The sequence below is a fragment of the Paenibacillus hubeiensis genome (assembly GCF_032334105.1).
Lineage (GTDB): Bacteria > Bacillota > Bacilli > Paenibacillales > Paenibacillaceae > Paenibacillus > Paenibacillus hubeiensis.
This window is the reverse complement of the sequence record NZ_JAVYAE020000002.1, coordinates 57,672-519,044: the sequence shown is the minus strand read 5'-3', so window position 1 is coordinate 519,044 and position 461,373 is coordinate 57,672. Positions and strand designations below refer to the sequence as shown.

381 protein-coding genes, 9 pseudogenes, 3 riboswitches and 2 other annotated features (2 of these 395 running past the window's edge) are annotated in these 461,373 nt (G+C 47.6%); of the genes and pseudogenes, 84 read left to right on the top strand and 306 right to left on the bottom strand.

The genetic code is table 11. The features are described 5' to 3' along the window. From RSX24_RS08900 to RSX24_RS32415, 7 genes are all read right to left on the bottom strand, one after another. Positions 1-719, bottom strand: partial view of a response regulator transcription factor gene (locus RSX24_RS08900; protein ID WP_343260332.1) — the 5' portion only. Its footprint begins 49 nt before the window's first position; 719 of the gene's 768 nt are visible here — the first part of the coding sequence; its start codon is at positions 717-719; its stop codon lies off the left edge, out of view. A gap of 66 nt (positions 720-785) precedes the next feature. Then, on the bottom strand, positions 786-2,513 hold the full coding sequence (gene cydC, locus RSX24_RS08895) for a thiol reductant ABC exporter subunit CydC (RefSeq protein ID WP_343260331.1): 1,728 nt from the start codon (positions 2,511-2,513) through the stop codon (positions 786-788). Next, positions 2,510-4,330, bottom strand: coding sequence for a thiol reductant ABC exporter subunit CydD (gene cydD / locus RSX24_RS08890; protein ID WP_343260330.1), 1,821 nt, complete (start codon positions 4,328-4,330; stop codon positions 2,510-2,512). The genes cydC and cydD overlap by 4 nt, the downstream gene beginning before the upstream one ends. A gap of 64 nt (positions 4,331-4,394) precedes the next feature. Next, positions 4,395-5,411 carry a cytochrome d ubiquinol oxidase subunit II gene (locus tag RSX24_RS08885; RefSeq protein ID WP_339272456.1) on the bottom strand — a complete coding sequence of 339 codons (1,017 nt, stop codon included), beginning with the start codon at positions 5,409-5,411 and terminating at the stop codon, positions 4,395-4,397. After that, complete coding sequence (locus RSX24_RS08880; protein WP_343260329.1) at positions 5,408-6,772, bottom strand: cytochrome ubiquinol oxidase subunit I; 1,365 nt, start codon at positions 6,770-6,772, stop codon at positions 5,408-5,410. The genes RSX24_RS08885 and RSX24_RS08880 overlap by 4 nt, the downstream gene beginning before the upstream one ends. A gap of 493 nt (positions 6,773-7,265) precedes the next feature. Then, a complete protein-coding gene (locus RSX24_RS08875) occupies positions 7,266-8,504 on the bottom strand; it encodes an MFS transporter (RefSeq protein WP_438286795.1) in 1,239 nt (412 codons plus the stop codon). Positions 8,505-8,645: 141 nt separating this feature from the next. Continuing rightward, complete coding sequence (locus RSX24_RS32415; protein ID WP_343260507.1) at positions 8,646-8,858, bottom strand: OsmC family protein; 213 nt, start codon at positions 8,856-8,858, stop codon at positions 8,646-8,648. Between the two features lie 564 nt (positions 8,859-9,422). Between RSX24_RS32415 and RSX24_RS08865 the strand changes: the two genes are divergently transcribed. Beyond that, entirely contained in the window at positions 9,423-10,091 is a 669-nt protein-coding gene (locus RSX24_RS08865; protein ID WP_236412956.1) for an ArsR/SmtB family transcription factor, read from the top strand. A gap of 223 nt (positions 10,092-10,314) precedes the next feature. Here the strand turns inward: RSX24_RS08865 and RSX24_RS08860 are convergent, their stop codons facing one another. The 26 genes and pseudogenes from RSX24_RS08860 to RSX24_RS08745 form a co-directional block, all read right to left on the bottom strand. Then, a complete protein-coding gene (locus RSX24_RS08860) occupies positions 10,315-10,890 on the bottom strand; it encodes a TetR/AcrR family transcriptional regulator (RefSeq protein WP_236412590.1) in 576 nt (191 codons plus the stop codon). A gap of 59 nt (positions 10,891-10,949) precedes the next feature. Next, on the bottom strand, positions 10,950-12,050 hold the full coding sequence (locus RSX24_RS08855; RefSeq protein WP_236412589.1) for a flavin monoamine oxidase family protein: 1,101 nt from the start codon (positions 12,048-12,050) through the stop codon (positions 10,950-10,952). A 208-nt stretch (positions 12,051-12,258) separates the two neighbouring features. Continuing rightward, positions 12,259-12,648, bottom strand: coding sequence for a rhodanese-like domain-containing protein (locus RSX24_RS08850; protein WP_343260327.1), 390 nt, complete (start codon positions 12,646-12,648; stop codon positions 12,259-12,261). Between the two features lie 213 nt (positions 12,649-12,861). Further along, positions 12,862-13,632 carry an SDR family NAD(P)-dependent oxidoreductase gene (locus RSX24_RS08845; RefSeq protein WP_236412587.1) on the bottom strand — a complete coding sequence of 257 codons (771 nt, stop codon included), beginning with the start codon at positions 13,630-13,632 and terminating at the stop codon, positions 12,862-12,864. Positions 13,633-13,758: 126 nt separating this feature from the next. Next, positions 13,759-14,076 (bottom strand): thioredoxin, encoded by a 318-nt coding sequence (gene trxA, locus RSX24_RS08840; RefSeq protein ID WP_236412586.1) that lies wholly within the window; start codon positions 14,074-14,076, stop codon positions 13,759-13,761. A gap of 148 nt (positions 14,077-14,224) precedes the next feature. Next, entirely contained in the window at positions 14,225-15,187 is a 963-nt protein-coding gene (locus RSX24_RS08835; protein WP_236412585.1) for a zinc-binding dehydrogenase, read from the bottom strand. 663 nt (positions 15,188-15,850) lie between these two features. Then, the gene (locus RSX24_RS08830; protein ID WP_343260326.1) at positions 15,851-17,032 is read right to left on the bottom strand and encodes a family 43 glycosylhydrolase; all 1,182 of its coding nucleotides are present in this window, start codon (positions 17,030-17,032) and stop codon (positions 15,851-15,853) included. Between the two features lie 491 nt (positions 17,033-17,523). Next, a complete protein-coding gene (locus RSX24_RS08825) occupies positions 17,524-18,852 on the bottom strand; it encodes an IS3 family transposase (protein WP_343260325.1) in 1,329 nt (442 codons plus the stop codon). 169 nt (positions 18,853-19,021) lie between these two features. Further along, positions 19,022-20,350 carry an MFS transporter gene (locus RSX24_RS08820; protein WP_343260324.1) on the bottom strand — a complete coding sequence of 443 codons (1,329 nt, stop codon included), beginning with the start codon at positions 20,348-20,350 and terminating at the stop codon, positions 19,022-19,024. A 20-nt stretch (positions 20,351-20,370) separates the two neighbouring features. Beyond that, entirely contained in the window at positions 20,371-21,006 is a 636-nt protein-coding gene (locus RSX24_RS08815) for a TetR/AcrR family transcriptional regulator (protein WP_339272463.1), read from the bottom strand. A 60-nt stretch (positions 21,007-21,066) separates the two neighbouring features. Beyond that, positions 21,067-21,834, bottom strand: a complete 768-nt coding sequence (locus RSX24_RS08810; protein WP_236412582.1) for an ABC transporter ATP-binding protein — start codon at positions 21,832-21,834, stop codon at positions 21,067-21,069. A gap of 12 nt (positions 21,835-21,846) precedes the next feature. Continuing rightward, a complete protein-coding gene (locus RSX24_RS08805) occupies positions 21,847-24,180 on the bottom strand; it encodes an ABC transporter permease (RefSeq protein WP_343260323.1) in 2,334 nt (777 codons plus the stop codon). A 35-nt stretch (positions 24,181-24,215) separates the two neighbouring features. Then, complete coding sequence (locus tag RSX24_RS08800; RefSeq protein WP_343260506.1) at positions 24,216-24,956, bottom strand: thioesterase II family protein; 741 nt, start codon at positions 24,954-24,956, stop codon at positions 24,216-24,218. 21 nt (positions 24,957-24,977) lie between these two features. Then, complete coding sequence (locus RSX24_RS08795; RefSeq protein WP_343260322.1) at positions 24,978-25,862, bottom strand: hypothetical protein; 885 nt, start codon at positions 25,860-25,862, stop codon at positions 24,978-24,980. Next, complete coding sequence (locus tag RSX24_RS08790; protein ID WP_343260321.1) at positions 25,859-26,122, bottom strand: acyl carrier protein; 264 nt, start codon at positions 26,120-26,122, stop codon at positions 25,859-25,861. The genes RSX24_RS08795 and RSX24_RS08790 overlap by 4 nt, the downstream gene beginning before the upstream one ends. A gap of 15 nt (positions 26,123-26,137) precedes the next feature. After that, entirely contained in the window at positions 26,138-27,187 is a 1,050-nt protein-coding gene (locus tag RSX24_RS08785) for an HAD-IIIC family phosphatase (RefSeq protein ID WP_343260320.1), read from the bottom strand. Between the two features lie 19 nt (positions 27,188-27,206). After that, entirely contained in the window at positions 27,207-28,058 is an 852-nt protein-coding gene (locus tag RSX24_RS08780; protein ID WP_343260319.1) for a 3-hydroxyacyl-CoA dehydrogenase family protein, read from the bottom strand. A gap of 29 nt (positions 28,059-28,087) precedes the next feature. Beyond that, positions 28,088-29,407 (bottom strand): aspartate aminotransferase family protein, encoded by a 1,320-nt coding sequence (locus tag RSX24_RS08775; RefSeq protein WP_343260318.1) that lies wholly within the window; start codon positions 29,405-29,407, stop codon positions 28,088-28,090. After that, positions 29,404-30,384, bottom strand: a complete 981-nt coding sequence (locus RSX24_RS08770) for an ACP S-malonyltransferase (protein WP_343260317.1) — start codon at positions 30,382-30,384, stop codon at positions 29,404-29,406. Before RSX24_RS08770 ends, RSX24_RS08775 begins: the two co-directional genes overlap by 4 nt. Beyond that, a complete protein-coding gene (locus RSX24_RS08765) occupies positions 30,381-31,532 on the bottom strand; it encodes an acyl-CoA dehydrogenase family protein (protein ID WP_343260316.1) in 1,152 nt (383 codons plus the stop codon). The genes RSX24_RS08770 and RSX24_RS08765 overlap by 4 nt, the downstream gene beginning before the upstream one ends. Continuing rightward, complete coding sequence (locus RSX24_RS08760) at positions 31,529-31,786, bottom strand: phosphopantetheine-binding protein (RefSeq protein ID WP_343260315.1); 258 nt, start codon at positions 31,784-31,786, stop codon at positions 31,529-31,531. The genes RSX24_RS08765 and RSX24_RS08760 overlap by 4 nt, the downstream gene beginning before the upstream one ends. Then, the gene (locus RSX24_RS08755) at positions 31,783-35,976 is read right to left on the bottom strand and encodes a beta-ketoacyl synthase N-terminal-like domain-containing protein (RefSeq protein ID WP_343260314.1); all 4,194 of its coding nucleotides are present in this window, start codon (positions 35,974-35,976) and stop codon (positions 31,783-31,785) included. Before RSX24_RS08755 ends, RSX24_RS08760 begins: the two co-directional genes overlap by 4 nt. Then, positions 35,966-46,792: pseudogene (locus RSX24_RS32315) on the bottom strand (amino acid adenylation domain-containing protein); the annotation flags it as partial. The pseudogene RSX24_RS32315 and the gene RSX24_RS08755, both read right to left, overlap by 11 nt. 357 nt (positions 46,793-47,149) lie before the next feature. Then, positions 47,150-47,986: pseudogene (locus RSX24_RS32310) on the bottom strand (acyltransferase domain-containing protein); the annotation flags it as partial. 114 nt (positions 47,987-48,100) lie between these two features. Next, a pseudogene (locus RSX24_RS32305) lies at positions 48,101-52,762 on the bottom strand (hybrid non-ribosomal peptide synthetase/type I polyketide synthase); the annotation flags it as partial. Positions 52,763-52,824: 62 nt separating this feature from the next. Beyond that, entirely contained in the window at positions 52,825-53,301 is a 477-nt protein-coding gene (locus RSX24_RS08745) for a DUF6790 family protein (protein ID WP_343260312.1), read from the bottom strand. A 657-nt stretch (positions 53,302-53,958) separates the two neighbouring features. Between RSX24_RS08745 and RSX24_RS08740 the strand changes: the two genes are divergently transcribed. Then, complete coding sequence (locus tag RSX24_RS08740; protein ID WP_343260311.1) at positions 53,959-55,953, top strand: S-layer homology domain-containing protein; 1,995 nt, start codon at positions 53,959-53,961, stop codon at positions 55,951-55,953. A gap of 211 nt (positions 55,954-56,164) precedes the next feature. Here the strand turns inward: RSX24_RS08740 and RSX24_RS08735 are convergent, their stop codons facing one another. From RSX24_RS08735 to RSX24_RS08575, 33 genes are all read right to left on the bottom strand, one after another. After that, the gene (locus tag RSX24_RS08735; RefSeq protein ID WP_343260310.1) at positions 56,165-58,471 is read right to left on the bottom strand and encodes a beta-L-arabinofuranosidase domain-containing protein; all 2,307 of its coding nucleotides are present in this window, start codon (positions 58,469-58,471) and stop codon (positions 56,165-56,167) included. 37 nt (positions 58,472-58,508) lie between these two features. Further along, positions 58,509-61,184: a LamG-like jellyroll fold domain-containing protein gene (locus tag RSX24_RS08730; protein WP_343260309.1), complete on the bottom strand. Its 2,676-nt coding sequence runs from the start codon at positions 61,182-61,184 to the stop codon at positions 58,509-58,511. A gap of 2 nt (positions 61,185-61,186) precedes the next feature. Beyond that, complete coding sequence (locus tag RSX24_RS08725) at positions 61,187-62,404, bottom strand: NAD(P)/FAD-dependent oxidoreductase (protein ID WP_343260308.1); 1,218 nt, start codon at positions 62,402-62,404, stop codon at positions 61,187-61,189. Next, the gene (locus RSX24_RS08720) at positions 62,401-62,733 is read right to left on the bottom strand and encodes a (2Fe-2S)-binding protein (RefSeq protein WP_438286782.1); all 333 of its coding nucleotides are present in this window, start codon (positions 62,731-62,733) and stop codon (positions 62,401-62,403) included. Before RSX24_RS08720 ends, RSX24_RS08725 begins: the two co-directional genes overlap by 4 nt. Then, entirely contained in the window at positions 62,733-63,005 is a 273-nt protein-coding gene (locus RSX24_RS08715; protein WP_236412573.1) for a (2Fe-2S)-binding protein, read from the bottom strand. Before RSX24_RS08715 ends, RSX24_RS08720 begins: the two co-directional genes overlap by 1 nt. Positions 63,006-63,018: 13 nt before the next feature. Next, on the bottom strand, positions 63,019-64,455 hold the full coding sequence (locus RSX24_RS08710; RefSeq protein WP_343260307.1) for an aldehyde dehydrogenase family protein: 1,437 nt from the start codon (positions 64,453-64,455) through the stop codon (positions 63,019-63,021). 50 nt (positions 64,456-64,505) lie between these two features. Further along, the gene (locus RSX24_RS08705; RefSeq protein ID WP_343260306.1) at positions 64,506-65,393 is read right to left on the bottom strand and encodes a dihydrodipicolinate synthase family protein; all 888 of its coding nucleotides are present in this window, start codon (positions 65,391-65,393) and stop codon (positions 64,506-64,508) included. A 47-nt stretch (positions 65,394-65,440) separates the two neighbouring features. Further along, a complete protein-coding gene (locus tag RSX24_RS08700) occupies positions 65,441-66,463 on the bottom strand; it encodes a proline racemase family protein (RefSeq protein WP_343260305.1) in 1,023 nt (340 codons plus the stop codon). A gap of 22 nt (positions 66,464-66,485) precedes the next feature. Next, positions 66,486-67,487 carry a proline racemase family protein gene (locus RSX24_RS08695; RefSeq protein ID WP_343260304.1) on the bottom strand — a complete coding sequence of 334 codons (1,002 nt, stop codon included), beginning with the start codon at positions 67,485-67,487 and terminating at the stop codon, positions 66,486-66,488. Next, positions 67,484-68,680: an NAD(P)/FAD-dependent oxidoreductase gene (locus RSX24_RS08690; RefSeq protein WP_343260303.1), complete on the bottom strand. Its 1,197-nt coding sequence runs from the start codon at positions 68,678-68,680 to the stop codon at positions 67,484-67,486. Before RSX24_RS08690 ends, RSX24_RS08695 begins: the two co-directional genes overlap by 4 nt. 23 nt (positions 68,681-68,703) lie before the next feature. Continuing rightward, positions 68,704-69,774: a M24 family metallopeptidase gene (locus RSX24_RS08685; RefSeq protein ID WP_343260302.1), complete on the bottom strand. Its 1,071-nt coding sequence runs from the start codon at positions 69,772-69,774 to the stop codon at positions 68,704-68,706. 120 nt (positions 69,775-69,894) lie between these two features. Continuing rightward, on the bottom strand, positions 69,895-70,725 hold the full coding sequence (locus RSX24_RS08680; protein ID WP_236412564.1) for a carbohydrate ABC transporter permease: 831 nt from the start codon (positions 70,723-70,725) through the stop codon (positions 69,895-69,897). A gap of 6 nt (positions 70,726-70,731) precedes the next feature. Next, entirely contained in the window at positions 70,732-71,535 is an 804-nt protein-coding gene (locus tag RSX24_RS08675; RefSeq protein ID WP_438286794.1) for a carbohydrate ABC transporter permease, read from the bottom strand. Positions 71,536-71,699: 164 nt separating this feature from the next. Then, a complete protein-coding gene (locus tag RSX24_RS08670; RefSeq protein ID WP_343260301.1) occupies positions 71,700-73,070 on the bottom strand; it encodes an ABC transporter substrate-binding protein in 1,371 nt (456 codons plus the stop codon). 99 nt (positions 73,071-73,169) lie between these two features. Further along, the gene (locus RSX24_RS08665) at positions 73,170-74,993 is read right to left on the bottom strand and encodes a sensor histidine kinase (RefSeq protein ID WP_343260300.1); all 1,824 of its coding nucleotides are present in this window, start codon (positions 74,991-74,993) and stop codon (positions 73,170-73,172) included. Positions 74,994-75,009: 16 nt separating this feature from the next. Then, on the bottom strand, positions 75,010-76,524 hold the full coding sequence (locus tag RSX24_RS08660; RefSeq protein ID WP_343260299.1) for a response regulator: 1,515 nt from the start codon (positions 76,522-76,524) through the stop codon (positions 75,010-75,012). Positions 76,525-76,539: 15 nt separating this feature from the next. Further along, the gene (locus tag RSX24_RS08655; protein ID WP_236412557.1) at positions 76,540-77,085 is read right to left on the bottom strand and encodes a helix-turn-helix domain-containing protein; all 546 of its coding nucleotides are present in this window, start codon (positions 77,083-77,085) and stop codon (positions 76,540-76,542) included. A gap of 326 nt (positions 77,086-77,411) precedes the next feature. After that, positions 77,412-78,824 (bottom strand): sensor histidine kinase, encoded by a 1,413-nt coding sequence (locus RSX24_RS08650; protein ID WP_343260298.1) that lies wholly within the window; start codon positions 78,822-78,824, stop codon positions 77,412-77,414. Continuing rightward, positions 78,821-79,534, bottom strand: a complete 714-nt coding sequence (locus RSX24_RS08645) for a response regulator transcription factor (protein ID WP_343260297.1) — start codon at positions 79,532-79,534, stop codon at positions 78,821-78,823. The genes RSX24_RS08650 and RSX24_RS08645 overlap by 4 nt, the downstream gene beginning before the upstream one ends. 308 nt (positions 79,535-79,842) lie before the next feature. Further along, complete coding sequence (locus RSX24_RS08640; protein WP_343260296.1) at positions 79,843-80,997, bottom strand: VanZ family protein; 1,155 nt, start codon at positions 80,995-80,997, stop codon at positions 79,843-79,845. Between the two features lie 172 nt (positions 80,998-81,169). Continuing rightward, positions 81,170-81,754 carry a TetR/AcrR family transcriptional regulator gene (locus RSX24_RS08635; protein WP_236412550.1) on the bottom strand — a complete coding sequence of 195 codons (585 nt, stop codon included), beginning with the start codon at positions 81,752-81,754 and terminating at the stop codon, positions 81,170-81,172. 30 nt (positions 81,755-81,784) lie between these two features. After that, positions 81,785-82,099: a DMT family transporter gene (locus RSX24_RS08630; protein WP_236412548.1), complete on the bottom strand. Its 315-nt coding sequence runs from the start codon at positions 82,097-82,099 to the stop codon at positions 81,785-81,787. A 1-nt stretch (position 82,100) separates the two neighbouring features. Then, a complete protein-coding gene (locus RSX24_RS08625) occupies positions 82,101-82,454 on the bottom strand; it encodes a DMT family transporter (RefSeq protein ID WP_339272505.1) in 354 nt (117 codons plus the stop codon). Positions 82,455-82,761: 307 nt separating this feature from the next. Then, positions 82,762-84,966 carry a M1 family metallopeptidase gene (locus tag RSX24_RS08620; protein ID WP_343260295.1) on the bottom strand — a complete coding sequence of 735 codons (2,205 nt, stop codon included), beginning with the start codon at positions 84,964-84,966 and terminating at the stop codon, positions 82,762-82,764. A 60-nt stretch (positions 84,967-85,026) separates the two neighbouring features. Beyond that, complete coding sequence (locus tag RSX24_RS08615) at positions 85,027-85,395, bottom strand: YxeA family protein (protein WP_236412543.1); 369 nt, start codon at positions 85,393-85,395, stop codon at positions 85,027-85,029. Between the two features lie 13 nt (positions 85,396-85,408). After that, the gene (locus tag RSX24_RS08610) at positions 85,409-87,340 is read right to left on the bottom strand and encodes an ABC transporter permease (RefSeq protein ID WP_343260294.1); all 1,932 of its coding nucleotides are present in this window, start codon (positions 87,338-87,340) and stop codon (positions 85,409-85,411) included. Then, complete coding sequence (locus RSX24_RS08605; protein ID WP_343260293.1) at positions 87,327-88,094, bottom strand: ABC transporter ATP-binding protein; 768 nt, start codon at positions 88,092-88,094, stop codon at positions 87,327-87,329. Before RSX24_RS08605 ends, RSX24_RS08610 begins: the two co-directional genes overlap by 14 nt. 244 nt (positions 88,095-88,338) lie before the next feature. Beyond that, positions 88,339-89,316, bottom strand: coding sequence for a DUF5643 domain-containing protein (locus RSX24_RS08600; protein WP_343260292.1), 978 nt, complete (start codon positions 89,314-89,316; stop codon positions 88,339-88,341). 55 nt (positions 89,317-89,371) lie between these two features. Then, entirely contained in the window at positions 89,372-90,349 is a 978-nt protein-coding gene (locus tag RSX24_RS08595; protein ID WP_343260291.1) for a DUF5643 domain-containing protein, read from the bottom strand. Between the two features lie 19 nt (positions 90,350-90,368). Continuing rightward, entirely contained in the window at positions 90,369-91,577 is a 1,209-nt protein-coding gene (locus RSX24_RS08590) for a DUF4179 domain-containing protein (protein WP_343260290.1), read from the bottom strand. Then, positions 91,564-92,130 (bottom strand): sigma-70 family RNA polymerase sigma factor, encoded by a 567-nt coding sequence (locus tag RSX24_RS08585; protein ID WP_236412532.1) that lies wholly within the window; start codon positions 92,128-92,130, stop codon positions 91,564-91,566. Before RSX24_RS08585 ends, RSX24_RS08590 begins: the two co-directional genes overlap by 14 nt. 331 nt (positions 92,131-92,461) lie before the next feature. Then, the gene (locus RSX24_RS08580) at positions 92,462-98,557 is read right to left on the bottom strand and encodes an S-layer homology domain-containing protein (RefSeq protein WP_343260503.1); all 6,096 of its coding nucleotides are present in this window, start codon (positions 98,555-98,557) and stop codon (positions 92,462-92,464) included. Between the two features lie 238 nt (positions 98,558-98,795). Beyond that, positions 98,796-102,149 carry a tetratricopeptide repeat protein gene (locus tag RSX24_RS08575; RefSeq protein ID WP_343260289.1) on the bottom strand — a complete coding sequence of 1,118 codons (3,354 nt, stop codon included), beginning with the start codon at positions 102,147-102,149 and terminating at the stop codon, positions 98,796-98,798. Positions 102,150-102,327: 178 nt separating this feature from the next. Here RSX24_RS08575 and RSX24_RS08570 point away from each other — a divergent pair, with 178 nt between their 5' ends. Next, positions 102,328-103,221, top strand: coding sequence for an AraC family transcriptional regulator (locus tag RSX24_RS08570; RefSeq protein WP_343260288.1), 894 nt, complete (start codon positions 102,328-102,330; stop codon positions 103,219-103,221). Positions 103,222-103,251: 30 nt separating this feature from the next. On the opposite strand, the gene RSX24_RS08565 is transcribed toward RSX24_RS08570, so the two are convergent. The 3 genes from RSX24_RS08565 to RSX24_RS08555 all read right to left on the bottom strand — a co-directional run bounded on the left by RSX24_RS08565 (position 103,252) and on the right by RSX24_RS08555 (position 106,284). Further along, entirely contained in the window at positions 103,252-105,255 is a 2,004-nt protein-coding gene (locus RSX24_RS08565; RefSeq protein WP_343260287.1) for a glycoside hydrolase family 2 protein, read from the bottom strand. A gap of 120 nt (positions 105,256-105,375) precedes the next feature. Beyond that, a complete protein-coding gene (locus tag RSX24_RS08560; protein WP_343260286.1) occupies positions 105,376-105,567 on the bottom strand; it encodes a helix-turn-helix domain-containing protein in 192 nt (63 codons plus the stop codon). 327 nt (positions 105,568-105,894) lie between these two features. Next, the gene (locus RSX24_RS08555; protein ID WP_343260285.1) at positions 105,895-106,284 is read right to left on the bottom strand and encodes a MerR family transcriptional regulator; all 390 of its coding nucleotides are present in this window, start codon (positions 106,282-106,284) and stop codon (positions 105,895-105,897) included. Positions 106,285-106,394: 110 nt separating this feature from the next. Here RSX24_RS08555 and RSX24_RS08550 point away from each other — a divergent pair, with 110 nt between their 5' ends. Continuing rightward, positions 106,395-106,730, top strand: coding sequence for a YciI family protein (locus tag RSX24_RS08550; RefSeq protein WP_343260284.1), 336 nt, complete (start codon positions 106,395-106,397; stop codon positions 106,728-106,730). Between the two features lie 202 nt (positions 106,731-106,932). On the opposite strand, the gene RSX24_RS08545 is transcribed toward RSX24_RS08550, so the two are convergent. Further along, positions 106,933-107,769: an AraC family transcriptional regulator gene (locus RSX24_RS08545; protein ID WP_339272525.1), complete on the bottom strand. Its 837-nt coding sequence runs from the start codon at positions 107,767-107,769 to the stop codon at positions 106,933-106,935. A 151-nt stretch (positions 107,770-107,920) separates the two neighbouring features. Here RSX24_RS08545 and RSX24_RS08540 point away from each other — a divergent pair, with 151 nt between their 5' ends. The 4 genes from RSX24_RS08540 (at position 107,921) to RSX24_RS08525 (ending at position 113,284) form a co-directional block, all read left to right on the top strand. Then, the gene (locus RSX24_RS08540) at positions 107,921-109,657 is read left to right on the top strand and encodes a glycoside hydrolase family 2 protein (protein WP_343260283.1); all 1,737 of its coding nucleotides are present in this window, start codon (positions 107,921-107,923) and stop codon (positions 109,655-109,657) included. A 102-nt stretch (positions 109,658-109,759) separates the two neighbouring features. After that, complete coding sequence (locus RSX24_RS08535; RefSeq protein ID WP_343260282.1) at positions 109,760-111,355, top strand: extracellular solute-binding protein; 1,596 nt, start codon at positions 109,760-109,762, stop codon at positions 111,353-111,355. A 111-nt stretch (positions 111,356-111,466) separates the two neighbouring features. Further along, positions 111,467-112,387 carry an ABC transporter permease gene (locus RSX24_RS08530; RefSeq protein WP_236412950.1) on the top strand — a complete coding sequence of 307 codons (921 nt, stop codon included), beginning with the start codon at positions 111,467-111,469 and terminating at the stop codon, positions 112,385-112,387. A 15-nt stretch (positions 112,388-112,402) separates the two neighbouring features. After that, positions 112,403-113,284 (top strand): carbohydrate ABC transporter permease, encoded by an 882-nt coding sequence (locus RSX24_RS08525; RefSeq protein ID WP_236412525.1) that lies wholly within the window; start codon positions 112,403-112,405, stop codon positions 113,282-113,284. A gap of 182 nt (positions 113,285-113,466) precedes the next feature. On the opposite strand, the gene RSX24_RS08520 is transcribed toward RSX24_RS08525, so the two are convergent. The 6 genes from RSX24_RS08520 to RSX24_RS08495 form a co-directional block, all read right to left on the bottom strand. Beyond that, positions 113,467-114,186: a CPBP family intramembrane glutamic endopeptidase gene (locus RSX24_RS08520; protein ID WP_343260281.1), complete on the bottom strand. Its 720-nt coding sequence runs from the start codon at positions 114,184-114,186 to the stop codon at positions 113,467-113,469. Then, positions 114,179-114,736 carry a PadR family transcriptional regulator gene (locus RSX24_RS08515; RefSeq protein ID WP_339272534.1) on the bottom strand — a complete coding sequence of 186 codons (558 nt, stop codon included), beginning with the start codon at positions 114,734-114,736 and terminating at the stop codon, positions 114,179-114,181. The genes RSX24_RS08520 and RSX24_RS08515 overlap by 8 nt, the downstream gene beginning before the upstream one ends. A gap of 241 nt (positions 114,737-114,977) precedes the next feature. Next, complete coding sequence (locus tag RSX24_RS08510) at positions 114,978-115,241, bottom strand: hypothetical protein (RefSeq protein ID WP_236412522.1); 264 nt, start codon at positions 115,239-115,241, stop codon at positions 114,978-114,980. A gap of 217 nt (positions 115,242-115,458) precedes the next feature. Beyond that, entirely contained in the window at positions 115,459-116,196 is a 738-nt protein-coding gene (locus tag RSX24_RS08505) for an MBL fold metallo-hydrolase (protein ID WP_343260280.1), read from the bottom strand. A 140-nt stretch (positions 116,197-116,336) separates the two neighbouring features. Further along, positions 116,337-117,362 (bottom strand): UCP032817 domain-containing protein, encoded by a 1,026-nt coding sequence (locus RSX24_RS08500; protein ID WP_236412520.1) that lies wholly within the window; start codon positions 117,360-117,362, stop codon positions 116,337-116,339. A 281-nt stretch (positions 117,363-117,643) separates the two neighbouring features. Next, positions 117,644-117,796, bottom strand: coding sequence for a hotdog family protein (locus RSX24_RS08495; protein ID WP_236412519.1), 153 nt, complete (start codon positions 117,794-117,796; stop codon positions 117,644-117,646). A gap of 261 nt (positions 117,797-118,057) precedes the next feature. Here RSX24_RS08495 and RSX24_RS08490 point away from each other — a divergent pair, with 261 nt between their 5' ends. Beyond that, positions 118,058-118,531, top strand: a complete 474-nt coding sequence (locus RSX24_RS08490; protein ID WP_343260502.1) for an SUKH-4 family immunity protein — start codon at positions 118,058-118,060, stop codon at positions 118,529-118,531. Positions 118,532-119,077: 546 nt separating this feature from the next. Here RSX24_RS08490 and RSX24_RS08485 read toward each other — a convergent pair. From RSX24_RS08485 to RSX24_RS08450, 8 genes are all read right to left on the bottom strand, one after another. Further along, positions 119,078-119,680 (bottom strand): DUF8309 domain-containing protein, encoded by a 603-nt coding sequence (locus tag RSX24_RS08485; protein ID WP_343260279.1) that lies wholly within the window; start codon positions 119,678-119,680, stop codon positions 119,078-119,080. Between the two features lie 318 nt (positions 119,681-119,998). Then, a complete protein-coding gene (locus tag RSX24_RS08480) occupies positions 119,999-121,024 on the bottom strand; it encodes a leucine-rich repeat domain-containing protein (protein ID WP_236412516.1) in 1,026 nt (341 codons plus the stop codon). 304 nt (positions 121,025-121,328) lie between these two features. Beyond that, complete coding sequence (gene mmsB / locus RSX24_RS08475; protein ID WP_236412515.1) at positions 121,329-122,492, bottom strand: multiple monosaccharide ABC transporter permease; 1,164 nt, start codon at positions 122,490-122,492, stop codon at positions 121,329-121,331. Then, a complete protein-coding gene (mmsA, locus tag RSX24_RS08470) occupies positions 122,476-124,026 on the bottom strand; it encodes a multiple monosaccharide ABC transporter ATP-binding protein (protein WP_339272549.1) in 1,551 nt (516 codons plus the stop codon). Before mmsA ends, mmsB begins: the two co-directional genes overlap by 17 nt. Before the next feature lie 21 nt (positions 124,027-124,047). Next, positions 124,048-125,133, bottom strand: a complete 1,086-nt coding sequence (chvE, locus tag RSX24_RS08465) for a multiple monosaccharide ABC transporter substrate-binding protein (RefSeq protein ID WP_290371405.1) — start codon at positions 125,131-125,133, stop codon at positions 124,048-124,050. 325 nt (positions 125,134-125,458) lie between these two features. Further along, positions 125,459-126,772, bottom strand: a complete 1,314-nt coding sequence (locus RSX24_RS08460) for a response regulator (RefSeq protein ID WP_339272552.1) — start codon at positions 126,770-126,772, stop codon at positions 125,459-125,461. Then, positions 126,769-128,661: a cache domain-containing sensor histidine kinase gene (locus RSX24_RS08455; RefSeq protein WP_343260278.1), complete on the bottom strand. Its 1,893-nt coding sequence runs from the start codon at positions 128,659-128,661 to the stop codon at positions 126,769-126,771. The genes RSX24_RS08460 and RSX24_RS08455 overlap by 4 nt, the downstream gene beginning before the upstream one ends. A 52-nt stretch (positions 128,662-128,713) precedes the next feature. Then, positions 128,714-129,721: a substrate-binding domain-containing protein gene (locus RSX24_RS08450; protein ID WP_339272554.1), complete on the bottom strand. Its 1,008-nt coding sequence runs from the start codon at positions 129,719-129,721 to the stop codon at positions 128,714-128,716. A gap of 228 nt (positions 129,722-129,949) precedes the next feature. On the opposite strand from RSX24_RS08450, the gene RSX24_RS08445 reads away from it, so the two are divergent. The 4 genes from RSX24_RS08445 to RSX24_RS08430 all read left to right on the top strand — a co-directional run bounded on the left by RSX24_RS08445 (position 129,950) and on the right by RSX24_RS08430 (position 134,064). Then, on the top strand, positions 129,950-130,618 hold the full coding sequence (locus RSX24_RS08445; protein WP_438286781.1) for a phosphatase PAP2 family protein: 669 nt from the start codon (positions 129,950-129,952) through the stop codon (positions 130,616-130,618). Positions 130,619-130,782: 164 nt separating this feature from the next. Beyond that, the gene (locus RSX24_RS08440; RefSeq protein WP_343260277.1) at positions 130,783-131,457 is read left to right on the top strand and encodes a response regulator transcription factor; all 675 of its coding nucleotides are present in this window, start codon (positions 130,783-130,785) and stop codon (positions 131,455-131,457) included. Continuing rightward, positions 131,442-132,536, top strand: coding sequence for a HAMP domain-containing sensor histidine kinase (locus tag RSX24_RS08435; protein WP_343260276.1), 1,095 nt, complete (start codon positions 131,442-131,444; stop codon positions 132,534-132,536). The genes RSX24_RS08440 and RSX24_RS08435 overlap by 16 nt, the downstream gene beginning before the upstream one ends. A gap of 52 nt (positions 132,537-132,588) precedes the next feature. Further along, entirely contained in the window at positions 132,589-134,064 is a 1,476-nt protein-coding gene (locus tag RSX24_RS08430) for a serine hydrolase domain-containing protein (RefSeq protein ID WP_343260275.1), read from the top strand. Between the two features lie 44 nt (positions 134,065-134,108). On the opposite strand, the gene RSX24_RS08425 is transcribed toward RSX24_RS08430, so the two are convergent. Together RSX24_RS08425 and RSX24_RS08420 are read right to left on the bottom strand one after the other, a co-directional pair. Next, positions 134,109-134,768 (bottom strand): DUF4386 domain-containing protein, encoded by a 660-nt coding sequence (locus RSX24_RS08425; protein ID WP_236412506.1) that lies wholly within the window; start codon positions 134,766-134,768, stop codon positions 134,109-134,111. A 78-nt stretch (positions 134,769-134,846) separates the two neighbouring features. Then, a complete protein-coding gene (locus RSX24_RS08420; protein ID WP_343260274.1) occupies positions 134,847-136,979 on the bottom strand; it encodes a winged helix-turn-helix domain-containing protein in 2,133 nt (710 codons plus the stop codon). A 409-nt stretch (positions 136,980-137,388) separates the two neighbouring features. Between RSX24_RS08420 and RSX24_RS08415 the strand changes: the two genes are divergently transcribed. Then, positions 137,389-138,501 (top strand): DUF418 domain-containing protein, encoded by a 1,113-nt coding sequence (locus RSX24_RS08415; protein WP_343260500.1) that lies wholly within the window; start codon positions 137,389-137,391, stop codon positions 138,499-138,501. 224 nt (positions 138,502-138,725) lie between these two features. Here the strand turns inward: RSX24_RS08415 and RSX24_RS08410 are convergent, their stop codons facing one another. The 9 genes from RSX24_RS08410 to RSX24_RS08370 form a co-directional block, all read right to left on the bottom strand. Continuing rightward, positions 138,726-139,889, bottom strand: a complete 1,164-nt coding sequence (locus tag RSX24_RS08410; protein WP_343260273.1) for an alpha/beta hydrolase family protein — start codon at positions 139,887-139,889, stop codon at positions 138,726-138,728. A 125-nt stretch (positions 139,890-140,014) separates the two neighbouring features. Next, the gene (locus tag RSX24_RS08405) at positions 140,015-140,161 is read right to left on the bottom strand and encodes a hypothetical protein (RefSeq protein ID WP_343260272.1); all 147 of its coding nucleotides are present in this window, start codon (positions 140,159-140,161) and stop codon (positions 140,015-140,017) included. Beyond that, complete coding sequence (locus RSX24_RS08400; protein ID WP_343260271.1) at positions 140,158-141,183, bottom strand: LCP family protein; 1,026 nt, start codon at positions 141,181-141,183, stop codon at positions 140,158-140,160. The genes RSX24_RS08405 and RSX24_RS08400 overlap by 4 nt, the downstream gene beginning before the upstream one ends. Positions 141,184-141,223: 40 nt before the next feature. Beyond that, positions 141,224-141,913, bottom strand: a complete 690-nt coding sequence (locus tag RSX24_RS08395; protein WP_343260270.1) for an SGNH/GDSL hydrolase family protein — start codon at positions 141,911-141,913, stop codon at positions 141,224-141,226. Positions 141,914-141,949: 36 nt separating this feature from the next. Further along, positions 141,950-143,743: an acyltransferase family protein gene (locus tag RSX24_RS08390; protein ID WP_343260269.1), complete on the bottom strand. Its 1,794-nt coding sequence runs from the start codon at positions 143,741-143,743 to the stop codon at positions 141,950-141,952. 212 nt (positions 143,744-143,955) lie between these two features. Continuing rightward, a complete protein-coding gene (locus RSX24_RS08385) occupies positions 143,956-145,101 on the bottom strand; it encodes a WD40 repeat domain-containing protein (RefSeq protein WP_343260268.1) in 1,146 nt (381 codons plus the stop codon). Further along, positions 145,094-146,557, bottom strand: a complete 1,464-nt coding sequence (locus RSX24_RS08380) for a HAMP domain-containing sensor histidine kinase (RefSeq protein WP_343260267.1) — start codon at positions 146,555-146,557, stop codon at positions 145,094-145,096. The genes RSX24_RS08385 and RSX24_RS08380 overlap by 8 nt, the downstream gene beginning before the upstream one ends. A 5-nt stretch (positions 146,558-146,562) precedes the next feature. Next, a complete protein-coding gene (locus RSX24_RS08375) occupies positions 146,563-147,255 on the bottom strand; it encodes a winged helix-turn-helix domain-containing protein (RefSeq protein ID WP_236412488.1) in 693 nt (230 codons plus the stop codon). Between the two features lie 316 nt (positions 147,256-147,571). Further along, on the bottom strand, positions 147,572-148,165 hold the full coding sequence (locus RSX24_RS08370) for a TetR/AcrR family transcriptional regulator (protein ID WP_343260266.1): 594 nt from the start codon (positions 148,163-148,165) through the stop codon (positions 147,572-147,574). Positions 148,166-148,266: 101 nt separating this feature from the next. Here RSX24_RS08370 and RSX24_RS08365 point away from each other — a divergent pair, with 101 nt between their 5' ends. After that, positions 148,267-149,286, top strand: a complete 1,020-nt coding sequence (locus RSX24_RS08365) for an alpha/beta fold hydrolase (protein WP_438286780.1) — start codon at positions 148,267-148,269, stop codon at positions 149,284-149,286. A 10-nt stretch (positions 149,287-149,296) separates the two neighbouring features. Continuing rightward, entirely contained in the window at positions 149,297-149,719 is a 423-nt protein-coding gene (locus RSX24_RS08360) for a tautomerase enzyme (RefSeq protein WP_343260264.1), read from the top strand. 113 nt (positions 149,720-149,832) lie between these two features. Here the strand turns inward: RSX24_RS08360 and RSX24_RS08355 are convergent, their stop codons facing one another. The 3 genes from RSX24_RS08355 to RSX24_RS08345 form a co-directional block, all read right to left on the bottom strand. Further along, positions 149,833-150,471, bottom strand: a complete 639-nt coding sequence (locus RSX24_RS08355) for a L,D-transpeptidase family protein (RefSeq protein WP_339278423.1) — start codon at positions 150,469-150,471, stop codon at positions 149,833-149,835. A gap of 323 nt (positions 150,472-150,794) precedes the next feature. After that, the gene (locus RSX24_RS08350) at positions 150,795-151,451 is read right to left on the bottom strand and encodes a response regulator transcription factor (RefSeq protein WP_236412944.1); all 657 of its coding nucleotides are present in this window, start codon (positions 151,449-151,451) and stop codon (positions 150,795-150,797) included. A gap of 17 nt (positions 151,452-151,468) precedes the next feature. Then, positions 151,469-152,650 (bottom strand): sensor histidine kinase, encoded by a 1,182-nt coding sequence (locus tag RSX24_RS08345; RefSeq protein ID WP_343260263.1) that lies wholly within the window; start codon positions 152,648-152,650, stop codon positions 151,469-151,471. A 194-nt stretch (positions 152,651-152,844) separates the two neighbouring features. Between RSX24_RS08345 and RSX24_RS08340 the strand changes: the two genes are divergently transcribed. Genes RSX24_RS08340 through RSX24_RS08325 form a run of 4 tightly spaced genes read left to right on the top strand, consistent with a single transcriptional unit; the run spans position 152,845 to position 155,914 of the window. Continuing rightward, positions 152,845-153,777, top strand: a complete 933-nt coding sequence (locus tag RSX24_RS08340; protein ID WP_343260262.1) for an ABC transporter ATP-binding protein — start codon at positions 152,845-152,847, stop codon at positions 153,775-153,777. 12 nt (positions 153,778-153,789) lie between these two features. Further along, positions 153,790-154,614, top strand: coding sequence for an ABC transporter permease (locus RSX24_RS08335; protein WP_343260261.1), 825 nt, complete (start codon positions 153,790-153,792; stop codon positions 154,612-154,614). Next, positions 154,611-155,708 carry an ABC transporter permease gene (locus tag RSX24_RS08330; protein ID WP_343260260.1) on the top strand — a complete coding sequence of 366 codons (1,098 nt, stop codon included), beginning with the start codon at positions 154,611-154,613 and terminating at the stop codon, positions 155,706-155,708. The genes RSX24_RS08335 and RSX24_RS08330 overlap by 4 nt, the downstream gene beginning before the upstream one ends. Before the next feature lie 29 nt (positions 155,709-155,737). Then, positions 155,738-155,914, top strand: coding sequence for a hypothetical protein (locus RSX24_RS08325; protein WP_236412474.1), 177 nt, complete (start codon positions 155,738-155,740; stop codon positions 155,912-155,914). Positions 155,915-155,991: 77 nt separating this feature from the next. Here the strand turns inward: RSX24_RS08325 and RSX24_RS08320 are convergent, their stop codons facing one another. After that, positions 155,992-156,612, bottom strand: coding sequence for a DUF8426 domain-containing protein (locus RSX24_RS08320; protein ID WP_343260259.1), 621 nt, complete (start codon positions 156,610-156,612; stop codon positions 155,992-155,994). A gap of 100 nt (positions 156,613-156,712) precedes the next feature. After that, entirely contained in the window at positions 156,713-157,630 is a 918-nt protein-coding gene (locus RSX24_RS08315; protein ID WP_339272602.1) for an ArsR/SmtB family transcription factor, read from the bottom strand. A 170-nt stretch (positions 157,631-157,800) separates the two neighbouring features. Between RSX24_RS08315 and arfA the strand changes: the two genes are divergently transcribed. Then, positions 157,801-159,294 (top strand): arabinosylfuranosidase ArfA, encoded by a 1,494-nt coding sequence (gene arfA, locus RSX24_RS08310; RefSeq protein WP_438286793.1) that lies wholly within the window; start codon positions 157,801-157,803, stop codon positions 159,292-159,294. A gap of 178 nt (positions 159,295-159,472) precedes the next feature. On the opposite strand, the gene RSX24_RS08305 is transcribed toward arfA, so the two are convergent. Continuing rightward, complete coding sequence (locus tag RSX24_RS08305) at positions 159,473-160,492, bottom strand: alpha/beta fold hydrolase (RefSeq protein WP_343260257.1); 1,020 nt, start codon at positions 160,490-160,492, stop codon at positions 159,473-159,475. Positions 160,493-160,634: 142 nt separating this feature from the next. Between RSX24_RS08305 and RSX24_RS08300 the strand changes: the two genes are divergently transcribed. Continuing rightward, positions 160,635-161,525: a LysR family transcriptional regulator gene (locus tag RSX24_RS08300; RefSeq protein ID WP_343260256.1), complete on the top strand. Its 891-nt coding sequence runs from the start codon at positions 160,635-160,637 to the stop codon at positions 161,523-161,525. Positions 161,526-161,652: 127 nt separating this feature from the next. Here the strand turns inward: RSX24_RS08300 and RSX24_RS08295 are convergent, their stop codons facing one another. The 8 genes from RSX24_RS08295 to RSX24_RS08260 form a co-directional block, all read right to left on the bottom strand. Further along, on the bottom strand, positions 161,653-162,819 hold the full coding sequence (locus RSX24_RS08295) for an MFS transporter (RefSeq protein WP_343260255.1): 1,167 nt from the start codon (positions 162,817-162,819) through the stop codon (positions 161,653-161,655). A 91-nt stretch (positions 162,820-162,910) separates the two neighbouring features. Next, on the bottom strand, positions 162,911-163,981 hold the full coding sequence (locus RSX24_RS08290) for an LLM class flavin-dependent oxidoreductase (protein ID WP_343260254.1): 1,071 nt from the start codon (positions 163,979-163,981) through the stop codon (positions 162,911-162,913). 41 nt (positions 163,982-164,022) lie between these two features. Then, entirely contained in the window at positions 164,023-164,304 is a 282-nt protein-coding gene (locus RSX24_RS08285; RefSeq protein WP_339272608.1) for an ArsR/SmtB family transcription factor, read from the bottom strand. A gap of 146 nt (positions 164,305-164,450) precedes the next feature. Then, complete coding sequence (locus tag RSX24_RS08280; RefSeq protein ID WP_343260253.1) at positions 164,451-165,248, bottom strand: undecaprenyl-diphosphate phosphatase; 798 nt, start codon at positions 165,246-165,248, stop codon at positions 164,451-164,453. Between the two features lie 256 nt (positions 165,249-165,504). After that, positions 165,505-165,894 carry a diguanylate cyclase domain-containing protein gene (locus RSX24_RS08275; protein ID WP_343260252.1) on the bottom strand — a complete coding sequence of 130 codons (390 nt, stop codon included), beginning with the start codon at positions 165,892-165,894 and terminating at the stop codon, positions 165,505-165,507. Continuing rightward, complete coding sequence (locus tag RSX24_RS08270; protein ID WP_343260251.1) at positions 165,860-166,780, bottom strand: PAS domain S-box protein; 921 nt, start codon at positions 166,778-166,780, stop codon at positions 165,860-165,862. The genes RSX24_RS08275 and RSX24_RS08270 overlap by 35 nt, the downstream gene beginning before the upstream one ends. A gap of 200 nt (positions 166,781-166,980) precedes the next feature. Then, the gene (locus tag RSX24_RS08265) at positions 166,981-167,493 is read right to left on the bottom strand and encodes a ClbS/DfsB family four-helix bundle protein (RefSeq protein WP_236412463.1); all 513 of its coding nucleotides are present in this window, start codon (positions 167,491-167,493) and stop codon (positions 166,981-166,983) included. 387 nt (positions 167,494-167,880) lie between these two features. Beyond that, positions 167,881-168,327 (bottom strand): GNAT family N-acetyltransferase, encoded by a 447-nt coding sequence (locus RSX24_RS08260; RefSeq protein WP_236412461.1) that lies wholly within the window; start codon positions 168,325-168,327, stop codon positions 167,881-167,883. Between the two features lie 187 nt (positions 168,328-168,514). On the opposite strand from RSX24_RS08260, the gene RSX24_RS08255 reads away from it, so the two are divergent. Next, a complete protein-coding gene (locus RSX24_RS08255) occupies positions 168,515-168,871 on the top strand; it encodes a Crp/Fnr family transcriptional regulator (protein ID WP_343260250.1) in 357 nt (118 codons plus the stop codon). 457 nt (positions 168,872-169,328) lie between these two features. Here RSX24_RS08255 and RSX24_RS08250 read toward each other — a convergent pair whose 3' ends face one another. The 3 genes from RSX24_RS08250 to RSX24_RS08240 all read right to left on the bottom strand — a co-directional run bounded on the left by RSX24_RS08250 (position 169,329) and on the right by RSX24_RS08240 (position 172,912). Continuing rightward, a complete protein-coding gene (locus RSX24_RS08250; RefSeq protein ID WP_343260249.1) occupies positions 169,329-171,260 on the bottom strand; it encodes a fructose-1,6-bisphosphatase in 1,932 nt (643 codons plus the stop codon). A 617-nt stretch (positions 171,261-171,877) separates the two neighbouring features. Further along, a complete protein-coding gene (locus RSX24_RS08245; RefSeq protein ID WP_343260248.1) occupies positions 171,878-172,021 on the bottom strand; it encodes a hypothetical protein in 144 nt (47 codons plus the stop codon). 108 nt (positions 172,022-172,129) lie between these two features. Then, positions 172,130-172,912, bottom strand: a complete 783-nt coding sequence (locus RSX24_RS08240; protein ID WP_343260247.1) for a TetR/AcrR family transcriptional regulator — start codon at positions 172,910-172,912, stop codon at positions 172,130-172,132. A 223-nt stretch (positions 172,913-173,135) separates the two neighbouring features. Here RSX24_RS08240 and RSX24_RS08235 point away from each other — a divergent pair, with 223 nt between their 5' ends. Further along, positions 173,136-173,732, top strand: a complete 597-nt coding sequence (locus RSX24_RS08235) for an RNA polymerase sigma factor (protein ID WP_236412455.1) — start codon at positions 173,136-173,138, stop codon at positions 173,730-173,732. A 76-nt stretch (positions 173,733-173,808) separates the two neighbouring features. Beyond that, positions 173,809-174,651 (top strand): DUF4367 domain-containing protein, encoded by an 843-nt coding sequence (locus RSX24_RS08230; RefSeq protein WP_343260246.1) that lies wholly within the window; start codon positions 173,809-173,811, stop codon positions 174,649-174,651. An 81-nt stretch (positions 174,652-174,732) separates the two neighbouring features. Here RSX24_RS08230 and RSX24_RS08225 read toward each other — a convergent pair whose 3' ends face one another. The 6 genes from RSX24_RS08225 to RSX24_RS08200 form a co-directional block, all read right to left on the bottom strand. After that, positions 174,733-175,155, bottom strand: a complete 423-nt coding sequence (locus RSX24_RS08225) for a tetratricopeptide repeat protein (protein ID WP_343260245.1) — start codon at positions 175,153-175,155, stop codon at positions 174,733-174,735. A gap of 557 nt (positions 175,156-175,712) precedes the next feature. Continuing rightward, positions 175,713-177,701 carry a methyl-accepting chemotaxis protein gene (locus tag RSX24_RS08220; protein WP_343260244.1) on the bottom strand — a complete coding sequence of 663 codons (1,989 nt, stop codon included), beginning with the start codon at positions 177,699-177,701 and terminating at the stop codon, positions 175,713-175,715. A gap of 190 nt (positions 177,702-177,891) precedes the next feature. Further along, positions 177,892-179,130: an MFS transporter gene (locus RSX24_RS08215; RefSeq protein WP_236412451.1), complete on the bottom strand. Its 1,239-nt coding sequence runs from the start codon at positions 179,128-179,130 to the stop codon at positions 177,892-177,894. A 76-nt stretch (positions 179,131-179,206) separates the two neighbouring features. Then, complete coding sequence (locus tag RSX24_RS08210; protein ID WP_343260243.1) at positions 179,207-180,280, bottom strand: zinc-binding dehydrogenase; 1,074 nt, start codon at positions 180,278-180,280, stop codon at positions 179,207-179,209. Positions 180,281-180,499: 219 nt separating this feature from the next. Then, complete coding sequence (locus tag RSX24_RS08205) at positions 180,500-180,961, bottom strand: MarR family winged helix-turn-helix transcriptional regulator (protein WP_343260242.1); 462 nt, start codon at positions 180,959-180,961, stop codon at positions 180,500-180,502. A gap of 429 nt (positions 180,962-181,390) precedes the next feature. Beyond that, positions 181,391-181,873, bottom strand: a complete 483-nt coding sequence (locus RSX24_RS08200) for a GNAT family N-acetyltransferase (protein ID WP_236412448.1) — start codon at positions 181,871-181,873, stop codon at positions 181,391-181,393. 54 nt (positions 181,874-181,927) lie between these two features. Here RSX24_RS08200 and RSX24_RS08195 point away from each other — a divergent pair, with 54 nt between their 5' ends. Further along, entirely contained in the window at positions 181,928-182,206 is a 279-nt protein-coding gene (locus tag RSX24_RS08195) for a hypothetical protein (protein ID WP_343260241.1), read from the top strand. On the opposite strand, the pseudogene RSX24_RS08190 reads toward RSX24_RS08195, so the two are convergent. The 3 genes and pseudogenes from RSX24_RS08190 to RSX24_RS08180 form a co-directional block, all read right to left on the bottom strand. Beyond that, positions 182,117-182,370, bottom strand: a pseudogene (locus RSX24_RS08190) (SDR family oxidoreductase); the annotation flags it as partial. The gene RSX24_RS08195 and the pseudogene RSX24_RS08190 overlap by 90 nt on opposite strands. A 128-nt stretch (positions 182,371-182,498) precedes the next feature. Beyond that, positions 182,499-184,286 carry a beta-glucuronidase gene (gene uidA, locus RSX24_RS08185; protein ID WP_343260499.1) on the bottom strand — a complete coding sequence of 596 codons (1,788 nt, stop codon included), beginning with the start codon at positions 184,284-184,286 and terminating at the stop codon, positions 182,499-182,501. 61 nt (positions 184,287-184,347) lie between these two features. Next, complete coding sequence (locus RSX24_RS08180; protein ID WP_343260240.1) at positions 184,348-185,712, bottom strand: MFS transporter; 1,365 nt, start codon at positions 185,710-185,712, stop codon at positions 184,348-184,350. A gap of 260 nt (positions 185,713-185,972) precedes the next feature. On the opposite strand from RSX24_RS08180, the gene RSX24_RS08175 reads away from it, so the two are divergent. Next, positions 185,973-187,202: an AraC family transcriptional regulator gene (locus tag RSX24_RS08175; protein WP_343260239.1), complete on the top strand. Its 1,230-nt coding sequence runs from the start codon at positions 185,973-185,975 to the stop codon at positions 187,200-187,202. 104 nt (positions 187,203-187,306) lie between these two features. Here the strand turns inward: RSX24_RS08175 and RSX24_RS08170 are convergent, their stop codons facing one another. Beyond that, a complete protein-coding gene (locus tag RSX24_RS08170) occupies positions 187,307-187,690 on the bottom strand; it encodes a nuclear transport factor 2 family protein (RefSeq protein ID WP_343260238.1) in 384 nt (127 codons plus the stop codon). A 229-nt stretch (positions 187,691-187,919) separates the two neighbouring features. Between RSX24_RS08170 and RSX24_RS08165 the strand changes: the two genes are divergently transcribed. Together RSX24_RS08165 and RSX24_RS08160 are read left to right on the top strand one after the other, a co-directional pair. Then, the gene (locus tag RSX24_RS08165) at positions 187,920-188,318 is read left to right on the top strand and encodes a MerR family transcriptional regulator (RefSeq protein ID WP_236412440.1); all 399 of its coding nucleotides are present in this window, start codon (positions 187,920-187,922) and stop codon (positions 188,316-188,318) included. Then, a complete protein-coding gene (locus RSX24_RS08160) occupies positions 188,319-189,080 on the top strand; it encodes an SDR family oxidoreductase (RefSeq protein WP_343260237.1) in 762 nt (253 codons plus the stop codon). Between the two features lie 163 nt (positions 189,081-189,243). Here the strand turns inward: RSX24_RS08160 and RSX24_RS08155 are convergent, their stop codons facing one another. The 13 genes from RSX24_RS08155 to RSX24_RS08095 all read right to left on the bottom strand — a co-directional run bounded on the left by RSX24_RS08155 (position 189,244) and on the right by RSX24_RS08095 (position 201,859). Then, positions 189,244-190,188: a hypothetical protein gene (locus RSX24_RS08155; protein WP_343260236.1), complete on the bottom strand. Its 945-nt coding sequence runs from the start codon at positions 190,186-190,188 to the stop codon at positions 189,244-189,246. 403 nt (positions 190,189-190,591) lie between these two features. Further along, the gene (locus tag RSX24_RS08150; protein ID WP_343260235.1) at positions 190,592-191,818 is read right to left on the bottom strand and encodes a glycoside hydrolase family 16 protein; all 1,227 of its coding nucleotides are present in this window, start codon (positions 191,816-191,818) and stop codon (positions 190,592-190,594) included. 209 nt (positions 191,819-192,027) lie between these two features. After that, positions 192,028-192,639 carry a hypothetical protein gene (locus RSX24_RS08145; protein ID WP_343260234.1) on the bottom strand — a complete coding sequence of 204 codons (612 nt, stop codon included), beginning with the start codon at positions 192,637-192,639 and terminating at the stop codon, positions 192,028-192,030. Positions 192,640-192,900: 261 nt separating this feature from the next. Then, positions 192,901-193,641 carry a type I methionyl aminopeptidase gene (gene map, locus RSX24_RS08140; RefSeq protein WP_236412436.1) on the bottom strand — a complete coding sequence of 247 codons (741 nt, stop codon included), beginning with the start codon at positions 193,639-193,641 and terminating at the stop codon, positions 192,901-192,903. 95 nt (positions 193,642-193,736) lie between these two features. Further along, the gene (locus RSX24_RS08135) at positions 193,737-194,339 is read right to left on the bottom strand and encodes a DJ-1/PfpI family protein (protein WP_236412435.1); all 603 of its coding nucleotides are present in this window, start codon (positions 194,337-194,339) and stop codon (positions 193,737-193,739) included. 60 nt (positions 194,340-194,399) lie between these two features. After that, a riboswitch (ZMP/ZTP riboswitch) is annotated at positions 194,400-194,481 on the bottom strand. 94 nt (positions 194,482-194,575) lie between these two features. Then, positions 194,576-195,889, bottom strand: coding sequence for an ABC transporter substrate-binding protein (locus RSX24_RS08130; protein WP_343260233.1), 1,314 nt, complete (start codon positions 195,887-195,889; stop codon positions 194,576-194,578). A gap of 24 nt (positions 195,890-195,913) precedes the next feature. Then, entirely contained in the window at positions 195,914-196,738 is an 825-nt protein-coding gene (locus RSX24_RS08125; protein ID WP_343260232.1) for a carbohydrate ABC transporter permease, read from the bottom strand. A 19-nt stretch (positions 196,739-196,757) separates the two neighbouring features. Then, complete coding sequence (locus RSX24_RS08120; RefSeq protein WP_236412432.1) at positions 196,758-197,630, bottom strand: carbohydrate ABC transporter permease; 873 nt, start codon at positions 197,628-197,630, stop codon at positions 196,758-196,760. Next, entirely contained in the window at positions 197,627-198,715 is a 1,089-nt protein-coding gene (locus RSX24_RS08115) for an ABC transporter ATP-binding protein (protein WP_343260231.1), read from the bottom strand. Before RSX24_RS08115 ends, RSX24_RS08120 begins: the two co-directional genes overlap by 4 nt. 24 nt (positions 198,716-198,739) lie before the next feature. Beyond that, a complete protein-coding gene (locus RSX24_RS08110) occupies positions 198,740-199,576 on the bottom strand; it encodes a metallophosphoesterase family protein (protein ID WP_343260230.1) in 837 nt (278 codons plus the stop codon). 37 nt (positions 199,577-199,613) lie between these two features. Continuing rightward, positions 199,614-200,453, bottom strand: a complete 840-nt coding sequence (locus RSX24_RS08105) for an HAD-IIA family hydrolase (RefSeq protein WP_343260229.1) — start codon at positions 200,451-200,453, stop codon at positions 199,614-199,616. A 12-nt stretch (positions 200,454-200,465) separates the two neighbouring features. Then, positions 200,466-201,179 carry a glycerophosphodiester phosphodiesterase gene (locus RSX24_RS08100; RefSeq protein WP_343260228.1) on the bottom strand — a complete coding sequence of 238 codons (714 nt, stop codon included), beginning with the start codon at positions 201,177-201,179 and terminating at the stop codon, positions 200,466-200,468. Positions 201,180-201,319: 140 nt separating this feature from the next. Then, complete coding sequence (locus RSX24_RS08095; protein WP_343260227.1) at positions 201,320-201,859, bottom strand: glycerol-3-phosphate responsive antiterminator; 540 nt, start codon at positions 201,857-201,859, stop codon at positions 201,320-201,322. A gap of 308 nt (positions 201,860-202,167) precedes the next feature. On the opposite strand from RSX24_RS08095, the gene RSX24_RS08090 reads away from it, so the two are divergent. The 3 genes from RSX24_RS08090 to RSX24_RS08080 all read left to right on the top strand — a co-directional run bounded on the left by RSX24_RS08090 (position 202,168) and on the right by RSX24_RS08080 (position 206,373). Then, complete coding sequence (locus RSX24_RS08090) at positions 202,168-202,908, top strand: LytR/AlgR family response regulator transcription factor (RefSeq protein WP_343260226.1); 741 nt, start codon at positions 202,168-202,170, stop codon at positions 202,906-202,908. Between the two features lies 1 nt (position 202,909). Further along, a complete protein-coding gene (locus RSX24_RS08085) occupies positions 202,910-204,208 on the top strand; it encodes an ATP-binding protein (protein WP_343260225.1) in 1,299 nt (432 codons plus the stop codon). Positions 204,209-204,321: 113 nt separating this feature from the next. Continuing rightward, entirely contained in the window at positions 204,322-206,373 is a 2,052-nt protein-coding gene (locus RSX24_RS08080; protein WP_343260498.1) for a serine hydrolase domain-containing protein, read from the top strand. A gap of 109 nt (positions 206,374-206,482) precedes the next feature. Here RSX24_RS08080 and RSX24_RS08075 read toward each other — a convergent pair whose 3' ends face one another. Next, entirely contained in the window at positions 206,483-206,995 is a 513-nt protein-coding gene (locus tag RSX24_RS08075; RefSeq protein WP_343260224.1) for a hypothetical protein, read from the bottom strand. 426 nt (positions 206,996-207,421) lie between these two features. On the opposite strand from RSX24_RS08075, the gene RSX24_RS08070 reads away from it, so the two are divergent. Next, positions 207,422-207,976, top strand: a complete 555-nt coding sequence (locus tag RSX24_RS08070) for a stalk domain-containing protein (protein WP_339272670.1) — start codon at positions 207,422-207,424, stop codon at positions 207,974-207,976. Between the two features lie 32 nt (positions 207,977-208,008). Here RSX24_RS08070 and tnpB (RSX24_RS08065) read toward each other — a convergent pair whose 3' ends face one another. Next, entirely contained in the window at positions 208,009-209,202 is a 1,194-nt protein-coding gene (tnpB, locus tag RSX24_RS08065; protein WP_343260223.1) for an IS200/IS605 family element RNA-guided endonuclease TnpB, read from the bottom strand. 254 nt (positions 209,203-209,456) lie between these two features. Beyond that, a complete protein-coding gene (locus RSX24_RS08060) occupies positions 209,457-211,766 on the bottom strand; it encodes a stalk domain-containing protein (RefSeq protein WP_343260222.1) in 2,310 nt (769 codons plus the stop codon). 505 nt (positions 211,767-212,271) lie between these two features. Between RSX24_RS08060 and RSX24_RS08055 the strand changes: the two genes are divergently transcribed. Then, the gene (locus RSX24_RS08055; protein ID WP_339272680.1) at positions 212,272-212,454 is read left to right on the top strand and encodes a hypothetical protein; all 183 of its coding nucleotides are present in this window, start codon (positions 212,272-212,274) and stop codon (positions 212,452-212,454) included. Positions 212,455-212,748: 294 nt separating this feature from the next. Here RSX24_RS08055 and RSX24_RS08050 read toward each other — a convergent pair whose 3' ends face one another. Both RSX24_RS08050 and RSX24_RS08045 read right to left on the bottom strand, forming a co-directional pair. Beyond that, positions 212,749-213,213, bottom strand: a complete 465-nt coding sequence (locus tag RSX24_RS08050) for an NUDIX hydrolase (protein ID WP_343260221.1) — start codon at positions 213,211-213,213, stop codon at positions 212,749-212,751. Positions 213,214-213,393: 180 nt separating this feature from the next. Further along, complete coding sequence (locus RSX24_RS08045) at positions 213,394-213,810, bottom strand: YjdF family protein (RefSeq protein WP_236412414.1); 417 nt, start codon at positions 213,808-213,810, stop codon at positions 213,394-213,396. A gap of 252 nt (positions 213,811-214,062) precedes the next feature. Here RSX24_RS08045 and RSX24_RS08040 point away from each other — a divergent pair, with 252 nt between their 5' ends. Beyond that, positions 214,063-214,464, top strand: coding sequence for a VOC family protein (locus RSX24_RS08040; protein WP_236412413.1), 402 nt, complete (start codon positions 214,063-214,065; stop codon positions 214,462-214,464). 155 nt (positions 214,465-214,619) lie between these two features. Here the strand turns inward: RSX24_RS08040 and RSX24_RS08035 are convergent, their stop codons facing one another. The 6 genes from RSX24_RS08035 to RSX24_RS08010 form a co-directional block, all read right to left on the bottom strand. Next, on the bottom strand, positions 214,620-220,973 hold the full coding sequence (locus tag RSX24_RS08035) for an S-layer homology domain-containing protein (protein WP_343260220.1): 6,354 nt from the start codon (positions 220,971-220,973) through the stop codon (positions 214,620-214,622). A gap of 18 nt (positions 220,974-220,991) precedes the next feature. After that, positions 220,992-221,873, bottom strand: coding sequence for a carbohydrate ABC transporter permease (locus tag RSX24_RS08030; RefSeq protein WP_339272689.1), 882 nt, complete (start codon positions 221,871-221,873; stop codon positions 220,992-220,994). Further along, the gene (locus RSX24_RS08025) at positions 221,873-222,850 is read right to left on the bottom strand and encodes a carbohydrate ABC transporter permease (RefSeq protein ID WP_236412410.1); all 978 of its coding nucleotides are present in this window, start codon (positions 222,848-222,850) and stop codon (positions 221,873-221,875) included. The genes RSX24_RS08030 and RSX24_RS08025 overlap by 1 nt, the downstream gene beginning before the upstream one ends. Positions 222,851-222,896: 46 nt before the next feature. Beyond that, complete coding sequence (locus RSX24_RS08020; RefSeq protein WP_343260219.1) at positions 222,897-224,288, bottom strand: extracellular solute-binding protein; 1,392 nt, start codon at positions 224,286-224,288, stop codon at positions 222,897-222,899. A 397-nt stretch (positions 224,289-224,685) separates the two neighbouring features. After that, positions 224,686-227,148 carry a hypothetical protein gene (locus RSX24_RS08015; RefSeq protein WP_343260218.1) on the bottom strand — a complete coding sequence of 821 codons (2,463 nt, stop codon included), beginning with the start codon at positions 227,146-227,148 and terminating at the stop codon, positions 224,686-224,688. Positions 227,149-227,320: 172 nt separating this feature from the next. Beyond that, a complete protein-coding gene (locus RSX24_RS08010; protein WP_339272693.1) occupies positions 227,321-228,358 on the bottom strand; it encodes a LacI family DNA-binding transcriptional regulator in 1,038 nt (345 codons plus the stop codon). Between the two features lie 306 nt (positions 228,359-228,664). Here RSX24_RS08010 and RSX24_RS08005 point away from each other — a divergent pair, with 306 nt between their 5' ends. Then, a complete protein-coding gene (locus RSX24_RS08005) occupies positions 228,665-229,645 on the top strand; it encodes a hypothetical protein (protein ID WP_343260217.1) in 981 nt (326 codons plus the stop codon). 214 nt (positions 229,646-229,859) lie between these two features. Here the strand turns inward: RSX24_RS08005 and RSX24_RS08000 are convergent, their stop codons facing one another. After that, positions 229,860-230,264, bottom strand: a complete 405-nt coding sequence (locus tag RSX24_RS08000) for a hypothetical protein (protein WP_236412404.1) — start codon at positions 230,262-230,264, stop codon at positions 229,860-229,862. Positions 230,265-231,330: 1,066 nt separating this feature from the next. Here RSX24_RS08000 and RSX24_RS07995 point away from each other — a divergent pair. Next, positions 231,331-232,692, top strand: coding sequence for an alkaline phosphatase (locus RSX24_RS07995; protein ID WP_343260497.1), 1,362 nt, complete (start codon positions 231,331-231,333; stop codon positions 232,690-232,692). Positions 232,693-232,811: 119 nt separating this feature from the next. Here the strand turns inward: RSX24_RS07995 and RSX24_RS07990 are convergent, their stop codons facing one another. The 8 genes from RSX24_RS07990 to RSX24_RS07955 all read right to left on the bottom strand — a co-directional run bounded on the left by RSX24_RS07990 (position 232,812) and on the right by RSX24_RS07955 (position 239,669). Beyond that, positions 232,812-233,651 (bottom strand): alpha/beta fold hydrolase, encoded by an 840-nt coding sequence (locus RSX24_RS07990; RefSeq protein ID WP_343260216.1) that lies wholly within the window; start codon positions 233,649-233,651, stop codon positions 232,812-232,814. Between the two features lie 189 nt (positions 233,652-233,840). Next, entirely contained in the window at positions 233,841-234,182 is a 342-nt protein-coding gene (locus RSX24_RS07985; RefSeq protein ID WP_236412400.1) for a DUF1801 domain-containing protein, read from the bottom strand. A gap of 43 nt (positions 234,183-234,225) precedes the next feature. Next, complete coding sequence (locus RSX24_RS07980) at positions 234,226-235,542, bottom strand: RNA polymerase sigma factor (protein ID WP_343260215.1); 1,317 nt, start codon at positions 235,540-235,542, stop codon at positions 234,226-234,228. Further along, positions 235,539-235,973, bottom strand: a complete 435-nt coding sequence (locus RSX24_RS07975; protein WP_236412398.1) for a YciI family protein — start codon at positions 235,971-235,973, stop codon at positions 235,539-235,541. The genes RSX24_RS07980 and RSX24_RS07975 overlap by 4 nt, the downstream gene beginning before the upstream one ends. A 418-nt stretch (positions 235,974-236,391) precedes the next feature. Further along, a complete protein-coding gene (locus RSX24_RS07970; protein ID WP_343260214.1) occupies positions 236,392-237,522 on the bottom strand; it encodes a hypothetical protein in 1,131 nt (376 codons plus the stop codon). Beyond that, entirely contained in the window at positions 237,519-238,205 is a 687-nt protein-coding gene (locus RSX24_RS07965; RefSeq protein ID WP_343260213.1) for a hypothetical protein, read from the bottom strand. Before RSX24_RS07965 ends, RSX24_RS07970 begins: the two co-directional genes overlap by 4 nt. Before the next feature lie 3 nt (positions 238,206-238,208). Next, on the bottom strand, positions 238,209-239,069 hold the full coding sequence (locus tag RSX24_RS07960) for an ATP-binding cassette domain-containing protein (RefSeq protein ID WP_343260212.1): 861 nt from the start codon (positions 239,067-239,069) through the stop codon (positions 238,209-238,211). 174 nt (positions 239,070-239,243) lie between these two features. Continuing rightward, positions 239,244-239,669, bottom strand: a complete 426-nt coding sequence (locus RSX24_RS07955; protein ID WP_343260211.1) for a hypothetical protein — start codon at positions 239,667-239,669, stop codon at positions 239,244-239,246. Between the two features lie 440 nt (positions 239,670-240,109). Here RSX24_RS07955 and RSX24_RS07950 point away from each other — a divergent pair, with 440 nt between their 5' ends. The 5 genes and pseudogenes from RSX24_RS07950 to RSX24_RS07930 all read left to right on the top strand — a co-directional run. After that, a complete protein-coding gene (locus RSX24_RS07950; protein WP_343260210.1) occupies positions 240,110-241,399 on the top strand; it encodes an alpha/beta hydrolase family protein in 1,290 nt (429 codons plus the stop codon). A 185-nt stretch (positions 241,400-241,584) separates the two neighbouring features. Continuing rightward, positions 241,585-242,223: a hypothetical protein gene (locus RSX24_RS07945; protein WP_343260209.1), complete on the top strand. Its 639-nt coding sequence runs from the start codon at positions 241,585-241,587 to the stop codon at positions 242,221-242,223. A gap of 151 nt (positions 242,224-242,374) precedes the next feature. Further along, positions 242,375-242,878, top strand: a complete 504-nt coding sequence (locus RSX24_RS07940; protein ID WP_343260208.1) for a DedA family protein — start codon at positions 242,375-242,377, stop codon at positions 242,876-242,878. Between the two features lie 70 nt (positions 242,879-242,948). Beyond that, on the top strand, positions 242,949-243,503 hold the full coding sequence (locus RSX24_RS07935; RefSeq protein ID WP_343260207.1) for a class I SAM-dependent methyltransferase: 555 nt from the start codon (positions 242,949-242,951) through the stop codon (positions 243,501-243,503). Between the two features lie 62 nt (positions 243,504-243,565). Next, positions 243,566-243,820 (top strand): annotated as a pseudogene (locus RSX24_RS07930) (response regulator); the annotation flags it as partial. 122 nt (positions 243,821-243,942) lie between these two features. Here RSX24_RS07930 and tnpB (RSX24_RS07925) read toward each other — a convergent pair. Continuing rightward, positions 243,943-245,031: an IS200/IS605 family element RNA-guided endonuclease TnpB gene (gene tnpB, locus RSX24_RS07925; protein WP_343260206.1), complete on the bottom strand. Its 1,089-nt coding sequence runs from the start codon at positions 245,029-245,031 to the stop codon at positions 243,943-243,945. 124 nt (positions 245,032-245,155) lie between these two features. On the opposite strand from tnpB (RSX24_RS07925), the pseudogene RSX24_RS07920 reads away from it, so the two are divergent. Both RSX24_RS07920 and RSX24_RS07915 read left to right on the top strand, forming a co-directional pair. Then, positions 245,156-245,581 (top strand): annotated as a pseudogene (locus tag RSX24_RS07920) (winged helix-turn-helix domain-containing protein); the annotation flags it as partial. Beyond that, positions 245,574-246,671: a sensor histidine kinase gene (locus RSX24_RS07915; RefSeq protein ID WP_343260205.1), complete on the top strand. Its 1,098-nt coding sequence runs from the start codon at positions 245,574-245,576 to the stop codon at positions 246,669-246,671. The pseudogene RSX24_RS07920 and the gene RSX24_RS07915, both read left to right, overlap by 8 nt. Before the next feature lie 141 nt (positions 246,672-246,812). On the opposite strand, the gene RSX24_RS07910 is transcribed toward RSX24_RS07915, so the two are convergent. Both RSX24_RS07910 and RSX24_RS07905 read right to left on the bottom strand, forming a co-directional pair. After that, positions 246,813-247,292 (bottom strand): tunicamycin resistance protein, encoded by a 480-nt coding sequence (locus tag RSX24_RS07910; protein ID WP_343260204.1) that lies wholly within the window; start codon positions 247,290-247,292, stop codon positions 246,813-246,815. A 46-nt stretch (positions 247,293-247,338) separates the two neighbouring features. After that, positions 247,339-247,746 carry a GNAT family N-acetyltransferase gene (locus RSX24_RS07905; RefSeq protein ID WP_343260203.1) on the bottom strand — a complete coding sequence of 136 codons (408 nt, stop codon included), beginning with the start codon at positions 247,744-247,746 and terminating at the stop codon, positions 247,339-247,341. Between the two features lie 343 nt (positions 247,747-248,089). Between RSX24_RS07905 and RSX24_RS07900 the strand changes: the two genes are divergently transcribed. Next, complete coding sequence (locus RSX24_RS07900) at positions 248,090-249,292, top strand: MFS transporter (protein WP_343260202.1); 1,203 nt, start codon at positions 248,090-248,092, stop codon at positions 249,290-249,292. An 87-nt stretch (positions 249,293-249,379) separates the two neighbouring features. On the opposite strand, the gene RSX24_RS07895 is transcribed toward RSX24_RS07900, so the two are convergent. Continuing rightward, the gene (locus tag RSX24_RS07895) at positions 249,380-249,823 is read right to left on the bottom strand and encodes an Lrp/AsnC family transcriptional regulator (protein WP_236412373.1); all 444 of its coding nucleotides are present in this window, start codon (positions 249,821-249,823) and stop codon (positions 249,380-249,382) included. Positions 249,824-250,076: 253 nt separating this feature from the next. On the opposite strand from RSX24_RS07895, the pseudogene RSX24_RS07890 reads away from it, so the two are divergent. Further along, a pseudogene (locus RSX24_RS07890) lies at positions 250,077-250,142 on the top strand (hypothetical protein); the annotation flags it as partial. A 383-nt stretch (positions 250,143-250,525) separates the two neighbouring features. On the opposite strand, the gene RSX24_RS07885 reads toward RSX24_RS07890, so the two are convergent. From RSX24_RS07885 to RSX24_RS07870, 4 genes are all read right to left on the bottom strand, one after another. Beyond that, entirely contained in the window at positions 250,526-251,722 is a 1,197-nt protein-coding gene (locus RSX24_RS07885) for a DUF4179 domain-containing protein (RefSeq protein ID WP_343260201.1), read from the bottom strand. Then, positions 251,697-252,278: an RNA polymerase sigma factor gene (locus tag RSX24_RS07880; RefSeq protein ID WP_236412370.1), complete on the bottom strand. Its 582-nt coding sequence runs from the start codon at positions 252,276-252,278 to the stop codon at positions 251,697-251,699. Before RSX24_RS07880 ends, RSX24_RS07885 begins: the two co-directional genes overlap by 26 nt. Positions 252,279-252,626: 348 nt before the next feature. Then, positions 252,627-253,034: a carboxymuconolactone decarboxylase family protein gene (locus RSX24_RS07875; RefSeq protein ID WP_343260200.1), complete on the bottom strand. Its 408-nt coding sequence runs from the start codon at positions 253,032-253,034 to the stop codon at positions 252,627-252,629. A gap of 246 nt (positions 253,035-253,280) precedes the next feature. After that, a complete protein-coding gene (locus RSX24_RS07870) occupies positions 253,281-254,579 on the bottom strand; it encodes an NCS2 family permease (protein ID WP_343260199.1) in 1,299 nt (432 codons plus the stop codon). A 401-nt stretch (positions 254,580-254,980) separates the two neighbouring features. Here RSX24_RS07870 and RSX24_RS07865 point away from each other — a divergent pair, with 401 nt between their 5' ends. After that, positions 254,981-255,550, top strand: coding sequence for a DUF4062 domain-containing protein (locus RSX24_RS07865; protein ID WP_339272736.1), 570 nt, complete (start codon positions 254,981-254,983; stop codon positions 255,548-255,550). Positions 255,551-255,628: 78 nt separating this feature from the next. Here RSX24_RS07865 and RSX24_RS07860 read toward each other — a convergent pair whose 3' ends face one another. Both RSX24_RS07860 and RSX24_RS07855 read right to left on the bottom strand, forming a co-directional pair. After that, positions 255,629-256,405: a glycosyltransferase gene (locus RSX24_RS07860; RefSeq protein WP_438286779.1), complete on the bottom strand. Its 777-nt coding sequence runs from the start codon at positions 256,403-256,405 to the stop codon at positions 255,629-255,631. A gap of 267 nt (positions 256,406-256,672) precedes the next feature. Then, positions 256,673-257,362 carry a glycosyltransferase gene (locus tag RSX24_RS07855; protein WP_236412933.1) on the bottom strand — a complete coding sequence of 230 codons (690 nt, stop codon included), beginning with the start codon at positions 257,360-257,362 and terminating at the stop codon, positions 256,673-256,675. A gap of 244 nt (positions 257,363-257,606) precedes the next feature. Here RSX24_RS07855 and RSX24_RS07850 point away from each other — a divergent pair, with 244 nt between their 5' ends. After that, positions 257,607-257,777, top strand: coding sequence for a hypothetical protein (locus tag RSX24_RS07850; protein ID WP_343260198.1), 171 nt, complete (start codon positions 257,607-257,609; stop codon positions 257,775-257,777). An 11-nt stretch (positions 257,778-257,788) separates the two neighbouring features. Next, positions 257,789-257,968: an H-type small acid-soluble spore protein gene (locus RSX24_RS07845; RefSeq protein ID WP_339272741.1), complete on the top strand. Its 180-nt coding sequence runs from the start codon at positions 257,789-257,791 to the stop codon at positions 257,966-257,968. Between the two features lie 111 nt (positions 257,969-258,079). Here RSX24_RS07845 and RSX24_RS07840 read toward each other — a convergent pair whose 3' ends face one another. Next, complete coding sequence (locus tag RSX24_RS07840; RefSeq protein WP_343260197.1) at positions 258,080-258,427, bottom strand: hypothetical protein; 348 nt, start codon at positions 258,425-258,427, stop codon at positions 258,080-258,082. A 262-nt stretch (positions 258,428-258,689) separates the two neighbouring features. Further along, a complete protein-coding gene (locus RSX24_RS07835) occupies positions 258,690-259,766 on the bottom strand; it encodes an NAD(P)H-dependent flavin oxidoreductase (RefSeq protein WP_343260196.1) in 1,077 nt (358 codons plus the stop codon). A gap of 130 nt (positions 259,767-259,896) precedes the next feature. Between RSX24_RS07835 and RSX24_RS07830 the strand changes: the two genes are divergently transcribed. Continuing rightward, complete coding sequence (locus RSX24_RS07830) at positions 259,897-260,778, top strand: LysR family transcriptional regulator (RefSeq protein WP_343260195.1); 882 nt, start codon at positions 259,897-259,899, stop codon at positions 260,776-260,778. A 208-nt stretch (positions 260,779-260,986) separates the two neighbouring features. Here the strand turns inward: RSX24_RS07830 and RSX24_RS07825 are convergent, their stop codons facing one another. From RSX24_RS07825 to RSX24_RS07815, 3 genes are all read right to left on the bottom strand, one after another. Then, entirely contained in the window at positions 260,987-262,615 is a 1,629-nt protein-coding gene (locus RSX24_RS07825) for a GMC family oxidoreductase (RefSeq protein ID WP_343260194.1), read from the bottom strand. A 106-nt stretch (positions 262,616-262,721) separates the two neighbouring features. Continuing rightward, on the bottom strand, positions 262,722-263,150 hold the full coding sequence (locus tag RSX24_RS07820; protein WP_343260193.1) for a DUF1259 domain-containing protein: 429 nt from the start codon (positions 263,148-263,150) through the stop codon (positions 262,722-262,724). A gap of 135 nt (positions 263,151-263,285) precedes the next feature. Next, the gene (locus RSX24_RS07815) at positions 263,286-263,645 is read right to left on the bottom strand and encodes a winged helix-turn-helix transcriptional regulator (protein WP_343260192.1); all 360 of its coding nucleotides are present in this window, start codon (positions 263,643-263,645) and stop codon (positions 263,286-263,288) included. Between the two features lie 132 nt (positions 263,646-263,777). On the opposite strand from RSX24_RS07815, the gene RSX24_RS07810 reads away from it, so the two are divergent. The 3 genes from RSX24_RS07810 to RSX24_RS07800 all read left to right on the top strand — a co-directional run bounded on the left by RSX24_RS07810 (position 263,778) and on the right by RSX24_RS07800 (position 266,746). Further along, entirely contained in the window at positions 263,778-264,410 is a 633-nt protein-coding gene (locus RSX24_RS07810; protein ID WP_236412352.1) for an FMN-dependent NADH-azoreductase, read from the top strand. A gap of 319 nt (positions 264,411-264,729) precedes the next feature. Next, entirely contained in the window at positions 264,730-265,290 is a 561-nt protein-coding gene (locus RSX24_RS07805; protein WP_339272763.1) for a helix-turn-helix domain-containing protein, read from the top strand. A 220-nt stretch (positions 265,291-265,510) separates the two neighbouring features. Continuing rightward, positions 265,511-266,746: a CynX/NimT family MFS transporter gene (locus RSX24_RS07800; RefSeq protein WP_343260191.1), complete on the top strand. Its 1,236-nt coding sequence runs from the start codon at positions 265,511-265,513 to the stop codon at positions 266,744-266,746. A gap of 176 nt (positions 266,747-266,922) precedes the next feature. On the opposite strand, the gene RSX24_RS07795 is transcribed toward RSX24_RS07800, so the two are convergent. After that, a complete protein-coding gene (locus RSX24_RS07795) occupies positions 266,923-267,750 on the bottom strand; it encodes a manganese catalase (RefSeq protein WP_343260190.1) in 828 nt (275 codons plus the stop codon). A gap of 343 nt (positions 267,751-268,093) precedes the next feature. Here RSX24_RS07795 and RSX24_RS07790 point away from each other — a divergent pair, with 343 nt between their 5' ends. Continuing rightward, positions 268,094-270,730 carry a PAS domain S-box protein gene (locus RSX24_RS07790; protein ID WP_343260189.1) on the top strand — a complete coding sequence of 879 codons (2,637 nt, stop codon included), beginning with the start codon at positions 268,094-268,096 and terminating at the stop codon, positions 270,728-270,730. A 162-nt stretch (positions 270,731-270,892) separates the two neighbouring features. On the opposite strand, the gene RSX24_RS07785 is transcribed toward RSX24_RS07790, so the two are convergent. The 5 genes from RSX24_RS07785 to RSX24_RS07765 all read right to left on the bottom strand — a co-directional run bounded on the left by RSX24_RS07785 (position 270,893) and on the right by RSX24_RS07765 (position 275,964). Then, positions 270,893-271,573: a DUF421 domain-containing protein gene (locus RSX24_RS07785; RefSeq protein WP_343260188.1), complete on the bottom strand. Its 681-nt coding sequence runs from the start codon at positions 271,571-271,573 to the stop codon at positions 270,893-270,895. A gap of 244 nt (positions 271,574-271,817) precedes the next feature. Next, entirely contained in the window at positions 271,818-272,564 is a 747-nt protein-coding gene (locus tag RSX24_RS07780; protein ID WP_343260187.1) for a MerR family transcriptional regulator, read from the bottom strand. Next, entirely contained in the window at positions 272,539-273,465 is a 927-nt protein-coding gene (locus tag RSX24_RS07775; RefSeq protein WP_343260186.1) for a DUF2268 domain-containing putative Zn-dependent protease, read from the bottom strand. Before RSX24_RS07775 ends, RSX24_RS07780 begins: the two co-directional genes overlap by 26 nt. Positions 273,466-273,902: 437 nt before the next feature. Next, positions 273,903-274,859 carry a poly(ethylene terephthalate) hydrolase family protein gene (locus RSX24_RS07770; protein ID WP_343260496.1) on the bottom strand — a complete coding sequence of 319 codons (957 nt, stop codon included), beginning with the start codon at positions 274,857-274,859 and terminating at the stop codon, positions 273,903-273,905. A gap of 139 nt (positions 274,860-274,998) precedes the next feature. Beyond that, positions 274,999-275,964: an alpha/beta hydrolase gene (locus tag RSX24_RS07765; RefSeq protein WP_343260185.1), complete on the bottom strand. Its 966-nt coding sequence runs from the start codon at positions 275,962-275,964 to the stop codon at positions 274,999-275,001. A gap of 303 nt (positions 275,965-276,267) precedes the next feature. On the opposite strand from RSX24_RS07765, the gene RSX24_RS07760 reads away from it, so the two are divergent. Continuing rightward, positions 276,268-276,945 carry a response regulator transcription factor gene (locus RSX24_RS07760; protein ID WP_339272781.1) on the top strand — a complete coding sequence of 226 codons (678 nt, stop codon included), beginning with the start codon at positions 276,268-276,270 and terminating at the stop codon, positions 276,943-276,945. Positions 276,946-277,015: 70 nt separating this feature from the next. Then, on the top strand, positions 277,016-278,020 hold the full coding sequence (locus tag RSX24_RS07755; protein ID WP_343260184.1) for a HAMP domain-containing sensor histidine kinase: 1,005 nt from the start codon (positions 277,016-277,018) through the stop codon (positions 278,018-278,020). Positions 278,021-278,269: 249 nt separating this feature from the next. Here RSX24_RS07755 and RSX24_RS07750 read toward each other — a convergent pair whose 3' ends face one another. The 3 genes from RSX24_RS07750 to RSX24_RS07740 form a co-directional block, all read right to left on the bottom strand. After that, on the bottom strand, positions 278,270-278,773 hold the full coding sequence (locus tag RSX24_RS07750; protein ID WP_343260183.1) for a PTS sugar transporter subunit IIA: 504 nt from the start codon (positions 278,771-278,773) through the stop codon (positions 278,270-278,272). Positions 278,774-278,855: 82 nt separating this feature from the next. Further along, on the bottom strand, positions 278,856-280,304 hold the full coding sequence (locus tag RSX24_RS07745; RefSeq protein ID WP_343260182.1) for a PTS transporter subunit EIIC: 1,449 nt from the start codon (positions 280,302-280,304) through the stop codon (positions 278,856-278,858). 26 nt (positions 280,305-280,330) lie between these two features. Beyond that, positions 280,331-282,523, bottom strand: a complete 2,193-nt coding sequence (locus RSX24_RS07740) for an alpha-galactosidase (RefSeq protein ID WP_339272796.1) — start codon at positions 282,521-282,523, stop codon at positions 280,331-280,333. 318 nt (positions 282,524-282,841) lie between these two features. Between RSX24_RS07740 and RSX24_RS07735 the strand changes: the two genes are divergently transcribed. Continuing rightward, positions 282,842-283,660: an AraC family transcriptional regulator gene (locus RSX24_RS07735; RefSeq protein ID WP_343260181.1), complete on the top strand. Its 819-nt coding sequence runs from the start codon at positions 282,842-282,844 to the stop codon at positions 283,658-283,660. 155 nt (positions 283,661-283,815) lie between these two features. On the opposite strand, the gene hmpA is transcribed toward RSX24_RS07735, so the two are convergent. The 7 genes from hmpA to RSX24_RS07700 form a co-directional block, all read right to left on the bottom strand. Next, the gene (gene hmpA / locus RSX24_RS07730) at positions 283,816-285,036 is read right to left on the bottom strand and encodes an NO-inducible flavohemoprotein (RefSeq protein ID WP_343260180.1); all 1,221 of its coding nucleotides are present in this window, start codon (positions 285,034-285,036) and stop codon (positions 283,816-283,818) included. Positions 285,037-285,242: 206 nt separating this feature from the next. Next, positions 285,243-288,911, bottom strand: a complete 3,669-nt coding sequence (locus tag RSX24_RS07725) for a GH32 C-terminal domain-containing protein (protein ID WP_343260179.1) — start codon at positions 288,909-288,911, stop codon at positions 285,243-285,245. A 275-nt stretch (positions 288,912-289,186) separates the two neighbouring features. Continuing rightward, positions 289,187-290,083 carry an ROK family protein gene (locus tag RSX24_RS07720; RefSeq protein ID WP_343260178.1) on the bottom strand — a complete coding sequence of 299 codons (897 nt, stop codon included), beginning with the start codon at positions 290,081-290,083 and terminating at the stop codon, positions 289,187-289,189. Positions 290,084-290,102: 19 nt separating this feature from the next. Next, a complete protein-coding gene (locus RSX24_RS07715; RefSeq protein ID WP_343260177.1) occupies positions 290,103-291,584 on the bottom strand; it encodes a glycoside hydrolase family 32 protein in 1,482 nt (493 codons plus the stop codon). Positions 291,585-291,682: 98 nt separating this feature from the next. Beyond that, positions 291,683-293,293, bottom strand: coding sequence for an ABC transporter substrate-binding protein (locus RSX24_RS07710; protein WP_343260176.1), 1,611 nt, complete (start codon positions 293,291-293,293; stop codon positions 291,683-291,685). A gap of 56 nt (positions 293,294-293,349) precedes the next feature. Continuing rightward, positions 293,350-294,231 carry a carbohydrate ABC transporter permease gene (locus RSX24_RS07705; RefSeq protein ID WP_236412317.1) on the bottom strand — a complete coding sequence of 294 codons (882 nt, stop codon included), beginning with the start codon at positions 294,229-294,231 and terminating at the stop codon, positions 293,350-293,352. 15 nt (positions 294,232-294,246) lie between these two features. Beyond that, a complete protein-coding gene (locus RSX24_RS07700; RefSeq protein WP_236412926.1) occupies positions 294,247-295,182 on the bottom strand; it encodes an ABC transporter permease in 936 nt (311 codons plus the stop codon). A 462-nt stretch (positions 295,183-295,644) separates the two neighbouring features. Here RSX24_RS07700 and RSX24_RS07695 point away from each other — a divergent pair, with 462 nt between their 5' ends. After that, a complete protein-coding gene (locus tag RSX24_RS07695) occupies positions 295,645-296,712 on the top strand; it encodes a LacI family DNA-binding transcriptional regulator (protein ID WP_343260175.1) in 1,068 nt (355 codons plus the stop codon). 53 nt (positions 296,713-296,765) lie between these two features. Here the strand turns inward: RSX24_RS07695 and RSX24_RS07690 are convergent, their stop codons facing one another. Both RSX24_RS07690 and RSX24_RS07685 read right to left on the bottom strand, forming a co-directional pair. Then, a complete protein-coding gene (locus RSX24_RS07690; RefSeq protein WP_343260174.1) occupies positions 296,766-297,182 on the bottom strand; it encodes a DUF421 domain-containing protein in 417 nt (138 codons plus the stop codon). A gap of 354 nt (positions 297,183-297,536) precedes the next feature. After that, on the bottom strand, positions 297,537-297,677 hold the full coding sequence (locus RSX24_RS07685) for a YjcZ family sporulation protein (protein ID WP_236412306.1): 141 nt from the start codon (positions 297,675-297,677) through the stop codon (positions 297,537-297,539). Positions 297,678-298,206: 529 nt separating this feature from the next. On the opposite strand from RSX24_RS07685, the gene RSX24_RS07680 reads away from it, so the two are divergent. Continuing rightward, entirely contained in the window at positions 298,207-301,236 is a 3,030-nt protein-coding gene (locus tag RSX24_RS07680) for a hybrid sensor histidine kinase/response regulator (protein WP_343260173.1), read from the top strand. Between the two features lie 124 nt (positions 301,237-301,360). Here RSX24_RS07680 and RSX24_RS07675 read toward each other — a convergent pair whose 3' ends face one another. The 3 genes from RSX24_RS07675 to RSX24_RS07665 form a co-directional block, all read right to left on the bottom strand. Continuing rightward, a complete protein-coding gene (locus RSX24_RS07675) occupies positions 301,361-303,406 on the bottom strand; it encodes a serine hydrolase domain-containing protein (protein ID WP_343260172.1) in 2,046 nt (681 codons plus the stop codon). A gap of 506 nt (positions 303,407-303,912) precedes the next feature. Next, entirely contained in the window at positions 303,913-305,193 is a 1,281-nt protein-coding gene (locus RSX24_RS07670) for an SGNH/GDSL hydrolase family protein (protein ID WP_343260171.1), read from the bottom strand. A 29-nt stretch (positions 305,194-305,222) separates the two neighbouring features. Further along, positions 305,223-306,755, bottom strand: a complete 1,533-nt coding sequence (locus RSX24_RS07665; RefSeq protein ID WP_343260170.1) for a glycoside hydrolase family 43 protein — start codon at positions 306,753-306,755, stop codon at positions 305,223-305,225. 282 nt (positions 306,756-307,037) lie between these two features. Here RSX24_RS07665 and RSX24_RS07660 point away from each other — a divergent pair, with 282 nt between their 5' ends. Next, positions 307,038-307,835 (top strand): helix-turn-helix transcriptional regulator, encoded by a 798-nt coding sequence (locus RSX24_RS07660; protein ID WP_236412301.1) that lies wholly within the window; start codon positions 307,038-307,040, stop codon positions 307,833-307,835. Positions 307,836-307,925: 90 nt separating this feature from the next. Here RSX24_RS07660 and RSX24_RS07655 read toward each other — a convergent pair whose 3' ends face one another. Together RSX24_RS07655 and RSX24_RS07650 are read right to left on the bottom strand one after the other, a co-directional pair. Then, entirely contained in the window at positions 307,926-308,213 is a 288-nt protein-coding gene (locus RSX24_RS07655; protein ID WP_236412300.1) for a WGxxGxxG family protein, read from the bottom strand. A gap of 133 nt (positions 308,214-308,346) precedes the next feature. After that, positions 308,347-309,201 (bottom strand): manganese catalase family protein, encoded by an 855-nt coding sequence (locus RSX24_RS07650; protein WP_343260169.1) that lies wholly within the window; start codon positions 309,199-309,201, stop codon positions 308,347-308,349. 155 nt (positions 309,202-309,356) lie between these two features. Here RSX24_RS07650 and RSX24_RS07645 point away from each other — a divergent pair, with 155 nt between their 5' ends. After that, positions 309,357-309,875 (top strand): DUF3231 family protein, encoded by a 519-nt coding sequence (locus RSX24_RS07645; protein WP_339272824.1) that lies wholly within the window; start codon positions 309,357-309,359, stop codon positions 309,873-309,875. Positions 309,876-310,084: 209 nt separating this feature from the next. On the opposite strand, the gene RSX24_RS07640 is transcribed toward RSX24_RS07645, so the two are convergent. The 11 genes from RSX24_RS07640 to RSX24_RS07590 all read right to left on the bottom strand — a co-directional run bounded on the left by RSX24_RS07640 (position 310,085) and on the right by RSX24_RS07590 (position 326,174). Continuing rightward, on the bottom strand, positions 310,085-311,047 hold the full coding sequence (locus RSX24_RS07640) for a glycosyl hydrolase (RefSeq protein WP_343260168.1): 963 nt from the start codon (positions 311,045-311,047) through the stop codon (positions 310,085-310,087). Positions 311,048-311,083: 36 nt separating this feature from the next. Further along, a complete protein-coding gene (locus tag RSX24_RS07635; protein ID WP_236412295.1) occupies positions 311,084-312,766 on the bottom strand; it encodes an ABC transporter substrate-binding protein in 1,683 nt (560 codons plus the stop codon). A gap of 91 nt (positions 312,767-312,857) precedes the next feature. Beyond that, positions 312,858-313,796: a carbohydrate ABC transporter permease gene (locus RSX24_RS07630; RefSeq protein ID WP_236412294.1), complete on the bottom strand. Its 939-nt coding sequence runs from the start codon at positions 313,794-313,796 to the stop codon at positions 312,858-312,860. A 15-nt stretch (positions 313,797-313,811) separates the two neighbouring features. After that, positions 313,812-314,771 carry an ABC transporter permease gene (locus RSX24_RS07625; RefSeq protein WP_339272828.1) on the bottom strand — a complete coding sequence of 320 codons (960 nt, stop codon included), beginning with the start codon at positions 314,769-314,771 and terminating at the stop codon, positions 313,812-313,814. Between the two features lie 214 nt (positions 314,772-314,985). Further along, a complete protein-coding gene (locus RSX24_RS07620; RefSeq protein ID WP_236412292.1) occupies positions 314,986-317,160 on the bottom strand; it encodes an alpha-galactosidase in 2,175 nt (724 codons plus the stop codon). 82 nt (positions 317,161-317,242) lie between these two features. After that, on the bottom strand, positions 317,243-318,793 hold the full coding sequence (locus tag RSX24_RS07615) for a glycosyl hydrolase (protein ID WP_343260167.1): 1,551 nt from the start codon (positions 318,791-318,793) through the stop codon (positions 317,243-317,245). Positions 318,794-318,981: 188 nt separating this feature from the next. Beyond that, on the bottom strand, positions 318,982-320,523 hold the full coding sequence (locus tag RSX24_RS07610) for a response regulator (RefSeq protein ID WP_343260495.1): 1,542 nt from the start codon (positions 320,521-320,523) through the stop codon (positions 318,982-318,984). Continuing rightward, the gene (locus RSX24_RS07605) at positions 320,510-322,312 is read right to left on the bottom strand and encodes a sensor histidine kinase (protein ID WP_339272833.1); all 1,803 of its coding nucleotides are present in this window, start codon (positions 322,310-322,312) and stop codon (positions 320,510-320,512) included. The genes RSX24_RS07610 and RSX24_RS07605 overlap by 14 nt, the downstream gene beginning before the upstream one ends. 285 nt (positions 322,313-322,597) lie before the next feature. Next, complete coding sequence (locus RSX24_RS07600) at positions 322,598-323,623, bottom strand: phosphotransferase enzyme family protein (protein ID WP_343260166.1); 1,026 nt, start codon at positions 323,621-323,623, stop codon at positions 322,598-322,600. A 511-nt stretch (positions 323,624-324,134) separates the two neighbouring features. Next, a complete protein-coding gene (locus RSX24_RS07595) occupies positions 324,135-325,382 on the bottom strand; it encodes an MDR family MFS transporter (RefSeq protein WP_236412289.1) in 1,248 nt (415 codons plus the stop codon). A gap of 306 nt (positions 325,383-325,688) precedes the next feature. Further along, positions 325,689-326,174: a GNAT family N-acetyltransferase gene (locus RSX24_RS07590; RefSeq protein ID WP_236412287.1), complete on the bottom strand. Its 486-nt coding sequence runs from the start codon at positions 326,172-326,174 to the stop codon at positions 325,689-325,691. Positions 326,175-326,373: 199 nt separating this feature from the next. On the opposite strand from RSX24_RS07590, the gene xerS reads away from it, so the two are divergent. Continuing rightward, entirely contained in the window at positions 326,374-327,462 is a 1,089-nt protein-coding gene (gene xerS / locus RSX24_RS07585) for a tyrosine recombinase XerS (protein WP_236412285.1), read from the top strand. 98 nt (positions 327,463-327,560) lie between these two features. Here xerS and mobB read toward each other — a convergent pair whose 3' ends face one another. From mobB to lpdD, 7 genes are all read right to left on the bottom strand, one after another. Further along, positions 327,561-328,130, bottom strand: coding sequence for a molybdopterin-guanine dinucleotide biosynthesis protein B (mobB, locus tag RSX24_RS07580; protein ID WP_343260165.1), 570 nt, complete (start codon positions 328,128-328,130; stop codon positions 327,561-327,563). A gap of 6 nt (positions 328,131-328,136) precedes the next feature. Next, positions 328,137-329,414 (bottom strand): molybdopterin molybdotransferase MoeA, encoded by a 1,278-nt coding sequence (locus RSX24_RS07575; RefSeq protein WP_438286792.1) that lies wholly within the window; start codon positions 329,412-329,414, stop codon positions 328,137-328,139. Positions 329,415-329,621: 207 nt separating this feature from the next. Next, entirely contained in the window at positions 329,622-330,359 is a 738-nt protein-coding gene (locus RSX24_RS07570) for a DUF4247 domain-containing protein (RefSeq protein ID WP_236412282.1), read from the bottom strand. Between the two features lie 11 nt (positions 330,360-330,370). Next, the gene (locus RSX24_RS07565; RefSeq protein WP_236412281.1) at positions 330,371-330,877 is read right to left on the bottom strand and encodes a DUF4178 domain-containing protein; all 507 of its coding nucleotides are present in this window, start codon (positions 330,875-330,877) and stop codon (positions 330,371-330,373) included. A 24-nt stretch (positions 330,878-330,901) separates the two neighbouring features. Then, positions 330,902-331,303: a DUF350 domain-containing protein gene (locus RSX24_RS07560; protein WP_236412280.1), complete on the bottom strand. Its 402-nt coding sequence runs from the start codon at positions 331,301-331,303 to the stop codon at positions 330,902-330,904. A gap of 103 nt (positions 331,304-331,406) precedes the next feature. Next, positions 331,407-332,072 carry a PspA/IM30 family protein gene (locus RSX24_RS07555; protein WP_236412279.1) on the bottom strand — a complete coding sequence of 222 codons (666 nt, stop codon included), beginning with the start codon at positions 332,070-332,072 and terminating at the stop codon, positions 331,407-331,409. 104 nt (positions 332,073-332,176) lie between these two features. Next, complete coding sequence (gene lpdD, locus RSX24_RS07550; RefSeq protein WP_343260163.1) at positions 332,177-332,545, bottom strand: prenylated flavin chaperone LpdD; 369 nt, start codon at positions 332,543-332,545, stop codon at positions 332,177-332,179. Positions 332,546-332,696: 151 nt separating this feature from the next. On the opposite strand from lpdD, the gene RSX24_RS07545 reads away from it, so the two are divergent. Then, positions 332,697-333,512: a polysaccharide deacetylase family protein gene (locus RSX24_RS07545; protein WP_343260162.1), complete on the top strand. Its 816-nt coding sequence runs from the start codon at positions 332,697-332,699 to the stop codon at positions 333,510-333,512. A 62-nt stretch (positions 333,513-333,574) separates the two neighbouring features. Here the strand turns inward: RSX24_RS07545 and RSX24_RS07540 are convergent, their stop codons facing one another. The 3 genes from RSX24_RS07540 to RSX24_RS07530 form a co-directional block, all read right to left on the bottom strand. After that, positions 333,575-334,237: a 3D domain-containing protein gene (locus tag RSX24_RS07540; RefSeq protein ID WP_343260161.1), complete on the bottom strand. Its 663-nt coding sequence runs from the start codon at positions 334,235-334,237 to the stop codon at positions 333,575-333,577. Between the two features lie 9 nt (positions 334,238-334,246). Next, a riboswitch (cyclic di-AMP (ydaO/yuaA leader) is annotated at positions 334,247-334,442 on the bottom strand. A gap of 235 nt (positions 334,443-334,677) precedes the next feature. Further along, positions 334,678-335,400, bottom strand: a complete 723-nt coding sequence (locus tag RSX24_RS07535) for an amino acid ABC transporter ATP-binding protein (protein WP_236412272.1) — start codon at positions 335,398-335,400, stop codon at positions 334,678-334,680. Beyond that, a complete protein-coding gene (locus tag RSX24_RS07530; RefSeq protein ID WP_438286791.1) occupies positions 335,387-336,802 on the bottom strand; it encodes an ABC transporter substrate-binding protein/permease in 1,416 nt (471 codons plus the stop codon). The genes RSX24_RS07535 and RSX24_RS07530 overlap by 14 nt, the downstream gene beginning before the upstream one ends. Before the next feature lie 234 nt (positions 336,803-337,036). Here RSX24_RS07530 and RSX24_RS07525 point away from each other — a divergent pair, with 234 nt between their 5' ends. Continuing rightward, complete coding sequence (locus RSX24_RS07525) at positions 337,037-338,212, top strand: M20 family metallopeptidase (RefSeq protein ID WP_343260160.1); 1,176 nt, start codon at positions 337,037-337,039, stop codon at positions 338,210-338,212. Between the two features lie 195 nt (positions 338,213-338,407). On the opposite strand, the gene RSX24_RS07520 is transcribed toward RSX24_RS07525, so the two are convergent. The 3 genes from RSX24_RS07520 to glgB all read right to left on the bottom strand — a co-directional run bounded on the left by RSX24_RS07520 (position 338,408) and on the right by glgB (position 343,673). After that, entirely contained in the window at positions 338,408-340,111 is a 1,704-nt protein-coding gene (locus tag RSX24_RS07520; RefSeq protein ID WP_343260159.1) for a right-handed parallel beta-helix repeat-containing protein, read from the bottom strand. Between the two features lie 104 nt (positions 340,112-340,215). Then, complete coding sequence (gene glgA, locus RSX24_RS07515; RefSeq protein ID WP_343260158.1) at positions 340,216-341,649, bottom strand: glycogen synthase GlgA; 1,434 nt, start codon at positions 341,647-341,649, stop codon at positions 340,216-340,218. After that, positions 341,646-343,673, bottom strand: coding sequence for a 1,4-alpha-glucan branching protein GlgB (gene glgB / locus RSX24_RS07510; RefSeq protein ID WP_343260157.1), 2,028 nt, complete (start codon positions 343,671-343,673; stop codon positions 341,646-341,648). Before glgB ends, glgA begins: the two co-directional genes overlap by 4 nt. A gap of 196 nt (positions 343,674-343,869) precedes the next feature. Here glgB and RSX24_RS07505 point away from each other — a divergent pair, with 196 nt between their 5' ends. Next, positions 343,870-345,096 carry a glucose-1-phosphate adenylyltransferase gene (locus RSX24_RS07505; RefSeq protein ID WP_290371402.1) on the top strand — a complete coding sequence of 409 codons (1,227 nt, stop codon included), beginning with the start codon at positions 343,870-343,872 and terminating at the stop codon, positions 345,094-345,096. Positions 345,097-345,319: 223 nt separating this feature from the next. On the opposite strand, the gene RSX24_RS07500 is transcribed toward RSX24_RS07505, so the two are convergent. The 5 genes from RSX24_RS07500 to RSX24_RS07480 form a co-directional block, all read right to left on the bottom strand. Further along, a complete protein-coding gene (locus tag RSX24_RS07500; protein WP_343260156.1) occupies positions 345,320-346,780 on the bottom strand; it encodes a sensor histidine kinase in 1,461 nt (486 codons plus the stop codon). Then, positions 346,777-347,475, bottom strand: a complete 699-nt coding sequence (locus RSX24_RS07495; protein ID WP_236412260.1) for a response regulator transcription factor — start codon at positions 347,473-347,475, stop codon at positions 346,777-346,779. Before RSX24_RS07495 ends, RSX24_RS07500 begins: the two co-directional genes overlap by 4 nt. Beyond that, positions 347,468-348,739, bottom strand: a complete 1,272-nt coding sequence (locus RSX24_RS07490) for a hypothetical protein (RefSeq protein ID WP_236412259.1) — start codon at positions 348,737-348,739, stop codon at positions 347,468-347,470. Before RSX24_RS07490 ends, RSX24_RS07495 begins: the two co-directional genes overlap by 8 nt. Before the next feature lie 66 nt (positions 348,740-348,805). Beyond that, entirely contained in the window at positions 348,806-349,531 is a 726-nt protein-coding gene (locus RSX24_RS07485; protein ID WP_236412257.1) for a phosphonate ABC transporter ATP-binding protein, read from the bottom strand. 81 nt (positions 349,532-349,612) lie between these two features. Further along, the gene (locus tag RSX24_RS07480) at positions 349,613-350,800 is read right to left on the bottom strand and encodes an MFS transporter (RefSeq protein ID WP_343260155.1); all 1,188 of its coding nucleotides are present in this window, start codon (positions 350,798-350,800) and stop codon (positions 349,613-349,615) included. 215 nt (positions 350,801-351,015) lie between these two features. Here RSX24_RS07480 and RSX24_RS07475 point away from each other — a divergent pair, with 215 nt between their 5' ends. After that, positions 351,016-351,936 carry an ArsR/SmtB family transcription factor gene (locus RSX24_RS07475; RefSeq protein ID WP_236412253.1) on the top strand — a complete coding sequence of 307 codons (921 nt, stop codon included), beginning with the start codon at positions 351,016-351,018 and terminating at the stop codon, positions 351,934-351,936. A 50-nt stretch (positions 351,937-351,986) separates the two neighbouring features. Beyond that, positions 351,987-352,760 carry an HAD family hydrolase gene (locus RSX24_RS07470; protein WP_236412920.1) on the top strand — a complete coding sequence of 258 codons (774 nt, stop codon included), beginning with the start codon at positions 351,987-351,989 and terminating at the stop codon, positions 352,758-352,760. Between the two features lie 165 nt (positions 352,761-352,925). Here RSX24_RS07470 and RSX24_RS07465 read toward each other — a convergent pair whose 3' ends face one another. From RSX24_RS07465 to pdhA, 9 genes are all read right to left on the bottom strand, one after another. Continuing rightward, complete coding sequence (locus RSX24_RS07465; protein ID WP_343260154.1) at positions 352,926-355,244, bottom strand: type IA DNA topoisomerase; 2,319 nt, start codon at positions 355,242-355,244, stop codon at positions 352,926-352,928. 122 nt (positions 355,245-355,366) lie between these two features. Further along, positions 355,367-355,858 carry a ferric iron uptake transcriptional regulator gene (fur, locus tag RSX24_RS07460; protein ID WP_290371401.1) on the bottom strand — a complete coding sequence of 164 codons (492 nt, stop codon included), beginning with the start codon at positions 355,856-355,858 and terminating at the stop codon, positions 355,367-355,369. A 291-nt stretch (positions 355,859-356,149) separates the two neighbouring features. Then, on the bottom strand, positions 356,150-357,637 hold the full coding sequence (locus RSX24_RS07455; protein ID WP_339272872.1) for a glutamate synthase subunit beta: 1,488 nt from the start codon (positions 357,635-357,637) through the stop codon (positions 356,150-356,152). A 656-nt stretch (positions 357,638-358,293) separates the two neighbouring features. Next, positions 358,294-358,782 (bottom strand): dihydrofolate reductase, encoded by a 489-nt coding sequence (locus RSX24_RS07450; RefSeq protein ID WP_236412249.1) that lies wholly within the window; start codon positions 358,780-358,782, stop codon positions 358,294-358,296. 28 nt (positions 358,783-358,810) lie between these two features. Further along, positions 358,811-359,605, bottom strand: a complete 795-nt coding sequence (thyA, locus tag RSX24_RS07445; protein WP_236412248.1) for a thymidylate synthase — start codon at positions 359,603-359,605, stop codon at positions 358,811-358,813. A 404-nt stretch (positions 359,606-360,009) separates the two neighbouring features. Beyond that, positions 360,010-361,425, bottom strand: coding sequence for a dihydrolipoyl dehydrogenase (gene lpdA, locus RSX24_RS07440; protein ID WP_236412247.1), 1,416 nt, complete (start codon positions 361,423-361,425; stop codon positions 360,010-360,012). A gap of 3 nt (positions 361,426-361,428) precedes the next feature. Continuing rightward, positions 361,429-362,724 (bottom strand): dihydrolipoamide acetyltransferase family protein, encoded by a 1,296-nt coding sequence (locus RSX24_RS07435; protein WP_339272877.1) that lies wholly within the window; start codon positions 362,722-362,724, stop codon positions 361,429-361,431. Positions 362,725-362,906: 182 nt separating this feature from the next. Continuing rightward, positions 362,907-363,884 carry an alpha-ketoacid dehydrogenase subunit beta gene (locus RSX24_RS07430; RefSeq protein WP_236412245.1) on the bottom strand — a complete coding sequence of 326 codons (978 nt, stop codon included), beginning with the start codon at positions 363,882-363,884 and terminating at the stop codon, positions 362,907-362,909. Positions 363,885-363,993: 109 nt separating this feature from the next. Then, positions 363,994-365,061, bottom strand: a complete 1,068-nt coding sequence (pdhA, locus tag RSX24_RS07425) for a pyruvate dehydrogenase (acetyl-transferring) E1 component subunit alpha (RefSeq protein WP_236412244.1) — start codon at positions 365,059-365,061, stop codon at positions 363,994-363,996. 256 nt (positions 365,062-365,317) lie between these two features. On the opposite strand from pdhA, the gene RSX24_RS07420 reads away from it, so the two are divergent. Then, a complete protein-coding gene (locus RSX24_RS07420) occupies positions 365,318-366,052 on the top strand; it encodes an alpha/beta hydrolase (RefSeq protein WP_236412242.1) in 735 nt (244 codons plus the stop codon). Between the two features lie 143 nt (positions 366,053-366,195). On the opposite strand, the gene RSX24_RS07415 is transcribed toward RSX24_RS07420, so the two are convergent. Together RSX24_RS07415 and RSX24_RS07410 are read right to left on the bottom strand one after the other, a co-directional pair. Next, positions 366,196-366,669, bottom strand: coding sequence for a low molecular weight protein-tyrosine-phosphatase (locus RSX24_RS07415; RefSeq protein ID WP_236412241.1), 474 nt, complete (start codon positions 366,667-366,669; stop codon positions 366,196-366,198). Between the two features lie 4 nt (positions 366,670-366,673). Next, positions 366,674-367,342: a trimeric intracellular cation channel family protein gene (locus RSX24_RS07410; protein WP_236412918.1), complete on the bottom strand. Its 669-nt coding sequence runs from the start codon at positions 367,340-367,342 to the stop codon at positions 366,674-366,676. Between the two features lie 165 nt (positions 367,343-367,507). On the opposite strand from RSX24_RS07410, the gene RSX24_RS07405 reads away from it, so the two are divergent. After that, positions 367,508-368,149, top strand: a complete 642-nt coding sequence (locus tag RSX24_RS07405) for a thiamine diphosphokinase (RefSeq protein WP_236412238.1) — start codon at positions 367,508-367,510, stop codon at positions 368,147-368,149. 282 nt (positions 368,150-368,431) lie between these two features. After that, positions 368,432-368,932, top strand: a complete 501-nt coding sequence (locus RSX24_RS07400) for a C40 family peptidase (RefSeq protein WP_236412236.1) — start codon at positions 368,432-368,434, stop codon at positions 368,930-368,932. A gap of 63 nt (positions 368,933-368,995) precedes the next feature. Here the strand turns inward: RSX24_RS07400 and RSX24_RS07395 are convergent, their stop codons facing one another. The 25 genes from RSX24_RS07395 to metH all read right to left on the bottom strand — a co-directional run bounded on the left by RSX24_RS07395 (position 368,996) and on the right by metH (position 394,861). Further along, positions 368,996-369,691 (bottom strand): winged helix-turn-helix domain-containing protein, encoded by a 696-nt coding sequence (locus RSX24_RS07395; protein ID WP_343260153.1) that lies wholly within the window; start codon positions 369,689-369,691, stop codon positions 368,996-368,998. Between the two features lie 130 nt (positions 369,692-369,821). Next, a complete protein-coding gene (locus tag RSX24_RS07390) occupies positions 369,822-370,877 on the bottom strand; it encodes a ThiF family adenylyltransferase (RefSeq protein WP_236412232.1) in 1,056 nt (351 codons plus the stop codon). Next, positions 370,874-371,641, bottom strand: a complete 768-nt coding sequence (locus RSX24_RS07385; protein ID WP_343260152.1) for a thiazole synthase — start codon at positions 371,639-371,641, stop codon at positions 370,874-370,876. The genes RSX24_RS07390 and RSX24_RS07385 overlap by 4 nt, the downstream gene beginning before the upstream one ends. A gap of 2 nt (positions 371,642-371,643) precedes the next feature. Further along, entirely contained in the window at positions 371,644-371,847 is a 204-nt protein-coding gene (thiS, locus tag RSX24_RS07380) for a sulfur carrier protein ThiS (RefSeq protein WP_236412227.1), read from the bottom strand. Then, positions 371,844-373,064 carry a glycine oxidase ThiO gene (thiO, locus tag RSX24_RS07375; protein ID WP_343260151.1) on the bottom strand — a complete coding sequence of 407 codons (1,221 nt, stop codon included), beginning with the start codon at positions 373,062-373,064 and terminating at the stop codon, positions 371,844-371,846. Before thiO ends, thiS begins: the two co-directional genes overlap by 4 nt. 14 nt (positions 373,065-373,078) lie before the next feature. Beyond that, positions 373,079-373,765 carry a thiamine phosphate synthase gene (locus RSX24_RS07370; protein WP_343260150.1) on the bottom strand — a complete coding sequence of 229 codons (687 nt, stop codon included), beginning with the start codon at positions 373,763-373,765 and terminating at the stop codon, positions 373,079-373,081. Positions 373,766-373,966: 201 nt separating this feature from the next. Then, positions 373,967-374,076: riboswitch (TPP riboswitch) on the bottom strand. A gap of 151 nt (positions 374,077-374,227) precedes the next feature. Next, positions 374,228-375,214, bottom strand: coding sequence for a hypothetical protein (locus tag RSX24_RS07365; RefSeq protein WP_343260149.1), 987 nt, complete (start codon positions 375,212-375,214; stop codon positions 374,228-374,230). Continuing rightward, positions 375,201-375,752, bottom strand: coding sequence for a hypothetical protein (locus tag RSX24_RS07360; protein ID WP_343260148.1), 552 nt, complete (start codon positions 375,750-375,752; stop codon positions 375,201-375,203). Before RSX24_RS07360 ends, RSX24_RS07365 begins: the two co-directional genes overlap by 14 nt. Further along, positions 375,745-376,146 carry a hypothetical protein gene (locus RSX24_RS07355; RefSeq protein WP_343260147.1) on the bottom strand — a complete coding sequence of 134 codons (402 nt, stop codon included), beginning with the start codon at positions 376,144-376,146 and terminating at the stop codon, positions 375,745-375,747. The genes RSX24_RS07360 and RSX24_RS07355 overlap by 8 nt, the downstream gene beginning before the upstream one ends. Before the next feature lie 16 nt (positions 376,147-376,162). Then, positions 376,163-376,648, bottom strand: a complete 486-nt coding sequence (locus RSX24_RS07350) for an ABC transporter permease (protein WP_339272900.1) — start codon at positions 376,646-376,648, stop codon at positions 376,163-376,165. Positions 376,649-376,679: 31 nt separating this feature from the next. After that, positions 376,680-378,749: a hypothetical protein gene (locus RSX24_RS07345; protein ID WP_343260146.1), complete on the bottom strand. Its 2,070-nt coding sequence runs from the start codon at positions 378,747-378,749 to the stop codon at positions 376,680-376,682. Next, a complete protein-coding gene (locus tag RSX24_RS07340) occupies positions 378,739-380,565 on the bottom strand; it encodes an ATPase, T2SS/T4P/T4SS family (protein WP_343260145.1) in 1,827 nt (608 codons plus the stop codon). Before RSX24_RS07340 ends, RSX24_RS07345 begins: the two co-directional genes overlap by 11 nt. 5 nt (positions 380,566-380,570) lie before the next feature. Further along, complete coding sequence (locus RSX24_RS07335) at positions 380,571-381,401, bottom strand: CpaE/TadZ family protein (protein WP_236412208.1); 831 nt, start codon at positions 381,399-381,401, stop codon at positions 380,571-380,573. After that, positions 381,398-382,111: a hypothetical protein gene (locus RSX24_RS07330; RefSeq protein ID WP_343260144.1), complete on the bottom strand. Its 714-nt coding sequence runs from the start codon at positions 382,109-382,111 to the stop codon at positions 381,398-381,400. Before RSX24_RS07330 ends, RSX24_RS07335 begins: the two co-directional genes overlap by 4 nt. A 71-nt stretch (positions 382,112-382,182) precedes the next feature. Further along, positions 382,183-383,178, bottom strand: a complete 996-nt coding sequence (locus RSX24_RS07325; RefSeq protein ID WP_339272910.1) for an SAF domain-containing protein — start codon at positions 383,176-383,178, stop codon at positions 382,183-382,185. A gap of 118 nt (positions 383,179-383,296) precedes the next feature. Continuing rightward, the gene (locus RSX24_RS07320) at positions 383,297-384,766 is read right to left on the bottom strand and encodes a serine/threonine protein kinase (protein ID WP_343260143.1); all 1,470 of its coding nucleotides are present in this window, start codon (positions 384,764-384,766) and stop codon (positions 383,297-383,299) included. A 244-nt stretch (positions 384,767-385,010) separates the two neighbouring features. After that, positions 385,011-386,066, bottom strand: a complete 1,056-nt coding sequence (locus tag RSX24_RS07315) for an SAM-dependent methyltransferase (protein WP_339272913.1) — start codon at positions 386,064-386,066, stop codon at positions 385,011-385,013. A 6-nt stretch (positions 386,067-386,072) separates the two neighbouring features. Next, positions 386,073-386,852, bottom strand: a complete 780-nt coding sequence (locus tag RSX24_RS07310) for an ABC transporter ATP-binding protein (RefSeq protein ID WP_438286778.1) — start codon at positions 386,850-386,852, stop codon at positions 386,073-386,075. After that, the gene (locus RSX24_RS07305) at positions 386,849-387,166 is read right to left on the bottom strand and encodes a thioredoxin family protein (RefSeq protein WP_343260142.1); all 318 of its coding nucleotides are present in this window, start codon (positions 387,164-387,166) and stop codon (positions 386,849-386,851) included. Before RSX24_RS07305 ends, RSX24_RS07310 begins: the two co-directional genes overlap by 4 nt. Next, on the bottom strand, positions 387,163-387,504 hold the full coding sequence (locus tag RSX24_RS07300; protein ID WP_236412202.1) for a cyclic-phosphate processing receiver domain-containing protein: 342 nt from the start codon (positions 387,502-387,504) through the stop codon (positions 387,163-387,165). The genes RSX24_RS07305 and RSX24_RS07300 overlap by 4 nt, the downstream gene beginning before the upstream one ends. Before the next feature lie 22 nt (positions 387,505-387,526). Then, a complete protein-coding gene (locus RSX24_RS07295) occupies positions 387,527-388,375 on the bottom strand; it encodes a deoxyribonuclease IV (protein WP_343260494.1) in 849 nt (282 codons plus the stop codon). Then, complete coding sequence (mutM, locus tag RSX24_RS07290) at positions 388,365-389,186, bottom strand: bifunctional DNA-formamidopyrimidine glycosylase/DNA-(apurinic or apyrimidinic site) lyase (RefSeq protein WP_343260141.1); 822 nt, start codon at positions 389,184-389,186, stop codon at positions 388,365-388,367. The genes RSX24_RS07295 and mutM overlap by 11 nt, the downstream gene beginning before the upstream one ends. Before the next feature lie 7 nt (positions 389,187-389,193). Beyond that, positions 389,194-390,003: a TIGR01457 family HAD-type hydrolase gene (locus RSX24_RS07285; RefSeq protein WP_343260140.1), complete on the bottom strand. Its 810-nt coding sequence runs from the start codon at positions 390,001-390,003 to the stop codon at positions 389,194-389,196. 392 nt (positions 390,004-390,395) lie between these two features. After that, on the bottom strand, positions 390,396-391,340 hold the full coding sequence (gene rnz / locus RSX24_RS07280; RefSeq protein WP_343260139.1) for a ribonuclease Z: 945 nt from the start codon (positions 391,338-391,340) through the stop codon (positions 390,396-390,398). An 80-nt stretch (positions 391,341-391,420) separates the two neighbouring features. After that, positions 391,421-394,861: a methionine synthase gene (gene metH / locus RSX24_RS07275; protein ID WP_343260138.1), complete on the bottom strand. Its 3,441-nt coding sequence runs from the start codon at positions 394,859-394,861 to the stop codon at positions 391,421-391,423. 178 nt (positions 394,862-395,039) lie between these two features. Between metH and RSX24_RS07270 the strand changes: the two genes are divergently transcribed. Further along, a complete protein-coding gene (locus tag RSX24_RS07270) occupies positions 395,040-395,579 on the top strand; it encodes a cupin domain-containing protein (protein WP_236412194.1) in 540 nt (179 codons plus the stop codon). Between the two features lie 103 nt (positions 395,580-395,682). On the opposite strand, the gene RSX24_RS07265 is transcribed toward RSX24_RS07270, so the two are convergent. From RSX24_RS07265 to RSX24_RS07230, 8 genes are all read right to left on the bottom strand, one after another. Next, complete coding sequence (locus RSX24_RS07265) at positions 395,683-396,357, bottom strand: GntR family transcriptional regulator (protein WP_236412193.1); 675 nt, start codon at positions 396,355-396,357, stop codon at positions 395,683-395,685. A 102-nt stretch (positions 396,358-396,459) separates the two neighbouring features. Further along, positions 396,460-398,091 carry an ABC transporter substrate-binding protein gene (locus tag RSX24_RS07260; protein WP_343260137.1) on the bottom strand — a complete coding sequence of 544 codons (1,632 nt, stop codon included), beginning with the start codon at positions 398,089-398,091 and terminating at the stop codon, positions 396,460-396,462. Between the two features lie 68 nt (positions 398,092-398,159). Continuing rightward, positions 398,160-399,029 carry a carbohydrate ABC transporter permease gene (locus tag RSX24_RS07255; RefSeq protein WP_236412191.1) on the bottom strand — a complete coding sequence of 290 codons (870 nt, stop codon included), beginning with the start codon at positions 399,027-399,029 and terminating at the stop codon, positions 398,160-398,162. Between the two features lie 12 nt (positions 399,030-399,041). Further along, the gene (locus RSX24_RS07250) at positions 399,042-399,971 is read right to left on the bottom strand and encodes an ABC transporter permease (protein ID WP_438286790.1); all 930 of its coding nucleotides are present in this window, start codon (positions 399,969-399,971) and stop codon (positions 399,042-399,044) included. A gap of 615 nt (positions 399,972-400,586) precedes the next feature. After that, positions 400,587-401,378 (bottom strand): HAD family hydrolase, encoded by a 792-nt coding sequence (locus tag RSX24_RS07245; RefSeq protein ID WP_339272928.1) that lies wholly within the window; start codon positions 401,376-401,378, stop codon positions 400,587-400,589. Between the two features lie 29 nt (positions 401,379-401,407). Beyond that, positions 401,408-401,920: a hypothetical protein gene (locus RSX24_RS07240; RefSeq protein WP_343260136.1), complete on the bottom strand. Its 513-nt coding sequence runs from the start codon at positions 401,918-401,920 to the stop codon at positions 401,408-401,410. Between the two features lie 130 nt (positions 401,921-402,050). Continuing rightward, positions 402,051-402,260, bottom strand: a complete 210-nt coding sequence (locus tag RSX24_RS07235) for a DUF896 domain-containing protein (RefSeq protein ID WP_339272930.1) — start codon at positions 402,258-402,260, stop codon at positions 402,051-402,053. Positions 402,261-402,359: 99 nt separating this feature from the next. Beyond that, on the bottom strand, positions 402,360-402,734 hold the full coding sequence (locus RSX24_RS07230) for a LysM peptidoglycan-binding domain-containing protein (RefSeq protein WP_236412183.1): 375 nt from the start codon (positions 402,732-402,734) through the stop codon (positions 402,360-402,362). 275 nt (positions 402,735-403,009) lie between these two features. Here RSX24_RS07230 and lexA point away from each other — a divergent pair, with 275 nt between their 5' ends. Both lexA and RSX24_RS07220 read left to right on the top strand, forming a co-directional pair. Then, positions 403,010-403,636, top strand: coding sequence for a transcriptional repressor LexA (lexA, locus tag RSX24_RS07225; protein ID WP_236412171.1), 627 nt, complete (start codon positions 403,010-403,012; stop codon positions 403,634-403,636). Positions 403,637-403,948: 312 nt separating this feature from the next. Beyond that, on the top strand, positions 403,949-404,212 hold the full coding sequence (locus RSX24_RS07220) for a hypothetical protein (protein ID WP_343260135.1): 264 nt from the start codon (positions 403,949-403,951) through the stop codon (positions 404,210-404,212). Positions 404,213-404,257: 45 nt separating this feature from the next. On the opposite strand, the gene RSX24_RS07215 is transcribed toward RSX24_RS07220, so the two are convergent. From RSX24_RS07215 to RSX24_RS07200, 4 genes are all read right to left on the bottom strand, one after another. Further along, positions 404,258-404,632, bottom strand: coding sequence for a DUF5412 family protein (locus RSX24_RS07215; protein WP_343260134.1), 375 nt, complete (start codon positions 404,630-404,632; stop codon positions 404,258-404,260). A gap of 43 nt (positions 404,633-404,675) precedes the next feature. Then, entirely contained in the window at positions 404,676-405,407 is a 732-nt protein-coding gene (locus RSX24_RS07210) for a polymorphic toxin type 44 domain-containing protein (protein ID WP_343260133.1), read from the bottom strand. Between the two features lie 461 nt (positions 405,408-405,868). Then, positions 405,869-406,090 (bottom strand): transposase, encoded by a 222-nt coding sequence (locus tag RSX24_RS07205; RefSeq protein ID WP_343260493.1) that lies wholly within the window; start codon positions 406,088-406,090, stop codon positions 405,869-405,871. Then, positions 406,035-406,166, bottom strand: a complete 132-nt coding sequence (locus tag RSX24_RS07200) for a helix-turn-helix domain-containing protein (RefSeq protein ID WP_343260492.1) — start codon at positions 406,164-406,166, stop codon at positions 406,035-406,037. Before RSX24_RS07200 ends, RSX24_RS07205 begins: the two co-directional genes overlap by 56 nt. 330 nt (positions 406,167-406,496) lie before the next feature. Between RSX24_RS07200 and RSX24_RS07195 the strand changes: the two are divergent. From RSX24_RS07195 to RSX24_RS07185, 3 genes and pseudogenes are all read left to right on the top strand, one after another. Beyond that, a pseudogene (locus RSX24_RS07195) lies at positions 406,497-406,889 on the top strand (tyrosine-type recombinase/integrase); the annotation flags it as partial. A gap of 571 nt (positions 406,890-407,460) precedes the next feature. Beyond that, the gene (locus RSX24_RS07190) at positions 407,461-408,168 is read left to right on the top strand and encodes a P1/P2 acidic ribosomal protein (RefSeq protein ID WP_343260132.1); all 708 of its coding nucleotides are present in this window, start codon (positions 407,461-407,463) and stop codon (positions 408,166-408,168) included. A gap of 54 nt (positions 408,169-408,222) precedes the next feature. Continuing rightward, positions 408,223-408,741, top strand: coding sequence for a hypothetical protein (locus RSX24_RS07185; protein WP_343260131.1), 519 nt, complete (start codon positions 408,223-408,225; stop codon positions 408,739-408,741). A 47-nt stretch (positions 408,742-408,788) separates the two neighbouring features. Here RSX24_RS07185 and RSX24_RS07180 read toward each other — a convergent pair whose 3' ends face one another. Then, entirely contained in the window at positions 408,789-409,364 is a 576-nt protein-coding gene (locus tag RSX24_RS07180) for a hypothetical protein (RefSeq protein ID WP_343260130.1), read from the bottom strand. Between the two features lie 188 nt (positions 409,365-409,552). On the opposite strand from RSX24_RS07180, the gene RSX24_RS07175 reads away from it, so the two are divergent. After that, positions 409,553-410,242 carry a stalk domain-containing protein gene (locus RSX24_RS07175; protein ID WP_343260129.1) on the top strand — a complete coding sequence of 230 codons (690 nt, stop codon included), beginning with the start codon at positions 409,553-409,555 and terminating at the stop codon, positions 410,240-410,242. 292 nt (positions 410,243-410,534) lie between these two features. Here RSX24_RS07175 and RSX24_RS07170 read toward each other — a convergent pair whose 3' ends face one another. Then, positions 410,535-410,999, bottom strand: coding sequence for a hypothetical protein (locus tag RSX24_RS07170; RefSeq protein WP_343260128.1), 465 nt, complete (start codon positions 410,997-410,999; stop codon positions 410,535-410,537). A gap of 187 nt (positions 411,000-411,186) precedes the next feature. Then, the gene (locus tag RSX24_RS07165; RefSeq protein WP_343260127.1) at positions 411,187-411,318 is read right to left on the bottom strand and encodes a hypothetical protein; all 132 of its coding nucleotides are present in this window, start codon (positions 411,316-411,318) and stop codon (positions 411,187-411,189) included. A gap of 115 nt (positions 411,319-411,433) precedes the next feature. Here RSX24_RS07165 and RSX24_RS07160 point away from each other — a divergent pair. Then, positions 411,434-411,774 (top strand): annotated as a pseudogene (locus RSX24_RS07160) (tyrosine-type recombinase/integrase); the annotation flags it as partial. A 108-nt stretch (positions 411,775-411,882) separates the two neighbouring features. Here RSX24_RS07160 and glnA read toward each other — a convergent pair. The 19 genes from glnA to RSX24_RS07065 all read right to left on the bottom strand — a co-directional run bounded on the left by glnA (position 411,883) and on the right by RSX24_RS07065 (position 437,046). Next, positions 411,883-413,211 (bottom strand): type I glutamate--ammonia ligase, encoded by a 1,329-nt coding sequence (gene glnA, locus RSX24_RS07155; protein WP_236412161.1) that lies wholly within the window; start codon positions 413,209-413,211, stop codon positions 411,883-411,885. Between the two features lie 131 nt (positions 413,212-413,342). Beyond that, positions 413,343-413,756, bottom strand: a complete 414-nt coding sequence (locus RSX24_RS07150) for a MerR family transcriptional regulator (protein ID WP_236412159.1) — start codon at positions 413,754-413,756, stop codon at positions 413,343-413,345. A gap of 83 nt (positions 413,757-413,839) precedes the next feature. Beyond that, entirely contained in the window at positions 413,840-415,093 is a 1,254-nt protein-coding gene (locus RSX24_RS07145) for a methionine gamma-lyase family protein (RefSeq protein WP_339272935.1), read from the bottom strand. Between the two features lie 84 nt (positions 415,094-415,177). After that, the gene (gene hflX / locus RSX24_RS07140) at positions 415,178-416,464 is read right to left on the bottom strand and encodes a GTPase HflX (RefSeq protein ID WP_236412154.1); all 1,287 of its coding nucleotides are present in this window, start codon (positions 416,462-416,464) and stop codon (positions 415,178-415,180) included. A 495-nt stretch (positions 416,465-416,959) separates the two neighbouring features. After that, entirely contained in the window at positions 416,960-417,943 is a 984-nt protein-coding gene (locus RSX24_RS07135) for an AAA family ATPase (RefSeq protein ID WP_438286789.1), read from the bottom strand. A gap of 223 nt (positions 417,944-418,166) precedes the next feature. Further along, positions 418,167-418,730, bottom strand: a complete 564-nt coding sequence (locus RSX24_RS07130) for a ribonuclease FAU-1 family protein (RefSeq protein WP_236412153.1) — start codon at positions 418,728-418,730, stop codon at positions 418,167-418,169. 239 nt (positions 418,731-418,969) lie between these two features. Continuing rightward, positions 418,970-421,654, bottom strand: coding sequence for a transglycosylase domain-containing protein (locus tag RSX24_RS07125; protein WP_343260125.1), 2,685 nt, complete (start codon positions 421,652-421,654; stop codon positions 418,970-418,972). Between the two features lie 169 nt (positions 421,655-421,823). Then, positions 421,824-422,066 carry an RNA chaperone Hfq gene (hfq, locus tag RSX24_RS07120; protein ID WP_056689929.1) on the bottom strand — a complete coding sequence of 81 codons (243 nt, stop codon included), beginning with the start codon at positions 422,064-422,066 and terminating at the stop codon, positions 421,824-421,826. 345 nt (positions 422,067-422,411) lie between these two features. Next, positions 422,412-423,362 (bottom strand): tRNA (adenosine(37)-N6)-dimethylallyltransferase MiaA, encoded by a 951-nt coding sequence (gene miaA / locus RSX24_RS07115; protein ID WP_236412149.1) that lies wholly within the window; start codon positions 423,360-423,362, stop codon positions 422,412-422,414. After that, the gene (locus RSX24_RS07110) at positions 423,343-424,128 is read right to left on the bottom strand and encodes a class I SAM-dependent methyltransferase (protein ID WP_236412148.1); all 786 of its coding nucleotides are present in this window, start codon (positions 424,126-424,128) and stop codon (positions 423,343-423,345) included. Before RSX24_RS07110 ends, miaA begins: the two co-directional genes overlap by 20 nt. Before the next feature lie 17 nt (positions 424,129-424,145). Further along, positions 424,146-426,299, bottom strand: coding sequence for a DNA mismatch repair endonuclease MutL (gene mutL, locus RSX24_RS07105; RefSeq protein WP_343260124.1), 2,154 nt, complete (start codon positions 426,297-426,299; stop codon positions 424,146-424,148). A 22-nt stretch (positions 426,300-426,321) separates the two neighbouring features. Beyond that, positions 426,322-429,117, bottom strand: coding sequence for a DNA mismatch repair protein MutS (gene mutS, locus RSX24_RS07100; RefSeq protein ID WP_343260123.1), 2,796 nt, complete (start codon positions 429,115-429,117; stop codon positions 426,322-426,324). A gap of 205 nt (positions 429,118-429,322) precedes the next feature. Then, the gene (locus RSX24_RS07095; protein ID WP_343260122.1) at positions 429,323-430,573 is read right to left on the bottom strand and encodes a putative amidoligase domain-containing protein; all 1,251 of its coding nucleotides are present in this window, start codon (positions 430,571-430,573) and stop codon (positions 429,323-429,325) included. A gap of 180 nt (positions 430,574-430,753) precedes the next feature. Beyond that, positions 430,754-431,314: an outer spore coat protein CotE gene (locus tag RSX24_RS07090; RefSeq protein WP_236412140.1), complete on the bottom strand. Its 561-nt coding sequence runs from the start codon at positions 431,312-431,314 to the stop codon at positions 430,754-430,756. A 75-nt stretch (positions 431,315-431,389) separates the two neighbouring features. Then, a complete protein-coding gene (locus RSX24_RS07085) occupies positions 431,390-432,367 on the bottom strand; it encodes an aromatic acid exporter family protein (RefSeq protein ID WP_236412138.1) in 978 nt (325 codons plus the stop codon). Between the two features lie 312 nt (positions 432,368-432,679). Continuing rightward, the gene (locus RSX24_RS07080) at positions 432,680-433,471 is read right to left on the bottom strand and encodes an ABC transporter permease (RefSeq protein ID WP_438286788.1); all 792 of its coding nucleotides are present in this window, start codon (positions 433,469-433,471) and stop codon (positions 432,680-432,682) included. A gap of 38 nt (positions 433,472-433,509) precedes the next feature. Next, on the bottom strand, positions 433,510-434,304 hold the full coding sequence (locus RSX24_RS07075) for an ABC transporter ATP-binding protein (protein ID WP_236412135.1): 795 nt from the start codon (positions 434,302-434,304) through the stop codon (positions 433,510-433,512). A gap of 30 nt (positions 434,305-434,334) precedes the next feature. Next, positions 434,335-435,339, bottom strand: a complete 1,005-nt coding sequence (locus RSX24_RS07070) for an ABC transporter substrate-binding protein (protein ID WP_343260121.1) — start codon at positions 435,337-435,339, stop codon at positions 434,335-434,337. Positions 435,340-435,531: 192 nt separating this feature from the next. Next, positions 435,532-437,046 carry a carboxypeptidase M32 gene (locus RSX24_RS07065; RefSeq protein ID WP_343260120.1) on the bottom strand — a complete coding sequence of 505 codons (1,515 nt, stop codon included), beginning with the start codon at positions 437,044-437,046 and terminating at the stop codon, positions 435,532-435,534. A 246-nt stretch (positions 437,047-437,292) separates the two neighbouring features. Here RSX24_RS07065 and RSX24_RS07060 point away from each other — a divergent pair, with 246 nt between their 5' ends. The 4 genes from RSX24_RS07060 (at position 437,293) to RSX24_RS07045 (ending at position 439,499) form a co-directional block, all read left to right on the top strand. After that, the gene (locus RSX24_RS07060) at positions 437,293-437,859 is read left to right on the top strand and encodes a beta-class carbonic anhydrase (RefSeq protein WP_236412129.1); all 567 of its coding nucleotides are present in this window, start codon (positions 437,293-437,295) and stop codon (positions 437,857-437,859) included. A 189-nt stretch (positions 437,860-438,048) separates the two neighbouring features. Beyond that, positions 438,049-438,612 carry a PadR family transcriptional regulator gene (locus tag RSX24_RS07055; protein ID WP_236412127.1) on the top strand — a complete coding sequence of 188 codons (564 nt, stop codon included), beginning with the start codon at positions 438,049-438,051 and terminating at the stop codon, positions 438,610-438,612. A gap of 105 nt (positions 438,613-438,717) precedes the next feature. Next, positions 438,718-439,212: a hypothetical protein gene (locus tag RSX24_RS07050; RefSeq protein WP_236412125.1), complete on the top strand. Its 495-nt coding sequence runs from the start codon at positions 438,718-438,720 to the stop codon at positions 439,210-439,212. A gap of 5 nt (positions 439,213-439,217) precedes the next feature. Then, positions 439,218-439,499, top strand: a complete 282-nt coding sequence (locus tag RSX24_RS07045) for a YxcD family protein (protein ID WP_236412123.1) — start codon at positions 439,218-439,220, stop codon at positions 439,497-439,499. A 96-nt stretch (positions 439,500-439,595) separates the two neighbouring features. Here the strand turns inward: RSX24_RS07045 and RSX24_RS07040 are convergent, their stop codons facing one another. From RSX24_RS07040 to RSX24_RS07020, 5 genes are all read right to left on the bottom strand, one after another. Further along, positions 439,596-441,212 (bottom strand): glutamine--tRNA ligase/YqeY domain fusion protein, encoded by a 1,617-nt coding sequence (locus tag RSX24_RS07040; protein WP_438286787.1) that lies wholly within the window; start codon positions 441,210-441,212, stop codon positions 439,596-439,598. Positions 441,213-441,451: 239 nt separating this feature from the next. Continuing rightward, positions 441,452-441,721: a binding site (T-box leader), on the bottom strand. Between the two features lie 51 nt (positions 441,722-441,772). Next, entirely contained in the window at positions 441,773-442,810 is a 1,038-nt protein-coding gene (locus RSX24_RS07035) for a glycoside hydrolase family 18 protein (RefSeq protein ID WP_236412121.1), read from the bottom strand. 28 nt (positions 442,811-442,838) lie between these two features. Continuing rightward, positions 442,839-445,454 carry a transglutaminase domain-containing protein gene (locus tag RSX24_RS07030; RefSeq protein ID WP_343260118.1) on the bottom strand — a complete coding sequence of 872 codons (2,616 nt, stop codon included), beginning with the start codon at positions 445,452-445,454 and terminating at the stop codon, positions 442,839-442,841. Continuing rightward, on the bottom strand, positions 445,451-446,491 hold the full coding sequence (locus RSX24_RS07025; RefSeq protein ID WP_343260117.1) for a carbohydrate-binding family 9-like protein: 1,041 nt from the start codon (positions 446,489-446,491) through the stop codon (positions 445,451-445,453). Before RSX24_RS07025 ends, RSX24_RS07030 begins: the two co-directional genes overlap by 4 nt. Before the next feature lie 14 nt (positions 446,492-446,505). After that, complete coding sequence (locus tag RSX24_RS07020) at positions 446,506-447,792, bottom strand: alpha-L-fucosidase (RefSeq protein WP_343260116.1); 1,287 nt, start codon at positions 447,790-447,792, stop codon at positions 446,506-446,508. A 210-nt stretch (positions 447,793-448,002) separates the two neighbouring features. Here RSX24_RS07020 and RSX24_RS07015 point away from each other — a divergent pair, with 210 nt between their 5' ends. Beyond that, positions 448,003-450,288, top strand: coding sequence for a helix-turn-helix domain-containing protein (locus RSX24_RS07015; protein ID WP_343260115.1), 2,286 nt, complete (start codon positions 448,003-448,005; stop codon positions 450,286-450,288). Between the two features lie 64 nt (positions 450,289-450,352). Here the strand turns inward: RSX24_RS07015 and RSX24_RS07010 are convergent, their stop codons facing one another. The 9 genes from RSX24_RS07010 to RSX24_RS06970 form a co-directional block, all read right to left on the bottom strand. Next, positions 450,353-451,972, bottom strand: coding sequence for an extracellular solute-binding protein (locus tag RSX24_RS07010; protein ID WP_343260114.1), 1,620 nt, complete (start codon positions 451,970-451,972; stop codon positions 450,353-450,355). A gap of 39 nt (positions 451,973-452,011) precedes the next feature. After that, positions 452,012-452,920, bottom strand: a complete 909-nt coding sequence (locus tag RSX24_RS07005; protein ID WP_343260113.1) for a carbohydrate ABC transporter permease — start codon at positions 452,918-452,920, stop codon at positions 452,012-452,014. A gap of 13 nt (positions 452,921-452,933) precedes the next feature. Then, complete coding sequence (locus tag RSX24_RS07000; RefSeq protein ID WP_339278434.1) at positions 452,934-453,857, bottom strand: ABC transporter permease; 924 nt, start codon at positions 453,855-453,857, stop codon at positions 452,934-452,936. Positions 453,858-454,510: 653 nt separating this feature from the next. Beyond that, positions 454,511-455,773, bottom strand: a complete 1,263-nt coding sequence (gene tyrS, locus RSX24_RS06995; protein WP_236412103.1) for a tyrosine--tRNA ligase — start codon at positions 455,771-455,773, stop codon at positions 454,511-454,513. A 137-nt stretch (positions 455,774-455,910) separates the two neighbouring features. Then, positions 455,911-456,137, bottom strand: a binding site (T-box leader). 82 nt (positions 456,138-456,219) lie between these two features. Beyond that, a complete protein-coding gene (locus tag RSX24_RS06990; protein ID WP_343260112.1) occupies positions 456,220-456,783 on the bottom strand; it encodes a DMP19 family protein in 564 nt (187 codons plus the stop codon). 174 nt (positions 456,784-456,957) lie between these two features. Next, a complete protein-coding gene (locus RSX24_RS06985; RefSeq protein WP_343260111.1) occupies positions 456,958-458,430 on the bottom strand; it encodes a protein adenylyltransferase SelO in 1,473 nt (490 codons plus the stop codon). A gap of 234 nt (positions 458,431-458,664) precedes the next feature. Next, positions 458,665-459,987, bottom strand: a complete 1,323-nt coding sequence (locus tag RSX24_RS06980; RefSeq protein WP_343260110.1) for a nucleobase:cation symporter-2 family protein — start codon at positions 459,985-459,987, stop codon at positions 458,665-458,667. A gap of 222 nt (positions 459,988-460,209) precedes the next feature. Further along, on the bottom strand, positions 460,210-460,674 hold the full coding sequence (locus RSX24_RS06975; RefSeq protein WP_236412981.1) for a hypothetical protein: 465 nt from the start codon (positions 460,672-460,674) through the stop codon (positions 460,210-460,212). Beyond that, entirely contained in the window at positions 460,671-460,820 is a 150-nt protein-coding gene (locus tag RSX24_RS06970) for a Dabb family protein (RefSeq protein ID WP_343260109.1), read from the bottom strand. Before RSX24_RS06970 ends, RSX24_RS06975 begins: the two co-directional genes overlap by 4 nt. 218 nt (positions 460,821-461,038) lie before the next feature. On the opposite strand from RSX24_RS06970, the gene RSX24_RS06965 reads away from it, so the two are divergent. Continuing rightward, positions 461,039-461,373, top strand: the beginning of a protein-coding gene (locus RSX24_RS06965; RefSeq protein ID WP_343260108.1) for an AraC family ligand binding domain-containing protein. The gene runs 526 nt beyond the window's last position; the window shows 335 of its 861 coding nt (coding positions 1-335); the start codon lies at positions 461,039-461,041; its stop codon lies off the right edge, out of view.

Here is a 461,373-nt window from a genome sequence, read left to right as displayed (position 1 = left end):
ATATAGCCGCATCCCCATAATGTCTGAATGCATTCGTTTCCTTCCGGATAATTGGAGAACAGCTTTACACGCAGACGTTTAATATGGGTATCTACTGTACGTTGATCATAAATCTTCCGGTGCGAAGATTTCCAAACTTCCGTAAGTAATGCCTCACGAGAATATACCTTTTCTTGATGTGTGACTAGGAAATAGAGCAGATCATATTCTTTCGGAGTCAGATGGACCTCATGTTGCTTTACCATCACACGGCGTGCTGAAGGGTAAAGAACGATTTCACCGATGATGATGGCGTTGTTATTCGAGTCATCGGCTTCGGGAACATAGGGGTTGGGAGCATGTACACGAGTTATCATGTTTTGGATGCGCAGCACAATTTCTCTTGGACTAAACGGCTTGACGACGTAATCGTCTGCACCGGCTCTAAAACCTTCAATACGGTCCCTTTCTTCCGATCGCCCGGATAACATCAGTATCGGCACATCGGGTTGTGCCTGTTTCAACCACTTGCAAACATCAATCCCATTCATGTCAGGCAGTAACCAATCCAACACGATCAAATCATAATTGACATGCTTCACGCAATAATTTTGGATGGCTTGTGTGCCGCTCTGCGCTTCTTCGACTGTGAATCCCTCTTTCTCCAAATACATCCGCAGCATACTGCGAATGCGCATTTCGTCATCAACCAATAATACTTTTCTATCGTTTTTCATCATTTCTGCCGCCCTCCAACTGCATGAACAACGTGAACCCACCGATTCACTTGCATCACTTCAAGCTTGTTAAACATCGGATGCAATCATCTGCGATTCAATCTGTTTCAACGTATAAAAGTATCCCTTCCGCTCCATCAATTCCGTAAATGAGCCGATCTCCACGATTTCGCCCTGTTCCATGACGACAATCTGATCCATGCTCTCCAGGCCTGTGAGGCGATGACAAATGAGAAGAAGTGTGTCTCCAGCCGCTTGTTCGTACAGTTGCTTCAGGACATGCTGCTCGGTGACGTAGTCAAGAGAAGACGTTGGTTCGTCCAGCAACCATAGACGTCCTTTGCGCAGCATGGCCCGTGCCAAGGCAAGCCGCTGTTTTTCTCCATCGGATAAGTTTTCACCTTTCTCATAGACCACCTGATTTAGAGAAGCCGTTGAAAATTGCGCTTTAGCAAGCACATCTAATAGTCGCTCGTCGGAATGTTCTTCCGCATTTAATAGTAGATTTTCACGAAGCGTTCCTCGGAAAAAATGGCTTTGTTGCAGCACCACATTGGCCAACTCCCAGATGTTCGCCTCGTCCAATTCGTGAATGGAAACGCCATTTATTGTTATGCTGCCCGACGTTGTTTTTCGTAGTTTGAGCAGCAACTCGATTAACGTAGATTTCCCTGATCCGCTCGGCCCAACAATCGCTGTTTTAGAGCCTGCCGCAAGATGTAGTGAGATATTGTTTAGCGCTGGCCTCCACTCCCCCTCATATTGAAAAGCAAGATTGTTTATTTCAATCGATATGGGCACATCTGTTGTAAAAGGAGTCGACTTTCCCATTGGCGATCCTGCAACTTGAGTCGATAATGTTTCCGCCAGCCGTTTGGCAGCATGTTCGCTATCTTGTTTATATGCAGGCAATACAGCCATAGCAGCCGACTCTTCAAAAACCGTTTGCGTGGCCAGCACCAGCATGGCAAGAAATACGCCAGCAAGTCTTCCGTCCACAATCAAATATGCGCTGAGCGTCAGGACACTCCAAGCAATGAAAAAGGTAACAAATACATGCATGGACTGTCCCAGCAACAATTGAGCGGAAGCTCGCTGCTGCTCGGCTGCCAATGAAGTCGAATCGCGCTGAAGCTGCTCCTCACGCTGTGCCAATTGCCCGTAAACCTTTAAATCCCGGAAGCCATACAGCACTTCCGTGATTTCCGTGGACAGTTTCGATCGCTGCTCGCGGACACGCTCATGAATTTTCCGTTGTCCCCACAGAACGATGCCAGGCACGACCACTGCAGTAATTACCATTCCCAGCACCAGCAAACCGGCAATCCAGATGGAATAGGACGCGGTAAAAAGCACTGTTGCCAAAAACACCATAATTACAATAACCGGCGGATATGCAACACGCAGAAAATAGTTTTGTAAACTTTCTACATCCCCCACAATCCGTGCGAGCAGGTCCCCGCTTCGATTTTTATTCAGTATCCCGGGTGTCAAAGGGATGAGCTTGGCAAAAAAGGAAGTTCGCAAACGGCTGAGGATGGAGAACGTTGCCCTATGGGTATATAATCGTTCTCCATAACGGCTCGCGGACCGGAGAAAACCAAGCAATTTCACAAGAGATGTAAGAATAATCAATGTGTAGAGCGGTGGCTCAAATACCGTTTGAGAAATCAGATACCCGCTTGCGGAAAAGAGAGCTACACCGGCTATGCCAGCCATAAACCCTCCTAATATCGAAATGACAATATCTTTCCGCTCTTGGAACATCGCCTTTGACAACATAGCCAGCTCACTCATGTTAATCCCCCTTTTTGTTGGACAGCGACCATTTCAGCATATTGGGGCAATCGTTTCAGAAGTTCTTCGTGACGGCCTGAATCCACAATCGTTCCTTGATCTACAAACAAAATGTTGTCGGCATGTTGAATCGTATATAATCGATGTGCCACCGTAATCATGGTAGACGTTTTCGATAATGTAGAAATGGAACGCTGCAGTATGCGTTCGGTGTGCAAATCGAGCCCTACTGTAGGCTCATCGAACAATATGATGGCAGGTCGCTTTATAAAAGCTCGTGCCAAGGCAAGACGTTGCTTTTCACCACCAGATAATCCGCGTCCTCCCTCGCCAACGAAAGTATCCAAGCCTTGATCCAATTGTGCCGCAACCGTCGTTAGTCCGGCTTCCTCTGCCGCTTTCTCGATTTCTTTCCTGGAAACGTCCCGACCCGCACCGATCGCGATATTTTCGGCGAATGTGCCTGCGAAAATATAAGGGTGCTGCGTTATATAGATAACTTGTTTAAACCATACTTCTTCATTCTCTTGCGAAAGCGGATTTCCGTTCACCAGAATCGTCCCCGAATCCGGTTTCAGCAAACCGGCAATAAGATGAAGCAGTGTCGTTTTACCGGCACCGCTTTTTCCAACAATGGCAATGTTGCTTCCGGGTTTAAGAAACACACTTCCCGAATAAAGTTCGAATGAATCCGGAGCATACTGAAACCGTACATTCTTTAGTTCTATCGAAGGCGGTATTGGAAGCGACTGGACATGGGGCATCGGGAAGGCTTCATTTGCTTTTGGCATTCGATCGTTCTCATCGCTTTCCTCGGTTCTCACCATGTTCTCCATTAGAACGGGTTTACCGTTACCCCTATTCTTCTCAAGCATGCTTTCCACCCTACGGATCGCCCCCATGCTTGTTCGTCCGCTGTGAAAAGCAGTGCCTGTATTTTTTAAGAGATTATAGAATTCCGGAACGAGCAACAAAACGAGAAATGCCGTGTGGAACGTCATGGATTTGAAAACAACCAACTGAATGGCCAATTCAAGAGCGACAATACCGATACTAAGCATCACAATGGATTCCAACATGAACGTATTCATGAATGCGATTTTCAAAATATCCATGGTTGTATCACGGTAGTTTAAACTGCTATGCTCTATCGCCTGCTGCTGTCGTTGGGCCCGGCCGAATATTTTCAATGTAACCAAGCCTTGGAGGGAATTCAAAAACGTACCGGAGAAGTGGGCCAGCTGCGCATATTTTTCTTCCGATTTATTTTTCGTCTTCAGTCCCACCAAGATCATGAAGATGGGAATAAACGGAGCCGTAAACAACATGATGAGACCTGAATTCGCATGTTGAGTAAACGTAACGACCAGAATCAAAATAGGGATGATCATGGCTTCTAACATTTTTGGCATGTACTGACTGAAATAATGATCGGCCTCATCTACTGCATCCAATGCTACGCTGACCTTTTCTCCCGTCTGTCCCCGAACACTTAAACCCATGGAAGAACGGGTCAAGCTTCGCATAACAGATGCTCGCATGCTCGTCTTTGCGTTGGCCGCCATGTGCAGACCTATTCTCCCATTGCCAAATGATAACAGTGTACGTAAAGCCATAGTCACCAAAAGCATGCCAAGGATCAAAACGACGGATGAAAAAGAGGCTTTTTCCACGAAAATACGCTGGACGGCTTCTGCAAGCAGTGCAGCTTGAACAACGATGGCTGTACCAAGTACAAATGAAATGAGGGCAAGAAGAACGACGGATTTTCGTTGTGCAGACATTTGTTGAGCAATGAGGCTCGTCTTTCTTTTCACGTTAACTCTCCTCCTTTCTGGAGGTTGCGTTGAGGGACGCCCCTCAAGGCAACAATGAACTTGTCTATTTCTTTCCTTTCACATAATCCGCATCAAATAGAAAGAGCCTGAAGACCAAGATCAGTGAAGGAACCAAGAGACACATACCGCCGATAAACGCGACCACCAGTGCGAAGCCCATGGATGAGGAGGTGACGCTGCTTTGAATGGTGATGTATGGGTCAAGAATGTATGGATAATGTCCAATTCCGTAAGCAAAAAAAGCGCTGAAGAATTGCAGCATGATGCATATAAACGCCCAGCCGTAACGACGTCCTCGATATAACAGCCACATGGCGATCATAAAGAAGGCCACAGAAAATGCGAGCAGCCACCACAAATCCATCATATTTTGAAAATGCCGTTCATTGTGTTGGCCCAAAAAAATAAATGTCGTCAATGCGATCACGATTGTAGGTGTGCTCCAAAAAAGGGCATAGGTCCGCATCAATTTCAATGCTCCATGATCTTCAGCCCTCGAAGCGTAAAAAGCCAGAAAGGAAGCGCTGATGAATAAAACAGAAACAATGGCCAGCCCAACGATGCTCCAGGACAATGGACTGCTAAAGAGCGCCCAGTAATCCAACGAGGCCGTCTCTCCTTGTTTCAAAATAAATCCGCCTTCGGATAGCGTCAACGCGACTGACAGTGAGGCAGGAATAAGCACCCCGGTTGCTCCATACAGAAACAGATAAACCAGATTATTTTTTGAACCATAATTCTCAAATGCATAAAATGAACCGCGAATCGCGAGCAAAATGACGGCAAGACTTCCTGGGACAAGCATGGCTGATCCATAATAATAGGAGGTTTCCGGGAAAAAGCCGATTATGCCAATGTAGAAAAAAACGAAAAATACATTCGTAATTTCCCAAACGGGCGATAAATAACGAGAAATCAGCTTATTGGTTACATGATCCTGTTTCGTTAATCGAGCATAAAAAGCAAAGAAACCTGCTCCAAAATCAATAGAAGCGATAATGATATATCCGTACAAAAACAACCAGAGCACCGAAATTCCAATCAATTCGTAACTCATCATGCGTGCTCACCCTTCAATGCTGTTTTATCGCTTGCATGCTGCATCCATTTCTCCATCTCAACTTCTGCCGGATTATGTTTGAACATGCGACGAAGGACAAGACCGCTAACGGTCCCCAACACGATGTATAGAAGAAGGAAGAAGAAAAAAAGGATTCTGACGCTTGGGGATGTCGTCGCGGCTTCCTCTACACGCATAAATCCTCGAATAATCCAAGGCTGCCTGCCGAGTTCTGCGTAAAACCATCCCAGCTCAACGCCTAAAATAGCAAGCGGTGCTCCTAATGCAACTAACCTCAGCAGCCACTTGTTGAGTTCATTTCGCCTTTTCCAAAATACGAAGAGAAAATACAGAAAAGAAATGCCTAGCAATGCAAATCCAATGCCTGCCATCAAATCGAAAAAGTAATGAACGATAAGAGGCGGTTGTTCGTCAATCGGAAACTCATTCAGACCCGTTACTTCTGCATTGAAATTTCCAAAAGCCAAGAAACTTAGAAGTTTCGGAAGGTGAAGTGCACCTATAATTTCATGTTCAACATTAAGCCACCCTAAAAATATCAAATCGGCCCCGCTCTCCGTTTCAAAATGCCATTCTGCCGCTGCGAGCTTTTCGGGTTGATGCTCAGCCAAAAACTTAGCGGAGACGTCACCGGCCAATGTATTTATTAAACTGAACACCAAAACCACTGCCATCATCAGGTTTAAGGCTTTTTTGTGGTATCCTGAAGCTCCTTTTCGAAGCATTGCAAAAGCTGCAACGCCTGCCAGCAGAGCGGCTCCTGTTAAATAGGCCGAACTTAATACATGAAACACCTTGGAAAAGGTTGCCGTGCTCAGCATGGCTTGAACGGGGTCAACGGCTGTGAATTGTCCTCCTTCAAACGTAAAACCTCCCGGTTGATTCATAAATCCATTTACCGTTGTGATAAATACGGCTGACATCCCTGCCCCGACCACAATCGGAATGGTTAGCAGCCAATGCATCATGGGGTTTTTAAACCGATCCCATGTGTACAGGTAAATCCCTAGGAAAATGGCTTCAAAAAAGAAGGCGAACACCTCCATAAACAATGGAAGCGCAATAACATTACCCGCAAGCTTCATAAAATGAGGCCATACTAAAGAAAGCTGCAGCGAAATTGCTGTTCCCGTGACTACGCCTACCGCAACGGAGATAACGAACCCTCGTGACCACCTCTTTGCCATAAGTATGTAGTGCAGATCTTTTTTGCGGATGCCTATTAACTCGGCCAGTGAAATCATTAAAGGGATCCCCACGCCAAGTGTTGCGAAAATTACATGGAATGCTAGCGTCATACCAGTCACCAGTTTGCTCCATAGTACCGTATCCATCCCCATCTTTACCTTCTCCCCTCCAACTTTGTTTTTGTCTAAAATGAAGAAACAAAACATCAGGTTTAGATGCTGAACTTCATGACCTTCGGGGGCTACTTGAATGCTTAGCTGCTTTGTGATTAGAAAGAGATTTTTTTCACATAGTAGGTTTGGCCGTTACCCGAAACTGTTGAAAGTGCGGTCCAAGTATTACAAAACCTGATATTTAAAATTTATTATATACTTGACGTTTAGCGTTGCAATTGTGGTCACGCCTTCTCCTCTAAACGTTCAAGGAAGGATCAATTCTTTCTTACAACTCCGTGAAAAATTTGAAAATCACCCGATTGGGCTATTGCGTAATACAGCTTAATTTACGTAGAAACATTTCAGTAGAATCAACATGGGCGAATTAATACTTCTTAGTTTCATCTCAAAAAAAACCTTTCTTCTAATTCATTGTTAGTCACACAATAACTAGAAGAAAGGTTTTGGGTTGTATATAAAGGATGGTTAATTACTTGTTACGGAACCAAATGACGACGGGGATGAGTAGCAGTGACAAAAAGGCTCCAATCAATGAAAGGACGGTAAAACTGGATTGTGCCACGACCATGCCTGATAATGCTCCCCCGGATGCTCCTGATAATGCAATCAAAACATCCACTGTTCCTTGCGTCTTCGCACGGACATGGGATGGGGCTGCATCGACAATGGCTGCAGTCCCGCTAATCAAACCAAAGTTCCAGCCTAGGCCCAGAAGAGCCAAAGCAAGAGTGAGCAATACCATGGAATCACCAGGTGCAAAAGCAGCGAGCACACCTGACAACAACAAGGTGAAGCCTGAAACATAGGCCATCCTAATATAACCGAATCGATCAACCAGGACCCCTGTTATTACCGATGGTAAATACATCGAAGCCACATGAATCCCGATCACGAGACCGACTTTACTTAAATCATGACCATGATGCTCCATGTGGACAGGGGTCATGGTCATGATTGCAATCATCACAATTTGTGTTAACACCATGACCGAGGCACCGATGATGATTCCTTTTTTATGGATTCTAACTTCTTTTACATAATTCTTTTCTCCAGTTTGTCCTTTGAGTTCCACTTCAGCGATCGCTTTGGCTACAATAAAAGGATCCGGTCTCAAGAAAATGAGGAGAATGACGCCAGCCAAAATGTAGGCTGCGGCAGCCAGCATGAAAGGTCCTGTTAATGCAGGAGCACCCAGTGAAGTTGCAAACTTACCAGTCACATTCACAAGATTGGGGCCTGCAACCGCACCAAATGTGGTGAACACCATTGCCATACTAATAGTTTTCGCGCGCTGCGCTGGTAAAGCAAGATCCGTACCCGCATAACGTGCTTGTAAATTAGTGGCGGTGCCTGCTCCATAGACCAACATCGAAATAAAGAGCAACGGAATGCTATTGAACAATGCTGCAAGAACAACGCCAATAGCACCGATACCTCCTGCCAAGAATCCAGCAGCAAGTCCAGTCCGTCTCCCCAATCGTTGAGAAAGTCTTCCTACCATAAGCGCTGCACCAGCAGAACCTAATGTAAAAAGGCCCGTGGGAACGCCAGCAAAATTATCCGTTCCTAACATGTCTTGCGCAATTAACGCACCTACAGTGATCCCTGCCGCTAAGCCGGCTCCACCACAAATTTGAGAGGCAATAACCACTTTCATCGTCCTGGAATGTAACTGGCGTTGCTTCTCAGAAGACTCCACATACTCCATAATTGAGGGTGGAACTTGTACAGAGGATTGATTTTTTTCTAAGGCGTTTTCTACCATTTCTATTCTCCTTCATTTCAATGAGCTGCTTCATGTAATACTTAAAAATTGTAATTGAGCTATTCGTGAATTTGAACTGAGCCGTCACAGACGAATCAGTTCAATCTTCGACGATGAATGATGCAATTGTCCTTCTGAAGTCGTATTGCCTTCCGTCTCCATAGACAATTCCGCTACAGGAATTCGACTTTGATCCCTTTGATCCAACAAGAATACCAAAGTCATTAAATAGCAAGCTGCTGCTGAAGACATAAGAAGTTGTTTGGGATCAGCCCTTTCTCCCCTACATAATTTGATAATAGCGGTTCCCTAACATGAAATTTCTTCATTGAGTTATTTCATGTGTTGATGAAACTAAACCGACATAGCGGGATTGCAATGTCGGTTTATAAAGTAAATTTTGTAGTATTAGCGTGATCCTTTAGAGTAGTAGAAACTTCTCTCTATAAAGTACTATAAATACGAATTTCCGGATCAGACTGGAGCAGTTCCTTCAGCCCAACAACAACATCATTTGTGAAAAGAGTACTTTCCAGGTATGCTTTAGCTTTAGCAGTGAAGCTAAAGCCATGCAGGACTTGAACATCTTCATCACGAGCTAACAATTAGGCCTTTGCCACGATTTCGAACCTTCATGAGTTAATGTATGAACTGCCCAAAATCAAACGTTCAATCAATCAATTGAATTATAGTTCGCAGTGATCCTTTCGTCAAGATAATCCCTATCGCTGGTCCTTGATTACATGATAGAACATGATACAATTTTATTAATCAATTGAATCAATTCAATTATAGAAGTTAATGATTGAAGATAAACACCTTAATGTGAAGAATAACGACATAGAATAGAGGTTGATCATGATGGAAGAACCATTGGCTTCAGCAAAGGTATTGAAAGAGGATCTGTATAGACAACTTGCACGAATCGGTAAAAGTTTGTCGAGTGACAAACGACTTGAAATACTGAATGTGTTGGCTCAAAGCCCTAAGTCTGTCGAAAAATTGGCAGAATGTACAGGTATGAATATGGCCAACGTATCCCGTCATCTTCAAATTTTGCTTGATGCCAAGCTTGTAAAGTTCACCAAGAAAGGAACCTATGCCATATACTCTCTAGCAGATCCTGAAATTATTGATTTCATGTCTTCCCTTTGGCGAATAAGTGAAAAGCAACTTCCGGATATTTCAAAATTAAAAGACGATTTTATAAACAACCTTGATGGGGTCCAAACACTCACCATGGATGAAGTTATGGAGAAAGTGAATCGTGAATCCATTGTTTTGGTCGATCTGCGTCCAAAAGAAGAATTCGAAATGGGACATATCCCCGGAGCCATTTCAATGCCTATGGATCAGCTCGATAGCATGATGCGAGAACTCCCGAAGGACGCTGAGGTCATTGCTTACTGTCAGGGTCCGGTTTGCGCGTATTCGGCACTGGCTGTTCAAAAATTGCAACAAGAAGGTTTTAAAGCTTATCGCATGGATGAAGGAATCAATGAATGGCAAGGTCATTTTCTGATCCATTAAGTCAGCTCTTGTTCTTATGCAAAAGATCTCATCCAGTATCTGGATAGAGGTCTTTTGTCATTTAACGAATTCAATTTGTGTGCCATAAGCAATTTTTTATTCTCGGTCCGATACAAAATATCGAGGCTCATGCCCGGTTAATCGCCTAGCTAAATCACCTGTCTCACTTTATGGGGTCACTTTATTCATGATCTCAATGAATATGTGGTTTTTTTAATCCGTTTTATGGGACTAACGTTGTCAAGTAGTTTGAGACAAGCGCATCATAATATCCAATTTCACCTGAAGTTCTGGATAACAATTGAGCACCTTGTACAAAGGCAATAAGTGTCCGTGCTTGCTCCAAAGTAGCGTTGGAAAACGAAAACTCTCCATCTGATTTTCCTTGGTCCAGTACATGCTGAACCCAAGTGATATTAGCTTCGAAAAATCGGTTTATTTCATCCCGAATTTCAACGGGAAAGGAATTCAGCTCAGCAGCCATCATAGAACACAAACAAAGTTTGGTGTTGTTTTCCAGCGTTTCACGATACAGCCCAAAGAAAGATTTTAACTTTTGAAGTTCACTCGAAGGTTGATCGCTAATTTTTTGAAGCCGGTCTGTGAAATCTTGGCGGTATCGAATCAGAATAGCCTGGACTAGGTCTTGTTTAGAGGGAAAATGGTAATGAATGCTCGCTTTACGAATGCCGATCGCTTCTGCTATGTCTGCATAGCTAAACCCATTATACCCTCGCGCTTGAACCAAAGTAAGCCCGGTATCCATGATGTCTTGCACTGTGTTTTTCTTTGGATTCATAAATGTAAACTGCTCTCCTTCCTGTCCACTCGGAATATCTACTAATAGGTAGAAATCGTTTATTTCACAAATGCAATGATCTGGTTAACCGCTCTTTCAGCCGAAAGTAGTGCTCCTTCCAAATGACCGCCGAACTCTGAACTAGTCTCGGTTCCTGCAAAAATGATTTTTTGTTCCCAATCACCCACTACTGGTATTGCTCCGTATTCAGGGAAACTTGAACGCTGCATAAGATCATCTGAGACTGTTGTTTCTTGTTCAGTTGACCAATCCTGCAATAGAATTTCCCGTACTTCTCTTGCCTCGGGCCCAAAAAGTCTAACTAATTGATCGATGACCAACTTGGAGATTCGCGTTTCACCTATCTCTTGGCGGGTAGTTGCTGGCATTCCAAAAAAACCGAATAAGGCACCTGAACCTGTACCAGGAGATGCATCATGTATTTCTTGTAATGGGCCGACCCAACTTGAAGCCATTCCTGAGTGTCCCGTTTCTCTCCAAAATGGTCGATCATAAACGGCCACCGCTTTTGCTTGGGCTGCCATCCAAGTAGGTTTGTTCATCAAATCACTTACCGTTTGCCTAGACAAGGCAGGAGAAAAATGAATGTGTTTTACAATAAGTCTGGGTGGCAATGCAAGAATCACATAATTTGTTGTGTACTCCTTGGTATGCCTTTCCGAATCTTCGGCTCTGATCGAGATGACTTTATCTTCGCTTAGATCGATTCCTTTGACATGCACTCCTAATTCAATTTTATTAGAGGGCAACGTATCAACTAATGAACGAATTAAAGCTTGCGCGCCTCCGGTAAAACGAAGGGATCTTTCTATGGCGTGTTCAGGTAAGACATGTCGTTCAGGTGCTCTACCTTCATAGCGCTCGAACAACATAGCACCTTCAGTATATTGCTCAAACGTTTCTAGACGAAGTTCTTGAACAAGCTCGGAAATCGATTTTTCATAACGCGGCCAATACCAAGTAGGTCCAAGATCAAATTTTCCCGATTCCGGCATGGTTGAGCTCTCAATTGATAAAATTCGTCCCCCCACTCTGTTCCTTGCTTCTAAAATTCGATAATCAATTCCTTCTGCCTGGAGCAGCGTTGCGGCGCGAATTCCGGCTAAACCTGCGCCTACAATGATTACTGGATTATTCATTTCTTCAATCTCCTTTGATATGCAAGACAAACAATCACACAAGGCACTGCGAGTGCAGTACCATCTTCCGATCGCTGTTATCCCCAGATTTTTTTAAATTCCCTTTTTCAAAGGGAAAATCCGGTGATAAATGCGACCGCTTCGCTTCTTCAGATTGGTTCTGCCTCTCCGTTAACGTGTGTATCTTTTTTGCGGTTTATATATTTTTTTATTGGTCAAGCTTCTCTTGAGTCCCAAACCATTCACTCTGAGCAGGAACCGTGCCAACCATGAGGTACAGATGTCGGAACCCTTTTTTTAATAATATTCGTGCAGCTTTCCTGCCCTTGAAAGATGTATCGGTCAAAATCACAACCCGATCCTCTGTGGTAAGCTCCTTCTCCCAAACGAAGGATAGTCGACCTATTGGAATGTTAATCGATGTGGGTACGGATGACTTGTTAAAATCGGAAGCATCTCGAACATCAAGTAATTTGGCATGGGGAAATGGATGAATTTGGCTTTGATTTATCGATAAAATCGTTACGTTTCGCATATAACGGAAATGCTGAAAAATCCCGATTGCGATGATAAAGAATAGTGCAACTGTGATCACCATGTAACTTTCCTAAGCGACGTATTCTTTACTCCCTTAACATTGGATACGTATATTGAATGTCGATACACCTCTAAGCACCTCTCGCTTTATTTTCGAATTATTCAATTGAATGGTTGAATTTTAGGATGGATTTGTCTTATTGTCAATATGGAGTCATGAATGGTAGAACCCCAACCGATTCGATTGGAGTTCTCAACCATGCACATTATAAAATTAACGAAGACGTGCCGTAACACCGCCGTCCAAAGGCATAATTACACCAGTGATCCAAGAAGCCGAGTCGCTGGCCAAAAACAGGATGGCTTCTGCAACGTCCTTCGTTGTACCGTTACGTCCAATAGGGTGGAAAGCATTAAAGGTTGGCAGTACTTCTGCTACTTGTTCTTCACTCATAAATGTATTATAGATTGGAGTTTCGACGACGGCGGGTGCTACTGCATTCACTCGAATGTTGTCGCCTGCCAATTCTACAGCCAAATTTCTAGTCAAAGCATGTCTACCTGCCATAGCAGCCGAATATGCGGCCGATGGCGTCGATTCTACCGCTTGAATAGCCCACATTGAACCGGTATTCACAATCGCTCCCCCACCTCTTTTTTTCATTTCCGGAATTACTGCTTGCGAAGGATAAAATGTACCTTTAACAATCGTATCTAGATACGATTGCAGATCATCCGCAGTGTGATCCAGGAAAGGAGTCGGGTTAAATTTGCCAGTGTTGTTTACGAGTATATCTATTCCACCAAAAGCCTCCACAGCGACTTGAACGAGATTTTTCGATGTTTCTGGCAAACTGACGTCGCCCGCTACGATAATGACTTTCTTGCCGGAAGGATCAATCTCCCGAGCAGTCTCTTTTAAAACATCTTCCCGACGGCCATTAATGACTACATTTGCGCCTTCTTTAAAGAAGCGTTGTGCTGTGGCCTTTCCAATTCCTGTTCCGCCACCCGTTACAATTACTGTTTTGTTTTCAAATTTCATGATACCATCTCCTATTTCAATTTTACCTACTAGAAGGTAGTTATAAGGCAAATGTAATGGCTTCATTATATGGTTTAACGATAATCGGCAACATTTTTTTAGCGTTGTTACCGATTATCCGACCACTTAATCCATAAGTTTAACCATTTTTGCTTCGAGAACATCACGTGGATGAATGCCTACCATTGCATCGAGTGGTTTACCATCTTGGAACAAAAGTAATGCTGGGATACTCCGGATTCCAAAACGTGAGGCCAACTCCGGCTGTTCGTCTACATTCACCGTTGCAATCGTCGCTTTCCCCTTCATATCGTCGGCCAATTGGTGGACAATCGGCAGTTGGACTTGACAAGGACCACACCATGGTGCCCAAAAATCAACCAGAGTAATTCCAGACTGAATTTGATGATTAAACGTCTCATTTGTTAATGCAGTTGCACTCATAAGGACAACCTCCTATATATATTCAATCAAATGATATTATGTTCAATTGATTAATTGAATTATAAGAAAGAATAATACGACTGTCAAGCAGATATTCATGGTATTTCATTAGGGTATCAAATGGGTGTCCGACCTATATTAATCTTTGTTATTCAACCATACTTAAGACTGCCCGAAATCGTGTTTTGGCTGACATCATTTTTTCATAGGCTTCGCTTGCACGTTCTAGAGGGAAAACTTCAATAATCGGACGAACATCTGTCAATACGCTAAATCGGACTGCAGCTTCAATTTCCTTGGCATGCCCAGTAAATGATCCCTTCACGGTATGAGGACCCATCAAGAAATCCATAGCCGATAACTCTAAACAGTCCCTGGATCCAGCTACAATAATAAGTTCGCCGCCCGTGTCTAGGCCATGAACTAGAGAAGAAATCACGCTAGCATTGGGTGCCGTGGCAAGAATAACTTTAGCTCCACCGAGTGCTCTCAGAGCTGTGGCGGGATCTTCTTTTTCCGAATCGATGTAAATATGTGCCCCAAGTCCTCTTGCGAGATGCTCTTTATCCCCTCCTCGGGATATGGCAACGGTTCGATAACCAGCTTTCTTGGCGTATTGGACGGCAAGATGACCTAATCCGCCGATGCCTGAAATAGCGACTACATCACCTGGGCGTGCCGAACTATTTCGTAACGCACTAAATGTCGTTTCACCGGCACACATTAACGGAGCTGCTTCTTCAGAAGTAATTTCCTCGGGAATAAGAATCAGAGCATCTTCATAAGCGACCATATACTCCGCGTAACCACCATCCATGGTCAACCCCGTTATATGATTGTGTCCGCTATGATACCCCAGTCCGACTCGTTGACCCACTTTCCATTTGGTTGATCCCTCACCTAGTTGTTCTACCAATCCGATTACTTCATGTCCTGGCACTCTCGGGTATTCCGGGGCACCACCCTTTATCGTGCCTGAATCTCCATTACATACTCCACAAGCTTGAACTCGAAGAAGTACTTGTCCTTTAGCAGGAACAGATACGGGGATTTTGACGAATTGCATCGCTTCACCTTTGGCAGGAACTTGAATGGCTTTCATATGAGTCATTTTGTTTCCTCCTTTACATTCAATGTATGAGTTTACGTTAGTATAAACAAATCAATAAATCTATTCAATTGAAAAGTTGAATATAGCTAGGGTGACACCCAACTATTGATCAGCATCAATGACTGTTACTGTGGGGAAAATTGAATATGGTTGTTGGGGCTGCTTTTCAGCTGAGTTCAATCGCATATTCCGAGTACTGAATCCATGTTATTAACCATCTATTAGCGCAACCAAGATGCCTTTTGAAAAAGCGATCGGGATTTGGATATCAGCGCCTACTTGACGTTACATAACAGTTACATGAGTGGCAGGAATATACGGATCAGCTATGGTGTGAATGATCAAAAAGCAGCGCTTTCCGCCTAAACGGAAATCCGCTGCTTCACTGTTATTTATGTCATTTTGGGTTAATGTAAAAGCATTATATAAGTTGAACCGATGATTTTTACACGGAGTCACTACGTGGTCAGAACCTTCTTCCGATCACTGTTATCCCCAGGTTTTTTTGATCCCCTGTTTTTCAAAGGGAAAATCCGGTGATAAATGCGACCGCTTCGCTTCTCCAGATTCTTTCTGCCCTCTCCGTTAATCGTGTAAATGTCTAGTTCAACCTATATAGCTTTAAAAGTCCATGCCATGTTATATATGCTATATTACATGTCATTAATTCAAGCTAGCAGTAGCATCTTGCACCGTGATCCTTAATTTTGCTTTGTATCCAGCCGGATCAAGCTTCCACCCCGGTTCACCGAAGTATGGCGTACCGTCCGGCTTCCATAAGAGCTGCTGAACTCGGGCGTGTCGGTTCGGATCATACAAGGGCTCTCCCGAAATCTCCTTATAGGGGCGGGCATGGTAAACAAAAAGGAGCTTTGAGCCGTCTTCGGACATCGTAAAGCTGTTATGCCCCGGTCCATATTGAGAATTAGACTCGCTGCTTGAGAACACCGGTTCTTTCGATTTGGTCCATGAAGACGGATCAAGCAGATCACTCGTTTCATCCGCCGTGAGCAGCCCCATGCAATAACGATCATCAGTCCCGCTGGCCGAGTAGGCCATGAAAACACGCCCGTTCTTGACCAGAACTGCCGGCCCTTCGTTCACGCGGTGCAGCTGAATCTCCCAATCATATTCCGGTGAAGAGATTTTTACAGGCTCGGTCGAAATGGACCATGGCGTATCCATCCGAGCGATATAAAGGCAAGATTCCTCAACAATCTGAGCCCAAACCAAATAACGCTGCCCCCGATGTTCGAACGTGGTGGCATCGAGTGAGAAGCTTTCAACCGGCAGCTTGATTCGCCCCTTTTCAATCCATCTTGTCGTAAGTGGATCGTTGTCCTCACATTCCAGGACATAAGGACGGATTGCCCACTTGTCTTCTGCCGTTCCGGCCGCGAAGTAGATATACCACTTTCCATCAATATGATGAAGCTCTGGTGCCCAAATATGGCTGCCCATCTCCCCCTCTTCGTGTTTCGTCCAGACGACCATCTCCTCGGCATCGGAAAGGCCGCTGATGGTCCGGGATCTCCGCAGCACGATTCGATCGTACTCTGGCACAGAACCCGTAAAATAGTAGTATCCGTCCGTATGCTTAAGCACATGAGGATCGGCGCGATTCAGCACAAGCGGATTCGGATACTCGTCATCTTTAACGGTTCCTTCAACGGTAACCGTACCTGACTGCTCAAGCAGAACGGGCGGGATGCTTTCCCACACCACCGGCAATGTCGTATTTATGCCATTCTCCAATTCGGCCTCGACGAATCTCGGTAGCTGCAGCGGCTCACCTATGGCCAAACGGATCGAATGCTCGCGAATGTCTTTTATTTTCATCATCATCGTTATGTCCCTCCCTAAAGTTGAACGATCTTGATCACTTGTTAACCTATCAAGCCCTTGAGCGATATATGCCAATCTCTTATGAACATGGAAATCCAGTATCCTCCACATAACCTATAATAAAACTACATCAGTAGTCTAGATCAGAACTAAAGGTTTTACCTTGCAAATTTAAGTTCATTGCAATGAGCTCCAACGAAACTACGTATATGGTGAAATCAGCAATACGATTTCCGAAACCCAGCAACGTTACCAAAAACGAGAGTAAAGGCGAAAATGAATTTTTTGTCTCGCTCCTTGCACTAGAGCCTCTGATCAACACTCCGGATGCCGGAACTGTTGTCTCTCTCGATCACAAAGCAGGACTGCCCAGTTGTTCTTCATCTTAAAGATAAAACGATGGCCCACTTTGAGCACAGCCTGTCTATAATAAAAAGAAAGAAGCCCTATTTAAACTGGTCCCCTCGTCAAGGACACTTTGAAAAAGAGAGTTAAGCTACCGACAAAAGATGATTCCTGTATTGTACAGGAATCATCTTTTTTAATCCCCATTGATATCTGTGATGGTTGTAGTAGCGGATGTAGCGATCGATTTCATGTTTAAGCTCTTCTAAAGTAGAGAAGTTTCGACTAATGACGTGGTCTTTCATGTGGCCGTAGAAGGACTCCTGAGTGGCATTGTCCCAACAGTTTCCACGCCTTGACATAGACTGGCCAAGCCCTTTCTTCTTCAGTAGTTTCTGATACTGAGGGCTTGTGTAGTGACAACCTTGATCGGAATGGATAAAAGCATTCTTATGTAATTTCAAGCGTCGTTGCTTCATGAGATTCTTAACCGTATTCGTTGCTAATGGCAGAGCGAGGCTTTCGGAGAGGTTGTAAGCAAGCAGCTCTCCAGTGGAGCCGTCCAAAATGGTGGATAGGTACGCCATCTCCGACCGGCCAAATGGAAGGTACGTAATGTCGGTAAGCAGCACAAGACCCGGGATCTCCTTCTTGAAATCCCGTTGTAGCTTATTGGGGACAACTCGATGTTCTTGGGTGGCTTTAGCCATTCGGCGGTAAGGATTTGGCTTTCGATGGGGACAAACGAGTTCTAGATCCCGCATATGCCTGCGAATTCGCTTTCGGTTAAAGATGACATCGAACTCGTTTTCCAGAACCATTTTGATCGAGCGAGCGCCCTTTTTAAAGCCTCTTCTAGAGAACGCCTTCTTGACTAGCGCGCCATCCTCTGCGTCCCGTCGGGCTCGCTCTAAGCGGGAATCTGCAGCCTTAAGATAACTGTAGTATCCTGATCGCGAGACATTAAGCAGTTCGCATAGATAGCGCGTCATTCGTTTGAATCCCTGTCCTACGGTTTCATGAATAAGTTCAAACAGCTTATTCTTGCTCAGGCTTCTTCCCTTGGCTACCAGCCACCTTTCTGTCGTGTCTGCTTTTTTTAGCAGTTCAAGTTGAGACTCCAGAAGTTTGATCCGTGCATCCTGCTTGGCGATGATCTCGTCTGGCGTCTGTTCCCGTCTAAGCGTTCGTCCTGAGAATTCTTTACGGGAATCCATGAGCCCAATGATTCCGCCCTGCTCATAAGATTTCTTCCAACGGTCCGCGCTTTGCTCTACACGCTTCATACCTAAAACTTCCACACTAAACCCATGGGCTTCGAAGATCTCTCTTGGCGTCTTGCCCTCTAAATATTGGTTAATAAATAACCGCTTGAACTCATCGGAGTAAGTAATGGATTTGTCACTTACTTTCGTGACATACTTGTTCGTTGAGAGTTGGTCTTGTTCTGTCTTAGAAAAAAGTTTTTTACTCATAATACCCTCCCTTGATACTAGTACCAGTATACAAAAAGGCCCCCACAGCCTAAACCCCTTTTTTCAAAGTGTCTAGTCTATGGGGACTAGTTTAATTCATGAGCCTCTTTCTTTTTAACGATCGTTTAGGGGTCATAACCTTCATATTTTACAAACGGGCCATACCTGATTAATCGTGCGCCAACCCACCCACATCCGAAGAAGCTGCAAGATTTGGGCTTTGCTCTAGGGATTTGATCATTTTCAAACGGGATGTGATAATGGCGATCAGAATAACAAACAGGCCGGCAATGATGAATAGCAGGGCAATCCCTCTCCCCGGTCCGGTTCCAATGATCTCACCAACCGAAGATGCCAGTGCTCCGCCCTCCAGCAGCAGCGGGTTAAACACATGATCGGCCAGAAATCCTGCCAAACTGTACGCGATGATGAATCCGAGCTGTGACAGAATACCGATGATCCCCCATACTCTGCCCTGCTTCTCGTTGGCAATGTTGTTACGCACCAGCACATCCGCGCTCATATTGACAAACGGCAGCGATGACAGGAACAGGAAACCCGCGAAGATAATAAAATAAATGTTGGTCGATATGCCCAATAGCGAGAAGGACAGTCCGCACATCACTAATCCCATGACCAGCACACTTGCGTATTTCTTCGTCATCGTGAATATGCCGATACATAAACTGCTGATTAACATGCCGATCGCGCTAACGGACTGAAACGTTCCAAGTGTCTTGGCATCCGTAAAGGACAAGAGCATTGGGCCGATCAGCGTTTCCAGGAATCCCAGATAGAAGGTAACCAAGGAAATGATAATGACCAGCAGCAGCACTCCCTTGTTGGTTACAACTTCCCTCCACCCCTCCTGAATATCAGTCATCCAGTTTCTGTCTTCTTGATCCTCGCGCTCCACCTTCATGCTCTTCCGAATGACCAGCACAGCCAGAATGGCAATTAGAAATGTCCCAATATTAATGATCAGAATCACTTCGATCGTCGTGATACCGAGCAGGATGCCCGCGATAATCGGTGAAAACAAAAATTTGGAGGATTCCGCCAGCTGCACAAGCCCGCTTCCTTTAGAAAATTGATCTTTGTCCAGCAGGTCTGTGGCAGAAGCCTTGTATGCCGGACTTTGGAGTGCCGAAAACACGGAACTGAAGGCTACCCCCACGTAGATATGCCATAACTGAATATCTCCCGTGAGCATGACAGCCAGAATAAAAATCAGACCGGCAGCCGAACCCAAATCACCAATGATCATCATCGTCCTGCGATCGAACCGATCAGCCAGTACACCTCCAATCGGCCGAAGCAGGATGTTGGGCAGAAATGTAAACAGGGTAATGAGGGCAACACTTGTTGCCGTATTCGTCTTTTCGAAGGCATACACTCCCAGTGAGAAGGCCGTAAGGCCAATCCCGATCATGGAGATGAGCTGACCAAACCATACAACCAGAAACTTGCCAAAGGATTTTTGAACCGTATGTTCCATCGATGCTGCTCCTTTCTCTTCTAGGCTTGATGTGGGAAATATAAACGGGTGATGTAGGTGAAGCTTCCTTGTTCCGCTCCCAGAACACGTTCCGTGATATGAGCGAAAGCTTCCACCTTTTTCCGGAGCTCCTCTTCCTCCCATTGAAAAATGCCCTGATCCAGTAAAAATTGTGAGGATACCAGCAAAAATTCAATAGCTTCCTTGGGATTAGGTGTGTGAAACACTCCTTCCTGAATGCCCTGCTCGACCACTTCAGCCAAAATGGGGCTTAATCGGAGAACCGTCTCAACAAGACTTTTTTGATGCATTTCCACATTTTGCACATGGTGCAATTGCTCAATCAGCCCGAGCTTTTTTTCGTCAGGCTGATTTTGCGCCATAATAATGCGAAAAATTTTGTCATGGGCGTTCAGGTTCGGATCAGATACTACACGTTTGGCTGATGCCTCCCCGTTCAGAATAAAACGCATGACGATGGCATTCATAACCTCTTCCTTGGACTGGAAATAATAATAAAAGGTGCCCTTGGCAATGTTGCAAGCCTGGAGAATATCCATGACAGTCGCTTTGGTGTACCCTTTTGTCACGAACAGAATCTCGGCCGCATCCAGTATTTCATTTCTGCGTTCTTCCGGATTTTTAATCAATCTCATATTCTGTCCTCCGATCCATTCGACCGACTGTCGGTCTATTCTAGTCGTGAAGTTCTTGAATTAGAACCCCATTTCAGCTAACCATTGTGACAGATGACCTTCCCTGTTTTTCAGATCCTGACGTTCTCTTGCATATTTGCCGATATGTTTATCTGCGACCAGTTTGCCGTCCATCATGAACAGAACTCGTTCTGACCTGGCAGCGACCCTGACATCATGCGTTACAAGCAGAATGGTAGTACCTGCGGCATTGATGTCGCCAAGAATATCCATGATCTCGTGTGTAGACTTGGAATTCAGTGCCCCTGTCGGCTCATCTCCAAACAAAATATCCGGATTATTGATAAGCGCCCGGCAAATGGCAATCCGCTGCAGCTGCCCTCCCGAGGCTTGCGTGATGTTGTGATGAGCCAGCCCGTCAATTCCCATCTTTTTCATGAGTGACAGCGCCCTTGCATTAATGGCATCCCTGCTGCTGTTCTTGGCAAGATACGCGGAAAGTACGATGTTATCCAGCAAGTTCAGATTCTTGAGCAAATGAATGTTCTGAAAGATAAACCCCATCTTGGTCAAGCGCAAACTTGCGAGGTCGCTCTCCTGGAATGCGGATATTTTTTTGCCGTTAAAGTAGACACTGCCGGCACTGACCTGATCCATGCCGCTGATGTTGTACAATAACGTAGACTTGCCTGAGCCGGACGGGCCCATAATGGATACGAACTCTCCTTTTTTTAATTGGAGATTAATATCTTTCAAAATGCTATGCTCTTCATTCTCACCGATTGCTACGGATTTATTCACGTCTTTGGCTTCTAGTATCGTTGTCATCGTTGTTCCTCCCTATTCCACGATCATTTTGGATATGCTGGCTTCCTTGATCGACTGGATGCTGATCCAAGCCGTCAGTACGATGGTTCCTGCAAGCAACAACGGACACAGAATATACGCCTGTATCGGGTCAATAACGAAGACAATACTGGAAGCGCCAAATGTGGACATAATACTGCTGACAAGCAGTGGTCCGAGCGTATTGGACAGTACTGTTCCGGCAGCAACTCCGAAAGTCAATATGATAAGTGACATGACTACATACTTTAGCTTAATCTTGGACAAGGCAAAACCGAGACTTCTTAGCACAGCAATATCGTTATTATCCTTGGCTACCAACATTTGAAGAAACAACGAGGTGATTAGTATCGATATGAATACCCCGATGGCCAAGGCCAGCATGGTGACCAGCTTTAATTGCTGAATGGTTCCCCCGAGCGTCTGATCCAGATACCCTTGAAGATCCGTCACTTTTGCTGGAGAGAAGGATGTTTCAAATTCGGCAATTTTGGCAGCCATTTGACTGCGATCTTTCAGATCAAGGCTGACCACATACCACAGCACACTATCCTTGTTGTATGGCAGCAGAGCTTTTGCCGTTTTTCCGCCATTCGTTACGTCCTGATAGATACCGCTGACCGTCATGACCTGGTCTTTGCCATTAACCAGCAAGGTTAGCTGTTCTCCCGTCTTCAGCCCGAGCTCGCTGCTGTTCGCATCGGACAATGCAATTTCGTTCTCGGTCGTTGGCGCATTACCGCTGACATAAGACAACGGGAAAATGCTGAAGTCGCCGGTTTCCACGCTCAGATTATCATAACTGCCCTCTGCATTCCGAACTTTGAACTGGCTTGTTACCAGCGGGGAATACGTTTTGATGTCGGGGTCGGTCTTGATCCGGGAAATCAGATTTTCATAGCGCTGCTCAACATCGTCAGTATGCCTCAAGTCAATGCGAATATCGCTTTGTCCTACACCCATATAGGAAATAAAGCTTGGTGCCTGCAAAGTGTTAAGGAAATTAATCGGCACGATCATGATGAACGAACTGACGACAAACACGAATAATAACAAACGGAACATCTTGATTCGCTGTACGACTTCTTTCAGTCCCAGAAAGATCGGCACGGAAGACCAGCGATTGCGGGACAGACTGAGACGATTGCGAACGATCTGTGTATCTCCCAGACTTCCCGTCCGAAGCGCCTCCACGGCAGAGATGGACCGAAACCGCCGCAGCACCGTCCGGCAGAACAGAACGACCATGGCAAATATCAATCCGGCAGCCAGTAAAGGCACGGCAAAATGCAGCAGGGTTGCAGGTGCTTTGCCCATATACAACAAAATATTTGAGACAAAAAGTCTGTTAACGCCTAGTGATGCAACGTAACCCAGCAGGGAAGCGAACCCGGCCATAAATACATACTTCATGAGATACAGTTTCTTAATGTCTTTCTCTGCGATCCCGATGGCTTTCATGACACTGATCTCCCGGTAATCCTCTTCGATCGTAGCCAGCATCGTGAACCGGATACAGAGCATGGCGATCAGAATCAGCACAAGGCTGACCAAAATAATAACGGCTGCTATTACGCCATCAGTCATGGCATTCAGTAACTGAAACAGTCCATAAGTCACAACCGGACCGGCATTGGGAAGTCCGGCATTCTGATAGGCTTGTGTGAACTCTCCTGTCTTTCCGGGATCGGTCAATCGAAACTCGATGAGATACTCCATCTCTCCGACACCCTGCTTCAGTTCCATCAGGTTGTCCGGGCTCACCACGAAACGTTTGGAGTGTACAACTGACGGGTTCATCTGGGCATCCCGGACAAAATCGACAATGGTATAGGAACGCTCAAATTGTCCATTATCGATTCGTATCTGGTCCCCCACGCTTAATTGATTCTGCTGCATGTAATATACGGGGACAGCAATCTCGCCATCCTTAACCTGTATAATTTCACTGTTCAAATTCAGTAAGTAGTCGAAATCCTGATTCTGAGCAACAAAATCGATGTCCATGACGCTATTTTTTTCAGATTCTGCTCCGAGAAACAAATTGGCGCCATCAATATTGACCATCTCTACAATCTGATGCTGGGCGACCATGGGTTGATCCTCGGCCCATGTGTTTACTTTGGCCTGATCCAGCTCTCCGGCATGCATTTGCACAAAGTGTGGTGTCTTGGATTCAGAGAACAAATATTGAATGGAACTCGTCAGCTCCATAATCATCCGTGACCCCGAAGATACCAGCAAGGCTGCCAGCAGTACAAAAATAAACAACGCAGCCGTGATTCCTTTCTTTCTGGAAATATCATTTCTCAGCATTCGTAGCAGCATAAACAAACATGGCTCCTCTCATCTACAAGTTGTTCCTATTCATCTGGAGTCATAAAGCTTGCCAGAACATGCGCCACCGTTGAAGGTTGATGCATCATGAACATATGACTACCCTCTCTGATGGCCTGAAGTTTCATTGGTGGTTCAAAATATCGGCCCCATTTCAGCGCTGATTGAAGGGAAACCGTGCGATCTCGCTCCCCCCACAGATACAACACCGGCATTGATAACGGCTGATGCTCAAGGCTTGCTGCCGACTCAAGCAGTCTGAAATCAGCCCGAATTACGGGCAGGAAATAATACAACAGTTCTTTTTCATGCATCAGTTCTTGCGGTAACCCTTCATAGGAGAACAGATGGTCAATCAGACTCTCATCAGACATCTGATCGTAGTTCTGCATCCCGCATTCGGCTGGCGTATTGCAGGCTGAAAGTACAAGCTGCAGCGTTTGCGCCACATCCGGAATTTCCTGATATAAGCGTTGTGCAACAAAGTAGGCAGTAATTCCTCCAAGACTATGCCCAAACAACGTACTTCCCGGCCCGATCACATTCAGGATCTGGCTGGTATACAGTTCCACCAGTTCCCGCATATGCTCCAGGGGAGGCTGGGTGTTCAAACCATGGCCGGGAGGTGTAAACGCCCAAATTTCCGTGTCCGGCAGTTGACCCACAAGGGGCTGAAAGCTCTGTGAGTGACCACCAAGGTAAGGAAAACAGACGAGTTGTCTGTTCCCCTTACCGGTTTGCAACTGTTCCAGATACATCGTTTCCATCACTTATTCACCACCGCCCGCCTACTTCGTGTCCAGAACATAAGCAGGAAATGTCTGAAGCGGGGCATCCACTTTTTTACGCTTAAAGACAACATGGATGATAACGGCCGATATTACAAAAAAGAAAAATTGCATAATTTGAACTTGCGGATTAAAGTAGTACAGGTCTATTTGGCTTCCTGTAGCTACAAGCCAGAATGCCAGCAGATAGAACAGAAGCGTACCTCTGGTTGCATTGAAAATGTAGCTCTGGAAAACGATAAACGCCATAAGTTGAACAACATAGTATATGTAGGTGGTTGAGGTGCCAAAAGAAGAAATCAGGTATCCCGGAAGCACCCATAATCCAAACAACAGACCTGTAAGCAGACCACTTGTGACGTTATTTTTTAACTTGCCTTGCAAAAAGGGGAGCAAAAAACCGATCCAGCCGAACAAGCCGCCGATGAGTCCCGTCTCCTTGAACAGATTCAGAATACCCAGCCAGATCATTTCCGGTACACTATATGTCAGCTCAGGAACGGGTATGCCGAACAACAAGGAACCAAAATGCATGGTCGAAGCGAACACAATTGAAATGCCTATAATGAGCGGAATCCAGAACAGGTCTTTTTTGCGCGGAACCAACCTCATAAACATCCCTTTTAATGCTTCCTTGCCTCCCATCAAATAACATGTAATTAATCCGGCAATGGAAGGTGAGTACAGGGCAATGATTGCGAGCGGATGCATGAGGGTTAATTCACCTGTGATCGGCACAATGAAATCGGCAAAGAACATGAACAAGCTTGCGATGCCATAACATGTACCGAAGGAAATCCCCAAAAACAGATACATGTATTTGTTGGATGGACTGGTTGCCGGACTCGTGACTGGACGGATGGATGCCTGATTCGCTGAAATCATATTGCCTCCTCCTTCGCAGTCAGCTTTCTCTCAATCAGATCCTGCAGACGGTTGATGGTGCAGAAATTGGCCAAGTCCAGATCCTCATTCCCGATTTCAATCTGGAATCTCCGTTCCACAAAGTCGACCAAACGCATGGCAAAGAGTGAATTGACGAACCTCAGCTCAAAGTAATTGTCATCATCGTGAATTGGAGTGTCCTCATGATCCATAGTAAGGTTATTTCCGATGAATTCCCGAATTTCCTGACGATAATCCACTGCCCTTCCCCCCTGTTATTGATGTTGCCTTTCAGGCACACAAACTTCAATGTAATCCGGAAACTCCACAGCTTGCTGCAAATCATGATAAAACAATACTTTTCCTTCCTCATCTATGGATTGCTGCTGAAATCCCGCAAAACGATAACTGATATTCATCATCCGGTTTCTTCCGGTATCTTTGAAATCAGCAAGCATCCGTTTACCCTGCTTCTTGGCTTCTCGCATAATATAAGTGAGAAGCACACTGCCTGCCCCTCTTGACATTACTCGGCAGGACATCAGCAGCATGTTCAGTCTCCATACTTCCGGTTGCATATGGATCAGCGCAAGTCCAATTTTCCCATACGTCCCATATTTGTCTTCCAGTTCACACACCAATAGCAGGTGATCCTGCGAGGTCATCAATTGATGCAGTTCCTCATAACTGTAGGTAATTCCCGTGGCATTTAGCTGATTGGTGCGAACCGTGAGTTCCTCAGCTCGTTGCAGGTCCTCTTCGGCGGCTTCATAGATGACAAACTTCATGCCAAGACTGGCCAAAAATTGTTCGGACGGCCCTTCATACTGTTCCTCAGCCTGCTTGCGGAGCGTATCAGCCTGATACATTTGCCTTCTGCGCGCAGAATCGGCTGTAATGAATCGAGGCATAAGCCTTGGATCATCAAGCAAGACCTCGCATTGATCTGCATGAAGCACATGAATGTCTGGATGTACGCTTTGCACTTCCTCCAGCTCAAAGGGCTGATCATCCACAAACAAAATCGCATCCATGCCGATATTGATGTTCTGCTGAATGCGCTGAACGGAAACAGACTTTGCGTCCCAATGGATTTCGGGATACAGAAAATAGTCGGCAATGCCCAGTTCAACAAGCTTTGCCCAAGCCAGCCCTGCATCATTTTTACTGGCGACAGAATGCAAAATACCTCGTTGGTCGAGTTTTTCAATCACCTCCTTTATGCCTGCCCTCAGTTGAACATCCCCGGATTCAAGCAAAACACCATCCCAGATCGTGTGATCCAGATCCCAAACGATACATTTGATATCCTTGATCCGTTCCATGGACATGCCCTCCTTCATCTTAATAGGCATAGAATCCCTGACCAGTCTTACGCCCCCATTGTCCGGCATCCACCATTTTCTGCAGCATCGGACAGCATCGGAATTTCGGATCCTGATAACTGTCGTACAATACTTTAAGTGAATGCACGACCGTATCCAGACCAATCAGATCGGCGGTCTCTAGAGGACCCATCTGATAGTTGAAACCTTTCTTCATAATGGCATCCACCTGCTCGGGCGTAGCAATGCCGTCCTGCACAATGTACGCTGCTTCGTTCATCAACAAATGGGAAAGACGATTGGAGACAAATCCGGGCAAATCCTCTATAACAACCGGGCTCTTCCCAAGACTCTCCAGGAATGCTACCATTTCAAGCTCTGTATCCTGCGTTGTATGGTGACCCTTAATCACCTCCACCATCGATTTAACGGGGACCGGATTCATCAGATGCACCCCAATCGCTCGGCCGGGGTCAGGTAAAAACGAAGCGAGCTTCGTAACGGAAATACAGCTCGTATTCAATGCATATATCACATCCGAACGGGCCTTGCGGCTCAAGCGTTCATAGACTTCCTTTTTCGACTCCAGATTCTCTGTCACATTCTCGATAATGATATGAGCTTCTTCAACACCGTCATCCTCTGTCTGGAACGAAATTCGTTCCATAATCAGGCTCAGGGGAACGTCACCGTACCCTCGTTTCAAGAAACAAGCCGAACGGTATTCATGGCGTATCGCTTCAGGTGCCTGGGCTATCGCCGTTTCCGTGATATCCTGCAGAATCACCCGGTAGCCAGCCCTCGCAACATCCAGTGCCGTAGCGCATCCCATAACCCCTGCGCCAATAATTGCAATGAGTCGATTATGCAAACCTAACCACTCTCCCTGTTGAGCTATCATCAGATCAGTTCGTCATAAAGCTCTTTCATCTCCGCAAGTGCGGCAGGAACACGCTCACTGAACCACGCAACGTCCTTCATGTCCAACATGATATTCGGATACATTCGCGAGAGCGTAGATACCAGAATACCGTGCTCGGCAAGCTTGCTGTTTAACAAAATATCAAAAGACATTAATTCAAAGGTATATTCAGCCGTATCGTTAAGCGGCTCTGTGCAGCAATGATAAGAGGCACAGCCCGGAGGCCCCTGAACAATTAGAGGAAGTCCGGCCTTCGCTGCTTCCCGGCGGAGCACGTCATGAATCATCTCGGCATGGCGATTCATGCTGTCCATCGCCTGTCCCCCATTGCGGCCAAGCATCTCCAGCGTGGCCTTTACGGCAGCGGTTCCCAGTGGATACCCATTGAACGTTCCGGCATGGATCACTTTTTTGTCAACGAGCAGCTTCATGATGTCCGCCCTTCCGACCAATGCGGATACAGGAACGCCGCCGCCGGCGATGGCTTTGCCAAGTGTCGTCAGATCTGGCGTAACACCGAACAGCTGTTGTGCCCCGCCCAGTCCCATGCGGAATCCGGTAATAATTTCATCGAAAATGAGAACGACCTGATGATCGTCACATAACTGTCTCACTTTTTGCAGATAACCCGGAGCAGGCATCACTCCGCCTCCATTTACGCAGACGGGCTCCATAATGACTGCCGCAATATCATCTCCTTGCTGGTGGAACAGCTCCTCCAAACGATCAGCATCATTCCATGGCAACAGATAGGACTGGGATTCCATGGCATCCCTCGCCCTCCCTTTCGTTCCTTTCATGTCGCCAGGATAGTCGGAAGGAACCGGCAAGCCTGTTCGGGCGGTCTTGCCGCCCATAATATTATCCGCATTGCCATGATAGTGGCCTTCAAAGCGTACGAAGCGATTTTTGCCTGTCCAGGCACGCGCAAGCCGAAGTGCATTCTGAACAATCTCCGTACCTGATAACCCGAAACGAATCATCTCCGCCGAAGGCACATATTGATGGATTAATTCCAGAGCCTCTGCATCCAGATCGCAATGACTCACGGAAAGAACGCGATCAATGGTATCCTTCAGGCACTCGTTATACTCCTCGTTGCCATGACCTACGATAAGAGCACCGAACCGGGCGTACAGGTCCAGATACTCGTTACCATTCATGTCCGTGACTCTGCTTCGGGAAGCATGGGTAAAGTGGAGAGGCGTTTCTTCCCAAGGAAGGTGAAAATTATAATGCACGCCTCCGGGCAGCCGTTGCTTTACCCGCTGGTTATAATCAGACATGTCTGTAATCATCCCGCTGCGCCTCCTTTATTGCTCTGAGTGATTGTTTCATGCAACTGGACCAATCTGGATCGATCTTGCAGATTATCTAGCGAATAGGCAACAGGCAGTGCTGTATTCTCAGCCAGCATGTTCCTAATGCTCTCCCCCGGACCCACATCAACCCATACCGTTGCCCCCAATTCATGCACACGCGTCAATGCCTGATTCCAGCGAATCGGCCGTAACAACTGCTGACTGAGCAGCTTGGGAATGTCCCCGGCCCCCTGAAACAGTTCCCCCTGTACGGTGGAGCATATGGAAAATCGAGGTGGGTTAAAAGCAATTCCGGCAAGCATCTCTTCGAGCTCAGGCTGAATAAACTGCATCAACTCGCTGTGATAAGGTGCGTCTGCTTTCATTGGCATCATGCGGAAAGGAATGAATTCTCCGCCAGTGTGATCCATTTTATCGTCCAGCAACCGAAGCCCGTTGGCGGTACCCGCAACGACGAATTGCCTCGGCGAATTGTAGCCTGAAATGGTCACATATTCCGTTTGACGTATGCTCTCTACCATTTCCTCAAGCTCTGCCTGGGCTATATCCACCACAAGTCCGGCTCGGCCTTTTTGTTCCTGAATTGCGCGGTGCATTAATTCGCCTCTTTGTGCTGTAAACCGAACCGCATCGGTAAACTGCATCGCTCCCGCTGCTACCAAAGCCGATATCTCTCCCAAGCTGTGGCCGATCGCGTAATCCGGAAAGATTCCTGTCTGGCGAACGAATGAGTCGAAGAGAACGTAGCTTGCCGTCACCACGGCAGGCTGAGCATGCACGGAGGCTGTGAGTTGATCGAGTGTCCCTTCCATAATCAGCGTTCTCAGATCATAACCGAGAGCCTCGCTCGCTTCGGCGAAAATGTGATTTGCCTCCGGCTCGTTGTTCAGCAAATCACTGCACATACCGATATACTGACTGCCCTGCCCGGGGAATAAAGCACAGACTGTCATACCACACCGCCGCGCTTGTAATATACTTTTAAGCCGAAATGCGAGATCATCTCCTGCTGCATCTGGGAAGATCCTTCAATAATTTCAAGAATCTTCGCTTCCTTGTACAGCCTGGATACCGGATACTCATTGCTGATTCCGTTCGCACCATGTACCTGGAGTGCATCGCTTGCCACTTCAACGGCAATCTTGGAAGTAAAATATTTGGCAATGGTTGTTTCCATGACAGCCTGCGGGTCTTTAGCTTCTCTCAGCTCTGCTGCCCGAAGACATAACGCCCTTGCCGCATGAACTTTGGTTACCGCATCTCCAATCATGCCGCGAATCAGTTGAAAGTGATGGAGTTTCTGGTCAAACTGCTTCCGCTTGCGCGAATAGGTCACCATGGAATCGAGCGCTTCCTGTGCAATCGCCAATCCTGCCCAAGCGATGCTGTATCTGCCCTGGTCGAGCGCTCCAGTCACAACGTATTCGAACCCTTCATTCAGACGTCCGATAACATGGGTCTTTGGTACATGCACTTCATGAAGTTCAATCTCAGCCAGACCGGTTTCGCCGCCCACCATGACACCTTCAATGGGTTTTGTCTGTACACCATCAAACTGGCGTTCCACCCAAAAAGCAGTGCTTCTTCCTTCTTTTGACGCGATGATGATAAACACATCTGCCAAATGTCCGAACGTAATCCATTTTTTTGTCCCGTTCAAAACATAACCATCCGCTTCTTCGCGCCATTCTGTCTTCACGTTTTTGGCATCCGAGCCAACTTCCGGCTCAGTCAGGCCAAAGGCACCAATCCATTCCCCATTCACCAGCTTGGGCAGCCAGGAAGACTTTTGCTCTTCCGTTCCAAAACGCACCAGAGTTTCACTAACGAGTGACGTATGTACCGTCAATAAACTGCGAACGGCCGGGAGAGCCTTGCCAAACACTTCCGTCAGCAGTCCATAATACTTGGGCTCAAGGCCCAGACCGCCATATTCCGTCGGTATGGAAGCCGCCAGATAGCCTTTTTTGGCCATGGCCCGAATCAGTGATTCAGGGATGGCTTGCTGTTCTTGAATCTGCTGAGCGTAAGGACGAATCTCGCGGGCAGCAAATACCTCAGCCTCATGAATAATCTCTTGCTGCAGGTCCAGTTCGATCATTCAACCACCCCCTCTTGAAGAAGTGATTCGTTGAGATATGAAGCAAACTCAGCGATGGTTTTGTATTCGAACAAAGCAACTGGACTGATATCAACTTGCAAATGTTTACGCGTACGATTGATAATTTTGAGGGCCTGGACAGAAGAGACACCCATTTTCAAAAAGTTCATCTCTTCATCAATATCCTCTGGCTCCTCGTTCAGTGCGGCAGCGATTTCGCTTTTCATAAACAGCACGATTTCTTCTTTTGTCATATCATGACCTCCGTTCCCTGATTCACGTTGACCCAATGGACATGCGGCTCGAATGGATGCGATGGCAGATGGACAACCTGACCCGAGCCATCAGGGTGTAACTGTTCCCAATCCAAAGCAGCACCAAGCACATAAAGCTGTCCCAGCAAGGATGCAAGCTGTTCCTCCATACCAAGTGAGGGCCGGCCGGATAAATGAATCCATTTCTCCTTGCCGGTTCCGCCTGCCAGCCCGGCTGTCTGATCTGAAGCGATCGTAATGACAATGTCGGCGCTTGCCGGATTGCTGGATGGGTCTTGAAGATGGCCCAGCCCAATCTTGCGGTTCACTGATATCGATTCACTTCCATGACCGATGTGATTCTGCACGTCATTTATATTCAACCTGGAAACCAGTTTTTCTCCGGCATTTATCCCGCGAATCTCTTGGATAGAAGGCACAAGGCGGATGAGCGTTTCAATCACACTTGCCCAATAGGTTGCATCTAATTCGGTATGATCGGCTGTAGATGCTGGGCTGGTCGCTGGATGAGCGGAAGTCGCTGTTTCTGGAAGACATTCCCGACCTCCAACCACAACCGTTACGCGAGAAGCACGATTTCTTGGCTTGAAACCAAATTGCATGCCCTCCAGATTCCACTCCCCGGTTGCGCTAACCATTATTGCCGCACGATAACGGTAATGCTTCCTGTACCTGTTCCGGGTAAAACACAGATCCGCCGGGGACAGATACACACGTTCCGACACATATTGCTTTGTATTATGGATCAACTTCTGCAGGGCCTGCTCCGTCTTGGCAGAGAACGTCAATAACTGCCCGCGTGCCGGGCCATCTGCCCGAACTGAAGTTTTCCATTCCTCCAGCACTATGTGGGCGTTGGTGCCTCCAAGCCCGAACGAGCTAATGCCCGCCTTGCGGGTCTTTCCTTCCGGAACGTCCCATGCCCGATGCTCGCTGACGATATGGAAAGGTGATTGTTCCAACCTCAGGGCCGGATTGGGATTGTCCATATGCAGACTTGGAGCCAATTCCTTATGCTGCATACTGAGCAGAACCTTAGCCAGACTGGCGCCGCTCGAAGCAGCGAACAAGTGTCCTATATTGGTTTTGACTGAACCTAATCCAATGGATGTGGTATTGTCGTAACCTTTTTCCTGAAATAACCGGAGCAAGGCGTTTACCTCTATTGGATCTCCAATCCTGGTACCGGATCCGTGTGCTTCAATGTAAGAAATCTCGCTTGGGTCCAGATTGGCATCACGATAAGCGGAGCGAAGCACCTCATATTGCCCCTGAGGATTGGGTGCCATGATGCCTAGAGAATAGCCATCGTTGTTAACCGCTGTCCCGCGAATCAGGCCGTAAATATGCTTATTTGCACGAACTGCCTCTGTTAACGGCTCCAAATATACAACAACTGCACCCTCCCCGATTACTGAGCCATCTGCCTCCCGATCAAAAACCTTCGTATGTTTCGTGGAAGAACAGATTCCGGCACGGCGAGATAACTGATGCACATGCGGCGAAGCCAAAATGGTTGCTCCCCCTACAACTGCACCGGAGATTCGCTTCTCCTGAATAGCTGTAGCAGCTTGCGTCAGTGCCACGAGGAAGGAAGAGCACGCTGTATCTATGGAGAGAGCAGGACCTGTAAAATTGTACAGGTGAGAGATGGAGGCGGCAGCAATATTGGACATATTGCCTACCATAGCGTGGGAATGGACATTCTTCTCCTCGCTTCGATTCATATAGTCAACAACCAGATCGAAGTACGTGCTAGGATTAATGCCTACATACACACCCACATTCCGCTTGTCCTCCTGATCTACAAGCATGCCGGCATCTTCAAGTGCCTCGTAAGAAACTTCCAGCAGCTTACGATGCTGCGGGTCCATAAATATGGCTTGTTCAGATGGAATCTCAAAGAACTCATGATCAAAGGTGTCCGGATGCTTGAGTGCCCCGATCCAGTCATCCCAGTCCGGTCGCTTTGAGCGCATTGCGCGATCTGCACTAATTCGTTCAACGCTGTCCAGCCCCTGGACCAGATTGCTCCAAAATTGTTCCTGGGTATCCGCATCAGGTAAACGCAGGGCTAGTCCCGTAATCGCAACGGCTCGATGTACATTCAGATGGTTATCTGGAAGCGCGGCCTGTTCCCTTGGCTTCGCTTCTGCAGGAAGTTCCTGCAGATAATCCACCATTTCGCGTACAGTCCTGCAAAAAACAAGCAGCTCTTGACCCAGTTCACGGCCCATAAGCGCAGACAGCCTGTCCAGCAGCTGGTAGGACAGAATGGAGTTGCCCCCTAAAGCGAGGAACGAAATATCCGTGGCAATTTGACCCACGGGCAACTGAAGTGTTTCGGCCCAAGCTTCACGTACCAGATGTTCCAACGGATCCGGGGCAAGTGTCTCGGATTGCTGTTCTTGTCTTTTTTGGAGAATCAGTTCTTCGATAACCTCGATATCTTTGTCGAAAGCTCCGCTTTCATAGTCGTTTCTCAGCATGAAACGCTGGACCTTTCCGCTTGTCGTTTTTGGAATTACCTTAATCGGAAGAACATGAGTGATTTCAATCCCCAATTCGGCTCTCATCCGGTTAATCAAATCCTGACGCACATCCAGAAACGGTGGACCTACCGATTTGTATTTCACAAATACAAGCAGTTCCTCCACTTGTTTGAGGCTGTTAAAATGCCCTACTACCGTCAGATTGCCTCTCGGGATGCTTCGATTCTGGTATAAAATTTCTTCCAGATCATGCGCATAGTGATTTTCTCCCCGAATAAAGACGATGTCCTTGATTCGCCCGCTGACCACCAGAGAGCTATCAACCATGAAACCCAGATCTCCTGTCCGAAGCCATCCATCCACATATATTTCACGGTTCAGGTCAGGAAGGCTGTAATATCCGGAAGTTACCGATTCTCCGCGAATCTGGATTTCGCCAACCACACGCTCATCCAGCACTTCCCCCTGCTCATTTGCAATCCGAATTTGAATTCCGGTCATGGGATATCCCTCATGTACAAATTCGATTACATCCGTTGGATCGAAATTCGTGTCCGGGACTGGAACAGCAAGTCCTTCCTGCACGAGCTTTGTGCGGGAGATTCGTTCAATGCGCGCCCCTTCCCCCAGGATGGAAGTGCATACGCCTACAGTAGCTTCGGCCATGCCGTACGCAGGAAACATCATGTCCCGCCGATAGCCGCAAGGGCTGAATTTCTGGACAAAGCGCTCAATCACTGCTGTGGATATAGGCTCTGCACCATTCAGCGTCATGCGCAGGGAAGACAGATCAAGTGAGGCGAGCTTGGAATCCGGAATCTTTTGAACCATCCATTCGAAACCGAAGTTGGTACAGCAGAACCACTTCCCTTGGTGCTCCGTAATCTTGCGCAAGAACAGATAAGGCGATCGTACAAAAGTATAGGGAGACATGACCATAATGTTGGCACCGCTCAAAATAGGGGTAAGGTGCTGTCCAAACATCCCCATGTCATGCGTATGAGGCAACCAGGTAAACACATTGTCCCCTTCTTCCGATCCAAGGAACGTCTTGCAGGCAATGCTGTTCGCGATAATATTGTGATTCGTCAACTGAACCCCTTTGGGAATGCCTGTACTTCCTGATGAGAACTGCAGAAATACAATATCCTCAGGTGATGTTGTGCAAGGTTCTGCCGGTACCTCGGCTACTTTGAGCTGGCTCACGCTGATTAACGAAAGGTCTTCGAATACCGGGCTGACCGCAAGCTGCCGATATTTCGGCATATACGCTTCCTCGACGATCACCACCGGACGCCCCAGTACCTCCCACACTTTAGTGAATTTCTCCAAACCGGCTGAGCCTGGCTCCCAGGCTGCCGGCGGGCTGACGGGGGCGACAACAATCCCCCCAAGCATACAGGCCCAAAAAGTACGGTAAAATTCCTGGGACTGATCAATTTCCAAAATAACGACTTGTCCTTGTCTGATGCCATGATCACGAAGACATTGCAGGTACATGCGCGCCTCATTCAGCAATTCCGGGTATGATTCAAACTGTTCGTCACCTGAAGAACTGATATATGTGATTCCCTTCTCTGGATGAACCTTGGCAATATGCATCAGGAGCTCGGCTACAGTCGAATAATGCTCCGGCACAATCAGCTCCGGCCCCCGTTGTATGGATTTACTGGACATGCTGCACCTCCACTGCCTCATTATGAACTTCCACTTTCACATCGCTGCCCATCTGGTCGTGAATAAGCTGTTTTAGACGTTGGATATCCAGCCCTGCCTGACAAGCCAGATGAACAAAAAGAAACTCTTCATCGTAACGAATGACCCACTCGAATTGGGCGAGAGCTGGCTTCAGATCTCGTTCGTCCGATGCTTCGAACATCGGGACCACCTCTCGACTGGAGATATAGCCCTGATAATTGAACAAAATCAAATTTCGCGCTTCCTGACCTGCGGTTTGTCTGTATGCCGGCCCCAAGTGTTTCTGAATGACAGCATGATCTGCTGAAATGGAGGCATCTTGTGTAAGTGCCATAAAATTAATGTTATGCCGTTTCACTAGTTCCAGTCGGTTCACCAAATCCTCCTGAGTGAAATCACGGTCCACAAGCAGCGGGATCAGATCAAGGAATTCACCCGCATAGTTGTAATAGGTTTCCTCGCCGTATTCCCTTCCGTAATGAACCAGAGCAATGGGCAACTGGCTTACGTCCAGATAAGCTGCAATAATGTCGGCAAAGGATTCAAAACATGTCCACCAGTCCTCCGCAGCAGCTTCCACTGCACGGGTTAACTTCACCGTAATCGCTGAAGGTTGCGGATTCTCTGCTTCCATGAACTTGTTCATAACGTTGCTGTTACATGCTTGCCATGACTGAAGCGAGAATTGATGCTCCAGTTCATTCTCGGAAATGCCCACAGGCCCTTGAGACAATACGCGCACGTAATCCTCATAATCCAATACTTCGTACGGAGGCCCCACTTCAAAGTCTGCGCCTTGCTGTACATTGAATGCCTCCGTCTCCAGCTGTTGTTTGATAATCTCGGCACTCATGCCATCAAACGCCAGATGATCAAAACTCCACAGCAGCTTGTGCTCCTTGATGCCTGTACGCAAAATGCATAAGCGCCAAGGCAATTCCTTCAGATCATATGTCTTGTGCAGCAGAGACTGTGCCAGTTTATACTCCAATTGCCTCATGGTAGCCTGGGCGTAATGGCGCGTATCCAGATACGGGATCAATTGCTGCAGCATATCGGCGGCTAACGATAAATCACACTGATGCCAGTTCAGAGTATCTTCTTCGTATATGATGCTGTGCAGCAGTTGATGCCGGGCTACAACCCTCAGAATCAATGCTTTTACAACCTGTTCATTCAACTCGCCTTCAAGTGTTGTTATAAATCCGCTTGCTCGTGAAGTTGTGGAAACATGTGCCTGTTGGATTGGGGACAGTGGGAAACGACCAACGGTGGCCGTGCCCGCCATGAAGGCTGAAACCTGATTACAGCTATTTAAGACATGCAGGACCAGGCTGTCCAGTTGATTCTCATGAAGTGTGATGTCCTGTGGAATGGTAATGGGGGACTGAATATGCAGGCGATCTTCGGACAAAACCGATGCTTGAGGACTGCGCTGTACCCGATTGGCAAGCCCTCGAACTGTAGGATATTGGAATAATTCGTTGACCCTGATGGCAATTCCTTCTTTTGACAAAATTTGAGTTAATGCAATCGCTTTAAGTGAATGCCCCCCGTTCTGGAAAAAATGATCCTCCACATCGAGGGCCGAATTACCCAATACCTGACGCATGGCATCAAGAATAATTCGCTCCACCCTTGTTCTGGGTGAGTTCTCACCCTGAGACACCTGTTGAACTTCAGGCAGATCCGACAAGGCTTTTCGGTCCACTTTGCCATTCGCATTGATCGGCAGATGGTCCAATCGTCGAATTCGTGCAGGTACCATATATTCAGGCAACCGCTGTTGAAGTTCTCTTCGAAGTTCCTCGGCATGAATTACAGCATGGGGTTCACATGTGTAATAGGCAGTTACGTAAAGACTTCCCGAATCATCGTTGGCTGTCATGACAAAAGCGTCCCGGACCCCCGGAAGGCGTTCCATGCAGCTGCCAATCTCCGATAACTCAATCCGAAAACCTCTAATCTTGACTTGAAAATCAGCACGTTCAATAAACATCAGACTGCCGTCCACCAGACGTTTGACGATATCACCCGTGCGGTACATCCGCTCTCCGCTGCGGAAGGGATCGTCCAGAAAGTGCTTGCTTGTAAGGTCCTCGCGGTTGAGGTATCCAATACCAACTGCGTCCCCACTGATATACAGTTCGCCAGGAACATTCGGTGGAACAGGCTTCATATCATCATCCAGAACATATAAAGCGGTGTTGGATAATGGATATCCTATAGGTAATGAACCTGTATAAGGCTCCATTTGTTCTAGTAAATGGTAGGAGGCGAAAAAGGTGGCTTCCGTCGGCCCATACCCGTTTAACAGCCTGCCTGGCCCCACGGCCGCGAGTGCCTTGTTGGCATGACTCACCGATGCAGCCTCACCGCCAAACATGACTCTGCGCACATCCTTCAAGCATTCGACGTCCCAATCCACCAGTAGATTGAACAACGAGGTCGTGATGAAAAATACCGTAATCCGCTGTTGTCGGATGACATCAGCCAAACAAGACATATCCAGGATGCTTTCTTTGGAAATCAATACAAGCGTTGCCCCATTTATTAATGAAGCGAAAATATCAAAAATGGAACCATCAAATGCATAGTTGGAAACTTGCAGGATACGATCCTCGGGCATCACAGTGACAAAATTGCTGTTTTTCATCACTTTGATCACATTGCGATGACTCATCACGGTGCCTTTCGGAGTTCCCGTTGATCCTGAAGTATAGATGATATAAGCCGGGTCCAAGGCAGTTGTCCCCTTATCCCCTGCATCTCCCATAGGCTCAGCCATCGACGCCGAACCGAACGCTTCGAGTTCATCGGCTGGCACGACGCAAGATATCACTGGCTGCCAGACAGAAACATGCTCCTTTTCCGTTAACAGCATGGATGCCCCGCTATCCCGCAAAATAAACTCGATTCTCGCTGATGGCGAAGCAGGGTCAATCGGTACATAGCTGCAGCCTGCCTTGAGTGTAGCAAGGATGCTGATCATTTGGATCGGTCCACGGTCCAGGATCAGAGCAATGCTGGAGCCTGAGTTCACTCCATGACTCTGCAGTCTGGAAGCTAACCATTGAACCCGGTCATTCAATTCAGCATAACTCCATTCGGTGTCTTCCCAAACCAAAGCAGGCCGTTGTCCGTGTAACCGAACCTGCTCTTCGAACAACTGAGGAATGGTGGCCTCCCGCGGATACTCAACGGCATTGTCATTAACTCCGTATAGCAGCCAATCTTCCTCCTCCGGAGTGGTGAGGCTGATCTGACGAACCCGTTCCACATTACCTGCCGTAATCTGGGACAAAATATACCGGAATTTATCCAGCATCAGCTTCATGGATTCCGCTTTGAACAGTTCCGAACGATATTCCAGTTCTACCGTGAAATGCCGCTCATGTTCGACCACTGTCCAGGTCTGGTCAAACTTGGCCTCTACACGGCCTTCTATCCATGGTTCAAGCGTCAATTCCCCGGCTTCAGGATCAGCCGTTCCCATGTTGATGTAATTCAGCACGACATCGAAAAGCGGATTGCGATTGGTGTCACCGAATAAACCAAGCTGTTCCACCAATGCCTCGTACGGATATTGCTGATGCTCATAACAGGATAACAGCTTATCGCGCATCCCTTGCACATACTCTCCAATGGACAGTTCTCTGTCCATGCTTGTGCGGATGGCAAGCATGTTGACAAACATCCCTACAACACTGCCAAGTTCGGGTTGTTCGCGGCCCGCTACCGCTGTACCTACAACAAGATCATTCTGAGCCGTATACTTCCAGATCAACACATTCAGGGTTGCCATGAACAGCATGTACGGGGTAATTCCTTGTCTTGTACAGAATTCGTTGACCTGACCATTTAACAACTCATCCAATGCTATGGAAATTTTATCTCCTCTGTAGGATAGAGCTTCATGTCTAGGATAATCCGTTAGCAATTCGAGCGGTGCCGGCATATCCAAGAACTGCTGCTTCCAGAATTCTGCGTCTTCAGCAGATGTTCCCTGTAGTGCTCGCTCATCAAGCCATTCCGCATAGTCCTTATATTGAATATCCAGCGGTTCCAATGCTTCTCCCCGGTACATGCGAGCAAATTCCTGCATCAGGATGGCAAGGGAACTCTGATCGGAAATGATGTGATGCATGTCGACAAACAAGATGTGCTCCTCTGCCGAGAGACGATGGAGCTTAACACGAATCAATGGCGCATGGGTCAGATCAAAAGGCTGTATCCATTCCTGCATATGTTCCATCTGTATGGTTTCCGCTTCCAGCATTTCCACGATGGTTGGAACCTCATCCTCCACAACCTGGAAAAGCTCACCCTCAATCATTTCAAACCGGGTACGGAAGGATTCATGCCGCTGAACCAGCGCATCCATAATCTCCTGGAATCTTACAGGGTCAAACTCACCTTTAATCCTGTAGAAGCTGGCGAGATTATATGCCGTGCTCTCACCATTCATCCACTCATGCATCACGTACATTCTTCTTTGCGCAGAAGTCGTCTTGTATCTGGCCTTCCGGGTCGCAGGCGGAATGGAGTTCGTTGAATTGCAGCCGTTCGCGGCCTGGTGCTCACTAATCCATTTGACCATCTGGACAAAAACAGAATGTTCAAACACATCATCCAATCCGGAGTGCAGACCGAACATCTCCTTCAGTCTTGACGCCAAAGATATCGCCTTCAACGAATGACCCCCAAGCTGGAAGAAATCATCTTCGGGATCGACTGAATCGCAGCCGAGCAATTCCTGCCACAATTGCAGCAAAACGGTCCGGATCTCCTTCTCTGTCATTTGAACCTTTGCATTTCCGGACAAAGATGATTCTGCAGCCTGACTCACTGCTGCCTGAGGCATTCCTGCAAGCTGATACAGTGGGACATCATGACTATGGGCAATTGGATCAAAGGAATAGGTTGGCAACGGAATGATCTGCCCCTGATCGGTTCCGTGGAGCTGTGCCCAGTCCAATTCAACGCCGGAGCACCAGCAGGAGCCAAGCGCCTTCATGAAATATACGTCCGCCTCAAGCAAACTCCGGTGATTCTCAAGAAGAGAAATGACATTAGTCCTCGAAAGCACTGCTTCATCGCTTTGATCCGTATCCTGCTGCAGATTAGCCATGATCCAAAGCGCACTCCCGGCAATCTCTGACTGAGAATCCCGATTCAGCAGCGGGAACAGCATGTTCCCTGATAGCAACGGTCCAATTGTTGACGCAAGGTCCGCTACGCTTTCAACCGCCAGCCCTCCTGATAAGGCATCTGACAACGCTCCCTCTTGCATTGACCATTCTTCCTTGCTGTATAAAAGAGAAACGGCATGAGCTGGCTCAAGCGCACCACTTATCACCAGTCCAGCAAGCTCACCCACACCTTGCCCGCAAACAGCATCCGGCTTGACACCGAACTGCATCGCCGTCCTGAACAGTGCGTACTGCACGATAAAGCACTGTATCCGCTCGAGTCTGGAATCCGTTAGCGGTCGTCCCATGCCTTGGCGAATCGCATACTGCTCTCTTGATTCGAAAAGAAGCAGTATCTCTTCAAAGTGCAGTTTGAAAATCTCTGATAGCTGACTACGATACACGGAAGCGTAGAGCTCCCGAATTTTCCGTGCTTCCCAACTTGCGGTTCCGCTGAGATAGAACATAATCTTGGGCTTGCCACCAGCCAGGCTCGCCTGAGTCTCATACTCGCTGGCCTGATCTCTTGGCGGAATATAACCGTCTACGGCAACCATCACTTTTCGGTGATTAAACCTGCTTCTCCCCTTTTGCAAGGTCCAGGCAGCATTGGACAACTGTTCCGGTATCGCAGTGATCGCCTGCAAAACCGAATCATACGTACGATCCAGCGCAGTTTTACTCTTGGCGGAGAAGGGAAGCAACTGCAAAGACTGATAATTTGCAACGTTCTCCCGAACGGGCGGCTGCTCCAGAATAACATGAGCATTGGTACCGCCGATTCCAAACGAACTGACCCCTGCGCGCAGAACCCGCTCCGGGTCTTCGAACGACTGTGCCTCCGTGTTGATATAGAAAGGACTATGTTCGAGATCCAGCATCGGATTCGTCCGTTGCAGGTGAATCTGAGGCGGAACCATCCGATGATAAAGCGTCAGAACCGTTTTGATAAACCCTGCAACACCTGCTGCCGCGTCAAGATGCCCAATATTGGCTTTGACCGAGCCCAGAGCGCAATAATTTCTGTTTTCTGTTCCCCACGACTGTCGGAGTGCTTCGATCTCAATCGGATCGCCCAATTTGGTGCCTGTTCCATGTGCCTCCAGGTAGGAGATCTCACTTGGAGCAACTCCCGAACGTTGAAGAGCCGCTTGAATTACTTTGACCTGTCCGGCAACGCTTGGTGCCGTATATCCGATTTTGTCCAGGCCGTCATTATTGATTGCCGAGCCTTTAATAACTCCGTAGATATGATCTCCGTCTCTCAACGCTTTACTGAGCGGTTTAAGGACAACCATTCCGCATCCGTTACCTGATACTGTACCTGATGCCTGCTCATCAAACGGTCTGCAGTGTCCGTCTTTTGAATAAATCATGCCTTCATGCCAGAGATAGCCTTCTCTTAGCGGATAGGAGATGGAGACACCTCCGGCAAGCGCCACATCGCACTCTCCCCGAATCAGAGACTCTGCTGCCTGATGAATGGCAACCAAAGAAGTTGAGCATGCGGTCTGCACTGCCATGCTGGGACCTCTGAGATTTAATTTGTGAGAAACCCGGGTTGTAATATAATCCTTCTCATTCAGAGTCATGGCTTCAAAAGCCTGCAATAGATTGCCGGAACGACCGAGAAACTGTACCATCCATGGCAAACTCATTCCACTGCCGGCAAACAAACCTATGGAACCCTCATAGCTGTACGGATCGCACCCGGCATGCTCCAGCGCTTCCCAGGAACACTGATGAAGCAAACGTATTTGCGGGTCCATCATATTGGATTCCTGATAGGGATAATCAAAGAATTCGCAATCAAAATGACCGGTATCTTGCAGCACACCCTTGGCTCTCACATAATCCGGATGTTCAAACTCCTCAGGCCGGACCCCTGCATCTTTTAGCTCCTCCTCCGTCAAACGGGTGATTCCTTCCTTGCCAGCCATCAGGTTTTCCCAGAACTCATCAATATTTCTTGAGCCAGGGAAGTGCCCAGCCATACCAATAACAGCTATGTCGGACGATGCTGACATTTCGGCTGTATGCCTTGAAAGAAACGGCCGTTCCTGTGCCGATGCTTTCCGCTCCAATGCGTTCGGTCTCACTTGTTCTGTTTCAGCTTTGCTCATCTCGTAAGGTACCGGAGTGCTTGCCTGATTCAGGTCCTTAACGGTAGATTCTGCCGAAAGTTCAGGGACACTTTCCATTCGCATCGGCTGTGAAACTGGCGACGACGCTTGCCCGGACATTAGATGATCGACCAGTGATGCAATGGAAGAGTGCTCGAACAATTGCACCAGTGGAACACTTTTTTCCAGATACGCATTTAACCGATTATTTATGAGGATAAGTCCAAGAGAGCTGCCGCCGATGTCAAAAAAATGATCATGGACTCCAACGTGATCCACGTTAAGTACTTCCTTCCAGGCCTCGACGAGCATCTGCTCCAATGCTGTTTTCGCCTGTTCCGTACCCTGACTGGAAGAGTTGTAGGTCAAGGCCGGACTGTTCGTATGTTTCGCCTCATAATCAGCCAGTTGAAGAGCATTGCGATTCAGTTTGCCGTTAGGCAGCACAGGCAGCTTGTCCAGTCGAATCAAGCGGGAAGGCATCATGTAATGCGGAAGACGCTCTCTTAGCCATGACCGAAGCACAGCATCCACGTTATGTTCCAACCCGGCAGCTTCAGGCTTCAGACTATAATATAGAATTAAATACAGCTGATGGGACTCGGTTCCTTCTGTTTTTGCGACAGCCTCCCTTACGAATGCATGGCTCATCGCTGCCTGTTCAATTTCGTTCAATTCAATTCGGTAACCGCGGATTTTCACCTGTTGATCAATCCGTCCCAGTAACTCAATATCTCCATCCGGCAGTATACGGGCAAGATCGCCTGTCCGGTACAAACGGCCACCCAATACGTTGGAATTAACGATGAATCGTGCTTTCGTCTCGGCTGAATTGTTGAGATATCCTCTGGATAACCCTTTGCCTGCGATGCACAGTTCCCCATAACTTCCGGGCGGCAGCATCGCTCCCTCATCATTCAGAATATAGATCTCTGTATTGGCAATCGGCTTGCCGATCGTGATTCTGGAGGCATCATCCAATTGTTTGGTCGTTGACCAGATTGTTGTTTCCGTTGGCCCATACATATTAAAGACTCGGGCCGATGTAAGCCGCTTCAAATCAGAGAGCAGCCCCGCCGGAACACGTTCTCCTCCCGTAAGAACGCACCTCAGATTCCCCAGCGTCTGGGCAAATTCGGGATTTTCAACGAATGCTTTAATACGGGATACCGTGCTCAGAATGTGTGTAATGCCATATTCACGAATTCGATGTGACGCAAGGACCGGATCAAGCTGCTCCTGCTCATCGGCCAGATATAGCGAATGCCCTGTAGATAAAGGGGCCCACACTTCAAATCCGAAGATATCAAAAGAGATGGTCGTTACGCTGATCATGCGGTCTGTCTCATGTGCAAAAATCCTTCTGTGCCTGATGTCCTCCACAAAATTAACCATCGCCTCATGGGTAACCATCACTCCTTTGGGCCTCCCGGTTGATCCTGAAGTGAAGATGACACAGGACAGGTCCAAAGACTGGACGCTCACATCCGGATTGACGGATGAGCGCACATCACGGGCTGTCGAATCATAGATCATCCGTACTCCGTCAAAAGGTACTGCATTCTCTTCGCCAGGTGTGCATAGCAGCAAGTTCATCCGGCTGTCTTCCATCATGTTCAGAATCCGCTGTGGCGGGAAGGCGGGGTCCAAAGGAACGTAAGCTGCTCCGGCTTTCTGCACAGCGAGAAGCATGATCACCAGCGCTTCATTCCGTTTGGATAATATGCCTACAGGTTCATCCCGGCTTACGCCACGGTCAATCAGTTTCCATGCCAGCGTATTGGCTTTTTCATTAAGTTCCTTGTACGTAAGGGCAGCTCCCGACGCTGCAAGTAAAGCTACTTTGTCTGGCGTGAGCTCTGCCTGCGTTTCAAACAGACCGTGCAGACCATGCGTGTAATCATTTTCCAGACGCGGACCAGCGAGTAAATGCGTTGCGTACTCCTGGGAAAGAGCATTTCTTTCAAACAACTCGCCCAAAGACCAATTCGGCTGACGTACAACCTGTTCGCACAAGCCGATAAAATCCTGCATCAGCCTTTCGATTGTCGTCCGGTTGAACAAATCCAGCGAGAATTCAAGATATCCTTCAATGACTTGCTTCTCCCTGTTTTCCTGACAGGTCAGCAGCAGATCGTAGATAGACGTGCCCGTCTCCACCGGGAAAGAATTGAATTGCAAGCCGTCAAGCTCAAGTCCATGCTGCTCCATGTTCTGATAATCAAAACAAACATCAAACATCGAATTTCGATTCCGTTCTCTCTTTAAGCCCAACTGCGCGACAAGTTCATTAAATGGATACTCCTGATGCGCAAAGGCATCCAGTGTATGCTGCTTGAGTTCGCGCAGAAAGTCAGCATACACGCGCTCACGTGCCGGAAAGTTGCGCATCGCAATCATATTTACGAACATGCCTACCGTCTCTCTGCATTCCTCTTGCAGCCTGCCCGCAACAGGTGTTCCTACCACAATGTCCTGCTGACCAGTGCGCTGCGCGAGAAGCAGATTCCACACACTCAGCATCACCATGTACATGGAAGCTTCCGAGGATGAAGCCAGCTTGTGCAAATGCTCTGTCAACGAAGGACTCAACGTGAAATGGAGACGTTCCCCTTTCAGGGATCGCTGTGAAGGACGATCATGATCGAGCGGAAGCTGCAGAACTGGCACAGAAGGGCCAAGATGTTCCAGCCAGAATGCCCGATGCGAATCGTAACCGTGTGAAGCGAGACGTTGCTGCTGCCATACCGCGTAATCTTTGTATTGCAAACGGACTACATGTTCTCCGCCAAAGTACAATGTATTAAAATCTCGAGTTATGATCTCGACAGATGTGCCGTCCGCGATAATATGATGGATATCAAAGAACAAAAGATGCTTCCGTTCGTCAATCTTAATCAGCTCAACACGCATAAGTGGAGCCTGCCCCAGATCAAACGGACGAATCAGTGACTGGATGTACGAAGCCACCTCTTGTTCGTTTTCCAATTCCTGCCGGGCATAACCTATATCCAGGCTGACCGATGGATGGACGATCTGAACGATCTGATCCCCCCGTATCTCAAACGACGTTCTAAGGACTTCATGATACTGCACCAGCTTATCCAAAGCTGCTTCAACCTTTCGGCGATCCAAATCACCTTCAATGATGGTTGCAGATGGCAAATTATAAGCCGTATTGCCCGGATCAAGCATAGCTTGAGTAAACATCCGCATCTGGGCAGAAGAGATTGGGTATGCGTCCATATGGGGCGCAGCGGGAATCGTCTGTTGATTGGTTTCAGGTTTTGCCATGGCATACAGATGCTCCGCCAATTGAACAGGCGTAGAGTGATTGAAAACATCTGCAACCTCGGATTGAATCCCCGTATAAGAGCGGATGTATGCAGACAGGCTGACGGCTTTGAGGGAATCTCCCCCGACCGAGAAGAAATTAACGCTTTCTTCCAGGTCGTCTATGCCAAAAATCGTTCGATATGCCTCAAGAACAACCTGCTTCAACTGATCTGGCCCCCCATTGTAGAAGGCCTTTCCCACAGGAGTAGAACGGCTGTCTTTCTGATCCGAATTCATCGCATCGTACCTGTTCTCCACTCCTGCTTTTGTTGATGTCTTCGAAAGCGAGACACCAACGGGATAGGACTGCTTGTTGAATACATAAGCAGGCAGAGAGCATTTTCGGCGTACAGTCTGTCCTTTGAGCACCTTCCAGTTAGGTTCAATGCCTTCGCACCATAATTCGGCGAGTCTTCGGCTTACATATATACTGTCTTGCTCCGTTTCTTTGACATGGCGCAGCATATTTAGCACTGTCTGGGAATCACGTGATTGTTTATGTTGTCTGGCAAAGGAACTCAGCGTCCGCCCTGCACCAACCTCAATCAATACAGCATGTTCGTCCTTCAACACTTCAGCCAGGTTCGCTTCAAACAACACTGGCTCTAAAATGTGGCGGGACCAATAGTCGGGTTTCGTAATTTCATCTGGTTGAGCCCATGTGCCGCTCGAATTAGACAAAAGTGGGATCTGCGGAATATGAAGTGTGTATTCTGCCAGACAACGTTTAAATTCTGCGGCTGCCTCATTCATCATCGGTGTATGGAACGCGTGAGAGGTTTTGACACGGATGCACGTCCATCCCATTCCTTCTGCTTTGACTTCCATCCGCGCAATGGCTTCTGCCGTCCCGCCAATCACACAGGAGCCCGTTGTATTCACCAAGGCCAGCCAAGCTTCTTCATCCAACTGCGACTTCACCAGATCAGCATCCGCCATAATAGCAAGCATGACACCAGGCTGCTGCTGTTGCATTAAACGTCCGCGAAGCCGTACCATTTTGACGGCATCTCGCAGCTCGAACACACCCGCTACCGCTGCGGCAGCCAGTTCCCCAATGCTATGTCCGATCATGCCGTCCGGCCGGATCCCCAGGTCCAGCAGCGATTTGGCCATGGCATAACTTGTCATGAATAATGCGAACTGGCTGTACTCCGTCTGGTTGATTCGGTCAGGATGCTGGTCACCGTATACAACGGACAACATGTCTTCCCGTTCCTCCGCAGGAAGCAGGTCCAGAATCTCCAGAATATATCTTCTGAACAAGGGAGCTATGCCTGCTTGCTCTGCAGATTTGTACAGCTCTGCCCCCATTCCCTGATACTGACTGCCCTGCCCAGGGAACATAAAAAATACGGGGCGGCTATCTTGAGCCGAATGGTGGTACACGCGCGCTTTCCCCAACTGTTGCATTAATTTGTCAGGGTTATCCTTCCAAGTTTTATCCAGAACGAGCGCCTTGCGATAAGAAAAAACAGTTCTGCCCGTCTGCAGAGTCCAGGCTGCGTCCGAAACCGGTGGTTGCGGCTGCTGCACCAGATATTCCATTATCCGTTCAGCGGTATGGTTCAGCGAGTACTCTGATTTGGCGGAAAAAAGCAATACATTTACGTCTTCATCCGGACTGCACTGATCCATTTCGGGTGCCTCCTCCAATACCATGTGAGCATTTGTGCCCCCCACACCAAATGAATTGATTCCCGCGCGCAGGATTCCGGTATAGACTTGTTTCCAATTCACCCCATGCGCATTGACTTTGAAAGGTGTGTTCGTAAAATCAATCTTGGGATTCGGCTGCTCAAAATTGGCCGTTCCCGGTATAAAACCTTGTCTAAGGCTGAGCGCCACTTTAATCAAACCAACTACCCCCGCCGCTGTATCCATGTGCCCCACATTGCCTTTAACCGAGCCAAGGTAGCAGAATTGCTTTTGATCGGAGGCAAAAGCTCGAGTTAACGAATTGACTTCAATCGGGTCGCCAAGCAGCGTTCCTGTACCGTGTGCTTCGATGTAACTCACCGTTTCCGGGTCCACTCCGGCCACTTTGTAGGCATCCTGAATGACTTCGGACTGGCCGCTTACGCTTGGAGCAAGAAAGCTGAGTTTCTCTTGCCCGTCATTGTTAATGGCTGATCCCTTGATCACGCCATAGATATGATCCCCGTCCTGCAGTGCGTCGGTTACCCGCTTCAGCACCACTATTCCCATACCATTGGAGAACACCGTTCCGCTGGCATTCGCATCGAATGGACGACAGTGCCCATCTGCGGAAAACATCATGCCATCCTCGTAGACATAGCCCCCTTCATTGGGCAGCTCGACGGTAATTCCACCAGCCACGGCCACATCACATTCCCCAACAATCAGTGATTGACATGCTAGATGGGGTGTAACCAGAGAGGTTGAGCATCCCGTCAATGCAGTATAGGCCGGGCCTTTCAAATTAAGCTTGTACGCCATCCGGGTAGCAAGAAAATGGTTGGTGCTGAGCGTAAATGCTTCGTATTTGCTGCTATAATTTGCATCGTTAAAAAGCACCTGACGGTACCATTCGAAATCATCCGACCCGCCAAGGAACACTCCGACTTTCCCTGACTCGTCTGGTATGCAGCCCGCATCCTCCAGCGCTTCCCAGATCCCTTGATACAGAAGCCTGAATTGCGGAGACATCATTTTGGCTTCGCCTGGAGTATAGTCGAAGAAGCCGGCATCAAACTCATCAATGCCGTTGGCACGACCCTTGGCCTTGACGTATTTGGGAGAATGAAGCAATGCTTCATCCACTCCGAGCTCCCTCAATTCCTCATCGCTATAAAAGTGAATGCTCTCCCGCCGTTCAACAAGATTGTTCCAGAACTCTCGAATGTCCTCAGCGCCCGGCACATTAATAGCCATGCCAACAATCGCAATGTCTTCACGCTGAATACCAGCTCTGCGTTGGAACAGCTTTTCCCGCTCTGCAGGTATCTTGAGCACCTCATCGTGCTCACCCTGTTCTGCAAACTCTCTGAGTGTGGGACATTCGAAAAAACGAGGAACTGGAAACTCCACATCTGTGTGATGCTTCAGTTTATTATGAGCTTGAATGACGGAGAATGAATTACCGCCCAGCTCGAAGAAATGATCATCCCGCCCCACTCTCTCGACTCCCAGCACTTGGGCCCATACCGAAGCTACCATCTTCTCCAGCTCAGATACCGGAGCAGCATATGCTCTACTGGATGCGTGAGCATGCGTCATATCCGCCATGAGCACATTCCGATCAATTTTCCCGCTGCTATTGAGCGGAAATTCGGACTTATGTACAAAAACAGATGGAATCATATATGCCGGTAATGAACGGGATAGATGTTCTCTCAACTGGGTTGAAGGCAGTTCCCGCTCTGACAGATAATAGGCATACAGCGATCCAGGTCTGCCCTCAAATGATTTCATGACCACAACGCTCTGAACGATACCCGGATAGGACGACAGGACATTCTCGATCTCGCCTGTCTCCAGCCTGGCTCCCTGAAATTTAACCTGGAAATCAATGCGTCCCAAGTATTCTATCGTTCCGCTCGGAAGTGAACGTACCAGATCACCTGTGCGATACATATACCTGAAATACTCCGGGTCCCGTCCTTCATTAAAAAAGGGGTTGAGGACAAACTTCTCACGTGTCATCTGCTCCAGATTGAGATATCCACGCGCCAGTCCAACTCCGCTAAGACACAACTCGCCCGGAATGCCGATCGGCTGAAGCTCATCATGACTTCCAACGACATACCATCTGGACTCATTAAGCGGGTATCCAATCGGTACATTACCCAGACCTTCATAGCTGCTTAATGGATAATGAGATACCCATATGGTGCACTCTGTTGGACCGTATACATTTTCCAGGCTGGCTTGGATACCCAGCCTGTGAAACTTTCGAATGATGTCCGGTGTGACCGCCTCTCCGCCAACAAACACCCATTTCAACGTCTCTAGTGCTGACAGATCCGGGCGAAGCTCCATTGTTTCCAGAAAAAGACGGAACAAGGTTGGAACAAAATTGATATGGGTTACTTGGTGTGCTGCAATCGTAGACGCAATACGGGAAGGGTCTTTTTCTGCTCCGGGTTCAAGGATGCTTAATGCTCCTTCCCCCATAAACCAGCCAAACAGTTCCGTTGCGGAGACATCAAAGGTATAGGCCGTTTTCAGCAAGTAAACATCATCCGCCTGCATTGGAAAGCGACGTTCCAGATCAAGCAGCGTGTTCACTACGCTGTGATTTTCGATCATGACTCCCTTCGGCTTGCCTGTTGATCCCGAGGTGTACATGATATAGGCAAGACTACGCGGGTTTAGCGTTCCTTCGGGATTCGAGCTGTCTCCTGTGTAGGCCTTATCATCGGCCGTGTAGATAAAATGTACATCAAGCGCCTCGTCATCTTTCTCGGGCCGTACGGCCAGCACGGTCGATATGTCTGCATCTGATACGATATAAATCTTTCGGGATAAAGGATAGGATGGATCCATGGGCACAAAAGCACATCCAGCCTTCAAAGCAGCCAACAAGGCAATAACCAGGTCCGAGCTGCGCGGCATCTGAATGCCGACTGCTTCGTTATCGCTTTTCTTTCTCGCTATGATCTGTTTTGCCAGTTGATTGGCCTTTGCATTCACCTCGGCATAGGTTTGATACCGGGATCCTTCCAGCAAAGCCAACCGTTCCGGGAATCGTGCGACTTTTTCATGGAATACATCCATAATATGTTGAGGCTTGTAAGGAAAATAAGAAGTTTGATTGAATCGCTGCAGCAGGGTTTCTTTCTCATCCGGCATCAGCAGACTGAACTCACTGATTTTCTTCGCAGGGTCGGTTACCAGTTGATTCAGCAAGTATAAGAATCGTTGGCCCATTCGATCGATTGAATCCTCATGGAACAAGCCCGGCTTATACTGCAGTTTCAATTGTGTGCCTTGTGGGGATCGGTTCAATACAACCATAAGATCGCCTGGAAAAGTAACCTTGTCCTGTTCCAGCATACGTGTTTCGAGTGGATCTTCTTCATAGGAATCATAGACAAAGGAAATATCGAACAACGATGGTGATCCAGGCTGAGCGTGTAGCATACTGTCTCTGACAATGAGGTTATTGGGGTATCCGATATGTCTGTAGGTATCCATCCAAGTTGTGGCTACTTGCTGCAGCAGAGGTGTTAAATTCGATTCGAGGTCAATATGAAAACGCATGGGCAGCATATGGACAAAACACCCGATGGTTTCTTCCAGATCCAAGCCTGGACGATGAGAATAAGGGGAAACAAACGTGATGTCGTTTGTATCCGTATATTTATTCATGAGAATGCCAAAGGCACCCATAAAGAACATAAAGACGGTTACTTCATTTTCTTTGGATACTTGGGTAATATCCTCCATCAACGATTTGGGAATATCAAAACGCAGTTCACGTCCGATGCCTTCTTGTGAAGAACCTGCCGGGAAGTCATGATGTAAAGCCAGGGGTTCCGCCCCTTTCATTCGGTTTAACCAATATTCCTGCTCTCGGGCGTACTTGTTCTCATACAGTTTCTGATTCTCAGCTTCGACATAGGCGATAAATCCCTCGTCCTGCTTTACCTCCACAGGGTGGTCTTGAAGAAGAGAAGTATACAGGCGGATCAGTTTATTTTTCATCAATTCAAGCGATATCCCGTCGCAGATCAAATGATGGATACATAAGGTGAGGATATGCCGGTTTTCGTCCATTTTTACAATCATCATACGGAACAGAGGCCCTTGCTCCAATGCAAAAGGTGTTTCGATGCATTCTTCTATCCATGCCTTTAGCTGTTGTTCTTTCAGATCCTCATGCCCCTCACCACTCAGATCCCTGGAGACAAGCATAACGTCCATCTCTTCATGAACTGCTAGAATCGGTACATCGTTTTGAATCTCTATACGAGTACGCAGCACCACTTGTTCATGCATAAGCAGTTCAATGGCCCGGTGAAATATCTCCAAATGTAACGCATTCAATTGTATCGAAGCAGAGATGTTATAGGAAGCAGGATCGTTCACCAGACAGTCAAAATAGATTCCTTTTTGCGTTTCGGAAAGCTCAACGGTTTTTCGCAGCATCATGACCACACCTCGTTCGTTAATTGAGATTCAAGCTGATTAAGCATAAATCCAGTAACAGCTTAGTGCATTACCCAAATTCCGCCAGCCCATATGGAGAGAACCGTGATAAACGTCTGATATGCAATATCCATTATCAGATTTCCAATGCTGTCTCCATCCATTTTGCGATTTTTAATCATGACGTAAGTATGTGACCAAAGACCACTTAAACCGTATATGTACATCGTAACCAACACACCCACCCAGAAATTCCCTTGAAACCAGATGGCCAGAATCCCCATAATTCCAAGCCCTACCTGGGAAAATCCATATTTGACCTGAAATGGTCCGCCAGGCCATCCCAACATTTTGGCTGTCTGATCAGCTCTGGCAATGTTAACAACATAACCAATGACTCCAACCAGTCCAAACGTAACCACAAATTGATGAAGCAGCAGTACTCTGCTAATCTCGCTCATTTCCCCGGGGAAACCTAGCAAATAAAGATGAACTCCCCCTGAAATCAGCCCAAATAACCATAGAACCAAAAACCACATTCCTGCCCCACTCCCGACATTTGTTATTTTGAAATCAATTGTAACTAAATGTACAATTTTGTAGATATCCACATTATATAATCGCTTTTACATTTGTCAATTAGTACATATTTTTCTAGTTTGTCGAAGTATTTGTCATTTTTGTTCACATATGCGCAAAAAATAAATCTATATAGTTCTGTCAAACTTGAAAAAAATAGTACTTTGACACTAAATTTACATTTTCTATCATGAATTCTCCTTTTTTTTTTACGCTACAAAAGAACTACAACTCATTTATTTGAAAAATGTGATCGTTCAAAAGCATGTTTATTCGGCCAATCTATGTTCGAAAAGTAGGAATAATTTTTGCATGCCCCAACGTTAATTTGCCAGACTATTGCTTTACCATAGTTCCTTTACTTTTGTACGTTTCACTTGGATTTACATATGTATATTTATGATCTCGAATGATTTTAAATCTGAATGACTTTCGGGTCATCCAGTTGATAGCTACGAGCATTCTCATTATGCTTGTAAGGCAAGCCTGTATTCATCAACCTGGTCGTACATAAGCAAAGCTGGAGGTCACCTTTTATTTTCATCTTTATGTATTAAAAATCCCCTTGCTGAATCCGATATAATATAAGTCTTTTATACTATATTAAGGGGATATTTATGAAAACACGTAAACTGGCTGCAGCATCCATCCTTTCAACGACTCTTTTGCTGGGAGTTTTAGCATCCCCAATTGCAGCGTCTTCATCATCCCTCACGGATATTCCAAACAATTATGCCAAAAACGCCATCATCGAATTGGCAGACGCAGGGATAATGAACGGGACCGGCAACGGAAAATTCAATCCATCCGGCAACATTACAAGACAAGATTTTGCAATCGTATTATCCAAAGCATTAAATCTTGATTTAAGTATAGCCTCATCGCAATCAACAACCTTCTCGGATGTACCTGCAAGCTCCTATGCATTTGCTGCCGTTGAAGCAGCGTATAAAGCAGGATTAATTCAAGGTGTCGGCAACGGAAAATTTGCTGGTACCGAACCACTCACGCGCGAACAGATGGCAGTCATTTTTGTGAATGCTTTAAACGTTGATACAACCGGCAAGGGTTCAAAACTTGAATTTTCCGATTCTTCATTTATTTCAGACTGGGCTAAAGAATATGTGGCAGTTGCCATCGAAATGAAATTAATGGAAGGAAACAAAGATGGGAGTTTTAATCCTTCAGGAAGTGCAAAGCGCCAGGATGTAGCTTTGGTTACTTCTAAATTTCTCACGAAAAAAACCGAGTTAGATCAAGAACAAGCAGAAGAAGCAACGACCAAACCTGAGCCGGAACAAAAGCCAGAGCAGGAGCCTGTGAAAGATCCCGTCAAGCCTGTACAGCAACAACCATCGCCGCCTGTATCAAGCTCAACTCCTGAGCCAGCTTCTCCATCGGTGCCTGATCGTGACCCATCGCCAACACCATCTCCCGCACCAACTCCAAATCCAGAGCCAAATCCGAATCCAGAATCACCAATTAATGCGGCTCCTGTAGCTAAAGATTTGCGTTTTATGTTTGAAGAGGAAACCGAAAAGTTGGTTGTTGGTCAAAAGGTCACTATCGGCTTTACCTATGATGATGCAGAAGATGACCAACAACAATCCGTGAAATATGCTTGGTATCGCTCAGCGAATAGTGAGGGAAGGGAAAAAGTATTAATTCCTGATGCCAATAGTAGTTCCTACACTTTTACTTCAGATGATGTCGATCATTATATCAGCGTTGAGGTAACACCGATTGCTGCTACAGGAACCACGACCGGGGTAACAAGTTATAAGGTTTTAGAACAGGTCGTAATGGAGCCCTCGACTGAAGAAGCGCCTCTCACAGTGGACGCAAGCAAATTTTCAGTCATTGATAATTACTCGAATGAGATTGACCGAATCATCGGGCAGGCATCTGCAGTAAGCCGTGCAAATGCATGGGTGTATATCTACCCATGGGATGACAAAAATGGAAATAATGTTGTTGATGACGGTGAATTGGGAGATGGATATTTCAAGGGAACAAGTCAAAGCGACGGCTCATTAACTGGCGATCTCGGATACCTTGAACCGGGTGACTATACCTTTGTAATAACTGCAATGGATCCTGAAACACAATACGAATCTGCAAAGACTGCTGAAAATGCATTTAAATTTACGTTAACCAAGGGAACAGAACCTCCAGCAACACTAGAGACCGATTTCTTCGGATTTGATGATAATATGGCTTCGTTAGAGAAAGATTTTGAAGCAAATAGTTCAGAACAAATTATATTTGCTTATGCCACAAACGAGGAATTTCTCAATGGTACATTAGAAATAACTTCAGAAGGTATCACATTCGGAACCGATGATTATTATTACAATGACTCCAATGAAGATACAAAGATCTATTTTGAAGATGAACAAATTAGTAATGATGGGCATACTGTAATTATTTCAAATATAAATGGTATTTTCACAAAGTTAACATTCCATTTACAAGATAAAATCATACCTCAAAAAGGGTCTTATCTTATTAAATTTAAGGCAGACGCAGATGGGCCAGAGTCGGGTAAAACCCCATCTCCAGAGCAAAAACTAACTTTAAATTCAGTAGAATCAGAATTTCAAGAATATTAATATTCTGTTAGCCACCTCTTTGGGTCGTATGAACGATCATAGAGATGGCTCTTTTTTGTTATGGAACTTTAAGATGCTGCTTACCTTTAGCCCGTTCCTCCTGCTACCGATTATTTCAGGGTCATGTCCTAAGAAGAAATAAACGTACTCCCCTATTCTTGCCTTGCGAAAAAAAACGCACACTGTAGAAGTGTGCGCTTGCATTTCCACCCTATGATCCCATCGGGTTCCGTTCAATATAGACGTGATATCGTTCGTGAAACACATTCGCAAGCGGAATAAACAACAAATTGTCCAAGGTATAGCGGAAAGCAAACCCATGCGGCCCAGTCTCCTTGGTGAAACTTCTCATCAGGTCATCTTCGTGCAATTGAAGCTGCAAATAGTCATTTGCATCAGAGAGCGCAGCCAAAATGTACGGTCCATACGCAAGAGATGCCAGTTCCTTCCGATCCGGCGCCGTTTCCAGGCGGAGCCTGCAGTCGAAAAAGAGCTTGATCTCGTCTCCATCCTGCCAATCCCGACTGATGCAGATATATCCTGTAGGGTCATCGGCCATGTCGGCAGGCTTGCCGTTGATCTCCATGCGGCATTCCGGTCCGGCCCAGTATGGACGGCGAATCATCAATGCAAATTCCCCCGTTCCCTCCATCCGCAGCGCCGCTTTTCCGGGATCATGCGGCTCCACGTCCAGCGTCAGCTTCATCTGCCGTTCCCGCCAATGGAGGGTTGAAGGAACCAGCAGGTTCACATACAGCGCAGATTTATCGTAATGATAAATAGCTTCCGCATATTTAAAATGATTCTCCAAGCCCGTGCCATGGCAGCAAGTATTCCCCGTCACGTCAAAAGACTTTGTCCCGCCGGGTGCCAGCGGCATGAAATACGTGCTGCCTCCCGTCGGCTGATGATCGCATGAGGCCAAAATGTGATTAAACATCGTACGCTCGTAATAATCCATATATTCCGCTGCCGGATGATACGCAAACAATTCCTTCGTCAGTTTCAGCATATTGTACGAGGCGCAGGTTTCTGCGGTTTTTTCGCTGAGAAATTCTCCAATTTTGCCTGGCTGCCGGAACATTTCGCCTTCTCCCGTGCCGCCAATCGAATAGATATGCGCACCCGTGACGGCCTGCCAAAAAAAGCGGGACATGTCGTAATACGCCTTCTCCCCGGTTGCCTGGAATATTTTCAGGGCGCCGACCACCTGGGGGATATGCTGGTTGGCGTGGAGGCCGCCGAGGGCATCTATACCCGCGCGCAGCGGAACGAACAAGCGGTCGTTGTCAAACAGGTTCGCCGCCGCCAGATGTTCAGACTTGCGCGTGATGGAGTACAGCTCGGCAAGCGATTCGTTCATCCCGCCGAATTCGCCGGCGATGTACATGCCCCACATCGTTTTGAGCACGCGGTTTGGAAGCCGGTTCAAACGGCGGTATACCCAATCGCCAAGCTGATCGGCGATCTTCAGCGCCGTATGGATTCCCAAAAGGCGATAACAATCGAGCAATCCGGCAAAAATTTTGTGCAGGGTATAGTAAGGAGCCCATATTTCCGGATACCGGGTAAACTTCTCCAACAGGTCAAACTGCTCCTCGGAGTAACCGCTGAGGAAGCCGGCATCAAATCCAGGCTGACCAGCAAAAGCATGCTGGCACTCTTCCAGCGAAGCGATCATATACTCCGCCTTCCGCTTGATGTCCTCATCTCCCGAAGCTGCGTAGCACAACGCCAGCGCAGACAGATAATGTCCGGTCGTATGTCCCCTCAGCAAGCACCCTGGCGAATCCCAACCGGTCATTTCCGGAGCATCGCGCGTATCCAGTCCGGCAGCGGCTCGGAAATTATACAGCATCTGATCGTCATTGACCTTTTTCAGGAAGGCAAGGCTCCTGTCCTGAGCCGCTTTAAAGGCGGTTCCTTCCTTCAGCGCCACCGCCACAGCGGGAAAGCCATGCACGGCAGGAATTGTGTCCATCGTTTCCCGATCCTGCCCGGCTGCCGCCCAAACCTCGGCGCTTACCGGAATGGCCGTGTCTTTAAGGACACCTTTAACCATGATGGGACCGGGCTCATCCATCGTATATTCCTCTCCCGGTTCCCAATCCACGGCATGGGAAATGATCTCCCCCTCGGCCGTTTCGACCACGGCCACCGCCGGCAAATAAAATGGTTTCCCCACATCCGCTTTCAGGCGTATCGGATAAATCCGAGACACGCGAATTCGATTCTCTTCCTCCAAAATGGTCACGTTGTAGACTTTTTCCTTGCTGCAGCCGCCGTATCGAAACGTTGCCCGCAGCGGAACCGTGCGTGTGCCTATGCCATATTTCGGCCGGTTTACCGTGCCGTCGTCTCGGAGAAAACGAGAGTCCCCAGATGTCCAGCTGATTTTTGAACCGTATTTCCCTTCCCGGGGCAAGCGGAGATCAAATTCCACCGTGGCCAGATTGCCCAAATACAGCGCCTCCATATCCTGGATTACGATGCGTTCCTCCTCTTTAACCGAACCCATATCATGCCCCCCTATTCGCTTGTGGTACGTCCGACCGTTAACCTGGAGATGGGACGGACGTTCCGATCACCTTCCACTGTTGAATGCCTGTGGATGTCGTTTCCTTGGCCTTCATGGTAAGGCGGATTTTCGTCGTCGTCACCGGATCGAAGGAGGTCACGTTATACTGATCCGGAAACACGCCATATGCAGAAGGATCAGGCACCTCCACCCAATCGGTTCCCGTCCAATACTGGATGTAAAACGATGCCGGCAGATCGATCCCATCATTATCGTCAAACCAGTAAACCTCGCTTGAGGAGAGGGTGAACGGTCGGTCGAAGTCATACTGCACCCATTGCTCGCTCCCGCGGGTATCCCAGTTTCCGTAGACCGGATGCCCCCTGTCCGCCGAGCTTGTCGGCTCGTATTCGTCATTCAGCCCCGCCAGGCTTTCCCAAGGCGAGACGTAGGAGGCTGAGACGGTTCCTTCGATCGCCACGTTCGGATTTGCGGGATCCGGTGGTTCAACAACCGGCGGCGATGGTTTATCCGCGGCTAGAGCGGCGATCTCTTCCCCAACCAGCGCACGCGAATAGAGCTTGATTTCATCGAGGCTGCCGGCAAAATAATGTCCGTCCGTCCCGGACTTTCCGATATACTTGTTCACTCCGTTCAGCAGGGAACGAATACGTCCTGGATTCATTTCCGAGGTCCTGGCCTGTTCTACCCCATCCAGGTACAGAACTGCCGTGTTTCCGGATAGGGTGACCGCCGCATGATGCCATTGTCCGGATGTCAAGCCGCTGCCGGCAACGCTCACGGCTCCTGTCCCTTGCGGGCCCGGTGCTGTGAAGCGTAACGTACCGCCGGCTTCGATGGTTAGGTCCGCCGACGTGCCTGCGGCTGAAACAAATTCGAAAATGCGCGCGCTGGCTGTGTTGATATCCGAATTGTCAGAGGATGCACCGTCCGGACTCGGACCCCCGTTAACGTTTACCCAGGCGGAGAATGTAAAGTCCCGGGTTCCTTTCAGCATCGTATCCGGTAGCTTCATGTAGCTTGACGAGCCGTTCAGGCCCAACCCTCCGCCTCTTGCGCCGTCCGTGCGCGAAGCATGGTAAACGGCGGCATCATGGCCCGCACCGGAATAATCAAGGGCGATACCGGAATCCCCGGCCTCTTCTTCATCAAACAAGTAATTCCCTGCCAGCTCTCCCTGACCGACGTTTAACGTGAATTCCTTTTGCACCGGGGTGTTCTTTTCGTCATAATCCCGAAGCTGTACCGTAAATCTGTAGCTGCCCTTGGCTTTGCCGGATACCTTGCCAGCGATCGTACCTGTGAAGCGGTCCAGCGTCAGCCCCTCCGGCAGCGATCCCCCTGTGATATTCCAATCATAGAAAGGAACTCCGCCTTCGGCCTGCAGCTTCAGTTCATATTGCTGTCCTGGCTTTGCATTGGGAACCGGAACGTTTTTAATCGACGGGCTAAGAAAAGGTGTCAGGGAACGATTCAATTTCCAGCCCGCTTGTTCCGCAATCAACAGCGTCAGTTTGGTCAGCATCCAGCGCTTGTTGTGAAAGAGATGAGTACGGCCGCCGTTCTGGCCGCTGATCCGGTCCCAGTATTGTGGTTCCCCGGGAATATGATAGGTGTCATCCAGCGGGACCGGGACCCCTTGGTAGGCAACGATATTATCCGCTGTTCCTCCGCTGCGCTTATAAGCAGCCATGCCTCTCCAACTATGGGAAAACGCAAGCGCATGCCCGAATTCGTGCATGATGAGTCCGTACACGTCCGTAGATGTGTCGGACATCTCCGTCAGGTACCACTGCTCATCATCCAGCGAGGTAAACGGCGTTGCGGTATCGTAAAAGTCCAAAATGGTGAGAAGCGACCGGTGAATTCGGTCAGGGACCGTCACGCCGTTGCGTTTATGATATTTCCCGTTGTCGGACGCTCCGCCGGTCGAATAAGGGCCGTTGAGCCCTCTCAGATAGATCCACATCCCGTTGTAAGGCTCATCATTGGTCACGGAGTCATGACCGTCAAAGTTATCCTTTGGCAGCCGGGTGACTTCCGAATTCGCCGGGACGGTATCGAAGGGCTCCATATCAAAGAAGTAGAACCAATCCTTGATCGCCTGTTCGCTGGCCTCTCGGATCGCGGGATCGCTGAAATAGGGCTGGATCGTATCGTATCTGTAATCAAATTTCAGCGGCAGGCTCGGCTCTCTGGCATCATCCTGGTCCCATACGCGAATCGGGGTGGTTTGTTTTCGGACAGCGCCATTGGCATCCGTGACCGCGAGCTCCAGCGTGTAATGTTCGATCTCCCCATTGCCTCCGATTCGGTCGGGATGGATTTCGAGCAGAAAGGGCTTGCTTTCGCCGGCATTTTGGAACGTTAACGTCTTTGCCGCCCCGGTTGCGCTCAGCGTGCTCGGACGGTCCATCATCAAGCGGGAAGTGCCCTTGGCTTTAATATCGATCGTCAACGGATAGGCGGCGTCCTCGGGCGGAACCACGTTCAGTTTCACGTAAGGATTGGCGATGTATCCCTGCCAATCTACCAGCTCAACGCCATAATCGTTAAGCGTTCTGCCAAAAATGTCAATGATCTTCGCCTCTTCGCCGGTGGATTCCGCCTCCGCCGGCTCGGCCGCGGCCGGGAATGCACATAAGGACACCAGCAGCGAAAAGCTAAGTACCATGGATAACCACCTTTTCATACTCATGCCTCCTTATTCCATGTCTTATATAATCGGTCTCTGGCGCCCGAAATACCTGAATGAAATTGGATCAAAGCAGCGGCGCGAATCCGGCGAACATGCTCCATCGCTTCAAGCAGGTTACGTTCCCGGTCCATCCCCGGTGCTCCGGCATCGCGGCAAATGGCGGCCGCCGCGACTCTTCCCTGGGCCATAGCCACCTGCGCGCTTTCGATTCCCGTTATGTTTCCGGCGACGTACAAACCCTCGACCGGCGTCTGCATATCCTCATTGTGCAGCGGAACATGACCACCGAGTTCCTCTGCATACACCAATGGACATCCGGCCACCGCGGCCAATTCGGCGAGCGGGGATAAACCTCCGGCAAGAGCCACAAAATCGACGTTTTCCTCCCGTTCGCTGCCCGGAATGATTTCGCCTGTCCCGGTTACATCCGCCAGCGTCACGGATTCCACATGAAGTTCGCCATTGATCGAAATCGCGGAAGTCCGCAGCCGTAAAGGGATATCCCATATTTTCAGCCCGCGCCGCGGAAAAAAGCGGGATATTGCACCAGCCATCCCCAGGCTGGCGCCCAGCTTTCCCCCGATCCTCATCAGCGGAGACGGGGCCAAATGAGCAAGGCCCAGCAGACGTTTCACTGCTTCTTTAGGCACATCTTCCTTGCTGAATACGGAATTTTGTTCTGGCAGCACGATTCCGGCGAGCGAAATTCCGCTGACGGACAGCTCGCGGGCAATCGCCATGGCGAGCACATTCACGCCGATGATCAGCCCGCGACGGCCCGGCTTCACAAAGTGCACATTGGTCATTACCTGGGCGGCTCCGATCGACATGACCCCTGGCAGCGTCCAGCCCGGCGTCGGCTGGGGAATTTCGGCGGCACCGGTGGCGAGGAGAACCCTTGCAGCCGTGAACGACGCGCCTCCGGCTCTCACGACCCAGCAACGTTCATGCCGAAACATGCCGTGAACGGAAACGCCGCAGCGGATATCCACTCCCAGCACGCGGCATTGTTCGATCAACTGCTCCGCAGCCTGCCTTCCAACCCACCACTTCCCCTTTTCCTCGTGGAACTGTCCCAGCATGCGCCCGCCGGGCTGCGGGAATTCATCCAGCACAGCTACGCTCAAGCCATGCCCGGCCGCCACTGCGGCGGCCGATAAGCCCGCCGGGCCGGCTCCGACGATCAACAGATCGAATGACGTCGCCGGGGTCATGGCAGCTTCCTCCCCGTAATTTCATTGGACAGCTGCCGCCCTTCGGAAATGCGCATCCCCTCTTCAAGCGGGGTTAGACAGGAGCGCACCTGCCCCTTGCCTTCCACGGTCAGCCGGCATTCCATGCAGTGGCCGATGGCGCAATACAGGCCGCGGACCGCACCGGACTCCTCATGCCTGCGCAGCCTGCGAATCCCCGAGGCCAGCAGGGCAGCCGCAATCGGCTCGCCCTGAAGTCCGGTCAGCGTCCTGCCGCCAAACGTAAAGCTGACCGGTTCCCTGCCTCGTTCCCACCGGCCCAATATCGGATGATTCGTAATCCGTTCCATCACAATTCACCATTGGCCAACTGGCCGAAGGTCACGGGCCGCACCGGAGGACGATGGGACAGGAGCTCCGGGTCTCGGGGTGACTCCGGATTTTGGGCATGCACCCAGGTCTCGAGGAGATGTCTGCATACCCTGCCCTGACAAGCTCCCATGGCGGCCCGCGTTTTCATTTTTAGCTGCCTCGAAGTATGGCATCCTGACCCGTAGGCAGTCTCCAATTGAGCGAGGGTTACTTCTTCGCATCGGCAAATGATCATGGAAGGGCGTTTCATAGGAAACCTCCTATCAATAAGAAATGGCGCATGTCTTAAGCTCGGTGAAAAAATCCAGTCCAGCCTGGCCCTGTTCGCGCGAATGGGAGCTTGACAGCTTCATGCCGCCAAACGGGGACTGATACTCGACACCCGCGGTTTCCTGATTGACACGGACCATTCCGGCCCGAGCCTCGTCCAGGAACCGATGGGCAGCCGATAAATTTCGGGTAAACAGCGAAGCGCTCAGCCCATAAATCGATTGATTGCACAAAGCTACCGCTTCGTCAAAGTCGGCCGCTTTCAGCACCGCGGCGACGGGGCCGAATATTTCCTCCTGGATCAGTGGGTGACCTGCGCTTACGCCGGCGGCTACGATCGGCCGAATATAATACCCCTCTGAATTTCCGGAGACAGGCGGGCCCTGCGCCAGAATATCCGCTTGTTCGTTCGCCATGTGAACATAGGACATGACGGTTTCATACTGGCCTGCGGAAGCCACGGGACCGAGGTAAGCCTCGCTGTCCAATGCCGGGGCCAGCTTAATTTCGGACATGGCATGCGACAATTCCCTGACAAACGAATCGTAGATGCCTGACTCCACGATAATCCGGCTTGTTGCCGTGCATTTTTGCCCAGCCGATCGAAACGCGCCGCTGACAATGAGCGGCACAGCCGTTTCAAGATCGGCGTCGCTTAATACGACGGCAGCATTTTTGCCGCCCATTTCGGTCTGATATTTGATATTGCGCCTGGCGCACATTTGAGCAATGCCAAGTCCTGTGGACGTGGAGCCGGTAAAACTCACGGCGTCCAAAGGCGTTTCCTCCAGCAGCGCCTTGCCGATCCGGCTGCCCTTGCCGATAACCAGATTGATGACGCCGGGCGGAAGCCCAGCTGCTTCAAACAGTACCGCCAGCCTGGTCGCGGTCAGCGATGCAAGCTCGGCCGGCTTCCATACGACCGTGTTTCCGCAAATCAGCGCGGGCGCTATTTTCCAGATCGGAATGGCCACGGGGAAGTTCCAGGGCGTAATGATGCCCGCCACGCCGAGAGAAACCTTTCTCGTGAATTGCAGCACATTCCGCTCACTCGAAGGGATCACCGTCCCATTCGCCCGAAGGCCCTCGGAAGCGTAGTAACGCAGCAAATTCACTCCCCGCCTTACTTCCCCGCGCATTTCGGCAATCGGTTTTCCCATCTCCAGGCTTGCGAGAAGGGCGACGTCATCCGAGGCCGACTCCAGCAGATCCGCCATCCGTTCCAAATGACCGGCTCTGGCGGGGCCGCTCAAGCCAGACCAAGAGCCGTAAGCTATTCGCGCCGCCTGCTCCGCCTGAACGACCTGCGACGAGTCCGATAAATGCAGCACCCCTACCTGCTCTTTGGTATTGGATGGGCTGAATACGGCGCACTCTCCCGCCGTCGGCTCGATCCATTCTCCACCGATCCAGTTGCGGCTGTTTTTCATTCGCGTTCCTCCTTTTGCAAAGCTCATCATTCAGCTGATCCACCAACTGATCATGGCTGGCTCCATTCACGATTTACAGCAAACTCAAATGCTTCCTTAATGGCGGCATACTCGGCTTCCGGGAGAGGCAGGCGGGGTGGACGCGTCGGTCCTGCCGAAAATCCGGCCAGTTCCATCATATATTTGATCGACTGGACGAGCTGCGGACTGGCATCGAAGTGAAACAGCGGGAGAAGGTGGCGATATAGATCGGTTGCCTCCTGAACTTTTCCTTGTCTCGCCAGATTAAACAGCTCCACGCCTTCCTTGGGCAGGGCATTCGGCACGCCCGAAATCCAGCCCGTTGCTCCGCACAACGCACCTTCCATGGCTAAATCGTCAACGCCGATCATCACTTCCAGATCGGTATGGGCCAAAATAGCGTGCACGCGGCGGATATCCCCGGAGAATTCCTTCACGGCCACGACATGTTCAAGTCCGGAAAGTCTGGAAAGCAGCTCTGGCGTCAAATCGACTTTGTAATCATGCGGGTTGTTGTAAACGATGATCGGTAACCCCACTTCATTCAGTGCTTCATAATGAGCGACGACCTCAGACTCGAGCGGCTTGTAATTGATCGGTGGCAAGGCCATCACGCCGGCGGCTCCCGCATCCCTGGCGTGCCGTACCCAATCTACAGCCTGCTTGGTGGAAGGCGCCGCGGAGCCGACGACCACCGGCACTCGTCCTGCCGCGGCTTCGATGACCGTCTCTACCACCTTGGCCCGCTCCTCCTGCGTCAAAGTTGCATATTCGCCCAATGATCCGGCTGGAATCAAACCGTTCACGCCCTGTAAGATGAGCGTATCGCAAAGCTCGGCAAGACGCTGGTAATCGACCTCGTAATCCGCTGTAAACGGTGTGACAAGCGCGACATAGACCCCTTCAAATGTTGGCATATTGATATTTCTCCCCTCAGTGTTATCCAGCCTGCATCGAACTCGATTCAGTACAGAACAAAGCCTTCCGGCAGCGGGTCCGACGGATCGAGCAAAAAGTTCATAAAGCCCAGAATGTGAGCAGTTCCGGTAAGGCTGGGAATGACGGCATGATACCCGTGAGTTTCCGTTTCACTCGCGATGCTTCCTACGATTTGGGCGCCAGTGATGCCTTCATATATAACCTGCTGCCCGGGCTCCAGCGGACAGCGGGCATGCAGAACCGCCATGTGGGCGCAGGCGGCGGCCCCTCCGGGCGACCGATCAAGCTGCTCTCCGGCCAATGCAGCCGCACAGCGATATGCGAGCCGGTTCGGGTGTCCGTCATCGCCCGTTGCATCGTGCCTTTGATAAAAAAAGACGCCGTGAATTCCGGTTATCCAGTCCAATTGCGGATGCCTTACCTCAAGCTGCCGCTCGATCTCCTCCCGGATCAGCCTTCCCCATTCCCGCAGCTTCGGAAGCGCAAAAACATCACCGGTTTCCCACATCGACGTATCGACAACAGCATAAAACTCACCGCCAAAGGCGACATCGACCCTTGCCTCCATGCCTTGAACCTTCACCGCAAGCTGCTCGGCATACACGAAGCTTGGGACATTCCAAAAAGAAACCGAGCGGACCTCATGCCCGTTGCAGTCGGCAAATGCCTTGATCGTTCCGGCAGGGCAATCGATCAGAATGCCTTTGGCCAATTCCGAAGGCGACAGCTGTCCCGTTGACGTCCATGCCGCGACGGCGGCGATGATTCCGTGGCCGCTAATGGCCGAAAGGCCCGCCTGGTTCAGGAATAACAGCCCGAAGCTTGCTTCCTCCGTCGTTGGTGCCGTCACAATCGCCCCCGTCATCTCGCGGTGTCCACGCGGTTCAGCCAGCAGCAGCTTTCGGACGGAATCGAAATGTCGTTTGAAAAATAAAGACTTCTCATACTGGGAGGAGCCGCTGATCTGCGGCAGTCCCCCGGTGATGATCCGCAGCGGCTGACCGCAGGAATGCGTATCGAGCGCCGCATACCATTTCGTTGTTTCCATAGCTGGCCTCCGATTAACTTCGTTAGAGCAGGAAGAATCCCTTACTCAACGGGTCTTGGTCCTGATAAACAAATTGATGAAAGCCCGTAATCCACGCCGAACCGGATATTTCGGGAATGACTGCCGTCAATCCGCCCACGGTCGTTTCCTCCAACACTTTGGCCCGGAACATGGAGCCCACGATGCTTTCATGCACAAACTCCTCTCCCTTTTGCAGTTCCCCCTTGGCGTAAAGAACAGCAACCTTCGCCGAAGTCCCCGTACCGCAGGGAGAGCGGTCAATGCCGCCGGGGGGCACAACAACCGTATTCCGGCAGCTGGCCGACGGCGATACGGGATCACTATAGAACTCGATATGGGTGAGTCCGCGAATGACGGGAAATTCGGGATGTACCACCTCGATTTCACGATTGACCGCCTCCCGGATCTTGATCGCCAGCCCGACGATTTCCGAACCCCGGCCGGGAACGAGCGGCAGACGAAGCGGACGCGCATCCACAAGCCCGTAAAAATTGCCCCCGTACGCAATATCCACGGAAATGACGCCAACACCCTCGACGCGAACCTGTACATCCGACTGGTATAAAAAGGAGGCGATGTTGGTGAACGAAACCTTTTTCACCTTTCCGTTCTCCACCGTAAGCTTTGCTTTCACCATACCCGCCGGCGTATCCAAATGGATGACGTCTTTGCTTTCCGGATAAATTCCTCCCTCGATCAACGCGGTGCATAAACCGATGGTGTCGTGTCCGCACATCGGCAAATATCCGCCGCTTTCAATGAAGACAACCCCGATGTCTGCCTCTTTATTGCACGGTGGGGTCAAAATGCAGCCTGACATGACTTCGTGCCCCCGCGGCTCCAGCATCAGGGCCCGGCGAAAATCGTCGTAATGCTCGGACATGTACACCATCTTCTCGGTCATTGTGCGGCCGATCAGCTCGGGTGCTCCGCTTGTTACGGTCCGGGTGGGGTTTCCCCCCGTGTGCGTGTCGATGGTGGTCACCAGCTTGGATATTTTCAAAAGACTACCTCCTGTCTGCCCGCCTCTCGGCGGAAACGGTCATAACGCAGCGGATCAACCGGAATGCAGGTCGGGACTCCTTTCAGCATTTCGCTCATGACCTTTCCCGTAACGGCCGCGAGGCTGATGCCATCGCCTTCGTGCCCTGCCGCGACATAGAATCCGGGAATTTCATCAACAGCTGATACGATGGGCAAATGATCCGGCGTCCAAGGGCGAAGCCCCGCGTAGGTTCGAAGCAGCGGAACCTGTTTCAGGACAGGAAAGAACCGGATTGCCCTTTCGGCGATAAGCCGGATGACCTCCTGATCCACCCGAACGTCCATCCCTACAAATTGGCGGCTCGAGCCAATCAGGAAATTTTGCGAAGCAGTCGGTTCGAATACGAGCGCGATCCCGTATTGTTCAAATTTCGGTTCCACGCTGCGTTTTCCGCCAAACTTGCTCATCAGGTAACCGAATTCCATCACCTTTCGCTTCCCGATGCTCTCCCAGCGGGAAGCGACCAGAATGTGACCCTTGCGGGGTTCGATCGGAATATCCAGTCCGACCATTTGTCCGATATGCTTCGACCATACCCCTGCAGCATTGATGACGGTCCGGGTATGAATCGTGCCGGCGGCGGTCTCCACCCCGCGTATTCTCCGCTTTGCATCAAGCAAAATCGCCGTAACGGGCGTATGAACCCGCAGCCTGGCTCCGTACCGTCGGGCGGCAGATGCCAGCGAATAGGCGAGCAGCACCGGATTCACCGTCGAATCCGTGGCACACTCCAAGCCGCCGGGCAGATCTTCGGCCAGTGCCGGCCATTCGCTGCGGAGATCTTTCTGGTCGAGCATGCGGAACGGAAGGCCGGCCTCACGCTGGCGTATAACCCAGTTTTCGGCGGCAAGCATCTCCTCTTCCGTCTCGCAGACCAGAATGCTGCCCGGGGCGCGGTATTCGAATTCCTCACCCAGCTCCCGAGCCCATTCCGCCACCAGCTCCTGCGATTTTAAGGACATCTGGCTGTCAAAGCCGGGGTCCTTGTCAATCGCAAGAATATTGCCGTCGCATTTGGAAGAGGTTCCTCCGGCGAGCTCCCCTCGCTCCACCACAATCACGTCCATACCTTGCTTCGCTGCATAATAAGCAATGGACAGGCCGATAATGCCTCCGCCGATGACGACAACTTCCGCAGATTCCGCATTCATGAATCGCTCCCCTGCCTCCCCTCTTACAACACAATCAGTTCTTTATTCGATGTTGTCAGCACTTCAATGCCCGTATCGGTAATCAGAATGTCGTCTTCGATGCGGACGCCTCCAAAATCAGGAAGATAGATGCCGGGCTCAACCGTCATAATCATGCCAGGCTCCAGCCGATCCTCCGTTTGTTTGGAAAACCGCATAAGCTCGTGAATCTCCAAACCAAAGGCGTGACCAAGGCCATGGCCGAAATACTCCCCGTACCCGCGGCGGGAAATATACTCCTTGGCCAACGCGTCGCCCTCCTTCCCGGTCATGCCCGGTTTCAGTCCCTCCAGAACGGATTTGTTAGCGTCCAACACGATCCCGTATATTTCCCGATGGCGTTCGGTCGGTTTGCCGATAAAAACCGTGCGCGTCAAATCGGAACAGTATCCATCGTAATTCGCGCCGAAATCCAGGGTCACGAATTCATTCATGCCCAGCGGCTTGTCGCTGGCCAATCCGTGCGGAAGCGCCGAGCGCGCACCGGAAGCGACGATGGTCGGATACGCCGACGACACCGCGCCTTTTTTACGCATGAAATATTCCAGCTCCGTCGCCACCTCCCTTTCGGTCACGCCCGGCTTCATTACGCCCAGAATAAACGCAAAAGCCTGTTCCGTAATTTCGATCGCCTTGCGGATACAACGCTGTTCCTCCTCGTCCTTGATGCCGCGCAGCTTTTCGATGACATTCCCGGTTGGCGCCAGCTCGATCCCTGCAAACGTCCGCTCGTACGCTTCATAGTCGGCAAAAGGAACATGATGTTTTTCAAACCCCATTTTCTTGACGCCGGCAGTACTCAGTTTTTCACGGATGAATTCAAGAGGCTCGCCCCCATGCTGCACCACTTCAAATTCCATGGCTTGCTGCTCCGCTTGGCGAACATAACGAAAATCGGTCACCAGCCATGCCTGCTCCTGTGTAATTACGGCCCAACCGGCGGTGCCCGTAAAACCGGTAACGTATCTCCGGTTAAACGGACTGGAAATCAACAGTGCATCCAGTTCCTGCCGCGCAATTGCTTCTCTTGCCTTGCCGAGTCGCCGAGCTTTCATATTGGATCACGCTCCTTCCGTATTGTGACAAAGCGAATGTATACAGTCTCTTCAGCATGTAACGAAATTGGGTTGAATTTTCTTCAACCATGTTGAATCATAGGGATGCCGACTCTTGAATTACCCCTTCATTCCGGTCAACGTAATCCCTTCGATAAAATAACGCTGGCCTATGAAAAAAACGACGATGACCGGTAAAATAACGACGGTCGAGGCCGCCATCAAAAGGTGCCACTGCGCGCTGTGAAGCGACTGGAACATTTGCAGGCCCAGCGCCAGCGTGAACTTTCTCTCCTCATTCAAGTACACCAGCGGTCCCATGAAGTCGTTCCAGGAATTCATAAAGGAGAACAATCCGATCACGATCAGAGGCGGTTTGGACAAAGGAATGATGATCCGGGTGAAAATGGTCCACGGGCCTGCACCATCCACATATGCAGCTTCGTCCATATCTTTCGGTATCGTGGAATAAAACTGCCGGAGCAAAAAGATATCAAAGGCCGAGCCAAACCATACCGGCAGAATCAGCGGGACATACGTATTGATCAGGTCGGCAAACCTCCACCCGATAAACGTAGGAATCAAGGTGACGGCGCCGGGAAGCATCATGCTGGCCAGCAGCAGGCCGAAGAAGAGCCGTCTTCCCGGCCATTCCAGCCTGGCGTAGCTGTAAGCTCCAATCGAACTGCTGAAGAGTGCTCCAAACAGACAGCTGACCGTAATGATCAGTGTGTTGCGGAAAAACAGGAAAAAGTCGATGGTGGTTAGCGCCTCCACATAGTTTTGAAGCTGAAAGGGCGAAGGAATCCACTTCGGCGGCATCTCGAAAATTTGCAGCGAATTCATCATGGAACTGCGTACCAGCCAAAACAGGGGCAGCAAGCAGAAGGCAGCTCCCGCAATGAGGATCGAGTAAACGATAATCTGCTGAATACGGCGGCTTTTCTTCACAGGGAGCTACACCTCGCTTTCATAGAATACCCAGGATTTCGACGTGCGGAAGAATATGACCGTGACCAAAAGCACGATGATGAACAGAATCCACGCAATGGCGGATGCTTGCCCCATTTCCCCGAACTGAAAGGCCTGCCGATAAATATAGTAGTTATAAAACAGGCTGGCATTGTTGGGCCCTCCCTGCGTCATAATCAGTGCCTCGGTAAATACCTGGAAGGCTCCGATCGATCCCATGATCAGGTTAAAGAAGATAATTGGCGTCATCATGGGAATCGTAATATGCCGGAATTTCCGGAATGCGCCGGCACCGTCCACAATGGCCGCCTCATACAAGGATCGCGGCACCCCTTGCAGGCCTGCAAGGAAAATGATGATGGTGCTCCCCATCCCCCAAAGGCTCATCATCACAATCGAAGGCACCACCGTTTGTTCGGAATACAACCAGTCGAGCGTAGGCAGATTCAGTGCTTCAAGAAAGCTGTTGAACAGTCCCAGATCAGGACTAAACAGCCAGAGCCAGATCATGGAAGAGGCGACCGCAGGCACGATGGACGGCAAATAAAAGATCGTGCGAAAAACGGATTTGCCGCGAATGAACTGCATGTTCAGCAAAAAAGCAGCCATAAAGGAGAACACAAGACCAAGCGGAACACGGAGAATGACGTATTTCAAGGTGACCCATAACGAATTGTAGAAATAGGGATCCGTCCCGTCAAAGAGCCGAATATAATTGGCGAACCCGATAAATTTAGGCGTGTTGACGATCCGGTAATCCGTGAAGCTGAGCAGCAAACTGGCGAGCATCGGCAGCATGACAAACAACATCAGTCCCACAATGCTGGGTAGGGCAAACAGGATGCCCGCCATGGCGATCCGGCGTTTGTGTTGAATATGAATCCCCCCTATCTTCAATGAATATCGTTCAAGTCATAGACAGACCGTGGTTTGCTGCTGCCGCCGGATAAGGATCACCTTCCGTAATAACCCTCGATTAGCGGCACGACTTTGGGCTCCACGCCTTTCAGCGCCTCTTCCGCTTTTTGTTTGCCCGTCCATACCAAGTCAAGTGCCGGCGTGACGAGCGCGTTGATTTTGTCCAGATTCTTTACTTCAAAGCCGGGCGTGCGGATTCCATTTTCAATGGTTTGTTTCATAAAAGCCTCCGTGTAGCCTTCCGGGTGCGCTTTGTTCCCCACCGCCCATTTGTTGATCAGTTCGGGATTCGTGTACCACTCCTTCTTCAGCGGCATCCATAATCCGCCCTCGATCAATGGCAGTACCGATTCGGGATCGGTCATATATTTATACAGCAGCCAAGCTTCTTCCGGATGTTTGGTTGATTTGAAAATGACCGTTGGTGCACCGTCCAGCAGCGTGTTGCTTTCCTTCAGCTTCGGCAGGACTCCGACGCCGAGATTAAAATCCTGTTCCGCAAAGGCTTGAAGCGCCCAGTTGCCGGATACCGTCATAGCGACCTTTTTCGTTTGAAGGGCCGTATCCGGCATGTTTTTGGCCTGCAGCGGCGTAGGGGAAACATGGTGCACATACATCAGGTCCGCAAGCTTTTGAATCGCCTCAATCGCTTCCGGCTGGGCCAGCCCGAAGCCTTTACCGTCTTCGGTCAGGAAGTTCCCGCCGTTGGATACCACCGCCGCCATCATGTTGTACGGATCATACTGAAGGCCGAACTGCCTAATTTTATCCGGGTTGAAATTCGGGTCCAACGCATTTCTTCCCTGATCATCGAGCGTTAATTTTTTGGCATACTCCACAAATGTGTCCCAATCCCATGCTTGTGCGGCATCCGTTGGAGGCAGCTCGACCCCGGCTTCCAGCAGCAAATCCTTGTTGTACATAAGACCATACCCTTCAACAGCGGTACTCGTCCCGATGATGTTGCCAGGAGCAATTTCATACCATATCTGATCCAGGTAATCGTCCTTGTTGAAATCGGGGTCGTTTTCCATGAGCGGGGTGAGGTTCAGCAGCTTCCCGTCACGTCCCCAGCTCAGAGCGGCCCCCGATGACAGGTAACCGAGATCCGGTGCAACGTTGCCTGCAACCATCGTCGTCAATTTGGTCAAATAATCCGCTGGAACATGCATCGGTTCGACCTGGATCCCGGTTTCCTGTTCAAAACGCTCAAGCGCCTCCGTAACTGTTTTCTTTTCAATGGTGTCTCCCCAAAAGGAAAATTTAAGTGTGACGGGCTCCTCTTGACCGTTCTGGCCGCCTTGGGCTTCAGGAGCATTTCCGGTATCCGAGCAGCCCGCCAGCAGCAAGCTGATCGCCAGAGCAGACGATAATATCGCTCCTGTGAGACGTTTGGCTATGTTCATCTGCGAAACCTCCATTCATTGGCTGATGGTTTGTATATTTATTGTAAAAAAAATCCGTCGCCCAAAAAATTCGAACATATTTGTATAGGTGGAGTATTTTCACATGTTTGATGCCGGCAGGTTGATTTGTACCCTAGTGCCCTGTCCCTCAACTGAAGTCAGGGTGACGCCATAGCCGTCCCCATAGATGAGTTTGATTCTTTTGTCCACATTCCGGATGCCGATGGATTCGCCTGCACGCTTACCCAACTCTTCCAATTTGCTCGGAGCGATGCCCGTGCCGTTATCCTCGACCGTGAAAAAACGTTCGCGTCCGGTCACCCATCCCCGGATGACGATCTCTCCCCCGCTATGCAAACGGGAAAATCCGTGAACGATCGCGTTTTCGACAAACGGCTGCAGGAACAGCTTGGGCACTTGGTATGCATACAGCTCGGGGGCAATGTCATAGCTGACGGTAAACCGGTCTTCGAAACGCTGATTGGTAATGAAAATATAATGCTTCAGCCAGTTCAGGTCGTCGGCCAAATCGCCGGTGTCCTGGCTGTTCCGGGTCGTATACTGCAGCATGGAGGATAAACTGACGATCATGCGGCTCAGCTCGGTCTGGTTGTTTTCAAGCGCCGTCCAATTCATGATGTTCAGCGTGTTGTACATAAAATGGGGATTCAGCTGAATGTTCAGCGACATGATCTCGGTCTCTTTTTCCCGCAGCTTGACTTTGTAATTCTCTTCGATCAAATTGTTGATTTTGACATTCATTTGATTGAATTTGTGGATTAACAGTCCCATCTCGTTATAGGATTCAACGGGAATTCGCGTATCGAACTCGCCTTCACCCGTTTTTTTGATGGCTTGCAGCAGCTGATGAATGGGCTTGGTAATGGAATTGGCAAAAATATACGCGAGCAGGAGTGAAAGAAGCAGGAGGATCACGGCCAAGTAAAAGGTGTAGGATTTGATCTCCGGCAAAAAAGCCGACACCATCGCTTCGGGCGATATGGTGATCCCCGAGATCCATCCCGTCACCCCAGACGTATCAAAACAAATGATAAGCGGCTTTCCATCCTGCGTCACATTCAAGGTTCCGCTTTTCCTCTCCGTCATTTCATCCAGCCAAGCGGGATCGATGGCAGCCGTTTCCTGCTCCATGGATGTGCCCGCCACTGGCTGCCCTTCCGGGCTGATCACAAAAAAAGAAGCTCCGGCGGACGGGAGCGTGTCGGCGAAGCGGGAATGGTACATTTCCGGCCGATACACAACGGCCAGCACGGGAAGCTCGGCCTTGCCCTGCAGTTCGGCGACTTCGCCATTATTGATATTGAACAGCTTCAGCAAACGGACGCCAGCCAGAAGGCGAACATATTCGGGAGGCTTGGAACGGCGGATATTCTGCTGAAACATGTGATCAAACGAAAAGGTAGGTACCCACTCCATCGCCCCGTCCCCCCGTAAAGCTGCTTGGTATAATGCCGTTTGGTTGAAGCTGCTATACGGAATAAAAGGAGAGGCGCCCGTGGAGCCAATATTGGAATAACTGGTTATGAGATGGATGGAATACATCTGTCCCAGGTCCGTAAAGTACGTGTTTAACGTCCGGCTGACCTTTTTCTCCATCGAGATCATGCTGTATTCGTCATCAGGGTTTGCATGCAGGTACTGCTCATACAACGTTTGGTCCGCGATCATGGCCAGGCTGCTTTCTTCTACCCGCGCGAGTTCGGCGTCCATGATTTCATTGTTTTGTTTAACGATGGAATACCAATTTTGCTTGGCAAATTCGGAGACGAAATCCCTGCTTGAATGAAAATACATCCAGCTCAGGATGCTGAGGGGGAGCGAAACGATGAGTGCATAAGTCAGGAAAAGCTTGGACCTGTAGGTGAGATCTTTAAAACGCGGCAATGGGCAACGTCCTCTCAAATGGCATCCCTTCCTTTTAGCGAATAGCAGATAGATGGCGATACTCTTCGGGGCTTGTGCCAAACTCCTTGCGAAACAGACGAATGAAATACTTTGCGTCCTTGTACCCTACGCTTTCGGCAATTTGGTACACTTTCCGGGGGGTCTGCAGCAGCAAGTCGGCGGCAGCCTTCATTCGGGTATGCGTGATGTACTGATGAACGGTCATCTGGGAGTGGGTTTTGAAAAGCATGCAAAAATACGAGGGATTAAAATGAAATTTCGTTGCCAGCGTACTGAGCGACAAATCATCTTCGCCATAGTGCGTATCAATATAAGCCTTGCAGCTGTCGATAATGGATTCGGCTTTGCACTGCCGTCGTTGTTCCAGACGTTCCGTCAGCCCGAAGATCCATTCCCGCGCCGCCTCTTTAAGTTCATTTACGGTATGACAGTGAAGCAGTGCTTCCTCATAGGCTGTGCTATTCAAGGGTGCAAACCCTTTTTCCATTAAAAGGGAAGCCGCTTGATGAATCGATGCAGCGAGAAAATATTTCAATTTTTCCGGCTCGGGAAAGGCGTTCCCGTCATCCTGGCGAACAGCGGAATCCAGACAGGCCTCAATTTCCGGCTTGTTTCCGGACAACACCGCTCTGATCAGCCCGTTGATTTCAAGCTTCACGACGGCAGGCGGGTCTTCGCTATTGATCTGCCCGGCTCCGTACAGAGCCCCTCCGCCTTTATAAAATCTGGCTTTGAGCGCATGGCAGGCTTGCTGGTAAGCTAGTCTGACGCCATGCCATTCGGCAAAACAACGCCCCAAGCCAAACGTTAGTTCCGCTCCGTATGTCTGCAGGAAGTGTCGAATGACCCCATGAAGGCTGTCCTCGAAGCCGGGCGGCACCATGGAGGTCGACTCGGAGTTCATAATCAAGACGGTGAGCATTCTTTCCTTCATGCAAAATGCGCAGGAGAATCCGAATTCCTCCATGATCTCCAGCAGTGTCCCTTTGAGGCTGCTCAGCAGAAGCTGATGGTCTTTCGCCATGCCAAAAACTGCGGCCAGCACGACCCCTTGCTTGAATGCCGGGAATGTGCTTTCCAGCAATCGATAATTCTGGTCAGATGGATATCCTTCCAGCAGTTCGGATAGTGCGGATTCCAAGCATGCCAGACGCGCAGTGCTGGCTTTACGCTCTGCTTTCGCAAGCAGCGGCATGATGTTTTTTTCCTCCACCGGTTTAAGCAAATAATCGCTGGCGCCTAACTGGAGCGCACGCTGCGCATAAACAAAATCGGAATAAGCACTTAAAATGACAACGCTTTCATCTCTTCCCCTGCGCGTCAACTGTTCCATTAATTCCAGGCCGTCCATCACCGGCATCTGAATGTCCGTAAACACCAGATCCATCGAATGAACATCCAAACTTTCCAAAGCCTCCTGCCCGTCTCTGGCATCAAAGATGGTATACTCCGGTTTCAGAGCCTTCAGCATGCGGGACAGCCCTCTTCTGTGCCTCGGTTCGTCATCCACAACCAAAATATTTAACATGTTTCATCCCCTTTCCTACCCATTCGTATCGGAACAAAACACCGACAAATACTTGACTTCATCGGATACCAGCACATATTTGTGGTTCTCTACCGAATCAAAATACAGACTGTCGCCGGCATTTAACGTGTATTCTTCCTTCCCTACGTAATAAATCATCGTACCTTCAAGCACATAAATAAATTCCTGCCCGACATGGGAAAACGTCCTTTTGCCTGTCTTGCCTTTCTGTACGACAAAGTAAAACGGCTGCATCAGTTTTTCCGGCCGTTTGGCCGCAATGGCGGAAAACGCATACCCTTGGTCCGTCTGGACCATTTTTTCCATGTTGCTCGCTTTTGGCGTGTACACCGTTCCGTTAAAATCGTTATCATCCAGCAGCATGGAAATTTTGGTTCCAAGCGATTCGGCAATCCTGATCAGCGTGCCGATGGGAGGGACCGTCTTCCCGTTTTCGATTTTGGACAATAAGCTTTTGGTAAATCCGCATGCCTGTGCGATCTCCTCCTGACTCCGGTTTTGTTCCAGTCGAAGCTTTCGGATTTTGCTTCCCAATTCCATTCCATTGCTCTCCTAACCAAGTGTCATTCAACATAGTTTAATCATATGAAACAACATTAAATTCAAATTGTCAATAAATTTTAACAAATGCATCTAGACAATTTAACATAGCCGTGATAGAACAATGGCAAGGTTGTGTTTTTTGCGATGATTATTCCATCAACAAACAAAAAAGCCGCTAAAATAGCGACTTTTACTAGGTTTTGTTTTGTCCCTCGACCATTTTGGCGATCGAACGCTGCCCATTTCCAACACGTATTATGATGGGGTATTCAGCGATGATCGAAGCAAGCGTTAGTTATCTCTGATGGAACTATCGTTCTCCTTCAGAGCAGAATTTCGATTCTTGTTCCGCTATGAAACTCGCTCATAACGTGGATTTCCCCATCATGGGCCTTCACGATATCGTTCGCGATGGCCATGCCGAGTCCTGCCCCTTTATGCAGCTCGCCTGTATTTGTACCGCGATAATAACGGTCAAATATCCGTTCAAGCTCCTCTTCCCGGATTCCTTTCCCGTTGTCTTCGACAGCGATTCGGACCGTATCGCCTTTCTTTTCGACGCTTACAACAATAGAAACATCCTCGGAGTTATGGACCACCGCGTTGTAGATCAAATTGGCGACCGCCCGGCGGATCAGGATTTCGTCAACCTCTTTGAGGATTACTTCGTCGCTGTACCGGAAATCGATATTCCGATTGCCGTACCGGGTATCGTTCAACGTATCAATGACCGTGTTCCGAACGAGGCTGACAACGTTTACGCTCTCCAGATTGAGCGTGAGACCCTTGTTTCTCAGACGGGTGGAAAGGTTCAGATCTTCAATCACGTCTTTCAAATAAAGCGACTTCCGCTCGATGATTTCCGCGTAATCCCGCATTTCCTCGACCGTAAAATCATAATCCTTATCCCGCATCATTTCGGAGTATCCCTGGATCGAAGCTAGCGGCGTTTTGATATCGTGCGAAATGTTCGCGATCCACTCCTCTTTCATGCGGTCCAGCCTGTTCCGTTCCAGTTCGCTTACCCGCAGCTCCTCGGTCAGCATGTTGACGTTGTAAAACACGTCCTTGTAAATGCCCTTCGTTTCGTAGTGTCCCCGGTAGTTCTTATGGGCCAGCTGTTTTATTCCGTCTATAAGCGCGGATAGCGGCCGGGTTAACCTCTTGCTGAACAGATAAGCGATGCAGAGCGCAATGAAACCGTCGACGCAAAGCACGGTCACGATCCCGATTTGAAGAAAACGTCCGACCTTCCGAATATCATAGGTGAGGATATTCCGCTCCAGATAAGGGTCCTGAAAGCCGATCAAATAGCTGTAGCGCTTCCCGTTCCCCTTCTTTTCCCCGATAAATACGGTCGACATCAATTCTTTTTCCATATACTTGTAGGTTTGCACGATATCCATCGGTGTGTATTTGGTCTTGGCCTCTGGCGGCACACGAAAGCCATAGACCTGATTCCCGTTTTCATCCAGAATTTGAATCCAGGCCTGATTACGCTCAAGCGTGTCCTTCCCCTGACCCGTAATGTCCATCCCCGTTTCGGAAAGAACAATCTCTTGTCCGAACGAACGGGTGATGGCCTCGGCCGAGTTGTCTCCTTGAAGAAACGGATACTTTGGTGATTCATTCTGGTATATATAAAGCCCGATGATTACCAAAATGTTTATGAAAATGACCATGACGACAATAAGAACGACGGATGCCAGATATCTGCCGGTCAGCCGCCATTTCATCGTCCCGGTTCCTCCACGGCAAGCTTATACCCGAGTCCCTTTACGGTCACCAAATATTGCGGGCTTGAGGGATTCTCCTCGATCTTTTCCCTAAGCCGCCGAATATGAACCATGACCGTGTTGTCATAACCGAAGGAATCCTCTCCCCACACCTGGTCGTACAAGCTTTCCTTGCTTATGATCCGGTTCGGGTGCTTCAGCAGATAATTAATGAGGCCCAGCTCTTTCGGTTTGAGCTCAATGATTTCGCCGTTTTTCTTCAGCTCCAACTTATGTTCGTCAAGCTCGAACGGACCGGCTTTCAGCGTGCGTTCCTTCCTTTCCTCATCCAAAGCGGCCTCCGTTCTTCTGAAACGGGCTTTGATCCGGTAAGCCACTTCCTTTGGACTGAACGGTTTGGTAATGTAATCGTCACCGCCTATGGCAAATCCGAGTATTTTGTCGATTTCCTCCGTTTTGGCCGACAAAAAGAATATCGGCACGTTCGAAACGCTGCGGATTTGTTTGCATACGTCATAGCCCTCGCCGTCCGGAAGCATAATGTCCAAAATAACGAGGTCGGGCTGCTTGTCCTGAAACCGAATCCAGCCTTCTTCGGCGGAAGAGGCGGTATACACATGCTCGAAACCTTCCTTACCCAGCACGGTTTTCAGCAGCTTGACGATATCCTCCTCATCGTCCACGATCAATATTTTCTGACTTAGCGGCAATTGGTTCGATCTCCTTTCTGCAGGCAGGAAAAAAGACCGGCAGCTAGAACCTGCCGAGTCTTCAGTAATCATCTTCCCCGCCTTTCCACGACTATAACCATATACCGAAATGGGCATATTGGCCAGCGACTCTATGATTATTCTTCACTTTTTTAGATACTCATTTTCCATTTCAAGCTGCTTGGGAATGCAAGATGGAGAAGAAAAATGCACCTTCAACTGTTGGAGTGTGTCCTAACAATTGGGGTGCAGTTCAAAAAAACTTTTAATGGGCCAATGTTCTTGTTCTATAATTACTCCCGCATTTGTTATTTAGGATCAAATTTATGTTTCCTTGGTACTAAATCCGCAACATAGTCAAAGTAAAAGTTCCGTCTCCCTCTTTTCATTAAGATGAACATCGTATGGATAAATAATACGGCCCACATAATGATGAGAAATGCAAGTATAATCATTGTGATCCATACGTGATAGGGATTAAGAGTTATATCTAACTCAACACCAGAAAATATATTTAGGGCCCATGATATTGCGAAGGGTAAATATATCGCAAAGGACCTTTTCAGCATGGACTGCCACGGAGGTGTTTCACCATCAACATGAACTAGTTTAAAACGAAGTATTTTGGTTCCGATTGTATTTCCCCTCCAAATAAAAGGAACTACAAAGAACAGAATAAAAAAGCAAGTCGTTTTATAAACAAATTCTGCGAATCCACTTGTTGGAAAAAGTCCAGCTGTAAGGTTCCAACTCATCTTGATCAATAGATAGTCTATAATTACAGCCAGCAATTGCGACAAAGGAGGTACGAGAGAATTTTCTTGCATTTTCTCTCCCTTGGCAATAAGGCTCTTTCGAGATGGAAATAGAGCAAGCAGGACAGGAGCAATGACGAATCCAAACAAAGCACCAGTACTGTTTAATATAAGATCATCCACATCAAAGATACGATACGGACAATTATAGATCCCATAAATACCTGTTATTTGTGTTGTCTCAATAAAAAGGGATAACGCAAATCCAAAACCAAGTGCTTTCTTCCAGAATCGTTTTTGTTGGAAAAAATACCTTAGATAAACACCTAGGGGCAGCAACAATAGGAAATTGAATGCCGCCTGCAAAAATGCACTTTGTGTTAGCAATCTAACATAGGTGGAAGGCTGTGACCAGACAACGGAACCGCTATTCATAATATCCCTAACGAAATTAAACGGGATTAGATTATAATGCACCGTATCAGGTGATTGAAGAGCACAAGTATTTCGAGTATCCGGAAGAGGCAAAAGAACTAAAAACAAAACCGATAACATATAAAAAGTAAAGGAATAAGCCACTATTGAAGCCCAAAGACTTAAATAACCATATTTTCTATAACTATAGACTAACCAAGGGATAATTAGAAAAAAGCTCAACACACCGAATAAAATAAAAGCGATTTTTATTGGAATTAAATATACAGACATATGGGTACCTCTTTAATAATTTAGTTCTTCAGCAATAAACATATTTCCCTATTCATTCTTTTCATATACCCCTTTAACAAATTCCAACGAAAACCTGTACATTCTACATGATCGGAAGAAGGTACTGCCCTCGCAGTGGCCTTCTGTGATCGATTAGTGCGGTTTATACAGATCACATTTCACGGATCCCCTTCCAAAATACAGACCAGGTCATATTTAATCTACGTTCATATTCTTGATAAGGGGAGCTCATCATATGAAAAAGCATACCGTCTAGTATGATTGTAAAAGAAGTAACGATAGTCTCCTCATCGATAAGCTCATTCTCTTTGTTGTTTCTTAAGATGGAAAAAACAAGTTCTCGAATCCCTTCTTCTACCTTCTTATTTTGGGCTGTTATGAGTTCTTTAAAATTATCCGGAGGGTAAATCCCATACCTTTTTAGAAAAGAACCTTTATCATTCATATAATAGTATTTATTCAATTCAACTAAAACATGATATAATTTTTTTTCTAATGGTAAATTTTCAATAACATAAAATTGTTGTTGGATAAACTCTAAATAATCTTCAATAACAAAATTTACAATTTGTTCAAAAAGATCTTGCTTACTCTCAAAATAAGCATAAATCGAAGGCGTTTTAATGTGCACATTTGCAGCTATATCTTTAAGTGCTGTTTCCTCGTAACCATACGAGGAAAACAGCTTTAAACCTTGTTCCAGTATCATTCTTTTCGTTTTTTCACCCTTTTTCAATTCACTTTTCACCTCATTTGTTGGCATTCATCAAGATATCAATTTTAAGCTTACTATGCTGAAAATAATTCCTGCAACCAAAATAAGTTTCTTCACATTCTTCGGTTCTTTAAATATAAACATCCCAAGTAACACACTTCCTGACGCGCCTACCCCAGTCCATATACCATAACCGATACTAATAGGTATTTCGATTAATGAGACGGAAAGAAAGAAAAAACTTAAACACAAACATAAAATAAAAAAGATGGTTGGCTTTAATTTTGTAAATCCTTCCGTCAGCTTCAGATTAATAATACCTCCAACTTCAAACAATCCAGCTAATATTAAGGATAACCAATACATTTTACACACTCCCTCTTGATCGTTTCTCTTCCTTCGGTTCATCCGAAATTAATTTTAGTCCAATAATACAGCTAATTAATAAAATGACTAACACAATCTTGGTTAAACTTACGGGGTCGCCTAAAATTGTCATGCCCACTAAAGCCGTACCAAAAGCACCCAGGCCAGTAAATACTGCATAAGCCGTCGAAACGGGAAGTATTTTTAATGTTTTAGCGAAAAACCACCAACTCAGGACTAATAATACAACTGTCGGAATAACAATTTCTATTCTTGTAAACCCTTCTGAAAAACCTAGACCAAGTGCCCAACCTACTTCAAGAATTCCACCAATAATTAAGTACAGCCATGCCATGATAACCTCTCCCCTTTAAAAACTTAAATCTAACTAATGAACGTTAGATTTTTTGTTTAAAAATTTTTGTCGCTTTGTAATGAAATATGACGACCATTGAACAGCCTTTCAAATAATTTAACTAACGTTCATTAGATTTTATGATAGTTATGCTGATTTTGCAAGAGTACAATTGATTTTCAATCCAAAAAGCAAATTCTACGTTCCTTAAGCATGATTCGTTGGATGTTATACTTTCTGCAAACAGGGAAGAAGACCGGCAGCTGAAACCTGCCGAGTCTTCAGTAATCATCTTCCCCGTCCTGCATTATTCTTCGCCGAAAAATTTCGCCAATGGGTTAGCGATCTTTTTATCTGCTGCGACATGGCCTGTTTTGTTCAAAACGTAATACTGATAAAAGCTGCCGCTAAAACCGAGCGATTGCAGCATCTGCTCCGCAAACGGCTCGACCGCGTTGTCGCTCAAGGCGTCACCGTTCCAGAAAAAATGCACCAGCAGACGGTTTTGATTGTAAGGATGCTTAACGACGTATGCTCCCGAAGCTGACTTTTGGTTCATCTTGCTTTTCCAGTCGAAGCCGATGGCCTTCGATTTTGGGATGATGCCAGGTTTAAGCGCCTGGATGAGTCCGTTCGTATTCGCGCTGCCGATGGCAATGATATTGCTGGTTCCGAGCTCCTTTTCCAGCTTTTTCTTGAGCGTTTGCCGATCGGAAATGACCTCGTATGGAATACCCATGATCCCCAGAGTCCCTTTAAGCTGTGTCAAGATCGTCTGCTGCTGCTTTTTCGCTAGGCTGCCGGCCTGGTCGCTCAGCACAATCGTCAGCGGTTCGCCCTGCAGCGCCTTATCCATGATGCGGCTCATCGTTTCCGCTGGGAGATTTGCAACTTGGGCCAGGGACGAATGGTACGAGTTCTTAAACTGTTCATGCCAATACGAAGCTTCTTCCGCCTCAGACAATCGGTATTCGGGCTTTAGAGCAAACTGCGGATCATGCAGCGCCTTGTCCATTTCCTTTCGTGCTTCGTTTCCGAGCGTATCCTGTATTGTTTGCAGAAGCCCTTGGATCGTCGCGTTTTTGTACTGGTACCGCTTAAAATATTCCTGCATGAACGCATCGAATTTGTCCTCGCCCACCATGCGATACAACTGGTAGATGGCCTGGCGTCCTTTATTATAAAATGTCGGGCTTTCCAGGCCCCCCGCTTCCGTATTGGTTGCGGCGATCGGCTTGTCTATCGAAGACAAATCATCCATTTGGATCGACTTGAACCCGTTCAAGTCGTCACCTTGTTTTTCCGCGAAATAGACCTTCGAAAAATCGGCAAATCCTTCATCCAAAAACGATTCTGTCTCCGAATCGTTTCCAATCAAGGCATGGAACCATTGATGGGCAATCTCGTGCACGAATGTAGTATCATGTGCCGGATCCCTGTTCGGCCGGATTTGTCCCATTTGAATGACCCGGGCAAACTCGACAGCCACTCCCTCGACATACGACTCTGCAATCCGGAACTCAGGGTAAGGGTATTTCCCGTATTTTTCGCTGAAAAATTGAATAGTCTTAAAAGCGGCGTCGATGTATTCATCGACGATTTTTTTCTTGCCTGGCATATTGTCGAAATAATAATATTCAATGGTCAGGCCGTCACGCGTTACGCGTTCCACCTTATAATTCGGGCTGGCAAAAAAGACATGCTCCCGGGTGTCATCGGCAACGGCGGTAACGACTTTCCGGCCGGGCTCTCTCGGGTCCGCCTGCGTGGTGATCGTCCCCGGCATCAGTACTTGATAGGCTTCCGGGACGTTAATATGAACTTCGAAATCCGCTGAATCATAATAATCGGTTTCGAAGGTTTTGCTGTACGGCTTTTTGTTCCACTCATGCTTGTTCTCGTCATAGACCGACATGACCGGGAACCAATGTGCGCCGTTGATGATGTCTTTGTAGTAAGACAGGCGCTGCATGCCGTAAGGGATTTTCACCTCAAAGTTGATTTCGACCGTCACCGCTTCCCCAGGCTTTAGCTCCTGCTTCAATTCAACGGTCAGAGCCTGATTGCTGTTTGAAAAAACCAAAGCTTGTCCGTTAGCCGCCGCGCTGCGAATGTCAATGCCGCCAAGAAAATCCTCCGGCTTCTTCTGTGGATTTTCCTTCTGGATCTCCTCGTTGTTTTGCTCAAACATCGAAGTTTGGGTCGCTTTGGACCGATTGGCGTCGGCGAACGTATGGAAAACGATCTCCCGCAGTGTATCGTTGGACGCGTTCCGGTAAGTGACGGTCTCGCTTCCTTGAATGCGCATATTTTTCGCATCCAGCCTTGCATCGATCCGATACTGGACCTGGGCATGCGCTTGTGACATTTCTATGGATTCCGCGGATGCGGCGGCTGGTGCTGCAAGCACTTGGCCGGCACCGACGACCGGACAGGCCGCAAGCGTAAAAGCCAGCGAGTAAACCAGCGTTTTTTGGGATACCGGTTTAAATTTAAATGTTTTTCGATACATTAGATTCTCTCCCTTGTTAACATGTTATAGTAGACTACATCCTGGTTTTCCGTATTCGTGTTATTTCACGGCACCCTCGAGCTTTTGCTTTGCTTGTTCGGGCAGCTCGTCCGCCTGAACTTCCTGGTAGGAGCTGACGTCATTCCCTTTCACATAGATTCGAAGGTACGCATCTTTGCGCAGTTCTTTAGCTGCCGTAAAGGTCAAAACCTTTTCTTTTCCTTTAGAGTCAAAGCCCTCCTGAGTGTATTCGTAAGAAACATACTTCTGTCCACTGTCCGACTTATCTTCGATTCTCTTTCCGTCTTGGTTAATCTGAACGTAATATTGCTGCGCGCCGATTCGGTTTAAATTTACGTTTTGGATGAATACGACGAATCCGACCAGAGCGATCACAACGACCGCTACAGCGGTAATTCCCTTTTTCATTCCCGTTCACTCCTTATTTTTTATAGGTAACGATTTTGCAGTACGCATGTACGGTCAACAAATAATAGATCAGATAAATGCAAACATAGACACCCATGCAGATCATGACGGGCACGACCAGATTGGCCATCATCAGCTTCGACAGTGCCGACAGGGCGACTGCACAGTGCGCGATGCCGAAAGCAAGCGGCAGGGCAAAGATGAACAGTACCTGTTTGGCGACGGATTTGCGGATTTCCCGTTTTTTGACGCCGATTTTATGCAAAATCACATAACGGGCTTTGTCGCTGCCGGCTTCCGTCAACTGCTTGAAGTAGATGATGCTGCCCGTCGCGGCAAGAAACACAAGGCCGAGGAATCCACCCATAAACATCAAAAGGCCGGTGGATTCCATTCCCCGCGAATAATCGCTGTAATAGCTTGAAAGCCTGGCTTTCTCCGGTAAAATCTCTTCCAGCTGCTTTGTCAGCTCTTTCGCCTTGTCCTGATGCGTGATGCGATATGCTTCGACAGCCATGGCTTTGGCATTCGGCTTAAGCTCCGCAAACATATCATCGCTGACGACAATGGTGGAGTAGACCGTTCCAAGATTCAGCACATTGTATTTTTTTACTGTTTTGAATTGAATGGTTTCACGGATCCCTTCACCCTTCAGCTTGATTGCCGAACCGACATACTCCGGCGAAATGCCTTCCAGATAGGCAGGTTCAAGCGCTGCGGCTTCGCTGCCTTCAAGGCTTATGGCATCCTCCCTCCCCTGCAGCTTGGCCAATCGGTTAAAATCGCGGCTTGATATGACGGTAAACGACTGCTCCTTTGATCCTTGGGCATAATCCTGACCGGAGGTGTCCGCATCTACCTCCAGGAGAGGAATGGACTCATGGTAGAGCACGTTATGCCCCGCAGCCTGCTCGATCGCCTTATCGGCTTTTCCTGTGGCCGTACTGTCCACGCCGATAAACATATAGCTGTTCGGATTCGAAACCGCCGCGTTCGTCCGGGTGTTGTAATACGTGCTGTACGCCGTTCCAACCGCTGTCAGCGTCGTTGCGCTCAGCACAGCGATGATCGTTAGCGTCCGTGCGTTGCCTTTCATCCGGTACAGCAGCTGGGAAGTCCCGATCAGGTTCAGTCCGCGCCAGTAGCTTTTTTTGTGTTTGCGCGCCAGCTTCAGCAGCGTAACGGTCAACGTGTTAAACAGCAGATATGTGCCCAGGATGACGGATACTAAAATAACGAGCGGAGTCAGCATGAAGCCGATCGCAGCCCATGCCTTGGAAGTAAACATATTTTGCAGCGCAAGCCAGTAGCCGAACCCGATGAGCACCACAGACAATAACGCAATGAGCAGGGAAGACTTGGGCTTTTTCTCACGCTCTTGATCTGCTTTGAACAGCTCGATCAGCTTAAATCGATAAATCAAGCGATAGCCTTGGACTGAAGTGATCAGCGTGATGATCATGAACACCAGAAACGTATTCAGGATCGCAGCTGGGGAAATAGAGAAATTAGCCACGACAGCGTAACCCATCACCTTCATCAACATCATTACAAAAAACCGACTAAGTACCGCTCCCAGCGCGATTCCGGCGATCAGGGCCAGGATGCCCATCAGAAAGTTTTCATAAAAAAGCATCCGTCCGATCTGTTTTTTTCGGACGCCAAGCAGCGAATACAGCCCGACCTCTTTTTTGCGCTTGCGCGTGAAAAACGAATTCGAATACCAGATGAACACCGCCACGAAAACGATCAGCACGACCGCTGCCCCGCTGAACGCCGAGCTGATCTTCTGCGATCCTTCCGATGCGGATGCGATCGTGCTGTCGTATTTCAAGGACACGAACGTAAAGTAAATGACGATGCTGAATATCATCGAAGCGAAATAAAGAAAATAATTCATGAAGTTCTGGCGGATGTTCTTCCCGGCGATCCTAAACAGCGTCATGCTGACCACCTCCGAGCTCCGCTAATACCTCGAGAATCTGTCCGAAAAATGCTTGTCTCGTCATGCTTTCCTTATGAAGCTCCTTGAACAGCCGGCCGTCGTTGATGAAAATGACCCGCTTGCAGAAGCTCGCCGCATAAGCGTCGTGCGTAACCATCAGGATGGTCGCTTGATTGTGCCGGTTCAGCTTGCTTAAGCTTTCCAGCAGTCCGGTCGCCGATTTCGAATCGAGTGCGCCGGTCGGCTCGTCCGCCATAATGAGGCTCGGATTCGACACGATGGCCCGCGAGGCGGCAGCCCGCTGTTTTTGACCGCCCGAAATATGGTACGGGTACTTGTCGAGAATCTCACGAATGCCAAACGTATCGGCGATTTCCTCAACCCGCTTTTCGATTTCGACTGCAGGAACCTTGGAAAGGGCCAGCGGCAGCAGGATGTTTTCCTTGACCGTCAACGTATCAAGCAGGTTGTAATCCTGAAAAATAAATCCGAGTTTATTGCGGCGGAAATCAGAAAGCTTTTCCTCGTTCATGGCCACAATGTTTTGCCCGTCGATCGTAATTTCACCGGAGGTCGGCGTATCGATGGTCGAGAAGATGTTCAGCAGCGTCGATTTCCCCGCTCCGGACGGGCCCATAATGCCGGTATACTCTCCTACTTCAATGCTTAGATTAATGTTTTGCAGCGCCGGATATAGGTTTCCTTTTGTGCCAAAGGTTTTGTTTACGTTTTTTGCTTGCAGTATGGTTTTCATGGTGTCGCTCCTTAACATCGATAAGAATAAATCCAATTTTAAAGACCCCACCTTACACCGTGATAATCCCAACCTTACAGCAACCTTACAGTTATGCAAAAACCCTCAGGGTCTTTATTGCATCCCTGAGGGTAAAATTTATTTTGAACGATGCCGTTATCATAAACTCTGTTTCTGAAGCAAAACCTCCGGTCGCACGAAGTGCGCCGGAGGCCTTACCGTCATGAAAGAACGTTTGGTTCCATCACTTCACTTTTACCTTCATTTCCAGTTCTTTCACGTATGATTTGACGATATTGCCGTCGGCATCCAATTTATACGCTCCGCTCGTCGCTCCATCTTCGGCATATTCGGGTTTGAAAGCTTTGACTATAATCGACTTGGCGTTTTTCCCCAAAGGGCTCAGCACGAAATCGTGGTACATGTCGCCGGCTTTATTATTCTCGTCCGATCCCCGGCCCGAAAGAATATCCAGCTCGCTGCCTTGGTCATCCCAAAATTCGTAACTGATATCGGAAGACTTGCCCTTCTCCAGCCCCTTGACGATCAACTGAACGCGGGAAGAGGTGGAGGTCAGGTTCATTTTGCTCAGCGTCACGGTAAGTTTGCCCGTCTTTTTCGTCACATTCGGTTTCAGGGCAGTCGCCTTATCAGCACTCTTTTGCATTGAGAGGTCAAAAGTGTAAGGTTTGCTCACGCCTTCCAGGGTGATCTTTGCCGTCAGCTTGAACTTGTCCGGGAAGGAATACTGCTCACCGCCGAGCCAGGAAGGATCGGACAGATGAATGATGGCTGTATCCGGGGTAGAACCCGGGCCCCAGCGCATGTCCGGCCTTTTGTCCATTGATCCGCCTCCGAGATCATAAGTGTTTTTGCCGTTGATCAGCACCTGGATATCTTTGATGGCGCCTTTCTCCACAATTTCCTTCTCGGTTTTTTCATCAAATTTGCGTTCGGTCATGCCGCCGACAAGTCCCTTTCCGCTCCGCTGCAATGAAATGTGGATGTAATTTCCGTCATGGACCGCTTTGCTCACCTTCAGCGTAATGCCGTTCTGGGTGATGCCAGCCGTTTTTTCCGTTTTCTGCGCCGCAATGTTTTGAACCTCCGGAGCCTTGGCAGCCGCCGCATCGCCGGACTTTGATGTAATTGCCCAAGCTCCTCCACCAACCAGCACCCCCGCCAATGCAGCAGAAGTCATGACCTTGTACATTTTGTTCATTCGTTTGAATCCTCCAATTGTGTTTTATCTCTTTATACAATTCCGTTTCTGTTGTTTACTTCACGTTTACCGTCATTTCCAGCTCTTTAATATAGTGTTTGACGATATTCCCGTTCTCGTCCAATTTATACGCTCCGCTCGTTGCCCCCGGTTCTTTAAATTCAGGTTTGAACACCCGGAGCGTAATCGACTTGGCATCTTTCCCCAATGGACTTAACACGTAATCGTGATACATGTCCCCGTCTTTGTTATTCTCGTCCGTGCCAAAGCCTGAAAGGAAATCCAGCTCATTGCCTTGGTCATCCACAAATTCATACATCAAATCGGAAGGTTTGCCCGATTCATACCCTTTCTCGATCAACTGTACGCGGGAAGAGGTCGACGTCAGGTTCATTTTGCTAAGATTAAGGGTCACCTTGCCCGATTTTTTCGTCACATTCGGCTTCAGGACAATCGGCTTGTCTGCGGTCTTTTGCATGGAAAGATCAAACGTATACGGTTTCTCCACGCCTTCCAGCGTGACTTCTGCGGTCAATTTGAACTTGTTCGGAAAAGCAAATTCTTGTCCGCCAAGCCACGAAGGATCCGTCAGCTTGATATGAAACGTGTCAGGAGTGGAGCCCGGCTCCCAACTCAAACTTGGTCTTTTCCCCAATTCACCCCCGCCGTACTCGAAAATGGATTTGTCATTAATGAAAACGTCGATGTTTTTAATGGCGCCTTTCTCCAAAATAACGTCCTGAATCTTTTCATCGAATGTGCTGTCCGTTATGCCTCCGACAAGACCCTTGCCGCTGCGCTCCAGGGTAAGCCGGATATAATTTCCGTCATACAACGCTTCGTTCATTCCAAGCGTAATGCCCTCCTGGGTTATGCCGGCCGACTTTGCCGCCTTCTGCGTTGCGTTGCTCTGTACTGCTGGAATCTTGGCCTCCGCCTCAACGGTCGCCGGTTTCATCCCCCACGCTGCCCCGCTCAACAGTAAACCTGTCGTCAGTGCAGCAGTGGTCATGACTTTGTAGATTTTATTCATAAGGGAACCCTCCATATTTTCATTTTGAAATATCATATAATTTATCCAAACCGGCACGGTCCACCGGAACCGTGATTTCAAGCTCCTTAACATACTTCTTGATCAGTTCTCCATGACTGTCGACTTTATATCTCCCCGTGGAAGCTGACGGGTCTTCCATTTCCGGCAAAAACGCTTTAAGCGTCACCGATTTCGGGGCATCCACAAAACGGTCAAACAGCAGTTTGTTAATCATTTGCTTTTGTTCATCGTTATTAAAAAATCCAAAGCCGCCGACAAGGCCAAGCATCCTGCCGTGATCGTCCCACAGCTCAAAGTTTAGATGCTGTCTAAGGAGCCTGGCCTCTTTATCGTTCGACGTGATGTTAAAACCTACTTTTGTCGTAATCGGCGTGAACTCGATTCGTTCAAGCGTAACGATGTTTCCTTTCCATTCCCTCGCCTCATTGAAAGCGGCAGCGAGCTGATCTGTGTTTTTGCGTACAGGAAGCTCGAAGACGAACGGCTCTTCGATGCCCTCCAATCCAATTTTGGCCGTCAGCACAAACGAGTCCGGCAAAATGGGTCCAGGTTCACCCGTTAAGGAATAAGCCGTCAGTTCGTAGAGCGCCGAATTCGGATCAGAGGTTGGCTTCCCGGAAAGACCGATTTCTCTCTTTCCCGTCGTTCGATGAACCGGTTGGCCATCGATCAACACGTCAAATGAATGTATTGCTCCTTTGGGGAAAATTGCCGGCATTCCATTCCCCGTCGACTCCGAATCCATGATTCCACCGACGAGCCCTTCCCCCTCGCGCGTTACGGCCAAAGATAACCGGGTTCCGTCATACACCAATTGCGGAATGCGAAGGGTAACCCCCTCATGGGTTACACTGGCGTCGGGATGGGCCGCAAGCCCTGTTTCGTCCGCTGTCCGTAACCCCAGATCGTCAGCCAGCTTGAAAATGCTGCCGATCAGCGGAATGTTCTTCAGCGAATCCGCCATCGCCGGTGATACCATGGCACCGCCTATACCACCAACCAGAGCGATCGCTGCGGCCGAGGCCGCAACCAAGGCAATCCGGCGGGTCTTGCGCAACCCCGCGGTTTGGCCGCCTCTGCCATGCATCGGAAGGTCGGCCAAGGAGGCGTAGACTTCATCCTGCCGGCGGCGGACGATTTCGGGAACCTCAGGCAGCGGTTCTTTGCCAATTTCCCGAAGCTTTCGATCGATATCATAGGTTTTCATAAGCCAGCTCCCCCTTCCGAATTTGCTTTACTTCATCGGCCAATATCCCGCGGGCTCTGTGCAGGCGCGCCCTTACGGCTCCATCGGAAATATCCAGCACGGATGCGATCTGTTTGATCGGCAGATCCTGATAATAAAACAAGTGGATGACGATTCGTAACGATTCATCCAGATTTTCCACCGCTTCCCGAAGATCGAGCTGGCGGTTGTCCTTATAATAAGGCGCTGAGCGATCCAGGTTCGCCTGTTCCGGGAGCTCCGCCATAACTACCGTTCTTTTGCGCATCCGCAGCAGCTGGTTGCATTCGTTAATCAGAATCCGGATTACCCACGTTTTAAAATATTTCGGTTTTCGCAATGTCGACATTGATTTATACGCCTTAAGCGTCGTTTCCTGAAATGCGTCCGCACAGTCTTCATCACGTCCGACAATGGACTTTGCCAAACTGTACAGCTCGGGCTCCAGCCTCCGGAATAGCCGGATAAACGCTTCACGATCTCCCCGCTGCGCTCGCTTGACTTCCAGTTCCATATCTTGCTGCACGAATTTCATCTCCTTTTGAGGGCCCTCTATAGGATTAGATGGACTCCCCTGCCAAAATGTTATATTTCGCCGTAAAAAATTTTATCATCGTACGGACTTGTCATCGTTAGACATCCGTTTGGCCTGCTCCCCCAATGCTCATTTCGCCTCTCACAGGAGCCTTTCTGATGGCCAAGCTTTGTAAATGCTGCATCCGACGGCCGGTTGTGCTGACGCCAAAGGCCTTGTTTCTCCGACGTAATTATACAGGGAATGCAGCATGCAGAATCAAAAAAGGCTGCGATGAACGATCCATCGCAGCCTTTGGGCTATTCCAGGCTATCCTTTTTGCCTTTGAATCCTAAAGCGAAAGCTTGAGCATTTCACTCATCATTTTGGCCATTTCAGCCCGGGTAACAAAACCCTTCGGTTCGAAACGTCCATTTCCTTTTCCGTTCAGCACGCCGAGTGCCTGCATTTGCGTGACGGCATCCCTTGCCCATGCAGAGATCGACCCGGCGTCACCAAACGCTGCATCATTTCCGAGAGGCATCGCCGAAGGCTCTGCCTTAAGGACTTGAGCCATTTTATACAGGATGACCGCCGCTTCCTCCCGCGTAATGCTGTCCATTGGCCGGAAGCGCCCGCCGCTGCCCTGAATGAGCCCCAAGCGTGCGGCTTGCTTGACCGCTTCCGTATAATAAACATCCGGTGCAAGATCGGCGAATTGCACATCCGCCGTTTCCGCCTCTCCTCCAAGCATTCTCGTCAGCACAAGCGCAAAATCAGCGCGTGTTACCGGTGCTGCAGGAACAAACCGCTCCGCGTCCACACCTTGAATCAGGTGCTTGGCTGCCAATTGGCGTACGATATTCTCTGCCCAGTGACCCCTCAGGTCCGAGAACGATTTGCGCAGCTCGAGGATCTCGTAGGTTCCCGGATGATCGGTTGTAAAAGTTACCGTGCGTCCGGCAAACGAACCGCCTGCATAGCGCAGTTCCCCGTTCACCCGCTCATAGACGCCGGCGTAGTCCGAATCGAGAAGTTTGGCTTGCTCATCTGTAAGGTTGAGCTGAATTTCCGCCGCCGCATCCAATTTGCTAAGTTTTCTCGACTCCGTTCCCTTGATCAAGAACATGCCGAGCTCATAGGCGATTCCGGTGGAACTCATTCCTTTTTCAAAACCCGAGTTCCCCGGTACCCCTGTTCCAAATGTAATGCTGAGCTGGTCCGCTTCCCCGATCTGATTTGGCAGCGAACGCTGCGTAAACGCGATCTGGCTGCCCGGCGCACGAACGACCAAAGATCCCTGGTGTTCCTCGAAAAATTCGCGGAGTGCGGCCGCGTCCAATTTCAAGGTAACAGGCTGCCCGGATTCGGCATTTCCCGGTTTGATCTGAATCTCGAGCTTTCCGTTCGAAGCCCCGGATCCCGCCTTCCGCAGCAGTTCCGCGCTCACCCCGTACGTTCCGCTGCCGATTGGCGTTGCTGTGACTACTCCGTTGCCTGCAGGCTGCTCGGCTTCCGGAGATCCGACCGGTGTGGATATGCTACCACCGGAGGACGGCGTACGGCCGGAATCCCCGCCGCCCGGCTGAACGGTTCCCGGTGGATTCCCTTCGCCCGAAGCAGAACCGGTATGGAAACCCCATATTTCCGAGAACGTTTGTCCGCTGTTCGCATCCTCTGCTTTGGCATACCATTGATAATAGGCATCGTCCGCCAGTCCGGCCCAACGAACCGAAGCGTTATCCCCGCTATCCACGTTCTCCTGCCGGCCGATCAACTGATCGGCATACACGCTCACCCCGATGTAATCGGTGGCTACCCGTTTGGTGGCAGCCTGGAGATTCAGGTCCAGCGAAAATTCGTCTTTGCCCGGGTACTCCTGGGGATCATAAAAATTATAGTCATCGAGATAAGGGGAATATGTCTTGATATGAAGCTTGTTATTCGCCATATCGAACTGCATGAGACGAATGTAACCCAGGCCCCCTTCCGGAGCTCCCTGGTAATCCGCCAGCATCTGGTACACATTGCGGTCCGGAATGCCGTCCCCGTCATCGTCAAGTTGGTCGATCTTAAGTTCGGCATCATGATAATGGCCGGACAATGCCGCGATGACGTTTTTGTTGGGTTTCACCACCTTCTCAAAAATCTGGTCCGCGATCGGCGCACGATTGTTGGAAACGAGCAGATATTCATGCAAACAAAGGATCGCTTTGCGTTCCGGATACATGGAAACCACCTGATTCATCCACTCGATCTCTTTCTCGCCCAAGCCCCAGCCCATATAGACGATAATGAAATCGTTGCCGTTCGCGGAGACGAGATCGTAGTGGCCGCGGTTGTTTTCATAGGAGCCTGCAAATACCGGGCTGTCCTGAAAGCGGGAGTCCCCGAAATATTTGCTGAACTGGGAGTAATCATTGTCCTGATGGCCCACATCATGATTGCCGGCAAGCACCCCGTACGGAATATTTGCCTGCTCCAGCACCTTCATGTTCTGATCGGCTTCGATCCATTGATATTCCTGATCGGCTTTATCGACGACATCCCCGGTATGAATAATGTACTTCAGCTTGAGCTGATCCTTGTTCTCGGCGATCCACTGCACGTTTTTCCGGTAAATGTATGGATAGTCCTGGGAATAATATTGGGTATCAGACATCCACAGGAACGAGAAATCGTAAGGGTCCTCGGATATCGGCCCGCTTTTTGCCGTCCGAGCTGCCTCCTCCCCGATTCCGGCGCCTGCAATCTCGTCCTGAACCATGACCGAAATCATGCCGTTATGCGCATAATCGCCGGCTTTGACGGTCGACTTAAGCGTAAAGTCCTCCTCACCGGCAATGACCTGTTTCAGGGTAATCCATTTGGATTGCCCCTCGCTCCAGGCATAAAGACTGACTTTACGGCCCGGCAGGGACTTCCCTTTCCATACCACGTCCACCCGGTCGCTAGGCTTCACGGAAGGGTCCAGTTTGATTTCGAAACGCTGATAGGGAAAGCGATCGTCCGAATCCGTCGTCAGGTACTGCCCGTCCTCCGCCCCGATTTTAGCGTAATCCTCAGCATCCAGACTTTTCTCGCCCGATGGAGCAAGCTCTCTTGGGGGCTCCGTGTCCGCGGTATTCTGGAAACCCGTAAAACCGTGCTTGCTTGTTCCGTCATACAGAAATCCCCGATAAAACGAGACGTCCATCCGATCCCCCGTGGGGTCTTTAACGTTCACCTTCAGATCAACGGTGCTGCCCACTCCGGTTTGGCCGTTTGTCGGCGAAATCAGCCGCGGCGATTCCGGATTCTCGGCAGGCACCTCGAAGCGAATCGTCTTCTCCGTTACGTTTCCGGCCTGATCAGCGGCCTGGATGTATAGCTCATGCGGTCCGGCTGCCAGCTGGGACGAGCTCGTCTCGATCGGGAGCCGAATCGGCTCTCCATCAAGCTTCGTTTCGACCTTGGCAACCCCGGAGAGGGCATCGGTGACTTCCGCTTGAATCGTAAACTTGCCGCGGTGCGATTTACCGTCTTCGATACTTGCGGCGATGCTTGGAGGCGTGTTGTCGACCGTTACTTTGGCACTGGCAGAAAACCCGCCGCTAACTGCTTTAATGACATGCTCCCCATCCGACTCTTGCACAGTATCCCAGAGGAAGGACTTGGCCGCAAACAGGCTTTCGGGGAGCGTAAAACGGAACCCGATCGCTTCATGCTTTCCTGCGGAGTCGCCCATTTTGATCTCCACGTCCCGCTTGGCATAGGCCGGGTCCATGATTTCGGTACCGTCGGCCAAAACAAGTCGCACGTTTTTGATCTCAAAATCATCCTTGTTTTCCTCTACCCGGTCATCAAACGGACCGGATTTGGAACCTGCCCGAATATAGATCGTGTTGTCCTCGCCCGGCTTGAGGCGGCTGGCTTCGATCGGAAAGCTAAGCGTCTGGTAGGATGTAATCGGGTCAAGGAAGGTATACAGAATGGTTTCGTCCTTCAGTTCCTCGGGTCCCATCGTGATCGCATTTTTGAAGTAATAGTCCACGTTTTTAACATCGAACACAAAATAAGCGTCATGCTCCAGCGCGGTTCCCGTCGGCGTCGTGACTGGCTGCCCGTCCATTTCAAAGATAACGCTGTCCGGATTGCCCGTCTTGGCCGTGCCTTTGATCGTTTTCGTACCGCTGACCAGATCGCCATCCTTCACGTTTAAACGCAGATCGGATTGATCGGGCCCGCCGGTAATATCCACCTTGTACTTCGGCGATGTCACTTCGTTAAACCCATCGGACACGATGTAGTAGTACTCGATGGTTTTTCGTCCAATCAGGTCCGCCGCATAAATGGTATGGTGATAGTGCAAATCACCGTAGTCCTCGGTAAGCTGGTACGGAATATAATCGGATTGTTTATCGGATTTCACGTACAAAGTCACGGATGCGACCTGCTGGTCATCCTCTGCCCAGGCCTTGATCTCGAAGCCTTTGCTTTGGTCCGTCGCCGTGATTCCCGTCCGGTCCTCGAGAGTCGGCGGCACGGTGTCGATCACGACAGTAACCGGAACATCGGGGACTTGCTTGGCTTCCAACGCGCCGGGGCCGGGGAATTGGGTGCCGCTGCCGATCTTGAGCATTTGAGTGCTGCCATTGACCGGGTATTTATATTGGAGTCCGGTATTTTCCTTCGTTTCCGTTTTACCGTCCTCGTACACGGTATCCGCATCATAATAAGCAGCAGAGATTTCCTTGCCGGTATTCGTTTTCACCACAAATCCGCGTTTCCCCGAGTTGGAAATGCCTCCTGCCGCAACTTTAAACAAATTAACGTTTTCCTGCAGATCCGTCCCGTAAAATTGGTTAAAATCGGCGACCGTCAAATGCGGGATGCTGCTGTTGATGATCCAGAAGACGACAGCTTGCCTGGAAGGAATCACAAAGTCCTGTTTATCCGGAGACCATATGACATCCGCTGCCGGTCCTTTATCCGTGTAACGGTAATACAGCTTGTAGTTCCGGAAATCGATGTCCTGATCCGAATTGTTGTAGATTTCCACGAATTCATAGCCATCGGCTCCATTGACATTCGTGGTATTCGGAACGACCTCCGTCACCAGCAGCTGCGGAGCCTTTTGCGGGTCAAAGGCCGGAACATTGCGGATCTGCACCGTATAGGAATCGGTGATCACCGACTTCCCGCCGCTAACCGCTTGAATCCGGTAGTCCAAAGAGGGCTCGACGAGCTGTTCCGCCGGGATCGCAGCAGCATATACACCGCCCTGCGGTTTCATCGCCACGACCGTAAACTTGGATTGCGAAGCGGTTTTATATAGAAGATTCACAGTAGAATCCGCCGGCTCCGCTCCGGCATGTTCCAGCGACGCATCAATCGTCAAATCCGCCGCCGCGTCCGCCACGGTTACCGGTGTATGCTTAATGAGAAGGCCAGGGTCGGCCTCCCCCGGGGCTTCCGTTTGCTCCTTCGTTACCGTTCCCGGCGTTGCCGGAAGTGTCCCCGGCCCGTCCATCATGATCATGTCGACGCTGCCTGCCGCAGGGTGCCGATAAAAGATTCCCTTGTTCGGCTGCGTCTGTTCATCGTTCTGATACGAGGCCGAAACCAGCGTCATGCCCGAAGCAGCAAGGATCTCAAGGGTTCTTCCGGCGCCGTTGGCCATTCCGCCACCTCCGTCGATCCGGAACAATTCCGAGCCTTCCGTCAACTGGGTTCCGTAGTTTCGGTTAAAATCGTCGACGGTCAGATGGTTGTTGCTGCCGTTCATGACCCAGAGCACGATGGCTTTTCCAGCCGGAATGACCGCTTGGGAGCTGCCTGTAAGCGGCCACTCCACATTCGTATTATATCGGAGCCTGAAGTCTGCAAAATCAAGCTCTCGCCCGCTATTGTTGTATACTTCCACGAATTCGTAGGCGTCGGCCGAGTTCACGTTATCACTGTCCGGCACCAATTCGGTAATCAATATATCCAGCGGTGCCGACATGTCGGGCTGCGACTGGCCCGTGATCTGTACCGCATACTCGCTGCTGCGTACCGGCACGCCTTCCCCTTCGCGAGCTTCGAAATAATAATTCAGGCTGCCTCCGACGATCTGGTTGCCTTCAATAGTTGCAGCATATTCCTGCCCGCCCATATTCGTCAAAACCACTTCTTTCGGCGTTTGATCATCCACCCTGTAATACACCGAAGCGGTTACCGTGGTCTGCCCCCCCGAGATTTGGGCGGATAATGTCAAAGGCTGCCCCGACGCATGGGTAGCCACTGCGGGCGTATGTACAATTTGCAAGCCTTGAGCTGCCGTGCTCTCCGCTGTCCGGTCGGCTTCAGCCGCGCCCGTTTCTTGAAGAACGTACGGAAGGCTGGGATCCGCATATCCGGCAGGGGCCGCAAGCCCAAACAGCATTCCGGTAATCGCCGTGATCGCGCCCCATTTTTTCAGGTTCACTCGGTTCAAATTCCTTGCACCCTTTCTGCTTTTACTTTTTTTTGGATTTTTGTGCATAGGTACTTTGAAAAATATACATTTGTTTTGTAAACGCATGATAATACGAAGGTAAATTCAAGTCGCACCCTTCAAAAGGGATGCCGCCTTGAGACAACGTTTCAGTAGTAAAAACAAACCACCGGTATCAAAAGCATACCGGTGGTCTTATGATTCACGCCAAACTGGGCCCTATTTTAACTCAACATAATTGCAGATGAATTTTCGCTCCCTGGTGGTTTGGTTCCAACTGCAGCGCTTCATTGAATCGTTTCTTCGCCTCTTCTTTATGACCAAGACCAAGCAACCCAAGCCCGAGCATGAACAAGCAGTGCGTTTGATTTCGCTTGTTCAAATCATCCTCAAATACCAGAAAATCGGGTAAGGATACGGCGAAGTAATCGATTTTAACATCATCAAACCAATGTTTTTCTGCGAAATCGATCAGCTTGTTAAAGCGTCGTTTTGCTTCTTTTGAATTGTTCAGTCGATCCCAAGCAAGGCCTTGATAAAAAATCATCTCTGGCGGCTGGTCATTATAATACATCGCACTAGCCGGTTCCTCCAGCCCCTCTGAAGCGAGCGTCCAGTGATAGACGGCCTCTTTTTGCTGTCCGAGTCCCTGGTAGGCAATACCCAACTCATAATGAATATTGTTCTCCTGCGCGCCTTCAAGTTTGCCTTCACCCAGATTCTCCGGATATTGGAGTGCTCGTTGAAGCAGCGAAACGGCATCTTGATAAGATTGGCGTTTATTCTCTTGCTTGGCGAGCTCAACTAGTGCAAGCGTATATTGTCCTGTCGCTTTTCCCTCTCCGCCTTCCCAAGGATGGAAACGACGACTTAATAATGACGACAATGCTTCATGATGTTGGCCTGATGTATTCAGCAGCGTAACATATTCGAGATATAGGTCGTCGCGATGTTCTACAAGGTTCATATGCTTCTGAAGCTTCGTTAATCGTTCTTGTGCAGGAACGCCCGTTTTTTTATGCAGCTGATCGAGCTCGTAAAATACTCGGGCATCGTTAGGATTACATTCGAAAGCCCGATTAAGCGACTGCAATGAAGCCTCGGCATCGTTGCGTTTATTGTAGTAAGCCAGCGCAAGATTGCGGTGGGCCGTGGCGAATTGCTGATCCAGGCGGACGGAGGTCTCCCAATGTTTTATGGCATCTTCCGCCCGTTTTTTATCATAGTAGAGGTTGCCCAAGTAATAATGAGCTTTGCTATCCGATGGATTTTTATCGAGCGTGTGAAGCAATACGCTTAACTCGAACAAGCTGTTCGGGAAACAGTAATCAGGTGCAGCTGCACTCCCAAGCTGACGTTCATGTTCCGCTGTTTCGCTTTGTCCCATTTTGTCATAAACAAATGCAAGTGTGTAATGAAGCATTGGATAAGCCTTTTCATTTTGGATGGAACAAATCTCTTCCAACACACGAGCTGCTTCCGCGAACAAACCACATCCCGTATAATCCGAAGCCAGATTCAAGTAATTATGAGCGTCATCCCTCATAAATCGGCGGAGCTCCGAACGCACCAGTTGAGCCTCTTCGTTTTTTCCCATGGCTTCGAGAATCATGAATTTCTCATATCTGGCTCCGAAATCGGCAATATCCATCGTCAGCGTTTCGTCCGCAAATGCAATGGCTTCCTCATGACGGTCCAACTTGCGAAGCAGCGCGGTTTTGAGCAGCCTTGATTTGTAGTTTCTTGTATTTCGAACCAATGCACGTTCTACCAGCTCCAGCGCTTCCCAGAACGCTCCCTTTTCGCATGCGATCTGGCTTAATGCATAGTAGCCGCTATCCTGGTACGCTGCCGACCAAACTGCCTTATAAAACGCCTTAAATGCCTCTTCATTCCGTTCTTGAAGCCGGAGAGCCAGGCCAAGTTGGTAGTAAGCTTCGCTATCATACGGATTGGGATTCCGCCAGGTCAATGATTCGATTGCCGTACGGAAGTGTGTTTCCGCCTTTTCCAATTCCCCTCTTCGAAGCATCAGTGTGCCATAAGCAACATTGAGCCGAATGTCAGAAGCATCTCTTCTTAATCCTTCTTCGTAATAGGCTTCCGGTTCGAACGTGGCATGCCGGTACTGCTCCAAATGAAGGCCGGCAAGATACAACTGTTCTGTGCTCCTCAATTCTTCCGGGAGAGGCAGCGGCTTGGCAGCATCCGGGATTTGTTCGATGGAAGGTTTCGCCGGCTTGTAGCTGATGAGCAAACTCTGTTCGGCATTCCGTACGGTTAGGAGCAAATCATGCGGTTGATCCCCCTCGTCCAATGTAATAACCGTTTTGTAAGTGGATTCTGGAGAAAGTGTGACACGATCATCTACATACGTACGCTTACGACCCTTTAGTTCGATGGTCGCTCCTTCAAAGACGGATGTAGCATAGGCCATTACCGTCGCAACGCGGAGCGTTTCATCTACCTCCAAATTCACTGCCGCATCAATGGAGGCGTTTTTGACGACGCCGATGTTTTTGTACGGCATGAAATACTGGGTGAACGACTTTTCTTCGTACGGCTGGAGCCATGTAAAATCAGGCTGGTTGTCCGTGAATACGCCGGTCATCAACTCGATGTAAGGTCCGTCTTCGTCCGTCAGGCTTCGGTCCCATGCTTGACCGAATTCCCCGTTGCCCCAAGTCCACTGCTTTTTGCCCGGGGAGACATGATGATTGGCTACATGCAGCAGACCTGCTTGCACGCTATGGTCGTACCCTCCCACAAAGTTATAGTCGGATTTGTATGCCATATAGGAAGTCGGGACCGGAATATTTTTGTACCTGGATATGTCGACGCCCTCGGAATAATCCATTTTGTAATAGGTCCCTGTAGCAATCGGGAATCTGGACACATCACGTTTTCCATGGTCGAATACTGCCGTTACATCAGGAGGAAATACCGTTTGCGTATGATCATTGACGGCGACGGCCGGATTGGCCCACCACAAAAACGTTTGCGGCTCCGACGTACGGTTGTACAATTGCGCTGTAATTTCGATATAGGCCTTATCTGGATGCAAGGTGAAACCTGTCGTTACTTTTGTGCCGTACATTCGATCAATCTCACTGACCCAAACGGTCGCGCTGCCGTCTTCATTCTCTGTTATGGTGTGCTGCACAGGTCCAAATGTGTTCGGTCGATGATGCTGCGGCCAGTTAAACTCGATGCCCCCTGAAATCCAGGGACCCGCAAGCCCGACAAGCGCCGGTTTGATGACGCGATTATAGTATACGAAATCATAATTGTTCGTTTTATCTAATGCACGGTAGATCCGGCCACCGATCTCAGGCATGATTTCGACTCGAACGTATTCGTTTTCAAGAATGGCCATGCCATATGACTTTGTTTCTTTCTCATCCAGTATTTTATCGATGACCGGAAGCGGGTAAACTCGTCCAGAGCTCCCCTGATACACACGCTTCTCCAGAAACATGGGATTTTTGTCCGGTTTACCCGTTCCGTACGTGGGGATTTCAACTTGTTCCTCCCAAACCCGAACCTTACTCGAAACAGCCGATGATGGCTCTTTTGTGCTCATTGCGTAATCCTCCTTTGTGTTTATAGGTTAAATTTAACGGCTCTACCCCCTTTATACAATTGACGAAAGTCGGTAGTTCATGGATTATATTCTTACAATAGGTTTATGAATTCCCCTTTTGGATAAGGGAGTGTATGATATTATTGAAGGATATTCTGATACAAAGGCGGAGATACGTATGCTTGAGGCAGATCTGAATTTGAAGTCCGACGGATTCGAAGAAGAAAAGATTTTTATACAACCTGAATTTATGCTCAAGGAACTACAGAATGACGCATTAACAAGTCATTTTCATGTAAGCGATATCGGATTTTTTCCAGAAGCAAAATTTCATTATAGAGAAAGGCCACAAGGTTGTCCGACTCATATTCTCATATACTGCGTCAAGGGCGAAGGCTGGGTGGAAACGAACAGAACCGTTCAAATTCAACCTCGGCAGCTTGTCGTTATTCCATCGGAAACCCCGCATCGCTATGGTGCCTCTAATGAAAACCCGTGGTCCATTTATTGGATGCACCTTACAGGGACAGACGCCGAATCTCTGATCCGAGCCTATTCCCTGAACGTCGGACCTCTCCCTTTTACATTGAACTTGCACTCCCGGTGGATTGAAGATGTTGAACAATGTTATGCCTTGTTGTCGGATAAACCGTACGCCATGAACAATCAGATCTATGTGTCACAGTGTATCCGGCACCTCATTAGTCACGTCGGCTTTAGTTTGATGCATTCGCTTCAAGACAATAAAAACGAACGATATCTGGAACAGGCCGTGCAATACATGACGGAGCGGCTGACGGAGTCCCTTTCGCTTCCCGATTTGGCAAGTCATTTAGGGTTATCCAAACAACATCTGATCTACCTGTTCAACAAGGAAACCGGCGTGCCTCCCATCGAGTTCTATCTTAGACTTAAAATGCAGCGTGCTGGACAAATGTTGTCCCTAACCGATAAAAGCGTCAAAGAAATTTCCGGTGCCGTCGGTATGAAGGACCCCTATTATTTCTCCAGATTATTCAAAAAAATAATGGGATGCTCCCCGACCGAATATCGGAGCATCCCAAAAGGCTGACATAACATATAAGAAATGAAGACAACCGTATCACGGAACCAAGTTATCGGTGAAATAACCGACATAACTGGTTAATGAACCGCTCGTCACCGAAAATCCGGTAGGTCTTTCAACATGCAAACGAATGTCATCCCATCTGGTCTGAGGTATGCCCATAAAATGTAATACGCATCGCTCTCCAGGTTCCAACTCGGGAATTTCTTGTTCATAAAAATCACCGTGCGCATCAATAAGCCTTAAAGTATATCCAGATGTCCTATAAGATGGGATGTCATCCGAAGTTTCTATAGTTACTGCCACCTTACCCGCACCATTTTCCAAATTTACGGCAACGCGAATCGGGGAAGCCAATTGACGCAGGGCTTCATATGAAGGCTTGGGCGTGCCATCCAAAGTCATGGAACCGTGTACACGTTGGCGCAGCATGCCTTCCCCTGCTTCGCCCATCTGTGTCCGATAATCGTTCAGACTGAAATAGATAAGGGCAGCAATCCCAGGGTGTTTCCGGTATTCCGTCGTGTTGTCCGTCAGGATTTGCTTTCGTCGTTCGTCTCCACCCTCGTAAGCAGGTTCACATAGTCCATACTCGGCAACGATCACAGGTTTATCTTTATGAGCCTCTGTAATGGTTCGAATCACCGCGGGTCTGTCCAAATCGCCGTGCCACGTTCCAATGTAATCATTCCACATGATAACATCGCCTACACCCGTCGCATCCTGGGAGGGATTTTCATGCACCGTATTGGAAACGTAGTTCATAAATCGGGTGTCATCCAGTTCGCGAACAAGCGTTTTTAATTGTTCAAAATAACGGAGCGTGACCGCAGATTGCCCGTTTACCTCGTTGCCTAGCCCCCAAGCATAGATACATGGATGGTTGTAGTGTCGATGAATCATTTCCCGGGCATGCTGCATGGAGGTCTGGAGCCATTCGTCGTCAGGATCATGCGGCGTTTGCCAGTGGGGAATCTCCTCCTGTACTAATAAACCGTTTCGATCACACCATTCCAGCAGCTTGCGATCTTGCTGCCAATGAAAACGGGTGATGACGCAATTGGCTTCTTTAATATGTCGGAGCATCTCTTCAAGTTGGCTCGACGTTTCAGCCATCCCTCGATCCGGATGTGATCCAGGCATCCATTCGACCCCCATAAGACGCACCGGCTCTCGGTTAAGCAGCAGTGTACTTCCTTCTGAACGAATCTCTCTGAAACCAACCTCAATCGATACCTCATCCGAGAGTATATCCCCCGAGTATAAAGCAAGATCCACCTTGTACAAATGAGGATGGTCGAAATGCCACAATTTTGGGCTTTCCACCTTGATATTTTTAAAGCGTAAAAAGCCTTCGTTGCTAAACATCTCCCATTGCTCTGAAATTTGTGCGCCATCTTCACTCGCTGCAGTCACGACAAGCCTTAGAGAGGTGCTGTTCGCCTCCCCACTCTCCCACAAATGAATCTCGCCTGATAATAAACCGTACGGAGAGCAGCCTCTGTCTCTCTCTTCATTAAAGACAGGGACGGCCTGGATTTTGGCATAATCGATCGCTGCGCGACCGCTAACGATAAGCGATACGCCGCGTATAATTCCGCCATCGTCCGCCCAATCAAAGCTATTCCCTACGGGTAGGGCTGTCTGACTGTTCTCATTATTTGCCGATACCACAATCCTGTTGTTTTCTCCAAAGATGATGGCGCTCGAGATGTCTAAAACAAACGAAGTGTAACCTGAATCGGCATGTTCTCCTACCTTCTGTCCATTGATCCATACAACGGCATCACGATACACCGCATCAAACTGCAGACGAAGCAATCTGCCTTCCCATTCAGGAGGTGCAAAAAAAGTGCGGCTGTACCAGCCTGTGCCACGAAACTCCTGCAAACCCTTTTGCACATTCCATGTGTGCGGGATTTGAATGTTCTCACCCATGGAAGGGCCATGTTCATGCCATTTCAGTTTCAACCCTTCGTTCTTTGGATCTGCCTGAAATGTCCAGGATTCTTCCAACGGAATATTTAATCTGCCGTGCATGCGATTTCCCCTCTTTCTCACATTTGTGCTTTATTATAGGGAAGCAGAACGCTCAAAGCCATTGAGCATCTTCTGATTGCATGGACAATATGCTGGACTGTTCAGATTTTTGCAGGCCAATCATTTTTTACGCTTCCGAAATGCGGACGGAGTCTCTCCAAATGACTCCCGAAATTTTCTCGTAAAGTGAATTCCACAATCATATCCTACATCTGCAGCAATTTCGGAAATTTGCCGATTGGTACCCAGCAAAAGCTGCGCGGCTTTTTCCAGCCTGAATTTGTGGAGTGTATTTAAAATGGTATCGCCCACTTCTTCCTTATGGTCACCCTTTCAAGGGATGAGTCACAGAAAGCATATCGATTCAAACTATGGGGACAAGATACACTTGTGATCAGTGATTGTCCGGTTACGTTCAGCAACCATCAACTTAAATGCAGCTCAAAGGGATTATCCCGGTTGGAGCTTAACGAGAAAATCATGTTAGAATAGCAAACAGCTCGCTCTAAAACCAATGGATGATTTTAAAGCGAGCTTCTCTTTCTTCAATCAGCACCATACCGATTCACTATACCGGTCAAGCCAAAAAAGCCGCTAAATTAGCGACTTCATTGGGGAATATGTTCTTGTCCCTCGACATTATTTGTCCTGTAGTAGTTTATCTGAGTCCTCTAGATTTTTGAAAAAATTGATTTTATGATCGATTTTCTCCAGCGTCTGTTCAAGTTCCTTCATTTGGTCGATAACTTTCCTGCGATACGTTTCCATTAATTCACGTCGCGCTGCTATTGTAGAGACTTTACTACTATGCAAGGCGGTAAAGTTCTGCATCTCCCGAATGGACATCCCCATCGCTCGAAAGTAACTTAACACATGAAACCATACGATATCGGACTTTGAATACTGACGATATCCATTTTCGTCCCGTACTATACCGTCAATTAACCCGATTTGCTCATAGTATCGCAATGTATGGATGCTTAATCCCGTCTCTTCAGAAACTTGTTTGCTCGAAAATTTGTTTTCCATATTTTTATTATAGCACTGGCTCGGACGATATTGCTATCGAGTGCACTCTATACTTTATCATTGCACATGTAAGTAAAAATACAAATTTAAGGTAATGGAGGTTTTTGGGTATGTCTGATAATACAGCAAGCAACAATCCAGGAAAAATGCACTTCATGTTATGGTCTACACCCCCGAGAACGGCTTTTTCTAAGGAAATGACCGGTATGACCGAAGAAGAACGAAACATTATGCACCAACATATTGCCTATTGGACGGACTTGCAGAATCAGGGGGTTGCTTTAGTTTTCGGACCCGTATTAAATCCGAAATCTCCGCATGGGCTTGCAATCATTGAAGTTGAGAACGCAGAGCAAGTCTCACAACTCATCACAGAAGACCCCGCCATTATTGCAGGATTGATGACTGCCGAGTACTATCCGATGAATGCTGCGTTACCGAAATAACACTCTTCACTCTGAAGTAAATGTAAATGGGGGCTAATGCGACAAAGGTATTGGCTCCCTTTTTGCATGTTCATTCCACCACAGAATCCGAAAACCCATTCTATTACCAACAGCAGCCGATCTCAATTGATCGACCGCTGGCGCATATGAATTAGGCAGTTCTTCCCCTTAACGGCCCGCCTTTATAGAATTCAGGCAAGTATCACTCTCCCTGCATTCTGCGGTATTCGGTCGGAGAGAAGCCGTTGCGCTTCTTGAACGTTTTGCTGAACTGGTAGACATCAGAGTACCCACATGCTCTCGCTATGTCCGTGACGGAATCACCTGTGTACCGGAGTCGGCGAACGGCATGCTCATTGCGAAGCTGATCCAGGTACTGCTTGGGACTGCACCCGTACCTGTCTGCGAAGGTTCTGCGTAAGTAAACAGGAGAGAAACCCGTCTGCTCCGCCAATTCGGTGATGCGAAACTCGGTGGCAAATTCCGTATCCAGTTTCTCTTTGAACCTGCGAAGAGCCGCTGTTATTCCTTCCTCACCGCTGTGTCTTCCCCCTGCTTCCGCCGCCTCGTGTACCTCTTGCACCAAGCGATACCAGACCGATTTCACTCGTGCTTCCCGCACAAGATCCCCAGGTACCCATTCCCTTTCCGCTTCCCGGAACAGTTCCCCGATCTTCCCCGTACGCTCACTCTGTAAAGGCAAAAGAAAGGGCAGTCGCAGCCGCTCGATCGGCTCCGGCCCAACCCATTCATTCTCATTTTTCCTTAACGAAGCGCAATCGAAGAGCAGCATCGTCATTCGGAGTGGATGCGCCTCGGAAGACTTCATATAAAGAGGCAGCCCGGGCCAAAGGTAGACCAATGTGCCCCCCTCCACTTCCACGTCCCTCTCCTCGCAACGAAAAATTCCCTTGCCGCTGTAAATATAATAAAAGGTGTGCCCGGATACGGTCTGCCGAATATCTTCCCAGCCTGGCAGCGCCGGCTTGGCGATGACCCAGTGCAGATGCACCACCATATTTCCCAAAGCATACTCCATAGATACTTCCCTTCTTTATTTGTATCATTTTTGACAAATGATTAAGATTGTTTTTACCATTGTCGCTTCATTGCTACGAATGCTAAACTCCGAACATACAGACCATCGATTACAGATGTTCTACTGGAAAAATGAATTGGAGATGATGAAATTGATCCGCACGTTTCAGCAGCATCGACGTAGAGAATGCCAACTGCTTGATGGATTATGGGATTTCGTTTTTGACAAGGATGACATTGGATTATCGGAAGAGTGGCACAGGAACTTCCCTTCCAACCACGATCGCATCCCCGTGCCAGCCTGTTGGAATAACGAGCTTGGCAAATTCGACTACGAAGGAGTAGCATGGTACCGCACGTGGGTAACCCTTGATGATATCAGCCATCTGCGTCTACTGTTCCACGCGGTGATGGGACATGCCGATGTGTACTGGGATGGACAGCATCTGGGATACCATTATGGTGGATTTACTCCTTTTGACTTTACGATTCCTAGCGTGACTGCCGGAGTCCACGAACTCGTCGTCCGCACAGACAGTACGCTGGGGACGAACACGTTGCCATACCATATCGTGGACTGGTTTCATTACGGCGGAATCATTCGACCCGTTGAGGTTCAGCGTTTACCTGATGTTTGGATCGAGGGGATGCGCATTACCTATGACATGAAAGAAGATTCCAGCACTGACGTCCAAATCCGGCTCACGCTCCGCTCCATGTCGGATACTCCAGTCGAAGTGCCCGTATCCTTCTATAGGAATGATGAGATATTTCGAAATGATAACGCTTACCTCCCAGCTAAGGGTAGCATGGAACTCGTTGTGGAACAAGCCTGGTCAGACCTCAAGCGATGGGAACCGGAAAACCCAGCCCTTTACATGATCAGAGCCGTAGCCGGCCATGACGACCTTACAGACCGCATCGGGTTCCGTACCGTGGAGGCCCGGAACAAGAAGATTTGGCTCAACGGCAGGGAGCTTTATTTGCAGGGAGTTAACCGTCACGAAGAGCACCCCGAATGGGGCTTCGCATTTCCCAACAAATTGATGACCAAAGAGCTCGATATCATCCTGCAGATGGGATGCAACACTGTACGCGGGTCACATTACCCCCAAAGTGAATATTGGCTCGATCTGCTGGATGAGCGAGGCGTACTCTTCTGGAGCGAGATTCCGATTTGGGGCGCAGCGTTCCCGGCGGAACACACGGACGACCCGCTCTTCGTAAAACGTGCGATGACCATGATGGATGAGATGATCGAGCGAGATCTTCACCATCCCTCGATCCTGTTCTGGTCTGTCCATAATGAAATTGATACACGTTCCAAAGAGGCCTATGAATTGTCCATCAAGATGACAGAGCTTGTTAGGAGCAAGGATCCGTCAAGGCTGGTGGCTTATGCCACGATGCACCCTATGACAGACATCTGCCTCGGACTATTCGACGTTATCGGAATCAACTATTATGGCGGATGGTATTTCGGACATGTCGAGTTCGAAGAGATGCTCGAAATCTTTCACGAGCGCTGCAAGGAATATGGAGCAGAGCAAACCCCTGTGCTGATGACCGAGTTTGGCGGAGCAGGCGTATACGGCGATTCCGGCTGGGAACCCCGCTTATTCAGCGAGGACTACCAGGCGGATCTACTCGGAAAGTCGCTGAAGCTCTTTCGGGCCGATCCGAAGATTAGCGGAACTTATGTGTGGCAATTTGCAGATACAAGGGCTCAGCTTCAGAGTCATTTTCCCCACTTCAGAGACCGGGCACGTTCCTTCAACAACAAAGGACTGGTCAACGAATATCGCAAACCAAAGCTGGCCTATCGGGTAGTCAAGGGCATTTATACCGACCATAACGATCCATACGACTGGGGCTCCACATTGAGATGATAAGCAAAGGGCTATCCCTGGAAGGGATGGCCCCTCCAGATCAAAAAACGTCATTCCAAATTGATGAATACCATGATGGAGAATGAGGAGGACGATTTGTTCATGTTCATGTACACGCGAAAGATGAGCAGGCATGCCGTTGTTTTAATGATCTTGGGACTGTTTACGACTACGCTGGCTGCGTGCAGCGGAGGAGGAGCTGAGCCAACAGACTCGTCAGGAGTAGAGCAGAATCAACCGCTAACCCAATTAACGTATTGGGTGGATTTGTTTCCGGATGCTGCTGCCATTATGAAAAGTTATGGAGAAGTAACTGCCTGGAAGGAAATTGAAGCCAAAACCGGTGTGAAAATCGAATTTCAGCACCCGGCACAAGGCCAACTCGGAGAACAATTCAACTTAATGGTAGCATCGAATAAGCTGCCTGATGTTGTAGATTATGGATGGAACGCATACCCAGGCGGCGCACAGAAAGCAATCCGAGATAAAAAACTCATCCCATTGAATGATTACTTGGATCATGCCCCCAACCTAAAAAAACTGCTGGACGATCATCCGGAATGGAGAAAAATGGCTTCCACAGATCATGGGGATCTCATTGGCTTCCCGTTCATTCGTGAGGATGTCACCCAACAAGTGTTCCTGGGACCTGCAATACGCAAAGACTGGCTGGACCAATTAAATTTGTCGGTACCCACGACAATCGATGAATGGCACACCGTTTTGAAAGCGTTTAAAGAACGGGACCCGAACGGTAATGGTGAAGCGGATGAAATTCCGATTCTAATTTCGGCAGGAGAATTAACTTTTGCGGGTGCCTTCGGGACACCTAACGATTTCTACCGGGAGAAGGATACTGTCAAATACGGGCCGATTGAACCCGGCTTCAAGGAATACCTCGCCACAATGAACCAATGGTATAACGAAGGTCTGCTCGACAAGGACTTTGCGACGACGGATGCCAAAATGACCGATGCCAAAATAACAGGCAATCAGGTGGGGTCGGCGGTCCTGTTTCTCAATGGCGGCATTGGAAAATACATGGACTTGATGGCGCAAAGCCAACCGGATTTCAAATTGGTCGGAACCCCCTATCCGACATTAAATCCTGGCGAAAAGCCGGTCTTCGGACATATGGATAATCCCGTTACCGGCATCTTCGCAGCCATAACCGGAAGCAACCAAAACGTTGTTGGTACCGTGAAATTTCTGGATTATTTATACAGTGAAGAAGGAAAACTCATTATGAACTTCGGCAAAGAAGGCGAAACATACACGCTCGTTGACGGCCAACCCCGGTATACGGATGCGATTTTGAATAATCCTGACGGACTGCCGATTTCCCAAGCCTTCAGGAAGCATATTATGGGCGCTACCTCCGGTCCTTTTGTGCAGGATGTACGTCACACGCAGCAGTATACGACCAAGCCGGAACAAAAAGAGGCCATGACGTTGTGGTCAAACACTACACAGGAAAAAAGAATGCCTCCCGTTAGTATCTCTGTAGAAGAGAGCAGCCGATACTCCTCGATCATGACCGACGTCAATACATTTAAAGACGAAATGATTCTGAAATTTATTATGGGTACGGAACCGCTTGATCATTTCGATAATTATGTAGAAATGCTGAAAGGGTTAGGCATCGAGGAAGCGATCCAAATCCAACAGGCAGCTTTGGAAAGATACAACAACCGATAAGCAAAGCTTACCATTCCGGAATATGACGAGCATGCATGTCATATTCCGGACATCCGGGAGGGAGAATTTGTGCCTGATTTAGACAGAAACGCTGTACAAGCAGCAGCCAGAATGCCCGCTGAAAGCAAAAAAAGGATCATCATGAGGGACTTGGTTCGTAATCGCTACATTTATTTGATGCTTGTTCCCGTTATTGTTTATTACGCCATCTTCCATTATGGTCCTATGTACGGCTTGCTCATTGCTTTTAAGGATTACGGGATCGCAGATGGCGTATGGGAAAGTCCTTGGGTCGGTTTTACCCATTTTCAGAACTTTTTTGAAAACCCTTACTTTTGGCGTCTTCTTCGCAATACCTTAATGATCAGTATTTATGAATTGTTGTTTGCATTTCCTGCCCCGATCATCCTTGCTCTATTGCTGAATGAGATACGTCTTGTCATTTTCAAACGAGTCGTACAGACGATTAGTTATCTTCCCCACTTTATTTCAATCGTGGTCGTAGCCGGCATGCTTGTTGACTTTGCTGCCCGTGATGGCCTGGTGAATAACATGCTCGGCTTTTTTGGATACGAGCCCATCGCATTCCTGCAGGAGCCGGGATGGTTTCGCTCGATCTATGTATCCTCCGGGATCTGGCAAGGAATCGGCTGGGGTTCCATTATCTATCTCGCCGCCATGTCCTCCATTGATCCTACGCTGTACGATGCGGCTCGTATTGATGGTGCAGGACGTTGGAAGCAAACCTTGCATATCACGATTCCAGGCATTATGCCTACCATAGTCATCTTGTTTATCCTTAATATAGGATCCATGCTTTCCGTGGGAAGCGAAAAAATCATTCTGTTATACAACCCGCTTACTTACGAAACGGCTGATGTCATTTCAACCTATGTTTACAGAAAAGGTATTCTTGGAGCCGATTTCGGATATTCCGCTGCAGTAGGTTTATTCAATTCGGTCATCAGCTTCATTTTGCTCATACTCGCGAATACGATCAGCAAGCGAGTAAGCGAACATAGACTGTGGTAAAGGGGATCGTGAAAAATGACATATAAACGTTCTCTGGGTGAAACGGTATTTTCATGGTTTAATATTTGCTTTATGCTTTTACTCTGCTTCGTTACGCTCTATCCATTTATTTATATCCTGTTTGCATCTCTAAGCAATCCTGCAGAAATGGCCCAGTTTCGCGGCATGCTGTTCTACCCGCAAGGATTTAGTTTCGCTGCCTACAAAGCGGTACTGGAAAATCCCATGGTTACAACCGGGTACCGGAATACCCTCTTCTATGTCACAGCAGGTACGGCCATCAATTTGGTGATGACAACGCTCGGTGCCTATGCCCTCTCCCGTCGCAACGTTTATTTCAAAAACCACATCATGCTCATCATCGTGATTACTATGGTGTTCAGTGGGGGACTTATTCCTTCTTACCTGCTGATCAATCATCTCGGGATGTTGAATACACCTTGGGCACTTCTCTTGCCAGGGGCCATCAATTCGTTCAATTTGATTATTATGCGAACCGCATTTCAAGGCATCCCGGCAAGTTTGGAGGAATCCGCGCGCATCGACGGAGCGAATGACTGGGTTATTATGACAAGAATTATTATTCCCCTGTCCATGCCCGTCATTGCCGTCATGATTTTATGGTACGCCGTAGGCCATTGGAATTCGTATTTCAATGCATTGATTTATTTACGGGACCGGGAATGGTTCCCTCTTCAGCTGGTGCTCAGGGAGATTCTGATTTCCAACAGTACAGACAGCATGATGACAGGAGCAGCAGCCGGCGATCGTCTGGATATCGGGATAACGATAAAATACGCGACGATCATTGTGTCTACACTGCCGATCCTGATCCTGTATCCGTTTCTGCAAAAATATTTTGTGCACGGCGTTATGATCGGTGCGCTCAAAGAATAATGGACAGATTGGTTTCAAGGTTGCACACATTTGCTGCAAAACCTTGAAACCATTTTTGCCATAAGCGTGATATATCTAAATTCAAAACAATCTGGGGATAACAGTGATCGGAAGATGGTTCTGACCACGTAGTGACTCCGTGTAAAAATCATCGGTTCAACTTATATAGGGACCCTAGGCAGCTATTTCATAAATAAGGCACTGAAAATCACGACATCCTGCAAGAAATGAATCGTTAGCGCCCAGAAAAATCCTTTTGTTTCTAACATCGATTTGGCCAAAAACCATCCGATAAAAGCAGCCATCAATACGCCTGGTATCCCGCCCGGATTTCCAAAATAATGAACGACACCAAAGATCGATGCGGCTAATCCTTGCGCTACATACGGAGAAAATCCATAGCTGCTGACAACGGCAACAAACGAAAACCGAAAGATGATTTCTTCTGAAAAAGCATTCATAAGCGCAAATAGAAGGATGAGTATAACCCCGGGATATAGCTCCAGACTTACGCTCCCTCCATGAACCACTTGGAAGTAGATGACGACAGACGTTACCAACGTAATCACGATTGCGAAGTTTACACCTAACTTTTTCCACGTCTCCGTCTCTTTTGGCTTAACGCCAATCCACGGTTCTGGCCGGATTATTCCATCTCGCCTTTTAAGGTTTAAATAGGCAAGTCCCTCTTTCCCCGCGATTCCATAGACGATGCCGATCACAATAACAGCCAATAACAATACCGTGACTTGATAACTCATCTCTAGATTGTATCCAGCACTTTCGAATAGCTTCAATAGGAGGGGTGGACTGCTTTTGAACCATACCAAGAGAGGGGCACAAGCAGCAACCACGATCGAAATGAACAGGATGGGAACGATATTGAACCGTTTTTTATTCATTCTCTTGCCCCCTGTCTGGACGGTTTAACGATTCCAATGCATGTTGGCACCATTCGATGGTCATTCGCAGATATCGCTCACCATAGTCGAGGGTCAACAACCAGAGCTGGGCCTGTTTGCTTTCCTTGTCAGGAACACTCGCTTTAATTCCTGCAAGCATCGCAGTTAACCGCTCGCTCTCTTCTAATTCTTCCTGGAGAAAAGCGATTAATTGGGGGATATGCCGTTCATCGGAGACAAAGAGCTTCATAAGCAATTCGTTCCTGATCACAGATTCCTCGGGCGGGAGGGCTAACCATGAATCAAGCTGTTCACATCCTTGTCGCGTAACACCATAGACGATTTTACGCCTTCCCGTCTCAGCTTCTTCCACAACGGAAACATAACCCTCTTGCTCCAGTTGTTTGATGCTCTTATGAATATGTCCGTAGGATTCGTTCCAGAAAAGGCCGATGCTTTCCTTCGAAAACTTTACAAGTTCGTAGGCACTCATGGGTTTAATGCGAAGTAAGCCGAGAATGGCAAAATGGGTGGTATTGATTCTTTTCATACGTCCCTCCTCCTTCACAATATATCTTTAAGATATATCCAATTAGCATAATACTCCATAAGGCTAAGGATGGCAATCCATTTAGAGAAAAAATAAGCTCAAGCCGTTTTTAGTATTGGAAGCTCCACAACTTGAATTGCCGTTACTTCAACAAAAAAAGCAGCCCCGAACGGACTTCCCACACTGCTAATCAGTTAACAATGGAGTAGTTCATTCAAGGGCTACCTTTTTTATTTAATATTTACCAAGTAATCCAACCGCTTGTTCGTTTATAATTGTGAAGGAGTTCGTATTCTTCACTACGCATCAGTCGTTTCATTTTTGTTCTATAAAGGCGATAATCATCTTTTCGTGCTGCTTTACACTCTTTGTTGTAATGAACGCTCTTGATTCCTTTACGGAAATCTTTAAGCTTCTCTCTCCTTGGATCAATGGGCTTCCTGTTGATCCCCAGACTATGCTGCTTCTCATCTTCCCAGGATTGAATCTCTTCACGCGTAAACATCTTCATCCCCGTTGTGCCGGGTTAGATTTTGGCTTTTGAAGCCATGACCTTAGACACAACTAATAGAAGAAGATCTTCGGATTGAACATGAAATCACCTCGGTTTTTATTCAACCTAATTTTAACATATGGTAGCAGATTGGTGCATGGCCTGAAGGTGGCTGCATAACGTTTAGATATCCATTTAATCGGCAACCGGTTCAAGTTCTCAGAATGACTCAAGATTTATATTTATGGATTAATTGTTGGATCGCTTGTCGAACATCACCATGAAATAAACCTCCATGATAACAAATCAGCTGCTCGATATCGTAGTCAAGCAATCGCTGTACCGATCGTACGGCCTCATCCAGATCCATTGTATACTGGGGATTAGCAATGGCGAGCTCGCCTTCCTCGATGACGACGGCGTCTGCAGCGATCAGTGTTTTGCTGGCTGGCAAATATAATGAGATGTGCCCGGGCATATGACCTGGCGTGTGGATGATCTTAATCCCGCCGCACCAAGGCAGCCAATCCTCATCGGCTACCGTCCGGTCAACGGCAACCGGCTCGATCGACTTCAAGAGGCGAATAAATTGCTCCGCATATGGCTTTGCTTCATCGGTCAATGCGTCAAACGTTGATTCTGCCTGTTCAAGCCGCAATGATTTTTTCGTTCCTTCAATGTAAGGCGCTTCTAGCTCGTAAGCAACGATTTCGATGTGTGGATACTCCCTCTTCAAAGCAGCGACTGACCCCATATGATCCATATCGTGATGCGTCACGATCAGTTTAGTCATTGAATCGAGAGTAACGTTATACCGGTTAGCCGCTTTTTCAATAAGAGGCATGAAATCGGGATAACCGCAGTCGATAAGAATCGTGTCAAACTCATCTTGAAGAAGGATTGGGGTAATGACCTGTTTTTGTCCGTTATATTCAAACTCAATATCAAGTAGATGATAAGTACTCATCAACATACCTCCTAACTAAACAACAATAATTATTATTAACACATGACCTTCTCCTGCGATACGAAGCGCCGAAAGCCCCCATAGCCCCTGCGTCATCACGCTCCAAATGAAATTTCACCGTCATACGGTGCCCTCCTTCATTAATCTCCGCCACCGCCGCAGGATGAGCAGCTGGATGAGCTGCAAGAAGAATCTGAGGATGATCCGGAACCTCCGGATGAACCACTGCTGTCTGTGCAATGATCTGCATAACAGCTGGCACTGCTCGTGCAACTGCTGTTTGACGAAGACCCGGAGGCAGTCTTTTCCTGCGGGAGGATTTCCTGCTCCAGGCGACCCATGCGCACCCCGTATGTCGCTTCATGATGTATGGAATGGTACACCATGGCACTCGCCATGAGAAGAGCCACATCGCCCGTACCTGGAGATTCAAGAGAGAGTTCATTTGCGCTTAGACTTGCCGATCTTTGCAGTTTTTCAATCAAGTAGGTAATAACCTGCGCAGCTTCAGGACTCTCCTGCATGCGCCTGGCATGGAAGAGTTGATTCACCAGTTCGGACGGGTCTCCCTGCGCGATCAACTTTTGCACATCACCGGATAACGGATACCTGAAGAAATCGCCCCAGATCACGGAACTATAGGGAGTAAACGCGAATAATTGACAGTACACCCAGTCAAACCAGGCACGTGCTCCTGGCGTTTCGCGGCGGGTAACTGCGGGCTCATGATGTACAGTGGAACCCATAAACTCTGCGCAAAAGTCAGCGTAGGATCTCGTAAACATCAGCATTTCATGCCAAAATTCGTCTACCTCCTCGCTGAACATGGGCACCTGCTTAAGTAAAGAAGCCATAATGAAGTATCTCTTCAGCTCCAGCAGCTTCCATCGATATTCGTGCGTTGTCATATGAGGATATTCCTGTCCCATACGGATCTTCAGTTTGTTGGAAAAATGTTTATTGAAACTCTTTTCCAATTGAAGAACGGTTTGCTTATAGGAGACCTCTTCGCGAAGTCCAAGATTCAAAGGTAACTTTTTGCGCCTATACGTCACTTTTGCATGCCTTCTGCGGCTTCCCGCCGGACGGAAAATTCTGATCTTACGCCGAATCAAATATACCCCAATAACCAATAAAATGGCTGCGATGTAGTAGTAGATAGGCACAGCGCCTCTCCTCTCCGTTGATATCGTTTCTATGTATGGGTTAAACTCTCACTAGTATAAATGATGACCGGTAATGACTAAAAGAGCCCTTTGGCATAAATGCCAGTGCTGTATGTTCCTATGCCTGCCCATTGCTTCAAAAATCCCACGTTCAGGGAATTTACCCCTAACCTACGAAATTGCTCGAACATCGAATACAAGCAGGAGTTGGTCTGCTGGTTTGACTTGTCATCTGATACGACAATTATCAATACTAGTCAATAAACCTATTTTTGTGATTGCTACTCTCTCCATTGGACATAGCCACGCCACCGACCTGTGCCAGTGCTTCCAACAGATTTTTTATCTTCATCAATTTCCTCCAAGATTCCATCAACCCATAGAAATGGATTTCTATGCGGTATTACCTCTTGTATTCTTTCAACATCAAACATGATTGCCTTCTCTTGTAGTTTATTTAAAAACCGATTCAAGTAAATCCCGGGACATCTTAGATGCTTATCTAATCGGAAATAAGAACATGTTCTTGTCCCTCGACATTTAATGACCAATTAATGGTATGATTATAATACCCTGTTTTCGTTTTTTATTTTGCCGACCGGTCGACTAAATTTTCAGTGAGGTGCAGCTATGGAGCCTGTTATCCGAGAACTTAAATCCAGTTTTGAGAGTCTGAATCCCTCCGAAATTGAGCAATCCGAATACTTGTCGAATCTAACAACCGAAAGACTTCGGCTGATCCCTACCCGAACTTCGCTATCGAATTTGACAGTCCTTTATGCCTCTTCCGGTTTGAAGATCGAACGCTTGCGATATTCGGACATGATCTCGGTGGTTATTATGCGGTCGATCTCGAGAGTGGCACCGTAACATATATCCACCAGGAAGACGCCCTTTACCGGCTGCAATTTTGCAATTCCAGCTTTGATTCTTTTTTGCAATTTCACAACTTGTTTATGCAGCAGGTAAAGTGGCGAATTGAATCCGGCAACGATCCGCAAAAAGCGGTGGAAGCGCTGGAAACAGAGTTCAGACGCTATGATTCTCAAGCCACGGAAAACGACGAGTCTTTTTGGCCGATGCGTTTGTACGAGCTTTCCGACGACCTGTTTCCGCTGAATGATCTGCGTATAAACTTTTACCGATCGATCCTCGACAAAACGAAATGAGATCGTTACCGATACCGCGAAACGTTTTTCCGTGACGATCGCTAAAATGTCCGTATTGCGTTTTTGTTGTATTTATGCACCAATTCTTCCCTTATAGAATCCTCATCTTTATGATACCTGAAGTTATAATGTATTGAATATTCATTTTTGTATCCATTTGCTTGGATTCCGTTTAAAGCTATAAAGTCCAGATCATCTAATAGAAATCGTATCCCCGTGTGAACTCTATAGAAAGGACCAGACTACCGCGGTCAGAACCATCTTCCGATCGCTGTTATCCCCAGATTTCTTTGCTCCCCTTTTTCAAGGGGAAAATCCGGTGATCAGCCTATGCTTCCGATGCAGCTTTCTTACAGAAAGCTTTTAAGCGACCGCTTCGCATCTCCAGATTCTTTCTGCCCTCTTCGTTATCGTGTAAATTTCCGGTTCAATCTATATAGTTTCTTTTTTACGAGATCTCCATGCTTTTTCTCTAGGAATTTATCTTTCATTGCGATCATGTCCCCTTCTTCAGTGACTCGTCTATGTCTAAATTCATGATTACTTTCAGAAGGAGTATCCCCCAGCATTTAAGTACTCTTGGTTCCACTCGTGTACAGGAACCGGAGTAATGCAATTCATATAATACTCCTTATACTTATCCAGCCCGAAATAAACAGAGTATGACCAGTAGAGCCTATGCATCAAATCTTTAGCTGTATGTAATGCGGTTAGTTCGTAAGGCTCTAATCGTTCAAGTGGATTCGCGGGATAGATATCCGTTTCCACGATGGGATTTCCCATTCCCAAATCGCCGATTCCTGGATCTATATACACCAGATTGAATCGAGTAGAACATGAATCCGGACGATTTCCAAAATCTTGGCTAATATAATGTTTAGGTACATCCACATCTGTTTTAGGAGCCATGGCTGCATCTTTCAATTTTTGCTTTGCGGTCAACTTTACAGCTGAATTCAACACTCGGATCACTCGAAATTCTTGAATATCCTGTAATTTAACCTCATCCCAAGCAGAGATTGAATTCTCCAAAAAGATATTAAACATGATAATATAAGGCTTTTTGAGTAATTGAACAACTGTTGAAACTGAGTCTGTCACAGGTACAAAATAAACATCATTTTCTTTCCAGCTGAATCGATTTAACATAATGTCTGGCGCCCCCTTTAGATCCATTTTTGTAGTTGTAGAAGAGCCCCTTTTTTACTATATAGGTTTGAACCAATGATTTTTACACAGAGACACTACGCGGTCAGAACCTTCTTACGATCGCTGTTATCCCCAGATTTCTTTGATCCCCTTTTTCAAGGGGAAAATCCGGTGATAAATGCGACCGCTTCGCTTCTCCAGATTCTTTCTGCCCTCTTCGTTATCGTGTAAATCCCGGTTCAATCTATATAGTACATCGTCTTTGGAGAGTAGACATGCCTGGTCTTATGGCTACTTATGAATTTACCGCTATTTATTTTATCCTATATGATTTTGTAAATGTATTCGCCACATGGACTTCATTCGCTTGTCTTCAGCAATATTCTCATAGAGGATATGCTCCTTCCCTGCTTGTTTAAACCAATCGCGTAATGCTGCAATCCTTCCTTTATTAAAATCAATAAACTGAAAATCTAGTTGTTGTAAGTGCTCCATTTCAAGTAATGCCTCTAAATCCTTGGCTTTAATACTTGTAGAAATCTGCCTTAATTCTAACATTTCAAGAAGGGGTGCTGACCACAAAAGATCTATATGTTTTAACGCTTTCATATTATCCAGTTCCAACTGTCTAAGGTTATGCATTTTAGAGAAGTCACATAAAGCCTCCACCTTAGATAAGGACAATCGTAAATAAGTAAGATTATGCATTGAAGCTATATCATCCAGATTCGTTAAGTTACGTATATTTGCTAAGCTAAGCATTTTAACTGTAGAATTCGCAAGTGCTGCTAGGGAACCTTTCAAAGTACAATCATGAATAAAGAGACACTCCAATTTGGTTAACTGACGAACAAAATCAACTTCATGAATAGTAGTACTCAAAATGAGCGTGTCAAGTTCAGTTGCATCGCCGATCGGTGTTAAGTCTACAAATTCCCCATATAATGAAAGATATTGAAGATTTCTAAAGTTAGAAGTAAAGTTTAAGTTTACCGGCTTTTTACTTGTAATTGATAAAAATTGCAATCGCTCTAGTTTACCAAGTATACTCAAATCAATATGATGTTGAAGGTTTAATTGTAAAGCTGTTATATGCTTTAAGTCAGCGATGATCTGTAATAATTCCTCTGTATAGCGCCCTTTCATATCAATTTGACGAATAGACAATACTAAATCCGGACGTTTAGCAAATACATGCTTATCTAATTCTTGTAAATCTTCGAGCTTATCTATATCAATGACAAACGAAATAAGCGCCCGATGTCCCAGTTGCTTAATCGCTTTATTCATTTTCCCTATTGTCCAAGGTGCACCATGCATAGAGCTTGTCCATACTTCTCCCATAACGACTCCCCCAATTCTTTTATGCTGCCGATAATCTATTTAAATATTATTGTTAACCAAACGATCAGAATCTCTATCTGAGATAGTCTTAATTTTACTGCATTTTACAGCGAATCCATATGGGGAGCAAGTTTATGGTTTATTTCTCCGTTAGAGCATCCATCCTTGGGCTATTCTCTCTCCTAAAATAGCGACTTCCATGGGATCATGTTCTTGTCCCTCGACAGAAAACAGACCCGCTATGATCGATAGCGGGTCTGTTCTTCATTTCCATATCTGTACAAGAACGTGTTCTTCTACAGCTTTAGGCCGATCTTTTGTTTTTGTTGTAGATATCGAAAGCTACGGCAAGCAGAAGCACCAAACCTTTGATTCCCTGCTGCCAGTCAATGCCCAAACCAATGAGGGACATTCCGTTATTCAGTACCCCCATTACCAAGCCGCCGATGATTGCTCCAAACACGGTTCCAATGCCACCGGAAGCTGAAGCCCCGCCGATAAAGCAGGCTGCGATGGCATCCAATTCGAAGTTGGTACCCGCTCTTGGAGTGGCCGCGTTCAGACGGGCAGCGAAGATCAGACCGGAAACGGCGGCGAGCACGCCCATGTTTACAAATACCCAGAATGTCACTTTTTTGGTTTTGACTCCGGACAGTCCTGCAGCCTTTTCATTTCCTCCAAGCGCGTATACATGACGCCCCATTACAGTACGGTTCATGACAAAGGAATAAACGATGATCAGTACAAACAGCAGGATCAAAATATTCGGAATTCCGGCGTAACTTGCCAACACGAAGGTAAACAGGTTCGTCACCGCAGCCACCACAATCAGTTTGAGCAGGAAAAGTCCCTGCGATACGACCGCGAATCCGTATTTCCGCTGGGAGCGGCGTTCCCGCAGTTCATTCACGATGTACCAGACCGTAAGCGCAACGCCGACAAGGATCGAGATGAGCCCGAAACCCGAGAATTGAATATCTGGCAGGAACCCGGAGCTAATCTTTTGGAATCCGCCCGGAAAAGGAGAGATGGACTGCCCTTCGAGCACGATCATCGTCAACCCGCGGAAGAGCAGCATGCCCGCAAGGGTCACGATAAACGCAGGGATCCGCACATAGGCGATCCAGAAGCCCTGCCAGGCTCCGATTAACGCCCCGACCAGCAAAGAAGCGATCACCGCCATCCAGGCCGGAAGCTGCCAGTCGACCATCATGATTGCTGCCACTGCACCGACAAAGGCTGCAACGGAACCTACCGACAGGTCAATATGTCCGGTAATAATGACCAGTACCATCCCGATGGCGAGCACAAGAATATAGCTGTTCTGCAGGATCAGATTCGTAATATTGATCGGTTTCAGTAAGAGCCCGCCAGTCAGCAGCTCGAACAAGATCATAATGACAACCAGGGCGATGATCATCCCGTATTGGCGTATATTGTTTTTGAACAGTTTAGTTAGCATTTCCATGCTTCTCGCCTCCAGACTTCGTCATATATCTCATCAACGTTTCCTGCGTTGCTTCTTCGCGGCTGACTTCTCCCGTAATGCGCCCGGCATTCATGACATAAATCCGGTCACACAAGCCCAGCACCTCCGGAAGCTCGGATGAGATCACCAGCACACCCTTGCCCTCTGCAGCAAGGCGGTGAATAATGGTATAGATTTCGAATTTGGCGCCCACATCGATTCCGCGGGTCGGTTCATCCAGAATGAGAATATCCGGTCCGGCAAAAATCCATTTGCTCAGCACCACTTTCTGCTGATTGCCACCGCTCAGGTTACCGGTTTTCTGCAAAATGCTCGGTGCTTTGATATTCATGCTTTTCTTCATTTCTTCGGCAACCAGCACTTCTTCACGTTCGTTCACAACTGCATTTTTGGTCAGCTTGCTCAGACCGGTCAGTGAGATATTGCGTTTGATATCATCCATAAGAATGAGCCCGTATTCCTTCCGATCCTCCGTCACGTAGGCAAAACCATTTTGAATCGCCTCCGTTACGCTGTTGTTCTGAATCGGTTTGCCATCCTTGATCAGCTGGCCCGATATGTTTCGTCCATAAGATTTGCCGAAGATGCTCATGGCCAGCTCCGTACGTCCCGCCCCCATCAGACCGGCAATGCCCACGATCTCGCCACGCCGGATGTTCATGTTGACCTGATCCAGCACCTTGCGTTCGGCATGATGCTCGTGATAAACGGTCCAGTCCTTCACTTCCAATATGACTTTACCGATATTGGCATGACGTTCCGGGTAGCGGCTTGTCAGGTCACGGCCCACCATTCCGCTGATAATCCGGTCTTCGGTGACGTTATCCTTTCTCATGTCCAGCGTCTCGATCGTCTTGCCGTCCCGCAATATCGTAACGGAGTCCGATACCTTGGACACTTCATTCAGCTTGTGGGAAATCAGGATACACGCAATTCCCTGCTTTTTGAATTCCAGCATTAATTGGAGCAGATTTTCGCTATCATCTTCATTAAGCGCTGCCGTTGGTTCATCCAGAATGAGCAGACGAACCTTTTTGGAGAGTGCTTTTGCAATTTCGACCAGCTGCTGTTTACCCACGCCGATGTTGGATACAAGCGTGTTCGGATTTTCGCTGAGCCCCACTTTGGAGAGCAATTCACGTGTACCGACCAACGTTTCTTTCCAGTCAATGATGCCTTTGCTGGCACGTTCATTGCCCAGAAAGATGTTCTCCGCGATGGACAGGTAAGGGATCAGCGCGAGCTCCTGATGGATAATGACGATCCCCAGATCCTCGCTCTGCTTGATATTTTTGAACTCGCATGTTTTGCCCTGAAACAAAATATCCCCTTCGTACGTTCCGTGTGGATATACACCGCTAAGCACTTTCATCAGCGTGGATTTTCCTGCACCGTTCTCACCGCACAGCGAATGAATTTCGCCTTCCCGGACCTTGAGATTGACGTTCTCCAGTGCTTTGACCCCAGGAAAGGTTTTGGTAATGCCCTTCATTTCCAATATGATTCCGGTCATGGGATTTGCTCCTTTCCATTATTATTTCAATCCAATTTCTTCTTTGGTGTAATATCCGGTGCCTACAATGTCCTTCTCCACGTTTGTGCGATCCACTGAAATCGGATCCAGCAAATAGGCTGGTACGATCTTAATTCCGTTGTTATACGACTTTTCGTCATTCACTTCCGCTTGTTTTCCTTGCAAAATGCTATTGGCCATCTCTACCGTTTGTTCCGCCAGCTTGCGGGTATCCTTGAATACCGTCTGCGTCTGCTCTCCCGCAACAATGGATTTGATCGAGGCCAGCTCCGCGTCCTGACCCGTAATGACGGGCAAAGGTTTACTCTTTGATCCGTATCCGACGCCTTTTAGCGACGAGATGATGCCAATGCTGATTCCGTCGTACGGGGACAAGACCGCATCCAGGTGATCTCCCGAATAATAGGCGCTGAGCAGGTTATCCATCCTCGACTGAGCCAATGCTCCATCCCAGCGCAAGGTCGCGATCTGCGCCATCGTGGTTTGGTTGCTCCGCACGACAAGCTTGCCGGAATCGATATACGGCTTCAGCACAGACATCGCACCGTCAAAGAAGAAATACGCATTGTTATCGTCGGGCGAGCCGCCAAACAGCTCAATGTTGAACGGGCCCTTGCCTTCCTTGAGGCCCAGCTTCTGCTCAATGTAAGAAGCCTGGAGCACGCCCACCTTAAAGTTGTCGAACGTCGCGTAGTACGTTAAATAGGGCGTGTTGCGAATCAGACGGTCGTAGGATATGACTTGAATGCCTTCATCGTGAGCCTTCTTGATCACATCCGTCAGCGTATTGCCATCCACGGATGCAATCACCATCACATCCACTCCCTTGGTGATCATGTTCTCAATCTGTGAAATCTGATTTTCGACCACGTCCTCAGCGTATTGCAGATCCGTTTTATACCCCTGTTCCTGAAACAAACGGACCATGTTCTCTCCGTCGCCGACCCATCGCTCGGAGGATTTGGTTGGCATGGAGATGCCGACATATCCTTTTTCCTTGCTGCCTGCCCCACTCTCAGCCAAATTGCAAGCCGACAGCATCAGGGTCATCACCAGAAGCCAGATCATCACTGCTCCTTTTTTCATATCAAGTTCCCCTTTCCTCAAATCATGCGGATCGTGAACGAATCATAAGATAACGCTTACAACGTTCGAAGTGACCCATACTGCTTTCTGTTTCCGCCTGATCCAATCGTAGCATTATGACGTCGAGACCGTCTTTGCAGCTTTTGAACCTTTTTTATAATATTTTAACTTTTGTATAACCTGTAGAAGTTAAGGTGCTGAATCCCTTGCCTCGAGTATCGTTCATCCACCGGGTATAAAAAAAGAGCTGATCCGCTTCGCAGAAGCAGAACAACTCTGTTGCCCTTGTCCATGTCCGGTGATGTTATTCCTGGTCCGCTTGATGTTATACCAGGTCCGCGGAGGCACTGTGCCCTGTGCCCCCGTCTTTTCGGTACTGCGCAGGCGAGATCCCCATCTTTTTCTTAAACGCCGTGCTGAAATAATGCTGGGTGTCGTAACCGACCCGTTCTGCAATGCTGTGGATGGGCATCGTCGTGGAATCCAGCAGCTGCACCGCTTTACGGATGCGGGCATGCGTGACCAGGGTTACGAAAGTATCGTTCAGCTCTTTCTTGAGCACCCGGCTGAGATATACCGAGGAGACTTGCAAGCGGGCAGCGAGCGATTCAAGCGTCAGTTCCCGATCCGCGTACTCCTCATTGATGATCTGCCGAGCCCTGCGCACCAGCGGAGACAATCGGGCTTCCCCATAAACAAGTTCCCGGCATAGCCGGTAAGCATTCGGGGCCTCTTCTAATGTACCTGTATTCTGCACCACACGGGCATGAACGGCGATATTGAGGCAGGAACCGATCTGCTGTTCAATGATGCAATCCAGCTCTTCCGGAGCCGCCTGCCACAAGCAAAAGCCGATTAACCCATTCGGGTCCCTGAACAGGACATGCGGAAGTTCTCCCAGCAGTTCGCCGATAATATTCTCCACGGCAAAAAGAAACAATTGGCGGTCATTCTCCCGCATAAGGGACTGACGGGCTTCGGCCGCAGGCCAGCGGACGATCCCGAGCTGCACGGGCGGATCGGATGGCAGACGCAGGAACGCCAGCTGCTCTGTCAGATCTTTTCCTTCCGCAAGCCCTTCCAGCCACTCCAGACAAAAACGCTGACGCAAAAGCGGAATATTGCGTTCGATCTGATCCGCAGCCTGCTTAACGTAAGCGGTCCGCTTGCGTTCTTCGTCCATCCGCCGATGCAAACGCTCGAGCGCAGCATGCAGCCGCTCCGCATCTACCGGCTTTAGGATGTAATCCTCCACGCCAAGTCGCACGGCCTCCTGGGCATAAGCAAACTCATCATGACCGGAGATGATCAGACAGCGGCAGCCCGGACATTCGTCCTGAAGGCGGCGGATCAGATCAATCCCGTTCAGAAATGGCATATTCATATCCACAAGGATGATATCGATACCGAGCTGGACAGCCAGCTCCAGCGCTTCTTCACCGTCTTCCGCTTCACCGGCAACCTCCATGCCCAGCCGATCCCAATCAATGGCATCCCGTATGCCTTCGCGAATGATCGGTTCGTCATCTGCAATCAGAACTTGGTAGCGCCCTGAAGTCTGCAATGTCTGGACTCCCGCCACCGAAACTGCCGCACTCTCCAATTCTGTCCAAGCTGCTTGCATGGTTGCTCTCTTCATTGACTCTCCCGCCTTCCTTCAATATCGAATTGCAATGCTTGTGGTAGTTCCTTCATTAACGGCTGAGTGATGGTCACGCAGGTCCCTTCACCTTCCTGACTATCCAGGCTGATTCCGTATTCTTCGCCAAAAGAAAGCCGCAGACGTGCCTGTACATTCAGCATGCCATAACTTTTGCCACCCTGGCCGGCTTCCTGTATTTCCATGCTCTCCAGGGGTGTGCTGAGGAGACGAGTCATCTCGTGCAGCCGCTCGCCTGTCATCCCGGCGCCATCGTCCTGTATCGTAAGCAACAGCTTGTCGTCTTTTACTTTAGCTTCGATCCGAATGTTACCCGGCCCTCGTCTCCCCTTAATCCCGTGATAAATAGCATTTTCCACTATGGGCTGCAGCACCAGCTTAAGCACGAACAGCTCCTTTAGGTCCTCGGGAATCACCAACTCACATTGAAGCCGGTTCCGGTACCGGGTCTGTTGAATCTGCAGATAGCTGGATATATGTTCAATCTCGGAACGCAGAGGAATGAAATCATTGCCTTTGCTGAGCCCGATCCGAAACAGTCTGGAGAGGGCACCCACCATCTCGGATACATCGTCTACGCCTTTCCTCTGTGCCATCCAATGAATCGTATCCAAGGTGTTATATAAAAAATGAGGTTTGATATGCTCCTGCAGGCTTCGCATTTCCGCATCCCGTTTCTGCCGCTCCCGCAGTTCATTAAGGGACATGAGCTGCTGGATTTGCACCAGCATTCGGTTGAAGCTTCTGCCGAGCATGCCGATTTCATCGGCACGATCGCTCCAGCGGCCGGATCTGAGATTTCCCGTTTCCGCTCTGCGCATATAAGACATCAACCGGAAAATAGGCTGAGCGATGGAATTGGAAAATCGCAGGGAAGCGCTCAGGCCAAAGAGACAGACCACGAAGACAAAACTGACCACGTAAAACTGGATCTGGCGGACTTCCGCCGTCGATTCCTTGGCCGGGAACACCCCTACGGTTCTCCATCCCGTAAACGCGGAAGACTGGTACATGAATAACAATTCCTTCCCTTCTGCTTCTGCGTTAAATGTTCCGCTATCTCCCGATGTGAACCACGCGGGTGGAATCTGCTCAACGAGTGGATTGTCCGGCATATAGACGCTTCGCCCTTCTGCATCGGTCACCATGACATATCCGGATTTCCCCAGCGTTACATCCCTGGCGGCCTGTGAGACGGTACGCAGCTTGAGATCAATCATAATGACACCGAGCACGCGTCCCGATGATTCATCCGTGATGGAACGTGCGACGGACACAATTTCACTGTCTTTATACCGGACATGCGTCGTGATGTTACGATGTCTCGGTTGGCCCAGAACGGTAAAAATGCCGGCATTCCCGGCCGCGCTTTGGTACCATTCCTCCTGAACCAGGCTTTGATTGGTTTTCGGATACATCTCATTGCTGATGTAATCTCCGTTTCGGTTAACGAGCACGATCCCTGCGATTTCCGGGTACAATGTCGTGAAGCCTTGCAAATATTGCTTGATTCCATAAAGCTGATCCTGATCTTTGGCCCGATTCAGATCGTTATAAGGTACAGCTGTGCCTGTATGGCCGTCAAAATCCGTTTTCCCTTCCATAAAAGCACGGATATCCGAATCAAAAGCGATCAGATAGGTCATATTCTGCAAATTCTCCATCTTGCTGTCAAGCGCTTCATTGACTTTGCCGATCAGCTGCATCGTGTGCCCTTCAACCTGTCGTTCGACAATCCGTTCCACCGTCCAGTTCACCAGCAGCCCGAGTCCCACCGAAGGAACGATGGCAAAGAGCAAAAAGAGCAGCATCAGCTGATAACGCAGCGGCATATTGCGCAAGCGCAGCCGCTGCAATCCGCCCTTCATCCGGAAGCGGATTTTCCTCCAGCTGAGGGACATAGTTGACCGATTATTATTTTTATTTGGCATAGTAATCATCTACATTCGAACGTGTCACCACAGAGATTCCGGTGTCTACCCTAACAGGCAGCGGTGCGTTCTCATCGGAAGAGGACGGTGCGGGCACGGTCAATTGATGGTGCAAATGAAACAGATATTGAAGGGACCAATATCCCATGTTCCAGGTTCCTTGTGCGATCGTTGCAGAGATGGTGCCGCTCTTGATCATATCCAGCGTAGCCTTATTCGTATCAAAGGAGATGATTTGGAGCGGATGTCCCGCATTTGCATTCTGAACCGCTTCGCCTACGCCTGCCGCTCCCGTCGCCTCGGTTACAAAAATTCCGCCGAGCTTCGGATACGCCTTCATCATTCTGAGCGCTTCATCTTTTGATTTCATTACATCTCCGTGTCCATCGGCAACTTCAACGACCTTCATGGAAGGGTACCGGTCACGGATCGTATCGCGGAACCCCTGTGTTCGTTCTTCATGATTTTGCTGGCCCGGCATGGTCAGAATGGCGACTTCTCCCTCCCGGCCCAGAAGCTCGGCCATTTTGTCCGCAGCAGTCACCCCTGCCTGGTAATTGTCCGTACCGAGAAAAGAATAGGCCCTGCTGTCCGGTGCGTCCGCATCAAACAAAACGACCGGGATACCCGCGTCCAACGCCTTGTTTATGACGGGAATCAGCGATTGCGGGTCAATGGCGGAAATGGCGATGCCTGCCGGTTTTCGTGCAATCGCCTGCTCGATGACTGTGGTCTGTTCCTTCGGATCATACCGCGTAGCTCCCCGGTATTCCACGGTTACCCCGAGCGCATCCCCGGCATCCTCGAAGCCTTTGAGCACACTTTTCCAATATTCCAAGCCGGACTGGAACGTGATCATGATGTAAGTTTCACCGATATCTCCGCGCAGTCCCCTGTCTTCCCATGAGCCATTCGCTTCACTTGCGTATTCGTACCTGAACACATACAGCGCAAAAGCCGAGATGAGCAAAATATAAACCAGCAGCGTTTTTTTCATATTCGTCTTCACTTCCTTAGAGGTCTCTCCACTTGCGTTCCGCTTAAATTGTAAACGCAAACACGCAAAAAAGAAACCGCTTTCCGTTTTAGCCAGAGTCATATGTGTATGGAGACACAGGGCTAACATTTACTCAAGCAATATTTATTGTAAAATTATAGCATAATACAAATATCATATGGCCGGCTCGACCTATGAAATTCAGGCATCTTGGAGGTTCCCAACATTTTGGCACAGCATGAGAAAAAGACCTTCTCCTTCCCGCTGCTCATTGCAGCATTAAGCCTTACCGTATTTGCACTGATTGCCTTGTCCGTCAGTGATCACCAGATCCACCGGTTTGATGACAACCTGATCGGATGGGTTCAGGGCATGGAATCACCCGGCATGACCAAGTGGATGCGGGTATTCACATGGATCGGCAGCGGACGGCCTGTCATCACCATCACGATCATGTTTATGATCGTATTGTATATTTTCCTGGGACACAGGCGGGAACTTCTGTTTTTGGCCGCGGTCATTGCAGGTTCAGCAATGCTGAACACCTTGTTGAAACTGGCATTTCAGCGTGCCAGACCAACCATCCATCGCATTGCAGAAGCGAACGGATACAGCTTTCCGAGCGGACACTCGATGGCGGCGTTCAGCCTATATGGCGGATTGGCCTTTCTGATCTGGAAGCATATTCCTACAGCAACGGGCCGGGTGATGATGATCATCGTCAGTGCGGCCTTAATTTTGGCGATCGGCCTGAGCCGAGTTTATTTGGGCGTGCATTATCCCAGCGATATTACCGGAGGTTACTTTCTGAGCGGCAGCTGGCTGGCGATCTGCATTTGGTTTTATCAGCGTTATTTGGAGCGGCTGTCGCTGCTTCATTCCAAACCTCAGACATAGAACTTTATAATGAGAAAAAGTCAAAGACCCGCCACCCTCAAGCTGAGGTTAGAGCGGGTCTTTTTCCCTATTAGTTCAGGTCCCCCCGATGAGATGGAGATTTTATTTTTTGTGGATTTTTGCTATGCTGGGTTACATATTTGGATACGGGAGACTGAGCATGAATGCATAAAATACTGATCGTGGACGATGAAGCAGATCTTCGAAAGCTGCTGTCCGATTATTTTGAAATCAACGGGTATTCCGTCCTAACGGCCAAGGACAGCAGGGAAGCGCTGCGAAAAGTGGAACAACAACCCGATCTTGTTTTGCTGGATATCAACATGCCTGAGCAGAATGGCCTTCAATTATGCGAGAAAATCCGAGACTTCATCTCGTGCCCGATTTTATTTTTAACGGCTCGAATTGAAGATGCCGATAAAATAGCCGGATTTCAGGCCGGCGGCGATGACTATATCCTGAAACCTTTCAGCATTCACGAGCTGGGGGCCAGGGTCGAAGCGCATTTGCGCAGAGAACAGCGAATCCAGACCAAATCCTCGGTAAGGTTTAACGATGATTTGGTCATTGATTATACAGCCCGGGAGCTTTACTACCAAGATAAGCAAATTCCACTCGTAAAAAAAGAGTTTGACATTATCGAGTTACTGTCCACACATCCCAATATCGTGTTCGAAAAGGAACGCATATACGAAAAAATTTGGGGATGGGACAACCAGGGAGACAGCAGTGTGATCGCGGAACATATCCGGCGAATTCGTTTTAAATTAAAGGAACATGGCTGCGTTGACCGAATCGAGACTGTTTGGGGAGTAGGATACAAATGGCCAAGCTCATGAATGCACTGCTGCTCAGGCGATTTACCTTACGGCAATCTTTTATGCTGTTATGCGTAATCACGCTCATTGCCGTACTGGTCGTCATCACGCTGGAGTTTGCCTGGGCGGAGAAGCTGCGGCTGCGTTTCGGAGAATCGGAGTGGGTGCTGCCCTCCCTCGTCGCGGCAGTGATGCTTACCGTAGCAGCCGGAATCGTCACCATGGCCATCTTATTTTACAGATGGAAACTGAAACGTCCGCTGGAGCTGTTAAAGCAGGCATCCGAGAAAATTTCGGCAAACGATCTGGACTTCCACATCTCCTATGACAGCCGGGACGAGATGGGCGAGCTGATTGCGGCATTTGAGAACATGCGCTCCACATTGGAGAAAAACGTAAAGACGCTCTGGCGGTCCGTGGAGGAACGCAAGAAACTCAATGCCATTTTTGCTCATGACTTGAGAACGCCGCTGTCCGTGTTGAAAGGAAACACCGAGCTCCTCGCCACCTATCTGCCTGAAAAGAAATTGTCGGAAGAAAAGGTGCTGGATCTAATCCATACCATGAATCTTCACATCGTGCGTCTGGAGAGCTATGCGGAGGCTATGAGCTCGATTCAGAAGCTGGAGGATGTCCCGGTGCATCGCCAGTCGATCGATACGATCTCGTTGACGACTTTGTTAAACGACAGTGCCGAACAAATCGCAAGGCAATTCGGCAAAACCTTCGTGTCTTCCATGGAATATGATCATGCCGTAATCAACGTGGACCCCTATATCGTCATGCAAATTTTCGAAAACATGATGGCCAATGGGGCTCGATACGCAGCCAGCCAAGTGAACGTTCACTATGACATTCAGAAAAGCACGATGAAGATTACCGTCTCAGACGACGGGCATGGTTTCTCGGATGAAGCCCTGCACAAGGCTGTGCTCCCTTTTTATCGCGGCGAAGTGTGGGACGCGACCGAACATCGCGGGCTGGGCCTTTATATTTGCAAGGTGTTTTGTGAAAAACATGAAGGGGACCTGCAGATCGCAAACGGTCCTCATGGCGGCGGGAGCGTTACGGCAAGTTTTGGGACCCCAGTTGATAAATAGTTGAAAAAGTGCTGATAGCATTTCCTTATCTTGAATTTTAGGAGTGCTAATGATGCCAAAACTGAAAAAAAGAATGTTTGTTGCAATCAGCTGTTTATTGTTGTTATGTTCCGTGTGGCCGAACCCCATGTCCGCCACGGAAGCCCGGGACAGGTCGGAAATCCTGCAAGACATCGACGAATATATGAATCGGAGCATGAAGGCCAATCACATCAAGGCTGCTTCACTGTCCATTGTTAAGGACGATGAGGTCTACTACGCCAAAGGCTACGGAACATTCGCAGACGGCCAAAGCGTGACGGACGACACTCATTTCCCCATTGCTTCGTTAAGCAAGTCCTTTACTGCGTTGGCCGTGCTGCAGCTGGCAGACCATGGACAAATTGACCTGGATGCGGCTTACGATTCTTATTTTCCCGAGCATTCTCCACTGGATCCCCGCGTACATGACATTACGGTCCGTCATTTATTGAATCAGACCAGCGGTCTCAATGACAAAGTAAATCCGGATATGACGAGGAATGCGCAGTTCCAAACCCTGCATGAGGCGAATCGGTTATTAACGGAGGTTCAACTTGCCCATAGCCCCGGAACCGCGTACAGCTATCATAATCCCAATTACGTGCTGCTGGCGAACCTCGTGGAAAGCGTAAGCGGGGAGCGTTTTTCGGATTATCTGAACAACCATATTTTTGAACCGCTAGGAATGAACCGCACCTTCAGTGTCAGCACGACGCAGCAAATCAATGAGAATGAAACGATCCCGTTAGGACATTACTTGATTTTGGGACGTTCCGTAGGCCAATCGGAACCGCTCTGGTTCATTGAGGGCCCGGCCGGCATCATTTCAACCGCAGAGGATATGTCCCTCTGGATGCTTGCCCAATATCACGGACAGCTCCTTTCTCCTGCCCTAATGAAGCAATATCACGCAGCCGGGGCCATCGGTCCGTACGGCATGGGCTGGCTTGCAAAACAAGACGAATCCGGGGGCAAAATGATCTCCCATAGCGGCATCTTCTGGACGTACAAGTCGGAAGAAATGATTTTTTTGGACGAGAAAATGGGCGTTGCGATCATGTTTAATTCGGGCATAAATGCTTTTGTGAATTACTCGGCTTTTATTCATGATATTGCGAAGATCATGAGAGGGGAAAAGCCTGAAACCTCATTTGTGAACGGTCGAAACATGGAAATGATCATGATTGCGCTGATCATCGCAACGCTCGCATGGGGCGTATATGCCTATTTTCGCATCCATCGGAGGAACAAACGGCTAACGATGAGTAAATTGATTCTGATCACGGTTAGAAAGCTGATTCCGGTCCTAATACTCTTGTCCCTGTCCCCATTGATGACGTTGATCGGCGGAGGACGTGTGCTGCCTTGGTTCGGCATCTGGACTACTCTGTCGTCTCCAATCATATGGCTTGCTGTATGGTCGCTTGTCAATTTCGTGCATTTGGCTTGTTATTATTACATTTATGTTCAGAATAAAAAGAACGGTCGTTGGGATTTACCCCAGTAGTTTTATTCGCATAAATGAGCTGCCGTTCTGGCGTGTGTTGATCATCAGGAGTTTGCTGTGCGCTGATTGAATCCCTTCACGATGAGCCAGAGCGGCAGAACTATTTCAAATATTGCCCCTGGAACATAAAGAATCGTTCCGAGGTCTAGACCAGCGATCGCCAGGCAGCTGGATGTTAACAATCCGGCATACCCGATAAATCCGATCATGGACAATAAGCGCGGTACCAACCTGGACTGGTAGAGCACATAACAGAATAACAAACTGCCTAGGCTCAGTACCACCATAGCCAGTTCAAAGAGCATAAAGTGAGATTCTGCCGCAAACTTTGCCAGTACTTGAAAGTATCCGTCACCTGATTCCGCCTCCCTGTAATCACCGCTCAACGCGAGGAGCAGTATCGGAACGATTAAACTAAGGATAAGAATCGCTGACTCGATCACCCTGGAAGCGAAGTACCCTAGCGTAAACGCTTCGTTCTGTTTTTTTAATACAGGGTACAGCAGCATGGCAATTCCCACAACCGCTATCGCGTTGATTAACTCCAAAAACAATCCTAAGATTACGTTGGTTCGGTCCAAATTTAAAGCTGCCAGTTGTTCGGGCTGCTGAAGAACGGGGTTCAGCAACCCGCTCCCTAACAGATACGCAACCGTCGACAACAGAAAGAGTGACCCTGCTACCTTTACATTCCATTTGCTCATGCTTATCTCCCCTTCGCTCATGTTATAGAAATCATAGCTTAGGGGCTTGGGGATCAATAGACACTTTAGTGTGGTTTTTTATCGTTCTTTGGGGAGTAAATTCAGCTCATGAGCACGTGCAACCGCTTCAGTGCGCCTCCGAACTTGAAGTTTCTCGAAAATTCTGCGATTATGCCCTTTTACCGTGTCCACAGCCAAGGAGAGTTTTGCGCCGATGTCCCGGTTGGAAAGTCCCTTGGCAACAAGCGCTAGCACATCGAGTTCACGCTGGCTGAGCGGCTCAACCAAATCGCAATTCTTCGTTGATTGAAGGATCGTCCTGACACGCTCCAGGCCAGCTTGTGCTTCGCGAAGAGCCGGAAGCGGAAGATCGCCGGCCAGCTTGATAGCCTCTTCGTAGCATTCTCCCGCCAGGTTGGGTCCATTGTCTGCTTCATGTAATTGACCCAGTCCGATAAGAGACATAATGGCCATCAGTTTATGTCCCATCACGTGACTGTAAGAAATAACTTCATTGTAGGCTTTTTGAGCTCCCGCATAGTCTCCCCGCCGTTGGCTTGAGATGCCCAGCATCCATGCCGCCGCCGTCCGAACAGGAAGATTATCCTGGCGGAGATACGCTAACGCGAGCCTGGATTGGTTAATAACTTGATCGATCTCATAGGCTGCACTCCTCAAAACATTCTTGCCCGGAGCAATAAGCTCGATGAGGTCATCGCTTTTGTCGTCATGCTCCGTCATTTGCATGAATTTTTCAGCTGTCTGTAATTTTTGATGGGTCCCGTTAGGATTCACGGCCATCATTAACGAACCCACTGCAGCCCGGGTTGCCGCAATCAGCCCGATCAAGTCTCTGACGCGAACGTCCTGTCGGGCGCCTTCGAGCGCTGCCTCTGCCGCTCGCAGCTTGGGTTCAACGTGCGTCGGCTTACCTGTGATTAGCAAAGCTGAACCGTACATCACCCACAACGCCGGTCTGGCGTCCAATTCTGCAGCAGGCAGCGACTCCAACCATTTCAGCGAAATGCCTGCTGCCCCGCGAAGATGCAAAGGCATCCCATTGCCTTCCAAAAGAAGCGCGGAGCGTTCAACATCAGCTGTTTCAACGGCATGGCGAAATGCTTCGATTTCAAGGCCGTGATTTTCATACCAAACGCTTGCCCGTTGGTGTAGTTCTGCAACATTGGAACCGTTGAGATGATCCTCTAACCGTCTTTGCAATGACTCGGCGAACAAGTGATGGTAGCGATACCATCTTCGTTCATGGTCCAAAGGAATAACGAACAGGTTTTGGCGCTCAAGATCCAGCAACCGTTGCTTCCCTGATATTGCCGGATCGAGCAGAATAGCATCGCAAAGAGAACCGCACAGGCGGTCGAGAATCGAGGTGCGTAACAAAAAGGTCTGAACAGCCTCCGGTTGCCGCTCCAGAACCTCTTCTACCAAATAATCCAGCACAAAATGATGGCTGCCAGCAATAGACTGAATAAACCGGTCTGTACCACGATCGCCTTGAATAGAAAGGGCGGCCAACTGCAAACCGACAATCCATCCTTCCGTTCGTGATGCCAGCTCATCGATGATATTCTCAGGTAGGTTTAGTCGCATGACTTCGTTAAGAAACCCTTCAACTTCGGGACGCGTAAATTTCAGATCTGCTTCACGCAGCTCTGTTAACTGGTCTTGAGCTCGTAACCGGGCCAATGGAATAAACGGATCCTCGCGTGTGATCATGACCAGATGGATATGCGAAGGCAGATGATCGAGGAGAAAGGAAATCGCCTCGTCTATCGGCTTCGATTTCGCTGCGTGATAATCATCAAGGACAAGAATGAAAGGTGATATGACAGCAGCTTCCTTTAGGAGCACCTCTATAATGGACTCCATCGGAGGCGGTGCTGGAGATTGAAGCATTTCAAGCACGCCTTCCCCGATCTTCTCGGCAATCGTTTGCAGCGATGAAATAACACAGGTTAAAAACCGCGTAAGCTCATTATCCCCTTCCTCAAGTGATAGCCATGCAACAAGCCGCCCGCATTGGGGAATCCATTCGCCAATCAATGTCGTTTTGCCATAGCCAGCGGGCGCGGAGATCAAGGTCAATTTACGATGTAATTCACATTGAAGCCTTTCTATCAAGCGTTGACGGAGAACTGTATTTTGCCGAAAAGGCGGTATATTGAATTTAGTGGAAAGGTTACGCTTAGACATAAGCATATTTTACCATTAGGGTTTGCCGCCATCAATGAATCGAATTACCAAACTTGAATGAAGACAAAGGATTTCTTTTTCGATTAGATAGCCGCATTAGAAGACCGTTTATTGCTCTCGGTTGGGTCATTTCTCGGTTAAACTTTAGTCTCCGGCCGCCATCCAAAAAAAACGAAAGCAAATAAATAAGTTCTGTGACATTTTGTTTACAAGTTGATCAAACTTTGGCGACAAGTCCCTTCTATATTGAATTAGTGAGTGCTGTAAAGGAAGCACAAGCTAACAAGTAATAGAAACAGACTAGGAGGAGTATGAATTGTCATTAAACTTTTTGTCACCGAATGAGATAAGGCATCAAGGCGTGGAAGTTGACCCTGGTGCCCCCAATTCTCAGCAAAATAACGCGGATTTGTCGCATAAGCGAGGTAACCCACGTGGGTCCGGACGACTTATGGCTCTAGATGCTGTAAGAGGTCTAGCCGTGATCGGCATGTTTTTACAGCACTTTGCTTTGAATGAAAGAAATGCTATCGTTGCAGGCAATACGACGCTATTATTTGTTCTTTGCGGAGGTATTTCGTATTCGCTTATGGCTCAGCGGATGAAGGAGCGCGGAACGGATGCAACCGTTTTTCGGTCAAGAATGCTAGCGCGGGCTGTATTTGTGGATGTGATCGGCTACCTCCTAATCCTGCTGAATACCCCATACGGCATCATCCTGCCTGCTTACGCTGCCATGTTCGTGCTTGGATTAGTGCTCATTCACCGCTCAACTCGTGTATTGGTTTACACTGCTTTAGGTTTACTGGTGTTGGCACCGCCACTTATGCTTCTGGGGTTAAGTTACTTCAATGGAGCAGATCTGCTTCAAGATATTGCCGGGGGGCCGATGTCTGCTCTCGCACTTTCTCCTGCTTTTGTAGCAGGAATGGCGATTGCACGATTCAATCTAACCAATAAGCGAATTGCATTCTCGCTTGCCATAAGCGGTTTCGTCATGCTTGTTATTGGTAAGATGCTGGAAGCTTATGTCCTTCCTGATCTAAGAACATCTTTTGAATCGTGGATCGTTCGTGTTCAAGGTACGAATTTCGTTCCAGTTGACGAATATGCCATTTGGCCATTTAATGTAAATCCACCGCTCTGGCACATGCTTCTCCAGACAGCACCGCATACCGCGTCAACGTTCCAGACGTTAATCGGGCTCGGAATTGCATTTCTGGCCATAGGACTTGCGTTCCTGATCCCGAGTAAAATAAGCGTCATTTTAAGCCCTTTTGCAGCAGTTGGTCGTGTCGCCCTTACGATGTACGCCGCTCAGTTCATCGTTGTTTGGGTGTTGACCCTCCTGGGAATCGATTATGGTTTAGGTGAATTTCCGCTTGGTGATCTAATCGTAGTTGCCATCACATTGGTGGTGGGCTCTCTTATTGCTCTTAAGCCTACTGGCCCACTCGAGTTAATGATGCGACGATTCGACCAAAGATTCAGTTCCTTCGGTCCAGCACCAGCATCCAAATGAAAAATCTAATCCGCAATTATACATCTTTAATGAGTATCCCACCCTCGGTTGGGATACTCATTAAAGAACCCAGAACAAGATATGTTCCAGGTTCACAGAGCAAATATAGGTAAGATCACAATAAGCAACGATAATGAATATCCAAGTGAATATATGTAACTTCCTCTCAAGTTGAAAAGAACTTTAAGAGACTCCCTTCATTCAACAAAATACGTTACATTGATTCACTCCACATTGGAGAAAATACGCACGGTTAGCCCATCTTGGAATCCCTCAAGAGAAGCGGTCAAATCCGCATGATTAAGAAAAGAAAGAGCTCTGCTATCTGTATTTACTGTTGGCTTTAAAGCCCCATTTACAGACTGGTTAACAATGTGCAGTTGACATGATTCGCCATGATAATCTGTACCCTCCAAGGTATACACCGCTCGAACATGGACTAATTTATCTTCCAAGTGATCCTGAATATCTACTGCTCCTGGTAAAATTAAACCTTTGAAGTAAGGACTCTCGCTTTCTCCTGTGAAAAAAACTGCAGTTTGTCTTCCAGCACCTTCTTCCATACGTACCTCGCTGCCCGTAATCCGAACATCGATTGTCAAAACTTCTTTCCTGCCCAGTAAAAATTGCTGAATGGATATCATCGAACTGCTTGTTTGTTTCTCCGTAAATTGATGTCCGGCTCCTCTGACCAGTTGCAAGTGACATTGACCTGGCGCATACGATTCTTGGGCTTTAATAGAATAACTATAATGTACGATTTCATCCGCAGTACCATGGATAAGCAGCACCGGTCCGTTATACGGAATGATCTCTTCGAACGGATTCATATTAACCACTGTTTCATGGAAGCTCTTGCTAATGGACATCCTCCCGCAATCAATAACTTCCGGAACATGTTCGACATCATATGAAGAGTTGGCTAAAGCACCTTTACGAGCATCATCGGGGATACAAAATGCTGGATAAAGCAGAATTAACGATTCTACTTCATGTGCGCGCTGAGCTGCTGTCAATGCTGATACAAACCCTCCCTGACTGAAGCCGATTAACGTCAGACGATTCTGATCAATGTAAGGTAATCCTTTAACATAATCCATCACCGCCATTAAATCCTCACATTCAGTCAGCACCGTCATATCTGTTGATGCCCCGTCACTTCTTCCTTCTCCATGAGCAGAACCTCCACAAAAATCAAAACTATACGATGCGTAACCCCATGATGCAAAAGTTCTGCAGCAGTCACCTAAATCGTTGGAATTCCCACCAAATCCATGACTAACAATAACGGCTGGAAGGCTATTTCCCTTCGGTAGAAATTCTGTACCGCGAATCGTTAACCTGTCCCTTTTACAACTAAAATCACGTTCTACAACATGGCTGCACATCGTTCAACATCTCCTTTAACAAATAAATTCGCTTTCACCCCACTTATTGTCATTATATTATAAAACTGAATAACGCCGCTCAAATTTCCCATGATATCAACTATTTTAGCATAATTGACGTAATGTCATGTCCCTCCCCCAGCGGCTGCCGATTCACGGATTTCGTCTCCTGCCCAGGATTCAACACGGTCCAGATCATGAAGCTCTGCCGTTGTTCCCTGTACCTGAGTCTCTGCCGAAACCGCATTGAAGATGGATTTTCTCTTTTTCATTCTCCAACCTCCCCACTCTCCCGTTCATGATCAAGCGGTGAATTACCGGTTTCTGTAGTCTCGAACTCATCGGCTTCAAGTATGTTCCGAACGTAATCCTTCAGTTCATTGTCGTTTGTTACGCCAAGTACAGCTGCTCTTCCGACATAGGTTTCTTTAAGCAGCTTCATCGGCGGGATTTGCTCACTTGCCTCCATTTTGCTCTTGTAACCAACCGATGCCAGCTGCCACATATCATTTACCGACAAATTCGTGTCGATATACGGACTGACTTCTTGGAGGATCGATGGAAGCTTCATGATGGATGTTGTGCTTTTCATTTTTTCGACGATGGCATTGGCAAAATCGCGCTGCCGCTTCGTTCGGGAATAATCCGATAGGGCATCATGGCGGAAACGAACATATTGAAGTGCTGTCTTCCCGTCAAGATGCTGCTCCCCTTCCTTCAGGTTGATATCGTACTCATGATGATCAGCTTTACTTTCATAAGTCATATCCTTCTCCACATAGAAATCGACGCCACCGACTGCATCCACGAGTTTGATAAAGCCTTGGAAGTCTGTGTATACGTAAAATTGGACCGGTATACCAAGCAGCTCGCTTACGGCGCGCATTGCCGTTTTAGGTCCATGGGTGACCGCTGTGTTGATGCGGTTCTTCCCATGCTCCGGAATATCAGTATAGGTATCCCGAAGAATGGAAAACACATGAATACGTTTTTTAACAGGGTCGAGGGAAACAACCATCATGCTGTCAGATCTCGGAATCTCGTTTTTCTTGTTGCCGCGTGCATCTACGCCCATCAGCAAAATATTAACAGGTTCCTCGCCAGCCCATTTTGGAGGTTCTGCGACGTTCTCCTCGCTCGCCATCACTTGGGCAAAGGGAGAATCTTCCGACGTTTTTTTCAACCCCTCTAACCCTCTGTATATGGATAAGGAATAATAAAGCCCGAAAGCGACAACTGCTGCTAAAATCATGATGCTTATTACCGCTGTAAATTTTTTCTTTTTGAACGCCATGGCGGACACTCCTTTTCTTGGTACTCAATAGACAAAGCACTCAATGTTCCTGTAATCCTTGAACGAGAAGCGAAGCATAGAATCTGCTGCCATCCGGCTTCAGATGAACGCCGTCTTTGTAGAAGAACTCATCTTTGCCTTCGCTCGCTGCGTACCAATCCACCACTCTCGCATTATCAAATTCATTTACAACATCCTTAATGTTGGCGTTCACTGTATCCTGCCATCTTTTTGGAACCCGGGTTGTCACGACCAAAACCTGTTTGGCTTCCGATAATGATGTAAGCAAATTGCGCAGTTGATCTTTGGAAAAGGGGCCGTTCGTGCCAAGCTCTATAATGATGCGGTCTCCCAACTTCCCCTCAGCACTTAATTGTTGAATTAATTTTCCGGCCTGGGACATCTGTCTGCCGACCTTTCCATCAACGGTGACTTTCGGAAGCTTCTCTTTCAGGTAAGGCTCAACGCCAACCATGACGGAGTCTCCAATGACGGTAACTCCTTGCCCATCGATGGACGAAGATTCAGCTATGTCTGCCTTTAGGGAGCTCATGTCTTCCTTTACTTCAGAGTGGGTCAGGCTTGAACTATTCTCGAATGATTCAAAAGATCGGCGATCCGCTTTTTCTTGTTCACCTTTGGAAGAAGCCTGGTTATGAAAAGCAAGATACCCAAGGATGGAGATGAGGAGGACAAGCCCCCAGTACATCCACGTTTTTCGTTTTTTCATCGTATATTCCACCTTTCTTATCCATAAAAATGGATGCTACGCGTTTTGCTTGAGATGTTGGACGAGTAAAGAAGCGTAATATTGAGCTCCTTTGGAAGTGAGATGAATCCCATCAGGAGTAAACAGTCCACTTTTTTCCTCACTGGCTGCATACCAATCGATAATGTTAACATTGGAATAATCACGTGCAACTTCTTTCAAAGCATCATTCACAGGATCCTGCCAAGCTCTGGGCACCCGAGTAGTTACCAGATAAAGCTGCTTGTCTTGCAGCGTATCTATTAGCTTTCTTAGTTTGCTTTGATTAAAAATCCCGTTGCTCCCCAGTTCAATAATGATCTGGTCTCCCAGTTCTCCTTCTGCTTGCAGCTGATCCACAACCTCTTGAGCATGCGTCATCTGCCTGCCGACCTTTCCGTCCACCACAATGCCCGGAAGCATCTCTTTCATGTAGGAATCCACATCCAGTGTGATCGAATCCCCGATTAGTGTGATCCCTTTTCCTGAATTAGACGAGCCGGCAGCATCTTCATGACTTGTTTGGGGCATGTCATCAGTGATCGGCTGATTGTCATTGATCGATGGCTGTTGCTGGTTAGGGATCTCCTGTTCATCCTTTTGCAGTGTATCGGGAATGCTCACGGCTTGGGCGAATTCAGGCTGGTCCTTCGAACCGCTGGTTATCCAGGATAGGGCGATAAAGAACGCAAACAACGTCAGACTTATGCCGACCATGGGTTTAAAACGATGATGACGCCGGATATCACGCCATTTCGCGCGAAAATATCCCTTGCGAATCGGTTCTTCGATGAACGTGTACGAAAATACGGACAGCAATAGGATCAGGCCGAGACGCAGCATCAACGGCGCAAATCCAAGCCCTTCACTACTCGCCCCATCGGGCTGCATCAAAATAATCACGGGATAATGCCATATGTAGAGGCTGTAAGAACGCTTGCCAAGCCAGGTCAGTGACCGGCATCCCAAAGTGCGGCCTAGACGACTAGCCGGATGCGCCAAGACAGAGATCAATACTGCCGTAACCAGAGAGAGAAGGAGAAATCCATACTGATACAGCGAATCTTCATACTCATTCGTGCGAAGAAAACACATGATCAGGATAAACAATGCACATGCACCAATGACATCAAGCGATCTCCGTGCCCCGGGTGAAATCTCCTTCCCCAACTTCCAGCTTGGCCATGCAACCGCTAAGGCCGCACCGATCAGTATGGCAAACGCTCTGGTGTCTGTTCCGTAATACACTCTGCTTGGGTCTGTTCCCGGCACATACATTAGAGCCATGGCCATCGCAGATACAAGAGACAGTACCAACATGCATGAAAGCAACTTTCCGCGCCGAGGCGCAAACCTTAGAAAGATGAGCAGTACGATCGGCCAAACGACGTAAAACTGTTCCTCAATGGAAAGAGACCAGAGATGTCCAATGGGCGAAGCTGGGCCGAAGCTTTCAAAATACGAAACTTCGTGAAAGATGAGATACCAGTTATTCACATAGAAAACAGAAGAGATAAAGTCTCCTTGCAGTAACAGGAGTCTCGCGGGATCTGCAGCCAACAACCACAATGCAACCAGCAAGAGCATACTTAACATCGCAGGCAGCAATCTGCGAAACCTTCGCAGCCAAAAGTTCCAAAGCGATACATGATTCACTTTCCACTCCATTAGAAGCTGATCCGTAATCAGGTAACCGGACAGGACGAAAAATACGCCTACTCCCAGTAATCCTCCCTGGGCCCACTTCAAGTCCAAATGGTAAGCGATGACAGCCAGTACGGAGATGGCTCGTAACCCATCTATTCCAGGCATATAACGCTTCCTCGGTTGATTCAATTTCCCACGCATTATGCTTCATTCCTTGTCTGTATTGGGGCTAAATCTCTTTAATCAATATAAACAGCGGATGTCGCCAAAGTTTGATCAAGATGTAAACAAGTTGTCACAACAGGGACATCGTTATTGACAACGAAAACACCCTTGATATGGAATGTAATCCGTATCAAGGGTGTTTTAACGAAGTGCTATTCAAATTCGATGATAAATGCCGGCTCCTCCGTGGAATCATCATTGGGCATGCTTTTCGGATTCGCAAAGGTTTTAGGCCCTTGTATGAACAAACTTGTATTGTCCAGACTCCATTTCATATTCAACGGCAATATTCCACGGTAAACGGGCTCGTTATAAAGCACATTTCTGCCTTGCATTTTCCCCACATAAACAGCATCTTCATCTTGCAACGTATATGCAATAAATTTTTTGTCCGGTGAAAATTCAAATGTAGATACTCTCTCCAGAATAACGGAAAGCTCACCGTTCCGCTGATCGTATTCGTACAACGTATCATCTCTACCCAAAAAAGCAAACTGATCGTCGCCAATCCAGATCATTGGTTTATCAGCAATTTGACGCTTGTACTTTGTCTCAAAATGCCCCTCGATCAATTTGCCAAGCACGATGGTGGGCCTGCCCGATTGACGGGTATCAAGCAGCTTAATCAAGGCACTGCGGCCATCATTGGATACCTGGACATCAAGAAGTGTATCATCCGAATTGAACTCGTTTAATGTGTAGGATTTGGATGCCTTGGTCTTCGTATCATACACCCGCAGACTGTTCTTTTCGCTTTCAGCAGCGTCCAGAACCAGATAACTTATCATTTGGCTGTTGTCAGACCAGGACATATTTTGCAGGTAACTCTGACCTTTGGGGTTAAATGTGTCGACCTCTTTTTCTTTTCCGTCACTGGCAGAAATGAAAACAGTCGTGATTGTCGTTTTGTTTATACGTACATCGGCGACATGCCTACCGTCCGGCGACAGTGACATTCGGGAGTGGTCCACATCGTTCTGCATAATGTCTTTACTTTGTTCAAAAGGGAGAGTCAATTGTTTCAACATGAAACGCTCAGGGAAACCTGTACTTTTGAATGAACCCAATAGCGTGTCGATTGTTGACCAGCCCAACCAGTACCCTTTATCCACTTTTTCTTCCGGAAGGCGGTAAATTTTTTTGACCTGAACGGGACTTAAGTCTTGATGTGTTTGTTCGTCTGCCTCGTTCCCTGATATGATGATGGTTTCGTTTGGAAAGCGGGTGCCACAACCTGTTAACAGAAGGACAAGCAGAACAATCACGCTTAAACCAAACCCACCATATTTCTTAGCCATGATTGTTCCCCTCCTCTACGGATACATGGTTAAACTCTACCGTAACTGCAGTATGGTAATCTTGACTGACGACAGAAATGGTACCCTGCAGTTCATCGACAATGGATTTGACGATACTTAATCCGAGCCCCACGCTGCCCTCTTCTGGATCTTTGGAATGAGCGAAGTAGAAAGGTTCGAACAGCTTGGAAAGCTGCTCCGCATCAATGGGATCACTTGGATTGTCAATGATAAAACGGACTTTCCCGTCCGTACGAAGCCCTTTTACCGTTATCTCGGAGAAGTCCAAACTGTATTTAATGGCATTATCCAGCAGGTTAATAAAGAGTTGCCGAATTCGCTCCTCCTGGGCGAGCATGTATAATTCGGTCTCCATGTCTACAGATATGCTTTTTTTGTAGCGTTGTGCACGTATGGACATGGATTCGCATACATCTCCTAGAACGGCTCCGACTTCAATGCGGTCGAGTTCATGGTTGGTTGCATGACGACGCGAGACTTCAAGCAGCTTGAGCACCATCTTATGAAGACGTTTGCTCTCTTCGATGATGTGGTTCATGCCTTTTTCAAAAAAGGTGCGATCCCTCTCTCCATTCGCCTTGATCAATTCTGCATAGCCCAATATGGAAGTTAAAGGTGTTTTGAGTTCATGGGTAACATTATCAAAGAAACGCTTTTCCTGCTCATGAAGATCCTTGAGTTGATCCCGATCTTTTCGGATAATGTTCATTTGCAGGCCGATCTGATCAATCATGTCATTAAAATTTTCGGCAAGCCGTCCGATCTCATCCTTTCGTTTGAACCGGATGCGAACGTCCAGATTGCCATTCTTCACTTCGGACGAGGCACGGGCCAGTTTCCCAAGTGGAAGAGTAATGTGTCTTGACAGAATGAAAGAAAATAAAAAAGTAACTGCAAAAATAGCAAGTGTGATATAGAGCGTAGTATCCAGAATTCGACTGCTTTGCTGATACAGCTGGCTAAAGTCCTTGTAGAAACGTAGAATCCCTACTTTTGATCCATCGATCACGACGGGGTAAGAGAACAGAACCGTTGTTTTGTCATCGTCATAATTGATGTTATACGCAGTCTTTCCATCGATCGCTTCTTGCAGATCCGTTCTCTGCGGCTGTGAAAATAAGGACTTGTCCGAGGCAAATAACATCTCTCCGTCAAGGGTATATACGCCGACACTATTTCCGGTGGCATGATTCAAATTAATGCCGAGTTCCTCAGCCATTTCCCCAAAATATAGCTCATTACTCGAAAAATGGTTGATCAGAAAGGTTTGACGAACATAAACATTGCTATTATTTTTGAGTCCAACGAGTTCGGTTGTGATCAGATTTTGGTTGCTTGTATGAATGATCTCCTTCACCGTTTGGCTCAATACTAGAAATGAAAAGGAGAAAATCAACAGGAATCCGAGAAGAAATTTGATGCTGATTTTACGCATGTTAATCACCTGCTTTTGAACTTGTATCCGATTCCGAATACCGTTGCAATATGATCTGTTGCATCCAGCTTTTTGCGAAGCCGCTGGATATGCGTATCTACCGTCCGAGTATCACCTGCAAAATGATAGCCCCAGACAACATCAAGCAATTCAGATCTGCTAAATGTTCTCCCTGGATTCCTCACCAGCGTCATAAGCAAATCATATTCCTTTGGCGTTAATTCAACCGGTTGACCGTTTTTGTTTACAAGCCGTTCTTCGGACCGAATCTCAATATGATCAATACGGATGATATCCGGTTGCGAATCGTTCTGTTGCCTGTGATTGGATTGCTCCAACCGGCGAAGTATAGTTCTAATCCGGGCAATGACTTCGCGGAGGTCAAATGGCTTGGTGATATAATCATCTGCGCCGAACTCTAGTCCGAGCACTTTATCCGTTATATCGGATTTGGCCGTTATCATGAAGATGGGGATGTTATACTCGGCGGTAACCTTTTTGCATATATCCAGCCCGCTCTGGTCTGGAAGCATCCAGTCCAGGAGCAGCAGATCAGGCTGAAAGGACTGAATTTCGCTTATTCCATCGGCTCCATTTGATGCGATAAGTGTCTGGTAGCCCTCCAATGAGAGTCCGTACGAGAGCAGGTCCGCAATGGGGGCATCATCTTCAATGATTAGGATTTTCGCATTCTTCATTATAATCTCCGTCTCTTCTAGGTACTTATGTCAGATGTAACACTGACATTGTTTCTTATGTTAACGAGTTGTGCAGAAATAATCAATTCTCGTTAAATCGAAGAGTTATGATCATGAGTACTGTGAAATAGTCAAACTTCTTTTGGATGGAAGTTAGATCACGATAAAAGAAAAAGACGAATCAATTTAAGATTGACTCGTCTCTCGTACACATATTAACGTTCTCCCTGTTTTGATTGATCGCTAAACATTTCTCCGTCAATAGCATAACAATTTGCATCAACTTCACGAAATCCCCCTTCTTCTTTTGCTTCCGTTACCCCTGACAGAGCATGTTCAAATGCTGTTCAATGACTTGCTCCACTCGCTCAGCAGTAAGCCTTTCAGGCTGCATTAACATATGAATGGCGAGTCCATCGATCAGTGCATACAGCTTCTCTGTCTCGACACCGGCATCCATATCCGGATCGGTCAAGCCCTGCGTTTGCAGCTCCTGGATCACATATTGGGCTGACATATACATCCCCTGATGCATCTGGTCACTTAATTTTTTTAATTCGGGGTAAACAAGCACTTTGGCTGTAAAAGAAAACCAGACCTCCATTTCTATTTTCCTGTCCTCGTCCAACGGCAGAAATTGCAAGAGCAGATTTTTCATGTTCTGCAGTACAGATCCATTCATCTGCAATGCCTCCACTCTCTGCTGCACCCGGTCAGCAAAAAGATTCATGCAAAAGGCAAACAGCTCAGCCTGTGTGGCAAAATAATGCCTCATTGAACCTACGGATAGACCCGCTTCCTTCGCGATATTCCGAACGGTGGCATGCTCCAGCCCGTGGTCCCGGATGACGCGGATGGCAGCAGCGGCAAGCATTTTTCGTTGTTTTTCATGATCTACGATTTTTGGCATAGTCCTATTATACACCAAGCTTCTCTTTTATAGTACACTGTGCTATAATCCTTTTTAGTACAATGTACTATAAAAACGCACAACAAGAAAGGAATTCGTGAATGATGGGCACAAATATTCAAAGCAGACCAAAGCGCAAGTTTCGAGTATTAAAATTCGCACTCCTATTTTTCTGTTCGGTTCTGGTGGTTATCGGGGCAGGGTTTCTCTATGAATGGTATGCCTCTTCTCAAGCCAAAGATGATTTTCCTCCTCCAGGAAAGCTGGTTGAAGCAGGAGGCTACAAACTTCATATTCATAAACAAGGAAACGGATCACCTACCATAATTATGGAAGCCGGCAGCGGTGAAACCAGTTTATCATGGAGAGACATTCCCTCGGAGCTTGCTAGACATGCAACTGTGGTGACCTACGATCGTGCAGGTTACGCCTGGAGCGAGGCCGCGCCCACAGAGCGTACAGGAGCCAACATTGTCCAAGAGTTACATCTGGCGCTTCAGAATGAAGGCATTGATGGACCCTATGTCATGGTAGGTCACTCCTTGGGGGGCATGTATGCCAGACTATTTACGCAGATGTACTCCAACGAAGTACAGGGCCTTGTCTTAATTGATGCCCGCCCCGAGGATGATGAACGGAATACGAAAGCTTTACTCCAACAGGATCATTTCAAAGGCAACCCACCTGCCTCATTGTTATCCTTGTTGAAGTTATCCGGAAGCTTTCGTCTATTTCCGGACTTCATGCTGGAAGGACTGGTTGCAGAGCAAGATCGGGATGCATTTATTAACGTGATTGCAACGCCTTCCTTTTTCCGTGCCAAAGAAGAAGAAGGCAGCCTCGCATATACGACAGAAGATGCCATTCGCGGGCAGAAACTCGGGTCCATTCCTGTTCGGGTCATTGCGCGCGGTCTCCCTCAGAACTATGCCCAGGCGGGAATTTCAACTGAAGTTGGGCACCAGCTTGAAGCGATCTGGCAAGCAGGTCAGCGTAACATGATGAATCTGTCCAGTGACAGCAAGTTGATCATTGCCGAACAGAGTGGTCATATGGTGATTCATGATGAACCGGAGTTGGTTGTGAAGACCATTCTTGACTTGGTTTCGAATATAGACTGAACGAGACGGATTGAAACATCGTCCTGTACCGCAGAACATTTTAGCAGAGACTGTCCTTACAAAAAAACGCCTGACGGCGTCCTTTAGGTTCGAGCATCTATTTCATACGAATATTTCTCGTTGGGTTCGGATCTTTTCCTGGGCCCAATCTGAGCAGCCTGACCGAGACGTGATTACGGTCAACATTCTCGTCATGGATGGAGACTGGCCAAACGAGGTCCGCAGCATCGTGATTTCAAATATATACAAATGCCTGACCAGCATCCTTGAAGTTGAGGAACCTTCACCGAATTGGTGGGTAAGTTTTCAAGTCATAGAAGATGGAAGCTGGGGATCTCGCGGCGGTGTGCTTTCCATACTTGACTTGGTGGAATCCAGAGTCTTTACAGATGAAAAGATAAAAGCCATTCGGAAGAACATGTTACCTGAATAAAAACAATCGACATATTGAAAACACCTCCAGTTAATCTCTACATCTTTCGATATAGATGCTTTATCTTGAGGTGTTTTGATTTGCGCCTGCGGTCCCTTGCCTTGGATTCACATCTATTCAACCAAACCCAACTCTTCATATACCTTTTGAGAAACAACACCATTCGGAATAAGGTGATGATCCTTCTGATATTTCTTAAGTGACTCGGTTGTATTGAAGCGGAACTTCCCGTCACATTCCCCATTGTAATATCCTGCGCTTTTTAACCGGGATTGAATAAGCTGCACGTCTCCACCAACATCCCCCTCGGCTAAATCCCTCGGGTTTTGATTGATTTCTCCAAGCACATGACCATATATCGTTACTTTGGTTCCAATCGGGATTAATTCGTACAGTTCGATGACATCCCGGTTAAGCATCCGGATACAGCCATGGCTAAGGTGTTGACCGATGGAATAGGGTTTATTCGTACCGTGTATTCCAAAATTGCCCCACGGAACATTCAATCCGATCCAACGCGGGCCAAATGAGGGCCCCCAGTTGGTTCCTTTGTATTCGACTCTATAATCTCCAACTGGAGTCGGTGTTGACGGATTGCCAACGGCTACAGGGTAGGTCTTAATGACTTGCCCCTGCTTTCGTACAAGCAACTTGTGACGTTCAGGATAGATCGCAATCTCAAGATCGCTTTGCTCATGTATAATCGGCAAGACGGGCGGAGTTAAATGAAACACTCCAAGCATTGCCAACATGATTAGAATCCATTTTTGATTCGTTAGTATCATGTGTTTTCACCATGTTAAGTCAATTTCATATTGATCAAACATCTTTAATATTTAATCAATAACGACATTTTATACACTTCATTTTGTTGGTTTTCCCTCCTTCCCCTACGAGGTCGACCATGGGCTTAAATCAAGTTTTTCCAGTCAGGTTAAACCAAAAAACCGTTAAAAAAAGGAGCGCTGCTAATTGGCAACTGCTCCTCGCTTTTCTCCAGTAATTTACACAGGCTGCAAATTTTCCTTATAGTATACATGAAAGGCAATGCTTCGTAGCATGATCACTGCTTTCGCTAAAAAGGCTCCCACCGACTTAGTAGTAGTCCAAGCTCCGTTCGGTTTCGGCATTCTAGTTTCTCAAGAATGCGGGACACATAATTTTTCACTGTGCCCTCTGTGACGTATAGAGCAAGCGCAATGCTTTTGTTGCTTTTCCCTGATAAAATTTGCCTGGCCACCTCCAATTCCCTTGGAGTCAGCAAGTCCAGTTTTTCATGATGAGTATCCGATGAAAACCCTTCATGGGGAGCATAGGAACCCGTCAAGCCTTTCACCATCTGCTCTGTTACCCGAGAAGTAAGCAGGATGCTGCCGGAGTTGGCCGCTTTAATGGCATTCATAATTTCCGCAGAACCCGAATCCTTCAGGATATACCCGTCGACCCCGTAGCTTAATCCCCTGATTATATAATCCTGTTCGTTGAACGTGGTAAGAATAATGATTCGAATATCGGGGTATTGATCCTTGACCCGCTTTGCTGCCGTAATTCCGTCCATCACGGGCATTCGGATATCCATTAACACGACGTCTACTTGAAGCTTGTTCAGAAGATTAAGCAATTCTTGTCCGTTCACTGCCTCTCCGACGACTTCAATTTCCTCATGCAGGCTTAGAATCATTTTGAGTCCTTCCCTCACGATTTCCTGATCATCCACAATCATAACTCTAATCAAGGCAGATGCCCCCTTTATCCATTGAATTCCAATTCGGTTTTCCCGCTCACGACAGGAAGCCGGACTTCTATAGCGAATTCGGGGTTAAGATGAATCATCATTTGTCCCCCGAGGGCCGTGATCCGTTTTTCCATGCCAAGCAACCCATGGGATTTGTCCAGCGAATGGCTGACCTGGCCGTTATTACGAATTTGCATGTAGATCCCCTCTTTGCTTTTCACGATCCGAATATGGAAACGGGTTGCTCCCCCATGCCGAATTCCATTGGTCAGAGCCTCTCTAACGGTTTTAAGCAGGCAATCTTTAATCTTGGAAGGTTGTTCCTCTATGGATGAATCCAGTTCAAGCTCGAATCCGACCCCTGTCGTTGGATCAAAATTGGAAAACAGTTCGTTTAGCGCGACTCTCAAATGGTCGATCTTGTTTGTGGGATTGAGCGTATCCACCGCTTTCCTTAAACTGGCCATGCCTTCCTTGGAGATCAGCAGCGTTTTGCCCAACACCTCTTTCGTTCTCTCGGGGGATTGGTCAACCGTTTGGTACGCATACTCCAGATTCATGCCCAAGGCAACCAGCGAATGGCCGATGGAGTCATGCATTTCCTGGGCGATTCTTGTCCGTTCTTTCGTGATGGTTAGCTCCTGGACCATGCTTGAATATAGCTGCAGCTTGCGATTCGCATCCTGAAGTTCGCTATATAAACGTTCTGTTCTGGTCTTCTCCGCAATAATCGTTCTGAACAACAAACCCACAACCAAAAAGCCGGCAAAGTTGATGACATCATTGAACAATTGGTCTCCCAATGGGAACGAAACCAGATCTGGAAGAACGTAAGCCATACCATCCAGACCTACGAGAAGGGGGATCAAACGATCGCCAAAAATAATGAGTTCGATCAATATAAGCTGAATCAGGGCAGAGATGCCTATCGAGGGTAACAGGAGGTTTAGCGCAGCCAAAATGAACATGCTGGCGGCCATGGAATACACGAACGCACTGCGTTTACGATAAGATAACAACCCGTATCTCCCACGAATGAAGTCATTCAGAGCAAGCGCACCGACCAACGGCCAAACTGCAAACGGAATGGGTCGATCCAGGTTCCATAACTGATGGACGAAAGACATAAACAACAATACTTTAAACGTAAGCAGTACATAAATCCGGTTATTAACGGAGGCAAACAACTCCAACATCAAATCTCCTCACTCCACGTGGTAAATAGACAGTTCTTCCATCATACCACGGTTGAATCTCGCAGAGTAGATAACGAAAGTCATGTTAACAAGACACCCCATCGAATGGTTACTTTCGTGAATTGTTGCCCCCGCAACGAGCTAATACACTGGTATAGCAGCAATGCCAAGTCAACCTTCTGGAGGGAAAAATATTGTTAGAACTAATTCAAGTAACTAAAGCATACGGCAACCGAAAAGTCGTTCAAAATTTAAGCCTACATGTCCACCATGGCGAAATTATGGGACTTCTTGGCCCCAATGGCGCGGGAAAATCCACAACCGTTTCGATGATTTCGACGATTTCGGAACCGGATCGCGGTGACATAAGAGTAAATCAACAAACCGTCAAAGGACGTTTAGCCGAGGTCAAAAAGATCATGGGCGTCGTCCCTCAGGACCTCGCCTTGTACGAATCGTTGAGCGCCCAGGACAATCTGGAGTTTTTTGGCTCCCTGCATGGAATGAGGGGACAGGCACTCAGAGACCGCGCCCAAGAAGTTCTTGAGCTCATGGGACTGCATGATAAAAGAAATCAAAGCGTCGGAGAATTTTCCGGAGGGATGAAGCGCCGGATCAATATAGGCATTGCACTGATGCACAGACCCCAATTGCTGATTTTGGACGAACCGACCGTCGGCATTGATCCACAGTCCCGAAACCATATCTTGGAGATGGTCAAACAATTAAGCCGGGATCAGGGAACAACGATTATATATACCAGTCATTACATGGAAGAAGTTGAATATCTGTGCGACCGTGTAGCTATCATGGATCACGGCAGGCTTATCGCCTGTGGAACGAAGCAGGAACTTAAACAACAGTCAGAGGCTCTGGATATCCTGACAATCACCTATCAGCCGAACGGGTTTGAAGATTGGGAGGCAGTCAGCCGGATCGGGGGAATTCAAAAGATGGAACTGGAAAGCAGCCGATTGATTCTTTCCATTAATACGGCGATCGGAAGTGTTATAGACATTTTGGATGCATTGAGAACATTGGGCGTACAGATGTCCTCTTTTCAATATGAGGAAGTTAACCTGGAGCATGTGTTTTTGCAGATGACGGGAAAATCTTTAAGGGATTAAGGGGGGATTTTTGTGCATCCATGGATTCGCATTCTATTGCTGGATATCAGGCTTTTATCTAAATCGAAAGTGTTTTATTTCAAGCTTGTTTTGCTGCCCATTGCCATGATTTTTATTTTGGGCACTCTGTTCGGCAAATCCTCGCTCCCTTCCCATTCTCATCAAGAAGCTTCCACCGGACGGGTAGGCACGGATTCAAACATTGTTTTTCCTGTCGAATGGGTATCCGCCACAAACCAAACGGTTGACCCGATGCAATATGAGGCCGTAGCCATGACGGTACTGTTTTCCTTTCTCACGGCTTTCGAGCTCGCACACAGTCTGGTACGGGACAAACTGAATCACACACTGGGCCGCATTCAATCCTCGCCTTTGCCCATGATTCATTATGTCGCGGGAAAGCTTCTTGGCATTACTCTTGCCATTGTTGTTCAGATGGTGGTGGTTATGATCAGCAGTCGTCTGTTTTTTCAGGTAACCTGGGGCCATGTTCCGGCGGTGCTCTGTATTACGGTCCTTTACGGACTTTGCATTGGTTCGGTGGTCTTAAGCTGTGGTTTCTGGGCCAAAGATCATGCTTCCATTTCCAGTTTTTCCGCCCCCGTACTGTACGGGCTTGGTTTTTTGGGAGGCAGCTTTTTCAATAAAGACAGCTTCCCGTACATATTAAAAAAAATCCAGGAATGGACACCCAATGGGCGAGCCATCGATGCCTTCTTACACGTAATGCAAGGGAAGAATTGGTCGGCACTTTTCTGGGATATGCTCATACTGGCGGGAATGGCAGGCCTGTTGTTATTGATGGTCTTGCTCTCCGCGGGCAGGAAGGTGAAATGAATATGCAGTTATGGCTTATGGTAACAAAACAAATGAAGTTGATGCTTGCGAATCGGATCGCCCTGTTGGCTCTTTTCGCCGCCCCTCTCCTGCTCACGTATTTATTCGCGTTTGCCCGGGATGAATATCCGATTACGATCTATATCGCCGACCAAGACCAGAGCGGCTACTCTCACCAGTTGACCTCAATGCTTAAGGAGGACGGCAGCTTTAATGTCTTGATCCTGCCGGAAAACATTATGCATGAGAAAATCATGGAACAAGATACGGCTGCGGGCATCGTCATTGAGCAGGGGTTTGAATCAGGCGCTGGAGAAGGAAATGTTCCTTCACACATTAAATTGGTGCTGCCTAAGAGCAGTGCTCATCAAAACGTCGGACAATTTATCGGTGCAAAACTTGAAGCGTTCCTGCTCCATCAGGCGGAACCGGATCAACGCCTTCTTTCTTACAAAAAAGCGATAAATTCGTCGGAGGGATCGGTTCGTTCAAGGCTTGACGGATTCCTGCTGATGTTCCTGTGGTTTGCGGTGATCCAGGGATTCCGCACCTTGATGGATGAACGCGAGAACGGCCTTCAGCGCAGGCTGCTCATGGTGCCGGTACGCTTTGCCAAATACCTTCTGTCCAAGGTCATTTCGGCTTACCTGGTTGGCATTTCGATTGCCTTCCTTGTATTGATCGCCAGCACATGGTTTCTGGACACGACGGTATGGGATCATTTCGGATTTGACATGGCGATTTGGGCCTCTTACCTGCTGGCTATTACAGGGCTGGTGATGCTGCTTGTGCCCTGGATCCATTCCCACCAAAGTTTTACCGTAACCGGGTCTGTCATTATGGCTTTAGCCGGGATTTTGGGAGGGTCATTCTTCCCGATTGAGGACAGCTTCCCCAAATGGTTCAGGCTGATTTCCGAGTGCGTACCCGGTACATGGGCCATGAGGGCGTTGAAGGACCTAAGCATGGGGAGCTATTCCCTTACATCAACCCTCGAAGTGGTTGGCGGATTGAGCGGGATTGGAATTGTGACTATAGCGCTATCGTTCCTGCTGATGAATTATACACTGCACAAACAAAAACGGAACGGTTAAACGTTCAGGTAAAAGGAGTTTGTTCGTTCATGAATCTAATGGGTTTGCTCGGCATGATCGAGATCATTTCAGGAATACTTGTCAACGTATATATCGGCCCTCTGGCCAACATTCTTTTTCGGAAAGACGGGACAGGTCCGCGCATTCCGCTGCGCGTAGCAGGCATATATTTAATCATTAACGGCTTTTCTAGATTGACCAGCTGAATCGATTACCGAAAAGCCAGAACAGCGGGGAATCCGCTGGTCTGCTTCAGGAATGAATTGGCACAGCATCTCGTCCGTCACGCTTTCGTATATTGCAAAATGGCCGCAGCTGCACGGACGCGCAAGTCCTCCTTGTCGCTGTGCAGCGCAGCCTTCAAAATATCGAGCGCAGATTGTACCGTTGCTCCATCCACATGGACCGAAGGTGCATCGTTCGATTTTTCGATGGCATCGGTCGGCATATGCTCCAATTGGGCCTGGGATACCGGGTGTCCGAATTTTGCAAGGGTGGAGGAACTGTGGCAAAGCTCCCGAACTTTATCGTTTGCCTCTTCTAGGGGAACTCTGCCCAGCCAGGTCACTCCTCTTCGATGGCAAATCAAATCTTCTCCGATTCCGCAAGAATCATCGTAATAGTAATCACCCACGTCTCCAATATAGATCCAATGGCCATCGTGAATCAAAACACGGTCCCCGTCTTGCATGACTTCTGCAAATGTATGCAGCGTCTCCATGGAAGCCGCAAGCTCGCCCCCTTCCAGCTTATAGCTTGAAACAAGCCGTTCCTTCCATGCTGCCGGTGGATGCATTTCCAAATCTCCTGTTCCCGGCCATGCAATCCCGATGAAGTTGTCGGCAAGAAACGACGATCGGCGGTCAATGTCGTGCACCGCCGTTTGAATATGAAAGAGATTCATCTTGATTCCTCCAAAAGCTCAAATTAATGTCTACTATTCAAATTTACTTGTCGAACAGAACTCAAGCCAAATACGTTTGCAACATGATGGAGCATTCTTCTTAGGTATCGGTCGGCAAATCGTAATAATATCGGATCACGATATCCTGATCGTAATTGCCGAAGCCCTTTCCGAACAGCGTTAACCCGCCTCTTCCCCGCACCGCTTCTTCGGGATGAATCCGAAAGGCCCAGTTCGTGGCCTCTAGCTGCAAATCGTGAATTCCGACATCCGAGATGCGCTGTCCGTCGATGAAAGCACCTTGGTCATTGATGCGTAGAACCTTCAATAGGCCGTATTGGTTCACGTCGGAATGCCACCATTGCGGTGTAAGCCTACCCCTTCGGTTCCCGAAATCTCCCGGGCTTGTCCAGGTTCCTAAATGTTGCCCGTTCAGCGAAAAACGGATGTCCGAAGGCCAGTTTTCATTGGTTTGAGGAGCCTCTGAACCGAGTTCCAGCGAAATTTCAATTTCTCGGAGTATCTCATCCTTATGTAAATAATTCGGGATTTTATACTCGACGAATCCTCGCGCCATCCATAATATGCCCGCATGAACCCGATCCGGGTCCATGAAGCAGGCCGGCGTGTCGTACTGTCCGATCATCCGGGTCGTCGTGGCAATGCCGCATGTCGGCCACGCTTCGTAATCCGTGTATTGTCCAACGGGAATCGACACCTCGTGGTAAGAAGCATCCACCTGCTCGGGAGACAGTTTGATCAGCATGTACTCTTGCGTGACATAGCAATATTTATAGGTTCCCCCGTTCTTTCGCTTCATCCGGCTTCCCACAATGCCGGCCTTTTGCAGCTTGCTGACATGAGTGCTCACAATGGCTTTGCTGAGATAAAGCTCGTTTGCGAGTTCATTGATATGCATTTCTTTATTCAGCAGCAGCAAACGAATGATATTCAAGCGCGCTTCGCTTGCCAACGCCTCGTAGACCGCAAGAGAAGACGCGTCCGTACTTAACTGCATCGTTTAGTCCCCTTTGTCTAGAATTCGCTATTTAGCGAACTCATAAAAATAAGCTTGCCCCTTATATCTACATTATGATACACATTAATTATCAAATCAACCTATTGATTTCGCTATTTAGCTAATTCAAAGATAAAGATATGGAGGTTTTCCTTTTGCTCAAATCCAAAATGCTCATCGACAAAGACTTTCAGATCGCTTCGGTCGACCCCCGTATATACGGGTCTTTTATCGAACATCTGGGGCGAGCCGTTTACGGCGGTATTTATGATCCGGGGCACCCTACGGCCGACGAACGCGGGTTCCGCAAGGATGCCATCGAGGCGATCAAAGCGCTGAACGTGCCGATTATCCGTTATCCCGGCGGCAACTTCGTATCTGGGTATAACTGGGAAGACGGTGTAGGTCCGGTAGAAGAGCGGAAACGCAGACTTGAGCTTGCATGGTGGACTATCGAAACCAATGCGGTAGGGACGAACGAATTCGCGGATTGGGCCAAGCTCGTCGGAACGGAAGTCATGATGGCGGTCAATCTCGGCACGAGAGGCATTGATGCGGCAAGAAACCTTGTCGAATACTGCAATCATACTTCAGGCACCTATTGGAGCGACCTGCGCATTTCTCACGGCTACAGGGAGCCTCATAAGTTCAAAACCTGGTGCCTTGGCAATGAAATGGACGGCCCATGGCAGATCGGAGCCATGACGGCTGCCGAATACGGCCGAATCGCCAACGAAACGGCAAAAGCGATGAAATGGGTCGACCCGAGCATTGAACTCGTGGCGTGCGGCAGCTCCAGCCGGGGCATGAGCACATTCGCGGAATGGGAAGCTACCGTGCTTGACCTGTCCTACGAGAATGTCGATTATCTGTCTTTGCATGCCTACTACAATAACAACAAAAACAACACTTACGATTTCCTGGCGACATCGCTGGATCTCGACCAATTCATAGACAGCGTAGCATCCATCTGCGATTTTGTTCAGGCCAAGAAACGCAGCAAAAAGAAGCTTATGCTGTCGCTTGACGAGTGGAACGTTTGGAATTCCATCGGAACGAGCCGGGCCGAGGAACGTTGGCAGATCGCGCCGCCGGAATTTGAGGACGTGTATACGCATGAGGATGCGCTGGCGGTGGGATGTTACCTGATTACGCTTCTCAAGCATGCGGATCGTGTGAAGATGGCCTGCATTGCCCAACTGATCAACGTTATTGCACCGATCATGACCGAAAACAACGGCGCCATCTGGTTTCAAACCACGTATTATCCGTTCATGCATGCATCCAATTTCGGACGCGGCACCGTTCTGCAATCCATCGTCTCTTCGCCGAAATATGATTCCAAGGATTTTACCGATGTGCCCTATCTCGAATCGATCAGCGTGTACGACGAGGAGCAAGGAATCATCACGATCTTTGCAGTAAACAGGCATCTTGACGAAAAGATGGAGCTCGACGTCGATCTTCGTTCCTTCGGGGAAACGACGTTCATTGAGCATATCGTTTTGGAGAACGATGATCTGAAAGCCGTCAACACCAAATCGAACCCGCACAACGTCGTCCCTCACTCCGGCGGACATACAAAGGTAGACAACGGCCAATTGCAATCCGTCCTGAACAAAGCATCATGGAACGTCATCCGTCTGCAAACCAAGCAAGTTTAAACTGGCTTGATCGTCACCAAGAACCATTATCCCGATAAGCTGAACCTAAACGTAACATTTGCAAAACCATAAAGACCTCCGCCCTGAATTACAGGGTTGGAGGTCTTTTCGACTTGGATACAGAACACCCCTTAGCATTCAGGAGATTCGGCAATATCGCCCCAAGCAAATAAACGATCTATTCATTTGTGCTACGTGCCAACAAGTGTTTCAGGTTGTCATCAATAAATTGATTATCAATCCTGTTGATTCCGCGACCGGCAAAATGGCCCCAGACCGACGGGATTGGGTTATAGACAGCATTAGGCATAAGCTTAGCCTCGTATTCATTATCTTCTGCTGTACAGAAGAGATCCGTACTTCCCGGCATGATGCAGGCAAGAGCTTTAATGCTTCTGAGTGCTTTATCGAAATCTCCATTATAAGTGGGGTTTGCACTAATATCTGCATGCTGACCCGTCCATAACATGGCCAGAACATTATGAGGATCCATATTCATAAAGCTATCTTCCCAGACGCCGGATATAAAATCTTCCAAGGATTCAAACCCCAGCTCTCTATAAAGCTTCTCCCTATAAAAAGCATGCGACACCCCCCATCCCGCATAGACCCGGCCAACGGCACGCATGTCTGCAGAAGTCAGCTGGTTAAGCTTACTTGAATCGAAACGGGCTGCAGCCATGAGCGCAGCTTTCATACCGTCCAAAACAACAAAGGTATGGGGCCAAGACTTGGAGACACCCGCGAAAGGTGCAATTCGTTCCACCGTCTCCGGATAACTTGCACCCCATTGAAATGCCTGAATGCCTCCCATGGACCACCCAACGACGAGAGCAATCTTCTGAATACCGAATGTTTCGGTCACCAGCCGATGCTGAAATTTAACGTTGTCGTAGATGGTTACCTGCGGAAAATGAGCCCGGTCGAATGGTGGAGGCGTATTACTGGGAGACGAGGATAAACCGTTGCCCAGCAGATTTGGAACGATAATAAAATATTTTTCCGGATCCAGGGCCATCCCGCTGCCAATCAGCCATTCATTCTGAACATGCTGGTCGCCAAAAGCAGTCGGATAAACGATGACATTGTCCTTCTGTTTATTTAATTTTCCATAAGTCTTATAAGCAAGAAAAGCGCTTGGCAACGTCACTCCCGATTGCAAGGTTACATCACCCAAATTAAAAATCTCATAATCCATCGTATGTTCGCTCCCTTCAAAATAGAAACCACACGTTCAATGTGTAATTTCTTGTACATAGTATAGAGCTGTGATACTCTCAGTAAAAGTGAATAGAATTCAAGATAGTATTCAATTAAATTGAAAGTAAAGGGGATGTATGATGGAGCTGCGTCAATTGATCACGTTCCGCACCGTTGCTGTAACATTGAATTTCACTCGGGCTGCGGAAGTTCTGAACTACGTCCCCTCCAATGTGACAATGCAAATTAAAGCTTTGGAGGAGGAGCTTGGCATTCGTCTCTTTGATCGTTTGGGCAAACAGCTTGCTCTCACTACGGCGGGTAAACGCTTTTTAACGCATATCCAAGGCGTTCTTGACAAATTGGACGAAGCCCGCAGCGTTGTTCATGACAACGAGAATCTAAGCGGCACCTTAACGATAAGTGCCAATGAGGTCATTTGCGCCTATCGCCTTCCAGCCGTCTTTCAACGGTTTCGTTCCCGGCATCCCGGAGTTCGTCTGATTTTCCGCTCCGTTCCAAATCAAGAGCTCAAGCAAACCCTTTTGGAGGGAACCTCGGATGTCGTCTATATGTTGGACGAACCTATTCGCTCGAGCGCGCTTGTCGTGGAGGCTTTACTGGAAGAAACTTTCCGCTTGTTCGCTGCACCCGACCATCCACTGGCAAAACAAACGGATTTACGACTGGAAGATTTCCATAATGAAGTGTTCCTGACGAATGAAAAGGGTTGTCCTTATCGAACCATGTTTGATCGGTCATTTGAAAAAGAGGGCATGGACAGCATTACGTATTTAGAGTTTCAAAGCGCCGAAGCGATTAAACAATGTGCAATTTCGGGAATCGGCATTGCTTTTCTTCCTGAAATCGTAGTGGAAGTCGAAGTTGAACGCGGAGAACTTGTGGCCCTTCCATGGCAAATTCCGGACTTGCACGTGTATACACAGATGTTGTGGCATAAAGACAAATGGCTTTCACCAATCATGGAATCTTTCATAGAAGCATCAAGGGAACTTCTTGCAAAAGAATAACAACGACGTTAGATTACTAAAACAACACTTTAGTTGAACAAAAAGAGCCGATCGTCATTGATCGGCTCTTTTGTTTTTTGCTCAATAAAAACGCTTCCCGGAATTGAATCTCTGCCCGTGACTGTTCTTATCCTCCAATATTAGATTTGCTCTTCATGGAAAAAGATAACACCGCCGGAATGATCCCAAGCGCAACACCGATCGCTCCAAATAAACCAACGGATTGAAGGGATATGTTTTCCACGACCATTCCCCCAATTATAGCCCCACCGGCCATACCCAATTGGATGATTGAAGTGTTTAAGCTCAGGACGATCCCCGAGGCTTTTGGAGCCATACCAATTAGATATACCTGTTGGACGGGGCCTGTTGACCAGGCAAAAAAGGACCACAACATAAGTAAGGGCAGCATGATGAATACGGAAGTTTGGGCGAGTCCTGTCATTAAAAGCAAGATCCCGGAATGGAAAAGCAGGCCTCCAATCAATGTACGGGGAATCCCCCATTTATCCGCACCATAGCCGCCGACCTGGGAACCTAGCAGACTGGCTATACCGAATGCAAACAGCCCCATACTGACCATGCGGTCGCTCATTCCAGTAATGTTCAACAGGAATGGCGAAATATATGTGTAAATGATGGTATAACCAAGTATCCAGAAAAATCCTATGGATAGAGCTATAGAAATTCGAGGCGTTTTAAGCAAGGATAGCTGCTCCCGTATCGGCACAGGAGTCTCTCCCTTAGACTTAGGAATAATCAAACCAAGTACAAACATTGCAATCAAGCTGAGTATGCCGATCCCCGTAAAAATGATCTTCCAATCATAGGAACCAGCAATCACTCTTCCTAAAGGAACACCGAGAATAAGCGCAAGGTTAAAACCTAAAAGAACGGTAGCAATTGCACTTCCTTGCTTGCCTTGTTGAGCAATGTTGGCGGCGACGGTCAAGGCAACCACCATAAATACACCCGTGCCAACCGCCAGTATGATTCTAGCTCCCAGCAGCATGGAGAAGCCAGTCGTTAAAATCGTGACTAGATTGCCTATGAAAAATAGCGTCAACGCAGCCAGCATAAGCTTTCTTCGATCCATTTTTGCAGTGATTGCAATCAAAATCGGGGTGCCGATTGCGTAAGCAAGTGAGTAAACGGTGATGAGTTGTCCAGCGGCTGCCAGCGTCACTCCGGTATCACTTGCTATTCTATCCAGTATACCCGCGATTACAAATTCAGATGTCCCTACCAAAAAACTGACAATGGCCAGAATATAAATTTTCCAAGGATTTCCCATGTTATTCCCTCACATTCATTTCTATATTTCCAGAATTATAGAACTCATGTTTACTATTGAGCTGCATCTGATTAGCTCACATCCTGTCTTCTTATTTTCTGGCGAGCTCCTTACGAACAATAGGGGCAACTTTAGTACCGAAAAGCTCGATCGTCCGCAGCAATTCCAAATGAGACAGTGAGCTGAAATCAACATACATCAGAAAACGGGTCAAACTTAATTTCTCTTGCGCAAGCAGGATCTTCTCGGCTACATATTCTGGATCACCAACATATAGAGCACCCCGAAGGTTGCAAGCTTCTTTGAACGTGTCGTGCGTATAAGGTGCCCACCCTCGTTCCCGTCCAATCTTATTCATCTGCTCGGCCATAACGGGAAAGTACTGTTCAGCGGCTGATTCAAAGGATTCCGCAATAAAACCATGGGAATGTGTCGCAATCTGTAATTTACCGGGATCGTGCCCGGCTTTCTTAGCTGCTTCCTTATATAGCTCCACCAATGGTGCAAAACGTTCCGGCATTCCACCGATAATGGAGAAGATTACGGGAAGTCCCAGTTTACCGGCTCGAACGGCTGACTCCGGGTTACCGCCAGTGGCGATCCATACCGGCAATGGGTCTTGTTGTGCACGGGGATATACGCCCATATCATGAATAGCCGGACGATGTCCGCCACCCCACGTCACCTTTTCATTAGCGCGTATTTTTAATAAAAGTTCAAGTTTCTCTTCGTACAACTCTTCGTAGTCGTTCAAGTTATACCCGAACAGTGGAAACGACTCAACAAAAGAGCCACGTCCGGCCATGATCTCAGCCCGCCCTTTCGTTAGAACGTCCAGTGTTGCGAAATCCTGATATACCCGGACAGGATCATCCGAAGAGAGCACCGTTACAGCGCTGGATAGCCGAATCCGCTTCGTTGTGGATGCTGCGGTCGCTAGAATGATAGCTGGTGATGAGCTTGTGTAGTCAATCCGATGATGTTCGCCAATAGCATACACGTCCAGCCCAACCTGATCAGCCAATTGAATTTCCTCGATCGCTTGCCGCAGCCTCTCTGCCGGCGATACACCACCATGCTCTGGATTGGTATGTAGAAAGGTAGTCATGCCCAATTCCATGTTCTTTGACCTTTTTTCCATCATCATTTGCTCCTTTATCATTTCTTCACTTCTAGAAATGTAGAACTGTTACTCAAAAAAATTTACGCCAGCAAATAAGGCGCAAATTTCTCTGCCATTTCCCGATCAACACAATAATGAATATACGATCCACTTTTAGACGAATGAATTAAGCCCGAGTCAGTTAATTGCTTCAGGTGATGTGACAACGTCGAGCTAGCGACGGTTTCCAGTTTCTCTCCAATAGCTGTAAAGCATTGATTGCTCTCTTTCACCAGCAGCAATGCAATTTTTAAACGTGTGGGTTCACCTAACGCCTTGTATATTTTGACCGCCTGGCCCATTTCTTTTTCGTTTTCAGTCATGGTTAATGACCTCCTTTTCAAGCACAACTCTACATTTCTATAAGTGTAGAACTGATGATAACACCTTATTGTTTAAATGTAAAGGGGACTATGGCTTGCCACCAGAGCTTGAGTTAACGAAAGTGGAACCGGTGCGGATCGAGCTGTTACTGCATGACGATGGAATAAAAGAGAGCTGCCAGGATGAAACGATATAGAGCAAACCACTCCAGTCTCAGTCGCTTGATGAGTTTAATAAACGTCACAACCGCAATCATGGCTATAAGGAAGGAAGTTATAAAGCCAATTAACATCAGATATATATCGTCTGAGCGAAGTAAATCGCGACTATCGTATAAATCCAACAAGGTTGCACCAAACATGACTGGTACTGAAATAAGGAAGGTAAAATCCGCGGCTGCTTTTTGGCTGGTCCCCAGCAAAAGGCCGCCTGAAATTGTCGATCCTGATCTCGAAAACCCTGGCCACAAAGCCAAACATTGGAACAGGCCAATACCGAAAGCTTGTTTATAATTAATGTTATCCATCGTATCAGCGGTTTCTTTTCTTCTGCTCCGTGCTGCGATAATCAACAACAAACCACCTGCAACCAAACCAATCAAGACAGGAGTTGGACCGAATAATTGGCTTTTGATCGTATCCTTGAAGAGAAGATATACAATTAACGCTGGTAACATAGCCAAAATCATATGGATCACGTTTAGTCCTTTTGAAAAATCCATCTTGATTAAATTTGACCCAATTTCCATATATCTTTTCCAATAAAGAATGAGAACTGCCATTACTGCACCCAACTGTATAACAATTTTAAAGGTTATTGACGCGTCTCCCTCAAAGTTAAGCAAATCACCTGCTAAAATAAGATGTCCAGTAGACGATACTGGTAAAAACTCGGTTAAGCCTTCTATGATACCGAGTATTATTGCTTTAATTACATCCGTCATCCGTAAATATCCTCCTTAGGAAAATAAACTTGTTTAACAATTATAAGTATAAGGGGTTTTGTTTGTTCCCTCCCATCGATTAACGTAACAATATTCGATTCAGCGTGACATTATTGTCACATAGGATGTGAATCTCTTTCGAATATGGCAAAACGGATAACGATGTTCGATTCGAAGAAAAAACGAAACGACCGTTCTCCGGTAGAGTGCCGGGAAACGGTCGCAATTTCATATTGTTTTTTGTTACACCGATATTTTACGAATGAAAAAAGGAGAATATACGATATGTATTTTTTCCTTCTGCCTTAGCCAGATAGAGTGCGGCATCTGCTTTTTGAAGAAGCTCTTTGACGGTATCCCCTTTTTCGCAAAATGCGATGCCTATGCTGGAAGTCGTACGAAGTTCCTGCCCTCCGATATTCCAAGGAAGCTGCAATTGTTCTAAAATATTTTCGGCCAAAAGACGGGTATCCGAGAACGTGGTGCGAGGAAGGACAAACACGAATTCGTCACCGCCCATCCTCGTTAAAACCTCATGTTTACGAAGGCACGCCCCTGCTCGCTTTACAAATTGCCGCAGCAATTCATCCCCTGCCTCATGACCTAATGTATCATTGATCTGCTTGAAATGATCCAGGATCGGCAAACATCACAGCCACCTGTTCCACGTCCGTTGCTTCTTCATTTAAAACCTGATTTAACATTTTCGTTAGAAACCTTCGGTTTGGCGCTCCGGTTAAAGCATCACGGTAACTTAATTGCTCCAGTTGTTCCTGATGCTTTTTTCGCTCTGTCACTTCCCTTCCGACCAACATCATATTTTTAAAATTACCGTGTTCATCAAACATGGGCGTTCCCTTCAACTCCAGCCATACGGGATCTCCCTGCTCATGTTGGCGTTGTATTTCATAGGTAAAGGGCTGTTGCAAGAGCAGCATCTCCATAAAAACGGCACGAAACTCCTCATCCACTTCGTCATTCGGGTTGTAGAATACCCACTTGCCTATATATTCTTTTGGATCAAACCCAAGTACCATCTTATGAGAAGGAGACGCATACTCCACGATCCCGTCAAGATTGATCAGCTGGATCAAATCCAGGGAATTATCCGCTAACAATCGATAACGTTCTTCGCTTTCCTTCAGAGCCGTAAGCAGCTTTTTTTGCTCCGTAATGTTCTTGCCCACTCCAAAAACGCCATTGACCTTCCCTTCATAAAACAAAGGAACCTGCTTTATTTGCAAGTAAACGATATCTCCATTTTTATGCTGCGCTTCGGTCACGTATTGACAGGATGCACCCTTTAGAACCTCACCGAAAAACTGTTTAATCAAATCAAGCTCATGCTGACAAAATAAATCTTTGTACGACGCACCCATAATTTCTTCCTTGTTATACCCTAAACATTCAGTAACCCCTTCATTGACTTCTACAATTTTTCCCTCGTTGGAAACGATAAAGATGGCATCTGGATTGTGATTAATGATCGATTTTAATGCCTCTATAGACTGCTCGCTCAAAAATTCTCTCATTCTTCTTGTTTAATCCTCCGCCATGATTACGAAATTTGTTAACGTTATACGATATAGTAGCAAATTTTGACTTCGTTTGGTATTACTAAAACTTACCAGTTGGCGTCTCGCAAGAACTTGGTTCCTTAAAACAAAAAAAAGCCGCTGTAATCGCGACTTTGAATGGTACAAGTTTTTTTTATCCTTAAACACTACATTGACTATTTCCCTTGCAACTGATTCTTTTTCCACTTTCTTATTTTGGTCCTGAATGTTGTGAATGGTGCCACGGAATTGATGTGAATATACCTTATGGCAGGCCACTTCGGGTTGCTTCCCGTCCATTTTAAAGTGCCTTGAGTATATAATTCTTCGGTAGTAAGCGTATCAATCCAGGACTGGAATTGCAGCTCCACTTTTTTGAATTCTTGACGCAGCTCAGTTAACGAAAGATGAGCATAATCGTTATAAAAAGATTGATAGAGTGCACCTAACTGGTTCCATTTGTAATCAGGAGAAGGAGTTACGACTTTTTTTCCAGCACGCTCATCCTTATCCCAACTCATCACAAGATTTAGCCACCCGAGTTGGTAAGCAATCATTTCACTTGGTGTCCGATCTACATCCTTGTCACGTGTATCTTTAAGTTCTTCAGGAATTTCGTCAAACTCACCATCAAATAACAAAAAGCGTTTATGAATCTCTTCCTTTAAACGGGTTTTAGACTCGTACATGGTACCACTCCTTATCCGTCTTTAACTGAGGTGTGTATATTATTTAATGAAAAGAGTTTCCGGTGAAGAACACTAGTGTTCGTTAGCTCATCGGATGCCACTCCTCTTTAATAAGACCGTATATAACTCGGTCAACATATTGATTGTGAAGCAGCTCATAGTTTCTAATAATTCCTTCTTGAGTAAAGCCCAAGCGTTCTGGTATCGCTCTGCTTTTGAAGTTGTTAGTTGCATGCATGTGACTGCTGGAGAATCGAAAGGTATGTCTGATCATCAATGATGGCTTTGTACATAGACTAATCGCCCCTTATTTGGTCGCCCACAATTTGGTTAGAGCTATTGTAGCAAAATCCAATAATGTTAGCTACCTAAGATCAAGAGAAGTTTCTATAATTTCCATTCATATTGAATATCAGGCAAATTCTCCTCATTCTCATGTCCTCGACCAATCATTTCAAATCCATTTTTCTCATAAAACCTTTGGGCATTTTTATTAACTTCAAATGTATATAAGGTTAATTTTCCACTGGCTTGTGCCTTTGCTTTATTAAGCAAAGTTTGCCCTATACCCCTACCTTGATAATCAATATGAATATAAAGTTGGCTGATCTCCGTTTCATTATAGGCAATCATTCCAACGACTTTGTCATCCATTAACGCTAAATCGATTTGATACTGTTCAGCTAATATATGTTTTAAGAAATAAAGATGGCTGTCGAAGCTATGGATTTCAGCCTGACCAATGGCCCGTTCCTTACTGTCTCTCCACATTTTCACTGTAGGTTCAGCATACTTGGGATGATACTTAGATACTTTAATTTCTAATTTGTTCATTACATACCGCCTTTCAATGTATAGATTTTCAGAATGCAGCACCGTTTGTTTCTGTACAACTACTTTCGAGTATACAAGAATAATTATCTTATGTTAATTACAAGGTGCAGGTAAGAAAATATAATCAAAACAGGTAATCGCAGAATTCTGAAGTGACCAAAAAAATAGTGAGTAACGGAGGAACCGGATGAAGGATGAATTCGCTCAAATCCAAAATTCAATCGAGCTGCTTATGCAGGACAACATGCCACAAGAAGTCGTTGACAAGGCAATGACTATGTTTACAAAAAAGACAATACCTAAAGGAGATATACTAGTTCATCAAGGAGCTGTGCAGAACGAAATATATTTTGTTACCTCCGGTTTATTAAGAAGCTATTATATTGACATGAATGGGAATGACGTCACAAGATTTTTTTCAAAAGAAGGTTCCTTACATTGTTATGAACGATTGTTTGATCATAAACCTTCAAACCGTTCCGTCGAAGCCTTAGAGGAATGTGTCGTTATGGTAATCCAATGCAACGAACTCCCGTCTCGTTGAATTCTTCCGGCTGCAGCGCTGCTTTACTTCTTCACCGAACGAAAACCCGTCTTTTGCAAGCTGGAACAAAGCTAAACCTGGTCACCAATACGTTCAGCCAGTCAAAAGGACTTGAAACATGTCTTTTGACTGGCTTTTATCTGGTTTGCTGCACCCTTACGTGAAATGAAATAGTTGTCGCACAGGGTTTTGACCATCGGGCAGCCCTTTTTTTATCTTTACTATATAGGTTGAACCAATGATTTTTACACAGAGACACTACGGGGTCAGAACCATCTTCCGATCGCTGTTATCCCCAGATTTCTTTTATCCCCTTTTTCAAGGGGAAAATCCGGTGATCAGCCTATGCTTCCGAAGCAGCTTTCTTACAGAAAGCGTTTAGACCGCTTCGCTTCTCCAGATTCTTTCTGCCCTCTTCGTTATCGTGTAAATTTCCAGTTCAATCTATATATTCGTTTCACTTCATGTAACGATATTCCAGCAGTTTTTTCAAATTCGAAATTTTTTGCTGCAGCTTCTCCCCAACATTGGTTTCCCTCACAAGCTTCCGTTCCAGTTCTTTGTCCACCAGTCTTTTTACAGACAATACGTCCGTGCCGTTGCATAACACGTCTTCTTTTGAATTAAACTTCTGATGGGCGACGAGCTGCATGCCAAAGGAATTATACAACAAGGTATATCCGGCGATGCCTGTTGTGGATTGATAGGCTTTGGAAAAACCGCCGTCAATGACGATCATTTTCCCGCCCGCTTTAATGGGGTTCTCTCCACGAATTTCTCTAACTGGCGTGTGGCCGTTAATGATATGTCCGTGATCCGGATTCAAATCAAACTCCAGCAGAATTTTCCGGCAGATCTCTTCATTTTCACGCAAATAGTAGTAAGGGTTCTTTCTCTCCTTATGGGTTTCTTTATCCTGGATAAAGTACCGTTCAAAGGTGGTCATTTCTCTTTTTCCGAAGAGCGAGGAACACTCCCCTGTCCAGATGTACCATACCATATCCGTAGCCAGATCATCCGTCTCTTCCGGATGCGCAAAGGAGTAGCGCAAGTAATATTCAAAAACATCGAGCAGCTGGCGGCCCGAATACGTTTTGTCTTCAATCTGCATTTCTTCCATGTTTCCTTCTTCATCCAAAGGAATACAGCCGTGGATTAACAGATTCCCGTTGTATTTTAAATAAAGGCTGCCCTTTTTCATCAGAAAATTCATATGTCTGGCCAGCTTTTCGGAATGCTGAACGGAGAACAGCAGCTTTTCCATCACCTCGTGTTCTTCCTTCAGCAATTGTTCAGGCTGCTGCGGGTCTACGGTTGCGAAACAGGTGTTTTCCAGCGGGTACGTTTTTTCGCCGATTTTGATTTCATTTTTGTCGTAATCAATCTGCTCAAGCAAAAGTCTTTCTGCCATATTAAAGTATGGGCGTCTCTTGATAATCGGAGCTTCAAGCTTGAACTGGATCATGGCAATGGCTTGATGAATTTTGGTGATCTGCAGAATTTCTTGCTCCGTTACATTATGGCCTGCCTGCAGCTTCGGTCTGAAGGCCGCATTGTCATCATAGTATTTCTCCGCCAAGTTCAGCAGTGGGCGAAGATTGATACCGTAAACGTCTTCGATGATATCCAGATTGTCGTATCTGGCGCAGATTCGGATAATATTCGCAAGGCAGACCAGGGAACCCGCGTAGGCGCCGATCCACAGGACATCATGGTTCCCCCACTGAATGTCTACAGAATGGTAGTTGATCAGCGTGTCCATAATTTTATCGGGGTCCGGTCCCCGGTCATAGATATCTCCGACCACATGAAGATGGTCAACCACTAAGTGCTGGGTCGTATAAGCAAGGCCGATAATGAGCTTGTCCGCCTGGCCCAAGGAGATGATTTGCCGGTATATTTCCTCATAATAAGGATCCTTATTGTTGGTCGAATCTGTTTTGTATAAAAGCTCTTCTACAATATATACATACTGCTCCGGCAGAGCTTTACGCAATTTCGAGCGCGTATACTTGGAAGAGGCATAAGAAATAAGCTTAAGCATTTGTTCAATCGTTTGTCTATACCATTGGTTCAAGGCTTGTTTACTGCATAGGGCTCCTTTAACCAGCTGTATTTTTTCTTCCGGATAATACACTAATGCCGCAAAATCATTGATTTCTTGATCCGTCCAAACCTCTCGGAATAAATCTTTGATTTTCTCTTTGACCGTACCCGAACCGTTTCTTAGTACATGCTGAAAAGCCTGGAACTCCCCATGCAGATCACTGACAAAATGCTCGGTTCCTTTGGGGAGATTGGAGATCGCTTCAAGGTTGATGATCTCGGTGATGACTTTTTCTTCCGTATCATATTTCTGGGCCAATAAATCTAGAAACTGCGCATCCAAAACAGATGTCCCCCTTCAAGGAAATAAGTGGTTATGATCCATACTTACTAACAAATGAATAGAAACTTACATTTAATTATTCATATCATAACATATACCCAACATTTTAGCTTACTCACGTTGAGAAGATAAATTTTAAGGTACCGGGCTCAGCGGTTTTGCTCAGTCTAGTCAGGAGTTCGAACTACCGCCCCAACAGGAGATCATTATGCAAAAGGTGATCAAGATGTTTTGAATGTGAATTTGATCAGTTCTTCACCTCATTAATAGATTTGCCGAGCCGATTTGCGGGGCCATAGCAACAGCAGTTCCTCATACGATACGTTTATCCTTCGAAGTTAATTATATTCACATTTTCTGAATTACAAAAAGGCCAACCAGTAATTGCTGGTTAACCCGATCTTACGAAAAGGGGTAATTTAGCGACCAGCAGGCAACGATCGCGGTTCATTTCAAATGGAGGGACTCTATCGCTTTCATAACTACCTCTGGGTGATTTTGGGGAATCATGTGTGCAACGTTTTCCTGTACGATCAGTGTGGAGGTCGGAATTTCTTTGTGCAGTCGGAAACTATGCTCCTTTGTTTCGAAAGGATCGTCCGCGCCTACCATAATGACTAGTGGCACCTTGATTTCTTTGTATCTCTCCGAAACAGCCCTGGCAGCGGGAACAAAAGCGAGAACATCTTCTCGGTAAATTGGAATTGGCCATACCAATAAAGAGCCGCCATGAACATCACGATGATCGCTAACACAACCACCCGTATTCCTCCTCATGATCATTATATTCACATACTTATATATACATTAAAAACGTACTATAAAGTATGTTAATGGCATAATAACGCGTTTAATCTCAGGACAAATGTCTAATGGTTGGCAGGCCCTCTAATTCCATGCCACAACGTTTTTGATATCGTATGGATAAGGGCACGTAATGAATCCAGCCGTGGGTCGAGAATCCACTCTATGAGAACTCCTTTTAACAGTGCATCTAACATCAAGGCGATCGAACGGGGATCGACGTCTTCTGCCATGTAACCCCTTCGTTGCATTTCTTGCAGCAATCCCCCTATTTCATCCATCATGTGCCCGTGAAGTTTTTTCAAATTTTCGCGGATCTCGGCTTCTCCCGAAACTAAAAATTCCAAAAATAGGCTGGATCGTTCTTCTCCAGCCTCAAGGCAATTAAACTGGGACTCCAACCATTCCGACAAGGCAGTCATCGGTTCGTTCGATGACAGTATATGGTCCACTTGGTGGGGAAGCAGCCGAAGCTGCTGCTCATAAGTTTGTTTTAAAATCGAAAGAAACAAATCTTGCTTGCTGGAGAAATGCCAATAAACCGCCCCCTTGCTTAGCCCGGCATACTCGGCAACTTTATCCAAAGAAGAGTTTACATATCCGTTTGAAGAAAAGACATGTGCAGCTGCTTCCAGCACGCGGGACCTTGTGTCCGTAAGATCGGCATGGAGTTCCGCTTGCCTTTCCTTTAACCATTCCCTCATCTGCTCCCTGCTGCCAAAATGTCTGCGGACAGCAGTCCAATGTACGCCGGCCACTCTGGCTATGTCAGCAAATGTAATCAGGTCGAATGCTTTCGTCTTGACTAATTGTTCTGCTGCTTGAAAAACTTGGTCACGAACATTCAAATCGAATCACCTCCACACACCTACTATAGATGTATTATTCAGATACCCGTCAGTATGCTAATATAATAAAATTTCTTCTGTATATTGTCAATTTAATGCATTGTTCTTCCCCCGAAACAGCTCCCGATTTACCGATGAATGACGTCATATCAAGTTTTTTCGAGCGATTTGTCACATTTGCCTGATGCTGTTCCGTAATACAAGTTGTAAGGAGGGAAACAATTTGGACGAACCGATTCAACAAATTGTCAGTGACGTTCTGAAAGGGGAGAAAGACAAGTATGCATTGATCGTCATGCGTTGCGAAAAATTCATCTTCAATTACTGCTACCATATGCTCGGAGATTATGGAGAAGCAGAGGATTGCAGTCAAGAGGTGTTCTTGAAGGCATACCGCAGCTTGCACAAATACGATCCAGACAGACCCTATGAGGCATGGTTGTACCGGATTGCCTTAAACCATTGCATTGACTTGCTGCGCAAACGCAAAATCACGCGATTTCTGCCCTTTTTGTACAAAAGTGACCGGGACAACAACCAGGTCGATCAAGCTATTGATCACAAATATTACAATCCGTCCGTGCTGCGTGCGCTGGCCATGTTGTCCGCCGAGGAACGAAGCTTGCTGATTCTGCGCTGCGTCGAGGAAAAGAGCTATAACGAAATTAGCCCTATTCTGAATCAAAACGCGACCTATTTACGAAAGAAATACGAGCGGGCCGCCGCCAAATTCAGAACATACTACGTCAGTACAGAGGAGGAAAGAAAAAATGAGCATCGACCCCGGCCAAGACCTGAAACCACTATTTCAAAGAGTTGAACCTTCAGGAACCGCCCTTCAAGATCGGATCATGAACAACATAGGAGAAAAACCTTTCAAAAGGGAGCGATTTTTTGTGAAAAATAGAGTGAGCTTTCTCCTCTTAGCCGGCATGCTGCTGACTGCATCAACGGGATTTGCCGCCGTAAAATACCAGTCCTTGGCCAACGACAAAGGGGAGATTCTTTTTCAAGAAAAGCCGTTCTCCACTGCCCCTGCATCGAATCGCACCGAGGACGAAGCAAAACGAATTTCCAGAATGAACGAAATTTGGGTGAATGACATCAAGCCCGGCGAGGCTGCGATCATCTACGTCGTGCCGAACAATCCGAACCATGTCCTCGATCTCAAAGCAAATTCACATATCGTAAAGAGTTTCGCCGAATTAAAGAAAATGCTGCATGTACCCGGCATGCCCCTATCCAAGGAACTCTCTGGCTCAAGCACGTATACGTTCCAAAAGGCAAGCGTACATATGGAGCACGGGATGGATCTGAATACGCTCTCCGAAGAGGAAAAAACAAAAATTGCAAAGAAACTGCTGGCCGAAGCCCAAGCTTCCGACAAAGATTATGCCTTGATGCCGGTGAATTTTACGGATGATTTCTGGCTGTCGTTCCTAACCTATGCCAGCGGCAAAAATGAAATTTCACTTAGTATCCTAAACGCCAAAAATACCGGCCCTGTCACCGCCTCATATGAAGACGGACTGAACAGCACCAGCCAAAAAATAAAAATAAACGGACAGGACGTCATTCAGAGAACCTCTCGCGGGGGTTCCACCGAGTTAATATGGGTCTATGAGGAACCTGAAACCAGCTATGTTTATCACTACACCCTAAGTGTCCGCAAAGGTAATATCTCTCCGGAAGAGCTGATCCGGATTGCCGAAACGATCATTCCCGGATCGAAACATTGAGCATCCCCGCTTCGTTCTACACAAGACTAGACCCGCTGGTGAGCCCCGGTGGGTCTTTTCATTATGTTCTTATCCTCTCAATCAAATCTCTATTTTTGTCTCTAAAAACTCCAGATACTTTGGATCATCCTCCATAAAAATCCCAATACCCGCACCCATGTAAGCCCGTGTTAACTCGTCCGCCGCCTTTTCAAGGTTCCCCTGTTCATAATACAACTGCCCTAACCGTAGATGAATATAGGGATTCCCTACTCCCTTCGGACATTGTACAGCGTTATAAAAGCATTTAAATGCCTTATCGTAATTTTTCATATGGAAATGGACATCCCCGATTGCCACGTATAACCACGTAGCGGCCTCCCATTCTTGATGATTTTCCGGTAATAATCGCAGGGCCTTAACATACTTATGCTTGCCCGCCTCAAAATCGCCTGCCTTCACCAAATCATCGCCTTGTTTACTTAGAGCTGTAATTTCGGTATAGGTTGAATCTGAAAGCTGCATCGCTATTTCTCCTGTCCTATTCAATTTGTATCATTTTCTAACGAATGATCGTTTTTTGATTTTCATCAAAAATGATTGCGCCTTGTATCGCCAACAAATATTCTATCGCCCAAATGAAATGATTCGTGAAATCCAGAGTATTTGCCCACTAACCTGACACGTGAAAAACGCGCGCCCTGAAAATGAAAGTTCTTCAAGGCCTGCTTTTGATTAAAAATACCTCCATACATCCTCAGTCCAGCAAAAACCACTCCTGCCCATCGGTTTTCGAAATTATGGTGCAATCAGTCAATTCCAGTTTCGGACCCAATACCTTACCTGATTCTGAATAATAATCATATTACCCTCTGTTCATTCTGCCCCAGATCGCGTTCTATGAAAATCCTGCAAATTTACCAATTCAAGTCTTCGATCTGCAATATTCAACAATAATAAACCTCCTTCTAATTCATTGTTGGTCATACAATAAACTAGAAGGACAGTTTCTGGTAGCGCAATGGATTAACGTTTTTAGAATTCTATTTCCTCATATAGACCTCAACTGATTTTGGTGGTTTTTATAAAACAAATCGTTTCACTTTTTGATTCAGAGAATGTGAAATGCCCTGAATCTCTTCGCTGGTTGACTTAATCCCATTTATCGCGGTTAATTGTTCTTGACTTGCCGCCACTACTTTTTCAAAAGCATTAGATGATTGATCAGCAATATTAGCGATCTCATTGACGGAAGCTGTAACTTCTTCTGAACCCGCAGACAGTTCCTCCGTCACAGCGGACACATCTATAATCTGTTGAACAACATTTTTCGTAGCGTTTTGTATCTGTTCAAGCGCTAACTTGGCACGGCCTGCTAACTCTACTCCCTGAATGGATTCTTTGTATACTTTCAAATTCATAACATGATGAATTTGCTGAACAAGCGTATTCACTTGCTTAATATTATCTTCTATATGATTAGCTGATTCTTTTGACTTATTTGCTAGCTTCTTAACCTCGTTAGCCACCACTGCAAAGCCTCTTCCTTCTTCACCTGCCTTAGCTGCTTCGATCGCTGCATTTAGAGACAATAAATTGGTCTGCTCGGCAAGCGAAGAAATCATCAAACTCATGTCCGTAATTTGAGTATTAAGTAAATTCAACTTTTCAATATACAAAGACGATTCTTCTACAGACTGAAGGATGATATCCATTTGTTGGCTGACCAAATCCATTTGTTGATTGCCATGTTCAATATCTTTCTCCGTTCTCTGAGACAATTCTGCGATCACGGTGGACGACTCAGCAATTTTTATAGTTCCAGCCGTCATTTCTTGCATCATCATCGACGATTCTTTGGTAGCCAATGCTTGTTGTTTCGTACCTTTTGCAGAAGTGTCTATTAATCCGCTAACAAGCTCAACAGTGGTTTTGGTTTGTTCAGCCGAGCTATTAAGCTCCATGCTGGTTGACAATAATGCATTAGATGACATGGATACATCCGCAATGATGTTATGTAGGGCGGTAATCATTTGATTTGAATATTCGCTTAATCTTCCAATCTCATCCGTTCGTTTGACAATAACGCGTTCATTTAAATAGCCTTGACTTACGCGCTCAAGAACATGAACGATTTTTGCCAGTGCAGTAGTGATGCCTCTAGTCATCCAAAACAGTATGCTTATTGCGATAATAATACTTATCGTTAGTATCGTTACCAAATTTCGTAGAATGGGCTTTGCTGCTTCGTTAAATTCATCGAAGGGTAGAACTGAAATGACCTTCCAGCCTGTCATTGCATTTGTAACAAAATAGGCTTGAGCCTGGGTGTTATCATCAGGATTATGGAGCGTAGCTTCTCCCTGATCTGTTTTAAGGATGTTTCGGTTACCGGAATCTGACAATAGTCTTCCCGTCTCGACGAAAGGATTGTAGATGACTCTCCCATCAGAATCAATGACATAAATAAAGCCTGTCTCGCCTAGTTTTGTACTTTCAAACAAATATTTAAGCGTATCCACTGAAGATTCAATAGTTATGACGCCTGATCCATTTTCAAGTGATTGAGAAAGACGAATACTGTAAGAACCATCAACGGGTGATTGCTCTATCTCGGAAATATAGACACCATCGCCCGATAATGCTTCATTATACCAAGCGCTGGATAGGATGTTTTCCGTTTGTTCTTTGTTTGGGATCTGGACAGCTTCACCTGTAGCAGAAATGGCAGATATGGATTTCAGTTCAGGATGAAGCTCTAAAAAATCTGACATCATTTTTCGGTTACGAGGAGTATCCATTTCACTTCCATCTATAAGCCGGCTTAGTTGAGCAACATTTGCCTTCTGTGCAAAGAACGTACTGTCTAGAGTCGAGCTTAGTGAAACGGAACTGGTTTTAGCCGTCTCCCCTAGTTTTATTGCAATTTGCATTTTGGATGTTTCATATGATCTCCAACCTAATGCAAGCATGGGTAGAATTATCAGTAAACTAACGATAATAGTCAGCTTAGTTCCAATCCTTCTAATCACCAATTTTTCTTTCATCCTTTTCATCCATTGCTTCTTCATCCATTAATCTCCTTTACCATCTTAAGTATACAAACGCTTGTTGAACTTAAAATTTATATCATATACTTTATCGGTAAGATACTTAGTAGTGTTTATATCTTCTTTTGTCATACTACGAACATGTCGATAATGTTCCTACATATAGACAGCGCCCGTCCTTCGAAAAAGAAGAACAGGCGCACTTTCGAGATTATTTGTTCTTTTTACCGATCGGCCCCGTTTCAGGAAGCATTGCGGTCGAAATTATGGCGAACAAAGCCAAGAAGCTGAAATACAGTAAAGCGTCACGCAGTCCCGTATACTCTGCGATCCAACCGATCACAAGTGTTGAGACAGCGCCTCCGAACATGCCCACGCTTAGAATTAGTCCCTGCGCCGCGCCTGCCCGTTCCGGAGTCATGCCCTCCAATTCCATTACACTTGTAAACATGGCTGGCAGCCAGCCATTCAATGCAAGTCCAATCAAAATCACGGAAGTATACAGTAGTATTCCATCCGGAAAAGTGACGGAACCAATACATCCGACCAGCAGCAAGGTTAACAATGGCCACATGAATATTTTACGTCTTCCCAAAGCGGCCATGAGAATGCCCACAAGGAGTCCCGCAACAACCGAAGCCAGCGAAATAAGGCTCGTAATGGTTCCAGACTTCGCAGCAGACATGGCTAAATCGGTTTGAAAGTAAGTGGGCAGGAACGTCTGCAAGCTTTGCGTGGACAGCATAAAGGAAAGATATGCAATAACCAGCAGAATGACCTCTTTTTTTCGAATGACCGATTTCAATGGGCTTTCTTTGGAGGAAGGTTTGTTCTGTGATTGGTCTGACATATTTCCCTGACTCGTTTGAGCGTTGTTTCTTGCAAAGATAACCCAGAGAATCGTTGTTATCAGCATAGCAATTCCAAACCACTCAAGTGTAAGTCTCCAATTTTGACCAACCAGATTATACAACGGAATCGCAACAGCCAGAGCAATGAAAGATCCAGCCAAAGACAAGATGGAGTTCAATGAATTAATCAAAGGCCGTTCTTTTGGAGGATACCAATCCATCGTGACGGCAACCGATGTTCCTGCCGAAATGCCCATCCCAACCCCGATCAACACGCGACTGATTAACAATATGGCATAGCTGGAGGTGAACAGAGGAACGAGTCCTCCGACTGTATAAAAGAGCAGTGCTATCGTACGCGTGCGTGCAATACCGAACTTGCCCATCAAGCTGCCCCCCATAGTGCCGGTCAAACCAGCTCCTAGCAGCACGATCGTAACCATGACGCCCGCCTCAGCTGTTGTGATGTGCAAATCAGTCATCATCATAGGAATGAATACTGTGGGACCAACAAAAACAATGGTTGGAATAAGTGAAGTTAACGCTGACAATATCAACATGATCCAGCGGTATTTGGAGTAAGTCACATGATGTTCCATGAGTTTATGCCACCGGAATACAATACGTATTGGACGGCATGATTCACCTCTTTAGTTCATTTTTTGGAGTATCTGTTTATATTTTTGGAAGTTCAATTTGATCTGGAGCATATATGCCGTCTCCATCCAGTTGAGGGACAATCAAGATTTTGACTTGTTCAATCTTTTGCTCCCCTCCCGGTCGTAGCGCGGCAAACGCATGTTCAACTCCATCGAAGCCGGTATATGCTGTTACGATTTCCGATGGATCAAATTTCCCAGCGATTAGGTCCTCGAAGGTTTCTTTCAAAGCCGTATAAGAGGTTTCACCATAACCTGGCCCTGTAATAAAGTCCAAGGTGATGTTTTTGTTGATGAGACTTGTCGGTTTAAGCAGATTGTCTTCCATGGAGGCTCCAACTATCAGGAATTTGGTATAGTGAGGCACAGCATCAATCATGTTATAAATCAAGTTTTTTACGCCGGAGGCTTCAAAAACGTGTAGACGCTGACTGTCTTTGGCCAACCCTCGATACACTTCGACCGGATCCTTTTCCAAAGGATTTACGACGGCATGAGCCCCATATTTCATGGCAATCTCCCGTCTTTTGACAGATGGATCGGAAACGACGATCGGGTGGATGCCACGAGAAGCAAGTGCTATGACGGCACCAAGGCCAACGGTTCCGGCTCCTGTCACAATCGCTCCTCCATCCGGTCCAATATCCGCTCTCAAAACACTATTGTAACCGGTTGCGAGTGGCTCGGTAACCGCAGCATGATACGGATTGACTCCATCGGGAATCTTGAAATGGCCTCCGTTGCCCACAAGCACGCGCTCCGAAAATCCTCCCGGATAATCGTTCGAGTATCCTACGGTATACATCACTCCGTCATCACCGATCACCCAAGGCAGTACAACAATCAAATCCCCTGGTTGGTAGTCAATGACATTATCACCGACCTCGATGACTTTTGCTGTAAACTCATGTCCCAAAACCAAATCCTTGTTCGGGTCAAATGCTTGCCCGACGCTCCCCGCTTTGCGTACACTCTCGAGGAAATCCTCCGTGTGTGTTACTGCAGAGAGATCACTCCCGCAGATTCCGATCGCTAATGGTTCAACCAACAGTTGGTCCTTGTTTGGTTGAAGATCCCCTATTTCTTTCATTTGAAATTGACCTTTTCGAAAAACAACTGCCTTCACACTCAACACATCCTTATATATTATTTATTAAATACTTATAAATAAGTATCTTAGTACTAATATAAATACTATAATACTGTTTACCTACTTTTACAATTCATAAATTAGTCACAATACCATATTGTTAATAGATGATATCCATCACTATTTTAGATAAAAAAAAGAACAGTACACGTTCAGAAATTAATCTGAATGTGTACCGTTCCTCTTTTCAAGAAGATGATTAATCAGTTTCTTATACAATTTGTTCCACAGCATAATTTCTTCATCAGTCAACACGCTGAAGTGTGAACTTACCAAATCCAGTCTCATGGCATAAGCTTCATCGACGATCTTTTTCCCTGCATCCGATATCTCCAACATGACGGAACGCCGGTCAATATCTTCGTCTCTCCGTCGAAAGATCAGTCCTTTCGCCAGCAATTTGTTACAGATCCCCGTAATTCCCCCGGAAGTAATATGTAGTGGTTCTGAAAGCTCTTTGGCTCGTTTGGGGCCTTCATCATTCAGTATTTCCAATATGCTGACTTCCGTCATGGAGAGATTTAAATGATTTTTTTTATTCCAATCCGTCAACCATAGTTTGTTGTGCATGGAAGACATATAAGAATTCTCAATTAGCAGTTCTTCTCTTTTATTCCTCATAATCCCACCCTAACTTTGACGAATATTATTATGGTTCATTATAACCCCAATAAAGAACAAATGCACTTAGTCCAAGATCTCCAAAATAAAGAGTCGTTTGGCGATTTGAATTAACCTTATACAATATACAACAGTAAACCTTATGAGCTCCCTCGTCTGACTGCCAAACCATGCCGTTGCAGGGCGGAACTTTGGGAAATGTGTGTTATCACTCCGAGCTCAATGCTTAAGAAAGTGAATTCCGATTCTCGTCATCGTCCTCTGTGTGGAGAAACGCTGAACAGCACAAAAAAGGTGCGTCCTCTTGCAAGAGGACCACCTCACCGATATACAAGAAACACGAGGGCATGAGTACATGGGAATTCTGCTATAAGGATACACCTACATTTATCCGCTTAGCGATCTGCCACAAAGGTTCATGCCCCGTATTCAATGTAGTTCTAACTCCATAAACACATCCGCTCTTACATAGGGCATGGGCCCGATCTGCTCGACAGGAACGTGTTTGAACCCAACTGATTCATAAAGATGAACGGCATTCGGCAGCTTGGTGCTGCTTCCCAAAAAGAGCGATGTAGCGCCTAGCCCGCGTGCGCGGTTAATGGCCGCTTGAATGATTTTCCGTCCGTATCCACGCCCGCGCATCTCGGGTGCAACGCTCATCTTCGAGAGCTCGAACACGCCGGCTCCGGTCGGCACGAGCGCAACACATCCGACGATCGAATCGCCATCACGTGCGATAAGTACGTCCCCTCCTCTGTCCACGATGTTCTCTACCGGGTTATCGAGGATGACCAGGTCCGCCTCTTCGACGGCGAAGATACGGGCAATCCATTCCTCGTTAAGTGTTTTGAAGGCCCGAGCTTCTTCGGGCGTCTGCATCGAAGTGATCGTAAGCGCTGTTTCAAGCATCCGATGTTTCCTCCTCTTGTAGGGGTTATTCCCACTATAGAAGAAACCAAACGATTGATCAATATCGATATTCCTATTACGTTCATGGACAATACCTATATTCGGATGGTCACCCAATGTTGGGTTTGCGGATTCATTTCGTCTGACCTTGATGACGGCAACAACGCAGAACATAAAAAAGATGGCGATCCACCTGGATCGACTGGGGAAGCGAAGCTCCCCTATTCTATAGCTTTTTTTCAATCACACTCCGGCATACGAGGAGAAGCCGTCATCTATTGGCAATACTACACCAGTTACAAAACTAGCTGCCTGTTCGCTAACCAAGAATAATAATCCTCCAATGAGCTCTTCAGGTTCCCCAAATCTTTCCGTGGGTGTATTTTCAGAATTTTCCTCTCTCTCGGAGCAGGGGTATCTTCATCATTGAATAATAATGCCTTATTTTGATGCGTAACAAAAAAACCGGGGGCAATCGCATTAACCCGAATACCCGTTTAGACGCACCAACTCCGCGATGGCTTCCTCGGCTCCGGGAGTAGAGAAAGTGACTTCGATAGAGCGTATTCCGCCCGCAAATGCTTGTTTGGGGAAACTTGGGTAACATTCATGAGCTCCCTTTCAGCTAGCTCTTGTAATAAAAATCAGGAATGGCCGCCCACCGTCTTTTAAGTTCATGGGCAATGGCTTTAGGTTTTCGATCACGAGTGAAGATCCCCTTTTTGTTTCCTTGTACACGAATGATTCCCTGGCTCGTTGCAAAATCGGCAAAGTTCCACACTTGCTCACCAACAAACTGTTGAAATTCATCAAAAACTTCATGGTTTGCTTTATAAAACGCAACTTGGTATTCTTCTGTAAACATAATGGGTTCGACATCATGCAATCCGGCGACAGTGTCCGCTCCATATTCGGTCATCATAAATGGTTTGTCTGGACATCTTTTCAGCCATTCCTTAAATTCAGTGCGCAGCATCTCTTTGGCTGATACCAAATCACCACCATCTACATACCATCCGTAATAGCGGTTAAAGGTAAGGATATCTAATAACTCCGCCACTTGATCCTTTTCAGGTGAAGATTCAATTTGAGTGACAATCGTAACAGGACGCTTTTGCGGATCTAAATCTCTGGCTAATTCGATTAGCGGTTTAAAATATTCATAAGCACCCTTTTCCTCTGAGGCAGGCTCATTGGCTATATTCCACATCACAACAGAGGGATGGTTTTTGTCTCTTTCAATGAGTTCCCTGATCACCTCTTGGTGATGTTCGAACGTTTTAAGCTCATCCCACGTATTTCTAAGTTCTCCGCCACGATGCAGCACCATCATGTTTAAATGCATTCCCACCGCGGGTACTTCATCAATGACAACAAATCCTTCCCGATCCGCAAGCCTCATCACTTCTTCTGAATATGGATAGTGAGCGGTACGGAATGAGTTCGCTCCCGTCCATTTCATCAAATTAAAATCCAAAACATTGGCTGCTTCATCTAACCCTCTTCCATGAATAGGCGTATCTTCGTGCTTACCATAACCTTTGAAATAGAACGGTTTATTATTGATCAGGAACTGCCCTCCGCTCACCTCAACCGTTCTCACACCAAATGGCTGTTCATAAACATCGATCGTTTCACCTTCATCTTCCAGTTCAATCCGAAGGGTGTACAAATAGGCATTTAAAGGTTCCCACAGCTTAACGTTGGGAATCGTAAGTGTGCTGGATTTTCCTTCTGACTCTGAAATAACGATGCCCGATTCATCTACAATCTTTGCTTTAACAGATGCTGAACCAATCACATCAATGGAGTAATGAACTGTCCCATCCAGTTCAGTTACGATCGTCACATCCTTAACATAAATGGTCGGCGTCGTATATATTTTTACTGGGCGATGCAAACCGGCATAGTTGAAGAAGTCAAAATTAGGATGATTCCGAACAACCTTTCCAACACCAGCAACGTGCTTCTCGGTTACAAAACCAACGGGTAAGGTCGTCTCATCCACAATATTGTTCACCGCAACGGTTAATCGATTTTTGCCTTTTTGTAAATATCGATTAATTTCAGCCTCAAAGGGTAAAAAGCCCCCTTTATGCTCTACAACGAATTCCCCATTCAAATAAACTTTTGCGAAATGGGTGGCAGAACCAAACCGTAAAACCACTCGTTCTTCGGTCATCGAACTTGGCAGAGTAATCTCCCGTTCATACCAAACCCAGCCAACATGGTCACGGATGTTTGCACTGACTGCCATATCGTTAAATGAACCAGGAACCGCCATACGGCTTGGATCCTTCAACGTTTGCTTCTGCCAGTTCTCTGTAAATCCCATGCCAGAATCCAGTTTAAAGTTCCAAATCCCGCTTAAATCTATAATGCTACGCGTTTCGGTAAGTGTAGGATAAAGCATAAATAAATCTCCTTTTTTCATTAAAGTGGTTGAAATCCTTAATCCAAACTAAGTTGGGTTATCACAACGAGTCTTTATCACTTCTCTTCTTATTTAAAACGCTTACAAGTTCAGCCGTACGCTTTTTGTTTAACGGATAGAAGAAGGCCATACAAATAAATACGAGCAGAAGGCCGATCGATGGTATTAATGTCGCTAATAAATGAATCCCGTCCAACGTACTTGCAGCTTGGGATTGAAGCTCAGCATTGTAACCAACGGCGGCCACAGCTATACCGCCTATTCCTCCGGCTACAGCCTGTCCTACTTTACGCGCAAAAGAATAGATGGAGTAGATGGTTGCATCCTCTCTCATACCGGTTACATGTTCATGGTAGTCAACCAAGTCCGTTATAAAAGCCCAACTTATTAAATTGAAAAGAGCATATCCGAATAAACCCAGCGATAAAATACAAATATATTGAACCGCCGATAGGTTTGGAAGCAAAAATAAAATAAAGTAAACGATGGTCGATAGTAGAAACCCAGAGGCAGCTACTTCTTTTTTTCCGAACTTGGCTACCAAAGGTTTGACAATCGGCATTCCTATAAGGATCGTTGCCGATTGAACGAGGCTAAACACACTTAACAACTGGGCATTTCCAAAGTAATCCTTAAACAAATACGTATTCACTGTTCCAATTAACATTAAATTAATTAAGAAAATAAGTGAGCCAATGAGAAATACAATTAACGGTTTATTTTTAAGAAGACCTTTTAGCGTTTTTTTCAAATTCATATTCGGTTTATGATTTTCATCCATGACCACACGTTCTACGGTTAATTTATAACAAGCCATATAACTTGCGATCGACAGAATGCCAAAAATGACTGCCCCCATTAAAAAGCGATTGGCATTCGCCTCGTTATTCACAAACATAAGCAGTGGACCCAGAACACCGACAATCAATTGAGCTAATGTCGCTCCAAGCGATCGCCATGTGGACAGCGTCGTCCGTTCTACAGGGTCAGCTGTAATGACTGAAGCCATTGAACCGTATGGAATATTAACCGTGCTATACAACGTGCCCCATAAGATATAAGTAACATAGGCATACGCGATGTAAAATCCATTGGACATTCCCGGTATGTGAACAAACATTAGAACGCCTGAAATGACGAGAGGGATCGACATTCTAAAGATCCAAGGTTTGAATTTCCCGTTCTTTCCGGCTTTTCTGGTATCGATAAAGCGACCCCACGTGATATCTGCAATCGCATCCCACAAACGAGCCAGCAAAAATAATCCCCCTACCGTAGCAGGATTAATTTGAAAGACATCGGTGTAATACACCATCAAAAATGAGCCCACCAGAGCAAAGAAAAAATCATTCCCAAAATCACCAAACAAATACCCAAACTTATCCTTGAACCCAAATGGACGCATAGAACCCACCTCTTCATATATGTTGGCCGTAACAGTTTGTTTGAAGTGCAAATTGAATTAATGATTTGTTGGCGCTTTCACGATTAAAAAGGATGATGCTTTAACGATTGGTTAGCCCCTGTTTCCTCCCTCATTTCAATTGTTGAAATCGATTTCACAGAAAAGTATAATCACTATTAGATATTCTTTATGGTAAATTCCACAGATAAAAAGGAATTAACACATCTAATTTCTTCACTCTACAACCTGGAGGTTTCAACATGCATAACTTTCAGCAGGAGAATATCGAATTTATATGTAACTTGGCACACAATATCTATAAAATACCTATATACTATTTTGACAGTGAGAATACGTTAACTTATGAAGCGGCTCTTGATTTCCGGCATAACCCTCTGTACACGTCCAACCCCGCCATTATTACAGAGTTATTTACCGAAATGGGATCACAACATTTTCCCGTTATTCGCGAAACCCTGTATCATGAGAAATTTTTCGCAATAAATGTCCATTTTAATCAAGAATGCAAAGGGAGAATCGTCGTCGGTCCAGTAATTAATTTCAGGATGACCGAAGAGACTATTAAAATCACGTTAAGGGATTTAGTAACCCGGGGAAACAAAGAGGAAATAAAGCATTACTATGATCAAGTCCCGGTAATCAGCAATTTTAATTTTATTAATCTGAGTATGATTATTTATTTTATGCTTTATCAACAAAAGCTGGAGCTGGCTGACATTTTGCTGAACAATGAAGGTCTTGATCAAAACATGCTAGAGATTGAACAACCCTATTCCCAAATTATTGATGGACGTCAAAATAATTTAGTACACACTGAAATAGATAAAGAGAAGAAGCTTTTGGATTTTATACGGTTAGGGAGAACAGATAAAGTATTGGAAAATTTTCATGCTATTCATAAACAAGGTAAGAAAGGTGTGTTATCAAAGACCAGTTTTTTGAGAAGTCAAAAGAACCTAGCCATTTCTCTCATCACGTTAACCACCAGAGCAGCAGTAGAAGGAGGATTGTATCAAGAAATCGCCTATAACCTTAGTGATTTGTATATCCTTAAATTAGAGGAATTAACCGAAAGTAGAGCGGTCGATGAATTGATTGAGGATGTTTTAATTGATTTTGCTGAACGAGTCGCAAACAGTAAAAAACATAAATACTCAAGACCTATAAATATTTGTCAAAATTTTATTTTTAATCATCTGAATAAAAACATTACCGTTTCCCAACTGGCCGAATTAACTTCCCTGAATCCCAATTATTTATCTAACCTTTTTAAAAAAGAAGTCGGGATTTCGATTCCTCAGTTTATCCAGAAAACCAAAATAGAAGAAGCTAAAAACCTGCTGTCTTACTCCAGTTATTCTTTAGCTGAGATTTCAACGATGTTGAATTTTTACGATCAAAGTTATTTTGCTAAAGTTTTCAAAAAGTTTACGGGATGTACGCCTAAACAGTTTATAAATCAAAATTGAAGCACCTAAATTTTAATGTTGAACTATGATCATAAGAAAAACCGCCTTTGGTGAAAAGGCGGTTTTTTGAGCTATCGTTCTCTTTCGTTGAAACGTTGTATTACTCAACTGTAATCTTCAATCAAGGAGATTTTTCCTTCCTTAAACTCGAATTTCGACTTTCCATTTAATTGCAGCTTATCTCCAATTTTTAATCCGTTGGGTAAATCCACGGCAAGAATACCTTCATAATCAATTCCAACCTCTACTTTGTCATTGATGACACTGTACTCGGTGATGGTCTGGCGACGGCTGGCAAACATCGTTGACGACTGTTCTGCCAATTCCCTGAATGCTTGTATTCCTTTGGTTTCCGTAGTGGTTTCGCCATTGGAAATATTCCTAAATATGATATCCTTGTGCAAGAGGTTTACCATGCCTTCAATTTCAAATGAATTGTATGCCTCAAGATAATTTTCAATGATATCCCTTATCTCTTTGCTAAGCATAACCGTACTCCCTCCTTGATCTTGTTATGTAAAAGATATACTCCTAATTCTATAGTACCATAATAAAGAAAAAATCCGACACGTCCCGTTATTCCGTTGCTCAAGTCCAAAAAAGCAAATAAATAATCGTTTGATACATATTTCGTTTGAAAAAATGTTGACTTAAACCATGGTTTAAGACGTATCCTATTCCTGTCGGCAATGAAAGATAAAATTTGGAGGCCTCCCGATGAAGTATTGTTCCATTAGCGAAGCTTCAGCCCGATTCAACATTCCGGAATCAACCTTGCGTTATTATGAAAAAAAAGGACTGCTGCCGCTAATCGAGCGTGATGAAGCCGGCAGGCGGTTATTTTCCGAAGATCAAATGACGCTCCTTAAAATCATTATTTATTTGAAAAACACGCATATGCCAATAAGTGGCATCAAGAAATATATTGATCGGGTGGTAGAAGGAGACCAAACCACGGAACTCCGACTGGAAATGCTGAAGAAACACAAGCAAGCCGTGCTGGCTGAAATAACATTGATGACAGAAGCCTTAGAAGGCATTGATGTAAAAATTGCACGTTACACCAAACGGGTTCAGGAAAGAAAGAATAAACAAAACAGAAAAGAGGCGCCATAAATGAAGCTTTCAGGAAATACAATACTGATTACAGGCGGAAATACGGGAATAGGATTGGCTTTTGCAGAGCGCTTTTTAAAAGCTGGAAATAACGTCATTGTTTGCGGACGGCGTGAACAGGCCCTTCAACATGCGAAAGAAAAATTCCCTGATCTTATTACCCGTGTATGTGATCTGGGCATTGAATCCGAACGTGCAGCATTGTTTGATTGGGTAACAACGAACTATCCAGAGGTGAATGTGCTGGTGAACAATGCAGGAATCCAGCAACGGTTTAATGTGTTAAAAGCGGATGCAAAGCACGATTGGAGTTATTTCAATCAAGAAATTACAACCAATATTGAAGCGCCTTTCCACCTATCCATGCTGTTTGCTCCGTATTTTGCAGCCAAAGAAGAGGCGGCCATCATTAACGTGACATCCGGGCTGGCTTTTACGCCGTTTGCAATCGCTCCGATTTATTCAGCGACCAAAGCGGCCCTTCATTCGTTTACCATGAGTTTAAGACACCAGCTTTCCGATACGTCCATAGAAGTCATTGAGGTTGCTCCTCCGGCAGTGAATACAGAGTTGGGCGGAGCGGGACTGCATGTCCAAGGAGAACCGCTGGATGCCTTCGCAGATGGAATTTTCAAAGGATTGGAAGAGGGGAAAGCGGAAATTGGATATGGTACATCGGTGAACCGTTTGCGCATGTCGCGAGATGAAATTGATGAGTACACGGAGAAGATGTATCAGGCTACGAAAAACGCAATTGAATAAACACGATTATCCCAGATCTGCCCTCGTTATAAAAGCCGCAATGTTGGAAAACGCAAAAGGGACGAAGAGCAGATAGCCCTCTGCTTCGTCCCTGTAATCTATCGGTGTTGTTTCTATTCACCGATGTGTTTTTTAAAGGCATTAGAGATAGCCCCTCTACTTCTCAATGTTTCACACTGAGTTGTGTAAGAACATACCTATACTCCTTGCCTTTCTTCACTTTTTTTACAATAGCATCAACGCGGCTAACCAAATCGTCATTCGGATAATCAGGATCGTATAAATGTCCATACACTCTATAATTGTTGCTCCCCATATCGTAAAGTTCATCTACCTGAACATAGAAGACTCTCTCGCCGTCAGCACCATCAAAGGTATAACCTTTACCATTGTATTTAAGATTAAGCACGGACCGATGATTGCTAAATTTGATATTGAAATATTTTAATATTGAGGTTTCAACAGATGATTTAGTGATATAAAGTTTTCCGTTAGATGAACTTATTCTTGAATTAAAGTTGTTTATGTAGTTATGCCATACGCCGAAGCGAATAAGATCGGAATTATTTATTTTCTTAGCATCAAATTTGAATAGCTGCAGCTCAGTAAAATTGCTAAGAAAAACCCCTAATTTCTTGGACTCGGAAGAGGAAAGATCCACCTTTTTGTATAGCTTAAATGTCCCCTTAGGGAAAGAATAGTCCGTTGTTTCTGTACCTGACCAAGTCAACGTAACCGTTTCTTTTTTTACGCTAATCGTCATTTTTCCATTATTGTACTCATCCTTATATTTAAAGCTCGCCGTACCTTTTGCATTAAAAGTAACCGTTCCGGTGATGAAACTGCTCCTGTATTTTCCCTTTGAATTCAAAAAACTATTTCTGCTATCGTTAGTGGGGAGGTAATAATCGTTTGTCACCTCTACTTCTACTTGTGTTCCTTTATCCTTCATTCTAAGATACATTTGATTCATTCCATATGAACCAATGTCATACTGATCACTCCACGTCCCCGTATAACTACTTGCAGCATAGGAAGCCGGACTAATTACAAGCTGTGCCATAAGAATCATTGCGACTATACTGAACATGATTAATTTTTTGATCATTTTCATTCTCCTTCAATTCTACATGATCTAACGGGTCCATTGGACTTAAAGCTATAAACCGCACCAATCAATCACACTAGGGCACTGCGAGTGCTGTGCCATCTTTCCGATCGCTGTTATCCCCAGATTTTTTTGATTTACCTCTCCAAACTCAGCGAAACCAGTTTCATTTTAAATGCAATACCTCATCCCTTCCTCATAAATTTAGTTACATTGGTATATATTCCAAACACCTAGTTGATTATAGGTAATTTGGACTTGCCCTTCAATGCTTTTCTACCTGAAACAGCACTATACTTGTAATTTTTTGTTCCAACAGCACATCCATCTCAGGTTGAAACGCAACATACATATATTAAAAAAAGACCAGCAACAAAAAAAGCTGCCGGTCTTTCGCATTTCCTTACTGTTCTTTGTACACTCGGACATAATCAACTTGCATAGTGGCGGGGATATCAGACGCGTTCGGAGTACGTCCGCCGTCAAAGTTTCCACCGATCGCCAGGTTCATAATAAGATAAAATGGCTCATCAAAAGGAGCGTTCGGGTTGTTCGGTGCGGCTGCCGAATACCACTGCTCGTTGGTGACTTTATAGAAAAACTTGCCGTCAACATACCATTTAATATGGTCCTCTTCCCAGACGACCGAGTATACATGATAATCATTGGCAAACGTTTGCCCTTCCGGGAAGTGATATTCGCCGCCGGCTGACTGGTTCATCGGCCATTGTCCGCCAAAGTGTACGGTGCCACTCGTTGACCCAGGCAGGCGCCCTCTCGCTTCCATGACGTCGATCTCTCCCGATGCGGCCCATGTGCCATATACGGAATGTTGGGGAAGCATCCAAAGCGCAGGCCAAACCCCATCGCCTGTGGGCAGCTTGGCACGAAAATCCACTCTGCCGTACTTTAAGGAAAGCTTATCCTTGGTGTTAATCTTGCCGGAGGAATATTGTGCATACCGACTAGGATCCTGTGGGAAGGATTTAATATCATTCATCGCCCTGATATTCAACTTCCCGTCTTGTACAAAAATATTTTGGGAGCTGTTTGTGTAATGCTGAAGCTCCGCATTGCCCCATCCCCAGGTACCGGGATCGTCATTGAGATAATAACCTGTTTCATAGTTCCATTTACTCAAATCAAGCGTGGTGCCGTTGAATTCATCCTGCCAGATGAGATTCATGCCTGCGATAGCCGGATCAGTCGGTGTTCCAATAGCAATGTCCTCTTGGTCAGAAATATCTGGACGCGGAGCATTCGGATTACCGATCAGCGTATAGTTGACGAAATTGCTGCCTACATTTCCGCCCGTCTGTCCATTCAGCGGATAGCCGATACGAATCTGCATATCCACCTGAATCGGTTGAAACCACAGGCCATAGATATAATCGCTCCAATATCCCCACTGGTTGGCATCAGACATATTATTGTAGCCATTACCGGAGTATGCAAACTTGCTCTGACTGGAATTACTCAAATCCACCCATTGCCCATTGATATTAATCTGGTATACGAAATTACCCAGCTCTTTGGCAATTGGCGCACCTCCATCAATTTTGGGAAGCGGTATGCCGATAGAGCCATTCGCATCTGCCGTAAACGTTGTTCCTTCATAGGGCGTAATCACATAAGAATGACGTACGGGTTCATTAAAGATAATGGTATAGACCACGTTAGCCGAAGAAGTTTTGGATTGTAATTTGACATTGATCGACTCCGTAACGTTAAACCAGTACCCTCCTCCGCCGTCGGTAAATTGGCCAAAGTTATGATCATAGATCCAGCCGCTGGCTGCATTATTGTCGATATCGATCCATGTGCTGCTGTTTACAGGTTTTACATATACCTTAAATCCTCGGCAACGGCTTCATAAGTTACCGCCGGATCATTGTTGAACGTCGGATATGTAAATCCCGCGCCGCCTGTGAAGCCTGCCGTTATTTGCGGCCCCTGTGTCGGATGCATCGCCGTGATGGTCGTTTTGTTTATATTTTGAAAAACAAGCCGATATTCAAGTGTAACGCCATTTGCTTTGGAGTATAGTTGAATATCGGTGGTTGCCGAGACCGTGAACCAATAGCCGTTAAAGCCTCCATCGGCCCAGTGCCCCCAGTTTTGGTTATAGATATAACTGCCGGCTTGATCAATATCCACCCAGCTGCTGCCTACTTTCACATTGACACCGACGTCATTGTAAACATCGTTCCACGTCGCCGAGCCTCCGTTGAATTTAGGCATGACGAATCCGTAGCTGGCTTTGCCAACCCCTGATTTGGAGATTACAGGTCCATCTGCGGGCGAAAAGTAATCCATCGAGGTCACCGTAGTTCCCGCTGCCTGAACTTTCGAAGCAGGCATTACGCCAATGCTGGCCAGCATTACAATCACTAAGAACAAACCAAGTACCTTTTTCACCAATCGTTTCTCCATAAAGTGAAATGGTTTCATCCTAGTCCTCCTTTTTTTCGCCTCCATGTTGAATGAATACGACCATCAATCTTGCTATAACCCATTTCACGATCCCTGGATCGAAATGGAAACCAACTCCTTTCGATGTCTCGATTTATGCAGCATTTACTTCCTTTCGTTCCACAAAATAAAAAAAGTCGCTATTACAGCGACTTGAACCCATTATTAGGGTATTCCTATTTTTCATGATAATTACCATTGAAATGAAGTCAATTATCCGTGAAAGGTTTCACCAATCGTTCAAAGCGTGATAATCATCGGACCATTTTTGGTAAGGATTATCGTATGTTCCAATTGTGCCACAGAGCTCTTGGCCGTAGCAAAGGTCCAGCCATCATCTTTTTGGAATACTTCCTCTTCCAAGGTAGAGATAAAAGGTTCGAATGCAATAACCATGCCTTCCTTTAATAATTCATCATCCGATAGATCATTATAATTATAAATATGGTCAGGTGCTTCGTGGATGGTGTGTCCAATGCCATGCCCTGTAAGATTTTTGATCACCGTGAATCCATGCTGTTTGGCTGTTTGGAATACCGCTTTTCCGATCCCGCTTTTTTTGGAACCAGGTTTTGCTTTCTTAAGTCCTGCTTCAAATGCTTGCTTAGCAGCTTCGCATAATTTCGTTAACACTTCTTCACCTTTGCCTACGACAAACGAGATTCCCGTATCCGCGAAATAACTGTTTTTTGAGCCGGAAACATCGATGTTTACCAGATCCCCTTCTTGGATAACCCGATCTCCCGGAATACCATGTGCCACTTCTTCATTAACGCTGATACAAGTATAACCAGGGAAATCATATTCACTTTTTGGAGCTGAAACTGCGCCTTCTCTGGCAAAAAGCTCTCCGGCAATATCATCAAGCTCTTTCGTCGTTATGCCAGGAATCGTTCGTTGTACCAATTCATCTCGAATAGAGGCAACAATTTTTCCAATTTCCTTCAACCCATTGATGTCTTCTTCTGTCTTTGCAATCATCTGTTCTACCTCGCAATCTTTTATCTTCAATTCATTATATAAGTGTTATCTCCTCAATGCACCCGATACATGCAAAATATTTGTATATGATCCCTCTATCGCAAATTCGGCTTATAGACATCCCTTAGGTTACCAGGTTCGTAAAATGGATACTCCAGCTTTTGCTGGACTTGAAGAACGGTCTCCGTGGACGTCAACATCTCGACGACGTATAACCCAAGGTCAATGGAAGCTGTAACTCCCGCACCGGTTACCGTGTTACCGTCACGCACTACACGCGCAGCAACGACTTCCGCACAATAGGGAGCCAGTAAATCATAAGCTGACGAGTTGGTCGTAGCCTTTTTTCCATGCAGGAAACCGGCTGCTCCCAATAGCAAAGCCCCGGTACAAATCGAAATCTTATAAGGCACGTTCTCTGCCGTGCGAACCCAGCGCATGAAATCCTCATCAAATCGAAGCGTTCTCGTGGATCGGCCACCAGGGAAAAAGACAAGATCAAAATCACCTAGATCAGGCAACACCGCATCGGATTTCATTTTCAGCCCCCGGTCATCTGAAATTTCATCCTTGTCTGCACAGAATGTCCAAGATACGTTTTCCTTCGCTTTCAGAATCGCCAGCCAAGTCACCGCTTCATAAAATCCAGCCAAATCCATGCTTGTCATTCCATTAAATAATACAAACGCCATTTTCATCGCCGCCACCATTCCTTTCATTTCCTGAAAATAAATAAAGTGTTCGATCAAAAAGATCAAACACTTTGCCCAGGCGTACGGCATATAAAATATGTGCTTCCTTGTGGTTCACTCCACGTTTACGCCAGTCGCACATACCGGATATTTAGCTCTAAGTATACATGACCTCTTTCACTATTGTAAATAAATGAAATGTTTGCAGTCCTTCCCTTTCCTTTTGTGTTTAGGATACCGAGCTACTTGTTTAACAAGGCATCGGCTTTCTTCGCCGCTTCAGCTATAGCTGCCTCTGGCGTAACGGACGAATCCACAACCGCGCGAAGAATTTCATCCTTGATGATCTCCCCAATTTCCGGATAAACCTTCTGCATTGGACGCGGACCCGCATATTCCAGTTGGTCTACCGCCACCTTGAACAGCGGCTTTTCCTCATAAAGCTTCTTCATCTCATCGCTTTCCACAGCACTGATTCGGCTAGGCAAATATCCCGTAAAGGAGCTTGCATAAATCGTTTGCTCTTTGGAGGTCATCCATTTAATGAACTTCCACGCCGCCTCCTGCTTTTCCGGGGACAGCCCCGATGTCATAACCAGATTGGCACCACCTGTCGGTACTCCATACGTATCATTAGCAGGCATAAATGTCGTTCCGAGTTCAAAGCCCTGCTCTTCGGCAACCTTCATATTATTGGTCAAGTCCGCGGTCGAGGAGAACAGCATCGCAGAACGTTGATTGTGGAAATCCGTCTTGGCTTGCGTACCCGCATCATCGGTTGTGGCGATGTTCATAATGCCTTCATCCTTCATCTTCAACCACAGCTTTACGGGCGCAATCCCGGTTTCATTATTGAATGCCGCACTTTTTCCATCCTCGCTGACCATTGTTCCTCCACTCTGCCTTACAAAAGCTTCGTAGAACCAAATGTCGACAGGCATCGAGATGCCATAACGCTCATCCTTCACCGTCAGCTTGCGTGCATAATCTTCAAACTCGGTCCAATTCTTCGGTCCGGCAGGATCAAGTCCCGCCTCCTTCAGCATCGTCCGGTTCAAATACAGAATCGGCGTACTGCGCAAATAAGGAAGAGCATACAGTTTGCCATTCACATAGGAATTCCCCATGAGTCCTGGAATGAAATCTTCCGTATCGAGCTTGTCTTTCTCAACAAAAGAGGTCAATTCCTGCGTCATGCCGGATTCGGCGAACACCCCAACGGAAGCAATTTCATTTTGCCAAACTTCGGGGGCATTGCCCGCTGCAAAAGCGGCCTGCGCCTTGGAATGCTGGTCCGCATACGATCCCTGGTATTCCGCCTTTACGATCACTTCATCCTGGGATTCATTAAACATTTTCACCAAGTTCTCATTGTTCTCGGCGATCTTGTCACCCCAAGAGTACCAATATGTAATCTCGACCGGTTTATTGGCCGTACCATTGGAACTGTTACCTGAAGCAGCCGTATCGGTTAAACCAGCGGAGTTGGAATCGCCGCAAGCCGTCAAAGCAAGCGCAAGCGTTGCCGCTAACATCATAGAACCAAATTTTTTCATGGATAAGTCCTCCTATGAACCTGATTATTTTACGCCCGAATAAACAAATGCTTTAATAATTTGACGTTGTCCAAATAAGAAAACGATAAGGATCGGAACGACCAGTATCATGTTTCCAGCCATCAAAATGTGCCAGGCGGCTCCTCCGTCGACCTCGCGCAGCTTGGAGATTCCGATCGGCAGCGTTCTTGCAGCATCGGAGGTGGTCATGACGAGCGGCCAGAAATAATCATTCCAGTGTGCAATAAAGCTGAACAATGCAAAGGTCACCAAGGTTGGCCGTGCCAAGGGCACCATAATCTTGAGAATGATCTTCCACTCCGGGGCTTGATCCAGTCGCGCCGCTTCAATAAGCTCTTCCTGTACCTGCTTGAACGACTGCCTGAGCATGAATATGCCGAAGGCGCTGGAGGAGAAAGGAAGAATGAGTGCCAGCAAATTGTTGATGAGTCCCCACTTGCTAAGCAGCAAATACACCGGCAGGAAAATAAGCTGACCAGGAATCATCAAGGTCACCATCGTGATCCCGAATAACAGCTTGTCTCCTTTGAAGGAGTATCTTGCGAACGCATAGGCTGCCAATATAATGGTTGTGAATTGAAGCAGGAGTATACTGACCGATACGATAACGCTGTTCATTAAATATTTCAAAAAAGGCCCCGATTCCCACGCCGCTTGGAAATTGCTCCACATGACCTTGGACGGAATCCATTTGGGTGGAAAGATCACCGTTTCCGGGTAAGACTTCAATGATGTTGAAATCATCCATAGAAAAGGGACTGCAAAAATCGCAACCAATGCGACCGTGGCAGTAACGTTCAGGATACGCAGCCATGACTTCATTGCCATGATATTTCCCTCCTCCTTTCTATTGGTAGTGAACCTTACGGCTTAGCAGCTTGAAATAAACTAGCGTCAGCAAACCAACGACAAGGAGCAATATCACTCCCGCTGCAGAAGCGTAACCGATCTTGAAGTAACGGAATCCGTACTCGTAAATGTAAAAGACGAGCGTGTTGGTTGAATTGATCGGCCCCCCGTTGGTCATGATGGCAATGGTCTCAAACACCTGGAACGAGCTGATCAAATTAATGATAATCAAGAAAAACAGGGTCGGCGAAAGCATGGGCAGCGTAATTTTGTAGAACTTCCGCCACCAGTTGGCCTCGTCCAGAGCGGAGGCTTCATACACATCCTTCGGAATGCTTTGGAGACCGGCGATGAAAATGAGAGCGTTGTAGCCGACGCCTTTCCACACCGAAACAAGGACAAGCGAAAGCAATGAACTATCGGGACTGCTCAGCCATTCCAGCTTGGGCAAACCAACCATATCCAGCAAACCATTAAGCAAACCGAATTTGGGGTCCATCAGCCACATCCACACCAGGGATACGGATACAAGCGAAACAATATGCGGACTGAAAAGCGCGCCCTGAACAAACCCATACCATGCCCCTTCCCGATTCAGCCATATGGCTAGCAGCAGCGAAATCACAATGGATAACGATACGGAAAGAAGCGTATAGTTCAAGGAATTGCTCAGCACCTGAAGAAACGCGCTATCCTCAAATAACTCGACAAAGTTGTTGAAGCCCACGAATTCCTTGACCGGATTAATGAAATCCCAGTTGTAAAAGCTCAAAAAGATCATATAAAAGATCGGATAAATGAAGAAAATGGAAAATATCACGATCGAGGGAGCCACCATGACATAGGGACGGAACCTGGACCACACGGTCATGAATAATTCCCTCCCAGGACAATCAGCTCTCTCGTTTCGGACCGCTCATGCTGACGAGCACGTACACCGCTGCGATCAAAATAGTACAGGTCCTGCATAGACACGGAGATGTACACCTCGGAGGCTGACTCCAGAGGTTTCAAGAAGCTCTTCACGGACACTTGGCCAAGTGCGGAGTCCAGTTGATAGATGATTTCTGCCCCTAGCGTCTCACGGGTCAGGATCCGGGCCGGGAACTGCACCTGTCCGGGCTGCAACCGGTTCTCAAGCATCATTGCCGTTTTCTCCGGACGAAAGCCTACCTGCCCGATTTCGTCATGCAGCTGCCCGTTCAGAAACGGCAGGAGTTGTTCGCGGTCAATCACATTCATCGGCGGCGTGCCGATAAACCGGGCTGTGAACACATTATCCGGGTCATCGTAAATTTTCATTGGACGATCCGCTTGTTGAATGCGCCCTTTATTCATGATCACGATACGGTCTCCCATCGACATCGCCTCAACCTGGTCATGCGTAACAAAGACAAAGGTTGCGCCCAGCCGTTTGTGAAGCTGGATCAGTTCCGTTCGCATCTGATGGCGAAGCTTGGCATCCAGATTCGACAACGGCTCATCCATCAGAAAGACCGCGGGATTTTTAACCATGGCCCGAGCCAAGGCCACCCGCTGACGCTGACCGCCGGACAGTGCCTGCGGTTTCTTATGCAAATACGCGGCCAGACCGACGACCTCGGTGATCTCTTTGACGAGACGTTCTCGTTCAGGCCGAGGCACCTTGCGGTTCACCAATCCGAATTCGATGTTTTCCTTGACCGTCATCATCGGATATAATGCATAGTTTTGAAATACCATGGCGACATTGCGCTTGCCCGGCTCCACTCCATTGACACATTGGTCTCCGATCCAAACTTCTCCCGCCGACTGCTTGTCAAGTCCTGCGATCATGCGGAGCGTCGTCGATTTTCCACAGCCGGACGGGCCGACCAATACCGTAAAGGAGCCATCCTCAATGGTCAGATTGAGATCTTCGATGACTTTATCCTGCTTGAAGCTTTTTTCAATCTGCTTCAACACAATTTGTGCCATGCCATTCCCTCCTTTTTCTTCACATTATTGTGCCGCCGCTGCTAGATGAACGGATAAAGTAAGGTCGCTTTCCTCTCCCAACGCATTAGCGACAGGTCCAAAGCCCGGCAGATCATAACAAAAGCTCTGAATGTCTTCGTTTAAACCAGCATCCTGTATAAGACGGTGAGTTATCGCTACTCCGCCCTCATGCACTTCAATAACGCGATATGCAGGCACATCGAGACAAGCTGCGGTCTGTACGTAATGCCATTTACCTTGCTCCACGATGGAGTTCAAGTGATTATGTCCGCAGAAATAGATGCCTCCCTCTGGCCGACTGTTTAATATGCCCTTCAGTTCCTCCTGCGGACGGATGTACAGCTTATCGAGCGTCGAGCGCGCAGTCGTATCAAACACCGGATGATGGCCGAAGAGGAGCACTTGCTTCTCGCGCGAATCGGCAAGCTGCTCTTTAAGCCAATCCAGCTGCTCTTCGTCCAGCTCTCCTCCCCAATCTGTGCGGTTCATTTCCTGGGTAGTGTCCAGAAAAATCAATCTGGCGTGAGGCGTATCCATCGCCCGATAGCGCTCCTGACCTGTTAGCATGGAAATCTCATGTTTTGGCATCGAATACGTATCATGATTTCCCAGCACATGAATGAAGTTCCGTCCGCTTCCTGCAAGCATGGAAAACATCGAACGGAGTTCCTGATCCGTTCCTTCATGCGTCAAATCGCCAATCGAGACATGAACGTCCGCCTCCTCCTTCAGAAAAGCGTTAAGCATATGCTCGTATGCCCGGACTCTCGCTGCCTTCATTTCTTCGGTTCCATGACTCATGGTTGAATAGTGAAAATCACCAAGTAACGCAAGACGCATGCATGCCACCTCCACTTTTATTTTGGAACATTGCTGCTCAAGCTTTCTCCATCTCCAGCACCGTGGAATGCTTTGAATGATTCTGCTGCTCCATGATGCATTCATTCAAGGAAGGCCATATATAATCCGGAACGAAATCCGCTTTTCCGATATCCTCTCTTGTGGAGATGCCCGTAAGCACGAGGGCAGTCTTCATTCCATTCAGCTTTCCAAACAAAATGTCCGTCTCCAGCCGATCGCCGATCATGAGGCAGCTGCTGCGATCCACGTCCAGAAGCTGAAGCGACTTTTCTGCATAATAATTTGAAGGCTTGCCGATCATTACCGCTGCTTTCTGCTGGCTCGCCGCCTCGATCGAGCTCAGAATAGCTCCGGTGTCCGGAATAATGTCCCCTTGGACGGGACAGCAATTGTCCGGATTCGTTGCGAGCAGAACCGCTCCATGACGAACGGCTTTTGCCGCCAGATGGAGCTTATCGTAATGGAATTGCCGATCCATTCCGACCAACACATGCGTTGAACGGTACGGATCCTCGGAAAGGTTTATCCCCACTGCCCGAAGTTCTTCCTTTAGCGCCTCCTCCCCTACAACCAGCACCTTGGCATCCGGTGCATGCTCTACAAAATAAAGTCCGGATACGTAGCCTGCAGTCAAAATTTCATCAAGCTGGCACGAAACGCCCAAACCCAGCAGCCGCTTGTAGCAATCCTTCCTGGTATGAACGGAAGTATTTGTAAGGAACAGCAGACGTTTGCCGCGTGACCGCAAGCTGCTTAAAAAGCTCTTTACGCCAGGCAGCCTCATTTGGTCAATATAAATCGTTCCGTCTAAATCGAAGCAGTACGCATCGTACGCATATACATTCTCCATAATCATGCTCTTGCCCGCTCATACTGAGCCGGACATCTCCAATACGTCCATGAAGCCTTCCAGCTCGTCGGTACAGATCCAGACGGACGGATACTCCTGAAATTGTTTCATGACGGAAGACTCGTTGATGGTCCAAGCCATCAGTTGAATCCCCAGATCTTGACATCGCTGAATGTAGTGTTCGGTCACAAAGGCGTAGTGCATGGACAAAAACGTTGCCCCCATCTCCAAGGACCAGTCAAGAATAGCCTTTGAACCGCCAAAAGTGATGAGACCGATGCGTACATCGCGAGATAACTGCCTGATTCTCTCCAGGGCATCAAAATCAAACGACGTAATGACGACCTGATCCAGCATGTCGAATGCTTCGATAACTTCGAGCACCCTTTTCTCAAGCTCAGGGTAGTAGTCTCCCATCTGCTTCAGCTCAATGTTAAGTTGAATTTTACCCTTTAAGGCACGCAGCACTTCTTCCAGGGTTGGAATATGCTCATCCTGTTTCACTCTGAAAGATTGCAATTCCGAAGCCGTATAATCGACTACCCTGCCCGTTCCATTGGTCATGCGGTCCAGAGTATGGTCATGGATGACGACTGGAATTCCATCCTTGCTGAGATGAACGTCCAGTTCGAGATGCGAGAAGCCAAGCTCTACCGCCTTTAAAAAGGAAGACAACGTATTTTCAGCATATTTCTTTGGATAGCCGCGATGAGCAACTGCTTGAATGATCATGCTTCATTCCCTCCTGTTGTATTTTTTGGACAACACAAAAAACCCAGCAGCAAATCACCCTCCTTCAACATCAAGGTTGTAATTGATTTACTTACCACCGGGTTTTCTCGTCGTCTCCACCCAAGGATAAATGTATGAAATTAAATCCAGAATTTCTCATGCCCGATCGAAACAAAATCTGCGCCGCTCTTCAAGGCTTGCTGTATTTCTTCCTCATGCCGGATGAGGCCGCCCACGATCAAAGGCTGCGTGATACGTTCTTTGAGCTCTTGGATGACTCGGGGCATCAGTCCCGGCATCAGTTCAACCTCATTCGGTTTGTAGCTCATAATCATCCGCACGGCCGTCTCAATGGCTGCGGAATCGATCGCAAATATGCGTTGAATGCTTAATATGCCTGCCTGCTTTGCCGCAGAGACCGCATTGCTCTTCGTCGTCACGATCCCGTCCACTTTAAACACATCCGCAAGATATTGTATGGCAGAGGCATCTCGCCCAATCCCCGATACCATCTCGGTATGCACATAGACCTGTTTCCCGCTTTGATGCAGACTGTCTACGATTGTGCCCAGATTGGTAATGTTCCCTGTCATGAGAATCACTCGTTTTACATCGCTTGCTAAAGCTCGGGCAATTTGTTCGTCTACCGTGATGGAGGCGATGATCGGATAATTCTTCATGATTCAGTCCTCATTCCCTCGTTTGTCATAATGAATATTAAAGAGGAAGTATTCGTAATAAATCATCCCCGTGTAAACGGCGTATTAATTTTAGATCTATATGAACCGGCAAAAAACATGCACACGTTAACGGAGAGGCATAACCAATCTGGGATAAACTGCACTCGCAGTGGCCTTGTGTGACTGATTAGTGCGCTTTAGGGTCAGACTCATGCGTTTCACCCGATTTTGCCCTGAAACCTATGATAAAATAGTATATTTGAATGTGAAATTCAGAGTCGATGTCAATGAAAGGCGGATGTTCAACCATGTTCAATGTTGCAATCTGTGACGACGAGGAAAAACAAAGAGAGCTTGTAAAAACGATGCTGATCTCCCTATCTCTAAAAAGCAATATCGATTTCCAGATTACGTTGTTTGCATCCGGCGAACAGCTGGTCTCCCATTATCAAGACGTTGGGGACACGTTTCATATTCTCATCATGGATGTGGAAATGAGCGGGATGAACGGAATCCAGACGGCCAAAAAAATCCGAAATATGAAGCATTTGGATGTGCAGATCATGTTTTTGACCAGTTATCCGGAGTATATGGTGGAGAGTTTTGACGTGGTCACCTTTCAATATTTGATCAAACCGATCCAGCCTCATATCTTTGAAGAGAAAATGATTAAACTGTGCCAGTATTTTAAAGCGATGGACAAAAAGTTCGTGCTGATCAAATCTGACTATGAGGAATTGCTGTTGAAATACGATGATATTCTGTGGATTGAGGTCGTGAAGAGTTTAACGATCAAAAACAAATTGAATGTTGTAACCAAAGAAAATACCCATGTGAGCAAAGGCATTCTTTCCCATTATGCGGACGCTTTGAAAGACCATGGTTTTTTGCAAATACACCGCTCGATCATCATCAACCTGATGCATGTTCAGAAGTTTGCCGGCGCACAGGTCGTCATGCTAAATGGCACTGTGCTGCCTATTGGACGATCCAAAGTCAAAGAAGTCAAGGATGCCTACACCAAATTTATGATCATGAGGATTCAATGATATGGATGCTTATGTGTTTTTGTCCGTCATCGTCGTTCCCTTACTTATGGCATTTCAGGTGAATTTTTATTTCGATTCCGTGCTGGGCAAGCCCAAACGAAAGCCCCAAAGAGTCATTTATTTTATCGTATTCGTTGTACTGGGTAGTTTCTATCTGGGAACTTCATTTTCACCAGTCGTTTCGTCTGCTCTGGCTTTGCTGTTCATCTTCAGCCTGGCGCAATCCTATAAGGTCGAATTCATCATTAAACTTGCTTTTACCGTCCTGTATGCAGTGCTGCTCACAACGGTGAATTACATTGCGGTGTATATTATGAGTGCGCTGGACGCTACGGATTACACCATATGGGATCATTACAACCCGGAGAATCATTGGGTGTCCTCCAAAGTCATGCTGCTTGGCTGCAGCATGATGTTCGTTGTCATCCAGATCGTTCGTTTGATCGCCAAACGCAGAAGTTTCGCCATGCATTATCGGTATTATTTCTTGTTTCTGATCGTACCCACCATAACGATCTATCAGATCAATGTGGCCTCGAATTATAGTGAAAAAAACATATTTTATATCGTTTCCGTGCTAGGCTCCCTTTTTCTTAATGTGTTCATTGTATACGTATTCGATAATATGGTCGAAAAGGTTCAGCTCGCGCATGTAAATGCCCAGCTGCAGCGACAGATGGATTATCAGGATGCCAACTATGAGAAGACGGTGCACAGTTTCAAAAACGTGAAAAGCATCATCCATGATATCCATCAGCAGTTTCTGTACATTGAAGAATGTATCCAGCAAAACAAGCTTGATGCGGCAGGTGATCATATTAGACTTACGTTAAACAAAATTGAAGGAGCATACCAACGGGTAAACTCCGGCAATCTCGTGATCGATGCCCTTGTTACGAATACCCTTGCCGTGGGGCAAGCAAACGGGATCCGAATCGATACCCGAATCGGGCTTCATTCACAGCATGTGCACATCGATCGATATGATCTGTGCGTTGTGCTTGGCAATATGCTGGATAATGCCGTCGAGGCTTCCAAGAAAGTGAGGCAAGCTGAAGACCGATATATTCTGATCGCAATCCACTCCACTGCCTCTGCACTCGCCATCCAGATTATGAATCATGTGGAGCAACCATTAACTCACTTGAAGAGTGAGAAGCCCAATCCGGAGTATCATGGGATCGGCCTCACCAATATATCGAGGATGTGTGAGAAATATGGAGGACATATGAGTATCGAGAATCACCACCGGACATTCAATAACATGGTTGTGCTTCCTTTCCACACAAATCATCCCTGAACATGCCGTTCGGGGATTGTTTTTTTCCATTCAGGGTTCGTTAGCGCACGGTGTACCTCCTTCCGGATATGATGAATCTATCATACAAAAAGCACTTGAGGGAGGATGTTATGATGAAGAAACTGATCAGTATATTATGCACGGCGGTGCTTGTGATCACACCAATGACGGGCGTCATGGCCAAGACGAACCCAAACGCGACCGTTGAGGTGGCTGCCAACAGAATCGCTACGGATTTGCTGCAAAATTACGGTGTCACAAGTCTGCAATATGCCATTATGGATGAAGGAAAGATCATTTTGTCAGATGACGCGGGGCTTCACGACAAGGCATCACAGATCCCCGTGGACAAAGAGAGCATGTTCGGAATCGGCTCGGTGAGCAAAATGTACGTCACGACCGCTGCCATGATGCTGGTCGATTCCGGCAAAGTCGATCTGGACCAGCCTCTTACGACGTATATTAAAGACTTCGAGATGGCCGATTCTCGCTATACCCAAATCACGCCGCGCATGCTGATGAATCATTCTTCCGGTCTGTACGGCACGCACTATGGAAACAGCATGTTGTTTGATGATAATGACACCATGAATCATGATGAATTACTGCTCAAACTCAAGACGGAACAACTAAAGTCAGACCCGGGAGAGTATTCCGTTTATTGCAATGACGGTTTCCAGCTGCTTGAAATATTGGTTGAACGGGTGAGCGGGTTAAGCTACAGCGAATATATCGCCAAATTCATCAGCAATCCGCTGCAGTTGGAATCGACCAAGACACCGCTGGATTCATTCGACAGAGACCGGTTATCCGAGACGTATTGGCCAACGATCGAAACTAAACTGCCTGCCGAAAATGCCAATATCCTCGGCACAGGCGGAATCTACTCGACTGCAGAAGAATTAACCCGGTTTGCAGAAGTATTGATGGGGAACAGACCGGACATTCTGTCCGAATCCGCGGCAGAGTCCATGCAAAATCATGAATATCGTCAAGGAATCTGGGTGTCTGAAGAGAGAAATACGTTCAACTACGGTCTTGGCTGGGATGCCGTGGATCTGGCACCGTTCAGCGATTACGGCATTACTGCACTCACTAAAGGTGGAGACACCATGATGTATCATGCATCGTTAATCACGATCCCTGAACATGATATTTCGATGGCTGTTCTGTCCTCAGGCGGATCTTCCATCTACAACCAGATGTTTGCCAGCAAAGTTCTGCTCGAGGTACTGGAGGATCAGGACATCATTGATGAGATTCAGCCGGATCAGACATTCCCACCACCCGTGAAAGTGAACATGCCGGCGGAGTTGACTGCATATTCCGGTCTATATGGTACGGTAGGTACAACGCTGGATATAAACATCCAAAATGGCGAGATCAAACTGCCTGCCTTACAGGGAGGACTCATCCCGGAGCAAATTTATGTGTACACAGGTGAAGGACAATTTACGAGTCCCGATGGAAGTGTAAAGATTAGTTTCGAGAAAGAAAGCAACGACAAAGTGTACGTTAAAGTGCTGGCAAATATAACGTTACCCGGTCTGGGACAAACGGTGATGAATACTTATGATTATCAGAAATTGGAGCATCAAGCGCTGGATACAGCAACGAAAGAAAAGTGGGCTGCTCGCAACGGTTCGAAATATTACGCACTGGATGAAAAAATAACGTCGATCTTCTATCTGCTTCCTTCGATGCTGATCAAGAACCTGACCGTTGATGCAGAGAACGGCTACGCCAACGGCACACGAGTGGTTGATCCGAACTATGCAGAGAATGTCGCCCAGATTCCTGTGATGAACGGTAGAGATGCCTTCGATCTGCAGCTCTACACGAAGGGTGATACCGAGATTTTGATTCAGGATGGGCAGGAATATATTGCAGAGGATGCCATCGCTCCGATCTTCGCCGGGAAAACAGGAATCACTACCATTCCGGCAAACGGTCAAGCCCGGTGGTATGCGATTGACGCCCGCTCGGCGAACAAATCGTTAACGGTGGATGCTCCGGATCGCGGAGGTTATGCCGTTTATAACGCCGAAGGGGAAGTAGTTCACTTTTCCGTGGCAACCCATCAACAAACAACACAGCTTCCGGAAGGTGGTTTTATCGTTTTTGGCGGTGAAGCCGGAGATGTCTTCAACATCCATCTGAAATAAATGGAATGGATTAAACAATAAAGAGGAATTTTCATGAAGCGGCGACTTACTTCCGAAATTCAATCGGCTGGAGGTCGCCGAGTTTGTTTGGTCATCTGATCTAAAGATCTTAATCAATATCTGCAATAACCCATCGAGCTGAATCCCCCTCTTCTTTCTTTTTCCAAAAAACCATGGTGCTGCTGTATTCTTCGTCGTTCTCCTTCAGCTCAGTAACCATTACAACTGCCTGATAAAGCTTCTTTTGTTCTTGTATGGTAATGTCACTCATGGAGGTAACCTTCCGAACTTTGAGTGTTCCCATACCCGATATTGGCGCTTGAGGATCAATAAGGCTCATATACCCCTTTTCATCCTCTTCCCATATATAATGCAGGCGGGCATTCATTAATTTGACGATCTCCAGCTCGTCCCCTGTATAATTCGTTTCATCAAGGTAAACCGGCGGGATGTCTTCAGCTTCCTTGGCTTTTGTTAGTTCTTCTTCCTTTTGCTTGTTTTCCTCTTCAGTCACACTTTCCGTTACTGGAATCGTTGGCTTCTGTACCTCTTCACGGGTTGTTTTATCTTGACAAGCGATTAATAATGCAAATAATCCAAGCATAGCGGTAAGCTTTTTCAAGATCCCATCCCTCGCATTCTTTATTCGTGAGGTGCTTCATCATCTCCGGATGTTCCTACCCCCATTGACAACTCACTAACTAGTACTCAAGTTTTAGCGAGGTCCAAAGAAAAATAACCAATATAGCTGAAGGAATCGTGATGCCCATGATCAATGCGATATAGGGTAACGGTGTTTTTAGATAATTTTTAAATTCCCTATACTTCTCCTTGCTTTTTATCTTTGAATGGGTTTGCCTCTTAATACCTTCTACTATTTTTACGATTTCCTTTTCATCTAATTCTCGAATATCTTCCCACAATTTTATATACGTGTCTTCGTAGTTTTTATTGTAATTAATTGTTCATATCATGATCACTCCCAACATTTATATGGCGTATAGCGTTTATGTTTCGAATGAACAATATTATTTTAGGAGGAATCAAGATGAAGCGACTAATTTCTCTGTTGTTGATGTTAACTTTAGTTGTCGGTGCAGCGTCCGTTGCATCTGCTAAGGCCCCCTCTTTAAATGACCTCTCTTTTAAAGAGCGCGCGGCGTACATGTATAGTGATTCAATAAAAAAATCCGTATTAAATGTCTCGAAAAGCGGTAAGTTAACCACCACGACCTATAACTCCATTTATATTCCAGTAAAGGATGTCTTTAAAGCATCCGGAGTAAAGATGATGTGGGATGGAAAGAACAAAATAACTAAAATTATAAATCGAGGACAAGAACTCATTCTTAATTTCTCTGGAAAGGAAATCACGGCGAGTGAGAACCAAGTCGTTCTCCCTGAAGATTGGGTACAATTGAACGATGGAGTCTCGACTATTAATGCATTTGTCTTAGCGTACATCTTTGAAGAATATGCCGATGATTCGGATCAAGAAAGACTGGACTGGGCAGAGAAACTTGAATTTTTGGATATCAAACAAACGACGGGGATCCCAGGGGTCGATCGATATATGCATGTATTTGTTGAGTTTAACGATTAGAAGGACCATCGTTCATTGAACACTCCCACCACTTAGCCTTCGCTTGAAGTGGGGGATTCTTGGGTCATCGAACCTCTTGGTTCGAAGTGGACCAAGCGATCCCTGTGGTTCCCACAGTTCTCGGGCGATATGACGATCGATATGGCAACATCCTTAATGTTTCGGGCTGCATTGACATCCCGATCATGGAGGGTCTGGCAGGATGAGCACACCCATTGCCGTACCGAAAGATCTTTAACCCCTCGGTGTAGTGCTCCGCATACATGGCAGGTTTGACTTGTCGGAGCGAACGTATCCGCAATCTTGAGGGTGCGCCCGTACCATTCCGCTTTATACGTGAGCTGCCTTCTGAACTCACTCCAGGATGCATCGGCGATCCATTTGGCCAGCTTGTGATTCTTAAGCATGTTTGAAACTTTTAAGTCCTCGATACTGATCGTTTGGTTTTCACGAATCAGCTTGGTGGACAGCTTGTGCAAAAAGTCATGGCGGATATTCACCATTCTCTCGTGGATCAGGGCGACCTTCCGTTTGGCTTTTTGCCAATTAGAACCGTCTTTCGTACGCCGGGCCAGCCTCCGCTGCCAGCTCGCCAACTTCTTTTCATACCGGCTCCAGGCTTTCGGATGAGTATCCCGCATACCCTCGGAGGATACCGCAAACGTTTTAAGTCCCAGATCGATCCCTACCGACTTCTCATTATCCGGTAAGGGCTCTATCTCCACTTCACAGATGAGGGAAACAAAATACTTCCCCGCGGCATTTCGCCGTACCGTAGCCGAGAGAATGCGTCCTTCACAGAGGCGAGAGTTTGCAAACCGCAGCCACCCCAGCTTGGGGAGCTTCAGCCTATTTCCATTCACAGCGATATTTCCATTCGTATATCGGGTCGTGTAGCTTTGTACCGGATGTTTACGGTTTTTGAAACGCGGAGCCTGCGTCTGCTTCTTGAAAAAACGATCAAAGCTATCGGCTACATGCCGAACAGCCGATTGTAGAGCGATACTATCCGTTTTTTTCAACCAAGGATGTTCTTGCTTTAGATCTGGAAGCTGCGTGGCACAAGCATGGTACGACAAGCCCTTACCCGTGGCGGCAAACGTATCCTTCCATTGTCCCAGAAAATGGTTGAATACAAAACGGCAACATCCAAACATCTGATGGATTAGCTGCTGCTGTGCACGATTGGGGTAGATCCGATACTTGTATGCTTTATGGAAGAGCATGCCATACACCTCCGTTCCTTGCAGTTATTATAGCACATATGTTCGGTTCTGAATACCAAAAGATGGCGATTCATCCCCCACCTAAAGCTGACGCTTTTGAGGAGGGAGTCTTCTCGCCTTCAACGATAAAGCACTTTTAAATTCTTACATCTAAAACCTCTCCCTGTGTTGTTGGGAGAGGTTTTAGCATGTTTAGAATGAAATCATGTTGACCGAAACCACCCGTTTCCGTTCAAGCTTATAGGAGAACTACATTACTTTTCCATCGGGAGTGGCGTAAAGAGCAGATTGACCGGCAGGTTGCTTCCTGGCGCGGCAGAGAACAGAATCGTTACGCTTTCTCCAGAGGATCCTGTGCGGTAGAGAACGCTTTGTTCACTCGACGTGTTGACGGAAGTGCTGTTTTCAGCAATCTGCACAACCTGTCCGTTCACAAGAGCTACTCCAAAATATTTTCCTCCGCGAGGGTTAAAAGAGATTAGCGTACGCGGAGCGACATTGTTCAATGTGATTTTGTACAATACGCCAAAGTTGCCCGCATTGGATGCGTCTATGTAGGCCATTGGATCTTTTCCGACCAGATTCGGATCGCTCGCATTGTCGCCAAGCGGCAGGCGGGCTGGTTTGTCTCCCAATGGCTGATCGTACGTAATGATGCGAGTAGCATTCGGGTACGTTCCGCGGTTGTGCACGCCGTCACGATCAAGCACAGGCAGCATCGGCAGGGCTTCGAACGGATCTTTATTTTCTTCGACCATGATCACGTTATAGTCCAGTGGATAATCGCTGAATGCGTCCGAATAAAGTGAGATCACTTGTCCTTGTTTCATCGGAGTTTTATTGAGCTCGGTCAAAATCAGTTTGCTTTCTCCAGGTTGAATATACTCTTTCTTTTGATCGGACCCAGTCTGAATCGACTTGAACCATTTATCGATAGACAATTTCCCGGCTACGGTAGCATATGGAGTAGGTCCCGCAAAGCCCATATTTTGTTGTTCGAATACTGCCGGATATGGATTGTTATTCGTTGCGATAACATACATTTTTACTCTTTTGCCTGTATTGTTCACATGGTGAATCATGAAACGGGTCTGCCCCGTAGATGATTCTTTATATACTATGCCTTCCGTATTCACCGTTTCCGGGCTGTTGCTGCGGATCAGCAGGCTTGGCTCATCGGTGTACGTATAAGGCACTTTTTCCATAGAATGCACTTCCCCGCCGTTGAAGGCAAATTTCTGTCCGACCGGGGTGAAGAGTAAATTGAAATCGGATTGAGTATACAACGTCTCATCGGTTATGGTGATGACTTTGCTGTACGTGTCGGTTGCACCGTGTTTGTCCGTAACGGTAATGGTCACCGTTTTGGGACCCGGAACAAAGAATGCTAATGAGTTGTTCTCCCATTCCACTTCGTTGATAGCATTTTCATCATCCGTGCTTTGGTCGATATACGTGATTTTTTCACCCATCTTGTACTGTTCCTTGTCCGTCGTGAACATGGCTACTGGAGGAAGATTAGGCTTCAGAACTTCAATCGTCATCGAGTAGGGATCGCTCCATTGGCCGTTGGAATCCTGAACCTGATATGAAATCGTATATGTACCCGCCTGATCAAACGATTCCTGACGACCTGTCCAGCGTTCATCAACGATCTTCAGTCCATTTGGAGAACGATAAGAAGTTACATAGTCCACCTGATCGCCCGCAACAATTTCCTTTTGGGAAATCGTAAAACTTGCAACTGGTTTCGTATTTAGATTCAGCACAACCGTTTTAGCCGACTGATTCACTTTGTAAGTGATGTTCAGAGCTTGGGTAATCGAAGTTAACGGCACCATGAACGTATTTTTTTGCTGGTAAGCAGGGCCTTTCATCGTTCTGGACTCGCCATTCACGGTATAGACCTTGCTGTTGGTTTTGAATCGGAGCTCGTTATCACCACTGATGATGATCGTTTCCTTCGTTTTGCTGTCGTATTTGACCCCATATCCCACACGATCCACCAGTGCACGAATCGCAACATAGGATACACCGTTTTTTACAGTCATCGGCTGGCCAGCAAGATACGTTTTCCCGTCCTGCTCCATTTTGTTGCTATTCATGTACAAAGTCAGATCTCCGCCCGATGTTCCAGCAGCCTTTCCATTTGTAGCAGGCTGCTCGACTTGAGCAGGGGGCGCTTTCGTGTCGTCATCCTTTGAAGCTTCCGCAGCTCCTTCCTGCCCTGTGGAACTCTCCCCGGTTTGGTTCGTCGTTGTTTCTTCGCCAGTGGCAGTCGGGGTCGTATTGGTTGCAGGCGTAGTCCCCGTGTCTGTTAGTGTGGAAGCTTCCGTTCCTTTCTCAGTAGATGGAGCACTGGAGGATGCGTTGCTGCTTTTTGTCACCACTTCACTCTCGGCAAGCGGCTGCTCTTGCTTTATGACCTCCACCGATTCTACGTTGGCGGACTGCAAAGCTTCAACGTCGGCTTGACCCACCGATTGCGCATTCACCGAACCAACTGCAAATGCTTGAATAACAGCTAAAGCGGTAAAAATGGACATGTTCTTTTTCAGATTCATTTCTTGTCTTCGGCTCCTTCTGCTCACATGCAAATTTCATTCTTTCGAAAGTCATACTATTAAACGCCTGACTCCAAGGAAAAGTTACATAATATTTTGTATATTTTGGATCTATATAACCGCAATAATAAATCCCACCAGGCCACTACGAGTGCAGCACCATCTTCCGATCGCTGTTATCCCCAGATTTTTTTCATATTCCCTTTTTCAAAGGGAAAATCCGGTGATAAGCCTATGCTTCCGAAGCAGCTTTCTTTCAGAAAGCTTTTAGACCGCTTCGCTCCTTCAGATTGGTTCTGCCTCTCCATTAACGTGTGGATGTTTTTTGCGGTTTATATAACTTTGAAATTATACAGTTACACCAGGTGCCGTATATATTTATATTATCTATTAAATCCCCTATATTTTTCTCTTTAATAAAACAACTTCAAGTTATAATGTAAACAAATCCAATTATTGCATTAAAAAAAGAGATCCCTTTCTAAACAAGGAGGTGATACATATTATGAGCAGATCAATAAGGAAATGGCTTGCGTTTCTTGGCACGATTATGTTTGCTTCAGGTTTAGCCTTCATTATTATTGAAGAATTCGCTCCATACAAAACAATAGGTATCATTTTAATGGTTATTGGCATTGTAATCATTCTTATATCCAATTTCTATAAAGAAAAAAGAAGCCAGGACTGAGCTTGGCCTCTAATATCAAGGATCCTGCTCTTATGAGTGAGATTCTCCCCCCATTAGTTTTGTTTTTACGAAAACAGCTTAAAGACACTTTCAGTTTTTGGATTTCATGACAACTTCATATACGTTGGTGATTAATAGCAGTAACAGTCCTGGATACAATGTAAAGTACAGACTCTCTTTAGACAAAATTCCCATTGGAACAAGGGTTCCACAAATCATTAATATATAAGCGACAATTTTTAAAAATTTGGACATGACAAGTCCTCCATTCTCCAATTAAGCGAAGTCCGTGCGTTAAAATCCCACCTCCATACGTTTGGCAAATAACGCCAATGGATATTCCTTTTGGGAGATCACATTTTCCGTAATCTGTTTAATGACCTCTTTATCGCGCAGCTCCAGTAAATCTGGATCCAACAGGTCCGAAGGCTCGATCCACTTCGCATCAATGATCTCAGTTGCATTTAATTGGAGAGAACCACCGATGATTTTGCCAATAAAATGAAATAAAATCACCTGATGATTGGTACTGCTAATGAAATTATAAACACCTGTAGTGGCTGTAAGTTGGACATCGTAGCCGGTTTCTTCTTTTGCTTCTCTACATGCTGCCTCCAGAATATCTTCGCCATGCTCGATTCTCCCTGACGGAAAGTTCCAGGTATTTTTAACAGATGCTTTATTTTCTTGGATCATAAGAACCTGATCTTCATGTCGTATCGAAACACTCACAACCAACACAATTCCGTTTTGCGTCACGTTAAAAAACCTCCATAGTTAGAAATGAACACTATCACCAGTAGAACATATGTTCCGTTGGTTGTAAATGACTAAACTAGCACTCGTAAAGTAGCGGTTCGCTACTGCAGCGTCCCCTTCCTCATAAAAAAAGAAGCAAGTCTATAAGACCCGCTTCCCTTTAAATTCTTTTTGTTTTGACTACTTGCCCCTGTGCTTCTTCTTCGCCTTTTGAACTCTAAGCTGATATTTTCTTTCATTTTCTTCTAGAATTTGTTGGCGATTCTGCACTTTTCGCTGCAGTTTTCTGGATTCAAGGTCCAGCTTGATCGCTTCCTGAGCATGGCTGGATAAACCTCGTTGAGCAATCTCCTTAGAAGCCTGGCGAGCAAGTCTTTTCGGATTTACTCGGGTGCTTTTACGTCGTTTCGTATCCGTTCCTACCTTCGTAAGGCTCATCAATTCCATCATGTTCTTGCCAACGAACTCTAATATTTCCGAATCCCTCGGCTCGTTCCCGAAAATATGACGACAAGCTTTCAGACGTCCCTGCTCTTCCTGCTCAACCACACCAATCCAGTACTTACAACTTTCATCAAACAATACGGTAAGCTTCATACTTACTCCCCCTCAATTCATGCTGGAGTGATGGACATCCCGAGGGGGGAAGGTCACTGACACCAGGGCTATCCCAGTGCGACCGGACTACCAACCGATCTGTGTTTCTACACTCCTGTTAAAGTTATATCACATTTATCACCTTTGGTGAACCCTCCACGAATTGGCCCTTTAGTTGAAGAAGATTCGCTTCTGATGCTGAGGTAGAGTATAGTAGGAGTGGTTGAGAATATATTCCAGGAGGCCACAGCCATGTCAAAGGAAATCTGGATTAACCTGCCCGTCAAAGATGTTGAACGATCAACTGCCTTTTTCAATGAAATTGGATTTCATGCGGTTAGCGTTGGTAACGAGAGAGCCCAGCTTGTTATAGGCCAAACAACGATCCTGCTGTTCCCGGATGCAGCCTTTGAGAAATTTACAGGTTCAAAAACCGCAGATACTTCACATAGCGCAGAAGTGATATTTTCCATCGGCGCTGAAAGCAGAGAAGAAGTAGATGCCTTTATTCAAAACGTAGAGATTGCCGGGGGAAGCATCTTTGGCAGGCCGAGCGAAATTGACGGCTGGATGTATGGCGCGGGATTTGCCGACCTGGACGGCCACCGCTGGAACCTGCTGTACATGGATGAGCGTAAAATGCCGAAACGATAATATTGAAACGCCGGTAACCTGCTTAAGGGCACCGGCGTTTTATACTCCTTATCATTTCAATGCTGTAATTCAAATCAAAAACGTTGCTTATACCGGAAAAAACATAGACTTTGTGTGATGGATTAGTGCGGTTTCCTGGCTTATAGTTTTGACTGTTAATCAACGTTTGTCAGCAATCGGTAAATGACCGTCGCCGCTTGTGCGCGTGTGGTCTGACCGTTAGGGTCAAAGCGGCCATCCGCCATTCCGGCAATCAAACCGCCTTTTCGCACAGCTTCCACTGCTGCTAAAGACTCTGCCGAAAGATGCTCCAGATCGGCAAACGCCGCAGAAACTTCTCCTTCTCCGGTCGGTAACGCAACTTCCAAGCTGCTTGCAAGGCGATAAATCATGACCGCCATCTCTTCGCGCGTAATCGGTTCATGGACGCCAAAAGAGCCATCCGCTTTCCCTTTGACGATCCCGAGCTTTTGCGCACTAGCGATTGCGTCGCTATACCAGGCCCCTTCTTTAATATCGCTGAAGGTGGGAATTGCTGTTTCATCCAGCAGATCAAAGGTGTTCATCAACATGTTCAGGAACTCTGCCCGGGTTACTTGAGCCGCAGGATTGAAATGGCCTGCTTCCGTTCCCTGAATGGCTCCTCTGGCTGCAAGTGCTTCAATCGCCTCCACGGCCCAACTCACGTTGGTCAGATCGTTGAAGGCAACATTCACGCCAAGGACGCCAAACATACCGTTCTGTCGCATGTTGAACTCAAACATTTTTGACGTTTCATCATATTTTCCGCCAACCACAGCTTGGGCCGCTCCCGCATCGTTCAACGTAAAGGCAACCACCTGATGCCCCTTCATCCCTGCCTTCAAAGCATAAGGCATCGCTAACCTGAGTCCTTTACCATTTAACTCTTCCGCGGAGAGGCTTTTGCCGTCTGCATTCAGCGTAATGTTGGCAGCTGCTTCCGCTTCACGGAGTTTTCCTGCAGGTTCAGGCATCTCGGCAGGTTCTACAACTTCTACGATCAGCCCCAGATTATTGATATCCTTATACGTGGTCAGGAATCGATGCGGCACCGTCAATACGGTCGAACCTATTTCGATCCTCATACTCGTTAAGGACTTTGCAGCAATAAGCGCTTTCCACGGGATCTCTGCTTCGACTTGTTTTGCATCCGAGTCCGTTTGGATGACAATGGTTAACTTCCCGCCCTTCATATTTTCCAACGCTGCTTTAATCTCGCTGTCTGTGAGCTGGGCCTTGGCCTTGCCACCCTTGCCGGCAGCTGCTTTCACTTCGATTCTGCCTGGGCTCACCGCACCTGGCGTAGATTCTTTCGGATCCGTAGGCACAGGCGTTGGAACGGGTGCCGGAATTGGAGCCGATGGCGATGGACTTGGTGTCGGTGTCGGAGTGGGCGTTGGTGTTGGCGGCGGCAGCAGCTTTAACCCCTCCATGGCCGAAGCCAGCGCGCCAAGCGCAGCATCGATGTCTGCCTGTGAAGCGGTTCCGCTCGTCAGCCATTGTTCGGCAGATGCTATTTTTTCCGCCAGGTCCTTCCAGCTTGCCGCCGTGTACCGTTCCTGCTTCAACGCTTTTGCCTCGTTCAGCTTCGCTTCCAGCGCCGCTGTATTCACTGGCGGATTTACCGTGACCATGATGACGGTATACGTGTTCGACGTAATCAGGTCAGAAGCTGTTACCGTTACTTTGTATCCCGATTTCAAATCAATTGCCGTCGTAAGCCCATCGGACTCGTACACCGTAAATGTCACACTTGCAGGCACGGTCAGTCCTGCTTTGAGTTCCTCCAACGTCGTCGATTCGGGAACGACAATTTCCTTGGCCAACGGGTCCACCGAACCGCCCGGAATGTTGATCCCGCTAATGATTGCACTGTGTTCCTCTATGGGCTGCAATGCTTCAAAAGCTTCCAACAACGCTTTGTACGCCGAATCGATATCTCCCTCGGTCGAAGCGTCATTGTTGTACACGTCATCGGCCGTCCGCAAAGCCGCCTGCAACGTTTCCCATTGCTCCGGCGTGCCGACATAGTTCTCTTCGTTCACGGAAGGATCGGAAGCAGCATCGATCGCCGCTTTCAGGCGGGACTTATCGTATTTGACATAAATACGGCAGCTTGCTCTCAAGTCGCTTCCTTCCACGCTGCCAAGCACGACAAAATCGGTTGCGATGGACAGCTTGTTTTCCGGGATCTCATCCCACACGACGTTGACCCGCCCTTTCGTCTTGTCCGCATAGGTCACGGTGACTTGGGAAGGCAGTTCAGGCATGACGTTGATGGTCGTATTGACCGAAACCGGCTCTATGGCCGTAATCGCGCCATGGTCCGTTTGAGGTGCTTCTTCTCCCTCAGGTTTGGCCGAGATGGCCCGCCATTCCTTTAACCCGGTGTATACCGAACTGCTTTGATTTTTCATCGTTAAACGCAGTTTGTCGGTCGTAACTTCATTAAAGGTGACTTGGTTGAATTTCCCCTTTTCCATCTTCTTCTCGCTGAGTCCGCTAACAGGAACATACTCGCCCGAGGCTTGATCCCAATACTCGAAGTCGTAATCAGCCGGAACCTGTACGCCGCCACCATCATCATAAAAGTACATGGAGCTGCCGGAGAGGGTCACAGGGCTTTTCCACGTATACTCCACCCAATGACTCTGGCTTGGCGACCCCCAGTTTCCGTATTGGGTTTCGATCTCCTGGTTGCCGATGCTTCCTGGGACCAAAGGGATATATCCGTCATTTACCCCGTTCAAAGATTCCCATGCCGACGTATATGAAGCGCTGGGCGTAGCCAACAGAGCCGCATTGCGGTAACGAAGGCTCTCTTCTGCCAGGCGCAATCGATTCGTCATGGATTGCACTTCTTCAAGCGTGTAGTCATCTTTGGCAAGCAGCTCCTTGGCCTCCACCAGCGCTGCCTGCAGCGTCTGCCAAGAGTCTGGCGTGAAATCGTCGGCATTGCGGACAAGCTTGCCCTGAGGCGATACCCGGTCCGCAAACTTGGCAATAGTCCCGGACAACTCAGCCGTCGCTACGTATACCGTGATAGGCACTTCGACCTTCGTGACGTTGTCTCCGTCGCTGACGCTCAATTCGTAGCGATATTCGCCCACCGCGCCGAATGTGGCATTCAGCGTTGCCTGGTCCAGCGCCTCGACCTGCACTGCATCGGCGTCGCCCGAAACCAGATTCCATGCATACGTCAACCGCCCGCTCGGCAGACCGTCATCTGTAATGATGGGCGCCAGCTTCAACGGGGCTCCTTGCTCCACGGTCACCGGCATGTCCAGCTGTACCTTGGGCGACAGATTTTCCGAAGGGGTTACGTTCAGTTGATTGTTGTAGATCTGAATTTCCTTAATGCCTGTCGAATAGCCCGAGGCATGCGTAAAATGGACTCGGATGGCGGCCGTGTTCACCGCATTGAATTCAACATTGTTGTAATTTGCGGCCACATAGTCCGGATAACGGAATTGCCCCTCTACAGGCTTCCATGTGGTGCCGTCCGCATCCAGGTATTCCACACCGAACGTTTGCGGGGCAGCATACCCGTTGGGCCGCCGATCATTATAGAAGTACACTTTGACGTTATCCACCGTTTGGGTTCCATCGAATTGGAACGTGACCGAATCGGACGGATTCGGCGATCCGCCGAACAACGCCGTATTCGACGTATGGTTCATCGAGGCAATCGTGGACCCGTCTGCCAGTCGGTTCACATTCGAATTACTATGAATATAACTGGATTCCACCGTCGTTCCGGGCGCTGTCGCCAGGTTTACACCGTTGTGCACCACGTCAACGCCGGCTTTATTAAACATGTCCACTGCTTTTTCATTATCTCCAATTGAAGTGTCATCTGCCGAAGCCAGTTGAACAGCGCTGCCCTTTTCATAAATGACATTGGTGTTTGTGTTGTCTCCAACAGCTCCTGGCACGTCACCATCGGGTTTTTCCACCTTGCCCGTCGCCGTATCAAAAATGATATGCGACATTTCATCCGTGGTCATGACACGTTCGCCATTAATGAACAGCGAGTATCCGACAGGGATGTCCTTATAGTATGGATCGCTGTCGCTATACTTGGCCGGGTCCTGCCACACAATGGACAGATTGGCATCATGATAACGTACATTGTCCACGGCGAAATGGTCATACTTGATGCCGAGCGGCCACAGCTCGATTTTATCGTCTGCTCGTGGCTGCAGGCCTGCCATATCCTCCATGACGGAATAATTCATCATGCCCAGCGTATCATGGTGAATCCACGCCCGCACCATCTTGCCGCTTGGATTCGGCGGATTTTCCGGCGTCCAAGGCGTGCCGAAGAAATAATCCTCCAACCAGAAAAACTCGTTGGAATCCAGGTGATCGGTATTGCCCGGTTCAACCGTGTGCAGCCAAGCCCCCCAGTCAAACAACGTTTTGTACGTGTCGCTGTTGATGTTTTCCACCGGGTAATGGCGTAAGGAAGCGCGAATGGTGTTAATGTAGTTCCCGAAGTTGCACCAAGCGAACTGGTCGGTGCCGAATGCGCTTGTCTCTCCTTTCCGGAAGGCCTCCACGCGTTTCATGATACTGTGCTGATCTGCCGTGAAGAACGGGAAAATCGGATAATAGTTCGGATCTCCATAGTCGGACAACTGGGTCAAGTATTTGGATTCATACCCTTGCTCGCCTTCTTTCGGCACCACGCCGAAGTTAAACACAAACATGTTGTTGTCACGCCACGGATTGAATACGTCTTGTTGATTGATAACTTTTTTGTGCAAAAAACTGCCTTCCCCGTTCGTATCGGCCTTGCCGTCGCCGTCAAAATCCGCCTGGTCAAACCACATGTTGTTCAGGATCGCATTTCGAATCCGCTGCGCAACCTCTTCCATACGTTTGGCGTTCGCGTCATCCCCGAGCTGTTCGTACATTTGCTGCGTCGCTACCGCATTCGCATATGCTGTAGAAGAACCGTCCAACCGGGCATAGTTTCCGTTTCCTTTCCAGTGCATGGATACTGTGTCCCCGTCATTGCCGGTAATCGGCCCGTGATTGTAATAAACCAGATCGGGGTTGGTCCCCCGGAAATGATTCAGTGTGCCTGTCACGTCGTTTGCCGAGAAATCGGCGAATTTTTTCAGCACCTTTTCTCCGCCGCCATAAATTTTATAGGCTTCCCAGCCCACTTGCGACGTGTTCTGCATCATATCCCATGTCCAGATATTCGGGCGTCCCGGATTGTTTTTGTAGTTGGCGTTTTCGGAATACTCACCCTGGGCTAACCATGTCCCGTACGCATAAGACGGATCGCGCAGCCACTTCAAATCCTGCAGCACCCAAGGCACGCTGACCGTAATTCCGTTGTTATAACCGAGCACGCCTTCCATGTTCATCGGAAATTGCCAGTCGTTGCCGGGAATGTTGGCTTCCAGCAAATTGAAGCGATTGGACCACCAACGGTAATACAGTACCTTTTTCACGTTTTCGTCCGGAATATCGATATAGGGGATATTTTGCGCCCACCATTCGTTGTACTCCTTTACCTGGTCGCTGAAAGCCTTTTCATTATTACTTGCTTTAAAAGCAGCATACTGCGTTTTCGAGGCCGGGATTTCGTCCGCCAACCACCCCATGACCACCTTCTCGTCCACCGAACCGCCTGCAGGAACCGTAATTTCTTTGACCAAATCATTACCGACAGGCATCATGCCGTCCCCGCTCAAATGCACGTCGACATGGGACATCGCTTCCACGTATTTTTCTCCGGCACGTCCAACCATGATTGGAGCAGCCACCCGTTTGCCGATCAATTCGTCTCCCTCGGTGTCGGTTACGAATGGGGATTTAACGGTCATCGTTAACGTAATTGGCGCATTACCGTTGTTGGTTAACTTCAGCAAAGTAACGGCGCTGTTTGAAGAGGTAATGAATTTACGCTGGTTGATGTCCAGTCCGCCGCTTGTGTAGGTCTGGTCCGCGTGGCTCGGATAATTTTTGCGCGCAGCCTTGTTTTCCACGACGGCTCCTGTAGACAGGGTAATGTTATACATCGTGTCCTTGTTGAGGGTATCCGCATAATGTACCTGTCCGACAAAACCGAGCTGCCGGTTGTCCTGCGTTTTCATATACAGCGCGCTCCCGCGGCTGAACAGCGTGTTGGCACTGCCATCATCGTTGTTGTCGTCCGGGATGACACCCTCGTTTACCAGCAATTGGTCGAGCCAAGGCAGATCGGCATGATCGGCGGCGAATTGGTCAAAATCAAAATTTTCGATCGCCTTCATCATCTGGCCGACGGTGGCTTGGCTGAAATCTACGGGCTCACCCACGATCCGATTATTCTTCCACGCTGCTTCGCCGTAGTCAGTGCCTACGCCTTCATGGACGAAGTCTGTCGTATAATTTGCCGACGCAGGCACGATGCCCGTATTCAAGGTTACGACGGTGGCCAAGGCGGCCACCCACATTTTCGTTGCCCATTTCCTCTTCTTTGTCGCCATTGCTTCGTCTCCTCCTTATTAACCTTTAATTCCCGTCAACGTAATGCCTTCTACGAAATATTTGTTGCCGATCAGGAAAAACACCAGGCAGGGAAGCGTTACGATCAGTGCAAGCGCCATGACCTGCTCATAGTTCGGAATACGCATTCCGTTCACCATGTACAAGCCCATAGGCAAGGTATAATCGGCCTCTGTTTTCAGATAAATCATCGTATAGAAAAATTCGTTCCAGCAGTTGATGAAACTGAACAGCGCAACCACGATCATTGCAGGGCGAATGAGAGGCAGCATGATCCGGTAGTAGATGCGGAAATAACCCGCGCCGTCGATTTTGGCCGCCTCGCTCAGCTCAGCAGGAATCGTCATGAAAAATTGTCTTAGCAGGAAAACGAAATATGCATTGCCTCCTGCGCAAAAAAAAGCCGGAATAATCAGCGCTGGTTTGCCCGCAAGCCCAAGCGACGTATATAACGAAAATTGCGGCAGCAATGTAACCGCGCTAGGCAGCATCATGCTGCTGATGACGAGTACAAACCAGGTGCCGCGCATCGGGAAACGCAGTTTGGCAAACGCGTAAGCGGCAAAGCTGGTGGTAATAACGGTGCCAATGACATAAGGAACGACGATGGAAACCGAATTCCACAGCTGCCGCCAGAACTGAATCCGTTCAAGCCCCAGCCTGAAGTTATCCAATCCAAGCTCCTTCGGAAAAAATACGGGCGGCCTGGCCAAAATTTCCGAATGGCTGACCATTGCGCCGCGTAACAGCCAGTACAACGGAAAAGCAAAAATCAACGCAAGCAGGCAGGACAGCAAAATCAACCCGATATGAAACACTTTTCTTCGGTTTTTCGCCTGCTTGATGCTTGTGTATTTCATCGCTGCAGGTACCGTCGCCATTATCTCACCCACTTTCGTTTGCCCATGGCATCATCACGTTTCAGCGCGCCTTGAAAGTAAAACAACACGCCTGTAATGACCAAGGTGATCAGGAATACGATCCACGCTTCGGCTGATGCCAATCCGCGCATGCCCACTTGCACAAAGGAGTGGTCGTAGATCATGACGTTGATAAAGTACGTCATCCGATCGGGCGCACCGTTTCTCGACAGCACCACGCTCTGGGTGTAAATTTGGATCGACGTCATCATACACATGATGAGTTGAAAGAAGAGGACAGGTTTAATCGTAGGGTAAGTCACCTTAAGAAACTTGTGCCAGGCGTTGCCTCCGTCCATCTCTACGGCCTCCAGCAGTTCTCCGGGAACGTCCTGCAGCGTGGCAATAAATACAACGATCGTCCCGCCGCATGTCCACAGGCTCATGATAAACAAGGTGTAGAAAATCCGCAGCGGATCGTTGAGAAAATCCAAAGGCGCGATACCCAACTGCAGTAAAATCCAGTTAACCAGTCCGCCTTTGGCCTGATTTTGCAGCAGCATCTGCCATACGATCGTTGTCGCCAGCATCGGCACGACCGATGGCAGGAAGAAGATGGCCCGCAGCAAATTTCTCCCGATAAACTTGCGGTTTAGCAGCAGGGCAACGATCAGGCAAAACACGATAACAAGCGCCACGTTGACAAAGGCGTAAACGAGCGTAACCGTAATCGACTTTTTGAATTCGGAGCTGGGGTTGCTGAAAATATACCTGAAGTTGTCCAGCCCGATCCATTCCATGACTTGGCTGCCGCCCATCATCGTAATTTTGTGAAAACTGTAATATAAACTGGCGAGCATCGGGTACATCGTCAGCACCAAAAATCCGATAATGGCAGGAGCGGCGAAGAGATATCCGGCAAAGGCCTCTTTGGTGGCACCTTTGGCAAATCTTCTGGCAGGGATGGATTCCGAACCGATTTTGCGTTCTGGATTCATAAGCATAGCCTCTCTTTTCAAATTCAAACTTCAGACATTCCCGGCGTTAAGATACCTTGCCGCTTTCCCACAGCGACTTAATGGCCGGCATAATCGCATCGTAAATCTCCTGAACGCTTTTCTGGCCGGATAACGCCTGGTCGATCGATTTTTCGTATTCCGTGTTCATTTTCAGGTAAGCCGGAACGTAGTACGCGGGCCATTGCACGATGGCATCCTTGGTCGTGGCGTAGCTGAGAATCGTTTCCTTTGCGCTTGCCGGCAGATCAGCCGTCCATTTGTCGATCAGAGCAGGGTCCGTGTACCAGTCCGCCTGATTCGGCAGCCATGCGCCGCTTTTCAGCAAGTCCAGGCTATTTTCCGGGTTGACCATATAAGCATAGAATTTTTTGGCTTCTTCGATATGTTTGGAGGTATTGTACACAACCAGCGGGGCACCGGCATTCATCGTTACCGCTTTCTCCATTTTCGGAAGCACGCCTACGCCGATATCTTCATTGCCCTTGATGTTTGCCAAATCCCATGATCCGCTGACGGCCATGGCATATCCTCCGCTTAACGCATCTACGGCCGAGCCGATTCCGGAACTCCAGGTATAGCTGAAAGCAGAAGCAACCTTGTCCTTGTTCACGAGATCAGCCAGCTTCTGAATACCTTCCGCCGTTTTGGGTGAATCCCACTGGAACTCTTTCCCATCCGGCGATACGATGCCCCCTCCATTCGCGTTCGCTGCCCAGAAATGGTGAAATTCACGCCCTGCGGTAAAACCAAGCCCGTAGTTTTCAGTCATGGCCGCGTCGAAACCGGCATCGGCGGCCGTCTTACCACTTGAATCCTTGGTCAGCTTCTTGGCATTGGCGACAAACGTATCCCAATCCCATGCGTCTTCAACCTTGGTAGGTGGATAAGGGACGCCGGCTTCATCAAACTTCGATTTGCTGTAGAACAGCAGCTCCATCTGGTTGGACAATCCGACGCCGATTACTTTCTGTTCCGGAGAATGGATGGTGATTGCGGGAAGTTTCTCCGGAATGCTTCCATCTGCAAGCAGGTCGGAAATGTCCTCCAATATGCCCATCTCATTATACTTTTGAATGTCCGCTTCCCCCATGTAACTGATGTCCGGCAGTTCGCCGGATTGCATTCTCGTCTGGATGAAGGTGTCGAATGTGCCGTCCGCGGGCAATACCTGCGCATTGATCTTCACCCCGGTGTCCGCCGTGTATTTCTCTGCAGCAGATTCCACCAGTTGCTTCTGTACATCATCCCCCCAATACAGCAGCTCTAGGGTAATGCCAGTGGCGGACGTGTCACCGCTGCCTGATGTCGCATTATTGGCACTGCCGGACGTGTCCGAATTGCCGGAACAGCCTGCCAGCGTGGAGAAAGCCAAGGTTAATGCGAGAGACAGAATCAACTTGCGCTTACCAAACCTCATGATTGTTTCCTCCCTTTTTCAAAGCTATTTATTTCAAGCCAAACGAATTTAATCGTTTAACTTAAAAACAATGGTCAATTAATATCCGAGTGATTATTACATGGCTAAACGTTGGCGGACCTGTACTTTCCCTGTTATATAGATTGAACCGGAAATTTACACGATAACGAAGAGGGCAGAAAGAATCTGGAGAAGCGAAGCGGTCTAAAAGCTTTCTGAAAGAAAGCTGCTTCGGAAGCATAGGCTTATCACCGGATTTTCCCCTTGAACAAGGGGATCAAAGAAATCTGGGGATAACAGCGATCGGAAGATGGTTCTGACCGCGTAGTGTCTCTGTGTAAAAATCATTGGTTCAACCTATATAGACCGAAAGGACGAAGCCATGCTGGAGGACCGGTCATAAGCAGGCGCAGAACTTTCCTTGTTCCAGGCGAATGCTCTGCAGCAACGTTCCCTGTGGAGCCCGAAACTCCAAGCGTTCTTCACGGAACACGTATCTGGACGGATATGCCGCATAACTTGTCACGGTCCACCCGTCATGCTCTTCAGTCAAGAATCCGTTGACACACCTTAATGTGCCGTTTCCATCCCGATAGAGATACGTCGTAGTTCCAAACCCGAGCAAATAAGCCGCTAACTCTTCGCCCATATCCCAGTCATCCCCCGAAACGTCGGAGAACAAAGCGGCAAACAGCGGATCGTCTGCTCCCACAAACACCGATTGTCCGAATCGATTGCGCGACAGCTCCGGCATGTTCAAATTGGGCGCAGCCACACTATACGTCGATGCGGCTTCACCCGGCTTCAGCCGTCGCGGCGTGGATCTTACATTCCAGTCATAACAATGAAAGATCGCCATGGTAGAGCGATAAGCGGCTTCCAGATATTCAGGATCGCCCAGATGTTCATAGGCAGCCAATGCCGATGACGCCGCAAGTCCGCCCCACAAGGAATGAATCATCGGGGACAACGCTTCCCACCAGCGGTCCGGATTCTGCAGCCGATAGTCGTTGCTGAACCCGATATTGGCCAGAATAAGCTGGCCATATTGTGCAGCTTCGTCGGTTAGCCCAAGGAAACATAACGCCATGCACGTCGGGCCAAATCCGGCATTATCGTAAAAGTGCTCCGTGACCGCCCCGCCATAGTGCCGAACGCCGATTTCCATGTCCCGACCGAAGCGATCCCACAGCTGTCGCAGCCGTTCGTGCAATTCACCATATCCCTTATCTTCCAACTCCTGCAGCAGTTCTCGTATGTAAAGAATGAATACACCATTTAGACGCGACTCGTCCTTCTCCCGCTGACCGGAATGGCAATCCGGATCAAGCCGCATGCACATCACTTCGGCGGCCCATTGCAAATACTCGGAAGGAGAATGCAGATGGAGCAGCCCTGCTTCCATCCGCGATAACAGATAAAAGACGTGCGCAATATAATCGAAATCATACATGCGGTAAAAGCTGCCGTACAATGGTCGCGGCCGGGACAAATCGCCGTCCATGAACCAGTGTACCTTCATATCCAGCACCGCCGCCGCTTCCGCCTTCGCCACCTGCTCGGGAACAGGCGTAGTCATCCTATTTTTCATCAGCAAAAATGCCAATTTGCCCAGCGATTCCCCCTGGTTGGACAACGGACGGAACGCGTGGGGTCGAAGGGCGGTCTCCGCTCCTTCATAGCTGTTGGCCGCCAGCCATTCTGCCCGCTTTTCGAGCAATGCATGGACCGGTTCAAGCACATTCCAAACCAGCACATCACGTCGTCCGTCCCGGAGCACCAATTCCAGCTTGCGTTCTCCCGGCTCGTCAGCAGGCAGGATGACTATGAACTCCCGTTCAATGCCGTGATTGTTGTTACGGCCGAAAGCCTGGTCTGTAGACGTTGGCTTTTCCGAAGGGATCACGCGTGTCGTGATTTCCTGCTCCACGATGTCACTCGTGGTTCGAAGCGCACTATATAGCTTTAACGTGCCTATTTCCAGCCCTGCTGGCAGACTGAACGAGGCCTTGAATTGACCTCCTTCAGGCACTACGGGTGTATAGCTCCATCGCGGATGTCCAAGGGTTTCGCCTTGACGATAGAAATCCGCCTCGTTTTGGAATGACACAAACGCATACTCCCAGCTTTCCGTTTGTCCAGGCGTTAACACCAAAGGATTGTAAGCGTCTCCATATATCCAATCGGCAGCTGCCGATTCCTTCAATGAAGTGCCATCCTCCACCAAAGAGAGCCTGTGGTACAACAACCCGTCCAAAGATGGCGAAACCTGTTCGAGAAAGCGATTGCAATATCGGCAATGAGAACCCATGGCTGACGTCGTTCCTCTGAGTGTGTAAATTCCCAAATGAGGTCCTTCGTTGCTTCGCCGCACGGCGGCAAATTTGGCGAAGCTCCCGCCGAGATGCGTAAATACGGCACAGGATTCATGCATGTTGCGATACACATCCTGCGTTCGAAACATGATGTAGGCGAGAGAAAACCAAACATGCAGCCCTTGAACTTCAATACTCTCATCCGATTCATTCGTCAGATCAATCCCCCAACGCAGCCGATCCTCTTCGAGCGAATATGATAACAAGATTTTGACCGGTAAATCTCTGAACTCCACGGTAGCATATTGCGAATTATGTTTCGTTACCTTAGGCACAAACGACGAACTTTGGACGTTCCTCCCGTTCAACCGCAAGCTCCATTCCCCAAAAAGCTTGTCCTCATCCTCTTGAAATCCAACCTCTCGCAAATAACGAGGATCGACTACCCAATTCATCGTATGGGGATCATCTTTCATCACCAAGGAATGAACGGTTCCACGCTCTCCCAATTCGATCTTCAACCTATCATTGCTGAGAGTCGTCATTCAAATCACCCTTTCATCGATCAGAAATGAAGTTAAACGTTTAAATTATCTTCAATAAAGAGAAACGCCAATTCGTCTATGATATGACGCGATCGGTTTCTCAAGTACAATAGCGGAGTTTTCACCTGCGGTTTGCCCTATGTATTGAAACTATTCTACTCCGATCCAGCCTTTACGCTTTCAAACTCCGAACGGAATCACGCTCGATCAAGCGGCATTCCGGCATGGCAAGGTCTTGAACGTCTTCCCCTTGAATTAGACGGTAGAGCGTTTCACTTGCCAAATATCCCATCTCATGAAGCGGCAAACTCATCGTTGTCAGGCGCGGGCTGAGATAATCGCTAAACTCCCTGTCATCAAAACCAACTACCGAAATGTCATCAGGAACGCTGACTCCCTTCTCCTTTGCAGCCTGAAGCACCCCGACGCCCATAACGTCGTTCATCGACAGAATGGCTGTCGGCGGATCGGGCATGTCCAGCAGCTCATTAGCCAACCGATAGCCTGAATCCCGTTCCCAATCCCCCATCTTAATCAAGGTCGGGTCAAACGGCAGTTCAAACTCGGTAACGGCTTTGTAATAACCGTTTAATCGCCGCCTGGAAGGAATCGAATCCATCAAACCGCTAATGATTGCGATGCGACTGTGACCTTGTTGAACCAGGTATGACATCGCTTCATAGGAAGCCTGCTCATCATTATACTGGATTGATATGTCGTCTTGTGTGTACCCGTAAGTATATACGATCGGTTTGCCCTCAACATTGATCAGCCCTGTCAAGTCACGAGTGTGCACGCCGATATAGATGATGCCGTCCACCTGTTTACCAAGCAGCTCGGATACGGCATTGGCTGCATACTTGCGGTACGCTTCGACATCGTGAAAATGACGGCCAATTCGCTTGTCGAGCCTAAGGTTGACGAGCAGAATATGGAGGTCGTGGCGGTCCCCGAAATCGTTAATGCCATCGATAATGTCCGGCGCATTAAATACGGTCACATCCTCCGCAATGACACCGATGGTGTTCGTTCGGTTGCGTTTGAGACTTTTAGCAATCTCGTTCGGTTTGTAATTCAAAGCTTCGATGGCCTCCATGACCCGTCTGCGCGTTTCCGGACGAACATTCCGAGTTCCGTTAAGCACATAGGAGACGGTGGCAATCGAAACATTTGCCCTAAGAGCGATGTCCTTTATGCTGGTTTTTCTCATAGGTCTCTCCTGTCTAAGCATACGAACCATCGTTCATCAGCTGTTTAAACGTTTAGATTTTTGAGTTGATAGGTGAATCTTACCTTACAATCTCCGATTTTGCAATCGTTATTTTGGATTTTAATTCCACTTTTTTTCCCCTCACTAGCATGAGTTAAAAAAAGTTGTGCAACTTATAAAACAAAAAAAGAGTGCATAGCCGATCATAATGTTCAGTAAAAAGAGTGTGGTTGGAGCATAATATTAACTTTTAAGCAGCGTGTTCCGAACTTACAAAAAATATCAGATTAAGGAGTTATATTAATAATGAAACAAAAACTATATTCTTATTGTTTAAAAGGAGATATCAATAAAGCTTATGAATATCTCCTAAGCCTTGATCATAATACAGGTTTGGAAAAGCTTAAAAATAAATACGCCAACCGTTTTTTTGCTGAAAAACCAGTATTTCGATATAAAACAAAAGATGCATGGATTAGAAGTGTTATTAGAGCATATTACGAATACTTTAGATCCGTCTTAACCAATAGAAAACGCAAAGAGGAAGCAGAACAGATCTTAGCGGAATCCCTAATAGAGTTGTTACCAGACGGATACGAAACTACAGATGACCTAAATTCTATTGAAGAAAAATTATCTAAAGCGTTTAACTCGAGAGGTTTTTACTTCCAAGGAGGAATTACCCCGCCCTTTAGGGGGCCATATATATGGAGAAAACAAGAGAAGGTCGAGTATGAAGTCACCCTTCCAGAGAAATCCAAAAAGATTGATGTATATTTTATGTCCGATTTTATTATGCAGAGCTGGCTGCATTTCGCTACCTTTGGAGGGAGAGCTGCAGGAGGATGGGCATCTGAAAATGCCTTATATTGTGTAAAAGACAGGTATGAAAAAGTAATAAATAAGCCCGATTTTTTATATTCATACCTTGCTCATGAAGCGCAGCATTTAGCGGATTATGAAGACTTCCCATGTCTTCTTCCTGTCGATCTGGAATATCGAGCCAAATTGGTAGAATTAATTTACCATCCTTTAAATAATAAAGTGTTAATGAAAAAGTTTTTATCCGATGCTGATCATAACAGAGAGAATCCTCATCCATATTCAAGCTATGTAATTTGTTCCAATTTGTCCAAGAAAATATATGATCAGGATTATGTGCCTGATCCTGAAAAATGGAGGAAAGTCGACTTTAACATACTTAGCAGCTCAGCTGAAGAGCTGTTTCATAAACACACCACATTATTAACCAATGAAGGTAAAGAAAACGTAGAGAGTGTTATTTAAAAATCACTTAAAAAGTCAGTTCCTTACGTACAGGAATTGACTTTTTAAGTTAAAGTCTAGCTTAGCAAAGCATGAGCCCGGTATAATACCGAGCTCGTGGCCAACCGGCTGCATCCAATTTATTGGTCTGACTTTCAAGTGGGTACTTTATTGCATCCGTTGGCTGCATTCTAGTTTTAGGAATACCTTTCTTCCATGTTCTCATAAGGTGTTCTTATTCTTCCTCGTTTTCGCAAAACACTTCAGTAAATAAATTCAATGGGAAAATAGTAGGCACTCTTCGGCCTGGCGTCTGAACAAACTCGACAAAGCCCCGTCCGACGCGAATTAATATTCCACTCAGTTCACCGATATCTTCCGCTGTAGCAGTCAATTCAAAAGGCTGCGTCCGTCTAACCCTTTCGTTGGTTACGATATAGAAGGAGGTTTGGATTGCGACTACCGTAGATCCAACGGTAAAAGAGGATTTAGTCACATTGGAGAGCTTGCCTGTCGTTTTTGTTAATTTCGGGAATCCGGGTTGGAACACCGTAACCGTCCGTCCTGCAAGCGACTGCAGGCGCTGAATCAATGTAATATTCTGCGGGGCCGGACAACCGTGAATATTGTTCTTTCGCATAATATCTCCTCCTAGTAAATCATAGCTTCATTCTATAAGTGTATGCCGTTCTTGTAATAACGCTTGGGTGAAGCCGACAGCGATTCAATCCTTCTTATCGTGTGTAATGGTTCTCTAAGCACACAATCACCTGAAGGAGATGATTAATATGAACGAGCCGCATCGTACAGTAGAAGTAGAGCATAAGGATGTTCAGCACAAGTCTGATTCAAGTTTGGTCGCTTCCACGTTTATTAAATATGCCGCATATATCATTATCTTTTTTGGACTTCTTTACTTTCTGGTTAAATATGTATTCCCGAAATTCTAATCAACGCAGATCCGTGCCGACTCACGGGGCTGCTCACCTGCGAAGGGTACAGACTCTTCACTTTGGGCAGCTACGAGATAAAATGCTTTTTATAAAGTGCACTAATGTACATTTCAAAAATGGTATTGGGAATAACATACAGAAAAAAAAAGAATCAGGATTTTTCCCGTTTGGGAAAGATCCTGATTCTTTATGACTGGCGAATTACGTTCTTAGCTACTTAAACGAACTTAACACCTCAATGTTAGTGTTGAATTGCAATGTAATTTCATCCAGATTTGTTGTGACCACTTCGCCAGCTTTGGCGTAGAGCTCTCAAGCTTGGTTTGTGCGTATGAACTCGCTGGAACCATTACTCTCCGGGCTCCATATCTCAAATATGACCCATAACCCATCACGAATCCATCGACTCATCGAGCATGGCCTCAATACGGGACCCATCCTGTGATCCCCATTAAACCTTGATCCGCTTATCAGATATACCCCCTGTTCCAGCAATCGGCGTACTACACCCGGAAAGAATCAAGATTACAGCAAGTAAAAACATGTAAAATACGGGTCTTTGCCTCCTCTTCCCTTCATTCAATGAGTTGAATTCGATAAAATAGAGAACCTGGAATAGTTAATGTTTTGTTAATCTTTTACTCCTCGTGTACATATGGCTTGAATTTTTTTTACAATCGAATGCTAATCTTCATATTGTCAGACAAATGAATAAAGATTCATGCATTCATGTTTAATATAAAAGGAGGATTTATCGTGAAATTATCAAAAAAAGCACTCCCTGCAGTAGCACTTAGCCTGGCCGTCGCTGCTTCTACAGTCTTGTCTGCCGGACAAGCCAATGCAGTACAAGCGATTAGTGTAGAGAAGAAAAAGGTCAAAAATATCATCTTCCTCATTGGTGACGGCATGGGAACTGCTTATACTTCCGCTTACCGTTATATGAAAGATGATCCTTCTACAAAGGTCATGGAGAAAACCGTATTTGATCCCTACCTTGTGGGAGCTCAAATGACGTATCCAGATGATGACACTCAGAACGTGACCGACTCCGCTTCCGCGGCAACCGCCATGTCTGCTGGCGTGAAGACCTATAATGCCGCCATTGCCGTCGATCATGACAAGACTGAAGTTAAAACGGTATTGGAGCAGGCCAAAGAAAACGGAAAATCCACCGGGCTTGTTGCTACCTCGGAGATCACCCATGCTACACCGGCTGCATTCGGTGCCCATGACATCAGCCGCAAGAACATGGACGCAATTGCAGATGATTACTATGACGAATTGATCAATGGAAAACACAAAGTGGATGTCCTGTTAGGTGGGGGAAAATCAAATTTTGTACGTAAGGATCGCGACCTGACGAAAGAGTTCCGGGAAGCCGGCTTTAGCTATGTGACAGACCGCAGCGCCCTGCTCGCAGATACCAATAAACAAGTTCTGGGCCTTTTTGCGGACGGAGGGCTGGACAAATATATCGATCGTACTAGCGAAACGCCTTCGTTGGCCGAGATGACAAATACGGCGATTGATCGTTTGAGCACAAACGAAAATGGGTTTTTCCTCATGGTTGAAGGCAGCCAGATTGACTGGGCAGGCCATGATAATGACATTGTTGGCGCCATGAGCGAAATGGAGGATTTTGCTGCAGCATTCCAGGCAGCGATCGATTTTGCCAAAGAAGACGGCGAAACCCTTGTCGTTGCCACTGCCGACCATTCCACAGGCGGACTCACGCTTGGCAAAGACGGTGAATATAACTTCTTCGTGGATCCGATCAAAGCTGCGGTACGCACTCCGGATTTCATGGCAGCCCGGATTGCTGAAGGTGCTTCCGTAGAGGAAACGCTTAAAAGCTACCTCAAGCTTGAGCTGACGGCTGAAGAAATTCAATCCGTAAAAGATGCAGCTAAAGACGCCGATGTAACGAAGATCGACAATGCCATTGAAACGATTATCGATAACCGTTCGTTTACGGGATGGACAACAGGCGGACATACGGGAGAAGACGTGCCAGTCTATGCTTACGGTCCGGCAAGCCACCGCTTCTCCGGCCTGATCGACAATACGGATAATGCAGAAATCATTTTCGATATTTTGAAGAAGCATAAATAATCAAAGCTTTATCAGCAGTCCCTCTCTTTTTTCCGTCAGAAATTAGAGAGGGACTTTTGTATCATAAAAAAACATCAGAGGGGCGGAATATTGTCCATAAATAGACGTCTTAATCATCATTAGCGCTCTTGCACAGTACTAACCACATCACTGTCCTGATCAAAAAAGGCTTTTAACTCAGAAGCAATCCGTTTGGCATTAAGTTTTTTCGTATGGCCCAGTCCTTTCTTGCTTCGCAGCTCCCCATTCGGGAGTATGCTTGCAAGCGCATGTGCCCCGCTGCGTAGTGCGGATGGACTTTCGATACCTTCCAATACTAAGGAGGGTTGGGTGATCTTTTTTCCAAAATGAGCGGGTAAAGACTTGCCAGACATATAACCTTGCATCAATTGAGCATCGTAAGGAAGAGTATGGGCAACAGACATCAGATTAGCCCACACGCCAGGCATCATACGCATCATAGATACAACAAAGGCAGGAGCGCCCATGCCTTGCGTCATAAAGTATTTAATGGCTTCTGCACGCTTTTCCTCCGCGATCAGCCGAGCCACTTGATCCAGAAAATCTACAGGAGGTGTGCGGTCAGACGCATTGACGATGAAGGGCGGCTCATGCAGGGCTAATTTAGTGATTTTCGCACCATTCTCGGCAGCTTTCATGGCCAGAACCGCCCCGGAAGATAAGCCCCAAACGTATGCTTTCCCACCGGCTTCTTCGATTAGGGCCTCCAGATCCTGAATCTCTCTCTCTATGGCGTAACGTTCTCCGTCCCCGCTGTCCCCTCTGCCCCGCCGATCGTAATTATACACCGTGAACTGATCGGACAATTCCTTGGCTAACTGTACCTGTCCAGGGAATTTGCGGTAGCTGAAAGCTCCCGCCACGAGAATGAGCGCCGGTCCTTGCCCCATTTTGTCGTATGCGATGTTGGTTCCGTCTCTAGAAATGATCGTATTCATGTTTGTTCTCCTTTAAGGTTGAGATATGTGGTTATTCCAATAAGCCATTTTTTGCATCTATACTTACATGACGAACACAACTTATGGAAATCGACATCGCTAGAAAACTTTTTTATTTTCCCTTGTACCGTTATATCCATGGCAACAAAAAAAGCCGCCAACCCCGTTGGCAGCTATTTAGTACAAAGTTTATTCCAACGTCGAGGCAGCCTGACTCAACAAGGAAGTTAACGATTCCTTGCTCCATTCTTGCCCCTTACGCAGTTTAATCGTTTTTCGTTCCGCGGGTCCATCGAAACCTTCAGGAAATGTCACAGCTGCGGCATTAAAGATGGTGAAACTCACTGCATCTTTCGAAGCGGAAATGACGGCAGCATATTTCCCGTTTTTCAGATAATGGGGTTTTTTATATTGCATCCGCTCCTGTACATCAGGAATGACGGAGCGTACAAGCTCCCGCAGTTCGTTACACAGCTGGCTTTGCCAAGGCTCTTTCAAGGATTGGATATATTCCGTAACTTCTTGGTTCATGGTCATATTCTCCTTTGCGCACGCGTTATATCGTTTTGATTATTTACAGGCCCATTTGATTTTTCAATTCGGTTTCCATCCCTTTCTCTGTTCCTTCCCCTTGGAAAGTCTGTTTGCATTTTGCCGCGCGCTTGAGCAGCAGTGCCCGTTCCTGATCGTTCTGTGCAAGCGAGGCTGCGAATTGAAACGACTGATAAGCCTCGTTGTTTCGTCCGAGCTTTTCAAGGAAATCCCCCTTCACGCTGGGCAACAAGTGATACTCCCACAGCGCTTTTACCGTTTCCAATTGCTCCACAAGCTGAAGGCCAAATTCCGCGCCAAATGCCATACCGATGGCTACCGCTCGGTTTAACTCAACGACCGGCGAGGGAAGGACCCGCGACAACGCTTCGTACAATGCGGCAATTTTGATCCAGTCGGTGTCCTCGGCAGTACGGGCCTCAGCATGGCATGCGGAAATGGAAGCCTGCAACGCATAAGGACCAAGCGGTCGACCGAAAGATTTTGCTCGTTCAAGCGCTGCCAACCCTCGACGAATTAATAGATGGTCCCATAATCCCCGATTTTGGTCCTGCAAAAGGATCGGCTCCCCTGAGGAATGAACTCGGGCTCTAAAACGAGACGATTGGATTTCCATTAATGCCACCAAGCCATGAACTTCCGGCTCTTCCTTTACAAGCTCTGCCAAGATTCGTCCCATCCTCAGCGCTTCCTGACATAATAACGGACGTATCCAGGAACTCCCCGCAGTCGCGGCATATCCTTCATTGAATAAAAGATAGATCACTTCCATTACGGTTTCGAGACGCTCCTTGAGTTCGTTTCCTTCAGGGATCTGAAATTCCGCTCTGGCATCGCGCAATGTTCGCTTTGCACGCACGATCCGCTGGGCAATGGTCGGTTCGGAAGCGAACAGCGCATGAGCAATCTCATCTGTTGTCAATCCACAGAGCAAACGAAGGGTCAATGAGAGGCGAGCCTCGCGGGACAATATCGGATGGCACGTCATAAAGATCAAGCGCAAGAGATCATCTCCCACGGATCCATCCCATGCATCGCTAATCTCTTGTTCATCAAACATGTCGGAGCTGCGGCCGACCTCTTCATATTTTCGCTGCTGTACCTTGTTTCTTCGCATCATGTCGATGGCACGTCTTTTTGCCGCGGCCATCAGCCAAGCACCGGCATTGTCGGGAACGCCCACCTCTGGCCACTTTTGCAGCGCAATGAGCATTACGTCTTGGGCCAGATCTTCGGCAAGGCTGATATCGCGCACCATTCGGGTTAATACGGCAATGATCTTCGGCGACTCCATTCGCCAGATCGCATCGACCTTGCGATGGACATGACTCTCCATCATGGCTGATTGCGTTGCTTCAGTTCTGCACTCAGTGCGTCATGGGCGGCTAACATCTTGGGATCATCCGTCAAATCCGTTCCTTCGAATACCTGTCTGAGCTCAATCTGTCCCTCTCCCAATCCGTGCGGGTCTGGCATTCTCAAGGCCCACTCGATCGCCTCTTCCCGGGATCTCACCTCAATCAGGGTATACCCAGCAATCACTTCTTTGGATTCGGTAAATGGACCATCCACAATCGTAGGCTTTCCTCCAGGCTCCGGATAAGAAATCCGAATGGCTCCAGAACTTGGATGCAGTCCGTCTGCGGCCACCAACACCCCTGCTTTTGCCAACTCTTCATTAAACCGCATCATTGCTTCAAACAGTTCGGGGCTAGGCGGTTTCCCAGCCTCAGAATCCTTGGTTGCTTTGACAATCATCATAAACTTCATGTGGTAAGCTCCTCCTTTTTAATAGACGCTATGAGATCCAACCTTTCCGGCCTCTAAACAGGACGACGAACGCCAGAAACCAAAATCGACAAACTCTATTGAAAATTTCGAAAAAAATTGAAATCCGGTCCTAAAATACAAATTAGTCACCCGCATTTTACTTGAATTATTCTTCAAACAAGTTCTTTTTACCTTCATGTTTTGCAGTCACATGGCAAGGGTGAATACCGGAATCCACCTCTTTGCTTGTCGTTCATTTTAAAAGATTCCTTTATAGGACAAAAAAAGGCACCCGCCAGCCATTTGCGCTTGGGTGGTGCCCTGAAATTAAGAACACAGTATGTAGATGCTGATTGAACGGTTTTTTTGAATGTGCTCAATAGCAGTTGGGTGTTACCTTTACTCAAAATCATATCTCTTATTCGTAGGTTTCGCTAAGTCCCCTGCGTTGAAGTGAATCGAAAAAGTGATGTTTGTTTTTACGGATCAAACTCTCGGTTATTTGGTGCCCGATTTGATGGTCGATTCCCGAAAGTTCAAGCATGTCTCGAATGATATTATACCCATAATTGAACTCATAGAATTTATTTGAATAGGGTTCAATATATAGCGTCTTCTCTTCTAACTTCATAATATGCTCCAGTTGAGTACCTTTGGGGACTCGGCCTAATCGAGTGATGTTGATTCGAGTAATTTCCGGATTCATTTCATATTTTTTCAACTCCTCAATAATATCAGAGACCACCTGACTATATCTTGTTGCCATACTTTGAGTGATACCTTTATATTGCACAACGATGTTGTTCATTCGAACCTTTTGATAAGGTTCATTTGCTAAATGTCTTTCATTCCATGTTTCTTGAATCGGGACTGCGATGTATGTGACAAGGATCATCATGAGAATGAAAAGCAGCGTTCTTTTTTGCCGGCGAGGCCAGTCGATTCCTTTCCATAAATAGATCCCCATCATCAGGATTCCAAGAAAAAATATCGAGAGCATATTCCTCATATCAGGGTAATCCGGATACATGAAATTCAGAGTTGGTGCAGCATACCGGATACTCTCCAGCTTATAACCATGCATTAAAGTGAGGAGCATGTACACAGATACACAGCATAGAATAGCCATTTTGAATGATAATAAAGAAATTACAAACGCAAAGCTGATGGCGAAATAGGATAATCCGAGAATAACAAACACCAGCAGATAAACGGGAGTGTATTTAAAAATTTCACGAACCGTGAAAAATAAGAAGGTTGAAGCTGGAAGGGTACATAAAAAACTAAACAACCATGACTGCAATGTTCTTCGTATAGGATTCCAGTTGGTAAGTCTTATTATATGAACCATATGGTAACGTCTAGGTGAATTCAATATTACAAGTGTCATGGTCGACATGAACAGTCCATATAAAGGAATAGTAACAGGCAATTCATCGATAAAGAATACAAATTTGCTCAAATATAAAATGAAAAGTCCCATGTAGAAAGCCCAAATATGTTCACTGCGCCATAGGACCTTTAATTCTAAAAACCATAACCGTATCATGTGCGTACAACCTGCTTTCTGAACAACATGGAGCTGATCAAAAGCATGAGCACTATCCATAAAACCAAGACGTACCGTTGAAGCATAAAATTCGGCTCTAGAATCATTTCCGATACATCATCTGGATTAAACCAGATCGCAAACATCGGTTGTCGGACATATTGAATACTGATTATCAGGTAAATAAAAACGAAAATGGTACTGTAAATCGTCCTCTTAAAAATAAGAGAGCACAGTCCAGTTAACGAGACCACAAAAGAAACGGTTAAGATGATTTGCAAGAGTGTGACTAACCATAAGAGATGAGGACCTTGATTGGATAATGCAAACCAATAAATAGAATCGATCAGTATCAAAATCATGCTTAATCCGGACCCAACAGCTGCAAGCTTGGAGATTAAATAATTGGAAGGGATAATTAGATAAAACAGGATCGTTTTCAGTTCGAAGTCTCTAAGTTTTCCGCCCCAAACAGCATTCACAAGAACAGGAACCAGAGGTGTCACAATAATCATTTGGAGCTGAAGCATGGAAAGCCAACGATTTTCAAAGCGGGTCTCTCCGCTCATTTGTGCCAGAACAAGCGGGATGATCGTTGTGAGCAAAAAAACAGTGATGAGCAGCAATCGATGTTTTAACAATGATTTAAACGAAAAATGAAGCTGTACCATAAATTCATGCAATGGTTATACCTTCTTTCTATTCGTATAAATATAGGCGTGCTCCAAAGTAGGCTCTACTAACAGGCTGCCTACCAATGGGGTATCCGATAGATAGCGAACATGTACACCACTTGCAGTGACCTGTGTTGAGATGATGAGCGCACCTTGCTCTTGAAGCTTCTCCGTCACATTCTCTCCGCTGTAAAGCCACACCTTTCCCTCCACCGATTTGATGAAAGCAGGGATATCTCCAAAATAGTTCACAATCCCTTGGTGCAGTACAAGAACCAAATCTGTTGTAAGTGCAATATCTTCGACAATATGGGTGGAAATAATAATAGATCGGTCTGTAGAAAGAGTGGTTAGCAGTTGTCTAAACGACACACGCTCATGAGGATCAAGTCCCACGGTGGGTTCATCAACCAAAAGCAACCTGGGGTTGCCAACGATGGCTTGGGCAATACCTAAGCGCTGCTTCATCCCTCCAGACAAAGCAATGAATTTTTTGTTCCTATGTACCAGCAAACCAACCTGCTCGAGCTTTTCTTCAATTTCTGTTATCCGCTGCTTGCCGTGAATATTTTTCAAACGACAAACATATTCAAGAATCTCCTGCACGGTTAAATGGGGAAAAAAATCAAATTTCTGCGGCAAGTAGCCAATCTGTTTTCGGATCGCATATAAATCCTGACTGACATCCATGCCTTCATAGTCTACTTGACCTGTATGGGGAGCAATCAGCGTGGAGATGATTTCGAGCAATGTCGTTTTTCCTGCTCCATTTTCGCCTAACAAACCAAGTATCCCGGTGTTCATTTCAAAAGACACATTCTGAAGAATGGGCTTATCGTAATGTTTAGAAAGATTTTTAACGCTCAGTTTCATATCCTTCTCCTGCCACCTTATTATTTTTGACATCCTCTACCCTTAGTTCAATAATGAAGATAATCGTCTAATTATCCAGTCAATTCATTAAATCAACAGTAAAAAAAATCACTTACATTTCTTGTGTTCGACTAAAGTAGGTAGCACACGGCTCGGTTATGCTACAAATCAAACTCACTTTATCGCATTGAAAAGTTCTGTCATTCGGTCTGCCAATTCCGACTGCGGCTCCATCCGCTGATGGTTCATATCGGTAGGCGTCATATAGAACACTTCGTTTCCCTGCTTAAACAGCGTAACATGGAACAAAACCCCTGCTGCATCTTCCTGATCCGGATCAAGGACGATGTTTATATGGCGCACCTTTTCAATCCATTTCTGAATGAGCGCTTGATCTGTAGTCGTTTTTTTGGTACCATCACTGCCACTCATGATTTCGATAGAATCAACCTGTGTCATATCGCCGGAAAAAAAGGTTTCTAATTCCTTTGGTTCTTTACTTGCTCCCGCCTGGTTAGGCGTATTAGCACTTTGACAGCTGCTTAGAAACAAGGCCGTTAATAAAGCAAACATGAAGGTGAAAAACGAATATTTCTTCATCGTACGCCCCCCTTGATCTTCCAACGAAATTTACATTTAAAATGTTCCGCCGATGCTCCATCTTGTTCGCTTGATTTGACATCATTCCTTCAAATCGATAAGATATTCGTGTGTTACTATATAGTTTTATAAAAAACCAAATAGTTTCCAAGTAAGTCGCCGTTTATAGGGAGAAGAGCCTTTTCGGTTGAAAATTTTACAGAAAGAAGGGAACGACCATGTACAAACCATACTTCAGGACTGTTGTGACTACAAATGAATTTACTGGGAGGATTTAAACTTTGAGGTTATTCGACATCGTACTTGTATTGCTAATTTTCATCCTTGCGAATCTATTCATATGGAAACCACGTTTTTTTGAAATGCCCAGGCTTTTTGCAATTGCCTTGCTGTTGATCACTACGATTTTACAATTCGTGCTGGATGGATACCGATGGCAGATGGTTCCTGCATACATAACAGTAATAGCTATGATTCTGTTTTTAAGTATAACTCGGAAAAAGAGGGAACGAACGGATCGCAGAAAGATCGGATGGAAAACATCGCTTTGGACGATCATGTCTCTTTTCCTTTTAGGGATAATGGTCGCTCCTTCATTCCTGATGCCTGTGTTTACCTTTGAAAAACCGACCGGGCCTTATCAGGTTGGAACGACCGTATTGCATTGGACGGACTTTGACCGGAAGGAAGAAAACGCATCAGAACCCAACGCATATCGGGAACTGATGGTTCAGTTATGGTATCCTGCGGACACCACGGAATCCAAACCGGTTGAACCCTATATCCGTCATGTGAAAGCTGTAACCAAGGGTCTTGAAAAAGCCCTTTCGTTTCCATCGTGGACACTTGATCACCTCAGCCTGATCGATTCGCACTCGTTTACGAATGCCTCCTTGTCCAATGACCAAAAGCAGTATCCTGTTTTGATTTTTTCTCATGGGCTGACCGGTTTTCGTAACCAAAATACCTTTCAGGTCGAAGAATTAGCCAGTCATGGTTATATCGTGGTTGGCATCGATCATGCATACGATGCAGCAGCGACCGTTTATCCCGACGGAAGGGAAATTTTGTTGAAAAAAAATAATTTAAGTGGTTTCAGTGAACTTGGAAGCCATATCACTCTCTGGGTTGATGACGTGACTTTTGTATTAGACCAGCTTGAACAACTGAACGCTCAACCGGAGTTTAAAGATCATATTGACCTGACACGTATCGGAATGTTTGGGCACTCTTACGGAGGCGCGACCGCAGCACAAATGCTCATGAAGGATTCACGTATCCGGGCAGCCATGAATATGGATGGCACGCTTTATGGCGATCCGCCTCCTGATGATGGTTTCGCGAAGCCTTATCTGCAAATGAACGGGGAACAGAGTATCGATCGAACCGTGTTCGAAAACTCATTGGACAAAGCCGTTGCCCAGAGCGGGAAATCAAAAGCATACTACGAGTCATTTTGGGAGGAATCCGCGGAACGTCGCAACCTTGCTTTGAAAAACGGAGGGTATACGATGACGATCCCAAAGACGTCCCATATGAGTTTTACGGATTTTCACCTCTTCTCCCCGCTGCTGTCAGCTAAAAAAGCCCAACCGCGCGAGGTTCATCAAATCATCAACGAAGTGAGTCTTGCTTTTTTTGACCAATATGTCAAGGGTACAGGCGAACCAAAGATGAGCGACATCTCCGACAGGTATCCCCAAATCCATTTAGAACAGCCTAGTCGGTAAAGGACAGCCGGCTTATCTTCAACAAGCGTTTCTCGCATGGAGAAACGCTTGTTTCCTATAGTAGATTATACGCTTCAACATCAACCGATCAGGTATACTTCAGAGTTTCTTTAGAAATCCCCTATGATATTCTTCAGGATTTATGATTATGATGGCTCTAATAAATGACGGAGTGATCGCCAATCATGAATGAAAATCGTTCAACAGCCTTTAGAATAACCAATATCTATGTAAAAATATTAATTTATCTGGGTAACCGTTTGTTGATTGCATTTTTCTTCACATGCTTTTCCTCTTATTATCTCACCTGTTATCTTGCCCATTTTTCATGCTTAATGGAAGGCCCCACTCCTCATTTTATGGCAGCCAATCTCATTCCGATGTTTTTTACCGTACTGTTTGTAATAACATTCAGTTTATTGACACTACCCATTGCGAAAAAAATGATCGTATTGGAAAAGGCGTTACTGATGTTTAATGGAGAGAATTTAAGTTATAGGATTCCTCATCTGGGGTTTCATGAATTGGACAACGTCGCAACTACCATCAATTCATTGATGGATCACCTGCAGCAGGAAACAAAGAAAGAACATGAAACGCAGCATTTCAATCAAAAGTTAATGGAGGATATCATATCGGAATTACGGCCAACGTTAAATAGTCTTATTCATGACATAACCCTCTTGAAAACTTCATCGTACAATAACCCGGACGACTACGGAAAACGGATTCAAGAAGCAATCACAAAAACAGCGTACTTAAAGAAAAGAATTAACGAATTGTTGCGATTTGCACGAGATGTTTCTTCGGACGCTCATTCATAAACCGCATGGCCATTGTTAAATCATATCAACAATGGTTATGCGGTTTATTTTTTGTTCTTTAGGTTTTCTTCAGATTTTCTTTAGAAATACTCTCATTCTTTCCTTAGTTTTTCTCGTTAAGATAAAACGATCAACAGGAGGAGCTGAAAAAATGATTGGAAACGCAGTGTTAGATCTGATTCATCAATATGGGTACCTTTTCTTTTTTCTCGCGTTCTCCCTAGGCCCATTTGGAATTCCGATTCCTAATGAAATAACGATCCTTACCGGTGCCGTTCTAAGCCGCTCGGATGTTATCGATCACTGGGCTGCCTATATCAGTATTTTGGCTGGTTTGCTGACAGCGATCACGCTTGCTTATTCTGCTGGTCATGTATTCGGACACAAATTCAAGAAAAAGTTCTCACACAATAAGCACTATCTCAAAGCTGAATCCATTCTTCGAAAAAGAGGCAATCTAGCCATGTGTATTGGCATGTTTATCCCGGTTGTACGTTATTTCATGCCTTTGCTCATTGGGCTGACTGGTGTTCGTTATAAAGAATTCGCTCTGATCACGTATTTGAGCGCGCTGCTTTGGACGATCATCTTTTTTGCTTTAGGAACTTTTTTTGGTGATTCAATTTTATCATTGCTGCATTCCTTGAGTTTTTGAGCCAAGGCCTGAAAAATGCGATTTGAAACGAACGGAGCCGTTCATAATAAACCCAATGGAGGTATGTATAATGAAAACTAATGATAAATTGCTTTTTTTAAAAAGCTTTGTGAAAAACCCGAAAAATGTGGGGAGTATTATTCCAAGCTCTCGCTTTTTGGCCAGCGCAATGGTTAATCAGGCCGTTTGGCAAGAAAGCACCGCCGTTGCGGAGCTTGGCGCAGGGACTGGGGCCATTACCCGATACATTCAAAAAAATGCAAATGAACATACAAAAGTTTTATTATTTGAAATGGATCAAACGATGCGGAACAATTTACAACATGAATATCCGGAGTTCATCTCTTACCCGAACGCTGCCGCTTTATTGGATACCATGAAGAACGAAGGCATCGACGAATTGGACTATATTTTTAGCGGTTTGCCTTTTTTCAATTTTGAGCGTACATTAAGGGATGCCTTGATTGAACAGATTCACCAAGCTTTAAAACCTGGAGGACGGTTCATCGCTTTTCAATATTCGCTGCAAATGAAGAAGCATCTTTCCGAAAAATTCATTATTGAGAACATTGAGTTTGTTCCTCTGAATGTCCCCTCCGCTTTCGTCTATGTGTGCCGTAAATAAAGAAAGCCATGAAAAATGCGAAACAAACATTATACATGAGAAAGGATAGAGTACTACAGAAAATGAATACCATTTTAGTTGTGGACGATGATCCGGAAATTCGAGATGTGATCCATGTATACTTGCGTAATGAAGGTTACAACGTCATGGAAGCAGCCGATGGCTTAGAAGCCGTGGACATGATCCAATCGAGTTCGGTCCAACTTGTTATTCTGGATGTCATGATGCCACGGATGGATGGGATCACGGCATGTATGAAAATCAGGGGAATTTCAAATACTCCAATCATCATGCTGTCTGCCAAGGAAGAGGATATCGTTGAACACTCCCACCACTTAGCCTTCGCTTGAAGTGGGGGATTCTTGGGTAATCGAACCTCTTGGTTCGAAGTGGACCAAGCGATCCCTGTGGTCCCCACAGTTCTTGTCGATATGATGATCTATATGGCAACATCCTTAATGTTTCGGGCTGCATTGACATCCCGATCATGGAGGGTCTGGCAGGATGGACACACCCATTCCCGTACCGAAAGATCTTTCACCTCTCGGTGTAGCGCTCCGCATACATGGCAGGTTTGACTTGTCGGAGCAAACGTATCCGCAATCTTGAGGGTGCGTCCGTACCATTCCGCTTTATACGTGAGCTGCCTTCTGAACTCACTCCAGGACGCATCGGCGATCGATTTGGCCAGCTTGTGATTCTTGAGCATGTTTGAAACTTTTAAGTCCTCGATACTGATCGTTTGGTTTTCACGAATCAGCTTGGTGGACAGCTTGTGCAAAAAGTCATGGCGGATATTCACCATTCTCTCGTGGATCAGGGCGACCTTCCGTTTGGCTTTTTGCCAATTAGAACCGTCTTTCGTACGCCGGGCCAGCCTCCGCTGCCAGCTCGCCAACTTCTTTTCATACCGGCTCCAGGCTTTCGGATGAGTATCCCGCATACCCTCGGATGATACCGCAAACGTTTGAAGTCCCAGATCGATCCCTACCGATTTTTCGTTACCCGGCAAGGGCTCCATCTCCACTTCACAGACGAGCGAGACAAAATACTTTCCCGCAGCATTTCGCCGTACCGTCGCCGAGAGAATGCGTCCTTCACAGGGGCGGGAGTTTGCAAAACGCAGCCACCCCAGCTTGGGGAGCTTCAGCTTACTTCCATTCACAGCGATATTTCCATTCGTATATCGAGTAGTGTAACTTTGCACCGGATGTTTACGGTTTTTGAAACGCGGAGCCTCCGTCTGCTTCTTGAAAAAACGATCAAAGCTATCGGCCACACGCCGAACAGCCGATTGTAGAGCAATACTATCCGTTTTTTTCAACCATGGATGTTCTTGCTTTAGATCTGGAAGCTGCATGGCACAAGCATTGTACGACAAACCCTTGCCTGTGGCATCAAATGTATCCTTCCATTGTCCCAGAAAATGGTTGAATACAAAACGGCAACAGCCAAACATCTGATGGATCCACTGCTGCTGTGTACGATCGGGGTAGATCCGATACTTGTATGCTTTATGGAAGAGCATGCCATACACCTCCGTTCTTTGCAGTTATTATAGCACATATGTTCGGTTTCGAATACAAAAAGATGGCGATTCATCCCCCACCTAAAGCTGACGATTTTGAGGAGGGAGTCTTCTCGCCTTCAGCGATAAAATTATCGGTTTGACGACCGGAGCAGATGATTACATGGTCAAACCATTTAATCCTTTGGAATTGATTGCACGCGTAAAAGCACAATTCCGTCGTCAATCCTTAATGGGTAAAGAAGAATTTAATTCGTTAATCTTAATCAAAGACCTGGCGATCGATAAAAATAAACATTCCGTTAAACTCAAAGGAAAAGAGATTTCGTTGACCCCTTTGGAGTTCGCCATTCTGCTGCTATTAGCGAGCCGGCCTGGTCAAGTTTTTAGCTCGGAGCAAATCTACGAAAGTGTATGGAAAGAGCCCTATGGGTATTCTGACAATACGGTTATGGTTCACATACGTAATTTAAGAGAGAAATTAGAGGAAATGCCAAGAGAACCTCAATACATTAAAACCGTATGGGGGGTTGGTTATAAAATTGATTAATTATGTTCGAAAGTTAAAACAAAACAAACGAATTCAAGTCAATATTCTCATTCGAATGATCCTAAGCCTGGTTATCTCACTTGGCATTAACTATGTTTTCCTTTTGACTTCGATTTATCTTGGTAACTCTATGGAATCTGATTGGTACTCTCGATTTTTTCCTTATCTGATTACCCCCTTGTTTATCGTTAGTTTCATCGGTGTTTTTCTATTTTTGACCCGGAACATTGTAAAAGACTTGATCAAACTAGAGCAAGGGCTTGAAAAAATCGCCGTGGGGAATTTAGGATATCGGGTAACGATTGACCGTCAAGACGAACTAGGTAATGTCGCTTTAAACATTAATAGAATGGCAGAGCGTTTAGAAGCACAAATTGCGAAGGAACGTGAGCTTGAACAATCAAAAATGGAAATGATTACAGGTCTCTCCCACGACTTGCGCACTCCTCTTACAAGTATCATCGGCTATATTCAGCTTCTAAAGACCGAATCTTTCCGAGACAAAGATGAGTACTCACGTTTTGTCCAAAATACGTACAACAAAGCCGTCCATTTGAGAAAACTCCTCGACGATTTGTTCGAATACACCCGGCTTACGTCTGTCGACGATACCCAATTGAATCGGAAAGAAATCGATTTATCCCAACTTTTGGAGCAAATGTTATTTGAATTTGAGCCGCTTGCTCAAGAAAATGGGATTCGTATCGTCAAAGAGATTGCCCCCTCTCCGACGAATGTTGATGTGGACAGCGAAAAAATCGCCAGAGCGGTCGACAACTTGTTGATGAATGCTTTGAAATACTCACACAAACCCGGTGCAATCGAACTTCGAATGGAAAAATTCAGTACACATATCACGATAGAGATCCAAAATAAAGGAACACCGCTTCGTGAGGATCAAGTGAATAAGCTGTTTGACCGATTTTATAAAGTAGACTTTTCAAGGAGCAGCGAAGGCATTCAGGCCGGCTCTGGGCTCGGTCTTTCCATTGCCAGGAATATTATGGAATTGCATCAAGGTAGTTTGACCCTGCATCATACCGATGATGTTTTTTTGTTTAAAATGTTGCTGCCGCTATATAACTCCTAAGCATAACACTTCGAAAAATCGCTGCAAAGAATGACGACGGAGGATGGATCATTGCGTAATGTGATTGGATGATAAACATGCTCTTCCTTACCTCCCCAGAATCATATTAACAGGAACCTCAGCAATGAAGCCTTTCTCGTTTCAATTATTACGGAATCGGGGCGAGTTGATAAATCGACGATGCGAAGACTTATACTGCGGCCAGAAATCCGGCGTGGCTCGCATGACCTGCCGCTCAACACCGCAATCATTAGCAATTCGCAGAGCGATGTCGTCAGGCGTCAAGTGATCCGTGTGGATATGCGTGCGAAACAAAATCTGAGATAAACTGGACAGACATCGATCCACCTGTTGGGCAGGCCATGAGTTTTGATGGTCTCCCCGGCCTCTCAATCGTTTTAATAACGTTTCTTTGCTCGCCAGCAGTGCAAAATGATGAACTTCAATCCCTCTGGATCTTAAGCTGCCGATGATTTCATCGAAGTATGGGGGGTGAACCATCGTCATGGGAACAATTATGATGCCGGAGAATTCTCGGCTTAGGGCCTGAAGCATCGAAACGTTCATTGCCCGCCATACGCCATGATCCTGGAAATCCGGCTTCAGCATCGGTTTAGGCATGTTCTTCCGGATGAAGTATCCTGCATCCACAATAGTTTTTCGTGGGTTATCGATCCACGTCCATTTTCATGCCGCTCGTAAATTTCCTGAACCCTATGGCTTCATAATAGGATTCCAAGCTCTCCACACACATGAGCTGAGGAATGATTCCGTGTTCCTTGCAGTGTTGAACCAACCGGCCCATCATCTCTTTGCCAATCCCCTTGGATTGGTAGTCCGGCAATACCCCGACGCCACAGATCAGGCCGGTAATAACGCCGTCCGAAATAATGCGTCCTGAACCGACTAATCGTTCGTGGTCATATGCATATATGGCAGACCAGCTTCCATGAAACATCCGTTCCAACTCATTCACAGCGAGTTTTAGTGAATTCCACCCCAACCGCTCGTATAAGGCTAACACCTTCCCAAAGTCTTCAGGCGGAGCGGTCGTATATCGAATGCGCTCTTCCAAACATATCATCTCCTATGCTGCATGTAATAAGCAATCATACTGATTCCCTGACAACTCTTTTATCGAATATCAATCTTCAATCGCAATGTTCAATGCCTTTCTGTTATTAAAGGAGCTAAAGTTTCTCAAGCTCTTCGATTACGCTTTGTCATTAGGCGGCATCTGACGATGCTGCCTTTTTGCCTTTAATATCATGGAATTTCAATAAAAACAAAAGTATTTTCCTCTTCATTCGCTTCATTCTCCTTTAATCATCCATGTAAATAAATGTTTTATTTATATATGCTTATACGAAAGCCAAAGTTTTTTAAACGGCAAAAAATAAATAAAGGAGATTTTTTTCGTGAACTCAAACACTGCTCTTATACGAAAAGGCGGCGGAGCAAATGTGCCGTCTTCCCAACGTCTTCCGTGGGTCGGGCTGCTGGCCTTAGCCATGGCGGGGTTCATCTGCATTCTTACGGAAGGGCTGCCTGCTGGATTACTGCCGCAAATTGCGCAGGATCTCGGGGTCACAGAAGCTCTTGCCGGACAATTGGTCACTCTCTATGCGGTTGGATCTGTTCTGGCCGCCATTCCTTTGACAACGGCTACCCGCGGGTGGAAGCGCCGGCCGCTTCTGCTGCTGTGCATCGTCGGCTTTTTTGTATTTAACACCATCACCGCCTTATCTTCTATTTATGTGCTGACGCTTGTCGCGCGTTTCTTCGCAGGTGTTTCGGCAGGTGTACTATGGGGGATGACGGCCGGTTATGCGCGGCGCATGGTGCCTGATTCGTTAAAGGGACGAGCGATGGCCGTAGCCATGGTTGGCACCCCGTTGGCATTGGCACTGGGCGTTCCGCTTGGCACTTTTTTCGGTACTTATACAGATTGGCGTCTCATTTTCGGAGCTGTATCATTACTGGCTGCAGCCCTTATTGGCTGGGTGCTCTGGAAGGTGCCGGATTATGCCGGCGAGCCTGCCGGTGATCAGCTCCCTTTTCACAAGGTTTTCCTGATTCCCGGTGTTCGGTCGATTTTGTTTGTCGTGTTGGCATGGGTATTAGCTCATAATATTTTGTACACTTATATTGCACCGTATCTTGCCGAAACGGCGTTTGCTCAGCGAGTGGATTTGGTTCTTCTTATTTTCGGCATTACCTCGGTTGTCGGCATTTGGGTGATAGGCATGCTGATTGATCGTTTTCTAAGAATGCTGGTTTTAATCAGCATCACGGGATTTGCTTTGGCTTCCGCAGCCTTGGGAATCGGAATGAATCAACCTGCAGTCATCATTCTTGGTGTTACGGCATGGGGGCTTACATTTGGCGGGGCAGCCACTTTACTGCAAACAGCGATAGCACAAGCAGCGGGAAAAAGCGCAGATATAGCCCAATCGATGCTGGTTACCGCGTGGAATGTGGCCATCGGCGGCGGAGGCATTATCGGCGGGCTTCTTCTCGAACAGCTTGGAGCCGGATTCCTTCCAGGCTCATTAATCATTCTGCTGCTTCCCTCCTTGCTTGCAGCTCGGCTAGCTAAAAAGCATGGCTTTCCTTCCTAAAGGAATTCACGAGCATGCGCAACATAATCAAAAAATGAATTCGCTGCAAAGGCGGATTCATTTTTTTGGGGATTACAGGATTACATCCTATGCGAGCAAATTCGTTTCACCAATGAGATTTTTATAAGCAATCGGTGAAGACATTACGATCAGAGTCGTATAGGTTCCGTATTGATCGCACCTGTTTTCAAACTCTTCCAACTCCTGAGTTGTTTCCGTGAGGACCTTCAATAAATAATTATGCTCTCCGCTTATCCGGTAACATTCCGTGACTTCTGGTGAAGAACGGCAAAAATCAAGGAAAGGATAGCAATTCCGGGTCCGAACAAGCATATAGGCTGTGCATGGCTTACCCACTTTTTGTGCGGAAATGACGGTTCGGTATTCCTCGATAATCCCCTTTTCTTCCATGCGTTTTACACGTTCGGTTACCGCTGGCTGAGACAGTCCCACCAGCTTTCCTAAATCCGTCATTGATAATCTCGCCTGGTTTTGCAAATGGAGCAGGATGTTATTATCGATCTCGTCCAAGAACATCGACCACCTTAATTTTAAAAGTTATTTGTTCTAAATCCCTTCGGAATCATCGGAAACTACTTCATTTAACTTGTTTGTTTTATGTAATGCGGTAGAAATTATTTATATAATAAACACACTTGCTATAAATAATCAAGTAAATTACAGCAGGAGAGGATGAGAAACATGAGAAATATAGATCTGGAATGGCTGCACAAAAGCGTCAATGAGGTAGGTCATTGACCGTACACTCGAGGAAAAAAGGATCGTGGGTACCGTTGTTCAAATTACATTAGGCGGAAACCTCGTTTACAGCAGGCCTGCTGGTTGGGCCGACCGCGAGCAGAAACGACCGATGCAGGAAAATGCTTTGTTTAGATATGCTTCGGTAACCAACCAAAGGGTTCAATCGCGACGACTTTATAATAAGGAGTTAACTCTGATATGAGTGGCTTAAAATCAAGTGCAGGCGCCGCCGTTCCTGGTTGCGTCAAACTGTTCAGCTCCTCTGGTTATCAATGCAGTGGCCTTGCGGTCGGTCCTCTATTGTAAGTCTAACCAACCCAAATGTCCTCTTAATGAATGCAATATGAACGGAGCATGAACGAAGTTGCCGGCAACCGTTGCATTTCAAGCGCTCTTTGACAGGCTATGCAAGTCAAAGAGGCGTATCTCTATGAGAACGCCTCTTTCACTCGCACGATCACAGCGGAAGACTTATTTTTGAATAACCGGAATGGTCATTTCAAGATCTTTATGATAGGTTTTAACCGGTTTTCCTGCACTGTCGGAAACGATCGTCCAATCCTTTTTCGCGGTCAAAGTATACGGTTTAATCGTAATCGAAGTCGGCGTTTGCTTAAATGGCTGGTACGTCTCATCTTCGTGATACTCAGTACCTGGATGACTATTAAAGTACCCGACCATATTTTGCTGAATTTGATTCCCATCTTGGTCTACAATGTCATAGTACATTTTAGTCGGACTTAAATCGCCCGTCTGTTCCGGAGTTTCAGGAACTTGACCTACGCTGTCAAGCACCAGACGGGTCGTTACAGGGGTCAATTCAATTTGCTGGACGGTATAACTGAAATCTCCGCTCTTTTGGCTTTGATTCGGATGAAGGATAACTGCTCCTTTCGCCATGTTTTTGACAGGAACTACGAATTCAAAAGGTTCCTCGATTCCGCTGACGTTCAGCTTAACCTTCATGTCAAACGTTTCAGGGAGATTTTTCTCCGTCAGCCCCTTGCTAACCTCATATAATGCCATGTTTCGCAAGATTTGTCCGTCCTCCGTCTTACCAGCGGCATCGGTGAACGAGCCCAAAAACTTGCTATTCCCCTGAATCTCGATGTCCGGGATAGAAAGGTATCCCTTCTTCTGCTCTTTCAGTGGTACGGTTGGAATTGGATTTAAATTCTCATCCTTTGCGCCTTCCGGTAGATACGGAGAAATCATGGTGTCGTCCTCAATACCTTGACGTTCAATAGCAAGAACAAGCCGTGTACCGTCATACATCACTTCTTTGATGTTTAGGGTGACCCCTTCCTTTGTTAAGCTTAAGTTCGGTAAAGTCGTCAGTCCAGTCGCGCTGGCCTGTTTTAAACTGTTGTCCAAATTATATTGAAATACATTCCCAATCCAAGGTACATTTTTCAAGGCATCCGCCATCACCGGGGAGACAAACCCGCTCCCCATCACCACGCCTCCAAGCATCGCGGCAGCTGTCACGCTGATCGCTACTTTTTTCTTCCACTTTCGAGTACGTTTGATATCACTAGATCTGTTCATATGATCCAACCTTTCTAAGATTTGATTTACATAGCTTTCTTGCGGCATTTCTTTTTGTTTAACGATCCTTCTAATTTGATTTACCTGCTCTTCTTCAGTGGGATCTGACCATTGCTTCATGCGTTGTCCCTCCTCTAGATTTCTTTTCTCGAATTAGTTTTTTTCTGATGCGTTCATACTTTTTCCGAAGGGTCGCCGGTTTGCATTCCATGATCTGTCCGATTTCTTCGAAGCTGTACTGCTCAACGGCTCGTAATAGTACGAGATGCTTCTCTTCCACTTTCAAACTCATAAGTAATTGTTCGACCTCGGGTATGTTCTCCTTCAAGTGCTGATGCTCCAACTCTTGAATTTCTTTTTGCAGGAATAACGTTTTCTTCTGCCTGCTTTTCTTTCTGAACATATCCATACAATGGTAATAGGCTATTTTGTAAAGCCAAGAAGAAAAGGAAACCTGATGTTCGTATTTTTGAATAGAGCGGTATAACTTAATGAAAATTTCTTGCAGCGCATCTTCCGCTTCTTCGCGATTTTTCAACATATAATAACAATACGTATAAATTTGTCTCTCAAATGTACGAATGATGACGGCAAAAGCTTCCTTGTCCCCTTTTTGGGCATCGATCACATACGGTTCAATATCCATCAATTCTGCTCCGGTGTCTGTGTGCTTCAAACCATTCACCTCCCTTTTGTTTCATCTTCACCTTGTATAACGTCCAGCATTTTGCGATATGTGACATGTGCAAAAAAAAAAAAGCCGCTCTTTAGCGACTATTTCAAATAAATGTGTAAAGATACATGGTTTGAAGTATACGTCCAAATCAGATTCTCAATTTTGAAATTGTTGTTAAATTTCTCGATCCACACTTGCTTTGCATTCAATAAGGCTGTTAATTGCGTGTTATTCAGCAATGCTTCTTCCAGTTGTTCATTCTTTTGAGCAACGAAAATAACGTTTATCATATCTTCATGACTTGTATACATCGTCGGTGTTTTTTTCCTCCTCTCTTTTGCAGTATTTTCAGGGCTGTAAATCCATTAGCGAACCAAAGGTTTGGGATGCTGTCGTAAAACAAATGAACGAGCACAGCTCTGCAATCTCGGGTTCGGAGAACTCGTTGCGGAGCACATCGAATGTTCCTTGATCAATGGCTGAGCGATGATTCAGAAACAATTCAGCAAAAGCTACAGCCAGGCTGGTTTTAACATCAGCTTGGTTCAGATCCGGTTTTCCTTTGGCCTGGCAGTACTTGCATCCGTTGCCGTAGGCAAGGGTTCGACGAACCTGTTCTTTTAATTCGCTGCTTAATCGGCCGTCATCATAAAAAGCTTGTTCAAGCTTGGTCCAACTTGTTTGAATACCTGGATTATGACCCAGCAAGCGTTGAAAAGGAGTTTCACCTATACTGGAGTAAGATAACCTGGTCATCCGTTCTCCTCCTTTCGTTCAACTAGAAATGGTGATTCCAACTGTAACCATAAAACCAAATACGTGTGTGGATAACAGCAACTATCCTAAACGGATGAGTACAGAAACGGATATTAAAATCATTGTATTACGACCATTCGGTTTTTTCAAGAACTGTTCGTTCTTTATCATGCTTTTCCAGCATATTGAAATAAAAAAGGAGAACCGCCTGTAAACTAGCAGTTCTCCTTTTTATTCGACCATTTCTTAGTGATCCAGGAATACAAGCTGGATAAAGAACAATACCGCAAAAATGTAAAATATCAGATGAACATCCTTGCCTTTTCCACGAAGCAGCTTAAGCACAGGATAGAAGATAAATCCTACGCCAATGCCTGTCGCAATGCTGTGTGTCAACGGAGTAAGGATGATAATCAGGAAGGCAGGAAAAGCTTCTTCGAGATCCTTCCAATTGATTTTGCTGATAACGCTGATCATAAAGTACCCGACAATAATCAATGCCGGAGAAGTAATCGCAGGGATGCCGGATATGACACTTACGATAGGTGTAAAGAACAACGTAAGTGCAAGCAGTACACTTACCGTTACCGCCGTCAGTCCCGTTCTTCCTCCGGCAGCCACCCCTGTGCTGGACTCGATATAAGCCGATGTCGGGCTGGTACCGAGCAAAGCGCCGGTGGTCGTCCCTACGGCATCCGCCAAGAGCGCGCCGCGCGAGCGCGGAAATTTACCATCCTTAAGCAATCCGGCTTGTTCAGCCACGCCGAGCATCGTTCCCGTTGTATCAAACAGCGTGATTAACAGGAAGGTAAAGATGATCGTATACAAGCCGTTAGAGAATACGCCTGCCAGGTCCAGTTGGAAAGCCGTCGCCGTAAGGCCTTCGGGCATGGATACCATCGATTCCGGCATTTGAAATAGTCCCATCATCCAGGCAAGGATCGCGGTAATCACCATACCGATGAACAGATAACCCTTGACATTGTAAGCCATCAGCACAACCGTGATAATCAATCCGATAATCGTCAGGTAAGTCATTGGCTCTGCCAAGTTCCCGAGGGTAATCAGATTCGATTCCGAATCGGCGATAATTCCGGCATTTTGCAAGCCTACCGTCGTAATAAACAGTCCGATCCCTGCTGTGATCGCGTGCTTAAGGCTCGCAGGAATGGCATCCAGCAGCATGTAACGGAATGAAGTAAGCGATAAAACAACAAACAAAAGCCCTGCTATAAATACCGCTCCCAATGCAACCTGCCAAGACACGCCATATCCGGCGACTACACTGTAAGCAAAGAAAGCGTTGAGACCCATACCCGGCGCTAAGACGATCGGATAGTTGGACCATATCCCCATAATCAGAGTCGCCACAATGCTCGCAAGTACCGTTGCAATGAATACTCCGTTAAATTCCATCCCCGTGCTGCTGAGTATGCCAGGGTTTACGATCACTATGTATACCATGGTGAAAAATGTCGTGATCCCTGCGATGATTTCTGTTGAAACGTTCGTGCCTCTTTCTTTGAGTTTGAACCAATTGTCCATGGTCAAGCCAGCCTCCAACCTTCATATTATGCTACGTTAGATAAAAACAAAAAAATCCTAATCTGCGTATAGGATTGTTAAATTCCCGCTCCTATATTCGTCATTAGGATTTAACAGCAAGCTTCTAACTTAAATAAGGATACTTATATCTGTTTCAACCTGATGTCCATTTCGTATTTTAATAAACGTAACACTCATTGTCAACGAATTAACCGATTGTTCACAGTTATTTACGAACGATATCGATATTACATATCGTATTTATTCGTTTTTTTAGACTCTTGACTGCCATCAGGCTCAAAGATATTTTGATTTTTCTCGTACCCCAGTCCATTTTGACAAATAAAGAGTGAGAGTGATAGATTCTATAGGATACCGATTCTTACATTTGGGTGGGACCTATGAGAAAAAAATTACAGATTTACATATCGTCTACTTACTACGATCTGATTGAGGAAAGGCATACCGCTGTCGAAGCCGTACTTCAAGCTGGTCATATCCCTGCTGGCATAGAGCAATTTTTCAAGGAAAGCCCAATGAAAATCAGGCAGAGATGGATCGACGAGTCCGATGTATATATTCTAATTCTCGGCGGATTCTATGGCTTAACGCTTCCTGATGATGAAACCAAGAGCTATACGCAGTGGGAATACGAGTATGCGGGAGAAGCGGGTAAACCTCGATTTGCCTTTGTTGTCACGGATGAAGCATTAAGACATAAGCCATACGACTTCTCAGCCATTGAATATTATCAGCAGTTTCAAGAGTTCAAACAATTCGTCATGGAACAAATCCCGATCTATTATGTTGAAGATCTACGGCACATTAAAATGGTACTTCGCGATCAATTGCCGAAATATGCAGCTAGAGACGATTTATATGGCTGGGTATCCGGCAAGGATATCCCGGACGTTCAAAAGCTGTTGGAGGAGAATGCAAGATTAAAAGCAGCATTGGAGAAAAAGAAATGAAAGAGGGGCTTGCACAACCGGCCCCTTTCTTCCGTCTTCCCTTTATCTTTTCCTTTAATGACTATTGGAAAGACACCTTTAAAAAAAGTTTTTCAGTATCCGTTCGATCTCATTGGGCTCTGTAATTTCAGGACCGAAAAAAGCTCGAGGCTGCTTACCGTTATCCCAAGGGTCCAACGAACAAGCATCATGAACATTGGCTATTTTCCAAGTCAACACATTGTCAAAAGTGGTTCCTGTATTCTGTCCATGAATATGATTGATCCAGATGGGTTCTTTGATATTAATGAACTCCCTGGGCACCTTAAACGCATCGCGCCAGGAAGTACGGGCCGCTTGTCCTCTCAAATATTCGTCCACACGGATCAGGGTTGCACCGTAGCTGGGAAGCCAGAAAAAAAATTTCCCCAGTCGATGTTGTACCGAATCGTAGATGTAACCGTATTGTGGGATCAGGGCAACCGTGTCTTTTCGGGGTGTATAGTCATGCAGCTTTTTGATAAAATCTTTGTGATACATATCGTCACTGGACAGATAGACGCGGTACAAATACCTGAACTCTCTAATATCTTGGATGACATGAGCTTGGTAATCTTTAGGTGTGACGAAACGGATATTGGAAGGCAACGGGGGATACTTTTTTAGTGTTTCTTGTATAAGCTTCTCTGAGTTCGGATCATACAGCAAGTAGCAGGTAAAATCCTGAGAAGATTGAAGAAGCAAGCTCTGAAGTGCATATTTCATGAATAAATCTATTCTGTATTCGATCCATCCCTTGGTCAGTCGATCCGCTGTCGCTCCCCAGTTATTAAAGAGCATTTCTACGACAAGCTTTTTTTCTTTAGACACGCACATAGCCCTCCTTTGATGTTCAAGGATGTTACCCCGAATTTTTTCAACTCCTCTTTTGAAAGGGAAATCCGGTGGTCAGTCTACGCTTAGTATATGTATGTTCGGTAAAACAGCAACGGACAATTGCTTTGATGCATCGATTCAAACGACCGCAGAATCTGGATTCCACCTCTATAAAACCGGGAAAAGAAGAGAGAGTGCGGATATCCGATCTCTCTTCGTGGTAACGTCAATGACATCAGCTTTCTCATCGATCAAGAACGCCTCTGTTCAGCCCATGAATTCCCGTAATACTTGTTCGATCTGATCTTCACTCAGTCGGTCTTTAAGCGGAACCTTTTTTACTGAAGTATTGCTGGAATGAATGACATTGATATAATTGCGTGGAGGCAGCAGCTCATGCGGCAAATCGATGACATTCCCATGGGTGCCTCTCCCCGGTAACTTGACGCGGTATCCTGAGGCGTACTGCTCCGTTTTATACAGATACACATAGAATTGCGGTGAACGATGAAACGTCGGTGCCATCTCATTGTTGACGCTGTTCCAGAGATACCCGTTCTGATTAATTAACGCCATCGTCTCTGGCTTTGGCTGCACGTTATAAAGCTGCTGAACAAACGTTCTGTGATAAAGGTCATCCGAATCCAGTCTGGCAATGTAAATGTCTTCATATCCTTCCGCAAAGGCGAGTATGGCGCGAACGCTCTCGATATGCGTACCGAAACGGATATTGGCCGGCAACGGTTCCTGCTCTGCCAAAATTTCCTGCATCAACTCTCCCGATTCCTTCGAGAGCTTCACGACGGCCAGGAAATCCTGATTCGTCTGTGCCTTAAGGCTGTTCAGCGTAAACTTGCGAAAAATGCCCATTCTCCGCACCAGCCATTCCCTCGTTAGACGCTCCGGGTCAAAACCATAGTTGTTGAAATTAATCTCGATCACGACTTTTCTTGTCACCATACCGCCTCCTCATAAAATCCCTAAATCACGCAACCCAATTCCTGTCTCAACGAATTACGGTCTTGATCTCTTTATTCAATACTGCCGACTCTATAAAGTATGAAAAACGGAGCAAGACGTAACGGGCACTTGAACCGATCTTGGCGATTGAACGAAAAACTATTGCATAAGGTCCTACGCTTTGGAGCAATGTAGTGATGCAGAGGAAATAAAGATCTTATCATGACATGGAGGGTTCGTTTTGGCCAAGAGCAAACAACAACAGGAAGCGCACGGAATCGGACAGATCGAACAGCAGTTGAACGATCAGATGGAGGCTGCCGCAGACATTCAAGGACCATCCAAACTCGACCAAGAAATAAAAAAGGCGGCCCATCGTCGTATTGATCCATCGAATGAGCCTTCAGAATAAGGAGAATTCCCATGAACAAACAAAGAGCGATTGAAATTTGTGAGTCAGGCATTATGAAACATGTAACTTATCAGGATGCGCCTATCTTCATCCAGCATGTCAATGAGGATGAAACCGCGCGGATCTATCCGATCGGAAACTCGGAGCAGGAAATGACCGTTCCTTTATCCAGTCTGGTTGAACATCCGTAGAATAAGACGAATTTTGGATCACTCTTTCATCTTTACCATGCAGCCATATCCCTTTTGACCTGCAAAAAAACCGGAGCATTTAAGCTCCGGTTAACTCGTATAAGTTCTACCTTAAGATAATTTCCAAGCAGGAATCAAAGAATGAAACTCAAAAAAGTAACTTCCGATGACGTGAATTAATGTATATATAGCAAGAATAATCAAATATGTAATAAACCAGATGTATAGCGGCTGATGTAAAAATAGAAATAACAACAACATCCCAACCGGAAACGGTATAAGAACAATCAGCCAAATAGGTAATCCAAGCGCCTCAGCGATAGCACCGAGTGAAACTACGGATGCACCGATCACAACGGCCTGCCACATTGCAATTCCATTGGTAAATATACGGCTGCCCAGTAAATAGGATAGCGATGTGAGCAGTACGGCTATAATAAAACTGACGGCATATGGCAAAGGTACCCCCTCCTTCCGAGTGTGATTTTACTATATTATATAGTAAGGAAAATAGCAGAAGATGCTTATTTTTGTAAAATGAGTACATGGGAGAAATCTTATCATAATTACAGCTTCATACCGAGCCTCCTCTATTCTATATCGGAGACATCCAAATAAACGCTTGATACTCTCCCGATCTCTGCCTTCAATTAAATCAAAACGAATAAGAGGCAATATAATCTGCTCCTTTTAGGTATAGTGATTCTTGTCTAAGAATGCGTTAGATCAAGATTTTTTTGGCATCTTCCACGATCTGGTTCACAATATCGCCTGCGGCTTGATCCGCTGTAAGCATTCTCGTGCCTTGTCCCGCCCAAAGCGCCATATATTCCGGGTTGTTCTGACGGGCAGAAGCATTTCTGATTTCTCGTGTTAATGTATTTTGCGTAGGAAAAGGAAGAGGCTTAATATCGCTTGTTTCCCAATGTTGGATAAACGTATTGCGTATTCCCCTTGCCGGCCGTCCCGAAAATGCATTGGTGATCACGGTGCTTTCCTCCGTACTTTCAAGCAGTGCCTGTTTATAAACCGGGTGTGCACCCGACTCCGCTGAGGTTAAAAATCTTGTCCCCATTTGTACCCCTTGCGCACCTAAAGCAAGCGAAGCTACCAGCCCCCTGCCATCCATAATTCCGCCAGCCGCAAGAACGGGAACTTTCACCTGATCAACAATCTGCGGGACAAGCGCCATCGTTCCGATGTTGGCTCCAGATGGTCTGGATGACGTATCAAATGTCCCGCGATGTCCTCCGGCTTCACTGCCTTGAGCAACGATAACGTCGCATCCTCGTTGTTCAGCCTGGATCGCTTCGTCTACAGTTGTTACTTTATTCATGATTTTTATACCTAATGATTTCGCTTGCTGCATGTGATCATCCGATAATAAACCGAAGGTTGTACTAATAATCGGAACGTTTTCCTCTAACAACACGCGAAATTGTTCATCAAATCGATCTGGTGTATGAATTCCATTTTGATCAGGTTGTAATATTCCTAATGAGTCACGGATCGCATTCAGTTTTTCATTAACGGTATTAAAATTTTGATAATGATCCGGTCCAACGTTAGCAAAAATGTTAACAGCAAAAGGAGCTTGAGTCAGCTTCCTGATGGCTTGTATCGCATCCCTTATTTCTTCGGGTGTCATGTAAGCAGCGCCCAAGGTTCCGAGACCCCCTGCATTAGAAACTGCGGATACGAGCGGAACCATGTTCGCAATTCCAGCCATGCCTGCAAGTACAATGGGATAACGAATATCGAAAAGTTCACAAAATTTGCTATATAGTTGTATGGCCATCGTTGCTCCCTCCTCATTATGAATATCTTCACATTAGTTTACACCGACTTTATCCATCATGTATAATTCGAAAACATGATCTTATATATCTCGTTTTCAGATACTTCAGTTTCAGGGAGAGATTTCACTTATGGACATTCATTTATTGGAGATTTTTGTTCAAGCAGCTCGTGAAGGCAGCATTTCCAAGACCGCCAAAAAGTTAAACTATGCGCAATCCAATGTGACAAACAAGATTCAGCAATTGGAAGCTGAGCTTCAGACGACGTTGTTTTATCGCCATAAAAAAGGAATTACCCTTACTCCTTCCGGAGAAGTTTTAGTATCGTATACCGAAAAGATATTAAATATGATGGATGAAGCCAGGGCAGCGGTCGGGAATGCGTCCATTCCTACGGGCCCTCTGTCCATCGGCTCGATGGAAACGACGGCAGCCGTTCGGCTGCCTGGCGTCTTTGCTAAATATCATTTAAAGTATCCTCATGTCGATTTCTCTCTCATGACCGGGCCCACCGAAAAACTGCTTCATGCCGTTCTCCATTATGAACTGCATGGCGCATTTGTTTCTGGTCCGATCCAGCATCCTGATTTATGTCAAGAGAACGTTTTTGAAGAGACACTCGTACTGGTAACTTCCCCCGAACACCCTTTGGTTGATTCCATCCATGATTTGCAGAATCATACGATGCTGGTGTTTCCTAAAGGATGTTCATATCGTGCCAGGCTTAATTCTCTTTTCCAAGAAGAAGGATTATTGCCGGTAAAATTAATGGAATTCGGTACGCTTGAAACGATTCTTGCTTGTGTTCATGCGGGGCTGGGCATTACGTTACTCCCTTACTCGATCATTGCTGATTATGAGGAGCGAGGAAAGGTAATCAGTCACCGGCTGCCGACTGAGTATTCCTCTGTAACGACTCTGTTTGTTAAGCGCAAAGACACCTTAATTACACCAGCACTATCGGCTTTTTTAGACGAAGTGAGGAATAATCTCTCCATAAGCCTAATCTAAAGGTATCTACGTATGTAAGCACAGGCATAAGAAAGTACAGCTGCAATATAACCCGATTTCCGGGCATTATTTCTGTCCTTTAATCGCCATAAAATATCCCCCTTAGAATTTATCGGAATATCCAAAGGGGTATCCCATGTCCGTTCTAAGGGGGAGCATTTGAATCCAAATCGAGGGCTTTTTGACTCGTTCTGATCGGATTACGAACCTATTCTTCCTCGTTCTCGAATGGCTGTCTTTTTCCCTGACGTTTTTGAGGCTTCTTATCCTGTAACTGCAGCTGGCGAGCAATGGTATACCCGATAAGGAATGCAGGGGCTGAAACATTGCCGTCCACCGTAAATGGAATGATTGAAGCATCTGCAACGATCAAATCCTTCACCCCGTGCACGTTTCCCCTCCGATCAACAACCCCTCCCCTATGTAAAGGAGCCATGCGAAGCGAACCCTGCTGGTGATGGTTATGGTCAAAATTCTCTTTTATAAAATCCTCCAACTTGGAGTCATCGTCAATGATATCGGTAGTTGGCGAAATAAGCCGGTACGCCGGGTCGATGGATGTGAGCTTGGCAGCGATATTTTTAACATATATTCTGTAAATATTTTTAACGGCTTCCATGTCATCGGGATTGGCAAGAAATCCTTCATCCGCAAGCACGATTTTAAGCGGATCATTGTTCTGGATTTTAATGAAACCGCGGCTCTTAGGGCGCAAGTACAGGAGTGCAAGCGTTAAATGGCGGTCGGAACCGATGCCAATCAGCTGTACTGCCCGCCGATTTCCGCTCGGCTCCATCGGGGAGGGCAAAAAGGCTCCCCCTGTATAAAGGGCATTCGGATCATTAGCAGGCAGGGCGTTATCGTTGGGATTCGTTGTGAACACGGCCGTGTTGAGCGTATGGTTTCTCAGCCTCTGGCCTACATTAGGATTGTTAAAAATAACAGGGATACCTGCTTTTTTCAACAATGGGGCAGGTCCGATTCCGGATAACATGAGCAGCTGAGCGCTATTGATGCCGCCCGAAATAATCACTTTTTTTCGTGCGTAGGCCCGAACGCGTTTCCCTTCTTTCAGAAATTCCACGCCTGCAGCGCGTTTTTGATCAAAAAGCACGCGCAGCGCCGTTGATTTAAAGAACACTCTTAGTTTCCTGCCTTTTACACCGCGACCGGAAGGGGTCATAATATCCAAGGAGAGAAACGCCTTCGAAGAACTTTCCCTTCGACCGCTCGGATCTTGATACAATTGCCATCTTGTAAACGGACCAAGGGGTGTTTTCGGGTCATTATAATCCAGGATCTCCGGGAAGCCTGTAGCCTGTTCAATGGCTGCGGTAAGCTTCTCGGCCATCGATGTGGGGTGTACTGGTGCCTGCCTGATATCCAGTCGTCCGTGATATCCCCGTGCGCTTGGATTATCGGTTTCTCCGTTATACTTTTCCAATTTCTTAAACCGGCGCGTAGCCCGTCTTGGTGACCACAGCGGTCCAAGCAGCTTCTCCCATTCCCTAAAAACATCTGGTGTCGGGCGTACATATTGCTCCCCGTTAATCGAAGATCCACCGCCTAAGAGGCGTCCTGTGGTCCATTCAAATGATCGGTCATCCACCCCCTCTTGCGGAATCCCTTCCCCCTGCCAGAAGTATTGCGGGAAAAATTGTTCCTCCAGCTCAAGAGCAAAAGTAGAATCCCGGATTGGCTTATCCTTATCGTTGTTTTCTCCGGCCTCAAGGACAAGAACTGAGGTTTGTTTATCATCACTGAGTATTTTTGCAATGACTGCGCCGGCAGGACCTGTTCCTACGACAATATAATCGAATGTCCATTTCCTATCCATCAAAGCTCTCCTCTGCATATAGGCTAATGTCAGGATATTACCTTTTCCTGTCCTTTGTTCCTGAGCGGAATAAAAAAAGGCCCGCCTTTGGCGGACCCCTGTTCGGTTATTTCTTGATAATAACAGGCCGAACTGTTTTTGTTGTCAAGACGTTAAGTGCATCACGCACGTCTCTCGCGAAAGTTAGCGGTTTCTCGTTCTTTTCGAAGTGGATATACCACAGGTTAGGGTTGGTAAATAACCAGTGGTTATGAAGCGCAGTGACCTTGATGCCATGGCTGCGCAGCCGGGAAATAAATGGATTGATTTCCGCGGTCAAAATGACAGTTTCGCCAAGGCATAATGCTCTCCCGTTACGGCCAATGTTCTCAAAGGAAAATGCCTGAGGGATGGCCAGAAACGATCTGGTTTTTTTGCCTAAAATCGTAGGTTTGATGTTATTTCTGACCGTAGAAGCTGTACAAACACCGTTAATCACCTGCGGTGTTGCCTTCAAAATAGAAGCGAATTGTCTACAAAGCGGACTAATTGCCATCTGTTCATTCCTCCCATCTCGTAATATACCAACATACTATGGAGAGATGAAAGATATGGTGAAGGCTGCTAGCATGTATAATAGGACCATTTTTATAAAGCGGCGAATGAAAACGGACTAGCGTAATGTCGAACGCTAGTCCGTTTCGGTTTGTTCATTTTTCGCCTTGTTGAGCTGCTTGCGCTCAATATGGGCCGCTCCCCATTGATGCAAGTTTTCCAAAATCGGAGACAGGCTCATTCCGTATTCCGTGATAGAGTACTCCACTTTCGGCGGGATTTGCGGATAAACGACACGTTTCACGATCTCTTCCTCTTCCAATTCGCGCAGATGGAGCGTAAGCATCCTTTGAGTGATATCAGGCAGCAATCTTCTTAGCTCATTAAACCTCAGAGGTTTGCCTTGAAGTAAATGATAAAGAATCATCGGCTTCCATTTGCCGACAATTGAATCCAGCGCCACAACGAATTGGCAATGCCCGGGGTTCTTTGGCATGCCTTGCCTCCTTTGCAGTACCTTTTTTAATACTATAGCACATATTTGTGCGTACTTCACAATTAAAATATATACGATATGATCAATCCAGAAAGTGTATTTATTTTAATTACAGAAGGGAAGTTTTTATTTATGGCAGCTGTACTTTACATCACCGCCCATCCCCTGGATTCCCAGTCATCTTTTAGTCTCGCGGTAGGGGAAAAATTTATAGAAGCTTATCGTGAGGCAAATCCAACCGATGAAATTATTCATCTCGATCTGTACCAAGAGGATATTCCGCCAATCGATGCCGATGTTTTACGGGGGTGGGGAAAGATCCGGTCGGGTTCGTCTTTCGATCAACTGTCTGATGAAGAGAAATCAAAAGTAGCCCGTCATGAAGCCATTATTGATCAATTCGTGGCTGTCGATAAGTACGTGTATGTTTCACCGATGTGGAATTTCTCGATCCCGCCGGTTTTGAAAGCCTATACGGATGCGACTTCCATTCCGGGCAAAACGTTCAAATATACCGAAAATGGTCCTGTAGGTTTGTTGTCCGGCAAGAAAGCCTTACACATTCAAGCTAGCGGTTCCGTTTATTCGGAAGGTCCCCTTGCTCCGATTGAAATGGGATACAGTTATCTAAAAAAGGTTCTGCATTTCTACGGGATTCAATCGATTGAAGCCATTTTTGTGGAAGGAACGGCATCATCCGAACAAGCTCCAGCGATTAAGGAAAAAGCAATTGCACATGCTAAGGAAGTCGCCAAACGTTTCTAATCGCAGTTGTGGCTTCATCATATCTCACCTATGGAAAAGAATTTAGATAAACGATATACTATATAAACCGCAAAAAACAAACACACGTTAACGGAGAGGCAGAACCAATCTGGAGAAGCAAAGCGTTCTAAAAGCTTTCTGAAAGAAAGCTGCATCGGAAGCATAGGCTTATCACCGGATTTTCTCCTTAGAAAAGGGGAATCCCAAAAATCTGGGGATAACAGCGATTGGAAGATGGTACTGCACTCGCAGTGCCCTAGTGAAAATGATTAGTGCGGTTTATATAACTGTAGCTGTTTTTTGATGAGGTGAATATCCAATGGATGAAGTTGATGAATCCAAACAACTTGTGTTGCAGATCGGCGGTGCCTTGAAAAGGTACAGAAAAGAAAAAAGCATGAGTTTAGACGACTTAGCGGAAATAACGGGCGTAAGCAAACTTACTCTCGGGAATATCGAACGTGGCGAAACAAATCCAACCTTGGCGATTTTATGGAAAATTTCAAAGGGCATATCTTTACCGTTAATGGCTTTGTTTAAATCAGAAGACCCCGTTAGTTTGTATCGAGCAGGCGAGGGTTTGCGGTTTTCGAATGATCAAAAAAATTGGATGATTGAACCCGTTTTTAAAAGTAACGATACTGAAATGTGTCGGGCTTACTTACAGCCACATAGCTCGTATCACCCTGAAGGCCATCATGTGAATACAACTGAAATTGCGACAGTCATGACAGGCTCCATTGAAATTCAAGTCAATGGAGAGACTTACACATTGAATCAATATGATACGATCAGTTTTCGAGCGGATCGTCCTCACGCTTATACAAACCCTACAGATAGCGAAACCGTGCTCCATATCTCCCTAAAGTATGGTCCATAAAATTCGAAAATATGACTTACTAAATAGAACTCCACACTTCCGTAACGGAATGTGGAGTTCTTTTTTTGTTTTGATTATTTTAAATATATTTAAATTTGTTTATTGTAAAAAATAATATATTATAATATACTTTTGTTGTCCGCGCGGACGTTATTGCATCGTTTTTTTCAATCAGCAGAAAACAATTTATCCGTTTAAAATACAGGAGGAGAAATGAAGAATGCCGAACAACCAAATTAAAAAAGCCGTACCATCCTCTATAGGATTCATCATTCTCGGCATTATTTTTATCGCAGCTAATCTACGTACTCCCTTAACCTCGGTCGGTCCGCTAGTCAGTCTCATAAGGGATGACGTTCATATTTCAAATACATTAGCAGGCCTGATCACAACGGTACCTTTGCTCGCCTTTGCCTTATTATCACCTCTGGTACCGAACTTAGGACGTAGGTATGGAGTTGAGCGTCTCATTTTGATTGCCCTCGTCTTTCTGACGGTTGGTATTGTAATCCGTTCCTTATCTGGCGCAGTTAATCTATATATTGGGACAGCTATCCTCGGTTTCGCCATTGCCGTTTGCAATGTATTATTGCCAAGTATAATCAAAAGGGATTTCCCGAGTAACATTGGCTCCATGACAGGTGTTTACTCCATCTCAATGAGTTTATGCGGGGCGATCGCATCGGGAATCAGTGTACCGTTAGCCGTGAACGCAGGTTTGCAATGGCAGGGAGCATTGGGAATATGGGGGATTCTCAGCTTTGTATCGATCCTCTGTTGGTTACCTCAATTAAGAAATCAAATGAAGCAAACAGCCACGACGAGTCAACAAACGGCCCGTAACGATGTGAATGTTTGGCGATCTCCTCTTGCCTGGCAAGTAACCTTGTTTATGGGGATACAGTCCATGGTTTTCTATGTGTTGATCGCTTGGTTGCCTGAAATTTTAAAGCAGCAAGGAATTGACTCCAACCAATCGGGATGGTACCTTTCGATCATGCAGTTGGCACTGCTTCCATTTACTTTTATAGTTCCCGTTATTGCCGGGCGCATGTCTAACCAACGTTTGTTAGTGATCATCACAACCATTTTGCTCTTGACGGGGACGCTCGGACTTCTTTACGGAAGCTCCGAAATCATTTTGCTGTGGATCATCATCCTTGGAATTGGTGGAGGCTTCGCTTTTAGTTTGTCCATGATGTTTTTCGGATTACGTACTGAAAATGCGCATCAAGCAGCGGAACTGTCTGCCATGGCGCAATCGGTCGGATATCTTCTTGCCGCAATCGGCCCAGCCCTTATAGGATATCTGCATGATGCGACGAATAGTTGGAGCCTGCCGCTCTTTATTCTGCTTGGCGCTTCGGTCTTACTCTTTGTAGTCGGTATGGGAGCAGCAAAAAACCGCGTTGTCGGCGGCCGAACTAGTTCCGTGCCGGCACGGAAAGAACGATAATAGGCTTGAAAAAATGTTGTGCAGCCATTGATGAAGGTGAAATAACGAACAAAAGCCGCAGCTCATGCGGCTTTTGTTGTTGGAATCAGAATACTCTGTATTTTTTCCACTCAAAGCACACCACATCGATCGCTCTCGGCGGCTCTCGCATTCGATCAACCTTACTCTCTTCCAATTCAATTATGATCCAAGTCATGATGAAGTTCTTTGGCGGGAACAACGGGCTCGTATTTTTGCCCTTTTGCAACAGGTTCTGATATATAAACGAAGTCCCCCGTTCCGTCGGGCGCGCTTCCTTTAGCCCATAACCCTTCGCTGGATTCGGTTCCTTCAGAGAGATTCCAGAACTCATAGGCTTCAGGTTGGGACTCCTGCTCTGCCTCCGGCGGAAAGGAAGCCGGTACCACGACGCCATTCTTTTCTTCCAGCTCCTGAATGGCGGCCATCCATTGATATTGATGATAACGATCCCGTGCCAGCATTTTTCGTAAAGTCGCGCGGACGCCTTCATCGTTCGTCATCTGATATAGTCTCGCCACTTGCAATCGGCCCTGACTTTCGGCATGCAAATTAGACCGCATGTCTGCAAGAAGGTTGCCGCTGGCCACGATATATGAACCGTTCCATGGTACGCCGGTAGAGTTGGTAGGTAAGCCGCCCAATCCGCTTACAAGCAGATGTTGGGGATTAATGCCTCCCATAATGGCAGCTGTAACGGGATCCTCAGCGGCTTTCTGCTGCTCGGCAGGTGTGGCGCCATCCAATAGCTGGCTAATCAATGCGCATAACATTTCGACATGGCCAATTTCCTCCGTGCCGATATCCATCAGCATATCTTTGTATTTTTCCTCGCCCCGACAATTAAACCCTTGAAAAAGGTACTGCATCATCACTGTCATTTCACCGAACTGCCCTCCCAGTACTTCCTGGACCTGGCGTGCAAATGCCGGATCAGGGCGATCTACTTTAACCTCGAACTGTAACTCTTTCTGATGTCGAAACATATGATTTCCTCCGTTTGTAAGTTGGATTGATTTCTAAAAGTATATAACCCTTTCACATCGCTCTAAACAGAGGGTAAACTCTTTCCGATCAACCAACCTTCCCGTTTTCCTGCTTGTTTCACCCATCGTTTCGACAGGATTCTCTATGCCTTACTGCTCCAATAATGCTCAGCTGCTTTTGCTTCTTTGACACAAATCTCTTGAAAAGAGGTGTTTCACTGGCTAGAATACTGGGTATTAAGCACATATTGTTGTTTTTAACCGACGATTTCTTATTGAACATAAGATATCCGCAAAACACTAAATTTCGACGATGTATTATACACCAAAAGGAGAGCTCAAAATGCAGGTTCAAAAGGTTGATCATCATGAATTATTCGAGCAGATATATAACCTAGCGCCTATTGGAATTGCACTCGTTGCTCCGACAGGGCAATGGCTGAAAGTGAACCCTGCTTTTTGCAATATGATGGGCTTTACCAGTGAGGAATTATTGAATCTCAGCTACCAGGATATTACGCATCCCGAGGACTCGCCGCAAGATGTGATCTATGCCTGTGAGCTGTTTGAAGGTATATCGAAAGAACATAAATACGAAAAACGATACATCAAAAAAGATGGCAATGTCCTTTGGACTTCATTACATGTTTCCTTGGCTCGAGACGAAAAGACGGATGAGCCGCTTTACTTCATATGCCATATTGTGGATATTACGGATCGTAAAGCGTCCGAACAGAAGCTATTGCACAGTGAAGAGATGTTCAAACTGATTTCGGATAATGCTCAGGAGATCATTTATATCACGAATTGTGAAGGCGTCTGTCGATTCTGCTCCCCTTCCGTTCAGCATTTGCTGGGCTACTCGCCCGAAGATATAATTGGCCAGGATAACATTGCATATTTCCATCCCCAAGATCTGGAACGTATCTCACAGATGGACCTGTCCTCTGGCAATATGCTGAATGTTAGGATTCGCCATAAAGACGGTCATTATCTTTGGTTCGAAACCACGTATAAAATCATCGGAAATGCTGAGCATGAACAGCAGATCCTTTTCATTGGACGAGATGTCTCCGAACGAAAAAAACATGAAGAGATCGTTGCAGAGGCAGAGCGTATCGCGATGATCGGCAGTTGGGAATGGGATATGGTCAATGACCAAATCGCCATTTCAGATCAAATTTTTGAGATTCTTGAACTCGAACGCACTCCCCAACGATATCGGGCAAGTGATGTTTTTAAAGCCATGAATCCCGCGGATGCAGCATCTCTGCAACAAAAAATCGGCTGGGTAAAACAAGGCGAGCCGCTTGATTTCGAGTACAAATACATCAGCAAGAATGGCAGCGAGAAATATCTTCACTTGCGCGGATTAATTACGTTTGATGAATACTGCAAGCCAGTACAGTTAAATGGGACATTGCAGGATATTACCGAGCGGAAACTCATTGAATTCAAGCTGCAGGAGACCGTGGAACGGTACACATCGCTGAAAAAATATAATCATGACGCCATTATCTCGTTTAACATGGATGGGAACATTATGAATGCCAATCCAGTAGCGGTGAAAATGACAGGCTGTCCCGTGGCTGAAATGAGCGGCACAAGCATACAAAGGTTTATCGGGGCCGTTAATCTAGGTCTGATTCTCCGCAGCAATTACGAGTTGGCCGAGAAGGAAATCAACACCATTCGCCATAAGGACGGCCACGAGACCGAAGTCTTGGCTACGCTTGCTCCGATCATTATCAACAAGGCCAATGTGGGGTTTTATCTGATCGCAAAGGACATTACCGAACAGAAAAAACTGCTCGTTGCCAAAGAGACGGCCGAGAGAATGAATCAGGCCAAAAGTGAATTTCTCGCCATGATGAGCCATGAAATTCGCACCCCGATGAACGGCGTAATCGGGATGACGGACCTGCTGCTGGATACGCCGGGACTCAGCGGAGAACAAAAGGAATATATCAGCATTATCCAGAAGAGCGGAGATTCCTTGCTGGCCATCATTAATGATATTCTTGATTTTTCCAAAATCGAGTCAGGCAAAACCGAGCTGGTCGATGATCCGTTTGATCTTCGAGAAATCGTGACAGAAACGGTGCAGATCGTAAAACCACTGGTTCGCGAAAAGAATCTGGATATCCGTGTATGTCTGGATGATGCCATTCCGACTCCGGTGCATGGCGATGCTTACCGTCTTAAACAAGTACTGACCAATATCATCGGCAACGCGGTTAAATTTACTTCAGAAGGCGGCGTGGAAATCAATGTCGGCCTTAAAGAGCAGTGCAGCAGCAACGTGCAGCTGCAATTCACGGTGAAGGATTCGGGAATAGGGATTCCGGTGGAGAAAAGACAACAATTGTTTGAGCCGTTCTACCAGCTGGAAAACTTCATGACTCGCAAACCTCAAGGCACCGGTCTCGGGCTTGCCATCAGCAAAAAGCTGGTGGAGCTGATGCAGGGTGATATCTGGATCGAAGAATCGGATGAACCGGGTACAACCTTTGCATTTACCGCATGGTTCAAGTTGAACAACAATGAAGAGAGCAGCACATTCGATCAACAACAGAAAAAGAACAAATCGGCATCTCTTCGGATTCTGATCGCGGAAGACAATGAGGTGAATCAGCTTGTCCTTGGCAGGATGATCGAGAAAAAAGGACACTTTGTAGACCTGGTGGTCGACGGTGCCGAAGCTGTCGAGGCTGTCAAACGGCATGCGTATGATATTGTTTTTATGGACGTGCATATGCCGCGGCTGGATGGCTTTGAAGCGACTAAAGCGATTAAGGAAATGCTTGACCCCGAATCATGTCCATTTATTGTTGCGGTAACGGCAAATGCCGTAAGAGGAGACATGGACAAATGCTTGAAGGCAGGCATGGATGCATATGTAAGCAAACCTATTAAAGGCGAGTCGATTACGCAAGTGCTGGAGATGTATTATATCAAGAACCAGATCAATCATTCATAATTTGCAAACAATGAGCAGCCTGCGATCCTGCAGCCTGCTCATTTCCTTTATTAACAGCATTTCCCATTAGCGTAACAAGTATTATTCCATTCTGTCTGCATTATCTTCTCAATCTGTCCGTATTGGTCCCCTTGATCCATCCTCCAGTGGATTTCTTCCCTTCTACTTTGTCTCTCTGGGGATGATATAAAGCGTTCCATCCTCGCCATACTCCGCATATGCAATATCCTTAATATTGTCATACCCCTGCCTTTGCATATCACTCTTGACCTTTTCCGGGTCCATTTTCTTTCCCCTCAGGGACATCGTCAGGAGTTCCCCTTTATCAATGACCGTAATAGCCAAGCTATTGGAAATATCCTGAAGACCCAAATCTTGGGCAGTCGGAGGCTCGTACTCCGGCTTGCGAAGGACGGACAGAGATCCGTCGATTTCCAGGACGGCATGTTTGACCTCCTGAAGCGAAAAAACGTTCTGTTTTCGAAGCATGGAGAGCAATTGTTTATACTCAATGTCATATTTTTTTAATAAACCCTGATTCACTTCACCGTTATCAATCAAGAGAACAGCCCGCCCCTCTGCTGCATACCCGAATTTAACGAAACGGGTTGTTGCTTTCTCAAAAAGGTACGAGAGGACCGTCCAGACTGCCAAAGCAAATAAGAGATGGGAGATCTTGACTTGATCGTCATACAGCGTATTTCCCACAATTTCACTTAGTACCAACGAAGATAGGAAATCCAACGGCGTAAGTTGACTGAGCGTTTTTCTTCCCGTAACGAACGTGATGACCCAAAGTCCGAAAAAACTGATGACCAGCTTGATGCTTAATTCCAACAGCATATCGACCAACCTCCCCAAAGAACCAATCATTGAAGAACCATTACCCACTTCTTTCAATTAAAAACAACGGCGCCCATCAAGCCAAAATGAAAAGGCATGAACCCGGTCTAATACCGAGCTCATGCCTAACAGGTTGCATAAAACACTTGTCTACCTTTAAGGGAGATCACTTCAAAATGACGCCGATTCCATCAGGTTGTTGTTTTAAGATCGGGAGTCGAGCATTCACCATTCATGGAGAGGTTTACGGATGGATATTATGCATTATTGCACTGTAGAGAAAATCGGCTAAATCCTCATGGCCATATTGATCAAAATAGTTTCTGAATCGTGCATCGAATTTGTAAGTATTGGCAATGCAAGCCAGTAATTCTGCATCACATGTCATGAATTGCATCAGATTTTCTTTCCACTCTTCGATTAATCGCTGAGCTTCATCGGAGGAAGGATCCTGATCGACACAAGCTGCCATTTGTTTGAATATTTCCTCCATGGATTGAAACCGTTCCTCTTTATCGTCAAGCGATAATTTTTCCAACGTTTCATTATACTCTTTATACGCTTCTGTTTCGCCATAAATGAATCTTGCCTCATTTGCATACTGTTCTTTCAATGGTAAAACGGAAGAATCCTTGAAGATTTGCAAATCGCTAATATCCATTCCCGAATCGTATTCATCGATCGCTACTATCATGGTTTCCAGTCTTTGTTTTCTCGATAATAACGTTTGTTTCTGCTTCTTCAAAATTTGTTTACGTTCTTGTCTGGTCAGCTTTAAAATGTCTGCAATTTCTTTCAAGGAAAACTCCAACTCCTTTAGGAACAGAATCGTTTGAAGTTTTTCCAAACTGCTTCGATCATATAAGCGATACCCTTTTTCCGTCAGATGCGTCGGTTTAAATAAATCGATTCGATCGTAATAATGCAGAGTCCGGCCTGTAATGCCTGTAATCCGAACAATATCTTTAACCGTTAATAATCGTTTCTTCATCCCAAAATCCTTTGACTTCGTCCAGTATTTGAGCAGCAGGCGTTATTGTCGCCTCAAAAATCGTTTTTCCCGTTTTTCTTAAATAATATCGGATCAAATAATATCCGCAAGCGTATCCGGCACTATAAGGCATGTTGACCGGTTTGAAGTTTTGAAGGGTGGCGATCTCGTCCCCGTAAAGATACGGAGCCAATTGATCAAACCCGGTTAATTGCAATCGCTCTCTAAGCACAGGCTTTATGCGTTGGTTAAGTGTTTCTGCGTTCGTTTTCGTGACCCAAGGGCCGAGCAATTCTTCTCCAAACATGAACGTCGCATAATTTTCGGCTAATCCTTCACTTACGATGAGCTCGCCCAAATGAACGTTGTGATCCCACTGAATAAATTGATAGCGCACATTATGGTTGCATTCATGCGCCAGCGAAGCTTTCATCCGCGGAATCGTGTACTCGTTTGGCAGGAGCGTCCCCCAGATAAATCCGGGAATGCCGCCAAAACCGCTATATCCTTCATTTATGGTTAAAGCACGGTTTTCCGGATTCCCTAGTTGAATGGTAAACAAATACTCGGATACGGGGAGGCTTATACCATGGGCCACAAATAGACCGAGGCTTTTCCTTACAGCGTGCTCACACTCTAACCAAAAAGAATCTGACGAAATCAACTCTACCTCATTTGAAATCTGCCGGGTAATCTGATCAGGAGATCGATGCATCATACTATTAAACGTAACCACGTCAAAACCGTTCGCCTCTTCAGCTCTAAAAGGGATCTGTTGAATTTCCCATTGCTTCATAAAAGGGGCCATCATTTCGTTTCTGAATAATTCAAGCTTTTCGTCGGGCGAAGCCTTGATTATATTTTGATAAATGTGGTCTGAACGCAATGTTTTTATGTTCATATCTCTCACTCCCAGTGATGTATTCATAGAGAGAGTATGGACTATGACCTAACGTCATAGTCAAGAGAGAAATTCGTAATGCTTTGCCTGGGATATTCTCGTCGACCAAATCCGGTGATTTCAAGTCCCGATGATGAAAGCGCCGTCCAGTCACTAGATAAGAAAAGGAAAACGTCGGGCAAGCCTGCAAACAGGTTTGCTCATCGTCTTCCTTGCATCGAAAAGAGCAAACGTTGAAATCCAACCCGTTTTGCCGCCTCCAAACCCATTACTAGTGGTATTGTAAAGAAATTCACGATAAGAGCCTTAATATGCGCCAGGAGCATCCGAAAAATATTTAGAACGGAACGTTCATATGGATCCTGTGTCATGAGTGAGCTGTGTTATTAAACATTTTTTTATACTGAAAGGGATGGGTCGGATGGATTTAGTGGCATTCAGCGATTTCTCACTACATCCCGCCAGTTCGCATTTGTAAGGATCTCTGCATCGTCACCGAAAAATACGTTTCCCGCTTGTTGATCGCCTTTCAGCCAATACATAAACCATGCAGTCATATATCCGTCAGCATGGTTCAGCATATCGCCGTGGTCCGTGTTTACGCGCCTTGCCATCACTTTGATTACCGTATCGGGAATATTGGCATAATTTTGGTTAAGTGACCAAAGCGGGGTAATACCTTGCCCTTCTGTTGCCGTTATATCTTCAGCAGTTCCCGCATCAAAATATCCCGTAGCAGCAACCATGAAATAGGGGATTTTGACCTTAGATACGTCGTAGCTCCATTCCTTTCCGAATACGCTGTCCTGTCCCCAGTAGCTTGAAGTGGCGCTTGCTGTATACATGACTTTGTAGTATCCGCCGTTATCCTGATTGGTTACGGCGTTTATTGTCCCCACGCCTCCCTGCGAATGTCCGCCGATTCCAATGTTGTCCACATCAATTTTACTATAAAAATCACTTTCGCGATCTTCATTCAGACTTAGCATAAAATCAAGGCTTGCAGACGATGATGCTCCTGTTCTTGAATTTTCGTCCTCATTGCCAACAACAATGAATCCCCATGAAGCAAGATGTTTAAACACAGCTTTATATTTTGAAGCAGGGATCCCCGTGCCGTTTGCCATTATAACGAGGGGATACGCAGACGAGCTTTCTTTCAATTCAGATGGAAACCAAATCTCATATTTCTTGAAGGTATCATTACCTGCGTCAAATTCCACATAAGAAACTTTATTTGTACCAAGTGCTGTATATTGTGCTTCGATGGGCTTGTCGGTCTTTACAAATTTATAATAATGTCCATTGCGATATGAAAGAAATGCAAGCACCGCCACAATTACCGCAATAACAACGAGAACCACAATCAGCAATATTCGTTTAAAGATTTTCATAAACTTCACCTCATTGCCACCTAATCTTCCCACATGCTCATTTTCTTTTCGAGATACAGGCGATATTGCTTTTTGTCGTTTTGCAGTTCGTATCCGGAGTGGGAAACTCGATATTATCATGTTTCGACAATTGCATCCCTTAATTCGGCATATATTTATCCAAATATTCATTGATTTTTTCAAAATAAAGTTTTGCTTCTTTTGGATCATTTTGTAAGCCGTGACCCGAACGCTTAAATTCAATGAAATCATGGGGAACGTTATTTTCCTTTAGAGCTTCAAGCAGATTTTTCGTTAGACCGAACGGCACGACTTTATCATAAGTGCCATAGGCAGCTAATGTTGGAACGGAATTCTTGGTAATATGTGTATAAGGTGAAATTTCATCTACGTACTTTTTGTACTCACCATTTCTCATCATTTCTGCAGTGATGCTTTCCCCTGTTATGATCGAGGCAAAAGCTGCACTTGCTTCAGCAGCTTCGTCAGATTCATATGGGCTATCGGTATTATCGATACCAAGCCATATGGATGGTTCGAAGCTAGGAGGGCCAACTCCTTCGAAGACCAATTTTACCGGAATTGGAGAGGAATCCGCATCACGGTACGCATAAAGTAAAGCAAGAGCTCCACCAGCAGATCCCCCAGATATAGCCATTTCATCAAGGTTATACCCCAGTTCAGCAGCCTTTTCTTTGATGACAGGTATACTTTGCTTAATTTCTTGAGACATTTGATAGAGGTTAACCGTATTTTCATCGGTGCGTAAGCTATAATTGATGCCCGCAGCTACATAGCCTTTAGAAGTAAAATATTTAAGCATATCGGCATCGTCATTTTTATCTCCGCTTGTAAATCCGCCCGCGTGAAGATAAACGACAAGACCATATGATTTTTTAGAATGATCTGCTGGAACATAGAGGTCATATTTGTTCAATTCTTCTTTGCCATATTCTAAATCTGTATAAATGGTTCCGACTGAATCACTCCAGTCTACATGTAATGGGTTACTAAACGTAGGAAACTTTAGTTTCAAGAAGGCCGAACCGGAAAAAACCAATACAAAAGTAAGAATGCAGGTTAATATCCACATCATTTTTTTCATCAGAATAATTTTCCTCCCAATAACAGATCCAACATCAGACGGACTGCTAATCTGCCTAACACAAATGCGGCTACCGCAATTATGGCAAGAATGACAAGACGTTTTTTGGTTATCATCGTTTCTCCTTTTCTTCATTCTCGAGATATTAATGAATTGTTTGCGCTGGAGCAAACATTACCATGAAAAAATAAACTGAAAATAAACCACTATAAACGAATTGAACTTTGTTCACTTGAAACAGTGCTTTATGATAGAATGCAGTTCTAAGTTACGCATACACATCAACGGAAAGGAATGAGGGTGATGTTCCAAATCCTCGTTGCAGAAGACGATAAAAATACGGCCAAATTAATGAAAACCATTATTGGCTCTGCCGGATATGAGGTATATTTGGCGGAGAACGGCATGGTGGCGCTAGAAATATTGGACAAGCAGCATATTGACCTGATTGTGCTCGATATCATGATGCCACACCTGGACGGATTCGAACTGACTCAAATGATCCGAGAAAGCAGGAATGATATCCCTATACTTATGGTCAGTGCAAAACATCTGCCTGCAGACAAACGTAAAGGCTTTATGGCAGGAACAGACGATTATATGGTCAAACCTGTGGACGAAGACGAGATGCTTCTTCGAATCAAGGCTTTGCTGCGAAGGGCCAAAATCCTTAACGAGCGAAAGCTTCATATCGGGAAGATTACGCTTCAATATGATTCATTAACGGTGACGAGGGAGAACGACGTGCAGACGCTGCCGCAGAAAGAGTTCTATTTGTTATATAAGCTGCTATCTTACCCCGACAAAATTTTTACCCGGATTCAGTTGATGGACGAAATTTGGGGTATGGAATCCGAGACGAACGATGTTACGCTCAATGTTCACATCAACCGGCTAAGAAAGCGATTCAGCGACTATCCGGAATTCGAAATCATTGCGATTCGAGGCATTGGTTATAAGGCGGTTAAACACGGTGATTAAAAAGAAAATCAACTTTACCGAAAAGGGTTACTTGCGCGGCTTTGGTTTGACTTTCATGTTTACGTTCATTGTGTTGTTTATTTTGCTCATATCCATTTTTCTTTCGTTTGTCATTATCGTTTTTCTTGCATACATTGGGCTATACACCCCGCAACCAGCAGGCGATCCAGATTCCGGAGGCGGGGTATGGCTTATTGCTTATTTCGGAACCGTAAGTGTTCTGGTCAGTGTTTTGGCATCGCTTATTTTTAGCCGAATCCCCCTCTCCCCCATCCGGGAAGTCATTGGTGCTTCCCAAGAGCTTGCCAAAGGAAATTTTGCCGTCAGGATCCATCTCAAGGGGGCGAAAGAGCTGAAAAAGTTGAACCAAAGTTTCAACCATATGGCAGAAGAACTGGGAAGCCTTGAAATGCTGCGTTCCGATTTCATTAATAACTTTTCACATGAATTCAAAACGCCGATTGTTTCTTTAAGGGGATATGCGAAGGTATTGAAAAAAGACAATTTGTCGGAAGCAGAACGCAATGAATATTTGGATATCATTATTCATGAATCGGAGCGTCTTGCCGAACTGGCCACGAATGTCCTTCAGTTGACCAAAATTGAAAGCCAAACCATTATCACGGAAAAGACGTTGTTTAACGTAACCGAACAAATAAGAAATGCTGTCGTATTGTTGGATTCGAAATGGTCCGCAAAAAACATTCGTTTCCACTTCGATTCGGCCGAAGTCATGGTTGTAGCAAATGAAGATATGCTCAGCCAGGTTTGGATCAATCTTCTGGACAATGCAATCAAGTTCTCTCCCTCGGATTCAGAGATCAAAATCGATATCGAATCAAGAGATCAACAGACCCGCATCTCTATTCATGACAATGGCCCGGGGATCGACTTGAGTAAGCAAAAATACATTTTCGACAAATTTTATCAGGGAGATGCCTCACACGCCTCTCCTGGATATGGGTTAGGTTTGAGCATTGCTCACAAAATCATTGCCTTGCACAACGGAACAATTAGAGTTGCAAAATCCGATGACACCGGCACAACATTTGAGGTGATTCTTCCTTTTAATTAGCCGGTTTCTCTTCGGAGCGTAAGAGGAGTCAGCAAATAAAGATACTTATCCGACATACGTTTAGAGGTGTCTTATGTTGACTTTCCTGTTTCTTTTACCACTACGATATAGATAATAGAGCACGCAAACAAGCGACAATGATCAAATGTATGAACGAAAAAGAAGGCAGATTCCATCCATAAACGGATGATTGCCTTCTCTAGGGGGCATGTACTTTCCGTGAAAACGTCGAGTACAAAGTTCGTCTAATTATGAATTCAAATGCACCGTCATGATCGGCTCATCAGAGCCTTTAGGCTTCTGGATGTCATGTATCTCTACATGGTCTACACATTCCAGCCCATCCGGAACAATGACCGGACTAATCACTGACAAGCCCGCTGCCTGAATAGCGGAAATATCAAATTCTAATAACAGTTGTCCTTGGTTTACTTTAGTACCGTTTTCCACATACAGTGTGAATCCATTTCCTTTTAGCGATACCGTTTCAATGCCGACATGGACAAGAATTTGGATACCGCTTTTATGTTCAATGATGACTGCATGTTTGCTTTTATCCATGACATGGACAATTTTCCCGTCAAATGGAGCGTAGACCTTTCCCTCCGTTGGTTCTATGGCCACTCCCATACCCATGTGGCCTCCTGCAAAGGCTGGATCAGGCACCTGTTTCAATGCTAATACTGCGCCTGAAATTGGAGCTGTAATCTTGAGCATATCAATTGTCTTTTTGTTTTTTCTCCAATGAAACATGTAAATCTCCCTCCAAATCTACGTACATCTCCTTCGTTTATTGGCAATCGACGCGGCTATTAAGGAACATTCTTCATTTGTACTATTCTTGTTGAGAGTTAAGTTTAGTCTTTTTTCGATTAATGTTTCCATATATTACTGTGAAGACTGCTCCACAGGATAATGCGATTAAATGTGCGATTATATAATTAAGATGCCCATGGTTGTCGGCGGAAGCAATGGCTAATCCCGGTAGAGCCGTGGTTCCAAATCCTATTGCAGTGAGCTTGCTTAAATACACATAACCACCAGCAATCGCTCCCCCAACACATCCAGCGATCAGAGGGAATTTATATTTTAAAGTGATCCCGAAAATGGCTGGTTCTGATACGCCAAAGATCACAGAGCCAAATGCTGAAATTCCAAGTTCCTTTACTTTCGTATTCTTCCGATGTAAAAGGACATATCCTAATACGGCCCCTCCTTGTCCAAATAAGGCAACAGACATTAATGGATTTATGAAGTTTCGCCCTGTATCTATAAGAAGCTGTGCTTCCACTGCACCTAAAACATGGTGTAACCCCGTAATGACGATAATTTGTTGAATACCAGCAAAGAACATATATCCAAAAATGCCCAAGTTTTGTGTACTCCATAATAATGAGGTGGTTACGAATTGAGCTAATTCGCGGCCCAGCGGTCCGATCATTGTGAATAACAATACGCTAGAAACAAATACTGTCAACAAAGGTGCTAAAAACAGTTTGATCATATTAGGTACTTTTTTAATAAAGAATTGGTCTAATTTGGCAACGACAAAACCCATCATCAAAGCAATGATAATGCCGCCTTGGAATCCAACGAGTTCGATGTTCAACCCTAAAATATTTATGGTTTCAGGCTGAACGTTGCCTTTAGCGACTTCATAAGCATCTGCTAAGTTCGGGTGAAGCATAATGGCACCAAGCACTAAACCAAGAATAGGTCTGCCGCCATATCTTTTGGTTGCAGAATATACTACCAATAATGGTAGTATCGTAAATATTCCAGATGATACGATTGATAATAAACGGTTAATCCCTTGCAAAGCTGGGTACATTTCTACAACCGATTTCTCACCAAATAAACCTTGTTGGCCCAACAAACCTGTAATTCCCATCAATAATGCGGCTGCAAGAATCCCAGGCATAATCTCAATAAAAACATCAGATAAAGATTTTATGGCTTTCTGTAAAAAATTCTGCTTTTGTGAAGCCTTTGTCTTTACGTCGCTTAGAGACATATTTTCTGTTTCTGTAAGCTTAGAGAATGCGGCATAAATATCGTTTACTAATCCGGCTCCAAAAATAATTTGAAGTTGATCGCCTGCTATAAAAACCCCTTTGACTAAATTTATATTTTCCACTTTTGTTAAATCAGCTTTATCGTTGTCATCTAATACGATTCTTAATCGAGTGGCGCAATGTGTGACTCCAGCGATGTTTTCCTTTCCCCCTATGTTCTTCAAGATGTTTTCAGAAATTTCTCTGTATTGTTTATGCTTATCTTCCATTTCTCTTTTCCCTCTCTCTTGACTGTTCAATTAGGATGTTTTGTAAATCTCCAGAACATACTTAGAAAGTCTTGCTTAATCCTTGGCAATGTGAGCCCTGCATGCATAAGCTCATCTCCACCAAACAGTTCACCAGTCTCGACATTTTTATACATAAAATCTGGATTCAACCCTTTAAATTTGATCGTTCGAAGAGATGCAGCCGGTTGCGAAAGCACTTTGAAATAACTCGCGACGACTTCCGATTGATCATCGGAAACAAAGTTCCATGCGGCTTCATTTCCATCAAAAGGGCTGAGTATTCTATGAAAACTTCCAAATTGGATAATTGGCCGAATCTCTTTATATAAAGCAACTTGTTTTTTAATTTCTTCTTTTTCTTGTTCTGTAATGGTTGTAAGGTCCAGCTCATAACCAAAGTTACCAGCCATTGCGACATGTCCTCTTGTTTCCAACGGAGTTATTCTTCCCACTTGATGATTAGGGACGGTTGAAACGTGGGCTCCCATGGTAATTGGCGGGTAAACCAGACTTGTACCATATTGAATTTTCAACCGACACATCGCATCGGTATTATCACTCGTCCATGTTTGAGGCATATAGTAAAGCATACCGGCATCAAAACGCCCGCCCCCACTAGAACAACTCTCAAACAATACATCAGGAAACCTTGATGTGATTGCTTCCATTACTTTATAAAGACCTAACATATATCGGTGAGCGGTTTCACGTTGTCGTTCCGGTGGTAAAGCAGCTGAACCCAAATCCGTCATATGTCGATTCATATCCCATTTCACATAGGTAATCGGTGCACTTGATAAAACAGAGGACACGGATTCGATGATGTAATCGCACACTTCCTCACGGGTTAAATCCAAAACAAGTTGGTTTCGGCCTAGTGTGGGAGGGCGATTTTCAACATGTAAACACCAATCTGGATGTTTTCTATATAAATCGCTGTCTATTGAAACCATTTCAGGCTCAAACCACAATCCAAACTCCAGTCCGAGATCACAAATCCGAGTTGCGAGGTCCAGCAATCCATTTGGAAGTTTACGCTGATCGACTACCCAATCCCCAAGTGAGCTGTTATCGTCATCTCTTTTTCCGAACCATCCATCGTCCAATACAAGCAGCTCTATACCTGCTTTTTTTGCTTCCACAGCTATTTCTTCAATTTTCTCCGCATTAAAATCAAAATAAGTAGCTTCCCAATTATTAATTAGTATTGGCCGCAACTTATCTCGGAATGTTCCACGACATAATCTTTTACTGTAGAGCTTATGATAGATCCTGGACATATCACCCAACCCATTTGCTGTGTAAGCCATTACAACTTCAGGAGTTTGAAATAATTCCCCAGGTTCTAACAGCCATGAGAAATCAAAAGGATTAATACCTATGGACACTCTCGTATTGCGATAGGGATCCACTTGAACTTGAGCCGTAAAATTGCCACTGTAAACGAGGTTAAACGCATATACTTCCCCTTGATCCTCATCAGTTCCTTTTCGTACTAACGATAGAAACGGTGCTTGTTGAGGACTGCTCGCGCCCCGGCAGCTATCAACCAGTTGAATCCCTGGAACAATGCTGCGCCTCACGATATTTTTTTCATTGTTATGAGCACCATATAATGTAATCAATTCGTACTCATCATCCCGAAAATCAACACTTGCACTAAGTGCCCGAAGGATCTTCAAGCGTTGTGTTCCTTCATTGTTAAAATGAGCCGACCTTGTGATCACATCTAATTCAGGGTACAAACTATAGCATAGTGTCACAGTCAATCCTAACAACTTATCCTCCATGATAAGCTCCAGTGTCTCTGCTTCTTCTTCGTCCTCTACATAAGTAGACGGCAGTCCGTTTAACTTGGGTTTTCCTTTATATGTCCTGTACTCTTTGTAACGAAGATCCGTCAGCGTTGATCCATTATTTAACTGTATTTGATAAGCCGGTGTTCTAAAATCTCCATTTCCATAGGCTGGATATTCTTGGGGCAGCGTATCGAGTGAAAATGTTCGATCAGAGGCATCCGGGTTAGGCGAAAATCCTCGATCCATATAAATAATTTTGTTGCTTCCACGATAGGTATTCACTTTTTTTCCCCAATATAAATGAGCTAAATATCCATCACGAACGATCTGCATTACATAGCTGGAATTTTTCCCTTGTAAATGAAATAACCGTTGATCGCCATTAATGTGGATTGCCATAGAATCCTCCTTGCATATTATTAAAACTATAATTGATAAGGTTTTGGGAATAGATGGAACCAAGCTGTGTAAGAAAGAAAAATGTGGAATTACAAATCAGCTTGAATCATCTCACAACGAATACAACGATATAACAACGTAATGAAAGATAGCGCTTTAGTTATTGCTTTACCTAGGATTAAACAATGAATTAGTTGCTATACAATAATTAGTATGCTTTTATTCTAATGGTTTAAATGGACAATGAATATGGAATAATGTAGACTGACTATTAAAGAATGTGATAACTTTTCAGCGTTTTAAAGAGAGGTGACAAGAATGGCCGCCAGTTTCTCCAATCATTCCCGCAATAATCTGGATCTTAATTTGTACACATGCGGTAGAGAAGCTTGTATGGGAGGACACTCTTATGGTCCTGCGATTCGAAGCGGATATATGATTCACTATGTATTAAAAGGAAAAGGTGTTTTTAAAGTTAATGACAAAATTTATCACCTCGAACAACAAGAAGCTTTTTTGATAGAGCCGAACGTTTTAATTTATTATGAAGCAGATGCTGATGATCCTTGGGAATATATTTGGATTGGTTTTAGTGGAATAAAAGCAAAAGAATATTTGCTTCGAACGAGTTTATCTATAGATCATCCGATCTTTAGTTTTGATCAAACGCACAATCTGGCTGATTGTATGCATCGTATTCTAGGTCTGACGTCCCTGACTTCGAACAGAGACTTTTTATTGACGGCAAAACTTTATGAATTTTTGTATGAATTGTGTGAACTTTACCCGAATATCAAAGTCCCTAGTGAAGTAAAACAACAGAAGTATATTGAAGATGCATTGCATTTCATTGATCAGAATTATGCACATCATATTACGGTAAATGATGTCGCTAGACACATTTCTATTGATCGTTCCTATTTGCATCGTCTGTTTAAGCAATACATTCATCAGTCTCCCCAGCAATTTTTACTCCATCTTAGAATTGAAAAAGCATGTTATTTAATGACCAATACTTCACTCAAAATTGGAGATATCGCCAGGTCGGTCGGATATAACGATGTCCTTTTGTTTTCCAAAAATTTTAAAAAGGCAAAAAACTGCACACCATCAGAATTTAGAAATATGCTGCTTTAGAAAGCTGCCTCAAAACGAAAAAGTCGCTAATTTAGCGACTTTTCATGAAAACTTTCCCAACTAACGCCGATCAAGGACCGACGTCAGTTCGATATTTGTTTTTCAATGTCACGAAATAGAGTCTTACCAAGTATAACCATCAACGTTTCACGATGCTATTCCTCGCCTAACATAGCCAGGGGGCTAAATGCTTCGTAATGGATGTTAGCCTGATGCACACCCCACTCTGTCAACATTCGATACATGGATTCCATAAACGGAATAGAACCACAGATATAGAAATCCGCTTTTTTGGACGGAACGACGGATTGCAGCCAGTTCAGATCTATTCGTCCCTCTACATCGTAGTTATGTGATTCTCGATCATGCGGAGTCGGAGACGAGTAGCATACCAATGACTTCACATTCGGGTGACTCTTCTCCATTTCAAGCAGGTGTTCCCTAAAGGCATGTGTGTTGCTGTTGGCCGTTGCGTGGATAAAGGTTACCTGACGATCACGCTGCTCCCTGACAACCGTGTTTAACATACTCAACAAAGGCGTAATTCCGATTCCGCCGCTGATCAAAACAAGGGGTGCGTCTGCAGTCGTTAAAATGAAATCGCCGGCAGGAGCGGAAAATGGTAAAGCATCGCCGACTTGAACATGGTCATGCAGGTAATTGGATACGATTCCATCCGGGTCGTTATGACTTGCATCTTCACGCTTCACGGTAATTCGGTAGACATCGTTTCCCGGAGCATCAGACAGACTGTAGTGGCGAATATGAGTATACTTTTCGCCCGGTATGTTTGCTTTTATCGTCAAATACTGGCCGGCCTTGTACTTGGCAATCGCTAGGCCATCTTGCGGCTTTAAATAAAACGAGGTAACGTCTTCCGTCTCCTTAACCTTTCGATCTACGATAAAGGTCCGGTCATCGGCCCAACCTCCCGACTGATGCTCGGTCTCCTCATACAAGCTTTGTTCGATCCGAATAAATGCATCCGCAATGTAGTTGTAAGCTTTCCCCCAAGCGGTAATAATTTCATCCGTGGCAGCGTCACCCAAAACATCCTGGACAGCTTCGAGCAATGTTTCGCCTACGATGGCATACTGCTCGGGTTTGATTCCGATCGCTCGATGTTTCTCCGTAATTCGCCGGATAACAGGAGTCAACGCATCCAGGTTGGTAATATGTTCTCCGGCTGCATAAACGACATAACCCAACGCTTCCTGCTGTATCCCTCTTTTTTGATTCGTCTGATTAAAGATGTTGTTCAGTTCCGGCGCTTTGGTGAATAACCGTTCATAAAATCGTTTTCCTATTTGAGCACTGTGCTGCTTCAGCACAGGGGCTGTTGATTTGACGATGTCTATTGTTTTTGAATCAAGCATATCTCGTACCATTCCTTCAGCTGGATTTGGGGTTAAACGCTAAAAGCTTCTCCAAACCCATGAAATGGTATACGTCTACGGACAGCGTCATTCTTTTCTTTCCTTCAAACCATTGGATGAATGGAGCCAACGCGATATTGCCCCCTACCATCTGATCGGATTGCCAAAAGAGTTCGTTCAGAAATGAACCCACTGACTTGCGTCGGTCAACGGCCGGGTATTACATTCCATTTTTGATGCTCATCCTCAAAACGGGGTTCATTCATCACCAGCGTTGTACCATCGTCCGACACGCCGAGCGCACTCCCGTTGTGCACGCTTGTAATGCGCATCGTTCCATCATCGTTTTTTGAAATGTTCCAGCGTTGATTAGGGTACCCCAGATACGGGTAAAGCTGGATACGATTCTGCCCAACATCCCAATCCAGCGACAGCCCGTTTATCGTTCGGATCGAATAAGAGCCGGAATCGTCGCCGGTCGGCATAAGGATCCACATCGAGCGCTCGGCTTCATGATCCGTCTCGGCTCCCACGTTCACGACCTCGCCTTCCGGGGTTGGAATGGATTGCATGGCAACAGGATATCCTGCATTGCGAATCGTCACGGTCTTCAAGTCCGCTTTTTTCATATCAAAGGCGTTCACGTTCTGGAAAGACGCACTTCCGCCAAAGGTATGAACACCGAAATGCCCCTCTGCAAACGTGCCATCTTGAACGTCCATGATTTGCTTGCCGTCCACATCAACCCGAATACGAGTACCTTCCGCCTGAATTTGGATGCGATAGGTTTGACCACCGCGAATGAATCTTGGAACGCGGGCAAGTACCTGCCGATTCTCGAAGGCTCCGTTCACTTTATAAAAGAGACGAATCGCCTGCAAGTTGGGATCGATGTTCAGGTAATAACCGCTTCGTCCATCCTCGCTTGCCCGAAACAGAAGGGAACCGGCTCCTCCTTCCGGGTCCAGCTGCATGTCAGCCTCATATCGGAAGTCTCCCGCCGTCTCTTGTGCAATATACTGTGAGTCGCTGCGGTCGCTTCCCTGTATGCCATGGTCCGATACAAACCACTGGGCAGAGGGCCGATCCGCCTGCCAGCCGGATAAATTGGTATGGAATTCGCCGCCAGTTACTACGATAGGTATCTTTGCAGAAGCTTTGCCGTTGGCCGTCGAAGCCGTCACCCAAGCTTCTCCCTTACCTACGGCACGAATCGTAGCATGCGTCTTGTCGGCATAAACGACGTTCACGACTTCCGGATCGCTTACGGTCCATTTCAACGGTTGAGCCCCTTTGCCTGGCCCGCCCTCAACGGAAGCATAAAGGCTTATGTCCTGTCCAACATTCATCGTTCTTCTCTGCGTATCCGCAACAACCCGCGGATTGGAGGACATGCCCTCCCTCCAGATATTGTTCATGGCGTACACATTCATTGAAACGACCTTCACATCTCCACCAAGGCTGTAGAACGCCATCGACCTTCCAGCCGGATCCGGAAAAATGACATCCGAGAAAACAACTCTGCCGTCATTGCCGAACACTTCAACGGAAGATTCATCGACAAATATGCGAAGCTTCACTCGGTTATGTTCAGGTTGTAATGGAGCCTCATGAACTTTGGTGAATAAACCAGAGAAACCCGAATCCCCCGAATTGGTGCGATCCACGAACATCATCTGCTTTTCGGCCTTGTAGCCCACTGTCGTTTTTTGCCCTTCCCTTTGGCGCAGGTGAAAACCAAACTCGGTTACAGAACTGCCTGGCGGAATTTCCACTTCAGCTTCAATTTCGTACGCTCCCGCAGCCAGACCTTGAAGCAGATTCTGCGATTTCGGTCCAACTCTGAATGGTTGTGCACTGTACAGATTTTGCCGCAGTGCCCGCATTTCAGCGACGGGCGTTTGCGCCAGCCGCACTCCTTCATCCGTTGTCCGGAGAGAGACTTCTCTCGGAATCGTCAATTGACCTTTCCAAGGGGCGGTTGGGAAATCAAACGGATAATCCCAATTCGTCATCCACGCAAGCATCACTTTGCGCTGATCCGGCATGCTCGCGAATGACATCGACGCGTAAAACTCCTTGCCGAAATCCGTTCGCAGTACTTTCCCCGCCGGATGATCGTTCAGGAATTTCCCTTCAGCGGTGAGTTCGCCTATAAAATATTCCGCATCCGATCCCTGAGTCTTCGGATTAGCTCCCGTGCTGATCATAAGCACCCACTTACGCTGATCCGTTCCGTCTACAGGCAGTTGAATCAGATCAGGACACTCCCATACACCTCCACGAACGTATTCCCCGTATCCGAAGTTATCCGTCAACGTCCAATCAAGCAGATTGGTTGAGGTAAAAAAACGAATATGGTCCCCGCCCGAAACCACCATGATCCAGCGGTTGTGATCTTCGTCCCGAACTACCTTCGGGTCACGGAAATCCCAACTGCCCGGGTCTTCGCCATGTTTGCCGGGATTCTCGATGACGATCGGACGGTCTTCAGCGTATTGCCAATTCCGTCCTTGATCCGTGCTGTATGCGAGACCGATGCGCTGATTGCCGCCGGGTTTATCCGGATGATAGGATGTGTAATACGCAATCAGGCCTTTTCCGCCGGAATCCGAGAACAGGCCGGAGACATTGTGCAGATCGGCAATCGCTGACCCTGACCATACATGACCCAGATCATTCCATGGCAGGGCAATGGGTAAACGCTTCCATTTTATAAGATCCGTACTGACGGCATGCGCCCAGGTCCCTCCATCCTGGTGAAACAAGTGATACTCCCCCTCAAAATAGACCAGCCCGTTCGGATCGCTTGCCGATCCCCGCATCGGAGAATAATGATATTGGGGGCGGTATTTTTCCGTGTAATACATCGACTCTTCCGTCATATACACGTCCTGAAAATAAGCCGAGCCTTGTTCAACAACCAGTCCGGCATATCCATCAGCATAGCTTGAATCCGTGACTTCAATCGCCGGAGCCGCGTATCCATCCACATACACCTTGATCAGACTGCCGAAGACGACCGCTTCGATATGATGTCTTGCTCCCGGTTGACTTGGGTACTTGCGATCCGAGCTCGCGAGCACGGTACCATCGGCTTTTCGAAGCTGCACGCGAGCTTCGTCCCCTTCCCTGATGAGGGCCGCTTCATATCCCTCTGTCCCGTCCGCATTTGATCTGAATAACAATGCCGCGGAGGACGTCGTGGCTGCCAGAGACACGTTTCCCTCATATACGACATCGCCTGCCGTTTTCTCGTAAATCATCCGCGTTTTCCCTTGAACGGTTCCTTTACCTCTTAATCCTTTCACATCAGGCTGCCAGTCACCGGTACTGTGGATCGGCTTGCCCAGGTTACCGTTCATGGAACTGACCTGAACATTCTGGAACAAGGCTGATCCGTCCCATACGTGGAGCCCCAGTTTCCCTGATGCATAGATGCTGTCTTTTACATCAATCACCGGGTCGTATCGGCCATCCCAAAAAACCTGGAGACTCTCGCCGACCGCCTTCACTTTCAGATGATAAATCCTCCCGGGTTCCACGCTTACCGAATGCTCTTCAAACAATGATCCCGACTTTCCGCCGGCATCCCTTAGTCTGATCACACCGGCCTGCGGAACCACCTGCAGCATATAAGAAGACCAACCCGTATCATCAGCCCGAAAAACAAGGCTGGCATCTGCCTTCATATCCTTGATCATCAAGTCAGCTTCATACACAAAATCATCGGCCCGCGTGGCCGATAAGGCCATTGCATTCTCCTCCGCATCGGAAGCCAAATGAAGTCCTTCATTCGTATCCTCAAGAGTGCCTTTGCCGTGCAAGGTCCAACCGGACAAATTCGTTGCTGCCCCGGACACGTCAGTCATCATTTGAACCGCCTCCGTATGTGGTATATCTGACCGTTTGACTGCTGGTTCTCTCTGCAGCATAGCAACCTTGTCTACAGCGGAAGGTGTTGAATACGCTTCCACGGAAGCGGAACCAAGGACACATGATAAAAGAACACAGCCAATGGATCTGAAAATGAATCTCATGAGCATCCCCTCATTTCTCCTGATGGTAAAGACTATAGCCCAAAAAGGACGGTGCACTCCCTTAAGCAAATAAGCGAATCCGCATCCGTCCTTCCGGGACGTGCTTACGATTATAAGGATGAAGCTGCCGCTGCTTGTTCAAACGCTTCGAGGCCCAAGGCTAGCGCACCGCACAAGCCTGCGCGTTGTCCCAATCCGGGAGGGACAATATATCGGTCGATATCACGCACCGTTTCCGGCATGTTTACATAACCATTCAGATTTTGCACAACCTGCTTCCGGATGATGGGAAACAGATGATCCTGCTGCATGACCCCGCCGCCAAGGATCACCTTCTGCGGCGAATGCAGCAGGATGGTCGTCGTGATGGATTCGGCAATGTAAAAGGATTCGATCTCCCATGCCAGATGGTCGCTCGGAAGCTCGCTGCCGGGGCTCTGCCAGCGAGCTTCAATGGCAGGTCCCGCGGCCAGTCCCTCCAGGCAATCGCCATGGTACTTGCAAATGCCGGCAAAGCGATCCTTCGGATGCCGCCTTGTTCGCATGTGTCCACCCTCCGGATGCAGCAACCCGTGGACTCTTTTTCCTCCGGCGATCAACCCGATGCCAACGCCTGTGCCGATTGTATAATACGCACAGTTGTCCAGCCCCTGTGCAGCTCCCCATGTCATCTCGCCGAGTGCCGCTGCATTCACATCCGTATCCCATCCGAAGGGAACCGGGAATTCACGTTTCAAGGCTCCGACAACATTGCAGTTGCTCCAATCCGGCTTGGGGGTTGTCGTAATGTAACCATACGTAGGGCTATCCGGTTGCAAATCGATCGGACCAAAGGAACCGATCCCGATCGCGTCCACTCCTTTATCCCTGAAATAATCGCACACCCTGGCAAGCGTGGTCTCGGGATGCTCCGTCGGAAAGCTGCACCAGTCTTCCACGCTCCCTCGCTCGTTGCCTACGCCGCATACAAATTTCGTTCCGCCCGCTTCTATGGCCCCAATACGCATTTCACTGTCCGCCTTTCCTTTAGTTCCGTTTACCGTTCCCCTTTATGGGAGACAATTCGTAGATATGCAGGGATGAGAAGACCAGGTCTTCATGATCGGCATGAACAGAGATTCCTTTGGCCTCTGCATCCGGATAGATCAGATCGGTAATCACGGCCTGACCATCGTGGGCAAATACCTCAACCGATGAAGAATCCACATAGATGCGCAAATGTTGAACCCCATCCACTGCTTGAACACTCGCTGCATGACGTCCCACGAAATGTTCATGGAAACCGACGATGCCTGATCGACTGCGATCGACGTACACTTCATTCTGACTTGCGTCAATGCCAATGAGCGTTTGGTTACTCGCGTTACTTCTCAGTGCAAATTGAACAGAGAACTCGGAAGCCCATTTCGCCTCAATTTCATAGTTTACTAGCTGCAAAGCGTTCAGCTGCGCATTCGTCTCCCGGATCGATACGTCCTGCAAGGTCAAAATCGGCGTTCTCGCTTGCTCCAGCTCGCGGGCAGGGCGCTGAATCAAGGTAACTTCTCCGTTCCTCATCTCCAAAGTCAGCTCCCGGGCAATCGTCATGGCGCCGCGGTAACCTTCTGTTGGCGTTTGGTTGGCATACATCCAATTGCTCATCCAGCCCATGAACAGGCGTCTGCCGTCTTCTGCCGGAATGTCGGACCAACTGACTCCTGCGTAGTTATCCCGGCCATGATCTATCCAGCGAACGGTATGGGAAGCGTCGTCCGGAACAAATGTCGACCCATCGAAATCTCCGGTAAAGTACTGGGTCCGGGAGCCTTCTTTGAAAGCAGGATCTGCACCGATGCTGACAAGCATGACCCATTTTTCCTGTTTTGCGTCCCCGTTCACTGCCAATGGAAACAGATCCGGACACTCCCACACGCCGTCATGCGAACCGATGCCTGCGCCGAATTCGCTGCCCAGCGTCCAATCTTTCAAATTGGGAGAACGATACAGGCATACCGTTTGGCCGCAAGCAACAATCATCACCCATCCCTTGGTCTGCTCATGCCAGAACACCTTCGGATCACGGAAATCCACGATCGATTCGTGCTCCAATACCGGATTGCCCTCGTATTTGATCCACGTTCGGCCGTTGTCCTTGCTGTACGCAAGGCTCTGCCGCTGAATCGGATCACCGTTCGGCACCTCGAGGTGATGAGTAAAAATAGCCACCAGTCCCGGCTCATCGTCGAAGAATCCGGATGTATTGTTCCAATCCACCACAGCACTGCCGGAAAAGATCATCCCGTGTTCATCCGGCGACAAGGCGACAGGAAGCTCTTCCCAGGCGACCAGATCTTTGGTCACGGCGTGTCCCCAGTGCATCGGACCCCACGTTGTGCCAAACGGATGATGCTGATAGAACAAGTGATACTCGCCTTTAAAAAATACCATGCCATTGGGATCGTTCATCCACTTCTCCTTCGGTGAGAAATGATAGATGCCCCGGTAATCGGAAGTTGATATTGTAGACATGTTGGTTCTCTCCTTTGTATCAAACAGGTTGCCGGAGGCTCCGATACCTTGACTCACCCAAGAGCCATGTATGGCAAAGCCTCCGCGTCCAGTTTGTTCTATTGGGTATTGCGGTCATATCCCGCTTGTTTGATTTGCAGCCATTCCTGCAGCCCGAGACGATCGAGTTCCTTCAAATAAGCATCCCACTCCTGCTCGATTTTTCCGTTTTGGTACCACTCCGTGCGCATGCGCAGCACATAAGCAAACAGATCGGTCTCGATGGTGGACAGGCGGTCGAGCTCATCGATCGAGAAAAATACGCTTGGATATACGTTATCCGCTTTCATATGCGGAACCATCACCCGATCCAGAAGTTCCATGCGCCAGGCGGCATCTTCCGGTTTGGTCGTGTATTTGCCGTAATAACTGTCGAGAATCGCCAGCGGTCCGGCAATGCTCGTTTTTTGCCGAAGCTCGACGGGTGCAGCCCCTTCCAGCGGCAGATGCTTCAGCATGCCCTTGGCTTCATCGAATTCAAAAATATTTTGCTGCGTCTCATCACCATACGTTCCCCAGTTGTTTTGCACGGATTGGAGCGGATCGTACAATTGGTCCACCCACTTCGCCGTCGCTTCCAGATTTTGATTGCTGCTCGTGATGACCATCCGTCCCCGGTCGAGCCCGATGCCGTTCGTTCTTGTGACATTGATCTCTCCATCAGGGCCGGCAAGCGGAGGCAAAACGTCATAGGTATCGTTCATGCCCGTAATGTTGGCCTTATCCCAAGTGAAATACACGCCGTACCTGTGGTCTTTCCCCTTGGCCAGGTATGTGTTCCAATCCTGCTGATAGGCTTCCACGTCCACGAGACCTTCCTTGACCAGTTCATGGATATATTTCACCGCTTCCTTGTATCCCTCATCGGCTGCCGTAAAGACCACCTTTCCATCGTTGGTCACCAAGGTGTGGTCCCAGTTCTCCCCGAGTCCGAATGCGGCAAAGAGGAATGTCAGATCTTCTCCGCCCGGCTTGTTAATGAAAGACAACGGAATCTCGTCGGCCTTCCCATTGCCGTTCGGGTCCTGCGTTTTGAACGCAATTAACACGTCTTTCAATTCTTCGGTGGTCGTCGGCATCTTCAGCCCCAGATTATTCAACCATTCGACATTGATCCAAGGCAAGTTATCCACAGCCTGTATCCGATGTTTGCCGCTTCCGAGCTCCTCGATCCAAGGGAACGAATAAATATGCCCGTCCGGAGCCGTGATCATGCTCTTGTACTCGGGAGCCTCTGCCAGCACCTTTTGCAGATTAGGCATGTATTGTTCGATCAAGTCTTCGAGCGGAATGATCGCTCCGTCCTTGGCCAGCTTCAGTAGGTCATAGTCTCCGTAACCTGCGTCAAAAATGGCATCCGGCAAATCTCCGCTGGCGACCGCCAAATTTCTTTTTTCCGCAAACACGTCGCTCGTATAGTTCTTCCAGTTGATATGCACGTTGGTCTTTTCCTCAAGTCTTTTGTTAATCAGCTTCTCGTTCGGATCGGCCGGAGCCAGCGGAGAGCTCTGCGTGATGAAATTCAATGTCACTTTTCCGTCGGGGGATTGGGCTTTGCTCGCTGCTCCTCCTCCGTCCCCGCCGCCGCAGGCCGAGAGCAGAAAGACGGCGGACAACATGGAAAGGGATGCCGCTGTAATGGCTTTTTTGGATGTTTTCACTTTTTTCATGATGTGACCTCCATGGTATATTGTTGGACCCAACTTGCTGTATCTCAGGCAGTTCACTATTTCAGTGAACCGACCATGACACCTTTCTCGAAATATTTCTGGAAAAACGGATACATGATGATCAGCGGCAGACTTGAAATGACAATGGCCGAATATTTGATCATCTCGGAGAGCCGTTTGAGCTCCGCCATCGCAAGCTGATCACTGATCATGCCCGGTGCAGCCTGGTTCTGAATCAGAATGGAGCGCAGGACGAGCTGCAGCGGGTGAAGGTTGGGATTATCCAGGTAAATCATCGCATCAAAATAAGAATTCCACTGCCCTACGAACGCGTACAAAGCGAGGACAAAAATGATCGGTTTGGACAACGGAATGACAATCTGAAAGAAAATTTTCATGTCGGACGCGCCGTCTACGTTCGCGGCTTCTTTGAGTTCCCTGGGTACCCCTTTGAAAAAAGTTCTGGAGAGAATGATGTTCCAGACGTTAACCGCTCCCGGGATGATGATCGCCCAGACGGTATCCAGCATGCCGAGGTTGCGCACGAGCAGATAGGTGGGAATCAAGCCGCCGCCAAAGAACATCGTAATGATAAACAGAACCATGAAGAATCCCCGTCCGGCCAGCCTTTCCTCGGATAATGCATAACCTGCAAAGATCGAGACCGTGACGGTCACGAAGGCAAACGAAACGGAGTACAGCACCGCATTCGCGAAACCTCGAATCATGGCCGGATTGGACAGAATCATCTGGTATCCGTCCAGACTCCAGTCGGATACATTGAAGGACAATCCGCGGTTAAGAAGCACGGTCGGGTCCATAAATGAAGCGATGACGATGTAAATCAGAGGAACGACCACAACCAGTACGGCGCAGGTGAGAAAGATGGCGTTTAACGCAAGAATCAGACGGTCCAGTCCCGTAGGTTTGATTGCCATAGGTAACACTCCTTTCTAGTAAAGGCCTTCGCCTTCGTTCAATTTTTTCACGATCAGATTTACGGTAACGAGCAATATCACATTAATGACGGAGTTAAACAATCCTACGGCCGCAGAATAGGCGTAATCCCCGGACTGCAATCCGACCTTGTAAACATACGTTGCAATAATTTCGGAGGATGGCAGGTTCATGGATGTCTGCATCAGATACGCCTTCTCGAACCCGATGGACATGATCCCGCCGGCAGCAAGAATAAACACGATGGCCATAATCGGACGAATGGTCGGAAGATCGATATGGCGGATACGCTGAAGGAGATTGGCTCCATCCAGATTGGCTGCATTATGAAGCTCCGGATCGACGTTGGCCAAAGCCGCCACATAAATGATCGAAGACCAGCCCGCTCCGGTCCAGATATCGGACAAAATGTATATCCAGCGGAAATATTCGGGTTCGGACATAAACATGATGGGCTGACCGGTAATCCATATGGCGAATTGGTTCACTGGCCCGGTCGGTGATAAAAAGATGAACAGCATGCCCACAACGACCACGACCGAAATGAAATTGGGCGCATACAGAAACAATTGGATGTTCTTCTTCACTCCGGCTTTGCGCACTTGATTCAGCATGAGCGCCAGCAGAATGGGCACCGGAAAACTGAATATCAATCCCAAAAAGCTGAGCTTAAGCGTATTCATAAAAATGACGTCAAAATTGGGCGATGCCAGAAACTTCTCGAAATGCTTCAATCCCACCCAATCGCTGCCCATAATCCCTTTGATCGGACTAAAATCTTTGAATGCGATAATGGCTCCATACATCGGAATGTATTTGAAAACCAACGTCAGGATCAGGGCTGGTGCAAGCAATGCATACAAAAAATAGTTCTTTTTGAGCCGCTGCCATGCATGACCGATGGACGGCCTTTCCCTCAGGCCCCTTTCCATCCCCTTTTTGGTGTCCACTGTGTTATCCACCACGCTACCTCCGTTCATTGATGAAGTTGACAATTGCTCATAGAAAGGGCTTTCAATATTTACAATTGCTCATTTGATATTTTACAATTTATCAGGAAACCTCTCGTTTAGTCAATACATAATGTAAAAAAATAATTGTGCATTTGCTAATTTCTTTTGCGTTTTTACGCTCATAATTAGATGGGATTGTGAACTCACAGCCCTGAAATCGTCTTTCCAAACCTGTTTCTTCTCGTCTTAACGAGGACCAACCTGTTTTATATCGTATAACCCCTAACTACAAAACCACAAAAAATGGAACCGTCAATATTCAAAATGTAAATTTAATTGTTCATATGTAAAGTCGAGATTGCTATTTGCTCCGATATATTATACATTTGACTTAGATAATCATTGGGGATGACTAATTGATCATTAGAGGTGAAGCACGACATGGCAAAAGAGAAAGTCACAATACAGGACATTGCGGATGCTCTGGGCATCTCCAGAAATACGGCTTCCAAAGCGCTGAATGACAGCGGAAACATTCCGGAAGAGACGCGGAACCGGGTCGTTAAAAAAGCCATTGAGTTAAAATATAAACACTTCGCTTATATGGAAAGCGAGCATGTCCTGGGCAAAACGCCGGGCAATATCGCCCTGTTAACCGAAAACCTGCCCAATACGTCTCATTTTGGATCGTTGTTAATCAGCGGTCTGGAAAAAAGGATCAGTGCCGAGGGGTATAATCTCTCGATCCATATCGTGCGTGAAGTCGACCAAGACGCGCTGACGCTTCCGAACAACTTTGATATTTCAAAGGTGGACGGCATTATTTGCATCGAATTGTTCAACTTGGAATATACCCGTCTCATCACGGAGCTCGGCATCCCCACGATCTTTATCGATTGTGCTTCCGACATCTGTTATCCGGATTTTCATGCCGACCTGCTGCTGATGGAGAATGAACATAGCACCTATCAGTTAACCAAAAAATTAATTGATAGCGGCTACAAAAGCATCGGGTTCGCCGGAGACTATAATCACTGCAAAAGCTTCAATGAACGATGGGTCGGCTATCATCGCGCGATGCTCGAATCGGGGCTTCAGGTCGATCCATCCCACTGCATTACGGATAATGATCGGCTGTTCTTCTCGAAGCCAGGTTGGATGAACGAGCGCGTAGCCGCGCTGGAGTCTTTGCCTTCCGCTTATGTATGCGCGAATGACTTCATCGCGGTCGAACTGATCAAGGCTTTGAAAGCAAGAGAGGTGACGGTTCCGCAGAATATTGTGGTATGCGGGTTCGATAACGCACCCGAATCAAGAATTATTGAACCTCCGTTAACGACGGTGCACATTTACAGCAATGAGATGGGGATCAAAGCGGCCGAGATGCTGTTATCCCGGATTGATAACCCGGAACAACCTTATCAGGTCTCGCATATTGCGACCAAACCGATTATACGGGAGTCGACGCCCGCAATTATGCCGGTCAATTCTACTCTTGTAACGGGTTAATCCGATCTAAAAGAAAAACCGACTCTCAGCGAGTCGGTTTATGATTCAGAGCATTATTGAAATTGGCGGGGTTTCTCCTCAACATGAAGTTTTGCTTGAAGGCCGCTCTCTCCGGATAAGGGTTCCGTTTCAGGGTGAGGAAAATAGGCCTCGAACATTCGCTGCAGGTCCTTTCTCGTTACCGGCGCGGCTTCGGGGTACAGCTCATAGCCAAGCTCTCCGTTATTTTCAATGGTACCCGACTTTACATCTTCAACTCGAGAAATGCCTGCCATGCGCAGGCGCTTTTCCAGATCGTCAACAGAAATTCGCAGCTTGCGCAAATTGTTCGTGTCAAGCTTACCTTCGCGGATCACCGACACGCTTTTTCCCTTTAAGATCGATTCCATAACGTTTGAGCGTAAAGTAATCCATTCAACAAGGATGAGGAAACCGATAAAAACGGCAAGTGCCAGAATCGTTTCCTTCATCCCCTTCCCGCTTACTTGAGTGCCAAGCACCGTGCCAATGCTCAATAAAATGATGATTTGAGGAATCGTCATTTGTGAGATGGATTTCCGCCCCGCAATCCTTAAAAAGAGCGTGCCGATGCAAGCTAAAAAAATCGTGCTCCAGAATATCATCCACATTTGCATTCCTCCCGATGTTTCACTGTTCTACAAGCGTTCCCCAAAATAAAGGAAATCATGAGAAAAGCTCCAGACGCTATGTAGGCTAGTTTGATCGTTCTTTCAAAAAACATAAAGAAAGCCGCTAAATTAGCGACTTTCAGTAGAATAATGTTCTAGCCTCGCAACCATAGCGAGAAACGAAATCTCATTTTATTAGACCAAGAAGGCCTTGGAGATAATAACCAACAGAATAAAGAGCACAAGAATTGCGCCGATGGAGGTAAAGCCACCGTATGCACCTGCTCCTCCTACATTTCCACTTCCTACTCCATTGCCGTACCCAACATCACTCATTCTTCTTCCTCCTCTTTTGTGGTATAGAATAGATTATTCATGTACATCCGAATTGACAAGGCTACTTGGAAAAAGGGCTTTAAAGAACCTGCAGCGCCTATATAACTCGATATGTCACTCCGTCTTGTACCCTTTCACCACTACGGGTTAGAACCACCTTTTTACGGCAATATCCTGCGGCAAATCCTCGGGAGTCACTTCATATGTTAAAATCTTTATAAAGATCAAAAATCACCATAACTGCCGAAAACAGCTTTACGTTTGAAATCGTTACATTTATATTTGAATGTGAGAAATGTAACTACTTTGGCACCCGCCACTATCGAAGTGGGAGAATTCAGACAATACGTTGTTAAAAGGAATGTTAAACATAATGCCCACCAAAAAACATCATCGTGTTAAAGTTGCCAAATTATTCTTGCACATTGTTGTATTTGTTATTTTCCTAAGCATCCTCTTGGGAATCCGCTGGCTTTGGCTCGATACATATGCTCCTCCTTCAGATCAACCGAAAGCCGCCGGCGGAGTTTTGGATCTAAGAGGCTGGGATCTAATAAATTCAAAGCCTATCAACTTAAATGGGGACTGGGCCTTTTATTCGAATGCGCTAATCAATGAAACAGAATGGAAAGAGCTAGCGAAGCAGACCTATGTAGAAGTACCCGGGGACTGGAAAAGCGCCAATGGAGCCACATCTTCATTAGGTAACGGTACATATCGGCTCCGTATATTGCTGGATCGCCCGATTTCGGTTCCCATATCATTATGGGTACAGGCCATCCAATCTGCCGCTACGGTGGACATCAACGGTGAAACCGTAGCCAGAATGGGAATGACGGGGGAAGACGGTCAAGCCTCCTACCTCCCGAACCGCAGCTCTTTCATCGTCGATTACATGCCTGACCCTGATGCTCGTGAGCTGGATATCATCATCCGTGTCGCGAACAATGAACATCCATTTTTGGGAGGTATAGTAAAACCGATCAAGTTCGGAACACACATCGCGATCCAGAAGGAAAACGGAACCTCCGTGGACCTTCAGCTTGTCATGTTTGTTGTCTTGATGCTCCACGGCGTATATGCTTTCATCTTGTACACATTCAATCCGAAGCAGCGGTCCATTCTTGATTTCTTCTTGCTGCTGATCGCAGCCGCTTTAACCGTTGTACTATCCAACGACACCCTATTGGTTAGATGGTTTCCGATCAACTATGAATGGGAAGTCAAATTAGCCATGCTTTCGTACTCCTTGCTGTCCTATTTTATCTGGAAACTGAGCCGTAGCATTACCTCATCGAAGCCTAGAATATGGTTTACGATATTCAGTTCGTTTTTTGTCCTGTACACGGCTGTGATCTTCATCGCCCCCGTGCCTTGGGTTCATTTTCTCTCAAAGTACCGGGTGTTTAGCGTATTTTACCTACTCCCCATACTGCACTCGCTTCTGTTATTCGCCAAGATGGTCATAAAACGCAAGGAAGGCTCCATATTTTTGCTTCTTTCGGCCAGCGGCGTATTAGCAAGTTCACTCTGGGGGGGTTCTATAGGGAGAAAATTTGAGCTGCCTGCTGTGTATTATCCGGTCGATGTACTTGCAGCCATTATCGGTTTTTCCGCCTACTGGTTCAAGCAGTATTTTCGTAATGTCCGCCAAATCAGCAAATTGAACGGCAAGCTGAAGATGGCGGACCAAATGAAGGATCGTTTTCTAGCCAATACGTCTCATGAATTACGGACACCGCTGCACGGAATATTGAATATTTCCATCGGTCTGGCAGAACGCGAGAAAGAAAAGCTTAGCAAGCAGAGCAACGAAGACCTGAACCTTTTGATTACGATCAGCCGCCGGATGTCGTATTTGATCAATGACTTACTGGATGCCATCCTTCTTCAGGAGAAACGAATCCAGCTGCAGACCAGCAGCGTTTCCCTCGTTTCCGTCGTCAAGGGGGTGTTCGGTTTATTAAAATATATGACCGAAGGCAAACCTGTCCGGCTGATCATGGATATTCCGGATTCGCTCCCCGTCGTTCAGGCAGATGAGAAACGGTTGAGTCAAGTTTTCATTAATTTGGTGCACAATGCGATAAAGTACACGGAGAAGGGCTCCATCACCGTATCAGCCGTTGCAAACGGCAGTACAATGACCGTCATGGTATCCGATACAGGAGTCGGGATGGACCAAGAAACGATGCAGCGGGTATTTCTTCGATATGAACAAGGCGATCAGGGGTTAAACGAGGCGCAGGGAATCGGGCTTGGCCTGAACATCAGCAGGGAGCTCGTAGAGCTGCACGGCGGCGAACTTACCGTTTCATCCGAACCGGGAAAAGGAACGACGTTTTCCTTTACCCTGCCGCTGGCGGATACTGCTGCAGATCGCTTTGTATCGCAAACAGTGTTGCCGGTAGTCGGGGAAGATGCTTACTACGAGCTAACAGCTAGCCAAGAATTCAATAAAAATGATGATTCGATGGGAATGCCGCCAGCCTTTCTGTCGAATAAACATCCCGTTCAGATCTTGGCTGTGGATGACGACCCTGTAAACTTGAGAATTTTGGCCGGCTTGCTCTCTGTAGAACCGTACCATTTGAGATGTACAGTTTCGGTTGCCGAAGCGCTCGAGCTTCTCGGTTCGCAATCCTGGGATCTGCTTATTACGGACGTCATGATGCCGGAAATGTCAGGCTATGACCTTACTCGCGCTGTAAGAACCCGTTATAATGCTTCAGAACTTCCTGTGCTGCTGTTAACGGCGCGAAGCGAACCGGCCGATGTGTATGCCGGTTTCCAGTCCGGTGCTAACGATTATGTAACGAAGCCGGTTGATCCGGTGGAATTAAGATACCGAATCCATTCCTTGATCACATTGAAGCATACGGTCGACGACCGCATGCAAATGGAAGCTGCTTATATGCAAGCTCAGATCCACCCTCACTTTTTGTTCAACACGTTAAATACGATCGTGGCGCTTAGCGACATCGATATTAAACGCATGCAGAACCTGGTGCAGTCATTCAGTTCCTACTTGCAAATCAGTTTCAGTTACGGAAATCGGGATCGGCTGGTACCGCTGCAGCAGGAGCTGGAGCTTGTGCAAGCTTACTTATACGTAGAAAAAGAGAGGCATGGAGATCGTCTTAACGTCGTATGGGAGGTTGACTCGGAAGTGAACGCCCTCATCCCGCCGCTGGCCATTCAGCCGATCGTGGAGAATGCCGTTCGGCATGGTATGATGGCAAAAGTCAACGGAGGCACAATATGGATTCGAATTGCTCGGGATGCAGACTCGATATCGATTGAATTGAAAGATGACGGGCCTGGTATGGAACCTGATACAGTCGCCCAATTGCTGAATGCTCCTCATCCGGGGGACAGAGGGATCGGAATTTACAACACGAACCGTCGACTGATGCAAACCTTTGGCAGCGGGTTGGTCATCCAAAGCGTTAAACATCAAGGTACCGCCGTTTCTTTTAAAATCCCGGCCGATTCGCAGGTGATTAAGGATTCTTTCAACCCATTAAACGTTTATGACATAAACAGAAATTCAAATTGACATTGATGCAGTCTGTGAATGAATAGAAAGAAACGACCTGGATGACTTATTTACAAGTAAAGCAGCGGATTTCCATTGAGCGGAAAGCGCTGCTTTATTGTTACTTGCTCCGTAGCGGATGTGTTTATTGTAATCCGGATATCAGGACTTTAATAAAGCGATCCCAAATGACGGCAGCTTCCTTGCGCAGCAGTGAATCTTGCGACCGGTAGTTTACGACCCCCGTATTGCTAGTGGTTACATCAGGACCATAGATCCCCGCTCCCACCACAAATTTGACGGCTTCTTCAGCCCAGGGAGCAGGATGATCGGCGATCTTCGCCGAAACCTTGGGCATGTTAAAGCTTGAAGAAAGCCTCCAGAGAATCGTAGCCGCTTCTTGACGGGTAATGATACGATCCGGATGGAACATTTCATCGGAAGTGCCTGTCAATACTCCGATTTCTGCGAGTTTCTGAATCGAAGCTCCGTATTTGTGTCCTTCGATATCTTTAAAAAATGGCGGCTTTTCAGAAGGTTTTACATTGGCAAACTTCAACAATTGGTATGCAAATTCACCTCTCGTAACAGCCTCTTCCGGAAAGAAACGGGAGTCTTGCTTTTCGTTGTCGTCTTGCATGAACAGTTTGGCAGAGGTATATATAGCCTCCGAGTATGCGTCATTACCTACGTCAACGTATTTAGGAAGATCCGGGATTTTAGCAAACCATGAGTCGGGTGCAATGTAATCCAGATCGATGATTTCTCCCTCGTCATCCTTCTTGAATGCAGCTTGATTGCCCTCTTCATCGACGAATAACAGATCCCCGACGGGTTTTAACGTATGTGTTCCATTCGGACCGGAAATCGAAAGCTTTCCCGCTTGTTTCTTGATATCAAAAAACAGGAAAGGCTGCCGAAGATGGCGATATGTTCCGACAAACGCATCCAGCTCATTGGCATCGAGCGGCCACTCTTGTTCTTCCTGCTTTTCTTGGGGGAAATAATGGTCCATAAATGCAGTGAACAATTCTTCCCTTATGTCTTGACTCGCGTCACTGTTCGTAATGACAAAACCACCCACTTTTTGATCCGGCATTAACCACATCCAGGAATGATATCCGGGCAGATCCCCTCCTTTTCCAATAACCAATTGGCCATTGTAGGCGTGGCGATAAAATTTTTCGAATCCTAAAGCCATCGTGGGCACCTGCTCTTGAATGGACACCTGCGTACGATGCATTTCCTCTGTCGTCGATGTAGAGAGGATCTCGGCATTGCCGAGCCTGCCTCCATTCAAATGGGCCAACATAAATCGAGCCATGTCGCTGCTCGTGCCAAACATTCCTCCGTCCGGGACAATAAAAGGAACGTTCGGATACTGCTCCTTGGGTTGGCCATCGGTTCCGTAACCTGTAGCCAGATTTTTTTTGATTTGTTCCGTCATGCGGAAATCACTGTTATTCATTCCTAGAGGTTCAAAAACGTGCTTCTGCACATATTCCTCAAAAGGATCACCTGCTACTTGCTGAAGAATGTATCCCTGGAGATTAAAAGCAAAGTTATCATACCGGTAACTCTCACCTGGTGTTCTTACAACGGTCGGCATGTTTTCTTGAATAAATTGTTCTAAAGACTGTTCTTCGTTATTCGATGAAATGTAATCCGTATAATCGAAGCCAGTGGTATGCGTCATTAAATGTCTCATGGTCAGGGGGCTTCCAGTCTGGTTCTTGATGGGGATTCCTTCAAGATATTGTTCTATATTTTCGTCGAGATCGATCTTCCCTTGCTCAACGAGCTGCATTACCGCAGTCGCAGTCATTACTTTCGAGATGGAGGCCATTCGAAAAATCGTCTGATCAGGATCGACCAAAGATTTCGTTTCCAAGTCGGAAAAACCGTACCCTTTGTTTAACAACACCTTGTTATCTGCAACAACTACAAAAGCTGCACCGACAAGTTTTTTTTGGATATCAGGCCGGTTAAAAAATTCATCCGCAAATTGCTCCACTTCGGCCGCAGTCGACGGCCCTTGATCATGGAGGTTTTGTTCTAATCCGGACCTGTTTTCGCTCCCGGCGACGGAGTACCCAAATGCCGTCTGACCTGATATTAGTGCAGCCATCAATAAGCTTACCGTAATCAGATTAAGTTTCTTTGAAGCCCGTAGGCCTCTTCTCTTTTCCATCGGATAACCTCGTTTCTAAAGGAATTGTTATTTTCACTTATATAAACCGCACTAATCAATCACACTAGGGCACTGCGAATGCAGCATCATCTTCCGATCGCGGTTATCCCCAGATTTTTTGGTTCCCCTTTTCTAAGGGGAAAATCCGGTGTTAAGCCTATGCTTCCGATACAGCTTTCTTTCAGAAAGCTTTTTAGAACGCTTCGCTTCTCCAGATCGGTTCTGCCTCTCCGTTAACGTGTGTTTGTTTTTTTGCGGTTTATATAAATATTTTATTTATTAAACCTTTATTTTCCATCCGTCTCGAGAAGGATTATACCTACGATTAAAGATGGAGCCGTTTCTCGCGGCTGCGCCCCGCTCTATTCATGCTGCATTCGTCCTAGCCGTTCGGAAGCGCCCTCACGAGAGATTTTCTCGGTTGCCCCTTCCGTACATCGCCAAAAAACCTCCGGGCATGTACCCCGAAGGTTTGTGAAGTGTTTCTCTCATTTTGTTTCGCCGATTTACGGCACGTACCCGAAACCCAGTATCGTAAACGACCGATCCGCATGGTGATCCGCCATGGAAATTTCCACGATGCGTTCCTCCGTTTCCTCTTCATCGCAGATCAACATCGCGTGGCAGCGCGTCCAATGAACCTGATGAGGATCAGCGGTCCTCACGAATGCGCCGTTCACCCGAACGTTGGCCGTTCCAAACTCGTCGCTTCCGGAATCTTTGAAAACCATGATAAGCCGTTTGGCTCGCAAAGTCATTCGAAACGGCGCTTTGCCTGCGGAAGCCGTATGCATCCAGTTATCGGGAAACAGTGGCGTGCCGTGCGAATGATCGTCCAATTCGGTCCGCTGCAGGTCCTTATCCGTCTCACAGAAACCACCCGCATCGACCCGGGCGACTGTGCCGGCATGTTTTCGGTCGATCAGCTTCATGCCGACGAACCGGTTGCCGATGAGCGGCGGTAGGGCTTGCAGATCGTTCTCTGCATCAAGGAAGGAATGATGCGTCGTCTCGAACAGCCAGCCCAGACAGTCGGCCATGATTTGGTGCCCGGCATTGGTCGGATGATAGATATCATGGAAAAACTGCGCTTTGCCGATGACCCGGCCTTCCTCCTCGCTCCGTCCGAACTGCTCCACGACGGCATCTTTAATGCTCACCATCGGCAGATCATAATGCCATCCTAAGGGGGCGAGGCGGTCCTGAAGATTCCAGTCATTCTCGAACACGCTGAACAGCAGGATGACCGCCGGTTTGTTGTCCGCCTGCAAAGCCTGCAGCACCAGGCTCTCGTAACATACGCCCCCGGTCTCGTCGTCGGCATCGTTGACCGCAAACTCCACGACGACGATATCCGGCTGGACCGCGCCTTCCCGGAGCACGTCCCGCTCGTAGCGGACGATGCCCAGCTCGGACGGAGTACCGCCGACGCCTGCCTTGATCAGGCGGACCTTGCCTTCGTCCGCAGGTGCGAACATGCTTCGGAAAAGGTCGAAAGACCGATATGCGTAACAGTTCAGGTGCAGGGGCACCGCCCCCGCCCCGTGCGTAATGGACCCGCCGATATAAGCGATCGTTACGGGTTTGCCGTCTCGAGCGTTGTCGATGGCCCGTTTTAATCGGGCATTGTTGCCCTTGTTCAGCAGCGAGGAAGCGATCATTTCCCGGTAGGCGAGGGAATCGCGGTTCAATGCCGCATGGTCTGTCGCATCCGGAATACCGATCGGATCTCGCGGCGCCTTGGGACCTTCCGATGGTTGTGCCGATCCTGATGGGGGGTCAAACATGGCTCATCCTTCCTTTCCTCGTCACGGGGTCATTTCACTTTGTATTCGAAATTCGAGAAATCGGCCCAGCCTCCGGCCGCCTTGGTCGAGAACATGAACAAGCCGATCCGGCAGCCCATGAAATGGTCGAGCTTATAGATCATCTTGTGTGGCGTGCCCAGCTGCACCCATTCGTTTTCGTCTTCGTAGTAGAAGGCGCATTCGTCCTGATTGTTCGCAAACTGGCCATAGGCCCTGAGCGTAACCCGGGGGCTCGCCACAGGAACTCTCGCATGCTCCGCGGCCGGCTGAGCGTCGATCAGGTTGCCGAAAATCGAGGCATCCTCCGCCTCCCGTGCCGCCATGACCAAATAAAACCGGCCTTGCTCTTTCGTGAGCCCGATGAATCCGTAAGTGCCGATCAGAAAGCATAACCCCGCATAATCCCCGTCGCTCAGGCCGCTTCCGTCCAGCGTAACCGTTGCTTCGCAGGCAGGCCCCATTGCACGCTGCGTCAGCGTATTCACCGCGAATGTCAGATTGGGGCGAGTTTCTCCGGTCCGAATCCGGTACGCGCCGGGTTTCTCGGTTACCGACCAGAGTGCATCGTCGGGAGTATGGTTCCATTGCCACACGTCCTTCAGCCGCACCCGGCCATCGTCCTGTTTATCGTAGCGAAAATCATCGCTATCCACCAATGGTTTGTACACATAACCCGGGCGGGTGCTCGGTATGTCGATTTCCTTCGGCGCTTTCGGGGCAAAGACCGGGGTGCCTTCTTCAAAATGCAGCGGCACCAGAACGGGAATGCGGCCGACCGCGCCATGGTCCTGAAATAACATCGCATACCAATCGCCATCCGGGGTATCCACGATGCCTCCCTGCGCGATGCCCGAATTGAAATACCCCATGTCGTCGTTGAATACGTCCCCGCCGACAAACTCCCCGTTCAGGTTGTCGGCCATGTAACACGCCTGCGTCCTGCGTCCTGCCGCCTTGGTCAAATGAATGAGAAACACGTAATAACGGCCGCCGATTTTGTAAAAATGCGCTCCTTCATAGCCCAAATGATAGGGCTGACGCTCTTCGACGATGATGCGGTCCAATCCGCCGGGCTTCGGTCCGGACAAATCCGCGTTCAGCTCAGTCAGGCGGATCTTGGCATTGCCGTACACCAGATAAGCCTTGTCGTCTTCATCAAAGAACAATGAACAGTCATGATAAAAACCGTCGATATGGCGTTTGCTCCAGGGTCCCGTCACCGACGCCGCCGTGTATAAATACGTTTTGCCCGTGTCGTTCGCCACGAAAACGACGTAAAACGTGCCTTTGTGGTAACGGAGCGAGGCAGCCCACATCCCTTTCCCGTAAATGTGCCTGCCGTCCTCCAGCCGCTGGGCAGGCGTATCGTCTAGCCTGTCGTACACATGGGTGGCCACTTCCCAGTTGATCAAGTCGTACGAACGAAGAATGACGCAGCCCGGCATCATGTGCATCGTCGTGCTGACCATATAATAGGTGTCCTCCACCCGGATCACGTCCAAGTCCGGATAGTCGGCCCATAGAATCGGATTTACATGCATATTACACTTTGCTCCCTTCCTTCGATGCTTCAATGTGATTTCAGCCGAAAGATGACGGCGCTTTCACTTCCGGCATTGTTTTCTGTTATGATGGATGCATGTCCAGTTTATTGATCAATTCACATACCGAATCAAGGATCGGGATGAATAACGAATTTAGGACTCCTTTGTCTCACTTGCTTTAATCCAAGCATATCCATTAAATAGTATAGAGCAGAATGCGCTTCCAAAGAATGATCTATGCTTACAAAAAATTGATCTATCCTGAGATAGGAGGAAACGATGACAACGATTTTCTACGCCGGCTATGATGCCGCCCATCCGTCCGATTTCGTCTACGACATTCCGAAAGGGCATGATTTCTGGCTGCTGATCCATGCGCACACGCCGGCCGAGTTTTGGGTGAACGGCGAAATCAAGGCCTATCCTGCCCACTGCGCCGTGCTCTATCCGCCCCACCGGAAAATTTTGTACCGCGCCTGTTCGGAACGATACGTCAATGATTGGGTTCGCTTTGATTCCCGCGAGCCTTATGTACTGGAAACGACGCTGCCGCTCGGCGTGCCGATTCCGCTGAAAGATCCGGCATACTGCCATCAGCTGTTCCAGCTGCTGGTGACCGAGCATTTCCTCGAAAGCGATTATCACGAGCTGTCGATCGATTACCTGTTCCGGATCTTGTTCAACAAACTGCTTGAAGCCTCGCAGTCCAACGAATCTACGCCGCATTACCAGAACCTGCTGGACTTGCGAAAGGCGATTCATAACCAACCCGGCCGAGATTGGTCGGTAGCCGAAATGGCCAGACAGGTCCATCTTAGCCCAGGCTACCTGCAATCGTTATACAGGGCCACATTCGGCCTTTCCTGCATGGACGACGTCATTCAATCCCGAATTCGATTGGCGAAGGAACGGCTCGTTCACGGTCATTCCCGCATATCGGACATCAGCGAGCTCTGCGGTTACCGGAACGTCGAGCATTTCTCCAGGCAATTCAGGAAACTGGCGGGCTGCACGCCTCGCGCCTACCGCCGTTCCGCTCATGCCGGTTTGGCCGAGACGACAAGCAAATCATTATAAATGCAAAAAAGTCGCTATAGTAGCGACTTAAATGACTTGAATATGGTAGGATCGTGTATCATCTTTGGCATTTAAAACACCACTTGCGGTTTATCGATTGGAACGGTCCGGATCCGATACTCTTTTTCGCATGCCGGCTAATCCAAACAATCCTAACAAGCCGAGCCAGCCCCAATCGATACCTCTGTTGTTGTCGGTGGTTGTAGCTGAGTTCGCTCTGACGTTGTTCGTATTATACCTTGCATCATGGGTATACACGGTATTTTGGTCATTCACTGTAGCCGTAGCAATTTGTGTTGCTTCTTGAGCAGATACCGGAAGTGCCAAAGCGAAAACAAAAAGAAATGTTGCAATAACAGCCGTTACTTTTTTCTTCAAGGTTAGCCCTCCTTATTGGTTATGGTTTTAGCATCTCCAACATGCCGATTCATATTCTTCATCATTTTTCCATCGTTTTATACATCGACGTTGCACGCATAAGGTGCATGATAAAGCAACATTTTTCAACGGTTTACGCGTTCAAATCATGCAAGCCGGGACTGTGCTCATTAGGAAGCTCCGGCATTTGTGGAAGCGGAAACCCCTGCGGAGGATCGGTCACACGAAGCTGTCCGCCATTTCGGCTTGGGGTTTGTCCATCGAATATTTCCGCAATGCGGGTCTGATCCAAGCGGAAGTTGAACTGGGCATTGTGAAAGCCGAGATCTACATACTTCCGGCATTCCGGATATTTGTTAATATCGTAATTGGGTACGGGGAACAGCTTGCCCCACTGAACGCCTAACGTCTCCAGCGCTTTTGCGAATGCATTCTGGTGCGCATTATCGCGAACGATGAGAAAAGCCAACGTTTCCCGGAACGTTTTATTGGTGCTCATTTCATAAATTCGCGATTTCTGAAGAACCCCCGTGGATTCCAACACCACGTTATCCAGCAGGTTGCTTACGAGGTTACCGTGATCATATACATAGTTCCCCAGCCAAGGATTGCCTGCAGCATCCACAGGCAGCGAGCTTTGGGCCCCCATAATGTAATGATGAGGATTGGCATGTTTAATCGCTTCGTCCAGCGGAGCGCCGTCAACGCCTGCATTGCCTGCACCCTCGGCACCTGCCCCGGTCAACAATTGATTGATCGTTTGTTGAACCAGTTCGACATGGCTTAGTTCCTCGAGAAAGATGCCGCGGATCAAATCCCGGAACTGCGTTGCTTTGCCCCGGAAATTGCTGCTTTGGAAGAAAAATTGCATCATGGTACGCATTTCCCCGAATTGCCCGCCAAGCGTTTCTTGCAGCACTTTCGCCGCTGCCGGATCAGGCTTGTCCGGGACAATCATGTTAATGAGATCTTCACGATAAAAAAACATGCTTTTCCTCCATTCAAGTGAATTACCGCTTTAGCTTCCGGCTGCATTTGTGATTTTATGTGAAATGGAGCCTAGCCAATGTTTGGTTGTACATGCATAGATCTCTTGATGATGGAAAGCATAAATCCGTAAAAAATCCGAGGAGGAATAATAAGATGGGTATTTTGAGCGGCAATCCGAAAAATGAACCGATGCATTACGGGGAGATTTTCAGTATATGGCAATGTTCCGTGGCAGCCAAGGGAGCGGTATCCTGTTATCAGGCCTATCTGAATCATGCCGGTGATCAGGATTTGAAAAAGATTTTGGATACTTTATTGGACCAAGCAAAACTGGAGATCAAAGAATGTGACACCTTGCTGACCGAAAACGGAATTACTCCTGCTCCCGTTTTGCCGGAAAGGCCCCCTGTGAAATGGGAAGATATTCCGGTTGGAGCGAGATTCACGGATCCTGAAATAGCGGCAAAGATTGCAGCCGATAACGCATTAGGGTTGGTTGCGGCCAGCCAAGGCATGGGTCAATCCATCCGAGAGGACATTGGGGCATTGTTCGCCAAATATCATGTCACTAAAACGGCATTGGGCGTAAAGATTCTGCAAATGAATAAAGAAAAAGGGTGGCTTGTGCCACCACCTCTTCAAGTTAAACGACCTGATTCTGATGAAAAATAGGTTTCAATTCATGGTTCTCCAGCAGGATTTCGGTGGAACCGATGATATTCCGAAAGGCATTGTTTAAATGTCAGGAATAGGGGCCATACTTGTATGGACCCTCCCCCACAAGCATGGGCGATGAAGGCTCTACCGGCATGAAGCCAGTAGAGCCTTTTAGTTTGGTCACGACATCCAGGTCCGATTCCCTGCATATTGAAATCAACCCTTCAATAAAGCTGCGGCAGCTTGTCTAGCGTGATCGCATAGTCGCAGTGATACGCGCTGCGCAGCTCTTCATTAGTCGTGAACTTTTCCGTTCTGGCAAAATCCTGAGACCAAGTCATAAACCACAGCCACGGAATACGCGAGGCGGATAAGTCTCTGATACTCGGAATCGGACCGATCTCTCCGATCGCGGCAAGTTTTGGGGTTGGTGTAATGCCAACCAGTTCCTCGTATTCCTTGCGCAAATCGGTATGTTGGTGAGCCGGGGGATACATATCTCTCGAAATGATGTCAACCACGTCATCTCCAACATAACCTTCGGCCAGCGGTGAGTTCCACACCCAAATCAAATTCGTCAGCGCATGATGATTCGTATACCTTTCATACATGATCCGGTATAACTGTTTCGCAATGGTTGGACCATGGCTCCCCCACCAGAACCAGGTTCCTTCCGATTCATGAAAGGGTCTCCACAAGATCGGAATGCGTTTGTCGCAAAATTCCCGCAGAATTTCGGCCATGTGGTCCATATCGGACAGCAAGGCTTTGTATTCCGGCGTCCCTTCCACGATCGCTTTCTTCACGTTAAAGTCCGTATGTTCCGTATAGAAGCTTTTATCCCGCCCGCGAAGTGGAGAAAACCAATGCCATGTGAACGTAAGCAAGCCTTTGTTATTCTGCACCCATTCCCAAGCTTTTTGCAGCGTATCCTGATTTTCGGAAACTTCCAGCAAACAGTCTTCGCCACTGTCTTCATAATTGATGTTCGGAGAATAGCCCAGAAGTTCGAATCCGCATAGCGCTGGCAGCTTTCCCGTTACTTGATGGATATAGTCCAATTCCTCTTGCGCCATCGTTTGTGTGTGCTGTCCAGTAATGATGCCTTTCCCCTGAATCTCGCTGAAATAGTTCAGTACGGACCGTACTTCATCCGAAGCTTTAGGATTGCAAGGTATCGATTTCATATTGTCCTGCCTTTCTGTCGATCATATATCGAGTGCTTACTGACCACTCCACAGCTTAACGCGGTCTTTGACGTATTGGCCAAAAGCCTCTTCCATTTCTTCTACACCTGCTTTGTCCAGCTCCGCCATGTACTCGTCCCAGACTTTATCGAAGTTTTCCGGTTTGGCCATAACGGCTTCCGGAATTCGTTTCCATGTGATATCCTTCATTTTGGCCATAAGAATGGTCGCCTTGCTATCGCTTGGCAGAGCAATATTGTACACTGCGCCGGCTTTTCTTTCAGGAAACTCTTCTTCTTTCGGGAAAAGATCTCTCCAGTGCTCGACGTTGTACGCAGCCAAGGCTTCTTTTTCGGGTGCGCTGTACGTAGCAGTCAGGAGATCACTGTTGGTTTTCGTAAAGTAATTTCCAGTAGAATCCTTGATTCCGTCGCCATAATGAACCGAAAGGTTCCAATACAGGCCGAGGCCCGATTCCTTCATGTAAGCACTGCCTTCTTGATCCATCTTTTCTTGCACGTCCTGCGGTACGACTCTTTTTCCATCCTGAACGATGTAATCTTGTCCTTCGATCCCCCAGTTCATAAGGATCTGTCCCTCTTCCGAAGCAAGATAGTCGAGAAATTTTATGGCGGCTACCGGATCCTTGCATTCGCTGGAAATCGCTATGCCGTATCCTCCGTCAAAACCGGCTGACCAAAAGTTGGTATCCTTATACTCCTTGGACAACGTTACCGGATAATGGCCGTAGGTTTGATCGAATTTACCGGCAGCCTTCAGAGCCTGCTGCGCATCGCCATAGTCCCATGCGGGGTCGATCAGTCCAAGCACCCGCCCGGACGAAACTTTGGATTTGAACTGGTCCGTCTTTTGAACAAAGCTTTCTTTATCCAGCAAACCTATATCGTTCATGTGGTTCAGCCAACGGAAATATTCCCGTTCCTCCGGACGGCGGAAATGGTAGGTGACATCGAATGTTTCCTGATCCACATAGTACTCGCCGTCATCTGGCGCGCCTGTCGTGAAGAATCCCATGTTCGTTACTTGATACATATGCCAATCGTCCGCGTTAATGGTCAATCCGATATTTTTATTGCCGTTTTCATCGGTTGGATGTTTGGCCAAATAGTCCGTAATCACCTTTTCGTAGTCCTTCACCGTACGAATTTCGGGATAGCCTGCTTCTTTGACGACGCGATGCTGAAGCTGGAAGCCGCCGTCGGCTTTGAATTTTCGCTCATCGACCGCAGACCAGGTCGGAATGGCATAAATGGCCTGATCTTCCAAACTGTATTTGGCGCGAACAAGCTTGTCGCCCAGCATTTTTTTAATATTAGGAGCATGCTCCTCAATCAGGTCCGTCAGGTCGAGGACTGCACCGACATCCACCAGCTTGCCGAGGTCCGCTTTGGCGGCAATGAGATCAGGAACTTCACCGGTGGCAGCCATGATGGATACCTTTTGCACAGGGTCACCTACCGCGAATTCGGCATCCAGCACGACGCCGGTTTTCTCCGTGATGACCTTGCCTATACGGTCCTGCATATTATTCCAGTTCGGACTTCCGTCCTCGGAAAAATAAGTAAGGGTAATTGGACCCGTGCCGTTTCCGCCCTTGGCGGATTCCCCATCCCCACTTCCTGAACAGGCCGCGAGCTGACTAAGCAAAAGACCAGCCGCCAGCAGTGAAACCGCTGTTTTTCGGGTACGCTTTTTCATAAAAACAAACACTCCCCATTTTAAATTAAACGAAGTTATACAGGTCAACAGGATACCGCGATGATCCAAGGGCATGTTCCTGCTCGCCCGATCAGCTCTTGACGGCACCCAGCGTCATGCCTTTCACGAAGTACTTCTGCAAGAAAGGATAAACGATGAGAATCGGAACCGTAGCTATGATGGTAATCGCCATTTTGACGGAGTCCGGAGATACTTGGGTTACCAGTTGAGACATGTTCTCCCCGCGGACGTCGTTAGCGTTGGTCGTCGTGCTCTGAAGCACTTTCATCAGCTCATACTGCAGCGTCGTCAGAGAGTCATTGGAACCATTATAAAGGTACGTATCGAACCATGAATTCCATTGTCCCACAGCGAGGAACAACGCCACCGTTGCGAGAGCAGGCTTGGTAAGCGGGAGAATGACACGCCAGTAAATGGTGAAATCGTTCGCCCCGTCAAGCTTGGCTGATTCTTGCAGAGCATAAGGAATGCCGTCGATGAACGAACGGATGATAAAGATGTTGAAGGCGCTTACGAGTCCAGGCAAAATATAAACAGCGAACGTATTGATCAGATCCAGGTTTTTGATCAGAATAAAGCCCGGAATCAAGCCGCCGGATACATACATTGTGATCGCCAGAAATACGGATACAAAACGCCGTCCCTGAAATTCCTTGCGCGCCAGTGTATAAGCAACCATCGATCCGCTGACAAGACCTGCCAGCGTACCTATGACCGTTCGAAGCACCGAGATTTTAAATCCGGTGATCAACCCGTCGTAACTAAAGATGAGCTTATAATTTTCCAGAGTGAATTGTCTAGGGAAAATCGATATCCCACCCCGAACGGTATCTACGGAATCGTTAAAGGAAATAGCGAGCACGTTGAGAAACGGATATAGCGTGGCGATTGTAACGATTCCAATAAACACGTAGACAAAGGTATCAAAAATCCAGTCTTGGGGGGATTTGGCGGCAATCTTCGGTCGTTTGGGTTTGATGGAAGATGCTGTCGGCCCGGATGCGTCCATGTCTGTTCCTCCTCCTTACATAATGCTTTCGTTAGCGAATTTTTTGAAGATCCCATTCACGACGAACAGCAAAATCACGCTGATGACCGAATTGAAAATACTGATTGCGGTACCGAAAGAATATCTCCCCATGGATAAACCGTAATTCAAAGCATACAAATCCAATACTTCGGAATAGTCGCTGACCATATGGTTGCCGAGCAGGAACTGCTTTTCAAATCCGATACTCACAAGATGGCCGATCGACATAATAAAAAGCACGATGATCGTTGGCCTGATGCCCGGGAGCGTGATATGCCATATTTGTCTCAGACGGCTGGCACCGTCGACTTTCGCCGCCTCATACAGCTCAGGCCCGATTCCGGAAATGGCCGCCAAATAGATAATGGCATTCCAGCCTGTCTCCTTCCAAACGTCGGCTCCGGTCACGATTCCCCAAAACAGCTCTCCCTTCGCCATAAACTGAATCGGCTGGTCAATCAAATGCAGTCCAAGGAGCAAATCGTTGACCGCGCCACCGTCGGTCGACAGCATTTTGATGACGATGCCTGCGGCGACGACCCAAGACACGAAGTGAGGCAGGTAAGATACGGTCTGCACAAAACGTTTCATCACCTGAGCACGTACCTCGTTTAGAAGCACTGCGAATAATACGGGAAACACGAAACCGGCCACAAGCCCCATCAAGCTCATGGCAAGCGTATTCCTTAACACCAGGTAGAAGTGCTCGTCTTGGAACAACGCTTGGAAATGTTCAAATCCGACCCATTTCTGATCGAAAAATCCTTTGCCGGGTCTGTAGTTTTGAAATGCCATCGTCCAGCCCCACAGGGGCAAGTACTGAAATATGAACACCCAAATTACAAACGGAAATGACATCAAATAGAGATACTTCTGGTTCTTAAACACTTTCCACTTTTGCGAATGCTTGTGTTTCCGTGTGCGGATGCTTTTCTTTTCTGTTATCGCTTTCATTTCATCCCCCCCTTTCCTCTCTCATCATAAAACAATGATGTTCATGGCGACATATCGGAGATTTATTATGAATTCATTCAAAAATCTTCGATCCTTTCAGAAAATTCAATCTTGTTTTCAATCGTTGTAAAATGAAATCCCCTGCGGTTAAAGAAGATTGCAGGGGACCCGATCCTTTAAATTTGAAATTCAACCATTGCAGAATAACGCTGAGCTATGCCCTTTCTTGCCGAGTAGCGCTTAATTTGAACCATACGCTATTAAAATCACCCGCAAGAGGCGGGATAATCAAGCCTGCTTGCATCAAGCGATCTCCGCCGTATGTTCCAACGTCCCCATCCGCCCCTTGAACGGTATAAACAAGCGAATGATCCAATCCCTTGAGCTGCAGCATATCCGTTGCAGGATTGGGCTTGGCCAGTACGCGAAAGAAAAATACGATCGCTTCGGATCGATCTTCCGACACGAACATCCAGGATGTTTCATTCCCTGTAAATGGACTGCGAAGCCGATACAGATTGCCTTGTTGAACGAGAGACCGGAGTTCCTTGTACATCGCGATCTGTTCTTTTGCCTGAGATTGTTCAGCATCGCTAAATTTCGTCAAATCAAGCTCATAGCCAAAATTCCCCGACATCGCAACGTCACCCCTGAATTTGAGCGAAGTTTCGCGGTGCACTTGATGATTCGGCACAGCGGACACATGAGCTCCGATCGTGCTTACCGGATACACCAGACTGGTGCCATACTGGATTTTCAGTCGTTCCACGGCGTCCGTATTGTCACTTGTCCAGGTTTGGGGCATGTAATATAACATCCCTGGATCAAACCGGCCGCCACCGCTAGAACAGCTTTCAAACAGAATTTCGGGAAAGGCTGTAGTCAGCTTGTCCAACAGTTCATAGAGACCCAGCACGTAACGATGCGCTATCTCCTGCTGATGCTCCGGCAAAGCCGCTGCAGAGCAAATTTCGGTCAATGCGCGATTCATGTCCCATTTCACGTAAGAAACGGGCACGCCTGTGAAGATGTCAGCCAGTGCGTCATACAAATAATCCCGGACTTCCGGCCGCGAAAGATCCAACACCAGCTGCCACCGTGCTTCCGTCCGACGACGGCCCGCAACGTGCAGGCACCAGTCCGGATGCTTGCGGTACAGGTCGCTGTCCGGCGAAATCATTTCCGGCTCAAACCACAGCCCGAACTGCAATCCGTGACGTTCAATGCGCTCCGCCAAATCGCGCAGGCCATTCGGAAGCTTTCGGCGATCTTCGACCCAATCCCCAAGGGAGCTGTTGTCGCTGTCCCGCTTGCCGAACCAGCCGTCATCAAGCACCAATAGCTCAATGCCTAGCTCAGATCCTGTTTTGGCAATCGCTTCAATCTTTTCGGCAGTAAAATTAAAATACGTCGCCTCCCAGTTATTCACGAGAATGGGGCGTTCTTTGTCCCGGTGCACCCCACGGCATAAGCGATTCCGATAAAGTCGATGATAGATTCTGGACATGCCTCCAAGTCCTTCGTTGGAATAAACAAGCACTGCCTCGGGGGTTTGAAAGGATTCCCCAGGATGAAGCACCCAGGAAAAATCGAATGGATTCAGTCCAATGCCCAACCGGACGATTCCAAAAGCATCGACTTCCGCTTCAGCGTGAAAATTGCCGCTGTACACCAGATTTGCCGCAAACACCTCGCCATGATCCTCGTCTGTGCCCGGACTGACTACGGCCGCGAACGGATTGTGCTGGTGGCTGCTCATTCCCCGACGACTGCCGAGGCTGGTCCCTCCAGGACCAAGCGGCCTGCGTTGAATATGCGCCTCCCGTGCCCAATGACCAGCAAGGTACACCAAATCATAATGGCTCTTCCCGTACAAATCCACATTTGCACTTAGCGCGCGCAGCAGTTTAAGCGTTCCTTGACCATTATTCTTAAAATGAACTGATCTGGTAATGGCTCCATCGCCGAAAATGCTATATCGCAGACAAACGGTCATGCCTGTGTACGCATCCTCCAGTTCCAGTTCCAACGTATCGGCTTCATGATCCGATTCCGTATAAACATACGGCAAACCTTCAAGAGGGGGTTTGCCAACAGTGGTCGTATACCCTTTGTAGCGAAGCTCTGTAATCCGGCTCCCGTCTTCAAGCTGAACTTGATATGCAGGCGACCGGAAATCGCCTGTTCCGTATTGCGGATATTCTTGGGGCATGGAATCCAGGGCAGGCTTCTCCAAACCCGGGACTAGATTTTCCAAGTTTCCATCATGGGACAACGGTTGTCCCCAATATACCAGTAAAGGAAAGCCTTCTACGATTTGAACAACATAGCTGGTCACCCGGGATTGCAGATGAAATATTTGCCGTAACTCGTCAACGTATACTGCCACTACATCATTCACTCCTGTTCATCTAGATTTATGTTTAAGTTCCTGCAACCATAAACGAATTAAATGATCTGTCGTTCCAGAGCTAAGGATTGCCGTACAATCCTTCGGGAAGTTCGTCCAGGGTAATCACGGCGTCGTGATCATACACCTTTTTCAAATGGGCCTTTGTATTCGTTTTGCCGTCTCGAATATATTCACCGGTCCAGGTATTGAAAAAGCTCCAATATGCGCCGTAAGTCCGCAGCAAATCCGGATCCGGGATCGGCCCGTTTTCGGCCAGCGCGACAAGCTTCCTATGGTTGGACAGAAACAAAAGTTCATCATACTTGGCAATGTTCGGGCTGTAGTCACCTGACGGGTTGTAAACGTCAACGCTTACAATGTCGACCACATCATCTCCGGGGTACCATTCCTCCTTAACGGAGTTCCAAACCCAGATGAGATTGTTCAAATGATGGTGATCGGTCAAACGCTCATACATGAGCCTATATAGCTTTTTGGCAGGTTCGGGGCCTTTGGCTCCCCACCAAAACCAGCCGCCCTCCGCTTCGTGCAGCGGTCTCCAAAGTACGGGAACGTTATGCTCCTGCAATCGCTTCAATTGAACGGCAATGGCATCGATGTCCCGAATTAAAAGCTTGTAGTCTTCCGATTGCGGATGGCTAAGGGCATATTCTACATCGAAGGTCGTGAACTCGGTATTAAAACCTCGCCACCATTCGTGCCCGGGTTCATTGCCTCCGATCCCTTTCGGCGCATTCCAATGCCAACTCAGTGATACGATGCCTCCACGTTTATGCCACTCCATCATCTCCTCAACCTCATTCGAGGTGGCTCCGTTTTCGACACGGGATGGAGAATAGTCCATCAAATCACCGGAAACAAGCGCAGGGTACTTGCCCGTCTGCCGATTGACCCACTCCGCATCCTCCAGCGTTTGCTGTCCCGAAATGATCTTCTTTCCATACTGGCTGACCATGAAATCGAAGAGTGCTCTGGTTTGCGGCATCGCTTCGGAGTTGCTTAAGGCGTCGATCTGTACCTTGCTTTTGATTGCGGGGGAATGTATACGTTCAAGCTTTATATACTCGATACCATAGTAACCCCAGCCTCGAAAAATGTTGATGGAGTTGCTGCCGGCGTTAAGAAGCACTTTCGTCATCTTTTTTTCAGCCCGGACCGTTCCCGCTTTTGGGGCATCGAGCGTCAATTCACCAGCCCCTGAACCATTAACTTGAATAGACGTGGCCTTATCTCCATTGCCTTCAGGAATGTAGTATCCCAAGCTTAACTCATAAAGCCCGCCTTCCGGCACGTTAACGCTGAATGCAGCGCTTCCGTTCTTCACCGCAGCATCCGGATCCTCCTCGAAAAAGAATGAAAGATAGCCTTCGCCATCGTATGACTTGTCTTCTGCTTTGGCGATGGTCCCATACCGCTTCTTGATGCCGTACCCTTCTATGGAAGCATCTTCAAAGGTTACTTTCAGCACCTGGGTTGGATGGGGAAGCACCGCTTCAGCCCGATCAACGACAAATCCTGGTACCGTTATGGCTGCGTCCGCCCTGCAGCAGGCAAAACCCGACATGACGATGCATGAAAAGAGTATGGCTGGTCCTGTTATCGCTTTCATTTTGTGAATTTCCCTCCTTTCGTTTCAACTATATTGGTAAAGGGGACTTGCGGACATATCACAAATTTCAAATCATTTCATACGGATATTCACTGTTTTTTCAGAAAAACAGTTCTGTTTTCATTTAGAAATCAAAAAACTCCCCTACAATGTCGTTTACTGACTTTGCAGAGGAGTGATGCTGCAGATCATTCTTTTTTCTGATAAAAGGAAGGAGACTTTCCTTCCAGCTTCTTGAATTTCGTGTGGAAATAATTCACGTTGGAGTACCCTACCTTTTCAGCGACTTCGTACACCTTCATGTCCTGTGCCAGCATTTCTTTCGCTTTTTGGATCCGGATCCGATCAAGGTATGCGTTAAAATATTCCCCCGTGTAACTTTTGAAGAGCTGGCCCAGATAGGAGCTGCTATAATTGAACAACACGGCGAGCATTTCCAGTCTTAGATTATCCCCATAGTGCCGATCTATATAATCAAGCAATCGCTTCATCTCGTTGTCTTTGCTGTTATAATCGGAGCAGCGTGCCAGCTTTTCCATCACTACAGAAACGTGGCTGACGAGCTCCCGGATGTAACGGGAATTATATATTTCGGCTAGAAATCGCGCCGGTTCTCCTGGATAACCTGATAAAGACCAAATACGGGGATGAATTTTTCGAACCGTTTCATTGGCGAGGTAAAAGAAATGGTCGCGAATGTCCTTTTCCTGCGCGTGATGAACCACCTGCTGCAATGCTATTTCATCCAGAAAGGAGGAGATCGTTTCCGCATGACCAACATCTACCAAATAATGCAGCCTGAACGCCTCTTCTTCCTTGCTCGATCGAGATAAAGCTGGAGATGGGACGGTTTCTTTTGGATAGCTTTCCGGCGTTTCTTTAGTCAGAAGCCTCCCCTTATCGTAAAAAAAACTACGCTCCAACAGGGAGCGGGCCGTTCGAAAAGAATGAAGGATCTCATCCAACGATCGAACGGGTTGTCCAACCGCAACATCCATTTCAAAGCGAAGCTCTCCCGACAAGAGTTGGAGATTCTTATGCAGCTCTGTCCAACCATAGTCCCCGACAGGCGGGTCCCCGAGCAATAGGACGATATACGGAGCAAAATATAAAACGATTCCTTGACGCTCGAAAGTATATGTTCTGCTCAATACATCCTTGAAGCTATGAATCCGCTCGCTTTCTTCCGGGTGCGAACCCGGGAAGCCGATTAGAAGGATTTGATATTTGGTCCACTTTGCCTGAAATGAGCCAGACCATTCCTTTAATAAGGAATCTTCTGAATCGTGTCTGCCGGACAGTAAAGAATAAAGGATCCATTCTGGCGAATTGGTCTTTTGTACCATGCTTTTTTCCTGCTTTTTTGCAGAAAGCTGGCCATGAATCTTTTGAAGCAATGCTGACAGCTCTTCCTTGTTTACAGGTTTAAGCAGGTATGCTTCAACGCCGAATTGAAGGGCTTGGCGCGCATACTCAAAATCCGCATAACCACTGAGTATAATGACGTGAATGTGCCAGCCGCGGAGGCGGATCTCCTGAAGGAGTTCCAGCCCGTCCATGCCGGGCATGCGGATATCGACTAACAAAACATCCGGAATCTTTTCTTCAAACATGCGGAGCGCCTCATTCCCGCCAGCTGCCGTCCCCATGACTTCGAACCCGAGATCTTTCCACGGTATTAACGTTTGCAATCCCAGACGCAGCTTCGGCTCATCATCAACGATTGTCACTGAAAACAACAGGTTCCACTCCCTTCTTCGGTATGCAAAATGTAATGCAGGTTCCTCGGCCCTCTTCGCTTTCGATGGAAAGCCTTGCACCTTGACCATAGGTAAGCTGCAGTCGATCGTTCACGTTGCGAAGGCCAATACGATTTCCAGGTTCCTCGGAGTCCATTAAACGCATCGTTAAATCCTTCATTTTCTTTGGAGGAATACCCGCACCATCATCCTGGATCTCGACGAATAACTCTCCGTGATCGTTCAGCCTGGTCCGAACGGTGATCAGTGTCGGTTCCTCTTTGCGATCTAACCCATGAAGAATCGAATTTTCAACCAAAGGTTGGATGATCAGCGGCGGAATCTCGATGCCTTCGGTTGCCGGATCGATATCCATTTTGTATTGCAGCCGATCCTCAAATCGGAATTTATGAAGTTCCAAGTAGCAGCGGACCATATTCAACTCTTCCGATAGCGGAATTTGGCGGCTCCCCACCTCCAGGCTGTTGCGAATCAAAATGCTAAGCTGCCATACGGCTTGGGCCAAGTCCTCTTCCCCTCGAAGGTGCGCTTCCATCCTAATCGACTCAAGGGTGTTGAACAGAAAGTGGGGATTCACCTGACTTGCTAACATTTTGAATTTGATGTCGTTTTGTTTTTGCAGAAGTAACTGTTTCTGCTGGTTACTCTCTTCCACCTCGAACATCAGCTGGCTTATTCGATGAACAAGGGCATTAAATTGTCTGGAAAGTTGTCCGATCTCATCCTTTCCGTCCAGGTCGAGATAAGAATCCCAAGACAATGTACCTACTTGGGACATATGTTTGCTAAGCCGGAGCAGCCTACCCGTAATTAATGATGCCGATGCATAAACGAGCAGGACGGCAATGACCAAACATCCGCCTACAACGAATGCAGATATACGGATGACAGCGTTTGCATCATGAACAATATCGGATATCGTAAAAATCGAAATGATCCGCAGCCCGTTCCAGCTATTCTGCGGGTTCAGGTTGGCAATAACCACCTTGGAATTTTTACCGTTCATGACCGCATCGAAACTGCCTTCGCTTTGCCATAACATATTGCTCTCCGCATGTACTGCCGAAAGGTTTTTGCCATAAAGATCCGGCCGGTTGGCTGCTACGATGTTATTGCTGTCATCGACGATCATGGTAGCAAACGACTCTTGGGAAAGAATCGAGTTCAGCAAATCAGAATTGACGTTGATCACCAGAACGCTTTCATTTTTCAAATCATCCAGATTAATTTTCCGAACCAGACTTAGGTAATGCTTCTGATCCCTCTCATCCTGAATATATCCCCAACCTGCCAGTCCTTTTTTATTCAGGGCAGACACATACCACGCTTCCTTCGTCGTTTGTTCATCTGGCTGCATAAATTCCCAGTTATTCAGCATCGTTGGGTTCGACGCATACAACCGAATTGCTTTTATTTCTTTATAGAGCCGCACATAATCCCGGATATCCGTATATTGGCGATAGGTTTGAATGACTTCGTTGTAGCTGTCATAACTGCGGCTTGCTATGGATTTCATGCGGTTATCGTTAGAGAGCTGATAGGAAATATCCAGCGCTACATTAATAACCTCCGCAGTCCTTTTCTGAACGCGCTCCACGTTATCGCTGGCCTGTTCGAAGGCATTCGAGACCATGACTTCGCGCAGCTTGTTCGTTAAGTAAATACCGCTTATTAAAAGCGGGAGCACGGCCACAGTGATAAAGATCAGGGAGAGCTTTCTTTTCAGCCTGATATCGTTGATGATTTGGATCAAACGCATCGCACAGTCCTCTTTCCTTCCATTCGTTCAGTCCTCATGAGAGTAATCACGTTGTCATAGATTGGTTTCTCCGTGGTTCCTTTTGACACCAAACAATGTACTCTACTCATTTGGGTTAGTCAATGAAATGTTAAAGTAGGATTCATGTTATCATTGAATATCAAAACGCTCAACATGATCTTTTCTGATGCTCCTGATTGCAAATGAACGAAAAGACTGCCGGTCAATGCCGGCAGCCTCGTTTATTATTCATTTGATTTTACTTTTTCGCACCCGTCCGTTAGCTCATCCCTCGTACTCAAAGGGCTCATCACTAGAATAAATATCATGGAAAAATCCCTTATACGGTATATCGTCTTCCAGACATTTGATGAGATACGACAGTTCCTCGTCACACTTCGGTTCCTCGCCGCTACGCTGCACTTCCTCAAATTCGTCTAGAATATTTTCCAGGAGGGTGACTTGAATAAATAAGGGCAGCTTCTCTAACATCGAATCATCGATTGCGGTCTCGGATCGGTATCCCGCGAGGACGGTTTCAAAATAATCGTCCATAAACTGTTTACGTTTAGTCGCGTCTGGTTCAAATTGTATCCAGCCTACTCCATGGGTCCAGAGATCAGCCAGATCGTACATATACCAGCCGAAACATGAATTATCGAAATCATATACGGTGATTTGCCCGGTATCAAAATCGATCGAATAATTCCCGTCATTAAAATCAAAATGGATCACACCAAAAGTCTCCCGGTTCGTATCCAATTCATTTAAAGAGGCAAGGAGTTCAACCATCTTTTCCTTCAACAGAGTGAAGGATTCGGGTACTCGTTTATCGATATACGCGGCATTGTATTTGTCAAAAAAATGATGCCGGCGATGGACCGGAGCATACCCTTTCGATATGTGGTGCAGTTTTCCCAGGACTTTACCGCAATTATAGTAGTATTCGGTAATCGGGGCTCCTTCACGGTACTGATAATGATTCTCCACGAGCATTTTACCTTTGGCCTTCATGAACAGGCAAATAAAAAAGGTATGGTCATCATAAGTGACCTCTTCCAGCAAATTCCCCTTCTTGGAGCTGACTACATTCGAGACACTGCCTCCATGCTCGAATAAATACCTGATATACTCCACTTCTCCCAGAAAATCTTCCCGGCTCCGGTCCGGCAAGAAAGCGATTCGAAGTATTCGAGGGTCGAAACCCTCTTTCTCACAGGTATAAACAACATTCCGCCCTCCTTGATGCCCCTGAATAAGCAGGAATTCATAACCTTCCAGTCCGAACAACTGGGATCCTAAAGCAAGCAAATGCTCACCACAATTTTGAACGACCTCGTTATAATTTATACGATCTCCTCCAGTCTACAATCTTGCCAACGACTTCCTGCATTGAAATGCTGCAGAAAAAAACTGAACATGTGGAAATCCTTCTGCGGCCTTAAATGATACCTTGTTTAACATTGAAATCCGCTCCTTTTCGTTTCATGGGTATATTTTACCGAATAATTCCAACGGTTTCTAGGCATAGTTTTTTTACGATAAAATTGATGTTGCAATATGGTTTGGAAGATGGCACGCTTTTTTATACGTCAAAGGAAGGATGGTAGAATCTTATTCGATGAGAGGAACTAAGGAGCGGCTTTGTTTGTTCTATTATGAATTTTTCATATGTTGAAATTTTGATGGTTATCGACCTGAAAAACCCTTGTTCCATCGACTTTTGGAACAAGGGTTTCGTTCGTTTGTACGTTTGTATTGCGGGCTCCATCTTTACGTTTCTATCTCAACCCTGGAAATCGCCCATTTCATTGCCGCCCAACTAAGACGCTGCCGTGGCCCCGCCAACGGATTGCTGCTCCTCTCGCATACGAAGCCGTTTGTGCGCTGCCCACAAAAACGGAACGCCGCATACCGCGGTCACCGCGATGGGGATAAATACGAGCAAAGGGTGCTCTGCTCCGAACGTATCCAACAAAACACCTCCGAAAATCGGGGCACTGACGTTGCCCAAGTTGTTAAAACCGATCATGCCAAAATACGTGCCGCGCAGCTCCGGCTTCGCAATCCGGTCGACCAGGACGTCCATAAGTGTAAACATCAGCACTTCGCCTACCGTAAAGATGATTACCGCAAGCACGAGCATCCACGGACTTTGCGCCAGGCCGAACATCAGCAAGCTGCCGGACACCATGGCATTCCCGACGATCAGCGGTACGACAGGCGGAAATTTGCTTGCAACGCGCACGACCGGAAATTGCACGGCAAGCACAACGACGGCATTGAGCGAGAGCATGTATCCAAACCATTTCGCACCGTCATGCATATGGGGATTCAATGACATGAACTGCGGCAATGTGGAACTGAAGTGTCCGTACCCCAGCACGCAGAAGATCGAACCGATCAATATATACATAAAAATCGGGTCCTTCCCCGTCGTGCGAAATGCCTCACGGATGCGGATCGGCTCTGTATGCGCTGCGGCTTGTCCGTCGGATGGCAATGGATGAATCATAAACTGCACGATCAACAAAGCTCCGTAGGCCACATATACGCCTCCAGCCACGAGAAAGGACAGATTCGAATCCGACAAACCAAGATACAGCCCAAGCAGCGGCCCAAAAACCACCCCAAGATTGATAGCTGCATATCTCAGATTAAAAACCAGCAATTTGTTGGAAGCGGATGTGATATCGGATAATAACGCCCTCGACGTGGGCTCGAAAGTGGCTCTGCATATGCCGTTCAATGCATTCATGACAAAAAACATCCAGATTCTGTCGGCCACCGCAAAGCCGATGAATACGATGGCCCAACCAAACACGGATATGAACAGCACTTTTTTTCGGCCGATCCGGTCTGATACATAACCGCCATAAAAGCTTGCAAATACGCCGACGAGTGCGCTGACCGCCACGATCACGCCCGTCTGCGACGGCGACGCTCCCATCGTCTGCGTCAGGTAGATCGACAAAAACGGTATGCTCATCGACGTTGCCATCCGTCCGAAAATCGTGCCTACAATGATGGTCCACGCAAGCGGATGAATCTGTTTCAACTGCGAATTCATGCTGCTGCCTCCTTGCTGCCTTACAATATTCTATGCCTATGTAAACATATGTTCTCCATTATACGATGAAGGCCTGTTTTTGGAAATTAATATTTTTGATCATTCGGCCTTGAATGTTGTAAATAAAAGAACGTTCCGTTGATGAGAAATCGCCAGAAGTAGTCTTGTTAATTATTGTGAATTTTTCATATAATGAAATTTTAATTTAAATTGCCTATCATTCTATCTCACTCCCCCCAACGTTATGTTCTTTTCACGAAAAAAGTCGCCTATTTGGCGACTTCGATCCGATCAATCGTATATCACTCACGTCACGAAGTACTGGCTTGGATTTCCGAGCTCGGGATGGAACTTCTCGCGAAAGCGGCCCCCCGTATACGCTCCGATCACCTTGCGCCAGAATGCCTGGGCAATGACATTCGACCGAACCTGCGTCACCTTCCAGCGCCCCGAAAAACGATTGAACAATTCATGGGCAGCCCATGTTCCCACGCCGCTGCGCCGATATTTCTGCATGACGAAAAACTCGGTCAGATAATAGTCGTTTTCCTTGTTCCCCGGCTGTTTCTCTACAAGCGCAAACCCGGCCGGCACGCCGCCGCTGGTAATTAAAAAAGCAAACTTGCGGCCTTCCTCCGTCCAAAAGGATTCCAGGCCCGGATATTCTGGAAAAATGCCGTTCACGTCCACGTCAATATTCAAATATTTCGTAAAATCATACAAATAAAATTGCATCAAATGCCGAATCACCTGACTGCGTTCTTGGGGAACCAGCTCGATCTGCACCCTCATCCGGTCCACTCCTCTTTTCTATGGATATGCCTGCCGTTTATACTAATTACTTTACTGGTTTATAAGTCATGGGGCAAGAAAGCAATCTCTTTGCTCTCTGTTCGTTGAACAGGCTGTGACCAAGCAAAATATGGTACACTGGTGTTACTATGCCATGCGATCGTTCGCAATGATAAACACATTTATGGAGGTGCCGAACATGACCAATGTGCAAAAAGAGATTGACCGACGCAAGCTGGATGAAAAACTGCCTTCCATGCCTTGGTTCGTTCAGCAATTCATTGACTATAAGCTGCCTGACCTGTCTCCTTCCACGTTATTGGAATACTTGCGGGATTACGACGCATTTTTCAGCTGGCTTCGCGCCGAAGGGCTGTCCCAAGCTGTGACGAACAAAGATGTTCAACTCACCGAGCTGGAAGTGCTGCGAATGGAGTCCATCACGTCGTTTCGACTGTTTCTGGGCACCAAACGCGAAGGAGCGAACTCACGCATTACCGTTTCCCGCAAGCTCTCCTCCCTGCGCTCCCTGTTCCACTATTTGAGCCAAATTGCTGAAGATGAGGATTTCTACCCCCTGCTGAAACGAAACATTATGGCCAAAATCGAAATCAAGCGCACGCACAAACCCAAAGACACGGCAGCCAAGTTGAAGGGTAAAATTTTGGAAGAAGACGAATTGCTGGAGTTCATTGGTTATATTCTGGAGGGTTACGCAGTGGATATGCAAAAAAACAAGCAAGCCCTCTATGCCCATGAACTAAACAAAGAACGGGATGCCTGCATCGCCAGCCTTATCCTCAATTCCGGTCTTCGCGTGTCAGAGGTCGTCAACTTGAACGTCGACGATCTGGATCTGAACAACAAGATGCTGCATGTATACCGAAAAGGAAACAACGACGAAACGTTCAAAACCCCCGTTTATTTCAGGGAACAAGCGAGAGACGAGCTCGCCAACTATATGCAGCTGCGTCAGTCCCGCTACCGCACTCCGAAACGCGAAAAAGCGCTGTTCATCGCGCTTCGCAACGGGGAATCCGAAGGCAGCCGTATGACGAAAAGAGCCATTCAGGCCATGATCATCAAATATGCGAAGAAATTCGGCAAACCGTACCTGACCGTGCATAAATTGCGCCATTCCTTTGCGACAGACTATTATTTGCAAAATGATATCTATAAAACCAAGGAACAGCTGGGTCACGCTTCCACCGAGACCACTGAAATTTATGCCCATCTTACCGATAAAACGATGTCCGAAGCGATTGAGCGCCGATTGGAGGAAAACTAGCTCTCCGTTTCGTCATCGTAAAAAACAAATGATAATCAAACCCCAAAAGCCGCCCCAATGGCGGCTTTTGAACGATCAGTGATGCACAGTGTCAACCCTTATCGAGAACTAGACAGCAGGACGCTCACAACCTGTCCGGGCTCATGCACGGAATGCCAAGCGATTCCTTTGTTGTCAATCTCAATAACATGCTGGCCATCGAAATCCGCCTCGTTTTGTACCTCTTCCTTCGGGAACCACGAAACAACTCCGATGACCCTCTCCAGCTGCTGCACTAGGAGCAGGTCTTCGCCGCTCCTCGCCATCACCAGTTTAGGGTAAGGCGCTTGCTTGTGGCCTTCGATCAACACCCAATCATAATCCTTGAAATAATGGAGCATATCCTCCAACCTGGCCGCCCGCTTCTCAAGAATGGCCGTCCGTGTATCGGACATGACGGCCACAGCCCCTGCCCCCGCTTCGGCAAAACGATGCGAATCGGTGCCTTCCCGATCCATTTGAAAGTGGTCATGCCCATCATGTTTGATCACCGCGACCCTCAATCCGCGGTTGGAAAATTCACGCGTAAGGGCAGCCGTAAGCGTGCTTTTGCCGGTGTTTTTGTACCCGACCACCTGCACTACTTTTGGCCCCGGTCCCGGAGTGTTGGCATAGCTCGTTATCGACATCCTGCCTCACCTGCCTTGAGGGAGTTTGATAATGCGGACCTTCTCCCCGGCCGCGATGCCCTTCCTTTCCGGCGGAACCACGATCAGGCAATCGCTGTCCTTGATCGTAATCATCACGCTGGATTCATCCACCCGCGATGGAGCCGGTGCAGCGTAAACGGTGCCCTCCCTAATCTGGATGCGTCCGCGGACAAAACGGGTAAAGTTGTTTACCTTCGTATACTCCGTATCCATAATCGCCGTCCACTCCTCCAAATAAGGGTGCGGATCGCTCTGCATCATCCGGATGGTAGGCCAGACAAACAGCGAGAAACCGACAAAACAGGCCCCTGGATTGCCTGACAAAGCAAACAACAGCTTTCCGTTCACCACCGCCGCCGTCGTTACGCTGCCCGGGCGCATCGTTACCTTGTTGAACAGCATGTCCACATCGCTTTCGCGCACGAGATCTCCCATAATATCGTAATCTCCTACGGAAACGCCACCTGTCGTGACCACGATATCGTTGTCGCGCACAGCCTCTTCCACCTTGGCGCGGGCAGCAGCAACGTCATCTGCGATCGAACCGTACATGACCGGTTCTCCCCCGGCCTCAACGACCAGGGAACGAAGCATGTAGCTGTTGCTGTTTCGAATCCGTCCAGGCTGCAAAGGCTCGTCCACGTTAAGCAGTTCGGTTCCCGTCGCAAAAATCGCGACCTTGGGTCGACGATAGACACGTACATGAGCCACGCCGAATGTCGCAAGGACCGACTGTTCCCCTGCCCGAATGGTCGTGCCTGACTCCAGCAGCAAGTCGCCTTCCTGAACCTCCAGCCCAATGGGCGTAATATTGGCGTTAGGCTGAATGCTTCGTTTCAAACCGATCCAATGCTGCCCATCCTGTTCCCTGCTCTCGGTCATCTCCAACATGACGACAGCGTCGGCTCCTTCGGGAACCTGTGCACCCGTCATGATTCTCGCAGCAGTGCCTTCCACAACAATCTGATCCGAAGTGTAACCACACGGTATTTCATCGATCACGCGCAGCCAGATCTGTTCATCGCTGGAAGCATGCAAGGTGTCGCCGCTTACAATGGCATAACCGTCCATGCCTGAACGGCGGAAAAACGGATACGGATGCGGTGCATGAACGGTTTCGGCCAACGTTCTCCCATGCGCGAGTTCAAGCCTGACCAGCTCGGTCGAGCCAGAGCTTGCACGCGCCGCAATCTTGGCCTGAGCATCGGGCACCTGAACGGCGGTCCGCATAAATTTGGAACTTTTCATGTCAGCATGAGGCATGTTTGATTTCATGTTCGTCGCTCCTTCTTGGAGAAAATCTCCCTATGTAAAAAAGTGTAGCCCGAAACAGGCAACGATGACAAGTGACAATGTCACGTCAAAGCAGGTTCGCAATTCCTGATCTAAACAAACAGCCAGCGTGCAAAAGGGAGACGACTCCTTTTACTCGCTGGCTGTTCAATTGGGGGCGGCTCAGCATCGCAAAAGCTATCGTCGCCTTTTGATTTTTCCTCCGCCAACCCTTGTTTTCGGTTTTTTGTATGAGCTTTTCGGTGAGTCAAACCATCCTCCGCTCTTGTTGCGTTCAACGGTGCCTGTGCTCGGTTCTTTTTTCCGGCTGAACAAACCGCCGCCTGAACCTACGCTCGTGTCCGTATCGCCCCCGCGTCTCGTAATGGAGCCTTTTCGCTCAACGGTAATCGGAGGCGCTGCTTTTTTATCGTTGCTGGTTGGCGTTCGGTAGGAACCGGCATTGGGCTTATACGTATCCTTGCTTGTATAGCCCCGGTATTTCCCCGAAGATCCGCTGCCCCCAAGAGCATCGAACAAATTGCCGAGCAGCGTGGCGGTCAGATAACCCTGCAAAAAGGAGGAATCGTAATTTTGACGGACATATTCCTTTGAATCGACCTCGATCAGCGTATCTTCCTTTTTGTTCGGGTCCTGCTGCAGGTGGTAATATTGGTCCGAATATACCAGGAACATCCGCTCGTCGTTTACCGCCGAGATCTGGTCCGGCTTGCGTTGATCGGACAGTTCTTCAGCCACTTCAGGCACGGTGCGGTCAGCAGCCCGATATACATAGGATGTCGAATTCCCGCTCCCGCTAACAGACTCGAGTGGATAGGTATCCTGAACGGAAGGTGCTCCGCACGCGGACAGCAAAGACATCAGAAGGCTGAGCACAAGCATTAATTTCAATCCATACGCCGTGCGCTTTTTCATTTGCACCTCTCCTAGCTCGAACGAATCACTTTAATGTCTGCGGGAATGACGGACTCGCCCTCGTACAGAGCAAACCTTCTGTCTTGCCACTCCACGCGTAGAAGCAGATGATCATCCGACTGATACTGCCATACAAGCTGCTCGCCTGCTTGCCCGTATGGCGTTTTGCCCGCTGTCGTAACCATTCCTCCGTATTCATCTTCCAAGTGGTAGGCACGGCCATCCAAATCCAGCAGCGTCGGCACCTCATCCGGTGCATCAAGTCGGCCATCAATCGGTTGATACAAAGCATAGCGTGTCGTTTCGCGCTCTTCGATATGCAAATAGCGAACGGACGTGCCGTCCTTCAAGGTTAGCACAACCGCATTTCGGGACCGATGATGCACTCTACCCACCACTTCATACGTGACTAGCGACACTTCGCAAATATCGCCTGGCGCAAGCTGAAGCATCGTTTTCTCTGCCTTGGGTGGTTCCGGTTTGGCCATAATTCCTTTAATTCGTTTCCATACGCTCATGCGAATTACTCCCGTTCTTCAATCTTATAGGCAAGCCGCAATAATCAGTGCGCCCACGATATGCAGGGCACCTGAAAACAGGCCGTACCCTGTTTTTCCTTGCTGGATGCCTGTATCCAAGTCAAGTGCTGCCCATTTTCGAATAATGAAATGAACCACACTTTCCAATATAAGTAAAATAACAAACGAAACAACCGATACAAGCAAGGCTTCACCCAGATGTCCTGCCGTCGAAATCGAAGTGGCAAGCACGTAGCCCTGCGCAAACAGCTTCATGACCATTCGCGTCGTCACAGCCATGTTTCCGGCCTTCACTTCGGCAAAATCCTTATATTTTGTAAACAAGGAATCCACGAACATCAATATAAAGAGCAGCACTGAGCCTGAAAGCGTCCAGACCAACATCGCCAAAATGTTCAAATCCATTTACACAGCCTCCAAAGTTCAACATAACCCACATTTAAAAGCGAAGAAGAAACCATGTTTCTTCTCCGCCAGATGGGTACACACACTCTCGATCGTTCGAATCTTATTTTTCGTACTGTTTCAATAAAGCGGCAAGTTCATCTTCAACCGCTTGATCTTTGCCCAGTTTTTCGAACTCCTCATCGAGCGATTTGCCTTTGGATGACATTTCATTGCTGGCTTCGGCTTGAGCTTCCATTTGCAGCATTTTTTCTTCCATGCGCTTCATGCCGGCGCTCGCCGTATCGGAACTGAACCCGTTAAGAGCCTTGTTGATTTCGGTTTGCGCCTTGGCTGCGTTGTAACGAGCAACGAGGGTTTCGCGTTTGTTTTTCATCTGTGTCAGCTGTTTGCGCATCTCATCCAGTTTGCCGCGCAGATTGTCGGCTGCCGCCTTGTTCTGGTCGTAGCTGACTTTGTATTCGGCCATTTTTTCTTCAGCGGCTTTTTTCTCTTCAAGCGCCCGCCGGGCCAGGTCTACGTTCTGGGCGCGTGCAGCGGTATGAGCTTGTTCCTCGCGTTTTTTTACGAGCGCTTCCTGTTCTTCATAAAGCTGTTTGAATTTTTTCTCGATGGCGATCTGGGCTGCAACGGCTTTCTCCGCATCCTCCAGATCCTCTTGCATGTCCCGGATATATTGGTCCGTCATTTTGATTGGATCTTCTGCCTTGTCGATAATAGCGTTAATGTTTGACATCGTTAAATCACGCAATCGTTTGAAAATGGACATTTAATTTTCCTCCTAGTCGATAATACAACCCTGTATATAATTATACATACGTCGCAATCGTCTGTCCGTTTCAATTTTCAATCAAAAATTTGTGAACTGCCGTTTTAGGATTGAACGGCATCGTTCACCAAACCATTCGTATGTTCGGACGGGTTTAAATGTTCATCAAGCAGCCTTTCCGCAGTCTGCACAATTTCGTCGATTTGCATGCGCGTAATGCCATTGTAATGAATGCCCATAATGACGGTTACGGTCGTTCTGAGATGCTGCGCCGCTTTACGGGCAAGGCGCTCGCACAGTTCCTGTTCCTTATGCCCCGGAATGTGCATGACCGAACCGTTAATGCGTTCCCCATCCGGATAATATGTGGCGACTGCACCGATATGCGCTTTTCCTCCTGTCACCAATAATACGCGGTCATCCCCGGTTTGAATTGCTTGAAGCTTCATCGTTTTCAAATCGAACTCATTCATCTGCGTCCACCCAACCTTCATGTTTTATGTATTTGCTGGAATTATGAGCCTCATTCGTCGCAAAGACAATGAAACACTTCACATCCCGCATAAACCATTGCGATCCCGGGAATACCAAAAAAGAACGCATTCTTGAAAGGAGGCTGCTGTCATGCGTGTTCGCCTCAACGTGGCCATTGGGATCGTCTGCATACTGCTGTGCGTTAGTTTCTCTCCTTTGCGGCCTGCTGAGGCAATGGGAAATCATTCGGTTCCTGAAAGGGAGTCCAAGGAAACCATCCATTCATCGGAGGAAGAACAGCTGACATTGGGACAGCTTCGGCGAAAATATGCAGATACTTTCAAGACCAACGGTCCGTCGACCAAACGGGTCGCTTTAACTTTTGACGATGTGCCTGATCCTCGATTCACGCCTCAAGTGTTGGATGTTTTAAAAGAACATCATGTACGGGCTACTTTTTTCATCGTAGGCAACCGTGCTGAGAAACATCCTGACCTGGTCAAACGCATCGTGAAAGAAGGGCATGTCGTCGGCAATCACAGTTACAATCACCCCCAATTTAGCAAATTGTCCATGAGCGCATTCCGCAAACAGATTTTGCGAACCGGGGAAATCATACAGAGACTGACAGGATATACTCCAAAAATGATTCGTCCTCCGTACGGGGATATTAATGAAGAGCAGCTCAAATGGGCAGCAAGGAACCACTACAGCATCGTAAACTGGAACGTGGATTCATTGGATTGGAAGGGCATCCCCAAAGAAAAGGTCAAAGAAAACATATTATCTGCCGTCAAACCCGGCTCCATTATTCTTCAACATGCCGGTGGCGGCGTCGGGACCAATCTCAGCGGGACGGTAGAGGCATTGCCGGAGGTGATCACGGAGCTGCAAAAAAGAGGATACAAATTGGTCACTTTAGATGAAATGCTGCAAATGCCCAAAAACAGAAAAACCGTAAAATGACTGGATGCAAAAAGGTGTTCGCTTCACTCACGCTTCGTGATTGAACGAACACCATCGTCGATTTATTTCAAAATAAAGAGTTTCACGTCCTGAAACCCGAATGAACTTACGGATTGTTTGCTTCCGGGGATGAAAATATCAATGCGGTTTCCTTTGATGGCAGAACCCGTATCACGCGCCGTAGCCACAAAAGCCTGTTTAGGCAATCCCGGATGGCTGTGTCCAGTCACCAACACTTTGGTTCCGAGCGGGATGATCTTAGGATCTACCGCGATGGTACCGAGCTCAAGGTCGTTGCCGAAATAATCAACAGATCCCCACTTCCCGTTCTCGGAAGGGTCCGCCGAATACCCTGTAGCGACAACGTTCAATGTCTTGCTGTAATCAAACGTCTTGCCCCACGCCTCTACGACTTTGTCTTCATTGTTTACGTCCAGACTGGCAGCAGTTACTGCATTGGCCTGAACTTTCGATGTTGAAGCTGCAGCGGATGCGGTGCTTGTTTTGCCCGGAATGTTGATTTTCACCCCGTCATAGATATTGTACGCGGAGATGCCCGTATTTGCCTTCATCAACGTGTCGAGAGCAATGTTGTATTTCTTGGAAAGCGTATAAAAGGTATCTCCTTCTTTGGCCACATGGACGGAATCAGCGTGAGCCGGGACAGCCTGGATCAATACGGCTGCTGCTAACATGGCTGTTGCAGTTTTGACGATGCGTTTCATCGAATTAAGTCTACCTCCCTTATTATGCCTGCGAAGTTAGTTGTCGGATTCGGATGGAGGAGACCACCCTATAGGTATAGATTTACACGTATTGCTTATGTACGCCCTAATTCACCCCAAGCAGCTGCAAGGATGCGACTGCCCCTCTACTGCATCATTACTTCCCCCGCACCTTCCGTTAAGAAAGTTTCGGCACGACTAATATATCACAATATTGTAACCATGGTGCCTAGTAATTGTTACCAATCTGCGGTCGCTTCCCCTTGTAATTCAGCGTATGTCCATTGTTTCATGGGAATCCGGGGTTTCGAATGGTCGCTCGTTCCCGCATAGATGGTAACAGAAAAGTTACTTTTTCAATCCATAGCGCACCAATCCAAGCAAAAAACCATGCCTCCTTAAACAGCAGGCATGGTTTATCTTGATACTCCAATGATCGGCTAAAGAACCTTTGCCAAAAAATCGCGGGTACGTGCATGTTTGGGTGCACCGAACACTTCTGAAGGCGTTCCGTCTTCTACGATCACTCCGCCGTCCATGAACAAAATGCGATCCCCAACTTCGCGGGCAAAGCCCATCTCATGGGTTACGATGACCATGGTCATGCCGCCTTCGGCAAGACGTTTCATGACATCCAGCACCTCGCCGACCATTTCCGGATCAAGCGCGGAGGTCGGCTCATCGAACAGCATAACGTGCGGCTGCATGGCGAGCGCCCGGGCAATGGCGATACGCTGCTTCTGTCCGCCTGACAATTGGCTTGGATAAGCATTCTTTTTGTCGTAAAGGCCCACCGTTCTCAGCAAATCCTCCGCAATCTTGGTTGCTTCCTGGACGGATTGTTTCTTCACCTTGATCGGGGCGATTGTCACGTTCTGCAGCACCGTTTTGTGCGGAAACAGATTAAAATGCTGGAAGACCATGCCCATTTTTTCACGGGTTGCGTTAATGTTGTGTTTAGGGTCGGTGATGGATACCCCTTCAAAATTGATTTCACCTGAAGTCGGTTGCTCCAGCAGGTTCAAGCAGCGCAAAAACGTACTTTTCCCCGAGCCCGAAGGTCCGATGACCACCACGACTTCTCCTTTTCCGATCGTTACGTCGATGCCTTTCAGCACTTCGTTTTTTCCGTAAGATTTATGCAGTTGTTTAACGTCGATCACTTGCACTCAACTTCCTTTCCAGTCGTCCCAACAGCTTGGACAAAATGAATGTCAGCACGAAGTAAATGGCTGCGGCGATCAGGAATGGATTCAAGCCCTGATACGTAATGTTTTTGACCACGCTGGCCTGATACATGATATCGACCATACCGATCACCGAAATGATGGACGATTCCTTGATAATGGTAACGAACTCGTTACCGATCGCCGGAAGGACCGCTTTGAAGGCCTGCGGCAGGACAATAAAGCGCATCGCTGCAGCTTTGCCCATCCCCAAAGACCGAGCCGCTTCCATCTGTCCGCGGTCCACGCCTTGAATACCTGCGCGGAAGATTTCCGCCAAGTAAGCACCGCTGTTGATGGACAACGTAATAATCCCTGCCTGAAGCGGCGAGAAGTTAATGCTAAAGGTCAAAGCCAGGCCGTAATAAATGATCATCAACTGGACCAGCATCGGGGTTCCACGGATCAATTCGACGTATGCCGTACCGATCCAGCGCAGGATGGCTGCGTCATGGAGACGGAACCAACAGATGATCAGACCGATGATGACACCGAAAATGACGCCAAGCGCAGACAACAGCAAGGTATAGCCCACACCTGTTGCATAAAAGCTTTTGTATTGCCAGAACACTTCCAGAATATTCGGTGTTTTGGTTTCTTTTCCCGCCATCATTTGGCTCGCTTCGGTAACCATCTGAGGGATTTTGTTTTCGCTTTTCAGTCGGGCAAGCGTTGCGTTTACGGCATTCAGCAGTTCCGTGTTTCCTTTGCGGATACCGATGGCGGCCTCTGCTTCTTCTTCGTCCGGCACTGCAGGCGCAAGCACGATGTTGTCATCCAGGTATCCGACGGCAACGGTGTCCTCCAGAATGGCTGCGTCGATACGATTGGTCTCCAATTGCAGCACAATATCGGAAATCTTGTCCAACGCAGTCAGCTTAGCACCGGCAATCTTCTGACCGATCTCTTCTTGAATAGAGCCTTTCTGCACGCCGATCTTCTGGTTCTCCAGCTCGGCCATCGTCGGGAACTTGTCCTTGTCCTCAGCGCGTACGACGATGACTTGCTTCGATTTGTAGTAGGTTTCCGAGAAGTCGATGCTTCTTCTGCGTTCATCGGTCGGGGTCATGCCCGAGATGACCATGTCGACGCGACCGCTCTGCAATGCGGGCAGAAGTCCGTCAAAGCCCATATCCTCTATGACAAGTTCTGCACCCATGTCGGCTGCAATCGCTTTGGCGATCGCGATATCGAAACCGACAATTTGGTCCTTGCCGTCAATCACTTTATGAAATTCGTACGGCGCGAAATCGGCACTTGTGCCGAGCACCAGCTTTTTGCCCTCTGAAATGCCCGTCGTGCCCGCGGCCATGGCCGTTGGAACAGCCATTGTCAGCATGACCACAAAGGCCATAAGCATCATGGTGTAACGACTTATTAATTTCAAACCTGTTCTCCCCTTACTTTATTCACATGCTTATTTCTCATAGGATGCCTGAGTCATTATAAAGGACAATGTATGAATATGCAATGCATTTTCATATTTACAACGCATGACAACGCCCTGAAAAAAATGGAGAAGCATGCTATAATCAAGAAATCGTTTTTATTTTTGCAGAAGGAGTACACCACCATGACACCCATCCAAACACAAATTTTAGCGGTTATTGATCAATATGCTTCCCGTTTCAAGGACATTTCATCATATATCGGGGCCAATCCGGAATTAGGAAATGAGGAATATCTCGCATCCGCACGTTTGAAGGAGGAGCTAACATATCACGGCTTTGCCGTTGAAGCTCCCGTTCTCGGTCTGGAGACGGCATTTATCGGCACGTACTCGGCTGCCAAATCCGGTCCGACCATTGCCCTGCTGTGCGAATATGATGCTTTGCCCGAGATCGGTCACGCATGCGGCCATCACTTGATCTGCATGATGAGCTTGGGTGCTGCCGTTGGGCTCAAGTCCATATTAGATGAAGTGGGAGGAACGCTTAAAGTTTTCGGCACACCTGCGGAGGAAACGCGGGGAGCCAAAGTTCCGATGGCGGAAGCCGGCCTGTTCGATGATTGCGATGTGGCTCTTATGGCCCATCCGTTTTACGCTTACGAAAAGTCGGGAAGCTCGCTGGCCATCGATGCCGTTCAGTTTGAGTTTCACGGCAAAGCTTCGCATGCCGCAGCTACGCCTCATGAAGGCATTAATGCGCTGGATGCGGTCATTCAAACCTTTAACGGCATCAATGCATTCCGGCAACAAGTCAAAAGCAGCGTTCGGATTCACGGCATCATTAACAGCGGCGGACAAGCGGCCAATATCATTCCCGATTATGCTTCCGCCCAGTTCTATGTCCGCGCGTCGACACGCAAAGAGCTGAACGTGCTTACGCAGCGGGTCATTCAGATCGCGGAAGGAGCCGCCCTGCAAACCGGGTGCAAACTGGTGACTTCAAATTACGAAACTTCTTATGATGAAATGGTCACCAACGAGACGTTGTCCGGCGCATTCAGCGACAATTTGCTGAAGCTCGGCATTCCTGCCCGCGAAATCGTTACTGGCAATGACCACGGCTCCATGGACATCGGAAATGTATCGTTGCGTTGTCCCGCGATTCACCCCTATATTCGCGTTGTGGACGAGGTACACACGCTTCATTCCATCGAGTTCCGTGATCTGGCCTTGCAGGAACGGGCTTTGGATGGCATGATTCTGGGGGCAAAGGCAATTGCCTTAACGGCCGGCGACGTGCTGACCAACCCGCAGCTGCTTCAATCCATTCGTGAAGAGTTTGAACAATCGACTCGATAATGCTAGGTTATCGGCTTCAACGTGTCTGTCTGGTCATGTTATCTGTGACTGGACAGACACTTTTTTATGTATAAGGCAAAATCACTCAGCCCGAACGAGAAAATTCGTTTATACTGTGATGCACACCACTTTCATATCTAGAAAGCGGCATCCATATCCAAAATTAAAAATGCATGACTCGGCGGGCTGGATCCATCATAATTTCGTGGTTTTTAACTGGCCCTGTGCATCAATGATTATTTTCCACTTCGTCGAATTTGGACCCGTCAATACCAAATGATCTGCCAGTTGATACAAATTCCCGTTATGATCCTGAAGCGTGTCGATGACAACGTTCTTGCCATCATTTATTGAGCTCACTCCGTATAAATACCGTCCGTCTGCTGTGCTTCCCACAGTCAAAATATTGTCTCGGATTAAATTATGTTCAACCTTATAGTTATTTGTTTCTAGATGAACCGCCCACCATTTTCCTTCGTATTGCATACGATTACCTGTAATAATATTCCTTGAACCAAGTATTTTGATGACAGTCCCCTTCCCCTTGATCGAATTATTCGAAAATGTCACGTTATCATAGATGTTTACCATTCGCTCCGGTTGAGGTGTCTCAAAACCAGGCTCAATTATGTTTGCGATCGCAACAACACCATTCTTCAAATCCATCGCAATCCCTGCTTGGGCAATGTAGTTACTTCTTACAATAATATTGCCGTTGGCCATGATTCCCCAGTGATTTCCTTGTGGCAAAATGATGTTGTCAGCAATAATGCCAATATCAAGCCCTTCGGGTCCCACAGTAGTCCGGGCTTCAATTGCTGCCGTAGGGGCCGATTGGAGAATAGAGTCTATGAAATTGCCCTGAATGATGAATTCATGGTTTTTTATATTATTTGGATTAAATGGAGTGGGAAGAAACGATACCGAAATGGCTGAGGTTAGCCTGATATTCTTCAGAACATTTGAGGTCACCATTGCCCCTTTAAAACCAGCCAAGATCACACCAAACGACGTTCCATAGACATTGTTACCATGAATCGTCATGTTGCGAGCTCCAGTTTCCCCGCCTTCATTATTGCAGCTGATTCCCCCTCCTGCTTTAGGCACATTCGTCCCTTGTTGCCCTCCGGTAAAAACGTCGTAATCCACATCCGTAGACAGAATGGGGTCATGTAAATAATTGTTCATGATATGCAAATCCCAAGTCGCCTTAACAAGGATGCCATCACCGAGATAACGGTAACAATCATTTTCATTGATGATGACAAAAGACAGGTTCGACCGCACAACAATCGGTTCTTCGCCAAGGTCATACAGTTTGTTGTTTCGAATCACGATATTACGAGATGGGGAATCGAGACTGTTCGATCCAATCACGCCAATCGCATCTGTAAATTGGCTGATTTCATTATTCTGTACGAGCACATTACTGCTATTTCGAATGGAAATTCCCGTTTTTCCTGCTCCCCAAGAAGCCTGCGTCGATCTTGTAAGCGTCAGTCCCGTTACTTCTACATGACTGCTGTTCACGATGCTTAGACCTTGATCTGACATTTCCAATACTGCCCCAGGAAGTCCCCTGATAATGACAGATCTGCCCGAAAACGTGTAGAACAAGCCTGGCCTCGTTACTTTGTAATGCCCCGGGGTGAACAACAGGATGTCTCCGTCTTTGGCAGCATCAAAGAATGCTCTGATTTGCACGGATTGGTCGCTCCCATCCCCTGGAGCAAAGTTGCGGACGTCGATCGTATTGCCATAGGTCCTGGCTTGCACAGCTGAAATGCTGCCAAGCACCTGGGCAAACATTTCATTCAGCCTCACAGGATTAAAAGCTTCATTGGTATTAAATCCTTGCATATTCAAGTTGTAATCAGAGTTAAAACTGATGTTACTCAATATACCAGCTCCCCTTCTTGAAGTATTTCCTATAAAAAAAGCCACAGTATAGTTATACTGTGGCCATTATAGGTTGCTTTATAAAGCGTCTTGGAAACCAGAATTCATCCCAGCGAAATTCGACGGTAGATATCCATATATTGTTCTGCAGAAGAATCCCAACTGTAATCTCCGCCCATCGCGTTTTTCACGATTTTCTTCCAGCTTGCTTTATCCCGATAAAACGCCTCTGCCCGACGGATCGTATGCAGCATATCATGGGCGTTGAAATGGGTGAACGAAAACCCGTTCCCCTCTCCACTGTGTTCATTGTATGCCTGAACGGTATCGTTCAGACCGCCCGTTTCGCGTACGATCGGCACGCTGCCATAACGCAGCGCCAGCAATTGGCTAATTCCGCAAGGTTCAAAACGCGACGGCATCAGAAAAAGATCGCTTCCGGCATAAAAACGCCGGGAAAGCCCGTCGTTAAACAAAATCTGCGCAGACATTTTAAGCGGGTGGCGGTGGGCTGCCTCGCGGAACCAGTGCTCGTAAAACTCGTCTCCCGTGCCCAAAACGGCAAATTGAAGATCATCGTAGTGCAGCAATTCATCCAAAACTCGACAGACGAGATCAAGTCCCTTTGAATCCACCAGACGCGTAACCATAACCATAAGAGGCGCATCCGGACGCACAGGCAGTCCCAGCTCCTTCTGAAGCTCCATTTTATTCTCTGTTTTTTTGGAGAGGCTTGATCTGAATTTCACCGCAATTTTCTTGTCGGTAGCCGGATTGTAGCTAATGGTATCGATGCCATTCACAATTCCGCTGAATCGATCGCCAAGCGAAGACAGCAATCCATCCAACCCATAACCGTAATAGGCCGTCTGTACTTCCTGCGCATAAGTCGGGCTTACTGTCGTGACGTGGTCGGCATAAACGACCCCTGCTTTCAGAAAATTGACGTTACCATAATACTCTGCGCCTTCCATCGTAAAGTAACGACTATGCAGCTGAAGCAATTCACCGAACACTTCATAGGGAAAAATGCCTTGGTACAGCAGGTTATGTATGGTAAACACCGTACGGATCTCCGTATAAAACGGATGGTGGGCGTAATGTGCCTGAAGCAGCAGCGGGATCATTCCCGCGTGCCAATCGTGAGTATGCAAAACGTCTGGCTTGAAATCAATTTTAGGAAGCACTTCGAGCACCGCCCGATTGAAAAAGGAAAACCGTTCTCCGTCATCCATGTAACCGTACACGCCATCCCGCGCAAAATAGTACTCATTATCGACAAAGTAAATGGGAATGCCTTCATGGACTAACATCTCGACTCCGCAATATTGCCTTCGCCAACCGACCGGCACTTCCGTAACCGCGACCGTTTCCATGGCCTGTTTGAATTCGTCCGGAATGCTTTTGTATTTGGGCAATATCACCCGAACGTCGACTCCAGCCTTCTTCAAGGCGAGCGGCAAAGCCCCGATGACATCGGCCAAACCGCCCGTTTTGACAAAAGGATGTGCTTCAGCTGCTGCAAACAATAGTTTCATGCCTTTTTCCTCCTCTTTGGTTGCGTCTGAACTTCGTCTTTGGAAGCTTTACCCGATGGGGCCTTCTTTGAAGCTTTCACTTTGCCTTCGGCTGCATCCAAAGCGGGTTTCGCGGCTCTCTGGCGACCCGCTTTCTTCAAAATGACAATGCTTAGCGGAGGCAGCACCACTTCAAGGCTATAGGGCCGCCCATGAAATGGAATCTTTTCCGTAGGCAGCTGCATATGATTGAGAGTACCTGATCCTCCATAATCGGAATGATCGCTGTTCAGCACTTCGGTATACATACCGGGACGCATGACTCCGATTCGGTAACGCTTCCGTTCGATCGGCTGAAAGTTAATAATGACCAGGAGTGTATCCGATGGTTTTTTTCCTTTGCGAACATATGAAATGACACTTTGACCATGGTCATCCGGAGTGATCCATTCATATCCTTCAAAGGAATGATCAAGCTCCCACAAGGCTTTTTCGTTAAGGTAGAACTTCGACAAGTCGCGTACGAAACGATGCAGTTTGCGGTGGCTCTCATAATCGAGCAAAAACCAGTCCAGTTGGTCTTCGTCCTTCCATTCGATAAATTGGCCGAATTCGCCGCCCATGAACAACAGCTTTTTGCCTGGGAATGTCATAAAGTAACCCAAAAACGCCCGCATACCGTCAAACTTCTGCTCATATGTTCCCGGCATCTTGTCGAGCAATGATTTTTTGCCATGAACCACCTCGTCATGGGACAGAGGCAGCACGTAATTTTCACTAAAGGAGTACATGATCGGAAAGGTTAGCAAATGGTGTTTGGCTGGGCGCTCATGAAACGGGCTCTTGATGTAATCGAGTGTGTCGTTCATCCATCCCATATTCCATTTGTAATTAAAACCCAGTCCTCCTGCATCCGTAGGGGACGTCACCATGGGCCATGCACTGGACTCTTCGGCCATGACTAACGCGTATGGGAAATAGCGGAATATCGTCTCGTTCAATTCCTGTAAAAAAGATACGGCTTCCTTGTTTTCCAATCCGCCGTCCGGATTGGGACGAAACTGGCCCGGAGATTTTTCAAAATCCAGCCGCAGCATGCTTGTTACCGCATCAACGCGCAGCCCATCAAAATGATACATTTCCAACCAATAAACGGCATTGGAGATGAGGAAGGAGCGGACTTCTGGTTTCGAATAGTCAAAACTGAGCGTGCCCCACCCCGGTCTCTCGGCTAACATCGGGTCAGCATACTCGTATAATGGCGTACCGTCGAACAATCTGAGGCCATGGGCATCTTTGGCAAAGTGGGCAGGAACCCAATCCAACAGAACGCCGATTCCTGCCTGATGAAGCTTGTCTACAAAGTACATCAGATCTTTTGGTTTTCCGTAGCGGCTCGTTGGCGCAAAAAAACCGGTATTTTGATATCCCCATGAAAGGTCATAAGGATGCTCCGTCAAGGGCATAATCTCTACATGGGTGTAGTTCATCTCCAACAGGTACGGAATCAACAGGTCAGCCATTTCACGGTAATTATAAAGCGAGCCGTCTGGACGGCGTTTCCAGGTTCCCAGGTGCATCTCGTAAATGTGCACGGGTTTGTTGTATACGCCTCTTTGCTTGCGCCTCCATGCTCCGTCGTTCCACTTGTAACCGTCGATGGAGCTGGTGATGGATGCCGTGCGCGGTCTGACTTCGGCGTGAAATGCATAAGGGTCGGCTTTGAGCAATTCTTCTCCGTCTTTGGTCAATAAGTGAAATTTGTATAGGGTCCCTTCCTGAATGTCAGGAAAGAAACGAGTCCAAAATCCGGAATTGGGCACTTTATGTAATGGATCCTTTTTTCCGTTCCAATGGTTGCGGTCAAGGGCCAGACCCACTTCCTTCGCATGGGGCGCCCATACCGTAAACCGGTACCCTTGTTGTTGATTTTCGACGACAGGCTGCGCACCCAACATACGATAACTGTGATGAAGGCTTCCTTCATGAAACAAATAAATAAGTTCCGGTGAAATGACCGGATCTGTGAATGGTTCAATCGCCATAAAATCACCTGCTTTTCCCAGAAAATAATAATAACGTTAACCATTACCCCATTCTAGCCAAATTGAAAAGAAAAATGACCGATTTCGAAAATGTTGTAATTTTACAGATTTTTAACCGTATATATCGTTTCATCAGCTCCAAATCGCGTTAATGTATGTACAACTTTCAACAAAAATTTCCGGGAGGGAAACGATTATGTTTAATAAAGATTGCATCGCTATGCTGTTGGCGGGAGGAGAGGGTAAACGTTTGGCACCCCTGACTTCAAGTATCGCTAAACCCGCTGTGCCGTTTGGCGGGCATTACCGGATCATCGATTTTCCTCTCAGCAACTGCGTAAACTCGGGAATCGATACTGTTGGCGTGCTCACGCAATATCAAGCAGGATCATTGCATGAACATATTGGAAGCGGAGAGCCTTGGAGAAAAGAGAACTCGTCTGAATCTGGAATATCGTTGCTTCCATCTTACCATACAGGAAATGACGAATACTTGGGAACTGCGGATGCCATTTATAAAAATATCGACTTTATTGATAAACAAAACCCCGAAAATGTGCTGATTTTGTCGGGAGACCACATTTATCATATGGATTATCGCGAGATGCTGAACGCTCACAAATCCAACAAAGCAGCCGCCACCATTTCGGTGATGGAAGTCCCTTGGAATGAGGCTCACCGTTTTGGTATCATGGCCGCAGACCATGAATTGCGCGTAACCGAGTTCACCGAAAAACCGGCCAAACCAAAAAGCAATTTGGCCTCAATGGGTATTTACGTGTTCAACTGGGAATATCTGAAGCGCCATCTCCTCGAGGATGCTCAAAATCCCGATTCCAGCCATGACTTCGGCAAAGACGTCATCCCGCAAATGCTGAATGAAAGCAATTCGCTTTACGTTTATAATTTTAACGGGTACTGGAAAGATGTCGGCACGGTAAAAAGCCTATGGGATGCCCATATGGATCTTCTGCACAATGATCAGGACTGGAGTCTTCACAAGGAACATTGGCCCATGTTCACGCGTGGCTGGAGAAGCAAAACGAGTACGTATCGAATCCCCGCTTCCCGTACGGAGCATGCCATGTCCATGATCCATGAATCCTGTGCCATTGATGGGCGTGCCGAACGTTCTGTCATTTTCTGCGGGGCTGAAGTCGGCAAAGGTTCGGAAATCAAGGAGAGCGTAATTATGCCTAATGCTCGCATCGGCCGCGGCGTCCACATTGAGCATGCCATTATCGGCGAAGGAGCCATTATCAAGGACGGTGCCATCGTCAAAGGCAGCGCAGACGAAATTGCCGTGATTGGCCCAGGAGAAGTCGTTTCTGCCAAACCGGCATTGCGTACTCAATCCGCGCGAATTTTGAAGGAAGTCTATGAGAAAACCGGTCGACTGCGTGCAGGCGAACTTTCATCATAAGTTTCACTTGGGAATATATAACGAAGGATGGTAAAAGGTTAATTATTCCTGATTTTATAAACAAAAAAGGCGAGCCGTTAAACGGTTCGCCTTTTTTGTTGCTTCATTATATATCCTTTATTATACATCTTATTTCATTTGAACCGGGACGGATGTAACGCAGCCCTGTGTTTCAATTTCCTAACCATTCTGCCCGGTTCAAACAAGGGATATTCTCTGTTTCTTACGTTGTTCCGATATCCGGCCCTGCCTGTTGATCCTCATGTTTCATTAAATCATCCTCTTCAGCCAAAGCCGGCAAAATCACCGTAACCGTCGTTCCCGAACCCAGCTCGCTTTGCATCGAGATCGTTCCTTCATGCAGTTCGACCAGCTGCTGGGTGATGGCAAGCCCCAACCCTGTGCCTCCGTTTTGATGATTAACCTGAAAGAAGCGGTCTCTGACCTTGCTCAAATGTTCTTCGCTAATCCCGATTCCCGTATCCTGGACAGCAGCAATCACCTTGCCGTCTTCTTCTTTCACGGACAAGTATATCCACGAATTTTCATGCGAAAATTTGATGGCATTATCGACGATATTAAGGAACACCTGCTTAAGCCGATTACCGTCTCCGAACACATTATAAGCCTTCGTTTCATCGGCATCCAGCTTGAGATGGATCTGTTTCTGTTCGGCTTTGGCCCAGACGTTCAACATCGTTTCCTGCACGATTTCCCGAATGCTGACTGTTCCTTTGACCAGTTTCATCTGATTTTGCTGCAATTTCGAGAAATCCAACATCTCTTCAACCAAACCGATCAACCGTTCCGTTTCCTTGGAGATGATGCTCATGCCGATACGCGTCTCATCCGGATCATAGCCGCCTGAATCCAGCGTCTCGCTCCAACCCTTGATACTGGTCAGCGGGGTACGCAGTTCATGAGATATCGAGGAAATGAAATCATCCTTGATCTGATTGCTGCGCACGATTTCCTGAGCCATGAAATTCAGCGTTGAAGCCAATTCCCCCAGCTCATGCTTATAGTTTCCTTTGACCCTCACATCCAGACGGCCCCGGGCCATCTGTTCCGACACTGCGGTGATGTTGTTGATCGGTTTGACGATGGAATTCGCCATACCGATGCTAATAATGAGCACGATGGCCAGTACCGCGATCCCCACCAGAATAGCCAGCAGCCCCATCACCAGCAATCTGGAATTCACGTCCTCCAGGGAGGTCAAATATCGTATGATGTACGTGTTCTCGCCGCCCAGGTCCAGCTTATGGGAAACGGCCATGATTTGTTCGCCCGTATTCGGCTGCCTTCCAACCCATCGTCCAATGCTGCCATTCATCGCTTGGGTAATATCGCTCGTCTGTATAACGGCCCGCTCCGATTCAAACGCCGTTGAGCTCGCCAGCACGCGACCGTTCAAATCCAGAATTTGCAGTTCGGTGTTATCCAATTGCAAGTTCACGAGCAAGTATGACAGATTGTTTCCATCTTCCGCCCCGCTTACGAGGGACAGCGGCTCCTTATAATCATTGGTGGCGGTAATACGTTGGTTAATCGTATTATAGATGCTCTCATAGTAGTATCTCTGGACCGCAAGCATGAAGATGAACTCGACCAGCAGGAGTGCCAGGAACACCACGAAAAAATAATGCAGAACGATCTGCCGGGTAATGCCCTTTTTGATCATTGATCCCTGCCCTTCCACTTATACCCGTGTCCCCATACGGTTTGCAGGTACTCTGGTTCGGAAGGATTGTTTTCGATTTTTTGGCGCAAACGGCGGATGTTCACATCGACGATTTTGGGATCTCCCATATACTCCTTGCCCCATACGTGATCAAGCAGCAGATCGCGGCTCAGCGGCGTGTTTTCTTTTTCGAGGAAGAACTGGATCAACGAAAATTCGGTCGGCGTCAGTTCGATCAGCTCGTTGTTTTTCTTGAACTGCTTGGAGATCAAGTCCAACGAAAACGGTCCTGACTGGAACGTCACCTTGGCAGCCGTCTCACGATGCACGTTGACCCTGCGCAGCAAAGACTGGATGCGGGCAATCAGCTCCGTCGGGCTGAACGGTTTGCTCACATGGTCATCGGCTCCCACCGAAAGTGCATACACTTTGTCTTGCTCCTGTACCTTGGCTGTAAGGAAAATAATACCGATTCGTTCATTCGTTTCCCGAATGCGTCTGCATACTTCAAAACCGTCTATGCCCGGCACCATGACATCCAGCAATGCGAGGTCGATATCCGGCACGGATTGCAAAATGCGGAGCGCCTCATTTCCGTCACCCGCTTCCAGCACTTCAAATCCGTTTCGTTTCAGATTAATGACGATAAAACTGCGGATCGATTCTTCATCTTCAAGAATAAGCACTTTACTCATTTAGTTCTTCCTTTCTGTTCAGCTGCGATATATTGTCCAGTAATCCATCATTACCATCCAATTGCGCGCCACGCGAAGCAATTACACGATCACTCGTTCGCGTAATTTCTTTCCACTTCTTGCCTTTCTCCTGCTCCCACTGAGACATGGTGAAATATCGAATCTCACCGACCGTTTCGTCGGAATCGATCATTTTGAAGCGAATATATTTGCCCTTCTCGGATTTAGTATCAATGGTGATTTTGCCATACCACTCGGGTTTTAGATTCAAATGGAACAAATTCGCGTCATCCCTGTATTGGAAATTCACAAATTTCTTGCCTTCATTTCCATCCCATTGATAAAACGTGTAAAACCACATCCGGTCATTGAACACATAGTGCTCCCAACCTTTGGGCGTTTCTTTCAGTCCAAATTCAATAATACCATCATTGTTGATGTCACCGCTTAAAATTTTGTCATCTCTGTACGTTTGGTCCGGAGATTGGAAAGCATTCACCAGTTTATTATCCTTGACGTAGACGATCTGGGAAAATGTGCTCCGGTCATCCAACTCGGCATCCAGCGCAATACCTGTCCGGTTTTCTGCAACCTGACCGCCAAGGGCGGTATAAATGTCCTTCACCGTGTAATCGGACTGGATCCGGTCGAGTTCCTTGAAGCTTCCTTCGTTATACTGGTAGAGGGCAATCGAAACAAACCCGCTGGTATTCAGCGACACGATAACAAAGTCGTTCTCCCCATCCCCGTTCAGATCCAACGGATTCCCCTGGCCGTCGTCAATCACCAGTTGATTATACGGAACGCCGCCCATCACCTGTTCAAGGGCTCCGCCTTTATAAGAATATGCCATCATAGCTTTTTGCGCTTCCAAGCTCACTCCAAGCACGATATCAGGGTAGCCATCGTTCGTAATGTCAAGCAGTTTGAAGGACTCGAGACTGTTGCCCGGCACGTCAAACGTCAATTTTTTGACCCAGGTATCCCCTTGTTCTTCGAGCAGCATGCCGTGGATGCGCACATTTTCGTTGGGAGTATCGTAAAAAACGATGGCCTCCCGCGTACCGTCCCCATCCAGATCGGCTACACGAATCATGCTCGTATTATTCAGATCTTTGGGACGGATCAGTTTGCTTTCCGGCGGCTGTTCTTTCTGTACGATGGTATACAGCCTCTCCTTGTCCATCGACATCGTCGGCGGTTTCATCAATATTTTGGGATCGCTGATGACCGTACACCCACTCAGTAGCGAAACAAGCATCATGGAGACGGCTCCGCCAGCGAATGCTCGCCTCCAGCGCGAATTAAGCAATTTCATCACTCATTTCAATCAAATCAGATTTTTTTCTTGCTGCGTCAGTCTCCGTCCGCGGATATCGAAAACGATGCGGCCTTCTGCAAGCCCCCAGATCCGGGTCGCATGCTTCTCGGCCAGTTCGATCGGCAGCACGGCAATAACGGTTGCTCGTTCCTGTTCACACAATTTGCGCAGCGTTTCCAGCACGGAATCCGCCGTATGCGGATCAAGCCCCACCACAGGTTCATCGGCCAGAATGACCTTTGCGCCATGAGCAAGGGCCCTTGCCGTAGCGACACGCTGCCTCTCGCCACCGCTCAACTTTTCGGCGGTTTGGTGCGCTTTATCCAGCAGCCCCAGCCCTTCCAGCACGTCCATGGCTCCCATGTAATCGTCGGATCTTACCATACCGGTGAGCATCCTCCACCACGGTGTTTGTCCGGCCCGGCCGATCAGCACATTTTTCAGGGCCGTGCGCCTCGGATACAATTGCGGGTTTTGCTCCAAGTATGCCCATTCGCGCTTGATTTTCGTTTTTCCGGACCAGCCTTGGCTCAAAATGTCGACTCCGTCGACGGTAAACTTGCCGCTATCCCATTTTTCCATGAGCGCAAGGCATTTCAAAAGCATGCTTTTGCCGCTCCCGCTGGCGCCTACGACGGCGATCATTTCCCCCTGTTGCATATCGAATCGGATATCGCGCAGCACCGGAATCCGGTCCGCTCCTACGAATTTATTCAAATTCTCTACTCTGATCATCGCGACGTCTCCTCTTGTCCATGTTTTCCTACTACTAGTGTACTCGGAAAAGGACATACATTTCCATGCGAACACCCGCTTCTATTCTACCACAAATTCCTTGGAAGGTTTACGCTTGAATAACAGTCCTCCGATGCCAAAAAGAACGTATAACGCCCCCAGCAAAACAAACATGCTTCCCGGCGAGAACCAATGAATGAATTGACCGCCCAGATTGGGGCCGATCATGCTGCCGATCGTAAAGTAAAACGAAGCGACCACATTTGCTGCAGGCAAAAACGCTTTGGGCAAAATATCCGCAGCGTAGGCCAAGCCAAGCGAAAAAAAGGAGCCGACCAGGCCGCCAGCCACGGTCAAGAGAACCAAGGCCCACCAGAAATGTGTACCTGCCAGCGGGAAAACCAGAAACGTCGCTCCTCCCATGATCCCGGCAAACATCAATACCGCTTTGCGCCCAAAGCGGTCGCTGAGCATGCCCAGCGGCAGTTGCAAAAGAAGTCCCCCGATCCCGATAAATGGCAGCAGGGACGAAATCTGATTGGCATCCAAGCCGATCCGCAAACCGTATACCGGGAAATTGCTGTTCATTCCGGCTTCCATGTAACCGTATAAAAACGCGGGCAACAAGGCATACCATGCCCATGCAAAGCTGCGGCGAAAACGTCTCTCCGGCCGTTCGCCTTGCTCCGTCTTTTCCGGTCTTGCATCCGGAAGTTTGATCAAAACCAGCATGAACACGGCCGCCAGGCAAACAAACAACACCCAGAACGGAACCGCTTCTCCATAACCAAGCAGCTTGATTCCCAGCGGCCCGATGCTGAAGCCAAGTCCGTAAGACATGCCATACAAGGAGATGTAGCGCCCCCTCTTTTCGGGCGTTGTTACCAGCAGCACCCAGAGTTGAGCTGCATAATGCAAAGCGCTGTCCCCCAAACCTACGATCAGCCGCAACATAAACCATACCCTGATATCAGGGATATAAGGAAAAAGGACAAGCGCAAACATGACCAAAACCAGTCCGCTCACGATCAACCGCTTGAACCCGATGGCACCAAGCAATCGTTCCGCAATAAGTGTCATCGCAAAGGAGCCAATATACAGCGCTGCGGCGTTTAAGCCGTTTAGGCCGGGCGAAACGCCTCGCTCCTCCAAAAAGATCGACAGCACCGGCAATAATAACCCCTGGCTTATTCCGGCAACGACAATGACGGTAATCAAGATGAAATAATTCGATAATGAATGTGTGGCGATGCTGCTGTTTTTTGACATAAAATGATTCCCCCTGCGTGCATACAAAGAAAAATCGCCATCGCTGACGACTTTTTTACATTAAGTGGATATTCAGTTATTCGCCCAGGACACTGCCCATGCAAGGCCGTTTGTCCCGGACTTGAACATTATAGTGGACAACGCCCTCCAAAACAAGCCATAATAGTACATAAGTCGCTGCGTATAAATGATGTGACGGGAGGATTCCGCATCGTATGTCTTATCAAGTTAAAATTGATGTTTCACCGATATATGAGATGCTCAACAGCTTCATGGTTTATGTAACGAAGAAATGGATCCAGCATCTGGATATTGGTCCTGAATGGATTCTGGACGTCGAAGGCAAACTAAGTTCCAACGTAAAGGCTGCATTGGCTCCGGCAGCCGCCTGGCCTTTCGACGATTTTGACGTTCTGTTCGCTTGGGCAGCCTATCGCGATTGCGGCCAAGAAAACGAGGATTTCCTTGGCATGCTGGCCGATTCGACCCCCGAGCAATCGCTCGCGAGGATCTCTGCCCTTATGCCGCATATTACAATAGAAGAAACTACGCGCATTTGCAACAGTTATCTTCCTTTGCTTCGTCTTTGGAACGAGCACTACTGCCAGGATATCAGCCAGGATTACCGGTGCTGGATCGAAGAAGACGCCGAAGAGAAACGGATACTGCTTGACAAGATGGGTCCTGAGCTGCTCGTGGAATACGCCACCGCAGGCGTAATCGTCGAACCGACCCCTGGTGTCAAAGAGGTCATTTTGTTCCCGACCGTCCATAATCGGCCTATTAATATGTATAATTTCTATGAAGGCGCGATGATCATGCAGTATCCGATTGATGTTCCGGAAGAGGACGAGGATCAGCCGCCTACCTGCTTATTGCGTTTTACCCATGCCCTTTCCGATCCGGAAAGGCTTCGCCTGCTCCGCTACGTCTCCGGGGAACCCCGATCACTCGCCGAAATGTGCGAAATGCTTGGCAAGGATGAGGATACGGTCAAGGATCAGGTTATGGCGCTGCGCATTGCCGGACTGCTGCGCACCCATTTGCTCGGCAGCAATCGCAAAGAAAAATACAGCATCCGTCCCGATGGCGTTTCCGAATTGAACATGTTTTTGGAATCCTACATACGTATTTGATCCGTATCGGAATGAAATGCGTAGCCGTCGGCTGCAAGGAGTGATTAATGATGAACACCTGGAAACAGCACATATTATTCGATCTCGACGATACGCTCGTCTATTGCAACAAATACTTCAACCTCGTGCTTGGCGAGTTTTTCGAAAATATGCAGGAATGGTTTAAAGGCGATGCCTTGTCCGTTCAGCAGGTTCGGGACAAACAGCTGGAGATCGATGTTACGGGAGTAAACAAAGTCGGCTTCGCGAGCCATCACTTCCCTCAATCGCTGATTGACACGTATCGCTACTTTTCGCAAAAGTATAAACGACCGACGGCTGCTTCCGAAGAGGCTTACCTGCACAAGCTGGGAATGAGCGTATACGAACAGGAAGTCGAGCCTTACCCGCACATGGTCGAAACGTTGGAGAAGCTGAAATCGGAAGGACATTCCCTTTATCTGTATACCGGCGGGGAAAAAGTCATTCAACAGCGCAAAATCGATCAGATGAAGTTATCTCTTTACTTCGATGACCGGATCTATATCCGGCAGCATAAAAACATCGAAGCATTGGAGGGTATTCTGTCAAACGGACCGTTCGACCGCACTGCAACCTGGATGGTGGGCAACTCGCTTCGCACGGATATTATGCCGGCAGTAACGGCGGGCATCCACAGCATTTATATCAAACAGCCGAACGAGTGGCAGTATAACATCGTGGAGCTTCAGCCCAACCCTGATGTGTCCATGTACACGATCACTGCCTTGAAAGAAGTGCCAGAGATTATTCATGAAAATCTGCAGCACCATGCAAAACGAATCTATCGGCACCAGTCGAAATGAGATAGGACTCTTTGCTTCTTTGATCCGTCTTCCGAATTAGTCATAGGGCACTGAAGCCAAAATGAAGAACCCAACCACAAAAAAGGACCCGTCTCTATCTCTCGGGTCCTTTTTTGTCATTCCAGTTTTGGCTCGTGCCGTTATCGATCGGCGCCAACCATACGCCTAAACACGTTCTGCAGACAACTTACCAGTGGAGCGGTCCTCAAGGATAATCCTCGCCTTAACGGTGCTCCCGTCTTTCCGTTTAAAGGATAGCACCTGAGTGCTTCCTTTCTCAATCAGCGACTTCAGCATCGTGCCCGTAATTTTTTTGCCCGCATATTCTTTCCAAATGACGAATCGACAGCCTTCCTTATAGCGGGTGCATCCGAAACCTTTATTGCCCTCGATAATATGTCCCGTACACCCCTGCGAAGGACATGAACCTAAAGCTTCCCTGCTTCCTGCGGTTGCCTTCTCCGGGGCTTTGATCGTGCCTGTAGGGGCTGCTGCAGCTGTTCTGCTTCGCGTCGCAACCGACTCCGCCTGCCGAGAACCTGTTGAAGACGAGCTGCTTTTGCGTGCACGGTTTCCTTTCCCTTTGCCCTTGCCGCGGCCGCCACGCGCTTCGTCACCAAACGCGTCCGCCGGAGCCGGTGTCTGGACACGCACTTTATCGATGATAGATAACGTAAACTTTTTCACGTTTTCCATAAATTTATCTTGGCCTGCTTCGCCTTTGGAAATTTGGTACAGCCTTCGCTCCCACTGGCCGGTCATTTCGGGCGAAGTCAACAGGTCGACCCCGGCACGCCGAATCAACTCGATGGCCGTTCGCCCTTTCAGCGTCAATTGCATCTTTTTCCCCTGCATGGTGATATAACCGACGTTTTTGAGCCGTTCGATCGTAGCTGCCCGCGTTGCAGGGGTGCCTAGGCCGCTGTCTTTCATCGCGTCGCGAAGCTCCTCGTTCTCGATCTGTTTGCCCGCACTTTCCATCGCACGCAACAACGTGCCTTCGGTATAGCTTTTCGGCGGCTGGGTCGCCTTCTCCTTGCATTCGCTTTTGTGGCACTGCACCGGGAGCTCAGGCCGCACCGAGAACGCCTTGTCCGTCCATTCTTCGGGTTCCTCCTCCTCCTGAGCACCGGCTTTGCCCCTCTTTTTGCCCGACGTCTTGCCCTTTTCCTGATCCGCTGCGGGAAGAACCGCTTTCCACCCCAACGAAATGAGTTCTTTTACGGATGTTTTGAAGGTGTGTTTCTCCACCTCGGTCAGAACCGTATGCTGCTTATACTCTGCCGGAGGATAAAAATGGGACAAAAATCGCCGGACGATCAAATCGTAAATGTTCTGCTCGTCCTTCGACAACGTCCCCGGCCGCTTCAGCGTAGGCAGGATGGCATGGTGATCCTCCACCTTGGATGGATTGCAGACACCCTTGTTGTTTTTATGCACCAATTCAGGCTTCGCGCCTTGGGCAAGCTCACTGTATGCTCCTGTTTTGAGCATGTTCAGCGTTTTATGCATGCCGTCCAAATTTTGTTCGGTCACGTAATTGGAATTGGTCCGCGGATACGAAATGACCTTGTGCTTTTCATAAAGGGCTTGTGCAATATCTAACGTTTTTTTCGCGCCGTAACCGAATTTCGCATTGGCCTCCCGCTGTAAAAGGGTCAAGTCGTATAACCGGTACGGATACTCCTTTGTCGGTTTCGCCTCGTATTTGGCAATGCGGCCCGTCTTCCCCTTTACGCTCGCTGCAATGCCCTCCGCCGCCTCAAGATCAGTCAGCTTGTCTCCTTGAACCTGCAGCACTCCGCGGTACTCCACATCCTCCTGGCGGAACCAAGCAGCAACCTCGTAGTAAGTCTGGGACTGAAAAGCTTCGATCTCCGTTTCACGGTCATAGATCAGCGCCAAAACAGGGGTCTGCACACGCCCCACGGACAAAAGCGCATTGTGGCGGGTCGTGAACGCTCTCGACGCATTCATGCCGATTAACCAATCGGCCTCGCTTCGCGCACGCGCAGCATGTGTCAGATTTTCGAATTCGGAAGCATCCTTTAGCCCTGCGAATCCCTTCCGTATGCTTTCGGCCGTCAGGTCCGATATCCACAGTCGTTTGACCGGTTGACGAAGCTTTAGCTGCTGCTGGATCAATGCAAAAATGTATTGTCCTTCACGCCCCGCATCGCAAGCATTAACGATCATGGAGCATTTTTTGGCCAGTTCACCGATCGTTTTCAGTTGATCCTTCGTTTTCGGGTTAGGGACAATTTTGAACTGGTCCGGAATGATCGGCAAATCCGCGAGGTTCCAACGCTTATATTTGCTATCATAAGCATCCGGTTCTGCAAGTCCGAGCAAGTGTCCGATCGCCCACGTAATGATATAGCTTTCGCCTTCCAGATACGTGCGATTGTTCTTGGCCCCGGGTTCCATAACGGCGGCAATGGTTCTCCCCATGTCCGGTTTCTCCGCGATAACCAGTGTCTTCATCCGTCTCAATCTCCTCCTATACCGTCACATGACGGCAAAAAGGGCCTTCCGCCCACGGAAGCCCCTGCTTCTATAATCCATTATATCAGATTTTGATCGCGGGAGCATCCTCCCCCATTGAATTAACCCACTGCCGGTTCATTCACGGCTTGCTTCTGTCTGCATTCGCGGCACACGCCTTGGAAATCCAGACGATGATCCATCACTTTGAAACCGTACTGTCGTTCCACCATCTGCTCCAGTTTCAACAATCCATCCTCCATAATCTCCTCCACGCTTCCGCAGTGCATGCATATCAGATGATGATGATGGTGCGACCCGTCCGTGCTGCGGAGATCAAAGCGGGCAGCCCCGTCGCCGAAGTTGATTTTTTCCACAACCTGCAGATCGCTAAGCAGCTCCAGCGTGCGATAAACGGTAGCCAGACCGATTTCGGGAAACTGCTCCTTCACCAGCAAAAACACTTCTTCTGCGCTAAAATGGTCCTTTTCATGCTCCAGAAGCACTCGGACCGTGACTTCCCGCTGCTGCGTCAGTTTGTACCCTTTCTCGACCAGCTGCTTCTTTATATATTGAATTTGCTCTTGAATGGATTTGCCCTGGTTATTTGTCATAGCAGGCCGCACCTCCGAAATATATGTTTTCGTGTAAATGACTACTTCAATCTAAATATTGCTTTGGTTAGTCGTTGTCAGAATATCTTATTTATAATAATTATAATCTAATAATAAGTCTTTCTGGTTAAAAAAGCAATGCCGCAGATCATACTTTCGATCACACTTTCAATGAAGAAACCGCGCTATCGCATTCATAGCAAAAACCCCCCGCATTTCTGCGGAGGGTTTGTTTGCAGCCAAGTTAAATCATGCTGGCAAAACATGCAAAACTATTATTTTATAAACGTATTATACGAGAACGGTGGAACCCATCAAATATTTATCCACTTCGCGAGCTGCTTCGCGTCCCTCATTGATTGCCCATACAACCAGGCTTTGGCCACGACGCATGTCGCCTGCGGCAAACACTTTATCCACATTGGTGTTGTATTTGCCATAGCGTGCTTTCACGTTGGTACGGCGGTCCGTCGCCAGGCCAAGCTGTTCCACCAACGTTTGCTCCGGTCCGTCAAAACCGATGGCGATCAACGCCATTTGCGCAGGGAATACGCGCTCCGTGCCAGGAATCGGCTGATAGATTTTGCGGCCCGTTTCGTCCACGATCCGTTCAATTTGAACCGTGTGCAATTCTTTAAGGTTGCCTTCATCGTCACCCACAAACTTGGTTGTCATGATCGAAAACTCGCGCGGATCTTGACCAAAGATGGCTTTGGCTTCTTGTTGCGCGTAATCCAGTGTATATACGTTAGGGAATTGCGGCCAAGGGTTATTGATTTGATCGCGCTCCAGCGGAGCTTTGGCATGGGTACCGAATTGGGTTACGGTACGGCAGCCATGACGGAGGGATGTCGCCACGCAGTCCGAACCGGTGTCTCCGCCACCGATGACAATAACGTCTTTTTGTGCTGCAGACAGGTAATTTCCGTCTTCGAGTTTGGAATCCAAATAACTTTTGATGCTTCCGTTCAAAAAGTCCATCGCATAATGCACGCCGTTCAATTCGCTGCCTTCGATGTTGAATTCACGCGGTTTGGTTGCGCCGCCGCACAACACAACAGCATCATATTCGTCAACCAATTGCTGTGCAGGTATGTCCTTGCCGATCTCCGTATTGGTCACAAACTGGATGCCTTCAGCCTCAAGCAGGTCGACACGACGTTGTACGACTCTTTTATCCAGTTTCATGGTCGGGATTCCGTACGTCAGCAAACCGCCAACGCGGTCAGCACGCTCGTACACCGTAACGAGATGGCCGGCTTTGTTCAACTGCGCTGCTGCGGCAAGTCCTGCAGGACCGGAGCCAACGACGGCTACGCGTTTGCCTGTACGCTTTTCAGGCGGTTGGGGTACAACCCAGCCTTCTTCAAATCCTTTTTCGATAATCGCTTCTTCAATCGTTTTGATGGTAACCGGCTGCCCGATCAACCCGACCGTACAGGAGCCTTCACACGGAGCAGGACATACACGTCCTGTAAATTCAGGGAAATTGTTGGTTTTGTGCAGGCGATCGAGTGCCTCTCTCCACAAACCGCGATACACCAAGTTGTTCCACTCCGGAATCAAGTTATGCACGGGACAGCCCGACGTACCGCCGATCATATCTATACCTGTATGGCAGTAAGGAGTTCCGCAATCCATGCAGCGCGCCCCTTGCGTTCTCAGCTCTTCTTCCGCCATATGTTTATGAAACTCTTCCCAATCCTTGATACGCTCTGCAGGCTCCCGATCCGCGGGCAGTTGGCGTTTGTATTCCATAAATCCAGTAGGTGTAGACATCTTACATTTCCCCCATCCGTTCTTTTATCTTAATCCCTTCATAACCAGGCCCTATATGAATGAATTATGCAAACTTCTCATTTTTTGAATATTGTATCACAAAATCTTGTCGAAGATATTTCAATAATAGTAGCATTTCAACATTTGAATATTAAATGGATTATCCGCATAATAATTTGTATTTTATACATCATAGAGGGCCAAAGGACCGCAGGTCAACAACCGGATTTTGGTTATCCAGATACGGGTATTTCGTCTTGCACATTACTTGATCATAAAGAAAAATGAATGCACGTTACGTAAATGTGAGATAATTTGCCATCAAAATCAACGTTTTAAGTAATAAAAGCTAGACAAGTTGAACGAATTGTTCGGATTTAAAGCTTTACAACGGTAAAAAGGCACATCGTTTATACTTTTTCACCAAAATATATAAACCCAATTCACATTTCATTCCTGATGTTGGTACTTTTTATGTTAGTTTTATGTAAAATCTTCGGTCAGACCTTCATATCCGTTTTTTTCGCTCGAGAATAAAAAAAGGGCTACTGTCACGAACCATTCGTAACGAGCGCCCTTTTTCTGCGTGCATCATTTTTTGGGATCTTGACCTTTGATGTCATATCTGGGCTCTTTGATCTCAACGTATGCTTTATTTACTTTTTTCGTTCATAAAATTCAAACGTGTAGGGGTAAATATTTTTTTCGTCCTGTTCGCCTTCGATCTGCTCAACGAGCTCCCACTCCGACCAATCGATGTTGGGAAAAAAGGTGTCCGCTTCAAAATGTTCGTGAATTTTGGTCACAACCAACCGATCGGCAAACGGAAGGAATTCACGATAGATCTCGGAACCCCCGATCACGCACAATTCTTCGCCTTGGGTTGCACTCAGACCTTCTTCAATCGTATGGACCACTTCTGCCTGTTCAACCTTATAGTCCAGGTCCCGCGTAATCACGATGTTTCGGCGCTGCGGCAGCGGTTTGCCACCGAAAGATTCCCACGTTCTGCGCCCCATGATGATGGTTTTGTTCAACGTACGCTGTTTAAAAAAAGCCATGTCTTTCGGCAATCGCCAAGGGATCGCATTATTAAGGCCGATCGCTCCGTTCTCTCCCATGGCCCATACCAGTTCAATACTCATGTGTATGCACTCCTCTCACCGGATGCAATCAGATGGCAACCGGGGCTTTGATTCCAGGATGATGCTGGTAGTTCTCGAATTCGAAATCTTCAAACTTGTAGTCGAAAATCGAATCCGGTTTGCGTTTGATCACCAGCTTCGGCAATGCAAACGGCTCACGTTCCAATTGGGTTTTGACTTGTTCCAAATGGTTCGAATAGATGTGCACATCTCCTCCGGACCAAATGAACTCGCCCACTTCCAGATCGCACTGTTGAGCGATCATATGGGTTAATAACGCATAGCTGGCGATGTTAAACGGCAGTCCAAGGAACGTGTCCACCGAACGCATGGTCAACATACAGGATAATTTACCCTCAGCCACGTAAAACTGAAACGCAAAATGGCATGGCGGAAGCTTCATGCGATTGATTTCGGCCACGTTCCACGCGCTAACCAGATGGCGCCGGGAATCGGGATTGTTTTTGATCGCGTCCACCACGGCAGCGATTTGGTCGATTTTTTCGCCACTCGGAGCTTCCCAGGTCCGCCATTGCGACCCATATACCGGGCCAAGATCGCCGTTCTCATCCGCCCATTCATCCCAGATGCTCACGCCGTTATCCTTCAGGTAGCGAATGTTGGTATCTCCGCTCAGAAACCATAACAACTCGTGAACGACCGATTTCAGATGGATGCGCTTGGTCGTAACCAGCGGAAAACCTTCGTTCAGATCAAAGCGCAATTGGCGCCCAAAGACGGACAATGTGCCCGTGCCCGTGCGGTCTTCTTTGTGAACCCCGTTGTGCAGCACGTCCTGCAGCAATTCCAGATAATTTTTCATGTATTCATCGCCTCACAGTCGTTTCTATATAAGTTTGAACGAATGGTTTTACATCGAGCCACTATGTAGTCAGAACCATATTCCGATTGCTGTTATCCCAGATTTTTTTGACTCCTTTTTCAAGGAGGACATCTGTCGATAAGTCTCAACCTCTTGGAGAAGCTCATTGTAACAGTTTATCATATATCATTCTTTCACGGAAAGGCATCATTATTCGGTGACTTCACACTTCGCATATTTCATAACCCAGTCAACGAAAAGTTTTCCGCTTTTCATCCTCACTGTGTTCGAAGGTTGTCGTTTCGTGCAAGTCAAAAAAAAGGACAGGTAACGCTGTGGCGTTACCCATCCCTTGTACGTTCATCTATAAGGCCGGACGAATCCAAGGCCATTGCTGTTCTGAATTAACGGGAAATGATGTGGATCGGATGACCCATAACCAGTTCCGCTGCTTCCATCACGATTTCGCCCAATGTTGGGTGAGCGTGAATAGTCAGAGCCAAGTCTTCCAGAGTTGCACCCATTTCGATAGCGAGACCCAGCTCAGCAATCAAGTTGGAAGCTTCCAGACCTACGATTTGGCAGCCCAGAACAAGGCCGTTCTCTTCGTCAGCAACGATTTTTACGAAACCTTCGGCATGGTTCAAAGATACGGCACGGCCGTTACCCGCATAAGGGAATTTGCCTGCTTTTACTTTGTAGCCTTTTTCTTTGGCTTCTTTTTCAGTCAGACCTACGCTGGAGCACTCAGGATCTGTGAACACAACAGCCGGCATACATTTGTAGTCAACTACGGACGGTTGTCCTGCAATGGCTTCTGCAGCCACTTTACCTTCGTAAGAAGCTTTGTGAGCCAATGCCAGACCAGCCACGATATCACCGATTGCGAAGATATGAGGAATGCTAGTGCGTCCTTGGTGGTCAACTTTAACGAAGCCACGCTCATCAGTTTCAACACCGATCAAGTCCAGACCCAGTTCTCCGTCTGTGTTTGGACGACGTCCAACCGTTACGAGCAGATAGTCTGCAGTAATTTCTTTGGACTCGCCGTTTACGGAATATTTAACCGTTACGTCTTTGTCCGTTTGCTCAGCGCTTTCCGCTTTTGCACCCGTTACGATTTCGATGCCGGTTTTCTTCATGTTTTTAGCCACAAGGCTCGTCATGTCTTTATCGAAACCTGGCAATACCGTGTCCATACCTTCGATGATCGTTACTTTCGCACCGAATTTGGAGTACATTTGACCAAGCTCGGCACCGATATATCCGCCACCGATCACGATCAGGCTTTTCGGTACTTCAGGCAGGTTCAACGCTTCTGTCGAGGACAGAATGCGACCGCCGAACGGGAAAGGTTTCAGTTCGATTGGACGGGAACCTGTTGCAATGATTGCATTTTTGAATTTGTAACGCGGAGATTCGTGATCGTTGAATACACGCGCTTCGTTTTCGTTGATGAACATGCATTCACCGTTGAAAACTTCAACTTTGTTGCCTTTGAGCAAGCCAGTCACGCCGCTAGTCATTTTCTTAACAACGCCGTTTTTGAATTCTTGCGTTTTGGCAAAGTCCACTTTTACGTTCTCCGCAGAGATACCAAAAGCGTCGCCATGCAATGCACTTTCATATTGATGCGCAGCCGAGATCAGCGCTTTGGATGGAATACATCCACGGTTCAAACATACGCCGCCCAGTTCGGATTTGTCTACGATCAATACGCTTTGGCCCAGTTGTGCAGCACGGATGGCAGCTACATAGCCGCCAGGTCCTGCACCAATTACCAATGTGTCGATATTGAGAGAAGCGTCGCCTACTACCATATCTTACACCTCCATAACAAGCAGCTCAGGGTTAGCGAGCAGCTGTTTAATGTAGTTCATAAAGTTTTGTGCTGTTGCGCCATCGATGATACGGTGGTCAAAGCTCAAGGACAGAGCCATTACAGGTGCTGCAACGATTTCGCCGTTTTTCACAACCGCTTTTTCGCTGATGCGTCCGGTTCCGAGAATAGCAACTTCAGGGAAGTTGATGATCGGAGTGAAGAACATGCCGCCAGCGGAACCGATGTTCGTGATGGAGATCGTGCTGCCTTTCATTTCGTTAGGGCTCAGTTTGCCGTCGCGGCCACGAGCTGCCAGGTCACGGATGGAATCAGCGATCATCCAGATGGATTTACGATCAGCATCTTTGATAACAGGAACGATCAAGCCGTTGTCTGTATCTGTAGCGATACCGATGTTGTAGTATTTTTTGTATACAATTTCGTTAGCTTCTTCATCAATCATCGCGTTAAGAGCCGGGAATTGACGGGAAGCCGCAACCAGAGCTTTAACGATGAATGGCAGATAAGTCACTTTTGTGCCTTTTTTCTCTGCAATTGGTTTCATGCGAGTGCGGAACGCTACCAGTTCAGTGACGTCCACTTCATCCATGATTGTAACGTGTGGAGCTGTGTAAGCAGATTTAACCATGGCATTGGAAATCGCTTTGCGGATTCCTTTGAATGGTACGCGTTCTTCTTCCAGACGCGCATCTGCTGCTGCGGCTGCCGGAGCAGCGGATTTTTTCTCTTCTTGAGCTGCTGGAGCTGCAGAAGAAGCTGCTGCTTGGCCGCCACCGTTTTTGAAAGCTTCAACGTCTTCTTTGGTTACTTTGCCGTTGTTGCCGGTGCCGTTCACTTGAGCAATGTCAACGCCTTGCTCACGAGCAAACTTGCGAACGCTTGGCGTAGCCAAAACGTCTTTGGCCGGAGCTGCTGGAGCAACGTTGTTGCTTGCTTGAGCAGGGGAAGAAGCGTTAGTGTCTGCTCCGCCTTGAGCCGCATCTTTTTCTTGTTCAGCTTGATCGCCAGCGTCATCGCCTTGATCCGGAATGTCACCTTCTGCATCGATGATCGCAACAACTTCGCCAACGTGGCAAACTTGACCATCTTTTGCAAATACTTCAGTTACTGTTCCGTTAACCGGACAAGGAACTTCAACGACCGCTTTATCGTTCTGTACTTCCATGATGATGTCGTCGTCTGTTACCTTGTCACCGGGTTTGATGTGCATCTTGATGATTTCGCCTTCGTGCAGGCCTTCACCCAGTTCAGGGAATTTGTATTCAAATTTAGCCAACTGAAAAACCTCCTTGATTATGTGCTCAATCCTGAAAACAACCCTTAGCTCCAAGTCTATTACCGTTACTGCGAGAGCAAATAACTGTGACTACTCAAGGGGCTAATGGCTGTTTTCAGTGCAGCTTTGCAGCTGCGATGTGAATCACCATACTGCGCCTTGCGGCATGTCAGATGATTGAATTAAAACTCAACTACTTTGTTCACTGCATCGATGATCCGAGCAGGAGTAGGCAGCCAAGCATCTTCGATTTGCGCGAAAGGATATACCGTGTCAGGACCTGCTACGCGCAGAACCGGCGCTTCCAGGTGCAGGATAGCTTTTTCATTGATTTGGGCAATGACTTCAGCCGCAACGCCTGCGCTCTTTTGAGCTTCTTGAACCACGATAGCGCGGTTGGTTTTTTTGATGGAAGCAACGATGGTATCGATATCGATCGGGCTAACCGTACGCAAGTCGATAATTTCAACCTTGATTCCTTTTTTCTCCAACTCTTCAGCAGCTTTGATGGACGTGTGCACCATCATGCCGTAAGTAACGATCGTTACGTCCGAACCTTCGCGAACCACGTTCGCTTTACCCAGTTCAACCACGTAGTCTTCTTCAGGAACCTCTGCACGGAAAGCATGGTACAGGTTCAAATGCTCCATGAAGAATACAGGGTCATTGTCGCGGATGGAAGCGATCATCAAACCTTTTGCATCGTAAGGGTTCGAAGGGATTACTACCTTAATACCCGGAGTTTGCGCAAGCAAACCTTCCAAAGCGTCTGTATGCAATTCGGCTGCTTTTACGCCGCCGCCGTAAGGTGTACGGAAAACGATTGGGGAGTTGTATTTGCCGCCGGAACGGTAACGCATGCGCGCAGCTTGCACAACCATTTGGTCAAGGGCTTCGAAAATGAAACCTACGAATTGGATTTCGGCAACCGGACGGAAGCCTTGAATACCCAAACCTACAGCCAGACCGCCGATTGCGGACTCAGCCAGCGGTGTATCGAATACGCGCTCTTCACCAAATTCTTTTTGCAGTCCTTCCGTTACACGGAAAACGCCGCCTACATGACCTACATCTTCACCGAAAAGCACAACGTTAGGATCACGTTTCAATTCAACGCGAAGCGCATCACGGATTGCTTCTTTCATGTTCATTTGTGCCATTTGCTTCATTTCCTCCTTAAACATTGACAGTTCACATTCTCGAAATCACACAAGGAACCGTAATCCGGACGATCGTCCGGACACGATATATGCTTTTAATGGAAAAAACTTATTGGAAGTCTGCTTTTTGCTCTTCCAAGTGCTTAGGCGTATGTTCGAACATGCTGTCAAGCAAGCCTGGAATCGTCATTTTTTCTGTTTTTTCCGCTTTTTTGATCTCGTCGTTGACTTTCGCTTTTGCTTCTTCTTTCACGCGAGCTGTATCTTCTTCGGTCCACAGACCTTTTTTCTCCAGATATTTCGCAAAACGCGCGATTGGATCCTTTTCGCTCCACTCTGCTTCTTCATCTTTGGTACGATATTTGGAAGCATCGTCCGAAAGGGAGTGAGGACGGAAACGATACGTTACGGCTTCGATCAATGTTGCGCCTTCGCCATTGCGGCCGCGCTCAGCAGCTTCTTGAACCGCTTTGATGACAGCCAGAACGTCCATACCGTCAACTTTAACGCCTTTGATCCCTGCTGCAACCGCTTTATGAGCGATGGACAATGCAGCGGTTTGTTTAGCAAACGGAGTTGTGATGGCGTAGCCGTTGTTTTGCACAAAGAAAATAACAGGCAGTTTGTAAACGCCGGCATAGTTCAAACCTTCGTAGAAGTCACCTTCGGAAGAACCGCCGTCACCTGTATATGTGATAACGACTTGTTTTTGTTTTTTCAATTTGTATCCCATTGCAATCCCCATCGCGTGCAGGATTTGCGCGCCGATGATGATTTGCGGCATCAATACGTTAACGCCGTCAGGCACTTGGCCACCATGCTGATGTCCACGGGAATACAGGAATGCTTGGTACAATGGAAGTCCATGCCATACGAGCTGCGGAATGTCGCGATAGCCTGGGCAGATAAAGTCTTCTTTTTGAATGGCGAATTCACTACCCACCATTGTTGCTTCTTGTCCGGATACCGGAGCATAGAAACCGAGACGGCCTTGGCGACCGAGGTTAACTGCACGATCATCCCAAGTGCGGGTAAATACCATGCGGTACATAATTTCTTTTAATTGATCGTCGGAAAGTTCTGGCAACTTGTCTTTGTTAATAATTTCACCATCCGGAGACAGTACGGACAGAGCTTCTACTTCCTCCGTGTATACTTCATAAGGAACCTTGCTCATTTTTTTCTTCACCTCAACAAAAAGTTTGAATATCAAGTTCCGCTGTTATAGAATTATTATACACCTGTTTCACCGCATACGTCAAAGAAATCCGTAATTTTTTTATATTCCCTTTCGGATTGTATGTATAACAGGAGATGAATAATGGTATAACAGCATAGTACATGGCTGCTGGTCTGACCTATCCGCGCACAAGGTTAATCTTACCGTATTGTGCAGTTGAATGCAAAAAAATAACCGAGAAAGGTGACGTTTTATGACGGATTCCCGCTATTTGAAACGGACGATTGTGAAAGAAGAAATCGAGAGTCGCCATCTTGGCGAAAAGCGCGTCCTGCGCATCTACCTTCCCCCGGGGTATAACGAACTGCTAACTTATCCTGTCGTTTATTGTCAGGACGGAGAGGAGTTTTTCAATTTTGGACGCATCGCGACGACGGCGAACCGGATCATCCTGGATGAAGGCGCCGAGCCGTTCATTATTGTAGGCGTTCAGGTGGATGTCTCGGTGAGAACCCAAGAGTATGCTCCGTTCGGCGATCGCTTCAAAGCATACACGGCCTGCTTCGCTGAAGAGATTATTCCCTATGTGGAAGAGAAATATCCTGTACGCCGCTCTCCCCAGGAACGTGTGCTTGCGGGAGATTCCCTCGGCGGCAGCGTATCGCTGCACCTCGCCCTGCTTTATCCTCACCTTTTTAACCGGGTCATCAGCCTGTCAGGAGCCTTCTATTCCGCTTCCCAAGAAATTTACGCTGCTGAGGAAGACTTGTCGTGGCTGAACATCTGGATGATCGTTGGCTTGCAGGAGGATGCATTTGAATCCGATACAGGCATCTACGATTTCGTGCAGCTGAACCGCGATACGCGCGACATTTTGGAGAACCGCGATGCGGTTGTATCGTACCGGGAAAAAGACGGGCGTCATCAATGGGGGTTTTGGCAAAAAGAGCTCCCCGAGGCTCTGCTTTATTTCCTGAGCGAGCGCTAACAACATCTGTCCGGCGGCGGCTGAAAGGCCGCTTTTTTCCCGGCATATTTGTTAGCGTTTACATTCAAGATCAAAAAAGAAGCAGGACGCCCTGCTCTTTCAGTCGCTTTTTGTTGCGCTCAGTATGGAAGAATTCCGAAATGTTATAATGATAGTGAATGATCACTTTCAATCCGTTTCAATAATGCGTCGCACCCGGCATCCACGAGTCTGTAAACCTCTTCGAAATTCCCCGTATAATACGGATCAGGCACTTCGCGCAACGTCTCATCAGGCAGCAAATCCATCAATTTGAGCAGATCGGCTTTCTCTCCGCCAATGACTTTGCGTACGTTCGCCACGTTGGAATCATCCATGCACACAATATAATCGAACTGTTCAAAGTCTGTACTTGCGAATTGCCTGGCGGCCATATTGGCATAGGAAATCCCGTATTCATCCAACAATTGGCGCGTTCCTTCATGAGGCGGCTTCCCGACATGCCAATTGCCTGTCCCAGCCGAGTCTACGCGAATTCGGTCCTGCAGTCCGCGCTGCTCTATTTTGTGCCTCATCACCGCCTCGGCCATCGGGGATCTGCAGATGTTCCCCAAACATACAAACAAAACATGAATCATCTCGTTACTCCCCTTTTCCGAACGTACGATTTAATGAGCTTTGTGCCGCCTGAGGCTGCACACGATCCGCCTGTACCAGCGAACGGCGCGGAAGCTTCCATTTATAATGGACGGAACACATCCGGAAAAATACGACCGCAACAAATCCGATAAGCAATCCCGTATTGGTTGTCAGCCAGCCCATTCCGATCGCAAACCCGGCAGCGATCGCCCATACCGCATAGATTTCATCCCGCAACACCAAAGGTTTGCGTCCTGCCAACAGGTCGCGAATGATACCCCCGCCGATGCCTGTCATCACTGCTGCCACAATGACCGCACTGATGGGATGACCCATGTTAACGGCATATAGGGCACCCTGAATCGCAAAGGCGGCAAGTCCAATGGCATCGAAGAGCGCTTCCGTCCGCTTCCAATGTCCGATCCATTTCAGCGGGAGCACAAATGCCACGGCTACGGATACGAGGGCAAGCATAATAAGTGCGCCTTGGCTCCACAGCGTGGTCACGGGCACACCGATCAGAACATTCCTTACCACCCCGCCACCGAAGGCGGTGACCAATCCCAGCACCAGCACGCCAAGAATGTCGTATTCCTCTTCCATGGCCACGAAAGCCCCCGACATCGCAAACGCAATGGTGCCGATGATGCTGAACACTTCAAAAATGTGCAAGTCCAATTCCGTCCAAACCTCACTTTTCAAGTCATCTCCATGTCGCTCTCATCATTGTATCCGCGAGTGCCGGAATTGTGCAACTAGATTTTGTGATTTATACTGGAAGGGTTCGCAATATAATGATAAATGAAAACTTTCTTCATGGCAGGAAGGATGAATAGAATGACCATGAAACGCGTCGTCATTTTTACGGGGGGAAGCCTGTCTCCCGAATTTCTCAAAGAAATCAGGCACGATGACGTGCTCATCGCTGCAGATCGCGGGGCACTGTACCTGATCGATCACGGCATTCGACCCCACTTTGCCGTAGGCGACTTCGACTCTATTACTGACGAGGAACGGGAAAGGGTCCGCCTGAACAGTGAACGCATGATTTCCGTCGATGCCGTCGAGAAGGACTGGACGGATACGGAAATGGCTTTCGAAACCGCATTGGATATGGAACCTACCCATATTCTCATGCTGGGCGCTACAGGCACTCGCCTTGATCATACGCTTGCCAACGTACATATCATGGTCCGTGCGATGCAGCATCATATCTCTTGCACGCTTCAGGACGAACACAACTATCTGACACTGACCACGTCCGAAGCCTCGGTCGAAGATCGGGGGTATCAGTACGTTTCATTGCTGCCGTTGACGCCCGAGGTCACCGGAATCAGTCTGGAAGGCTTTCAGTACCCTCTGGATAAAGCAACGCTCCGGATGGGACAATCCCTCGGCATAAGCAACAAGCTTTTGGGACCTGCGGGGACAGTTACCATCGATAGCGGATTGCTGCTCATTATTCAGAGCAAGGATTAACGTTGGTTCATATGAAAGTTACATTTTTGTAACTTGCTGAAAAATAAAAAGAGCAACTTATTATTCGTAAAAACCTTTGATTTTCAAAGGTTTTTTCTGTTTCAAACCTTAAATGCATCCGTCAACGATTAATTTTTTGACATTTTTAATGGTATTTTAATAAAACGCTCCAAAACCAGTCACTTCAAGCACTTCAAGCTTCTACTCCAAATTTTAGGGTGTTACAAACCTGTTATACTCGCTCTAGCAAACGAAACGAAAACTTAATTTTGGAGGTACTACATGAAAACAAACATCTTTGTCCAAAAGGCCGTGACCGTGGGATTGTGCGCAGCACTTGGTTTTGGAGCCATCGCAATGACATCGGCACCTGCTGCTCAAGCAGCAAGCGCAACCGTGTCCAAAGGACAACAAATCGTCAATTACGGTAAACAATTTATGGGAACGCCATATAAATTTGGAGCATCCACTTCGACGACCAAAAATTTTGACTGCTCTTCCTTCATGAAATATATCTTTAAAAAGTATGGCGTGGACCTTCCGCGTACCAGCGTCAAACAATCCAAGGAAGGCGTAGCCGTATCCAAAGCGAACCTGCGCGTCGGAGACCTGGTATTCTTTTCGAGCGGCAGCCGTTCCACAGGCAGCAATATTACGCACGTAGCAGTTTACGCGGGCAACGGAAAGATCCTGCACACTTACGGATCTCCAGGGGTAACGTTCTCTGACCTGAACTCGGGAAACTGGAAAAAAACGTATATTAAAGCACGCCGTGTACTGTAATTTCCCTACGAATCATTGAATATATGTCTAAAATGGCCGGATCCATTAAGGATCTGGCCATTTTTAATGGGAAGAATGAAGCATATAACCCACTCCGCGCACAGTTTGAATGAGTTTGACGCCCCTACCCTTGTCCACTTTTTCACGCAAATGTTTGATATACACATCCACCACGTTCGTATCCATTTGAAAATCATAGCCCCACACTTCCGATAAGATCGTCTTCCGCGAACAGGCTTCGTTTGCATGCCGCGCCAAAAACTCCAACAATTCGTATTCTTTCGGCGTCAGCGTCAAATACTCCCCTGCCCGGCTGACTCTCCGCGAGCGCAAATTGATTTTAAGGTCATGCACCATGATAACTTCTTCGTCGAACTGCGAACCTTGAGAAAACAAGCGAAGCAAATTTCGAATCCTTGCCATCAATATACTCGGCTCGCTCTCTTGCTCGAGTATGTCGTTTGCCCCGCTGTCCAACCATTCCACAATTCGATCCGCGGATATTGCGGTCGTAATAATTATAAACGGAATGTTGTGATGGTTCTGTCCGCGATGCCACTTCAATCCTTCGTCGGGCTGGATTGTGTCTTCAGGAGCAGCGGTCCAGATGATCATGGACAGATTCTGCTTGACCATCTCCAATTGCTGCTTGTATGTACCTGCGCTGGCCAAGAGCACGGCATAGCCCTCGGCACTCAGCGCTTCTTTTAGCGACCTTGTCTGTTCCTGGACGCCAACAAGTAAAATGGTCGTTTTCATCCGTTCACCCGGCCTTGGACAAATTCTTTCTCTGTAGAGGTCGCGTGCGATCCTCCATATGTCGTTATGATGCCGAAAAACGAAAAAGTCCATTCCTCGAAAGGAACGAACTTGAATTTGGTGCACGGCATTAGCCAAAATAGCGATGGACAAGCGTGCGTGCTTCAGCAGTATCTTTGGTCCCGTGGACGAGGATCCGACCGTCTTGAAAAATAACCATCCGATGTTCCCCTAGGCTGAACGAGACCAGAAACGGATTGTGTTCCACGACCCCTTCCCCAAGCTTACCCAAACGTTCAGCGGTCTGTTGGAGATCCAGCTTCAATGGTCGGGAAGGACGGATCTGCACCGTATCCCTGCCGCAGAGCACGTCCGTTTTTTCGAGATTCGAGGCGGATAAATACGGAAATGAAGCCGATGCGCTGCACGAAGGACAATCCGGCTTCTTCGCGCCATCCACGTTGATCGTTATGTACTCGTTCCGCCACAGGTCAAACGACAGCAGCTTGCGCCTTAAGGCGCCATGATTTCCGCTAAGAAGCTTCATGGCTTCTGCAGTCTGATTGGCCGTGACCATCTGCACGGCTTGCGGAATGATTCCAGAGGTATCGCAGGTATCCCCGCCCAACGGCACCTCCCCGAGCAAACAATTCAAACAAGGGGTTTCCCCTGGCATAAAGGTGTAGGTAATCCCGTAGCTGCCTACGCACCCACCGTAAATCCATGGTTTGCGATGTTTTTGGCACATATCGTTGATCAGCAGTCTTGTATCAAAGTTATCCGTTGCATCCATCACCAGATCGACATCCGCAATGAGTTCTTCCAATTCATCCGTCCGCACATCCATGACTTTTCCAACGATGTCTACTGTGGAATTAATCTCTTTCAGACGCTTTACAGCAGCGATCGCTTTCGGCATGCGCTCCAATGCGTCCTTCTCTGCGTAGAGCTGCTGGCGCTGCAGGTTGCTCCACTCCACGTAATCGCGATCGGCGATCGTGATATGCCCGATTCCGGCACGTGCCAACGTCTCGGCGATTCCCGTTCCCAGCGCGCCTGCACCAATGATCAGTACACGGCTTCCTTTCAGCCGCTCCTGTCCGTTTTTGCCCAGCGGCGCGAATCGTTCCTGCCGTGAGTAACGGTTTTCTTGCTCTGGATGCTCGTTCGTGTTCGGGTTTGTCATGACTGAACCATTCCTTCCGCAGGACTGCTCGCTGCTGCATAACGCTTGACGGGGATCATGCCTGCCTCGTATGCCAATCTTCCTGCTTCAACGCCCATTCGCATGGCCTTAGCCATCTTAACCGGATCGCGTGAACCTGAAACAGCCGTATTAAGCAATACGCCATCTGCCCCCAGTTCCATCGCTTGGGCAGCATCTTTGGGAGAACGAAGGCCTGCATCCACAATGACCGGAACCGCAGCCTGTTCAATGATCAGCTCAAGATTGTACGGATTTATCAGCCCTTTGCCCGCACCAATCGGCGAGGCCCCAGGCATCACGGCGTGTACACCGAGCAATTGCAGACGTTTGGCCAAAATGACGTCATCCGAAATATACGGCAGCACCGTAAATCCTCTTTCAAGCAGCATCTCGCAAGCCCTGTACGTTTCGATCGGGTCGGGCAACAACGTTCGCCCATCGCCGATCACTTCTACCTTAATCATATCACAAAGTCCCGATGCCCGTGCCAATTCGGCGATGCGTACCGCTTCTTCGGCATTCGTCGCTCCAGCGGTATTCGGCAGCAACGTGAATCGACTCAGGTCCAACGTGTCGAGAAAATGCTTGCGGTCCCGCTGCTCCAAATTCAAGCGCCTTATAGCAAATGTCAGAACCTCTGTGCCTGATGCCTCAACCGCCTGTCGTTGTACATCCAAGTCTTCGAATTTCCCTGTTCCCAGCAGCAATCTCGATTCAAAGGCATATTTTCCAATGTTTAACATACTTATCCGCCTCCCACAAAATGTACGATTTCGATTCGGTCTCCGTTTTTCAGCGGCGTCGTCTCATGAAGCTCTCGCGTTAAAATTTGCCGATTCAGTTCAACAACGACGGTTTTCACCTGAAGATTGAAAGAGAGCAACAATTTGTCCACACGATTCAACTGGTCTTCAATCTCCATCGATTGTCCGTTGACGATAATATTCAATGCATCATCCCCTTTCCGCTTAAGCGCTCCGGATTGAAAGCAGCAATCCCGAGTTCACCGGCTGATTTCCCCTCGATCAAATCCGCCAACACACTGCCTGTGATAGCGCTGAGCAAAATACCGTTCCGATAATGTCCGAAAGCGGCATACAATCCCGAATATTGTTCGCTTTCCCCCAAATACGGCAAACCATCCGGAGTCGATGGTCTCACGCCGGCCCAGGCTCGCTCGAATCGGGCGTGCGCAACGGCGGGAACCCATGCTGCCGCGGCGGAGATCAGTTTCTGGATCCCTCCAGGGGTCACATGCAAATCCGAAGCTCCCGCCAAGCTTGTTGCACCCAACCACACTTCTCCATTCGCTTTTGGAACGATATAAACATCTTCCGCATAAACGGTCCTGTCCGGTACATTTCCCCGTGCAGCGTCATGATGCGAAAACCGGACAGCAACCATTTCTCCCTTTACCGGCACGACAGGCATGTTCAACCCTACGCTTTCCATCAACTCTACTCCTTGCAGCCCGGCCGCGACTATGACATTTTTACATGTCAACATGCCAATGGAGGTTTGAACCCCTTGTATGCGCCCTGCCCCGGTTTGCAGCGTTACATTCTGAATGCCTTCCATGATTCGAGCCCCGTATGCTTGAGCGGACTTGGCATAAGCTGTGACAAGGTTTAACGGCAGCACTTCGCTTTCAGCTTGCCTGTACAACCCGCCATACGTATCCCGGCTTAGCCAGGGTGCCTGACGCTGCAGTTCCTGCCGATCCCAATACGTGCATGCATTCGAATCTGTTTCATATGCGGCTGCATATAGTCCTGCCTTTTGTCCGCTTCGAAAAGGCGTAATGAACCCGGCCTGCCGCAAACCAATGTCAATTCCGCTCATCGCTTGAATATGCTCCCTCTGCCGGTGAACCCGTTCACGGCTGCGCCGGGCAAGCTCCGCTATGGCCGCATGATGAAAGTGCTCACTGTCGGCAGCCAGCATGCCGGCCGCCGCCGATGACGTCCCTCCACCCATTCGGGCTCGTTCCAGGAGCATTACTTCCTGCCCGCGGGCTGCCAATTCATAAGCGATGGAACAACCGATGACACCCCCTCCGATCACGATCGTTTCGGCAGACATGTCCTTTCGCGAACGTGGATTCTCTTTTTTGTCGAGAATGTCGAACCCCGAACTACCGTCTAAGCTAATGCGATCATCAAACAACGATTGCCCCTCCTTCATCTTCGTTCAATGGCGTCATTCATGGGCCGTACACCGGACATGGCCTGTTTGAATGCAGCGGCTGCTTGCTCAGGTTTACTGTTCTCCCATATGGCGGACATGACCGCAATCCCGCTTGCCCCGGCTGCGTAAATCGCATCCACGGCATCAGGGCGAATTCCGCCGATCGCAATGACGGGAATGCAAAGGGAACTGCATATCGCTTTCAATGCAGGTATGCCTCTTGGCGCAGCGCCAATTTTGCTGTTGGTAGCAAAAACGTGCCCAAAAATAACATAATCTGCGCCTTGGCGCTCAGCGGATTTCGCCCCTTCCAAGGAATGCACGGAAACGCCCAGACGGATCGGTTCATGCTTGTTGTCCATCCGGATGGTTGTGCCATACTGTTTGAAATCCGATTCCCCCCTTTGCACGCCGCACAACTTAGGAACAGAAAAACCATCCATTCGATCAGGAATGCCATTAACGACAATTTGCGAAGCCGGGATACCCGCTTCTTGCATTCGTTCGGCCCAGTGCAATCTTTGGTTGATCGCAAGATGTTTTTCCCGAATATGAATGTAGTCCACCCAAGGGCTCACCCGGATCGCCTTTTCAAGAAAAACATCAAGGTCCCCCGTTCCGTTTGAAATGACATGGAGCTCCAATGATGAAGGTACTGATTGAGTTTGCGAAGCAACCATAACTCGGTTCACCTGCCTTTCTGAAAGAACACAAAAAACCACTCCCGCAGGGGAGTGGCGACTTATTCGTATCTTTCGTGCAATGCAAGGCAAATGCGAAACCAATGGGCATTATTCTCACGCGTTTATGCATGGAACGAGCATTGCCGATAATCGCATTGCAATCCAAGCGACGGCTGAAATACAGCCTTCCTTGTCATGACGAAAAACGTGCCACTTCCCTACGCTGGTATGATCCAGATCAGGTACAAAGGGTCCGGAATCGAATTATTCCATCTCAGCCGCATCGCGCGGCACCCCTAGTGCTCTTATGAAGTTGTAGCCTATATTACCATAGGCATCCTGTTTTGTCATCGATCATTTTTGCGTGCACTGCCAAAAATCAGGAAGATCAGCGCTTTTTTAGGTTAGACTACGCAGCTGAAAATATCGCACTATCCAGTGCCTTTTCGTCGGAGGATACTAGTGATTGATATAACAATTTTGCTCAAAATAGCCTCGAGCCGCTGCCTCCTGGGCATCCGTAAAAACTTCCTCCGGCCTGTATCCGTTCGAGCATGTGGCCGGATAATAATATTTGATGCCGCTGTCAGGATCCACGCCGCCGATCACGGCCGTCCTCTTAACAAGCCGGCCGCCTCCGATGGCAAAGTTGTTGATTTTTCGGCTCCCGCTCGGAATACCCTGAATGAAAGCAATGATCCCTGTGTCATTTATAGAGTTGTACCAGTCTTCCTGGGAGATGAGCGGCAGAGTAAACGTGTATGAGATGCCATTTCTTCTGGCAAATTCGTTGTGACGATTGATGACCTCGGCCAAATCCTCCTGAACGGCACTGACAATCCGGCTTCTGCGAACATGTTCAAAATGTTCATCATTTCTCAGCAACGGGATCCGTGTCGACGCGATGAGTTCGTTCCGAAAGCCTTCAAGCCACATTTGCTTTTCGGCATCATAGGCGTAGACATAACTATCCAACGTGAAATTGATGCTGTTTCCGTCTTCGTCTGCATAGGTATAGGGTTTCTTTGGGCTCCACACGTGACGAAAAGAGTTTTCGGGCTCCCCCATCATTTCCGTCTCTTTGGCATACATGTAGTAACCGTCGTAGTCCAGAACAACGATAGCCGGGATATAATCGAACAAGGAGCGAATCGCTGGCGGATCGTCCTGAATCCCCAAATTAAGAGCCATCGTTTGCGTAAACGTCTCCAGCGCCAAATCTTTATCAGCGTTCACAAACTTTGATGAACCGTAGCCCGCTTCTCCACTTTGCTTTTCGTTCTGGTGCATGACCATGCCAGCGTCCATGACGGCAGTCCTCAGCGCTGTCTCGTATCTATTGCTGAGGATCTGGGCCTCCTGGAGTTCCCGACTGCTCTGCGACACGATCCAAAAAAACGGAAAAAAGACAAGCACAAAAACGATGGACAGCTCAGTAATCTTCATTCAGCACCATCCCTCCATACGTGGTAAACACGGCGGGAGATTGGAGTGTCCCATTTAGCCATTCGCGGATAAGCATTGCGGGGGTTCGATTCGTATTTCTGACGGACACGGTAAAAAAATCCCCTACTGTAAACGTGTATCTTCGAGCAGGATCCTCCGCGGTTTCTAAACCGTCGGTCGGAAAAAGCCTCTCTTTGATTTGGCTTGAATAATATCCATCCAAAACCGTCTCGTACGTCCCCGTAAAAGTCGCAGGATTTTGGGGATCGATGTAATTCGGCACATATTTTTTGTGCAGATGCTCCATTGAAATGTCGTAGACATTGCCCGTGCGCGCCAATTGTTCTTCGAACTCGGCAAACATGGCTGGAGAAATGTAACCTTTGGTGCGAGCGGAATCAACAAAACGTGTGACGGTCTGGTAAACGGTCATCCGGGAAATCTCATCCTGCCGATCCGCCGTTTCGGCAGCCGGATATACATATAGCAGAAGTACTGCCAACAAGACGGCAAGCAGTTTGGATGCGGCATTAATCAATATCTCCGGCCTCCTTCCAGAACGAGATTTTATTCAGCTGCCCGGACTCGTCGCTGATAAACTCAGGCCTGTAGAGACCCATAAGCTGGACCGGAACGGTCGCCCCCCTGTCTGCCAAAGGGTCTATACGATAGGCGCTTCCGTCCACCTCCACCTGAATGGTTGTCCCCGTCATCTGTCTGACCGTATGCAGCACTTCCGCTCCGCTATAACGTTCCGGCTCAGAAATTCTCAGCGTTGTTGTCAACTTGCCCTCCATAGCTTCCGTTCCCTGGATGGTCTGATCAATGGCTTGTGCCAAGTGGCGAACATGATGCTGTCCGTGCATACAAGCTGCAACAAACATAACTACCGCCGTGCAAAACAACATAAGCTGCTGCGTGTTTCGGGACATCACCCTCCAGCTCCTGTCACGATTGCGTGAAAATAAGCCCTCTCACCACATTGGACTTATCTTTCACGATGATCGCTTTGAATTTCCCGCTCGGATTGACGTATTGGTTGTCTTTCTCGTTCATCGTTTGATTAATGCTCCCTACCTTGTTATCAGGCGCGATCACCGAGCCATAATCTGCGTTATTGACGTCACGTGAAATGTTCAATTCATTGCCGTACCATTGTCCCGCTGCGTTTTTGCCAGTAATGATCTGAATGCCGAACTGGTCTTTGTCCGCATACTTTCGCAGCGCATTGGTCACCTGGGAGCCGCTGATCGTTGTTCCGTCATAAACGGTGAATGCAGCCTGAGACAATTCGGTCTGAATGTCCGCGAAGTTGTTCTGTGCCGTCTTGGTGGCCTCCTGGGCCGATATAAACAGCAGCACCACGATCGTAATCAAGGCAATCGTCAAAAAAATCCCGGCAGCAACCTTTAGCGCACTGGATGCATTGTTCATTTTCAATTCCTCCCAAAATAAGTTGTATGATTTATAATTGTTGGATTTGTTCGTAATACATGTTCATCTGCAGGAAGCTCATGCCAACAAGCGGGACGACCAAGTAGAGAAAGACCAGTGCATACATAGGCGCAAACCCGATCATTTTTCCCCATGCAGCCTTGGCATCGACCATTTTGGCGTACTCCTGCTTGCGTTGTTCAAAATAAAAAGACATCATGCTATCCAGATCATCAAATGCTTCCTGGATCGAAATTTTGCCCAGCGCAAGCTGCAGCTTGTCCACAAGGCGTTGAAACTCCGGGAGCCGCGCATCCGCCTTTAAATGTTCAAGGGCATCCTCCGGCCCATGTTCGAAATGAAGCAGGCACTTTTGCAAAGGGCGTTTGAAAATGACGGCAAACCGGTTAAGCCACTCCAGAATCTCTTCCACCGACATCCGCTCCATGTCGCGCAAAATTGAGATGACCGTCTGGAACTGGTAAATTTCATGCAGCATGTCCATGCCGCGCATTTTGCGCTGAAACAGCATCAGCCATATGGGCAAATAATACCCGGACGTGCCGATCAGAAAAGCAATGAGCAGTTCCCACCACTGCAAATATTGACGTTGAAGCTTCTCCCATTTTTGCGTGATCCGGGCAACCGTTTCATTCTGCACCTCGCCCTTAAGCTGCCGGGGGCTAACGCGCTCTAGCGCTTGGACGATTTCGTCATGAGTTGCATTCCCTGCTTTGGAGACCTGCTGCAGCACAGCCCGGTCCAGATCCGCCGTATCCTGGGCTTGTTTCAATTCATCTGCGGACATGGCTCCGAACATTCGGTCATCCCGGACAGGCGCATATAAAATATGGTTCCGTTCCACCTGGTGAAGCGCAGCAATGCAACAAAGAGAGAATAGAAAGCATCCTACAAAGAGGACAAACCTTCGAATAGCCAACCATTCATACTTGAGCTCCGAGCTGCTCTCTCTCATCAAACGTACGGTTTGGCCGTACTTGATGCTGCCGGGTTTGGCTGCAAGCAGGAATGAGCATTTTCGAATAAAAGGCTGCTTGTAAAGGATTCGCTCCCATACGGTATTGCTGCGCCCTGCCCGAAAACGCGTTTCATCGTACTGTTGCAGGCGCTGCAGCAGTAAATAGGCAGCAATAATCACCACATAGATGGATATCTTGGTTACGAACCCCAGCTTGCTTCCGTAAAACTCATCCATCGAAGGGAAGCTGCTTCTGGCCCAACGCTCGATCGGCGCCGTAAACAGTACCGGGGCAAGCGCAATGATATTGAGCCCTTTCAACAGGTAATCCAGCTTGTCCCTGCGCAAAATTTCCAAGTGGATTTCCTGCGTGAGGTTGCCGAGCCCCTTCAGATAGATGGAGCCGTGCGCCCTGTCCTTATCCCCGAATTCCATGACCAAGTAGGACATGCCCGCAAATCCTTTCAAAAAACGGTTAGGAGCAACCTCATAATACCTTTCCAGCGCCTCGTTCGGATCCGGTGAAGTCAATGCCTCGTAGATGAGCATGACTTGCTGCGCGGCTTCCCCTTTGCCTGTTTCCGCTGCCTCGTATAGCGCTTCTTCGATCATGCCATGCTGGTGATAACGATGACGCACTTCGGCAAACACATCCAGCATCTGCATCAACAAACGTTTCTCCAAGCGATTTAGCCACATATCCAAGACCAGGCTGTTCAACACAACCGCGCACAGAACAACCAATAACAAAAAGCTCCATCCAGGTTGAACCATCAACAGAACGATACCGACTAAACTGCAGCTTCCTGCGACGATGAGCACGATCCCCATCGTCGTTTTTCTCAGCGCCATTTCATCTCCGACATGGCGGAACGAAATCCTCTTTTTGACCTGCAGAACGTATGCAGACCATAACGGCAGTTTCATGCTCCAACGATAGCTCTGCAATAAGAACGATCTCCAACCGGCAAGCCGCCGGCTTCCTGGCATGGAAAATACGGTTTGCCGTCTGGTTGCTGCAACACCTCCTTTATGGCGGAGAATCGCTAGAATCCGCATGACAACCGCCAGACCTACAGCACAGCATGCAAGCAGCAATAACAGGATCGATTTAAACGGCATGGGTATCCCCCCAATGTTTGATCAGAAACCGCTCGAACCGGTCTGCATCCTGCATCGTCATTTGATCCCGCATTTCGGACATGCTTTCAGCAGTTAAAGGCGCAGCCGCAACATAACTTCCGTCCCGATACTCGACCACGTTGCGGAACGAAAACCCTACCCGCTCTTCAACGCTCTCGATCTGCCCGGAACGCGGCAGGCATTCGGTGATTCGCTCGATGTATCTGCGCCCCTCCGCATCTTTTTTCATGTGCACGTCGAAATTGATCACGCTGACGACCTGCTCTTCGGCAATATGTTCATGTTGAAACATCCCTGTTTTGAGCAGTGAATTGCGCAGGGAAAACACAAGATCCCTGAACGTTTTGGCATGGTGAGTGAACAGCGTGAACAGACTGGCGACTTGAGACATTTGAATCATCCAGGCCGCTACTTCGTCACTCGCTACTTCGCCCAAAATATTCACGGTTCCGTCCGTCTTTTTCTGTAAATCGAGACCTTCCTGACCGGAAATATACTCGGTTTCGCGAAAGCTCAATATGTTGCGCCGGCTATAAATACGTCTCAGCTGCAGCTCGAAGGCCATCTCTTGCACACGCAAGGTATACGATGGATAAATGTGTTTCACCATGGCCATAAGGAGCGTTGTTTTCCCCGAACCCTGAGCTCCGGTCACCGCGGTAATCCGGCTTCCTTTCATCAAATAACACAACAGCATAATCGGCAGCTCCGCATTTTCGCCAGTGACAAGCTGCTCCAGCGAAGCATTCGGAATATCGAACTTCCGTACGAAAAAGGCCCACGATTCCGCAAACGGAGGACGAACGACAACAACGCGCGAACCGTCTTTCATCTCGTTCACTTTATATCCGTTCGCCTCGGACAACTGTCCAGGGTAGTTGTATTTGTAAATGTTCTGGCATACCCTTTTCAGTTCACGGACGCTGCCAAAGGACAGAAACGACAGGTGGATCGATCTCCCCTTGTAAAAAATCCAAACGCTCTCCGTTGCGCTTAAAGGCTCTTCCGCTTCATCCACAAACGATGTATCCTGTATCAGATCATCCCACGATGCAGGCAACCGACTTCCTTGATCCTGCGTATCCAATATGCCGCTGACTCCGCCGCTCACGCCATCAATGCGTTGGTCACGAATCTCGTCAACAATCGAAAACCCTTTATAATGCTGATAGATTCGCTGCACGACGATATCTCTTTTTTCATGAAATTCTAGCCTGCGGTATTCGCAATCGAAAACGTAATGGATGTCTTCCTCCGAAATGTAGTAGCTCCCCCCGTTCTCCCCTTCTGCCTCCATTCGCAATTTCCCAAGATCATACGTTTCGATCAGCCGGGAAAGAGCATCCACCCCGAATTGCTGTTTGTACAAAAAAAACACGATTTCAAAGCGATCCTGAACCGTTAACAGCTCCTGATCTTCAAATGGAATGACTTCATCAATGGTGGTCTTGTTCAATCCAAGACTCCGCGTGAGCAGATCGCCGATGAGTCTTTTAACATAAAGTTTGTCGCTCAGGCTGCCGGAGACACAGCCTTTCAGCGCTTTCCGCATCTCGGCACGCTGGTTGATTCTCCGCTGATATTCCTCTTCATGCAAGCCGGCGTCAGCCAACTGGCTGTGACTTAACTCATGCAGCGAATGTTTTACTTTCTCCGTCAAACCTTCGATGGTCAGCGATTCGTGATTATGATCTTTCCGTTCTTGTTGTTCACGATCAAGCTTCCTGTATTTCCCCCAAAAAAATAGGATAATTCCAAGCAGCATTACGCCGATTAATGTACCATTCACCCCCATGAAGGTCAGGCTCCCCTTTCAAGCCTTTTCAAGATCGTGCGCATTCCTGCGCCGTCCATGATCAGGCGAGCGAATTCAGCCATATGCTTGCTGAAACTGTCTTTCCCTTTTCCTTCATTGCCACCCCACCCGTGCAATTGCAGAAAACTCCCCACATCGCGCCGGTTGGCTGCATCAAGGTACCCCGTAGTGTACGGGATCGCCGACATCGTCCCCTTATATCGGAAACGACGACGAATGTTCGCTAGCGTTGCTCGGGCATGCGGGTCATACTTGCCAATTACCAAATGCATTTTTCGGTCTTTCATACAAGAAGGCATTTCTCCTTCAAAAAACTGTTCAAGCTCCCTCATGTTCTGCGTCAAATGAACGACCACGAACTCAGCGCGCTGCAGAAGAAGACTTGCATCTCTCCCTTCCTGACCCGCCTCTACGATGACCAGATCATAGTATTCGTTCGCCGCATTCAGCAGCGAGTTCAGCGGTTCAGCCTGCCCTTTATGCAATCGCTCCATATTGTTCATGGAACCGGTCAGCAAGTCCAAGCGGTCTTTGATCAGCGGTTTGGCATGATCCTTGACGTTATGTTTGGTCAATGCGCCGCTGGCATGCAGCCGCTCGATGGCATCCCATCCCCCTTCGTCAAAACGGTGAAGCGAGTCTGCTTCATACCCTTGAATCGGAGGAAGCAACGCCTCCACTCCGCTGCCCGCCTGTCCTGAATTCACCAGTAAAATTCTTACTCTGTACTGCAAACCCATAGCATACGCGCCAATCAATGAGCTGGAGGTGCAGCCGCTTCCGGGAAATGGACTCCAAAACGCTACCGTACTCATGCCCTCATCCTTTCTGCTTCTTTCATCGCCTTGCGGCTCTGAATCGGTTCCCAGCCTGTCAGCTGCTCGATCAGGCGGCGAAGCGATTTTTTGTAGTTTCGAGAAAGTGGGCCCAGCCGTATTCGGCGATGATGCTCATTTTCCAATTTGACTGCCGCAATCAGTTCATCCCAGGGCAGCACCAGAGATTCTGCAGTCCACTCAAACGGGCCTCTATCAAGATATGTCCATAAATATTGAACATCTAGTTTGCAATCCACCGCATTGATCAAAATCCGTTGAAACGAAAGATTGCCCGGCAAGTCCTGTTCCTCCAGCAAATGCTCCAGCCAGCCCTTGCTACGCTCGAGATTATAACGCTCGTAATCGCAGACCCAGAGACGGATCTCGGCTTGCAGCCATAAATCTCGGGAAGCGAAATGGGAGCTTTCCACGTCATAAACGATGTAATCATAAGCGTCAATCCCTTCGCCGCTTGCTTCGAGATGGCCCTCAACCGCTGCGGACGTAACGAATTGGCAAGCGACGTCGAATCCTTCAAACTCAGTAATGCGAATCGAGTGATTGCCTTCACCCACGCTATACATGTATTTCTGTTGAAGCGTACCATCTACAAGCAAAACCCTTTTACCGGACGCCGCCAAAATTTTGCACAAGTACAACATCAGATCCGTTTTCTCGCACAATCCCGCAAAAATCCATGCATGCAATTGAACCCCTCCTAAACAATCGCGTTGTTATAAGAATCATTAATAGAATAAATCGCTTGTTTTTCTGTGTCTCATTGCCCGCCAGTCAGCACCCGTTGTTGTTGTTCCTCAGCACTGCCGCTGTCCGCCGGTTGGTCAAACACGCTGCCTGGATCAACGTTCGCGGACTGATCCGTTCGTTCGCCAGCGCCTGGACGGTTATTGTACGAAACAGAGGATTGCGCCACATCCTGTTCAACGCTCCGCGAAGGCGCGGCAGCAGAGATTGCAAGCGAGCTTTCCAATGAGCTGCGCACTTGGCGCACTAGTTCCTGCTCGGCCCGCCTGACGATATTCGGATCGCTCTCCAGCAATTTCAACACCTCCTGATTCGCTGGATACGTCGGTATGGCCGCAGTTTGAAACTGGGGTTCCACATAGGTAAGGGCGTAGATTGAAGCTTTATGTAAGTAGGCATCCACGATCGCACTGGATAGCGACAAGATCTCTTCTTCCGTCATCGTAATCCATAATGTAGAGGCATTGAGGCGCTCCACCTTCTTTTTCGACAATAGAATGTAGTCCTGGCCTGTCGGAAACTGGATCCGAACATCAATGATATCACCCTGGGCCAACGACGAAGGCAGCAGAACAACTTGAAGCTCCCGGTTCCTTAAATCCGGAGGAGCAGGCGTATCTTCGTAAACCATTTCCGTCGTAATGGCTGTTCCTTTTTTAAGCTCGATCTTGGCTCGCTGATCTTCGGGTTGTTTGCTGCTGGACCACAAATTGCGCGGTGCCTGTGCGTCGGGGACGGCAAAAAGCTTAATGTCTTCCGCGAGAATCGGCTCCCCCGCTTCAATATCCCGCACGGTCACCCATGCCTGCGCCCCCGACTCCCATTGCTGGAGAAGCTCGGCTTCTTTTTGCTCGAAGGCTGCTGTAAACTTCGCTTCGATCTCCGCTTTGGTGTCGTTTAGCGTAATGAGGCTGTAAATCACGTATCCCCCAAACAGCAGGCCTGCTGCACCCGCACCAATCAGGCCAGCATAAATCCGTTGTCGGCTTTGCTTTCGTAATTTGGACAAAAAAGGCTCTCCTTTCCCTTAATTGCATGTTCTGCTTTGGAATTGATCGTCATTTCTTGATGATCTCAGCTTGCTTCACCACACTTCATCCTGTAAGCCTTACCATCATATACACGGCTCATTTCTTTCTGGTAAACCACGAACGCTTCGCCGGCGTATGCCCTGTCAGATGATGCAATAATTGCCCAAGCACCTTATCCATGTGCGGATCCTTGTCAAAAGGATCTGTTTGCAGCGGAAGGCTGTATACGCGTTCCGTATCCAGTGATTTGCGAATTCGCTGCACTGCATCCGAAGCGGCCAATGGCAGGCAATAGGTCCACTTGTCCCGCGGGAAACGATGATGCGAGCGAATCAAAGCTCCAATCTCGGCTTGCCTCCACTCCGCGCCTGAACCTACAACGATGGGCAGGTCGGCTCTTAGAAATTCCTCCAGCCGCTGCTGATCCTGACCACTGCCCAAATCCATGACGATAAACTGGTAGCTGCCCCCAAGCAAAGACAAAATATCTGCCCTTCCGGATTGCTTCCAGTAGTGGACACCGTTGACCACAAAATTCCGGCCTGCAGCAGGCGGCTTGCCGCCATGGGCAATTTGCTGGATACGGCTAAACGACTGCGAACGCGGAGACATTTCAATAATGGCTACCTTGCCGTTGTTCCGCTCCAAATAATGGCTTATCACTATGGATGTATGCGTTACGCCTACACCGGCGGCCGTTCCCATCAGAGCGATGACACGGGTACCGCCATTCATCGTTACCGATACATTTCCTGAAAGCGGAGTACTCCCGGGTCTTCGCAAAATTTCTGCACGCACTTCGCCGGCCGATTGAAAGCGTTCCTGGGGTTCCTGGCGCAGCAACCTTCGCACAACAGGAATGTACATGCGCGGAACGTCGCCTCGTACACAAGCCTCTACCCCATGAATCCACTCCGTATAAGCACCGCATGTCAAGAGATACAGCATTAGTGCTCCAAGTCCGTATAGGTCTGAACGGGCATCCGTTTGTCCCGATCCGTATTGTTCCGGAGCGGCAAACCCGGCAGTTCCCAGCTTGATCGTATCCTGATTTTGAAGCGTCTTATAGCTTCGAGCAATGCCGAAATCAATCAACCTCACTTCCTGCTCCGGCGTGATCATGATGTTGGACGGCTTCATATCCCGGTAAATAATGGGCGGATCGAGATGATGCAAATATTCCAACACATCGAGCAACTGAAGCACAAATTCGGTCACTTGCTCCATCGGGATTTTACCGCCGCATTGTTTGAAATATTCAGCCAGCGTCATGCCTTCGATTCGCTCCATGACCAGGTAAGCATACCCTTGTTCATCCGGGGCAAAGAAGTCGACAATCTGCGGAAGCCTCGGATGTCGAAGGGAAATGAGCAGGGCCGCCTCCGTGTCCATGGTGCTCTCATATGGCAGGCTCATCACGCTTTCCTTAACGGCCCACGTTTTGCCGGGAAGCTTCAAATCCTCGGCTTCGTACACACGGCTCATGCCGCCTGTGCCTAGAACCGAAACGATGCGGTATCTGTCGCCAAGCAGTCTTCCTGGCACCAATCCGGCCGAATGTTTCACTGTCAATCCCTCCTTTCTCGCACGACAAAAAGGGAAAGCACTCCAAAGCCGCACTACCGAAACATCGGTAGCTCTGACTCTGGGATGCTTTCCCTTTAAACGTCATGGTTAATATTGGTATCATTATAGTACAGGCCGGTGTTGGTTGTAAAGTACAAAATCCGTTTCAGATCATGTCATACACAGTACGCCCGATTTTTCCATCCATTGCTGGTAAAGCAATCTGTTTCAGGAAGCGAGTCTGTTAATATTTAATCATGTAAAGCGTGATCTCTTCACGATTATGGAACAACTGCTTTGAGCGTTGAATTTGCAAGCGAGAGCGTTCAAAGGTGTCGATGACTTCCTTGATCAGGGCCAGCGGCTTTTTGTGAAGCAGCTTGACCGTAACGATCGCGGTCCCCCCGGACTGAAGGCTGTACATCAGATCGGAAACAAGCCTGCTCATCAGCTTCGGACTCCAGCTCATATCACATACCAGCAGATCGAATTCGCCTTCCTTAAACTTCACGTCACCCGCATTTTTTTTCAAAAACGTAAGCTTGGGCGATTGCAGCAGACCCGCATCCATCTTGGCCGGATCCACAGCGGTAACCTCAAGGCCGCGTTCCAACAGAAACGATGTCCAACCTCCTGGCGCGGCTCCGATGTCCAGCGCTTTGCGAAAAGATCTGAAGTCGATGCCAAAGGTCTGCTCCGCTTCCAACAGTTTGAATTTGGCCCGCGAAATCTGACCCTCTTCCTTCTGAAAACGGATGGCTCCTCCATTCCAGTCCGACAAATTTTGTTCCGGTTTCGAAATTCCCGCGTACAAGGTTTCCTCAGCAGCGAAAACGGATACGATGTAATCTGCTTCGCGAACAACCCATTCGCAGCCCAGATCCTCCAATTTGTCGGTGAGGTATTGCTTCAGCGACGCAGCGTTTTCGTGCCAGAACGCACCTTCGGTTTTGCGCACCTGCAACGCCACGCGTAAGCCGCCCAGCTCTTGATGATTCGTTATAAAAGCAAGCAAGCGTTCCAGCGCTTGTTCGGAATCGGCTGCGTTTTCCTGGAATTGCACCGGTTGAATATGACGCAGAAACGTCGGATCCTCCGCCTGCAGCATACTGGCAACTTGTTCTTCCGCAACAGGCAAGCCGGCAAGCAACACCTCGCCGGGCACAAGCACCGTGCTCTTGACCGCTCCGAACGTTCGGCGCAATTCTTCCTGCGCGTAGGGCGCAAAGCCATGATTGGCCGTGCAAATAAAACGGGAGAAGTTGCCTTCCTCCCAAGGTGACTGTGACTGTGTACTCAAAATGTGTTACCCTCCAGAACGTACGCGAATCCAAGGCCGTCCTTCCACCCATTGGATGTCGACCGGAATGTCGTACGTAAGCTTAATGGTTTCTTGCGTTAAAACATCATGTTTCGGACCTGCCGCGGCAATGCGGCCATCGCGAACAAGAGCGACATGCGTAAATAAAGGCATGATTTCCTCAATATGATGCGTGACATAAATAACGGTCATGTCCCGCTGGCGCAGCCGGTCGATTTCGGCCAGCATTTTTTCGCGTTCATACAGATCAAGCCCCGCACAGGGCTCGTCCATGATCAGCAGTTTGGGATCGGCCATGAGCGAACGCGCCAGCATCACCTTTTTCCGTTCCCCCTGGGACAATGTACCGAGCGGTTGATCGGCGAGTTTGCCAAAGTCCATTTCTTCTAACAGCTGCCGCGCTTTGTTTTGAACCTCGTCCGGAATCGCCTGATAAAAACGCAGAAATGCGTAGGCCCCGGTAGCCACAACTTCCCAGACAGGATCTCGCAAAGTCAGCTTTTCGATCAGCGTCTGGCTGATGTACCCGATCTGCTTGCGCACTTCCCGCACATCGCATTGCCCGTACCGGTTGCCCAATACGTCGATACGTCCCTGGCTTGGGAACATATACCCCGTCATCAGCTCCAGCAGCGTTGTTTTCCCGGAACCGTTGCGTCCCAGGATCACCCAATGCTCGCCTTCCTGAACATGCAGCTGCACATGGTCCAAAATTTGACGTTCCTCTCTCCGGAGGGAAACGTCTTGCATCTGAATGATACTCATCCCAGCACCACCTTTCGAATTTCGCCGAGAAGATGTTGGGTTGAATTCATTCGATAAACCATTGTTGGCCTTTCTTGCTCACCGTCAAACAGCATAAGTGCCGGCACGCTGGATATTTGATACTTCTGCACCAACTCGGGAATATCGTTGATATTCATCTCGACCAACACATCTTCCGGCAGCAAATGCTCGGCAACCTCCAGCATGCGCCGGGCAGCGGCACACGTGCCGCATAGCGGAGTATGGATGAAAACTGCTTGTGGAAAGCCTTCCCATACGTTGCGCAAAAGCATTTTTTGCGTGATCGGCTTCATCGGGAACCCGCTCCCGCGGCAATGCGAAGCATAACCTCTCCTGTCATTGGCCCGTTGTGCATAATGACTTCTGCCGGCTTGTTTGAGTAAAGGATTTCATACATTTGACGTTTGCCAAACATGCTCGAGGTATGCAAATAAATCTCGCGCGGATAGAGGCCTTCTCTTACGATCGCTGCAGCGACATCGCCACCGTTCGGGGAATCGGGACCCAGCTCATAATCGAGCGACAATATATCTACTTCGCATTCCCTGAGCAGCATCAGGCATTCCTCCGCGTTTTTTGCGAGCACAAAGCCTTTCGGACATGCCCGGTAGTCATCCAAAAATACATGCATGGTATCTCTCCTCTCCCCGCTTTTATTGCCAGGAACGCATTAACGCGATGTCCTCGCGGTGCGTTCCGTCTTCACCCGTCTCCGTTTCCATGACAACGACGGCTTTTCCGAACTCGGGAGACGCCAGCAGCGCCTTCATTCCATCACTTCCGATGCGACCGGCGCCAATTCGGGCATGTCTGTCCTTGCATGAGCCGGATGCAAATTTTGAATCGTTGAAATGTACGGCCGCCAAGGCATCCCAATAGCCAAGCTTTCTTCCTTTTTCTAACATGGCCTGCTCTTCCCCCTCAGACCACATGCCTGAAGCAAAAGCATGGCAGGTATCAAAGCAAAAAGCAATATGTTCAGGGTGGCTGCATAGTTTGCGAATCTGCACCATCTCTTCCATCGTTGTTCCCATAGGTCCATGATCGCCTGCCTGATTTTCGAGCAGCACCTTTGCCTTCCCGTCCCATTGCTCCAGAACCATGTCAAGGGTCTGTATAATATGCTGATAACCCACCAAAGGGTCGTCGCTTTTCATATGGCCAAAATGAACCACCGTGCCCACGGAGCCGCAAGCATCTGCGATCTCCAGGTCATTGCGAATCGAAGCGATCACCGCATGATATCCCGCCTCTCCACGGGACATGCCCAAAGCAGGATTAGTAGGATACGGCGAGTGGGCGATGGACGCCAATCCGTACTCCATGCAATAGTCCCGGCATTGCCGGGCATCTATGGCATCCAGAGCCTTAAGCGAGAGACTGCGGGGGTTTTTCGGAAAGTACTGAAATGCCGTTGCCCCCTGTGCGTGAGCCCGCTTGGCCGCCTGGACAAATCCGCCTTTGGTGCTGACGTGCGCGCCGATGCCGCTGTTAGGCGTCATGCTGGCAATCCGGACAGAAAAATGCCTTCTTGCCCGTGATTTCCACACGTTCGATCGTTCCCCCACAACGCGGGCACGCTTCCCCTTCGCGATCGTACACCCTGCATTGGTCATCAAAATTTCCTGTCTTCAAGTCGCCTTGCATCAGCGGCATTTCAATATATCCGCCTTCGCTGGCTGCCTCGCGCAATACCGATTGCATGGCATGATATAGACGTTCGCTCAGTTCCGAAGAAGCGGCAATATTTTGGGTTTTGGACCCGGGTCTTAAGCCCGCAGCAAACGCAATTTCATCCGAATAACAGTTGCCGATGCCCGCAATGATATGTTGATTGACCAGCGTTGTTTTGAGCGTGCCCCGGCGCCCCTTGAGCAGCGCGGCAAACCGTTCTGCGTTCATGCGGCGGTCCAGCGGCTCGGGTCCTAACTCAGACATCGCTTCTTCGGTTTCCTTCGAAGTCAACAGATGCAAATAACCCAACCGCAGACCGATAAAGAATAAAATTTGTTCACCGAAATGAAGCTCAATTTGGGTCGTGCGGTCTGGTCGATCATCCTCGGTTCCCCAATAAAGCAATCCGCCCAGCATCAAGTGCAGTACGAGGCGCTTTCCGTTGGAAAGGTGGAAAATAAGATGCTTCGCCCGACGCTCCACAAAAATGATGCGATTGCCCACCAGCTGCTGTGCAAACTCATCCGGCGTTTTGTTAATGGATTTTTCGCGGTTAACCGCTACGTTCGTAATCGGTTTATCCAGTATGTGATCGGACAATAGCGTCCGGTAGTTTTCCATTTCCGGCAATTCCGGCATCGTACATCTACTCCTTCGTCGTTGGATGGCCGACTTGCTCAGACAGCCACTCGATCAGATTGTTCAAATCTTCAAACACATGGTCTGGACGTACCTTTGCGGCATTGATGTGGCTATCCATGTTGTCGCGTGTCGTCACTCCTGTCAACACCAACAACGTTTCACAGCCAGCTGCGGCGCCTGCACCAATGTCGGTACGCATATTGTCCCCGATGACCGCGACTTCTTCCGGATTCAGGTTCAAACGTTGGATGGCCGACTTCATGATGATGCTGGACGGTTTGCCAATAACGGTAGGCCGGACGTCGGTCGCCGCTTCAATGGCCGCGCCAAGCGTTCCCGCCCCCGGCGTAAGCCCGTCGTCCGAAGGAAGCTGCAGATCAGGGTTCGTCAATATGAATTCCGCACCTGCATTGATCCACCGAAGCGCCTGCGTCAATTTGGCGTAATTGAAATCACGGTCAATCCCCTGGATCAGGTAATCAGGATCGTGATCCGTTAAAGTCAATCCAGCATCCTGAATCGCCCGCAGCAGCCCTTCTTCTCCGATGCAAGCGACTCGCGCGCCAGGCGCAATTCCTGCTACGTATTCTGCCGCGGCAACCGCCGAAGTACACACTTGTTCAGCTTCAGCCGGAATGCCCATCCCTTTCAAATGTTCCGCCACGCCTTGAGGCGTACGCGACGAGTTGTTTGTGACAAACAAATAAGGCACCTTTTGCTCATTCAAAAAATGAATTAACCGATCTGCTCCCTCGATTCGATGTTTTCCGTGATAAAGCGTACCATCCAAGTCAATCAAAAAAGCTTTAATCACTCAGACACTTCCTTTCTTCATGGCATGAACCATAGGAAAGCATTGCTGAAAGCCCAAATTGCAGAACAGTTCCACAAATGGTTGGCTTCCAAACAATACTGTCCGGCGATACTATGTATAGAGACAAAAAGGAAACGCCCGCTTCGCAGCACGCAACACGTCGAACTTGATCGAAGATAGACGTCTGCCTTCGCGCGCCTTCTGTACAAGCTTGTCATTTCCTGCGCTTTCCCGGAAAATAATTCGGTTCATTTCCTCATGCTCAATGCCCATCCTACACCGTTTACCAACAGATTGCAAAAGGGACTGCGGGAAATGCTTCCCCAGTCCCGAGCCATAATAGGCTTTCCTAATCAACGCCCGTCTGCAGATGCCCAACCATCCATTCGTATTCAACCTTTTGGGGCTGGACCCGAATGAGCAATCGGCATAAGCTGGTGTTCCACGGCAAGACGGGTATTCGGAAATATTTCCTGAGCCTCCTGCAGCAGGGGCTGCAGCTGCTCCTCATCCTTATAACGCGAGCTGAAGTGCGTCAAAATGAGCTGCCCCGCATTCGCCGCCATTGCCGCTTCGGCCGCTTGCCTAGCCGTGCTATGGTAATACTCGTGCGCCGTATCCGCCAGCTCATGGGTAAACGTCGCTTCATGAACAAGCACATCCGCATGCTGCGCAAGCGGCAGTACCCCTTCGCACGGGCGTGTATCTCCCAGAATCGTTACTATCTTGCCGGGCTTTGGCGTGCCGAGCACGTCTTGCGGAGCAATTGTCCGACCGTCATCCAGCGTAATGGATTCGCCTCGCTTCAATCGGCCGAACAAAGGCCCTGGTTTCAAACCGTACTCCGCCATTTTCGACGGGTCAAGACTGCCGGGACGATCCTTCTCGGTCACCCGGTAGCCGTAACTGTCGATCCGGTGCTCCAAAAGGCCGGCTTCCACTACAAAACTCTCGTCTTCGAATACAATTCCACCCGTATGTTCAACGATAAGGAGCTCATAATTCAGTCGGGATTGGCTCAGCTCCAGCGTTGTCGCAATCATGCGTTCCGTCCCTGGAGGACCGTATACGGTAAGCGGCGTCGTGCCCCCTTGATATGCCCTGCTGGAAAGCAGGCCCGGCAACCCGAATACATGATCGCCATGCAGATGGGTGATGAATATTTTCTCCAGTTTGCTCAGTTTGAGCGGAGAGCTCAAAATCTGATGCTGCGTTCCTTCCCCGCAGTCAAACAACCACAATGCCTTGCGTTCATCGAGCAAACGAAGCCCAATAGAGGTTACATTGCGCTGCAGCGAAGGTACACCAGCGTTAGTTCCCAGGAAATATAGTTCCACTCCGGATTGCACCTCTTTCTGTTGCCAGCAAAAAGCCTCCGACGATGCGGAGGTCTTTGCATGACCATTGCTCTTTATTGTTATGCTTTATCCACGTTAAAATACTTCGCTTGCGGGTGGCTGAATACCATCGCCGAAACGGAAGCTTCGGGCTCCATCATGAAACCTTCCGTCAGCTGTACGCCGATATCTTCGGGACGCATCAGTTTAAACAACGGCTCCTGATCTTCCAGGTCCGGACAAGCAGGATATCCGAAAGACACCCGAATCCCTTGATAGCGCGCTCCGTGGCGCTGCTTCATCGTCATTTCTTGAGGATCCGGGAAGCCCCATATATCCCTCATCATATGATGCACGCGTTCTGCGAGTCCCTCCGCCACTTCCAGCGCTACCGACTGCAGCGCATGTGAACGAAGGTAGTCCCCTTGTTCTTTCCAGGTGGTGGAGAGCTCACGCACACCGTGCCCAGCTGTGACCACAAGGAATCCGACGTAATCCATAATACCGGACTCTACCGGCTTGAGGAAGTCGGACAAGCAAAGGAACGGATCGACCTTTTGCCGCGGGAACGTAAAAGTATGCAATATTTGGCTTGTATCCTTCGGATCATACACGATAATGCTGTTTCCGCTCGATTGTGCCGGGAAAAATTGATACATCGCATGGGCCTGAATAATGCCGTCGCGAATCGCGTCGTTCATGATGCCATCCACGACCGCTTTAAGATCGGTTGCTTTGGGATCACCCGCAGCGAGCAATTGCTCTACCGAACCACGAAGCCCCAAATGATGTCCGAGCAGCATCTGCATGTTGACGTAAGGCAGGATGTGCGAAATAGGGTAGTTCCGCAGTACGTGCCGTTCCAAATCAGGCGGCATAAGCACCGGGTTATCGATCGCGATGTCGGACCGTTCCACGCGAGTAAGCTCTGGCATCGACTTCACGTTGTCCGCGTTGGCTGCATCAGCCTCTTTTTCCGCGTCCATCTCCAGCTGCATCTGCGCGCGGGTTTCCGGATTCATCAGCTTGTTCGCCAGATCCAGCCCGTCCATGGCATCCTTGGCATACACGACCATGCCGTCGTACTCCGGACGGATACGCGTTTTGGTGAATTTGCGAGTCAGTGCCGCCCCGCCGACCATAATAGGAACGTCCACTCCTGCCGTGCGCAAATCCTGAGCGGTTACGATCATCTGCTGCGCTGATTTTACGAGCAGTCCGGACAAACCGATCGCATCCGCTTTTTCCTTGCGATAAGCCTCAATGATCCGTTCAGGTGGTACTTTTATACCCAAATTGATGATCTGGTAACCATTGTTGGAGAGAATGATTTCCACGAGGTTTTTTCCAATGTCATGCACGTCACCTTTAACGGTGGCGAGAATGATTTTCCCTTTGACCGATGATTCGTTCTTCTCCATGAACTGCTCCAGATGGGCAACGGATGCCTTCATGACTTCGGCGCTCTGCAGCACCTCGGCAACAATCAGCTCATTGTTGTTGAACAGCCGCCCCACTTCCTCCATGCCCGCCATCAACGGCCCGTTAATGACTTCCAGCGCGGAGTATTTGGTCAACGCTTCATTGAGGTCGGGAATAAGTCCTTCCTTACTGCCTTCGACCACATAAGAAGCAAGCCGTTCTTCCAACGAAAGGTTCGAGATTTTCTCTTTTTTCTCTACCTTTTTGTTGCGGAAAGCGGCAACGAATGCAGCCAGCGTTTCGTCGTTCGTGTTATAGAGCAGCTCTTCGGACAATCTGCGCTCTTCCTCCGGAATGGAGGCATAGCGCTCCAGCTTCTCCGTATTTACGATCGCATAATCAAGTCCCGCCTTGGTACACTCGTACAGAAACACGGAGTTCAGCACTTCGCGGCCTGCCTCCGGCAAACCAAACGAGATGTTACTGATTCCGAGAATTGTGTGACATTCCGGCATGGCTTCTTTGATCAGACGAATGCCTTCGATCGTTTCCTTGGCCGAGCCGATATATTGCTCATCCCCCGTACCGACAGGGAAAACAAGCGTATCAAAAATCAGGTCTTCCGGCTGCAGGCCGTACTTTCTTACGAGCAAATCATAGGAGCGCTTGGCCACGTCAAGCTTGTCCTCTCTGCTGATCGCCTGGCCTCGCTCATCGATCGTACCTACAACGACGGCTCCGCCGTACTTGTGCAGCAAAGGCGTGACAAGCTCGAATTTTTCTTCGCCATCCTCAAGGTTAATGGAGTTAATAATCGCTTTGCCTTGAGAATATTGCAATGCAAGATCGATGACCTTTGCATCGGTCGTATCGATCATCAGGGGGACCTTGACCTTTTTGACGACGAGCTCAAGGAACTTGATCATGTCCTCGCTTTCCTCGCGGTCAGGGTCCTGTACGCAAATGTCGACAATATGCGCCCCGTTCTTCACCTGTGCACGCGCAATTTCCGAAGCCTCTTCATACTTCCCTTCGACAATAAGGCGTTTGAATTTGCGTGATCCGAGCACGTTGGTCCGCTCTCCCACCATATATGGGCGATTGTCCTGCTCGATGTATACCGGATCAATGCCGGATAACGCCGGCGGATGTGTTCCGTTCAGTTCTCTTGGGGGGTACTTTGCCAGGGTATCGCGCATCGCCCGGATATGTGCAGGCGTCGTGCCGCAGCATCCGCCCGCGATGTTCAGCCAGCCTTGCTCGGCAAAGGCACCGATCTTCTGGGCAAGCGATTCCGGCGATTCATGATAGTTCCCATTCTCATCCGGCAAACCCGCGTTGGGATAACAGCTGACGGCGGCCGAGGCCATGCTCGAAAGCGAACGAATATGGTCACGCATGAACTCGGGTCCTGTCGCGCAGTTTAACCCCACCGAAATCGGGTTAAGGTGTTCCAGAGAGATATAGAACGATTCGATGTTTTGACCTGCCAAAGTGGTACCCATCGGCTCAATCGTGCCCGAGATCATCAACGGCAATTTGACGCCCGTCTGTTCGAAGGCTTGTTGAATGCCGATGCTCCCTGCTTTTACGTTGAGCGTATCCTGTGAAGTTTCGAGCAGTAACGCATCAACGCCGCCCTCGATTAAAGCGACGGCCTGTTCGAAATAACTGTCAACCAGTTCCTGGAAGGTCACTCCGCCCGTAACCGACAGCGTTTTGGTCGTTGGGCCCATTGCACCCACGACGTAGCGCGGATGGTCAGGCGTAGAGTAGCGGTCGGCGGCAGCCTTCGCGATCTTGGCCGCAGCCAGATTGATTTCGCGCGCGCGATCCTGTATTTCATATTCAGCCAATACAACCGAAGTCGCACCAAACGTGTTGGTTTCTATTAAATCGGCACCGGCTTCCAAATAATCTTCGTGAATCCGCTGAATGAGATCCGGGCGTGTTAACACGAGCATCTCATTACATCCATCCAGCTCTTCGCCGCCAAAATCTGCGCCGGTAAGTTCAACTTGCTGGATCATCGTCCCCATTGCACCGTCGAGGATTAATATTCGTTGTTTTAATGCATCGTGTAGACTAAGCTTATCCAATATGGTCACCCCCGCAAAACGTTAAATCTTAGTTTAACAGAAACTAACTTATTGTGAAAGATCGTTTTCATCAGCCGTGTGGCGGGTTTGGCATCGACCCGAACGAATTAATGAATCGACAAAATCGAACCGTTCCGATATAATGTCTATCAAACCTAGTGGAAAAGAGGGGAAGAAAATGGCTGAAATCGTGATCCGAAAAACGAACGAACGCATCACCGGAGAAGAAAACGTTCGAAATTTCTTGAACAAATATGACGTATTATATGAAAAATGGGATGCCTCCAAATTAAGCCCTGAACTGCAAACCAACTTCAACCTGACCGACGAGCAAAAAAACCAGGTTCTGGAGACGTACGATGCCGAAATCAAGGATTTGGCTGCGCGCCGCGGATATCAAATCTGGGACGTGATCACCTTGTCTGAAGATACGCCCGACATTGAAGCGAAGCTGGCCAAATTTGAAGAAATCCATACGCACTCCGAGGATGAAATCCGCGCCATTGTTGGCGGTAAAGGGATTTTTGTCATCAAAGGAACGGAAGAAGAAGGTTACTTTAATGTAGAACTGCTGCCCGGAGACGTCATCTCCGTGCCTGAAAACATACCGCACTTCTTTACGCTGATGGAAAACAAACAAATCATCGCTGTACGCCTCTTTATTGAAAAAGACGGCTGGATTGCAAGCCCTTATCCGGATCCATCCTTTATCAAATAAGATGATTCACAGCATGAATATGTAATATGCTAAACAAAACCCCTGTTCGCCATCGAACAGGGGTTCGTTGCATCTCTTGAGGCATTATTCACCACTATGAGTTTTATATAAAATAATGCGGGAATTTGGCTTTGACCGGCTCTTGTTCGATCATGACCAAACGAAGATGCTCTTCCATGGCCTTAACGGCCAGCTCGGTCTCCCGTGCCGTAATCAGTCTATAGATCTCTTTGTGCTGGGAAACGATGACGTCCAGGTTGGAAACTTCGGACAAACGGAGCAGGCGCAAGCGATTAAAAGGAATGTTCAACTGCTGCAGCATCTTCCATGTCCGCATTTTGCCTGTCGCCTGAAACAGTATTTGGTGGAATTCTTCATCGAGCTCATACAGCCTATAAACATTATTGTTATCAAGGCATACTTCCTGCATCGCAATGTTGGTCTCCAATCGGAACCTGAACTCTTCCTCAAGAGAAGCACAAGCAAGAGCCACAATTTCCATTTCGATCTTTTCCCTGATGAATCGCCCTTCTTCCACGTGTTCCAAATTAATGAGCGACACGACCGTCCCGCTCTGCGGAATAATATCGAGCAGTTCTTCTTCGGCGAGTTTCATAAACGCTTCCCGGACAGGGGTCCTGCTCACCTGCAATTCATCCGCAATTTCCTTTTCGGAAATCTTCGTGCCCGGCTCAAGTTCAAGATGCAATATCCGCTCTTTAATCAGATTGTATGAATATGCCCGGGTCGATCCTCTAATTTTTTGATTAAGTGACATTCCTTAACCTCTTCCTCTCAGCCGTATTCATCCATCTTAGCACAAATTGCCGCTCCACTGAAATGCTCAAGTGAAACGGCAATCCGGGCTTTGGGCATTAGGTTACTGTTGTTTGCTCTCTTTATACTTCTTGTAAGTGTCGTTGGCAAGCTTCACGTATTGGGACAATCCTTGACTTTCCAGTTCCTGTACAAAGGTATCAAACTCAGACAATTTGCGTTCGCCCAGAATAAACTTCAACGTGTTTTGGTCCGTGTAGTCTTTGAGCGGCGTGCTCAGCAGCGTAACCTGTTCACGGTCAATTTCGGAATACGGGATCGGCGGTTCTGCCGGAACCACTTCTTTGGTCTCCTTCATGTCCTGCTGGAATTTCAGTTCTTCTTCGCTGAACATGGATTGCAGCAAATCGGTCGTTCCACCATACGCGAACACCCCGCCAGAGAAACCATAATCAATGCGCAGATCTTTGGTTCCCTTTGGATTCAGTCCGTTGTAGTTGATGTCGTCTGCCAGCTTGCGCACGCCGTTTTCTTTGGTAAAGGTCTCGCCTTCAACGCCCCATTTCGCGAATTCTTGACCTTGGTCGCTGTAGTAGAGCCAGTCAATAAACTGCATAATGGCTTTGAAATTGTCGCTATCCTTGATCTTGCTCGAGATCATGACACCGTTTTCAAGTCTGGATCCGGACATCAGCTGCCCTTTTGGACCGCCTGGAACCGTAATTTTGGCAATGGAGAAGTTCCCTTCGCCGAGCGTTTTGTTCATGTCATTGCGATGCAGCACTACCGTTTGAGAGTTACCGTTAATGATGAAGGACTTGCCGGAAACGAATTTCTGCGTGGCCTGATCATCATCCTGCGTAAAGCTTTCTTTGTCGAGCAACCCTTCCGAAACCAGTTTGTTGAAATACTCCAGCATTTCTTTGTACTCCGGCGTCGTCGCCGTATACACGAATTCATCCTGATCTTTCTTGTACGTCAGTCCGTTGCCGAATCCCCAACCTGCTTTCGTTCCAAAACCGGTGGCAGCGATGTTCAGCGTGCTGTTGAATTTGAATCGATCCGAGAACGGAGTGGAGTCCGGATAAATTTCTTTAAGTTTTTTGGCTGCCTGGTACAATTCATCCCAAGTGGTCGGAATCGGAATATTATTTTTTTCAAACAAGTCCGTTCTTACGATAAGCGTATAATCAGGCCATACTTCTTCATGCAGACCTGGAAGCACGTAGTATTTCCCATCTTCCTGCCGAAGGCCTTCAAGTTCATCCTCCAGTCCCCACTTTTCCACTTTATCTTTAAAATTCGGCATCAGATCAATGTAATCGCTGACCGGCAGAACCGCACCCGACGATACAAATGCCGATTCTTCGCCCGGATAAGTTTTAGGGATTACCAGAGGTGCATCCCCCGAACTGATCAGGAGGGATCTTTTTTGGGGATAGTCGCTCATCGGAACGATGGTAGGTTCCAACGTTACACCGGTCATTTCGGTGATTTTTTGGAATAACAGCCAATCCTTTTTATACGGATACGCCGGCTGATCGCTGTACAATATCGATAGGTTGAACGGTTCGGTCGCCTTGAAGGTATCCCCGACATTATACGTTTCCATGGCGCCCTTCGTTTTTACATCGGCTTCGCCGCCTCCTGCACCGCTGCTGCATGCTGCCAGCACGACGCTCATCAAAGTTGCCAAAACCATTTTGCCTACAAGCTTGCGTGGCTTCTGTTTCATCCTTTTAGTCCCCCTGCATGTGGTATAGGTTGGCCTTGCGTAAACAAGCTTATATATCGGGCTGGAGCCTATTGTTTCACGGACCCCAGCATGATACCGGTTACAAAGTAACGCTGCACAAACGGATAAATCGTCAAAATCGGCAGGATCGTCAGAACCATCGTCACTGATTTGATGTTGGCCGCAATCGAAGTAAGGTTATCTGCGGATGCTCCTGCAGAAGCTCCCCCTGTTGCTCCGGCGATCATGTTGCGAAGATAAATCGTGACCGGAAACAGTTCCTTTTTGTCCAGATAGAGAAATGCAGGGAACCAAGAGTTCCAATGGCTAACGGCATAAAACAGTACCATCGTTGCCATAACCGCTTTACTTAACGGTAAAATGATGCGGATCAAGATGCCATACGTATTCAGGCCGTCGATTGCAGCCGCTTCCTCCAGCTCTTCCGGCATATTTTCAAAGAAGGACTTCATGATCAACATGTTATAAATGCTGATTGCGCCCGGCACGACCAGTGCCCACATGGTGTTGTTGAAGCCCAGCGAATTGATCAAAACATAGTTTGGAATCAGACCACCGCTGAAAAACATCGTGAAAACGGCGAACATCGTCAGGAACTTGCGGCCCATCAGACGTTTTTTGGACAGCGCGTAGGCAAAGATCGTGGTCATGAACATGGAAATCAATGTGCCCACAATGGTGTATATCACCGTGTTTTTATAGTTGGTCCAGAACATGCTGTCCTTGGAAATCGTTTTATAGGTGTCGATATTGAATCCTCTTGGGATAATGCTCACCTTGCCGGAGTTGATATACGACTCACTGCTGAAGGATTGCGCCACGACATTCAAAAACGGGTAAAGCGTAATGAATACTACGAACAATAAAAAGATGACATTGAATACCTTGAACACTTTGTATGATTTGGATTCAAACATGATGCTCCTCCTTTACCACAAGCTTCTTTGCGTCAATCTGCGCGAGATCGCGTTCACCGAAAATACGAGAATGAGCCCGATAATCGATTCGAACAATCCGATGGCTGTCGCGTAACTAAAGTTGCTGGATTGCAGGCCGACCCGGTACAGATAGGTGGAGATCACGTCAGATGTTTCATAAGTCAGCGGATTGTACAGGAGCAATATTTTCTCGAATCCAACCGCCAGGAAGTTGCCCAGATTCAGAATCAGCAGTGTAACAATTGTGGGCAAAATGCCAGGAATGGTCACATGCAGCGTTTGTTTCCAACGATTCGCGCCATCGATTCGGGCAGCTTCATACAAGGAGTCGTCGATGGTTGTCAATGCTGCCAGATACAAAATCGCCCCCCAGCCCATTCCCTGCCAAACTTCGGAGGTAATATAGACGGTTCTGAACCATTCAGCCCGCTGCATGAAGGGAATGGTGTCTCCAGTGAAGAAGGATACCAAGCTGTTAATGGAGCCATTTACGGCTGTCAGCTGCAGGATCATACCGGCAACGATGACGATGGACAGAAAGTGCGGAAGATATGAAGCCGTTTGCACGAATTTTTTGAATCGTTTGCTTTTCACCTCGTTCAGCAGCAATGCAAAGATGATCGGTACCGGAAAGGTGAAGAGCAGCGCCAAACCGCCAAGCATCAGTGTATTTCCAAACACTTTCCAGAAGGTCGGGTCTTGAATAAACATTTGGAAATATCTGAATCCAACCCATGTTTCCCCGAAAATACTTCCCCCGGGAACAAATCGTCTAAAAGCAATGATGTTTCCAAGCATCGGACCATATTTAAAAATCAGCAAATAAATGATTGGAAGAATTAACAATGAGTACAGCTGCCAATCTTTACGGAACAGCGCTGCAGCTGTCTGTAATCTGCTTTCTTTACGCAAAGAGGTCATCGTTAATGTCGTTTTAGCAGTTTCCGTCTTCATGTGTTCTCACTCCGATCCATAAACATGAATTAAGGCATGGGTACAATCGCTGTAAACCCACACTTTTCCTGTGACCTGACGCTTCTTGATGTATACTGAATGTTCACCTCCATAACAAAATAGATCCATCAAACCATGTAAACGGTATCATTTTTGTGTAAACTGGTATAATTGATTTCTCTAAACCGCCAACATCGAAATGGAAGCTTAAAAGTACAAACCGTCGCTTCCCAAATTCCAGTGGTTTCACGATAACTATAAAGCGCTTACAATTAATACGAAATGAATAGCGATTACACTCTTGCTCCCTTCACGCTAAACATGGTGTACGATCATTCCTTTCACCGTTTTTGTTAGCAGGATGCTTAACGTCGTTGCATCGTTTAGTTACAAGATGAATCGCTTTGTACAAGCGCATACTAGTCATACTAGTATGTTAGTTATATTCTAAATCAACCGTTACAACATTTCAACATCTTTTTTATAAAAAAAAATGTTGGCTGCTTCAAATGGATGGCAAAACAGCTGCCCCCAAATAAAGTACCAACATTCCTTCTGTACGATATGTTAATGCATAAGAACTTAAAATTCAGCAATAATACGCTTCAAATCCGCCAAATGTTTAATTTCATGATCAGGTGCATACGACTCTGGATTCTCTTTATTTTCCCGGTTAATCCATACAGCTCGAATACCCGAAGATAATGCTCCCCGAATATCCGTAGTAAGCTTATCCCCTACCATCATGCTCTCTTCAGGTTTGACGCCGAGTTGGGCTAAAGCATGTTCAAAGATGGACGGATCCGGTTTTCCCTTTCCGAAAGAACCCGAGATAATAATATGATCAAAAAATGGAGCCAATTCGGGCACGCCGTCCAATTTTTCTTGCTGCAAAGCAGGACAACCATTCGTTAAAAGCAGCAATTTGTAATTCCCTTGCAGTTCACGCAGCGTATCCATCGTTTCTTCGTAGATATGGGGTCTCGCTCGACGCTCAGCCGCAAATTGTTCAGCCAAACGCTCGGCTAATTCCTCTTGGTCTACGCCCAATTTCAACAAGCCACGTCGCCATGACTCCTTCCGATACACCGGAGCGAGTTGTTCCAACTGGCGGAATTCCGCTTGTTCTCCTCCTGTGAAATTGGCCCAAAGACCTTCAAAAGGATTGATTCCAATCATCTTGGTAAACGGAAACGTTTCGTAAGATTCGTACAAGTTACGAGCTTCATTGCGAACGGCTTCTTCAAGCTTTTCCGGATCTATGCCCGTTTCTTGGGCTGCCACAAGACATGTCTCATGAAAAGCTTCTCTTACACTGCGCTCATCCCACAACAAAGTATCATCAAGGTCGAACAAAATCGCTTTCAACGCCATCCCGGTCATCTTCCCCTTTATGCAATGGATTACTTTTTATCGATTGTTTCCACGGTGATCTGATGTGCTTTGGCAAATTTAAGAAGACGCTCTGCAAGCGCATCGGTATCGTAACGGTTAACCAGTTTCGTAAATACCCATCGTTTTCCACGGCTGTTGTGCTCAATGACCACTGTGCCTGGTTCAATACGGAATCTGACAATATCGTCCACGCCAATGGAGCGCTCGCGGTTTCCTTTGAGCGTCACGATTCGATTGCTGCTCACTTTAACGTAAGGTCGGCGCAGAAAGAAAATGAACGCCAAAAATACGTATAACAGCATCGTTACCCAGTCCCAGGTCGTCATGGAAGTTTGGGTAAGAAACGTGCTCATAAACAAATAAAGCACAGCAAGCCCCAACAAAAATACGGGAAACAGAAGACTTCGGCCTTTAAATACGTCTTCTCCCGGTGTTCCTGATACAGGTTGGCCATTTTTCTTGCGCTGTTGATTCAATTGTTTCGAATTTCTTCGAACCGTTCTCTCGAACGAACGAGCCATGAAAATCCCCCTTATATGTTCTTTTATGCAGGTCGGCACAACAACGATTAGCCAACACTTCCCCCTATATTATGGACACTCAAATATAAACAGAAGAAACCTAGATATCACAAGGATAGCTTAGGTTTCTCTAGTGTTTGAGTTTGCCCTGGCGGCCCTGATCGTTCTCGTCATCAACAATTTCAATGGAATCCAGCTGCTGTCTGAAATTGTTGCGAATGTTGTTCAAATAAATTTCTCTGAGTTTAGCGCGTTCTTCAAGTTCTTCCTCTGTCAATCCAGTGGATTTATGTTTGCGAGCCAACTCATTAATGCGTCCTACCAGGCGATCTATATCCAAACTTGTCCCCTCCAAAAATACAAAGTCACATTAACTTTGACATGTTCGGGTCTGCTTGTCAAGATTGATGCATAACCAGGGTGCAAATCTTCTATATAATTATTTAAAGCGAGGTAATTCCAACACTTGTCCGACTTGAATTGAACTTGTTTGTAACTGATTTGCTTCCTTAATTGCTTCTATATATACACGCGTATCCATATTTTCCGGTTTGTGTTCCAACGAGATGCTCCACAGCGTTTCCCCTTGAGACACCGCCACCTTACCACCAGGAATCAAATTTTCCTCATCACCTGCGAACACTGTTAGCACTGCGCTGCAGCCAATAATGACGATCAATGAAACGATCGTTAATTTTAATAGCAGAGCTGCTGCCTTGTTCTGAATCAGCCGTTTCTTTAGCAATCCCATATTGGATTTGACAGCCTCTGTATTGACAGGTTCGTAAATGCTTTGATAAGTGGAATATCTCATGGTTCCTTCGCCCTCCAAACATTTGTTCCGGTTCGTTGAAATCAATATAGCACGAACACATGTTTCATACAATAGTTTTTTAGAACAATTGTTCGCTCTTTTTTTGAGCATGGCGTTACAGCGGGATACGTCCAAAATTCGATGCATCGACGACGATTCAAACCAACCCTCCACGAAAACGTTGATTTTATCGCTTTTTTTAGAACTTATGTTTGTACGAACGGTAGTTCTATGTTATAATTTTCCCAAACGTTACTAAATGGGGTTGATACGGTATGTCGAAGATATCCAGCAGGCAACAGGCTATTCTGGAGTTTATACGCAATGAAGTCCGGTTGAAGGGGTATCCTCCTTCCGTACGAGAGATTGGTGAAGCCGTCGGGTTGGCATCCAGTTCAACCGTCCACGGTCATTTGGATCGATTGGAGAAAAAAGGGCTAATCAGACGCGACCCAACGAAACCTCGGGCGATTGAACTGCTCAGCCAAGAAGAGTCCGAGCATTCACATCAGTTTGCCCATAGCGTCGCTCGTGTTCCCGTTGTCGGTAAAGTAACGGCAGGGGTACCGATTACGGCAACCGAGAACATTGAAGACTACTTCCCGCTTCCAACACACTATGTCGGCGAACAGAAAGTCTTTATGTTATCCGTTGTCGGAGACAGCATGATCGATGCAGGCATCGTCAATGGAGACTATGTCATCGTTCGCCAGCAGCAAACGGCGGATAACGGCGATATCGTCGTCGCCATGACGGAAGAAGACGAAGCCACGGTAAAGACGTTTTATAAAGAAAAGGATCATATTCGTCTGCAACCGGAAAATGCCACTTTCGAGCCATTGCGTCTCAAACATGTCAGCATTTTGGGTAAGGTCATCGGTCTTTTCCGTGATATTCACTAATTTTGCGCAACATTTCACATCATGAATGATTACAACAAGAGGCTGGCCCGTTTAATGGGTCAACCTCTTTTTTTATGTCTTAGATATTGTGAATCCCCCCCTCCTCCTCCGACTCCATTCCGGAAACTTCCATCTTCTTCTCATTCGATAAGAGGTTATTCGTGATTTTCGACGATTCATGATAATAAAGAAGATTGCAGAATAAAATTTTTCTTAATTATATTCTCAGAACATATGTTCCTATGTTATCATCTAGTCAAAGTTCATGTAATGAGCACAAGTTATACCGGCTTCAAAGAAAGGAGATACAACATGAATCTATATAAATTCGAATTGACAGTGAATGGATTTCCACTGCGCGTCCATTTTAGTGCAACGGAAGAAAGCGGATTACGATGGTGCAAACGAACCGCTTCCGACTTCCAAAGGAATGTTGCCAATTTAGAGATAAAAGTTTCTGTACATAAAAAAGAGAAACAAAAGAATGCATGGGAATATCATGGAAAACCATATCTGTATGATCGAACTTTGCGAAAAAAACCTCTACCAGCGAACCACATAGCAGAAGATGATTAAAATGTAAAAAAGTCCATTCTGAAAAGAATGAACTTTTTTTATATTTTACTCTTTCTTCCTGTAATCATAGATATCGTCAGGAACATTTAGTTTTACACCATTAATGGATACAATATCGTTACTTTCCCAGATGATAGACGCTTTTTCAACTTTATTTTGGAAATATATTATTTTATTTGGTTTTGAGCCATCATTGTACTGAAGTTCACATAAAATAGCTAACGAAGTTGTTGCTCCTGCATCAGAATTCATCGCTTTAATCGTAAATTTACCATCGGGTGAAACAGACTCTGATATAACTTCCCCTTTTGGAAGTCGTTCTAAGTCATAGTACCAATTCCACAAGAATACAAAAACAATAGCTACTGTTAACACAAAAAAACTACTTATCCAAAAAACTTTTCTCTTTTTACTTTTCACCGAATCCTTATTCCTCCAATCTCTACTTAAAATAAAATATACCTTAAAAAAATGAGGTATATTTCCATTCAATCATAGTTGGATCTTGGGGGTCGTCAAAATATGTTTTCCACCAAGAAGGGTGTGCTGTTCCTGAATATATCTGATAAGCTCCTGCTACGGATTTTAAAATGCTCGCTGTGAATAGGTATCGACCTACATAGCCGTAATGAATATTCCCAATATCCTCACCGGTGATAATCCTACCATTAAACTTATAACGTTTACTTACTCCATACTTAAGTTTGTAATCCCATGGGCCGCCACTCTTTACCTGAGAAGCAAAGTAAAGGCCAGCTCCAGCCAAATCATTTGGATACATATACAACATTCGTAAGCCGTTACCTCTCATTTGCTCCTTAAAAATATTCGTAATTTCTTGAATACTTCCCTCATCAGGATCTGCATGAGGAGTTATTACGCTACTGCTTTCATACATTTGTATATAATTCAAAATAACTGTTGCTTCATCTAAAATTTTATTTATATCGAGGCCCTCAACATTACCATTAATTAATGCTTGTTCTACTTGGTTATGTTTACGTTGAACATCTTTAAACAATTTATCTGTAAAACGTTCAGAAACTGTTATATTTTGTTCTTTCGCCTGCAAGTTTTGAGAAGCAGATGCAGAATAAGGCGTGAGAAGAATTGATGCTGCGACTGTTCCAATAATTAAACTGGTGATTTTCTTTTTCATCATGACTTGCACAATTTGAGCAAACATCAGCTCCATTGTTATTTCCACATAACTTCCGGCAACATAACCTTAATCATTAAGTAATAGTATATAAGTGTTCAATGGTAACTTCATGAATATAGCTTCTTCTTTCTCCAATGAATATTCAAATCAATAAATGCTCCTTTAAATCTACCTCACTGAAGCTGGCGAATAGTCTCATCTTTGGGCAAACGTATGATTCGTGACAAATCGTTGGATGTGTAGTAATCATCCACTTTAAACTCCAGCAGAATTCCTTACACTCATCTCACACTTTTGGTATTGGCCTTTCACTCAGCAAGAAAGGGTGTCCTTACGATAACGCGGTGGCTGAAGCCACCTACAAGGTCATGAAAACGGAACTTATCTACTATATAAAACGCAATTAAGATCATAACCTAACAAGCAGACGATCAATCGTTTCCATCGGATACTGATTAATTCTCTTCATAAATTGACTCACACGGAGCCCGATTTTATAGAATTTGGTCAAAGAAAACGTTGTTTACTTCGTCCGCTTTGAGCCACAACCATAACCTTTCAACTGGATTTAAGTGTGGGCTGTAAGAGAGCAAAAACACTAACTGCATACGCAGATGTTTCTTCAAGAAAGGCTGTAACTCCGTAGCGTGATGAATCCGGCTATTGTCCAAGATCAAGGCGATTTTTGAAGATGACTTGAGCCTCCTCGTCGGCATTAGCAAGAGTATAGGTGGCTTTAGTAAAGCTGAAGTTCATCCGTTTAAGCATGGCCCTAATTGCACGCACACTCATGCTGACGTCAAATTCCCGCTTTATCCATTCAGCCACAAGCGGAAGAGTCCAAGTATATCTGACTTAACCTACATCAACAGGCTGGTGCTGTTCGAGCATCGGCTAACTGACGACGTTGTTCCTCTGTAAGTTTGGTGGGTTGTCCGTCGATCCTCAGACCTGTTAAACCTTGTGTTTGGTATGTTTGACAATACACACTAATCGTTTGTCGCGCATGACTTAACAGGTCACCAATCTCACCAAACGTATGTCCTTCGAGACGAAGCCGAACGCCAAAATCCTTTCGTAGAGACGTTTATCGATGTTTCTCTCATCGCTTACGTGATTTAAAACCTGGTTTTGTGCAGGAATGATGGTAGTCCGATGCCTAAATCTAGTCTCTTTAATGCTTCAAATAGAATTTTGAGAAAGGCTAGTTTGAGTGAGGATTTAACGACCCATTCCTTGAGGCATACCTATGCCGTGATCATGCTTGAAGCTGGCGCTGACATAAAGTTTGTACAAGAGCAGCTCGAACATGGCAGTGTCCAAATTACATCAGATGTGTATGCTCATATTTCTAAGAAGTTAGAGAAGCGTAACATCGATAAATATGAAGAGTACACTTCCCGTATTTTGGGATCAGAAAATCAAAAACCGGAGGACGTTTGGGGGGGACGCACCCTCAATCGATGTGCAATCCCCTCAAAACGTCCCCCGGTTCATTCCTTCAAGACCCCGTGATTACAAGGTTTTAACCAATTAGTAAAGCGTGATATATTGATCGCGTTCCCATTGGTGAACTTGCGTGCGATTTATGTCCCGAGCTTTCATTGCATGTCATTCATAATATAAAATCAGTTTAAGACAAGCTTTATCAGTTAACGACTTTTCAAAACTAATCACATTCAATCAGACTTTTGTGGGCATTTTGTGGGCGCCCTTTTTTTATTCTATTATTGAAGAAACTCGAATTACATATTTTTTATATGGTAAAACTTCAGCAAAAATACTCCTCATTAAATATAACATTCTTTGGAGATTGCTGTTGCAATCTATAAATGGAATAGTAAGAAGGACAAATATGTAGTTTCCAGTGATTTATTACTCTAAAATTAATGACTCTATCGAGATTATGTCAGTAGAGTCTTGTTTGTTCAATTGGGTTAATGCGGCATCAAAGTAGTCTTCACCTGTTTGTTAACACTCAATATGTATTCACATTTCCACATCCAAACATTTTTATAGAAAAATATAACTAGGTCTGATAGACTATATCCTGTTGTTAATTATTACTATATCAGGAGGAAGAAGATTGAAAAAGCCTATTCATAAAAAATGGTGGTTTTGGCTTATTGTTGTGTTCATAGCTGCAGGCATCTTTGGCAACAAGGATGAGGAGAAAACAGACAAAGAAGAAGTTGTAGCAACCGAAGCATCCGCTCCTGCTGAATCCAAGCCAGAAACTGTTGTCGCTGAGAAACCCGCCGCTAAGACCGAGGATGTAAAGACAGTAAAAGAAGATGTAAAGAAACAAGAGGACAAAAAAGAGGAAATACCAGGCACCCTCGGAATGACTCCAGATGAATTTCGTAAATCATTTAACAAACGTGCCGATGAACTTGATAACCCTAAACTTAAAATCGGTAAGAAGCTTGAGATTGAAGAAGGTCCAGTACAAAATGTATTTCAGTATATGACTACAGATTACATAGGCATTACTGGTTCAGTAAACAAAGCAGATGGATCGTTACGAGATGTAATGATGATTGGACAAGGAAACGGCACCCTCTCTTCTGGAGCAGATATTATTTTAAGTATTGGTTTGGTGGTTTTGGCAACCAACCCTGACTTGCCTACATCAGCCGTAGGGGACATCATGAAAGATTTGGGAGTCATTGATGAAGGTGTAGATTGGACAACAATTGACGAATCTACAGAGGTGAATAACGTTCGTTACACTCTTAGAGGTTCTGATGTTCTTGGAATTATGTTTAGCGCTAGTGATGTAAATGATAACTAATTATTATGGAGGACCACTATGAAAAGGATCTAGGCTTTACTATGTACTTTAGCTATGTTTGGATTCGTATATACCCCATCAAGCGTTGATGTTGCTGACGTAAATCCAAAGAAACTACTAGAAAAGAAATACCCTAGAGAACGTGTTACTGTCAGTAAGTCCATTGATCTGAACGGTGATAACAAGAAAGAACATCTATTGATTACCGACTCAGGCAACTTTTATTTCATTAACTCAAAGGGTATTATAGTACTTATAGATACAAACTACTACAACGATGAAGATCCTACCTTCCATATTCTTTATGTGTCGTCAAAAGAGAAGCATGTTGCTGTAACGTTAGATTACTTACCCTCTAACACTCAACTATTTGTGTTCCAGTACAAGGATGGAACACTTAAAAAGAAACTGTCTATTATTGGTGACGTAAATATTCAAATTTCTAAAACCGGTGAAATTACACAAGTCTGGAAAGACTACTATCCTGAAGGAGGATGGGACGCTGCTGTTGCCATCTATAAATGGAATAGCAAGAAGGATAAATATGTAGGTTCAGGAGAATTACCACGTTAAAAGAAGCTCAACTGGGTCATGACCTAGTTGAGCTTCTTTTCTTATATCTATTCATGCCATATTCCTTTAATTTTAATTTCACCAATCCACTCTTCAATAACCATCTGCTCAACTGAATCAAGTGAATCTTTCTCAAGATACTCTGAAGAATTAAATCTAAAGAAATTACATACCTTATCTCCAATTTTTAAATCTGCTTCTTCTATCAGGTATCTGCCCTTATCAAGGCTTATCTTCAAGCCTGTTTTTTCCAGCTCCTTTGACAGTTGCCTCATGTAATATTTTATAAGCTCTCTAATTTTATTTTTCGGGTGCTTTGACCATAATTGCCAAACAGGAATAATATCTTCGCAGATGTCCTCTAAACTAAATTGAATATTTCTATATCCGACAAAAGGGCATATCCTTGTGGCAATCGTCATTTTTAAATTTTGCTCAAGTACCTCCCTTCCATACTCACTGTTGAGATTAACTTCTGGATCTATAGGTATTATTAAAAGTAAGGGATCTGATGTTATATGATGTTCTTCAATGCCTCTGGTATCATCTTCATAAGAATTCTGCTGTTCATGTAAAACTGAATACAACAATTTCGACTTACGTTGTTCTCCAATCGAACCCATATATTCAAATATCTCTTTATCATTTAAAGATAGACATCCAAATGGTTGTTTGACATCAAGCTGGCAAAATCGATGTGATTCATTTAGGAAACATATTAAGCACCGTCTTGTTGCGAAAATGCTATAAACTTTTTCCAGTGTTGTACCGCAATAAAGTGTATACCCCCTTTATAAAGGATACTCTCACTTTGAAAAAATCATTATTTAAAACAGTGGTCACTCTCGGTATTGGCATGATGATCGGATCAGCAACCCTTGCTGCAGCCGCTCCCTCTACGGTTAATGCCATATTGACCAAATTTTCATTCGCTGTTGATGGCAAGGAACAAAATTTGCAATCTGACACGCTGGTTTATAACGGCAAAACATACTTACCTATTCGTGAAGTTGCCCAAATGACTGGTTATAAATTAATTTATGACAAAGAGCAAAAGAAAATTGAGTTCGAAACTATAGGGGAATCGTTTTTGAACAACAATTCATCCACTCCACCTAGCACTACAAGCCAACCACAAACCAAGATTTACAATGTAGGCGATGTTGTCAAAACACCTTATTTTGACATTAAAGTTACAGGTGTTAGATATGATAGTAGTTTCAATGACTCACCTGCAGGAGAAGGTGCTACATACGCGATTGTTGAATTCGATGTGTTAGTTAAAAAAGAACCAACACCATTTCCAAAATGGGCTTCCATCAATTTTATTGATATCTATACTTTGGATACTGGAGTCGAGTATATGGGCGGAACAATCGCTTCGGGAAATATTACTGTAAACGAGTGGTCAAGTGTATCTGTTGGTAAGTTGGTGAAGCCGGGCGTGAAAGTTTCTGATGTAAAAATTTCCGATCCTATACTACAAGGTGGAAACTACTAAACTGTGAAATTCTAATAATCCCTGCCAACATCTTCTTAAGTTTAAATTTACAAATACCGAAGGAACACCCCAGTTACATACTGGGGTGTTTGTATTTTTGACAGCTCTTCCTGACCGCTCCATAGCACAACAAAAAACACGTCCGAAAACGGAATGTATTTTTGTTATTTAATCGGGGATCTATCCCCATTCCAAGTTGTTGAGATTATTCAATTAAATCATCCTTCACTACCTAATACTTGTTCAAAGTGCAACAAACCCTCGAAAAATTTCGAGGGCCGTTATCAGTTACTTAGAATAGATCCATCATAAATGTATACTGACCTGGTGCAATGAACTCCGTAGAGTCAATCACAGCATAAAGGGTTGCGCCTTCTGGAACATATAAGTTTCTAATGTACATGCCATTGTAATTTCCTTCAAACGTCGGAGCATAGAATCTAGATGTTTCAGTACCATCCTTGTGGACCATTTCGATTCCCATTCTAAATTTTATATTATGTCCTTGTGGTTGTAGAAAAACCAATACAAATCTGCCAGGTCCGGTGTTGGTCCATTTGTACCAATCCTTATCATTGCTATCAGAAAGAAATAGACTATAACTGTTACCATAAATGTACGAAAGAGCCGTATCTCTTGTATCAGCGACTCCAACCACGGTAGGTCTAACATCAGCACCGTCCGCAAATGCTGAAGCGGAAATCGAAAACATCATAATAACAGCGAGCAATGTAGTTAGCTTCTTCTTGAGATTCATATTATTCCACCTTTACTATCTTATGGAATCGGCCGATTCAAACATATTATACCATTATCCTATCTTTTGTAAACAATAAACTATATTGTGTTTAAACCTTAAACATTGGATTTATTGCCTAATAAAAGATTTTAAAGTCACGCCATGCGGTACAAAAAACAAAAAAACATACACCTTGGTACGCCTGCTATACGATATTTCCGTTTTGGTCCATGCTACCTACATTCAGCGCTTCAGCCACTTTGTCACGACTTTGCTGCGGCACTTGTTCCAAAGTAATCAAGTTTTTATGGATCATCATTACGTATACAGCTAACAAACTCTCATCCCCTTTCATGAGTGATACGGCCCAGCGGATCAACAGTCTAGCCAGCTTATTCCGCATTTGGCATTACGCTTAACAACATGGTGACTTGAGGTATCACAAAGAATAGCAGGATCAAAACAAGGGGAATCTTGGAGAAAATACCATCAGGATTTAGATTTAGTATTATGCAGGGAGGATGGAAACTTCATGCCGAAATCATCTTTATTTAATGCTTTCTCCCGAATTTTGCAACGCAGTGATCTTCCTTCCCTCCCCATTCACTCTCTCCGACATACTTGTGCTGTCCTGTTACTTGAAGCTGAGGCAGATATGAAATTTGTCCAAGAACAACTGGGTCATGGTAGCATCCAAATTACATCCGATGTGTATGCCCACATTTCATCTAAAATTCAAACAAACAATATGGATAAGTTCGAAAAGTTCACCAAAGGAATTTTTAAAGAGTAAAAGTTTGTGGGCATTTTGTGGGCACCTCCCTCCAACTCCACTCATAAATCCTTTTACCCACAAAAAAGAAAAACCCCTCACGCCATATGGCGCAAGGGATTCCAGTTCCTAGTACAGCGTGATATATTGATCGCGTTCCCATTGGTGAACTTGCGTGCGGTACATATCCCACTCGATTTCTTTCAACTCATAGAAGTGAGCCAAAGCGTGATCGCCGAGCGCGTCGCAGATGACTTCGCTGCGGATCAGCTCATTAAGAGCTTCTTTCAGGTCAGCCGGCAAGCTTGGGATGCCTTCTTCCACACGCTCTTCTTCGGACATGATATAGATGTTGCGGTCGATTGGAGCCGGCAAAGGAAGCTCGCGTTTGATGCCGTCCAAACCTGCTTTCAACATCACAGCCAGTGCCAAGTATGGGTTCGCAGCCGGATCCGGGTTGCGCACTTCGACGCGTGTGCTGAGACCGCGGGAAGCCGGAATACGAATCATTGGACTGCGGTTACTTGCAGACCATGCTACGTAACAAGGTGCTTCGTAACCAGGTACAAGACGTTTGTAGGAGTTTACGCTAGGATTCGTGATCGCCGCGTATGCACGAGCATGCTTCAGCATTCCTGCCATGTAATGGCGAGCGGTTTTGCTAAGGCCAAGCTCATCGGACTCGTCCACGAACGCGTTCTCATTGCCTTTGAACAGGGATTGGTTACAGTGCATACCGGAACCGTTCATGCCGAACAACGGTTTTGGCATGAATGTAGCATGCAATCCGTGCTGGCGAGCAATCGTTTTAACGACCAGTTTGAACGTTTGGATTTGGTCAGCTGCTTTCAACGCATCCGCGTATTTGAAGTCGATCTCGTGCTGACCTGGAGCTACCTCGTGATGGGAAGCTTCAATTTCAAAGCCCATTTCTTCGAGCGTAATAACGATGTCACGACGGCAGTTTTCGCCAAGATCCGTTGGAGCCAGATCGAAATAACCGCCTTGGTCGTTCAATTCGTTGGTTGGGTTACCTTTTTCATCGGTCTTGAACAAGAAAAACTCTGGCTCAGGCCCGACATTCATCGCTGTAAAGCCCATTTCTTCCGCATCCTTCAGGCTGCGTTTCAGAATGCCGCGCGGATCTCCAGGGAACGGCGTTCCGTCCGGCAAGTATACGTCGCAAATCATGCGAGCAACGCGGTTGTCGGCCACCCATGGGAAAATGAGCCAAGTATCGAGATCCGGATAGAGGTACATATCGGATTCTTCGATGCGCACATATCCTTCAATGGAAGAACCATCGAACATCATTTTGTTGTCCAAAGCCTTTGTCAGCTGGCTTACCGGAATTTCAACGTTTTTGATTGCACCGAGCAAGTCTGTAAACTGCAAACGAACAAACCGTACATTTTCTTCTTTTGCGATGCGGAGAATGTCTTCTTTAGTATAACTCACGATACTCTCTCCCTTTCTTCTCTGCTTATTTAGCTTGCATGTTATATTTGTACATTAGAAACCCGCATGGGTCAAGAAAAGGCTCAACCTATGACAGGAACATTTCCTATGACACGCGAGATTACGCAACATTATTTTTTGTTGAAAAATCGGGAAAGCTCTCCTTGAATAAGCGATACTTGTCCCGGTCTTTTTCCGGAAACCAGCTGTTGTTTCAACAAACGATGAAGCTGCGTATCCGATAGTTCCCTGCGTTTCACTTCCGTATCGGCCGTAATGACGGTTGCTTCCTCGGATTCCTTGGACACAGGGTTCATTACCTGTTTGATGCCCGCGATGTTTACTCCTTTTTCGATCAAAGCCTTGATTTCGAGCAAACGTTCAACGTCATTAAACGAAAACAAACGCTGATTGCCTGACGTTCTTGCCGGAACGATCAGATTATGCTGCTCATAATAACGAATCTGCCGTGCGGACAGGTCCGTCAGCTTCATAACGATGCCAATCGGGAATAAGGCCATATTTCTGCGAATTTCGTCGCCCATCACTCATCAACCTTCCAGTCATCTATTCTTCACCTTATTGTACATTTACTTGTTACAAAGTGTCAATAATGTGTTAGATAAACTCACAATAATTTACGATCTTTCATGGCTTGCAATGCCATCAAAACGCCATATTTGACATGCGAGTACGTTAATCCCCCTTGCATGTACCCGATATAAGGCTCTCGGATTGGCGCATCCGCAGACAGCTCAAGGCTTCCGCCCTGAATGAACGTACCTGCCGCCATAATGACAGGATGTTCGTATCCCGGCATGTCCCAAGGCTCGGGAACGACATGGCTATCCACCGCCGCTGCCCGCTGAATCCCTTGAACGAAGGCAATCAAATGCTCGGCGGAACTGAACTGGACCGCCTGGATCAGGTCAGTTCGTTTATCATTCCATGCAGGTTTGGTGACAAATCCGGAAGCCGCAAACATCGCTGCCGCAAAAACGCTTCCTTTAACGGCTTGTCCAACGATCGTTGGAGCCATGTAAAGTCCCTGATAGATTCCCCGTGTCGTGCCAAGCATTGCACCAACCTCTCCGCCGATACCGGGGGCCGTCAGACGATAGGCTGCAAGCTGTACATATTTTTCCTTTCCGCATATGTATCCACCGGTTTCCGCAAGACCGCCGCCAGGGTTTTTGATCAGCGATCCGGCCATCAGGTCTACGCCCACTTGGGTAGGTTCCAATGGCTCGGTAAACTCTCCGTAACAATTGTCCACGAACACGATGACATCTTCCTTGATCGCCTTCACGCGTGTGACCATGTCCGCAATTTCGTCGATACAAAAAGACGAGCGCCAATCATACCCGCGCGAACGCTGGATACCGATCACTTTGGTTTTTGACGTCACGCTATTCCGCACTGCTTCCCAATCGATCCCGCCATCGGGAAGCAGTGCCGTTTCCTTGTAATCGATGCCGAAATCCATCAGGGAACCCGTGCCATCACCAGGCTTGCCGATGACTTTATGCAAAGTGTCATAGGGTTTCCCCGTTATATATAACAATTCGTCCCCCGGGCGCAGAACGCCGAACAAGGCCGTTGCAATCGTATGCGTTCCCGAAGCGAAATGAGGGCGGACAAGCGCCGCTTCCGCTCCGAAAACGTCTGCATATACCTCGTCAAGCACTTCCCGTCCGCGATCGTTGTAGGCATAACCTGTCGATCCCGCAAAATGAAAGTCGCTCACTTTTCTCCGTTGAAATGCATCGATGACTTTCCATTGATTTTGATCGACCAAGCGATCAATCTCTTTCATTTGTTGCTCGATCTGGCGTTCAACCTGTTGTTGAAGCTCAATGATTGCTGTATCAAAACTGGACATCCTGCTTTATTCTCCTTTATTGCATGAATCTAACGTCAAATATATATTGTTATGTCAACTTACCATACAAATGTATCGCCAATGTTACGAAACGATGAAATCTTCGAGTAAATAGCCGTATTTTTCATATTCGCCCTTTTGCAGCTCCACTTGATAGATCACATCATTCTCTTCGAACGACGTATCCACCACGTCTCCGATCTTGTATAATACCGAAGTCAGATCACCGCGATCCGCCGGAATGCGGAAACGTTTGGTATCGCCTGTCAGCTCGGCCTGAATGCGCTCCCGGATTTTGAGCTGGTCAACTTCATCGTATGCACTGATCTTCATATGTTCCTTGTCCTGCGGCAGCATTTCAAGCTGTTCAGGAGTACATGCATCCTTTTTATTAAACAGGACCAGCTGCGGCTTGTCGCCGGAACCCAGCTCCTGCAAAATGGCATTTACCGTTCTCATCTGATCCTCGCGCATCTCGGAAGATGCATCCACGACGTGCAAAATCAGGTCTGCTTCATTCACTTCCTCCAGTGTAGCGCGGAATGCAGCAATCAGATCATGGGGCAGGTTCTGAATGAAACCAACCGTATCGGTAAGCACGATTTCTTTGCCGCTGGGCAATTCCATCGTACGGGATGTAGGATCCAGCGTAGCGAACAACTGGTTCTCAATATATACATCGGCTTCTGTAAGCTGTTTCAACAGTGTCGATTTGCCTGCATTCGTGTATCCGACGAGTGCCACTTGAACTATCCCCGTTTTTTTGCGGCGCTCGCGATGAAGTTTGCGATGTCGCGTTACTTCCTCCAAATGCCGCTTCAGATCATCGATCCTTCCGCGAATGTGGCGGCGATCCGTCTCAAGCTTGCTCTCCCCCGGTCCGCGGGTACCAATCCCGCCTCCCAGTCTGGACAAGTTTTTGCCGTGTCCGGACAACCGTGGCAACAAATAGCTCAATTGGGCCAGCTCTACCTGGATGATCCCTTCCCTCGTATTGGCGCGTTGCGCGAAAATGTCCAGAATCAACTGGGTACGGTCGATAATTTTTAGGTCGAGCGCTTCTTCCAAGTTACGAACCTGAGCCCCGGACAACTCCTGATCGAAAATCGCCGTCGTTGCGCCAAGTTCTTCCGCCACTGCACGCAGCTCATCCACCTTGCCTTTACCGATGAACCATTTCGTATCCCGCGTTTCCCGGTTCTGGGTCAGGACGCTCAAAACCTCAACGCCTGCTGTTTCGGCAAGCTTGACCAGCTCTTCGAGCGAATATTCCGGATTAATACCCGATCGTTTGACCTCATCCGTAATCAGGCTGACCAATATGGCACGATCTTTTTGTACTTGATTGGTATCATGTGTGACATTTGCCATCGTATCATTCCCTCCTTCTGCATGGTACGATCGTCAACCTCCAACGTCTTGCCATGCATGCCAAGCCGGACCGGATGGGCCCGGCCGGCTTATCCAAAGATATTCATTATCGCTTACTTTCACCCAAACTTCAAATCCTCCGTCCAGTCGGTTTCCGTTCCAGATTTGCCGAGATTGAACGGAAGGCGAGGTCCAGGCAAACGGACCATCGAATAGCGGATGGAACGTTCAATCCCATTGCCTTGGAGTACGGTTTCATTGTTCCCATGTCGATGTTCCCTTATTTAGTTTAACATCGGATGGGAAATTTATAAAACATCGCCCAGCAATGCTTGCTATCTTAACCATTCTCCCTGGAACATGATAAATCCTTCCGCCTTCTTAATCATGATGGCCTATGCGTTAAAATTATGTACTCCGTCGCCAGTCCTTACTCCCCACCCTAAGCAAGAAAGAAAACGAACGATCACCTCCTCTATCGAAAAAGTACACCGACTAATTGAAATGTATCCCTTCCGTAATGTCTGTAAGCTTGGTTTTCGCTGCAGGAACATCACGGAATGTAATCTCGGTAAGCTTTTGTTTGGATGGTTTGCCTCCCAAACTCATTAGTCGAACAGCCTGGGTTCGTATTGCCTTTTCAATGACGTTCCGCACGTACCGAGCATTGCTAAAGTCTAACCTGCTTTCCTTTTCCAGGTAAATCAACTCCTTCAATCGGTCCATGGCATCTGAGTTGAGATTGTATTCTTTCTCAGAGGCCATTTTCAGCGCAATCAGCATCAGTTCATCCACAGAGTAATCTTCAAAATTGATTTGAATAGGAAACCTGGATGGCAGCCCTGTATTTATTTGCATAAACTCATCCATTTCATCGGGATATCCGGCAAGTATGATAATGACATCGTCAGCACGATCCTCCATCACTTTCACTAAACAATCGATGGCCTCTTTCCCGAAGTCCTTTTCTCCGCCCCGAGCCAGACTATAAGCTTCGTCAATGAATAACACTCCCCCCATGGCCTTCTTAACCAAGTCCCTCGTTTTCTGAGCTGTGTGACCAATATATTCCCCCACCAAGTCGGCTCTTTCAACCTCCACGAGATGACCTTTGCTAAGTACGCCCATCCGGTTCAGCATTCTCGAAATGATTCTTGCAACGGTGGTCTTCCCCGTACCCGGGTTGCCTTTGAAAATCATGTGATACACTTGTTTGCTGCTCTTCAGCCCTTCTTCGGCACGGAATTTGTTTATTTGAATGAGCGCATATATTTCGTAAACGAGATCCCTAACCTTATCTAATCCGATCATTTCATCGAGTTCTTTGAAAATATCCGCCACAGATTCATGATGACTATTTGATGGAAGAGGCTCCTCCGCTTGCTCAACATAAGGTTCACCCTGATTCTGAGAATTAAACACGATGTTGATTCTCGATTCGTTTACAGTTATTCTTCTCGTTTTTTCGCCCACAGTCATCACCTCAAGGCTCATTATATGCTCGAAGCTATCGTTATAATTCTGCAATCGAACAAATGCTTTGAACAACAAAACCCCTATTGAGATCTAAATTTCTCATTAGGGGCTTTTGGTTTGGGCATGACGTTCATTTTAATCTGCTGAAATGAAGGCCCATCGTGAAAGCAAGAGGACTTTCCGTGGCAAATGCTGCTGGACGGCAGCCGGACACGTTCCGTTTCATTCAAAGCTGGACGTTTTTGCGGAACTCCCCGTTCTCGAACAAGGATTTGCGATGTTTAAGCGATAACTGGAAATAAGGAAACATGTGTGCATCGATGGCACGCAGCAGCTCCTTCGCCGTTCGATTGGCCAAATCATAGTCGGCGGTCGTGATTTGTTTCCGCGCCAGCGCCTCCTCAAGTTCATCCTCGTCCAACAAAAAGATCTCTCCATCCTTCAGTACAACGACGTCCAGATAAAGGTCATCGAACCAAGGCACGCCTTGATCGGTAATTCCTTGGCTTCTGCATGTATCAATATACCATTCCACGATGCGCTCTTGGTTATCAAACATGGCAGTCACGACAAAATGTTCGCCTTTGGGATAATACTGCAGCCAGGAATACCCTTTGTCTGCAATGCAAAACGTGCTTCCTCCGTAGGTTTTCCACAATGGTTCCTTCAAATCCTGTATCGTGTACAACGTGATGTAGCCTGTAAATATTTTGGATTGCACGAACCGGCATGTAAATTGTCGGTTCGTAATCCGGCGCCAATTTGCGCGATCCCCGAATTTCCGTTTCATACGAACCCCTCTTTGCCGACAACAGGCCCACCTGGCCTGCTCTAATGTGGTGAACAGCGAATAACGTCTGCATGGGAGCGATTCCTGAACATGCTCTGCACGACGTATTACAATAGCTACAGCTTACCATATTTAAGGTATACACTCAAAATCGCATGATCGGAAACAGAAATGCAAAAGGCCCTGTATCCCAAAGCCAATCGGGATGCAGGGCCTTTCATTTCTTCGAATATGTTTCGTTAACCTCCGTTGCCGGCTTGCGGATCGACGACGTTCGGATCTGACTCTACCGTACTGCCGCTATCTCCGCCATCCGGCGTAACAACCTCTCCCGGGATGACGACAGCCCCGTCACTCGAGCCATCCCCATTCCCGCCTGGTTCAGTCGTGCCTTGATCGGGCGGTGGATTGCCGTTGCCGGATTGTCCATCCTGGCTCGGTTCCCCATTATTCCCGTTTCCGTTATTTCCGTTGTTGCCATGTCCATTGCCGTTGTTTCCATTACCGTTATTGCCATTATTGCCGTTTCCGTTATTGCCATTCCCATTGTTGCCATTGCCGTTATCGGGAAGCTCGCCGCCCGGATTGTCTATTCCCGGCTCCTCCGTCCCCGGATCCAGTCCCGGATCCGTGCCAGGATCAGGCTCCTGCGGCTCCAATTCCTGAGCTTCGATGAAAAGTGAAATGGTGTTGGTTGGTGACGTCTCTGCTCCCGTAGACGGGTCATACGCAGTTACGTAGTATTCGTAAGTCAACCCTGGAAGGGCGCTTAAATCCTGCGCATTAGTCGTTCCAACAGCGTCGATGAGACGTGTGAACTCCGACTCAGACGTCTCTTTACGGTACACCCGGTACTGAGTTTGGGAATCTCCTGATCCGCTCCACGACAACGATACCGTCTGCGTTGTCGGATCATAAGCCCCGCTCAGTCCTGTTACGGACAATTGTGGTGTCTCCGGTTTTTGCACCGGTGGCGCCGTTTTCTCTCCTTCCGGAACGGTAAAGTCCTTGACAGGAACGCCTTTGAGCGCATCGTTCATGACTTTCGCAAAGAACGCAGCGGACAATTTACTGCTGTTTTTGAGCATATGGTTCGCATCCGGATTGTCATATCCCATCCAGACCGCCGCAGTCCATTCCGGCGTGTAACCAACAAACCACACATCCCGGTTGGAACTGTTGCCGGAAATGCCGCTCTGCGTCGTACCCGTTTTGCCGGCAACCGGACGATCCAAACGTGCAGCGCGTCCTGTCCCGTCGTTGACGACGTTCTGCAGCATTTTGGTCAACTCGTAAGCATTGTGCTCACTCATGACTCGCGTCGTTTTGGACTTGTGCTTATAAATCTCTTTGCCGGTACTGTCCACCACCGATTTGATGGAGTACGCTTCCTGATATTCGCCAAGGTTGGCAAAAGCGCTGTAAGCCTGAGCCATTTCAAGCGTATTGGTCCCTTTGCTCAGCCCCCCGAGGGCAATCGCCAGGTTTTTGTCTTCGTCCGTAAGCTGAATGCCCAGCTTCTTGGCAAACTGCACACCGGTATTGACGCCGATTTTGTCCAAAAGCCATACCGCCGGAATATTTTCCGACTTCGTAATGGCATCGGTCATGCTGATCGTTGACGAATAACCATGCAGGTTTCCCGGGCAGTAGTTGCCGAAACACTGCTTTTGATTGCTGAGCGGAGAATTGGCATTATATTCCCCGGACTCCAGTGCAGGCGCATAAGATACGATCGGTTTGAATGCCGAACCCGGCTGTCTCCGACTTTGGGTAACGCGGCTGTAACCTTTCGTTTGATAGTCGCGTCCGCCCAGCAAGGCAACCAGGCTTCCATTTTCATGGTTCATGATCACCATCGACCCCTGCACCTTTTGGTCGTCTTTGCTTTTTTCGAACAGGCTGTCGTCGGAGAAAGCTTTCTCCATCGCCGTTTGGGCCTGCACATCCATGGTCGTGTAAATTTTGTATCCGCCGATGTTCAGATCATCTTCCGTTTTGCCCGTCACTTCTTCGGCTTCACGCAAAACGTAATCGATAAAGGCCTGGTATTTTCTCTCTTTCTCCGGCGGCGTGTAGTCGTAATCGACCGCTTTGGCTTCGTCCATATCCGCTTTGCTGATGTATCCTTGCTCGTACATCAACTGTAACACTACCGCGCGGCGTTCCTTGGACGCTTCCGGATTGCTGAGCGGGTTATATGCCGACGGCCCTTTGGGCATAGCCGCGAGCGTGGCGATTTGCCACAGCTCCAGTTCTTTCAAGTCGGTGACCCCGAAATAAAACTCGGATGCTGCCTTGATTCCGTACCGCTGATGGCCGAAGAAAATCCGGTTCAAGTACATCGTCAAGATTTCGTCTTTCGTAAATTTGCGCTCGAGCGCCATCGCGATGGATACTTCCGTCGCTTTGCGGAAAAACGTTTTGTCGCGCGACAAGAACATGTTTTTGGCCAGCTGCTGGGTCAGCGTACTGCCGCCCTCTACCATCGAGCGGGCCATGACGTCCTTGACGGCCGCACGGCCGATCGCCCAGATGTCGACGCCCTGGTGCTCATAAAATCGTCTGTCTTCCGTAGCCACAAACGCCTCTTTCACAAGCTTCGGAATCTCGTCTCCATCGACCGGCTCCAGTTTTTTGATCGACAGCTCGCCCATCAATTCACCGTTACGGTCGTACACTTTCGACGTTTCGTTGATCGTCGTTTTGTCCATGTTGGCCGTAAGCAGGCGTTCCCCGCTGACCATAATAAATAGATATCCGCCCAGTGCACAGAAAATGGCGATTGCCATTGTAAAAAACAGCGTCCATCCAACACGTTTACCCGTAATTTTTTTCTTTTTAGAGGTCTTTGGTTTCGCTTTATTGGATGACTTGCCACTGTTGTTGTTGCGATTAGACCTCGACAACGGATCGTTTGGCATGTTTCCTCCTGACTCCCTTTCGGTTGCTTGATTTCTATTCGCCTATTGGGCAAGGGCTGACGGCAAGCCTTTTTTGCCCGGAATGAAAAGAACAACCCTTTATTCAGGTTGCTCCGCTTCAAATCCTATACATGTAGACGAAATGGCTGTGAAAAAGGTTTCGCAATTTTTAAGCTTCGCCGTTGTTATCCTGCTGCATCAACGATACGCTGCGTTGCGGCGTGAACGTGGAGATGGCGTGCTTATAGACCATTTGCTGGCGTCCGTCGCTATCGATCACGATTGTGAAATTGTCAAAAGCCTTGATCGTTCCGCGAATTTGGAACCCGTTCGTCAAATATACCGTTGCTGGAATATTTTCCTTCCGCAGTTGGTTTAAGAACGTATCTTGGATGTTGATGGACTTGTTCATTAGCCGTACCCCCATTGGTTCATTTGAATTCATGTTATGGTTCGTATTCAATATCGCTGAGTAGCTTTCGTGCTATTATATCATGAACAGTTTCATATAATCCACAAAAACCCCTTGTCTGTCAACTCGCCCCTCAGCATGAGGCTCATGACGATTAGAAGACTTATCCATTATACACCGCTTGTCACAATTGCAAAAGGGGGGCAAATTTTCAATCGTTCTTCCAGCGTTTCGATGGCCTCCACCGTCCAGAAACCGACGAAAAATGGTCCGCTGGTTCCTGTTTGCAAAAAGAACCCCCATCTTCTCGCCTGGAGAAGACAGAGGCCCAAAGTCCCGATGTTTTTAATAAAATTGTTGCTCGATCCGTGAACGAACCTTCCTGAAATTACCTTCGAAATCCTCGGTGTCCGTAACGTCCACCCACTCGATATCCTTCATGTGCCGGAACCAGGAGAGCTGGCGTTTGGCGAAACGGCGCGTATCCCTTTTCAGCCATTCCACCGCGGCCTCCAAGCTCACCTCGCCCTGCAGGTAAGCGACAATTTCCTTGTACCCCAATCCCTGCATGGAGATGTGTCCAGGACCTACGCCACGTTCCAGCAACGATTTCACCTCGTCAACCAATCCTTGTTCCATCATCAGATCGATCCGTTCTTCTACGCGCGCATACAGCTTTTGCCGATCCATCGTCAGGCCGACAATCAGGAGATCGTACGGGGATATTTTCTGCTGGGAAGCCAACTGCTCGGACCACTTTTGCCCGGTCAAATGAAAAATTTCAAGCGCGCGCACGATGCGGCGCTGGTCGTTCGGATGCAAACGGTCTGCGCTCGCGGGATCAACGGCCCTTAATCGGTCATGCAGCGCTTGAGCCCCATGCTGCTCCGCATAGCGGAATTGCTCATTCCGAAACGCTTCGTCCGATCCGCTGTCCGAAAATTGGAAGCCGTAACAAACCGACTCCACGTACAAGCCGGTGCCGCCCACGATAAACGGCAGCTTGCCGCGCCCATGGATTTCGCCGATCAGACGCGTGCAGCTCTCCTGGAACTCGGCCACGGAATAGGGATACTCGGGATCATGAATATCAATAAGATGGTGGGGAATGCCCTGCATTTCATCCCGGGTAATTTTGGCGGTTCCGATATCCATCTCCCGATAGACCTGCATCGAATCGCCTGAAATAATTTCGCAATCGAAAGCCTTGGCCAGCTCGATGCTCATTTTGGTTTTTCCTACCGCCGTCGGCCCGACAAGCACAAGCAGCTTCGGTTTAACTTCCGCTTTCAACATGGATCACTCCGTACAGTGTTTTTGCATTGGCCCGATCAAGAACGTCGAAGCCAAGCCTCGTAAATTCGGCGCTGCCGCGCTTTTCCTTCATGACGATTCGCTTGCGGGCAACCCGTTTTGCCTCTTCGATGCTCTCGATGTCCAGCGCGCTCGGATTCGCGTAATCACGCAAAGGCTGGATGGCGCTCGAATCCATCATCGGTTCGCGAAACATCGGGTCAAAATAGACGGTGTCGCAGCTGTTATCCGGCAAGGAGCGCAGCAAATCCAGATGATGGGCATGATGCAGCTCGATCCGGCGAAACGCCTCGTCCACCTCGGGCAGTTTGCTTTCATAGTGGGACATGCCCTCGGCTAACAGCGCGTAGATCGGCAGCGAGCTCTCGCAAGCAATGGTCCTTCCCGTTGGGCCTGCCGCTACCGAAAATACGAGCGCATCCGTCCCGAGTCCGGCTGTGCAGTCGAGGATCGTGTCCCCTTGGCGGACCGCTCCGGCATCCAACATCGGATCAGACTCTCCCGCAAGCACGCGCTTCGCCCGGATAAACCCCATGCTGGGATGAAACTCAAGCTGTTCCGCATGTTTGCGATATAGTCGTGCCCTTCCTTGCAGAACAACCAGAATTTCGTTGGCTTGGTATCGGTCGGCCATTTTGGACAGGGACATATTGCCGCGCGGCACATATGTTCCGCCTGTCAATTGCGCCAAGCGGCGAGCGCGTTCCACCAGGGAATCGGCTTGCGTGTCACCGGTTGTAATATACATAACTTCCTCCTAAACAGTCACATGACCCGTTTGAACAATTTTTCCAGATCATACGTTGAAAATGAAACGACGATGGGACGCCCGTGCGGACAAGTGTATGGCTGGCGGCAAGACGCAAGGCGCTGAATCAGCACCTCGGCCTCTTGCTCCGTCAGCTTTTGGTTCGCTTTAATGGATGCTTTGCAGGAGCACATGATGGATGCAGCCTCCCTTAGCTTGCCCACGTCGATGCTGCGTTCACTGAGCACCCATTCGCACATTTCTTCTATAATATCTTTCTCGTCTCCATGCGGGAACCAATATGGATGGGAGCGTACACGGAACGTCTGGCCGCCGAAATGCTCCAGATAAACGCCGGCTTGCTCAAACCAGGCCAACCTGGATTTGATTTTTTCGGTCTCGGAAGGCGTAAATTCCAGCGTGATCGGCAGCAACAGCTCCTGCGAAGCCTGCGCGGGATTACCGAATTTTTCGAAATAATATTCGTAATTCACCCGTTCATGCGCAGCATGTTGGTCGATCAGGTAGAGACCGTCATCGCTTTGCGCGATCAGATACGTGCCATGGTGCTGTCCGATCAGGCTGAGCTCCGGAAACGACGGCACGGCCGCATCGGATTTCAGCGCAGCAGCCAGTTTGTCGACATCCGGCAGGGGCTTGCCCGTTCCGGCATACTCCCGCTGCGCAGCTGGCGAAGGCGGCTGGTAAGCCGGACGGCTTTCTTTCACCGACACCGGCGAAGCCGAAGCTTTGGAACGATAGTCTGCACCTCGGCTATGCTCGGGAGGCTGTGAAGTCGACGGTTTTGCAGATGCAGGCACGATGACTTCGTCCGTCCCTGCCGAGCCGTAGGCAGTGGTCTCTTCGGGAGGAACCTCGGGAAGAGGTGCCAACTGGGCCGAGAAATCCAAACGTTCTCCCTCATTCACTTCAGCAGGTGCCTCCAAGTCCATATCCGGATCGACTTCAATGTTCGCACTCTGTCCGGAAGGCTTCGAGGCAACCGCATCCTCGTTCAGGCGAGGCGCTTGAATCCGTTGATCGGGATGGGATTCCGGACGTCCCTCCCCCTCCGCGGGCAGCTCATCTTTGTACGGTGCCCTTGGAAATACAAACTGCTCCTGAATGATGGCCCGATCATCCCCGCGTCTGACCTGTTGTTTCGTGACTTGAGGAATCAGCACTTCTTTGCGCAGAATGCCGCGAAGCGTCGTCTCCACGAACTCGTACAGTTCAGTCTCCTTGCTGAACCGCACTTCCAGCTTCGCAGGGTGAACGTTGACGTCCACAAGCGAAGGATGCATGTCCAGCTGTACGACGACGAGCGGGTAACGATTAATAGGCAGAAGGGTATGATATGCCTTGAGAATGGCCTGATTCAGCCCATAATTCCGAATATACCGTCCATTTACAATCGTCGACATGCCGCCCCGATTCGCTCTGGTCCATTCAGGCAGACTGATCAGACCTTTGACGCGGTAATCCAAATTTTCGCCTTCAATCGGCAGCATCGCTTTGGCCGCGCTCGTGCCATAAATGGCTGCCACCACCTGCAGCAGGTCTCCGTTCCCCAGCGTCTGGAGCAACGTGTTGGCATTATGCCGCAGCGTGAACGAAATGTCGGGATGGGACAATGCCATCCGGTACAGCACATCCGAGATGTGCCCCAGCTCGGTTTGAATGGTTTTCATGTATTTGAGCCTGGCCGGCGTGTTATAAAACAGCTCCTTCACCACAAATTCCGTCCCTTGCGGCGAAGCTGCATCCTCGTGCGAGCACAGCTTTCCGCCCTCGATGACAATTTTGCGGCCCCGGCCGTCATCCGCGCTGGCCGTCAGCACCTCGACCTTGGACACGGCCGCGATGCTGGGCAGCGCTTCTCCCCTGAAGCCCAGGCTCGTGATCTGAAACAGATCCCGCCCGTGCGCAATCTTACTCGTGGCATGGCGGTAGAAAGCCGTTTCGAGATCATCCGGCTCAATGCCGGATCCGTTGTCTTTGACGCGAATGCTGAGCAATCCGCCCTCTTCCACGCTCACTTCGATTTTGCTTGCCCCTGCGTCGATCGCATTTTCGAGCAGCTCCTTGACGACCGAGGCCGGGCGTTCAACGACTTCCCCGGCCGCAATCTGGTTGGCAATATGTTCATCCAGCACATGGATTTTCGCCATCGTTATTCCCCTCCCGCTTGAATCAGGATAATTGCTGGGCTTTGACTTTAAGTTCGTTTAACAGCTGCATCGCCTGAAGCGGGGTCATGTTCATGACATCCACATCCTTCATCTGGCGGATAAGTTCCTGGGTACGCTCATCCGGCACGGAAGTAATCGGTTCAGGGGTGTGCAAAGGCTCCTCGTCATCAAAGATCGAGAGCTGAACCACTTCCTGCCGTCCTTTCCCCTGACGGTCCTTGCCTGTATTGTCCGAAGGTCGGTAGTCCTCCCGAATCACCGATCCGGTCGATCCATTCACTTGCTTCTCATCCCGAAGAATGGAGGATCCGTCGGATGCGGCCTGATCTGTTTCATAACTGGCAGACGGCACGCCACTTGAATTCTTTTCTTTCGCCGCAAGCTCGCTGCCCACCGCAACCTGTGCAGCCGCCTGTTCAAACCCGTGCAGCAGGCCGTTCGCCCGCTCTATGATCGTATCCGGCAATCCGGCGAGACGCGCGCAATAGATGCCGTAACTGCTGCTCGCGGCGCCAGCAATCAGTTTGCGCAGGAAATGAACTTTGTCTCCGCTCTCCTGCACGGCCATGGAGTAGTTGGCCAGCTTGTCCAAACTTTCCTCCAGATGCGCAAGCTCATGGAAATGCGTCGAAACCAGCGCTTTGCAGCCGATCACGTCATGCACGTATTCGATCACCGATTGCGCAATGGCCATGCCTTCGCTCGTGGATGTTCCCCGGCCCAATTCATCGATAATGATCAGACTGCGCGGCGTCGCTTTTTCCGTCATGACCTGAATGTCGGCCATTTCCACCATGAACGTGCTCTGGCCGCCAATCAGATCATCCGCAGCGCCGATTCGTGTGAAAATGCGGTCCATGATCGGCACTTCCGCTTTGCCCGCAGGAACGAAACAGCCGATTTGAGCCATGATCGAAATCAGCGCCACCTGTCGCATGTACGTGCTCTTGCCGGCCATGTTCGGCCCGGTGATGAGCAGGATGCGTGCGGCGTCCTTCTGGATCGCCGTGCTGTTGGCAATGAACGCATCGGAATGCATCACCGCTTCCACAACCGGATGACGTCCCTGCTCCACCACAAAATCATAACCGTCCGTCAGCACGGGACGAACGAAGTTGCGCTCTGCGCTGATCGCAGCAAACGATTGGTACACGTCGATTTCCGCCACTTGCTCAGCCAGTTTCTGCAATCTGGCCACCTGCCGGTTCAACTGGTCACGCAGCTCCGTGAACAAGGCATATTCGATATCGACCATTTTGTCCTGTGCCTCAAGGATCAGCGTTTCTTTTTCCTTCAGCTCCGGCGTAATGAAACGCTCCGCATTGGCGAGCGTCTGCTTCCGTTCATAACGCCCTTCCGGCAGTGCCGACAGGTTCGATTTGGTCACTTCGATGTAATAGCCGAACACTTTGTTATAACCGATTTTCAGCGACCGGATGCCGGTTGCGTCGCGTTCCCTTGCTTCCAGCTCGGCAATCCACTGTTTACCGTTGACAGAGGCTTCGCGCAGCTCATCCAGCCGCTCATGATATCCTGGACGAATAATTCCGCCGTCACGCACGGAAACCGGAGGCTCGTCCACAATGGCGCTCGCGATCGCATCGCGCAGGTCATTGCAATCGTCCATCACTTCTGCGATATGGCGTAGCGTGGCTGAAGACGAATCCGCACAAAGCCGGCGCAGTGCCGGAACCTTGTCCAACGACATTTTGAGCGCGTTCAGATCCCGTCCGTTCGCGTTGCCGAAGGCGATTCGTCCAACCAAGCGTTCCAAATCGTAAATATCCTTAAGTTCTGCCCGCAGATCCTCGCGCAAAATAAACTGGTTATACAGCGTGTCCACCGCTTCGAGCCGCTCGTTGATCTTTCCTTTTTGCAGCAAAGGTTTGTCGATCCAGCGGCGCAGCATGCGCGCTCCCATGGACGTTTCCGTGCGATCGAGCAACCACAGCAAGGAACCCTTTTTGGAGCGTTCGCGCACGGTTTCAACCAGCTCCAGATTGCGCCGTGTGAACGGGTCCAAAATCATGTAATGATCCGGCTCATAAGCGCTGACCTGCGTCAATTGTCCTAATGAACGTTTTTGCGTTTCATTCAAATAGGAGAACAGCCGCGCGATGCATGTCTGACGCTCAGGCTCGAGACGCGCCCAGACCGCTTCCCCGAACTGCTGGCGCACAAGCTCTTCTTTATTTTTCACCCATGGGGTGTATACGACAGGTCGCCCGATTGGCGATGCTTGGGCAGCCACCTCATCCAGCAGCGCAGCGTCCCCGATCAGCTCGGATGGTTCGTAAATGCCGATTTCGTCCTTCAGCCATTCCTTCGAATAGGGAACCGACGTCACATACAGCTCACCCGTAGACAAATCACATGCCGCAAGCGCAAGCGTGTTCGCATCTCCCGTCAAACAAACGATATAGTTGTTGGACTTGTCCCCGAGCGTTTTGCCCTCCATCACCGTGCCAGGCGTAATAACGCGCACGATTTCTCGCCGCACCATGCCCTTGGTGACCGTCGGATCCTCCATTTGCTCACAAATCGCAACTTTATGCCCCTTCTCGATCAGACGTTGTATGTACCCTTCTGCTGAATGGTACGGCACGCCGCACATCGGAATTTTCTCGTCCGAACCTCCGTTGCGGGCAGTCAACGTGATTTCAAGCTCACGCGCCGCATTAATGGCATCTTCAAAAAACATTTCATAAAAGTCGCCCAGCCTGAAAAAAAGAAAAGCGTCCTGCGCCTCGGCTTTGACTTGCAAATATTGTTGTATCATAGGCGTATACTGAGCCATCGTTATCCTCCATCCGCTGCTGCAAATTGCCAGGAGGGAAGCAGCCGGAAGGTACAATAAAGGCGGTCAGGCACCGATGTGCCGCCGCCTCACGTTTCTTCCATCAGCCGCTCCCCTTACAGGCTCCGATTCTTCCACTTCTTGTTACCTCATCGAAATTGACCTGATTTCCATTATATCAAAAACCAAAAAAAGTGCCCATACCTCATGTGCCTGCCCGAATATTCCATAACTTGCGAATGTCACGGCTCTCATCCCAGGTGTTTCCTTCTATCATATGGGCGACCAGCGGAGCGACATACCGTTCGTAACGCCCGTAATCGCTCAATGCGGTCAAATCGTTCAGCAGCGAAGGAAGCTGCTGTCCCAGCACCTCCCGCCTCGCACTGTAAAAAGCGGCATGCACGGCCGCCCCTGCGAGCGGACGCTGGCGCAGCCTTCTGTAATTGGAAGCGATCAGGCCTGCGAGGCCAACGACCCCCTTTGCCACCAACGGAGAAACCAGAAAACTGGGCAAGGTCCGGTACTCGAAGCCTCCATGGGATTTCAGGCGGAAATCGCCGAGGGCTCCGTAACGCGGACGCCGGGCATCGCCGCGTGGATCCTGCAGCATGGCAAGCGGCAAAGCCAAATAGTTGTCGAGCGTCCGCAGCAGCTCCCCGTTCAGCGTTATGCCGCTGAAATGAACGTGGCCGCCGAGCGGAAGACCCCGCTGCGGCATGCTCCCCGCCTGCCAGATCAACGTATGGTCCGTAATGCTGCGCGAAGCCGATCCGAACGCCCGCAGCAGATGAGCAATCAGTTCCCGCGGTTCCGAGCTCGGCTCGGGCCGAAGCTCTGCCACCGGATATACGCGTCTGCCGCCGATCGTTACGGCATCGCAACCGGCTTGCCCGGTACGCTCCAAAAACCTGGAGGCCGGCACAATTTTGGCTTCGGGCATCTGCACCAGCAGAAATTCCGGATCCATGCCGAGGACAGGCGACACTTCGTTTGCCTGCTCCTCGTCCAAAGCCGTTTGATGCTGCTTCCATGCTTCCCGGTACAGGGGGGTAAGCTCTGTCCATCCTTTCCATGGACGGGGGTCAATCGATACGACGCTGCAGCCATTCCTGCCCCCCGCTTCCAGCCGGACCTCTCCGTGGTCCAGTCCCAGGGCATACAGCGTCTTGACTGCCATGCGCTCCAATCTTCGAAATAACGTCGGGGCGTCGTCCCGTTCCAACAAACTCTCCCGCAGCCTGCTCGCATCGCCGGTATCCCTGCGTTTGATGCGGATCGCCTGGAGGCAGCAAATGTGTACTTCATAGGCTGCGCGCAAACCCGGGCCGCGAATCTGCTTGCTGCGACCGGCAAGATAATCGATGCCGGATCGCTCAAGCCGACCGGACCGTTCGGCCAGGGTCATTTTTTCGTAACGCTGTACGGCCGACTCGGCCTCATCCATCACATGCATGCCCCTTCTCCTCTTTCGCCCGCAAATTGATAACCATCCCGTTCATCAGGCCAACTCCCTTTTCGGGTGAACACAAATAATTAAAAAAAGAGGGCTTCCGCCCTCTCATTGCCGCTTGCGGCGCATAAGATACATTAACTTCAAAATGAGTGATCCCCTCACGCGGCGGCTTCGGCCAACTTACAGTTCGTCATCCAGCAAATCGGGATCGAGATCGTCATAGTCTCCATCGGCGCTGTTGAAGTCATAATCCTTGTCTTCGTAATCCCCGCAGCCCTCGGTGCACACTTTCACGCACACCTTGGTTTCGGCGATCAATTCAACAGCGAATTCCCGCTCCACCCGGATGATGACGCTGCCGCCCCCCGCCGACACCGCGGCCTCCACACAGCTAGGCTCCTGCGTTGCCTCCGCAGACACCTCAACCGTGGACGCCCGGTGTTTGGAATCCAGATACGACAATGGCACAAGTTCTACATAGGACACCGTCTCTTTGGCTACATCTGTCTGCGAGTTCTGGTCATAGGAATACCAGATGTTGATATCGTAAGTACCAATAACTTCAATTCCGTCTCCCGCTGATACGGCTTCATACTGGTGGTTGATAATCCAAGCCCCCAAAATGCTTGTCGGACCATTTGGCGGAGTCACGGTATGTGTTACGGTAGAGAACTTACGACCCTTGCCGCAGATCGCTTTCGTAATGATCTCTCTACATTGATGTTTATGACTCAATGACATCTCTAAACCTCCTCCATGCAATCATTCACTACAAGTGTATGCAGGGCATCCGTCTAGGGTGACAACTATTTTCTATTATTCGTTTGTAGAGTGGACACGGTCGGCGATCGGCGACGGCGCTTTGTCTTTCTTCGCGATTTTCAGATACAACGCGAGTTCGCGGCACAATTGCAGAATGGCCGAACGAATCTCGAATTCTTCCCTTGTATCCGGCAGCTCCATCCTCCTAAATTCCTCTTGCACCTCGGCCAACAATTTTTCCGTCCGTCCGGTATAGGATTCCGTCAACACGTCCTGGCTGAGCTGTTCGAACAGCTCGGCAACCATCTCGGCATGCGGCATTTTCTGATAAACTTGCGAGACTAGATGCATCATATGCTGAATGGAATCCAGCTGCGTTTTGCGCATATAAAAGTATACGCTCCAGCCCTCGTTGGGATGAATCACCTGGTTTTCCAACGAACGCTTGGCCGCTTCTATGCCTCCAAGCACCGCTTTGTCCGCTTCGATCAGTTCCTTGCCTGCCCACACCTCGTTCGGATTGCGCAGCGTCGTGGCAAACTCCTTGAAAATGATCGAAAACAACTCGTCGATCCGTTTGCGGATGCGGAGCATTTGCGGATCTGCCGCAGGCATGTAGGCCAGGTTGACCACCATCGCGGAACCAAGACCGATCAGGAGCAGCCCGATTTGGACAAGGATGACGTGCAGATCCATTTCCCCGCCGCTGAACACGCGGAACACTACGACGGATCCCGTGACGATGCCTTCTTTGAAACCGGCCCTGACGATCACCGGAAAGGCAGCTAATATGTAAATGGCCAATACCCAGTAGTGGAATCCTAATACGTGAAAAAGTACACTTGCAAACAGGAGCCCTACCACGGACGCGAAGAACCGCGCGGAAATGGTCCGAATGCTCCTTTTGCGCGTGACGTCAACGCCAAGTATGGCCAGCAAACCTGCCGAAGTTGGTCCAGGCAAGCCGAACCCGTCCGCAATCAGAACAGCCATCAGAGCTGCGATTGCGGTTTTGATTACCCTAAAACCCATTTCTAAATGTCCTCTCCTCTTAGCTGCACATATGTCCCGGCCAGCTTTCATCCCCTAAATCAGGCGGGCGGAATCCGTTCCGGCTCTTTTGAAACAAGATAAACGGAGTCAACCGACATGCACAGCATGCCGGCAACACAACAATGCGCCCCGGAACAGGGACGCTGGCAAAAGATTGATGCGGCGAAAGCGCTCAAGCCACGTTGTCCATCGCCGCATCCATTCCGGACTGCGCGGAATATTCGTCATCGTTATGGTACTTGATTTTAAGTTTTCGGGCAACGTGACACCTTCTGTGAAATTCGGTACATATCATTGGCGTCCTGCCAGCAATTTGCGCTCTACGTATACGACCATCTGATACATCGCGGTAGCTACCGCTGCAATGATGAGCAGGCTCGAAAGCACCAGCGTGAAATTGAACACTTGAAAACCATAAATGATCAAATACCCAAGCCCCTGTTTGGCGACCAAAAATTCTCCGACGATGACGCCCACCCACGCCATGCCCACGTTCACCTTTAAGGTGGAAACGATCGCCGGATATGAAGCCGGAAGCACCACTTTGGCAAAAATTTCGGATCTGCTTCCCCCAAAAGTACGGATGACTTTAATGTAATTGTCGTCGACTTCATTAAAACTATTATAGACAACAAGGGTGGTAATGATCACCGTAATCGATAAAGTCGTCATTACGATCGCCGTAAAGCCCGCGCCAAACATGACGATAAAAATGGGACCAAGCGCAACCTTCGGCATGCTGTTGAACACGACCATGTACGGATCGAGCACTTTGGACAGAAAAGGGGACCACCAGATCAGCACGGCAAGCAGGGTTCCGACAAGCGTACCCAGTAAAAAACCCACTGCCGTTTCACCTACGGTAACCGCCAGATGCGTCCACAACTCTCCGCTGACCGCATCTTTGCCGATCTGGCTGAATATTTTGCTCGGATAACTGAACAGCAGCACGTCAATCCAGCGCAGCCGCCCGGCCAATTCCCACAATACAAACATGGCTACCAGCAATGCCAGTTGTACCGTAAGCACTTTACGGCGCCATGCCGACACCTGCCGCAGGTGCCCTTGATGCAATTCTCGCAGCCATGTTTCCCGGATCCGCGGTTTCTCTTCGGTCTGATTCACCTGCTTTGCTCACCTCCTCCGGACTGATCCAATTCGTTCCACAACGCTTGAAAAAGCTCGTTGAATTCTTCCTGTTCCCTTGCATAAAAAGGCTGGACATTTCGAATGGCGTCCGGGATGACAAATTCCCGCCGAATTCGGCCGGGATTCCGGTCCAGCACGATGACCCGGTCGCTGACGGCAATGGCTTCCGACAGGTCATGCGTTACGAGCACTGACGTCTTGCCGGTTTGTTTCAACGTATCGGATACCAGATCCTCCAGCTGCAGCTTCGTTTGATAGTCGAGCGCGGAGAACGGTTCATCCAATAAAAGCAGCCCGGGTTCCGTCGCCAGCGTGCGAACAAGGGCTACGCGCTGCCTCATACCGCCTGACAGTTCCGAGGGATATTGATTTTCCGTGCCGGAAAGCCCCATGCCGGCCAAAAGTTCGCGCGTCCGCGCACGGCTGCGCTCATCAAGCCGGCCCGTTAATTCAAGCCCGATCAAAGCATTGTCCAGAATCGTGCGCCATGGAAACAGATAATCCTGCTGCAGCATGTAGCCAATATGCGCCGAGGGACCGTCTACGAGCCTGCCTTTGACGTTTACTTCCCCTGAAGTAGGCACCAATAGCCCTGCGATGATGGATAACAGCGTCGTTTTGCCGCAACCGCTTGGCCCGACCAGGCTCACGAATTCTCCCTGCTCGACCTGAAGATTCAAATCTTCAAGGACCAGGGAAGCTTCCCGCTCACTCACGTAAACTTGCGAAACGCCTTGCAATCGTATCATCGGTTCGGATTCAGGCATCGGCAATCACTTCCTTTCCCGAACTCCGAATCACTCGGAAGACGAAGCCGACTCGGCATAAGCATTGTCCACGATCGCTTCCAACGCTACCCGCTCTTTCAGCTCGCCTGCCGCGCTCATCACGTCAAGCAGGTTATTCCATTCGCCTTCGTCGATCATCGGATCGGTAGCATATGTTCCCTGTTGCTTGTATCGATCCACGCTGCTGACGAGAATGGCCGGATCGATGTCCTTGAAAAATGGCGCAATGACTTCGGCGATTTCTTCGGCTGAATGGGATTCGACCCACAACTGTGCTTGATGCAATCCGTTTGTGAATTTTTGGATCATATCGCTTTTTTCGTTCAAGTAGCTTTTTTTGGTCATAAACACCGTATAAGGCAATTGGCCGCTCTCCGTTCCGAAGGAGGCAACGACCTTGCCGCGCCCTTCCTGCTCGAAGATCGAAGCCTGGGGCTCGAACAGCTGCACGAAATCTCCCGTGCCTGAAGCAAATGCAGAGGCAATGTTTGCGAAATCGACGTTCTGGATCAAATGCAGATCGGCATGCGGGTTAATGCCGTGTTTGTTCATCGCGAACTCCCCTTCCATTTGCGGCATTCCGCCCTTGCGTTGACCCAGAAATTCGGATCCTTTCAACTGTTCCCAGTCGAAGCTGCCTGCGGCATCCCTGGCAAACAGGAACGTTCCGTCCGTCTGCGTAACCTGGGCGAAATTGATCACCGGATCCTCTGCGCCTTGTTGATACACGTAGATGGACGTCTCGGCGCCAACGAGCGCGATATCCACCGATCCTGCAAGCAGCGCCGCCATCGTTTTGTCGCCGCCGGCCGTCGTCTGAATTTCCACATCCAGTCCCTGCTCTTCGAAAAAGCCTTGGGCTGCCGCGACGTATTGCGGGGCATAGAACACGGAACGCGTGACCTCGCCGATCGTGATTTTGGCTTCGTTACCGTTTTGCCTGCAACTTGTCAGCGCCACGATGATAATCAGCAATATGACGATGGCCCGGATAAACCAGGGCGTATATTTCATGCTTTTCCCTCCTTTTCGTGTGCGGTTTGTTCTCTCTACCATCAATATGCGCTCGCCCATCAAAATGTTAAGAACTCGGGTACGGCAAAAGAATGGATTCCGCCACCGGTGTTCATCGCCTACCGGGAGCACAAAAAAAGCCTGACATGAGATGTTCTCACGTCAGGCTTTTCCTTGAATGGACGAATGTCCTTACAGGTTGTAAATTTCCGTGTATTTCGCTTCCAGATAATCGGCCAGATAGTCCGGGTTCAGCTCCTCGCCCGTAATGGCGAGAATCAACTCCGAAGGTTTGCGGCTTCTGCCGTAACGGTAGATTTTGTCCGTGAGCCATTCCTTGATCGGAATCAGGTTGCCTGCGGCCACCAGTTCATCGAATTCGGGAAGCTCTTTGCGGAGGGTATGTACGATTTGGGCGGCATACATGTTGCCCAGCGAATAGGAAGCAAAATATCCGAAATCGCCGCCCGACCAGTGAACATCCTGAAGGACGCCCAGACCGTCGTTCGGCGGAACGATGCCGAGATACTCCTCGTATTTGGCGTTCCATGTTTCGGGCAGGTCCTGCACAGAAAGCCCCTCGTTAAACAGCATTTTCTCGATTTCATAACGAATGATGATGTGCAGATTGTAGGTCAATTCATCCGCTTCAATGCGAATCAGCGAGCTTTCCACCCGATTGATCGCACGATAGAAATCTTCCAGCTCCACCTCGGCCAGCTGAGGGAAATGCTGCTGCAAATCTTTGTAATAACGCGTCCAGAACGCACGGCTGCGGCCGATCATATTTTCCCATAGACGGGACTGCGATTCATGAATGCCCATCGAGGTGCCCTCCGCGAGCAGCGTGCCTTCCAGGCTTGCATCAATGTTTTGCTCATATAGTGCGTGTCCGCCTTCATGCAAGGAACTGAAAATGGCGCTTGTCACGTCATCCTGCAAATAGTTCGTCGTGATGCGAACGTCCCCGGGGTTAAGTCCGGTTGCGAACGGATGAACGCTTTCGTCCAGTCTGCCTGCTTCAAAGTCGTACCCCATTTGACCCAGAATAAAGAGGCTGAATTTTTCTTGCTGCTCCTTGTCGAACAACTGGTCCAGGAAATCGGTTTTGGGTTGGTTCGACGAAGCGTTGATTTTCTCCTGCAGCGGCACAAGACGTGCCTTCAGCCGATCAAATACGGCATCTACCTTTTCCACCGTAAGGTCCGGCTCGTACATATCCAGCAGCGTATCGTAACGCGTGGCCTTTACGCCCCAATAGTCGATGAACTCCTGTTTCATCTTCACGATGTCTGTCAAATAGGGCGCAAAGCCCGCAAAATCGCTGTTATGTTTGGCATCTTCCCAAGCGGTTTCCGACTTGGCGGCAAGTACGGCATAAGCCTGTACCTTTTCCGGCGGCACGGACTGGCTTCGTTCATATTCCTTTTTGCAGTCCTCAACCATGCGGCGGTCTATGTCTTCGAGCTTTTCCCATGCGTCTTTATGAGTCAACGCGTCGAGCAGGGATTTCATCTCTGCAGAAGTTTGCAATTTGAATGCTTCGGTGGATAACATGCCAATCGTTTCGGATCGGGTCGGAACGCCTTTTTTGGGCGCACCCGTGCGCAGATCCCAATGCAGCAGGCCGATCGCCTCGTGATAACTTTTAATTTTGCGAACCAATTCATGGAATGAATCCAGCTGTTTCTGTGTATTTTCGTCCATAATGGGCCGTCACCTCTCCAAAAATATTTGCATCCCCTATTGATGATACTTTTTGCAATGCGTATAATCAACTTTTAACAGATGCAATTTTTAATATGCCCTTGTTGGGCGGAATACCAGTGCAAGAGATGTAGGAATCATCATGATGGGTCATGGGCAAACCATGATAAGCTTAAGAGCGTAGGACAAGCTGCGAATTATGCAAGCGGCCGTGCTCATCGTATTGGATAACAGGAGGCAATGGACATGAACAACATTCAAGAGATTTTGGAGTACAACAAAACATTTGTCGAGACCAAAGAATACGAAAAGTATACGGCCGGTAAGTTCCCGACCAAAAAAATGGCTATCATCACATGTATGGACACTCGTCTGGTGGAAATGCTGCCGAAAGCAATGAACCTGAAAAACGGCGAAGTCAAAATCATTAAAAACGCGGGTGCAATCATCTCCCAGCCTTTCGGTTCCGTAATGCGCAGCGTGCTCGTTGCCATCTACGAGCTTGGCGCGGACGAGGTTGTCGTTGTCGGTCATACCGAGTGCGGCATGGCATCCTTGCATGCAGACACGATGATCGGCCATATGGTAGAGCGCGGTGTATCCGAGGAAGTCATGAGCACCCTCGAAAACTCCGGAATTCGCCTGACCAAATGGCTGCGCGGGTTTGACAGCGTTGAGGACGGGGTAAAACATACTGTGGGAGTCATCAAGAATCATCCCCTGCTTCCACCGGGCGTACCTGTTCACGGCATGATTATCGATTCCTACACAGGCAAGCTTGATCTTGTCGTTGAAGGGTATGAACAACAATAGGCATCTCTCTTTATATCGCTTTGGGTGCGGAGCCGTTCTCCGCACTCTTTTTTTTGTCTAATTTTAGACACTTGGTCTGTCAGGTTGTCAAACCATACAGTTTCAGTGTACACTTTTATGAAAGCGGTCAGCTCTACGCCATTGGCGTGATTTTCACTGACCGAGCCCTAATATTAAGGAGACATGTGCATGAACATACTTTCCTACGGATTGCTCGGGCTTCTTACCCGCGAGGAGTCGTCAGGTTATGATTTGATGCTGAAAATTCAGCCACATTGGCAAGCCAAACACAGCCAGATCTACCCTCTCCTATCCAAAATGGAAAACGAAGGTTTGTTATCGTCCCGCTGGGTTCAGCAATCCGACAAGCCAGACAAAAAAATGTATGCCGTTACGGACCAAGGGATCGAAAAGCTGCTTGAGTGGATGATCACTCCTGTAACCGCTCCCGTCACGAGGGACGAATTCAATTTGCGCATCCTATGCGTAGGAATCGCGGAAGATGGCAGTATGAGACGGATCCTGAATGAACGAAAAAATTGGTTTTTGGAACGAATCCGTTATTATGAAGAGCTGAAATCCCGCATTCCTCACGATAATCTGCGCGTAGGCAGCCGCGAGTTCGGCAGTTACATTCTGGTTCAGAAAGGGCTGATGAATGCCCAAACCGGACTGGAATGGTGCAAATGGGTGACTCAGCTGCTTGACGGACAAAAAGCCATTCATTCCACACCAAGCATTGCGCAAAATTAATTTAAAAAAATTTGAAACTTCTCTTCAGATTCATTCGTATTAACGCAGTAAGGCCCAATCGGGCAGCACATCAAACACTTTAATCAGGGGGTTACGATCTTACCAATGAAAAACAAATTCGGCATCAAACATCTCATGATGGTTTTCATGGCGTTCACACTGTTGTTCGGTACAGTCTCTGCTTTCGCTCCAGACTACGCCGACGCCAAACGCGGCGGTTTCAAATCGGGGACAAAAAGCTATACCAATACACCGAAAAAATCCGACAACAACGTGAGCCAATCCAATTCCAATAACAATTCAACTACAGGCGCTTCAACAACGAACCGTGGCGGATTCTTCGGCGGTGGCGGCGGTTTCATGAAAGGCATGATGCTGGGTGGACTGGCTGGTATGCTGTTCGGCGGACTGTTCGGAGGCATGGGCTTCCTTGGCAACATCCTCGGACTGTTGGTTAACGTCATTGCCATCGTAGCGATCGTCATGCTGGCTATGGCCCTCTTCAGAGCGATTGCCAATCGCCGCAAACCGGCAACTCACGGCCGCTATGACAGCCGCGACGATCGTGACGATGATCGCAACAGAAACGGACGGTATTAATCCTTATGATTCTGAGCATGGATGAAATCGTCAACGCTATTTGCATTCATACCGCCGAGCGCAAGGGCGTACGTCCAACAGACGTCAACGTTGAGCTGAGCTGGGAAGAAGATACAGGCTACACCGCAGAAGTATGGGTTGCCGGTCGCAGCCAATACCTGGTGGAGTCCAATATGATAGAAGCGATCCTGCGCTATCTTCACAGCGAATACAATATTCGGGCATATCGCGAAGATGTGCGCCTGGATCTGGATGAAGAAATTACAGCGATTGTGAATCAGCACTAGCTTGCATCGCATACAACCAACCGTCTCCCAATGTTTATGACATTTGGCTGGAGACGGTTTTTTAGTTTTTTTAATTTCTTCGCTCGCAAGAGTGTTCTATCGCTTCCATCCGTCCTTTAGCGAAACAATCCGATTGAAGACGAACTGTTTACCTGAAGACTCATTCATCGAGTCAAGGATAAAATAGCCATGGCGAATGAACTGGAATCGTTCTCCCGGATTCGATTGCTGCACATAAGACTCAACCACTGCTCGTTTAACAATGTGCAAAGAATCGGGATTCATCCCCAACCTCTCATTCCCACCAATATCGTCCAAATTCACTCCGGGAATCAGCAGTTGATCGTACAGCCGCAGTTCACATGTTACAGCATGCTTGGCCGATACCCAATGAATGGTTCCTTTGACTTTACGCTCTTTGAAGCCGCTGCCACTCTTCGTTCGGGGATCGTAGGTGCAATGCAGTTCAATGATTTCGCCGGATCGCGGATCTTTGATAACCTCCTCGCAGCGAATGAAATATGCACCCTTGAGCCGCACTTCTGCACCTGGCGCCAACCGATGAAACCCCTTCGCAGGAACTTCCATGAAATCATCGCGGTCAATGTATAACTCCCTTGAAAAGGCTACCTCGCGCACACCCAGATCAGCGGTCAACGGGTTGTTTTCAATAGGCAGCATCTCTTCACCTTCATTCGGGTAATTGATGAGTATCACCTTTAGGGGATGAACAACCGCCATGATCGCCGGAACATTCGGTTTAAGCTCCTGACGGAGCACATGGTCCAACAAGGATATATCCACCGTTGTTTGCTGTCTTGCGAGTCCAATGCCACCGATGAATTCTCTAATGCTCTCGGGAGTGTATCCCCTGCGTCTCAGGCCGGAAATCGTTGGCAGCCGGGGATCGTCCCAGCCATCTACCCAGCCGGATTCAACCATTTTCCGCAGGTAACGCTTGCCGGTCACCGCACCGGCGATATTGACGCGTCCAAACTCCCACTGCCTGGGCGGTTCCAAGATCTCCAATTCGGCCAGCACCCAATCATACAGTGCACGATGGTCTTTGAATTCAATGGAACAGAGGGAATGTGTAATGCCTTCAATCATGTCTTGAATAGGATGAGCGAAATCATACATTGGATAGATGCACCAAACATTTCCTGTCCGGTAATGCGGGGCATGAATGATCCTGTACAGCACCGGATCACGAAGATTCATGTTCGGAGAAGCCATGTCGATTTTTGCACGAAGTACACAAGATCCGTCCGGATGGATTCCATTTCGCATCTCCTGAAACAAGCGCAAATTTTCCTCTGAGGTTCGATTGCGATAGGGACTGTCGGTTCCTGGTTCGGTTAACGTTCCCCTGCTAGCTGCCAATTCCTCCGGAGAAAGATGACATACATACGCTTTGCCTTGTTGAATGAGTTCAACTGCTGCGGCATAGATTCGGTCGGAATAATCAGACCCATAATATACGTGCCCCCCAGGGCTGTAACCAAGCCATTCCATATCTTTGAGAATGGACTCAACGTAAGAGATGTCCTCTTTCAATGGATTCGTGTCGTCGAACCTTAAATGAAAGGTACCCTCGAATGTTTGAGCTGTCGTGTAATTGATGTGAATGGCGTAGGCACTGCCGATATGAAGGTGCCCGTTCGGTTCGGGTGGAAAGCGGGTACAGATCGGACGTTGAAAACGGCCAGCCATCACATCTTCCCGGATGAGGTTCTCCAGGTAACTCCCACCTTGGGTGGAGCTGCGTTCGTCCTCGTCTTGCCGGGATTGTTTATTTTCACGTCTCGCCATCACGAATTCCCTATTCAACTCATGTTCTGTTTCCTTTTTCGGTTTGTCGAAACCTGCTTCCATGCTCGAATGCCTCCCCTGTTATGATCAACCACGTAATGATCAACAAAAAAAGAACTTCACCTCCCAAGACGATATGTCTTGGGGACGAAGTTCTCGTGGTGCCACCCCAGGTTCACCGAAATGTCGCCATTCCAGTCTCATCAAGTCCATTTCCGTTCATACTGCGAACCGTACTGAACCCTGTGCTCTATATCGGGAGCATCCGTTCCACCATCCCTGACGCTGCACGTTTTGTTCCGGCGGACCGTTCGGAGGCTTGCTTCAATGCTGTTTTTTTCACCCATTCTCAGCATCAGGGCTCTCTGTATAAAAAGATCAGCATCTACTCTTCTCGTCATCACGTTCAATATTTCCCATTATTGTAATCAAAGCCAAAATGAAAGTCAAACCCTTTTCGTTTACGATTGGCTGTCAAATTCATGATCCATCGTTTCGAGCAATTGATGTGTCTTGTCACATTTATATTCCCAAAACATAATGCCGCCCAATTCATGATCATGTACATATCGGCATTTGGCTCGGATGGAGTCAGGATCGTCATAAGAAATAAACGTGTGTCCATTAAAGAGATACGGCGCCTTTGCTTCATCATCCCAATGCCTGGTATACCCGTTCAACCCAATGTAATTGGCGTTTAACTCCGTATACTCTGGACCGTAACCGCCGGTCGTTTCTGCCATTTGATGCAATCCATCGTTCCGGTCGGGCACGCCCTTCCACATGCGGGAATAGAACGCGGCACCGATGATGATCTTGTCCTTGGGCACACCTGCCCTGTGAAACGTTTGGACCGAAGCATCAACGCTGATGCGGAACAAATCCCCTGTTGGCGTAAAGAGATTTGTATGATGTCCCGTTAATACCTGAAAGCCGCCCCGCATGTCATAGGTCATCAGCTGCACGTAATCGACGTACCTTTGCACCTGATCCATTTCCGTTCCATCCACGTAGTATTGGTCCGCTCCCGCTGCAATGGTCAGCATATAATACTTCCCGTCCAACTCACCCTGCCGCGTCAACGCTTCCCTGATGGTTTTCAGCAGCATCGTGAAGTTCGGCTTGTCACTTGCGGATGCCGCAATCCCAGCCTCTCCATAACATGGGTATTCCCAATCCAAATCAATGCCATCAAGTCCATAAGTGGTTACGGCTAGCACAGCAGATTCGGCGATTCTATTCCTGCCCTCTGCCGTCGCCGCTGCCTCCGAAAAACCGCCGGAGCTCCAGCCTCCAACGGACAAAATAAAGCGTAAATCCGGATGGGTCCTCTTGATCACGGAAACTTGATCCATGTTTTGCAAATGCTCGGTGTGAATGGCTCCCTCCCGAATACCGGCAAAAGCGATATTGATGTGCGTCATTCGTTTCAGATCGGCCTCTGTCACGCTCTTCAGATCACGATGACCGACGTATCCGATGATCCATTTTCGGCTCATATGTCACCTCTCCCTTGATCACACTAGGTCACTTCGCCAGCATAACGCCGACACGAACAGCTTCCTTCACGGCTCCGATGCGATAACCGGAAGAAACATACCGAATGCGGTATTGTTGATCCAGCACCGCAAGGTGAGGGAATCCCGACTCTAACGCGATTGGACTGCACAGCACTTCGGGTATTGCGCCTTTGTTCATTTCTGCGAATCGAACCTGTGCCGGGAGTTGCTTCAACGGATCTGCGCTAAAAGGACTGATCGTACCCAAGGAAGGTATAATCAGCACGATCGGGAGACCGCCTTCTGCCAACGCTTGGTTCGAATCGGCCAGCTCTTTCAACAAATGCATGGTCGGTTCCCTTCCTGGTTCGATCCAGGCCAGCAGTGCGCCTGAAGTCAGGCCAGAACTTTGGTCATTGAGTCGGGTTACGGTTCCGTCCTGCCAACGCAGCTCCATTTGTTGATCTACCGCGCCAAGAACGGGAAGGTCCTCCTCCGCACTCCGGAAGTTTACGTCAACATGGGTTTCTTCCCCCGCCTGCACCTCGAAGTACGTCAACTTCACGCTAACCGTGCCGTTTTTCAAACGTACGCCTGTCGTCATGCGATAAGATCCTTGCTCGACCTCCAGCGGAGCCGCGAACAGATTCGTTTCTCCATGCGGCAAATGCAGCGTTACGTATTTCCCTTCAACAAGACGTGCAATCGTGACATTTTCATAATAAGATGCTTTTGGCGTCGCCAGCGCCGTTTCCATCCGTTTGAGTTGAATAAAACCGCTGCCCTGCTCCGCATCTTCCTGATCTCCAAAATCTGCGCTCATCCATGCCCCCTGTTTCCAGTATTGAGGTTTGCGTTCCAGGGGATGCAGGCGAGCGGGTATGCCCAAGCTGCGGCACATGGAAACAAACAAAATCGCCAGCGACTCTTCATCTCCGGCCATCAGCCGATAGGTGCCCACAGCTGTTCCCTTGCCTTTTAGATTCGGCAAATTTTCAACATAAACATAATTCCTTTTCAGTACAGCGGCAAGAAGCGCCGGGTCCTTCACCATGGAACCACACTCATCCGCTTTGAAGGAATCACGGAATTCTCTTCGGTACAAGCCAAGCATTTCATAGGAAACGCGCGGGCACAGGACATAAGGAATGAACAAATGATCCGGCAGCATGCCGCGAAGAGGCAGCGATTCATTCAAATGTTCATTCAGGACAGGACGAAATGTGTCGATCAAATCCTTGCTATTCAGCGATTCCAACAACAGCAGCGGCCACTCCCCATGCTCGGGCGAGCTCTCCCGAAGAAATCCGGCTATTTCATGCCCGTTTCCACGCGCCTTTTGCAAGATATCCCACACCCGTGCTTCAGAAAGGCCAAGTTGCCGAGCTAAACGATGGCTCTCCGACTCCGTCACAAATGTGCCTTCGAACAATGCGCGAACAGCGTCCCCGTTCTGCAATCGACGTTGATGCAAGGACTCGGCTGCATCCGTCACTGCCGGCAGTTCGTCGCCTTCCGTCTCGGGTGGAGGAACCATATCCAAATCAACGACGCCCCGTTCCTGAACAGGTTCGCTGTTCAGGTCCAAAACAAGCTCCAATGAGTCCAATTTGCCAATGCTGACCTTGCGCTCCTGCCACCGTCCACGATACACGGCCCTGATGAGCAAATCGCCAAATCCTGTCTTAAAGCCGACCTGCCCTTCCCCATCCGTCATCAGCTCTGCAATGGGGTAGAATTCGGCCATGTTATACAATTCGAAGCGGACGGCAGCACCTTCGATCATCCCGCCGTCTTGATCTCTAACCGCTACGGTGATCGTTTTGGCAGGCGCGTAGTTCTCCAGCAGGTTCAGTTCGGTAAACCCTTCTTCGGCAAGAGTGATATCATCCGGACCCTGATAGTTTCCCAGCACTCTTGTGTTCATCAGCATCGAGCGGCGGGCAGGCGGCGTAAACCAACCTTGGTTCAACCTCGCTTCCGGCTCGCACGCCCCGATGTAATGCCACCTTCCATCCGCCCACGCTTCCACCCAAGCATGGTTATCGTCGCAATGCGCCCAACAAGGCGTGTAGACTTGGCGAGCAGGAATGCCGATGCTTCTAAGGGCAGCCACGGCAAGCGTCGATTCCTCGCCGCATCTTCCCCTTGCGCTCCGAATCATCGTGAGCGGAGAAACGGTGCGCAGATCGCTTCCGGTATAGACCGCTTTTTCGTGGCACCAGTAATTAGCCTCCAGGATGGCATCGGCCATGGACAGGCCGTGGATGCGGCCCGCCAGTTCTGCGTAAAAGGCAGCTCGCCAGTCTTCGATGTTTTCTGTATTTACCCTGCATGGCAACACAAAGTACAGGAATAAATCATCCGGAACCTGTTCTCCCCAAGGCACCTCATGCCGAATCTTCAGCGCGGCCCTGACATGACTGAGAAACAATGCACCAGGGACATCGGCTAAATCCTGAAGCGGGCTGTATGCATACAGATATTTGAGCGCCCATTCCTCTTCCGGAGACAACGTTTCTTGGAATACGGCAAACATTTCATTCAGCCTTGACCCGACTAGCTCCCTTTTTAACCGCAGCTTATCTTCAATCCGATTCATCTCTTCGGGGGAAAGGGAAAAAACCGACGTTCGCACACTCATCTCGCATTCCCCTCCTTCCATAGTTTGCCGTCTTCCCTGATGATCCATTTCCCGTTCCCATCCGCCGTTGCCGCTGAAATTTGAAACAAGCGGTCCGCGGCAACGACTTCCGTAGTAATGTCCAGATCAGGTGACCCATCCAACAATGACAAGTCCTGAGCAAACGTACCTTCCTTTTCTCTGTAGTTACGCTGCAAATAATAAAGCTTCCGCAGCTCCCACTTGATCTGCTCATCCTCCGGAATGGAAAAATGGTTTATTTCCTCTTGTTCATCCGTAAACACGACATATCCCCACAGCTCAGGATAATGCATGTTGACCAGCCCCATCGGCGACCACACCCAGTTATCCTCAGGATAAGGCTTCCCCGTGCCGGGATCGATCACTTTTTGATACGTCCCATCCACCACTTCAGCCTGCCATTCCACCCGCGAGAAGTTCACTCTCCAGAATTCGCCGGATACCGGGGCACGATGTTCCTTGGCACACTCTTTCAAGCTGGTCCATGGTATCGCGATCTCCACAGACCATTTACGGTTATCCGCTTCCGGCTGATTGAGCTTGCCATCAATGTGCACGGCGGTCTTCAACCCTTTCATATCCCAGCTGTCCAGCGGAGGACCCCCATCCCTGTAAGGTTTGATCAGAAGCAAATCCCATACCGTGTTCAGCGCATTGATCTCGAATTCGTAATATCCGTGGCTATCCCCGTCCGGATCGATGAAAATTTCAAAATCGTTGTCATAAAAAATGACGGAATCGCGCTTGGTCAGCGTCGCCCAGATTTGATCCTCCCACAGCTCTGCGCCGAAATAAAAATGTTCATCGTCCCACAGCATTTTGACCCGCGTATCCTTTGCGGGAGCCGGCCGCAGGTCTCCTTCAATGTCGACAAACTTCTCCGTCCACTCCGCCCGATCCCAGAAAGGTTTATCCAGCTTCCCGTCAAGCTCCAGCTCACCTTCCGCGCGGCGGCAAAAATAGTGCTTTGGCTGATAAACGTCTATTTGTGGAACAGGTACACCACTTAACGTCATTTCGTTCCCTCCATTCAGTTATGTGTAACGACGGCTCCCGAGCCGCCATACATGTTGACTTTTTCGGCAAACTCCAGCTTGATTACCGTTGTCAGCTCATGGGTATCTTCGCCAGTCAGATGAATCCAGGTTGTGCCGGGAATTTGGAACCAGGGAACCCCTCCGTGGATGTCATAGGTCAGTGGCTTGCCGGAGTGAAGCACCGATACCTTTTGGATCTCATTGCACAACCCTTTCATGCAGATGCTTTCCTTCGGATCCCCATGCACAAAGAGATACAGTGTCTTCTCATCTGCCGAGAGCGTGCTGCCATCTCCGTAATATCGGCTCATGACCCCCTCCTTTGTCCCATAGACGGCTTCTTCGTGCGCTCTGATCCAACTGCCCAATCCAAGCAGAATCGCCTCTTGTCTCCCATCGATCGTGCCGTCTTCCTTCGGTCCGATATCGAGCAGCATATTGCCGCCCATCGAGATACAGTCGCAGAACATGCGCACGATCTGATGCAGCGATTTGTAATGCTCATCCGCAGGAACATACCCCCATGAACCGTTGATCGTTGTGCAAAATTCCCACGGCCCCTCTGGACGGGTAATCGGAAGGCCTTGCTCCGGCGTCTTGTAATCCCCATGCCCTTGTAAACGCGAATTAATGATGATTTCCGGCTGGAACGATTTCAAATAATGCTTGAAATGAGGCAAATTCCATTGCTCCGCGCTGCGTTCCCAGTCCCCGTCGAACCACAGCAGGTCTACCTTGCCGTATCCGGTAAGCAGTTCTTCCAGCTGCCGGTTGTTAAACTCGAGAAACTTCTCCCATCTGGATTCATCCTGGATGCCGTCTACGGGGCTGGAGAAGCGATTGGCCGAAGCAGGATCTTCAGGCACGTTCCCGCCTTCATATACACTCGGATAATCCGGGTGGGACCAGTCGATCAGGGAAAAATAAAACCCGAGCCGCAAGCCTTTTTCCGTGATTGCATCCGCATATTGCTTGACGATATCCCGCGCAGCGGGCGTCTTCTTCACAGTGTTCAAATGGCTGTGCTGCGTATCCCACAGAGCCACGCCATCATGGTGCTTCGTCGTCAGCACCGCATATTTGGCGCCCGATTTCTCGATCAAGTCGGCCCATGCATCTGCATCAAACTTGGAAGCGGTGAAACCGTCCAGCTGCTTCATATAATCCTCGTATGACATGCGCCCATTGTAAAACGACCATGACTCCGCCACGCCGTGCACCGCATAAATGCCGTAATGAATGAATATTCCTAATTTCGCATCCTCAAACCATTTCTGCACGACGATCACTGCCCTTCACTTTTGTAAAATTTATATTTGGCTGAATATATAAACCGCAAAAAACATACACACGTTAACGGAGAGGCAGAACCAATCTGGAGAAGCGAAGCGTTCGCCTTAATCAAGAAATAATTGGTGTGCAAACCGTTTCAATATTGCTATCATTTAAGGAGAAATGACCATTTCCCAATGGAAAGGAGTCGCTTTCACTTGAGAATAAACTATTTCAAATCCAGGCTGTTCCTCAAATACATCTGTTCTTACCTGCTCATTCTGCTGATCCCCCTGGTGCTCATGACCATATTCATCTATGAAAATGCCGTGAAGACGCTCCGGACCGAGATCGAAAACTCACGGCTGGCCCAACTCTCACAAACCAAAACGACGATCGATAGCCGCATGAAAGAGCTCAGCGATATTGCTTCCCGGATTTCGTACGACCATCGGCTGTCCCATTATAAGGCGACTCAAACGCTGACCAGCCCGGAAGCGATTCGCGCATTGGATCAATACAAAGCCACCAGCTCCATCATGGATGAAATCTATCTGTACTTCCATAACGGCAAACATATTTACTCCAGCAAAGGACTTACCGACTTCGACGTATTTGCGCGCAATCTTGGCTTCGCTAATTGGGACAAAACGTCCTTGCAGCATGATCTGAATGAAATCAAACATCCGATGGTAAGACCCGCCGATACGGTCAGCATTAAAGAAGGCTTGCAAGATCGCAAACTGGCTTATCTGATCCCGATTACACCCAACAGCTTGAACCCGCATGCAACCGTGATGTACTTCATCAAGGAGTCGGCAATTACCGATTTGATGGATTCCATCCTTGGAAGTTATCAAGGCTTAACCTTTGTACTTGACGGAGAAGGGCAAGTACTTGCGGCCAACCATCAAGGCGATACGCTAAGCGCAGACGCTTCAGAAATGTTGTTGAATCAGATGGTTCCTGGCATACAAGAACGAGCACTGGATGGTAAAGCCTATTCCATTGTCGCCGTACAATCCGAAACCAATGGCTGGACGTACATGACCGTCATGCCCAGCTCCCAATTTTTCAGCAGCGTGCTTAACGTTCGGGATGTCATGCTGATGATCATCGGAGTCGTACTGCTTGTCGGAGCGGTTATCGCATTGGTGCTTGCCAAAATGCAGTATCAGCCCATCTCAGCATTGGTTGAGTTTGTTTCATCCCGCGTTCCGAAGAAGAATGGCGAAGAAACAATCGGTTACGGGAACGAACTGCAGCGAATACACACTGCACTGCAAGATTTCAGTTCCCGGATTGATATGCAGGAACCGTTCGCCCGCAATCAATATTTGTCCACGCTCATCAAATCCGGCAACCCGGAGCTGGTTTCACCTGAAATGACGCAGCTCTTCGATCTGAAACTGAACAAGAAGTATTTATTCGTCATGGTTGTCGGCTGGAACGAATCCAATGCCGATCGGGAGCACCGTCGCCGGATTGCAAGCACACTTGCCCATATCGATATGCCTGATATGTGCGCTACCGGGTATGGCGTTGAACTGCCGCAGCTGGACCGATTCGGCATCATCATGAATTTCGATGCAGTAGCGGGACTAGACGAGACCGTTCAAATGAAGCAAACGATGGAACACGTGAAACGCATGCTCGTTGAATCGCACTCCATTGCACCGATGATTGGCGCCGGAAGCGTTTATCGACAGCTGCATGAGCTGAATCAGTCGTACATCGAGGCCTGCTCCGCCTTTGATCTGCTCGTTCCGGGTGACCGCGGGGCTTCCGCATTGTTCGAAGAAATGTCTAAGGACACAACTCCTTCCTACTGGATCCCGAACCAGACCCATCTGAAACTGGCCCAAAGCTTGAAGCAAGGCAATGTGGAGATCGCGTCACGGACGATACGCTCTTCCATAGAAAACCTGCAATCGTCCATGCAGCCGGCGCTGATTCTGCGTTGCGTCAGCTTTGATTTGTTGAACACGGTGTTGAAGACCGCTTCAGAGCTTGGCGACCATCAACTGATACAACGACTGACTCCCGACATGACGGTCGGCGGTTCGCTAAAGGAGCTGGAATCCATGCTGCTGTCCCTGGCTTCGCAAATTTGTGCCGAAGTGCAGCAAGGGGCTCTGCAAGAAGAGCAATCGTTGATCGATCGGATCGTTGACTATATCGATGCACATTACAGGGAACACAGTTTAAGTCTGGATACCCTTGCTTACGAGTTTGAAATTTCGCCCTCGCACGTCAGCCGTTTCTTCAAAGAAAAGACGGGCATCAATTTCCTGCAATATATTTGGCAAAAGCGGCTGGACATGGTCGTGCATCAGTTGAAAACAACGGATACTCCCATTAAAGACCTCATTCAGGAGGTTGGTTACTTGGATACGCCGAACTTTATCCGCAAATTCAAAAAGGAGACCGGACTTACGCCAGGTCAATATCGCAAGCTCCATCGCGTCACGGCAAGCGATGCGGAGAGCGGATCTGCGAGTTGACGGACAGGAAAGCCAACATGCAGACGGGCTGCACTGTCCGCGAATGTTGGCTTCTTTTTACTTTTTATTGACCGACAGCATTCCAAGTATCGTAAACTTCCTGATAAATTTCCTGGATGCGGTCCCCGCCCATCTTTTTCATCTGGGCTGCATAGCTGTCCCATTCGGACATCGGCACTTCTCCGGTCACAAACTTCGCTTCCATTTGTTTGACATACGTACTCAGGTCCGACAGCAACGCTGAAGCTTCATCCTGCTGTTCGTTGGTCAAATAGGCGTTAGGATATGGCGCTTTGCCGATCGGGATCAGCTTCGCTTCGTTTTCTTTCTTGATCCATTCATCGAATTCCGTGGTCAGGCCATTCGTCAGTTCGGGCGAGTTGTGTCCTGGCGTCAGCATGCCGAAGTTCGGCGTAATCGTGCCTCTGTACTCTTCGCGGTCGCCGCCTCCCGGGACAGGCAGCCATTCTTTTTCATACGTAGCTTTGTTGGTATACTTCCAAAGCGTGCCTTCCGGGCCTTGGTTAAATAGGGTTTGGCCCTCAATCGAATACAAATAGTCGATCCAACGCATCGTCGCTTCCGGATGTTCATTCACGCTGGTAATGGCAAACGTTCCGTTAGCCGAGAGTCCAGGGTGCATGCCGTAAACGGGCGAACCTTCAATCTCGCTGGCTACCGGTGTCATGAGCGGATTTTTCATCGCTTCATTCGGATCGCCGCCCAATGTAAAATAGGAATAATAATCGTTAAAGAGCGCGATTTGATTGTTTTCTCCTTTGGCTTTTTTCTGCTCAGGCGTTTGGGAGAACGTTTCATGATCCAATAACTCTTCCTTCCACAGACGGTTCATGAACTCCAAATAACCTTTGTATCCTTCCTGCATCGGTGTATAAAAAACATTGTCCTGCTTATCGACATATACAACCGGATCATACATTCCCCAGAAGCCTAAAAAGTACATTCGCAGATCATCCAATTTCACGGAAGTGAGCGGAATTTCGTCGGCTTGCCCGTTTCCGTTCGGATCCTCGGTCTTCACTCTTTTCAGAAATGCGTACAGTTCCTCCGTCGTCTGCGGAAGTTCTTTTACACCCAGCGCTTCGAGCATTTTGCCGTTATACCACATCGGACTGCGATACCAGACGGCTGCACTGTCGATGAAGGGGAGCGCATAAATGTGACCTTCGGGTGTGGTGAACGATTTGCGAATGTCCGGATTTTCATCGAAGAGTTTTTTGAGGTTTGGCGCATATCCTCCGTCAATGTACGGTTCAAGCGCAATCAGCGAGCCTTGGGTTCCGTAAGTAACCTGTTCTGCTGGCGTCAGATCCGCACCGTACAGCACGTCGGGCAAATCGCCGCTGGCAAAAACGAGGTTTTTCTTTGTGGCGAAGCTGTCTATGGGCGTGAGTCGGAATTCAAATTTAATGTTCGTCAGCTTCTCGGCTTCCTGAATGACAGGCATGGTGTTCCAATCCGCGACACCCACATCCTGGGACATCATGGTCAATGTAATCGGCTCGTCAACGATCGGAAAACCTTCCTGCTTCACCCCTGTCTCCTCCGGCGTGCCCGGTTCGGCGGTTGACCCGCCGTCGGAAGCATTCCCGCATGCAGCCAGCAAACTGGCAACCAGCATTAAACTGAGCAGAATCGTCGACTTCTTGCGAACTCCTTTCATGACAACAACTCCCTTTCTGGATGATTTATTTGGTATAGATCAGCCTTTAACCGAACCGATCATGACACCCTGGACGAAGTAGCGTTGCAAAAACGGATATACGATAATCACCGGCAGCGTTGACACAATAATAACCGCGTAACGGACGAGCGCTGCTACCTCCGCTTTGTTGTTGAGCGCGGAAGCGGAAGATCCGTCCATCATGCCGGAGCCTTGGGCAGACATTTCCTGAAGAACGAGAATCTGCCTCAGCACGAGCTGCAGCGGGTATTTTGTCGAATCGTTCAAATAAATCATCGCCGAAAAGTAACTGTTCCAGTGTCCGACGCCATAGAAGAGAGCCATCACGGCAATGATCGGCATCGACAAGGGCAGGACGATGCTAAAAAACAGCTTGAAATTGGAACATCCGTCAATCTGGGCGGCTTCTTGAAGCTCGCCGGGGATGGTTCCTTGAAAGAAGGTACGGGTAACGATAATGTTCCATACCGAGGCCGCGGAAGGCAGAATCAATGCCCACATGCTGTCAATCAGCCCCAACCCTTTGATCAACAGATAACTCGGAACAAGCCCGCCGCCAAAAAACATCGTGACCATGAACATGCCCATAAAAAAACCTCGGCCAACGAAATCCTTTCTGCTAAGCGCATAAGCCGCCGGAATGGTGACCATGAGATTCACTGCCGTACCCACGACCGTATATAAAATGGTGTTTGCGTAACCTGACCAGATCCTCTGATCCTGAAGCACTCTCTGGTACCCTTCGAACGTAATGTCCTTGGGAAAGAGCCACATCGCACCGGAAGCGACCTCTTTGGGATTGCTGATCGAAGCACTGATCATGTATGCCAACGGATAAGCGACAAGCAGAAACGCGATGGTGACGAAAATATAATTCAGTGTCAGAAAAATCCGGTCTTGCCTCGTTTCTTTGATGCCTGTTGTCATTCTGCTACCTCCTTTACCACAGACTGTTCTCACTCGTTTTGCGCACGACTTGATTGACCGTAATGAGCAGAATCGCGTTAATGACGGAATTGAACAACCCGACGGCGGTGGAGAAGCTGTATTGTGCATTTTCCAGACCGGAGCGGTAGACGAATGTTGAAATCACATCGGACGACTCCATGTTTAACGGGTTTTGCATTAAGAGAATTTTCTCAAACCCCACGCCCAGCAAACTTCCCATATTTAGAATGAGCAAAATGGTCATCGTTGGCACCAGCACGGGAATGTTGATGTGACGAATGCGCTGCATCCGGTTCGCTCCGTCAATGATCGCCGCTTCATGAAGGCCCGGGTCGACGGCTGACAAGGCGGCAAGATAAATGATCGTGCCCCACCCTGCGCTCTGCCATACGCCAGAGAGAACGTAGACCGTCTTGAACCAGGCCGGGCTTGTCAGAAAAGCAGGTGCATCGATGCCCACCCATTCGAGCAAACGAATAACGATGCCTGTGGACGGCGACAGGAAAGCAATGATCATGCCGACCATCACTACGATGGAGATGAAATGCGGCGCGTAAGTGACCGTTTGCACCCATTTTTTGAAACGTTTGTGTTTCAGTTCATTGAAGGCCAGCGCCAAAATGATCGGGATCGGAAAACCAACCGCCAGCTCATACAAACTGATCGCCAGCGTGTTCCACATCAAGTCCCAAAAATAATACGAATCAAAAAAACGGTTGAAGTGATCGAAACCCGTCCATGCGCTTCCAAAAATACCGCGGGCCGGATTGTAATTTTTGAACGCAATCTGGATGCCGTACATCGGTCCGTAATGGAAAATGAGGAAATACAAAAATGCCGGCGCAATGAACAGATAGAGCTCCCAGTTTTTCCAGACCTTCTTCCATCGTTTCTTGTTGATTTTGGCCCTGTTCAGGACCTCCTGCCGATGGATCGGATTGACTTCCTGCACGCCGGATCGCCTCCTTCTGCTTGGTTTACATGTCAGCTTTGCTTGCGCACCTTCATGTTAACGATAGTGGATCATGCTTTTTTTCGTAAACATGTGATTTTAGCGCATCCCCCACCCTTGATGCATCAACGCTTCCCGTCGTTGCGGCATCATTTTGACCATTGGTGAATGTGTTGTTTTCGCGCAAAAGGAAGCGGTTACAATTTTCCGAAGTGGAAAAATGGCAATTGAAAGAATGCGGAGTTGTTGATCTATATAGGTTGAACCAATGATTTTTACACAGAGACACTACGCGGTCAGAACCATCTTCCGATCGCTGTTATCCCCAGATTTCTTTGATCCCCTTGTTCAAGGGGAAAATCCGGTGATAAGCCTATGCTTCCGAAGCAGCTTTCTTTCAGAAAGCTTTTAGACCGCTTCGCTTCTCCAGATTCTTTCTGCCCTCTTCGTTATCGTGTAAATTTCCGGTTCAATCTATATAGATGGCGATGATTTTACATTGCGCTGATAATAATGAACGTATAGCGACAGGTTATATCACATAAACAAAACATGAATAAGACGTAACAAAGGCCATGTTCCCAATGGAACATGGCCTCAGCACATGAATCGAATGCTTACCCTTGCAGCTTCACAAGGCTGTAATTCTTTTTACCTTTGCGGATAATGATAAACTTGCCGCCGATGGCATGCTCTGCCGAAATGGTGAAGTCGAGCTCGGTTACTTTCTCCCCGTTCATGGAGATGGCACCCTTCGTGATGTCTTCGCGGGCTTGGCGTTTGGATGGCTCCAGGCCAAGATCCACAAGCCAGTCAACGATGTTTTTCGCCTCGCCGTTGGTTTCGAACGTTGGCATTTCCTTAAAGCCTTGCTCGATCTCGTCCGCTGTCAGCGAGCGAATGTCGCCGCTGAACAATGCGGCGGTAATGCGCTTGGCTTGTTCCAGCATTTCTTCGCCATGCACGAAACGGGTCATTTCTTCGGCAAGCGCCTTTTGCGCCTCGCGTTTGTGCGGCTCGGTTTCCACTTTTTCCGCCAACGCTTCGATTTCTTCTTTGGACAAGAACGTAAAGTATTTCAAGTATTTGATGACGTCGCGATCATCGGTATTCGCCCAGAACTGGTAGAATTCGAACGGCGTCGTTTTGTTTGGATCCAGCCAGATCGAGCCCCCGGCCGATTTGCCGAATTTCGTTCCGTCCGCTTTGAGCATCAGCGGGATGGTCAAACCAAACGCTTTGGCATCAGGGCCTTCTTTTTTGCGGATCAGGTCAAGACCGCTTGTAATGTTGCCCCATTGGTCGGAACCGCCGATTTGCAGCTGCACGTCTTCGTTTTGGAACAAATGCAGGTAATCGAGCGATTGCAGGATCTGGTACGAGAATTCCGTGAAGGAGATGCCGCCTTCCAGTCTGCTCGCCACGACATCCTTCGCAAGCATCGTGTTCAGGTTGAAGTTTTTGCCGTAGTCGCGCAAAAATTCGATCACATTGATTTTGTGCGTCCAGTCGTAGTTGTTCACCAGGCGTACCTGATTGTCGCCTTCCGTAATGAACAATTTTTTCATCTGTGCCGTCAAGGCGTTTACGTTCTCCTGCACCTGTTCCAGCGTTTGCAAGGAACGTTCGGACTGGCGCCCGCTCGGGTCGCCGATCGTGCCGGTTGCGCCGCCGATCAGAATGACTGGACGATGCCCTGCTAATTGGAAACGCTTGAGCATCATGAACGGAATAAGATGTCCGATATGCATGCTGTCGCCGGTAGGGTCAACGCCGCAGTACAGCGAAATGGATTTCGATTCGACCAGCTCGCGCAGGCCCTCCGCATCCGTTTGCTGGTTAATGGCATCGCGCCATTGCAGTTCGTCCAAAATATTCAACACAAACAACCCCTTTTCTAAAGTTAAAGAAATCATGAATACGCGTGATGAAGACACACTGCGCAGAACTTTGCCACGGCAAGCTTACCTGTCCATGGCCGAAAAACAAAAAAATCGCCACCCGGTCTGCACGCAGACACAGGGACGATTGAATAACCGTGGTACCACCCAGTTTGCATGAACAGCCTGACGTTGCACGCTGCCCATACCACTTATGACGAAATAACGTTCGCCAAACCCGCTTGGCATTACCCAAGATACTCCAGAGTGTACTTCGCAGTCCTTGTATGTGTCAGGTTCCATCAACCCCTGACTTTCTGGAAACAGGGACAAAGCTGCTACTGCGCTCCTTCAACGTAATTCATGTTTCAGATTATAGACAGTATATCCGAACGTTTGAACGTTTGCAAGCCGTTTTCCTCAATGGAATGTTGCCATACCAAGTATTATGGAACGGCGATTTTCAACGTTCTGGCGTAATGTTCATACGCCTTGGGGGCAATTTGGCTTTCTCCGTTCCAGAACTCTTGATCCAGCGTATCCAACTGCTGCTCCTCCTGGTCTGTCAGAAACCGGGGGATATCCCACAGTTCCGTCAGGCGTTCATCGTTCTCCAGATGTCGGATGCAATCGAAACAAGCGTTCACGTAGGTTAGCTCGTCTGCGGCTCCGATCGTTTGCAGCGCACGAACCGCATGGACCAGCGCTTCCTCCCCCCAATTGCAAAAAAACTGCACAAAACCGCCGTTGAACACATCCGCCTCCAGCAGCCACAATGCGGCGATTTCCTGTTGTTCTGGCGTGAGGTCGCTCCATCCCCGTGCGGAGTTGTTTTTCAAGCTTACGAAAGCGATGGCATAGTCGTACCACAAATCATGTATGTCGTTATTGTCCAACAGAATGATCCCTCCCCAATAGAGAACCACATCTTTATCGTCCAGTTGTCGTTCGTACACCTCGCTGCCCCGTTCATGGATGCGAACGACAAATCCCTGATCGGATACCTTCACACAAGGGGCGCCATCTTCCCGAAATGTCGAAAATCTGCGATTGACATAACCCTCCATCTGTTCACTAGGAAAGTCCGTGAAATCCGAATAACGCTAATACCTCCTCCCGCAACCGGGACAAGCTTCGCAGCTCTGACAAACGGCTTCCTCCCTCCAAGCTATCCGCCTCGTTCGTTAGGTACCGCAGAACGTGCGATAGTTCGGGTCGCAAGCCATGGGTGCAGCGGCGTACTCCGCCTGTTCGGAACTATGGGCATAGGGATTCTTCAACACGGCAAGCAGCTTGTTCATCACGCTGTAATCGCCATGCTGCTCTGCGCGCTCCAACGCTTCCTCCACCCGATGATTGCGCGGAATGACCGCAGGATTGGTCTTGCTCATCTGTTCGCGCACGGCCTCCGGGCCCTGTTCCTGTCTCGCAAGTCTGGCTTGCCAGCGTGCATGCCAATTCGCAAATTCCGCATCGTCGCTCAGCCCATGACCGACCGCCTGCCCAAAGGTTAGTGCCACGAACGTGTTCGTGTAATCAGCCTGGTGTTTCTCCATGAGGTCCAGCAAGTCTTTGACCAGTTCTTCGTCCGCCGCTTCTGCGTTAAACAGCCCCAACTTGGTACGCATACCCGCCAACCAATGATGATGATACAATTCGGAAAAGGAAGAGATGGCATCCTGTGCCATTTGCACGGCCTGTTCTTCGTCAGTATGCAGCAATGGCAGCAGCGATTCCGCAAAGCGCGCCAAATTCCAGCCTCCGATATAAGGCTGATTGCCGTAAGCATAACGTCCCTGGGTATCAATCGAACTGAACACCGTCGCCGGATTATAGTTATCCATAAAAGCACAAGGGCCATAGTCGATCGTCTCGCCGCTGATCGTCATGTTGTCCGTATTCATCACGCCGTGGATAAAACCGATTTGCTGCCATTTCGCAATTAAGGCAGCTTGACGCCGTATAACGTTTTCGAGCAAACGCAAATACCTGTCATCGTCTGCTGCCAGTTCGGCATAATGCCGCTGAATGGCATAATCGGCCAATGCTCTAAGGTCATCCACATTGCCCAGAGCGGCTGCATATTGGAACGTCCCAACGCGCAAGTGGCTTGCCGCCACTCTCGTCAGAACGGCACCCGGCCGCTCCGTCTCGCGATAGATCGTTTCGCCCGTGGATACCACGGCCAAAATACGGGTTGTCGGAACGCCCAGCGCTTGCATCGCTTCGCTAATGATATATTCGCGCAGCATCGGCCCGATCGCGGCTCTTCCGTCCCCCGCGCGGGAATACGGCGTAACGCCGGACCCTTTTAACTGAATGTCCATTCGTTCGCCGGCCGGCGTCAGCTGTTCACCGATGAGCAGCGCACGTCCATCGCCCAACCTGTTGAAATGGCCGAATTGATGCCCTGCATAAGCCTGCGCCAACGGCTCCGATCCGACCGGATTTCGGTTGCCCGCAAAGATTTCGACGTTTTCCTCCTGTTTCAGCAGGTCTGCATTCAACCCGAGCGATGCCGCTAACGCGTCATTCAACACCAATAATTTGGGGCGAGCAACGGGCTGGGCGGATTGCTTCGTATAAAAAACGGATGGCAGCTTGGCATAGCTATTGTCCAGATTCCATCCGGCATCCATCAGTTGCTTCTGCATCATGATCACCTCTCCTTTGTTATATTGTTCGATATGGTTCCTCATAACATTCATCGTTTACGGCGGTCATGAAAAAACTGTAGCATATTTGCCTTATTTTTGCATGGTTCGGCTTATTGAACTTTTCAATATGACCTTTCAAAAAGCAAAAAGTCCATGCGCGCTCTGAAGAACGCGATGAACTTTTAGCAAGCCGACTGAATGGAAAACGATGCTTTATGTGCGCTTAATTCAACGTCAAGAATGTGCTTCGTTCGCCTGCGAAGGGGACGACTGAAGCGGAATGCTTTCTTTTTTGATGCCGGGATTGAAAAATACGTTGAGCAGAATGGCAGACAAACTGCCTGTAATGATGCCATCGCTGACGATGATGCGGATCGCTTGCGGCAGCTGGGCAAACAAGTCGGGAACTGCCGTCACCCCGAGGCCAAGCGACACCGAGCACGCGACGATCAGCAAGTTCGACTGTTTGCTGAAGTCAACGGATTGCAGCATTTTAACGCCGGACGACACCACCATGCCAAACAGCACAACCGTTGCCCCGCCAAGCACGGCACTCGGGATAATGGTTGCGAAAGCGGCGATTTTCGGGATCAAACCGAGGAAAACAAGGATGCCCCCTGCCGCCACGACGACATTGGTCGTCTTCACTCGGGAGAGTTGAACGAGACCCACGTTCTGAGCAAACGTATTGTACGGAAAAGCATTGAAGATGCCCCCTAGCACAAAAGCCAGACCTTCCGCACGATATCCGCGGGCAAGATCTTCATCGGTGACGGGTTGGTCGCAAATTTTGCCGAGCGCCATGAACACACCCGTCGATTCGATGATAACCACCGTGCCCACGATGATCATCGTCAGGATCGGACCGAATTCAAAGGTCGGCCATCCGAAATAGAACGGCTGCGGCATGCGAAACCAGGAAGCTTCGAGCACGGGAGCAACATTGACTTTGCCCATCAGGACAGCGACCAGGGTTCCCGCAATGATGCCGAGCAGAACAGCCAACGATTTGACAAATCCGCGTGCATAACGGTGGAGGATCAGGATGAAAATCAATACCCCGAAGGAAAGCGCGAGGTGGCCGAGACCGCCGAAATCCTCGCTTCCGCTGCCGCCCGCCATATTGCGGATGCCGGTAGGAATAAGCGCAAGGCCGATAATGGTCACTACCGTACCGATCACGACCGGCGGAAACAGTTTCACGATTTTGCTGAAGAAGGTCGCACAGATCATAATGAAGAGGCCTGCCGCGATAATGGAGCCGTAGATGGCCGGAATCCCGTACTGATTGCCGATTGCGATCATCGGTGTAACCGCCACGAAGGAACTTCCAAGCACTGCCGGCAAACCTATGCCCAGAACCTTGCCTTTCCGCGCTTGCAGCCATGTCGCGATTCCGCAGGTCAGCAGATCGATGGAGACCAGGTAAGCGAGTTGTTCTGCCGTCAGGTTCAACGCCCGGCCGACCAGCAGCGGAACCAGAATCGCCCCGGCATACATGGCCAGGACATGCTGGATTCCCAATGAAAAAATGTTCATTTTTTTCGTTTCGTTCATGAAAGCTCTCCCCCCGAATGATCATTATCCGTGAACCTCTTTGAAGAAACGCCGTTATGTTAGTTCACATTATATAAACAATTCGGAAGATTTCGAGCAGGTGGCATGGAGAATTGTTGGAGGAGATAAAGAAAGACACACCACTTAGGCGTTCTTAACAATAAATCCCGAAATCAAAGTTAGATTATCTGACATCGATTCCTATGTATATTGAACGAACCATTAATCCTTTGGCTCTAACTGATTTGCAACATAGGTCCAACCTTCCTCGATGCTGCGAAATACCCAACCGATATCCTCGATGGTTTCCTTAGCGCCGATACCCAAAATAAGCGTGCGCACCGCCTCCTCTGAAGCCGGTCCAACGGTCAAAGCCACCGGGAACGGTTTGATTCTCGCCAGCTCGCTCCCGATGTCGAACACGCGATCCAGTTCGTCTCCCCATTCGTACTTGAGCTCGCTCAAATCGATGACCAATCCCCAGGGAGCCCAGGCGTCCAAAACGGCCTTGCCGATGGCGCTCATGTATCTGGCATCGCTATTGCCTCTGCTGCCGAAACCGTACTCGCCTTTGAAGGACAAAATCATGATGGATCGGTAACTTTCTGCGGATACTTTGCCAATGCGTACGCTGTATTCGAGCTTGCTCAGATCCTCCAGTCGCACGGAGCGGGTGTTCATCATCATTCAACAGCACTTCCCTTCTCTTGTTCAGCAATCGGGTAATCGGATACGATGACGCTGCTGATATATCCATCCAGTACGGATACGAAGGCCTGATAAGCCGGATGGGGGCAATAAGCGCGCAGCGCGTTTTGATTTTCAAATATCACCCTCAAGCCAATGGTATATCGGGATGTTTTCCGTTTCTTCCGTGACGTTAATGCCTGCACTCAATTCCACTATGCCGGGAATCTTCATTAATATTCATTATAAATAGCGTATGCTCAGGCAGGCAACACACATCTAACATGAAGCAATATCATCCAAGAACACGGGAGAGGATTTCGTTTATAATAGCAGAAACATCATTTGAAAGAAGGTGCAGCATGTGACTCGCGAAGTGCGAACCGTCGTATACGATCCCGATCTGCAGTTGGAAGCTTACCGCTTCGAGGGCATCATGCAGAAATTTCCGAACCATTTTCACGATTATTACGTGATCGGTTTCATCGAAGACGGCAAACGCCATCTGGTGTGCAACCAGGAAGAATATGTGTTAAACAGCGGCGACATCATTATTTTTAATCCCGGTGATCCGCATGCTTGCGAGCAGGTGGACGGGCGGACGCTCGACTATCGCTGCTTGAACATCGAACCTGAGGTGATGCGGCGATACGCTGCGGAAATGACCGGGCATGACGCCATGCCCCGATTCACCACGCA

Bases quoted from the DNA above. Each gene is read 5' to 3' on its own strand.
- cydC (WP_343260331.1), bottom strand. From the start codon at position 2,513: ATGAGTGAGCTGGCTATGTTGTCAAAGGCGATGTTCCAAGAGCGGAAA.
- RSX24_RS08885 (WP_339272456.1), bottom strand. From the start codon at position 5,411: ATGATGAGTTACGAATTGATTGGAATTTCGGTGCTCTGGTTGTTTTTG.
- RSX24_RS08880 (WP_343260329.1), bottom strand. From the start codon at position 6,772: ATGGGGATGGATACGGTACTATGGAGCAAACTGGTGACTGGTATGACG.
- RSX24_RS08875 (WP_438286795.1), bottom strand. From the start codon at position 8,504: ATGGAGTATGTGGAGTCTTCTGAGAAGCAACGCCAGTTACATTCCAGG.
- RSX24_RS08865 (WP_236412956.1), top strand. From the start codon at position 9,423: ATGGAAGAACCATTGGCTTCAGCAAAGGTATTGAAAGAGGATCTGTAT.
- RSX24_RS08860 (WP_236412590.1), bottom strand. From the start codon at position 10,890: ATGAATCCAAAGAAAAACACAGTGCAAGACATCATGGATACCGGGCTT.
- RSX24_RS08855 (WP_236412589.1), bottom strand. From the start codon at position 12,050: ATGAATAATCCAGTAATCATTGTAGGCGCAGGTTTAGCCGGAATTCGC.
- RSX24_RS08850 (WP_343260327.1), bottom strand. From the start codon at position 12,648: ATGGTGATCACAGTTGCACTATTCTTTATCATCGCAATCGGGATTTTT.
- RSX24_RS08845 (WP_236412587.1), bottom strand. From the start codon at position 13,632: ATGAAATTTGAAAACAAAACAGTAATTGTAACGGGTGGCGGAACAGGA.
- trxA (WP_236412586.1), bottom strand. From the start codon at position 14,076: ATGAGTGCAACTGCATTAACAAATGAGACGTTTAATCATCAAATTCAG.
- RSX24_RS08835 (WP_236412585.1), bottom strand. From the start codon at position 15,187: ATGACTCATATGAAAGCCATTCAAGTTCCTGCCAAAGGTGAAGCGATG.
- RSX24_RS08830 (WP_343260326.1), bottom strand. From the start codon at position 17,032: ATGATGATGAAAATAAAAGACATTCGCGAGCATTCGATCCGTTTGGCC.
- RSX24_RS08825 (WP_343260325.1), bottom strand. From the start codon at position 18,852: ATGAGTAAAAAACTTTTTTCTAAGACAGAACAAGACCAACTCTCAACG.
- RSX24_RS08820 (WP_343260324.1), bottom strand. From the start codon at position 20,350: ATGGAACATACGGTTCAAAAATCCTTTGGCAAGTTTCTGGTTGTATGG.
- RSX24_RS08815 (WP_339272463.1), bottom strand. From the start codon at position 21,006: ATGAGATTGATTAAAAATCCGGAAGAACGCAGAAATGAAATACTGGAT.
- RSX24_RS08810 (WP_236412582.1), bottom strand. From the start codon at position 21,834: ATGACAACGATACTAGAAGCCAAAGACGTGAATAAATCCGTAGCAATC.
- RSX24_RS08805 (WP_343260323.1), bottom strand. From the start codon at position 24,180: ATGCTGCTACGAATGCTGAGAAATGATATTTCCAGAAAGAAAGGAATC.
- RSX24_RS08800 (WP_343260506.1), bottom strand. From the start codon at position 24,956: ATGGAAACGATGTATCTGGAACAGTTGCAAACCGGTAAGGGGAACAGA.
- RSX24_RS08795 (WP_343260322.1), bottom strand. From the start codon at position 25,862: ATGATTTCAGCGAATCAGGCATCCATCCGTCCAGTCACGAGTCCGGCA.
- RSX24_RS08785 (WP_343260320.1), bottom strand. From the start codon at position 27,187: ATGGAACGGATCAAGGATATCAAATGTATCGTTTGGGATCTGGATCAC.
- RSX24_RS08775 (WP_343260318.1), bottom strand. From the start codon at position 29,407: ATGATTACAGACATGTCTGATTATAACCAGCGGGTAAAGCAACGGCTG.
- RSX24_RS08770 (WP_343260317.1), bottom strand. From the start codon at position 30,384: ATGACAGTCTGTGCTTTATTCCCCGGGCAGGGCAGTCAGTATATCGGT.
- RSX24_RS08765 (WP_343260316.1), bottom strand. From the start codon at position 31,532: ATGATCGAACTGGACCTGCAGCAAGAGATTATTCATGAGGCTGAGGTA.
- RSX24_RS08760 (WP_343260315.1), bottom strand. From the start codon at position 31,786: ATGACAAAAGAAGAAATCGTGCTGTTTATGAAAAGCGAAATCGCTGCC.
- RSX24_RS08755 (WP_343260314.1), bottom strand. From the start codon at position 35,976: ATGTCCAGTAAATCCATACAACGGGGGCCGGAGCTGATTGTGCCGGAG.
- RSX24_RS08745 (WP_343260312.1), bottom strand. From the start codon at position 53,301: ATGTGGTTTTTGGTTCTATGGTTATTTGGGCTGATTTCAGGGGGAGTT.
- RSX24_RS08740 (WP_343260311.1), top strand. From the start codon at position 53,959: ATGAAAACACGTAAACTGGCTGCAGCATCCATCCTTTCAACGACTCTT.
- RSX24_RS08735 (WP_343260310.1), bottom strand. From the start codon at position 58,471: ATGGGTTCGGTTAAAGAGGAGGAACGCATCGTAATCCAGGATATGGAG.
- RSX24_RS08730 (WP_343260309.1), bottom strand. From the start codon at position 61,184: ATGAAAAGGTGGTTATCCATGGTACTTAGCTTTTCGCTGCTGGTGTCC.
- RSX24_RS08725 (WP_343260308.1), bottom strand. From the start codon at position 62,404: ATGACCCCGGCGACGTCATTCGATCTGTTGATCGTCGGAGCCGGCCCG.
- RSX24_RS08720 (WP_438286782.1), bottom strand. From the start codon at position 62,733: ATGGAACGGATTACGAATCATCCGATATTGGGCCGGTGGGAACGAGGC.
- RSX24_RS08715 (WP_236412573.1), bottom strand. From the start codon at position 63,005: ATGAAACGCCCTTCCATGATCATTTGCCGATGCGAAGAAGTAACCCTC.
- RSX24_RS08710 (WP_343260307.1), bottom strand. From the start codon at position 64,455: ATGAAAAACAGCCGCAACTGGATCGGTGGAGAATGGATCGAGCCGACG.
- RSX24_RS08705 (WP_343260306.1), bottom strand. From the start codon at position 65,393: ATGCCAACATTTGAAGGGGTCTATGTCGCGCTTGTCACACCGTTTACA.
- RSX24_RS08700 (WP_343260305.1), bottom strand. From the start codon at position 66,463: ATGGAAACAACGAAATGGTATGCGGCGCTCGATACGCATTCCTGCGGT.
- RSX24_RS08690 (WP_343260303.1), bottom strand. From the start codon at position 68,680: ATGAATGCGGAATCTGCGGAAGTTGTCGTCATCGGCGGAGGCATTATC.
- RSX24_RS08685 (WP_343260302.1), bottom strand. From the start codon at position 69,774: ATGAAAGCTCGGCGACTCGGCAAGGCAAGAGAAGCAATTGCGCGGCAG.
- RSX24_RS08675 (WP_438286794.1), bottom strand. From the start codon at position 71,535: ATGCTCGCCAGTTTGCTGCTCAGCTTCACGGATTACCGGATCGTCAAC.
- RSX24_RS08670 (WP_343260301.1), bottom strand. From the start codon at position 73,070: ATGAACATAGCCAAACGTCTCACAGGAGCGATATTATCGTCTGCTCTG.
- RSX24_RS08660 (WP_343260299.1), bottom strand. From the start codon at position 76,524: ATGTTAAATATTTTGGTTGTGGATGACGAACCGAGGCACAGAAGAGGG.
- RSX24_RS08655 (WP_236412557.1), bottom strand. From the start codon at position 77,085: ATGGAATTGGGAAGCAAAATCCGAAAGCTTCGACTGGAACAAAACCGG.
- RSX24_RS08650 (WP_343260298.1), bottom strand. From the start codon at position 78,824: ATGAAATGGCGGCTGACCGGCAGATATCTGGCATCCGTCGTTCTTATT.
- RSX24_RS08640 (WP_343260296.1), bottom strand. From the start codon at position 80,997: ATGTCTGTATATTTAATTCCAATAAAAATCGCTTTTATTTTATTCGGT.
- RSX24_RS08630 (WP_236412548.1), bottom strand. From the start codon at position 82,099: ATGTATTGGTTATCCTTAATATTAGCTGGATTGTTTGAAGTTGGAGGT.
- RSX24_RS08625 (WP_339272505.1), bottom strand. From the start codon at position 82,454: ATGGCATGGCTGTACTTAATTATTGGTGGAATTCTTGAAGTAGGTTGG.
- RSX24_RS08620 (WP_343260295.1), bottom strand. From the start codon at position 84,966: ATGTATCGAAAAACATTTAAATTTAAACCGGTATCCCAAAAAACGCTG.
- RSX24_RS08615 (WP_236412543.1), bottom strand. From the start codon at position 85,395: ATGAAAAAGGGAATTACCGCTGTAGCGGTCGTTGTGATCGCTCTGGTC.
- RSX24_RS08610 (WP_343260294.1), bottom strand. From the start codon at position 87,340: ATGACGCTGTTTAGGATCGCCGGGAAGAACATCCGCCAGAACTTCATG.
- RSX24_RS08605 (WP_343260293.1), bottom strand. From the start codon at position 88,094: ATGAAAACCATACTGCAAGCAAAAAACGTAAACAAAACCTTTGGCACA.
- RSX24_RS08600 (WP_343260292.1), bottom strand. From the start codon at position 89,316: ATGAACAAAATGTACAAGGTCATGACTTCTGCTGCATTGGCGGGGGTG.
- RSX24_RS08595 (WP_343260291.1), bottom strand. From the start codon at position 90,349: ATGAATAAAATCTACAAAGTCATGACCACTGCTGCACTGACGACAGGT.
- RSX24_RS08590 (WP_343260290.1), bottom strand. From the start codon at position 91,577: ATGAAAACCTATGATATCGATCGAAAGCTTCGGGAAATTGGCAAAGAA.
- RSX24_RS08585 (WP_236412532.1), bottom strand. From the start codon at position 92,130: ATGAAATTCGTGCAGCAAGATATGGAACTGGAAGTCAAGCGAGCGCAG.
- RSX24_RS08575 (WP_343260289.1), bottom strand. From the start codon at position 102,149: ATGAGCACAAAAGAGCCATCATCGGCTGTTTCGAGTAAGGTTCGGGTT.
- RSX24_RS08570 (WP_343260288.1), top strand. From the start codon at position 102,328: ATGCTTGAGGCAGATCTGAATTTGAAGTCCGACGGATTCGAAGAAGAA.
- RSX24_RS08565 (WP_343260287.1), bottom strand. From the start codon at position 105,255: ATGCACGGCAGATTAAATATTCCGTTGGAAGAATCCTGGACATTTCAG.
- RSX24_RS08555 (WP_343260285.1), bottom strand. From the start codon at position 106,284: ATGGAAAACAAATTTTCGAGCAAACAAGTTTCTGAAGAGACGGGATTA.
- RSX24_RS08550 (WP_343260284.1), top strand. From the start codon at position 106,395: ATGTCTGATAATACAGCAAGCAACAATCCAGGAAAAATGCACTTCATG.
- RSX24_RS08545 (WP_339272525.1), bottom strand. From the start codon at position 107,769: ATGGAGTATGCTTTGGGAAATATGGTGGTGCATCTGCACTGGGTCATC.
- RSX24_RS08535 (WP_343260282.1), top strand. From the start codon at position 109,760: ATGTTCATGTACACGCGAAAGATGAGCAGGCATGCCGTTGTTTTAATG.
- RSX24_RS08530 (WP_236412950.1), top strand. From the start codon at position 111,467: ATGCCCGCTGAAAGCAAAAAAAGGATCATCATGAGGGACTTGGTTCGT.
- RSX24_RS08525 (WP_236412525.1), top strand. From the start codon at position 112,403: ATGACATATAAACGTTCTCTGGGTGAAACGGTATTTTCATGGTTTAAT.
- RSX24_RS08520 (WP_343260281.1), bottom strand. From the start codon at position 114,186: ATGAATAAAAAACGGTTCAATATCGTTCCCATCCTGTTCATTTCGATC.
- RSX24_RS08515 (WP_339272534.1), bottom strand. From the start codon at position 114,736: ATGAAAAGAATCAATACCACCCATTTTGCCATTCTCGGCTTACTTCGC.
- RSX24_RS08510 (WP_236412522.1), bottom strand. From the start codon at position 115,241: ATGTTTACGCGTGAAGAGATTCAATCCTGGGAAGATGAGAAGCAGCAT.
- RSX24_RS08505 (WP_343260280.1), bottom strand. From the start codon at position 116,196: ATGAGTACTTATCATCTACTTGATATTGAGTTTGAATATAACGGACAA.
- RSX24_RS08495 (WP_236412519.1), bottom strand. From the start codon at position 117,796: ATGTTTGATGTTGAAAGAATACAAGAGGTAATACCGCATAGAAATCCA.
- RSX24_RS08485 (WP_343260279.1), bottom strand. From the start codon at position 119,680: ATGTTAAATCGATTCAGCTGGAAAGAAAATGATGTTTATTTTGTACCT.
- RSX24_RS08480 (WP_236412516.1), bottom strand. From the start codon at position 121,024: ATGGGAGAAGTATGGACAAGCTCTATGCATGGTGCACCTTGGACAATA.
- mmsB (WP_236412515.1), bottom strand. From the start codon at position 122,492: ATGGAAATGCTAACTAAACTGTTCAAAAACAATATACGCCAATACGGG.
- mmsA (WP_339272549.1), bottom strand. From the start codon at position 124,026: ATGACCGGAATCATATTGGAAATGAAGGGCATTACCAAAACCTTTCCT.
- chvE (WP_290371405.1), bottom strand. From the start codon at position 125,133: ATGAAAAAAGGAGCAGTGATGATCTGGCTTCTGGTGATGACCCTGATG.
- RSX24_RS08460 (WP_339272552.1), bottom strand. From the start codon at position 126,772: ATGAAGAGAGCAACCATGCAAGCAGCTTGGACAGAATTGGAGAGTGCG.
- RSX24_RS08455 (WP_343260278.1), bottom strand. From the start codon at position 128,661: ATGAAGGGCGGATTGCAGCGGCTGCGCTTGCGCAATATGCCGCTGCGT.
- RSX24_RS08450 (WP_339272554.1), bottom strand. From the start codon at position 129,721: ATGAAAAAAACGCTGCTGGTTTATATTTTGCTCATCTCGGCTTTTGCG.
- RSX24_RS08440 (WP_343260277.1), top strand. From the start codon at position 130,783: ATGCATAAAATACTGATCGTGGACGATGAAGCAGATCTTCGAAAGCTG.
- RSX24_RS08435 (WP_343260276.1), top strand. From the start codon at position 131,442: ATGGCCAAGCTCATGAATGCACTGCTGCTCAGGCGATTTACCTTACGG.
- RSX24_RS08430 (WP_343260275.1), top strand. From the start codon at position 132,589: ATGCCAAAACTGAAAAAAAGAATGTTTGTTGCAATCAGCTGTTTATTG.
- RSX24_RS08425 (WP_236412506.1), bottom strand. From the start codon at position 134,768: ATGAGCAAATGGAATGTAAAGGTAGCAGGGTCACTCTTTCTGTTGTCG.
- RSX24_RS08420 (WP_343260274.1), bottom strand. From the start codon at position 136,979: ATGTCTAAGCGTAACCTTTCCACTAAATTCAATATACCGCCTTTTCGG.
- RSX24_RS08410 (WP_343260273.1), bottom strand. From the start codon at position 139,889: ATGTGCAGCCATGTTGTAGAACGTGATTTTAGTTGTAAAAGGGACAGG.
- RSX24_RS08405 (WP_343260272.1), bottom strand. From the start codon at position 140,161: ATGAAAAAGAGAAAATCCATCTTCAATGCGGTTTCGGCAGAGACTCAG.
- RSX24_RS08400 (WP_343260271.1), bottom strand. From the start codon at position 141,183: ATGGCGTTCAAAAAGAAAAAATTTACAGCGGTAATAAGCATCATGATT.
- RSX24_RS08395 (WP_343260270.1), bottom strand. From the start codon at position 141,913: ATGAAAAAACGAAAAACGTGGATGTACTGGGGGCTTGTCCTCCTCATC.
- RSX24_RS08390 (WP_343260269.1), bottom strand. From the start codon at position 143,743: ATGCCTGGAATAGATGGGTTACGAGCCATCTCCGTACTGGCTGTCATC.
- RSX24_RS08385 (WP_343260268.1), bottom strand. From the start codon at position 145,101: ATGGCTAAGAAATATGGTGGGTTTGGTTTAAGCGTGATTGTTCTGCTT.
- RSX24_RS08380 (WP_343260267.1), bottom strand. From the start codon at position 146,557: ATGCGTAAAATCAGCATCAAATTTCTTCTCGGATTCCTGTTGATTTTC.
- RSX24_RS08375 (WP_236412488.1), bottom strand. From the start codon at position 147,255: ATGAAGAATGCGAAAATCCTAATCATTGAAGATGATGCCCCCATTGCG.
- RSX24_RS08370 (WP_343260266.1), bottom strand. From the start codon at position 148,165: ATGCCAAAAATCGTAGATCATGAAAAACAACGAAAAATGCTTGCCGCT.
- RSX24_RS08365 (WP_438286780.1), top strand. From the start codon at position 148,267: ATGATGGGCACAAATATTCAAAGCAGACCAAAGCGCAAGTTTCGAGTA.
- RSX24_RS08355 (WP_339278423.1), bottom strand. From the start codon at position 150,471: ATGTTGGCAATGCTTGGAGTGTTTCATTTAACTCCGCCCGTCTTGCCG.
- RSX24_RS08345 (WP_343260263.1), bottom strand. From the start codon at position 152,650: ATGTTGGAGTTGTTTGCCTCCGTTAATAACCGGATTTATGTACTGCTT.
- RSX24_RS08330 (WP_343260260.1), top strand. From the start codon at position 154,611: ATGAATATGCAGTTATGGCTTATGGTAACAAAACAAATGAAGTTGATG.
- RSX24_RS08325 (WP_236412474.1), top strand. From the start codon at position 155,738: ATGAATCTAATGGGTTTGCTCGGCATGATCGAGATCATTTCAGGAATA.
- RSX24_RS08320 (WP_343260259.1), bottom strand. From the start codon at position 156,612: ATGAATCTCTTTCATATTCAAACGGCGGTGCACGACATTGACCGCCGA.
- RSX24_RS08315 (WP_339272602.1), bottom strand. From the start codon at position 157,630: ATGCAGTTAAGTACGGACGCGTCTTCTCTTGCGGTCTACGAGGCGTTG.
- arfA (WP_438286793.1), top strand. From the start codon at position 157,801: ATGCTCATCGACAAAGACTTTCAGATCGCTTCGGTCGACCCCCGTATA.
- RSX24_RS08305 (WP_343260257.1), bottom strand. From the start codon at position 160,492: ATGGATTATGAGATTTTTAATTTGGGTGATGTAACCTTGCAATCGGGA.
- RSX24_RS08300 (WP_343260256.1), top strand. From the start codon at position 160,635: ATGGAGCTGCGTCAATTGATCACGTTCCGCACCGTTGCTGTAACATTG.
- RSX24_RS08295 (WP_343260255.1), bottom strand. From the start codon at position 162,819: ATGGGAAATCCTTGGAAAATTTATATTCTGGCCATTGTCAGTTTTTTG.
- RSX24_RS08290 (WP_343260254.1), bottom strand. From the start codon at position 163,981: ATGATAAAGGAGCAAATGATGATGGAAAAAAGGTCAAAGAACATGGAA.
- RSX24_RS08285 (WP_339272608.1), bottom strand. From the start codon at position 164,304: ATGACTGAAAACGAAAAAGAAATGGGCCAGGCGGTCAAAATATACAAG.
- RSX24_RS08280 (WP_343260253.1), bottom strand. From the start codon at position 165,248: ATGACGGATGTAATTAAAGCAATAATACTCGGTATCATAGAAGGCTTA.
- RSX24_RS08270 (WP_343260251.1), bottom strand. From the start codon at position 166,780: ATGAGAGAATTTTTGAGCGAGCAGTCTATAGAGGCATTAAAATCGATC.
- RSX24_RS08265 (WP_236412463.1), bottom strand. From the start codon at position 167,493: ATGTACGAGTCTAAAACCCGTTTAAAGGAAGAGATTCATAAACGCTTT.
- RSX24_RS08260 (WP_236412461.1), bottom strand. From the start codon at position 168,327: ATGAACAAATTAGAAATTAAAGTATCTAAGTATCATCCCAAGTATGCT.
- RSX24_RS08255 (WP_343260250.1), top strand. From the start codon at position 168,515: ATGAAGGATGAATTCGCTCAAATCCAAAATTCAATCGAGCTGCTTATG.
- RSX24_RS08225 (WP_343260245.1), bottom strand. From the start codon at position 175,155: ATGCAGCTTTCAGATTCAACCTATACCGAAATTACAGCTCTAAGTAAA.
- RSX24_RS08220 (WP_343260244.1), bottom strand. From the start codon at position 177,701: ATGAAGAAGCAATGGATGAAAAGGATGAAAGAAAAATTGGTGATTAGA.
- RSX24_RS08215 (WP_236412451.1), bottom strand. From the start codon at position 179,130: ATGGAACATCATGTGACTTACTCCAAATACCGCTGGATCATGTTGATA.
- RSX24_RS08210 (WP_343260243.1), bottom strand. From the start codon at position 180,280: ATGAAAGAAATAGGGGATCTTCAACCAAACAAGGACCAACTGTTGGTT.
- RSX24_RS08205 (WP_343260242.1), bottom strand. From the start codon at position 180,961: ATGAGGAATAAAAGAGAAGAACTGCTAATTGAGAATTCTTATATGTCT.
- RSX24_RS08200 (WP_236412448.1), bottom strand. From the start codon at position 181,873: ATGCTTGAAACAGCGCTTACGATCACTTCGATGCAGACGCCCGAAGAA.
- uidA (WP_343260499.1), bottom strand. From the start codon at position 184,286: ATGCTTTATCCTACACTTACCGAAACGCGTAGCATTATAGATTTAAGC.
- RSX24_RS08180 (WP_343260240.1), bottom strand. From the start codon at position 185,712: ATGCGTCCATTTGGGTTCAAGGATAAGTTTGGGTATTTGTTTGGTGAT.
- RSX24_RS08175 (WP_343260239.1), top strand. From the start codon at position 185,973: ATGCATAACTTTCAGCAGGAGAATATCGAATTTATATGTAACTTGGCA.
- RSX24_RS08170 (WP_343260238.1), bottom strand. From the start codon at position 187,690: ATGCTTAGCAAAGAGATAAGGGATATCATTGAAAATTATCTTGAGGCA.
- RSX24_RS08165 (WP_236412440.1), top strand. From the start codon at position 187,920: ATGAAGTATTGTTCCATTAGCGAAGCTTCAGCCCGATTCAACATTCCG.
- RSX24_RS08160 (WP_343260237.1), top strand. From the start codon at position 188,319: ATGAAGCTTTCAGGAAATACAATACTGATTACAGGCGGAAATACGGGA.
- RSX24_RS08155 (WP_343260236.1), bottom strand. From the start codon at position 190,188: ATGATCAAAAAATTAATCATGTTCAGTATAGTCGCAATGATTCTTATG.
- RSX24_RS08145 (WP_343260234.1), bottom strand. From the start codon at position 192,639: ATGAAACCATTTCACTTTATGGAGAAACGATTGGTGAAAAAGGTACTT.
- map (WP_236412436.1), bottom strand. From the start codon at position 193,641: ATGATTGCAAAGACAGAAGAAGACATCAATGGGTTGAAGGAAATTGGA.
- RSX24_RS08135 (WP_236412435.1), bottom strand. From the start codon at position 194,339: ATGAAAATGGCGTTTGTATTATTTAATGGAATGACAAGCATGGATTTG.
- RSX24_RS08130 (WP_343260233.1), bottom strand. From the start codon at position 195,889: ATGAAAAAATTTGGTTCTATGATGTTAGCGGCAACGCTTGCGCTTGCT.
- RSX24_RS08125 (WP_343260232.1), bottom strand. From the start codon at position 196,738: ATGGCAATGAAGTCATGGCTGCGTATCCTGAACGTTACTGCCACGGTC.
- RSX24_RS08120 (WP_236412432.1), bottom strand. From the start codon at position 197,630: ATGACCGTGTGGTCCAGGTTCCGTCCCTATGTCATGGTGGCTCCCTCG.
- RSX24_RS08115 (WP_343260231.1), bottom strand. From the start codon at position 198,715: ATGGCACAAATTGTGTTGAAGCAGATTGAAAAAAGCTTCAAGCAGGAT.
- RSX24_RS08110 (WP_343260230.1), bottom strand. From the start codon at position 199,576: ATGCGTCTTGCGTTACTTGGTGATTTTCACTATTCAACCATGAGTCAT.
- RSX24_RS08105 (WP_343260229.1), bottom strand. From the start codon at position 200,453: ATGATTATGGAGAATGTATATGCGTACGATGCGTACTGCTTCGATTTA.
- RSX24_RS08100 (WP_343260228.1), bottom strand. From the start codon at position 201,179: ATGATCATTCAAGCAGTTGCTCATCGCGGCTATCCAAAGAAATATGCT.
- RSX24_RS08095 (WP_343260227.1), bottom strand. From the start codon at position 201,859: ATGAAGAATTATCCGATCATCGCCTCCATCACGGTAGACGAACAAATT.
- RSX24_RS08090 (WP_343260226.1), top strand. From the start codon at position 202,168: ATGTTCAATGTTGCAATCTGTGACGACGAGGAAAAACAAAGAGAGCTT.
- RSX24_RS08085 (WP_343260225.1), top strand. From the start codon at position 202,910: ATGGATGCTTATGTGTTTTTGTCCGTCATCGTCGTTCCCTTACTTATG.
- RSX24_RS08080 (WP_343260498.1), top strand. From the start codon at position 204,322: ATGAAGAAACTGATCAGTATATTATGCACGGCGGTGCTTGTGATCACA.
- RSX24_RS08070 (WP_339272670.1), top strand. From the start codon at position 207,422: ATGAAGCGACTAATTTCTCTGTTGTTGATGTTAACTTTAGTTGTCGGT.
- tnpB (WP_343260223.1), bottom strand. From the start codon at position 209,202: ATGCTCTTCCATAAAGCATACAAGTATCGGATCTACCCCAATCGTGCA.
- RSX24_RS08060 (WP_343260222.1), bottom strand. From the start codon at position 211,766: ATGAATCTGAAAAAGAACATGTCCATTTTTACCGCTTTAGCTGTTATT.
- RSX24_RS08055 (WP_339272680.1), top strand. From the start codon at position 212,272: ATGAGCAGATCAATAAGGAAATGGCTTGCGTTTCTTGGCACGATTATG.
- RSX24_RS08045 (WP_236412414.1), bottom strand. From the start codon at position 213,810: ATGAAGCTTACCGTATTGTTTGATGAAAGTTGTAAGTACTGGATTGGT.
- RSX24_RS08040 (WP_236412413.1), top strand. From the start codon at position 214,063: ATGTCAAAGGAAATCTGGATTAACCTGCCCGTCAAAGATGTTGAACGA.
- RSX24_RS08035 (WP_343260220.1), bottom strand. From the start codon at position 220,973: ATGGCGACAAAGAAGAGGAAATGGGCAACGAAAATGTGGGTGGCCGCC.
- RSX24_RS08030 (WP_339272689.1), bottom strand. From the start codon at position 221,873: ATGGCGACGGTACCTGCAGCGATGAAATACACAAGCATCAAGCAGGCG.
- RSX24_RS08025 (WP_236412410.1), bottom strand. From the start codon at position 222,850: ATGAATCCAGAACGCAAAATCGGTTCGGAATCCATCCCTGCCAGAAGA.
- RSX24_RS08020 (WP_343260219.1), bottom strand. From the start codon at position 224,288: ATGAGGTTTGGTAAGCGCAAGTTGATTCTGTCTCTCGCATTAACCTTG.
- RSX24_RS08015 (WP_343260218.1), bottom strand. From the start codon at position 227,148: ATGACGACTCTCAGCAATGATAGGTTGAAGATCGAATTGGGAGAGCGT.
- RSX24_RS08010 (WP_339272693.1), bottom strand. From the start codon at position 228,358: ATGAGAAAAACCAGCATAAAGGACATCGCTCTTAGGGCAAATGTTTCG.
- RSX24_RS08005 (WP_343260217.1), top strand. From the start codon at position 228,665: ATGAAACAAAAACTATATTCTTATTGTTTAAAAGGAGATATCAATAAA.
- RSX24_RS08000 (WP_236412404.1), bottom strand. From the start codon at position 230,264: ATGCGAAAGAACAATATTCACGGTTGTCCGGCCCCGCAGAATATTACA.
- RSX24_RS07990 (WP_343260216.1), bottom strand. From the start codon at position 233,651: ATGAATACGATCATTTCTAGAGACGGAACCAACATCGCATACGACAAA.
- RSX24_RS07985 (WP_236412400.1), bottom strand. From the start codon at position 234,182: ATGAACCAAGAAGTTACGGAATATATCCAATCCTTGAAAGAGCCTTGG.
- RSX24_RS07980 (WP_343260215.1), bottom strand. From the start codon at position 235,542: ATGATGGAGAGTCATGTCCATCGCAAGGTCGATGCGATCTGGCGAATG.
- RSX24_RS07975 (WP_236412398.1), bottom strand. From the start codon at position 235,973: ATGAAGTTTATGATGATTGTCAAAGCAACCAAGGATTCTGAGGCTGGG.
- RSX24_RS07970 (WP_343260214.1), bottom strand. From the start codon at position 237,522: ATGATACGGTTATGGTTTTTAGAATTAAAGGTCCTATGGCGCAGTGAA.
- RSX24_RS07960 (WP_343260212.1), bottom strand. From the start codon at position 239,069: ATGAAACTGAGCGTTAAAAATCTTTCTAAACATTACGATAAGCCCATT.
- RSX24_RS07955 (WP_343260211.1), bottom strand. From the start codon at position 239,669: ATGAAGAAATATTCGTTTTTCACCTTCATGTTTGCTTTATTAACGGCC.
- RSX24_RS07950 (WP_343260210.1), top strand. From the start codon at position 240,110: ATGGTTCCTGCATACATAACAGTAATAGCTATGATTCTGTTTTTAAGT.
- RSX24_RS07945 (WP_343260209.1), top strand. From the start codon at position 241,585: ATGAATGAAAATCGTTCAACAGCCTTTAGAATAACCAATATCTATGTA.
- RSX24_RS07940 (WP_343260208.1), top strand. From the start codon at position 242,375: ATGATTGGAAACGCAGTGTTAGATCTGATTCATCAATATGGGTACCTT.
- RSX24_RS07935 (WP_343260207.1), top strand. From the start codon at position 242,949: ATGAAAACTAATGATAAATTGCTTTTTTTAAAAAGCTTTGTGAAAAAC.
- tnpB (WP_343260206.1), bottom strand. From the start codon at position 245,031: ATGCTCTTCCATAAAGCATACAAGTATCGGATCTACCCCGATCGTACA.
- RSX24_RS07910 (WP_343260204.1), bottom strand. From the start codon at position 247,292: ATGCCTAAACCGATGCTGAAGCCGGATTTCCAGGATCATGGCGTATGG.
- RSX24_RS07885 (WP_343260201.1), bottom strand. From the start codon at position 251,722: ATGAAGCAATGGTCAGATCCCACTGAAGAAGAGCAGGTAAATCAAATT.
- RSX24_RS07875 (WP_343260200.1), bottom strand. From the start codon at position 253,034: ATGACCAGGTTATCTTACTCCAGTATAGGTGAAACTCCTTTTCAACGC.
- RSX24_RS07870 (WP_343260199.1), bottom strand. From the start codon at position 254,579: ATGGACAATTGGTTCAAACTCAAAGAAAGAGGCACGAACGTTTCAACA.
- RSX24_RS07865 (WP_339272736.1), top strand. From the start codon at position 254,981: ATGAGAAAAAAATTACAGATTTACATATCGTCTACTTACTACGATCTG.
- RSX24_RS07860 (WP_438286779.1), bottom strand. From the start codon at position 256,405: ATGTGCGTGTCTAAAGAAAAAAAGCTTGTCGTAGAAATGCTCTTTAAT.
- RSX24_RS07845 (WP_339272741.1), top strand. From the start codon at position 257,789: ATGAACAAACAAAGAGCGATTGAAATTTGTGAGTCAGGCATTATGAAA.
- RSX24_RS07835 (WP_343260196.1), bottom strand. From the start codon at position 259,766: ATGGCCATACAACTATATAGCAAATTTTGTGAACTTTTCGATATTCGT.
- RSX24_RS07830 (WP_343260195.1), top strand. From the start codon at position 259,897: ATGGACATTCATTTATTGGAGATTTTTGTTCAAGCAGCTCGTGAAGGC.
- RSX24_RS07825 (WP_343260194.1), bottom strand. From the start codon at position 262,615: ATGGATAGGAAATGGACATTCGATTATATTGTCGTAGGAACAGGTCCT.
- RSX24_RS07820 (WP_343260193.1), bottom strand. From the start codon at position 263,150: ATGGCAATTAGTCCGCTTTGTAGACAATTCGCTTCTATTTTGAAGGCA.
- RSX24_RS07815 (WP_343260192.1), bottom strand. From the start codon at position 263,645: ATGCCAAAGAACCCCGGGCATTGCCAATTCGTTGTGGCGCTGGATTCA.
- RSX24_RS07810 (WP_236412352.1), top strand. From the start codon at position 263,778: ATGGCAGCTGTACTTTACATCACCGCCCATCCCCTGGATTCCCAGTCA.
- RSX24_RS07805 (WP_339272763.1), top strand. From the start codon at position 264,730: ATGGATGAAGTTGATGAATCCAAACAACTTGTGTTGCAGATCGGCGGT.
- RSX24_RS07800 (WP_343260191.1), top strand. From the start codon at position 265,511: ATGCCGAACAACCAAATTAAAAAAGCCGTACCATCCTCTATAGGATTC.
- RSX24_RS07795 (WP_343260190.1), bottom strand. From the start codon at position 267,750: ATGTTTCGACATCAGAAAGAGTTACAGTTCGAGGTTAAAGTAGATCGC.
- RSX24_RS07790 (WP_343260189.1), top strand. From the start codon at position 268,094: ATGCAGGTTCAAAAGGTTGATCATCATGAATTATTCGAGCAGATATAT.
- RSX24_RS07785 (WP_343260188.1), bottom strand. From the start codon at position 271,573: ATGCTGTTGGAATTAAGCATCAAGCTGGTCATCAGTTTTTTCGGACTT.
- RSX24_RS07780 (WP_343260187.1), bottom strand. From the start codon at position 272,564: ATGAAGAAACGATTATTAACGGTTAAAGATATTGTTCGGATTACAGGC.
- RSX24_RS07775 (WP_343260186.1), bottom strand. From the start codon at position 273,465: ATGAACATAAAAACATTGCGTTCAGACCACATTTATCAAAATATAATC.
- RSX24_RS07770 (WP_343260496.1), bottom strand. From the start codon at position 274,859: ATGAAAATCTTTAAACGAATATTGCTGATTGTGGTTCTCGTTGTTATT.
- RSX24_RS07765 (WP_343260185.1), bottom strand. From the start codon at position 275,964: ATGAAAAAAATGATGTGGATATTAACCTGCATTCTTACTTTTGTATTG.
- RSX24_RS07760 (WP_339272781.1), top strand. From the start codon at position 276,268: ATGTTCCAAATCCTCGTTGCAGAAGACGATAAAAATACGGCCAAATTA.
- RSX24_RS07750 (WP_343260183.1), bottom strand. From the start codon at position 278,773: ATGTTTCATTGGAGAAAAAACAAAAAGACAATTGATATGCTCAAGATT.
- RSX24_RS07745 (WP_343260182.1), bottom strand. From the start codon at position 280,304: ATGGAAGATAAGCATAAACAATACAGAGAAATTTCTGAAAACATCTTG.
- RSX24_RS07740 (WP_339272796.1), bottom strand. From the start codon at position 282,523: ATGGCAATCCACATTAATGGCGATCAACGGTTATTTCATTTACAAGGG.
- RSX24_RS07735 (WP_343260181.1), top strand. From the start codon at position 282,842: ATGGCCGCCAGTTTCTCCAATCATTCCCGCAATAATCTGGATCTTAAT.
- hmpA (WP_343260180.1), bottom strand. From the start codon at position 285,036: ATGCTTGATTCAAAAACAATAGACATCGTCAAATCAACAGCCCCTGTG.
- RSX24_RS07725 (WP_343260179.1), bottom strand. From the start codon at position 288,911: ATGATGACTGACGTGTCCGGGGCAGCAACGAATTTGTCCGGTTGGACC.
- RSX24_RS07720 (WP_343260178.1), bottom strand. From the start codon at position 290,083: ATGCGTATTGGGGCCATAGAAGCGGGCGGAACGAAATTTGTATGCGGC.
- RSX24_RS07715 (WP_343260177.1), bottom strand. From the start codon at position 291,584: ATGTCTACAATATCAACTTCCGATTACCGGGGCATCTATCATTTCTCA.
- RSX24_RS07710 (WP_343260176.1), bottom strand. From the start codon at position 293,293: ATGAAAAAAGTGAAAACATCCAAAAAAGCCATTACAGCGGCATCCCTT.
- RSX24_RS07705 (WP_236412317.1), bottom strand. From the start codon at position 294,231: ATGGCAATCAAACCTACGGGACTGGACCGTCTGATTCTTGCGTTAAAC.
- RSX24_RS07700 (WP_236412926.1), bottom strand. From the start codon at position 295,182: ATGGAAAGGGGCCTGAGGGAAAGGCCGTCCATCGGTCATGCATGGCAG.
- RSX24_RS07695 (WP_343260175.1), top strand. From the start codon at position 295,645: ATGGCAAAAGAGAAAGTCACAATACAGGACATTGCGGATGCTCTGGGC.
- RSX24_RS07690 (WP_343260174.1), bottom strand. From the start codon at position 297,182: ATGAAGGAAACGATTCTGGCACTTGCCGTTTTTATCGGTTTCCTCATC.
- RSX24_RS07685 (WP_236412306.1), bottom strand. From the start codon at position 297,677: ATGAGTGATGTTGGGTACGGCAATGGAGTAGGAAGTGGAAATGTAGGA.
- RSX24_RS07675 (WP_343260172.1), bottom strand. From the start codon at position 303,406: ATGGAAAAGAGAAGAGGCCTACGGGCTTCAAAGAAACTTAATCTGATT.
- RSX24_RS07670 (WP_343260171.1), bottom strand. From the start codon at position 305,193: ATGTTTGACCCCCCATCAGGATCGGCACAACCATCGGAAGGTCCCAAG.
- RSX24_RS07665 (WP_343260170.1), bottom strand. From the start codon at position 306,755: ATGCATGTAAATCCGATTCTATGGGCCGACTATCCGGACTTGGACGTG.
- RSX24_RS07660 (WP_236412301.1), top strand. From the start codon at position 307,038: ATGACAACGATTTTCTACGCCGGCTATGATGCCGCCCATCCGTCCGAT.
- RSX24_RS07650 (WP_343260169.1), bottom strand. From the start codon at position 309,201: ATGTTTTTTTATCGTGAAGATCTCATTAACATGATTGTCCCGGACAAG.
- RSX24_RS07645 (WP_339272824.1), top strand. From the start codon at position 309,357: ATGGGTATTTTGAGCGGCAATCCGAAAAATGAACCGATGCATTACGGG.
- RSX24_RS07640 (WP_343260168.1), bottom strand. From the start codon at position 311,047: ATGAAATCGATACCTTGCAATCCTAAAGCTTCGGATGAAGTACGGTCC.
- RSX24_RS07635 (WP_236412295.1), bottom strand. From the start codon at position 312,766: ATGAAAAAGCGTACCCGAAAAACAGCGGTTTCACTGCTGGCGGCTGGT.
- RSX24_RS07630 (WP_236412294.1), bottom strand. From the start codon at position 313,796: ATGGACGCATCCGGGCCGACAGCATCTTCCATCAAACCCAAACGACCG.
- RSX24_RS07625 (WP_339272828.1), bottom strand. From the start codon at position 314,771: ATGAAAGCGATAACAGAAAAGAAAAGCATCCGCACACGGAAACACAAG.
- RSX24_RS07615 (WP_343260167.1), bottom strand. From the start codon at position 318,793: ATGAAAGCGATAACAGGACCAGCCATACTCTTTTCATGCATCGTCATG.
- RSX24_RS07605 (WP_339272833.1), bottom strand. From the start codon at position 322,312: ATGCGTTTGATCCAAATCATCAACGATATCAGGCTGAAAAGAAAGCTC.
- RSX24_RS07595 (WP_236412289.1), bottom strand. From the start codon at position 325,382: ATGAATTCGCAGTTGAAACAGATTCATCCGCTTGCGTGGACCATCATT.
- RSX24_RS07590 (WP_236412287.1), bottom strand. From the start codon at position 326,174: ATGAGGGTGCAGATCGAGCTGGTTCCCCAAGAACGCAGTCAGGTGATT.
- xerS (WP_236412285.1), top strand. From the start codon at position 326,374: ATGACCAATGTGCAAAAAGAGATTGACCGACGCAAGCTGGATGAAAAA.
- mobB (WP_343260165.1), bottom strand. From the start codon at position 328,130: ATGTCGATAACGAGCTATGCCAACACTCCGGGACCGGGGCCAAAAGTA.
- RSX24_RS07575 (WP_438286792.1), bottom strand. From the start codon at position 329,414: ATGCCTCATGCTGACATGAAAAGTTCCAAATTTATGCGGACCGCCGTT.
- RSX24_RS07570 (WP_236412282.1), bottom strand. From the start codon at position 330,359: ATGAAAAAGCGCACGGCGTATGGATTGAAATTAATGCTTGTGCTCAGC.
- RSX24_RS07565 (WP_236412281.1), bottom strand. From the start codon at position 330,877: ATGAGCGTATGGAAACGAATTAAAGGAATTATGGCCAAACCGGAACCA.
- RSX24_RS07560 (WP_236412280.1), bottom strand. From the start codon at position 331,303: ATGGATTTGAACATTTTGGCGATGTTGGTCTGGACGCTTTCAGGCTCA.
- RSX24_RS07555 (WP_236412279.1), bottom strand. From the start codon at position 332,072: ATGTCCATTTTCAAACGATTGCGTGATTTAACGATGTCAAACATTAAC.
- lpdD (WP_343260163.1), bottom strand. From the start codon at position 332,545: ATGAATGAGTTCGATTTGAAAACGATGAAGCTTCAAGCAATTCAAACC.
- RSX24_RS07545 (WP_343260162.1), top strand. From the start codon at position 332,697: ATGCGTGTTCGCCTCAACGTGGCCATTGGGATCGTCTGCATACTGCTG.
- RSX24_RS07540 (WP_343260161.1), bottom strand. From the start codon at position 334,237: ATGAAACGCATCGTCAAAACTGCAACAGCCATGTTAGCAGCAGCCGTA.
- RSX24_RS07530 (WP_438286791.1), bottom strand. From the start codon at position 336,802: ATGCTGACAATGGCTGTTCCAACGGCCATGGCCGCGGGCACGACGGGC.
- RSX24_RS07525 (WP_343260160.1), top strand. From the start codon at position 337,037: ATGACACCCATCCAAACACAAATTTTAGCGGTTATTGATCAATATGCT.
- glgA (WP_343260158.1), bottom strand. From the start codon at position 341,649: ATGAAACTATTGTTTGCAGCAGCTGAAGCACATCCTTTTGTCAAAACG.
- glgB (WP_343260157.1), bottom strand. From the start codon at position 343,673: ATGGCGATTGAACCATTCACAGATCCGGTCATTTCACCGGAACTTATT.
- RSX24_RS07505 (WP_290371402.1), top strand. From the start codon at position 343,870: ATGTTTAATAAAGATTGCATCGCTATGCTGTTGGCGGGAGGAGAGGGT.
- RSX24_RS07500 (WP_343260156.1), bottom strand. From the start codon at position 346,780: ATGATCAAAAAGGGCATTACCCGGCAGATCGTTCTGCATTATTTTTTC.
- RSX24_RS07495 (WP_236412260.1), bottom strand. From the start codon at position 347,475: ATGAGTAAAGTGCTTATTCTTGAAGATGAAGAATCGATCCGCAGTTTT.
- RSX24_RS07490 (WP_236412259.1), bottom strand. From the start codon at position 348,739: ATGATGCTTGTTTCGCTACTGAGTGGGTGTACGGTCATCAGCGATCCC.
- RSX24_RS07485 (WP_236412257.1), bottom strand. From the start codon at position 349,531: ATGATCAGAGTAGAGAATTTGAATAAATTCGTAGGAGCGGACCGGATT.
- RSX24_RS07480 (WP_343260155.1), bottom strand. From the start codon at position 350,800: ATGTCAAAAAACAGCAGCATCGCCACACATTCATTATCGAATTATTTC.
- RSX24_RS07475 (WP_236412253.1), top strand. From the start codon at position 351,016: ATGTCTTATCAAGTTAAAATTGATGTTTCACCGATATATGAGATGCTC.
- RSX24_RS07470 (WP_236412920.1), top strand. From the start codon at position 351,987: ATGAACACCTGGAAACAGCACATATTATTCGATCTCGACGATACGCTC.
- RSX24_RS07465 (WP_343260154.1), bottom strand. From the start codon at position 355,244: ATGAAGACACTGGTTATCGCGGAGAAACCGGACATGGGGAGAACCATT.
- fur (WP_290371401.1), bottom strand. From the start codon at position 355,858: ATGACAAATAACCAGGGCAAATCCATTCAAGAGCAAATTCAATATATA.
- RSX24_RS07455 (WP_339272872.1), bottom strand. From the start codon at position 357,637: ATGTCTACACCTACTGGATTTATGGAATACAAACGCCAACTGCCCGCG.
- RSX24_RS07450 (WP_236412249.1), bottom strand. From the start codon at position 358,782: ATGAGTATTGAACTGGTATGGGCCATGGGAGAGAACGGAGCGATCGGC.
- thyA (WP_236412248.1), bottom strand. From the start codon at position 359,605: ATGAAAAATTATCTGGAATTGCTGCAGGACGTGCTGCACAACGGGGTT.
- lpdA (WP_236412247.1), bottom strand. From the start codon at position 361,425: ATGGTAGTAGGCGACGCTTCTCTCAATATCGACACATTGGTAATTGGT.
- RSX24_RS07430 (WP_236412245.1), bottom strand. From the start codon at position 363,884: ATGGCACAAATGAACATGAAAGAAGCAATCCGTGATGCGCTTCGCGTT.
- pdhA (WP_236412244.1), bottom strand. From the start codon at position 365,061: ATGAGCAAGGTTCCTTATGAAGTATACACGGAGGAAGTAGAAGCTCTG.
- RSX24_RS07420 (WP_236412242.1), top strand. From the start codon at position 365,318: ATGACGGATTCCCGCTATTTGAAACGGACGATTGTGAAAGAAGAAATC.
- RSX24_RS07415 (WP_236412241.1), bottom strand. From the start codon at position 366,669: ATGATTCATGTTTTGTTTGTATGTTTGGGGAACATCTGCAGATCCCCG.
- RSX24_RS07405 (WP_236412238.1), top strand. From the start codon at position 367,508: ATGACCATGAAACGCGTCGTCATTTTTACGGGGGGAAGCCTGTCTCCC.
- RSX24_RS07400 (WP_236412236.1), top strand. From the start codon at position 368,432: ATGAAAACAAACATCTTTGTCCAAAAGGCCGTGACCGTGGGATTGTGC.
- RSX24_RS07395 (WP_343260153.1), bottom strand. From the start codon at position 369,691: ATGAAAACGACCATTTTACTTGTTGGCGTCCAGGAACAGACAAGGTCG.
- RSX24_RS07390 (WP_236412232.1), bottom strand. From the start codon at position 370,877: ATGACAAACCCGAACACGAACGAGCATCCAGAGCAAGAAAACCGTTAC.
- RSX24_RS07385 (WP_343260152.1), bottom strand. From the start codon at position 371,641: ATGTTAAACATTGGAAAATATGCCTTTGAATCGAGATTGCTGCTGGGA.
- RSX24_RS07370 (WP_343260150.1), bottom strand. From the start codon at position 373,765: ATGGTTGCTTCGCAAACTCAATCAGTACCTTCATCATTGGAGCTCCAT.
- RSX24_RS07365 (WP_343260149.1), bottom strand. From the start codon at position 375,214: ATGAAGATTACTGAGCTGTCCATCGTTTTTGTGCTTGTCTTTTTTCCG.
- RSX24_RS07355 (WP_343260147.1), bottom strand. From the start codon at position 376,146: ATGTCCCGAAACACGCAGCAGCTTATGTTGTTTTGCACGGCGGTAGTT.
- RSX24_RS07350 (WP_339272900.1), bottom strand. From the start codon at position 376,648: ATGAACAATGCATCCAGTGCGCTAAAGGTTGCTGCCGGGATTTTTTTG.
- RSX24_RS07345 (WP_343260146.1), bottom strand. From the start codon at position 378,749: ATGCCGTTTAAATCGATCCTGTTATTGCTGCTTGCATGCTGTGCTGTA.
- RSX24_RS07340 (WP_343260145.1), bottom strand. From the start codon at position 380,565: ATGGGGGTGAATGGTACATTAATCGGCGTAATGCTGCTTGGAATTATC.
- RSX24_RS07335 (WP_236412208.1), bottom strand. From the start codon at position 381,401: ATGAGTACGGTAGCGTTTTGGAGTCCATTTCCCGGAAGCGGCTGCACC.
- RSX24_RS07310 (WP_438286778.1), bottom strand. From the start codon at position 386,852: ATGAGTATCATTCAGATGCAAGACGTTTCCCTCCGGAGAGAGGAACGT.
- RSX24_RS07305 (WP_343260142.1), bottom strand. From the start codon at position 387,166: ATGAAGCCGATCACGCAAAAAATGCTTTTGCGCAACGTATGGGAAGGC.
- RSX24_RS07300 (WP_236412202.1), bottom strand. From the start codon at position 387,504: ATGCATGTATTTTTGGATGACTACCGGGCATGTCCGAAAGGCTTTGTG.
- RSX24_RS07295 (WP_343260494.1), bottom strand. From the start codon at position 388,375: ATGACGCCTAACAGCGGCATCGGCGCGCACGTCAGCACCAAAGGCGGA.
- mutM (WP_343260141.1), bottom strand. From the start codon at position 389,186: ATGCCGGAATTGCCGGAAATGGAAAACTACCGGACGCTATTGTCCGAT.
- RSX24_RS07270 (WP_236412194.1), top strand. From the start codon at position 395,040: ATGGCTGAAATCGTGATCCGAAAAACGAACGAACGCATCACCGGAGAA.
- RSX24_RS07265 (WP_236412193.1), bottom strand. From the start codon at position 396,357: ATGTCACTTAATCAAAAAATTAGAGGATCGACCCGGGCATATTCATAC.
- RSX24_RS07260 (WP_343260137.1), bottom strand. From the start codon at position 398,091: ATGAAACAGAAGCCACGCAAGCTTGTAGGCAAAATGGTTTTGGCAACT.
- RSX24_RS07255 (WP_236412191.1), bottom strand. From the start codon at position 399,029: ATGTTTGAATCCAAATCATACAAAGTGTTCAAGGTATTCAATGTCATC.
- RSX24_RS07250 (WP_438286790.1), bottom strand. From the start codon at position 399,971: ATGACCTCTTTGCGTAAAGAAAGCAGATTACAGACAGCTGCAGCGCTG.
- RSX24_RS07245 (WP_339272928.1), bottom strand. From the start codon at position 401,378: ATGGCGTTGAAAGCGATTTTGTTCGACCTTGATGATACTTTGTTGTGG.
- RSX24_RS07240 (WP_343260136.1), bottom strand. From the start codon at position 401,920: ATGGCTCGTTCGTTCGAGAGAACGGTTCGAAGAAATTCGAAACAATTG.
- RSX24_RS07230 (WP_236412183.1), bottom strand. From the start codon at position 402,734: ATGAGATATTCCACTTATCAAAGCATTTACGAACCTGTCAATACAGAG.
- lexA (WP_236412171.1), top strand. From the start codon at position 403,010: ATGTCGAAGATATCCAGCAGGCAACAGGCTATTCTGGAGTTTATACGC.
- RSX24_RS07220 (WP_343260135.1), top strand. From the start codon at position 403,949: ATGAATCTATATAAATTCGAATTGACAGTGAATGGATTTCCACTGCGC.
- RSX24_RS07210 (WP_343260133.1), bottom strand. From the start codon at position 405,407: ATGGAGCTGATGTTTGCTCAAATTGTGCAAGTCATGATGAAAAAGAAA.
- RSX24_RS07205 (WP_343260493.1), bottom strand. From the start codon at position 406,090: ATGCCGACGAGGAGGCTCAAGTCATCTTCAAAAATCGCCTTGATCTTG.
- RSX24_RS07200 (WP_343260492.1), bottom strand. From the start codon at position 406,166: ATGAGTGTGCGTGCAATTAGGGCCATGCTTAAACGGATGAACTTCAGC.
- RSX24_RS07185 (WP_343260131.1), top strand. From the start codon at position 408,223: ATGTTTGGATTCGTATATACCCCATCAAGCGTTGATGTTGCTGACGTA.
- RSX24_RS07180 (WP_343260130.1), bottom strand. From the start codon at position 409,364: ATGGGTTCGATTGGAGAACAACGTAAGTCGAAATTGTTGTATTCAGTT.
- RSX24_RS07170 (WP_343260128.1), bottom strand. From the start codon at position 410,999: ATGAATCTCAAGAAGAAGCTAACTACATTGCTCGCTGTTATTATGATG.
- RSX24_RS07150 (WP_236412159.1), bottom strand. From the start codon at position 413,756: ATGGGCGACGAAATTCGCAGAAATATGGCCTTATTCCCGATTGGCATC.
- RSX24_RS07145 (WP_339272935.1), bottom strand. From the start codon at position 415,093: ATGTCCAGTTTTGATACAGCAATCATTGAGCTTCAACAACAGGTTGAA.
- hflX (WP_236412154.1), bottom strand. From the start codon at position 416,464: ATGGCAAATGTCACACATGATACCAATCAAGTACAAAAAGATCGTGCC.
- RSX24_RS07135 (WP_438286789.1), bottom strand. From the start codon at position 417,943: ATGACTGTGGGCGAAAAAACGAGAAGAATAACTGTAAACGAATCGAGA.
- RSX24_RS07130 (WP_236412153.1), bottom strand. From the start codon at position 418,730: ATGAAACGGAAATTCGGGGATCGCGCAAATTGGCGCCGGATTACGAAC.
- RSX24_RS07125 (WP_343260125.1), bottom strand. From the start codon at position 421,654: ATGCCAAACGATCCGTTGTCGAGGTCTAATCGCAACAACAACAGTGGC.
- hfq (WP_056689929.1), bottom strand. From the start codon at position 422,066: ATGAACAAGTCCATCAACATCCAAGATACGTTCTTAAACCAACTGCGG.
- miaA (WP_236412149.1), bottom strand. From the start codon at position 423,362: ATGTTGAAAGCGGAAGTTAAACCGAAGCTGCTTGTGCTTGTCGGGCCG.
- RSX24_RS07110 (WP_236412148.1), bottom strand. From the start codon at position 424,128: ATGTATATTACAACCGGTGACACGCAAGCCGATTCCCTGGTGGAACGC.
- mutL (WP_343260124.1), bottom strand. From the start codon at position 426,299: ATGGCGAAAATCCATGTGCTGGATGAACATATTGCCAACCAGATTGCG.
- mutS (WP_343260123.1), bottom strand. From the start codon at position 429,117: ATGGCTCAGTATACGCCTATGATACAACAATATTTGCAAGTCAAAGCC.
- RSX24_RS07095 (WP_343260122.1), bottom strand. From the start codon at position 430,573: ATGCATGTGATGGATGAGGCCGAGTCGGCCGTACAGCGTTACGAAAAA.
- RSX24_RS07090 (WP_236412140.1), bottom strand. From the start codon at position 431,314: ATGTCATTGAGTCATAAACATCAATGTAGAGAGATCATTACGAAAGCG.
- RSX24_RS07085 (WP_236412138.1), bottom strand. From the start codon at position 432,367: ATGGGTTTTAGGGTAATCAAAACCGCAATCGCAGCTCTGATGGCTGTT.
- RSX24_RS07075 (WP_236412135.1), bottom strand. From the start codon at position 434,304: ATGCCTGAATCCGAACCGATGATACGATTGCAAGGCGTTTCGCAAGTT.
- RSX24_RS07070 (WP_343260121.1), bottom strand. From the start codon at position 435,339: ATGAAATATACGCCCTGGTTTATCCGGGCCATCGTCATATTGCTGATT.
- RSX24_RS07065 (WP_343260120.1), bottom strand. From the start codon at position 437,046: ATGGACGAAAATACACAGAAACAGCTGGATTCATTCCATGAATTGGTT.
- RSX24_RS07060 (WP_236412129.1), top strand. From the start codon at position 437,293: ATGAACAACATTCAAGAGATTTTGGAGTACAACAAAACATTTGTCGAG.
- RSX24_RS07055 (WP_236412127.1), top strand. From the start codon at position 438,049: ATGAACATACTTTCCTACGGATTGCTCGGGCTTCTTACCCGCGAGGAG.
- RSX24_RS07050 (WP_236412125.1), top strand. From the start codon at position 438,718: ATGAAAAACAAATTCGGCATCAAACATCTCATGATGGTTTTCATGGCG.
- RSX24_RS07045 (WP_236412123.1), top strand. From the start codon at position 439,218: ATGATTCTGAGCATGGATGAAATCGTCAACGCTATTTGCATTCATACC.
- RSX24_RS07040 (WP_438286787.1), bottom strand. From the start codon at position 441,212: ATGGCTGGCCGTTTTCAACGTCCGATCTGTACCCGCTTTCCACCCGAA.
- RSX24_RS07035 (WP_236412121.1), bottom strand. From the start codon at position 442,810: ATGAGCCGAAAATGGATCATCGGATACGTCGGTCATCGTGATCTGAAG.
- RSX24_RS07030 (WP_343260118.1), bottom strand. From the start codon at position 445,454: ATGAGTGTGCGAACGTCGGTTTTTTCCCTTTCCCCCGAAGAGATGAAT.
- RSX24_RS07025 (WP_343260117.1), bottom strand. From the start codon at position 446,491: ATGACGTTAAGTGGTGTACCTGTTCCACAAATAGACGTTTATCAGCCA.
- RSX24_RS07010 (WP_343260114.1), bottom strand. From the start codon at position 451,972: ATGAAAGGAGTTCGCAAGAAGTCGACGATTCTGCTCAGTTTAATGCTG.
- RSX24_RS07005 (WP_343260113.1), bottom strand. From the start codon at position 452,920: ATGACAACAGGCATCAAAGAAACGAGGCAAGACCGGATTTTTCTGACA.
- RSX24_RS06985 (WP_343260111.1), bottom strand. From the start codon at position 458,430: ATGATGCAGAAGCAACTGATGGATGCCGGATGGAATCTGGACAATAGC.
- RSX24_RS06980 (WP_343260110.1), bottom strand. From the start codon at position 459,987: ATGAACGAAACGAAAAAAATGAACATTTTTTCATTGGGAATCCAGCAT.
- RSX24_RS06975 (WP_236412981.1), bottom strand. From the start codon at position 460,674: ATGATGATGAACACCCGCTCCGTGCGACTGGAGGATCTGAGCAAGCTC.